This window comes from Arsenophonus endosymbiont of Crataerina pallida (assembly GCF_964020125.1).
Lineage (GTDB): Bacteria > Pseudomonadota > Gammaproteobacteria > Enterobacterales > Enterobacteriaceae > Arsenophonus > Arsenophonus nilaparvatae.
The window spans coordinates 2,217,735-2,679,107 of record NZ_OZ026540.1; the positions used below are offsets into that span (position 1 = coordinate 2,217,735).

Below are 461,373 nucleotides of genomic sequence, written 5' to 3' on the forward strand. Positions count from 1 at the left end.
GCCGTAATAACTACTTAATGTTAAAAATGAAATAGCCGGTGATAGTATGGAATAGAAATAGCTGGCGCTGATGATCAGGCCGCTATAGGCTACTAACATGGTGAGACGGGAGCCAATTTTATCGCTTAAGTAACCCCAAAAAAATACAGCCAACGGTTAACATCAACACTGCAAAGCAATTGGCTTGTAAGGCGCTATTCCGATCGATATGGTAGATGCCGCGTAAAATAACGTCAGGCGTCATTAAAATGATCACGATAATTGAGGTCGATAGAGACCAGGTTAGTAGCGCGGTGATCAAACAAGCCTGCTTATGTGATGTTAAAACAGTCTTAACTGGCAACTCATTACAAAGCGCTCTTTGTGCCGCTAACTCTTTGAATATTGGGGTTTCCTGTAAAAAGCGTCGCAAATAGACAGCAATAAAGCCAAATAACCCGCCGACAATAAACGGAATGCGCCAGGCGAAATCGACAATTTGTTGTTCGGTAAAGTGATATTCAATGATAATGGCAATAATCGAGCCGAGCAAAATACCACCGGTAATGCCTGAAGTCAGCGTTCCAATAGCTCAACCATAACGCTGTTTTGGCGTGTGTTCAGCGATAAACACCCAGGCACCTGGCATTTCTCCGCCAATTGCCGCTCCCTGCATAATACGCATCAAAAGTAATGACAGTGGCGCAGCAATACCAATCGTGGCATAAGTTGGCAATGCTCCTATAACTAAAGTGGGCAGGGCCATCATAAAGATACTCAAACTGAACATGCGCTTACGGCCTATTTTATCGCCGTAGTGTGCCATAATAATGCCACCTAATGGACGAGCTAGATAACCGGCAGCGAATAACCCAAGGGTTGCTATCAGAGCGAGAAATTGATTACCAGCCGGAAAAAAAAGTAGCGAGATGGTTTTGGCATAAAAGACAAAAATAACAAAATCGTAAAACTCAAGTGTACTACCTAACGAAGATAGACCCAGCGTTTTATAATCTTGCCGATTTAGTGGCCTGGCAACAGGCTGACTTTGCGTATTGGTTAGCGATGGCATGTTTTTTTAATCCTTTTTATTAATAGGCAAAATAGTGTATTAATTCGCTGAATAAATCATTCAAACAATAGGTGCAATTTGTTAATTGATTTTATTTTTTAATAATAAAAAATAATGAAATAACAATGATATCTTGATTTAGCGATAATAATTATCTGTTTATCATCCGGCAGTTATAACCAATAATCTGGTTTTTTTCGTCATTGTCTATATAAACATAAAAAGCGGATATTATTTTATCCTACTCTGGATAACCTTTAAACCGGAGAAATATTGGGTTATTTGTTTTTAATTAAATCAATGGTTAGCAAAATCAAGGATGAAATTTAGATAGTAATGCATTCTATTTTAACCATATAAATATATTAATCTGCTATTTTTCAATTGATAGATAGAGAAAAATTTGGCTATTAATTTAAATATATTGAGATAGCAAAGAGGTGTAATAAGTTTTGTTTTAAGGCGCTATTCTAATGTTGCCATGATAGATTAGCGCTGACGATTTAAATTAGAAAAAGAGTGGCTAAACCTAAGAAAATAAAGAAGCCGCCGGTATCAGTAATCGCGGTTATCATCACACTTGAGCCAATGGCCGGATCTCGACCCAGTTTCACCAATTAATGGGATAATAACGCCCATTAATGCGGCCATCATTAAGTTCAATATCATAGCTAAAGTCATCACCGCACCCATCTCAAGGTTACCATAGAGTAAATAGGTGACGATGCCCATGATCCCGCCCCAGACAATACCATTGATCAGCGCGACGCCTAATTCTCTCAGTAACAGAAATGAGAAATTACCAGTTTGGATTTGATGCAAGGCAATTGCTCGAACAATCATAGTGATAGTTTGGTTGCCGGTATTGCCACCAATGCCGGCGACAATAGGCATTAGTGTTGCCAGTGCGACCAGTTGTGAAATGGTATTTTCGAACACACCAATCACTCGTGAGGCAATGAAGGCGGTACAGAGGTTAACGGCAAGCCAGGTCCAGCGAGTTTTTACTGCTTGCCCAACGGGGGCAAAAACATCTTCCTCAGGGCTTAATCCTCCCATGCGCCGGATGTTGCTATCACTCTCTTCATTAAGATTATCAACTATATCTTCAACGGTTAAGCGTCCCATTAATAAACCATTGTTATCAACCACAGCAGCTGAAATCAAATCGTATCGTTCAAAAGCACTTGCAGCGTCTTCTGCTTTTTCGTCAGGCAAGAAGCTCATCGTGGCGGTTTTCATCACATCAGCCACTGTTTTTGTTGGTGATGAGGTTAAAATCGTCGTTAATGGCAATTCCCCTTGCAAGCGATTTTGTATATCGACAATAAAAATTTTATCGGTTGCTTCAGGGATATTACCGCGCTGGCGTAGATAGCGTTGAACAGTTTTCAGGCTAACGTTAGGCCTAACGGTAATAAATTCAAAATCCATCATTTGGCCACCGCTATCTTTAGGATATTGTAGTACCTCACGGATCTGATTACGTAAACTGGGATCAAGGTAAGTCAGTAAACGACGCATTGTGTCGCGCGGTAAGTGTTCGGCAATATAGGCTTGCTCATCAACATGTAGATTAGCAACAGCACGTAGCAACTCTCTATCTGACATGTTCTTGAGTAAACTTTCCCAGACCGAGGTTGAGGCTTCGACTAAAACCTGACCACGTTTATTATTATCAATTAAATACCATAGTGATGAGCGTTCATCATAAGGCAACATTTCTAAAAGATCCGCAATATCGGCTGCATGTAAGGCATGTAATAGTGATTTAATTTGGATGATATTTTTATCGTGCTTTACGATCGATAAGGCTTGTTGTTTGTCGTGTTGGGTGGCTAATATTTTAATCGTCTCTTCATTTTCCATGAAAAGCGTCAAAATATCTTGCCTAATTTGTGCCAGCTTTTGTGAATGTGGATTAATAAGTGAGGTAATATTCGATGAAAAGGCTGGTTGAGACATGGTTATCCTTAAATACTAATAGTCGTAACCTATTATCAGGTATTATCATTTTTAATGACTTTCGATTAAATGCACACATTATTTAAACAACTACTATCAGCAGCAGGATAAATAAGTTATTGAATAGAAAACAAGCAATTAAGTTAGATTTATGGTTGCTAGATTTTATTTTTAATCATACCAAAATATCAAGCAGATTCCTCTTTAATTTTTAGTTTCCAGCTAGGAACATCTTGCCAATATTTTTGTTCTTTTTCTAAATCTAGCAGCATTAACGCATTTTGCTGTAAATAGTGGGGAGGAAAATAGAGTGTCCAATGATTTTGATCGGTTTTCAAACGTAGTGAGTTTGGCGTGGTTGTCGATTGACGTTGATTATTAAGTAGCGTAGCTAACCGTAATAGTTGGATCATGGGTAAATATTGTTTTTTCTTAAATAGATTTAACTTAGGGAATTCATCAGCTTTGATACTTTTTTTATGATACCTGACCAATGTCGCTAGTAATAACTGTTGCTCTTGGTTAAATCCTGGCAGATTGGTGTTGTATAAAATATAGGCAGAATGACGATGTAAGCCATTATGATTGATATTTAATCCAACCTCATGCAGCATAGCGGCCCAGATAAGTAGCACTTTCAATTGTGGGTTAACCAACTTGGGATTTTGTTTTGCCCATTGTTGATAAAGGATCTCGATGGTTTTTGATACTCGCTGCGTTTGTTCTCGGTCAATATTATAATGTTCAGCTAAACTTAATGCGGTGCGTTGGCGAATGTCTTGATGACGAAAACGTCCTTCCATTTCATAGAGAACCCCTTCACGTAAAGCACCGTCAGAGAGCGTTAACTGCTTGATTTGCAGAGAATCAAATATGCCACATAAAATGGCTAATCCCGGAACAAAAACGTGAGCACGCTCTGCTGATAAGCCGGGTAGATCGAGTGACTTAAAATTTTTATACTTTAGTACTAATTTTTTTAGTTTAACTAAGCGCTCATGGGTGATGATGCCATCTGAATCACCCAACTGGCAAAGTACTTCATGAATTGCTTTTATGGTTCCTGAAGCACCAAAGGCATAGTCCCAACCTTGCATTTGATATTGGCAAGCAAGATTTTCCAGTTTTTGTCGGCTAGCAAAATAGGCGCGCGCAAAATTAGTTTCATTAATTAGATTATTAGCAAAAAATTGGCGGGCATAGCTGATGCAGCCCATTTTACGGCTTTCCATTAATAGAGGCTTAAAATTTTCACCAATAATAAGTTCTGTAGAGCCACCGCCAACATCGATCACCAGCTTCCGACCTTTTTCTGACTGGGTATGCTCAACCCCCATAAAAATCAGCCGCGCTTCTTCTTGGCCTGAAATAATTTCAATTGGGTAGGGTATAACGGCTTTAGCTCGTTGCAAAAACTCTTTGACGTTAACCGCTTCTCGTAAGGCATGAGTTCCAACTATGCAAACATTATCAGCGGTAAATCCTTGTAAACGTTCAGCAAAAAGCGCTAAGCAGGTCAAGGCACGCTGAATTGATTTTTCGCTTAATTTGTTATGTTCATCTAAACCGTCAGCCAGATGAACACGTTTTTTAATGCGGGTTAAAATCTGTAAGGCACCATTAACTATTCGCGCAACAATCATATGGAAGCTATTAGAGCCAAGATCTATGGCAGCAATTTCCATCGGCCTCGATGCTGAAGGTTTTATTAATGGCATAGTGTTAAGCTCTTGTTTCTGGATGTTCTAGTGATTTTAGATAATCGTAGACAGCAAGCTGTGCCTGGATCTTGCGTTTATTACCGCGTGGTACATAACGATTGGTTAACTCTTTATCGATATAACGCGCTTTAACGGTATCATTAAATTGTAATTCAAGAATGTCGAGCACGCGTTGTTTCAGTTGTTGATCAACCAATTTAACAGCCACTTCAATACGAAAATCGATATTGCGGGTCATCCAGTCAGCTGATGAGATGAAGACTTCTTCGTTGCCATTATTACTAAATACATAAACTCTGTCATGCTCAAGAAAACGGTCGACAATGCTAGTAACTTGAATATTTTCACTAAAATTAGCTTGGCCGGGAACCAGCGAACACATGCCTCGGATCAGCAGACGAATTTTTACGCCAGCTTTGGAGGCATCATAAAGACGATTAATTAACTCTTTGTCATCTAAGTTATTAATCTTTAGCAAGATAGCGGCCGCTTTTCCCGCTTGAACGTTGCTAATTTCCCGATCGATCAGTTGCGTCATCCGAGTGCGTGAATTTTGCGGCGAAACCATTAGATTTTCAAAATTGACAGGTCGGTAAGGGTTTTCAATAAAGTTAAATACCCGCCTTACTTCATTGGTAATTTGTTGATTTGCCGTTAATAAGGAATAGTCGGTATAAAGGCGAGCGGTTTTTTCGTTAAAATTTCCGGTGCCAATATGAGCATAACGAATAATTTCACCTTGTTCGAGACGAGAAATAATAAAAAGTTTAGCGTGGATCTTAAGGCCAGGTGCAGAGAAAATGACATGTACTCCGGCTTCGGTAAGATGCTTAGCCCAATGAATATTGGCTTCTTCATCAAATCTCGCTTGTAATTCAACCACCACGGTGACTTTTTTACCGTTGTGCGCTGCATGGATCATCGATTCAATAATGCGCGAATCCTTGGCTACACGATAAATATTGATTTTGATTGTCAATACGTTGGGATCAAAAGAGGCTTGGCGTAATAATTCTATCGTATGCTCAAAAGTGTAATAGGGATAATAGAGGAGAACATCTTTTTCTCTGATCGCATCAAAGCCATTACGGAAGTTATCAAAACGACGATGACGTAAACGCGGCAGTGGTTTATTCAGTAAATTTTTATTACCTTCGTTTGGAAATTTAATGAAATCTTTAAAGTTATGATAACGGCCACCGGCAATGACTGAATCATCACTTGATAGTCCGAGTTTTTTTCTCAGTAGTTCTACCATTTCATCAGGCATATTACGTTGATAAACAAAACGAACCGGTTCGGCATTAAGACGTTGTTTTAAACTGGATGACATCAACTCCAGCATGCTGGATTCCATCTCAGTAGTTAAATCATATTCCGCATCGCGCGTCATTTTCATCGCGTAGGCGTTTAATTGGTCATAGTCAAAAAAGCCTTTAAATATTTCGTCTAGACAATAACGCAAAATATTATCTAGCAGGATCATTGATTTCCTACGTTTTGGCATTTCAGGCGGTAAATGAACAAATCGAGGTTGTTTGCCTGCTGGAATTTCTAGTAAGGCATATTGAATATTTTGTCCCTTGATAATTTCAACGGCTAAATAGGTATAATCATCTTTTAAAAATTCAACTAAATCAGTTTCCGGCGTGATCAGGATAGGCGTAATATGCTGACGAAGTTGTTGGCGAAAAAATTGTCGTAACCAAATTTGTTGATTTGGCGAAATTTGCCGTTCATTAATTAGGAAAATTTGGTTACGCGCCATTTCAAGTAATAACTCGTTATATAATGAGTCAAATTCTTGATCCAGTTTGGCAACTTTGCTTTCAATTCGCTTTAATAGCTGGCGTGAACTGGATGCGGTTCCTCGTTCTTCATTAATTAATATACGTCGCTTAACATCAGCAAATCTAATTTTATAAAATTCTTCAAGGTTATTGGAATAAATGCCTAAAAATCGCATGCGTTCAATCAGCGGATTACGTTTATCTGCTGCTTCTTGCAAAACTCGCTCATTGAATGATAACCAACTGATCTCTTTTTCAGTATAGAGCCGATCTTGAGACATCTTTACTCCATAACCAATATTGTTATTTAGTAATACAGGATATTGATACTTAACAGCTTATCTGATTACTGATGATTTTTCAGGTGTTTTATTGGCCTCTGGTGAGAATTTTTTTCTCATTTCACTGTATTGATGTTGAAAAATACTCATCCGAATGACGGTACGATATTTACCATTAATAAAAAATTCATCAACCAAATCGCCTTCAATATGAAAGCCCAATTTTTTATAAATATGCAGCGCTTTGGTATTTTCTTTATCCACAATCAAGTAGACTTTATAGAGATTTAACACTGAAAAAGCATAATCCATCGCTAGGTTGGTGGCTTTGGCGGCATATCCTTTACCTTGAAAGGCCGGATCGATAATAATGCCAATTTCAGCTCGACGATGAATATAATTTATTTCTACTAATTCAATTAATCCAATTTTAGTGCCTTCATTTTCAATAATAAACCGACGCTCTAACTGATCATGAATGTGTTTGTCATACAGATCACTTAATTCAACAAAAGCTTCATAAGGCTCTTCGAACCAATAACGCATAACACTGGCGTTATTATCTAATTGATGGACAAATGGGAGATCTTCACGTTCTAAAGGTCGTAGTGTAATTGACTCATTTTTTTTGCCAGTAGGCATTGGATACCTCGATTGGGAGTAAAACTTAGCATATTAAAATAGTTACTATGGATGTTCTGTATTTTTAGTCGGTTTGGTTAGTAAAGAATAGCAGAATCAAGCTGAGTGATAAATGAGAGCAATTATATTTTAACAATAAACTCAGTTTTCGATAACTAATTAGTTAAGTATTGGTTGATTATTACTACAAAATTATCAATTAGAATTTGTATCAATATGGGTTAGCATCAGTATACAAAATTGTGATGCCATTGGCATCACATAGGGACAGATACTGCTAATCTTCATTAGCATAACCGTATTCAGGTAGTTTACAGCCATCCAGGAAGGCTGAATTATTAACCATAGCTAAACGGCCTTTAACAAACCAATTAATAACTAATGGATAAATACGATGCTCTTGTGTTTGAACGCGCGCAATAATATCTTGCGGTTGATCTCCGGCAAAGATAGGCACTTTAGCTTGTAAAATAATTGGACCTGCATCCAATTTCTCAGTGACAAAGTGAATCGAAGTACCGTGCTCTTTATCTCCGTTTGCTAGCGCTTTACGGTGAGTATCTAATCCGGGATACTTAGGTAATAAGGAAGGGTGAATATTAATTATTTTACCTAAATAATGGCTGACAAAGCGTGGCGTGAGAATGCGCATGTAACCTGCCAACACGATCAGATCTGGCTGATATCGTGCTATTTCGGTCATCAGTGAAGCATCATAAGCATGGTTATCCGCGTAATCCGTTTTTTGCATCACGACAGTTGGGATCGCGGCTTGCTTGGCCCGTTCTAAACCATAAGCAGTTGGATTATCACTGAAAACTGCACTAATTTTTGCGGCAATACTTTGTTTTTGGCAAGCATCAATAATGGCTTGTAAATTACTGCCATTGCCAGAAATTAATACTACAAAATTTTTCATTAGCTGATTGTTACCTGCGGTTCATCCGCGTTGATCTCGACAATTTTACCAATTTGCCAGGCTTTTTCACCCAGTTGATTGAGTAGTTGTAATGTATCAGAGACTTCTTCTGCGGGTAAAACAATTAACATGCCAACACCACAATTGAAGGTGCGGTACATTTCATGGGTCGATACATTACCGGTTTGTTGTAACCAACTAAATATCGCCGGCCATTGCCAGCTAGCGCTATCGATCTGCGCTTGGGTATTGGCGGGTAAAACCCGTGGAATATTTTCCCAAAAGCCACCACCGGTTATATGGGCAATGGCATGAATATTCTGTTTTTCAATCAACGCTAGAATATTTTTAACATAGATGCGTGTTGGGGCTAATAAATGATCAGCCAGTGACTTATTTTCTAGTTGTACTGTGGCTGGATCTATTTGGTTTAACTGTAAAATTTTTCTAATTAATGAATAACCATTGGAATGGGGGCCACTAGCGCCTAACGCAATTAGGGTATCGCCAGCTTTAACTTTGCTACCATCAATAATTTTTGTTTTTTCGACCACGCCAACACAAAAACCTGCTATATCATAATCTTCACCATGATACATACCAGGCATCTCTGCTGTTTCACCGCCGACTAGAGCACAGCCTGATTGTTTACAGCCTGCTGCAATGCCTTTGATCACGCTGGTCGCTGTATCGACGGCTAGTTTACCGGTGGCGTAATAATCGAGAAAAAAGAGTGGCTCGGCACCTTGAACAATCAAATCATTAACGCACATAGCAACTAAATCAATGCCAATTGTATCATGGCGTTTTAAGTCCATTGCTAATCGCAGTTTTGTTCCGACACCATCTGTGCCTGAAACTAAGATTGGCTCACGATATTTTTGTGGTAAGGCACACAGTGCGCCAAAGCCGCCTAATCCTCCCATTACTTCTGGGCGGCGGGTTTCTTTAACAGCACCTTTAATACGTTCGACCAGTGTATTACCTGCATCGATATTGACACCAGCATCTTTATAGCTGAGAGAAATTTTATCTGTCACAGCAAGCTCCCAAGGCGATTGCATTTAGTAAAATAGATGGAAACAGAAATAATTCTACCAGCCTAAGCAAACGTTTGCGAGATACTTATTTTGGTTTTCATAATAAAACTCAAGAGCCAGCAAAAGTGAATTCCCTGCAAGAAAAACCTTAATCTATCAGTGGAACAGGTTTGAAAAAGCGCTATAATCTGATAATTTTTTATTTGTAGATGGTTTGTACTGAAGGAGAGTAGCGTGAAAATCGTTGAGGTAAAACACCCGTTAGTTAAACATAAATTGGGCTTATTGCGGGATAAAGATATTAGCACTAAACGTTTTCGTGAATTGGCCTCAGAAGTGGGCAGTCTGTTAACTTATGAAGCAACAGCAAATTTAGAAACAGAAACAATTGCAATAGAAGGATGGTGTGGGCAGGTAAACATCGAGCAAATTAAGGGAAAAAAAATTACTGTCGTGCCAATTTTACGTGCTGGATTGGGAATGATGGATGGGGTGCTGGAAAATGTTCCCAGTGCCCGTATAAGTGTTGTGGGTGTTTATCGTGATGAAAAGACGCTGGAGCCTATTCCATATTTTCAAAAGCTGGCTTCAAATATTAATGAACGGATGGCATTGGTTGTTGATCCGATGTTGGCCACAGGCGGTTCAATGATTGCCACGATTGATTTACTTAAAAAAGAGGGTTGTCATGCTATTAAAATATTGGTACTAGTTGCCGCGCCGGAAGGTATTAAGGCACTGGAAGCTGCTCATCCTGATGTTGAACTTTATACCGCATCTATTGATGATCATTTGGATGAACATGGTTATATTGTTCCTGGTTTGGGTGATGCGGGCGATAAGATATTTGGTACCAAGTGACATTTATTGTTTATGTTATTTTTTATTAATTATAGTTATTGAGAGCTAATAAGATTGGATAGAGATACCAATCTTATTAAGTTTGAATATTATTTTAAATTTAGGGCGTTAATTTTTCGGTGTTTTTTTCACTCTATTTCTATCTAACCAACGTTTTAGTCCTGCATAGGTTTTATTTAATTCAACTTTGGCATTTTCTACCGTTAGTTTGTTGTGATCAAAAACAAACTCTTGAGCGACATAATTAAAACTATAGCCGGAAGCGGGATTAGAATAGAGACTGTAATAGAACAATTTGGCTTGATTATCTGCTTTTATGATAGGGGTAATAAATTGAATAAAATTATGATCCTCTTCATTAAATTTTACAAAATCTGTTAGATGAGTTGTTAATTCATGGATTAAACTAGCGCGTTCATTATTGTCAATAAATTTATGCGTGGCAATAATGTGTTCAGCTAATTGCTGTGGGTTGGTAGTTTTGAAACTACTTGAACGATTATTAAAATTTGAAATATAGTTACAGTTTCTAATTTGATAAAGATACTCTAGGTAGTTCCGTAAATAAAGCGATGCATTATCTAATGAATTAGTTGGCGCCCATTTTGATTCATCACGGATATTAGTTATAATTGTAGTAATAAAATTTGTCGGTGAAGCTGCCAGTTTCTTGGCATTTGTGTCTAAATCGCTATTTTCATTCCATTGATTGTCATCTTGAATGGCTTTTTCTTTGCCTTGACCAAATATTTCAGCACAGCCTAATAAATGGCTAATATTTTCACCACTATATTTTGACGTATCAATAAAATTATCAATATCATTAAATTTATTTGTATTTATCATAAGGATGCCTTAAATTAAAATAATTGATTTTATAATTTATTCAATTTAATTTTTATTAAAAAGTTTTGCATTCACTAATTTAAAATATATCGTTATAATTTTATTAAATAAAATCGTAACAAATATATTTTTAAATATTAACTAGATCACTGTGTTGTTATTTAATTTTAATACATCATGTATAATTGCTTAGGATGTAAGAAAAATTATTAGTATTTTTTGTTTTTATAATCTGAGTAGTAAAGTGTATTAATTAAAGCACAGCAAATAGTTATTATTTTCTACTTTAGTATTGTTTTGTTTTAACCAATCAGAAAGTAGCGTAAAATCAACTTGAAAAAGACTTTTTATATCATCAGATGATAAGTTAAAATCCATAAAGTGAAGTGTTAATCTTGATAAATCAATTTCAAAATTATATTCTTCATCAGGTTTATTTTTTTCTGTTTCTATATCGAAGCTAAAAGTTACTTTTGAGGAGTAAAGTTGTAGTTTAACTATATTTTTTCTTGAACTTAAAATAGTATGTGTAAATAAAATTGTAGTATTATCTTCATTAACTTTAGCTAAAGAGTTTTTGATTAATTTTTTTAGTGATGAATAAATTTCTTGATATTCTTTTTGAGAAGTATATGAATAAAAATCAGTTATTTTTTCAAGTAATTGTTGATAATTATTAGCTTCGTAATTGACATTGCTGCTAGTGTATTCATCAGTGACAAACATGTTTGTTTCTTGTAGAGCAGCAATATATTCATAATATTTTTTTTCATTGCCTTCATTATCAGGTTCATCAGGCGCCCAACCGCTATAGTCTTTGGCTATGGTTAATAAACAAGTTACCACATGTTGTGGGTAGTCAAGTAATTTTGTCACAAGATTAACATCATTATATCGATACATATCTTTTAATAGGGATTCTGCCGCTAATGCTTTTTCGATATCGTCCCCCAAGCTCAAAGCGCCACTGGTTACTAACTTTGCTTGCTGGCTAGTTTCTTGATTTTTAATATTATTAATAACCTCAGATTTTTTATTATAGGCTTTATTTAGCAGCAAATGTAGCATTTCATTTTGTTTTTTTGACATAATTTAATTCCTTTGATTGTAAATATTATTAATATATTTATAATATAATTTGTCTTATTAAGTCCTAATGATGAATAATTATTATTTTTCTAAACAGGTTGCACAATCATCTTTATTTCCTTTATTTGGTGTTTTTACCCGACATAACCAGCATTTTAGGTCGTTTCTTGTTTCACCAACGATCATTTTTGCCATTTCTATATCCAACATATGAGTATGAAAAGTCATAACCAGGTTATTTAATTGTACACGTGATTTATATTTATCTGCTGGTGCATTTTTACCGTTTCCACCACTGTTTCTTGCTAATTCGATATTAGAGGTATTAATATAAAAATTTAAGTCATTTTTACTTTTGGAATCAATGACACCTTGGGTAAATGTAGTATCAGTATTTTTCAGTTCTGCGTGGGATAGTGCTGCCTTGGCCAGATCAGTTACTGATTTTTTAATTTTATTTTTATCAAATCCGGAAATTCCCTCAAATATATTAACGACCTTATCAATCAAATCATTATAATTCTCGTATTGATAATTAACGTCGATAGATCTATCTGATGAAATCATCAAAAAAGGATTCTCTCTCATCAGGTTAGTATAATTAGCATAAGCATGAACATTACCTATTAGGTTGGGTTTTGTCGCATTGTATCCAGCACTCGTCATTGCCATTGTACTCATCATTGCTAGTGCATTAGCGGGTGATTTTACTAATTCTTCTGCGGTTTTATCAGGTGAAGCACCGCTACTGTTCACTTCGTAAAGAAGAGCAGAAACGGCTAAGTCAGCATCTTGCTGTGCGCCAATAATTTCTCCGCTAGAAGCGATAATCTTTGAATCATTATAACCTGTGAATGTTGGTGCTGGTATTGCTTTAAGCATTTTGAACCAATTAGCAAGTTTTTCATATTCTGTATTCATGTCTATCGTTTTCATAATATTCCTTATTTAAAGTTTAAATATCACTCGAATTAACTTAATTAGAAATTTACTTAATTTGGTTAATAAGATGCCTTGTTTATAATAAAAGTAAAGTTAAAAATAAATAATTTTTCATTATAATAAAGTTATTTATTAATTTAAGAAGGTTATTAATTAATATAAACTTGTTATTTTACATTACAAAAATAATTTTTACTTTAAATGCTTTTAAAATAACTTAAAATTTATATTTATTATAAGCATGAGTGTTTTTTAATATAATAAAACAATAAATATAATTATAGGTTTATTTTTCACAAGCTAAATGATTTAATTAATTAAGAATGTGGGTTTGTTAATGTATTTTAACTGTATATTATATTGGGATGTTAAATGTCCATTTTTTGTAAGTTAATGCTTAGAATAAAAGTTACCTGATGTAATTATAGGCAACATGTGATTGATTTATTTTTTTGTTCTTATTTATATATCTATATTTAATATAACCTAAAAAATAACTTTATTAATTGATATTTTATATTGAATTTTAATGCTTGGTATAAGTTATTTTTTATCAATAGATAAAAAATAAAGTTCAGTGCACTGTGAGGACAGAAAAATTTTTTATGAATAACTATTTTTGTTTTTTATAGATAAGTTAGTTTAAGGATTTTATTACCATTATGTTAATATGGTTTAACGAATATTTCATACAATTTTCTGTTATGAAATTAAAATATCAAAACGTGGGCTTTATTGATGAGTTTTGATGAGTAATAATATATTAATTATGAGTTATCAAGAGGACATTAATCATGACCAGCCGTGTAATTGGCGTAGCAGAAAGGCCGCCGTTAAGAGAAACCATTCCATTAAGTTTTCAGCATCTGTTTGCTATGTTTGGGGCGACAGTATTAGTCCCCATTTTATTTCACATCAATCCTGCAACCGTTCTATTGTTTAATGGTATTGGTACACTACTCTATTTGATCATTTGTCGGGGGCGTATTCCTGCTTATCTGGGCTCAAGTTTTGCTTTTATTTCACCAGTTTTATTGTTATTACCGCTAGGTTATGAGTTAGCATTGGGCGGATTTATTATTTGTGGGCTACTTTTTTGTTTAGTCGCACTGATTGTAAAAATAGCAGGTAGAAATTGGATCAATATTATTTTCCCCCCTGCGGCAATGGGCGCGATTGTTGCGGTTATTGGTCTGGAATTAGCGCAAACGGCGGCTGTCATGGCAGGGCTTTTACCTAAAGCGGATATTCCGGTTGATTCAAGCAGTTTGATTATTTCAGTGGTGACGTTGATCGTGACCATTCTATGTTCGGTAGTTTTTCGTGGTTTTTTAGCTATTATTCCTATTTTGCTTGGTGTGATTGTCGGCTATTTACTTGCATTTTTAATGGGAAAAGTGGATTTAACTCCAGTTATTACTGCTCCATGGTTTTCATTACCAACATTTTATTCTCCACGATTTGAGTGGTTTGCTATTTTGACTATTTTGCCTGCAGCGCTAGTTGTTATTGCGGAACATGTAGGTCATTTGGTTGTGACCGCGAATATTGTTGGGCGAGATTTATTAAAAGATCCTGGTTTACACCGTTCAATGTTTGCTAATGGTTTATCAACTACCATTTCGGGATTTTTTGGTTCAACACCGAATACTACCTATGGTGAAAACATCGGTGTAATGGCGATAACTAAAGTATATAGCACCTGGGTAATTGGTGGTGCGGCAATTTTAGCTATCTTGCTTTCCTGTGTTGGTAAATTAGCGGCGGCAATTCAGCTTATTCCTGTTCCTGTGATGGGGGGCGTTTCCCTATTACTTTATGGTGTTATAGCGGCATCAGGTATCCGAGTGTTAATTGATTCTCGGGTAGATTATAATAAACCACAAAATCTAATATTGACTTCCGTTATTCTGATTATTGGGGTAAGTGGTGCGACTATCCATATTGGTGCTGCTGAGTTGAAGGGGATGGCGCTTGCTACCATTATCGGTATTATTATGTCGTTAGTTTTTCGCCTGATTAATATTATTCGTCCGGAAAAAACTTATATAACTACTAAGCTTGAGTCGGTAGAGACGATTAAAAAATAGCTAATTTTTACTGGAATAATAGGTAAATTATTAGTTTCATCGGATGATATTGTTTAAGTTCATCTAATTACAACTTTTGTGTTAAGCTGTATGTGTTTTCTTATCTATACAGAAAGAGGTGCTTCTGAATACGCCGTCGCAGCTTTCATTACCTTTATCCACGCCTGATGATGAAACCTTTGCCAGTTTTATTACTGGCGAAAATGGTATTTTATTAGCGGCTATCAAATCTGCTATTAATCAATCCCATAGCAGCTATATTTATTTTTGGTCTCAGCAAGAAGGTAGTGGAAAAAGTCATTTATTACACGCTGCATGTAGTGAATTGTCACAAAAAGGCGAGGCAGTTGGTTATGTTCCTCTGGATAAACGTAGCTATTTTGTCCCTGATGTTTTAGACGGTATGGAACATTTAGCTCTGGTTTGCATTGATAATGCTCATTGTATTGCCGATGATGAAGAGTGGGAAATAGCACTTTTTAATTTATATAATCGTATCTTGGAAAACGGCAAAAGCTGTTTATTGATAACCGGTGATAGGCCGCCTAGGTTGATTGATTTAGCATTACCTGATTTAGCATCCAGACTTGATTGGGGACAGATCTATAAACTTCATCCACTGAGTGATGAAGATAAGATCCAGGCACTGCAATTACGCGCTAAATTACGCGGTTTCGAGTTATCTGAAGAGGTTAGTCGTTTTGTTTTAAAGCGTTTGGATAGGAAAACCCGCACATTATTTACTATGTTAGATGAGTTAGATCATGCTTCGATTGTTGCTCAACGTAAACTGACTATTCCCTTTGTTAAGGATATTCTTAAACTTTAATTTAAGAGGTAAACTTATTTTACCTCTTAAAGATACAGGGTTATTTAAATAGCTTTTTTACTTGTTCTGGTGGACGTCCTAGCTGAGCATGGTTATCAACGACAACGATAGGTCGCTCAATCAATATTGGGTTATCATGCATTGCTTGCAGTAAGATATCATCTGATAACGAGCTGTCAGATAAATTAAGTGTTTGATAAATTGTTTCGTTGCTTCTCATTAATTGACGCGGTTCAGTGAAACCCAGTTGTGAAAGTAAAGTTTTCAAGTTATTAATACTTGGTGGTGTTTTAAGATATTCAATGATGCGTGGTTTAACCCCCATATCTTCTAAAAGCTGTAGGGTTTGTCGACTTTTTGAACAACGAGGGTTATGGTAAATCGTCACTTGTTGAGACATAAGGTAATTTCCTTAGCGTTTTTGTAATTGTTTATCACGTGTTTGTAACTGGCGTAGTGTATCAATACGGGCATCATATCTTGCTTGATCATAACTACCGGTTTTTGTTAGCCGACTGGCATCGGTAAGATATTGAATGGCAGTACCATAATTACCACGCAAAGCCATACCTTCTGCATAAGCTGCTAACTATTCACTACGCTTACCTTGCTTAGCTGAAACTTCTGCCAACAAAGTCCAACCATTTAAGTCATTGGGGTTATCGAAGGTGTATTTACGCAATAATTGACTGCCTTGATCATACTGATTATTAGCAATATAGGCATTTGCCAGATTAATTTGTAGAATTGGGTCATTTGGTGTTTTGGTTAGTGCATTTTGTAAACGAGAAATAGCCTTTAGTGGCTGATTTAACCCTATATCTATATCGGTCATTAGATCAATAAACCAGGGATTAGCAGGTTGCTTAGCCAAAAGTAAGCGCACAATGTTGCCAGCAGCCTGATATTTTTTATCTTCATTAAGTTGTAGCGCATGACCATAATCAGCCGCCATTCTTTCTTTAGTATCACCTTGGCTATACTGAGATAAAATTTGTACAAGGATCGGTTTTTGCCCGTCTGTATACATGGCAAGAATGCGTACCCGAGCTAGCATAAAATCCAATGATGGTGGGAGATCCACTTTCGGATATTGATTTGAACGATTTAGTGCATCCGCTAAACGACTATCTGGTAATGGATGGGTTAATAGCATCTCAGGTGGTTTTGACATATAACGGCTCTGATCGGCTAAAATTTGCATAAAATCAGACATGGCGCGCGGATCGAATCCGGCGCGACGTAAAGTCTGTATACCAATTCGGTCAGCTTCTTGTTCGTTAGATTGAGTAAAGCTTATTATACCTTGTTGCACACCCGCTAATGTTCCTGTCAGTGCCGCAATACCTGCTTGTGGATTAGCCATCACTAACAGTGCTGAACCAATGGCGCCTATCCAGGCCAATGGTGCATTCCGTTCACGATCTTCTAGCATACGGGCAAGATGTCTTTGTGTTACATGAGAAATTTCATGGGCAATCACTGAGGCCAGCTGACTTTCATTTTGGCTATAACGAAACAGGGCAGAATGGAGAACGACGTTGCCACCAAAATAAGCGTAAGCATTAATATTAGGATTATTTATCAGGTAAAAATGGAACGGAGTTTTTACTGAGTGGGCATTTTTTACTAAGCGCATGCCAAGATGATTAATATATTGGTTTAACAAGGGATCGTAAATAAGTGGTGTGCTAGCACGTAATTGGCGAGTTAGTGCGTCACCAATAACGATCTCTTGATCAATAGTTAGTGTACCACCTGCTGTGGTACCAATATCGGGCAAATTATCTTCAATAGCGGTATAAACAGGCTTCATAGGAACTGCTAACATTATTGTTATTACAAGAGTAATGAGTGGTTTAGTAAATTTTGTATTCATAAACCGGAAGTATCCCTTACGATTGATTATATTGTTAAATGATATTTTTTATGATAGCAAAGCTTACTGGATAATCTGTCAATTGGTATAATTTCGTGGATTAAAAGACTAATTTACCACATTCAGGAGTGAATATATGCTGGAGATGTTTTTGCAATGGTATCGTCGAAGATTTTCAGATCCTCAGGTCGTTGCATTGTTTATCAGCCTGATTATCGGTTTTTGTATCATATTCTTTTTTCATGATATTTTAGCTCCTTTATTAGTTGCTATCGTGTTGGCTTATTTACTTGAATGGCCAACCCAACAACTGGGTAAGTTAGGCTTATCAAGGCTAATGGCGGCGTCCATTGTACTGACAATATTTATGGGTATTAGTGCCATGGTTTTTTTAATTATTGTGCCCATTGTCTGGCAGCAAGGCATGAATTTATTATTTGATTTACCTTCAATGGTAAATAGCTTTAATGAATATGCCAAAGCATTTCCTGAACGCTATCCCGCTTTAGTTGATGCCGGTATTATTGATATGATAGCGGATAATTTACGCGGTCGCTTATCGACTTTAGGTGAATCTGTGGTTAAGTATTCTGTTGCTTCGCTTATTGGTATTATTACCATAGCAATATATCTGGTTTTAGTACCACTAATGGTATTTTTTCTACTGAAAGATAAGACTAAAATAATACGTGGTTTACAACGTATTTTACCCCGTGATCGGTTATTGGTCGGACAAGTTTGGCAGGAAATGAACCAACAGATCACTAACTATATCCGTGGTAAAGTTATTGAAATGGTTATTGTTGGTATCTGTACTTATATCGCCTTTGTTTTTTTAGGTTTGCGCTACTCGCTATTTTTGTCAGTACTAGTCGGTATTTCTGTCTTGATCCCCTATATTGGTGTGGTGGTGGTTACCATCCCAGTAGTTTTAGTTGCTCTTTTTCAATGGGGTATTGGACCTGACTTTTGGACTTTACTAATCGCTTATTTAATTGTTCAAGGGCTTGATGGCAATTTATTGGTGCCCATTTTATTCTCTGAAGCGGTTAATTTGCATCCGTTAGTTATTATTTTATCTGTCGTAGTATTTGGTGGGCTTTGGGTTTTTTGGGGGGTATTTTTTGCCATTCCATTGGCAACTTTAATTAAAGCCGTTATGCATGTGTGGCCAGAAGATAATCTCGTAACTGAAAAATAATTTTTTAATTGTTAATTGCCACCAAAACAGGCAGGGGCAATTAACAATCGATTTTAATCACGGATGAGTATTAAGATAATTCAGTACAATTTGGTGATGATCACTAGTTTTAAATTTGTCAAACACATGTTCAATCTCACCTTTTGCATTAATCAGAAAACTGATGCGATGAATGCCATCAAACGTTTTCCCCATAAATTGCTTTGCTCCCCATACACCGAATTTTTCCGCTACCTCATGCTTATGATCCGATAGTAATGTAAAGTTTAGCATCTCTTTTTCAGTGAAACGTAATAACTTTTCTGCTTTATCAGTACTTATACCAAAAACTTCAACACCCATTTGTTTTAATTTATCCATTTCGTCACGTAATCCACAAGCTTGTATTGTACAGCCAGGAGTCATTGCTTTAGGATAAAAATAAATCAAAATTCGTTGACCAAGATAATCAGATAAATTGATTATTTCGCCATCTTGGTCAGGAAGGCTAAATTGGGGGGGCCTTATCACCGGCTTTCAATGGGCTCATTAGATTCTCTCCGTTTAATTCTATATGTTATTGCGATTTGCTGATAATGCTAATTGTACATTGGACATTTAATTTTGTGCACAATTGTTTAAATCTATTTTTGTTAATTCACTCATTATCACCAATAAAACTTTGGGCATTCATATCAATTTCAAGTTGTTGATCATATTTGTTTGTCGCTGGTTGTATTTTTGCAACCAGTTTGGCTAGGTTGAAGTTATGAGTGATAAATAAACAAGTAAATTGTTCAACTATAGCGGGAGCGACATTAACAATAACATTGGCAATTATTATTGAAAAATATTCTTTATAAACGCCAGAAGTGGTTTTTTGCATAATAGATAATAATTTTAATTCAGAATCATTCTTAAGCAACATTGCTTCTATTAAAGAAATTGATTGCCTGCTATCTGATAACATCATAATAAAGAAGAATTGTTTGCCAAATATAGCGATAAAGCTATCTTCAATATTACATTGACATTTGTTGACCAGTTGGATAACGGTATTAATCTTACCGGGATGATCTGCAACAAGTACAATAATAATGATTGATTGTTGTTCACTATGTGGCAAGTCGTTTTCCTTATAAATTTATGATTTCTGAATATCTTATGGTAACCATAAAAAAAAGCTCCTGCCAAGATAAAAAAACAAATATATCAATATAATAAGTTTACATACTGAGTAGTGATAAAATGATATTTGATGGAATGAAATGTTCACATTTTTGCTGATTTTATAATTTTAAAAGATTTATTTGCTGATAAAATAATAAATTGAACGAGAAAAATAAACTGGAAATAGGATGATAATCATTATGTATTTTTCTTAAAACAGAGTGGTTATTAATAAATTTCATTAAATTTTGTGTATAAGAAGGTTTTTTTCTTTAGACTGAAAAAGTACCATAATTTTAATGTCTCATTTAGGAAAAAGGTTATGGTTAATAATTCTATTAAATATCGGAATTTTTTGCGTGGCAGTCTTGCTGCGATTGTTACCCCAATGGATATAAAAGGGCAAATAGATAAACCCAGTCTGAAAAAACTGATTGATTATCATGTTAATAATGGCACAACTGCGATTGTATCTGTTGGTACAACTGGAGAATCAGCAACACTTGATCATAGTGAGCACTTGGATGTGGTATTGACGACATTAGAGTATGCTGATGGCAGAATTCCGATTATTGCAGGCAGTGGCGCAAATGCTACCAAACAAGCTATTGCATTAACTAAATCTTTGGAAAAAACGGGGGTTGTTGCCTGTTTGGCGGTAACACCATACTATAACAAACCTTCACAAGAAGGACTTTATCAGCATTTTAAAGCGATTGCCGAACAGACAGATTTACCGCAAATCTTATACAATGTTCCTTCGCGCACCGGTTGTGATTTATTGCCCGAGACAGTTGCCAGATTAGCAAAGTTAGGTAATATTGTTGCCCTTAAGGAAGCTAGTGGTGATTTAAGTCGTGTGAATCGCATTCGCAGATTAATTAATGATGAAAATTTTATTTTGCTTAGCGGTGATGATGCAACTGCGTTAGAATTTATGCAATTAGGTGGGCAAGGGGTAATTTCAGTAACAGCCAATATTGCCGCCAAATTAATGGCTGAAATATGCAAATTAGCATTATCAGAAAAGTATGCCGAAGCGCATAAGTTAAATTATCGACTAAGTGAATTGCATCATCAATTATTTATTGAGCCTAATCCGATTCCAGTTAAATGGGCTTGCTATCAGTTAGGACTTATTAATTCTGATACATTGCGCTTACCGATGACACCATTAACACTGACCGGTCAGATAGCGGTACAAAAGGCGCTAAAGATCGCTAATTTACAAAAAATTTAGGGAAATTTAATGGCAACAATATTGCACAAATCAAAGGCTATTAAGCTTGCAGGGCTGTCACTCGCTATATTTTTGGTAGCCTGCACGAGCAATCAACGTTATAAGCGTCAAGTCAGTGGTGACGAATCATATTTAAATACACCTCCGTTAAAACATTTGACGATCCCTCAAGGTATATCGTTACCGTTACAAAACGGTGAATATGATATTCCGCCAGCTAATCAAAATGGTGCTGTAGGTAAAGCATTAGATATTCGTCCTCCTATTCAAACACTTTCGTTACTTAGTGATACCCATACCGAAAATAGCCTAACCGCGAGTCGCTTATTTTTAACTAATACAGCTGAAAACAGCGCCCTTTGGTCGCAAATTAACGCTATTTTGCAACAAAAAATGATTAAAGTTAGGCAAAAAAATGATCCTGACCACTCCTTGATTACCGATTGGATTACCTGGCCGCGAGGAGATGAAGATATTGCGATACAAACCCGACAGAAAATTCAGCTGAACCCACAAAATAATCAAATAGTCATCACGGTAACTAATGAAGGTATAAAGCAGGGTGAAGAGAGCATCACCGATCAGGCAGAAATACAGCGCTATAATATTTTAATGTTAAATGAGTTGATTGATTCAATAAATAAGCTGCGTAGTACCGCAACCAGTTCTGGTGCCCAAGGTCGTTATGCCATTATTGATGTGCAAACGGGTAGTGATAGCAGTGGCTTACCTCAAATAATTGTACGTGCGCCTTATGATGTTGTTTGGGATAGATTACCCTCTGTGCTTGAAAGCATTGGTATGCAAGTTGGTGACCGTAGTCGTTCGACCGGATCAATTACCCTCACTTTTAATGGTATGAGTGATAGTGATTGGCAAGCGATTGGCGTCGATAATCCAACCATGACAAAAGGGGATTATAAATTACAAGTTGGCGATATGAATAATCGTAGTAGTCTGCAATTTATGGCGGTAAAAGGGACAACCTTAACACAAAAACAAAATGATGAAATGGTCTCGGCATTAAAAGCGGCGTTTAGTAAAGTGAGTAGTAATTAGTTAATAAAACTGGGTTTATTACGATTAGCTATAACATTGCTTATATAAATGATGTATGGTTGGTAGTGATTTATTCACTATGGATCATCTGTTTTTTTGTTTTGCTCGATCAGTTTTTAGGATAATTAAAATGTTTCCAGTAAAGTAATTTAATTAACATAAATAACCGCTAATCTGTTATTCTCCTTTTCCTAACAAAGTAAACGTTTGCGTCTTGCGTTAAAGCCATATTTAAGCGTTTTTTTATTAAAATGATCAAATTTCGGAGTAAATAAAATGCAGAAAAAAGCTGAGTTGTATCGTGGAAAAGCGAAAACCGTATATTTTACGAATGATCCTAATTTATTAGTATTAGAATTCCGCAATGATACATCGGCATTAGATGGTGAACGTATAGAACAGTTTGAACGTAAGGGAATGATAAATAATAAATTTAATCATTTCATTATGCAAAAACTGGAGCAAGCCGGCATTCCAACCCAAATGGAACGATTACTGTCAGATACTGAATCATTAGTAAAAAAATTAACCATGATCCCGGTTGAATGCGTTATTCGTAATCGAGCAGCTGGTTCTTTAGTTAAACGGCTTGGTATCGAAGAGGGTACGTTGCTTGAGCCACCTATCTTTGATCTGTTTTTGAAAAATGATGCGCAGCATGATCCCATGATTAATGAATCTTACTGTGAAACTTTTGGTTGGGTTAGTAGAGCGCATCTAAGCGAAATGAAACGATTAAGTTATAAAGCGAACGAAGTATTGAATGCGCTTTTTGATAAAGCGGAGTTAATTTTGGTCGATTTTAAACTGGAGTTTGGTTTATTTAATGGTCAAGTTGTTTTGGGTGATGAATTTTCGCCAGATGGCAGTCGCTTATGGGATAAAAAAACCAAGGATAAATTAGATAAAGATCGTTTTCGCCAGAGTCTAGGAGGATTAATTGAAGCTTATGAAGAGGTTGCTAAGCGCATAGGTGTTTGCTTAGATTAAAAAATTTTTTTGTTAGCAAAAGATGTTGAGTAAAGATTGGCTTAGAAAAACTTTATTTTATTGTCATTAGTTATTAATTTACTTTTATTAAAGCATACCTAAGAATAGTTAATTATGTATACAATAGTTATGAAAAAAATCACTTTAACCTATTTGGCTATGATATCGATTGGTTACAATATGATGGCCGTTACAGGAGTGATTATACAGATAATCAATAGAGTCGTAGTATTAATATTTACTGCTTCGCTGTGACCTGCCAGCGATTTTTGCTAGTTTTTTCTTATAACTATTTTTTTATTTAATCAGTAGCATTGAAATGAATTTATTAAATTTTATCACCACTGTGAGTTAATAATTACACAAGAATGACGATGATTCGCTATAATCCCATCAAGGGCTAATTATTCATGTCATATTGGGAGATTATTATGCGCTGGCGGGATCATCGCAAGAGCGATAATATTGAAGACAGACGGAATCAATCGGGTAGAATGGGATCACCTTTTGGTGGCGGTGGTATGCGATTGCCGTTACGTGGGAAAAGTGGTTTATTCATGTTAGCATAATTTTAGCGGCTAATAGGCTCTATTATTTATTTTGATCAGTCATGATTTATTGATAGGATAAATTAATTATATATTTTTATTGGTAAATAATTTTATGGGTAATTTTGATCCAACATTACTTATTTTATTAGTGTTGGCCGGCTTAGGAATAATTAGTCATAACATGACGGTGGCATTGGCAATGCTATTTTTGTTAGTTGTTCGCATTACGCCGCTTAATAATTTTTTCCCTTGGGTTGAAAAATATGGCTTAACCATCGGTATTTTGATTTTAACTATTGGTGTAATGGCCCCTATCGCCAGTGGCAAGATCTCGCCACAAGATGTTATTAACTCTTTTTTTAACTGGAAATCGTTATTGGCGATTGTGATTGGCATTTTGGTCTCTTGGCTTGGCAGTAGAGGCGTCTCTTTGATGTCTAATCAACCGTCAACAGTTGCCGGATTATTGGTTGGTACAGTGATAGGCGTTGCTGTTTTCCGTGGTGTTCCAGTTGGTCCATTAATAGCAGCAGGTCTTCTCTCGTTACTAATTGCACTTAGGCAGGGAATAATTGGCGATTGGCCAACCATTTCACCACATTGGCCTGATGCTATACCACCACAAAATGCGGTGTCACTATTAGGACAAGAGTTCTTACATGGCGTTTTTGATGCCACTAAGGGTTTTCATACTGAAGCATTGCTGATGTTGGCAGGGACATTAAAAGCGAGTAGTTATCTCATTCTTTGCCTGCCTGAGTGGGGGACTTGGTCTCAACAGCCGGATCAAGATAGTCAACGCTGGAATGAAGTGGCGTCGACAATAGCAGTGCCAAATTTTGTCTGTTGGTTAAAGTATCATCTACAACATGATGCTAATGTTTTGCTGTGGTGTGAAGGTAAACCTTTTACCACTGATAAGCTACCACAATTAACTGCCTGGTATCAGCCGAATGGACAACCAACGATTGAACAACAAAAAATTTTGCAGCGCCTGCTGGCTGGTAAGGTGGGAGTTTGGGCATTAGTTGCCCCGCGTGGCCGTGGAAAATCTGCGTTAGCAGGTATGTTAATTGAACGTTGGCAGGGGGAATGTTGGGTTTGTGCGCCGGCAAAATCAGTGTCAATGGTATTAACACACTATACCGACAAAAAAATTCGCTATTGGTCAATTGACCATTTATTGGCTGATTGTCGATTACAAAAACCACGCAAGGTTGATTGGTTAATTATTGATGAAGCGGCGATGATCCCGATTGCGCAACTAAATCAATTAACGCACTATTTCCCACGTTTACTCTTTACTACCACTGTTGATGGCTATGAAGGTACAGGGCGCGGATTTTTGCTAAAACTTTGTGCGCAATTAGCTCAATGTCACATTCTAACTTTAACCACGCCGATCCGCTGGGCATCAAATGATCCGTTGGAGAATTGGTTAAATAATAGCTTGTTATTAAAAGAATATTTACCAAAATCAACAACGCTAGCTAAATTAAATAACCATCACATGGCGTTGTTACCTATTTCGCAGTCTTTATTAATTGAAAAACCAAAATTATTATCAGCAATATATGGTTTGCTGACTAATGCACATTATCGTACCTCACCGCTTGATTTAAGACGATTATTGGATGCGCAAGGGATGCATTTATTGATTGCACAGCAAAAGGAAAATTTGTTAGCTGTGTTATGGTTAGTGGATGAAGGTGGATTATCTGCGTCGCTTGCCCATGAGGTATGGGCTGGACGGCGTCGACCTAGAGGTAATTTAGTTGCTCAATCTTTAGCAGCACATAGCTATTTTCCGCAAGCGGCACAAATGAATTCTCAGCGAATCAGCCGTATAACCGTTGCTGCAGCTTTTCGTCGTCAGGGAGTGGCAACAAAATTACTCAGTTTTTATAAGCAGCAGGCGATGGAAGAGGGGAAAGATTTTCTTTCTGTCAGCTTTGGCTATTGTGAGCAGTTGCAGTCATTATGGCAGCAAAATGGTTTTCATTTGGTCAGAGTTGGCAGCCGTAAAGAAGCGACCAGTGGATATTATACCGCTATGGCGGTATTGCCTTTATCAACAGCGGCTAAACAATTGGTGTCACGGGCGCAATATTTGTTAAAGCGAGACGCTTTTTATATCAATCAGCTAACCGGTTTAGCACTAACAGCAATTAGCGATGATCAATTAAATGATGAAGATTGGCAGGTTTTGGCAGGTTTTGCTTATGGTAATAGAAGTTTTTCAGCTAGCTATCCAGCAATCCGACGGTTATTAATGCAGTCGTCACTGGTTTTAACAGCGACTAGAATTCACTGTGAACATAATTTATCTATTGAGATATGCTGTCAGCAGTTAAAATTGACAGGTCAAAAAATGTGGTTAAAACAGGTACGCAACGATATTGCTGCGGCATTATCAGAATTGGACTGGCAGCGAGCAGAAAAACTTAAATCATGGGTTAATGCTTCTTTTGCTTAGGCCAGTCATCTTCATCATCCCATTTGTCGTTAAAATCACGGTGAGGAGGAAGTTTGGGTTTGTTATCTAAAAAACGTTTAGGATCGATTTTTTGCATCTGTTTGACGGCACTCCAAATGATACCAATCAGAAGCAAAATAATAATAATCCACCAGTAATCAGTTATCCAATGCATAGCTGTTTTTCCAGTAGCAAATGTAGTAAATAAAGTATACTCTTTTTTCCTTTATCGTATAACTATTATAGATTTAAGTATGCGTTTACAACGAATTTTACTCATTATTGTCGGCTGGTTTAGTATTATCTTAGCGATATTGGGTATACTTTTGCCATTATTACCCACTACCCCTTTTTTGTTATTAGCCGCCTGGTGTTTTTCTCGCTCATCACCACGTTTTCATTACTGGTTACTTCATAACTCATGGTTTGGTAAATATATTCGTCATTGGCAACAACATAAAGCGCTGCCTAAAGGGGTTAAAATTAAGATAATTGTTATTATTTTATTTAGTTTTATTTTTTCGCTTTGGTTTGTAGAAAGTTGGTGGATCAGGGGAACACTCCTCATTATCTTAGCGATATTGCTAGCTTATCTATTAAGGTTGCCACAAATCGATGGGGAAAAAAATTAACCCAATTTATTATTTAGCTAATGATATAGCTAGTGAATTTAAATTTTGGGTTCATAATAATATTTTTTGCATAATTTCCTGATAAACGAGACTTAATTTCTGAAGATCAGCAACACTAACACATTCATCAACTTTATGAATGGTTGCATTTAAAGGGCCTAATTCAACAATTTGTGCCCCCATTTTAGCAATAAAGCGGCCATCTGATGTTCCTCCATCAGTTGATAACTGAGGTTGATAGCCGCAATATTGTTCTATCACCTGGCTGACAATATTAATTAATTTACCTTTTTCTGTTAAAAATGGATGGCCGGATAATGACCACTCAATTTTATAATCGAATTGATATTTTTCTAGTATTGCTTCAACTTGGTGGCGAATTTGTTGCTCGGTGAGTTCGTTGCTAAAGCGAAAATTGAATTGTATGACTAACTGGCCAGGAATAATATTGTTACTACCAGTACCAGCATGAATATTGGAAATCTGCATGCTGGTGGAAGGAAAATAAGCATTGCCTGCATCCCATTTTTTATTAACTAGTTCATGTAAAAAAGCTAATGAACTATGTATTGGATTATTGGCTAAATGGGGGTAAGCAATGTGCCCTTGCGTTCCTTCGATGGTGAGTTTGGCGGTGAGTGATCCTCGACGACCATTTTTGATAATATCACCAATTTTAATCTGGCTAGATGGTTCACCAGCTATGCAATAATCAATTTGTTCATTGCGTATCATTAATTCATCAACCACTTTTACCGTTCCGTTAGTGGCTTTAGCCTCTTCGTCAGAGGTAATTAAGAAGGCCAATCGGCCAGAATGGTTGGGAAAATCGCTAATAAATCTTTCGGCGGCAATAATCATTGCCGCAAGGGAACCTTTCATATCGGCTGCTCCTCGGCCATAGAGCAGTCCGTTATTTAATGTTGGTGTAAAGGGAGGATAACGCCAATTGTCAGTTGCACCTGGCGGAACAACATCGGTATGTCCAGCAAAAGCTAGCGTTTCACCTTGTTCGCCATGATATGCCCATAGATTGGTGGTATCGTCAAAGGGCATGACTTCAATTGAAAAACCAAGTTTTTTCAATCGATTAATTAAAATTGTTTGACAGCCATTATCATCGGGGCTAACAGAAGGTTGTTGAACAAGTTGTTGCGCAAGCTTAAGAACAGGACAAATCATAGTTAGCCTCTGTGATGAATAAATTGTTGGTATTGGTCTATAGAAAAACCGAGTAGATAATGGTTACCAGTAGTTGTTAATAATGGGCGTTTAATAATTGCTGGATATTTTAACATTAACTCTTTAGCACTAGCGACATCAATAATATTCGCTTTTTGCTCATCGGACAATTTTTTCCAGGTTGTACCACGTTTATTGATCAAGGCTTCCCAGCCTAAGTATTGAATAAAAATTTCGAGTAATTCAATTGATATCCCATCCGTGCGATAATCATGGAATTGATAGATTATATGATGATTATCCAGCCACTGACGTGCCTTTTTAATAGTATCACAATTTTTTATACCATAAAGTATGTAACTTGCTGAAGTTGACATCATAATTTCCTTTTTTGATATGTAGCAAAGATCTCTATAATGCTGCAAAATGCGATAATAATCTATATAAGGCTACTATTAAGTAGAATACTTATTAAATTTATTAGAAATCGATTATAAAAAAATTCAATAAAATATATTCTACATCACATAAAATGATGTGTTAATTAAGCAATGCATATAAATATACTATGTGTTAGATGATGATGTTTTAATAAATCATTTCTTCATCCTTTAATGATATTTTATCTATGTTAAGTTTATTTAGCGCGCATATAAACTAGGTTGGCTTCCAAGCGAGAACGCACATTAAGTTTTTTTAGCAAATTACGAATATGTACTTTGACTGTTTCTTCAAAAATAAAAAGAGATTTAGATATTTCTCTATTTTTTAATCCATTAGCAATTTCACGTAATACTTCAAATTCACGTTTTGTTAATGAAGAAAGTGGATCTTGATATTGATGACGATTATTTAAATACTGATGAATTTGATTGCTAAAAACGGGTAAACCATTTGCGGCGCTTTTCAGGCTATTAAGTAACATATCTAATTCGCAATTTTTTAATAAATAACCATTAGCACCAGCATCGATAGCATTATAAACATCAATTCTATTAGCAGAAAAAGAAAGAATTAATATATAAGATTTAATCCCCTCTTTTCTAATTTGACGAATAACTTCAGGACCATACATGTTAGATATATTAATATCCATCATAATAATATCTGGCTTTAATTGATTGGCTATATTAATAACATCAACGCCATTACTTACTTCTCCGGCGACACTAAATTCATCTGCAGCTTTAATGAGTTGTTTTAAACTATGACGTATTAGGGGATGTTCATCAACCAACATTATTGAATGATTAGACATAGTATATTCCTTTTTAAATGCCTGTAGAAATAAATGGGTTTTTACAACTGATTTTAATTATTAGTCTTTAAAGTTTTTTGAAAAAATAAAACATTGCAAGAATATAAGAAAAACAATATTAATGAAATAACCAAAAGGTAATTATCTTAAATAAAAAACACATTGAATTTTATAATTTTAAATTCAATAGTCTTAAATTTTATGATTATAAAAAAATTAATAATATAAAGGTCACCAGTTTTATATTTTAATTTCAATATTATTTGGTTATATTGATTTCGTTGATAGAATGTTCAAGTTTAGCTAGTTTCTGCCGAAATTGTTGTATATGTCATGATTTCATTGATAGAGATTACTATAATGGGGATGTTTTTCTAATAAAAATTCTCTAAGGACACACAATGGATGAAAAATTAAAACAAAGTGCGCTAGATTTTCATGAGTTTCCCCAACCAGGTAAAATTGAAGTTACACCGACTAAGCCATTAACGGCACAACGAGATCTGGCCCTCGCATATTCTCCCGGTGTTGCTTATCCTTGTCTTGAAATCGCAGCTGATCCTTTGACCGCTTACAAATATACAGCTAAGGCTAATTTAGTGGCCGTAGTTTCTAATGGTACCGCAGTGTTAGGACTGGGAAATATTGGCGCTTTGGCTGGTAAACCGGTTATGGAAGGAAAAGGTGTTTTATTTAAAAAATTTTCCGGCATTGATGTATTTGATATTGAAATAGACGAATCTAACCCGGATAAACTGATCGATGTTATTGCCGCATTGGAGCCAACTTTTGGCGGAATCAATTTGGAAGATATTAAAGCACCAGAATGTTTCTATATTGAGAAAAAACTGCGTGAAAAAATGCAAATCCCTGTTTTCCATGATGATCAGCATGGTACTGCCATTATTTCAACCGCCACAATATTGAATGGTTTACGCATTGTTAATAAAAAAATTGACCAGGTTCGCTTAGTTGTTTCAGGTGCAGGTGCTGCTTCTATCGCCTGCATGAATTTATTGGTTGCATTAGGTCTTAATCGTAGCAATATTATTGTCTGTGACTCAAAAGGCGTTATTTATCGTGGCCGCGATGAAGTGATGGATGAAACTAAAGCCGCTTATGCAATTGAAGATAATGGTTTACGTACTCTAGCGGATGTTATCCCAGGCGCGGATATTTTCTTAGGCTGCTCAGCGCCGGGTGTGTTGACTGCGGAAATGGTAAAATCGATGGCTAATGCACCGCTTATCTTAGCATTAGCCAACCCGGAACCAGAAATTCTTCCTTCAATAGCAAAAGCAGCACGGCCTGATGCGATTATCTGCACTGGGCGTTCTGACTATCCTAATCAGGTAAACAATGTACTCTGTTTTCCTTTTATCTTTCGCGGCGCGCTGGATGTTGGGGCAACCACGATTAATGAAGAGATGAAACTAGCCTGTGTTCAGGCAATTGCTGATTTGGCATTAGCCGAGCAGAATGACGTTGTTGTCTCCGCTTACAGTGATCAGGAGTTAAAATTTGGTGCTGATTATATTATCCCAAAACCTTTTGATCCGCGCTTAATTGTTAAAATTGCGCCAGCAGTCGCTAAAGCGGCAATGGAATCTGGTGTAGCAACACGACCAATTACAGATTTTGATTCTTATATAGAAAAACTTAATGAGTTTGTCTATAGCACCCACCTATTTATGAAGCCGATTTTTTCTCTGGCCCGCAAAGAAAAAAAACGGATTGTATTAGCGGAAGGTGGGGAAGAACGAATATTGCATGCAACCCAAGAATTAATATCCTTAGGTTTGGCTTATCTGATTTTAATTGGTCGACCCAGTGTGATTGAAAAGCGGATTGAAAAGCTTGGGTTACAAATTAAAATTGGTGAAGATTTTGAGTTGATTAACAATGAAAATGATCCGCGTTTTAAAACCTATTGGCAACAATATTATCAATTAATGAAACGCCATGGTGTTTCGCAGGAAATGGCGCGTAGAGAAGTGATCAATAACCCAACCTTAATTGGTGCGTTGATGATCCGCCAAGGTGAAGCCGATGGCATGATTTGTGGTACTGTTGGTAGTTATAATCAACATTTTACCATTATAAAAAATGTTCTTGGCTTCCGGCAGAATAGTTCAGTAGCGGGTGCAATGAATGCCCTGATGTTGCCAACTGGCAATACTTTTATTGCAGATACCTATGTGAATGATAATCCAACCCCTGAGGAGCTGGCGGAACTTACCTTAATGGCGGCACAGGCGGTAAGGCGTTTTGGTATTGAGCCTAAAGTGGCACTATTATCTCGTTCAAGTTTTGGTTCTTCAGACTGTCCATCAGCACAAAAAATGCGTAAAACATTGGCATTAGTCAAACGTGCCGATCCTGAGTTGGAAATTGATGGGGAAATGCATGGCGATGCAGCATTAGTTGAAAACATTCGGCGAGATATTATGCCGGATAGTACATTAAAAGGATCAGCTAATTTGCTGATTATGCCTAATATGGAAGCTGCGCGTATTAGTTATAACTTACTTCGTGTTACCAGTTCTAATGGCGTCACTGTGGGGCCGGTATTAATGGGAGTAGCAAAACCAGTACATATATTAACACCGATTGTATCGGTACGACGTATCGTTAATATGGTTGCGTTAGCTGCAGCGGAAGCACAAACTCAACCATTGTAGAATAAAATTAACCACAAATTTGGGCCTCTGTTACTCACGACAACAGAGGTTTTTTATATTATGGCAAGATAAAATATAGCAGTTAATTTTGTTGATTAATTGTTTAAATATTTATTTAAAATTGTTGTTTTATCTATTAGTATCATAGGCCTTTATTTATTAATTTTGTGTTATTAAATAACTAAAAATTTGCCAACAGGATGTTCTAATAAATATGCAATTAACTCAGCGCTTTTTCTATCAATATTTGAACATTATACTATTGATATCATTATTAAATATGATTGCGTTTACCAGTTTGGCAGGAGAAAAAATGATAATTCCAATGGCAGAAAAGCAACCACACAAAATGGTTTTACATGGTGATAGCCGCATTGATAATTATTATTGGCTACGTGATGATACGAGAAAAAATAAAAAAGTTATCAAATACTTGACTGATGAAAATCAATATACCAATGCGGTATTAAAGTCTGGCACCGTATTAAGAGAGCAATTATTTGGCGAGATGGTCGCTCGTATGGAGCAGCAAGATCAATCGGTGCCTTATACCTATAATGGTTATATTTATCGTACCCTTTATCAAGAAGGTAAAGATTATCCTGTTTATCAACGTAAACCTGTCAACCAAAATAGTGATTGGCAGATATTAGTTGATGGTAATGAACGTGCTAAGGGACATCAATTTTATACCTTGGGTGGTATTGCTGTTTCTGAAGATAATAATCGTTTGGCAATTGTCGAAGATTTTCAAGGTCGTCGTCAGTTTGAGGTTTCATTTAGACAGTTAGCTAGTAAAAAATGGCAGAATGCAGTAATTAAAAATACCTCTGGTAATATTGTATGGTCTAATGATAATCAAACTCTCTATTATATTCGTAACCACCCACAAACATTATTACCTTATCAAGTATATTGTCATCAATATGGATTAGAGGGGGTTGAAGATAAAAAAGTTTATCAGGAGAATGATGACCGATTTTACTTGAGCATGACAAAAAGTAGCTCAAAAGCGTATATTCTACTAGCAATTAGTAGTACAGAAACATCTGAATATCGATTAATCGATGCTAATAACCCCGCTGAATCACTTAAAATATTTTCCCCTCGCCAAACGGGACGTGAGTACGATTTAGATCATTTTCGTGATAATTTCTATATTCGCTCTAACCATCAATTGGAGCAATTTGGGTTATATGCTACTCAATCAATTGACCAGCCCTGGCAAACAATTATTGCACCGAATAAAGAGACTGATTTAGAAAATTTTGCGCTTTTTAACCGTTGGTTGGTTGTTGAAGAGTGTCATAATGGCTTAGTTAATATTCGACAGATAGATTGGCAGACCAAACAGCAAAAAATAGTTCAATTTGATGAAGCGTATATAGTGCCTGGATTGATTATAATCCAGAGCCTGATAGCGAGACTTTACGTTATGGTTATTCTTCACTAACTACCCCAATATCTGTTATGCAGATAAATATGCTAACTGGACAGCGTGAATTGCTAAAACAACAACAAGTCAATGGATTTGATAAATCACTTTATACCAGTGAACGTATATGGGTTCAGGTAAAAGATGGCACTAAAGTGCCAGTTTCGTTGGTATATCGTAAAGATCGATGGCAAAAAAGCAAAAATCCGATTTTGATTTATGGCTATGGTGCTTATGGTATCAATGTGGATCCGGTTTTTAGTTCACCGCGTTTGAGTTTATTGGATAGGGGATTTGTCTATGCAATAGTGCATGTTCGTGGTGGCGGCGATTTAGGCAAAGCCTGGTATCAACAAGGGAAGGTTGAAAATAAAGCCAATAGTTTTAGTGATTTTATTGATGCAACCAAAATATTGATTGCAAAGGGGTATGGTGATCCCAAACGGGTATATGCAATGGGTGGAAGTGCTGGTGGTTTATTGATGGCGGCAGTAATTAACCAGGCACCGGAACTCTATCGAGGCGTTGTCGCTCAAGTTCCTTTTGTCGATGTTGTGACAACCATGCTTGATCCTTCTATTCCATTAACAACTGGTGAATATGATGAATGGGGTGATCCCGCTGCGCAGGACGCTTATTTTCGACTAAAATCTTACAGTCCCTATGACAATATTAAATCTCAACGTTACCCTAATTTATTGGTTACGACGGGGTTATATGATTCACAAGTCCAATATTGGGAGCCGGCCAAATGGGTGGCTAAACTAAGAGAGTATAAAGTGGGTAATACGGTCTTATTGCTGGAAACAAATATGAAAACCGGCCATGGTGGTAAATCGGGTCGATTTAATCGTCTAAAAGATACAGCATTGGAATATGCTTTTATTTTGATGCTAGATGATAATAAAAAATATCTGCCTGATTTTGATGTTCAATAAATTTTTGTCGCCTTATATGATAATTAATATAAGGCTAATAAATCATATTTATAGATGATAATTTGTTTGGATTAAGCAATTTTATTGATCGATAAGATTTTACTTTCAAGCCAACCATCTTGTAAGCGAGTTTTTAATGTTTCTCCAATATGTATTTGTTGTGTTTTGGTTAAAACCTGTCCATTAGGTGATTCGCTAATACTATAACCACGGGCTAATGTTGCTAATGGACTTACTGCTTCAAGGCGGGAGCAACTGACACTAAATTTTTCACGATATTGGCTTAGTATTTGAGTAATTAATTGTTTTAATTGAAATTGCTGCTGAATATAACGTTGGCGACAATTTTGTAGTTGTGGCCGCGGATCACATAGTATTAAATGTTGTTCAAGGTTATATTGCTGACGATTTATTTGCTGCAAATATTGTTGTGTGGCGTTAACAAGTTTTTGTTGTAATTGGATCAGATAATTGTGTTGGCGCGTTATCCGTAGTTCAGGATGTTGCTGTTGTAATTTATGTTGTAATTGACCAAAGATACGTAGTTTACGCGCCATGAAATAGTCCATCGCCATTTCTAATCGCTGTTTTTGTTCAAGTAACTGACGGAGTAATTCTTGTTGATTGCGACTCACTAATTCTGCCGCAGCTGAGGGTGTTGGGGCTCGTAAATCGGCAACAAAATCAGCAATAGTTACATCGGTTTCATGACCAACCGCTGCAATAATTGGTAACTGACTAGCAAAAATTGCTCTGGCGACCCTTTCATCGTTAAAAGCCCATAAATCTTCCAATGAACCACCACCTCGGCCGACAATTAGGACATCACACTCTCGGCGATGATTGGCCAACTCAATAGCACGAATAATTTGTCGTGGTGCATCTTCTCCTTGCACGGCGGTGGGATAAATAATGACAGGTAATGAAGGATCGCGGCGTTTTAAGATATTTAAAATATCATGTGATGCAGCGCCTGTTGCTGAGGTAATAACCCCCAAGCGTTTGGCTGGCATTGGTAGTGCTTGTTTGTAATGTTGTGCGAATAGTCCTTCAGCTGAAAGTTTCTGTTTCAATATCTCAAATTGTTGTTGTAATAATCCATCACCCGCAGGTTGCATATTTTCGATAATTAATTGGTATTCTCCTCTTGGCTCGTACATGGTAACAGTCGCTCGAACTAACACTTGTTGACCATTTTGTGGTCGAAAATTGACGCAAATATTTTGGCCGCGAAACATCGCAGCACGTAGCTGCGCTTTTTCATCTTTTAAGGTGAAATACCAGTGGCCGGAAGCTGGCTGAGAAAAATTAGAGATTTCTGCATTAAGCCAAATTCTGCCAATTTGAAGTTCAAGTAATTGCCGAACCGATTGATTAAGTTGGCTAACCGAATAAATTCCACTATTTTCTGAAGTTAACATGTTAAGTTAGCTACACCTTGTAAATAAAATTAATGGCTAAATATTAGCAGCGATTATTTCTATTATACATAGAATCAAAATAGAGCGTATAAGTGATTATCCCATTCATGTTGTTCAATATTGGCGGTGTTCATTCGAACAGTTAAATTTCTATTATGGTCAATATATTCAATATAGGTGATAATAAATTCTGTTTTTGGCCAGAATAAGACTTCTTGCTTATCATCTTTTAATAAATCGGAAATATTGGCGCCTACTAGAGGTTCGGTATGCTGGATTTCATATAATACGTTAACCTCGTCATCGGCTAATGCTTGGATTTCTTTAAGGAAAGGCATTACACCATCGGGCTCTTTAGTGGTGCTGAAAAACGAAGTGGATGTATAAGGTCCATTTACTTTTAAGTAGATCATATCTGACAATTTTCTGACCTCACCGCGATAAAGCATAGTGGAGGTAAATTTATTATTGTAATTATCAAGTAGGGATAAATGCATTAGCGCTTGAGTTAGTTGTTTAACTAAAGGATGATGATGATTGAAATTAGTGCCTAGCTTTAGCATATTATTTTAATAAGCATGGCTGCTATATTGATAATCCCGAATAGTATACCAATCGATAAAGCTACATTTTTTATAGGCAGCCGATTGATTGTATTCATTCATTGTTGATACAAAATTAATTTTAGATTTATTTTCAATATAATCTTTATCGTAGAGTGGTGTTAAAAGTGCTAAAGCTTCATCATAAGAGTGTAATGGGTGACTAATATTTTCATTAGTATAGAGTGAATTCAGAAAATAAATATGTTGTTTTTCAATAGTCGAAAGCGGGGAAGAAGCTCTTTGGGTATCGGATTGATAATTAGGTAATGGATTAAAGTTTATTTTATTGATGGAGAACATAACTTTCCTACGTTTAAGCCGTTAACTTTAACCATATTGTAAGGAAGTAATCAATTTTAAAAAGTGACGGGTTAGTCAGAATAAATTAAGCAATGTACCTAATTCATGTAATATTTATTTGCTTTAAAATTAATTAAATAACTCGATTAATAAATAAATTATTTACAAGCATAAATCTAAATTTGATCATAGTAGTATGCGTTTTTGTCAGCTAAAAATGAATTTTAGTGAGAAAGTACTGGAGTCAATAAATTTCGTCATGTATAATATCGCCGCAATATTTTATCTTTTTCCAAATCCTGCCTGGTGAGATATTGCTTATGCTACGTATTAAGAAAGAAGCACTAACATTCGATGATGTATTGTTAGTTCCTGCACACTCAGATGTATTGCCTAATACTGCTGATTTATCAACTCAATTAACTGCCTCGATCCGTTTAAATATTCCTATGCTTTCTGCCGCCATGGATACTGTGACTGAATCAGATTTAGCTATCGCATTAGCCCAAGAGGGCGGAATTGGTTTTATTCATAAAAATATGCCAATTGAGCGTCAAGCAGAAGAAGTTCGCCGCGTTAAAAAGTATGAAAGTGGCATCGTTATCGATCCGGTTACCGTCACACCCGAAACCACAATTCGTGAAGTTTATGAAATGGCTGAGCGTAATGGTTTTGCTGGTTATCCTGTGGTTAATAATAATAAAGAATTGGTTGGTATCATTACTGGCCGTGATATCCGTTTTGTGACGGATTTGGATCAACCGGTTACGGCGGTTATGACAGCTAAACCCCATTTGGTCACGGTCAAAGAGGGTGAATCCCGTGATGTGGTTTTGCAGAAATTGCATGAAAGACGTATTGAAAAAGCATTGGTGGTTGATGATAACTTTCACCTATTTGGTATGATCACAGTAAAAGATTTTCAGAAAGCTGAACGCAAGCCCAATGCGTGTAAAGATGAGCAAGGTCGCTTGAGAGTGGGCGCAGCGGTTGGCGCTGGTGCGAATAATGAACAACGTATTGAGGCATTAGTGGCAGCCGGTGTTGATGTGTTGTTAATTGACTCTTCCCATGGACATTCACAAGGAGTTTTACAACGTATTCGTGAAACGAGAGCAAAATATCCTAATTTGCCGATTATTGGTGGTAATGTTGCCACCGGCGAAGGGGCTAAAGCTTTGGTCGAAGCGGGTGCCAGCGCGGTGAAAGTCGGTATTGGCCCGGGTTCTATCTGTACAACGCGAATTGTCACTGGTGTTGGTGTACCTCAGATCACTGCTATTGCCGATGCCGTTGAGGCGCTGAGAGGCATGAATATACCGATAATTGCCGATGGCGGTATTCGCTTCTCGGGTGATATTGCTAAAGCACTGGCTGCCGGCGCCTCTTGCGTTATGGTTGGCTCAATGCTTGCCGGTACTGAGGAGTCACCAGGTGAAACTATCTTGTTTCAAGGACGCTCTTATAAAGCCTACCGAGGAATGGGATCATTAGGTGCGATGTCGAAAGGCTCTTCCGATCGTTACTTCCAAACCGATAATGCTGCAGATAAATTGGTACCTGAAGGCATCGAAGGACGGGTTGCTTATAAAGGATTTTTGAAGAATATTGTTCATCAGCAAATGGGCGGCCTTCGTTCTTGTATGGGACTGACCGGTTGTGTCACTATTGATGAATTAAGAAGCAAAGCAGAATTTGTGCGTATTAGTGGTGCCGGTATCCAAGAGAGTCATGTACATGATGTTACCATCACCAAAGAATCACCTAATTATCGTTTAGGTTAATTATTTTATTAGCGGTTTTTGCTATAAACCGTCAAATTATTATTTGTTTTGGAATTATCTTTAGATGACAACTGACATTCATCAATACCGAATTTTGATCCTCGATTTTGGTTCACAATACACGCAATTAATTGCTCGTCGTATTCGTGAAATTGGCGTTTATTGCGAACTTTGGGCTTGGGATGTTTCCGAGGCACAGATCCGTGAATTTAATCCTAATGGAATTATTCTTTCTGGCGGGCCGGAGAGTACCACCGAACTAAATAGCCCACGTGCACCGGAATATGTTTTTCAGGCTGGCGTTCCGGTATTAGGTATTTGTTATAGCATGCAAACGATGTCCATCCAATTAGGTGGGCAAGTTGAGGTGTCTGGCGAGCGAGAGTTTGGTTATGCCCAGGTGTCCATTCAACAATCCTGTGAACTATTTCGCGATATTTATGACAGCTTAGGTGCAGATGGTAAACCACTGCTAGATGTCTGGATGAGTCATGGCGATAAAGTGACGGCAATTCCAGCTGATTTTAAAGTTATCGCCAGTACCGATAGCTGCCCATTTGCCATTATGGCTAATGAAGAAAAACGTTTCTATGGTGTTCAGTTTCATCCTGAAGTGACTCACACTCATCAAGGAGCAGCTATTCTACAGCGTTTTGTATTAGATATTTGCCGCTGTGAAGCTCGTTGGACGGCGGCGGCGATTGTTGAAGATACGGTACAGCGCTTGAAGGCTCAGATTGGTGATGATCAGGTTATTCTGGCATTATCAGGCGGTGTTGATTCATCGGTTACTGCGTTATTACTCAATCGTGCTATTGGTAAGCAGCTCACTTGTGTGTTTGTTGATAATGGTTTGTTACGCTTAAATGAAGCGCAGCAAGTTATGGCCATGTTTGCCGGTAAATTTGATCTTAATATTATTCATGTGGCCGCAGAAGAGCGCTTTCTTAGCGCATTGGCAGGGATTGATGAGCCAGAATTAAAACGTAAAGCGATCGGCCGCGTTTTTATTGAAGTATTTGATGAGCAAGCGGCGAAACAAACGCAAGTAAAATGGTTGGCTCAGGGTACTATTTATCCGGACGTAATCGAATCTGCCGCTTCAGCAACTGGCAAAGCGCATGTCATTAAATCTCACCATAACGTGGGTGGCTTACCAGCAGAAATGAAACTGGGATTAGTTGAGCCATTAAAAGAGTTATTTAAAGATGAGGTGCGTAAAGTAGGCCTGGAGTTAGGACTTCCTTATGACATGTTATACCGTCACCCATTTCCTGGCCCAGGCTTAGGTGTGCGGGTACTTGGTGAGGTGAAGAAAGCCTATTGTGATCTGTTACGTCAGGCAGATGCCATTTTCATTGAAGAATTACATAAAGCTGATCTTTATCATAAAGTCAGCCAAGCTTTCACTGTTTTCCTGCCGGTACGCTCTGTTGGCGTAATGGGAGATGGCCGAAAATATGACTGGGTTGTGTCATTGCGCGCGGTTGAAACTATTGATTTCATGACTGCCCATTGGGCCCATTTGCCCTATGATTTTCTTGGCCGGGTGTCAAATAGAATTATCAATGAAGTGGCCGGCATCTCTCGAGTAGTTTACGATATTAGCGGCAAACCACCAGCGACGATTGAGTGGGAATGATTACACCTAGTAATTGTTGTCATGAATCAGTAACAAATTATAATTAACACCATGTTTTTTATGGAAAATATATATTTTATCTTTAATTTGTTATTGAGGGCTAAGAAGACAATCTGATGACATTTTTTGTAGTATAGGTTTAATGCTATTTGAAGGTTAAGAATTCATGAGAATTCGCTATATGGTTCCGTTTAAGCGTAAAATCATCATTGACGACCATTGGGAAATTCCGATCCAGGGTGGGGGACTCCGAGTCATAGAAGAAAACGGTTACGCCAAAGCTCTCGAACTCACTTTCGAGAAACAGCCCCTAGAATACGCGCCGCATTTTCAGAAGCTCAGTGAAGGTGCGGCAGTTGCGGAGATCACCGGATGCGATCAACTTATAATATTTGTGAAACGCCAACTCAGAGACGCTGCCACGTTTCTCGAATGCTTCTATGACATCGAACTCATCACCGATGAAATGGATGTCAATTATGAAGGCGAAACGCCAGAGGAAGAAGCCAGGATAGTTATAAAGAGCATCTCTATGGGGCGGAAGCTACCTGCATTGCCGCTCTCTTTCGATATGCTTTCACGCGCAATCATGGCCGCCGATAAACACGATGGACCGAGATTTGAAGCTACTCTTGTGAGTAGTGCTCGGAAGGCACTTGAAACAGAGGAGTTCATTAATTCTTTCCGCTACTCGTTCCTGCTGATTGAGTCTCTTTATGGTGAAGGAAAATTTAAAAAAGCGGGTTTACAGGCGGTATTAAAAAAAATCAGAAGTTTCGAGATATCCTTGAGTGTACCCTCAAGGATGTGATTCCTGCGAAAAATGATCGCAGCTCAGCAACTGCTAAGTTGCTAGCGTCAAAGCCATCGGTAGATGATGTGATTAATCATCTTGTTGAAAAGCGAGGTTTCTATTTTCATGGAAATGTTAAACGAAGGGATGCATGGAAGCCTGATAAGCAAAGTGAGGCAGAGACGCTTGCTCTTCTCGCAATAGGTATTGCTATGAACATTTCTATGAAGGCATCTGAGCCGATGTTTTCCAAGGAACTAGAAAAACGCCACTTTAAAGACGCAATGCGCGCAGGAGCTAAAATTGTGTTTGAGATAAAATTCACATTTAGAGATATGGGTGAAACGTTCGATCGCGAGCATCAAATCAATGTTAATATGCCAGGAACGAAGATGACTTCTAGGTCTGCCTTTGGAATTGCTCAACATTTTCTTCAGCTGTTTCAGCATAATCAGCCCATGTCAGCATTACGCAAGGCAGAATGCACGATCCAGGGAACCGGGTAAAAAGTGTTCGAATTGACTTTACACGTTACCGAAGATAAAACCGAAAAGGCTACATCAGAAAAGATAAACTAAGTCATCTTACTTATATTGTAATTATATTCGCTATTATAAAGGTATAAAATGTATTGTAATAATGGGTATTCGCACACTAGTTTTGTCCATGTAGGCTTTAAAATTATTATCGTAAACCTATATATTATTCAATTTGTTGATATATAATGATTTTAGTTATTAATTCATAATTAATCGAAAGTATTCGCCAAAATAACTTTATATTAATAACCCAGTAAAAATTTTTACTGGGTTTTTTGTTACTGAGAATTATATTGTTATTTTAATAAGAATATAATTAAATATTTTATTTAAAAATTAATGCAAAATACCAATTCTAATTAATTTGATTAATATTTTTTCCATGTTATATAACATGGCTGTTTGAAAATTTATTTTATTTTTTAACTAAACATTAAATATGAAAATCATGTTTTATAAAACTTTAATTAAGTTTTTATTTTTATTAAAAATGGTTAAAAATAATTATTATTTATTTATTTATTTATTTATATTTATTAGTTATTTGTCAAAAATATTGTAAGTGTTTTTTTAAGCGTTAAATAATTAATTTAAATTGATATCGAGCTTGTTCTGGGATGATAATTTTTTGCTCTGTTATTGTGTTTATTACTAATTATTTCTTTGCAGAAATCAAATTTATTGCTTAAGGAGTAAGAAAAATGAAAACCAAATTATTGTTGGCAACGTTAACGTTAATCAGTGCTTCGAGTTTTGCTAGTACCGGCACTGAAATCAAACCTATGCATGGATATATTGATTCGCCGGCTAGTCGGGCTTATTTATGTTCAACACTGCAAAACAAGAGTTGTGGCCCAATTCAGTATGAACCGCAATCAGTTGAAGGTCGAAAAGGTTTCCCACAAAGAAGGCCTGCTGATGGCAAAATAGCCAGTGCTGGTGTGGGGGCGTTTAAGCAATTGGATGAGCAAACGGCAACTCGTTGGACTAAGGTTAATGTGGTATCAGGTGAAAATATCTTCCATTGGACATTAACGGCCCCACATAGAACCACCGGCTGGGAATATTTTATTACCAAACAAGATTGGGATCCTAATGCTCCATTAAGTCGTGCTGCATTTGAATTAAAACCCTTTTGTTCACGATTTGATGGTGGATCGGTACCTGCTCGAGAAGTTACCATGAAATGCCAAGTACCTAAACGTACCGGTTATCAGGTCATTTTAGGTGTATGGACCATAGATGATACATCTAATGCATTTTATCAAGTTATTGATGCCAATATGAAAACTCGCTAGTTTTAATCATCTTACAACGATTTTTCTTAAGTAACTAATGGTATTAAAAAAATCTTTATTTAGCTGAAAGTACTACAGTGACTGCGATTGGCTGCTAAATAGTATTAACAAGTAATTTTTTCTATTTTATGATGTAAATAAAACTACTTGTTACTTATTACATTAGGATATTTGATTAACAAACCTGGTTTAAGCTACAGCCAGGTTTGTTATTGGTTATTTTTAACGTTTTCTACCGCCTAAAATGCCACGAATAATTTGATTACTGATTTGACGTACTGCAGATTTCGTTGCCGTTTGCACTAAACCCTCTTTTTTACCCCCTCTAGGGCCGGTTGAACCAAAAAGAAAATCTTTTAAGCCGCCGACAAATCCATTATCTTCGGTATTTTTTGTTGTTTGATTTGTCAGTTTTTCATAGGCTGACTCGCGATCCAGCATCTTCTCATACTTGCCATAAATATCTGAATGATTAAGTAGCTGATTGCGCTCTTCGGCAGTTAATACTCCCATGCGTGAGTCTGGCTCAATAACAAAAGCTCTTTGAACTATATTAGGACGTCCTTTTTCGTCTAAGAACGAGATTAATGCTTCACCAACCCCAAGTTCAGTTATTGCCTGTTCAGCTTTAAAATCTGGATTTGCTCGCATAGTTTCAGCTGCTGCTTTAACTGCTTTTTGATCACGTGGCGTAAATGCTCGTAATGCATGCTGAACCCGATTGCCTAACTGTCCTAGAATATTATCGGGAATATCAAGTGGATTTTGGGTAACAAAATAAACGCCAATCCCTTTTGAACGGATCAGTCGAACAACTTGTTCGATTTTTTCCAGTAATGCTGTTGGTGCATTAGTAAAAAGTAGATGGGCTTCATCAAAGAAAAACACCAGTTTTGGTTTTTCAACATCACCCATTTCAGGCAAACGTTCAAAAAGTTCCGATAATAACCATAATAGAAACACCGCGTAGAGCTTAGGCTGATTATAGAGCTTTTCTGCGGCAAGAATATTGACCATCCCTTGGCCATTAGGATCAGTTTTGATCAGATCAACGATATCAAGCATAGGTTCGCCGAAAAAGTAATCAGCGCCTTGTTGTTCAAGGGTTAATAATCCACGTTGTATGGCGCCGATTGAGGTGCTGGCAATGTTACCGTATTCAGTTTGAAATTGTTTCGCATTTTCACCAACATATTGAACGGTAGAGCGCAGATCTTTCATGTCCAGCAATAGTAAACCGTTGTCATCGGCAATTTTAAAAATAAGTTGTAATACACCACTTTGCACATCATTTAAATTCATCAACCGTGATAATAGCAATGGTCCCATATCTGAGATGGTTGCCCGCACCGGGTGTCCAAGTTCTGCAAAAACATCCCAGAAAGTGACAGGGCAAGCAGCTGGGTGCCAGTCTGTTACGCCAAGCGCTTCGAGGCGTGATTGCAATTTAGGTGTTAATACACCTTTTGCACCAATACCCGAAAGATCACCTTTTACATCTGCCATAAAAACCGGTACCCCAATTTGAGAAAAACTTTCCGCCATTTTTTGTAGCGTTACAGTTTTACCTGTTCCTGTTGCACCAGTAATTAACCCATGTCGATTTGCCAGTGCAGGCAATATGGCTAATTCAGTTTCACTATTTTTAGCGATGACGAGAGATTTTTGCATCTAAAAATATCCTCTGTAGTCGGCATAATGGGTATAATTTTGTTGCCAGGCTTGATAGTAAATTTTAGTTAAATTTTTAATTACCAGACAAAATAGTAAATGCGATTGTTAAAATAGGCTCAATAAAAAATTATACAAGTGTATAGGGTAAAGATAGCTGATGGTGGGGCATTTGGTATTTTAATAATAAAAAATTCAGTAAATCCGGCCAGATAAAATAACTTATTGGTAAGGAAGAATTTTGTTTGACAATTAATTTAATTGTGACTTAAAAATTCTCCTTTATGATGACTAAAATCGATGTTTTACCGCTTCAGCAAGTATAGTTAGTAATTGTTCAGTGTCCTGCCAGCCTAGGCAAGGGTCGGTAATAGACTGACCATAGGTAAGTGGCTTGCCGGTAGTGACTTGCTGGGTACCTTCTATTAGAAAACTTTCTGCCATAATGCCGGCGATAGCCCTCGAGCCTTTTTGCAATTGTTGAGCAATGTTTTTAGCGACATCGATTTGGCGTTGATGAATTTTTTGGCAATTACCATGGCTAAAGTCGATAACCAATCGTTCTGGTAATCCCAATTTGCGTAACTGACTACAGGCTATGGCAATATCTTCAGCGCTATAATTAGGCCGTTTTCCTCCCCGCATAATAATATGGCCATAAGGGTTACCTTTTGTTTGATAAATAGTCATTTGGCCATTCTTATCAGGTGATAAAAATACATGGCTGGCACGTGTGGCACGAATAGCATCGATAGCAATATTGATATTGCCGTCGGTACCGTTTTTGAAACCAACTGGACATGACAGCGCTGATGCCATTTGTCGATGGATTTGGCTTTCTGTTGTTCTGGCGCCGACAGCTCCCCAGCTAATAAGATCGGCTACATACTGACCGGTTATCATATCTAAAAATTCAGTTGCTGTTGGTAGTCCAAGTTGATTAATATTAGTTAGTAGCTCACGGGCTAAACGCAAGCCTTTATTAACTTGGCACGAATTGTTTAGGTCAGGATCGGAAATTAAACCTTTCCAGCCAATCACCGTACGTGGTTTTTCAAAATAGGTACGCATCACGATTTCAAGATAATCTTTATATTCGCCGCGCAATTTAGCCAACATTTTGGCATATTCAAGTGCCGCTTGGGTATCATGTACAGAGCAGGGGCCAATGACCACCAATAGGCGTTGATCTTGGCCAATTAAAATTGACTCAATCGATTTCCGTGACGTTGTAACATTTTTGATAATTTCTTTGGATAGCGGAAATTCATCCACCAGCGCTTGAGGCGTAATAAGTCTATCAATAGGTTGAGTTCTTAACTCATCGGTTTTATACATATTTATCTCATATATAATTCAATATAGTCGATTTTCTGGCAAATAAACTAGCATTACCATAACCGAAAATAAACTGGATCTAATGGTTGTTTAAGATATCGTTAAAGTAATGAGCGTTTCTCAGCTAATTTTAAATTGTTAAAATATACGACGACTTAGCCCAAATATTTCAATAATTTTGGCTGAAATCTCTTCGACAGAGTAATTAGTTGTATTTAAATAGTTAATATTATGTCTTCTAAATAAAGCCTCAGCCTCTGTTAATTCTATCCGACATTGATGTAAAGAAGCATAACGACTTTTTTCATAGCGCTCTTCACGAATAGCGGCTAGACGCTCAGGACTAATTGTTAGACCAAAAAGTTTATTTATATAAGGTTTTAATGCAAGTGGTAATTGTAAATTATCCATATCATCTGCGGTGAAAGGATAATTGGCAGCCTGGATGGCAAATTGCATCGCTAAATAGAGGCTGGTGGGTGTTTTACCACAGCGCGAAACCCCAAGTAAAATAACCTGAGCCTGATCGAGATTTTTTAGTGATATACCATCATCGTGCGCTAATGTATATTCAATCGCTGCAATTCTAGCATCATATTGATTTAGATTAGATAGTCCATGCGTACGGTTGAGCTTTGGTTCGGGTTTTAAGCCGATCTCTTGCTGGATCGGATCAATTAAAGATTGGACAATATCATGACAACAGCCAGCACTATTGGTAATAATTTTTTTTACTGTTGGAGAGATAATCGAGTAGAAAACCAACGGCCGGAGATGGGTTTTTAAATAGATTTGTTCAATTTTTTGTTTTATTTCTTCGGCGCGTTTTTCGCTGGTGACAAACGGTAGTGTGTAAGAAGAAAAATTTAGCGGAAATTGTGATAAAACTGCATGCCCGAGTGTCTCTGCAGTAATAGCGGTTCCGTCAGAGATAAAAAATACACAGCGTTCTAAATTTTTGGCGTGATGATTGTCCATTGGTTAATTTTCCTTTTCTTTAATTCTATTTTTAGAAAGTAAAATAATAAAGATCAAATGTAAAAATTTGTTAGCCGAATGATAGATTATCTGGTGTTAAAAAATATTATTATGAGCTTGATCGATTCACCATTCCATTTTTGGTTCAACACTATGTTAGTCTTAATGATGAGATAATTTTTGCCAACTAACTAAAATATTTACACTTCCTATGAATTTTAATAAGGGATCTTTTTCAATGTCCGATAATGGCCGTACTTCATGCAATATACTTTGGTATAACCAGCTTACTATGAATGATGTTGATTTAGTTGGTGGAAAGAACGCTTCTTTAGGTGAAATGATCACACATTTAGCTGATCTGAATGTTATGGTGCCGAATGGTTTTGCCACTACCGCCCGAGCTTTCAATGATTTTTTAGAACAAGGTGGGGTTAATCAGCGTATATACCAATTATTGGATGAAATTGATATTGACGATGTAACTCAATTAGCCAAAGCAGGTAGCCAAATCCGGCAATGGATCATCGATACCCCTTTTGGCGATAAATTAGAACAAGATATTCGGCAGGCTTTTTTGCAATTATCCGCCGATGAGTCTGATATTTCGTTTGCCGTACGTTCTTCTGCTACTGCCGAAGATATGCCAGATGCTTCTTTTGCAGGTCAGCAAGAAACTTTTTTGAATGTACAAGGTATTGACGCGGTAATGGTTGCTATTAAACATGTTTTTGCTTCACTATTTAACGACCGGGCTATCTCATATCGAGTTCATCAAGGTTATGATCATCGTGGTATCGCGCTTTCTGCTGGTATTCAACGCATGGTACGTTCTGATTTAGTTTCTTCGGGCGTAATGTTTACTTTAGATACCGAATCAGGTTTTGATCAGGTAGTTTTTATTACCTTAGCGTGTGGGCTTGGCGAGATGGTTGTTCAAGGAGCAGTTAATCCTGATGAATTTTATGTGCATAAACCGACATTAAAAGCGGGCCGTCCAGCTATTGTGCGCAGAACATTAGGCTCGAAAAAAATGCGTATGGTCTATGCTGATAATCATCAACATGGTAAGCAGGTGAGAATTGAAGAGGTAGCCGAAAAACAGCGTAATAGTTTTTTGTTAGCGGATCATGAAGTTGAAACCCTTGCTCATCAGGCATTATTAATTGAGCAGCATTATGGCCGGCCAATGGACATTGAATGGGCTAAAGATGGCCATAATGGTAAATTATATATTGTCCAGGCGCGTCCTGAAACTGTCCGTTCTAATCAGCAGGTAATGGAACGCTATCAAATAAAAAAAACCGGTAAGGTATTAGTAGAAGGGCGTGCTATTGGCCAACGTATTGGTGCAGGAACAGTTAAAATTATCCACGATATTAGTGAAATGAGTCGTGTGCAGGCTGGTGATGTTTTGGTTACCGATATGACCGATCCTGATTGGGAGCCTGTCATGAAACGAGCCGCTGCTATTGTCACTAATCGTGGTGGACGTACTTGCCACGCGGCGATTATTGCTCGTGAATTGGGTATTCCGGCTGTGGTTGGTTGCGGTGACGCGACTGAGCGGCTACAAGAGTGCCAATTAGTGACAGCCTCTTGCGCTGAAGGTGATACCGGTTTTGTTTATGCTGATAAATTGCCATTTGAAATCAAAAGTTGTCAGGTTGATAAAATGCCACCATTAAAGGTGAAAATCATGATGAATGTCGGTAATCCTGATCGAGCATTTGATTTTGCTTGTTTACCTAATGATGGCGTTGGTTTGGCACGTTTGGAATTTATCATTAATCGCATGATTGGGGTCCATCCACGCGCTTTATTAGAGTTTGAGCAACAAACAGCTGAGTTACAGGCTGAAATTCGAGCGCTAATGTTAGGTTATCAGGATCCGGTTGAGTTTTACATTTGTCGCTTAACAGAAGGAATTGCAACACTAGCGGCAGCATTTTGGCCGAAACGGGTGATTGTCCGTTTATCTGATTTTAAATCAAATGAATATGCTAACTTAATTGGCGGTGAGCTTTATGAACCTCATGAAGAAAACCCTATGTTAGGTTTTCGTGGTGCCGGACGCTATGTGTCCGATAGTTTTCGCCAATGTTTTGCCCTGGAGTGTGAATCGGTCAAGTGGGTGCGAAATATCATGGGGTTAACCAATGTTGAGATTATGATCCCATTTGTCAGAACCGTAGCTCAAGCAGAAGCTGTTATTGAGGAGTTAGCACATCATGGTTTAAAACGCGGTGAAAATGGTTTGAAAATTATAATGATGTGTGAAATTCCATCAAATGCCCTATTAGCAGAACAATTTCTTGCCTATTTTGATGGATTTTCTATTGGTTCGAATGATATGACACAATTAACCCTCGGGCTTGATCGTGATTCGGGTATTATTTCTTCATTATTTGATGAACGTAATGAAGCGGTAAAAGCATTAATTTCAATGGCGATCACAGCCGCGAAACAGCAAGGCAAGTATGTAGGTATTTGTGGTCAAGGTCCTTCTGATCATCAGGATTTTGCCCAATGGTTAATGAAAGAAGGGATCGATAGTCTTTCGCTTAATCCCGATACGGTGATGAAAACATGGTTGTCACTGGCCGAAAATGATTAGTACTGGTTAATTTTATTAATTAAATTTATTTTGCAAACTGAGGCTGAACATAAAAAAACAGACTCAGTTAGTGGCGATCAATATTTAATATTTATGCTTTTAACTGGCGATTATCAATCAAAATCAATTAGTTAATGATGTAAAAATATTTGCGGAACATTTTTGTCTGGATGAGTTTTCACATAAAGATTGGCTCTGTACCAGCGGCGTAAATTGTCTTCTGTCATGACTTGTTGCGGCGTGCCGACACTAACCAGTCGCCCCCGATAAAGTAAATAAATGCGATCTGCATATAATGCTGCTAGGTTTAAATCATGTAATACACAACAGATGCCAATAGATTGTTCTCGATTTAATCGATGTAATAAACGTAAACTTTGCTGCTGATGATAGAGATCAAGTGCCGAGGTTGGTTCATCCAAAAATAAGTAGCTATTATTGGGCTCTGGCTGCCAAAGTTGGGCGATAACTCGTGCTCGCTGAACACGTTGTTGTTCTCCGTCAGAAAGTTGTTGGTAATTTCGATAACGCAATGCCAGGCAGTCTGTTTGTATTAATGCACTTTCGATAGCTTGATTGAAATAATAACTACCATAGGGAGTTCGTCCCATTGCCACAATTTCTTCAACGGTAAACGGAAAGTTGAGTTGGTGATGTTGACGCATTACCGCACGTTTACGCGATAATTTATTAATATCCCAGGTTGCCAGCGATTTCCCTTCTAATAAACAGTCTCCAGTATGTGGTTTAAGAAAGCCGGTCAATAAACGTAGTAAGGTCGATTTTCCGGCACCGTTAGGCCCGATAATAATACTTATTTGGTTGTGATAGAGTGACAGTGATAAATCATCAATAATATTTTGACTGTTTACGCTATAACAGAGTCGTTTTGCTGCAATAAAAGGTGGGGAAGAGCGGCACATAATTTTATTACTAACCTTGTGACTGTTTTAAAATAAGATAGAGAAAATAAGGGGCACCAATTAACCCGGTAATTAAGCCTACTGGAATTTCTGCCGGTGTGGCTATGGTACGAGCGATGGTATCAGCAGTAAGTAGTAAAGCGGCCCCGGCTAAAGCACAAGCGGGTAATAACCATTTATGGTTGGCGCCAAAGCTTATTCTAATAAGATGTGGGACAACTAAACCAATAAAACCAATTATTCCACTTAGCGCAACAGCACAACCAATTAAAAGTGAGCTAAGTAGTAACAGGATAAATTTTGTTTTTTTTACTTTTAAACCGAGATAATGGGCCTCTTCATCACCTAATTGTAATAAATTAAGTTTCTTACTTTGTTGTAAGGTAATAAGTATGGTCAGTGAGATGATGGTGGCGGCAATGGCTAATATGGCACCATTATTTTGACTTAAAGAGCCCATCATCCATAATGTAAAGTTGCGTAACTGTTGGTCATCGCTAATATAGCTAAGTACACCAATGAAAGATACGCATAATGTATTAATCGCTATGCCTGACAAAAGTAATTTTGTTAAATGACCATTTGAATAATGGGTTAATGAAAAAATAACTATTGCAATAATAAAGCCACCAGCAAACGCGGCTATCAGATAACCATAGTCACTTAACAGTGAAGAACTGGGGAAGGGAAGAACAATAAAAAGCGCAACACCAAGGGCTGCTCCGCTACTAATGCCAAGTAAGCCGGGATCGGCTAATGGGTTACGAAATAGCCCTTGCATAATAGCACCCACAACGGCTAATGCACAGCCGACTAATAATGCCAGCAAAATACGGGGTAAGCGAATAGTTAACCAAATTTGCCAATGATTATCGGTTAATGGTTGTTGCCAAAGTGTGTTAAACGACAAAGCCATTGCACCCACATTTGCCGCCAGTAAGGTAATTAAAATAACAATACAAAATAAAATGAATAAGCCCAATTTTGGATAAGCGAATTGTTTCATCATTTATTGGTTTTTTCCAAAGTATCAAGTATTTGTTTCATAACGCTAGGCGTCGACAAGCCAAATCCGAGCAGCCCTAAATCATTAACGACGAGTAATGCTTTGTTTTTTCCGGCAGGTGTCATATTAATACCCGGCAATCGCCAGACTTTTTCTATTCCACCTAAAGAGCGGAGCCCTTCAAGAGTAATTAAAATCCAATTAGGTTGGCTGGCAATGATGGCCTCTTGAGAAAGTGGCAGATAACCATTAAAACCTTGCAATGCATTTTTGGCCCCGACCGTTGAAATAATACTATCTGCCGCGGTGCGTTGACCGGCGACTAGCGGTACAGTTCCATTATGGCTAAATATGAAAATGATTTTTTGTTGCAAAGGAGCAGTATTAATTAATGACAATTGCTCATTAAATTTATCGATGAGTTGTTCACCTTTTTGTGGCTGCTGGATAGCGTTAGCAATGGTGCGAATTTTTTCTGGTATGGCTGCCAGAGAAGGTGTTTCTGTTACTTTTATTATTTTCACTCCTGTTTGTTGAATTTGTTTTAGGACTAAATCGGGTTTAGCTTGTTCACTTGCTAAGATTAGTGTCGGGTATAGCGAAAAATGCCTTCAGCATTTAACATACGCATATAGCTTACGTCAGGAAGCTTTAATACCGATTCTGGTTGACGACTGGTACTATCTCGAGCAATAACCTGTTTCCTTCATTAAGGGCATAGATAATTTCAGTAATATCCCCTCCAAGGGTAATAATGCGTTCATTTGCCTGAGAATAAGGAATGAGTAAAAATATGATGATGGAGAGAAGCCCTAATTTCATATTAAGTTTAACTCCTGTCATTATATTTTAGTTAAGGTTGAAATTTGCTTTTGCCAATCTAATTGTTCAGGTTCTCCTTCGGTACGTTGACCAAATAGTTGAATGACTTGATTGCCATAGTGATCAAAAATTTCCAGGCTGGTGACTATACCATCCTTGGTTGGTTTACGTGTTACCCAACTGTTAGCGATGCCAGTTTCAATCACATTGAGGGAGAATTTTGTATTTAAAACATTAATTTTTTGTAGCGAGCTTTGTTTGTCATGATAAGCCGCCAGTTTTTGAATGCATCCGGTAAATATTTGCATGCATCCAAGGTTACCAACGAAGATCATAATTTCATTTTGTTGATTAAAGGCGGAGTGCAGGATGTGATAGAGAGAATGATTATTAACCTGATAAGCAAGTTCGTCGCTAACTGCGGCGAAGATTTGTTGCCGTTTGACATTATGTTTTTGCAATAATTGAAAAAATTGATGAATATTTGTCATATTGCTCCAATCTGTTTCTAGTTGTTTTTTTACCGCTTCGTTAATATGTGGTGGTTGTTGATAGGCAGTAATAGGACGCAAATTTAATGGCGGATTGGCGGTCATTTGATATTGATTGATTAACTTATACCAAACAGCCATATTGGTTTTTTCAGTGGCATAGATCTTATGTACGGTATTACCATAATGATCAAAAACCTGAATACTGTGCTGTATATTATCTGAAAATGTCTCAGTTAAGGCAAAGCTGATTGCCCAGTGATCAAGAAAAATACGCAAATCCAGTTCTCTGGGATTAAGAACAATACCAGTCAGGTTGTTTAAACGAATATTTTTGAATTCACCGATATGGATATGAGTGGCATATTTATTATTGGTAATTGCTTTTATTTCACCTAGATTTGCTAATTCAGGTAATAATAGTGTTGGGTTTATATTTAACCGTTTAGCATCATCAGCATTTGCACATGCATAAATCAATTCTGCTTCTGTGACATTTAAATAGTTTACCGATTCTGCCATTGATTGCAGATTATTCTGCTGTTTTGCCTGCTGGTAGCGGTTATAAAGTGAATCGTTCATACTTTCATTTCCTTATTAGGTATATTGTGTTGATCCATAATTTATTTATTACTATCACTAACCTGCTATGCCTAATGTTGGACATAGGTGTAAATTGTAGGGTCTCTCTGATTTATTAAATTTAAAATCCTGTTTGTCATTACTAATAGCTTAAATAGAAATCTTTAGCTCTATAAACCACTTGTTGCTGTAGATTGTCTGATTTTTATTATTTTGTTTGTTTTTTGAGCTAAAAAACGTATTTATGACAAAATTTTGCTCTGATAGAGAGAGATTTCGCAATAAAATTAATTGTCATGAGTAAAATAAATAAGTAATTACTTATGACTTGCTATTACGTTAATAAAAATAATTACCAGCGATAATTAATTTTAAAATGTATATTCCTACCTTCCTGTGGAATACCTAATGATGAGGTGTAGGACTTATTAAATGCATTGGTTAATGATAGGGTGGAATTTATGCCTGATAACCGCCCATTTCCTTGATAATATAGATAGAAGTCATTGGTACCATAACCCGTTTGTTGAGTGATAGGATTCCAATATTTATCTTTACCTCTATGGTCGCCAGAGCGATTAGTTCTGGCGGCAAACTGTCCAACCCAGCCCAATGAAAAACCGCTATTAGCCAGTGGTACATCAAGTGAAGCCGTCAAACTTTCTGGTCGAATCGATGAAATGCTCATACCAGATGTGGTGTCTTTCGCATGAGTTCGATTGTAAGCGAGAACAGCATTGAACCAAGGAGTGGTATAATAATTCTACTATCTATACCATGGATAACCACAGATGGTGTATTGATACTTAATGTGTCTAGCCTCTGGCCATCAATGATGGTTGTTATATAATCAGTTGCTTTAGTATCAAAAACAGTTGTGCGCCATTGCAAACTATCATTAGCCAGCAATTTATTATCAAGATGTAACCTTAATCCATATTCAATAGTGTGGTTGCGTTCAGGTCGTAAATTAGGGTTGGGTTTGAAATAACTACCGGGGAAGTGTCTTGAATCGTTATAAATTTCACTTAATCTTGGGGCTCGGTAACCTTCGGCATAAGAGGTAAAGAGTTCCAACCAATTTGTTGGGTTAATACTGATAGCAGCACGAGATGTCCATTGAGAATCCTGGTTGTTGCCGTGTTTATTACTATCATTTTTATAGTTCGTATAGCGGGTACCGGCAGAAAATGTAATAGGAAGTTTATTTAATGTTATTTCATCCTCTAACCAAACAGCAATATTACGTAATGTCGCTACTGGAAAGTGATTAGCTTGTTTATTAGACTGTTGCTGTTGTTGATAAAATTCGCTACCAATGTTGAATTGGTGAGCAGCAAACTGATTATGATCCCAGGTAAAATAGTTAGTTATCCTGCTTCCTTGGATATTAAGTGAACGGTTTTCATCATTGTTTTTATTAATAGGTTTTTGTTTGATCATGAGTTTACTGTAGTAAAGATCCCAATCTATAAGCCAATTTTTCGTATGAAGAGGATAAATTTTTTGTGTCAATTGAATATCATATTGTTTGGTATTCCGATCATAGTGGCTATTTGTGTAATAGTTAGGTTTGACAACTTCTGGGTTTCTAAGTTGTATTCCATCATTTTGATAATAGCGTAATTGAGCTGAAATCATATATGACGGAGTAATTGCCCAGTTGCCCTTGGCGAGTAGACTGTGAATATCCTCCTTGTATCTTGAAAACGGTTTAAAATAGTTACGATTAGATTTGGTAAGGTGCATGCAGCCCGATTCCTCCTTGTATCTTGAAAACGGTTTAAAATAGTTACGATTAGATTTGGCAAGGTGCATGCAGCCCGATTCCTCCTTGTATCTTGAAAACGGTTTAAAATAGTTACGATTAGATTTGGCAAGGTGCATGCAGCCCGATTCCTCCTTGTATCTTGAAAACGGTTTAAAATAGTTACGATTAGATTTGGCAAGGTGCATGCAGCCCGATTCCTCCTAGGGTTTTAAGCCCGTTAATTAGCGACCGGCGCATACACTGAGTCACTCATCTGAAACCCGAACAGTTGTCCGTACTCCATAACGCATTTGCAAGGATGGGTAATCATGAGTCAGCCAAATCCACTTTGTGTGGGTATTGATGTTTCTAAAGCAACGCTGGACATAGCAGCCAGCTGTGATATTGCACAGTTTACGGTCAGTAATGACTCTGACGGTTTTGATGCCATTATCGCCGAATTGAGAAAGCATTCGGTGGTGTTGGTTCTGATGGAGGCAACTGGCGGGCTTGAAGCTACTGTGGCCTGCTCGCTCCAGGCTGAAGGCTTTGACGTCACTGTGATCAATCCCAGACAATCCCGAGACTTTGCCCGCGCTATGGGCTATCTGGCAAAAACTGACCGTATTGATGCCAAAGTGCTTGCACAAATGGCAGAGGTTATTAATCGACATCCGGAGCGAGAGCGCTTTATCCGGACTCTGCCAAATGCAGAACGTCAGGTTCTTGCTGCGATGGTCGTACGCAGACGCCAGTTGATTACAATGTTGGTGGCAGAACGTAATAGGCTGTATACTGCACATCCACAGAATAGAAAAAGCATCAACATCATCATCAAGGCGCTGGAAGATGAACTTGCCAGAATCGATGAGGATATGAACAACCACATAAGGAACCACTTTAAGGATCTGGCCGCTAGGCTGAGCAGCATTAAAGGGGTTGGTACCATGACAGTTGCTGCGTTGTTGGCGGAGCTTCCCGAACTGGGCAGCCTCTCGAGGCGAGCTATTAGCGCGCTTGTAGGCGTTGCCCCCATAAACCGGGACTCGGGTACCATGCGTGGTCGGCGAACCATATTTGGCGGAAGGGACGGAGTCCGAACAGCACTTTATATGGCCGCGCTTGTAGCAACTCGCTTTAATCCGGTGATAAAAGCCTTTTACATGCGTCTGCTTGCAGCGGGAAAAGCCAAAAAAGTGGCGCTGGTCGCCTGTATGCGCAAGCTGCTGACTATCCTGAACGCGATGCTCAGAAAGAACGAAGAATGGAATGAGTCGTACCATCACGTTTCTCCATAATTTTAACGTTCAAGACAGTTGCTTATTAAAAGGAATTGAGCCATCACTGAGATGAGGCGATCCTTTTGATCTTGTACTAAAGGCAATCAATCCATCAGTGTCGTCAGTTCTACCAAATAATAAGCTACCATATTGATATCCCTGATCATTATGGCTATAGCCTAAGGTTAGAATAGCACCATGAGATTGCTCTGGAGCCAGCAGATCTCGTGCATTAACTGTTTTTAAGGCGATAGTACCACCAAGGGCTCCACTACCATCTTGTAGGCTATTACTACCTTGAATAGCAATGATTTTTTTTATAAACATTGGGTCTAGAAAGGTGCCGGTGATTGTTCCAGCATCAATATCTTGCCGAATACCGTCAATGGTTATGAGAACCCCGGAACTTTCATAACCTCGCATGTTTAAATTTTGGCCATTAGTACTACCAAAGCCAGAGAGGCTGACACCGGGAATGTTTCTTAATAAATCTAATGCGTTAGATGCATATTGATATTTTGGCTTGCTAGTATCAATTACCGTATATGTTTTAGCGGTAGTGGATATATTTGGCATTGCTTGATCAGCGTATACGGTAATGGTTTTATCGTCTGCTTTTGCCCAGGATGGCTGCGGAATCAGCATTCCGATGATACAAGGTACGCCATATAGTGAATATTTAATATAATTAATTGATTTTAAGGCGGTTTTTTTCTTGAGACCCATAGGTATCCTTCCCTATTGTTATAATAGATCTAAAAATTAGCTGCCTGATAGTAGTTAGGTGGCTTGGTTTTGATTATTTTATTTGGTTAATATTAATTTTCCTGCTCTGGTCTGGCGTAATTGATAAATTTCACCTTGATGGTAGATATTAGCAACTCCTTTTTGATCCAATAAATGTTGGCTATTGATGGTATTAATCATCTGGGTTGTTATTTGTTTTACATCTGAATTTAGTAAATTACTTTGTCTGAGTTTGTTCATATCGAAGAGGTATAACTAAATAATGGTAATGATAATTATTATTGTTTTGTTGTTAATCAAGGTTTTTCATCTGCAGATAAACCGTGATAAAGTGAAATAATGATAAATAATTAAGAAATTTATTTTAAAAACAACAAAATAGAATTATTCTCATAAAGGATGGTTGAAAGAATATAAATAATTTTTATAAAGCAGGATTATTATTTTAGATGGTATTAGAATAATCAGTAATATTTATCTGTTTTTTATAGTTTTTTATTCATTCTTTGAGCAATAAAATAGATAATAAATATGTTTTTTAATCTAAATGCAATTATATAATAAAATGTTATTATTTTAAATAATAGATTTTATTTGTTTATATTATAGTCAAAATATATCGTTCAAAACTTTTATTTGATTTTCATGGTATTCCATTCACTTATTTATTGTTAACTTTAGGTTATTTTTACTATTTTATTTATATTCAGTGACGTTAAAAAAATAACATAGTTGAAATTTGTAAATTATATGTTTAATTATAGCTGGACGGATGACAGACCAGATTATGATATAGAATAAGGTTTATTTACTGTTATATAATAGAAATCAAATAATAATATATGGTATTAGATAATCAATTGAGTGGTAAATGAATAACAGGTAAAATTTATGCATGTTTTATTATTAATCAATGTTTGGCAGGCTTAATTAAAAATATGAATATTTATAGGTAAGTATCTTACTTTATAGCAGATGCGCTTTAGATTATTATAAATAAAAGTCAATAATATCATTATAAATCAATTGATTATCATTAATATTACTATTTGCAATAGAAAAAAAAAGCCTATCATGGGCTGACAGGCAAAGACTACACACAGCAATATTCTGTAGGTTTCATGATTTTTTATTGCATAATAATGCTAGGAATATTGAAACCAATAATTTATAAAGAGGTTAATCTATAAGCATTATATTAAGATAACTCTAAGGTTTTATCACTAAGAATTATCTCAATAAAAATTTAACTTTATAGTATAATTATATAAGATTATTATTTAATCATACTAATGTTAAAATTAATGAAATTTAATTGTACGGTATTAATCGGTATTTTGGAAAATTTTTAGCGCAACAAATTTCAAATAATTTAAGTATAATGATTAACAAGAATATTAATTAAGTCAATCATTTTAATTTAAGGATCTTTCTTATATAAATTAGATTTGGTTAAATTATTTGATAACTTAGTTGGTTTCGAAACCTCATTCATCCAGGCGGTTAGTAAATTATGTGAGACAGCTAAAACGACTGGACCAATAAAAAGACCAATTACGCCAAATGATAAAATTCCACCAATAGCGCCAATCAAAATAAGTATCATTGATAAATTCGCCCCCATTCTTATTAAAATAGGACGTAGTACGCCATCCATTGTTGCGACAATTATGCTCCATACAATCATAATAATGGCCCAGCTGGTATTGCCTGACCAGAATAACCATACTATGGAGGGTACCATAATCAATAATGGTCCAAGTTGGGCAACACAACATACAAAGATAAGAATTGTTAATATCGCAGCATAAGGAATATCTGCTAAAGCTAAACCAATACCACTGGTAATTGCTTGTATTAATGCGGTAACTACTACACCTAATGCAACAGCGCGAATTGATTGGCCTGCAAGTAGGATCGCGGTATCGCCTCGCGTACCTGCCAGGCGAATGGCAAAATGCCGAATACTTAATATAACACTTTCTCCCTGCAAATAGAGTAATGCACTAAATAGTAACATTACGACAAGATGAAACACGAAACGCCCGGCATTAATGGCTTGCGCTAAGAACCAGCTGGTTGCTTCTCCAACATACGGTTGTAGTTTAGCAATTAATGTATTACCGCCATTAGCGACCAATGTATGCCAACCATATGACAAGATGTCATTATGGGCAAAATGGTGACTTTGGTTGTTTTCAACGCTAAGTTTAATATGACTAAAATGACTATTATCACCTATATTAGCGGTCAATCGACTGCCTGTCAGATGCGGCTTATCATCAACAGAAACAAAATGTTCAACAACCTGCGATTTGCAATTGGCACCAATCTCTAAATGATAGCGATAGTGACTAGTATTAACATAATTATGGTGATTTGAACCAGAGGTAATATTCAATATATAGAGCGGTTTTTCTACCTGTTGATTAGCGGCCAATTTAATCATTAGGGGTTGAGCGGCCAGACTCTCAGTTAAATACAGGAATATTTCATCGGTCACGATAGGCGCTGGAAGCTGTGCTTGCGCATCCATCATTTGAATTTGATAAGGACCAAAGTTATCACTACTTAAGTCAGGGATAAGACATCCATCAAACAAAACAATTCGCCAGCCGTCAAGGGAGATAGCCAGCTGTTTTAATTGCTCAGCAGTAATTGTGTTAACTTTATCACTATTTAATTGGTATTGAGCGTTAAGTACTTTTGCCAACGGCGTATAATGCCACTCTTCATGGCGAAATGGCGGAAAACCAATTTTCTCTACCTGCTGCCAATAGGCCTGAGCTTGTTTTTCATTTGCTCTCTTACTGGCATAAAAAAGTGTCGCAAAGCTTTTTAGCGCCTGTTGATTTAACTTTGTGACTTGCTGCTGTTTTTCTGCTCTTTCACTGTTGGTCAATAAGCCAGCCATAGCCTTGTACCTCCAGTTTTTTGGCCAAGGTAAAATCACCTGATTGAATAATTTTGCCTTGATGGAGAACATGAACAAAATCAGGCTGTACATAATCCAAAATACGCTGATAGTGAGTAACGATGATAAAAGCTCTTTCAGGGCTACGAAGTGAGTTCACGCCATTAGCCACAACTTTTAAGGCATCAATATCAAGACCCGAGTCAGTTTCATCTAAAATACATAACTCAGGCTCTAACGCTGCCATCTGTAAAATATCATTGCGCTTTTTTTCTCCACCAGAGAAACCGACATTTACTGATCGAGTAAGTAAATCTTTCGGCATATCAAGTAGTTCAATTTTATCTTCAATAAAATCCTGAAAATCAAATCTATCTAGTGGTGGCTGCTTACGATACTCTCTTACTGCATTAACCGAGGTTTGTAAGAAAAATTGATTACTTACGCCAGGAATTTCCACTGGATATTGAAAGGCTAAAAATATACCTTCTCCTGCACGTTCTTCCGGCGATAACTCAAGCAAATTTTTATTTTTGAATAGAATTTCACCCTGTTCTACTTGATATTCTTCACGTCCTGCCAGTGTCGCTGATAATGTACTCTTGCCTGATCCATTAGGCCCCATGATTGCATGTACTTCACCCGCTTTTACTTCTAGATTTAATCCGTTAAGAATTTGATTACCTTCAATACTGACATTTAAATTTTTAACACTTAACATTTCATTGGCCTTTGAATAACTGAGTATTCTTTTAATAGGAACCATCAACCCACACTATGCTCCAAACTAATTGCTAACAATTTTTGTGCTTCAACGGCAAACTCTAATGGTAATTCAGAAAAGACATCTTTACAGAAACCATTTACGATCATCGAAATGGCGTCATCCTCACTAATACCTCGTTGCAAACAATAAAAGAGTTGATCTTCACCAATACGAGATGTTGTAGCTTCATGCTCTAACTGTGCGCTACTATTTTTTACTTCAATATAAGGAAAAGTATGCGCGCCACATTGAGTGCCAATTAACATAGAATCACATTGGGTATAATTTCTGGCATTTTCTGCCGTCGGTAAAATCTTTACTAAACCGCGGTAACTATTTTGACTACGACCAGCTGAGATCCCTTTAGAGATGATGGTGGAATGCGTATTCTTACCAATATGGATCATTTTTGTACCGGTATCAGCCTGTTGATTACCATTGGTTAATGCCACTGAAAAGAATTCCCCCACCGAATTATCCCCTTGCAAAATAACACTAGGATATTTCCAAGTAATAGCCGAACCTGTTTCAGACTGTGTCCAGGACATTTTGGCATTCTCACCCTCGCATAAGGCGCGTTTGGTGACAAAGTTTAAAATGCCACCGGTTTCACTTTCACCACCTGAAAACCAGTTTTGTACGGTAGAATATTTTACTTCAGCATCTTTATGAATAATAACTTCAACTACCGCAGCATGTAATTGATAGCTATCTCGCACCGGAGCAGAGCATCCTTCAATATAACTAACGTAACTACCTTCATCAGCAATCAAGATAGTGCGCTCAAACTGACCGGTCTTAGCTGAATTAATACGGAAATAGGTTGATAATTCCATCGGGCAACGAACTCCTTTTGGCACATAAACAAATGTCCCATCAGAAGCGACAGCAGAATTTAATGCCGCAAAAAAATTGTCTCGATTAGAAACGACCGTACCAATATATTTTTTTACTAACTCAGGATACTGTTGGATAGCTTCACCAAAAGAGCAAAAAATAATACCCAGTTTCGCTAATTCGCTACGATAAGTTGTTGAAACAGAAACAGAGTCAAAAATAGCATCTACCGCAACCAATTTACCCTCACGGACTGGTACACCAAGTTTATTGAATGCTTCTTCAACTTCGGCGGTCAGATAATTATTGCTATGCTCATCCCCACCCGCTGCCGATGAATCAGTTTCAGTTTGACAAGTATCATCGCAACTATTGCAGGATGGCGCTGCATAATAACTATATTCCTGGTAGTTTAAATCAGGATAATAGCCTTTAAGCCAGTGGGGTTCTTCCATACCCAACCAATGTTGATAAGCCTCTAAACGAAACTGCAACATCCAATCAGGTTCATTACGTTTGGCTGAAATCGCTTTGATGACCTCTTCATTGAGACCTTTAGCTAATTCATCCGTTGCAACCTGAGTGAAAAACCCCTCTTTATAACGATGCTCCGCTATCCATTGTTGAACATCATCACCAATTTCTATATTACGCTGTGACATAATTTAATTCACTTAAATACCAAAGCTTTCACCACAACCACAAGCGTGTTGAGCCTTAGGATTATTAAATTTGAATACTTGATTAAGTCCCTCACGAACATAATCAACCTCAGTACCATCAATAAATGGCATTGCTTTTAGAGGAACAAAAAGTTTGGCGCCATTATTTTCAAACAGCAAATATTCTTTAGTTGGATTATCTATCAATGTAATGACATAACCAAATCCTGCACAACCTGATTGCTTGATATTAAGAGATAATCCCTGACTAGCAGGATTTTTTTTCATTAATTTAAGAATTTGAGCAGCTGCTTTATCGGTTATGGTAAGGCCCTGCCAAGTTGTTTCATTCAAAGAAAAAGTATCAACATGCTCTGCCATTATTGACCTCACAAAACTAATATTTTGACTAGATTACACTATCAATGTAACTAGACTTTTTTTGTTTAATATTATATATGGTAATGATAACATTTCTCACTTCAACCATTTATTTTAAGCGGATATTTTTATTAGAGTGTTTTTTCAGCAAAAAGTGGCGTTTATTTTACTGTTTTTTTACGATTCCTAATTTATCAATCATATTAACATGTTGATAAACATTAAAAAAATAAAATAAACTCGCAAATTCAGCAATATTTAACGTGACGAACAAAGTATCGCTAAATCATCGAGTTTTTGTCGTTTAGTTATCTTTAAGTGCTAATCATTAAATGATTACTGTTGTCAAACGACAAATACAACTCAGTCTTAATTGTTCATCAAAGATTTTTATCGACCAGACTTGTCGCCGGCGACCTAGATGAATTGCACTACATACGCCACGTACTTTTCCTGAAGATACCGGCCTAATATGGCTAGCATTAATTTCGGTGCCAACTACTTTTTGATTATCTTGAGTGCAGAGATAACCAGCTATCGAGCCTAACGATTCGGCTAATACCACCGAAGCACCACCATGTAGTAATCCAAACGGCTGCATGGTACTTTGATCAACCGGCATTGTTGCTTCAATAGTATCGTCACTGATACTTAACATAACAATCCCTAAATGGGATAACATGCTGTTATCACTCCAACTATTAATTTCTTCGAGGGTATAAGAACGCTGCCAAATCATTTAAATATCTCCAATAACGCTTGTAAAGGATGTTTTATTGTTTCATTTTCAATTCGTTTTACTTGACTGCGACAAGAGTAACCTGTTGCTAGACAACGTGTTTTGGGTAATTTTTGTAATCGATTTCCCCAAGATAAGGCATAAATTCCCTTTGAATTAGCCAGATGTTTAACCTCATGACCATAAGTTCCTGCCATGCCGCAACAACCAACATTAACATTAATAAGTTGACGACCAAACTGAGCAAAAATTTTAATCCATTGTTGGGCACTATCAGCTAACAATGACATTTCGGTACAATGCCCTAATAGATACCATTTTTCAGCCGTTAACTTCGCTGCTGGCTTTGGCGCTAATACTGTCATCAGCCACTCATTAACTAATTTAACTTCGAATTTATCCCGTTTATTACCAAGGATCTGGCTATATTCATCGCGATAACAGAGCACTAAGGCTGGATCAATACCGACCATCGGAATTGATAATTGCGCTAAGCGGTTAAGAAAATCCGCTGTTTTTTGCGCTGTTTTGGCAAAACGGGTTAAATATCCTTTAATATGCAACGCTTTTCCATTAGCAGAAAATGGCAACAATATAGGCCGATAACCTAATATTTCAATTAAATGTATAAAATCTGCAACTACCCTTGCATCATAATAACTAGTAAATGGATCTTGGACGACAAAAACAAATTGGCTGCGAGTCTCTTCAGGTAAGCTTTCTAATTGTGGCAATGACAGAGACAATGCTGCATGACCAGCCAATTGTTGTTGTAAACTGGGTGTAGACAGTTGAGGAAAATCCGTTAGTCCAATCACCTTGTGACCTAGGGTTTGTATCCACCCTTGCCGTAATATAAAATTAAACCAGCGTGGTTGTTTTGCCATCAGCGGCAAAGTTAATTCAATATTGGCAACCACGTAGTCACTAATTGGTCGCAAATAACGACTATAATAGAGGGCTAAAAATTTTGCCCTAAACGTGGGAACATCAATTTTAACTGGGCATTGGGTTGAACACGCTTTACAGGCTAAACAACCCGCCATCGCCTCTTTTACTTCATGGGGAAAAATCATACTGTCCACTCTTAGCTCGCAAGGTATGGTATAGGCGTGTTATTTTTTGCAGCCAAGAGAGTTTATAACTATTAATATCTTCTGCAAATAACGCTAAGTTTACGCCTTGCTTAACCTGTAATCTTAACCATTCTCGCATTAATGTTGCTCGGCCTTTTGGCGAATGAATTCGTTGCTGGGAAATTTTCATTGAAGGACACATTGGACTATTAACGTCAAAATTAAAGCACAAGCCATTACCATTACAGGCCATAACCTGCTCAAATGTTTCCCTCACTTTGATCGGGATAGTGCGATCATAAGTTCCTCTTTTTACAGCATCGATAGGCATTAACGGGAGCGCTACATTAATTGATGAGCATATTTTTCCTGGGTTTAATTGATTAAAGGGATCAAATGCGGTTTTAATTTGACAGAGTATTTGATAAAGCTTTTCACCAAAAAATTGTGGGCCATAGGCGGAGCGAAAACCTTTACCGTGTTCCCCCCATAATAAGCCGCCATATTTAGCAGTAAGTTGAGCAATTTGATCTGAAATTTGTTTCATTAATACTTCTTGTTGAGGATCACACATATCCATCACCGGGCGAACATGTAATACCCCTGCATCAACATGTCCAAACATGCCATAAGCTAAATTATTGCGGTCAAGCAACGCACGAAATTCAGCAATGTAATCGGCTAAATGCTCCGGTGGCACGCAAGTATCCTCTACGAACGGTATCGGTTTTGCTAATCCTTTGGTATTAGCCAACAGGCCAACTGCTTTTTTTCTCATTCGTATAGATATTTTCAATATCTGCTAATTGATGGCATATATGATAATCAAGGATCCCCGAATTACCGGCTTGAATTAACTTATCCAATTGTGAACATAAACGGGTTAATTGTTGATTAATTTTTTCTTCACTATCCCCACTAAATTCAACAATATTTAATGCTGATAATTTTTTGTCATCAACATCGTTAATTAATTTACTCACTGAATGCCAGATAATATCATCACGCGCTAAAGAGAGGATTTTAGTATCAACCGTTTCCACTGATAATGCTTTGGCTGCCACCATAACTGGTGCATTCCGTAACGCTGAATCAAATGAGTCATACTTTATATTAACTAATCGTCTTATTTTAGGTAATGGAGTAATATTTAGCTTAGCTTCGATAATGAAAGCCAGCGTCCCTTCAGAGCCGGTTAAAATTCGGGTTAAATCAAATTGCGTCATAGTATCGTCAAACACGTGTCGCAAATCATAACCGGTTAAAAATCTATTTAATCGCGGAAATTTAGCCAAAATTAGCTGTCGCTGCTGACGACAATGGTGATAAACGGTGCTATATATGCGACCAATAGTTGATTGCTGCTGTGAAAAACGCTCCGCCAACTCAACTGTCATCGGATAGGTTTCTAATACCTCTCCACCAAGTAAAATAGCTTTAACACTCAGTACATGATCCGATGTTTTACCATAAACTAATGAGCCTTGACCTGAGGCATCAGTATTGATCATGCCACCCAAAGTGGCTCGGTTACTGGTTGATAATTCAGGTGAAAAGAAATAACCATAAGGTGCCAAAAATTGGTTAAGTTGATCTTTTATCACACCAGCTTCGACTCTAACCCATTTTTCTGCCACATTAATTTGCAAAATTTTTTGCATATAGCGCGACATATCAACCACAATGCCTTCAGTCAAAGCCTGGCCATTGGTCCCTGTGCCACCACCTCTGGGTGTAAAGGTTAATGACTGAAATTGTTTATCAATGGCAAGTTTCGCCAACAATTGAACATCGCTAGTCGAACGTGGATAGACAACAGCTTGAGGTGTAAGTTGATAAATACTATTATCTGTTGCCATTGATAAACGTTCAGCATAACTGGTGGTTAAATCTCCGCTAAAACCTCGGTCTTTTAATGTCGTTAAATAGGTTGTTATCTGCTGACTGATTTGATGAGCGCGTCCTATACGTGGGATCATTATACTAGTAACTCTTTTTAATTAGTGTTCACTTTGCAATTTATGTACTATCTTTAATTGAGAGTACATACCAGACAAAATTTGGTAATTAACATTTTGTAAACAATACAATTTCCATCATCACCCTACTTTTATTAGATACAAAAAACATGATTAATCATGTAATAGACAATTGATAATATGCACCCATCATTCTTTATAATCAGGCTAATATATGGAAAAAGCGCAATCCCCTAATGATTTACCCAAATTCATTTTTAGCATAATTGCTATTTTATTGATGATAGCTGCATGTTTTTGGGTATTGAAACCATTCATACTTGGTTTTCTCTGGGCAGGCATGGTGGTTATTGCAACCTGGCCATTATTTAAAAAAATTGAAAGTAAACTATGGCATAAAAAATGGCTAGCAAGTATAGCGATGACTCTATTAGTAATATTATTATTTGTTATTCCTTTTGCAATACTAATTGGTAGCATTATTCAAAACAGTGGCCCACTGATTGAATGGGCAAAATCACCAACTGAAATTAGATTACCCGAGCTATTGTGGTTAAAAAACCTACCCTTTATAGGTAATAAACTCTTTGCTTGCTTAAAACTATCGATAGTATTGAGCCCATCTATAATAAGAAGAAGATAGCATTAGTTCATCAGCTGATTGATTCATTAGACAAACGTCCTACAAACGTTTCACTATCATCAGTAGTAAACTCCTTATTAGAGACTTTTGCTAAAGCGCCCTATAACCAGGATCAGAAAATTATTAACTGGCTTAATAATAACATATTGCCGTCTTATCTGGCGAAATATGCTGTCAGCACGATGCCGGCACAAACTGCTCCTGTTTTGACAATCTTGCTAAACTGTTTTACTCACCAACCGCAAATGATGGTTAGTCATAATGGTGCCTTTGTTCAGTTGATTTCACAAGCGATGGCGGGTGAGAGTAACTATAAAGAACAGGCTGAAATCCTGTATAACAGTTATCTGCAAGATAACCGTGTTGAGCCTTATACTAAAGGTGATTTCGGTGATTATGCTGGCAAACCTGATTGGTCTAATAAAGAGGCGGATAATTTTATTCTGCTCTCTGCCAAGCCAGATAGTCACTATGCTATGTTAATGTCGCAAAACCAGCTACAGCGGATGTTAGGTATTCAGTCAGCGCAACCAGAGAATATCAATTGGCATGGCTTTTATCTCTATCAAGGGCAAGACAATATTGGCCCGGCAGATTATCGTTTAGATGATCTTTTTGAACATCATTTTAAATTATTTGCGTCTAACTATCTATTTCAACAGCAGCAAGCCAAATTTAGCCAATTATTAGCAACTTTAGCGTTAGGTAAATTGCAAACCACCTTTCAAACCGCAACAACGCAAAGCTCATCTGCAATTAAATTAATCGATTTTGACAGTCAAGCTAAACTGGCCGCGATATTTGACAATAAGTTTAAGCAATACATAGAAAATGGCGTAATAGGTTATTGCTTAACTCTACCACTGATGATAGTGAAGTATTTGAGGAGCGTTTATCTAACGAGTCGATTAATTGATGTACCAGCTCTATTTTCTTGTCATTATATTTATTATCAATACTGTCGATGGTTGTTAGTAAACTAAAATCATTATTGATATGGTTAAGATAAGTATCTAATCGAGTTTCATCCCAAAACGGTAAAGCGATATTACCTAGCTTGGCACCAGTTAAATCGGCGCCATTCAGTTTAGCACCAAGCATATTAGCTTGACTTAAGTTAGCAAGGTAGTGATTGGGCTATGTTGGTTTCGCAAAACCAGTTACAGCAGATGTTAGATATTAGGTTAGCGCAACAAGTGAATATGAACTGGCATGGTTTCTATCTCTATCAAGGGCAAGAGAATATTGGCCCGGCGAATTATCTGTTAGATGATCTTTTTCAGCATCATTTTATATTATTTGCCTCCAGCTATCAGTTTTGCCAACAGCAAATGTGTTTTATTAAATTACTGGATTCTTTAGAATTGGGTGATTTGCGCGCCACTTTTGAAACAGCAACCAAACAATCTTCTTCTGCCTTTAAATTAATCGGTTTTGATAACGACGCTAAACTAAAAACAATATTTGCCAATAAGTTTAACCAATATGTTGAAAAAGATATAACCTATTATTGTTTAACAGATGAATATGCGACACAATTATTAGCTACCTATCAGCTTACGGACGCTACTCCACAAAGACAAGCTGAAGTTCTGTTATGTTTGTCAGCTTTATTTTGTAAGTATTCTTCTAGTGCCTTATTTGGCACTGAATACGATTCACCGCTGCCATTGAGATATTTTGCCTTTGCTTTAATGGAGCAAGCATATCGACTAGCGCCAACAACATTGGGTTCTGAAGAACAGTATCGAGATTGGACTAATAGATTATTAGGCCATGAGAGAGAGTTCACCTGTTCGGCAGTGCTATCAAATATGATGGTTACTTATATTAAGGCCCATTTTCCAACCATCATTGCCGGCATCATGCCGCCAGCCTGGCGCTGATGGATGTTGGTGAAATTAAGATTTTTTATGGTTGTATAAAGTGCATCAGTCTAATAAATGATGTACTTTTTTATTATTAAGCCAGAAGTTATTAACCACTTAGCAGCGAGTAAAAGCGGATATTATTGCCCGTTAGATTTATTTTGCCGGCTGATGTTGCCACCCTTGATATGCTAGCGGTAAAAAACCAACCAAGATAGCTAGCACTGCAACGGCACTGACATAATAAACCGGTGCCAGATGAGATTGTTGTAGCCAGAAGCCCGTGATGATCGGCGTTAAACCACCAAAAATTGCATAGGCAATATTGTAGGCAAAAGACAGGCCAGAAAAACGGATTGCAGGTGGAAATGCCCGAGTGCCAATAATCGGGGTTAAAACGACGGCGCCGACGAACAATCCCATAATGCCGTAATAACTACTTAATGTTAAAAATGAAATAGCCGGTGATAGTATGGAATAGAAATAGCTGGCGCTGATGATCAGGCCGCTATAGGCTACTAACATGGTGAGACGGGAGCCAATTTTATCGCTTAAGTAACCCCAAAAAAATACAGCCAACGGTTAACATCAACACTGCAAAGCAATTGGCTTGTAAGGCGCTATTCCGATCGATATGGTAGATGCCGCGTAAAATAACGTCAGGCGTCATTAAAATGATCACGATAATTGAGGTCGATAGAGACCAGGTTAGTAGCGCGGTGATCAAACAAGCCTGCTTATGTGATGTTAAAACAGTCTTAACTGGCAACTCATTACAAAGCGCTCTTTGTGCCGCTAACTCTTTGAATATTGGGGTTTCCTGTAAAAAGCGTCGCAAATAGACAGCAATAAAGCCAAATAACCCGCCGACAATAAACGGAATGCGCCAGGCGAAATCGACAATTTGTTGTTCGGTAAAGTGATATTCAATGATAATGGCAATAATCGAGCCGAGCAAAATACCACCGGTAATGCCTGAAGTCAGCGTTCCAATAGCTCAACCATAACGCTGTTTTGGCGTGTGTTCAGCGATAAACACCCAGGCACCTGGCATTTCTCCGCCAATTGCCGCTCCCTGCATAATACGCATCAAAAGTAATGACAGTGGCGCAGCAATACCAATCGTGGCATAAGTTGGCAATGCTCCTATAACTAAAGTGGGCAGGGCCATCATAAAGATACTCAAACTGAACATGCGCTTACGGCCTATTTTATCGCCGTAGTGTGCCATAATAATGCCACCTAATGGACGAGCTAGATAACCGGCAGCGAATAACCCAAGGGTTGCTATCAGAGCGAGAAATTGATTACCAGCCGGAAAAAAAAGTAGCGAGATGGTTTTGGCATAAAAGACAAAAATAACAAAATCGTAAAACTCAAGTGTACTACCTAACGAAGATAGACCCAGCGTTTTATAATCTTGCCGATTTAGTGGCCTGGCAACAGGCTGACTTTGCGTATTGGTTAGCGATGGCATGTTTTTTTAATCCTTTTTATTAATAGGCAAAATAGTGTATTAATTCGCTGAATAAATCATTCAAACAATAGGTGCAATTTGTTAATTGATTTTATTTTTTAATAATAAAAAATAATGAAATAACAATGATATCTTGATTTAGCGATAATAATTATCTGTTTATCATCCGGCAGTTATAACCAATAATCTGGTTTTTTTCGTCATTGTCTATATAAACATAAAAAGCGGATATTATTTTATCCTACTCTGGATAACCTTTAAACCGGAGAAATATTGGGTTATTTGTTTTTAATTAAATCAATGGTTAGCAAAATCAAGGATGAAATTTAGATAGTAATGCATTCTATTTTAACCATATAAATATATTAATCTGCTATTTTTCAATTGATAGATAGAGAAAAATTTGGCTATTAATTTAAATATATTGAGATAGCAAAGAGGTGTAATAAGTTTTGTTTTAAGGCGCTATTCTAATGTTGCCATGATAGATTAGCGCTGACGATTTAAATTAGAAAAAGAGTGGCTAAACCTAAGAAAATAAAGAAGCCGCCGGTATCAGTAATCGCGGTTATCATCACACTTGAGCCAATGGCCGGATCTCGACCCAGTTTCACCAATTAATGGGATAATAACGCCCATTAATGCGGCCATCATTAAGTTCAATATCATAGCTAAAGTCATCACCGCACCCATCTCAAGGTTACCATAGAGTAAATAGGTGACGATGCCCATGATCCCGCCCCAGACAATACCATTGATCAGCGCGACGCCTAATTCTCTCAGTAACAGAAATGAGAAATTACCAGTTTGGATTTGATGCAAGGCAATTGCTCGAACAATCATAGTGATAGTTTGGTTGCCGGTATTGCCACCAATGCCGGCGACAATAGGCATTAGTGTTGCCAGTGCGACCAGTTGTGAAATGGTATTTTCGAACACACCAATCACTCGTGAGGCAATGAAGGCGGTACAGAGGTTAACGGCAAGCCAGGTCCAGCGAGTTTTTACTGCTTGCCCAACGGGGGCAAAAACATCTTCCTCAGGGCTTAATCCTCCCATGCGCCGGATGTTGCTATCACTCTCTTCATTAAGATTATCAACTATATCTTCAACGGTTAAGCGTCCCATTAATAAACCATTGTTATCAACCACAGCAGCTGAAATCAAATCGTATCGTTCAAAAGCACTTGCAGCGTCTTCTGCTTTTTCGTCAGGCAAGAAGCTCATCGTGGCGGTTTTCATCACATCAGCCACTGTTTTTGTTGGTGATGAGGTTAAAATCGTCGTTAATGGCAATTCCCCTTGCAAGCGATTTTGTATATCGACAATAAAAATTTTATCGGTTGCTTCAGGGATATTACCGCGCTGGCGTAGATAGCGTTGAACAGTTTTCAGGCTAACGTTAGGCCTAACGGTAATAAATTCAAAATCCATCATTTGGCCACCGCTATCTTTAGGATATTGTAGTACCTCACGGATCTGATTACGTAAACTGGGATCAAGGTAAGTCAGTAAACGACGCATTGTGTCGCGCGGTAAGTGTTCGGCAATATAGGCTTGCTCATCAACATGTAGATTAGCAACAGCACGTAGCAACTCTCTATCTGACATGTTCTTGAGTAAACTTTCCCAGACCGAGGTTGAGGCTTCGACTAAAACCTGACCACGTTTATTATTATCAATTAAATACCATAGTGATGAGCGTTCATCATAAGGCAACATTTCTAAAAGATCCGCAATATCGGCTGCATGTAAGGCATGTAATAGTGATTTAATTTGGATGATATTTTTATCGTGCTTTACGATCGATAAGGCTTGTTGTTTGTCGTGTTGGGTGGCTAATATTTTAATCGTCTCTTCATTTTCCATGAAAAGCGTCAAAATATCTTGCCTAATTTGTGCCAGCTTTTGTGAATGTGGATTAATAAGTGAGGTAATATTCGATGAAAAGGCTGGTTGAGACATGGTTATCCTTAAATACTAATAGTCGTAACCTATTATCAGGTATTATCATTTTTAATGACTTTCGATTAAATGCACACATTATTTAAACAACTACTATCAGCAGCAGGATAAATAAGTTATTGAATAGAAAACAAGCAATTAAGTTAGATTTATGGTTGCTAGATTTTATTTTTAATCATACCAAAATATCAAGCAGATTCCTCTTTAATTTTTAGTTTCCAGCTAGGAACATCTTGCCAATATTTTTGTTCTTTTTCTAAATCTAGCAGCATTAACGCATTTTGCTGTAAATAGTGGGGAGGAAAATAGAGTGTCCAATGATTTTGATCGGTTTTCAAACGTAGTGAGTTTGGCGTGGTTGTCGATTGACGTTGATTATTAAGTAGCGTAGCTAACCGTAATAGTTGGATCATGGGTAAATATTGTTTTTTCTTAAATAGATTTAACTTAGGGAATTCATCAGCTTTGATACTTTTTTTATGATACCTGACCAATGTCGCTAGTAATAACTGTTGCTCTTGGTTAAATCCTGGCAGATTGGTGTTGTATAAAATATAGGCAGAATGACGATGTAAGCCATTATGATTGATATTTAATCCAACCTCATGCAGCATAGCGGCCCAGATAAGTAGCACTTTCAATTGTGGGTTAACCAACTTGGGATTTTGTTTTGCCCATTGTTGATAAAGGATCTCGATGGTTTTTGATACTCGCTGCGTTTGTTCTCGGTCAATATTATAATGTTCAGCTAAACTTAATGCGGTGCGTTGGCGAATGTCTTGATGACGAAAACGTCCTTCCATTTCATAGAGAACCCCTTCACGTAAAGCACCGTCAGAGAGCGTTAACTGCTTGATTTGCAGAGAATCAAATATGCCACATAAAATGGCTAATCCCGGAACAAAAACGTGAGCACGCTCTGCTGATAAGCCGGGTAGATCGAGTGACTTAAAATTTTTATACTTTAGTACTAATTTTTTTAGTTTAACTAAGCGCTCATGGGTGATGATGCCATCTGAATCACCCAACTGGCAAAGTACTTCATGAATTGCTTTTATGGTTCCTGAAGCACCAAAGGCATAGTCCCAACCTTGCATTTGATATTGGCAAGCAAGATTTTCCAGTTTTTGTCGGCTAGCAAAATAGGCGCGCGCAAAATTAGTTTCATTAATTAGATTATTAGCAAAAAATTGGCGGGCATAGCTGATGCAGCCCATTTTACGGCTTTCCATTAATAGAGGCTTAAAATTTTCACCAATAATAAGTTCTGTAGAGCCACCGCCAACATCGATCACCAGCTTCCGACCTTTTTCTGACTGGGTATGCTCAACCCCCATAAAAATCAGCCGCGCTTCTTCTTGGCCTGAAATAATTTCAATTGGGTAGGGTATAACGGCTTTAGCTCGTTGCAAAAACTCTTTGACGTTAACCGCTTCTCGTAAGGCATGAGTTCCAACTATGCAAACATTATCAGCGGTAAATCCTTGTAAACGTTCAGCAAAAAGCGCTAAGCAGGTCAAGGCACGCTGAATTGATTTTTCGCTTAATTTGTTATGTTCATCTAAACCGTCAGCCAGATGAACACGTTTTTTAATGCGGGTTAAAATCTGTAAGGCACCATTAACTATTCGCGCAACAATCATATGGAAGCTATTAGAGCCAAGATCTATGGCAGCAATTTCCATCGGCCTCGATGCTGAAGGTTTTATTAATGGCATAGTGTTAAGCTCTTGTTTCTGGATGTTCTAGTGATTTTAGATAATCGTAGACAGCAAGCTGTGCCTGGATCTTGCGTTTATTACCGCGTGGTACATAACGATTGGTTAACTCTTTATCGATATAACGCGCTTTAACGGTATCATTAAATTGTAATTCAAGAATGTCGAGCACGCGTTGTTTCAGTTGTTGATCAACCAATTTAACAGCCACTTCAATACGAAAATCGATATTGCGGGTCATCCAGTCAGCTGATGAGATGAAGACTTCTTCGTTGCCATTATTACTAAATACATAAACTCTGTCATGCTCAAGAAAACGGTCGACAATGCTAGTAACTTGAATATTTTCACTAAAATTAGCTTGGCCGGGAACCAGCGAACACATGCCTCGGATCAGCAGACGAATTTTTACGCCAGCTTTGGAGGCATCATAAAGACGATTAATTAACTCTTTGTCATCTAAGTTATTAATCTTTAGCAAGATAGCGGCCGCTTTTCCCGCTTGAACGTTGCTAATTTCCCGATCGATCAGTTGCGTCATCCGAGTGCGTGAATTTTGCGGCGAAACCATTAGATTTTCAAAATTGACAGGTCGGTAAGGGTTTTCAATAAAGTTAAATACCCGCCTTACTTCATTGGTAATTTGTTGATTTGCCGTTAATAAGGAATAGTCGGTATAAAGGCGAGCGGTTTTTTCGTTAAAATTTCCGGTGCCAATATGAGCATAACGAATAATTTCACCTTGTTCGAGACGAGAAATAATAAAAAGTTTAGCGTGGATCTTAAGGCCAGGTGCAGAGAAAATGACATGTACTCCGGCTTCGGTAAGATGCTTAGCCCAATGAATATTGGCTTCTTCATCAAATCTCGCTTGTAATTCAACCACCACGGTGACTTTTTTACCGTTGTGCGCTGCATGGATCATCGATTCAATAATGCGCGAATCCTTGGCTACACGATAAATATTGATTTTGATTGTCAATACGTTGGGATCAAAAGAGGCTTGGCGTAATAATTCTATCGTATGCTCAAAAGTGTAATAGGGATAATAGAGGAGAACATCTTTTTCTCTGATCGCATCAAAGCCATTACGGAAGTTATCAAAACGACGATGACGTAAACGCGGCAGTGGTTTATTCAGTAAATTTTTATTACCTTCGTTTGGAAATTTAATGAAATCTTTAAAGTTATGATAACGGCCACCGGCAATGACTGAATCATCACTTGATAGTCCGAGTTTTTTTCTCAGTAGTTCTACCATTTCATCAGGCATATTACGTTGATAAACAAAACGAACCGGTTCGGCATTAAGACGTTGTTTTAAACTGGATGACATCAACTCCAGCATGCTGGATTCCATCTCAGTAGTTAAATCATATTCCGCATCGCGCGTCATTTTCATCGCGTAGGCGTTTAATTGGTCATAGTCAAAAAAGCCTTTAAATATTTCGTCTAGACAATAACGCAAAATATTATCTAGCAGGATCATTGATTTCCTACGTTTTGGCATTTCAGGCGGTAAATGAACAAATCGAGGTTGTTTGCCTGCTGGAATTTCTAGTAAGGCATATTGAATATTTTGTCCCTTGATAATTTCAACGGCTAAATAGGTATAATCATCTTTTAAAAATTCAACTAAATCAGTTTCCGGCGTGATCAGGATAGGCGTAATATGCTGACGAAGTTGTTGGCGAAAAAATTGTCGTAACCAAATTTGTTGATTTGGCGAAATTTGCCGTTCATTAATTAGGAAAATTTGGTTACGCGCCATTTCAAGTAATAACTCGTTATATAATGAGTCAAATTCTTGATCCAGTTTGGCAACTTTGCTTTCAATTCGCTTTAATAGCTGGCGTGAACTGGATGCGGTTCCTCGTTCTTCATTAATTAATATACGTCGCTTAACATCAGCAAATCTAATTTTATAAAATTCTTCAAGGTTATTGGAATAAATGCCTAAAAATCGCATGCGTTCAATCAGCGGATTACGTTTATCTGCTGCTTCTTGCAAAACTCGCTCATTGAATGATAACCAACTGATCTCTTTTTCAGTATAGAGCCGATCTTGAGACATCTTTACTCCATAACCAATATTGTTATTTAGTAATACAGGATATTGATACTTAACAGCTTATCTGATTACTGATGATTTTTCAGGTGTTTTATTGGCCTCTGGTGAGAATTTTTTTCTCATTTCACTGTATTGATGTTGAAAAATACTCATCCGAATGACGGTACGATATTTACCATTAATAAAAAATTCATCAACCAAATCGCCTTCAATATGAAAGCCCAATTTTTTATAAATATGCAGCGCTTTGGTATTTTCTTTATCCACAATCAAGTAGACTTTATAGAGATTTAACACTGAAAAAGCATAATCCATCGCTAGGTTGGTGGCTTTGGCGGCATATCCTTTACCTTGAAAGGCCGGATCGATAATAATGCCAATTTCAGCTCGACGATGAATATAATTTATTTCTACTAATTCAATTAATCCAATTTTAGTGCCTTCATTTTCAATAATAAACCGACGCTCTAACTGATCATGAATGTGTTTGTCATACAGATCACTTAATTCAACAAAAGCTTCATAAGGCTCTTCGAACCAATAACGCATAACACTGGCGTTATTATCTAATTGATGGACAAATGGGAGATCTTCACGTTCTAAAGGTCGTAGTGTAATTGACTCATTTTTTTTGCCAGTAGGCATTGGATACCTCGATTGGGAGTAAAACTTAGCATATTAAAATAGTTACTATGGATGTTCTGTATTTTTAGTCGGTTTGGTTAGTAAAGAATAGCAGAATCAAGCTGAGTGATAAATGAGAGCAATTATATTTTAACAATAAACTCAGTTTTCGATAACTAATTAGTTAAGTATTGGTTGATTATTACTACAAAATTATCAATTAGAATTTGTATCAATATGGGTTAGCATCAGTATACAAAATTGTGATGCCATTGGCATCACATAGGGACAGATACTGCTAATCTTCATTAGCATAACCGTATTCAGGTAGTTTACAGCCATCCAGGAAGGCTGAATTATTAACCATAGCTAAACGGCCTTTAACAAACCAATTAATAACTAATGGATAAATACGATGCTCTTGTGTTTGAACGCGCGCAATAATATCTTGCGGTTGATCTCCGGCAAAGATAGGCACTTTAGCTTGTAAAATAATTGGACCTGCATCCAATTTCTCAGTGACAAAGTGAATCGAAGTACCGTGCTCTTTATCTCCGTTTGCTAGCGCTTTACGGTGAGTATCTAATCCGGGATACTTAGGTAATAAGGAAGGGTGAATATTAATTATTTTACCTAAATAATGGCTGACAAAGCGTGGCGTGAGAATGCGCATGTAACCTGCCAACACGATCAGATCTGGCTGATATCGTGCTATTTCGGTCATCAGTGAAGCATCATAAGCATGGTTATCCGCGTAATCCGTTTTTTGCATCACGACAGTTGGGATCGCGGCTTGCTTGGCCCGTTCTAAACCATAAGCAGTTGGATTATCACTGAAAACTGCACTAATTTTTGCGGCAATACTTTGTTTTTGGCAAGCATCAATAATGGCTTGTAAATTACTGCCATTGCCAGAAATTAATACTACAAAATTTTTCATTAGCTGATTGTTACCTGCGGTTCATCCGCGTTGATCTCGACAATTTTACCAATTTGCCAGGCTTTTTCACCCAGTTGATTGAGTAGTTGTAATGTATCAGAGACTTCTTCTGCGGGTAAAACAATTAACATGCCAACACCACAATTGAAGGTGCGGTACATTTCATGGGTCGATACATTACCGGTTTGTTGTAACCAACTAAATATCGCCGGCCATTGCCAGCTAGCGCTATCGATCTGCGCTTGGGTATTGGCGGGTAAAACCCGTGGAATATTTTCCCAAAAGCCACCACCGGTTATATGGGCAATGGCATGAATATTCTGTTTTTCAATCAACGCTAGAATATTTTTAACATAGATGCGTGTTGGGGCTAATAAATGATCAGCCAGTGACTTATTTTCTAGTTGTACTGTGGCTGGATCTATTTGGTTTAACTGTAAAATTTTTCTAATTAATGAATAACCATTGGAATGGGGGCCACTAGCGCCTAACGCAATTAGGGTATCGCCAGCTTTAACTTTGCTACCATCAATAATTTTTGTTTTTTCGACCACGCCAACACAAAAACCTGCTATATCATAATCTTCACCATGATACATACCAGGCATCTCTGCTGTTTCACCGCCGACTAGAGCACAGCCTGATTGTTTACAGCCTGCTGCAATGCCTTTGATCACGCTGGTCGCTGTATCGACGGCTAGTTTACCGGTGGCGTAATAATCGAGAAAAAAGAGTGGCTCGGCACCTTGAACAATCAAATCATTAACGCACATAGCAACTAAATCAATGCCAATTGTATCATGGCGTTTTAAGTCCATTGCTAATCGCAGTTTTGTTCCGACACCATCTGTGCCTGAAACTAAGATTGGCTCACGATATTTTTGTGGTAAGGCACACAGTGCGCCAAAGCCGCCTAATCCTCCCATTACTTCTGGGCGGCGGGTTTCTTTAACAGCACCTTTAATACGTTCGACCAGTGTATTACCTGCATCGATATTGACACCAGCATCTTTATAGCTGAGAGAAATTTTATCTGTCACAGCAAGCTCCCAAGGCGATTGCATTTAGTAAAATAGATGGAAACAGAAATAATTCTACCAGCCTAAGCAAACGTTTGCGAGATACTTATTTTGGTTTTCATAATAAAACTCAAGAGCCAGCAAAAGTGAATTCCCTGCAAGAAAAACCTTAATCTATCAGTGGAACAGGTTTGAAAAAGCGCTATAATCTGATAATTTTTTATTTGTAGATGGTTTGTACTGAAGGAGAGTAGCGTGAAAATCGTTGAGGTAAAACACCCGTTAGTTAAACATAAATTGGGCTTATTGCGGGATAAAGATATTAGCACTAAACGTTTTCGTGAATTGGCCTCAGAAGTGGGCAGTCTGTTAACTTATGAAGCAACAGCAAATTTAGAAACAGAAACAATTGCAATAGAAGGATGGTGTGGGCAGGTAAACATCGAGCAAATTAAGGGAAAAAAAATTACTGTCGTGCCAATTTTACGTGCTGGATTGGGAATGATGGATGGGGTGCTGGAAAATGTTCCCAGTGCCCGTATAAGTGTTGTGGGTGTTTATCGTGATGAAAAGACGCTGGAGCCTATTCCATATTTTCAAAAGCTGGCTTCAAATATTAATGAACGGATGGCATTGGTTGTTGATCCGATGTTGGCCACAGGCGGTTCAATGATTGCCACGATTGATTTACTTAAAAAAGAGGGTTGTCATGCTATTAAAATATTGGTACTAGTTGCCGCGCCGGAAGGTATTAAGGCACTGGAAGCTGCTCATCCTGATGTTGAACTTTATACCGCATCTATTGATGATCATTTGGATGAACATGGTTATATTGTTCCTGGTTTGGGTGATGCGGGCGATAAGATATTTGGTACCAAGTGACATTTATTGTTTATGTTATTTTTTATTAATTATAGTTATTGAGAGCTAATAAGATTGGATAGAGATACCAATCTTATTAAGTTTGAATATTATTTTAAATTTAGGGCGTTAATTTTTCGGTGTTTTTTTCACTCTATTTCTATCTAACCAACGTTTTAGTCCTGCATAGGTTTTATTTAATTCAACTTTGGCATTTTCTACCGTTAGTTTGTTGTGATCAAAAACAAACTCTTGAGCGACATAATTAAAACTATAGCCGGAAGCGGGATTAGAATAGAGACTGTAATAGAACAATTTGGCTTGATTATCTGCTTTTATGATAGGGGTAATAAATTGAATAAAATTATGATCCTCTTCATTAAATTTTACAAAATCTGTTAGATGAGTTGTTAATTCATGGATTAAACTAGCGCGTTCATTATTGTCAATAAATTTATGCGTGGCAATAATGTGTTCAGCTAATTGCTGTGGGTTGGTAGTTTTGAAACTACTTGAACGATTATTAAAATTTGAAATATAGTTACAGTTTCTAATTTGATAAAGATACTCTAGGTAGTTCCGTAAATAAAGCGATGCATTATCTAATGAATTAGTTGGCGCCCATTTTGATTCATCACGGATATTAGTTATAATTGTAGTAATAAAATTTGTCGGTGAAGCTGCCAGTTTCTTGGCATTTGTGTCTAAATCGCTATTTTCATTCCATTGATTGTCATCTTGAATGGCTTTTTCTTTGCCTTGACCAAATATTTCAGCACAGCCTAATAAATGGCTAATATTTTCACCACTATATTTTGACGTATCAATAAAATTATCAATATCATTAAATTTATTTGTATTTATCATAAGGATGCCTTAAATTAAAATAATTGATTTTATAATTTATTCAATTTAATTTTTATTAAAAAGTTTTGCATTCACTAATTTAAAATATATCGTTATAATTTTATTAAATAAAATCGTAACAAATATATTTTTAAATATTAACTAGATCACTGTGTTGTTATTTAATTTTAATACATCATGTATAATTGCTTAGGATGTAAGAAAAATTATTAGTATTTTTTGTTTTTATAATCTGAGTAGTAAAGTGTATTAATTAAAGCACAGCAAATAGTTATTATTTTCTACTTTAGTATTGTTTTGTTTTAACCAATCAGAAAGTAGCGTAAAATCAACTTGAAAAAGACTTTTTATATCATCAGATGATAAGTTAAAATCCATAAAGTGAAGTGTTAATCTTGATAAATCAATTTCAAAATTATATTCTTCATCAGGTTTATTTTTTTCTGTTTCTATATCGAAGCTAAAAGTTACTTTTGAGGAGTAAAGTTGTAGTTTAACTATATTTTTTCTTGAACTTAAAATAGTATGTGTAAATAAAATTGTAGTATTATCTTCATTAACTTTAGCTAAAGAGTTTTTGATTAATTTTTTTAGTGATGAATAAATTTCTTGATATTCTTTTTGAGAAGTATATGAATAAAAATCAGTTATTTTTTCAAGTAATTGTTGATAATTATTAGCTTCGTAATTGACATTGCTGCTAGTGTATTCATCAGTGACAAACATGTTTGTTTCTTGTAGAGCAGCAATATATTCATAATATTTTTTTTCATTGCCTTCATTATCAGGTTCATCAGGCGCCCAACCGCTATAGTCTTTGGCTATGGTTAATAAACAAGTTACCACATGTTGTGGGTAGTCAAGTAATTTTGTCACAAGATTAACATCATTATATCGATACATATCTTTTAATAGGGATTCTGCCGCTAATGCTTTTTCGATATCGTCCCCCAAGCTCAAAGCGCCACTGGTTACTAACTTTGCTTGCTGGCTAGTTTCTTGATTTTTAATATTATTAATAACCTCAGATTTTTTATTATAGGCTTTATTTAGCAGCAAATGTAGCATTTCATTTTGTTTTTTTGACATAATTTAATTCCTTTGATTGTAAATATTATTAATATATTTATAATATAATTTGTCTTATTAAGTCCTAATGATGAATAATTATTATTTTTCTAAACAGGTTGCACAATCATCTTTATTTCCTTTATTTGGTGTTTTTACCCGACATAACCAGCATTTTAGGTCGTTTCTTGTTTCACCAACGATCATTTTTGCCATTTCTATATCCAACATATGAGTATGAAAAGTCATAACCAGGTTATTTAATTGTACACGTGATTTATATTTATCTGCTGGTGCATTTTTACCGTTTCCACCACTGTTTCTTGCTAATTCGATATTAGAGGTATTAATATAAAAATTTAAGTCATTTTTACTTTTGGAATCAATGACACCTTGGGTAAATGTAGTATCAGTATTTTTCAGTTCTGCGTGGGATAGTGCTGCCTTGGCCAGATCAGTTACTGATTTTTTAATTTTATTTTTATCAAATCCGGAAATTCCCTCAAATATATTAACGACCTTATCAATCAAATCATTATAATTCTCGTATTGATAATTAACGTCGATAGATCTATCTGATGAAATCATCAAAAAAGGATTCTCTCTCATCAGGTTAGTATAATTAGCATAAGCATGAACATTACCTATTAGGTTGGGTTTTGTCGCATTGTATCCAGCACTCGTCATTGCCATTGTACTCATCATTGCTAGTGCATTAGCGGGTGATTTTACTAATTCTTCTGCGGTTTTATCAGGTGAAGCACCGCTACTGTTCACTTCGTAAAGAAGAGCAGAAACGGCTAAGTCAGCATCTTGCTGTGCGCCAATAATTTCTCCGCTAGAAGCGATAATCTTTGAATCATTATAACCTGTGAATGTTGGTGCTGGTATTGCTTTAAGCATTTTGAACCAATTAGCAAGTTTTTCATATTCTGTATTCATGTCTATCGTTTTCATAATATTCCTTATTTAAAGTTTAAATATCACTCGAATTAACTTAATTAGAAATTTACTTAATTTGGTTAATAAGATGCCTTGTTTATAATAAAAGTAAAGTTAAAAATAAATAATTTTTCATTATAATAAAGTTATTTATTAATTTAAGAAGGTTATTAATTAATATAAACTTGTTATTTTACATTACAAAAATAATTTTTACTTTAAATGCTTTTAAAATAACTTAAAATTTATATTTATTATAAGCATGAGTGTTTTTTAATATAATAAAACAATAAATATAATTATAGGTTTATTTTTCACAAGCTAAATGATTTAATTAATTAAGAATGTGGGTTTGTTAATGTATTTTAACTGTATATTATATTGGGATGTTAAATGTCCATTTTTTGTAAGTTAATGCTTAGAATAAAAGTTACCTGATGTAATTATAGGCAACATGTGATTGATTTATTTTTTTGTTCTTATTTATATATCTATATTTAATATAACCTAAAAAATAACTTTATTAATTGATATTTTATATTGAATTTTAATGCTTGGTATAAGTTATTTTTTATCAATAGATAAAAAATAAAGTTCAGTGCACTGTGAGGACAGAAAAATTTTTTATGAATAACTATTTTTGTTTTTTATAGATAAGTTAGTTTAAGGATTTTATTACCATTATGTTAATATGGTTTAACGAATATTTCATACAATTTTCTGTTATGAAATTAAAATATCAAAACGTGGGCTTTATTGATGAGTTTTGATGAGTAATAATATATTAATTATGAGTTATCAAGAGGACATTAATCATGACCAGCCGTGTAATTGGCGTAGCAGAAAGGCCGCCGTTAAGAGAAACCATTCCATTAAGTTTTCAGCATCTGTTTGCTATGTTTGGGGCGACAGTATTAGTCCCCATTTTATTTCACATCAATCCTGCAACCGTTCTATTGTTTAATGGTATTGGTACACTACTCTATTTGATCATTTGTCGGGGGCGTATTCCTGCTTATCTGGGCTCAAGTTTTGCTTTTATTTCACCAGTTTTATTGTTATTACCGCTAGGTTATGAGTTAGCATTGGGCGGATTTATTATTTGTGGGCTACTTTTTTGTTTAGTCGCACTGATTGTAAAAATAGCAGGTAGAAATTGGATCAATATTATTTTCCCCCCTGCGGCAATGGGCGCGATTGTTGCGGTTATTGGTCTGGAATTAGCGCAAACGGCGGCTGTCATGGCAGGGCTTTTACCTAAAGCGGATATTCCGGTTGATTCAAGCAGTTTGATTATTTCAGTGGTGACGTTGATCGTGACCATTCTATGTTCGGTAGTTTTTCGTGGTTTTTTAGCTATTATTCCTATTTTGCTTGGTGTGATTGTCGGCTATTTACTTGCATTTTTAATGGGAAAAGTGGATTTAACTCCAGTTATTACTGCTCCATGGTTTTCATTACCAACATTTTATTCTCCACGATTTGAGTGGTTTGCTATTTTGACTATTTTGCCTGCAGCGCTAGTTGTTATTGCGGAACATGTAGGTCATTTGGTTGTGACCGCGAATATTGTTGGGCGAGATTTATTAAAAGATCCTGGTTTACACCGTTCAATGTTTGCTAATGGTTTATCAACTACCATTTCGGGATTTTTTGGTTCAACACCGAATACTACCTATGGTGAAAACATCGGTGTAATGGCGATAACTAAAGTATATAGCACCTGGGTAATTGGTGGTGCGGCAATTTTAGCTATCTTGCTTTCCTGTGTTGGTAAATTAGCGGCGGCAATTCAGCTTATTCCTGTTCCTGTGATGGGGGGCGTTTCCCTATTACTTTATGGTGTTATAGCGGCATCAGGTATCCGAGTGTTAATTGATTCTCGGGTAGATTATAATAAACCACAAAATCTAATATTGACTTCCGTTATTCTGATTATTGGGGTAAGTGGTGCGACTATCCATATTGGTGCTGCTGAGTTGAAGGGGATGGCGCTTGCTACCATTATCGGTATTATTATGTCGTTAGTTTTTCGCCTGATTAATATTATTCGTCCGGAAAAAACTTATATAACTACTAAGCTTGAGTCGGTAGAGACGATTAAAAAATAGCTAATTTTTACTGGAATAATAGGTAAATTATTAGTTTCATCGGATGATATTGTTTAAGTTCATCTAATTACAACTTTTGTGTTAAGCTGTATGTGTTTTCTTATCTATACAGAAAGAGGTGCTTCTGAATACGCCGTCGCAGCTTTCATTACCTTTATCCACGCCTGATGATGAAACCTTTGCCAGTTTTATTACTGGCGAAAATGGTATTTTATTAGCGGCTATCAAATCTGCTATTAATCAATCCCATAGCAGCTATATTTATTTTTGGTCTCAGCAAGAAGGTAGTGGAAAAAGTCATTTATTACACGCTGCATGTAGTGAATTGTCACAAAAAGGCGAGGCAGTTGGTTATGTTCCTCTGGATAAACGTAGCTATTTTGTCCCTGATGTTTTAGACGGTATGGAACATTTAGCTCTGGTTTGCATTGATAATGCTCATTGTATTGCCGATGATGAAGAGTGGGAAATAGCACTTTTTAATTTATATAATCGTATCTTGGAAAACGGCAAAAGCTGTTTATTGATAACCGGTGATAGGCCGCCTAGGTTGATTGATTTAGCATTACCTGATTTAGCATCCAGACTTGATTGGGGACAGATCTATAAACTTCATCCACTGAGTGATGAAGATAAGATCCAGGCACTGCAATTACGCGCTAAATTACGCGGTTTCGAGTTATCTGAAGAGGTTAGTCGTTTTGTTTTAAAGCGTTTGGATAGGAAAACCCGCACATTATTTACTATGTTAGATGAGTTAGATCATGCTTCGATTGTTGCTCAACGTAAACTGACTATTCCCTTTGTTAAGGATATTCTTAAACTTTAATTTAAGAGGTAAACTTATTTTACCTCTTAAAGATACAGGGTTATTTAAATAGCTTTTTTACTTGTTCTGGTGGACGTCCTAGCTGAGCATGGTTATCAACGACAACGATAGGTCGCTCAATCAATATTGGGTTATCATGCATTGCTTGCAGTAAGATATCATCTGATAACGAGCTGTCAGATAAATTAAGTGTTTGATAAATTGTTTCGTTGCTTCTCATTAATTGACGCGGTTCAGTGAAACCCAGTTGTGAAAGTAAAGTTTTCAAGTTATTAATACTTGGTGGTGTTTTAAGATATTCAATGATGCGTGGTTTAACCCCCATATCTTCTAAAAGCTGTAGGGTTTGTCGACTTTTTGAACAACGAGGGTTATGGTAAATCGTCACTTGTTGAGACATAAGGTAATTTCCTTAGCGTTTTTGTAATTGTTTATCACGTGTTTGTAACTGGCGTAGTGTATCAATACGGGCATCATATCTTGCTTGATCATAACTACCGGTTTTTGTTAGCCGACTGGCATCGGTAAGATATTGAATGGCAGTACCATAATTACCACGCAAAGCCATACCTTCTGCATAAGCTGCTAACTATTCACTACGCTTACCTTGCTTAGCTGAAACTTCTGCCAACAAAGTCCAACCATTTAAGTCATTGGGGTTATCGAAGGTGTATTTACGCAATAATTGACTGCCTTGATCATACTGATTATTAGCAATATAGGCATTTGCCAGATTAATTTGTAGAATTGGGTCATTTGGTGTTTTGGTTAGTGCATTTTGTAAACGAGAAATAGCCTTTAGTGGCTGATTTAACCCTATATCTATATCGGTCATTAGATCAATAAACCAGGGATTAGCAGGTTGCTTAGCCAAAAGTAAGCGCACAATGTTGCCAGCAGCCTGATATTTTTTATCTTCATTAAGTTGTAGCGCATGACCATAATCAGCCGCCATTCTTTCTTTAGTATCACCTTGGCTATACTGAGATAAAATTTGTACAAGGATCGGTTTTTGCCCGTCTGTATACATGGCAAGAATGCGTACCCGAGCTAGCATAAAATCCAATGATGGTGGGAGATCCACTTTCGGATATTGATTTGAACGATTTAGTGCATCCGCTAAACGACTATCTGGTAATGGATGGGTTAATAGCATCTCAGGTGGTTTTGACATATAACGGCTCTGATCGGCTAAAATTTGCATAAAATCAGACATGGCGCGCGGATCGAATCCGGCGCGACGTAAAGTCTGTATACCAATTCGGTCAGCTTCTTGTTCGTTAGATTGAGTAAAGCTTATTATACCTTGTTGCACACCCGCTAATGTTCCTGTCAGTGCCGCAATACCTGCTTGTGGATTAGCCATCACTAACAGTGCTGAACCAATGGCGCCTATCCAGGCCAATGGTGCATTCCGTTCACGATCTTCTAGCATACGGGCAAGATGTCTTTGTGTTACATGAGAAATTTCATGGGCAATCACTGAGGCCAGCTGACTTTCATTTTGGCTATAACGAAACAGGGCAGAATGGAGAACGACGTTGCCACCAAAATAAGCGTAAGCATTAATATTAGGATTATTTATCAGGTAAAAATGGAACGGAGTTTTTACTGAGTGGGCATTTTTTACTAAGCGCATGCCAAGATGATTAATATATTGGTTTAACAAGGGATCGTAAATAAGTGGTGTGCTAGCACGTAATTGGCGAGTTAGTGCGTCACCAATAACGATCTCTTGATCAATAGTTAGTGTACCACCTGCTGTGGTACCAATATCGGGCAAATTATCTTCAATAGCGGTATAAACAGGCTTCATAGGAACTGCTAACATTATTGTTATTACAAGAGTAATGAGTGGTTTAGTAAATTTTGTATTCATAAACCGGAAGTATCCCTTACGATTGATTATATTGTTAAATGATATTTTTTATGATAGCAAAGCTTACTGGATAATCTGTCAATTGGTATAATTTCGTGGATTAAAAGACTAATTTACCACATTCAGGAGTGAATATATGCTGGAGATGTTTTTGCAATGGTATCGTCGAAGATTTTCAGATCCTCAGGTCGTTGCATTGTTTATCAGCCTGATTATCGGTTTTTGTATCATATTCTTTTTTCATGATATTTTAGCTCCTTTATTAGTTGCTATCGTGTTGGCTTATTTACTTGAATGGCCAACCCAACAACTGGGTAAGTTAGGCTTATCAAGGCTAATGGCGGCGTCCATTGTACTGACAATATTTATGGGTATTAGTGCCATGGTTTTTTTAATTATTGTGCCCATTGTCTGGCAGCAAGGCATGAATTTATTATTTGATTTACCTTCAATGGTAAATAGCTTTAATGAATATGCCAAAGCATTTCCTGAACGCTATCCCGCTTTAGTTGATGCCGGTATTATTGATATGATAGCGGATAATTTACGCGGTCGCTTATCGACTTTAGGTGAATCTGTGGTTAAGTATTCTGTTGCTTCGCTTATTGGTATTATTACCATAGCAATATATCTGGTTTTAGTACCACTAATGGTATTTTTTCTACTGAAAGATAAGACTAAAATAATACGTGGTTTACAACGTATTTTACCCCGTGATCGGTTATTGGTCGGACAAGTTTGGCAGGAAATGAACCAACAGATCACTAACTATATCCGTGGTAAAGTTATTGAAATGGTTATTGTTGGTATCTGTACTTATATCGCCTTTGTTTTTTTAGGTTTGCGCTACTCGCTATTTTTGTCAGTACTAGTCGGTATTTCTGTCTTGATCCCCTATATTGGTGTGGTGGTGGTTACCATCCCAGTAGTTTTAGTTGCTCTTTTTCAATGGGGTATTGGACCTGACTTTTGGACTTTACTAATCGCTTATTTAATTGTTCAAGGGCTTGATGGCAATTTATTGGTGCCCATTTTATTCTCTGAAGCGGTTAATTTGCATCCGTTAGTTATTATTTTATCTGTCGTAGTATTTGGTGGGCTTTGGGTTTTTTGGGGGGTATTTTTTGCCATTCCATTGGCAACTTTAATTAAAGCCGTTATGCATGTGTGGCCAGAAGATAATCTCGTAACTGAAAAATAATTTTTTAATTGTTAATTGCCACCAAAACAGGCAGGGGCAATTAACAATCGATTTTAATCACGGATGAGTATTAAGATAATTCAGTACAATTTGGTGATGATCACTAGTTTTAAATTTGTCAAACACATGTTCAATCTCACCTTTTGCATTAATCAGAAAACTGATGCGATGAATGCCATCAAACGTTTTCCCCATAAATTGCTTTGCTCCCCATACACCGAATTTTTCCGCTACCTCATGCTTATGATCCGATAGTAATGTAAAGTTTAGCATCTCTTTTTCAGTGAAACGTAATAACTTTTCTGCTTTATCAGTACTTATACCAAAAACTTCAACACCCATTTGTTTTAATTTATCCATTTCGTCACGTAATCCACAAGCTTGTATTGTACAGCCAGGAGTCATTGCTTTAGGATAAAAATAAATCAAAATTCGTTGACCAAGATAATCAGATAAATTGATTATTTCGCCATCTTGGTCAGGAAGGCTAAATTGGGGGGGCCTTATCACCGGCTTTCAATGGGCTCATTAGATTCTCTCCGTTTAATTCTATATGTTATTGCGATTTGCTGATAATGCTAATTGTACATTGGACATTTAATTTTGTGCACAATTGTTTAAATCTATTTTTGTTAATTCACTCATTATCACCAATAAAACTTTGGGCATTCATATCAATTTCAAGTTGTTGATCATATTTGTTTGTCGCTGGTTGTATTTTTGCAACCAGTTTGGCTAGGTTGAAGTTATGAGTGATAAATAAACAAGTAAATTGTTCAACTATAGCGGGAGCGACATTAACAATAACATTGGCAATTATTATTGAAAAATATTCTTTATAAACGCCAGAAGTGGTTTTTTGCATAATAGATAATAATTTTAATTCAGAATCATTCTTAAGCAACATTGCTTCTATTAAAGAAATTGATTGCCTGCTATCTGATAACATCATAATAAAGAAGAATTGTTTGCCAAATATAGCGATAAAGCTATCTTCAATATTACATTGACATTTGTTGACCAGTTGGATAACGGTATTAATCTTACCGGGATGATCTGCAACAAGTACAATAATAATGATTGATTGTTGTTCACTATGTGGCAAGTCGTTTTCCTTATAAATTTATGATTTCTGAATATCTTATGGTAACCATAAAAAAAAGCTCCTGCCAAGATAAAAAAACAAATATATCAATATAATAAGTTTACATACTGAGTAGTGATAAAATGATATTTGATGGAATGAAATGTTCACATTTTTGCTGATTTTATAATTTTAAAAGATTTATTTGCTGATAAAATAATAAATTGAACGAGAAAAATAAACTGGAAATAGGATGATAATCATTATGTATTTTTCTTAAAACAGAGTGGTTATTAATAAATTTCATTAAATTTTGTGTATAAGAAGGTTTTTTTCTTTAGACTGAAAAAGTACCATAATTTTAATGTCTCATTTAGGAAAAAGGTTATGGTTAATAATTCTATTAAATATCGGAATTTTTTGCGTGGCAGTCTTGCTGCGATTGTTACCCCAATGGATATAAAAGGGCAAATAGATAAACCCAGTCTGAAAAAACTGATTGATTATCATGTTAATAATGGCACAACTGCGATTGTATCTGTTGGTACAACTGGAGAATCAGCAACACTTGATCATAGTGAGCACTTGGATGTGGTATTGACGACATTAGAGTATGCTGATGGCAGAATTCCGATTATTGCAGGCAGTGGCGCAAATGCTACCAAACAAGCTATTGCATTAACTAAATCTTTGGAAAAAACGGGGGTTGTTGCCTGTTTGGCGGTAACACCATACTATAACAAACCTTCACAAGAAGGACTTTATCAGCATTTTAAAGCGATTGCCGAACAGACAGATTTACCGCAAATCTTATACAATGTTCCTTCGCGCACCGGTTGTGATTTATTGCCCGAGACAGTTGCCAGATTAGCAAAGTTAGGTAATATTGTTGCCCTTAAGGAAGCTAGTGGTGATTTAAGTCGTGTGAATCGCATTCGCAGATTAATTAATGATGAAAATTTTATTTTGCTTAGCGGTGATGATGCAACTGCGTTAGAATTTATGCAATTAGGTGGGCAAGGGGTAATTTCAGTAACAGCCAATATTGCCGCCAAATTAATGGCTGAAATATGCAAATTAGCATTATCAGAAAAGTATGCCGAAGCGCATAAGTTAAATTATCGACTAAGTGAATTGCATCATCAATTATTTATTGAGCCTAATCCGATTCCAGTTAAATGGGCTTGCTATCAGTTAGGACTTATTAATTCTGATACATTGCGCTTACCGATGACACCATTAACACTGACCGGTCAGATAGCGGTACAAAAGGCGCTAAAGATCGCTAATTTACAAAAAATTTAGGGAAATTTAATGGCAACAATATTGCACAAATCAAAGGCTATTAAGCTTGCAGGGCTGTCACTCGCTATATTTTTGGTAGCCTGCACGAGCAATCAACGTTATAAGCGTCAAGTCAGTGGTGACGAATCATATTTAAATACACCTCCGTTAAAACATTTGACGATCCCTCAAGGTATATCGTTACCGTTACAAAACGGTGAATATGATATTCCGCCAGCTAATCAAAATGGTGCTGTAGGTAAAGCATTAGATATTCGTCCTCCTATTCAAACACTTTCGTTACTTAGTGATACCCATACCGAAAATAGCCTAACCGCGAGTCGCTTATTTTTAACTAATACAGCTGAAAACAGCGCCCTTTGGTCGCAAATTAACGCTATTTTGCAACAAAAAATGATTAAAGTTAGGCAAAAAAATGATCCTGACCACTCCTTGATTACCGATTGGATTACCTGGCCGCGAGGAGATGAAGATATTGCGATACAAACCCGACAGAAAATTCAGCTGAACCCACAAAATAATCAAATAGTCATCACGGTAACTAATGAAGGTATAAAGCAGGGTGAAGAGAGCATCACCGATCAGGCAGAAATACAGCGCTATAATATTTTAATGTTAAATGAGTTGATTGATTCAATAAATAAGCTGCGTAGTACCGCAACCAGTTCTGGTGCCCAAGGTCGTTATGCCATTATTGATGTGCAAACGGGTAGTGATAGCAGTGGCTTACCTCAAATAATTGTACGTGCGCCTTATGATGTTGTTTGGGATAGATTACCCTCTGTGCTTGAAAGCATTGGTATGCAAGTTGGTGACCGTAGTCGTTCGACCGGATCAATTACCCTCACTTTTAATGGTATGAGTGATAGTGATTGGCAAGCGATTGGCGTCGATAATCCAACCATGACAAAAGGGGATTATAAATTACAAGTTGGCGATATGAATAATCGTAGTAGTCTGCAATTTATGGCGGTAAAAGGGACAACCTTAACACAAAAACAAAATGATGAAATGGTCTCGGCATTAAAAGCGGCGTTTAGTAAAGTGAGTAGTAATTAGTTAATAAAACTGGGTTTATTACGATTAGCTATAACATTGCTTATATAAATGATGTATGGTTGGTAGTGATTTATTCACTATGGATCATCTGTTTTTTTGTTTTGCTCGATCAGTTTTTAGGATAATTAAAATGTTTCCAGTAAAGTAATTTAATTAACATAAATAACCGCTAATCTGTTATTCTCCTTTTCCTAACAAAGTAAACGTTTGCGTCTTGCGTTAAAGCCATATTTAAGCGTTTTTTTATTAAAATGATCAAATTTCGGAGTAAATAAAATGCAGAAAAAAGCTGAGTTGTATCGTGGAAAAGCGAAAACCGTATATTTTACGAATGATCCTAATTTATTAGTATTAGAATTCCGCAATGATACATCGGCATTAGATGGTGAACGTATAGAACAGTTTGAACGTAAGGGAATGATAAATAATAAATTTAATCATTTCATTATGCAAAAACTGGAGCAAGCCGGCATTCCAACCCAAATGGAACGATTACTGTCAGATACTGAATCATTAGTAAAAAAATTAACCATGATCCCGGTTGAATGCGTTATTCGTAATCGAGCAGCTGGTTCTTTAGTTAAACGGCTTGGTATCGAAGAGGGTACGTTGCTTGAGCCACCTATCTTTGATCTGTTTTTGAAAAATGATGCGCAGCATGATCCCATGATTAATGAATCTTACTGTGAAACTTTTGGTTGGGTTAGTAGAGCGCATCTAAGCGAAATGAAACGATTAAGTTATAAAGCGAACGAAGTATTGAATGCGCTTTTTGATAAAGCGGAGTTAATTTTGGTCGATTTTAAACTGGAGTTTGGTTTATTTAATGGTCAAGTTGTTTTGGGTGATGAATTTTCGCCAGATGGCAGTCGCTTATGGGATAAAAAAACCAAGGATAAATTAGATAAAGATCGTTTTCGCCAGAGTCTAGGAGGATTAATTGAAGCTTATGAAGAGGTTGCTAAGCGCATAGGTGTTTGCTTAGATTAAAAAATTTTTTTGTTAGCAAAAGATGTTGAGTAAAGATTGGCTTAGAAAAACTTTATTTTATTGTCATTAGTTATTAATTTACTTTTATTAAAGCATACCTAAGAATAGTTAATTATGTATACAATAGTTATGAAAAAAATCACTTTAACCTATTTGGCTATGATATCGATTGGTTACAATATGATGGCCGTTACAGGAGTGATTATACAGATAATCAATAGAGTCGTAGTATTAATATTTACTGCTTCGCTGTGACCTGCCAGCGATTTTTGCTAGTTTTTTCTTATAACTATTTTTTTATTTAATCAGTAGCATTGAAATGAATTTATTAAATTTTATCACCACTGTGAGTTAATAATTACACAAGAATGACGATGATTCGCTATAATCCCATCAAGGGCTAATTATTCATGTCATATTGGGAGATTATTATGCGCTGGCGGGATCATCGCAAGAGCGATAATATTGAAGACAGACGGAATCAATCGGGTAGAATGGGATCACCTTTTGGTGGCGGTGGTATGCGATTGCCGTTACGTGGGAAAAGTGGTTTATTCATGTTAGCATAATTTTAGCGGCTAATAGGCTCTATTATTTATTTTGATCAGTCATGATTTATTGATAGGATAAATTAATTATATATTTTTATTGGTAAATAATTTTATGGGTAATTTTGATCCAACATTACTTATTTTATTAGTGTTGGCCGGCTTAGGAATAATTAGTCATAACATGACGGTGGCATTGGCAATGCTATTTTTGTTAGTTGTTCGCATTACGCCGCTTAATAATTTTTTCCCTTGGGTTGAAAAATATGGCTTAACCATCGGTATTTTGATTTTAACTATTGGTGTAATGGCCCCTATCGCCAGTGGCAAGATCTCGCCACAAGATGTTATTAACTCTTTTTTTAACTGGAAATCGTTATTGGCGATTGTGATTGGCATTTTGGTCTCTTGGCTTGGCAGTAGAGGCGTCTCTTTGATGTCTAATCAACCGTCAACAGTTGCCGGATTATTGGTTGGTACAGTGATAGGCGTTGCTGTTTTCCGTGGTGTTCCAGTTGGTCCATTAATAGCAGCAGGTCTTCTCTCGTTACTAATTGCACTTAGGCAGGGAATAATTGGCGATTGGCCAACCATTTCACCACATTGGCCTGATGCTATACCACCACAAAATGCGGTGTCACTATTAGGACAAGAGTTCTTACATGGCGTTTTTGATGCCACTAAGGGTTTTCATACTGAAGCATTGCTGATGTTGGCAGGGACATTAAAAGCGAGTAGTTATCTCATTCTTTGCCTGCCTGAGTGGGGGACTTGGTCTCAACAGCCGGATCAAGATAGTCAACGCTGGAATGAAGTGGCGTCGACAATAGCAGTGCCAAATTTTGTCTGTTGGTTAAAGTATCATCTACAACATGATGCTAATGTTTTGCTGTGGTGTGAAGGTAAACCTTTTACCACTGATAAGCTACCACAATTAACTGCCTGGTATCAGCCGAATGGACAACCAACGATTGAACAACAAAAAATTTTGCAGCGCCTGCTGGCTGGTAAGGTGGGAGTTTGGGCATTAGTTGCCCCGCGTGGCCGTGGAAAATCTGCGTTAGCAGGTATGTTAATTGAACGTTGGCAGGGGGAATGTTGGGTTTGTGCGCCGGCAAAATCAGTGTCAATGGTATTAACACACTATACCGACAAAAAAATTCGCTATTGGTCAATTGACCATTTATTGGCTGATTGTCGATTACAAAAACCACGCAAGGTTGATTGGTTAATTATTGATGAAGCGGCGATGATCCCGATTGCGCAACTAAATCAATTAACGCACTATTTCCCACGTTTACTCTTTACTACCACTGTTGATGGCTATGAAGGTACAGGGCGCGGATTTTTGCTAAAACTTTGTGCGCAATTAGCTCAATGTCACATTCTAACTTTAACCACGCCGATCCGCTGGGCATCAAATGATCCGTTGGAGAATTGGTTAAATAATAGCTTGTTATTAAAAGAATATTTACCAAAATCAACAACGCTAGCTAAATTAAATAACCATCACATGGCGTTGTTACCTATTTCGCAGTCTTTATTAATTGAAAAACCAAAATTATTATCAGCAATATATGGTTTGCTGACTAATGCACATTATCGTACCTCACCGCTTGATTTAAGACGATTATTGGATGCGCAAGGGATGCATTTATTGATTGCACAGCAAAAGGAAAATTTGTTAGCTGTGTTATGGTTAGTGGATGAAGGTGGATTATCTGCGTCGCTTGCCCATGAGGTATGGGCTGGACGGCGTCGACCTAGAGGTAATTTAGTTGCTCAATCTTTAGCAGCACATAGCTATTTTCCGCAAGCGGCACAAATGAATTCTCAGCGAATCAGCCGTATAACCGTTGCTGCAGCTTTTCGTCGTCAGGGAGTGGCAACAAAATTACTCAGTTTTTATAAGCAGCAGGCGATGGAAGAGGGGAAAGATTTTCTTTCTGTCAGCTTTGGCTATTGTGAGCAGTTGCAGTCATTATGGCAGCAAAATGGTTTTCATTTGGTCAGAGTTGGCAGCCGTAAAGAAGCGACCAGTGGATATTATACCGCTATGGCGGTATTGCCTTTATCAACAGCGGCTAAACAATTGGTGTCACGGGCGCAATATTTGTTAAAGCGAGACGCTTTTTATATCAATCAGCTAACCGGTTTAGCACTAACAGCAATTAGCGATGATCAATTAAATGATGAAGATTGGCAGGTTTTGGCAGGTTTTGCTTATGGTAATAGAAGTTTTTCAGCTAGCTATCCAGCAATCCGACGGTTATTAATGCAGTCGTCACTGGTTTTAACAGCGACTAGAATTCACTGTGAACATAATTTATCTATTGAGATATGCTGTCAGCAGTTAAAATTGACAGGTCAAAAAATGTGGTTAAAACAGGTACGCAACGATATTGCTGCGGCATTATCAGAATTGGACTGGCAGCGAGCAGAAAAACTTAAATCATGGGTTAATGCTTCTTTTGCTTAGGCCAGTCATCTTCATCATCCCATTTGTCGTTAAAATCACGGTGAGGAGGAAGTTTGGGTTTGTTATCTAAAAAACGTTTAGGATCGATTTTTTGCATCTGTTTGACGGCACTCCAAATGATACCAATCAGAAGCAAAATAATAATAATCCACCAGTAATCAGTTATCCAATGCATAGCTGTTTTTCCAGTAGCAAATGTAGTAAATAAAGTATACTCTTTTTTCCTTTATCGTATAACTATTATAGATTTAAGTATGCGTTTACAACGAATTTTACTCATTATTGTCGGCTGGTTTAGTATTATCTTAGCGATATTGGGTATACTTTTGCCATTATTACCCACTACCCCTTTTTTGTTATTAGCCGCCTGGTGTTTTTCTCGCTCATCACCACGTTTTCATTACTGGTTACTTCATAACTCATGGTTTGGTAAATATATTCGTCATTGGCAACAACATAAAGCGCTGCCTAAAGGGGTTAAAATTAAGATAATTGTTATTATTTTATTTAGTTTTATTTTTTCGCTTTGGTTTGTAGAAAGTTGGTGGATCAGGGGAACACTCCTCATTATCTTAGCGATATTGCTAGCTTATCTATTAAGGTTGCCACAAATCGATGGGGAAAAAAATTAACCCAATTTATTATTTAGCTAATGATATAGCTAGTGAATTTAAATTTTGGGTTCATAATAATATTTTTTGCATAATTTCCTGATAAACGAGACTTAATTTCTGAAGATCAGCAACACTAACACATTCATCAACTTTATGAATGGTTGCATTTAAAGGGCCTAATTCAACAATTTGTGCCCCCATTTTAGCAATAAAGCGGCCATCTGATGTTCCTCCATCAGTTGATAACTGAGGTTGATAGCCGCAATATTGTTCTATCACCTGGCTGACAATATTAATTAATTTACCTTTTTCTGTTAAAAATGGATGGCCGGATAATGACCACTCAATTTTATAATCGAATTGATATTTTTCTAGTATTGCTTCAACTTGGTGGCGAATTTGTTGCTCGGTGAGTTCGTTGCTAAAGCGAAAATTGAATTGTATGACTAACTGGCCAGGAATAATATTGTTACTACCAGTACCAGCATGAATATTGGAAATCTGCATGCTGGTGGAAGGAAAATAAGCATTGCCTGCATCCCATTTTTTATTAACTAGTTCATGTAAAAAAGCTAATGAACTATGTATTGGATTATTGGCTAAATGGGGGTAAGCAATGTGCCCTTGCGTTCCTTCGATGGTGAGTTTGGCGGTGAGTGATCCTCGACGACCATTTTTGATAATATCACCAATTTTAATCTGGCTAGATGGTTCACCAGCTATGCAATAATCAATTTGTTCATTGCGTATCATTAATTCATCAACCACTTTTACCGTTCCGTTAGTGGCTTTAGCCTCTTCGTCAGAGGTAATTAAGAAGGCCAATCGGCCAGAATGGTTGGGAAAATCGCTAATAAATCTTTCGGCGGCAATAATCATTGCCGCAAGGGAACCTTTCATATCGGCTGCTCCTCGGCCATAGAGCAGTCCGTTATTTAATGTTGGTGTAAAGGGAGGATAACGCCAATTGTCAGTTGCACCTGGCGGAACAACATCGGTATGTCCAGCAAAAGCTAGCGTTTCACCTTGTTCGCCATGATATGCCCATAGATTGGTGGTATCGTCAAAGGGCATGACTTCAATTGAAAAACCAAGTTTTTTCAATCGATTAATTAAAATTGTTTGACAGCCATTATCATCGGGGCTAACAGAAGGTTGTTGAACAAGTTGTTGCGCAAGCTTAAGAACAGGACAAATCATAGTTAGCCTCTGTGATGAATAAATTGTTGGTATTGGTCTATAGAAAAACCGAGTAGATAATGGTTACCAGTAGTTGTTAATAATGGGCGTTTAATAATTGCTGGATATTTTAACATTAACTCTTTAGCACTAGCGACATCAATAATATTCGCTTTTTGCTCATCGGACAATTTTTTCCAGGTTGTACCACGTTTATTGATCAAGGCTTCCCAGCCTAAGTATTGAATAAAAATTTCGAGTAATTCAATTGATATCCCATCCGTGCGATAATCATGGAATTGATAGATTATATGATGATTATCCAGCCACTGACGTGCCTTTTTAATAGTATCACAATTTTTTATACCATAAAGTATGTAACTTGCTGAAGTTGACATCATAATTTCCTTTTTTGATATGTAGCAAAGATCTCTATAATGCTGCAAAATGCGATAATAATCTATATAAGGCTACTATTAAGTAGAATACTTATTAAATTTATTAGAAATCGATTATAAAAAAATTCAATAAAATATATTCTACATCACATAAAATGATGTGTTAATTAAGCAATGCATATAAATATACTATGTGTTAGATGATGATGTTTTAATAAATCATTTCTTCATCCTTTAATGATATTTTATCTATGTTAAGTTTATTTAGCGCGCATATAAACTAGGTTGGCTTCCAAGCGAGAACGCACATTAAGTTTTTTTAGCAAATTACGAATATGTACTTTGACTGTTTCTTCAAAAATAAAAAGAGATTTAGATATTTCTCTATTTTTTAATCCATTAGCAATTTCACGTAATACTTCAAATTCACGTTTTGTTAATGAAGAAAGTGGATCTTGATATTGATGACGATTATTTAAATACTGATGAATTTGATTGCTAAAAACGGGTAAACCATTTGCGGCGCTTTTCAGGCTATTAAGTAACATATCTAATTCGCAATTTTTTAATAAATAACCATTAGCACCAGCATCGATAGCATTATAAACATCAATTCTATTAGCAGAAAAAGAAAGAATTAATATATAAGATTTAATCCCCTCTTTTCTAATTTGACGAATAACTTCAGGACCATACATGTTAGATATATTAATATCCATCATAATAATATCTGGCTTTAATTGATTGGCTATATTAATAACATCAACGCCATTACTTACTTCTCCGGCGACACTAAATTCATCTGCAGCTTTAATGAGTTGTTTTAAACTATGACGTATTAGGGGATGTTCATCAACCAACATTATTGAATGATTAGACATAGTATATTCCTTTTTAAATGCCTGTAGAAATAAATGGGTTTTTACAACTGATTTTAATTATTAGTCTTTAAAGTTTTTTGAAAAAATAAAACATTGCAAGAATATAAGAAAAACAATATTAATGAAATAACCAAAAGGTAATTATCTTAAATAAAAAACACATTGAATTTTATAATTTTAAATTCAATAGTCTTAAATTTTATGATTATAAAAAAATTAATAATATAAAGGTCACCAGTTTTATATTTTAATTTCAATATTATTTGGTTATATTGATTTCGTTGATAGAATGTTCAAGTTTAGCTAGTTTCTGCCGAAATTGTTGTATATGTCATGATTTCATTGATAGAGATTACTATAATGGGGATGTTTTTCTAATAAAAATTCTCTAAGGACACACAATGGATGAAAAATTAAAACAAAGTGCGCTAGATTTTCATGAGTTTCCCCAACCAGGTAAAATTGAAGTTACACCGACTAAGCCATTAACGGCACAACGAGATCTGGCCCTCGCATATTCTCCCGGTGTTGCTTATCCTTGTCTTGAAATCGCAGCTGATCCTTTGACCGCTTACAAATATACAGCTAAGGCTAATTTAGTGGCCGTAGTTTCTAATGGTACCGCAGTGTTAGGACTGGGAAATATTGGCGCTTTGGCTGGTAAACCGGTTATGGAAGGAAAAGGTGTTTTATTTAAAAAATTTTCCGGCATTGATGTATTTGATATTGAAATAGACGAATCTAACCCGGATAAACTGATCGATGTTATTGCCGCATTGGAGCCAACTTTTGGCGGAATCAATTTGGAAGATATTAAAGCACCAGAATGTTTCTATATTGAGAAAAAACTGCGTGAAAAAATGCAAATCCCTGTTTTCCATGATGATCAGCATGGTACTGCCATTATTTCAACCGCCACAATATTGAATGGTTTACGCATTGTTAATAAAAAAATTGACCAGGTTCGCTTAGTTGTTTCAGGTGCAGGTGCTGCTTCTATCGCCTGCATGAATTTATTGGTTGCATTAGGTCTTAATCGTAGCAATATTATTGTCTGTGACTCAAAAGGCGTTATTTATCGTGGCCGCGATGAAGTGATGGATGAAACTAAAGCCGCTTATGCAATTGAAGATAATGGTTTACGTACTCTAGCGGATGTTATCCCAGGCGCGGATATTTTCTTAGGCTGCTCAGCGCCGGGTGTGTTGACTGCGGAAATGGTAAAATCGATGGCTAATGCACCGCTTATCTTAGCATTAGCCAACCCGGAACCAGAAATTCTTCCTTCAATAGCAAAAGCAGCACGGCCTGATGCGATTATCTGCACTGGGCGTTCTGACTATCCTAATCAGGTAAACAATGTACTCTGTTTTCCTTTTATCTTTCGCGGCGCGCTGGATGTTGGGGCAACCACGATTAATGAAGAGATGAAACTAGCCTGTGTTCAGGCAATTGCTGATTTGGCATTAGCCGAGCAGAATGACGTTGTTGTCTCCGCTTACAGTGATCAGGAGTTAAAATTTGGTGCTGATTATATTATCCCAAAACCTTTTGATCCGCGCTTAATTGTTAAAATTGCGCCAGCAGTCGCTAAAGCGGCAATGGAATCTGGTGTAGCAACACGACCAATTACAGATTTTGATTCTTATATAGAAAAACTTAATGAGTTTGTCTATAGCACCCACCTATTTATGAAGCCGATTTTTTCTCTGGCCCGCAAAGAAAAAAAACGGATTGTATTAGCGGAAGGTGGGGAAGAACGAATATTGCATGCAACCCAAGAATTAATATCCTTAGGTTTGGCTTATCTGATTTTAATTGGTCGACCCAGTGTGATTGAAAAGCGGATTGAAAAGCTTGGGTTACAAATTAAAATTGGTGAAGATTTTGAGTTGATTAACAATGAAAATGATCCGCGTTTTAAAACCTATTGGCAACAATATTATCAATTAATGAAACGCCATGGTGTTTCGCAGGAAATGGCGCGTAGAGAAGTGATCAATAACCCAACCTTAATTGGTGCGTTGATGATCCGCCAAGGTGAAGCCGATGGCATGATTTGTGGTACTGTTGGTAGTTATAATCAACATTTTACCATTATAAAAAATGTTCTTGGCTTCCGGCAGAATAGTTCAGTAGCGGGTGCAATGAATGCCCTGATGTTGCCAACTGGCAATACTTTTATTGCAGATACCTATGTGAATGATAATCCAACCCCTGAGGAGCTGGCGGAACTTACCTTAATGGCGGCACAGGCGGTAAGGCGTTTTGGTATTGAGCCTAAAGTGGCACTATTATCTCGTTCAAGTTTTGGTTCTTCAGACTGTCCATCAGCACAAAAAATGCGTAAAACATTGGCATTAGTCAAACGTGCCGATCCTGAGTTGGAAATTGATGGGGAAATGCATGGCGATGCAGCATTAGTTGAAAACATTCGGCGAGATATTATGCCGGATAGTACATTAAAAGGATCAGCTAATTTGCTGATTATGCCTAATATGGAAGCTGCGCGTATTAGTTATAACTTACTTCGTGTTACCAGTTCTAATGGCGTCACTGTGGGGCCGGTATTAATGGGAGTAGCAAAACCAGTACATATATTAACACCGATTGTATCGGTACGACGTATCGTTAATATGGTTGCGTTAGCTGCAGCGGAAGCACAAACTCAACCATTGTAGAATAAAATTAACCACAAATTTGGGCCTCTGTTACTCACGACAACAGAGGTTTTTTATATTATGGCAAGATAAAATATAGCAGTTAATTTTGTTGATTAATTGTTTAAATATTTATTTAAAATTGTTGTTTTATCTATTAGTATCATAGGCCTTTATTTATTAATTTTGTGTTATTAAATAACTAAAAATTTGCCAACAGGATGTTCTAATAAATATGCAATTAACTCAGCGCTTTTTCTATCAATATTTGAACATTATACTATTGATATCATTATTAAATATGATTGCGTTTACCAGTTTGGCAGGAGAAAAAATGATAATTCCAATGGCAGAAAAGCAACCACACAAAATGGTTTTACATGGTGATAGCCGCATTGATAATTATTATTGGCTACGTGATGATACGAGAAAAAATAAAAAAGTTATCAAATACTTGACTGATGAAAATCAATATACCAATGCGGTATTAAAGTCTGGCACCGTATTAAGAGAGCAATTATTTGGCGAGATGGTCGCTCGTATGGAGCAGCAAGATCAATCGGTGCCTTATACCTATAATGGTTATATTTATCGTACCCTTTATCAAGAAGGTAAAGATTATCCTGTTTATCAACGTAAACCTGTCAACCAAAATAGTGATTGGCAGATATTAGTTGATGGTAATGAACGTGCTAAGGGACATCAATTTTATACCTTGGGTGGTATTGCTGTTTCTGAAGATAATAATCGTTTGGCAATTGTCGAAGATTTTCAAGGTCGTCGTCAGTTTGAGGTTTCATTTAGACAGTTAGCTAGTAAAAAATGGCAGAATGCAGTAATTAAAAATACCTCTGGTAATATTGTATGGTCTAATGATAATCAAACTCTCTATTATATTCGTAACCACCCACAAACATTATTACCTTATCAAGTATATTGTCATCAATATGGATTAGAGGGGGTTGAAGATAAAAAAGTTTATCAGGAGAATGATGACCGATTTTACTTGAGCATGACAAAAAGTAGCTCAAAAGCGTATATTCTACTAGCAATTAGTAGTACAGAAACATCTGAATATCGATTAATCGATGCTAATAACCCCGCTGAATCACTTAAAATATTTTCCCCTCGCCAAACGGGACGTGAGTACGATTTAGATCATTTTCGTGATAATTTCTATATTCGCTCTAACCATCAATTGGAGCAATTTGGGTTATATGCTACTCAATCAATTGACCAGCCCTGGCAAACAATTATTGCACCGAATAAAGAGACTGATTTAGAAAATTTTGCGCTTTTTAACCGTTGGTTGGTTGTTGAAGAGTGTCATAATGGCTTAGTTAATATTCGACAGATAGATTGGCAGACCAAACAGCAAAAAATAGTTCAATTTGATGAAGCGTATATAGTGCCTGGATTGATTATAATCCAGAGCCTGATAGCGAGACTTTACGTTATGGTTATTCTTCACTAACTACCCCAATATCTGTTATGCAGATAAATATGCTAACTGGACAGCGTGAATTGCTAAAACAACAACAAGTCAATGGATTTGATAAATCACTTTATACCAGTGAACGTATATGGGTTCAGGTAAAAGATGGCACTAAAGTGCCAGTTTCGTTGGTATATCGTAAAGATCGATGGCAAAAAAGCAAAAATCCGATTTTGATTTATGGCTATGGTGCTTATGGTATCAATGTGGATCCGGTTTTTAGTTCACCGCGTTTGAGTTTATTGGATAGGGGATTTGTCTATGCAATAGTGCATGTTCGTGGTGGCGGCGATTTAGGCAAAGCCTGGTATCAACAAGGGAAGGTTGAAAATAAAGCCAATAGTTTTAGTGATTTTATTGATGCAACCAAAATATTGATTGCAAAGGGGTATGGTGATCCCAAACGGGTATATGCAATGGGTGGAAGTGCTGGTGGTTTATTGATGGCGGCAGTAATTAACCAGGCACCGGAACTCTATCGAGGCGTTGTCGCTCAAGTTCCTTTTGTCGATGTTGTGACAACCATGCTTGATCCTTCTATTCCATTAACAACTGGTGAATATGATGAATGGGGTGATCCCGCTGCGCAGGACGCTTATTTTCGACTAAAATCTTACAGTCCCTATGACAATATTAAATCTCAACGTTACCCTAATTTATTGGTTACGACGGGGTTATATGATTCACAAGTCCAATATTGGGAGCCGGCCAAATGGGTGGCTAAACTAAGAGAGTATAAAGTGGGTAATACGGTCTTATTGCTGGAAACAAATATGAAAACCGGCCATGGTGGTAAATCGGGTCGATTTAATCGTCTAAAAGATACAGCATTGGAATATGCTTTTATTTTGATGCTAGATGATAATAAAAAATATCTGCCTGATTTTGATGTTCAATAAATTTTTGTCGCCTTATATGATAATTAATATAAGGCTAATAAATCATATTTATAGATGATAATTTGTTTGGATTAAGCAATTTTATTGATCGATAAGATTTTACTTTCAAGCCAACCATCTTGTAAGCGAGTTTTTAATGTTTCTCCAATATGTATTTGTTGTGTTTTGGTTAAAACCTGTCCATTAGGTGATTCGCTAATACTATAACCACGGGCTAATGTTGCTAATGGACTTACTGCTTCAAGGCGGGAGCAACTGACACTAAATTTTTCACGATATTGGCTTAGTATTTGAGTAATTAATTGTTTTAATTGAAATTGCTGCTGAATATAACGTTGGCGACAATTTTGTAGTTGTGGCCGCGGATCACATAGTATTAAATGTTGTTCAAGGTTATATTGCTGACGATTTATTTGCTGCAAATATTGTTGTGTGGCGTTAACAAGTTTTTGTTGTAATTGGATCAGATAATTGTGTTGGCGCGTTATCCGTAGTTCAGGATGTTGCTGTTGTAATTTATGTTGTAATTGACCAAAGATACGTAGTTTACGCGCCATGAAATAGTCCATCGCCATTTCTAATCGCTGTTTTTGTTCAAGTAACTGACGGAGTAATTCTTGTTGATTGCGACTCACTAATTCTGCCGCAGCTGAGGGTGTTGGGGCTCGTAAATCGGCAACAAAATCAGCAATAGTTACATCGGTTTCATGACCAACCGCTGCAATAATTGGTAACTGACTAGCAAAAATTGCTCTGGCGACCCTTTCATCGTTAAAAGCCCATAAATCTTCCAATGAACCACCACCTCGGCCGACAATTAGGACATCACACTCTCGGCGATGATTGGCCAACTCAATAGCACGAATAATTTGTCGTGGTGCATCTTCTCCTTGCACGGCGGTGGGATAAATAATGACAGGTAATGAAGGATCGCGGCGTTTTAAGATATTTAAAATATCATGTGATGCAGCGCCTGTTGCTGAGGTAATAACCCCCAAGCGTTTGGCTGGCATTGGTAGTGCTTGTTTGTAATGTTGTGCGAATAGTCCTTCAGCTGAAAGTTTCTGTTTCAATATCTCAAATTGTTGTTGTAATAATCCATCACCCGCAGGTTGCATATTTTCGATAATTAATTGGTATTCTCCTCTTGGCTCGTACATGGTAACAGTCGCTCGAACTAACACTTGTTGACCATTTTGTGGTCGAAAATTGACGCAAATATTTTGGCCGCGAAACATCGCAGCACGTAGCTGCGCTTTTTCATCTTTTAAGGTGAAATACCAGTGGCCGGAAGCTGGCTGAGAAAAATTAGAGATTTCTGCATTAAGCCAAATTCTGCCAATTTGAAGTTCAAGTAATTGCCGAACCGATTGATTAAGTTGGCTAACCGAATAAATTCCACTATTTTCTGAAGTTAACATGTTAAGTTAGCTACACCTTGTAAATAAAATTAATGGCTAAATATTAGCAGCGATTATTTCTATTATACATAGAATCAAAATAGAGCGTATAAGTGATTATCCCATTCATGTTGTTCAATATTGGCGGTGTTCATTCGAACAGTTAAATTTCTATTATGGTCAATATATTCAATATAGGTGATAATAAATTCTGTTTTTGGCCAGAATAAGACTTCTTGCTTATCATCTTTTAATAAATCGGAAATATTGGCGCCTACTAGAGGTTCGGTATGCTGGATTTCATATAATACGTTAACCTCGTCATCGGCTAATGCTTGGATTTCTTTAAGGAAAGGCATTACACCATCGGGCTCTTTAGTGGTGCTGAAAAACGAAGTGGATGTATAAGGTCCATTTACTTTTAAGTAGATCATATCTGACAATTTTCTGACCTCACCGCGATAAAGCATAGTGGAGGTAAATTTATTATTGTAATTATCAAGTAGGGATAAATGCATTAGCGCTTGAGTTAGTTGTTTAACTAAAGGATGATGATGATTGAAATTAGTGCCTAGCTTTAGCATATTATTTTAATAAGCATGGCTGCTATATTGATAATCCCGAATAGTATACCAATCGATAAAGCTACATTTTTTATAGGCAGCCGATTGATTGTATTCATTCATTGTTGATACAAAATTAATTTTAGATTTATTTTCAATATAATCTTTATCGTAGAGTGGTGTTAAAAGTGCTAAAGCTTCATCATAAGAGTGTAATGGGTGACTAATATTTTCATTAGTATAGAGTGAATTCAGAAAATAAATATGTTGTTTTTCAATAGTCGAAAGCGGGGAAGAAGCTCTTTGGGTATCGGATTGATAATTAGGTAATGGATTAAAGTTTATTTTATTGATGGAGAACATAACTTTCCTACGTTTAAGCCGTTAACTTTAACCATATTGTAAGGAAGTAATCAATTTTAAAAAGTGACGGGTTAGTCAGAATAAATTAAGCAATGTACCTAATTCATGTAATATTTATTTGCTTTAAAATTAATTAAATAACTCGATTAATAAATAAATTATTTACAAGCATAAATCTAAATTTGATCATAGTAGTATGCGTTTTTGTCAGCTAAAAATGAATTTTAGTGAGAAAGTACTGGAGTCAATAAATTTCGTCATGTATAATATCGCCGCAATATTTTATCTTTTTCCAAATCCTGCCTGGTGAGATATTGCTTATGCTACGTATTAAGAAAGAAGCACTAACATTCGATGATGTATTGTTAGTTCCTGCACACTCAGATGTATTGCCTAATACTGCTGATTTATCAACTCAATTAACTGCCTCGATCCGTTTAAATATTCCTATGCTTTCTGCCGCCATGGATACTGTGACTGAATCAGATTTAGCTATCGCATTAGCCCAAGAGGGCGGAATTGGTTTTATTCATAAAAATATGCCAATTGAGCGTCAAGCAGAAGAAGTTCGCCGCGTTAAAAAGTATGAAAGTGGCATCGTTATCGATCCGGTTACCGTCACACCCGAAACCACAATTCGTGAAGTTTATGAAATGGCTGAGCGTAATGGTTTTGCTGGTTATCCTGTGGTTAATAATAATAAAGAATTGGTTGGTATCATTACTGGCCGTGATATCCGTTTTGTGACGGATTTGGATCAACCGGTTACGGCGGTTATGACAGCTAAACCCCATTTGGTCACGGTCAAAGAGGGTGAATCCCGTGATGTGGTTTTGCAGAAATTGCATGAAAGACGTATTGAAAAAGCATTGGTGGTTGATGATAACTTTCACCTATTTGGTATGATCACAGTAAAAGATTTTCAGAAAGCTGAACGCAAGCCCAATGCGTGTAAAGATGAGCAAGGTCGCTTGAGAGTGGGCGCAGCGGTTGGCGCTGGTGCGAATAATGAACAACGTATTGAGGCATTAGTGGCAGCCGGTGTTGATGTGTTGTTAATTGACTCTTCCCATGGACATTCACAAGGAGTTTTACAACGTATTCGTGAAACGAGAGCAAAATATCCTAATTTGCCGATTATTGGTGGTAATGTTGCCACCGGCGAAGGGGCTAAAGCTTTGGTCGAAGCGGGTGCCAGCGCGGTGAAAGTCGGTATTGGCCCGGGTTCTATCTGTACAACGCGAATTGTCACTGGTGTTGGTGTACCTCAGATCACTGCTATTGCCGATGCCGTTGAGGCGCTGAGAGGCATGAATATACCGATAATTGCCGATGGCGGTATTCGCTTCTCGGGTGATATTGCTAAAGCACTGGCTGCCGGCGCCTCTTGCGTTATGGTTGGCTCAATGCTTGCCGGTACTGAGGAGTCACCAGGTGAAACTATCTTGTTTCAAGGACGCTCTTATAAAGCCTACCGAGGAATGGGATCATTAGGTGCGATGTCGAAAGGCTCTTCCGATCGTTACTTCCAAACCGATAATGCTGCAGATAAATTGGTACCTGAAGGCATCGAAGGACGGGTTGCTTATAAAGGATTTTTGAAGAATATTGTTCATCAGCAAATGGGCGGCCTTCGTTCTTGTATGGGACTGACCGGTTGTGTCACTATTGATGAATTAAGAAGCAAAGCAGAATTTGTGCGTATTAGTGGTGCCGGTATCCAAGAGAGTCATGTACATGATGTTACCATCACCAAAGAATCACCTAATTATCGTTTAGGTTAATTATTTTATTAGCGGTTTTTGCTATAAACCGTCAAATTATTATTTGTTTTGGAATTATCTTTAGATGACAACTGACATTCATCAATACCGAATTTTGATCCTCGATTTTGGTTCACAATACACGCAATTAATTGCTCGTCGTATTCGTGAAATTGGCGTTTATTGCGAACTTTGGGCTTGGGATGTTTCCGAGGCACAGATCCGTGAATTTAATCCTAATGGAATTATTCTTTCTGGCGGGCCGGAGAGTACCACCGAACTAAATAGCCCACGTGCACCGGAATATGTTTTTCAGGCTGGCGTTCCGGTATTAGGTATTTGTTATAGCATGCAAACGATGTCCATCCAATTAGGTGGGCAAGTTGAGGTGTCTGGCGAGCGAGAGTTTGGTTATGCCCAGGTGTCCATTCAACAATCCTGTGAACTATTTCGCGATATTTATGACAGCTTAGGTGCAGATGGTAAACCACTGCTAGATGTCTGGATGAGTCATGGCGATAAAGTGACGGCAATTCCAGCTGATTTTAAAGTTATCGCCAGTACCGATAGCTGCCCATTTGCCATTATGGCTAATGAAGAAAAACGTTTCTATGGTGTTCAGTTTCATCCTGAAGTGACTCACACTCATCAAGGAGCAGCTATTCTACAGCGTTTTGTATTAGATATTTGCCGCTGTGAAGCTCGTTGGACGGCGGCGGCGATTGTTGAAGATACGGTACAGCGCTTGAAGGCTCAGATTGGTGATGATCAGGTTATTCTGGCATTATCAGGCGGTGTTGATTCATCGGTTACTGCGTTATTACTCAATCGTGCTATTGGTAAGCAGCTCACTTGTGTGTTTGTTGATAATGGTTTGTTACGCTTAAATGAAGCGCAGCAAGTTATGGCCATGTTTGCCGGTAAATTTGATCTTAATATTATTCATGTGGCCGCAGAAGAGCGCTTTCTTAGCGCATTGGCAGGGATTGATGAGCCAGAATTAAAACGTAAAGCGATCGGCCGCGTTTTTATTGAAGTATTTGATGAGCAAGCGGCGAAACAAACGCAAGTAAAATGGTTGGCTCAGGGTACTATTTATCCGGACGTAATCGAATCTGCCGCTTCAGCAACTGGCAAAGCGCATGTCATTAAATCTCACCATAACGTGGGTGGCTTACCAGCAGAAATGAAACTGGGATTAGTTGAGCCATTAAAAGAGTTATTTAAAGATGAGGTGCGTAAAGTAGGCCTGGAGTTAGGACTTCCTTATGACATGTTATACCGTCACCCATTTCCTGGCCCAGGCTTAGGTGTGCGGGTACTTGGTGAGGTGAAGAAAGCCTATTGTGATCTGTTACGTCAGGCAGATGCCATTTTCATTGAAGAATTACATAAAGCTGATCTTTATCATAAAGTCAGCCAAGCTTTCACTGTTTTCCTGCCGGTACGCTCTGTTGGCGTAATGGGAGATGGCCGAAAATATGACTGGGTTGTGTCATTGCGCGCGGTTGAAACTATTGATTTCATGACTGCCCATTGGGCCCATTTGCCCTATGATTTTCTTGGCCGGGTGTCAAATAGAATTATCAATGAAGTGGCCGGCATCTCTCGAGTAGTTTACGATATTAGCGGCAAACCACCAGCGACGATTGAGTGGGAATGATTACACCTAGTAATTGTTGTCATGAATCAGTAACAAATTATAATTAACACCATGTTTTTTATGGAAAATATATATTTTATCTTTAATTTGTTATTGAGGGCTAAGAAGACAATCTGATGACATTTTTTGTAGTATAGGTTTAATGCTATTTGAAGGTTAAGAATTCATGAGAATTCGCTATATGGTTCCGTTTAAGCGTAAAATCATCATTGACGACCATTGGGAAATTCCGATCCAGGGTGGGGGACTCCGAGTCATAGAAGAAAACGGTTACGCCAAAGCTCTCGAACTCACTTTCGAGAAACAGCCCCTAGAATACGCGCCGCATTTTCAGAAGCTCAGTGAAGGTGCGGCAGTTGCGGAGATCACCGGATGCGATCAACTTATAATATTTGTGAAACGCCAACTCAGAGACGCTGCCACGTTTCTCGAATGCTTCTATGACATCGAACTCATCACCGATGAAATGGATGTCAATTATGAAGGCGAAACGCCAGAGGAAGAAGCCAGGATAGTTATAAAGAGCATCTCTATGGGGCGGAAGCTACCTGCATTGCCGCTCTCTTTCGATATGCTTTCACGCGCAATCATGGCCGCCGATAAACACGATGGACCGAGATTTGAAGCTACTCTTGTGAGTAGTGCTCGGAAGGCACTTGAAACAGAGGAGTTCATTAATTCTTTCCGCTACTCGTTCCTGCTGATTGAGTCTCTTTATGGTGAAGGAAAATTTAAAAAAGCGGGTTTACAGGCGGTATTAAAAAAAATCAGAAGTTTCGAGATATCCTTGAGTGTACCCTCAAGGATGTGATTCCTGCGAAAAATGATCGCAGCTCAGCAACTGCTAAGTTGCTAGCGTCAAAGCCATCGGTAGATGATGTGATTAATCATCTTGTTGAAAAGCGAGGTTTCTATTTTCATGGAAATGTTAAACGAAGGGATGCATGGAAGCCTGATAAGCAAAGTGAGGCAGAGACGCTTGCTCTTCTCGCAATAGGTATTGCTATGAACATTTCTATGAAGGCATCTGAGCCGATGTTTTCCAAGGAACTAGAAAAACGCCACTTTAAAGACGCAATGCGCGCAGGAGCTAAAATTGTGTTTGAGATAAAATTCACATTTAGAGATATGGGTGAAACGTTCGATCGCGAGCATCAAATCAATGTTAATATGCCAGGAACGAAGATGACTTCTAGGTCTGCCTTTGGAATTGCTCAACATTTTCTTCAGCTGTTTCAGCATAATCAGCCCATGTCAGCATTACGCAAGGCAGAATGCACGATCCAGGGAACCGGGTAAAAAGTGTTCGAATTGACTTTACACGTTACCGAAGATAAAACCGAAAAGGCTACATCAGAAAAGATAAACTAAGTCATCTTACTTATATTGTAATTATATTCGCTATTATAAAGGTATAAAATGTATTGTAATAATGGGTATTCGCACACTAGTTTTGTCCATGTAGGCTTTAAAATTATTATCGTAAACCTATATATTATTCAATTTGTTGATATATAATGATTTTAGTTATTAATTCATAATTAATCGAAAGTATTCGCCAAAATAACTTTATATTAATAACCCAGTAAAAATTTTTACTGGGTTTTTTGTTACTGAGAATTATATTGTTATTTTAATAAGAATATAATTAAATATTTTATTTAAAAATTAATGCAAAATACCAATTCTAATTAATTTGATTAATATTTTTTCCATGTTATATAACATGGCTGTTTGAAAATTTATTTTATTTTTTAACTAAACATTAAATATGAAAATCATGTTTTATAAAACTTTAATTAAGTTTTTATTTTTATTAAAAATGGTTAAAAATAATTATTATTTATTTATTTATTTATTTATATTTATTAGTTATTTGTCAAAAATATTGTAAGTGTTTTTTTAAGCGTTAAATAATTAATTTAAATTGATATCGAGCTTGTTCTGGGATGATAATTTTTTGCTCTGTTATTGTGTTTATTACTAATTATTTCTTTGCAGAAATCAAATTTATTGCTTAAGGAGTAAGAAAAATGAAAACCAAATTATTGTTGGCAACGTTAACGTTAATCAGTGCTTCGAGTTTTGCTAGTACCGGCACTGAAATCAAACCTATGCATGGATATATTGATTCGCCGGCTAGTCGGGCTTATTTATGTTCAACACTGCAAAACAAGAGTTGTGGCCCAATTCAGTATGAACCGCAATCAGTTGAAGGTCGAAAAGGTTTCCCACAAAGAAGGCCTGCTGATGGCAAAATAGCCAGTGCTGGTGTGGGGGCGTTTAAGCAATTGGATGAGCAAACGGCAACTCGTTGGACTAAGGTTAATGTGGTATCAGGTGAAAATATCTTCCATTGGACATTAACGGCCCCACATAGAACCACCGGCTGGGAATATTTTATTACCAAACAAGATTGGGATCCTAATGCTCCATTAAGTCGTGCTGCATTTGAATTAAAACCCTTTTGTTCACGATTTGATGGTGGATCGGTACCTGCTCGAGAAGTTACCATGAAATGCCAAGTACCTAAACGTACCGGTTATCAGGTCATTTTAGGTGTATGGACCATAGATGATACATCTAATGCATTTTATCAAGTTATTGATGCCAATATGAAAACTCGCTAGTTTTAATCATCTTACAACGATTTTTCTTAAGTAACTAATGGTATTAAAAAAATCTTTATTTAGCTGAAAGTACTACAGTGACTGCGATTGGCTGCTAAATAGTATTAACAAGTAATTTTTTCTATTTTATGATGTAAATAAAACTACTTGTTACTTATTACATTAGGATATTTGATTAACAAACCTGGTTTAAGCTACAGCCAGGTTTGTTATTGGTTATTTTTAACGTTTTCTACCGCCTAAAATGCCACGAATAATTTGATTACTGATTTGACGTACTGCAGATTTCGTTGCCGTTTGCACTAAACCCTCTTTTTTACCCCCTCTAGGGCCGGTTGAACCAAAAAGAAAATCTTTTAAGCCGCCGACAAATCCATTATCTTCGGTATTTTTTGTTGTTTGATTTGTCAGTTTTTCATAGGCTGACTCGCGATCCAGCATCTTCTCATACTTGCCATAAATATCTGAATGATTAAGTAGCTGATTGCGCTCTTCGGCAGTTAATACTCCCATGCGTGAGTCTGGCTCAATAACAAAAGCTCTTTGAACTATATTAGGACGTCCTTTTTCGTCTAAGAACGAGATTAATGCTTCACCAACCCCAAGTTCAGTTATTGCCTGTTCAGCTTTAAAATCTGGATTTGCTCGCATAGTTTCAGCTGCTGCTTTAACTGCTTTTTGATCACGTGGCGTAAATGCTCGTAATGCATGCTGAACCCGATTGCCTAACTGTCCTAGAATATTATCGGGAATATCAAGTGGATTTTGGGTAACAAAATAAACGCCAATCCCTTTTGAACGGATCAGTCGAACAACTTGTTCGATTTTTTCCAGTAATGCTGTTGGTGCATTAGTAAAAAGTAGATGGGCTTCATCAAAGAAAAACACCAGTTTTGGTTTTTCAACATCACCCATTTCAGGCAAACGTTCAAAAAGTTCCGATAATAACCATAATAGAAACACCGCGTAGAGCTTAGGCTGATTATAGAGCTTTTCTGCGGCAAGAATATTGACCATCCCTTGGCCATTAGGATCAGTTTTGATCAGATCAACGATATCAAGCATAGGTTCGCCGAAAAAGTAATCAGCGCCTTGTTGTTCAAGGGTTAATAATCCACGTTGTATGGCGCCGATTGAGGTGCTGGCAATGTTACCGTATTCAGTTTGAAATTGTTTCGCATTTTCACCAACATATTGAACGGTAGAGCGCAGATCTTTCATGTCCAGCAATAGTAAACCGTTGTCATCGGCAATTTTAAAAATAAGTTGTAATACACCACTTTGCACATCATTTAAATTCATCAACCGTGATAATAGCAATGGTCCCATATCTGAGATGGTTGCCCGCACCGGGTGTCCAAGTTCTGCAAAAACATCCCAGAAAGTGACAGGGCAAGCAGCTGGGTGCCAGTCTGTTACGCCAAGCGCTTCGAGGCGTGATTGCAATTTAGGTGTTAATACACCTTTTGCACCAATACCCGAAAGATCACCTTTTACATCTGCCATAAAAACCGGTACCCCAATTTGAGAAAAACTTTCCGCCATTTTTTGTAGCGTTACAGTTTTACCTGTTCCTGTTGCACCAGTAATTAACCCATGTCGATTTGCCAGTGCAGGCAATATGGCTAATTCAGTTTCACTATTTTTAGCGATGACGAGAGATTTTTGCATCTAAAAATATCCTCTGTAGTCGGCATAATGGGTATAATTTTGTTGCCAGGCTTGATAGTAAATTTTAGTTAAATTTTTAATTACCAGACAAAATAGTAAATGCGATTGTTAAAATAGGCTCAATAAAAAATTATACAAGTGTATAGGGTAAAGATAGCTGATGGTGGGGCATTTGGTATTTTAATAATAAAAAATTCAGTAAATCCGGCCAGATAAAATAACTTATTGGTAAGGAAGAATTTTGTTTGACAATTAATTTAATTGTGACTTAAAAATTCTCCTTTATGATGACTAAAATCGATGTTTTACCGCTTCAGCAAGTATAGTTAGTAATTGTTCAGTGTCCTGCCAGCCTAGGCAAGGGTCGGTAATAGACTGACCATAGGTAAGTGGCTTGCCGGTAGTGACTTGCTGGGTACCTTCTATTAGAAAACTTTCTGCCATAATGCCGGCGATAGCCCTCGAGCCTTTTTGCAATTGTTGAGCAATGTTTTTAGCGACATCGATTTGGCGTTGATGAATTTTTTGGCAATTACCATGGCTAAAGTCGATAACCAATCGTTCTGGTAATCCCAATTTGCGTAACTGACTACAGGCTATGGCAATATCTTCAGCGCTATAATTAGGCCGTTTTCCTCCCCGCATAATAATATGGCCATAAGGGTTACCTTTTGTTTGATAAATAGTCATTTGGCCATTCTTATCAGGTGATAAAAATACATGGCTGGCACGTGTGGCACGAATAGCATCGATAGCAATATTGATATTGCCGTCGGTACCGTTTTTGAAACCAACTGGACATGACAGCGCTGATGCCATTTGTCGATGGATTTGGCTTTCTGTTGTTCTGGCGCCGACAGCTCCCCAGCTAATAAGATCGGCTACATACTGACCGGTTATCATATCTAAAAATTCAGTTGCTGTTGGTAGTCCAAGTTGATTAATATTAGTTAGTAGCTCACGGGCTAAACGCAAGCCTTTATTAACTTGGCACGAATTGTTTAGGTCAGGATCGGAAATTAAACCTTTCCAGCCAATCACCGTACGTGGTTTTTCAAAATAGGTACGCATCACGATTTCAAGATAATCTTTATATTCGCCGCGCAATTTAGCCAACATTTTGGCATATTCAAGTGCCGCTTGGGTATCATGTACAGAGCAGGGGCCAATGACCACCAATAGGCGTTGATCTTGGCCAATTAAAATTGACTCAATCGATTTCCGTGACGTTGTAACATTTTTGATAATTTCTTTGGATAGCGGAAATTCATCCACCAGCGCTTGAGGCGTAATAAGTCTATCAATAGGTTGAGTTCTTAACTCATCGGTTTTATACATATTTATCTCATATATAATTCAATATAGTCGATTTTCTGGCAAATAAACTAGCATTACCATAACCGAAAATAAACTGGATCTAATGGTTGTTTAAGATATCGTTAAAGTAATGAGCGTTTCTCAGCTAATTTTAAATTGTTAAAATATACGACGACTTAGCCCAAATATTTCAATAATTTTGGCTGAAATCTCTTCGACAGAGTAATTAGTTGTATTTAAATAGTTAATATTATGTCTTCTAAATAAAGCCTCAGCCTCTGTTAATTCTATCCGACATTGATGTAAAGAAGCATAACGACTTTTTTCATAGCGCTCTTCACGAATAGCGGCTAGACGCTCAGGACTAATTGTTAGACCAAAAAGTTTATTTATATAAGGTTTTAATGCAAGTGGTAATTGTAAATTATCCATATCATCTGCGGTGAAAGGATAATTGGCAGCCTGGATGGCAAATTGCATCGCTAAATAGAGGCTGGTGGGTGTTTTACCACAGCGCGAAACCCCAAGTAAAATAACCTGAGCCTGATCGAGATTTTTTAGTGATATACCATCATCGTGCGCTAATGTATATTCAATCGCTGCAATTCTAGCATCATATTGATTTAGATTAGATAGTCCATGCGTACGGTTGAGCTTTGGTTCGGGTTTTAAGCCGATCTCTTGCTGGATCGGATCAATTAAAGATTGGACAATATCATGACAACAGCCAGCACTATTGGTAATAATTTTTTTTACTGTTGGAGAGATAATCGAGTAGAAAACCAACGGCCGGAGATGGGTTTTTAAATAGATTTGTTCAATTTTTTGTTTTATTTCTTCGGCGCGTTTTTCGCTGGTGACAAACGGTAGTGTGTAAGAAGAAAAATTTAGCGGAAATTGTGATAAAACTGCATGCCCGAGTGTCTCTGCAGTAATAGCGGTTCCGTCAGAGATAAAAAATACACAGCGTTCTAAATTTTTGGCGTGATGATTGTCCATTGGTTAATTTTCCTTTTCTTTAATTCTATTTTTAGAAAGTAAAATAATAAAGATCAAATGTAAAAATTTGTTAGCCGAATGATAGATTATCTGGTGTTAAAAAATATTATTATGAGCTTGATCGATTCACCATTCCATTTTTGGTTCAACACTATGTTAGTCTTAATGATGAGATAATTTTTGCCAACTAACTAAAATATTTACACTTCCTATGAATTTTAATAAGGGATCTTTTTCAATGTCCGATAATGGCCGTACTTCATGCAATATACTTTGGTATAACCAGCTTACTATGAATGATGTTGATTTAGTTGGTGGAAAGAACGCTTCTTTAGGTGAAATGATCACACATTTAGCTGATCTGAATGTTATGGTGCCGAATGGTTTTGCCACTACCGCCCGAGCTTTCAATGATTTTTTAGAACAAGGTGGGGTTAATCAGCGTATATACCAATTATTGGATGAAATTGATATTGACGATGTAACTCAATTAGCCAAAGCAGGTAGCCAAATCCGGCAATGGATCATCGATACCCCTTTTGGCGATAAATTAGAACAAGATATTCGGCAGGCTTTTTTGCAATTATCCGCCGATGAGTCTGATATTTCGTTTGCCGTACGTTCTTCTGCTACTGCCGAAGATATGCCAGATGCTTCTTTTGCAGGTCAGCAAGAAACTTTTTTGAATGTACAAGGTATTGACGCGGTAATGGTTGCTATTAAACATGTTTTTGCTTCACTATTTAACGACCGGGCTATCTCATATCGAGTTCATCAAGGTTATGATCATCGTGGTATCGCGCTTTCTGCTGGTATTCAACGCATGGTACGTTCTGATTTAGTTTCTTCGGGCGTAATGTTTACTTTAGATACCGAATCAGGTTTTGATCAGGTAGTTTTTATTACCTTAGCGTGTGGGCTTGGCGAGATGGTTGTTCAAGGAGCAGTTAATCCTGATGAATTTTATGTGCATAAACCGACATTAAAAGCGGGCCGTCCAGCTATTGTGCGCAGAACATTAGGCTCGAAAAAAATGCGTATGGTCTATGCTGATAATCATCAACATGGTAAGCAGGTGAGAATTGAAGAGGTAGCCGAAAAACAGCGTAATAGTTTTTTGTTAGCGGATCATGAAGTTGAAACCCTTGCTCATCAGGCATTATTAATTGAGCAGCATTATGGCCGGCCAATGGACATTGAATGGGCTAAAGATGGCCATAATGGTAAATTATATATTGTCCAGGCGCGTCCTGAAACTGTCCGTTCTAATCAGCAGGTAATGGAACGCTATCAAATAAAAAAAACCGGTAAGGTATTAGTAGAAGGGCGTGCTATTGGCCAACGTATTGGTGCAGGAACAGTTAAAATTATCCACGATATTAGTGAAATGAGTCGTGTGCAGGCTGGTGATGTTTTGGTTACCGATATGACCGATCCTGATTGGGAGCCTGTCATGAAACGAGCCGCTGCTATTGTCACTAATCGTGGTGGACGTACTTGCCACGCGGCGATTATTGCTCGTGAATTGGGTATTCCGGCTGTGGTTGGTTGCGGTGACGCGACTGAGCGGCTACAAGAGTGCCAATTAGTGACAGCCTCTTGCGCTGAAGGTGATACCGGTTTTGTTTATGCTGATAAATTGCCATTTGAAATCAAAAGTTGTCAGGTTGATAAAATGCCACCATTAAAGGTGAAAATCATGATGAATGTCGGTAATCCTGATCGAGCATTTGATTTTGCTTGTTTACCTAATGATGGCGTTGGTTTGGCACGTTTGGAATTTATCATTAATCGCATGATTGGGGTCCATCCACGCGCTTTATTAGAGTTTGAGCAACAAACAGCTGAGTTACAGGCTGAAATTCGAGCGCTAATGTTAGGTTATCAGGATCCGGTTGAGTTTTACATTTGTCGCTTAACAGAAGGAATTGCAACACTAGCGGCAGCATTTTGGCCGAAACGGGTGATTGTCCGTTTATCTGATTTTAAATCAAATGAATATGCTAACTTAATTGGCGGTGAGCTTTATGAACCTCATGAAGAAAACCCTATGTTAGGTTTTCGTGGTGCCGGACGCTATGTGTCCGATAGTTTTCGCCAATGTTTTGCCCTGGAGTGTGAATCGGTCAAGTGGGTGCGAAATATCATGGGGTTAACCAATGTTGAGATTATGATCCCATTTGTCAGAACCGTAGCTCAAGCAGAAGCTGTTATTGAGGAGTTAGCACATCATGGTTTAAAACGCGGTGAAAATGGTTTGAAAATTATAATGATGTGTGAAATTCCATCAAATGCCCTATTAGCAGAACAATTTCTTGCCTATTTTGATGGATTTTCTATTGGTTCGAATGATATGACACAATTAACCCTCGGGCTTGATCGTGATTCGGGTATTATTTCTTCATTATTTGATGAACGTAATGAAGCGGTAAAAGCATTAATTTCAATGGCGATCACAGCCGCGAAACAGCAAGGCAAGTATGTAGGTATTTGTGGTCAAGGTCCTTCTGATCATCAGGATTTTGCCCAATGGTTAATGAAAGAAGGGATCGATAGTCTTTCGCTTAATCCCGATACGGTGATGAAAACATGGTTGTCACTGGCCGAAAATGATTAGTACTGGTTAATTTTATTAATTAAATTTATTTTGCAAACTGAGGCTGAACATAAAAAAACAGACTCAGTTAGTGGCGATCAATATTTAATATTTATGCTTTTAACTGGCGATTATCAATCAAAATCAATTAGTTAATGATGTAAAAATATTTGCGGAACATTTTTGTCTGGATGAGTTTTCACATAAAGATTGGCTCTGTACCAGCGGCGTAAATTGTCTTCTGTCATGACTTGTTGCGGCGTGCCGACACTAACCAGTCGCCCCCGATAAAGTAAATAAATGCGATCTGCATATAATGCTGCTAGGTTTAAATCATGTAATACACAACAGATGCCAATAGATTGTTCTCGATTTAATCGATGTAATAAACGTAAACTTTGCTGCTGATGATAGAGATCAAGTGCCGAGGTTGGTTCATCCAAAAATAAGTAGCTATTATTGGGCTCTGGCTGCCAAAGTTGGGCGATAACTCGTGCTCGCTGAACACGTTGTTGTTCTCCGTCAGAAAGTTGTTGGTAATTTCGATAACGCAATGCCAGGCAGTCTGTTTGTATTAATGCACTTTCGATAGCTTGATTGAAATAATAACTACCATAGGGAGTTCGTCCCATTGCCACAATTTCTTCAACGGTAAACGGAAAGTTGAGTTGGTGATGTTGACGCATTACCGCACGTTTACGCGATAATTTATTAATATCCCAGGTTGCCAGCGATTTCCCTTCTAATAAACAGTCTCCAGTATGTGGTTTAAGAAAGCCGGTCAATAAACGTAGTAAGGTCGATTTTCCGGCACCGTTAGGCCCGATAATAATACTTATTTGGTTGTGATAGAGTGACAGTGATAAATCATCAATAATATTTTGACTGTTTACGCTATAACAGAGTCGTTTTGCTGCAATAAAAGGTGGGGAAGAGCGGCACATAATTTTATTACTAACCTTGTGACTGTTTTAAAATAAGATAGAGAAAATAAGGGGCACCAATTAACCCGGTAATTAAGCCTACTGGAATTTCTGCCGGTGTGGCTATGGTACGAGCGATGGTATCAGCAGTAAGTAGTAAAGCGGCCCCGGCTAAAGCACAAGCGGGTAATAACCATTTATGGTTGGCGCCAAAGCTTATTCTAATAAGATGTGGGACAACTAAACCAATAAAACCAATTATTCCACTTAGCGCAACAGCACAACCAATTAAAAGTGAGCTAAGTAGTAACAGGATAAATTTTGTTTTTTTTACTTTTAAACCGAGATAATGGGCCTCTTCATCACCTAATTGTAATAAATTAAGTTTCTTACTTTGTTGTAAGGTAATAAGTATGGTCAGTGAGATGATGGTGGCGGCAATGGCTAATATGGCACCATTATTTTGACTTAAAGAGCCCATCATCCATAATGTAAAGTTGCGTAACTGTTGGTCATCGCTAATATAGCTAAGTACACCAATGAAAGATACGCATAATGTATTAATCGCTATGCCTGACAAAAGTAATTTTGTTAAATGACCATTTGAATAATGGGTTAATGAAAAAATAACTATTGCAATAATAAAGCCACCAGCAAACGCGGCTATCAGATAACCATAGTCACTTAACAGTGAAGAACTGGGGAAGGGAAGAACAATAAAAAGCGCAACACCAAGGGCTGCTCCGCTACTAATGCCAAGTAAGCCGGGATCGGCTAATGGGTTACGAAATAGCCCTTGCATAATAGCACCCACAACGGCTAATGCACAGCCGACTAATAATGCCAGCAAAATACGGGGTAAGCGAATAGTTAACCAAATTTGCCAATGATTATCGGTTAATGGTTGTTGCCAAAGTGTGTTAAACGACAAAGCCATTGCACCCACATTTGCCGCCAGTAAGGTAATTAAAATAACAATACAAAATAAAATGAATAAGCCCAATTTTGGATAAGCGAATTGTTTCATCATTTATTGGTTTTTTCCAAAGTATCAAGTATTTGTTTCATAACGCTAGGCGTCGACAAGCCAAATCCGAGCAGCCCTAAATCATTAACGACGAGTAATGCTTTGTTTTTTCCGGCAGGTGTCATATTAATACCCGGCAATCGCCAGACTTTTTCTATTCCACCTAAAGAGCGGAGCCCTTCAAGAGTAATTAAAATCCAATTAGGTTGGCTGGCAATGATGGCCTCTTGAGAAAGTGGCAGATAACCATTAAAACCTTGCAATGCATTTTTGGCCCCGACCGTTGAAATAATACTATCTGCCGCGGTGCGTTGACCGGCGACTAGCGGTACAGTTCCATTATGGCTAAATATGAAAATGATTTTTTGTTGCAAAGGAGCAGTATTAATTAATGACAATTGCTCATTAAATTTATCGATGAGTTGTTCACCTTTTTGTGGCTGCTGGATAGCGTTAGCAATGGTGCGAATTTTTTCTGGTATGGCTGCCAGAGAAGGTGTTTCTGTTACTTTTATTATTTTCACTCCTGTTTGTTGAATTTGTTTTAGGACTAAATCGGGTTTAGCTTGTTCACTTGCTAAGATTAGTGTCGGGTATAGCGAAAAATGCCTTCAGCATTTAACATACGCATATAGCTTACGTCAGGAAGCTTTAATACCGATTCTGGTTGACGACTGGTACTATCTCGAGCAATAACCTGTTTCCTTCATTAAGGGCATAGATAATTTCAGTAATATCCCCTCCAAGGGTAATAATGCGTTCATTTGCCTGAGAATAAGGAATGAGTAAAAATATGATGATGGAGAGAAGCCCTAATTTCATATTAAGTTTAACTCCTGTCATTATATTTTAGTTAAGGTTGAAATTTGCTTTTGCCAATCTAATTGTTCAGGTTCTCCTTCGGTACGTTGACCAAATAGTTGAATGACTTGATTGCCATAGTGATCAAAAATTTCCAGGCTGGTGACTATACCATCCTTGGTTGGTTTACGTGTTACCCAACTGTTAGCGATGCCAGTTTCAATCACATTGAGGGAGAATTTTGTATTTAAAACATTAATTTTTTGTAGCGAGCTTTGTTTGTCATGATAAGCCGCCAGTTTTTGAATGCATCCGGTAAATATTTGCATGCATCCAAGGTTACCAACGAAGATCATAATTTCATTTTGTTGATTAAAGGCGGAGTGCAGGATGTGATAGAGAGAATGATTATTAACCTGATAAGCAAGTTCGTCGCTAACTGCGGCGAAGATTTGTTGCCGTTTGACATTATGTTTTTGCAATAATTGAAAAAATTGATGAATATTTGTCATATTGCTCCAATCTGTTTCTAGTTGTTTTTTTACCGCTTCGTTAATATGTGGTGGTTGTTGATAGGCAGTAATAGGACGCAAATTTAATGGCGGATTGGCGGTCATTTGATATTGATTGATTAACTTATACCAAACAGCCATATTGGTTTTTTCAGTGGCATAGATCTTATGTACGGTATTACCATAATGATCAAAAACCTGAATACTGTGCTGTATATTATCTGAAAATGTCTCAGTTAAGGCAAAGCTGATTGCCCAGTGATCAAGAAAAATACGCAAATCCAGTTCTCTGGGATTAAGAACAATACCAGTCAGGTTGTTTAAACGAATATTTTTGAATTCACCGATATGGATATGAGTGGCATATTTATTATTGGTAATTGCTTTTATTTCACCTAGATTTGCTAATTCAGGTAATAATAGTGTTGGGTTTATATTTAACCGTTTAGCATCATCAGCATTTGCACATGCATAAATCAATTCTGCTTCTGTGACATTTAAATAGTTTACCGATTCTGCCATTGATTGCAGATTATTCTGCTGTTTTGCCTGCTGGTAGCGGTTATAAAGTGAATCGTTCATACTTTCATTTCCTTATTAGGTATATTGTGTTGATCCATAATTTATTTATTACTATCACTAACCTGCTATGCCTAATGTTGGACATAGGTGTAAATTGTAGGGTCTCTCTGATTTATTAAATTTAAAATCCTGTTTGTCATTACTAATAGCTTAAATAGAAATCTTTAGCTCTATAAACCACTTGTTGCTGTAGATTGTCTGATTTTTATTATTTTGTTTGTTTTTTGAGCTAAAAAACGTATTTATGACAAAATTTTGCTCTGATAGAGAGAGATTTCGCAATAAAATTAATTGTCATGAGTAAAATAAATAAGTAATTACTTATGACTTGCTATTACGTTAATAAAAATAATTACCAGCGATAATTAATTTTAAAATGTATATTCCTACCTTCCTGTGGAATACCTAATGATGAGGTGTAGGACTTATTAAATGCATTGGTTAATGATAGGGTGGAATTTATGCCTGATAACCGCCCATTTCCTTGATAATATAGATAGAAGTCATTGGTACCATAACCCGTTTGTTGAGTGATAGGATTCCAATATTTATCTTTACCTCTATGGTCGCCAGAGCGATTAGTTCTGGCGGCAAACTGTCCAACCCAGCCCAATGAAAAACCGCTATTAGCCAGTGGTACATCAAGTGAAGCCGTCAAACTTTCTGGTCGAATCGATGAAATGCTCATACCAGATGTGGTGTCTTTCGCATGAGTTCGATTGTAAGCGAGAACAGCATTGAACCAAGGAGTGGTATAATAATTCTACTATCTATACCATGGATAACCACAGATGGTGTATTGATACTTAATGTGTCTAGCCTCTGGCCATCAATGATGGTTGTTATATAATCAGTTGCTTTAGTATCAAAAACAGTTGTGCGCCATTGCAAACTATCATTAGCCAGCAATTTATTATCAAGATGTAACCTTAATCCATATTCAATAGTGTGGTTGCGTTCAGGTCGTAAATTAGGGTTGGGTTTGAAATAACTACCGGGGAAGTGTCTTGAATCGTTATAAATTTCACTTAATCTTGGGGCTCGGTAACCTTCGGCATAAGAGGTAAAGAGTTCCAACCAATTTGTTGGGTTAATACTGATAGCAGCACGAGATGTCCATTGAGAATCCTGGTTGTTGCCGTGTTTATTACTATCATTTTTATAGTTCGTATAGCGGGTACCGGCAGAAAATGTAATAGGAAGTTTATTTAATGTTATTTCATCCTCTAACCAAACAGCAATATTACGTAATGTCGCTACTGGAAAGTGATTAGCTTGTTTATTAGACTGTTGCTGTTGTTGATAAAATTCGCTACCAATGTTGAATTGGTGAGCAGCAAACTGATTATGATCCCAGGTAAAATAGTTAGTTATCCTGCTTCCTTGGATATTAAGTGAACGGTTTTCATCATTGTTTTTATTAATAGGTTTTTGTTTGATCATGAGTTTACTGTAGTAAAGATCCCAATCTATAAGCCAATTTTTCGTATGAAGAGGATAAATTTTTTGTGTCAATTGAATATCATATTGTTTGGTATTCCGATCATAGTGGCTATTTGTGTAATAGTTAGGTTTGACAACTTCTGGGTTTCTAAGTTGTATTCCATCATTTTGATAATAGCGTAATTGAGCTGAAATCATATATGACGGAGTAATTGCCCAGTTGCCCTTGGCGAGTAGACTGTGAATATCCTCCTTGTATCTTGAAAACGGTTTAAAATAGTTACGATTAGATTTGGTAAGGTGCATGCAGCCCGATTCCTCCTTGTATCTTGAAAACGGTTTAAAATAGTTACGATTAGATTTGGCAAGGTGCATGCAGCCCGATTCCTCCTTGTATCTTGAAAACGGTTTAAAATAGTTACGATTAGATTTGGCAAGGTGCATGCAGCCCGATTCCTCCTTGTATCTTGAAAACGGTTTAAAATAGTTACGATTAGATTTGGCAAGGTGCATGCAGCCCGATTCCTCCTAGGGTTTTAAGCCCGTTAATTAGCGACCGGCGCATACACTGAGTCACTCATCTGAAACCCGAACAGTTGTCCGTACTCCATAACGCATTTGCAAGGATGGGTAATCATGAGTCAGCCAAATCCACTTTGTGTGGGTATTGATGTTTCTAAAGCAACGCTGGACATAGCAGCCAGCTGTGATATTGCACAGTTTACGGTCAGTAATGACTCTGACGGTTTTGATGCCATTATCGCCGAATTGAGAAAGCATTCGGTGGTGTTGGTTCTGATGGAGGCAACTGGCGGGCTTGAAGCTACTGTGGCCTGCTCGCTCCAGGCTGAAGGCTTTGACGTCACTGTGATCAATCCCAGACAATCCCGAGACTTTGCCCGCGCTATGGGCTATCTGGCAAAAACTGACCGTATTGATGCCAAAGTGCTTGCACAAATGGCAGAGGTTATTAATCGACATCCGGAGCGAGAGCGCTTTATCCGGACTCTGCCAAATGCAGAACGTCAGGTTCTTGCTGCGATGGTCGTACGCAGACGCCAGTTGATTACAATGTTGGTGGCAGAACGTAATAGGCTGTATACTGCACATCCACAGAATAGAAAAAGCATCAACATCATCATCAAGGCGCTGGAAGATGAACTTGCCAGAATCGATGAGGATATGAACAACCACATAAGGAACCACTTTAAGGATCTGGCCGCTAGGCTGAGCAGCATTAAAGGGGTTGGTACCATGACAGTTGCTGCGTTGTTGGCGGAGCTTCCCGAACTGGGCAGCCTCTCGAGGCGAGCTATTAGCGCGCTTGTAGGCGTTGCCCCCATAAACCGGGACTCGGGTACCATGCGTGGTCGGCGAACCATATTTGGCGGAAGGGACGGAGTCCGAACAGCACTTTATATGGCCGCGCTTGTAGCAACTCGCTTTAATCCGGTGATAAAAGCCTTTTACATGCGTCTGCTTGCAGCGGGAAAAGCCAAAAAAGTGGCGCTGGTCGCCTGTATGCGCAAGCTGCTGACTATCCTGAACGCGATGCTCAGAAAGAACGAAGAATGGAATGAGTCGTACCATCACGTTTCTCCATAATTTTAACGTTCAAGACAGTTGCTTATTAAAAGGAATTGAGCCATCACTGAGATGAGGCGATCCTTTTGATCTTGTACTAAAGGCAATCAATCCATCAGTGTCGTCAGTTCTACCAAATAATAAGCTACCATATTGATATCCCTGATCATTATGGCTATAGCCTAAGGTTAGAATAGCACCATGAGATTGCTCTGGAGCCAGCAGATCTCGTGCATTAACTGTTTTTAAGGCGATAGTACCACCAAGGGCTCCACTACCATCTTGTAGGCTATTACTACCTTGAATAGCAATGATTTTTTTTATAAACATTGGGTCTAGAAAGGTGCCGGTGATTGTTCCAGCATCAATATCTTGCCGAATACCGTCAATGGTTATGAGAACCCCGGAACTTTCATAACCTCGCATGTTTAAATTTTGGCCATTAGTACTACCAAAGCCAGAGAGGCTGACACCGGGAATGTTTCTTAATAAATCTAATGCGTTAGATGCATATTGATATTTTGGCTTGCTAGTATCAATTACCGTATATGTTTTAGCGGTAGTGGATATATTTGGCATTGCTTGATCAGCGTATACGGTAATGGTTTTATCGTCTGCTTTTGCCCAGGATGGCTGCGGAATCAGCATTCCGATGATACAAGGTACGCCATATAGTGAATATTTAATATAATTAATTGATTTTAAGGCGGTTTTTTTCTTGAGACCCATAGGTATCCTTCCCTATTGTTATAATAGATCTAAAAATTAGCTGCCTGATAGTAGTTAGGTGGCTTGGTTTTGATTATTTTATTTGGTTAATATTAATTTTCCTGCTCTGGTCTGGCGTAATTGATAAATTTCACCTTGATGGTAGATATTAGCAACTCCTTTTTGATCCAATAAATGTTGGCTATTGATGGTATTAATCATCTGGGTTGTTATTTGTTTTACATCTGAATTTAGTAAATTACTTTGTCTGAGTTTGTTCATATCGAAGAGGTATAACTAAATAATGGTAATGATAATTATTATTGTTTTGTTGTTAATCAAGGTTTTTCATCTGCAGATAAACCGTGATAAAGTGAAATAATGATAAATAATTAAGAAATTTATTTTAAAAACAACAAAATAGAATTATTCTCATAAAGGATGGTTGAAAGAATATAAATAATTTTTATAAAGCAGGATTATTATTTTAGATGGTATTAGAATAATCAGTAATATTTATCTGTTTTTTATAGTTTTTTATTCATTCTTTGAGCAATAAAATAGATAATAAATATGTTTTTTAATCTAAATGCAATTATATAATAAAATGTTATTATTTTAAATAATAGATTTTATTTGTTTATATTATAGTCAAAATATATCGTTCAAAACTTTTATTTGATTTTCATGGTATTCCATTCACTTATTTATTGTTAACTTTAGGTTATTTTTACTATTTTATTTATATTCAGTGACGTTAAAAAAATAACATAGTTGAAATTTGTAAATTATATGTTTAATTATAGCTGGACGGATGACAGACCAGATTATGATATAGAATAAGGTTTATTTACTGTTATATAATAGAAATCAAATAATAATATATGGTATTAGATAATCAATTGAGTGGTAAATGAATAACAGGTAAAATTTATGCATGTTTTATTATTAATCAATGTTTGGCAGGCTTAATTAAAAATATGAATATTTATAGGTAAGTATCTTACTTTATAGCAGATGCGCTTTAGATTATTATAAATAAAAGTCAATAATATCATTATAAATCAATTGATTATCATTAATATTACTATTTGCAATAGAAAAAAAAAGCCTATCATGGGCTGACAGGCAAAGACTACACACAGCAATATTCTGTAGGTTTCATGATTTTTTATTGCATAATAATGCTAGGAATATTGAAACCAATAATTTATAAAGAGGTTAATCTATAAGCATTATATTAAGATAACTCTAAGGTTTTATCACTAAGAATTATCTCAATAAAAATTTAACTTTATAGTATAATTATATAAGATTATTATTTAATCATACTAATGTTAAAATTAATGAAATTTAATTGTACGGTATTAATCGGTATTTTGGAAAATTTTTAGCGCAACAAATTTCAAATAATTTAAGTATAATGATTAACAAGAATATTAATTAAGTCAATCATTTTAATTTAAGGATCTTTCTTATATAAATTAGATTTGGTTAAATTATTTGATAACTTAGTTGGTTTCGAAACCTCATTCATCCAGGCGGTTAGTAAATTATGTGAGACAGCTAAAACGACTGGACCAATAAAAAGACCAATTACGCCAAATGATAAAATTCCACCAATAGCGCCAATCAAAATAAGTATCATTGATAAATTCGCCCCCATTCTTATTAAAATAGGACGTAGTACGCCATCCATTGTTGCGACAATTATGCTCCATACAATCATAATAATGGCCCAGCTGGTATTGCCTGACCAGAATAACCATACTATGGAGGGTACCATAATCAATAATGGTCCAAGTTGGGCAACACAACATACAAAGATAAGAATTGTTAATATCGCAGCATAAGGAATATCTGCTAAAGCTAAACCAATACCACTGGTAATTGCTTGTATTAATGCGGTAACTACTACACCTAATGCAACAGCGCGAATTGATTGGCCTGCAAGTAGGATCGCGGTATCGCCTCGCGTACCTGCCAGGCGAATGGCAAAATGCCGAATACTTAATATAACACTTTCTCCCTGCAAATAGAGTAATGCACTAAATAGTAACATTACGACAAGATGAAACACGAAACGCCCGGCATTAATGGCTTGCGCTAAGAACCAGCTGGTTGCTTCTCCAACATACGGTTGTAGTTTAGCAATTAATGTATTACCGCCATTAGCGACCAATGTATGCCAACCATATGACAAGATGTCATTATGGGCAAAATGGTGACTTTGGTTGTTTTCAACGCTAAGTTTAATATGACTAAAATGACTATTATCACCTATATTAGCGGTCAATCGACTGCCTGTCAGATGCGGCTTATCATCAACAGAAACAAAATGTTCAACAACCTGCGATTTGCAATTGGCACCAATCTCTAAATGATAGCGATAGTGACTAGTATTAACATAATTATGGTGATTTGAACCAGAGGTAATATTCAATATATAGAGCGGTTTTTCTACCTGTTGATTAGCGGCCAATTTAATCATTAGGGGTTGAGCGGCCAGACTCTCAGTTAAATACAGGAATATTTCATCGGTCACGATAGGCGCTGGAAGCTGTGCTTGCGCATCCATCATTTGAATTTGATAAGGACCAAAGTTATCACTACTTAAGTCAGGGATAAGACATCCATCAAACAAAACAATTCGCCAGCCGTCAAGGGAGATAGCCAGCTGTTTTAATTGCTCAGCAGTAATTGTGTTAACTTTATCACTATTTAATTGGTATTGAGCGTTAAGTACTTTTGCCAACGGCGTATAATGCCACTCTTCATGGCGAAATGGCGGAAAACCAATTTTCTCTACCTGCTGCCAATAGGCCTGAGCTTGTTTTTCATTTGCTCTCTTACTGGCATAAAAAAGTGTCGCAAAGCTTTTTAGCGCCTGTTGATTTAACTTTGTGACTTGCTGCTGTTTTTCTGCTCTTTCACTGTTGGTCAATAAGCCAGCCATAGCCTTGTACCTCCAGTTTTTTGGCCAAGGTAAAATCACCTGATTGAATAATTTTGCCTTGATGGAGAACATGAACAAAATCAGGCTGTACATAATCCAAAATACGCTGATAGTGAGTAACGATGATAAAAGCTCTTTCAGGGCTACGAAGTGAGTTCACGCCATTAGCCACAACTTTTAAGGCATCAATATCAAGACCCGAGTCAGTTTCATCTAAAATACATAACTCAGGCTCTAACGCTGCCATCTGTAAAATATCATTGCGCTTTTTTTCTCCACCAGAGAAACCGACATTTACTGATCGAGTAAGTAAATCTTTCGGCATATCAAGTAGTTCAATTTTATCTTCAATAAAATCCTGAAAATCAAATCTATCTAGTGGTGGCTGCTTACGATACTCTCTTACTGCATTAACCGAGGTTTGTAAGAAAAATTGATTACTTACGCCAGGAATTTCCACTGGATATTGAAAGGCTAAAAATATACCTTCTCCTGCACGTTCTTCCGGCGATAACTCAAGCAAATTTTTATTTTTGAATAGAATTTCACCCTGTTCTACTTGATATTCTTCACGTCCTGCCAGTGTCGCTGATAATGTACTCTTGCCTGATCCATTAGGCCCCATGATTGCATGTACTTCACCCGCTTTTACTTCTAGATTTAATCCGTTAAGAATTTGATTACCTTCAATACTGACATTTAAATTTTTAACACTTAACATTTCATTGGCCTTTGAATAACTGAGTATTCTTTTAATAGGAACCATCAACCCACACTATGCTCCAAACTAATTGCTAACAATTTTTGTGCTTCAACGGCAAACTCTAATGGTAATTCAGAAAAGACATCTTTACAGAAACCATTTACGATCATCGAAATGGCGTCATCCTCACTAATACCTCGTTGCAAACAATAAAAGAGTTGATCTTCACCAATACGAGATGTTGTAGCTTCATGCTCTAACTGTGCGCTACTATTTTTTACTTCAATATAAGGAAAAGTATGCGCGCCACATTGAGTGCCAATTAACATAGAATCACATTGGGTATAATTTCTGGCATTTTCTGCCGTCGGTAAAATCTTTACTAAACCGCGGTAACTATTTTGACTACGACCAGCTGAGATCCCTTTAGAGATGATGGTGGAATGCGTATTCTTACCAATATGGATCATTTTTGTACCGGTATCAGCCTGTTGATTACCATTGGTTAATGCCACTGAAAAGAATTCCCCCACCGAATTATCCCCTTGCAAAATAACACTAGGATATTTCCAAGTAATAGCCGAACCTGTTTCAGACTGTGTCCAGGACATTTTGGCATTCTCACCCTCGCATAAGGCGCGTTTGGTGACAAAGTTTAAAATGCCACCGGTTTCACTTTCACCACCTGAAAACCAGTTTTGTACGGTAGAATATTTTACTTCAGCATCTTTATGAATAATAACTTCAACTACCGCAGCATGTAATTGATAGCTATCTCGCACCGGAGCAGAGCATCCTTCAATATAACTAACGTAACTACCTTCATCAGCAATCAAGATAGTGCGCTCAAACTGACCGGTCTTAGCTGAATTAATACGGAAATAGGTTGATAATTCCATCGGGCAACGAACTCCTTTTGGCACATAAACAAATGTCCCATCAGAAGCGACAGCAGAATTTAATGCCGCAAAAAAATTGTCTCGATTAGAAACGACCGTACCAATATATTTTTTTACTAACTCAGGATACTGTTGGATAGCTTCACCAAAAGAGCAAAAAATAATACCCAGTTTCGCTAATTCGCTACGATAAGTTGTTGAAACAGAAACAGAGTCAAAAATAGCATCTACCGCAACCAATTTACCCTCACGGACTGGTACACCAAGTTTATTGAATGCTTCTTCAACTTCGGCGGTCAGATAATTATTGCTATGCTCATCCCCACCCGCTGCCGATGAATCAGTTTCAGTTTGACAAGTATCATCGCAACTATTGCAGGATGGCGCTGCATAATAACTATATTCCTGGTAGTTTAAATCAGGATAATAGCCTTTAAGCCAGTGGGGTTCTTCCATACCCAACCAATGTTGATAAGCCTCTAAACGAAACTGCAACATCCAATCAGGTTCATTACGTTTGGCTGAAATCGCTTTGATGACCTCTTCATTGAGACCTTTAGCTAATTCATCCGTTGCAACCTGAGTGAAAAACCCCTCTTTATAACGATGCTCCGCTATCCATTGTTGAACATCATCACCAATTTCTATATTACGCTGTGACATAATTTAATTCACTTAAATACCAAAGCTTTCACCACAACCACAAGCGTGTTGAGCCTTAGGATTATTAAATTTGAATACTTGATTAAGTCCCTCACGAACATAATCAACCTCAGTACCATCAATAAATGGCATTGCTTTTAGAGGAACAAAAAGTTTGGCGCCATTATTTTCAAACAGCAAATATTCTTTAGTTGGATTATCTATCAATGTAATGACATAACCAAATCCTGCACAACCTGATTGCTTGATATTAAGAGATAATCCCTGACTAGCAGGATTTTTTTTCATTAATTTAAGAATTTGAGCAGCTGCTTTATCGGTTATGGTAAGGCCCTGCCAAGTTGTTTCATTCAAAGAAAAAGTATCAACATGCTCTGCCATTATTGACCTCACAAAACTAATATTTTGACTAGATTACACTATCAATGTAACTAGACTTTTTTTGTTTAATATTATATATGGTAATGATAACATTTCTCACTTCAACCATTTATTTTAAGCGGATATTTTTATTAGAGTGTTTTTTCAGCAAAAAGTGGCGTTTATTTTACTGTTTTTTTACGATTCCTAATTTATCAATCATATTAACATGTTGATAAACATTAAAAAAATAAAATAAACTCGCAAATTCAGCAATATTTAACGTGACGAACAAAGTATCGCTAAATCATCGAGTTTTTGTCGTTTAGTTATCTTTAAGTGCTAATCATTAAATGATTACTGTTGTCAAACGACAAATACAACTCAGTCTTAATTGTTCATCAAAGATTTTTATCGACCAGACTTGTCGCCGGCGACCTAGATGAATTGCACTACATACGCCACGTACTTTTCCTGAAGATACCGGCCTAATATGGCTAGCATTAATTTCGGTGCCAACTACTTTTTGATTATCTTGAGTGCAGAGATAACCAGCTATCGAGCCTAACGATTCGGCTAATACCACCGAAGCACCACCATGTAGTAATCCAAACGGCTGCATGGTACTTTGATCAACCGGCATTGTTGCTTCAATAGTATCGTCACTGATACTTAACATAACAATCCCTAAATGGGATAACATGCTGTTATCACTCCAACTATTAATTTCTTCGAGGGTATAAGAACGCTGCCAAATCATTTAAATATCTCCAATAACGCTTGTAAAGGATGTTTTATTGTTTCATTTTCAATTCGTTTTACTTGACTGCGACAAGAGTAACCTGTTGCTAGACAACGTGTTTTGGGTAATTTTTGTAATCGATTTCCCCAAGATAAGGCATAAATTCCCTTTGAATTAGCCAGATGTTTAACCTCATGACCATAAGTTCCTGCCATGCCGCAACAACCAACATTAACATTAATAAGTTGACGACCAAACTGAGCAAAAATTTTAATCCATTGTTGGGCACTATCAGCTAACAATGACATTTCGGTACAATGCCCTAATAGATACCATTTTTCAGCCGTTAACTTCGCTGCTGGCTTTGGCGCTAATACTGTCATCAGCCACTCATTAACTAATTTAACTTCGAATTTATCCCGTTTATTACCAAGGATCTGGCTATATTCATCGCGATAACAGAGCACTAAGGCTGGATCAATACCGACCATCGGAATTGATAATTGCGCTAAGCGGTTAAGAAAATCCGCTGTTTTTTGCGCTGTTTTGGCAAAACGGGTTAAATATCCTTTAATATGCAACGCTTTTCCATTAGCAGAAAATGGCAACAATATAGGCCGATAACCTAATATTTCAATTAAATGTATAAAATCTGCAACTACCCTTGCATCATAATAACTAGTAAATGGATCTTGGACGACAAAAACAAATTGGCTGCGAGTCTCTTCAGGTAAGCTTTCTAATTGTGGCAATGACAGAGACAATGCTGCATGACCAGCCAATTGTTGTTGTAAACTGGGTGTAGACAGTTGAGGAAAATCCGTTAGTCCAATCACCTTGTGACCTAGGGTTTGTATCCACCCTTGCCGTAATATAAAATTAAACCAGCGTGGTTGTTTTGCCATCAGCGGCAAAGTTAATTCAATATTGGCAACCACGTAGTCACTAATTGGTCGCAAATAACGACTATAATAGAGGGCTAAAAATTTTGCCCTAAACGTGGGAACATCAATTTTAACTGGGCATTGGGTTGAACACGCTTTACAGGCTAAACAACCCGCCATCGCCTCTTTTACTTCATGGGGAAAAATCATACTGTCCACTCTTAGCTCGCAAGGTATGGTATAGGCGTGTTATTTTTTGCAGCCAAGAGAGTTTATAACTATTAATATCTTCTGCAAATAACGCTAAGTTTACGCCTTGCTTAACCTGTAATCTTAACCATTCTCGCATTAATGTTGCTCGGCCTTTTGGCGAATGAATTCGTTGCTGGGAAATTTTCATTGAAGGACACATTGGACTATTAACGTCAAAATTAAAGCACAAGCCATTACCATTACAGGCCATAACCTGCTCAAATGTTTCCCTCACTTTGATCGGGATAGTGCGATCATAAGTTCCTCTTTTTACAGCATCGATAGGCATTAACGGGAGCGCTACATTAATTGATGAGCATATTTTTCCTGGGTTTAATTGATTAAAGGGATCAAATGCGGTTTTAATTTGACAGAGTATTTGATAAAGCTTTTCACCAAAAAATTGTGGGCCATAGGCGGAGCGAAAACCTTTACCGTGTTCCCCCCATAATAAGCCGCCATATTTAGCAGTAAGTTGAGCAATTTGATCTGAAATTTGTTTCATTAATACTTCTTGTTGAGGATCACACATATCCATCACCGGGCGAACATGTAATACCCCTGCATCAACATGTCCAAACATGCCATAAGCTAAATTATTGCGGTCAAGCAACGCACGAAATTCAGCAATGTAATCGGCTAAATGCTCCGGTGGCACGCAAGTATCCTCTACGAACGGTATCGGTTTTGCTAATCCTTTGGTATTAGCCAACAGGCCAACTGCTTTTTTTCTCATTCGTATAGATATTTTCAATATCTGCTAATTGATGGCATATATGATAATCAAGGATCCCCGAATTACCGGCTTGAATTAACTTATCCAATTGTGAACATAAACGGGTTAATTGTTGATTAATTTTTTCTTCACTATCCCCACTAAATTCAACAATATTTAATGCTGATAATTTTTTGTCATCAACATCGTTAATTAATTTACTCACTGAATGCCAGATAATATCATCACGCGCTAAAGAGAGGATTTTAGTATCAACCGTTTCCACTGATAATGCTTTGGCTGCCACCATAACTGGTGCATTCCGTAACGCTGAATCAAATGAGTCATACTTTATATTAACTAATCGTCTTATTTTAGGTAATGGAGTAATATTTAGCTTAGCTTCGGTAATGAAAGCCAGCGTCCCTTCAGAGCCGGTTAAAATTCGGGTTAAATCAAATTGCGTCATAGTATCGTCAAACACGTGTCGCAAATCATAACCGGTTAAAAATCTATTTAATCGCGGAAATTTAGCCAAAATTAGCTGTCGCTGCTGACGACAATGGTGATAAACGGTGCTATATATGCGACCAATAGTTGATTGCTGCTGTGAAAAACGCTCCGCCAACTCAACTGTCATCGGATAGGTTTCTAATACCTCTCCACCAAGTAAAATAGCTTTAACACTCAGTACATGATCCGATGTTTTACCATAAACTAATGAGCCTTGACCTGAGGCATCAGTATTGATCATGCCACCCAAAGTGGCTCGGTTACTGGTTGATAATTCAGGTGAAAAGAAATAACCATAAGGTGCCAAAAATTGGTTAAGTTGATCTTTTATCACACCAGCTTCGACTCTAACCCATTTTTCTGCCACATTAATTTGCAAAATTTTTTGCATATAGCGCGACATATCAACCACAATGCCTTCAGTCAAAGCCTGGCCATTGGTCCCTGTGCCACCACCTCTGGGTGTAAAGGTTAATGACTGAAATTGTTTATCAATGGCAAGTTTCGCCAACAATTGAACATCGCTAGTCGAACGTGGATAGACAACAGCTTGAGGTGTAAGTTGATAAATACTATTATCTGTTGCCATTGATAAACGTTCAGCATAACTGGTGGTTAAATCTCCGCTAAAACCTCGGTCTTTTAATGTCGTTAAATAGGTTGTTATCTGCTGACTGATTTGATGAGCGCGTCCTATACGTGGGATCATTATACTAGTAACTCTTTTTAATTAGTGTTCACTTTGCAATTTATGTACTATCTTTAATTGAGAGTACATACCAGACAAAATTTGGTAATTAACATTTTGTAAACAATACAATTTCCATCATCACCCTACTTTTATTAGATACAAAAAACATGATTAATCATGTAATAGACAATTGATAATATGCACCCATCATTCTTTATAATCAGGCTAATATATGGAAAAAGCGCAATCCCCTAATGATTTACCCAAATTCATTTTTAGCATAATTGCTATTTTATTGATGATAGCTGCATGTTTTTGGGTATTGAAACCATTCATACTTGGTTTTCTCTGGGCAGGCATGGTGGTTATTGCAACCTGGCCATTATTTAAAAAAATTGAAAGTAAACTATGGCATAAAAAATGGCTAGCAAGTATAGCGATGACTCTATTAGTAATATTATTATTTGTTATTCCTTTTGCAATACTAATTGGTAGCATTATTCAAAACAGTGGCCCACTGATTGAATGGGCAAAATCACCAACTGAAATTAGATTACCCGAGCTATTGTGGTTAAAAAACCTACCCTTTATAGGTAATAAACTCTTTTATGGTTGGCATACATTGGTCGCTAATGGCGGTAATACATTAATTGCTAAACTACAACCGTATGTTGGAGAAGCAACCAGCTGGTTCTTAGCGCAAGCCATTAATGCCGGGCGTTTCGTGTTTCATCTTGTCGTAATGTTACTATTTAGTGCATTACTCTATTTGCAGGGAGAAAGTGTTATATTAAGTATTCGGCATTTTGCCATTCGCCTGGCAGGTACGCGAGGCGATACCGCGATCCTACTTGCAGGCCAATCAATTCGCGCTGTTGCATTAGGTGTAGTAGTTACCGCATTAATACAAGCAATTACCAGTGGTATTGGTTTAGCTTTAGCAGATATTCCTTATGCTGCGATATTAACAATTCTTATCTTTGTATGTTGTGTTGCCCAACTTGGACCATTATTGATTATGGTACCCTCCATAGTATGGTTATTCTGGTCAGGCAATACCAGCTGGGCCATTATTATGATTGTATGGAGCATAATTGTCGCAACAATGGATGGCGTACTACGTCCTATTTTAATAAGAATGGGGGCGAATTTATCAATGATACTTATTTTGATTGGCGCTATTGGTGGAATTTTATCATTTGGCGTAATTGGTCTTTTTATTGGTCCAGTCGTTTTAGCTGTCTCACATAATTTACTAACCGCCTGGATGAATGAGGTTTCGAAACCAACTAAGTTATCAAATAATTTAACCAAATCTAATTTATATAAGAAAGATCCTTAAATTAAAATGATTGACTTAATTAATATTCTTGTTAATCATTATACTTAAATTATTTGAAATTTGTTGCGCTAAAAATTTTCCAAAATACCGATTAATACCGTACAATTAAATTTCATTAATTTTAACATTAGTATGATTAAATAATAATCTTATATAATTATACTATAAAGTTAAATTTTTATTGAGATAATTCTTAGTGATAAAACCTTAGAGTTATCTTAATATAATGCTTATAGATTAACCTCTTTATAAATTATTGGTTTCAATATTCCTAGCATTATTATGCAATAAAAAATCATGAAACCTACAGAATATTGCTGTGTGTAGTCTTTGCCTGTCAGCCCATGATAGGCTTTTTTTTTCTATTGCAAATAGTAATATTAATGATAATCAATTGATTTATAATGATATTATTGACTTTTATTTATAATAATCTAAAGCGCATCTGCTATAAAGTAAGATACTTACCTATAAATATTCATATTTTTAATTAAGCCTGCCAAACATTGATTAATAATAAAACATGCATAAATTTTACCTGTTATTCATTTACCACTCAATTGATTATCTAATACCATATATTATTATTTGATTTCTATTATATAACAGTAAATAAACCTTATTCTATATCATAATCTGGTCTGTCATCCGTCCAGCTATAATTAAACATATAATTTACAAATTTCAACTATGTTATTTTTTTAACGTCACTGAATATAAATAAAATAGTAAAAATAACCTAAAGTTAACAATAAATAAGTGAATGGAATACCATGAAAATCAAATAAAAGTTTTGAACGATATATTTTGACTATAATATAAACAAATAAAATCTATTATTTAAAATAATAACATTTTATTATATAATTGCATTTAGATTAAAAAACATATTTATTATCTATTTTATTGCTCAAAGAATGAATAAAAAACTATAAAAAACAGATAAATATTACTGATTATTCTAATACCATCTAAAATAATAATCCTGCTTTATAAAAATTATTTATATTCTTTCAACCATCCTTTATGAGAATAATTCTATTTTGTTGTTTTTAAAATAAATTTCTTAATTATTTATCATTATTTCACTTTATCACGGTTTATCTGCAGATGAAAAACCTTGATTAACAACAAAACAATAATAATTATCATTACCATTATTTAGTTATACCTCTTCGATATGAACAAACTCAGACAAAGTAATTTACTAAATTCAGATGTAAAACAAATAACAACCCAGATGATTAATACCATCAATAGCCAACATTTATTGGATCAAAAAGGAGTTGCTAATATCTACCATCAAGGTGAAATTTATCAATTACGCCAGACCAGAGCAGGAAAATTAATATTAACCAAATAAAATAATCAAAACCAAGCCACCTAACTACTATCAGGCAGCTAATTTTTAGATCTATTATAACAATAGGGAAGGATACCTATGGGTCTCAAGAAAAAAACCGCCTTAAAATCAATTAATTATATTAAATATTCACTATATGGCGTACCTTGTATCATCGGAATGCTGATTCCGCAGCCATCCTGGGCAAAAGCAGACGATAAAACCATTACCGTATACGCTGATCAAGCAATGCCAAATATATCCACTACCGCTAAAACATATACGGTAATTGATACTAGCAAGCCAAAATATCAATATGCATCTAACGCATTAGATTTATTAAGAAACATTCCCGGTGTCAGCCTCTCTGGCTTTGGTAGTACTAATGGCCAAAATTTAAACATGCGAGGTTATGAAAGTTCCGGGGTTCTCATAACCATTGACGGTATTCGGCAAGATATTGATGCTGGAACAATCACCGGCACCTTTCTAGACCCAATGTTTATAAAAAAAATCATTGCTATTCAAGGTAGTAATAGCCTACAAGATGGTAGTGGAGCCCTTGGTGGTACTATCGCCTTAAAAACAGTTAATGCACGAGATCTGCTGGCTCCAGAGCAATCTCATGGTGCTATTCTAACCTTAGGCTATAGCCATAATGATCAGGGATATCAATATGGTAGCTTATTATTTGGTAGAACTGACGACACTGATGGATTGATTGCCTTTAGTACAAGATCAAAAGGATCGCCTCATCTCAGTGATGGCTCAATTCCTTTTAATAAGCAACTGTCTTGAACGTTAAAATTATGGAGAAACGTGATGGTACGACTCATTCCATTCTTCGTTCTTTCTGAGCATCGCGTTCAGGATAGTCAGCAGCTTGCGCATACAGGCGACCAGCGCCACTTTTTTGGCTTTTCCCGCTGCAAGCAGACGCATGTAAAAGGCTTTTATCACCGGATTAAAGCGAGTTGCTACAAGCGCGGCCATATAAAGTGCTGTTCGGACTCCGTCCCTTCCGCCAAATATGGTTCGCCGACCACGCATGGTACCCGAGTCCCGGTTTATGGGGGCAACGCCTACAAGCGCGCTAATAGCTCGCCTCGAGAGGCTGCCCAGTTCGGGAAGCTCCGCCAACAACGCAGCAACTGTCATGGTACCAACCCCTTTAATGCTGCTCAGCCTAGCGGCCAGATCCTTAAAGTGGTTCCTTATGTGGTTGTTCATATCCTCATCGATTCTGGCAAGTTCATCTTCCAGCGCCTTGATGATGATGTTGATGCTTTTTCTATTCTGTGGATGTGCAGTATACAGCCTATTACGTTCTGCCACCAACATTGTAATCAACTGGCGTCTGCGTACGACCATCGCAGCAAGAACCTGACGTTCTGCATTTGGCAGAGTCCGGATAAAGCGCTCTCGCTCCGGATGTCGATTAATAACCTCTGCCATTTGTGCAAGCACTTTGGCATCAATACGGTCAGTTTTTGCCAGATAGCCCATAGCGCGGGCAAAGTCTCGGGATTGTCTGGGATTGATCACAGTGACGTCAAAGCCTTCAGCCTGGAGCGAGCAGGCCACAGTAGCTTCAAGCCCGCCAGTTGCCTCCATCAGAACCAACACCACCGAATGCTTTCTCAATTCGGCGATAATGGCATCAAAACCGTCAGAGTCATTACTGACCGTAAACTGTGCAATATCACAGCTGGCTGCTATGTCCAGCGTTGCTTTAGAAACATCAATACCCACACAAAGTGGATTTGGCTGACTCATGATTACCCATCCTTGCAAATGCGTTATGGAGTACGGACAACTGTTCGGGTTTCAGATGAGTGACTCAGTGTATGCGCCGGTCGCTAATTAACGGGCTTAAAACCCTAGGAGGAATCGGGCTGCATGCACCTTGCCAAATCTAATCGTAACTATTTTAAACCGTTTTCAAGATACAAGGAGGAATCGGGCTGCATGCACCTTGCCAAATCTAATCGTAACTATTTTAAACCGTTTTCAAGATACAAGGAGGAATCGGGCTGCATGCACCTTGCCAAATCTAATCGTAACTATTTTAAACCGTTTTCAAGATACAAGGAGGAATCGGGCTGCATGCACCTTGCCAAATCTAATCGTAACTATTTTAAACCGTTTTCAAGATACAAGGAGGAATCGGGCTGCATGCACCTTGCCAAATCTAATCGTAACTATTTTAAACCGTTTTCAAGATACAAGGAGGAATCGGGCTGCATGCACCTTACCAAATCTAATCGTAACTATTTTAAACCGTTTTCAAGATACAAGGAGGATATTCACAGTCTACTCGCCAAGGGCAACTGGGCAATTACTCCGTCATATATGATTTCAGCTCAATTACGCTATTATCAAAATGATGGAATACAACTTAGAAACCCAGAAGTTGTCAAACCTAACTATTACACAAATAGCCACTATGATCGGAATACCAAACAATATGATATTCAATTGACACAAAAAATTTATCCTCTTCATACGAAAAATTGGCTTATAGATTGGGATCTTTACTACAGTAAACTCATGATCAAACAAAAACCTATTAATAAAAACAATGATGAAAACCGTTCACTTAATATCCAAGGAAGCAGGATAACTAACTATTTTACCTGGGATCATAATCAGTTTGCTGCTCACCAATTCAACATTGGTAGCGAATTTTATCAACAACAGCAACAGTCTAATAAACAAGCTAATCACTTTCCAGTAGCGACATTACGTAATATTGCTGTTTGGTTAGAGGATGAAATAACATTAAATAAACTTCCTATTACATTTTCTGCCGGTACCCGCTATACGAACTATAAAAATGATAGTAATAAACACGGCAACAACCAGGATTCTCAATGGACATCTCGTGCTGCTATCAGTATTAACCCAACAAATTGGTTGGAACTCTTTACCTCTTATGCCGAAGGTTACCGAGCCCCAAGATTAAGTGAAATTTATAACGATTCAAGACACTTCCCCGGTAGTTATTTCAAACCCAACCCTAATTTACGACCTGAACGCAACCACACTATTGAATATGGATTAAGGTTACATCTTGATAATAAATTGCTGGCTAATGATAGTTTGCAATGGCGCACAACTGTTTTTGATACTAAAGCAACTGATTATATAACAACCATCATTGATGGCCAGAGGCTAGACACATTAAGTATCAATACACCATCTGTGGTTATCCATGGTATAGATAGTAGAATTATTATACCACTCCTTGGTTCAATGCTGTTCTCGCTTACAATCGAACTCATGCGAAAGACACCACATCTGGTATGAGCATTTCATCGATTCGACCAGAAAGTTTGACGGCTTCACTTGATGTACCACTGGCTAATAGCGGTTTTTCATTGGGCTGGGTTGGACAGTTTGCCGCCAGAACTAATCGCTCTGGCGACCATAGAGGTAAAGATAAATATTGGAATCCTATCACTCAACAAACGGGTTATGGTACCAATGACTTCTATCTATATTATCAAGGAAATGGGCGGTTATCAGGCATAAATTCCACCCTATCATTAACCAATGCATTTAATAAGTCCTACACCTCATCATTAGGTATTCCACAGGAAGGTAGGAATATACATTTTAAAATTAATTATCGCTGGTAATTATTTTTATTAACGTAATAGCAAGTCATAAGTAATTACTTATTTATTTTACTCATGACAATTAATTTTATTGCGAAATCTCTCTCTATCAGAGCAAAATTTTGTCATAAATACGTTTTTTAGCTCAAAAAACAAACAAAATAATAAAAATCAGACAATCTACAGCAACAAGTGGTTTATAGAGCTAAAGATTTCTATTTAAGCTATTAGTAATGACAAACAGGATTTTAAATTTAATAAATCAGAGAGACCCTACAATTTACACCTATGTCCAACATTAGGCATAGCAGGTTAGTGATAGTAATAAATAAATTATGGATCAACACAATATACCTAATAAGGAAATGAAAGTATGAACGATTCACTTTATAACCGCTACCAGCAGGCAAAACAGCAGAATAATCTGCAATCAATGGCAGAATCGGTAAACTATTTAAATGTCACAGAAGCAGAATTGATTTATGCATGTGCAAATGCTGATGATGCTAAACGGTTAAATATAAACCCAACACTATTATTACCTGAATTAGCAAATCTAGGTGAAATAAAAGCAATTACCAATAATAAATATGCCACTCATATCCATATCGGTGAATTCAAAAATATTCGTTTAAACAACCTGACTGGTATTGTTCTTAATCCCAGAGAACTGGATTTGCGTATTTTTCTTGATCACTGGGCAATCAGCTTTGCCTTAACTGAGACATTTTCAGATAATATACAGCACAGTATTCAGGTTTTTGATCATTATGGTAATACCGTACATAAGATCTATGCCACTGAAAAAACCAATATGGCTGTTTGGTATAAGTTAATCAATCAATATCAAATGACCGCCAATCCGCCATTAAATTTGCGTCCTATTACTGCCTATCAACAACCACCACATATTAACGAAGCGGTAAAAAAACAACTAGAAACAGATTGGAGCAATATGACAAATATTCATCAATTTTTTCAATTATTGCAAAAACATAATGTCAAACGGCAACAAATCTTCGCCGCAGTTAGCGACGAACTTGCTTATCAGGTTAATAATCATTCTCTCTATCACATCCTGCACTCCGCCTTTAATCAACAAAATGAAATTATGATCTTCGTTGGTAACCTTGGATGCATGCAAATATTTACCGGATGCATTCAAAAACTGGCGGCTTATCATGACAAACAAAGCTCGCTACAAAAAATTAATGTTTTAAATACAAAATTCTCCCTCAATGTGATTGAAACTGGCATCGCTAACAGTTGGGTAACACGTAAACCAACCAAGGATGGTATAGTCACCAGCCTGGAAATTTTTGATCACTATGGCAATCAAGTCATTCAACTATTTGGTCAACGTACCGAAGGAGAACCTGAACAATTAGATTGGCAAAAGCAAATTTCAACCTTAACTAAAATATAATGACAGGAGTTAAACTTAATATGAAATTAGGGCTTCTCTCCATCATCATATTTTTACTCATTCCTTATTCTCAGGCAAATGAACGCATTATTACCCTTGGAGGGGATATTACTGAAATTATCTATGCCCTTAATGAAGGAAACAGGTTATTGCTCGAGATAGTACCAGTCGTCAACCAGAATCGGTATTAAAGCTTCCTGACGTAAGCTATATGCGTATGTTAAATGCTGAAGGCATTTTTCGCTATACCCGACACTAATCTTAGCAAGTGAACAAGCTAAACCCGATTTAGTCCTAAAACAAATTCAACAAACAGGAGTGAAAATAATAAAAGTAACAGAAACACCTTCTCTGGCAGCCATACCAGAAAAAATTCGCACCATTGCTAACGCTATCCAGCAGCCACAAAAAGGTGAACAACTCATCGATAAATTTAATGAGCAATTGTCATTAATTAATACTGCTCCTTTGCAACAAAAAATCATTTTCATATTTAGCCATAATGGAACTGTACCGCTAGTCGCCGGTCAACGCACCGCGGCAGATAGTATTATTTCAACGGTCGGGGCCAAAAATGCATTGCAAGGTTTTAATGGTTATCTGCCACTTTCTCAAGAGGCCATCATTGCCAGCCAACCTAATTGGATTTTAATTACTCTTGAAGGGCTCCGCTCTTTAGGTGGAATAGAAAAAGTCTGGCGATTGCCGGGTATTAATATGACACCTGCCGGAAAAAACAAAGCATTACTCGTCGTTAATGATTTAGGGCTGCTCGGATTTGGCTTGTCGACGCCTAGCGTTATGAAACAAATACTTGATACTTTGGAAAAAACCAATAAATGATGAAACAATTCGCTTATCCAAAATTGGGCTTATTCATTTTATTTTGTATTGTTATTTTAATTACCTTACTGGCGGCAAATGTGGGTGCAATGGCTTTGTCGTTTAACACACTTTGGCAACAACCATTAACCGATAATCATTGGCAAATTTGGTTAACTATTCGCTTACCCCGTATTTTGCTGGCATTATTAGTCGGCTGTGCATTAGCCGTTGTGGGTGCTATTATGCAAGGGCTATTTCGTAACCCATTAGCCGATCCCGGCTTACTTGGCATTAGTAGCGGAGCAGCCCTTGGTGTTGCGCTTTTTATTGTTCTTCCCTTCCCCAGTTCTTCACTGTTAAGTGACTATGGTTATCTGATAGCCGCGTTTGCTGGTGGCTTTATTATTGCAATAGTTATTTTTTCATTAACCCATTATTCAAATGGTCATTTAACAAAATTACTTTTGTCAGGCATAGCGATTAATACATTATGCGTATCTTTCATTGGTGTACTTAGCTATATTAGCGATGACCAACAGTTACGCAACTTTACATTATGGATGATGGGCTCTTTAAGTCAAAATAATGGTGCCATATTAGCCATTGCCGCCACCATCATCTCACTGACCATACTTATTACCTTACAACAAAGTAAGAAACTTAATTTATTACAATTAGGTGATGAAGAGGCCCATTATCTCGGTTTAAAAGTAAAAAAAACAAAATTTATCCTGTTACTACTTAGCTCACTTTTAATTGGTTGTGCTGTTGCGCTAAGTGGAATAATTGGTTTTATTGGTTTAGTTGTCCCACATCTTATTAGAATAAGCTTTGGCGCCAACCATAAATGGTTATTACCCGCTTGTGCTTTAGCCGGGGCCGCTTTACTACTTACTGCTGATACCATCGCTCGTACCATAGCCACACCGGCAGAAATTCCAGTAGGCTTAATTACCGGGTTAATTGGTGCCCCTTATTTTCTCTATCTTATTTTAAAACAGTCACAAGGTTAGTAATAAAATTATGTGCCGCTCTTCCCCACCTTTTATTGCAGCAAAACGACTCTGTTATAGCGTAAACAGTCAAAATATTATTGATGATTTATCACTGTCACTCTATCACAACCAAATAAGTATTATTATCGGGCCTAACGGTGCCGGAAAATCGACCTTACTACGTTTATTGACCGGCTTTCTTAAACCACATACTGGAGACTGTTTATTAGAAGGGAAATCGCTGGCAACCTGGGATATTAATAAATTATCGCGTAAACGTGCGGTAATGCGTCAACATCACCAACTCAACTTTCCGTTTACCGTTGAAGAAATTGTGGCAATGGGACGAACTCCCTATGGTAGTTATTATTTCAATCAAGCTATCGAAAGTGCATTAATACAAACAGACTGCCTGGCATTGCGTTATCGAAATTACCAACAACTTTCTGACGGAGAACAACAACGTGTTCAGCGAGCACGAGTTATCGCCCAACTTTGGCAGCCAGAGCCCAATAATAGCTACTTATTTTTGGATGAACCAACCTCGGCACTTGATCTCTATCATCAGCAGCAAAGTTTACGTTTATTACATCGATTAAATCGAGAACAATCTATTGGCATCTGTTGTGTATTACATGATTTAAACCTAGCAGCATTATATGCAGATCGCATTTATTTACTTTATCGGGGGCGACTGGTTAGTGTCGGCACGCCGCAACAAGTCATGACAGAAGACAATTTACGCCGCTGGTACAGAGCCAATCTTTATGTGAAAACTCATCCAGACAAAAATGTTCCGCAAATATTTTTACATCATTAACTAATTGATTTTGATTGATAATCGCCAGTTAAAAGCATAAATATTAAATATTGATCGCCACTAACTGAGTCTGTTTTTTTATGTTCAGCCTCAGTTTGCAAAATAAATTTAATTAATAAAATTAACCAGTACTAATCATTTTCGGCCAGTGACAACCATGTTTTCATCACCGTATCGGGATTAAGCGAAAGACTATCGATCCCTTCTTTCATTAACCATTGGGCAAAATCCTGATGATCAGAAGGACCTTGACCACAAATACCTACATACTTGCCTTGCTGTTTCGCGGCTGTGATCGCCATTGAAATTAATGCTTTTACCGCTTCATTACGTTCATCAAATAATGAAGAAATAATACCCGAATCACGATCAAGCCCGAGGGTTAATTGTGTCATATCATTCGAACCAATAGAAAATCCATCAAAATAGGCAAGAAATTGTTCTGCTAATAGGGCATTTGATGGAATTTCACACATCATTATAATTTTCAAACCATTTTCACCGCGTTTTAAACCATGATGTGCTAACTCCTCAATAACAGCTTCTGCTTGAGCTACGGTTCTGACAAATGGGATCATAATCTCAACATTGGTTAACCCCATGATATTTCGCACCCACTTGACCGATTCACACTCCAGGGCAAAACATTGGCGAAAACTATCGGACACATAGCGTCCGGCACCACGAAAACCTAACATAGGGTTTTCTTCATGAGGTTCATAAAGCTCACCGCCAATTAAGTTAGCATATTCATTTGATTTAAAATCAGATAAACGGACAATCACCCGTTTCGGCCAAAATGCTGCCGCTAGTGTTGCAATTCCTTCTGTTAAGCGACAAATGTAAAACTCAACCGGATCCTGATAACCTAACATTAGCGCTCGAATTTCAGCCTGTAACTCAGCTGTTTGTTGCTCAAACTCTAATAAAGCGCGTGGATGGACCCCAATCATGCGATTAATGATAAATTCCAAACGTGCCAAACCAACGCCATCATTAGGTAAACAAGCAAAATCAAATGCTCGATCAGGATTACCGACATTCATCATGATTTTCACCTTTAATGGTGGCATTTTATCAACCTGACAACTTTTGATTTCAAATGGCAATTTATCAGCATAAACAAAACCGGTATCACCTTCAGCGCAAGAGGCTGTCACTAATTGGCACTCTTGTAGCCGCTCAGTCGCGTCACCGCAACCAACCACAGCCGGAATACCCAATTCACGAGCAATAATCGCCGCGTGGCAAGTACGTCCACCACGATTAGTGACAATAGCAGCGGCTCGTTTCATGACAGGCTCCCAATCAGGATCGGTCATATCGGTAACCAAAACATCACCAGCCTGCACACGACTCATTTCACTAATATCGTGGATAATTTTAACTGTTCCTGCACCAATACGTTGGCCAATAGCACGCCCTTCTACTAATACCTTACCGGTTTTTTTTATTTGATAGCGTTCCATTACCTGCTGATTAGAACGGACAGTTTCAGGACGCGCCTGGACAATATATAATTTACCATTATGGCCATCTTTAGCCCATTCAATGTCCATTGGCCGGCCATAATGCTGCTCAATTAATAATGCCTGATGAGCAAGGGTTTCAACTTCATGATCCGCTAACAAAAAACTATTACGCTGTTTTTCGGCTACCTCTTCAATTCTCACCTGCTTACCATGTTGATGATTATCAGCATAGACCATACGCATTTTTTTCGAGCCTAATGTTCTGCGCACAATAGCTGGACGGCCCGCTTTTAATGTCGGTTTATGCACATAAAATTCATCAGGATTAACTGCTCCTTGAACAACCATCTCGCCAAGCCCACACGCTAAGGTAATAAAAACTACCTGATCAAAACCTGATTCGGTATCTAAAGTAAACATTACGCCCGAAGAAACTAAATCAGAACGTACCATGCGTTGAATACCAGCAGAAAGCGCGATACCACGATGATCATAACCTTGATGAACTCGATATGAGATAGCCCGGTCGTTAAATAGTGAAGCAAAAACATGTTTAATAGCAACCATTACCGCGTCAATACCTTGTACATTCAAAAAAGTTTCTTGCTGACCTGCAAAAGAAGCATCTGGCATATCTTCGGCAGTAGCAGAAGAACGTACGGCAAACGAAATATCAGACTCATCGGCGGATAATTGCAAAAAAGCCTGCCGAATATCTTGTTCTAATTTATCGCCAAAAGGGGTATCGATGATCCATTGCCGGATTTGGCTACCTGCTTTGGCTAATTGAGTTACATCGTCAATATCAATTTCATCCAATAATTGGTATATACGCTGATTAACCCCACCTTGTTCTAAAAAATCATTGAAAGCTCGGGCGGTAGTGGCAAAACCATTCGGCACCATAACATTCAGATCAGCTAAATGTGTGATCATTTCACCTAAAGAAGCGTTCTTTCCACCAACTAAATCAACATCATTCATAGTAAGCTGGTTATACCAAAGTATATTGCATGAAGTACGGCCATTATCGGACATTGAAAAAGATCCCTTATTAAAATTCATAGGAAGTGTAAATATTTTAGTTAGTTGGCAAAAATTATCTCATCATTAAGACTAACATAGTGTTGAACCAAAAATGGAATGGTGAATCGATCAAGCTCATAATAATATTTTTTAACACCAGATAATCTATCATTCGGCTAACAAATTTTTACATTTGATCTTTATTATTTTACTTTCTAAAAATAGAATTAAAGAAAAGGAAAATTAACCAATGGACAATCATCACGCCAAAAATTTAGAACGCTGTGTATTTTTTATCTCTGACGGAACCGCTATTACTGCAGAGACACTCGGGCATGCAGTTTTATCACAATTTCCGCTAAATTTTTCTTCTTACACACTACCGTTTGTCACCAGCGAAAAACGCGCCGAAGAAATAAAACAAAAAATTGAACAAATCTATTTAAAAACCCATCTCCGGCCGTTGGTTTTCTACTCGATTATCTCTCCAACAGTAAAAAAAATTATTACCAATAGTGCTGGCTGTTGTCATGATATTGTCCAATCTTTAATTGATCCGATCCAGCAAGAGATCGGCTTAAAACCCGAACCAAAGCTCAACCGTACGCATGGACTATCTAATCTAAATCAATATGATGCTAGAATTGCAGCGATTGAATATACATTAGCGCACGATGATGGTATATCACTAAAAAATCTCGATCAGGCTCAGGTTATTTTACTTGGGGTTTCGCGCTGTGGTAAAACACCCACCAGCCTCTATTTAGCGATGCAATTTGCCATCCAGGCTGCCAATTATCCTTTCACCGCAGATGATATGGATAATTTACAATTACCACTTGCATTAAAACCTTATATAAATAAACTTTTTGGTCTAACAATTAGTCCTGAGCGTCTAGCCGCTATTCGTGAAGAGCGCTATGAAAAAAGTCGTTATGCTTCTTTACATCAATGTCGGATAGAATTAACAGAGGCTGAGGCTTTATTTAGAAGACATAATATTAACTATTTAAATACAACTAATTACTCTGTCGAAGAGATTTCAGCCAAAATTATTGAAATATTTGGGCTAAGTCGTCGTATATTTTAACAATTTAAAATTAGCTGAGAAACGCTCATTACTTTAACGATATCTTAAACAACCATTAGATCCAGTTTATTTTCGGTTATGGTAATGCTAGTTTATTTGCCAGAAAATCGACTATATTGAATTATATATGAGATAAATATGTATAAAACCGATGAGTTAAGAACTCAACCTATTGATAGACTTATTACGCCTCAAGCGCTGGTGGATGAATTTCCGCTATCCAAAGAAATTATCAAAAATGTTACAACGTCACGGAAATCGATTGAGTCAATTTTAATTGGCCAAGATCAACGCCTATTGGTGGTCATTGGCCCCTGCTCTGTACATGATACCCAAGCGGCACTTGAATATGCCAAAATGTTGGCTAAATTGCGCGGCGAATATAAAGATTATCTTGAAATCGTGATGCGTACCTATTTTGAAAAACCACGTACGGTGATTGGCTGGAAAGGTTTAATTTCCGATCCTGACCTAAACAATTCGTGCCAAGTTAATAAAGGCTTGCGTTTAGCCCGTGAGCTACTAACTAATATTAATCAACTTGGACTACCAACAGCAACTGAATTTTTAGATATGATAACCGGTCAGTATGTAGCCGATCTTATTAGCTGGGGAGCTGTCGGCGCCAGAACAACAGAAAGCCAAATCCATCGACAAATGGCATCAGCGCTGTCATGTCCAGTTGGTTTCAAAAACGGTACCGACGGCAATATCAATATTGCTATCGATGCTATTCGTGCCACACGTGCCAGCCATGTATTTTTATCACCTGATAAGAATGGCCAAATGACTATTTATCAAACAAAAGGTAACCCTTATGGCCATATTATTATGCGGGGAGGAAAACGGCCTAATTATAGCGCTGAAGATATTGCCATAGCCTGTAGTCAGTTACGCAAATTGGGATTACCGGAACGATTGGTTATCGACTTTAGCCATGGTAATTGCCAAAAAATTCATCAACGCCAAATCGATGTCGCTAAAAACATTGCTCAACAATTGCAAAAAGGCTCGAGGGCTATCGCCGGCATTATGGCAGAAAGATTTCTAATAGAAGGTACCCAGCAAGTCACTACCGGCAAGCCACTTACCTATGGTCAGTCTATTACCGACCCTTGCCTAGGCTGGCAGGACACTGAACAATTACTAACTATACTTGCTGAAGCGGTAAAACATCGATTTTAGTCATCATAAAGGAGAATTTTTAAGTCACAATTAAATTAATTGTCAAACAAAATTCTTCCTTACCAATAAGTTATTTTATCTGGCCGGATTTACTGAATTTTTTATTATTAAAATACCAAATGCCCCACCATCAGCTATCTTTACCCTATACACTTGTATAATTTTTTATTGAGCCTATTTTAACAATCGCATTTACTATTTTGTCTGGTAATTAAAAATTTAACTAAAATTTACTATCAAGCCTGGCAACAAAATTATACCCATTATGCCGACTACAGAGGATATTTTTAGATGCAAAAATCTCTCGTCATCGCTAAAAATAGTGAAACTGAATTAGCCATATTGCCTGCACTGGCAAATCGACATGGGTTAATTACTGGTGCAACAGGAACAGGTAAAACTGTAACGCTACAAAAAATGGCGGAAAGTTTTTCTCAAATTGGGGTACCGGTTTTTATGGCAGATGTAAAAGGTGATCTTTCGGGTATTGGTGCAAAAGGTGTATTAACACCTAAATTGCAATCACGCCTCGAAGCGCTTGGCGTAACAGACTGGCACCCAGCTGCTTGCCCTGTCACTTTCTGGGATGTTTTTGCAGAACTTGGACACCCGGTGCGGGCAACCATCTCAGATATGGGACCATTGCTATTATCACGGTTGATGAATTTAAATGATGTGCAAAGTGGTGTATTACAACTTATTTTTAAAATTGCCGATGACAACGGTTTACTATTGCTGGACATGAAAGATCTGCGCTCTACCGTTCAATATGTTGGTGAAAATGCGAAACAATTTCAAACTGAATACGGTAACATTGCCAGCACCTCAATCGGCGCCATACAACGTGGATTATTAACCCTTGAACAACAAGGCGCTGATTACTTTTTCGGCGAACCTATGCTTGATATCGTTGATCTGATCAAAACTGATCCTAATGGCCAAGGGATGGTCAATATTCTTGCCGCAGAAAAGCTCTATAATCAGCCTAAGCTCTACGCGGTGTTTCTATTATGGTTATTATCGGAACTTTTTGAACGTTTGCCTGAAATGGGTGATGTTGAAAAACCAAAACTGGTGTTTTTCTTTGATGAAGCCCATCTACTTTTTACTAATGCACCAACAGCATTACTGGAAAAAATCGAACAAGTTGTTCGACTGATCCGTTCAAAAGGGATTGGCGTTTATTTTGTTACCCAAAATCCACTTGATATTCCCGATAATATTCTAGGACAGTTAGGCAATCGGGTTCAGCATGCATTACGAGCATTTACGCCACGTGATCAAAAAGCAGTTAAAGCAGCAGCTGAAACTATGCGAGCAAATCCAGATTTTAAAGCTGAACAGGCAATAACTGAACTTGGGGTTGGTGAAGCATTAATCTCGTTCTTAGACGAAAAAGGACGTCCTAATATAGTTCAAAGAGCTTTTGTTATTGAGCCAGACTCACGCATGGGAGTATTAACTGCCGAAGAGCGCAATCAGCTACTTAATCATTCAGATATTTATGGCAAGTATGAGAAGATGCTGGATCGCGAGTCAGCCTATGAAAAACTGACAAATCAAACAACAAAAAATACCGAAGATAATGGATTTGTCGGCGGCTTAAAAGATTTTCTTTTTGGTTCAACCGGCCCTAGAGGGGGTAAAAAAGAGGGTTTAGTGCAAACGGCAACGAAATCTGCAGTACGTCAAATCAGTAATCAAATTATTCGTGGCATTTTAGGCGGTAGAAAACGTTAAAAATAACCAATAACAAACCTGGCTGTAGCTTAAACCAGGTTTGTTAATCAAATATCCTAATGTAATAAGTAACAAGTAGTTTTATTTACATCATAAAATAGAAAAAATTACTTGTTAATACTATTTAGCAGCCAATCGCAGTCACTGTAGTACTTTCAGCTAAATAAAGATTTTTTTAATACCATTAGTTACTTAAGAAAAATCGTTGTAAGATGATTAAAACTAGCGAGTTTTCATATTGGCATCAATAACTTGATAAAATGCATTAGATGTATCATCTATGGTCCATACACCTAAAATGACCTGATAACCGGTACGTTTAGGTACTTGGCATTTCATGGTAACTTCTCGAGCAGGTACCGATCCACCATCAAATCGTGAACAAAAGGGTTTTAATTCAAATGCAGCACGACTTAATGGAGCATTAGGATCCCAATCTTGTTTGGTAATAAAATATTCCCAGCCGGTGGTTCTATGTGGGGCCGTTAATGTCCAATGGAAGATATTTTCACCTGATACCACATTAACCTTAGTCCAACGAGTTGCCGTTTGCTCATCCAATTGCTTAAACGCCCCCACACCAGCACTGGCTATTTTGCCATCAGCAGGCCTTCTTTGTGGGAAACCTTTTCGACCTTCAACTGATTGCGGTTCATACTGAATTGGGCCACAACTCTTGTTTTGCAGTGTTGAACATAAATAAGCCCGACTAGCCGGCGAATCAATATATCCATGCATAGGTTTGATTTCAGTGCCGGTACTAGCAAAACTCGAAGCACTGATTAACGTTAACGTTGCCAACAATAATTTGGTTTTCATTTTTCTTACTCCTTAAGCAATAAATTTGATTTCTGCAAAGAAATAATTAGTAATAAACACAATAACAGAGCAAAAAATTATCATCCCAGAACAAGCTCGATATCAATTTAAATTAATTATTTAACGCTTAAAAAAACACTTACAATATTTTTGACAAATAACTAATAAATATAAATAAATAAATAAATAATAATTATTTTTAACCATTTTTAATAAAAATAAAAACTTAATTAAAGTTTTATAAAACATGATTTTCATATTTAATGTTTAGTTAAAAAATAAAATAAATTTTCAAACAGCCATGTTATATAACATGGAAAAAATATTAATCAAATTAATTAGAATTGGTATTTTGCATTAATTTTTAAATAAAATATTTAATTATATTCTTATTAAAATAACAATATAATTCTCAGTAACAAAAAACCCAGTAAAAATTTTTACTGGGTTATTAATATAAAGTTATTTTGGCGAATACTTTCGATTAATTATGAATTAATAACTAAAATCATTATATATCAACAAATTGAATAATATATAGGTTTACGATAATAATTTTAAAGCCTACATGGACAAAACTAGTGTGCGAATACCCATTATTACAATACATTTTATACCTTTATAATAGCGAATATAATTACAATATAAGTAAGATGACTTAGTTTATCTTTTCTGATGTAGCCTTTTCGGTTTTATCTTCGGTAACGTGTAAAGTCAATTCGAACACTTTTTACCCGGTTCCCTGGATCGTGCATTCTGCCTTGCGTAATGCTGACATGGGCTGATTATGCTGAAACAGCTGAAGAAAATGTTGAGCAATTCCAAAGGCAGACCTAGAAGTCATCTTCGTTCCTGGCATATTAACATTGATTTGATGCTCGCGATCGAACGTTTCACCCATATCTCTAAATGTGAATTTTATCTCAAACACAATTTTAGCTCCTGCGCGCATTGCGTCTTTAAAGTGGCGTTTTTCTAGTTCCTTGGAAAACATCGGCTCAGATGCCTTCATAGAAATGTTCATAGCAATACCTATTGCGAGAAGAGCAAGCGTCTCTGCCTCACTTTGCTTATCAGGCTTCCATGCATCCCTTCGTTTAACATTTCCATGAAAATAGAAACCTCGCTTTTCAACAAGATGATTAATCACATCATCTACCGATGGCTTTGACGCTAGCAACTTAGCAGTTGCTGAGCTGCGATCATTTTTCGCAGGAATCACATCCTTGAGGGTACACTCAAGGATATCTCGAAACTTCTGATTTTTTTTAATACCGCCTGTAAACCCGCTTTTTTAAATTTTCCTTCACCATAAAGAGACTCAATCAGCAGGAACGAGTAGCGGAAAGAATTAATGAACTCCTCTGTTTCAAGTGCCTTCCGAGCACTACTCACAAGAGTAGCTTCAAATCTCGGTCCATCGTGTTTATCGGCGGCCATGATTGCGCGTGAAAGCATATCGAAAGAGAGCGGCAATGCAGGTAGCTTCCGCCCCATAGAGATGCTCTTTATAACTATCCTGGCTTCTTCCTCTGGCGTTTCGCCTTCATAATTGACATCCATTTCATCGGTGATGAGTTCGATGTCATAGAAGCATTCGAGAAACGTGGCAGCGTCTCTGAGTTGGCGTTTCACAAATATTATAAGTTGATCGCATCCGGTGATCTCCGCAACTGCCGCACCTTCACTGAGCTTCTGAAAATGCGGCGCGTATTCTAGGGGCTGTTTCTCGAAAGTGAGTTCGAGAGCTTTGGCGTAACCGTTTTCTTCTATGACTCGGAGTCCCCCACCCTGGATCGGAATTTCCCAATGGTCGTCAATGATGATTTTACGCTTAAACGGAACCATATAGCGAATTCTCATGAATTCTTAACCTTCAAATAGCATTAAACCTATACTACAAAAAATGTCATCAGATTGTCTTCTTAGCCCTCAATAACAAATTAAAGATAAAATATATATTTTCCATAAAAAACATGGTGTTAATTATAATTTGTTACTGATTCATGACAACAATTACTAGGTGTAATCATTCCCACTCAATCGTCGCTGGTGGTTTGCCGCTAATATCGTAAACTACTCGAGAGATGCCGGCCACTTCATTGATAATTCTATTTGACACCCGGCCAAGAAAATCATAGGGCAAATGGGCCCAATGGGCAGTCATGAAATCAATAGTTTCAACCGCGCGCAATGACACAACCCAGTCATATTTTCGGCCATCTCCCATTACGCCAACAGAGCGTACCGGCAGGAAAACAGTGAAAGCTTGGCTGACTTTATGATAAAGATCAGCTTTATGTAATTCTTCAATGAAAATGGCATCTGCCTGACGTAACAGATCACAATAGGCTTTCTTCACCTCACCAAGTACCCGCACACCTAAGCCTGGGCCAGGAAATGGGTGACGGTATAACATGTCATAAGGAAGTCCTAACTCCAGGCCTACTTTACGCACCTCATCTTTAAATAACTCTTTTAATGGCTCAACTAATCCCAGTTTCATTTCTGCTGGTAAGCCACCCACGTTATGGTGAGATTTAATGACATGCGCTTTGCCAGTTGCTGAAGCGGCAGATTCGATTACGTCCGGATAAATAGTACCCTGAGCCAACCATTTTACTTGCGTTTGTTTCGCCGCTTGCTCATCAAATACTTCAATAAAAACGCGGCCGATCGCTTTACGTTTTAATTCTGGCTCATCAATCCCTGCCAATGCGCTAAGAAAGCGCTCTTCTGCGGCCACATGAATAATATTAAGATCAAATTTACCGGCAAACATGGCCATAACTTGCTGCGCTTCATTTAAGCGTAACAAACCATTATCAACAAACACACAAGTGAGCTGCTTACCAATAGCACGATTGAGTAATAACGCAGTAACCGATGAATCAACACCGCCTGATAATGCCAGAATAACCTGATCATCACCAATCTGAGCCTTCAAGCGCTGTACCGTATCTTCAACAATCGCCGCCGCCGTCCAACGAGCTTCACAGCGGCAAATATCTAATACAAAACGCTGTAGAATAGCTGCTCCTTGATGAGTGTGAGTCACTTCAGGATGAAACTGAACACCATAGAAACGTTTTTCTTCATTAGCCATAATGGCAAATGGGCAGCTATCGGTACTGGCGATAACTTTAAAATCAGCTGGAATTGCCGTCACTTTATCGCCATGACTCATCCAGACATCTAGCAGTGGTTTACCATCTGCACCTAAGCTGTCATAAATATCGCGAAATAGTTCACAGGATTGTTGAATGGACACCTGGGCATAACCAAACTCTCGCTCGCCAGACACCTCAACTTGCCCACCTAATTGGATGGACATCGTTTGCATGCTATAACAAATACCTAATACCGGAACGCCAGCCTGAAAAACATATTCCGGTGCACGTGGGCTATTTAGTTCGGTGGTACTCTCCGGCCCGCCAGAAAGAATAATTCCATTAGGATTAAATTCACGGATCTGTGCCTCGGAAACATCCCAAGCCCAAAGTTCGCAATAAACGCCAATTTCACGAATACGACGAGCAATTAATTGCGTGTATTGTGAACCAAAATCGAGGATCAAAATTCGGTATTGATGAATGTCAGTTGTCATCTAAAGATAATTCCAAAACAAATAATAATTTGACGGTTTATAGCAAAAACCGCTAATAAAATAATTAACCTAAACGATAATTAGGTGATTCTTTGGTGATGGTAACATCATGTACATGACTCTCTTGGATACCGGCACCACTAATACGCACAAATTCTGCTTTGCTTCTTAATTCATCAATAGTGACACAACCGGTCAGTCCCATACAAGAACGAAGGCCGCCCATTTGCTGATGAACAATATTCTTCAAAAATCCTTTATAAGCAACCCGTCCTTCGATGCCTTCAGGTACCAATTTATCTGCAGCATTATCGGTTTGGAAGTAACGATCGGAAGAGCCTTTCGACATCGCACCTAATGATCCCATTCCTCGGTAGGCTTTATAAGAGCGTCCTTGAAACAAGATAGTTTCACCTGGTGACTCCTCAGTACCGGCAAGCATTGAGCCAACCATAACGCAAGAGGCGCCGGCAGCCAGTGCTTTAGCAATATCACCCGAGAAGCGAATACCGCCATCGGCAATTATCGGTATATTCATGCCTCTCAGCGCCTCAACGGCATCGGCAATAGCAGTGATCTGAGGTACACCAACACCAGTGACAATTCGCGTTGTACAGATAGAACCCGGGCCAATACCGACTTTCACCGCGCTGGCACCCGCTTCGACCAAAGCTTTAGCCCCTTCGCCGGTGGCAACATTACCACCAATAATCGGCAAATTAGGATATTTTGCTCTCGTTTCACGAATACGTTGTAAAACTCCTTGTGAATGTCCATGGGAAGAGTCAATTAACAACACATCAACACCGGCTGCCACTAATGCCTCAATACGTTGTTCATTATTCGCACCAGCGCCAACCGCTGCGCCCACTCTCAAGCGACCTTGCTCATCTTTACACGCATTGGGCTTGCGTTCAGCTTTCTGAAAATCTTTTACTGTGATCATACCAAATAGGTGAAAGTTATCATCAACCACCAATGCTTTTTCAATACGTCTTTCATGCAATTTCTGCAAAACCACATCACGGGATTCACCCTCTTTGACCGTGACCAAATGGGGTTTAGCTGTCATAACCGCCGTAACCGGTTGATCCAAATCCGTCACAAAACGGATATCACGGCCAGTAATGATACCAACCAATTCTTTATTATTATTAACCACAGGATAACCAGCAAAACCATTACGCTCAGCCATTTCATAAACTTCACGAATTGTGGTTTCGGGTGTGACGGTAACCGGATCGATAACGATGCCACTTTCATACTTTTTAACGCGGCGAACTTCTTCTGCTTGACGCTCAATTGGCATATTTTTATGAATAAAACCAATTCCGCCCTCTTGGGCTAATGCGATAGCTAAATCTGATTCAGTCACAGTATCCATGGCGGCAGAAAGCATAGGAATATTTAAACGGATCGAGGCAGTTAATTGAGTTGATAAATCAGCAGTATTAGGCAATACATCTGAGTGTGCAGGAACTAACAATACATCATCGAATGTTAGTGCTTCTTTCTTAATACGTAGCATAAGCAATATCTCACCAGGCAGGATTTGGAAAAAGATAAAATATTGCGGCGATATTATACATGACGAAATTTATTGACTCCAGTACTTTCTCACTAAAATTCATTTTTAGCTGACAAAAACGCATACTACTATGATCAAATTTAGATTTATGCTTGTAAATAATTTATTTATTAATCGAGTTATTTAATTAATTTTAAAGCAAATAAATATTACATGAATTAGGTACATTGCTTAATTTATTCTGACTAACCCGTCACTTTTTAAAATTGATTACTTCCTTACAATATGGTTAAAGTTAACGGCTTAAACGTAGGAAAGTTATGTTCTCCATCAATAAAATAAACTTTAATCCATTACCTAATTATCAATCCGATACCCAAAGAGCTTCTTCCCCGCTTTCGACTATTGAAAAACAACATATTTATTTTCTGAATTCACTCTATACTAATGAAAATATTAGTCACCCATTACACTCTTATGATGAAGCTTTAGCACTTTTAACACCACTCTACGATAAAGATTATATTGAAAATAAATCTAAAATTAATTTTGTATCAACAATGAATGAATACAATCAATCGGCTGCCTATAAAAAATGTAGCTTTATCGATTGGTATACTATTCGGGATTATCAATATAGCAGCCATGCTTATTAAAATAATATGCTAAAGCTAGGCACTAATTTCAATCATCATCATCCTTTAGTTAAACAACTAACTCAAGCGCTAATGCATTTATCCCTACTTGATAATTACAATAATAAATTTACCTCCACTATGCTTTATCGCGGTGAGGTCAGAAAATTGTCAGATATGATCTACTTAAAAGTAAATGGACCTTATACATCCACTTCGTTTTTCAGCACCACTAAAGAGCCCGATGGTGTAATGCCTTTCCTTAAAGAAATCCAAGCATTAGCCGATGACGAGGTTAACGTATTATATGAAATCCAGCATACCGAACCTCTAGTAGGCGCCAATATTTCCGATTTATTAAAAGATGATAAGCAAGAAGTCTTATTCTGGCCAAAAACAGAATTTATTATCACCTATATTGAATATATTGACCATAATAGAAATTTAACTGTTCGAATGAACACCGCCAATATTGAACAACATGAATGGGATAATCACTTATACGCTCTATTTTGATTCTATGTATAATAGAAATAATCGCTGCTAATATTTAGCCATTAATTTTATTTACAAGGTGTAGCTAACTTAACATGTTAACTTCAGAAAATAGTGGAATTTATTCGGTTAGCCAACTTAATCAATCGGTTCGGCAATTACTTGAACTTCAAATTGGCAGAATTTGGCTTAATGCAGAAATCTCTAATTTTTCTCAGCCAGCTTCCGGCCACTGGTATTTCACCTTAAAAGATGAAAAAGCGCAGCTACGTGCTGCGATGTTTCGCGGCCAAAATATTTGCGTCAATTTTCGACCACAAAATGGTCAACAAGTGTTAGTTCGAGCGACTGTTACCATGTACGAGCCAAGAGGAGAATACCAATTAATTATCGAAAATATGCAACCTGCGGGTGATGGATTATTACAACAACAATTTGAGATATTGAAACAGAAACTTTCAGCTGAAGGACTATTCGCACAACATTACAAACAAGCACTACCAATGCCAGCCAAACGCTTGGGGGTTATTACCTCAGCAACAGGCGCTGCATCACATGATATTTTAAATATCTTAAAACGCCGCGATCCTTCATTACCTGTCATTATTTATCCCACCGCCGTGCAAGGAGAAGATGCACCACGACAAATTATTCGTGCTATTGAGTTGGCCAATCATCGCCGAGAGTGTGATGTCCTAATTGTCGGCCGAGGTGGTGGTTCATTGGAAGATTTATGGGCTTTTAACGATGAAAGGGTCGCCAGAGCAATTTTTGCTAGTCAGTTACCAATTATTGCAGCGGTTGGTCATGAAACCGATGTAACTATTGCTGATTTTGTTGCCGATTTACGAGCCCCAACACCCTCAGCTGCGGCAGAATTAGTGAGTCGCAATCAACAAGAATTACTCCGTCAGTTACTTGAACAAAAACAGCGATTAGAAATGGCGATGGACTATTTCATGGCGCGTAAACTACGTATCTTTGGTCAATTACAACATAAATTACAACAGCAACATCCTGAACTACGGATAACGCGCCAACACAATTATCTGATCCAATTACAACAAAAACTTGTTAACGCCACACAACAATATTTGCAGCAAATAAATCGTCAGCAATATAACCTTGAACAACATTTAATACTATGTGATCCGCGGCCACAACTACAAAATTGTCGCCAACGTTATATTCAGCAGCAATTTCAATTAAAACAATTAATTACTCAAATACTAAGCCAATATCGTGAAAAATTTAGTGTCAGTTGCTCCCGCCTTGAAGCAGTAAGTCCATTAGCAACATTAGCCCGTGGTTATAGTATTAGCGAATCACCTAATGGACAGGTTTTAACCAAAACACAACAAATACATATTGGAGAAACATTAAAAACTCGCTTACAAGATGGTTGGCTTGAAAGTAAAATCTTATCGATCAATAAAATTGCTTAATCCAAACAAATTATCATCTATAAATATGATTTATTAGCCTTATATTAATTATCATATAAGGCGACAAAAATTTATTGAACATCAAAATCAGGCAGATATTTTTTATTATCATCTAGCATCAAAATAAAAGCATATTCCAATGCTGTATCTTTTAGACGATTAAATCGACCCGATTTACCACCATGGCCGGTTTTCATATTTGTTTCCAGCAATAAGACCGTATTACCCACTTTATACTCTCTTAGTTTAGCCACCCATTTGGCCGGCTCCCAATATTGGACTTGTGAATCATATAACCCCGTCGTAACCAATAAATTAGGGTAACGTTGAGATTTAATATTGTCATAGGGACTGTAAGATTTTAGTCGAAAATAAGCGTCCTGCGCAGCGGGATCACCCCATTCATCATATTCACCAGTTGTTAATGGAATAGAAGGATCAAGCATGGTTGTCACAACATCGACAAAAGGAACTTGAGCGACAACGCCTCGATAGAGTTCCGGTGCCTGGTTAATTACTGCCGCCATCAATAAACCACCAGCACTTCCACCCATTGCATATACCCGTTTGGGATCACCATACCCCTTTGCAATCAATATTTTGGTTGCATCAATAAAATCACTAAAACTATTGGCTTTATTTTCAACCTTCCCTTGTTGATACCAGGCTTTGCCTAAATCGCCGCCACCACGAACATGCACTATTGCATAGACAAATCCCCTATCCAATAAACTCAAACGCGGTGAACTAAAAACCGGATCCACATTGATACCATAAGCACCATAGCCATAAATCAAAATCGGATTTTTGCTTTTTTGCCATCGATCTTTACGATATACCAACGAAACTGGCACTTTAGTGCCATCTTTTACCTGAACCCATATACGTTCACTGGTATAAAGTGATTTATCAAATCCATTGACTTGTTGTTGTTTTAGCAATTCACGCTGTCCAGTTAGCATATTTATCTGCATAACAGATATTGGGGTAGTTAGTGAAGAATAACCATAACGTAAAGTCTCGCTATCAGGCTCTGGATTATAATCAATCCAGGCACTATATACGCTTCATCAAATTGAACTATTTTTTGCTGTTTGGTCTGCCAATCTATCTGTCGAATATTAACTAAGCCATTATGACACTCTTCAACAACCAACCAACGGTTAAAAAGCGCAAAATTTTCTAAATCAGTCTCTTTATTCGGTGCAATAATTGTTTGCCAGGGCTGGTCAATTGATTGAGTAGCATATAACCCAAATTGCTCCAATTGATGGTTAGAGCGAATATAGAAATTATCACGAAAATGATCTAAATCGTACTCACGTCCCGTTTGGCGAGGGGAAAATATTTTAAGTGATTCAGCGGGGTTATTAGCATCGATTAATCGATATTCAGATGTTTCTGTACTACTAATTGCTAGTAGAATATACGCTTTTGAGCTACTTTTTGTCATGCTCAAGTAAAATCGGTCATCATTCTCCTGATAAACTTTTTTATCTTCAACCCCCTCTAATCCATATTGATGACAATATACTTGATAAGGTAATAATGTTTGTGGGTGGTTACGAATATAATAGAGAGTTTGATTATCATTAGACCATACAATATTACCAGAGGTATTTTTAATTACTGCATTCTGCCATTTTTTACTAGCTAACTGTCTAAATGAAACCTCAAACTGACGACGACCTTGAAAATCTTCGACAATTGCCAAACGATTATTATCTTCAGAAACAGCAATACCACCCAAGGTATAAAATTGATGTCCCTTAGCACGTTCATTACCATCAACTAATATCTGCCAATCACTATTTTGGTTGACAGGTTTACGTTGATAAACAGGATAATCTTTACCTTCTTGATAAAGGGTACGATAAATATAACCATTATAGGTATAAGGCACCGATTGATCTTGCTGCTCCATACGAGCGACCATCTCGCCAAATAATTGCTCTCTTAATACGGTGCCAGACTTTAATACCGCATTGGTATATTGATTTTCATCAGTCAAGTATTTGATAACTTTTTTATTTTTTCTCGTATCATCACGTAGCCAATAATAATTATCAATGCGGCTATCACCATGTAAAACCATTTTGTGTGGTTGCTTTTCTGCCATTGGAATTATCATTTTTTCTCCTGCCAAACTGGTAAACGCAATCATATTTAATAATGATATCAATAGTATAATGTTCAAATATCGATAGAAAAAGCGCTGAGTTAATTGCATATTTATTAGAACATCCTGTTGGCAAATTTTTAGTTATTTAATAACACAAAATTAATAAATAAAGGCCTATGATACTAATAGATAAAACAACAATTTTAAATAAATATTTAAACAATTAATCAACAAAATTAACTGCTATATTTTATCTTGCCATAATATAAAAAACCTCTGTTGTCGTGAGTAACAGAGGCCCAAATTTGTGGTTAATTTTATTCTACAATGGTTGAGTTTGTGCTTCCGCTGCAGCTAACGCAACCATATTAACGATACGTCGTACCGATACAATCGGTGTTAATATATGTACTGGTTTTGCTACTCCCATTAATACCGGCCCCACAGTGACGCCATTAGAACTGGTAACACGAAGTAAGTTATAACTAATACGCGCAGCTTCCATATTAGGCATAATCAGCAAATTAGCTGATCCTTTTAATGTACTATCCGGCATAATATCTCGCCGAATGTTTTCAACTAATGCTGCATCGCCATGCATTTCCCCATCAATTTCCAACTCAGGATCGGCACGTTTGACTAATGCCAATGTTTTACGCATTTTTTGTGCTGATGGACAGTCTGAAGAACCAAAACTTGAACGAGATAATAGTGCCACTTTAGGCTCAATACCAAAACGCCTTACCGCCTGTGCCGCCATTAAGGTAAGTTCCGCCAGCTCCTCAGGGGTTGGATTATCATTCACATAGGTATCTGCAATAAAAGTATTGCCAGTTGGCAACATCAGGGCATTCATTGCACCCGCTACTGAACTATTCTGCCGGAAGCCAAGAACATTTTTTATAATGGTAAAATGTTGATTATAACTACCAACAGTACCACAAATCATGCCATCGGCTTCACCTTGGCGGATCATCAACGCACCAATTAAGGTTGGGTTATTGATCACTTCTCTACGCGCCATTTCCTGCGAAACACCATGGCGTTTCATTAATTGATAATATTGTTGCCAATAGGTTTTAAAACGCGGATCATTTTCATTGTTAATCAACTCAAAATCTTCACCAATTTTAATTTGTAACCCAAGCTTTTCAATCCGCTTTTCAATCACACTGGGTCGACCAATTAAAATCAGATAAGCCAAACCTAAGGATATTAATTCTTGGGTTGCATGCAATATTCGTTCTTCCCCACCTTCCGCTAATACAATCCGTTTTTTTTCTTTGCGGGCCAGAGAAAAAATCGGCTTCATAAATAGGTGGGTGCTATAGACAAACTCATTAAGTTTTTCTATATAAGAATCAAAATCTGTAATTGGTCGTGTTGCTACACCAGATTCCATTGCCGCTTTAGCGACTGCTGGCGCAATTTTAACAATTAAGCGCGGATCAAAAGGTTTTGGGATAATATAATCAGCACCAAATTTTAACTCCTGATCACTGTAAGCGGAGACAACAACGTCATTCTGCTCGGCTAATGCCAAATCAGCAATTGCCTGAACACAGGCTAGTTTCATCTCTTCATTAATCGTGGTTGCCCCAACATCCAGCGCGCCGCGAAAGATAAAAGGAAAACAGAGTACATTGTTTACCTGATTAGGATAGTCAGAACGCCCAGTGCAGATAATCGCATCAGGCCGTGCTGCTTTTGCTATTGAAGGAAGAATTTCTGGTTCCGGGTTGGCTAATGCTAAGATAAGCGGTGCATTAGCCATCGATTTTACCATTTCCGCAGTCAACACACCCGGCGCTGAGCAGCCTAAGAAAATATCCGCGCCTGGGATAACATCCGCTAGAGTACGTAAACCATTATCTTCAATTGCATAAGCGGCTTTAGTTTCATCCATCACTTCATCGCGGCCACGATAAATAACGCCTTTTGAGTCACAGACAATAATATTGCTACGATTAAGACCTAATGCAACCAATAAATTCATGCAGGCGATAGAAGCAGCACCTGCACCTGAAACAACTAAGCGAACCTGGTCAATTTTTTTATTAACAATGCGTAAACCATTCAATATTGTGGCGGTTGAAATAATGGCAGTACCATGCTGATCATCATGGAAAACAGGGATTTGCATTTTTTCACGCAGTTTTTTCTCAATATAGAAACATTCTGGTGCTTTAATATCTTCCAAATTGATTCCGCCAAAAGTTGGCTCCAATGCGGCAATAACATCGATCAGTTTATCCGGGTTAGATTCGTCTATTTCAATATCAAATACATCAATGCCGGAAAATTTTTTAAATAAAACACCTTTTCCTTCCATAACCGGTTTACCAGCCAAAGCGCCAATATTTCCCAGTCCTAACACTGCGGTACCATTAGAAACTACGGCCACTAAATTAGCCTTAGCTGTATATTTGTAAGCGGTCAAAGGATCAGCTGCGATTTCAAGACAAGGATAAGCAACACCGGGAGAATATGCGAGGGCCAGATCTCGTTGTGCCGTTAATGGCTTAGTCGGTGTAACTTCAATTTTACCTGGTTGGGGAAACTCATGAAAATCTAGCGCACTTTGTTTTAATTTTTCATCCATTGTGTGTCCTTAGAGAATTTTTATTAGAAAAACATCCCCATTATAGTAATCTCTATCAATGAAATCATGACATATACAACAATTTCGGCAGAAACTAGCTAAACTTGAACATTCTATCAACGAAATCAATATAACCAAATAATATTGAAATTAAAATATAAAACTGGTGACCTTTATATTATTAATTTTTTTATAATCATAAAATTTAAGACTATTGAATTTAAAATTATAAAATTCAATGTGTTTTTTATTTAAGATAATTACCTTTTGGTTATTTCATTAATATTGTTTTTCTTATATTCTTGCAATGTTTTATTTTTTCAAAAAACTTTAAAGACTAATAATTAAAATCAGTTGTAAAAACCCATTTATTTCTACAGGCATTTAAAAAGGAATATACTATGTCTAATCATTCAATAATGTTGGTTGATGAACATCCCCTAATACGTCATAGTTTAAAACAACTCATTAAAGCTGCAGATGAATTTAGTGTCGCCGGAGAAGTAAGTAATGGCGTTGATGTTATTAATATAGCCAATCAATTAAAGCCAGATATTATTATGATGGATATTAATATATCTAACATGTATGGTCCTGAAGTTATTCGTCAAATTAGAAAAGAGGGGATTAAATCTTATATATTAATTCTTTCTTTTTCTGCTAATAGAATTGATGTTTATAATGCTATCGATGCTGGTGCTAATGGTTATTTATTAAAAAATTGCGAATTAGATATGTTACTTAATAGCCTGAAAAGCGCCGCAAATGGTTTACCCGTTTTTAGCAATCAAATTCATCAGTATTTAAATAATCGTCATCAATATCAAGATCCACTTTCTTCATTAACAAAACGTGAATTTGAAGTATTACGTGAAATTGCTAATGGATTAAAAAATAGAGAAATATCTAAATCTCTTTTTATTTTTGAAGAAACAGTCAAAGTACATATTCGTAATTTGCTAAAAAAACTTAATGTGCGTTCTCACTTGGAAGCCAACCTAGTTTATATGCGCGCTAAATAAACTTAACATAGATAAAATATCATTAAAGGATGAAGAAATGATTTATTAAAACATCATCATCTAACACATAGTATATTTATATGCATTGCTTAATTAACACATCATTTTATGTGATGTAGAATATATTTTATTGAATTTTTTTATAATCGATTTCTAATAAATTTAATAAGTATTCTACTTAATAGTAGCCTTATATAGATTATTATCGCATTTTGCAGCATTATAGAGATCTTTGCTACATATCAAAAAAGGAAATTATGATGTCAACTTCAGCAAGTTACATACTTTATGGTATAAAAAATTGTGATACTATTAAAAAGGCACGTCAGTGGCTGGATAATCATCATATAATCTATCAATTCCATGATTATCGCACGGATGGGATATCAATTGAATTACTCGAAATTTTTATTCAATACTTAGGCTGGGAAGCCTTGATCAATAAACGTGGTACAACCTGGAAAAAATTGTCCGATGAGCAAAAAGCGAATATTATTGATGTCGCTAGTGCTAAAGAGTTAATGTTAAAATATCCAGCAATTATTAAACGCCCATTATTAACAACTACTGGTAACCATTATCTACTCGGTTTTTCTATAGACCAATACCAACAATTTATTCATCACAGAGGCTAACTATGATTTGTCCTGTTCTTAAGCTTGCGCAACAACTTGTTCAACAACCTTCTGTTAGCCCCGATGATAATGGCTGTCAAACAATTTTAATTAATCGATTGAAAAAACTTGGTTTTTCAATTGAAGTCATGCCCTTTGACGATACCACCAATCTATGGGCATATCATGGCGAACAAGGTGAAACGCTAGCTTTTGCTGGACATACCGATGTTGTTCCGCCAGGTGCAACTGACAATTGGCGTTATCCTCCCTTTACACCAACATTAAATAACGGACTGCTCTATGGCCGAGGAGCAGCCGATATGAAAGGTTCCCTTGCGGCAATGATTATTGCCGCCGAAAGATTTATTAGCGATTTTCCCAACCATTCTGGCCGATTGGCCTTCTTAATTACCTCTGACGAAGAGGCTAAAGCCACTAACGGAACGGTAAAAGTGGTTGATGAATTAATGATACGCAATGAACAAATTGATTATTGCATAGCTGGTGAACCATCTAGCCAGATTAAAATTGGTGATATTATCAAAAATGGTCGTCGAGGATCACTCACCGCCAAACTCACCATCGAAGGAACGCAAGGGCACATTGCTTACCCCCATTTAGCCAATAATCCAATACATAGTTCATTAGCTTTTTTACATGAACTAGTTAATAAAAAATGGGATGCAGGCAATGCTTATTTTCCTTCCACCAGCATGCAGATTTCCAATATTCATGCTGGTACTGGTAGTAACAATATTATTCCTGGCCAGTTAGTCATACAATTCAATTTTCGCTTTAGCAACGAACTCACCGAGCAACAAATTCGCCACCAAGTTGAAGCAATACTAGAAAAATATCAATTCGATTATAAAATTGAGTGGTCATTATCCGGCCATCCATTTTTAACAGAAAAAGGTAAATTAATTAATATTGTCAGCCAGGTGATAGAACAATATTGCGGCTATCAACCTCAGTTATCAACTGATGGAGGAACATCAGATGGCCGCTTTATTGCTAAAATGGGGGCACAAATTGTTGAATTAGGCCCTTTAAATGCAACCATTCATAAAGTTGATGAATGTGTTAGTGTTGCTGATCTTCAGAAATTAAGTCTCGTTTATCAGGAAATTATGCAAAAAATATTATTATGAACCCAAAATTTAAATTCACTAGCTATATCATTAGCTAAATAATAAATTGGGTTAATTTTTTTCCCCATCGATTTGTGGCAACCTTAATAGATAAGCTAGCAATATCGCTAAGATAATGAGGAGTGTTCCCCTGATCCACCAACTTTCTACAAACCAAAGCGAAAAAATAAAACTAAATAAAATAATAACAATTATCTTAATTTTAACCCCTTTAGGCAGCGCTTTATGTTGTTGCCAATGACGAATATATTTACCAAACCATGAGTTATGAAGTAACCAGTAATGAAAACGTGGTGATGAGCGAGAAAAACACCAGGCGGCTAATAACAAAAAAGGGGTAGTGGGTAATAATGGCAAAAGTATACCCAATATCGCTAAGATAATACTAAACCAGCCGACAATAATGAGTAAAATTCGTTGTAAACGCATACTTAAATCTATAATAGTTATACGATAAAGGAAAAAAGAGTATACTTTATTTACTACATTTGCTACTGGAAAAACAGCTATGCATTGGATAACTGATTACTGGTGGATTATTATTATTTTGCTTCTGATTGGTATCATTTGGAGTGCCGTCAAACAGATGCAAAAAATCGATCCTAAACGTTTTTTAGATAACAAACCCAAACTTCCTCCTCACCGTGATTTTAACGACAAATGGGATGATGAAGATGACTGGCCTAAGCAAAAGAAGCATTAACCCATGATTTAAGTTTTTCTGCTCGCTGCCAGTCCAATTCTGATAATGCCGCAGCAATATCGTTGCGTACCTGTTTTAACCACATTTTTTGACCTGTCAATTTTAACTGCTGACAGCATATCTCAATAGATAAATTATGTTCACAGTGAATTCTAGTCGCTGTTAAAACCAGTGACGACTGCATTAATAACCGTCGGATTGCTGGATAGCTAGCTGAAAAACTTCTATTACCATAAGCAAAACCTGCCAAAACCTGCCAATCTTCATCATTTAATTGATCATCGCTAATTGCTGTTAGTGCTAAACCGGTTAGCTGATTGATATAAAAAGCGTCTCGCTTTAACAAATATTGCGCCCGTGACACCAATTGTTTAGCCGCTGTTGATAAAGGCAATACCGCCATAGCGGTATAATATCCACTGGTCGCTTCTTTACGGCTGCCAACTCTGACCAAATGAAAACCATTTTGCTGCCATAATGACTGCAACTGCTCACAATAGCCAAAGCTGACAGAAAGAAAATCTTTCCCCTCTTCCATCGCCTGCTGCTTATAAAAACTGAGTAATTTTGTTGCCACTCCCTGACGACGAAAAGCTGCAGCAACGGTTATACGGCTGATTCGCTGAGAATTCATTTGTGCCGCTTGCGGAAAATAGCTATGTGCTGCTAAAGATTGAGCAACTAAATTACCTCTAGGTCGACGCCGTCCAGCCCATACCTCATGGGCAAGCGACGCAGATAATCCACCTTCATCCACTAACCATAACACAGCTAACAAATTTTCCTTTTGCTGTGCAATCAATAAATGCATCCCTTGCGCATCCAATAATCGTCTTAAATCAAGCGGTGAGGTACGATAATGTGCATTAGTCAGCAAACCATATATTGCTGATAATAATTTTGGTTTTTCAATTAATAAAGACTGCGAAATAGGTAACAACGCCATGTGATGGTTATTTAATTTAGCTAGCGTTGTTGATTTTGGTAAATATTCTTTTAATAACAAGCTATTATTTAACCAATTCTCCAACGGATCATTTGATGCCCAGCGGATCGGCGTGGTTAAAGTTAGAATGTGACATTGAGCTAATTGCGCACAAAGTTTTAGCAAAAATCCGCGCCCTGTACCTTCATAGCCATCAACAGTGGTAGTAAAGAGTAAACGTGGGAAATAGTGCGTTAATTGATTTAGTTGCGCAATCGGGATCATCGCCGCTTCATCAATAATTAACCAATCAACCTTGCGTGGTTTTTGTAATCGACAATCAGCCAATAAATGGTCAATTGACCAATAGCGAATTTTTTTGTCGGTATAGTGTGTTAATACCATTGACACTGATTTTGCCGGCGCACAAACCCAACATTCCCCCTGCCAACGTTCAATTAACATACCTGCTAACGCAGATTTTCCACGGCCACGCGGGGCAACTAATGCCCAAACTCCCACCTTACCAGCCAGCAGGCGCTGCAAAATTTTTTGTTGTTCAATCGTTGGTTGTCCATTCGGCTGATACCAGGCAGTTAATTGTGGTAGCTTATCAGTGGTAAAAGGTTTACCTTCACACCACAGCAAAACATTAGCATCATGTTGTAGATGATACTTTAACCAACAGACAAAATTTGGCACTGCTATTGTCGACGCCACTTCATTCCAGCGTTGACTATCTTGATCCGGCTGTTGAGACCAAGTCCCCCACTCAGGCAGGCAAAGAATGAGATAACTACCCGCTTTTAATGTCCCTGCCAACATCAGCAATGCTTCAGTATGAAAACCCTTAGTGGCATCAAAAACGCCATGTAAGAACTCTTGTCCTAATAGTGACACCGCATTTTGTGGTGGTATAGCATCAGGCCAATGTGGTGAAATGGTTGGCCAATCGCCAATTATTCCCTGCCTAAGTGCAATTAGTAACGAGAGAAGACCTGCTGCTATTAATGGACCAACTGGAACACCACGGAAAACAGCAACGCCTATCACTGTACCAACCAATAATCCGGCAACTGTTGACGGTTGATTAGACATCAAAGAGACGCCTCTACTGCCAAGCCAAGAGACCAAAATGCCAATCACAATCGCCAATAACGATTTCCAGTTAAAAAAAGAGTTAATAACATCTTGTGGCGAGATCTTGCCACTGGCGATAGGGGCCATTACACCAATAGTTAAAATCAAAATACCGATGGTTAAGCCATATTTTTCAACCCAAGGGAAAAAATTATTAAGCGGCGTAATGCGAACAACTAACAAAAATAGCATTGCCAATGCCACCGTCATGTTATGACTAATTATTCCTAAGCCGGCCAACACTAATAAAATTAAGTAATGTTGGATCAAAATTACCCATAAAATTATTTACCAATAAAAATATATAATTAATTTATCCTATCAATAAATCATGACTGATCAAAATAAATAATAGAGCCTATTAGCCGCTAAAATTATGCTAACATGAATAAACCACTTTTCCCACGTAACGGCAATCGCATACCACCGCCACCAAAAGGTGATCCCATTCTACCCGATTGATTCCGTCTGTCTTCAATATTATCGCTCTTGCGATGATCCCGCCAGCGCATAATAATCTCCCAATATGACATGAATAATTAGCCCTTGATGGGATTATAGCGAATCATCGTCTTCTTGTGTAATTATTAACTCACAGTGGTGATAAAATTTAATAAATTCATTTCAATGCTACTGATTAAATAAAAAAATAGTTATAAGAAAAAACTAGCAAAAATCGCTGGCAGGTCACAGCGAAGCAGTAAATATTAATACTACGACTCTATTGATTATCTGTATAATCACTCCTGTAACGGCCATCATATTGTAACCAATCGATATCATAGCCAAATAGGTTAAAGTGATTTTTTTCATAACTATTGTATACATAATTAACTATTCTTAGGTATGCTTTAATAAAAGTAAATTAATAACTAATGACAATAAAATAAAGTTTTTCTAAGCCAATCTTTACTCAACATCTTTTGCTAACAAAAAAATTTTTTAATCTAAGCAAACACCTATGCGCTTAGCAACCTCTTCATAAGCTTCAATTAATCCTCCTAGACTCTGGCGAAAACGATCTTTATCTAATTTATCCTTGGTTTTTTTATCCCATAAGCGACTGCCATCTGGCGAAAATTCATCACCCAAAACAACTTGACCATTAAATAAACCAAACTCCAGTTTAAAATCGACCAAAATTAACTCCGCTTTATCAAAAAGCGCATTCAATACTTCGTTCGCTTTATAACTTAATCGTTTCATTTCGCTTAGATGCGCTCTACTAACCCAACCAAAAGTTTCACAGTAAGATTCATTAATCATGGGATCATGCTGTGCATCATTTTTCAAAAACAGATCAAAGATAGGTGGCTCAAGCAACGTACCCTCTTCGATACCAAGCCGTTTAACTAAAGAACCAGCTGCTCGATTACGAATAACGCATTCAACCGGGATCATGGTTAATTTTTTTACTAATGATTCAGTATCTGACAGTAATCGTTCCATTTGGGTTGGAATGCCGGCTTGCTCCAGTTTTTGCATAATGAAATGATTAAATTTATTATTTATCATTCCCTTACGTTCAAACTGTTCTATACGTTCACCATCTAATGCCGATGTATCATTGCGGAATTCTAATACTAATAAATTAGGATCATTCGTAAAATATACGGTTTTCGCTTTTCCACGATACAACTCAGCTTTTTTCTGCATTTTATTTACTCCGAAATTTGATCATTTTAATAAAAAAACGCTTAAATATGGCTTTAACGCAAGACGCAAACGTTTACTTTGTTAGGAAAAGGAGAATAACAGATTAGCGGTTATTTATGTTAATTAAATTACTTTACTGGAAACATTTTAATTATCCTAAAAACTGATCGAGCAAAACAAAAAAACAGATGATCCATAGTGAATAAATCACTACCAACCATACATCATTTATATAAGCAATGTTATAGCTAATCGTAATAAACCCAGTTTTATTAACTAATTACTACTCACTTTACTAAACGCCGCTTTTAATGCCGAGACCATTTCATCATTTTGTTTTTGTGTTAAGGTTGTCCCTTTTACCGCCATAAATTGCAGACTACTACGATTATTCATATCGCCAACTTGTAATTTATAATCCCCTTTTGTCATGGTTGGATTATCGACGCCAATCGCTTGCCAATCACTATCACTCATACCATTAAAAGTGAGGGTAATTGATCCGGTCGAACGACTACGGTCACCAACTTGCATACCAATGCTTTCAAGCACAGAGGGTAATCTATCCCAAACAACATCATAAGGCGCACGTACAATTATTTGAGGTAAGCCACTGCTATCACTACCCGTTTGCACATCAATAATGGCATAACGACCTTGGGCACCAGAACTGGTTGCGGTACTACGCAGCTTATTTATTGAATCAATCAACTCATTTAACATTAAAATATTATAGCGCTGTATTTCTGCCTGATCGGTGATGCTCTCTTCACCCTGCTTTATACCTTCATTAGTTACCGTGATGACTATTTGATTATTTTGTGGGTTCAGCTGAATTTTCTGTCGGGTTTGTATCGCAATATCTTCATCTCCTCGCGGCCAGGTAATCCAATCGGTAATCAAGGAGTGGTCAGGATCATTTTTTTGCCTAACTTTAATCATTTTTTGTTGCAAAATAGCGTTAATTTGCGACCAAAGGGCGCTGTTTTCAGCTGTATTAGTTAAAAATAAGCGACTCGCGGTTAGGCTATTTTCGGTATGGGTATCACTAAGTAACGAAAGTGTTTGAATAGGAGGACGAATATCTAATGCTTTACCTACAGCACCATTTTGATTAGCTGGCGGAATATCATATTCACCGTTTTGTAACGGTAACGATATACCTTGAGGGATCGTCAAATGTTTTAACGGAGGTGTATTTAAATATGATTCGTCACCACTGACTTGACGCTTATAACGTTGATTGCTCGTGCAGGCTACCAAAAATATAGCGAGTGACAGCCCTGCAAGCTTAATAGCCTTTGATTTGTGCAATATTGTTGCCATTAAATTTCCCTAAATTTTTTGTAAATTAGCGATCTTTAGCGCCTTTTGTACCGCTATCTGACCGGTCAGTGTTAATGGTGTCATCGGTAAGCGCAATGTATCAGAATTAATAAGTCCTAACTGATAGCAAGCCCATTTAACTGGAATCGGATTAGGCTCAATAAATAATTGATGATGCAATTCACTTAGTCGATAATTTAACTTATGCGCTTCGGCATACTTTTCTGATAATGCTAATTTGCATATTTCAGCCATTAATTTGGCGGCAATATTGGCTGTTACTGAAATTACCCCTTGCCCACCTAATTGCATAAATTCTAACGCAGTTGCATCATCACCGCTAAGCAAAATAAAATTTTCATCATTAATTAATCTGCGAATGCGATTCACACGACTTAAATCACCACTAGCTTCCTTAAGGGCAACAATATTACCTAACTTTGCTAATCTGGCAACTGTCTCGGGCAATAAATCACAACCGGTGCGCGAAGGAACATTGTATAAGATTTGCGGTAAATCTGTCTGTTCGGCAATCGCTTTAAAATGCTGATAAAGTCCTTCTTGTGAAGGTTTGTTATAGTATGGTGTTACCGCCAAACAGGCAACAACCCCCGTTTTTTCCAAAGATTTAGTTAATGCAATAGCTTGTTTGGTAGCATTTGCGCCACTGCCTGCAATAATCGGAATTCTGCCATCAGCATACTCTAATGTCGTCAATACCACATCCAAGTGCTCACTATGATCAAGTGTTGCTGATTCTCCAGTTGTACCAACAGATACAATCGCAGTTGTGCCATTATTAACATGATAATCAATCAGTTTTTTCAGACTGGGTTTATCTATTTGCCCTTTTATATCCATTGGGGTAACAATCGCAGCAAGACTGCCACGCAAAAAATTCCGATATTTAATAGAATTATTAACCATAACCTTTTTCCTAAATGAGACATTAAAATTATGGTACTTTTTCAGTCTAAAGAAAAAAACCTTCTTATACACAAAATTTAATGAAATTTATTAATAACCACTCTGTTTTAAGAAAAATACATAATGATTATCATCCTATTTCCAGTTTATTTTTCTCGTTCAATTTATTATTTTATCAGCAAATAAATCTTTTAAAATTATAAAATCAGCAAAAATGTGAACATTTCATTCCATCAAATATCATTTTATCACTACTCAGTATGTAAACTTATTATATTGATATATTTGTTTTTTTATCTTGGCAGGAGCTTTTTTTTATGGTTACCATAAGATATTCAGAAATCATAAATTTATAAGGAAAACGACTTGCCACATAGTGAACAACAATCAATCATTATTATTGTACTTGTTGCAGATCATCCCGGTAAGATTAATACCGTTATCCAACTGGTCAACAAATGTCAATGTAATATTGAAGATAGCTTTATCGCTATATTTGGCAAACAATTCTTCTTTATTATGATGTTATCAGATAGCAGGCAATCAATTTCTTTAATAGAAGCAATGTTGCTTAAGAATGATTCTGAATTAAAATTATTATCTATTATGCAAAAAACCACTTCTGGCGTTTATAAAGAATATTTTTCAATAATAATTGCCAATGTTATTGTTAATGTCGCTCCCGCTATAGTTGAACAATTTACTTGTTTATTTATCACTCATAACTTCAACCTAGCCAAACTGGTTGCAAAAATACAACCAGCGACAAACAAATATGATCAACAACTTGAAATTGATATGAATGCCCAAAGTTTTATTGGTGATAATGAGTGAATTAACAAAAATAGATTTAAACAATTGTGCACAAAATTAAATGTCCAATGTACAATTAGCATTATCAGCAAATCGCAATAACATATAGAATTAAACGGAGAGAATCTAATGAGCCCATTGAAAGCCGGTGATAAGGCCCCCCAATTTAGCCTTCCTGACCAAGATGGCGAAATAATCAATTTATCTGATTATCTTGGTCAACGAATTTTGATTTATTTTTATCCTAAAGCAATGACTCCTGGCTGTACAATACAAGCTTGTGGATTACGTGACGAAATGGATAAATTAAAACAAATGGGTGTTGAAGTTTTTGGTATAAGTACTGATAAAGCAGAAAAGTTATTACGTTTCACTGAAAAAGAGATGCTAAACTTTACATTACTATCGGATCATAAGCATGAGGTAGCGGAAAAATTCGGTGTATGGGGAGCAAAGCAATTTATGGGGAAAACGTTTGATGGCATTCATCGCATCAGTTTTCTGATTAATGCAAAAGGTGAGATTGAACATGTGTTTGACAAATTTAAAACTAGTGATCATCACCAAATTGTACTGAATTATCTTAATACTCATCCGTGATTAAAATCGATTGTTAATTGCCCCTGCCTGTTTTGGTGGCAATTAACAATTAAAAAATTATTTTTCAGTTACGAGATTATCTTCTGGCCACACATGCATAACGGCTTTAATTAAAGTTGCCAATGGAATGGCAAAAAATACCCCCCAAAAAACCCAAAGCCCACCAAATACTACGACAGATAAAATAATAACTAACGGATGCAAATTAACCGCTTCAGAGAATAAAATGGGCACCAATAAATTGCCATCAAGCCCTTGAACAATTAAATAAGCGATTAGTAAAGTCCAAAAGTCAGGTCCAATACCCCATTGAAAAAGAGCAACTAAAACTACTGGGATGGTAACCACCACCACACCAATATAGGGGATCAAGACAGAAATACCGACTAGTACTGACAAAAATAGCGAGTAGCGCAAACCTAAAAAAACAAAGGCGATATAAGTACAGATACCAACAATAACCATTTCAATAACTTTACCACGGATATAGTTAGTGATCTGTTGGTTCATTTCCTGCCAAACTTGTCCGACCAATAACCGATCACGGGGTAAAATACGTTGTAAACCACGTATTATTTTAGTCTTATCTTTCAGTAGAAAAAATACCATTAGTGGTACTAAAACCAGATATATTGCTATGGTAATAATACCAATAAGCGAAGCAACAGAATACTTAACCACAGATTCACCTAAAGTCGATAAGCGACCGCGTAAATTATCCGCTATCATATCAATAATACCGGCATCAACTAAAGCGGGATAGCGTTCAGGAAATGCTTTGGCATATTCATTAAAGCTATTTACCATTGAAGGTAAATCAAATAATAAATTCATGCCTTGCTGCCAGACAATGGGCACAATAATTAAAAAAACCATGGCACTAATACCCATAAATATTGTCAGTACAATGGACGCCGCCATTAGCCTTGATAAGCCTAACTTACCCAGTTGTTGGGTTGGCCATTCAAGTAAATAAGCCAACACGATAGCAACTAATAAAGGAGCTAAAATATCATGAAAAAAGAATATGATACAAAAACCGATAATCAGGCTGATAAACAATGCAACGACCTGAGGATCTGAAAATCTTCGACGATACCATTGCAAAAACATCTCCAGCATATATTCACTCCTGAATGTGGTAAATTAGTCTTTTAATCCACGAAATTATACCAATTGACAGATTATCCAGTAAGCTTTGCTATCATAAAAAATATCATTTAACAATATAATCAATCGTAAGGGATACTTCCGGTTTATGAATACAAAATTTACTAAACCACTCATTACTCTTGTAATAACAATAATGTTAGCAGTTCCTATGAAGCCTGTTTATACCGCTATTGAAGATAATTTGCCCGATATTGGTACCACAGCAGGTGGTACACTAACTATTGATCAAGAGATCGTTATTGGTGACGCACTAACTCGCCAATTACGTGCTAGCACACCACTTATTTACGATCCCTTGTTAAACCAATATATTAATCATCTTGGCATGCGCTTAGTAAAAAATGCCCACTCAGTAAAAACTCCGTTCCATTTTTACCTGATAAATAATCCTAATATTAATGCTTACGCTTATTTTGGTGGCAACGTCGTTCTCCATTCTGCCCTGTTTCGTTATAGCCAAAATGAAAGTCAGCTGGCCTCAGTGATTGCCCATGAAATTTCTCATGTAACACAAAGACATCTTGCCCGTATGCTAGAAGATCGTGAACGGAATGCACCATTGGCCTGGATAGGCGCCATTGGTTCAGCACTGTTAGTGATGGCTAATCCACAAGCAGGTATTGCGGCACAGACAGGAACATTAGCGGGTGTGCAACAAGGTATAATAAGCTTTACTCAATCTAACGAACAAGAAGCTGACCGAATTGGTATACAGACTTTACGTCGCGCCGGATTCGATCCGCGCGCCATGTCTGATTTTATGCAAATTTTAGCCGATCAGAGCCGTTATATGTCAAAACCACCTGAGATGCTATTAACCCATCCATTACCAGATAGTCGTTTAGCGGATGCACTAAATCGTTCAAATCAATATCCGAAAGTGGATCTCCCACCATCATTGGATTTTATGCTAGCTCGGGTACGCATTCTTGCCATGTATACAGACGGGCAAAAACCGATCCTTGTACAAATTTTATCTCAGTATAGCCAAGGTGATACTAAAGAAAGAATGGCGGCTGATTATGGTCATGCGCTACAACTTAATGAAGATAAAAAATATCAGGCTGCTGGCAACATTGTGCGCTTACTTTTGGCTAAGCAACCTGCTAATCCCTGGTTTATTGATCTAATGACCGATATAGATATAGGGTTAAATCAGCCACTAAAGGCTATTTCTCGTTTACAAAATGCACTAACCAAAACACCAAATGACCCAATTCTACAAATTAATCTGGCAAATGCCTATATTGCTAATAATCAGTATGATCAAGGCAGTCAATTATTGCGTAAATACACCTTCGATAACCCCAATGACTTAAATGGTTGGACTTTGTTGGCAGAAGTTTCAGCTAAGCAAGGTAAGCGTAGTGAACAGTTAGCAGCTTATGCAGAAGGTATGGCTTTGCGTGGTAATTATGGTACTGCCATTCAATATCTTACCGATGCCAGTCGGCTAACAAAAACCGGTAGTTATGATCAAGCAAGATATGATGCCCGTATTGATACACTACGCCAGTTACAAACACGTGATAAACAATTACAAAAACGCTAAGGAAATTACCTTATGTCTCAACAAGTGACGATTTACCATAACCCTCGTTGTTCAAAAAGTCGACAAACCCTACAGCTTTTAGAAGATATGGGGGTTAAACCACGCATCATTGAATATCTTAAAACACCACCAAGTATTAATAACTTGAAAACTTTACTTTCACAACTGGGTTTCACTGAACCGCGTCAATTAATGAGAAGCAACGAAACAATTTATCAAACACTTAATTTATCTGACAGCTCGTTATCAGATGATATCTTACTGCAAGCAATGCATGATAACCCAATATTGATTGAGCGACCTATCGTTGTCGTTGATAACCATGCTCAGCTAGGACGTCCACCAGAACAAGTAAAAAAGCTATTTAAATAACCCTGTATCTTTAAGAGGTAAAATAAGTTTACCTCTTAAATTAAAGTTTAAGAATATCCTTAACAAAGGGAATAGTCAGTTTACGTTGAGCAACAATCGAAGCATGATCTAACTCATCTAACATAGTAAATAATGTGCGGGTTTTCCTATCCAAACGCTTTAAAACAAAACGACTAACCTCTTCAGATAACTCGAAACCGCGTAATTTAGCGCGTAATTGCAGTGCCTGGATCTTATCTTCATCACTCAGTGGATGAAGTTTATAGATCTGTCCCCAATCAAGTCTGGATGCTAAATCAGGTAATGCTAAATCAATCAACCTAGGCGGCCTATCACCGGTTATCAATAAACAGCTTTTGCCGTTTTCCAAGATACGATTATATAAATTAAAAAGTGCTATTTCCCACTCTTCATCATCGGCAATACAATGAGCATTATCAATGCAAACCAGAGCTAAATGTTCCATACCGTCTAAAACATCAGGGACAAAATAGCTACGTTTATCCAGAGGAACATAACCAACTGCCTCGCCTTTTTGTGACAATTCACTACATGCAGCGTGTAATAAATGACTTTTTCCACTACCTTCTTGCTGAGACCAAAAATAAATATAGCTGCTATGGGATTGATTAATAGCAGATTTGATAGCCGCTAATAAAATACCATTTTCGCCAGTAATAAAACTGGCAAAGGTTTCATCATCAGGCGTGGATAAAGGTAATGAAAGCTGCGACGGCGTATTCAGAAGCACCTCTTTCTGTATAGATAAGAAAACACATACAGCTTAACACAAAAGTTGTAATTAGATGAACTTAAACAATATCATCCGATGAAACTAATAATTTACCTATTATTCCAGTAAAAATTAGCTATTTTTTAATCGTCTCTACCGACTCAAGCTTAGTAGTTATATAAGTTTTTTCCGGACGAATAATATTAATCAGGCGAAAAACTAACGACATAATAATACCGATAATGGTAGCAAGCGCCATCCCCTTCAACTCAGCAGCACCAATATGGATAGTCGCACCACTTACCCCAATAATCAGAATAACGGAAGTCAATATTAGATTTTGTGGTTTATTATAATCTACCCGAGAATCAATTAACACTCGGATACCTGATGCCGCTATAACACCATAAAGTAATAGGGAAACGCCCCCCATCACAGGAACAGGAATAAGCTGAATTGCCGCCGCTAATTTACCAACACAGGAAAGCAAGATAGCTAAAATTGCCGCACCACCAATTACCCAGGTGCTATATACTTTAGTTATCGCCATTACACCGATGTTTTCACCATAGGTAGTATTCGGTGTTGAACCAAAAAATCCCGAAATGGTAGTTGATAAACCATTAGCAAACATTGAACGGTGTAAACCAGGATCTTTTAATAAATCCCGCCCAACAATATTCGCGGTCACAACCAAATGACCTACATGTTCCGCAATAACAACTAGCGCTGCAGGCAAAATAGTCAAAATAGCAAACCACTCAAATCGTGGAGAATAAAATGTTGGTAATGAAAACCATGGAGCAGTAATAACTGGAGTTAAATCCACTTTTCCCATTAAAAATGCAAGTAAATAGCCGACAATCACACCAAGCAAAATAGGAATAATAGCTAAAAAACCACGAAAAACTACCGAACATAGAATGGTCACGATCAACGTCACCACTGAAATAATCAAACTGCTTGAATCAACCGGAATATCCGCTTTAGGTAAAAGCCCTGCCATGACAGCCGCCGTTTGCGCTAATTCCAGACCAATAACCGCAACAATCGCGCCCATTGCCGCAGGGGGGAAAATAATATTGATCCAATTTCTACCTGCTATTTTTACAATCAGTGCGACTAAACAAAAAAGTAGCCCACAAATAATAAATCCGCCCAATGCTAACTCATAACCTAGCGGTAATAACAATAAAACTGGTGAAATAAAAGCAAAACTTGAGCCCAGATAAGCAGGAATACGCCCCCGACAAATGATCAAATAGAGTAGTGTACCAATACCATTAAACAATAGAACGGTTGCAGGATTGATGTGAAATAAAATGGGGACTAATACTGTCGCCCCAAACATAGCAAACAGATGCTGAAAACTTAATGGAATGGTTTCTCTTAACGGCGGCCTTTCTGCTACGCCAATTACACGGCTGGTCATGATTAATGTCCTCTTGATAACTCATAATTAATATATTATTACTCATCAAAACTCATCAATAAAGCCCACGTTTTGATATTTTAATTTCATAACAGAAAATTGTATGAAATATTCGTTAAACCATATTAACATAATGGTAATAAAATCCTTAAACTAACTTATCTATAAAAAACAAAAATAGTTATTCATAAAAAATTTTTCTGTCCTCACAGTGCACTGAACTTTATTTTTTATCTATTGATAAAAAATAACTTATACCAAGCATTAAAATTCAATATAAAATATCAATTAATAAAGTTATTTTTTAGGTTATATTAAATATAGATATATAAATAAGAACAAAAAAATAAATCAATCACATGTTGCCTATAATTACATCAGGTAACTTTTATTCTAAGCATTAACTTACAAAAAATGGACATTTAACATCCCAATATAATATACAGTTAAAATACATTAACAAACCCACATTCTTAATTAATTAAATCATTTAGCTTGTGAAAAATAAACCTATAATTATATTTATTGTTTTATTATATTAAAAAACACTCATGCTTATAATAAATATAAATTTTAAGTTATTTTAAAAGCATTTAAAGTAAAAATTATTTTTGTAATGTAAAATAACAAGTTTATATTAATTAATAACCTTCTTAAATTAATAAATAACTTTATTATAATGAAAAATTATTTATTTTTAACTTTACTTTTATTATAAACAAGGCATCTTATTAACCAAATTAAGTAAATTTCTAATTAAGTTAATTCGAGTGATATTTAAACTTTAAATAAGGAATATTATGAAAACGATAGACATGAATACAGAATATGAAAAACTTGCTAATTGGTTCAAAATGCTTAAAGCAATACCAGCACCAACATTCACAGGTTATAATGATTCAAAGATTATCGCTTCTAGCGGAGAAATTATTGGCGCACAGCAAGATGCTGACTTAGCCGTTTCTGCTCTTCTTTACGAAGTGAACAGTAGCGGTGCTTCACCTGATAAAACCGCAGAAGAATTAGTAAAATCACCCGCTAATGCACTAGCAATGATGAGTACAATGGCAATGACGAGTGCTGGATACAATGCGACAAAACCCAACCTAATAGGTAATGTTCATGCTTATGCTAATTATACTAACCTGATGAGAGAGAATCCTTTTTTGATGATTTCATCAGATAGATCTATCGACGTTAATTATCAATACGAGAATTATAATGATTTGATTGATAAGGTCGTTAATATATTTGAGGGAATTTCCGGATTTGATAAAAATAAAATTAAAAAATCAGTAACTGATCTGGCCAAGGCAGCACTATCCCACGCAGAACTGAAAAATACTGATACTACATTTACCCAAGGTGTCATTGATTCCAAAAGTAAAAATGACTTAAATTTTTATATTAATACCTCTAATATCGAATTAGCAAGAAACAGTGGTGGAAACGGTAAAAATGCACCAGCAGATAAATATAAATCACGTGTACAATTAAATAACCTGGTTATGACTTTTCATACTCATATGTTGGATATAGAAATGGCAAAAATGATCGTTGGTGAAACAAGAAACGACCTAAAATGCTGGTTATGTCGGGTAAAAACACCAAATAAAGGAAATAAAGATGATTGTGCAACCTGTTTAGAAAAATAATAATTATTCATCATTAGGACTTAATAAGACAAATTATATTATAAATATATTAATAATATTTACAATCAAAGGAATTAAATTATGTCAAAAAAACAAAATGAAATGCTACATTTGCTGCTAAATAAAGCCTATAATAAAAAATCTGAGGTTATTAATAATATTAAAAATCAAGAAACTAGCCAGCAAGCAAAGTTAGTAACCAGTGGCTCTTTGAGCTTGGGGGACGATATCGAAAAAGCATTAGCGGCAGAATCCCTATTAAAAGATATGTATCGATATAATGATGTTAATCTTGCGACAAAATTACTTGACTACCCACAACATGTGGTAACTTGTTTATTAACCATAGCCAAAGACTATAGCGGTTGGGCGCCTGATGAACCTGATAATGAAGGCAATGAAAAAAAATATTATGAATATATTGCTGCTCTACAAGAAACAAACATGTTTGTCACTGATGAATACACTAGCAGCAATGTCAATTACGAAGCTAATAATTATCAACAATTACTTGAAAAAATAACTGATTTTTATTCATATACTTCTCAAAAAGAATATCAAGAAATTTATTCATCACTAAAAAAATTAATCAAAAACTCTTTAGCTAAAGTTAATGAAGATAATACTACAATTTTATTTACACATACTATTTTAAGTTCAAGAAAAAATATAGTTAAACTACAACTTTACTCCTCAAAAGTAACTTTTAGCTTCGATATAGAAACAGAAAAAAATAAACCTGATGAAGAATATAATTTTGAAATTGATTTATCAAGATTAACACTTCACTTTATGGATTTTAACTTATCATCTGATGATATAAAAAGTCTTTTTCAAGTTGATTTTACGCTACTTTCTGATTGGTTAAAACAAAACAATACTAAAGTAGAAAATAATAACTATTTGCTGTGCTTTAATTAATACACTTTACTACTCAGATTATAAAAACAAAAAATACTAATAATTTTTCTTACATCCTAAGCAATTATACATGATGTATTAAAATTAAATAACAACACAGTGATCTAGTTAATATTTAAAAATATATTTGTTACGATTTTATTTAATAAAATTATAACGATATATTTTAAATTAGTGAATGCAAAACTTTTTAATAAAAATTAAATTGAATAAATTATAAAATCAATTATTTTAATTTAAGGCATCCTTATGATAAATACAAATAAATTTAATGATATTGATAATTTTATTGATACGTCAAAATATAGTGGTGAAAATATTAGCCATTTATTAGGCTGTGCTGAAATATTTGGTCAAGGCAAAGAAAAAGCCATTCAAGATGACAATCAATGGAATGAAAATAGCGATTTAGACACAAATGCCAAGAAACTGGCAGCTTCACCGACAAATTTTATTACTACAATTATAACTAATATCCGTGATGAATCAAAATGGGCGCCAACTAATTCATTAGATAATGCATCGCTTTATTTACGGAACTACCTAGAGTATCTTTATCAAATTAGAAACTGTAACTATATTTCAAATTTTAATAATCGTTCAAGTAGTTTCAAAACTACCAACCCACAGCAATTAGCTGAACACATTATTGCCACGCATAAATTTATTGACAATAATGAACGCGCTAGTTTAATCCATGAATTAACAACTCATCTAACAGATTTTGTAAAATTTAATGAAGAGGATCATAATTTTATTCAATTTATTACCCCTATCATAAAAGCAGATAATCAAGCCAAATTGTTCTATTACAGTCTCTATTCTAATCCCGCTTCCGGCTATAGTTTTAATTATGTCGCTCAAGAGTTTGTTTTTGATCACAACAAACTAACGGTAGAAAATGCCAAAGTTGAATTAAATAAAACCTATGCAGGACTAAAACGTTGGTTAGATAGAAATAGAGTGAAAAAAACACCGAAAAATTAACGCCCTAAATTTAAAATAATATTCAAACTTAATAAGATTGGTATCTCTATCCAATCTTATTAGCTCTCAATAACTATAATTAATAAAAAATAACATAAACAATAAATGTCACTTGGTACCAAATATCTTATCGCCCGCATCACCCAAACCAGGAACAATATAACCATGTTCATCCAAATGATCATCAATAGATGCGGTATAAAGTTCAACATCAGGATGAGCAGCTTCCAGTGCCTTAATACCTTCCGGCGCGGCAACTAGTACCAATATTTTAATAGCATGACAACCCTCTTTTTTAAGTAAATCAATCGTGGCAATCATTGAACCGCCTGTGGCCAACATCGGATCAACAACCAATGCCATCCGTTCATTAATATTTGAAGCCAGCTTTTGAAAATATGGAATAGGCTCCAGCGTCTTTTCATCACGATAAACACCCACAACACTTATACGGGCACTGGGAACATTTTCCAGCACCCCATCCATCATTCCCAATCCAGCACGTAAAATTGGCACGACAGTAATTTTTTTTCCCTTAATTTGCTCGATGTTTACCTGCCCACACCATCCTTCTATTGCAATTGTTTCTGTTTCTAAATTTGCTGTTGCTTCATAAGTTAACAGACTGCCCACTTCTGAGGCCAATTCACGAAAACGTTTAGTGCTAATATCTTTATCCCGCAATAAGCCCAATTTATGTTTAACTAACGGGTGTTTTACCTCAACGATTTTCACGCTACTCTCCTTCAGTACAAACCATCTACAAATAAAAAATTATCAGATTATAGCGCTTTTTCAAACCTGTTCCACTGATAGATTAAGGTTTTTCTTGCAGGGAATTCACTTTTGCTGGCTCTTGAGTTTTATTATGAAAACCAAAATAAGTATCTCGCAAACGTTTGCTTAGGCTGGTAGAATTATTTCTGTTTCCATCTATTTTACTAAATGCAATCGCCTTGGGAGCTTGCTGTGACAGATAAAATTTCTCTCAGCTATAAAGATGCTGGTGTCAATATCGATGCAGGTAATACACTGGTCGAACGTATTAAAGGTGCTGTTAAAGAAACCCGCCGCCCAGAAGTAATGGGAGGATTAGGCGGCTTTGGCGCACTGTGTGCCTTACCACAAAAATATCGTGAGCCAATCTTAGTTTCAGGCACAGATGGTGTCGGAACAAAACTGCGATTAGCAATGGACTTAAAACGCCATGATACAATTGGCATTGATTTAGTTGCTATGTGCGTTAATGATTTGATTGTTCAAGGTGCCGAGCCACTCTTTTTTCTCGATTATTACGCCACCGGTAAACTAGCCGTCGATACAGCGACCAGCGTGATCAAAGGCATTGCAGCAGGCTGTAAACAATCAGGCTGTGCTCTAGTCGGCGGTGAAACAGCAGAGATGCCTGGTATGTATCATGGTGAAGATTATGATATAGCAGGTTTTTGTGTTGGCGTGGTCGAAAAAACAAAAATTATTGATGGTAGCAAAGTTAAAGCTGGCGATACCCTAATTGCGTTAGGCGCTAGTGGCCCCCATTCCAATGGTTATTCATTAATTAGAAAAATTTTACAGTTAAACCAAATAGATCCAGCCACAGTACAACTAGAAAATAAGTCACTGGCTGATCATTTATTAGCCCCAACACGCATCTATGTTAAAAATATTCTAGCGTTGATTGAAAAACAGAATATTCATGCCATTGCCCATATAACCGGTGGTGGCTTTTGGGAAAATATTCCACGGGTTTTACCCGCCAATACCCAAGCGCAGATCGATAGCGCTAGCTGGCAATGGCCGGCGATATTTAGTTGGTTACAACAAACCGGTAATGTATCGACCCATGAAATGTACCGCACCTTCAATTGTGGTGTTGGCATGTTAATTGTTTTACCCGCAGAAGAAGTCTCTGATACATTACAACTACTCAATCAACTGGGTGAAAAAGCCTGGCAAATTGGTAAAATTGTCGAGATCAACGCGGATGAACCGCAGGTAACAATCAGCTAATGAAAAATTTTGTAGTATTAATTTCTGGCAATGGCAGTAATTTACAAGCCATTATTAATGCTTGCCAAAAACAAAGTATTGCCGCAAAAATTAGTGCAGTTTTCAGTGATAATCCAACTGCTTATGGTTTAGAACGGGCCAAGCAAGCCGCGATCCCAACTGTCGTGATGCAAAAAACGGATTACGCGGATAACCATGCTTATGATGCTTCACTGATGACCGAAATAGCACGATATCAGCCAGATCTGATCGTGTTGGCAGGTTACATGCGCATTCTCACGCCACGCTTTGTCAGCCATTATTTAGGTAAAATAATTAATATTCACCCTTCCTTATTACCTAAGTATCCCGGATTAGATACTCACCGTAAAGCGCTAGCAAACGGAGATAAAGAGCACGGTACTTCGATTCACTTTGTCACTGAGAAATTGGATGCAGGTCCAATTATTTTACAAGCTAAAGTGCCTATCTTTGCCGGAGATCAACCGCAAGATATTATTGCGCGCGTTCAAACACAAGAGCATCGTATTTATCCATTAGTTATTAATTGGTTTGTTAAAGGCCGTTTAGCTATGGTTAATAATTCAGCCTTCCTGGATGGCTGTAAACTACCTGAATACGGTTATGCTAATGAAGATTAGCAGTATCTGTCCCTATGTGATGCCAATGGCATCACAATTTTGTATACTGATGCTAACCCATATTGATACAAATTCTAATTGATAATTTTGTAGTAATAATCAACCAATACTTAACTAATTAGTTATCGAAAACTGAGTTTATTGTTAAAATATAATTGCTCTCATTTATCACTCAGCTTGATTCTGCTATTCTTTACTAACCAAACCGACTAAAAATACAGAACATCCATAGTAACTATTTTAATATGCTAAGTTTTACTCCCAATCGAGGTATCCAATGCCTACTGGCAAAAAAAATGAGTCAATTACACTACGACCTTTAGAACGTGAAGATCTCCCATTTGTCCATCAATTAGATAATAACGCCAGTGTTATGCGTTATTGGTTCGAAGAGCCTTATGAAGCTTTTGTTGAATTAAGTGATCTGTATGACAAACACATTCATGATCAGTTAGAGCGTCGGTTTATTATTGAAAATGAAGGCACTAAAATTGGATTAATTGAATTAGTAGAAATAAATTATATTCATCGTCGAGCTGAAATTGGCATTATTATCGATCCGGCCTTTCAAGGTAAAGGATATGCCGCCAAAGCCACCAACCTAGCGATGGATTATGCTTTTTCAGTGTTAAATCTCTATAAAGTCTACTTGATTGTGGATAAAGAAAATACCAAAGCGCTGCATATTTATAAAAAATTGGGCTTTCATATTGAAGGCGATTTGGTTGATGAATTTTTTATTAATGGTAAATATCGTACCGTCATTCGGATGAGTATTTTTCAACATCAATACAGTGAAATGAGAAAAAAATTCTCACCAGAGGCCAATAAAACACCTGAAAAATCATCAGTAATCAGATAAGCTGTTAAGTATCAATATCCTGTATTACTAAATAACAATATTGGTTATGGAGTAAAGATGTCTCAAGATCGGCTCTATACTGAAAAAGAGATCAGTTGGTTATCATTCAATGAGCGAGTTTTGCAAGAAGCAGCAGATAAACGTAATCCGCTGATTGAACGCATGCGATTTTTAGGCATTTATTCCAATAACCTTGAAGAATTTTATAAAATTAGATTTGCTGATGTTAAGCGACGTATATTAATTAATGAAGAACGAGGAACCGCATCCAGTTCACGCCAGCTATTAAAGCGAATTGAAAGCAAAGTTGCCAAACTGGATCAAGAATTTGACTCATTATATAACGAGTTATTACTTGAAATGGCGCGTAACCAAATTTTCCTAATTAATGAACGGCAAATTTCGCCAAATCAACAAATTTGGTTACGACAATTTTTTCGCCAACAACTTCGTCAGCATATTACGCCTATCCTGATCACGCCGGAAACTGATTTAGTTGAATTTTTAAAAGATGATTATACCTATTTAGCCGTTGAAATTATCAAGGGACAAAATATTCAATATGCCTTACTAGAAATTCCAGCAGGCAAACAACCTCGATTTGTTCATTTACCGCCTGAAATGCCAAAACGTAGGAAATCAATGATCCTGCTAGATAATATTTTGCGTTATTGTCTAGACGAAATATTTAAAGGCTTTTTTGACTATGACCAATTAAACGCCTACGCGATGAAAATGACGCGCGATGCGGAATATGATTTAACTACTGAGATGGAATCCAGCATGCTGGAGTTGATGTCATCCAGTTTAAAACAACGTCTTAATGCCGAACCGGTTCGTTTTGTTTATCAACGTAATATGCCTGATGAAATGGTAGAACTACTGAGAAAAAAACTCGGACTATCAAGTGATGATTCAGTCATTGCCGGTGGCCGTTATCATAACTTTAAAGATTTCATTAAATTTCCAAACGAAGGTAATAAAAATTTACTGAATAAACCACTGCCGCGTTTACGTCATCGTCGTTTTGATAACTTCCGTAATGGCTTTGATGCGATCAGAGAAAAAGATGTTCTCCTCTATTATCCCTATTACACTTTTGAGCATACGATAGAATTATTACGCCAAGCCTCTTTTGATCCCAACGTATTGACAATCAAAATCAATATTTATCGTGTAGCCAAGGATTCGCGCATTATTGAATCGATGATCCATGCAGCGCACAACGGTAAAAAAGTCACCGTGGTGGTTGAATTACAAGCGAGATTTGATGAAGAAGCCAATATTCATTGGGCTAAGCATCTTACCGAAGCCGGAGTACATGTCATTTTCTCTGCACCTGGCCTTAAGATCCACGCTAAACTTTTTATTATTTCTCGTCTCGAACAAGGTGAAATTATTCGTTATGCTCATATTGGCACCGGAAATTTTAACGAAAAAACCGCTCGCCTTTATACCGACTATTCCTTATTAACGGCAAATCAACAAATTACCAATGAAGTAAGGCGGGTATTTAACTTTATTGAAAACCCTTACCGACCTGTCAATTTTGAAAATCTAATGGTTTCGCCGCAAAATTCACGCACTCGGATGACGCAACTGATCGATCGGGAAATTAGCAACGTTCAAGCGGGAAAAGCGGCCGCTATCTTGCTAAAGATTAATAACTTAGATGACAAAGAGTTAATTAATCGTCTTTATGATGCCTCCAAAGCTGGCGTAAAAATTCGTCTGCTGATCCGAGGCATGTGTTCGCTGGTTCCCGGCCAAGCTAATTTTAGTGAAAATATTCAAGTTACTAGCATTGTCGACCGTTTTCTTGAGCATGACAGAGTTTATGTATTTAGTAATAATGGCAACGAAGAAGTCTTCATCTCATCAGCTGACTGGATGACCCGCAATATCGATTTTCGTATTGAAGTGGCTGTTAAATTGGTTGATCAACAACTGAAACAACGCGTGCTCGACATTCTTGAATTACAATTTAATGATACCGTTAAAGCGCGTTATATCGATAAAGAGTTAACCAATCGTTATGTACCACGCGGTAATAAACGCAAGATCCAGGCACAGCTTGCTGTCTACGATTATCTAAAATCACTAGAACATCCAGAAACAAGAGCTTAACACTATGCCATTAATAAAACCTTCAGCATCGAGGCCGATGGAAATTGCTGCCATAGATCTTGGCTCTAATAGCTTCCATATGATTGTTGCGCGAATAGTTAATGGTGCCTTACAGATTTTAACCCGCATTAAAAAACGTGTTCATCTGGCTGACGGTTTAGATGAACATAACAAATTAAGCGAAAAATCAATTCAGCGTGCCTTGACCTGCTTAGCGCTTTTTGCTGAACGTTTACAAGGATTTACCGCTGATAATGTTTGCATAGTTGGAACTCATGCCTTACGAGAAGCGGTTAACGTCAAAGAGTTTTTGCAACGAGCTAAAGCCGTTATACCCTACCCAATTGAAATTATTTCAGGCCAAGAAGAAGCGCGGCTGATTTTTATGGGGGTTGAGCATACCCAGTCAGAAAAAGGTCGGAAGCTGGTGATCGATGTTGGCGGTGGCTCTACAGAACTTATTATTGGTGAAAATTTTAAGCCTCTATTAATGGAAAGCCGTAAAATGGGCTGCATCAGCTATGCCCGCCAATTTTTTGCTAATAATCTAATTAATGAAACTAATTTTGCGCGCGCCTATTTTGCTAGCCGACAAAAACTGGAAAATCTTGCTTGCCAATATCAAATGCAAGGTTGGGACTATGCCTTTGGTGCTTCAGGAACCATAAAAGCAATTCATGAAGTACTTTGCCAGTTGGGTGATTCAGATGGCATCATCACCCATGAGCGCTTAGTTAAACTAAAAAAATTAGTACTAAAGTATAAAAATTTTAAGTCACTCGATCTACCCGGCTTATCAGCAGAGCGTGCTCACGTTTTTGTTCCGGGATTAGCCATTTTATGTGGCATATTTGATTCTCTGCAAATCAAGCAGTTAACGCTCTCTGACGGTGCTTTACGTGAAGGGGTTCTCTATGAAATGGAAGGACGTTTTCGTCATCAAGACATTCGCCAACGCACCGCATTAAGTTTAGCTGAACATTATAATATTGACCGAGAACAAACGCAGCGAGTATCAAAAACCATCGAGATCCTTTATCAACAATGGGCAAAACAAAATCCCAAGTTGGTTAACCCACAATTGAAAGTGCTACTTATCTGGGCCGCTATGCTGCATGAGGTTGGATTAAATATCAATCATAATGGCTTACATCGTCATTCTGCCTATATTTTATACAACACCAATCTGCCAGGATTTAACCAAGAGCAACAGTTATTACTAGCGACATTGGTCAGGTATCATAAAAAAAGTATCAAAGCTGATGAATTCCCTAAGTTAAATCTATTTAAGAAAAAACAATATTTACCCATGATCCAACTATTACGGTTAGCTACGCTACTTAATAATCAACGTCAATCGACAACCACGCCAAACTCACTACGTTTGAAAACCGATCAAAATCATTGGACACTCTATTTTCCTCCCCACTATTTACAGCAAAATGCGTTAATGCTGCTAGATTTAGAAAAAGAACAAAAATATTGGCAAGATGTTCCTAGCTGGAAACTAAAAATTAAAGAGGAATCTGCTTGATATTTTGGTATGATTAAAAATAAAATCTAGCAACCATAAATCTAACTTAATTGCTTGTTTTCTATTCAATAACTTATTTATCCTGCTGCTGATAGTAGTTGTTTAAATAATGTGTGCATTTAATCGAAAGTCATTAAAAATGATAATACCTGATAATAGGTTACGACTATTAGTATTTAAGGATAACCATGTCTCAACCAGCCTTTTCATCGAATATTACCTCACTTATTAATCCACATTCACAAAAGCTGGCACAAATTAGGCAAGATATTTTGACGCTTTTCATGGAAAATGAAGAGACGATTAAAATATTAGCCACCCAACACGACAAACAACAAGCCTTATCGATCGTAAAGCACGATAAAAATATCATCCAAATTAAATCACTATTACATGCCTTACATGCAGCCGATATTGCGGATCTTTTAGAAATGTTGCCTTATGATGAACGCTCATCACTATGGTATTTAATTGATAATAATAAACGTGGTCAGGTTTTAGTCGAAGCCTCAACCTCGGTCTGGGAAAGTTTACTCAAGAACATGTCAGATAGAGAGTTGCTACGTGCTGTTGCTAATCTACATGTTGATGAGCAAGCCTATATTGCCGAACACTTACCGCGCGACACAATGCGTCGTTTACTGACTTACCTTGATCCCAGTTTACGTAATCAGATCCGTGAGGTACTACAATATCCTAAAGATAGCGGTGGCCAAATGATGGATTTTGAATTTATTACCGTTAGGCCTAACGTTAGCCTGAAAACTGTTCAACGCTATCTACGCCAGCGCGGTAATATCCCTGAAGCAACCGATAAAATTTTTATTGTCGATATACAAAATCGCTTGCAAGGGGAATTGCCATTAACGACGATTTTAACCTCATCACCAACAAAAACAGTGGCTGATGTGATGAAAACCGCCACGATGAGCTTCTTGCCTGACGAAAAAGCAGAAGACGCTGCAAGTGCTTTTGAACGATACGATTTGATTTCAGCTGCTGTGGTTGATAACAATGGTTTATTAATGGGACGCTTAACCGTTGAAGATATAGTTGATAATCTTAATGAAGAGAGTGATAGCAACATCCGGCGCATGGGAGGATTAAGCCCTGAGGAAGATGTTTTTGCCCCCGTTGGGCAAGCAGTAAAAACTCGCTGGACCTGGCTTGCCGTTAACCTCTGTACCGCCTTCATTGCCTCACGAGTGATTGGTGTGTTCGAAAATACCATTTCACAACTGGTCGCACTGGCAACACTAATGCCTATTGTCGCCGGCATTGGTGGCAATACCGGCAACCAAACTATCACTATGATTGTTCGAGCAATTGCCTTGCATCAAATCCAAACTGGTAATTTCTCATTTCTGTTACTGAGAGAATTAGGCGTCGCGCTGATCAATGGTATTGTCTGGGGCGGGATCATGGGCATCGTCACCTATTTACTCTATGGTAACCTTGAGATGGGTGCGGTGATGACTTTAGCTATGATATTGAACTTAATGATGGCCGCATTAATGGGCGTTATTATCCCATTAATTGGTGAAACTGGGTCGAGATCCGGCCATTGGCTCAAGTGTGATGATAACCGCGATTACTGATACCGGCGGCTTCTTTATTTTCTTAGGTTTAGCCACTCTTTTTCTAATTTAAATCGTCAGCGCTAATCTATCATGGCAACATTAGAATAGCGCCTTAAAACAAAACTTATTACACCTCTTTGCTATCTCAATATATTTAAATTAATAGCCAAATTTTTCTCTATCTATCAATTGAAAAATAGCAGATTAATATATTTATATGGTTAAAATAGAATGCATTACTATCTAAATTTCATCCTTGATTTTGCTAACCATTGATTTAATTAAAAACAAATAACCCAATATTTCTCCGGTTTAAAGGTTATCCAGAGTAGGATAAAATAATATCCGCTTTTTATGTTTATATAGACAATGACGAAAAAAACCAGATTATTGGTTATAACTGCCGGATGATAAACAGATAATTATTATCGCTAAATCAAGATATCATTGTTATTTCATTATTTTTTATTATTAAAAAATAAAATCAATTAACAAATTGCACCTATTGTTTGAATGATTTATTCAGCGAATTAATACACTATTTTGCCTATTAATAAAAAGGATTAAAAAAACATGCCATCGCTAACCAATACGCAAAGTCAGCCTGTTGCCAGGCCACTAAATCGGCAAGATTATAAAACGCTGGGTCTATCTTCGTTAGGTAGTACACTTGAGTTTTACGATTTTGTTATTTTTGTCTTTTATGCCAAAACCATCTCGCTACTTTTTTTTCCGGCTGGTAATCAATTTCTCGCTCTGATAGCAACCCTTGGGTTATTCGCTGCCGGTTATCTAGCTCGTCCATTAGGTGGCATTATTATGGCACACTACGGCGATAAAATAGGCCGTAAGCGCATGTTCAGTTTGAGTATCTTTATGATGGCCCTGCCCACTTTAGTTATAGGAGCATTGCCAACTTATGCCACGATTGGTATTGCTGCGCCACTGTCATTACTTTTGATGCGTATTATGCAGGGAGCGGCAATTGGCGGAGAAATGCCAGGTGCCTGGGTGTTTATCGCTGAACACACGCCAAAACAGCGTTATGGTTGAGCTATTGGAACGCTGACTTCAGGCATTACCGGTGGTATTTTGCTCGGCTCGATTATTGCCATTATCATTGAATATCACTTTACCGAACAACAAATTGTCGATTTCGCCTGGCGCATTCCGTTTATTGTCGGCGGGTTATTTGGCTTTATTGCTGTCTATTTGCGACGCTTTTTACAGGAAACCCCAATATTCAAAGAGTTAGCGGCACAAAGAGCGCTTTGTAATGAGTTGCCAGTTAAGACTGTTTTAACATCACATAAGCAGGCTTGTTTGATCACCGCGCTACTAACCTGGTCTCTATCGACCTCAATTATCGTGATCATTTTAATGACGCCTGACGTTATTTTACGCGGCATCTACCATATCGATCGGAATAGCGCCTTACAAGCCAATTGCTTTGCAGTGTTGATGTTAACCGTTGGCTGTATTTTTTTGGGGTTACTTAAGCGATAAAATTGGCTCCCGTCTCACCATGTTAGTAGCCTATAGCGGCCTGATCATCAGCGCCAGCTATTTCTATTCCATACTATCACCGGCTATTTCATTTTTAACATTAAGTAGTTATTACGGCATTATGGGATTGTTCGTCGGCGCCGTCGTTTTAACCCCGATTATTGGCACTCGGGCATTTCCACCTGCAATCCGTTTTTCTGGCCTGTCTTTTGCCTACAATATTGCCTATGCAATTTTTGGTGGTTTAACGCCGATCATCACGGGCTTCTGGCTACAACAATCTCATCTGGCACCGGTTTATTATGTCAGTGCCGTTGCAGTGCTAGCTATCTTGGTTGGTTTTTTACCGCTAGCATATCAAGGGTGGCAACATCAGCCGGCAAAATAAATCTAACGGGCAATAATATCCGCTTTTACTCGCTGCTAAGTGGTTAATAACTTCTGGCTTAATAATAAAAAAGTACATCATTTATTAGACTGATGCACTTTATACAACCATAAAAAATCTTAATTTCACCAACATCCATCAGCGCCAGGCTGGCGGCATGATGCCGGCAATGATGGTTGGAAAATGGGCCTTAATATAAGTAACCATCATATTTGATAGCACTGCCGAACAGGTGAACTCTCTCTCATGGCCTAATAATCTATTAGTCCAATCTCGATACTGTTCTTCAGAACCCAATGTTGTTGGCGCTAGTCGATATGCTTGCTCCATTAAAGCAAAGGCAAAATATCTCAATGGCAGCGGTGAATCGTATTCAGTGCCAAATAAGGCACTAGAAGAATACTTACAAAATAAAGCTGACAAACATAACAGAACTTCAGCTTGTCTTTGTGGAGTAGCGTCCGTAAGCTGATAGGTAGCTAATAATTGTGTCGCATATTCATCTGTTAAACAATAATAGGTTATATCTTTTTCAACATATTGGTTAAACTTATTGGCAAATATTGTTTTTAGTTTAGCGTCGTTATCAAAACCGATTAATTTAAAGGCAGAAGAAGATTGTTTGGTTGCTGTTTCAAAAGTGGCGCGCAAATCACCCAATTCTAAAGAATCCAGTAATTTAATAAAACACATTTGCTGTTGGCAAAACTGATAGCTGGAGGCAAATAATATAAAATGATGCTGAAAAAGATCATCTAACAGATAATTCGCCGGGCCAATATTCTCTTGCCCTTGATAGAGATAGAAACCATGCCAGTTCATATTCACTTGTTGCGCTAACCTAATATCTAACATCTGCTGTAACTGGTTTTGCGAAACCAACATAGCCCAATCACTACCTTGCTAACTTAAGTCAAGCTAATATGCTTGGTGCTAAACTGAATGGCGCCGATTTAACTGGTGCCAAGCTAGGTAATATCGCTTTACCGTTTTGGGATGAAACTCGATTAGATACTTATCTTAACCATATCAATAATGATTTTAGTTTACTAACAACCATCGACAGTATTGATAATAAATATAATGACAAGAAAATAGAGCTGGTACATCAATTAATCGACTCGTTAGATAAACGCTCCTCAAATACTTCACTATCATCAGTGGTAGAGTTAAGCAATAACCTATTACGCCATTTTCTATGTATTGCTTAAACTTATTGTCAAATATCGCGGCCAGTTTAGCTTGACTGTCAAAATCGATTAATTTAATTGCAGATGAGCTTTGCGTTGTTGCGGTTTGAAAGGTGGTTTGCAATTTACCTAACGCTAAAGTTGCTAATAATTGGCTAAATTTGGCTTGCTGCTGTTGAAATAGATAGTTAGACGCAAATAATTTAAAATGATGTTCAAAAAGATCATCTAAACGATAATCTGCCGGGCCAATATTGTCTTGCCCTTGATAGAGATAAAAGCCATGCCAATTGATATTCTCTGGTTGCGCTGACTGAATACCTAACATCCGCTGTAGCTGGTTTTGCGACATTAACATAGCATAGTGACTATCTGGCTTGGCAGAGAGCAGAATAAAATTATCCGCCTCTTTATTAGACCAATCAGGTTTGCCAGCATAATCACCGAAATCACCTTTAGTATAAGGCTCAACACGGTTATCTTGCAGATAACTGTTATACAGGATTTCAGCCTGTTCTTTATAGTTACTCTCACCCGCCATCGCTTGTGAAATCAACTGAACAAAGGCACCATTATGACTAACCATCATTTGCGGTTGGTGAGTAAAACAGTTTAGCAAGATTGTCAAAACAGGAGCAGTTTGTGCCGGCATCGTGCTGACAGCATATTTCGCCAGATAAGACGGCAATATGTTATTATTAAGCCAGTTAATAATTTTCTGATCCTGGTTATAGGGCGCTTTAGCAAAAGTCTCTAATAAGGAGTTTACTACTGATGATAGTGAAACGTTTGTAGGACGTTTGTCTAATGAATCAATCAGCTGATGAACTAATGCTATCTTCTTCTTATTATAGATGGGCTCAATACTATCGATAGTTTTAAGCAAGCAAAGAGTTTATTACCTATAAAGGGTAGGTTTTTTAACCACAATAGCTCGGGTAATCTAATTTCAGTTGGTGATTTTGCCCATTCAATCAGTGGGCCACTGTTTTGAATAATGCTACCAATTAGTATTGCAAAAGGAATAACAAATAATAATATTACTAATAGAGTCATCGCTATACTTGCTAGCCATTTTTTATGCCATAGTTTACTTTCAATTTTTTTAAATAATGGCCAGGTTGCAATAACCACCATGCCTGCCCAGAGAAAACCAAGTATGAATGGTTTCAATACCCAAAAACATGCAGCTATCATCAATAAAATAGCAATTATGCTAAAAATGAATTTGGGTAAATCATTAGGGGATTGCGCTTTTTCCATATATTAGCCTGATTATAAAGAATGATGGGTGCATATTATCAATTGTCTATTACATGATTAATCATGTTTTTTGTATCTAATAAAAGTAGGGTGATGATGGAAATTGTATTGTTTACAAAATGTTAATTACCAAATTTTGTCTGGTATGTACTCTCAATTAAAGATAGTACATAAATTGCAAAGTGAACACTAATTAAAAAGAGTTACTAGTATAATGATCCCACGTATAGGACGCGCTCATCAAATCAGTCAGCAGATAACAACCTATTTAACGACATTAAAAGACCGAGGTTTTAGCGGAGATTTAACCACCAGTTATGCTGAACGTTTATCAATGGCAACAGATAATAGTATTTATCAACTTACACCTCAAGCTGTTGTCTATCCACGTTCGACTAGCGATGTTCAATTGTTGGCGAAACTTGCCATTGATAAACAATTTCAGTCATTAACCTTTACACCCAGAGGTGGTGGCACAGGGACCAATGGCCAGGCTTTGACTGAAGGCATTGTGGTTGATATGTCGCGCTATATGCAAAAAATTTTGCAAATTAATGTGGCAGAAAAATGGGTTAGAGTCGAAGCTGGTGTGATAAAAGATCAACTTAACCAATTTTTGGCACCTTATGGTTATTTCTTTTCACCTGAATTATCAACCAGTAACCGAGCCACTTTGGGTGGCATGATCAATACTGATGCCTCAGGTCAAGGCTCATTAGTTTATGGTAAAACATCGGATCATGTACTGAGTGTTAAAGCTATTTTACTTGGTGGAGAGGTATTAGAAACCTATCCGATGACAGTTGAGTTGGCGGAGCGTTTTTCACAGCAGCAATCAACTATTGGTCGCATATATAGCACCGTTTATCACCATTGTCGTCAGCAGCGACAGCTAATTTTGGCTAAATTTCCGCGATTAAATAGATTTTTAACCGGTTATGATTTGCGACACGTGTTTGACGATACTATGACGCAATTTGATTTAACCCGAATTTTAACCGGCTCTGAAGGGACGCTGGCTTTCATTATCGAAGCTAAGCTAAATATTACTCCATTACCTAAAATAAGACGATTAGTTAATATAAAGTATGACTCATTTGATTCAGCGTTACGGAATGCACCAGTTATGGTGGCAGCCAAAGCATTATCAGTGGAAACGGTTGATACTAAAATCCTCTCTTTAGCGCGTGATGATATTATCTGGCATTCAGTGAGTAAATTAATTAACGATGTTGATGACAAAAAATTATCAGCATTAAATATTGTTGAATTTAGTGGGGATAGTGAAGAAAAAATTAATCAACAATTAACCCGTTTATGTTCACAATTGGATAAGTTAATTCAAGCCGGTAATTCGGGGATCCTTGATTATCATATATGCCATCAATTAGCAGATATTGAAAATATCTATACGAATGAGAAAAAAAGCAGTTGGCCTGTTGGCTAATACCAAAGGATTAGCAAAACCGATACCGTTCGTAGAGGATACTTGCGTGCCACCGGAGCATTTAGCCGATTACATTGCTGAATTTCGTGCGTTGCTTGACCGCAATAATTTAGCTTATGGCATGTTTGGACATGTTGATGCAGGGGTATTACATGTTCGCCCGGTGATGGATATGTGTGATCCTCAACAAGAAGTATTAATGAAACAAATTTCAGATCAAATTGCTCAACTTACTGCTAAATATGGCGGCTTATTATGGGGGGAACACGGTAAAGGTTTTCGCTCCGCCTATGGCCCACAATTTTTTGGTGAAAAGCTTTATCAAATACTCTGTCAAATTAAAACCGCATTTGATCCCTTTAATCAATTAAACCCAGGAAAAATATGCTCATCAATTAATGTAGCGCTCCCGTTAATGCCTATCGATGCTGTAAAAAGAGGAACTTATGATCGCACTATCCCGATCAAAGTGAGGGAAACATTTGAGCAGGTTATGGCCTGTAATGGTAATGGCTTGTGCTTTAATTTTGACGTTAATAGTCCAATGTGTCCTTCAATGAAAATTTCCCAGCAACGAATTCATTCGCCAAAAGGCCGAGCAACATTAATGCGAGAATGGTTAAGATTACAGGTTAAGCAAGGCGTAAACTTAGCGTTATTTGCAGAAGATATTAATAGTTATAAACTCTCTTGGCTGCAAAAAATAACACGCCTATACCATACCTTGCGAGCTAAGAGTGGACAGTATGATTTTTCCCCATGAAGTAAAAGAGGCGATGGCGGGTTGTTTAGCCTGTAAAGCGTGTTCAACCCAATGCCCAGTTAAAATTGATGTTCCCACGTTTAGGGCAAAATTTTTAGCCCTCTATTATAGTCGTTATTTGCGACCAATTAGTGACTACGTGGTTGCCAATATTGAATTAACTTTGCCGCTGATGGCAAAACAACCACGCTGGTTTAATTTTATATTACGGCAAGGGTGGATACAAACCCTAGGTCACAAGGTGATTGGACTAACGGATTTTCCTCAACTGTCTACACCCAGTTTACAACAACAATTGGCTGGTCATGCAGCATTGTCTCTGTCATTGCCACAATTAGAAAGCTTACCTGAAGAGACTCGCAGCCAATTTGTTTTTGTCGTCCAAGATCCATTTACTAGTTATTATGATGCAAGGGTAGTTGCAGATTTTATACATTTAATTGAAATATTAGGTTATCGGCCTATATTGTTGCCATTTTCTGCTAATGGAAAAGCGTTGCATATTAAAGGATATTTAACCCGTTTTGCCAAAACAGCGCAAAAAACAGCGGATTTTCTTAACCGCTTAGCGCAATTATCAATTCCGATGGTCGGTATTGATCCAGCCTTAGTGCTCTGTTATCGCGATGAATATAGCCAGATCCTTGGTAATAAACGGGATAAATTCGAAGTTAAATTAGTTAATGAGTGGCTGATGACAGTATTAGCGCCAAAGCCAGCAGCGAAGTTAACGGCTGAAAAATGGTATCTATTAGGGCATTGTACCGAAATGTCATTGTTAGCTGATAGTGCCCAACAATGGATTAAAATTTTTGCTCAGTTTGGTCGTCAACTTATTAATGTTAATGTTGGTTGTTGCGGCATGGCAGGAACTTATGGTCATGAGGTTAAACATCTGGCTAATTCAAAGGGAATTTATGCCTTATCTTGGGGAAATCGATTACAAAAATTACCCAAAACACGTTGTCTAGCAACAGGTTACTCTTGTCGCAGTCAAGTAAAACGAATTGAAAATGAAACAATAAAACATCCTTTACAAGCGTTATTGGAGATATTTAAATGATTTGGCAGCGTTCTTATACCCTCGAAGAAATTAATAGTTGGAGTGATAACAGCATGTTATCCCATTTAGGGATTGTTATGTTAAGTATCAGTGACGATACTATTGAAGCAACAATGCCGGTTGATCAAAGTACCATGCAGCCGTTTGGATTACTACATGGTGGTGCTTCGGTGGTATTAGCCGAATCGTTAGGCTCGATAGCTGGTTATCTCTGCACTCAAGATAATCAAAAAGTAGTTGGCACCGAAATTAATGCTAGCCATATTAGGCCGGTATCTTCAGGAAAAGTACGTGGCGTATGTAGTGCAATTCATCTAGGTCGCCGGCGACAAGTCTGGTCGATAAAAATCTTTGATGAACAATTAAGACTGAGTTGTATTTGTCGTTTGACAACAGTAATCATTTAATGATTAGCACTTAAAGATAACTAAACGACAAAAACTCGATGATTTAGCGATACTTTGTTCGTCACGTTAAATATTGCTGAATTTGCGAGTTTATTTTATTTTTTTAATGTTTATCAACATGTTAATATGATTGATAAATTAGGAATCGTAAAAAAACAGTAAAATAAACGCCACTTTTTGCTGAAAAAACACTCTAATAAAAATATCCGCTTAAAATAAATGGTTGAAGTGAGAAATGTTATCATTACCATATATAATATTAAACAAAAAAAGTCTAGTTACATTGATAGTGTAATCTAGTCAAAATATTAGTTTTGTGAGGTCAATAATGGCAGAGCATGTTGATACTTTTTCTTTGAATGAAACAACTTGGCAGGGCCTTACCATAACCGATAAAGCAGCTGCTCAAATTCTTAAATTAATGAAAAAAAATCCTGCTAGTCAGGGATTATCTCTTAATATCAAGCAATCAGGTTGTGCAGGATTTGGTTATGTCATTACATTGATAGATAATCCAACTAAAGAATATTTGCTGTTTGAAAATAATGGCGCCAAACTTTTTGTTCCTCTAAAAGCAATGCCATTTATTGATGGTACTGAGGTTGATTATGTTCGTGAGGGACTTAATCAAGTATTCAAATTTAATAATCCTAAGGCTCAACACGCTTGTGGTTGTGGTGAAAGCTTTGGTATTTAAGTGAATTAAATTATGTCACAGCGTAATATAGAAATTGGTGATGATGTTCAACAATGGATAGCGGAGCATCGTTATAAAGAGGGGTTTTTCACTCAGGTTGCAACGGATGAATTAGCTAAAGGTCTCAATGAAGAGGTCATCAAAGCGATTTCAGCCAAACGTAATGAACCTGATTGGATGTTGCAGTTTCGTTTAGAGGCTTATCAACATTGGTTGGGTATGGAAGAACCCCACTGGCTTAAAGGCTATTATCCTGATTTAAACTACCAGGAATATAGTTATTATGCAGCGCCATCCTGCAATAGTTGCGATGATACTTGTCAAACTGAAACTGATTCATCGGCAGCGGGTGGGGATGAGCATAGCAATAATTATCTGACCGCCGAAGTTGAAGAAGCATTCAATAAACTTGGTGTACCAGTCCGTGAGGGTAAATTGGTTGCGGTAGATGCTATTTTTGACTCTGTTTCTGTTTCAACAACTTATCGTAGCGAATTAGCGAAACTGGGTATTATTTTTTGCTCTTTTGGTGAAGCTATCCAACAGTATCCTGAGTTAGTAAAAAAATATATTGGTACGGTCGTTTCTAATCGAGACAATTTTTTTGCGGCATTAAATTCTGCTGTCGCTTCTGATGGGACATTTGTTTATGTGCCAAAAGGAGTTCGTTGCCCGATGGAATTATCAACCTATTTCCGTATTAATTCAGCTAAGACCGGTCAGTTTGAGCGCACTATCTTGATTGCTGATGAAGGTAGTTACGTTAGTTATATTGAAGGATGCTCTGCTCCGGTGCGAGATAGCTATCAATTACATGCTGCGGTAGTTGAAGTTATTATTCATAAAGATGCTGAAGTAAAATATTCTACCGTACAAAACTGGTTTTCAGGTGGTGAAAGTGAAACCGGTGGCATTTTAAACTTTGTCACCAAACGCGCCTTATGCGAGGGTGAGAATGCCAAAATGTCCTGGACACAGTCTGAAACAGGTTCGGCTATTACTTGGAAATATCCTAGTGTTATTTTGCAAGGGGATAATTCGGTGGGGGAATTCTTTTCAGTGGCATTAACCAATGGTAATCAACAGGCTGATACCGGTACAAAAATGATCCATATTGGTAAGAATACGCATTCCACCATCATCTCTAAAGGGATCTCAGCTGGTCGTAGTCAAAATAGTTACCGCGGTTTAGTAAAGATTTTACCGACGGCAGAAAATGCCAGAAATTATACCCAATGTGATTCTATGTTAATTGGCACTCAATGTGGCGCGCATACTTTTCCTTATATTGAAGTAAAAAATAGTAGCGCACAGTTAGAGCATGAAGCTACAACATCTCGTATTGGTGAAGATCAACTCTTTTATTGTTTGCAACGAGGTATTAGTGAGGATGACGCCATTTCGATGATCGTAAATGGTTTCTGTAAAGATGTCTTTTCTGAATTACCATTAGAGTTTGCCGTTGAAGCACAAAAATTGTTAGCAATTAGTTTGGAGCATAGTGTGGGTTGATGGTTCCTATTAAAAGAATACTCAGTTATTCAAAGGCCAATGAAATGTTAAGTGTTAAAAATTTAAATGTCAGTATTGAAGGTAATCAAATTCTTAACGGATTAAATCTAGAAGTAAAAGCGGGTGAAGTACATGCAATCATGGGGCCTAATGGATCAGGCAAGAGTACATTATCAGCGACACTGGCAGGACGTGAAGAATATCAAGTAGAACAGGGTGAAATTCTATTCAAAAATAAAAATTTGCTTGAGTTATCGCCGGAAGAACGTGCAGGAGAAGGTATATTTTTAGCCTTTCAATATCCAGTGGAAATTCCTGGCGTAAGTAATCAATTTTTCTTACAAACCTCGGTTAATGCAGTAAGAGAGTATCGTAAGCAGCCACCACTAGATAGATTTGATTTTCAGGATTTTATTGAAGATAAAATTGAACTACTTGATATGCCGAAAGATTTACTTACTCGATCAGTAAATGTCGGTTTCTCTGGTGGAGAAAAAAAGCGCAATGATATTTTACAGATGGCAGCGTTAGAGCCTGAGTTATGTATTTTAGATGAAACTGACTCGGGTCTTGATATTGATGCCTTAAAAGTTGTGGCTAATGGCGTGAACTCACTTCGTAGCCCTGAAAGAGCTTTTATCATCGTTACTCACTATCAGCGTATTTTGGATTATGTACAGCCTGATTTTGTTCATGTTCTCCATCAAGGCAAAATTATTCAATCAGGTGATTTTACCTTGGCCAAAAAACTGGAGGTACAAGGCTATGGCTGGCTTATTGACCAACAGTGAAAGAGCAGAAAAACAGCAGCAAGTCACAAAGTTAAATCAACAGGCGCTAAAAAGCTTTGCGACACTTTTTTATGCCAGTAAGAGAGCAAATGAAAAACAAGCTCAGGCCTATTGGCAGCAGGTAGAGAAAATTGGTTTTCCGCCATTTCGCCATGAAGAGTGGCATTATACGCCGTTGGCAAAAGTACTTAACGCTCAATACCAATTAAATAGTGATAAAGTTAACACAATTACTGCTGAGCAATTAAAACAGCTGGCTATCTCCCTTGACGGCTGGCGAATTGTTTTGTTTGATGGATGTCTTATCCCTGACTTAAGTAGTGATAACTTTGGTCCTTATCAAATTCAAATGATGGATGCGCAAGCACAGCTTCCAGCGCCTATCGTGACCGATGAAATATTCCTGTATTTAACTGAGAGTCTGGCCGCTCAACCCCTAATGATTAAATTGGCCGCTAATCAACAGGTAGAAAAACCGCTCTATATATTGAATATTACCTCTGGTTCAAATCACCATAATTATGTTAATACTAGTCACTATCGCTATCATTTAGAGATTGGTGCCAATTGCAAATCGCAGGTTGTTGAACATTTTGTTTCTGTTGATGATAAGCCGCATCTGACAGGCAGTCGATTGACCGCTAATATAGGTGATAATAGTCATTTTAGTCATATTAAACTTAGCGTTGAAAACAACCAAAGTCACCATTTTGCCCATAATGACATCTTGTCAGGTCGAGATAGTCAAATAAACAGTAGTGGTATTTTTATCGGCTCAGCATTACTTCGCCATCATACCAGTGTGAAATTAAATGGAGCGGGTAGCAGATTAACACTCAATAGCTTATTGTTGCCACAAAATAGAGAAATTGTTGATACCAGAACTTATCTTGAACATAATCAGCCATTTTGTGAAAGTCGCCAGTTGCATAAAACGATCGTGCAGGATGAAAGTAAAGCTGTTTTTAATGGTATGATTAAAGTTGCGCCACAGGCACTTAAAACCGATGGCCAAATGACAAATAATAATTTATTATTAGGTAAACAAGCCGAAATTGACACCAAACCGCAGTTAGAAATTTATGCTGATGATGTTAAGTGTAGTCATGGCGCTACAGTAGGCCGGATTGATGATGAACACCTGTTTTATTTACGTTCACGGGGTATTCATCTCAATGATGCAAAACATATGATTATGGTGGCCTTTGCAGCTGAAGTCATCAAAGCTATTGATAGTGAAGCTGTAAGTAACAAGGTAATGGATATTATTCAGCAGCGCTTGGCAGGGATTTAATATGACATTTTCAGCGGCATCCATTCGCAAAGATTTTCCTATGCTGGCAGAAAAAATCAACGATCAACCGTTGGTTTATTTGGATAGTGCTGCCAGTGCGCAAAAACCGCTCCAAGTGATAGAAAAGGAAAGGCAATTTCTTTGTCATCACTATGCGGCGGTACACCGAGGGATCCATCGCTTGAGTAGTGAAGCCACGGAGATGGTGGAAAATGTTCGTCAGCAAGTCGCTGATTTTATTCATGCAGCTGATTCTGAAGAAATTGTTTTTGTTAAAGGAACAACGGAAGGCATAAATTTAATTGCTAATAGTTATGGACATGGTTTTATCAAACCAGGCGATAATATTATCATTAGCCAAATGGAACATCACGCTAATATAGTTCCTTGGCATCTGCTTGCAGGCCAGATTGGTTTTGATATTCGTATATTACCTATTGATAATGATGGGAAATTAATTTTTGAACAATTAGATAGGCTAATCGATAGCCGGACTCGGTTACTCTCTTTTACCCACATGTCGAATGTTTTGGGAACTGTTAATCCAGCAAAACAGATTATTGCCTATGCGCGCCAATGTGCAGAGCAAAAAGCAGCACAATTGCATATTTTGCTTGATGGTGCGCAAAGTATTATGCACCAAATGATTGATGTCCAAGATTTAGATTGTGATTTTTATGTTTTTTCCGGTCACAAACTGTATGGACCTACTGGTATTGGTGTTTTATATGGCAAAAAGGCATTATTAAATGCTTTACCACCTTGGCAAGGTGGAGGAGCCATGATTGATAAAGTGAGTATGACGTTATCTGAGCCAGCAATAATAAATATCACTTACGAAAAGGCGCCATGGCGATTTGAAGCAGGCACACCCAATATTGTTGGCATTATTGGTTTAGGTGAGGCTTTACGTTATGTTAATAATATTGGTTATCAACAAATATCTGCTCATGAAACCGCATTAATGCAGTATGCCAATCAGCGTTTAAGTACGGTAAACTCTTTGCGTCTTTACGGCTCAGATGAGCGCCAGGGAGTTATTGCCTTCAATTTAGGCGAGCATCATGCTTATGATGTCGGTAGTTTTTTAGATAATTATGCGATTGCAATACGGACAGGCCACCATTGTGCGTTGCCATTGATGGATTTTTATCAAGTACCAGCTATGTGTCGAGCTTCGCTAGCGGTTTATACTACTAAAGAAGAGATTGATATTTTGGTTGAAAAACTACAACATATTGAAAAATTACTAACTTAATCTGTTTTAAAGTACATATAAGGGTAGAATGATGTCAGCCTTGCCTGATGAGAATAAATTGTTGCGTAATTTTTCACGTTGTCAAAACTGGGAAGAGCGATATCTTTATTTAATTGAATTAGGGGAAAAATTATTACCTCTTAGCGATAGACAAAAACAAGTGAAAAATCAGGTCTCAGGTTGTCAAAGCCAGGTTTGGATTGTTATGGAGCCAGATAGTGACGGTAGGATCCAATTTGCTGGTGACAGCGATGCTGCTATAGTTAAGGGATTGATTGCATTAGTAATAATTATTTTTCAAAATAAAACCGGACAACAAATTTTGACCACAGATAGCAAAACATTTTTTCAAAAGTTGTCATTGGAGCAGCATTTAACGCCATCAAGAAGCCAGGGATTGCATGCTATGATCAGAACAATCCGTCAGCGAGCCGAAAAAATTATCCAATCAAGCACTTAAACATTTAGTTAACTACTGATATTATTAAAGTGACGCTTATTCATCCGATAAACTTTGTACGTTCCTTAGGAGGAAAAGTATAAAGAGAATTCTATTTTTTATCGGCTTGTTGTTTTTAAGCGGGCTGACTTTCAATGTCAGTGCTGCTGAATACTCCTTGCCATCCACTACAGCACGCTTAATTGGTGAAAATAGTCATTATGTGGTGCCTAATGATGGGCGTCCACTGGAAGCTATTGCAAGTGAATTTCAGATAGGTTTGCTGGGTATGTTGGAAGCTAATCCAGGAACCGATCCATATTTACCTAAAGCGGGTAAAACATTGATTATTCCATCGCAAATGTTATTACCTGCGACTAAGCGTGATGGTATCATCGTTAATTTAGCCGAATTGCGACTGTATTATTTTCCTAAAGGAAGCAATAGAGTCATGGTTTACCCTATTGGTATCGGCCAATTGGGCGCCAATACGCCTAAAATGGTGACGACTGTTAGTCAATTAATTAAAAATCCAACCTGGACACCAACGCCGAATATCCGTAAACGTTATGCTGCCGATGGCGTTATTTTGCCGGCGGTATTTTCAGCCGGGCCTGATAATCCTATGGGGCTTTATGCCTTGCGATTATCTTATGGTAAGGGACAATATTTGATCCATGGTACTAATGCCAATTTTGGTATTGGATTACGTGTTAGTTCCGGTTGTATTCGTTTAAGACCTGAGGATATACAAGCATTATTCTACTCTATACCGGTAGGAACTCGCGTACAGGTAATTAATGAACCGATTAAGTACTCTAAAGAGCCAGATGGAAGCTATTACATCGAAGTTCACCAACCATTATCTAAACGTGAATCTGATGATCCGCAAACGATGCCATTAGTATATAGCAATGAGTTTAAGGCATTTTTGCAACAACCTGGTATTGATCAGAGATTAGTTGCTCAAGCCGTAGCACGTCGCTCAGGAATGCCGGTTAGGGTAAATAAGAGCTAAATTAATATTAGATGGCGATGTATTATGAGTAGATTTACTCTATTTTATAAAAAATAGTGAATTAATTAATAATCAGATAATGGTATTATTAAAAATTAGTTGTATGTAATAAATAATAAGGCACCCATCGGGTGCCTTATTATTATATCGAGTGATCCGTTAAATGCAACTGGATTACTTTTTATATCTACGTACTTGATTATCCAAACGTTGATTAGCACGAGCAGCTTCATCTTTAGCAGTCTGAACATCAGTACGTAATGACTGAACGTCATTGGATAGTTGATCGACTTTACCGTTTAACGTTTGTACATCTGAGGACAGTTTGTTAATTTGGCTACTGTTTGAACAGCCTGCTAACAAAGAAGAAGCCAAAACGATAGAGCCCAGTACAACTTTAGTACGCTTCATTATATTACCCTCTAGATTTAGTTAATCTCCAAGTAGCAAGGTAAGTATTGCACATTCCTGGTAAAACAGAGAATAAATTTCTGTCTCTAACTTTGAATTATTAGATCTTTTTCAAATTCAGGCAGAATACTTACTTATTCTTATGCTAGTACTTAATTAGAATATTTTCTACTTAAAATCTGACAAGTTGTTTAATAAAATTAAGAAAAGACAATAAATTTGTTTGTTTTTTGTTCATTTTGCTTGAGTAGACGGCAATTTTTAATTATCTCATGGCGTTATTTTGTCAATTATTTTTTATTGCAAATATAAAATAAAATTAATGCGATAACAGTTATTTTTTAAATAACATGTCGATTATGATCTTTTGGGCTGGAAATATTAATTTTTGGCTAATAGAATGCGTCTTAAATAAATGCTAAATGGCAAAAATGATTAATAGGTTTTTTGATTATAAATTACCAATATTAGATATTAGCGCTCTAATTTTTCTTTATTAAAAAAAGAAAAAATAAATTCCCCGCTATTCGATCTACTTGACCGTCTGGCCTTTGATGTCATCCACATTCCGCCCTTACGTGAGCGATTAGCCGATATTATGTTACTGGCTGAACATTTCGCAATTAATATGTGCCGTGAGCTCAATCTCTCTTTTTTCCCTGGATTTACTGTTAAAGCACAAAAAAACCTGTCAGCTTATCCCTGGCCGGGTAATGTACGTGAATTAAAGAATGTTATTGAGCGTTCCGTCTATCGTCATGGCGATAGAGCTGAACCATTAGATTTGATTGTCTTCAATCCCTTTGCTAATGAGTCAATGATGTCGGTGGTAACAAAAGAAAACGATGAACTACCTCAACTTCCCATTGATTTGAAACAATGGCAGCAGGTGGCAGAAAAAAATTTGCTCGAACAGGCATTACAAATAAGCCAGTTTAATCAGCGCTTGGCCGCTTCACAATTAAAATTAACTTATCACCAATTAAGGGGACTACTGAAAAAACATAACTTGCCAGAGAATCAAAATAACAAATAAGAATTAGTAATCGAGAAAGTGGCCATCCGATGCTGGCAAGAAAATTAAACCACTGGCAACAATCTAAGCAATATCGTGTCAGCAATAAATTAAAGTTACTATAATTATCAATAACGTTAGCAAAGCAGTTGGTTGACAATTTTTATCAACAAATTACTGATAATTTTATCAACTCTATTTTGTTGCATAACAGGAGTTAAGCTACAATAAAGCCATTCGCACTTATAATAGGTTTTTATATGCGGTACCTAATTTTATGGATTATTTTAATAAATGTAGGGACAATAAATGCATTAGCAGATACCCTTCCACCACAAATTCGTCAAAACAGTTTTATCTATTGTGTTAATGGCATTGTCACTACATTTAATCCGCAAATTGCCAGCACCGGGCTGATTATTGATCCACTAGCCGCTCAACTTTATGATCGATTATTAGAAGTTAATCCATTTACTTACAAATTAAATTCCGAACTTGCCTCGCACTGGAAATCATTTGATAAAGGAGCAACTTATCGATTTTATTTAAAACGTAATATTCCATTTCAAACAACAGATTGGTTCACACCGACACGAACGCTCAATGCCGATGACGTTGTGTTTAGTTTTTCCCGTATGTTTGATAAAAATCATCCTTATCACTATGTTGGGGGAGGCAATTATCCTTATTTCGATAGCCTGCAATTAGCTAACAATATCCGTAGTATTCGTAAAATTGATAATTATACTGTTGAATTTAAATTATATACCCCCGATGCATCATTTCTCTGGCATCTTGCAACTCGCTATGCACCAATACTTTCACAAGAATATGCGCAATATCTCAACAAAATTAATCATAAAGAATTTATTGATTGGCAACCTGTTGGCACTGGTCCTTTCATGTTGGTAGGCTATCAAACCGGTCAATTTATCAAGCTAAATCGGCATGATAACTATTGGAAAGGCAAACCTTTAATGCAGCAAGTGGTGATTGATCTGGGTGCCGGCGGTACAGGACGCATATCTAAATTATTAACCGGCGAATGCGATGTCTTAGCCTATCCAGCTGCTAGTCAATTAAAGGTGCTACGTGAAGATGCCCGTTTGCGGCTATCGATGCGAGCCGGCATGAATATCGCCTATCTGATTTTTAACACTAGCAAACCACCGCTTGATCAATTAAAGGTTAGACAAGCCATAGCGTATTCAATTAATAATGAAAGATTAATGCAATCTATCTATTATGGCACCGCTGAAACAGCAACTTCTGTTCTACCTAGAGCTTCATGGGCTTATGATAATCAAATTAAAGTGACAGATTATAATCCTGAAAAAGCCAAAGAAATGCTAGAAGAGCTCGGTTTGTCCGGTATGAAATTAGATATTTGGGTTCCCGTTATTTCTCAATCCTATAATCCGAGCCCGTTAAAAACTGCCGAACTTATCCAGGCAGACTTAGCAAAAGTAGGCATTAAGATGAATATTCATCCGGTAGAAGGCAATTTATTAGAAAATAAGCTGAGTGATCGTAACTATGACATGATTCTTGACGGTTGGTCGACGGATAGTAATGATCCTGATAGTTTTTTCCGCCCTCTACTTAGTTGCGCTGCTAAGGAATCACATACTAATTTGAGTAAATGGTGTAATCCTTACTTTGATGAACTTTTACGTAAGGCACTAGTAAGCCAAAGTATTTCATCTCGCATTAATTATTACCACCAAGCGCAATCATTACTAGCAAAAGAATTACCCGTATTACCGCTAGCTTATTCATTACATTTACAGGCTTATCGCTATGATATCAAAGGGCTAGTTATTAGCGCCTTTGGTAACTCCTCTTTTGCCGGGGTTTATCGTGATGGATCGATTAAAACCCCACTACCGGCTGACTCCTATTTTAATGACGAAGAAGGAGCAGCGTGGTGATTATTTACGTATTAAGGTGGTTACTACTTTTAATTATTACTTTATTTTTACTAACGCTGGTTAGTTTTAGTTTGAACTATTTCACTGCTGATGCTCCATTAAGTGGACTATCATTATGGGATGCCTATATTTTTTATTTAACCGGCTTATTACATTGGAATTTTGGTTTTTCTAGTATTAATGGTCAACCGATTAGCAGTCAGCTGAATGCCACTTTTCCTGCCACTATGGAGTTGTGCTTTTTGGCGTTTATTTTAGCTTTAATAATCGGCATCCCTACCGGCATTATTGCGGGTGTCTGGCGCAATAAACCAATTGATTACATTATTAAAATTTTTACCCTAATCGGTTTTTCTATGCCAATTTTTGTGTTGGCTTTATTATTTATCCTGCTTTTTTCATTGAAATTAGGCTGGTTACCGGTCTCTGGCCGAATTAATTTACTGTATGATCTTGAACCTGTGACCGGTTTTGCCCTGATCGATGTGTGGTTATCGAATTCAATCTATCGTAGCCAAATGTTTATTAATCTATTAGAGCATTTGATTTTACCCGTTATTACATTAGCTATTGCGCCAATTTCTGAAATGATACGTTTAATGAAAAATAGTACTGAAGCTGTTATGGGTGAAAATTATATTAAAGCAGCAGCAACCAGAGGACTCTCTCGCATTACCATTATCAAACGTCATGTCTTACACAATGCGCTGCCTCCTATTATTCCAAAACTTGGTCTGCAGTTTTCTACTATGATAACACTAGCGATGATCACTGAACTTGTATTTAATTGGCCAGGCTTAGGGCGTTGGTTAGTCACAGCCATTCGACAAAATGATTACTCAGCAATTTCTGCCGGCGTAATGATTATTGGTACTTTAGTTATTTTCGTTAATGTCATATCGGATATTTTAGGCGCTATGATGAACCCTTCTAAATATAAGGATGGGTATGTCTTCAGATAATTTTTATCGTGAACAAAAGATGCCATCCCCTATCCGGGTTGTCTGGCGATTTTTCTCTAATGATATTCTGGCAATGACTGGATTTTATGGTATTGCTTTTCTCCTGGTTTTGACTTTATTTGGCAGCTACTTAGCCCCCTATACCATTAACCAACAATTTTTGGGCTACCAGCTACTACCTCCATCCTGGTCGCATTATGGTAATGTGGCATTTTTTTTGGGTACTGATGATCTTGGTCGTGATATTTTAAGTCGATTACTTATAGGTACAGCATCTACCTTTGGCTCTGCACTTGTGATCACCATTAGCACAACGCTGGTCGGATTAATATTAGGTTGTTTAGCCGGCATTACCCATGGGTTAAAATCAGCTATTTTAAATCATGTGTTAGATACGCTGTTATCAATTCCCTCGCTACTCCTGGCGATTATTATTGTCGCTTTTGCCGGTTCAAGCCTTGAAAATGCGATGATAGCAATTTGGTTAGCCTTATTACCAAGAATTGTTAGAACAATTTACAGCGCTGTTCGCGATGAATTAGATACCGAATATGTTCTTGCCGCTCGACTTGACGGTGCTTCAAACTTTTATATCCTTTGGTATACCGTGTTACCCAATATCACACCTATCTTGGTAACAGAAATTACTCGCACTCTCTCTATGGCCATTCTGGATATGGCTGCGTTAGGCTTTCTTGATTTAGGCGCCAGATTACCGACTGCTGAATGGGGCACTATGCTCGGTGATAGTTTAGAATTGATTTATGTAGCACCATGGACAGTTTTTCTTCCTGGTGCAGCCATTATGATCAGCGTTTTATTTGTTAACTTACTTGGTGATGGCTTACATCGCGCCATTAATGCTGGGGTGGAATAATGCCATTATTAGATATCCGTAACCTCACTATTGAATTTATGACCGCCAAAGGGCCAGTGAAAGCCGTCGATAATGTTTCTTTACAGCTAAATGAAGGCGAAATTCGTGGCTTAGCTGGCGAGTCCGGTTCAGGTAAAAATTTGATTGTTAAGGCTATTTGTGGCGTTACTAAAGATAACTTAAAAGTGACTGCCGATCGTTTTTATTTTCTTGATATTGATCTGTTAAAGCTCACCGCACGCCAACGACGTAGAGTGATAGGCCATAATATTTCGATGATTTTTCAAGAACCCCAGTCTTGTTTAGATCCAGCTGAAAATATTGGTAAACAACTTATCCAATCAATACCACAATGGACTTTTAAAGGTCGTTGGTGGCACCGATTTAGTTGGCGTAGGCGACGCGCAATTGAATTACTCCATCGAGTCGGAATTAAAGATCACGATGATATTATGTACAGCTATCCTTATGAACTTACTGAAGGTGAATGTCAGAAAGTGATGATAGCCATTGCGCTAGCAAATCAACCACGATTACTGATTGCCGATGAACCCACCAATGCAATGGAATCGACAACTCAAGCACAAATATTTCGCCTGCTTGATAGATTAAACCAAAACAATAACATGACAATTTTACTAATTAGTCATGATATGCAAATGATGAGCAAACTCGTTGATCGGATTAGCGTACTCTATTGTGGCCAAACCGTTGAAAGTGCAACACCTGAAGAGTTACTGGTCCGCCCCCATCATCCTTATACACAAGCATTAATCCGTGCTGTACCGGATTTTGGCAGCCCACTTCCGCATAAAAGTCGGTTAAATACCCTACCTGGGGCGATCCCTTCTTTAGAGCACCTACCAATCGGTTGCCGTCTTGGCCCTCGTTGTCCCTATGCACAAAAAACGTGCATTATCACACCGCTGCTACGCAGCATAAAAAATCGGGCCTTTGCATGTCATTTTCCTCTTAATATGGAGGAAACATCATGACAACACCGTTACTGGCAATAAAAAATCTGACTAAAACCTTTCGTTATCGCACCGGGTTATTTCAAACTCAACTATTAGAAGCAGTAAAACCCTTAAGTTTTACCTTAAGAGCTGGTGAAACCTTGGCTATTATTGGTGCTAACGGATCAGGTAAATCAACCCTGGCCCGCATGTTATCGGGTGTTATTGAACCTAGTGGTGGTGAAATCTTTATTAATGGTCATCAGCTTAACTTTGGCGATTATAGTTATCGCAGTCAATTATTTGGAGGAATTTATTTTGGCTAATAGAATTATAAGATATGGACAGATGAGGTATTTGTTGTACCACTTGGCACTAATGCACCTGAAACCATAACAACAACTTCACCTTTTTCGGCCATATTATTAGCTAAGGCAACTTGTTTACCAATACGATAGAAATCGTCTGTAGAGGCAATTTCTTTGACTAATTGTGGAATAACGCCTTTAACTAATAATAATTGACGGGCAGTTTCTTCATTAGTTGTTAAAGCAAGGATCGGTGCTGTTGGAAAATATTTACGTACTGATTTTGCTGATTTACCGCCATAGGTTGCCACGATAATCAATTGAGAGTTTAATTTTTCCGCCATTTCAACCGCACCGCGACAAACTGCTTCAGTAATGCGTAATTTTTGGTTTATTTTACTATCATCAATGCGGCTTGGCATAACACGATCGGTACGATCGCAAATAGTCGCCATAATTTTTACCGCTTCGATAGGATATTTTCCTTTCGCGCTTTCACCAGATAGCATAACGGCATCTGTACCGTCCAAAATAGCATTAGCAACATCACCGGCTTCAGCACGAGTAGGGCGCGGATTTTTGATCATCGAATCTAACATTTGGGTGGCCGTAATGACAATTTTACGGGCAGCAACGCATTTTTCGATCATCATTTTTTGCGCAAAGATAACTTCTTCAACTGGGATCTCGACGCCAAGATCACCTCGTGCCACCATGATCCCATCAGAGGCTTCTAAAATTTCATCGAAGTTATTTAATCCTTCTTGATTCTCAATTTTAGAGATTATTTGGATATTTTTACCACCATGCTGCGCTAGATGGGCGCGGATTTCTTCTACATCAGCGCGTTTACGGATAAAGGAAGCAGCAACAAAATCAACGCCTTGCTGGCAACCAAAAATCAGATCTTGTTTATCTTTTTCCGCCAGTACCGGCAAGCCAATTGAAACGCCAGGTAAATTAACGCCTTTATTTTCACCTAAATCGCCATTATTAAGTACTCGACAGATGACATCACTAGCGGTAACGGATAAAACTTCCATACCAATTAAGCCATCATCAACCAGAATAGTATTACCTGGTTTAAGATCATCAGGTAAACCGGTGTAGGTCACAGCAACCCGATCTTGATTACCAATCACTGAGGTGTCGGTGGTAAAGGTAAAATTTTGTCCAGCGATTAGCGATACATCGTTGCCATCTTTAAGCCGCATTGTGCGGATCTCTGGCCCTTTTGTATCTAATAATATCGCAGCCTGTTGGTTTTTTTGGCTACAGACAGCACGTAGATTTTTAATGCGTTGACCATGTTCTTCATGATCACCATGTGAGAAATTTAGCCGCATGACATTCATGCCAGCATTAAGTAATTGCGAGAGTTTTTCTTCAGATTCAGTTTTAGGGCCGATAGTACAAACAATTTTGGTTTTTTTCATGACAATTAATCTACAGGTTTTATAGCAGTATTTTATTAATTAATTGCGGTGTTTATATCAGGTTTTTGTTTTGATATAGGTTATACGCCGTAACGAATAGCTAAAAATCCACTGGTATTTAATAACGATAAAGTAAGTGGCACAAGTATAAATATCATGCCTTATTATTGCAACTGGCCACTATATTGGCAGTTGCATCATTTGAATGATATATAACTTATTATGATATTGTAGTTATTACTATTCATGCTATCAACGAGAAACCAATATAAACATATGCTAATCACCACAATATTTACTAGCAGATAACAGTGCCGTTAGATTTTATCTGAAATGATAAAATTTGACTGATAAACTAACTGTTTATTTGTATACTGGAAAGGGAATAACATTATTACATCTTAAATAAAAGCAAATATTTGATATTTAATTTTTTAAAATTGGATTTAGCTAAATATTTATAAGTAAATCAAGGAGGATATTGATGTTTAATCAGATTAATCATACTCAATCGCATAACCGCGTAACAGCTATTCAGATTGGTGAGGTGGGTGATATTACTATTTCTTCATCGCAACCAATTGGCGCCCAACTAGGACAGCAGATCCGAACAGTTAGTAATAATCATATCCAATGGCAGTCGGCCGCAATCAACAACGGAACAGGTTTGGGTACGGCGCAATCGACAAGTACAAACCACCAAACGTTATCAATGCAATGCACTAAGATTCGATCAGAAGATGAGCAGCTAGTGCCTAATATGACCTTGAATATGACTATAGACATTGCTCCTGGAATATCTCTTTATCAGCGGTCGAATATGTCATTCAACTTGGATTGTAATATTCGGCTTTCACCACTTAGTAATCCCAATTTTGATTTAGCTGAAGAAGTGGAGTGCTTTGAAGAAACATTCTGCGATCTCAGCCCCTATATCGAACAATTAGAACGTGCGCGAGCCTCTCAGCCAGCAGCAGGAAGTGAATTTTTATCGTTAAATAGCGAAGAAAATAGTACAAATTCTACTCTCAATGTTGATGAGTTTGATAGGTTGCTAGCGCAAAGCGAGCAAGAAGACTTTGAAGAAGCCAATCTTCCTGCAATAAGAGCAGCAGAAGCTCGAGCAAGGTCAAGGGAAACTTCAGTGGCTACTGCTAATGATGAAGCTGAAATATCAAATGAAAGCATTTCTTTAGTTAGAGTGCTAATTGAAGATGATGATCCATCAATTAACTGAGCAATAGACAACTAATTAAGAGAAAAACTCACAGTGATGTAGCGGCTAGATCAATGATAAAATTCGTTTATTTACTAACCCAGTATTATAAATAATGTAATATCCAATAAATTATGGCAACAAATTTTGTTCGACAAATTGCCAGTTAACCAGCGACCAAAAGTTTATCAAGTATTCCGCTCGTGCATTACGATAATCAATGTAGTAAGCATGCTCCCATATATCAACAGTCAGTAATGGTTTATCATCACCGCTGATTGGTGTTGCGGCATTAGAAGTATTGACGATGGAAAGCTTTCCATTTGCCTGTTTGACTAACCATGTCCAGCCGGAACCAAAATTTTTGATCGCCGCATCGGTAAACTGCTGCTTAAATTTTTCAAAATCGGCAAAATGTTGATTAATGACCTCAGCTATTTTACCTGTTGGTTCGCCACCAGCATTAGGCGCTAAGCAGTGCCAATAAAAGGTATGGTTCCAGACTTGGGCAGCATTATTAAATATGCCTCCTTGGGCGGTTCTTATAATTTCTTCTAATGATTTACCCTCAAAGTTAGTCCCTTTAATTAAATTATTTAGATTATTGACATAAGTGCTATGGTGTTTGCCATAATGGTATTCTAACGTTTCTTGAGAAATATGGGGCTCTAAAGCATTTTTAGCATAAGGTAATGGTGGTAATTGGAAAGACATTGCAGACTCCTTTTTTATTCGTATCGCGCAACCAGTTGATAAATACAAAATATAAACATATTGAAATTATCATTTTTTATATAGATAACTTAATAATTATGTTAATCAATTTTTATTAAATACGATTGGAACATAATAAAGATAGCAGCAAAGGGTTATCAAGTATTGATAGAAAATGGTATTCTATATCAATGTTATGTTCGCGTAGTGCAAAATAATAGATTTAGTTTTTAAGGAAGTAACAATGACGACAATAGAAAAAATTGAGCGCCAGGTAAAAGAAAATCCAATTCTTTTATACATGAAAGGCTCACCTAAATTTCCAAGCTGTGGTTTTTCTGCCCAGGCGGTTCAAGCTCTTTCTGCTTGTGGTGAACGTTTTGCTTATGTAGATATTTTGCAAAACCCTGATATTCGTAGTGAGTTACCTAAGTATGCAAACTGGCCAACATTTCCTCAGTTATGGGTTGATGGTGAGCTAATTGGTGGTTGCGATATCATTATTGAAATGTATCAGCAGGGTAAATTACAGGAATTGATCACCGCCACTGCCGATAAATATCGCACTTCAGAACAGCCAGGCACTGAGTAGCTAAATAACCCTTACAAAATAAATAGTTAATTAGAAGGCAGTAAAATTATGCGTTACCACTGCCTTTGATCATTAATCGGTTATTAATGGCCAGCCACCTAATTTTTTCCATTTATTGACGATTTCACAAAACAGTAATGCCGTTCTATCGGTGTCGTAAAGAGCGCCATGTGCCTGTTTACCATCAAAAGGGATCCCTGCGGTATAACAAGCTTTAGCTAAAATTGTTTGACCAAAAACCAGCCCGCTGAGGGTGGCGGTATCGAAAGTCGCAAAAGGGTGGAACGGATTACGTTTTAGATTTGCTCGTTGAGCGGCAGCCATGATAAAACTATGATCAAAATTGGCATTGTGGGCAACAATAATTGCCCGATTGCAATCATTATTTTTAATACCTTTTCTAACCATTTTAAAAATTGCATGTAAAGCGGTATACTCGTCGACAGCGTTACGTAAAGGATTCGTTGGGTCGATGCCAGTGAAAGCCAGTGCAGTTGCTTCTGTATTTGCTCCTGCAAAAGGTTCAACATGGAAATGGAGTTTTTCATCAATCTCTAACCAACCCCCTTGATCCATTTTTAGCGTCATAGCCGCAACTTCTAATAGCGCATCTTGTTGTGCATTAAACCCACCAGTTTCTACATCGATAACGATAGGATAATAACCTCGAAAACGCTTTGCCAGCGTGTTAACACCATTTTTTTTATTAGACATTTGCTTAAGACTTTATACTTGAGAATAAAGATATTATGCCAAATTTTGGCTAAAATGCATAATGCTTCGCGCGTCACCTTGCCGCCTGCTCGCCTTATGCTACTACAGGTATCTGCAACGTTATCAACACCTAATGCAATGTGACCAAAGGCGGTACCCATCTGGTAATGCTAAACACCCCAATTATAGGTTAATTCGATTACGGCACCTTTACTTTCATCATCAAAGCCGACGAAGGCGAGGGAGTATTTGTATGTAGGATTTTCACTTGTGCGTAATAGACGCATACCTAATATTTCAGTATAAAAATGAATTGAGCGTTGCAGATCGCCAATCCGTAACATGGTATGAAGTAAGCGCATATAAGCCTCTTTTTAAGTTTAAAAACCATTCATTACTGATATTAATATAACGTGAACCTGACTATTATTTCAATTTATATAGTTGGTTTATTAATTAAAATTTACAATATAATTGATTGCGTCACTTTAGTGTCAACTGTTGACGGCTTGAAAATATCGTTCAGTTAACTTTATAGTAGCTATTCAATTATAACTAATCGCTGATGTTGTTATAAGCTATTTGTTATCATAATATTGTAAACTGAACGGATATTTTTCATTTACAAGTTATACATTAGTAATGCATAACAATTGTTTTTTTATTATTGCTAATAGTCGATGTATTAATTTATTACCTTGCTATAATTTTTATTTTTAAATTATTTGTTGACTTATTAGCTTATTTTATTTGGTATTATTTATTTAAGATATAATGTTGTTTTATTAGTTTTTTTCAACTTTCAGGTAATTTATTAAAAATCAATATAGACTTAGTATCTAAGTATAGCTGAATAAATGCTTTTAAAAGTATTTATAATAACTTGTTTTATAATGATTTTTATTTTTTATTGTCTATTTTTTGTAAATTAAAAATAATATTAATATAAAAACATATAGAATAGAATTTAGATGAAGGCTATTCTTATAAGGATATTTAACTAATAGCCTTTTGTTTTATATAGTAAATAAGTGGGTAATGATTAGAACACTAATTAAGTCAACTTAATATACTAATAATGAAATATAAGTTTATATATTATTATGCTAAATATAAATTTAAATCTTTACCCATTTCTATATTAATATTTTAGTGAATAGAAATGGATATATGTTTCTGGGATATTAATTGGCAATTTAATAATTATAGATGTAGATGGTATTCTATTTTTAAGGAGGAACAATTGGAATCAAAAATAGGAACTGATCTTGCGCGTTTAGTTCGAGTCTGGCGGGCATTGATTGATCATCGTCTGAAACCATTAAAGCTCACCCAAACTCATTGGGTAACCTTATATAACATTAGCCAGTTACCACCTGATCAATCACAAATTCAATTGGCTAAAGCAATAGGTATTGAACAACCATCGCTAGTTAGAACTCTCGATCAATTAGAAGAAAAGAAATTGATCACGCGTCACACCTGTGTCAACGACAGACGAGCAAAAAGAATTAAATTAACAGAAGAATCGATGCCATTTATTAAACAGGTTGATGATGTAATTGAAAAAACCCGAAAGGAGATATTAGGAGGTATTACACATGATGAATTAAATACACTTTATTCATTGATATTAAAACTCGAGCAAAATATTATTCGGTTACATAATCATTCGTAATAAATGATAGCGTAATAAAAAAAGAACAAATGGCGTTATAATATAATGCATACGCGGCTAATTTTCTAAATCTAGTCGCGTATGCTATTTAAGTTGAATTAACGAGGTGAAACAGTAATGTTATTTCCACTACCTATAATAGATACACGCTGGCCATTACGGAAGCTGTTTGGATCATCTTTTTGCACCACAGAGATAACTCGGCCATTATCCAACCTGATTTCCAGTTGAACGCCTTTTGTTTTGTTAAGTGCCCCTTGAACATTTTGACCGGCAACACCACCGGCGATCGCACCGGCTGCCGTTGCAAGGGTTTTTCCTGTTCCCCCGCCAACCGTATTACCCAATAACCCACCCAGAACAGCACCACCCAGTGCTCCTATGATGTTTTCGTCACCACCAGCTTGAATATTAACCGGGGTTACGCGAGTAACGGTACCATAGGTTACAGTTTGTACTTGTTTAGCTTGAGATGTGGTATAAGTGTCCCCAGAAAGACTACCTGTATTTATACAGCCCGATAAAGCTGTTACTGTAAAAATACCGACGAGAACTTGCTTTAACATGATTACTCCTTTTGGAAATCTGATTTACAGTGTAATAATAATCATGAATACACAAATATCATAATTTATTGTATATAAACGAACTGGATAATCAGACAAATAGTAAAATTAATTTACTTTCTACAATCTAAATATAGTCTAAACATTAATAATTTTTTCTTAAAGTAATAAATTCAGCTTAATTAATTTATTTTTAATTAAAATATTTTTAAACTGTTACTTTTTTATTTTATTTCAATGAGTTAAATGTTTGAAGTGAAAAACTGTGCCAATAAGTATATTGAATGACTAAAACGAAGTATAGATAAAATAATCAGAGGTCAAACATGAAAGCAGGTCGCTATATAGGGGTGATGTCAGGTACCTGTCTTGATGGGGTTGATGTTGTTTTGGCTGAGATTGATGACAAAAATGTGATTCAGCTAGGTGCGATTTCCTTTCCTTTTCCCACTGAATTAAAAAATCAAGTCTTGTCTATATGTCAAGGTCAAGCGGTCACCTTAGCAACAATAGGTGAAATTGATTATCAGCTCGGCTCGTTATATGGTGAAGCGATCAATAACCTATTAAAACAGCAATTATTATCGGCCACAGATATTACCGCGATAGGGTGTCATGGGCAAACAGTTTGGCACCAACCTACTGGCCAACGGCCTTTTACTCTGCAGTTAGACTATAATAATAGAATTGTTGCGTTAACTAACATCACCGTAGTAGGCGATTTTCGTCGTAGAGATATGGCGTATGGTGGGCAAGGTGCACCTTTAGTACCTGCTTTTCATCACAAGGTACTTAGTCATCCTGATGAAAATCGTATTATTTTAAATATAGGTGGCATCGCTAATCTTACTACTTTATTTGGGAATTCAATAATTAAAGGCTATGATACCGGACCTGGAAATATGCTGTTGGATATCTGGGCCAATCAACATTTAAATAAACCTTATGATAATAACGGCGATTGGGCGCGCTCAGGGCGGGTTAATAAGTCGCTTCTGACTGAAATGCTAGCGGATCCCTATTTTAAGCGGCCAGCGCCCAAAAGTACGGGTAGAGAATATTTCAATTCTGCTTGGTTACAAAAATATCTGACATCGTACTTAAATTTATCAGCCCAGGATGTACAGGCCACTTTGGCAGAATTAACCATCCGTTCAATCGTTGATCAGGTTTTGCTTTATGACAAAGCGGATTGTTTGTTGGTTTGTGGTGGAGGAGCTAAAAATAGCTATCTTATGGCAAGGTTAAGCGAATTGTTAACCAATATTGTGGTGGCATCAACAGATAAATATGGTTTGAGTGGAGATAATGTCGAAGCTTTGGCTTTTGCTTGGCTAGCGGCTCGTACCTTATCGGGTTTGCCAGGCAATTTACCCTCTGTTACTGGCGCTAACCAGGAAACAGTATTAGGCGCAATTTATCCGGCCAATAGTGAATAACATGATATCTATCGTAACAAGACAGAGGCAAAAAAATGGTAGAAAAAATTCAGTTGGATATTGCTAGTTTAAGACGGGAATATACCCAAGGTGGTTTAAGACGTAAGGATTTAACCGATCAGCCATTAGTATTGTTTGACCGTTGGTTAAATCAGGCTTATAAAGCAAAATTAGCCGATCCAACAGCCATGTCTGTTGCAACCGTAGACAGCGATGGACAACCATACCAACGCATTGTATTACTTAAACATTATGATAAAAATGGACTGATATTTTATACCAATTTATCTAGTCGCAAGGCACAACATATCGCTCATAACAATAAAGTCAGTTTACTATTTCCCTGGTATCAGTTAGAGCGTCAGGTTTGCTTCTTGGGTGAAGCAGAAAAACTCACTCCACTTGAGGTAATAAAATATTTTCATAGTCGACCAAAAGATAGTCAAATAGCGGCCTGGGGTTCACAACAATCAGCAAAAATTTCTGCTAGAAGTCTATTGGAAAATAAATTTTTTGAATTAAAACAAAAATTTAAAAATGGTGAAATTCCCTTACCTAGTTTTTGGGGCGGATATCGCGTCAGATTTAACAGCGTTGAATTTTGGCAAGGTGGCACTAAACGGCTACATGATCGATTTTTGTATCAATGGCAACATGATCATTGGCAAATTGATCGCTTGGCGCCATAAACGGAAAAAATGATTTTTAACTGGCACTTATTTGACTCGCGTTTTATTCTATTGCGCTTATTTATATTATATTTATCCACAAAATCGACGAAATAAAAAAATTGATGGAGTTATTGATGGTTAGCAAGAACCTAATTGAACAATTGCAAGAGCGGGGTTTAATAGCTCAGCTGACGGATGAAAAGGCATTAATAGAGAAACTATCCCAGGGATCAGTAGCGCTCTATTGTGGATTTGATCCAACCGCTGATAGCTTGCACTTAGGGCATTTGGTTCCTTTGCTATGTTTAAAGCGTTTACAGCAAATGGGACATCAACCAGTAGCTTTAGTGGGTGGGGCGACAGGTTTAATTGGCGATCCAAGTTTTAAAGCCACTGAGCGTAAATTAAATACCAATGAAACAGTGCAGCAATGGGTAGAAAAAATTCGTCAACAGGTTTCGCCATTTCTTGATTTTGATTGTGGTAAAAATAGTGCCAAGGTAGTTAATAATTATGATTGGTTTGGTCAAATGGATGTCTTGACCTTCTTGCGCGATATCGGTAAACATTTTTCTGTTAATCAAATGATTAATAAAGAAGCTGTTAAACAACGACTTGAGCGCGATGATGCAGGCATCTCTTTTACTGAGTTCTCCTATAATTTGCTTCAGTCTTATGATTTTGCCAACCTTTGTCACCAACATAATGTTGAATTACAGATAGGCGGCTCTGATCAATGGGGCAATATTACTTCAGGCATTGATCTCACTCGACGTTTACATCAAAAACAGGTTTTTGGTTTGACGGTGCCGTTAATTACTAAATCTGATGGAACTAAATTTGGCAAGACCGAAGCGGGGGCGGTTTGGTTAGATCCGCAAAAAACCAGCCCATATAAGTTTTATCAATTTTGGGTTAATACTGCTGATGCGGATGTGTACCGTTTTCTTAAGTTTTTTACCTTTATGCCAATTGAAGAAATTGACGCCTTGCAAAGTGAGGATCAAAACAGTGGTAAAGCCCCACGAGCACAGTATGTATTAGCGGAGCAAGTTACCCAGTTAGTACATGGCGATGAGGGCTTACATGCTGCCAAACGAATCACCGAAAGCTTATTTTCCGATACGATTGCTGCATTAACTGCAGCTGATTTTGCTCAGTTGGCGCAAGATGGCATGCCTATGATCAAATTAAATTCAGGGGCAGATTTACAGCAGGCATTAGTCGAGGCGAAATTGGTCCCGTCACGTGGTCAGGCAAGAACGATGATAAGCTCAAATGCGGTCGCAATTAATGGTAAGAAATGTATTGATGCTGAATATGTTTTTACTGCGGAAGATCGTCTATTTGGCCGTTATTCTTTGATCAGGCGTGGTAAAAAACATTACTGCTTAGTTAATTGGCAATAATGGGGCATAGTAGGGTAAATTTAATCACTATAAGTTTTGTCTAACATAGCGATTAACTTATTGGTATTTATTAGATTAATTACTAATGTGTTAATTGCTTGTTTAGAAAGTAACGACTTTGTTTTGTAACAGCGAGTATTATCAAAAATAAAATGAGTGATATATGAAAAGTGTTCTATCAATTCAGTCGCATGTTGTTTTTGGCCATGCGGGTAATAGTGCCACGGTTTTTCCCATGCAACGGATGGGAATTGATGTCTGGCCCCTGAATATGGTGCAATTTTCTAATCATACACAATATCCACAATGGACAGGTAGTGTTATGCCGCCTGAACATTTAACAGATATTGTTAACGGAATTGCTAAGATCCACCAATTAAAACATTGTGATGCGGTTCTGACGGGTTATATTGGTTCTGCCGAACAAGGTAAAGCGATTGTTGATATTGTTAAACAGATAAAAATAAGTAACCCTGCTGCTTGCTATTTCTGTGATCCGGTAATGGGACATGCTGAAAAAGGCTGTATTGTTGCCCCGGGTGTGGCTGAGTTTTTATGTCATGAAGCTTTACCTATCTGCGACATAATGGCGCCTAACCTATAAGAGCTGGAAACATTAGTTGGAAAATCGATTACTAATGTTGAACAAGCGCTATTAGCGGCGAGAGAATTGTGTCAACAAGGCCCGCAAACGGTTTTAGTAAAACATCTCAGTCGTGCCGGTTATCATGCCGACTGTTTTGAAATGCTATTAGTGACCAAAGCGCATTGCTGGCATATCAGTCGGCCACTTATTGATTTTGGTAAACAGCAGCCGGTTGGGGTTGGCGATCTTACCAGCGGCTTAATGTTGGTCAATTTATTAAACGGCAAATCGTTATCTAGTGCATTAGAGCATGTAGCGGCAGCGGTTTATGAAGTGGTGTTAAAGACGAAAGCAATGGATAAATATGAATTACAACTGGTTGCTGCGCAAGATAAAATGGTAAATCCAGCTTATCACTTTAAAGCGGTACAGCTTGATTAACCATTTTATCGCAGGACATTGCTCTTCAAGCTAAATCAAAGCTGAAGAGCAACAAACAAAGCTAAAATTAGATTAAACCTTCAGTAGTTAATGCTTCCTGTACACTTTTACGTTGGCTAATTTTTTCTTCAACATACTGTGTTAGATGTTGATATTGGCTGAGGTCAATATTAACTACCGTAGTCCAACGATAAATAGTAAATAAATAAGCATCAGCAATAGTAAAGTGTTCACCGCTGATAAATTTACGCTTAACCAACAAATTTTCCATATAGCTAAATTTAGTGATCAAGGATTTTATCACAATCTCACGGTAATTATCCGGTGTTAAAGGTGAAAATAGTGGACTAAAACCTTTATGTAATTCTGTTGCAATGTAATTAACCAATTCGAGCTGATGATAACGTTGCAGGCTGCCCATTGGTGCGATTAATTTATCATTTGAGTCAGCGGCTTGATCGGCAATATATTGCAAAATAATCGCATTTTCAGTCAAAATATCATGGTTATCTAACTGTAATACCGGCACCTGGCCTTTAGGATTAATTGTATAGAAATCAACGCCTTTTTCGGTACATTTTTTCTTTAGATCAACCCGTTCAATACTAAAATCTAAGCCGGTTTCTCTTAATACAATATGTGGGACAAGTGAACAAGCGCCGGCAGAATAGTAGAGTTTCATGGTGACCTTCCTTTGGATTTGATTGGGTTTATTGCGGTTAAAGTAACAGCATAGCAGTTGCCAAAGATTTTATGGATTTATTTTTAGTCAGGCTAAAGATAGCAAATTAGTTATAATGATCAAAGAGGGATAATTACCGATTTGATGGCAAATTATCTTATTCAGTATCATTAATTTGTCTTGCTTATAACAGTAAGCCCGCCGTTAAATTGTATCATTATCAATCAATAGATTTGGCGGGCTGATTATTGTACTAAGCTTTTAACTCTAATTCGTTCATAGCAGCAATACTGAAACCACCGTCAACGTGTAAAATTTCACCTGTCACACCCGCTGATAAATTAGAACAAAGGAAAGCAGCACAATTGCCAACATCTTCCGTTGTTACCGTACGGCGAATGGGGGTTACTGATTCACAATGTGATAGCATTTTACGAAAATCTTTTATGCCCGATGCTGCTAATGTGCGGATTGGACCGGCTGAAATGCCATTAACGCGAATAGCTTCAGGCCCCATTGCGTTAGCCATATAACGAACATTTGCTTCAAGGGAAGCTTTTGCTAATCCCATAATATTATAGTTAGGGATCGCACGCTCAGCGCCCAAATAACTTAGGGTAACCAGGGCAGAATGAGGATTTAACATACTTCGACAAGCTTTTGCTAACGCAACAAAGCTATAGGAACTAATATCGTGGGCAATCCGGAAGCCCTCGCGTGTCACTGCATCGACATAATCACCATCAAGTTGATCGGCTGGTGCATAGGCAATTGAATGGACAAAACCATCAAATTTGGGCCATACTTTCGCCAGCTCGGCAAATAAGGTAGTGATACTTTCATCGGAAGCAACATCACATGGCAAAACAATACTAGAGCCAAAGCTGTTTGCCATCTCTTCTACGCGAGATTTCAGTTTATCACCTTGATAACTGAAGGCCAGTTCAGCCCCTTGTTGGTGCATTGCTTGTGCAATACCGTGAGCAATAGATAGTTTACTAGCTAAACCAGTGATCAGAATGCGCTTGCCGCTCATAAAGCCCATAAGCCGTATCCTTGTAAATTTTCAAATAATAACAATAACATACACAGCATAAATTATCTATTGTAGATGGTATTTATGCATTATTTTTTTGATAAACGGCAGAGAGTTTATCATGACAGAAGAAAATATGTTGTATTACCTCGCTGATCCGAGCAGTTTTTGCTGCCTTTATATTAGCTAACATCTTGCCGCCAGGCATCGGCAGATAAAAGTTCACCAAAATGGCTGGCAATTAAGCGTCGGGTCACTTCATGTAAAGGTGAAGCAAGTACTTCGGCGGTATTACCTCTTTCGACGACAACACCATTATCCATTACCAACACTTTATCGCTGATATGTTTCATCATACCTAGATGTTGAGTAACATAAATATAGGAAATACCTTGTTTTTCTTGTAATTCAAGCATTAAATTGATGATTTGAGAACGCATAGTCATATCTAATGACGCCAGTGCTTCATCGGCAATAATAATCTCTGGTTGCAGGATCAACGCTCTTGCCAGCGCTACTCGCTGTTTTTGACCCGCTGCTAACATATGCGGATAATAGCCTGCGTGATCCGGTAATAGCCCAACTTGGCGAAGAGTCTGTTCTATACGTTCTTCCCGTTCATGAACGGAAAGTGAAGTATTTAGAATTAAAGGGATCTCAAGAATTTGCCCAATACGCTGCCTGGGGGTTAAAGAAGTACTTGGATCCTGAAATATCATGCGGATGCGTTGACTGCGATAACTATAATCGCCAAAGTTAAGCTGATGACCATTAATAAAGATTTCACCACCACTAGGTTCAATAACACCCGATAACATGCGGGCCAGGGTTGATTTACCTGATCCGTTAGCACCAATAATAGCCAAGGTTTCACCAGCTCTTAAGGTAAAACTTAAGGGTTTTACTGCTTCTAATAGTTGAGTTTGAAATAACCCGGTGCGATAACGAAAGGTTTTAGTCAGATTTTTTATTGCCAGTAACGGTGTTGTCATGATGTTTCCTCCATATTAAGAGGAAAATGACATGCAAAGGCCCGATTTTTTATGCTGCGTAGCAGCGGTGTGATAATGCACGTTTTTTGTGCATAAGGACAACGAGGGCCAAGACGGCAACCGATTGGTAGGTGCTCTAAAGAAGGGATCGCCCCAGGTAGGGTATTTAACCGACTTTTATGCGGAAGTGGGCTGCCAAAATCCGGTACAGCACGGATTAATGCTTGTGTATAAGGATGATGGGGGCGGACCAGTAACTCTTCAGGTGTTGCACTTTCAACGGTTTGGCCACAATAGAGTACGCTAATCCGATCAACGAGTTTGCTCATCATTTGCATATCATGACTAATTAGTAAAATTGTCATGTTATTGTTTTGGTTTAATCTATCAAGCAGGCGAAATATTTGTGCTTGAGTTGTCGATTCCATTGCATTGGTGGGTTCATCGGCAATCAGTAATCGTGGTTGATTTGCTAGCGCAATGGCTATCATCACTTTCTGACATTCACCTTCAGTAAGTTCATAAGGATAGCTGTACATAATATCATCGTGATCTTTAATTCCGACTCGATGGAGTAATTCAATTGCGCGTCGCCTACGCCAACTAAATCGGTGCCACCAACGACCTTTAAAAGTCCATTGTGGTATTGATTGGATAAGTTGTTTACCAATATTTTCAGCTGGATCTAAACAAGACTGGGGTTCTTGAAAAATCATCGAAATATTATGGCCTATCACTCTACGTCGTTGGCGTGCGGTGAGCTTTAACAGATCAATATCAAGAAAATAAAAACGATCGGCAGTCACTTTTAAGTTATCTTTAGTAACGCCACAAATAGCCTTAACAATCAAACTTTTACCTGAACCGGACTCGCCAGCTAAGCCACGAATTTCGCCTTCATTTAGCTGTAAAGAAACATTATCGACGGCTTTCACTGGCCCTTTGGCGGTCATAAATTCAATAGTGAGGTTACGGATATCTAATAATGGCATTATTCCACCCCAGCATTAATGGCGCGATGTAAGCCATCACCAAGTAAGTTAACAAATAAAACGCTGATCATAATGGCTGCACCAGGAAGAAAAACTGTCCATGGTGCTACATAAATCAATTCTAAACTATCACCGAGCATAGTGCCCCATTCAGCAGTCGGTAATCTGGCGCCTAAATCAAGAAAGCCTAACGCAGCCATATCCAGAATGGCCATAGAGAGAGTGCGAGTAATTTCTGTTACCAAGATAGGTGTGATATTGGGTAACACGGTATACCAAAGGATATAAAAGTTTGAAGCACCGTCAAGTCGAGCGGCAAGAACATATTCGGTATCTAATTCATCGCGAACAGCGCTGTAAATTGTTCTAACAATTCTTGGTAATAAGGCTAACCAAATTGCTATCATCGCATTTTCAAGGCTTGAACCGGCAAAAGCGACAATAATAATCGCCAGGAGTAGCGAGGGAATTGATAACAGCGTATCTAACACATGATTTAAAATAGCTGATTTTAACCCATGGGTAATGCCGGCTAAACAACCTAATATTAATCCGACCAGCGTTGTGCTAATGGTGATCACAAGTGCAGAGCCAAAGGTAGATGCTGTACCGATAAGTAATCGACTTAAAATATCACGACCAAGATCATCAGTACCCAAAAAAAATGCCACATTACCATAATGCGACCAGGATGGAGGTAGTAGCTGGTAGCCCAAAAATTGTTGGTTAATGGTATAGGGGGCTAAGTAGCTGCCAAATAAAGTCAAAACCAGGAGAAAAGCAATACCATAAAATCCAGTCATTGCCAGAATATCATTAGAGAAAAATCGCCAGACAACCCGGATAGGGGATGGCATCTTTTGTTCACGATAAAAATTATCTGAAGACATACCCATCCTTATATTTAGAAGGGTTCATCATAGCGCCTAAAATATCCGATATGACATTAACGAAAATAACTAAAGTACCAATAATCATTACGCCGGCAGAAATTGCTGAGTAATCATTTTGTCGAATGGCTGTGACTAACCAACGCCCTAAGCCTGGCCAATTAAATACAAGTTCAGTGATCATCGCTAGTGTTATCATAGTAGAAAACTGCAGACCAAGTTTTGGAATAATAGGAGGCAGCGCATTGTGTAAGACATGACGTTTGATAATGGTAATGCGAGAGAGTCCTCTGGTTGCTGCTGCTTTAATATAATTTTCACCCATAACAGCTTCAGTACTATTTTTCATTAAACGTATCATTTCAGAAATTGGCGCAATAGCTAATGTAATAACGGGTAAAATCAAATGCTCTAATAGATTAATAAACATTTGGCTACGATAGATTGAATTCGATAACCACACATCGATCAGGGCAAAACCGGTCACAGGTTCAAGATCATACAGTAAATTAATTCGGCCAGAGACCGGTAACCAGCCTAATTTCAATGAAAAAAGCAGGATAAATAATAAAGCCAACACAAAAATTGGCATAGAAAAACCGATTAGGGTAAAAATTTTAATAATGTAATCAATTGGTTTATTGCGCCAGACACCCGCAATAATGCCGGTAGGGATGCCGATTATTAAAGCTAAAATAAACGCTAAAAAGCACAACTCCATAGTGGCAGGAAAAGTGGCATTCAGCTGACTGCTAATCGGTTGACCATTAATACTAGAAAAACCAAAATTCCAATGTAATAAGCCGGTTAAATAAAAAATATAGGCATCCCATAATGATAGTCCACTTAATGGAGCATCAGCAGTGAAATAGTTCAAACTAAAACTAACCAGCGTTAGTAAAAATAAAGTAATAATTAAAAGTAGTAACCACCTTAATACGTAAATAATCACCACGCTGCTCCTTCTTCGTCATTAAAATAGGAGTCAGCCGGTAGTGGGGTTTTAATCGACCCATCACGATAAACCCCGGCAAAAGAGGAGTTACCAAAGGCGCTAATAACTAGCCCTTTGATATCATAGCGATAAGCCTGTAAATGTAATGAATAAGCTAGCGGTAATACGGGTAATTCTTTTGCTAGTAATGATTGCGCTTGGTGGTAATAATTAATGCGAGATGAAATACTTTGGCTTACTAGCGCCTTACGTAAAAGTTCATCAAAGTAAGGATTACACCATTTACTCAAATTAGTATGTGATTCCTTAGCAGCGCAACTAAGTAGAGGGCGGAAAAAACTATCAGGATCATTACTATCCGTCGACCAACCGTCAAGAATCATGTCATAGTTACGATCACTCAGCTTATTTTCTAATAAATTGCCTTCTACCGGATGAATATTCATCTTAATACCTACTTTTGCTAAGTCTGCCTGGATAAGTTCGGCAGTTTTTAACGGGCTCGGATTATAGGATTGAGAAATAACGGGAACCCAAATATCTAATTTCATACCGGACAAACCGAGCTCTTCTAGCATTTCTTTGGCTTTTTCAGGATTATAATCTGTCACTTTAATTTGATTATCATAAGCCCATGAAGCTCTAGGTAGAACAGAAGTTGCTGTTTCAGCGGTGCCATAATAGATAGATTGCATTAATCTTTCATTATTAATTGAATACGCTATGGCTTGTCTAACCTTTAATTGATCAAGCGGTGGTTTGCTAGTGTTAAAAATCAGATAGGCGATATTCATGCCGGCTCGCATCGATAGCCGCAAACGGGCATCTTCACGTAGCACCTTTAATTGACTAGCAGCTGGATAGGCTAAGACATCGCATTCGCCGGTTAATAATTTAGATATGCGTCCTGTACCGCCGGCACCCAGATCAATCACCACTTGCTGCATTAAAGGTTTGCCTTTCCAATAGTTATCATGCCGATTTAGCTTGATAAATTGACCGGTTTGATAGCCTACCAACATGAAAGGACCAGTGCCAACAGGTTGCCAATCAATAAATTCTTTATGATTAATTTTGTTGAGATATTGCGCATATTCTTGTGAAAGTATTGGTGCATAGCGAGTTGCAAGATGCCAGAGAAATGATGCATCGGGGGTATATAATTTAAATTCAACAGTATAATTATCAATTTTACGAATACTACGGATATTGTTAGCTAATTGCAGGCTATCGAAATAAGGATAATTGCCTCCCCCAACATAGTGATAAGGATGATTTTTATCAAACATACGGGAAAAACTAAACACAACGTCATCGGCATTGAGCGTTCGTGTCGGTGTGAACCAATCTGTTGTTTGAAATGGAATATTACGTTTTAAATAAAATCGATAAGTTGCTCCTTTATCAAATGATTTCCAGTGCGAGGCAAGTTCGGAATTTAATTTGTAAGTAAATGGATTAACTTCTAATAATCGATCATAAAGTTGAGCGGCTAGTGGATCAATAATCAGCCCGGTGCTGGCAATTTGCGGATTAAATGTAGTGACAATGCCATTAACACAATAGATAAAACTGTTTTGACGAATTTGTGGTGGAAGGGTATCTGCTAATGCATTTATTGTCCCTACATTTATTAAAATAATCCATAAAATTAGGTACCGCATATAAAAACCTATTATAAGTGCGAATGGCTTTATTGTAGCTTAACTCCTGTTATGCAACAAAATAGAGTTGATAAAATTATCAGTAATTTGTTGATAAAAATTGTCAACCAACTGCTTTGCTAACGTTATTGATAATTATAGTAACTTTAATTTATTGCTGACACGATATTGCTTAGATTGTTGCCAGTGGTTTAATTTTCTTGCCAGCATCGGATGGCCACTTTCTCGATTACTAATTCTTATTTGTTATTTTGATTCTCTGGCAAGTTATGTTTTTTCAGTAGTCCCCTTAATTGGTGATAAGTTAATTTTAATTGTGAAGCGGCCAAGCGCTGATTAAACTGGCTTATTTGTAATGCCTGTTCGAGCAAATTTTTTTCTGCCACCTGCTGCCATTGTTTCAAATCAATGGGAAGTTGAGGTAGCTCATCGTTTTCTTTTGTTACCACCGACATCATTGACTCATTAGCAAAGGGATTGAAGACAATCAAATCTAATGGTTCAGCTCTATCGCCATGACGATAGACGGAACGCTCAATAACATTCTTTAATTCACGTACATTACCCGGCCAGGGATAAGCTGACAGGTTTTTTTGTGCTTTAACAGTAAATCCAGGGAAAAAAGAGAGATTGAGCTCACGGCACATATTAATTGCGAAATGTTCAGCCAGTAACATAATATCGGCTAATCGCTCACGTAAGGGCGGAATGTGGATGACATCAAAGGCCAGACGGTCAAGTAGATCGGCACGAAACAAGCCTTTGCTAGCTAATTGGGGTAGATCAGCGTTGGTTGCGCAAATAAGCCTAACATCGACTTTAAGGCTTTGACTACCACCGACACGCTCTAGTTGGCCATATTCGATCACCCGTAATAATTTTTCTTGTACAATCATGGGGGCGGTTGCCAACTCGTCAAGGAAAAGTGTGCCTCGATCTGCCCGTTCAAATCGGCCTAAATGTCTTTTTTGTGCTCCAGTAAATGCGCCTGCTTCATGACCAAATAATTCGGAATCTAATAAATTTTCATTCAGTGCACTGCAATTAAGGGAAACAAATGGTTCTTGCCAACGTGGTGAAAGGTAATGAAGACGGCTAGCAATCAGCTCCTTGCCTGTTCCTCGCTCACCTGTAACTAAAACCGGTTTACTCAGTTTGGCAAGTGCAGAAGTTTGCTCCAGTATTTCTAAGAAATTATCTGCAGTGCCAAGAATATTATCTGTAGAGAGTTGCATGGTCATTTTAGCCATTTATTGGTCATTTTAATTAATCTGCAAATTATAACGAAAATTAGAATAAAAGATAACAAAATAAAAATTTAATTATTTCATATGGTTATATTTTTTTGTAAAATTGGCATGAATATTGTTTATCAATGATTAAGGTTAAAAAAATTTAATGACAAATCAATCATTCAATATTAATTAAGGAATTTATCGATGGGCATTTTCACACGTTTCGCAGATATCATTAATGCAAATGTTGCTTCTTTACTTGATAAGGCAGAAGATCCACAAAAAATGATCCGTTTAATGATCCAAGAAATGGAAGATATGTTAGTTGAGTCTCGTTCAATCTCGGCACGCACTTTAGCTGAGCAGAAAGGATTAGAGCGCCGTATTGCTAGCGGTGAAAAACAAGTTATACAATGGCAAGAAAAAGCAGAACTGGCGCTAGTTAAAGATAAAGAGGATTTAGCTCGCGCGGCATTAATTGAAAAGCAAAAAGTGGCTACCATTATTGATACACTGAAAAGTGAGCTAATTATGGTAAATGAAACATTAGTACGTATGAAAGACGAGATTGCTGAATTAGAGCAAAAACTGACTGAAACACGGGCAAAGCAGCAAACTATGGTATTAAGGCATCAAGCCGCGCAATCCAGTCGTGATGTGCGTCGTCAATTAGATAGTGGTAAATTGGATGAAGCATTATCACGGTTTGAACAGTTTGAGCAGCGGATCGATCATATGGAAAGTGAAGCGCAAAGTTATCATTTAGGTAAACAAAAATCCTTAGACCAACAGTTTGCTGAATTAAAAGCTGATGATGAAATCAGTCAGCAATTGGCTGCGTTGAAAGCTAAACTGAACAAACAAGAGTAATCTATTGGTAGCCAAAATTAATGATGAATAAGGAAATGTGATGGGCTCTATATTTATTGGGTTAGTTTTATTGATCTTTGTTATCTTTATTCTGCCTATTTGGTTATGGTGCCACTATGGTAAAAAAGGAAATAGCCATAGTCAATTGACGCAGAATGAGATCCAGCGACTAACGCAGTTAGCCGAGCGAGCACAACGCATGCAGCAACGTATTAAAGCGCTGGAAGATATTCTGGATGCAGAGCATCCAAATTGGAGGCAAATATAATGGCAAAAATGGGCGCGCGAAAACTTTATCGACGTACTGATCAACGTATGATTGGGGGTGTTTGTGCCGGGTTGGCGCATTACTTTGATTTACCGGTTAATTTAGTACGGGCACTGGCGGTTGTGGCATTATTCTTGGGATTTTTTGCCATTACCATCGTTATTTATCTGTTAATGTGGTTTTTTATCGAACCGGCACCGGCAGGTTATCAGGATGAAACTGATATTAGTGTTAAAGTGACTAAGTTAATGAATGAAATCGATCAGCAATTGAAAGCGGGTGAAAAAAAACTGCGCCAAATGGAGCGCTATATCACTTCTGATAGTTTCAGTATTGATAGTCGCATCAATAAATTGTAACTAACTATCAAATTAGGGTAGAGTGAATAATGCTCTACCGTAAAATCATTAAACTTGTGCGTAAGTTGTTATGGGAGAAATATGAAAAGATTGCGAAGTGAGCTTAGTGAACTGGTCAATCGAAGCGTAGATCGTCATGTCCGTTTAGCGGTTACCGGGCTTAGCCGTAGTGGTAAAACGGCATTTATTACCTCGCTGGTTAATCAGTTACTACATGTGCACAGTGGGGCGCGTTTGCCACTGTTTTCCGCCGCAAGAGATGGCCGTCTATTAGGTGCAAAACGGATCCCGCAGAAACATTTTAATATTCCTCGCTTTGCTTATGACGAAAATATAGCAGCACTGTACCATTCTCCTCCTCAATGGCCGACTCCTACCAGTGGGATCAGTGAAATATGTTTGCAACTACGTTATCGATCGCAACAGAGTTTGCTACGCCACGTCAAAGAGACTTCTAATTTATATATTGAAATTATTGACTATCCAGGCGAATGGTTGCTGGATCTGCCTATGTTGACTCAGGACTATTTTAGTTGGTCGCGGCAAATGCAACAGCTATTAAAAGGCCGTGATAAGGAGGGTGCACAGCAATGGTTGCAACTTTGTCAACAGTGCGACCCCTTTGCAGCGGCTGATGAGAAATTATTAGCTAATATTGCTCAGGTTTACACCGATTACTTGGTTTTTTGTAAACAACAGGGGCAATATTTTATTCAGCTAGGGCGATTTGTATTACCTGGTGATCTTGCTGGGGCACCGGTATTGCAGTTTTTTCCTTGGCCCAATATTGATACAACAGATGAACTGAAATTAAAGCAAGCGGACAAACAGTCTAATATTGGTATGTTGCAACAGCGTTATCACTATTATTGTCAAAAAATTATTAAGCGTTTTTATAAAGATTACTTTCAACATTTTGATCGGCAAATTGTTTTAGTTGACTGTTTAGCTGCATTGAATAACGGTCCGGCAGCATTTAATGATATGCAGGCCGCATTAACCCAAATTATGCGTAGCTTTCATTATGGTAAACGGACACTATTGCGCCGCATGTTCTCACCACATATTGATAAATTACTTTTCGCGGCAAGTAAGGTTGATCATATAACCCATGATCAACATGCCAATTTAGTTTCATTGCTCCAGCAATTAGTTCGTGCAGCCTGGCAAAATGCCGCTTTTGAAGGGATCAGCATGGATTGTCTGGCACTAGCCGCAATTCAGGCAACAGAAAATGGCATGATTGAATATCAGGGAGAACGGGTACCTGCCTTAAAGGGACATAGATTAACAGATGGTCGATTAATGACTTTTTTTCCAGGTGAGGTACCACGGCGTTTGCCTAAAGCTGATTTTTGGTTAAAGCAGGGATTTGATTTTGAATCTTTTCGGCCTCGCGAAACAGCGACTGATCAACCTGTTGCTCATATTCGATTGGATAGTGCTTTAGAATTTTTACTCGGAGATAAATTGAAATGAGTAAACCGCTAAAATCCCGCATCGATTTTGATGAGTCTTTGCCGGCAAACAAAAAAACAAAGTTAAAAAAAGCCAAAGAGTTTGATCAATTAGCGCCTGAACAATTTGCGGCTAGCAGCCACGAAGCAGAAAATGACGAACGAGAAGGTGAAATTGAGGCATTGGTCAATGCTGCACTCAAACCGCGCTATAGTTTTTGGCGTAAACTGGTGGTTATTGCTTTAAGTTTAATCGTAGTGAGTATTTTTGCTCAAACCGGCCAATGGATCTACCAAGCGTGGATAAAGCAAAATTGGGTTTCTTTAGCTATTGTCGCGGCTGGTGGCTTAATCATTATTGCTGCTATTGGCGCCATAATAACTGAATGGCGGCGGCTTTATTATTTAAAAGAACGTAGTCAAGAACGCATCCAGGCTAGAGAATTTTTGCAAAGTCATGGTATGCATGGCGGGCGGGAATTTTGTCAAAAGCTAGGCAAACAATCGGCGATAGGCTTAGATCATCCGGCGATGAAACGTTGGCAGACAACAATCCATGATAGTCATAATGATAAAGAAATCGTGACACTTTATAGCCAAATAGTGCAACCTATTTTGGATGAGCAGGCTAGCAAAGAGATTAATCGTTCATCAGCTGAATCGGCGTTAATGATTGCCGTTAGTCCTTTAGCTATTGTCGACATGGCATTTATTGCCTGGCGCAATATTCGATTGATTAATCGCATTGCAGCTATTTATGGCATTGAGCTAGGGTATTATAGCCGTATCCGATTATTTAAAATGGTATTACTTAATATTGCTTTTGCTGGAGCAAGTGAGTTGGTGCGTGAAATTGGCATGGATTGGTTATCGCAAGATATTATGGCCCGGCTCTCTACACGAGCGGCTCAAGGGATCGGAGCCGGTTTACTCACAGCTAGATTAGGTATTAAAACGATGGAGTTATGCCGTCCTTTACCGTGGATGGATGATAAACCTAAATTGGCTGATTTTCGTCGTCAATTATTCAGCCAGTTAAAAAATATTATGCCAACAAGCGTTGAGCATAAAAATATTTAACTAATTCACCATCAAGCTTAATTGGGTAATTTTTTAATTAAGATCCCTGTTGACTAAATGGTAAGCAGCAATATTAGATTAATGCTTATCCGTTTATCATTTCTGGTGCTAGTGTTTATGTTATAAAACGTTTTCTATGGTAGCTTAATAAATAAAAATGCATACTTAATTAATTGAATAGTAAAGTATATAGATATAAGGTTCTCAGGGATGCGATTAGAAGTGATTTGCCAAGATCGAATGGGACTAACACGTGAATTACTTGATTTACTTGTTTTACAAAACATTGACCTTGAAGGGATTGAAATTTCACCAAATCGTAATATTTATCTCAAATTTGCTCAAATTGACACTACGACGTTTCAACTGTTAATGACTGAAATTCGGCGTATTCGTGGTGTTAAAGATGTTAAGACGGTCTCTTTTATGCCTTCTGAGCATGAAAAAAAATTATTATTAACTCTATTAAATACATTTCCTGATCCTATTTTTTCGGTCAATGCTAAAGCTCACATCGAATTAGCCAATTCAGCGATGTTAAAATTGTTCGCTATTGATAATAATCAGTTAAAAGAAAAAAAATTTAATCAGCTAATAAATCACCCGCTTTTGGCAAAATTACTAGAGCAAAATAATTTACAATCTTATTCTGAACAAGTGGTAATTAAAGGTAATAAATATTTGCTGCAGGTTACGCCAATTAACAACCATAAAGCAACGGGTTCGATTGAAAATGCAGGCGCCATTATTCTACTAAAAGTATTACCCGCAGAGCAGCAGTATCAAGCAGATAAAATAGCAGCAGCAGATAGTTTTGCTCACATCATTGCAGTCAGTCCCAAAATGAGCCAGCTGGTTGAGGATCTAAAAAAAATAGCTTTACTTGATGAACCGCTTCTATTGGTTGGGGAAACCGGAACGGGTAAAGATATTTTAGCTAAAGCTTGTCACTTGCAGAGCATCAGAGGCGATAAACCTTTCTTAGGGCTTAATTGTGCATCGATGCCAGAGGATGTGGTAGAAAACGAGTTGTTTGGTTATGCTGCAGGGGCTTATCCAAATGCCATTGAGGCTAAAAAAGGATTTTTTGAGCAAGCGAATGGAGGTACTGTTTTACTTGATGAAATTGGTGAAATGTCGCCACAAATGCAGATCAAACTATTACGTTTCTTAAATGATGGTACCTTTCGTCGGGTAGGTGAAGAGCAAGAAGTTAAAGTTGATGTCAGAGTGATCTGCGCGACACAAAAAAACTTGCTGGAATTAGTTGAAAAAGGGCAATTCAGGCAAGATTTATACTACCGCCTGCATGTATTAACGGTGAACTTACCCCCGCTGCGTGAACGACAAGCTGATATAATACCGCTTACGGTAGAATTTGTTAGGCAATTTTCACAAGAACAAGGTATTGAAAAACCGAAACTTTCGCCTAAGTTAGGGCATTACCTTACCAGTTATCACTGGCCTGGTAACGCGCGGCAGCTACGTAATGTTCTCTATCAGGCCTTAATTCAATTGGCAGGACGAGAATTAACGCCACAAGATATTCATTTGCCAGATCTAAAAGATATTTCATTGTTTAGCGCCGATCAATTAAATGGTACCTTAGATGAATTAACAAAACATTTTGAAGCTTCAATATTGGCGCGACTTTATCAAGATTATCCAAGTACGCGTAAATTAGCTAAACGGCTTAACGTATCGCATACAGCAATTGCAAATAAGTTGCGGGAGTATGGATTAAGTCATAAAAAAGAGAGTGAGGGTGAGTGATAGTGTAATTTGGATCAAGATAGCGATAAGTTTTATCGCTATCGAATTAAAACTAGACAAATAGTTTAATTAAAAAACAGATATTTTTAGTAATTATTAATATCACTATTTTAAGGCATTAAGAGCGGCATCATAGTCGGGTTCATGGGTGATTTCATCAACTAATTGACTATAAATGACTTTATCGTTTTCATCGATGATAACCACAGCACGCGCTGCTAGTCCTTTTAATGGCCCAGAGGTCATTTCTACGCCGTAGTCTTTACTGAAGGTAGGTGCACGAAAAAACGATAATGTAACTACATTCTCAAGGGCCTCGGCGCCACAAAACCGGCTCTGTGCAAAAGGAAGATCGGCAGAAATACACAATACAACACTGTTTTCTAGTTGGCTGGCTATTTGGTTAAACTTGCGAACAGAGCTAGCGCAAACACCGGTATCAATACTGGGAAATATATTAAGAATTTTTCGTTTGCCTTGATAATCTGACAAGGATTTTTCTGCAAGATCGCTCGCTACAAGGGTAAATTGTTTAGCTTTATCACCAGGTTGCAAGAAAGTACCATTGATAGCAACACCTTCCCCTTTGAAATTTGTACTAGTTGACATCTTATCCTTTCCTTCTTAATAACATTTAGTTCAACAATTCTAAATGAAAATAATTAAGTTTCCTATCTAAATCGTTACAACAACTTGTGTTATATCTAATTGTTTTAACCAAATTATTTTCTATAATTATAATAACATCGGGATATAATATGAAAATCTATATGCTTCGCTATAGAACAGCATTAGCAATATTCTTTTTAAATTGTATCGTCAACACTAAACCTGCCGTGGCTGCGTTGGTGGTTAGAGGGGACTTATTAGCTGAAAATATGTTATGGCGACCTTACGCATTTGTCGTAGTGATTATTGCAGGATTAATCATATGGGCATCTTGGTTGTTGACATCCTTAAACGAAGTCAGGGCATTGAATAAAAAACTCACCGTTGACCTCAATAAACAGATAGCCATCACGACTAATGCTTTTCAGTCAATAAGGGCAATCAATGATATTGCACGAATTAATAGTGAAACCCGTCAGCGTAAAGCGGTTGACTCTGAAGCAACACAAGCAGCAATTAAAACGCATGTCGCCAATCGGGATTGCGCCAATCGCATTATCCCTAATGGTGCTGTTGTCGAGTTGCAGCAGCACACAAATCGAATACGTTCAGACTCCTCACATTCCAGTACCATCTCACCTACTCGCTGATTGCTTACCGCCAGTAATCACGGGTATGATGACATGGCGTGATAGCCTGATACTCAATGAGCAGTTACTGACAGTGATTGAGCAGTGTAATCTTGACAAACAGGCGATAAGGCGAATTGAGGAGCAGAGAGATGATAGTTGAGAACGAAAAACAAACGGAATATCTACAGCAGTACATCAAATCACAGTGTCAATTTCATTAAAAAGAAAATCAATAATATCCTAGGGGTCAATTTGACCTCTTGTAATAAAAACAATGAGATATGTGTCAATGAATCGTTAATTGGCGCATTTAAATCTTAACACTCACTGCGCCCTCACCGCGCATTAATCAAACACAGAACCTTACAGAAAGTCGAGCCTGAGAATCGCCGTTTAAAATGGTGCTTTTTCGGTGGGCGGCTTTTCTGTGTGAGCAGGTTCGATTTTCTATAAGGAAAAGCACGATGAATAGCGTTTTAACTTTTAAAGAGAAAAGTATTACTCCCTTTGACAAGGGAGATAACAAAATTTGGTTTACAAGTAAACAAGTAGCTGAATTGCTGGCTTATTCGAAGACTAAATCGGTAACGAATTTATACAATGCTAATGCTGATGAATTTACTTCTGCGATGACCGAGGTCATCACAACAGTGACCTCGAATAAATCAAAGCGAGGAGCCAATCTTCAAACTAAAGTACGTTTATTTTCTCTGCGCGGTCTTCACTTGTTAGGCATGCTTGCTGATACGCCAGTTGCTAAAGAGATACGTAAATGGGTACTTAATTTGATAGAAAAAGAAGAGATTGATAAAACAACTTTAGCCTCTCTCGATATTAATGAATTGAAGGATTTAACCATTGGCGAAATGCAAAACAGGTTGGTTGCTGCGAATAAATGGTCTTTTGACAATTTTGGTAGAAAAGGAAGCGACTTAATGAACTTACGTAAGCGTCATCTGAATAAGATACGTAAAGCAGAAAAAACCATTATGGCACTTTCTCAATTAAGACTACCAGGATTTGATGATACGCCAAATGGAGATAATTCAGTATGACCCCAGAACAATTCATCGAAGCGAATGTCAAGGCCGAGTTATTAAAGCTCGGCTTTTCTCTATCTGTAGCAAGTTTAGCCACAAGTGAAGCGATTCGCTATTACCGCAAACAGCCAGCGAGTAAACGAGGCAAGATGATAGCGGATTGTCTCAATCAGGCTAAACGGTGGGCGAAGCGTGCAGCTAAAAATAAATATTAATTTGAAACAGGAGCAATCATGAAAGAAATTACTGAAGAACAACAAATGCGCCTTGATATTTTAAGGTTGGTATTACTCGATACGGCGGCAGCGCAAATCACCATCGATTTTGTAAAAGATGAAAGCTTAAATTTGAGATATTTCGAGATTTATGGCATGAGTCCGGTGCAGAAAGTACCCCTGTCGCCCGTGCGCAAAAGTCAATCCAAAAAGGGAAAGAGGCTTTACTCTTTTTCCAGTAAACCTGGCGAGTAGATTATGGTAATTATCACAATGAAAGATGCGTCAATAAAAACTCCATCATTTCAATTGCTGAAGTAGTTTAAGGAGTAAATATGGCGGCCCCAAAGGGAAATCGATTCTGGGAAGCCAGAAGTAGTCACGGGCGTAAACCTGTATTTGAAAATCCAGATCAGCTATGGCAAGCATGTTGTGAATATTTCGAATGGATAGAAAATAACCCGCTAAAAGAAGAAAAAGTATTTTCATATCAGGGAGAAATAACGCATACAAACATATCAAAAATGCGAGCAATGACAATTTCAGGACTTTGTTTGTTTTTAGATATAGCTGATAGTACTTGGCAAGCTTATAGAGCTAAAGATGGTTTTTCGGCAATCACGACACAAGCAGAAAAAATTATCTACGATCAGAAATTCTCTGGCGCAGCCGCTGATCTGCTGAATGCAAACATTATTGCTCGTGATCTTGGTTTGAAAGAACAATCACAAGTAGAAGATATCACTAAATACAAGGGTGATAGAGATAAACGTCGTTCTAGAATAAAAGAGTTATTTAACCGTGGAAGATCTTGATCTGATTCTTGATAAATTGAGTGATGAAGAGCAAATTGAATTACTTGATTTACTTGAAGAAGAGGAAGAATACAAAAAAACTCATAAATTATTTGAATATAATCCATATGAAAAGCAGCGTGAATTCATCGAAGCGGGTGATGAATTTACTGAAAGATGCTTCATTGCAGGAAACCAGCTAGGTAAATCTCTAACCGGTGGTGCCGAAGTGGCATTTCATTTCACCGGACGCTACCCTGGTACAAAAGGTTACCCTAATGATGGTGCGTGGAAGGGAAATTGGAAAGATAAAATATTCAATGAGCCTGTTGTTTTTTGGATCGGTGGAGAAACAAACGAAACTGTTACAAAAACAACTCAGCGCATTCTATGTGGACGTATAGAAGAAAATAATGAACCTGGTTATGGCCTCATTCCAAAAGAAGACATCATTAGCTGGAAAAAATCCCCTTTTTATCCGAACCTTGTAGATCATCTTCTAATTAGACATAGAAATAAAGATGGTGTTGAAGATGGAATGTCAATTTGCTATTTCAAGCCTTATTCTCAAGGTCGTGCAAGATGGCAAGGTGACACTGTTCACGGTGTTTGGTTTGATGAAGAACCACCTTATGCAATCTATTCTGAAGGTTTAACCAGAACAAATAAATATGGACAATTTTCTATTCTTACCTTTACTCCATTGATGGGGATGTCTGACGTAGTCACCAAGTTTCTTAAGAATCCATCAAAGCATCAAAAGGTAGTTAATATGACTATTTTCGATGCAGATCATTACAACAAAGAAGAAAAAGAAAAGATTATCGCTTCTTATCCTGAACATGAGCGTGATGCTCGTGCAAAAGGTATTCCGACGATGGGAAGCGGTAGAATATTTCAAATCCCCGAAGAATCAATTAAATGTCAGCCATTTGAGTGTCCAGAGCACTTCTACGTTATCGATGGTCAAGATTTTGGCTGGAATCGCCCGCAGGCACACATCCAGTTGTGGTGGGATAAAGACGAAGATGTTTTCTATCTGGCTAGAGCATGGAAAAAGTCACAGAATACAGCGGTTAAAGCGTGGGGAGCGGTTAAATCTTGGGCTAATAAAATTCCGGTAGCTTGGCCACATGATGGTTATCAGCATGAGAAAGGTGGTGGTGAGCAATTAAAGTTGCAGTATGCGGATGCGGGTTTCTTGATGCTAAAAGATCATGCCACATTTGCTGAAGGGGGTAATTCTGTTGAATCTGGAATAACAGAGCTACGTGATTTAATGCTTGATAATCGATTCAGAGTGTTCAATACCTGTGAACAATTTTTCGAAGAATTTCGTCTTTATCATCGTGATGAGAACGGCAAAATAGTTAAAACAAATGACGATATTCTCGATGCAATCCGTTATGCCTACATGATGCGTCGTTTTGCCAAAATGTTACGTGAAATAAAAAAACCAAAACAGATAAAAATACCTGCCCCTATCAGGCCGGTAAGGAGAAATAATGGTCGATAAAAATGAGCGGCTAGAAAAAATACTGCGAAAATTCGACCTTGATTATAGCGCATCAGAAAACACAAGGAGAGAAGCACGGAACAATTTATTTTTTAGCCGCGTGTCTCAATGGGACGATTGGTTAGAAAGCTATGTTACGTTGCAGTATCGGGGGCAGTTTGATGTAGTGCGTCCTATGGTGCGTAAACTCGTTGCTGAAATGCGTAAGAATCCTATCGAAGTAAAGTATCGTCCAAAAGATACTGCCCCAGCAGATGCTGCTGATATTTTAATGGGCATGTATCGCACAGACATGCGTAATAACTGTTCTAAAATAGCCGTTAATGTCGCTGTAAGAGAGCAAATAGAATGTAGTTATGGCGCATGGCGTATTGTCACTGATTACGAAGATGAAAATCCAACAAGCAATAATCAGGTTATTCGAAGAGTTCCTCTTCATGAATCATGTACGCATGTTATCTGGGATTGCAATTCAAAAGAAATAGATAAGTCTGATGCTAAAAATTGCACAATTATTCACGCTTTAAATACAGAGGGTTGGGAAGAATTTGCTGAAAAATATGGTATTAATACAAAAATAATGCCTTCATTTCAATCTCCAAACAATGATTTATTATTTACATGGTCAAGTGGGAAAACAATTTACATCGCAGAGTACTATGAAATAGAAGAAAAAAAAGAGAAGGTTTTTGTTTATTACAACCCTATGGCTGGTGATTTACAAAGTTACTATGCCAGTGAAGTAAAAGAAAATATGGATCGCCTAGCACAGGAAGGTGCTAACAAAGTCGGCGAGCGAACAGTAAAACGCTGTAGAGTATACAAGTCAATTATAACCAATACGGCGATATTGAAAGATAGAATTCAAATTGCTGGCGAACATATTCCGATAGTGCCTGTTTTCGGCGAATGGTCATTTTTTGATGACACCGAATTATATGAAGGCGTTGTTAGATTATCAAAAGATGCTCAACGATTGCGTAATTTTATATTATCTAAAGGTGCCGATACGGTTGCCAAGTCTCCTAAGAAAAAACCCTTCTTTTATGCTGAACAAATCGCCGGATATGAACATATGTATAGCGGCGATGATGATTATCCCTATTACTTACTTAACCGAACTGATGAAAATAAAGGTGATCTACCTCCTGGCCCAATCGGTTACATGGAAAATGCTGAGATATCACAAGCTGATGCGGGTATGTTAGAAGCCGCAACAACAGCAGCAAAAGAAACCGCCAGAGTGGGTGTTGATGTTGAAGCAGCCAATGGTCAAGTAGCATTTGATACAGTTAATCAACTTAACAGTCGTATTGATTTAGAAACCTATGTATTTCAGGATAATTTAGCTATCGCTATGCGTAGAGATGGTGAGATTTATGCATCAATAGCTAACGAAATTTATGATACACAGCGAAAAGTTATCACAACATCAGAAGATGGAAGTGAAAATAGTATCGAATTAATGACTCAATCTGTTGATTTTAATCAAGGAAAAGTTGTTACTTTAAACGACATTCGCGGAAGATATGAAACTTACACGGATGTTGGGCCATCATTTCAATCGCAAAAAGATGCCGCAAGAGCTGAAATTGGCGAACTGATTACAAAAGTCCCGCCTGAACATCCGATCTGGAATGTCATGATGCTGACATACGCCAACATGATGGAGGGGAAGGGTGTTGAATATATCCGCGATTATGCTAACAAAGAACTGATCACTAGTGGATTGAAGAAGCCTGAAACTGATGAAGAAATGCAATGGTTAGCAGAGGCACAACAAGCATCACAAAATCAGCAAGACCCGTTGATGGAAGCCGCTATTGCTGAGCAAATGAAAGCTCAGGCAGAGATAGCTAATGCTCAAAACAGGATGGCTGAAACGCAAATAAAAGCATTTACTGCCCAACAGCAAGCAGCCGAATCACAAGCTAACGTCGTTTATAAACTTGCCCAAGCAAAAAATATCGATGAAAAAGCAGTGATGGAAGCGATAGAGCTGTTGAGTAAGGTTGCACAACAGCAACAAAGTAATCTCCCTACCGGCAAATCAGCCGAGATTCCTCAAACCATGTAAGAGAGTTAAATCATGAGTGATACCACCGAAATTCAGCGACAAGTTGAAGAAGATTCCCTGTCTGTTAGTCAGACTACATCATCAATAAATGAAATGGTTATTGATAAAACAGATGGAAGTCATGAACAAAGTGATGGTTTCGATATTGTTCTGAATGACGATGAGAAAAAACCGGAAAGTAAGCCAAATGAAAATGCTAAATATGCTGCCAGGCGTGTTGCAAGAAAAAGACAACACGAAATAGAACAGCAAATGAAGGCAATAGAAAATGGTGAACTTCCTGAGCAATTACGTGTTAATCCTGAACTTCCAGATCAGCCTAAAATTGATGATTATTTATCAGATAAGGCTTTAGAAAAGTATGATTATGATACTTATAAAGCGCAGGCTGCTTATCAAGCTGCATTACAAGATTGGCAAATGAAATCATTAGATGCCAGGAGTAAAGCTGTAGCAGATCAGGGTAGAAGAACGCAGGAATACGCACAGCAAAGTCAAGAAATCGCTAAAGCTATGCGTGCTCATTATGATGCGGCTGATAAGCTTAATTTAGCCGATTTTCAGGAAAAAGAAGATGCAGCATTGCAGATATTACCACAGGGTGTTGATGCTGCTATTGCACAAAACTTTCCTGAAAAGTCAGCCGCCATCATTTATTACCTCGGATCTAATCCAGATAAAGCACGTGAAATATTTAGCAAAAATCCAGTCCAGATCACTATCGAATTAACTCGATTAGCTGATCGTTTAACTCTCAAGCCGCGCGGTAAGCAAATATCAAATGCACCTTTAGCAGATGAACCGCTAAGTGGTGATGTCACGGCAGCTAATATATCTAGTTTGCAAAAACAGATGGATGCAGCTGCAAGCAAAAGCGACGTTGATACTTACAGACAAATTAAGGCTAAATTACGAGGAATAAATAATGGCTTTAAATGAAGGTCAGATTGTTACATTAGCCATTGATGAAGTTATTGAAACAATAACTAACATGACACCTATGGCAAGTAAAACAAGTAAATATACACCTCCTGCTGCTTCTATGCAGCGTTCAGGAAATACGATATGGATGCCAGTAGAACAAGAGGCTCCAACGCAGGAGGGATGGGATTTAACTGAAAAAGAAACAGGTATCACGGAATTAAATGTAGCAGTTAACTTAGGTGAACCTGATAATGACTTTTTTGGTTTGCGTGCAGATGATGTACGTGATGAAACTTCTTATCGGCGAAGAATTAATGCATCAGCTATAAAATTAGCAAATAACTTAGAAGTTAAAATAGCTAATATGGCCGTAGAGATGGGATCATTGGTTGTTTCTGATAAAGATCAAATAAATGTAGATCCAGCAAAAGGATGGGATTTTATGTCACAAGGTGAATCCCTTATTTTTGCAAGAGAACTAAATAGATCTTCTGGTTTATCATGGTTTTTTAACTCAGATGATTATCGTCGTGCCGGCTACAATTTGGTAGGAAGAGATTTGTATGGCAGAATTGCAGAAGACGCATATAGAAAAGGTAATATTCAGCGTCAAGTTGCTGGTTTCGATGATGTTATGCGGTCACCTAAGTTACCATCTTTAGAAGCATCAGAAGCTACAGGAATTACAGTAAAAGGCGCGCAGTCTTTTAAACCAATATCATGGAAATTGGATAACGATAATAATAAAGTTAATGTTGATAATCGTTTTGCAACTGTAACTTTATCAAGCACCACAGGATTAAAGCGTGGTGATAAAATATCTTTTGCAGGTGTTAAATTTTTAGCGCAATTAGCAAAAAATGTTTTAACTCAAGATGCTACTTTTTCTGTAGTACGTGTTATCGATGAAACTCATGTTGATATTACGCCAAAACCAATAGCGCTAGATGATACTACTTTGTTACCTGAGCAACGAGCTTATGCAAATGTAAATACTTCTCTTGCTGATGGCGCAGCAATTAATATTCTTAATACTGCCACAGTTAAATCTAATGTTTTCTGGGCTGATGATTCTATTCGAATTATTTCCCAACCTATTCCGGCGAGCCATGATCTGTTTGCTAGAATGAAAACTACCTCATTAAATATTCCAGATGTCGGTATTAATGGCATTTTTGCAACTCAAGGTGATATTTCAACCCTGACAGGTCTTTGCCGTATTGCCGTCTGGTACGGAGTAAATGCTACTCGACCTGAGGCGATTGGTGTTGGTCTTCCTGGACAAAAAGCATAGAAAATAGAGAGCCTAGGCTCTCTTTTCTTTTTGGAGTTAAATAATGAAAAAGATGCTTTACAAACCTAATGGTGATGTAAATGTTTGGGGAATGATGCTTCAAACAACCGTTGTAAATATTGATGAAGTTGAAGAATATCTCTCTGATGGATGGCATTTAAATCCTAATGACACAAAAATATTTACAGAGCCAGAAAAGAAACCAAGAAAATACAATAAAAGGGTTAAAAATGCAGACAACGGCGAAGGGTGATCTTGTCATTGCTGCATTACGAAAAATTGGTGTTGTTTCCGATGCAACTTTAACAGACCTCGAACCACAATCACTTGAAGATGGCGTTGTTGATTTAGAAACAATGATGTCAGAGTGGTATGAAGATGGAAATGGAATTCATACAGGATATAAATTTTCTGCAGATGATACGCCAATAGATCAGAGTGAAGAGCATGGTATCAATAAGAATGCTATCAATGCGGTAATTTATAACCTGGCTACTCGTATTGCGCCCGATTATCAAATACAGCCTTTGGACAAGATAATTAATACTGCCAGATATGGTAAAGAATTATTAATGCGTCATTGCTCAATTAAACGCGCTAGAAAAGCCAGATCGCATTATCCAAATGGTTTCCCTATTGGTTCCGGTAATCGTTTCGCTACAGCGAATGGATATCGATATTTTCATCGGATTAATAAAAATGTCAAAGATACAGATTCCAATTGCTAAAGGTCTTGGTAAAGACTTTAAAACAGCTGATTATATTGATGCTTTACCCGTGAATATGCTGGCAACACCTAAAGAGGTGCTTAATGCTGCGGGTTATTTAAGATCATTTCCTGGTATTGAAAAAAAACAGGCAGTGAACGGCATATCACGTGGCGTGCAATTTAATACAAAAAACAACACTCTCTATCGGGTCTGTGGCAATAAACTTTATCTTAATGGGAAAGAAATTGCTGACATTTTAGGTAATGACAGAGTTTCCATGTCACATTCTGGCAACAGTCAGGCCGTTTGTTTTGAAGGGAAATTAAAATTTTATCGCTATGACGGTACAGAGAAAGCATTATCAAACTGGCCAAAGGATAAATACCCGCAATATGATTTAGGCGAAGTGATTGATGTTTGTCGAAATCGGGGACGTTACATCTGGCTACAAAAAGGCGGTGAACGATTTGGTGTAACTGATCTGGAGGATGAATCTAAACCGGATAGATATCGCCCCTTCTATCGTGCCGAATCTCAGCCCGATGGGATTGTTTCCGTCGATTCATGGCGAGATATGATTATTTGTTTTGGTTCTTCTACGATAGAATACTTTTCATTGACAGGTTCTTCTGACACTTCCCAACCCATCTATACGGCTCAGCCAGCTTATATGATTCAGTCGGGTATTGCAGGTCGGGATTGTAAATGTCGGTATCAGGATAAATACGCCATCCTAAGCCATCTGACTCCAGCGGAAATTAACGCATTAAAAATGACCGGAATAATAGCTATTTTTACGGGTACCAGTGATAAAGAAGAAGGATAATAACCCTTCTATCAATATGAACTGTTACAGTGCACATTATTTCCCATGCGATAGCAGTTTGTTGATACGTTACCATGTGGAATTGCAGGTGGGTAATAAATCTCAGGGCGGTTTGCTTTGTTTTCTATAGCTTGCATAGTGCTCATTGCTTGATATCCAAGTAACGCCTGTTGAATAGCTGTGCCTTGAGCTTGCTGGTCAGCTGCTTCCTGTCGTTGAATGTTGACATATAAATTTTGCAGCTCAAGGCGAGCCTGAGCGTCACTGATTTTTTTCTGATCTACAAGTTGCCCTAACATTTTTGCTGCTAAGACATACAGTTTCGGAGTGGAAGAAGAAGCCATGCGAGAATCGTTCTTAACGCTGTAATCAAGGCAGTTAGCCATTTCGCTGAGCTTAGGATATATCTGCTCACAACTGGCTTGATAGTCACTGACTTTTGCACAGCCAACCAAAAGTAAAGAAATCATAATTGATAATTTATTCATGTCTTAACTTAATCCTAAATGTTTAGGCCAATGTAATCATTGCTGAATGAATAGTTATTATTTACAGATATTTTTATTTAAGTTGAAGCTAACTTTAATTAAATACACACCATGATTATAGTGTAATTATATATTTTTGGAGAAAAAATGTCAGGCATTAACCCTAATGTTGTCGTCAGTATGCCCGCTCAGTTATTCACCCTGAGAAGAAAGTTTCAGGCATGCACAAACGGTAAAATCTATATCGGTAAGATTGATACCGATCCGACTGTACCCGAAAACCAGGTCAAAGTGTATATTGAAAATGAAGATGGTTCAACGGTGCCTGTTGCTCAACCCATTATTATTAATCAATCTGGATTCCCAGTTTATAATGGCCAGATAGCCAAATTCGTCACGGTAGAAGGCCATTCAATGGCTGTCTATGATGCTTATGGCGCACAACAGTTCTATTTTCCAAATATATTAAAGTATAACCCTGATAGATTTAAAGAACAGGCGGAAAAGTATATTGAAAAATTAAAGGGAACGATTAAACAAACGACAGGTAACTCAACAACCGAGGTGATGAGCCAAAAAGCCTGTACGGATAGTTTTGCCAAGAAAGACTCAAAAGAACCCCTCAAGGTAGAAAGATTGAACGTTGAATCATCCACGGGTGACACGATTTTCAATTTGGGTGGCACTAACGGTTTTAGCGGTGCTGAGTTTGCTTACGTCAGAAATTCAAAAAGAACGCAGGTGCATGATACGGGCACAAAAACAACGGTTTTATTTCCGCAAAAAAACGGCACGCTGGCGATACAGGAAGATAACTATACTAAAACAGAAGTCGATGCAAAAATAAATTCGGCTAAATGGATGACAAATAAATCGGCAAATGGTTGGCTGAAAGATCCGAATACGGGCCTGATTATTCAATGGGGATATAGAAGTAAAGAAGGTAATTCTTATACCATTAATTTTCCTACTGCATTTTCTTCATCTGTCTATAGTATAACGACGAGTTCTAAAGCGCATAGAACAGACTCTGGTGTTATGTTTATAGGAATTGCTTATGATGTAACGAAAAGGGGATTTAATTATTATGTAAGGAGTATATCGGGTGGCAGTGATATGTTTATGGACGGTTATTATTGGATGGCGATAGGAGTATAAAATGGAGACATCATATCGATTTGGAGAACAAATGTATTTTAGTGCAAGTGAGTTAGCCTGGTATGCAGGCTCAATGAAAATGGATTATATCAATGCCGGTAGCTGGGATTATAATGCTAAACCTGTCCCTGAAAGCGTTTATCGTGAATTTGCGCTTAATCCGCCCCCACTCGGTAAAATGTTAGGTGCCAATGAAAAGGGTGACCCAATTTGGGTTGATATCCCTCCTAGACCAAAGAAAGAATTAATCGCAGAGGCTGAGAATGAAAAAAGAGGGCTAATGCAGTGGGCAACTGACGCGATTATCCCCTTACAAGATGCGGTTGATTTGGAGATGGCAACAGAGGACGAAATAACACAGCTCAGGAATTGGAAACTGTATCGATTAAATGTCTATCGTACGGATACCTCAACCGCGCCTGAGATAGATTGGCCTGAGAAGCCTGAATAGCCCCATTCAAGGGGCATGATATTAGCAGCGTTGGAGGAAATGGGTCAATTCCGCTTTATGCCAGTTTGAAAGGGCACCATTTAGCATTAGCTGGTTATCCTGTGCAGCTTGAAATAACAAAGTTTCTATCTCAGCAATAACTTTATCTGCATTTTCACGTTTGCGAATAATTCGTTTAATGGCTGTTTTTTCTGCATCTGCTATCACATCTTGAAGCTCTTCCGTTACCTGCCAGATACGCTCACATTCAGAAGCGATAGAAGGGACTAGCCGGACTTCCATAGGATAAGGTGAGGGAATACCTGTCACTTCCCTTAACGCATACCAGATAGCATTATTCCATGCTTGTTTGAAACGAAAGTTTTGCGTCATAAGTGCAATGATACGGGCGAGATTCTGAGTATCTTTATTGCTAAACTTTTCGTGAGCTTCGGGTTGGTATTGAGGGTGCTCATATTTGCCTGTTTTACGGATAGATGGGAGAACTTCATTTGTTACCCATTTGCGAAAACGATGAGGTAGCGTTCCTTGTTTGACTGCATCACGGGAACGTAGTACTAAAGTGTACATGCCTGATTCTGAGATAATGTTTGCCTCTCCTTGACGCCCTAACTTAAAGTTAGATCGTTCATCTCTGTCTAAAATTTTCAAGGCTTTAGATGGGTTTTGAATATCAAGGGCGTTGCATACATCTACAGCAACGAACCATGGTTCATCATCAATAAGGACAGTGCGAACTAAATGATCTTCAAAAGTGAATGGTGTAATAGATAATGTGGTCATATGACCTCCAGTGGTTACTTAAATTCTTCACCGCTAGAGTTGATAATCTCATTGGCGGTGAGCTGAACAGGGTTATCAACACCGGAGTAACCGCCGGCCAACCTTTCGGTTGCCCCATCCAGCCCACCATTGAATTGTGGCTAGATTACGACATTAAAAAACACGCTCGCGGCGTGTGATATGTCGCGGTTACTTCAAGCAGGTTGATAATCCCGACATCTGATTTTTCAGATGCAGATAAACTATAGCGCATGATTTCTTCTTTCGTCAATGTTTTATTATGCTGCTGCAATTCCATTCATCATGACACCTAACAATCTGGGAAACTGGTTATCGTAGAAGTGAGGTTGCGTTTGACGTGGGTTATTCGGGTCAGTCAGATTTTTACCAAACTGCAATCCTTTCTCTGTCAATGACCAGAATAATTTTTCCTTGTCAGGATGTTTGCTACTTGGACGTGCTTTACGTTCAACAATCCCCAGAAGTTGTAACCGTTTGAAGCCAGATTGAGGGCTATAGGGCTTGCCATGCAGTAGTAAAAGTTCCGTAAAAGAATGTGTCACTTCGCTTGACATTGTCAAGCTGCCTTCTGGTGCATCAACAGCGTAAGCAGGTAGTATATCCGGCATCCCAAGGGAAGATTGCAGTTTTTTCATTGCGCCAAGTAGCCCAGAAGGGGCAATACGCAATTCTTGTTTGTAGAATGCCAGCATTGCTAATCCAGCCTTAACTTTATCGGTTAGCGGTTGTGTAGGTGTAGCAATAACTTCATCGAACGTGCGAATAACTTTGAGATGGAAAGCAGCACTAATCCACATGGCGTACGCGTAAACTAGTTCTTTAGCAACGTATGTTCCTTGCTCTACGCCTCCTCGAATGACTGATACCGGAATTCCGTCCTCGTTCAAAAATTGTTCAATTAATTCTTGAGTTTGTTTATTAGCAAGCCAATATGCAGGACTGTCTTTTTTAAGATCACCAGCAGCTTTATGCAGATCATTTAGGCAATAGCGCCCGAAAGCATCTTGACGGACAACGGTATTTTCGATAACGACTAATTTAGACATAAAAATATTTCTCCGTAATGAAACGAATGAAGGTATTAACGTGAAAGATTTTGCAGATTGAACCTGAAATCCGTTATACTTACCAAAAAGGAGGATTCCCTATGGGTCAAGTTGCATTTGATACATTAAAATTTGTTGAAACGCTTGAAGGTGCTGGTTTACCTAAAGACCAGGCAAAAGCTATATCTCTGGCTGTTCGTGAATCGCACGAAGCGGTTGATGTAGCGACTAAAGCTGATATTACCGAAGTCAAACGTGATATAGCTGATGTTCGCAAAGACATGGCTGCTCGTTTCGAAAAAAATGAAGCTCAAATAGCCGATGTTCGCAAAGACTTATCTGCTGAGATAGCTGATGTTCGCAAAGACTTATCTGCTGAGATAGCTGATGTCCGTAAAGACTTATCTGCTGAGATAGCTGATGTTCGCAAAGACTTATCTGCTGAGATGAATTTACGTTTTGAGAAAACTGATGGTCAGATAGCGTTGATTCGTAAAGACGTTGAAACTATTGCTACTGGATTACTTTTAAAACTTGGTGGTGTAATCGTTGTGACTATTAGTGCTGCAACGGCAATACTGAAATTCTTCTAATTCTTGCACTATAATTATCATTGGGCTGTTAGCTGAATGGTATAGCAGGGGATTTAATTCTTCGGTTGCAGGTTCAAGTCCTGCACAGCCCGCCAATTTCACGATATATCTTCATCAGCCTTCGATTCTCTTTTTTAAGACGCTCATTTTCTTTTGTTAAGCACTGTATAATTTCCTTGAAAGTTCTTGTTTCCATGTCGTCGTCATTCCATATATCAATGCTGCTTAAGTATTTTGCATCGCTCAAATGACGACTACCATTAGTTACTCCAACCAAATTGCCCATATTGGGATGTTTCGCTGTTACAATGCGTGGATTATCGAGCTCCATAAGCAGACTCCTTCTTATTGCGCTGTTTGGTTTAACCAGTCAGGGCGTTCACCTTTACCCAAGTAAAAATCCAGAATGTCAAGTAAACGAGGGTAGAATTCAAGTGCTTTTCTACCGTCCATCCCTGAGATTTCTTCTTTGGTAAATTGCCGCCATTTCTCTACCGAATGATGCTGACATCCAGCACGCAGATATTCTCCATTTGTGATTGGATAGGTTTCACCGATGATCATAAATGTAAACTCTGGCAGGTTGGCTCCATATAGGTTGGCTTCACGTAGTTTGGCTCCATATAGGTCGGCTTCAAATAGGTTGGCTCCATATAGGTTGGCTTCACGTAGTTTGGCTCTACACAGGTTGGCTCCATATAGTTTGGCTCCACGTAGGTCGGCTTCACGTAGGTTGGCTTCAAATAGGTTGGCTCATATAGTTTGGCTCCACGTAGGTCGGCTTCACGTAGTTTGGCTCCATATAGTTTGGCTCTACACAGGTCGGCCTTAGATCCATCCTCGCCAAGCGACTCTACCCAAACTTTATGTTCATCAAGTATTTTTCTTAATTCATCGCTGTTCATTTTTTACCCTTAATTTCGGCAATAAAAAAGACCTGATTAGGTCTTATACATTTGTGTGAGATAGGATGTATGCCGAGTGCATCTCGGTGTCCGATTACAGTCATCACGGACGGGTAAACGCAATCAAACTCTATTTAGCTATTTGAAAGATAATTTATAGTGTTGACTGTCCCACGGGCGCAGAGCCGCATTCACACATCCTTGAATTTATTAGTTGCCTGTCTTTTCACCACATCAGGCTCGGTGGTTTCTCCTGTACCCCTACAGGGAGATATGAGCTAAAATAATCTCACCCTTACAGAGTGAGAAAATTAAGCCTATGAACAACACTTGGTGGCAGGAATTTGTTCGTTTCTTCCTGCAAGGAATAACACTAAACCGATTGATTTATATGCTTATTATCTTGATAATATTAATAATTATTACACCAACACAGATAAAAGAATGGATAAATTTTTACAATCCTGAAATTATTCCAAATTATTGGATGTACTACATTCTATTATTTTGTGTTAGTTATGTTATGTCTTCCATTCTCGGCGCCACCTACAATTTTATAAAGCCTTTTTATTACTCACTGTTAAATTGGATATATAAGCGTAAAGCCGAAAAATATATAGACCAATTAACGGATGATGAGAAAGACTTTATTTGTCTGTTTTTAGATTTGAAGTACCCAGTAAATAAATTCAATAGGAATAACCCGCTGATAGAAACATTGGTTCAAAAAGGGATCCTGATTGATTTGGGCACATTAGCCTATCAGCAAGATAAAAATCAGTATAAAATTAATGAGTATTATTCCTCTTTGATTATAATAAAGCTTTCATCTAGATGGGATTAAACTTTAATTAAATACAAATCTGGATTTTATTATTGTTCATTTTTTGACTTCTCACGCTGCTCTATAATATATTCAGCTAGCCTTAGAAATTGTTCTTCAGGCATTTTAATATTTGCAATTGTTTCTCTTGTCAGTCTGGTATTTTCATCATCGATCCATTCTACTACATGCTTAAAAAATGATATTGAGCCAATTCTATTCTTAGTGTCACCGAAAGATGAATAGCCAAAGTGATCAGCGTATTGGCTGATGCAATCAGCACTTTCTTTGAATATAATTCTTTTATCTTCGCAATCGATGGTCATTTTTTATCCCCTTAAATTTCCCATTTGAACCTGTTATTGCAATGAAAGATTGCAAATATGATTTAATTGCCTGCTTTTAACCACGTCAGGCAAGGTGGTTTCATCGTTCCCCAACGAATGAAATCATGTATAATCAATTCACCCCAACGAATTGAGAATAATTAATGGAGCTTTTAGCGATCATTGGTCGTGTTATTAATAGCGAACCTCTGGAGAGGGTTATGTGGTTTGTCATTATTTGGGTTTCACTATTAATGCTCAGCCCTGAATCTTGGGGACAGAGTGTTAATGCAAAGATTGGAATACCTCATGTTTGGCATGTGTTTGTTTTTGCGCTTTCTTTTGTGCTTGCCCTTAATACACAAAGAGTGGTCAAGTTATTTAGAATGGAATTAGCTTTAATTATAGATAATAGAAAACTGGCTAACCATAAAAATAAGATTGCTTTTCAAATAGCTAATCTTTCATATGAAGAAAAAACCTATTTGGCAATGTTTGTAGATACCCGTAAAAAATTTTTAGGCGGTAACCGTGGAGATTTGATAATTAACTCATTAATTGAAAAAAACATTATCTACGATGTTACAAAACATTTAAGTACAAGATATTCAGATTACTTTACAATTAATCCAGAATATTTTTACGAGTGCGCCAAGCAGCTTACCTGTTTCTTTGATGAAAAGAAAAAATAAAGAAAAAACTCCACGATATACAATCGGAAAATACAAAGTTACTTGAGGCTATTAACGAGAAACAAGAGTCTATACTGCTCCTTGAGCAATCTCTCGCTGAAGCACAGGCAAAAATGCTGACAAAGAGAAATGGGCTTCTGAGTCTCTTGAGTATGAAGCATGGAGCTTGATGACTGGAACGACTTTCTATCGCAAGAAGCTTTCTTCTGATTCCATTGGAAAATATTCCTATTTTTGTGCTAATCGTTGACCTCCTCCTCGCCCTAAAGTACGAGGAGGAGGTCAAACGGTAATTAGATCTTCATCGGCATAATGATTACGGACACGTTCTCGCTTAATTCGACAATTGATGCATTGTCATTACCGTTAGGTTTAATTTTTATTGATTGGTATTTGGGGTTATAAATCTTGGCGACTTTCTGTATATCTGCGAGATAACTCGCATTAAAGCCAATGATTGAAACAGGTTTATTTTCCTTTGGTATCATTTGCTCTATGTTAGGATATTCCCCGTCAATAACCTCACAGATTGCTGCACCAACACGTAATTCATCTTCATCAAAATAAGTCACAATTCCAGAGTGGGTATCAATTTGTGCCTTATCAAATCGAGTAAATTTTGTGCCTTTAATTGAAATAATCACGTTTTCATGCAGCGCTTCAGTTTTATGCTCACCAATAAAGACCCGATAACCGTCAGTCGAATAAAGTTTATTGTCAGGCGCAAAACAGATGCCGTTAAGATAATATCTGACATCACATTTAGCCTGAAAAATCATTGCACTGAGAAGCGCTTTTTTATCGACCGTCAAAATCATTTTAACCCCTTTAGCAATTAGCAGTTAGCGGTGACTCCAAAATTAGACTTAGGTTTATTGTTAAACTTTTTAGCGCTGTACAAAGCTACTTTAGGCAAGCAGCAATTATCAAATGCGTCATAAACTTTAGTAGGACGAATTGATATAGCTTTTTCTACACGATTTATCACTTTTCTTTTCAGTGAAAGAATAGGGCGTTTGGTGTTTGGCGTTGTTTGTTGCTGAGAGGGTTTGTTTGGATTTAACGCTGCTTTTAATGCCATATTAAGCGCTTTGTTATAGTGATAGGCTGCTTGCTTGGCGCTTCTACGCTCATGTCGACGACGGCGAGCATTATCATAACCATGAAAGTTACACATATGACCTCCTGACAATGGGTTTTGGTGGTGTGTGATAAAGCTAACAAGTCAAATTTACAGTCATATTAATAGTGCCCTGGTGTTGGTTTTAACTTAATGACTGTATTTTGGCTATTTCACACACCCCAAAACCGACTGTTTGGGTGTTTTGTGGTTCGCTTTTTCAGCGTAAGGGTGTTAAAGAGCGGTACTGCTTAGTTACTGATGACTGCACTTGCCTTCATGTTCGTACGCCTCAGGCTGGCTACTTAGCAACGTATGGCAACGTTTCAGATAACTCGTAGTATTGTCTGGCGTTTGCCTGTTGCAGTGAGTTGATGGAGTTAATATTATATTCGGTAATAATTAAAGTCAATACCGAATATATTATAAATTTATTGTTTTATTTTTATTGAATGATTTTAAAAGAATTATTTTTCAACGGTAAAAAGGGATTGTTAAAACAAGGATGAAGGGTAAACCTACGGAGATTCGTAGGTCACGATGCGGATATACTTTAGATTGTGTGAAAAGTGAATAGGATAGGAAAAAGTGGGAGGGGCAGCAAGGGCTACTAAAATTCAAACGGTTCTTTGTTGAAGTCAATGAATGGTACTTCAAAATCCTTATATCCAGATAAGGTAAGGAAATTTTCGATGTATGATTTTATATATGGGTAAGATATTGATGGAGCTAATTTTCTAGCCGTTTCTGATGCATTGAAATCTTCTGTAATTTCTTTATCAGATTTAAAAGAAAAATCATATGCTAATGATAGAGAAAAATTATCTTGTATAAAGTATATAACTGTATACCTTATACGAACTGTTTTTTTATTTGATTGGTGTCTGTATATTTCGTAATTTATGGCCATGTGAAACTCTTGACCATGCTCTGATGCAATTTTTGCCATCAGTGAGCTTAATTTTACTGAGTTAATTTTTGTCAGTGATATTAATTCAATTGATTCGACTTTTTTATGTTTTAACTCGATGTCCATTAATGTATTCCCTTAAATTTATTATCTTCAGAGAAAATTATATGTTTTTCTTGTGATGCTCTACCGCTCTGATACCATTGGGAGGTATCGCTGTTATTGTTGTCATATTCATAAGTTTTGCTATTTTCGAGCTTAATTTGTTTTTTTATGTTAATAAAATAAATGTTACTACTGGTATCAATGTCTTCTGGTTTTTGTACTAAAATATCCAATGAAATTCCTAAATTATAATGCAATTTAGATACCATGCTCATACTAAGTTTTCTTTTACCACTAAGAACCTCTGATACTTTAGATCTAGAACCAATATATTTTTCCATATCTTTTTGGGTTAGACCCTCCTGATCCATTCTAAATTTTATTGCATCTATAGCGGATGGTTTTTTCACTTTAAAAATTTTAGTTTCGTAATTCTCAATCAGTAAAGAAATTAACTCAAGCTCATCTGACTCAGGAGAGTCAATTTCAGGATTTAATTCCATCAACTCAGTTAGTTTCTGCATGGCCAAGTTATAGTCATGTTCATTTTTTAGTAGGCGTGGTTTAAAATTTATCACTTTAACCTCCACTTATCATATTCAGCGTGAGTGCCAATATACTCAATGTTAACAATTCCATTAACATATATAACCTGTACGACAAGTCGATAATCATTTCCCTTGATATTAAAAATGATGCGATTGTTAGATAGAAAGCTAGCTGTGGAATATCTTTTTTTAATATCGTGAGTAGTTTTCCAGCTAGCGGTTTTTACTTCATTCATCCAAGCCTCAAGATAAGCTTTGGCTTGATTATGTTTCTTGCAGAATGATAGAATTTTTTTTACTCCAAGCACCCTCATAATCTCATTACATCCATTTTATAGTTGCATAATTTTCCCAAAATGGGAAATTAAATATGATGTACTGTATTATTTTGCTATACTCACCTACATCACAATGCTCTTTTGGACTTCTTCTCTTTTTCTTTCATTTCTTTATAGATTCGTTCAAGATTAGCCCGAGTCTCAGCAATTTCTTTCAAGTAATTTTTTTGTTCTTCTTGCGTGAGAGCATTGAACATATCTAAAAGGTTTTCTTCTATCTTTGTTAATTTTGTATATGAATTGTCAGGTATCATATAACTATAATCTGTTGGTAGCATTAATTTTGCTATCTCTTCTAGCTCTAAAGCTATTGATGGACTGATGTCACTTGGTTTTACTTTTAGCAGTTTTGCAAATAGAGCTACAGTTTTTGCATTTAAAGGATTTACACCATTTAGATAATGACTAACCGCAGCCTGACCAATACCTAATTGATCTGCTATATCTTCTTGTGTGATGCAAAGTTCATTTTTTTTAAGCATGTAGATTGATTTCAATCTTTTTGCATCATCTAGCTGTTCTTTTGTCAGAGGTTTTTTCTTATTCATGTTCTTATTTTATTACCGTTGATCATATTATAAAAATACATTCGGTATTGACATGAGTTATTACCGAATGTAATAATATATTTAAAAGGAGATTCGGATGAACAAAATTACTATTAAGGATTATGTAAACCGACATGGACAGGAAATAACTGCTAAGGAACTTGGTATTACCCAAGGAGCCGTTAGCAGAGCATTGAAGCAACATCGGAAAATTTTTTTAAATTTTACTAAGAATGGAATAGAGGCAATAGAAATAAAACCTTTTCCATCAAATAGTAACAAACAAAAGTCGAACTAATTTACACCGCTCTTTAACATCTTGGCCCCCCTGAAATTGGGAGATTTCAAATTCCCAGCCCATCGGGAGGGATAACTATTATCTGAAACTTATGGAATTAATTATAGACATGGAAACCACAATTACACGCAAATCAAATGCAAAAAACATTGAAGCCATAATACGCAATGGCATTCAGGCGCATTCAGCAATACGAATTGCTCAGGCTATTGGTGTAAATTCATCTCAAATCACGAGATGGCAGTCAGAGGATGGGATAATTCCGAAGATGGCAAAATTGCTTGATTGCATTGGCTACGATTCACCGAAGCAGGATTTAGTCATAACGAATATATCAGGTGAAGAGATACGCAAGCTGATAGACATGCTGGAGCATTTGAGATTGCCAAAAAAAGAAGCTTCAAGGTTAAAAAACGATGAAGCCTCTAAATGTCAAGTCGAGGGTTGTATTTAATTAGTATTTCAAGGAGAAGGGAAACACCGAATTTCCCTTTTTTCTTTCAATTTCAGCGAGGTCATTATGCCAAAAAAACGACGATTTTACCAGCCAAATATCCATAAAAACATTATTCGAGAGAGCTTCAATCACTCTTTCACAGAATTAGCCGCCAAGAAGCTTAAAGCTGCATTAGAAGATGCGAAATTAACGCTTAAACACCGTCAAGAATCAATTATGAGGGAATCAAAATGAAATCGTTCAATAATTACAACACGCCATCAGACTTTGCGATGTCATATCCATTTGCTAAACCAATTCATAGATTAATTATGGTAAGAATTGTAATGGCTGGTAGTCATGACGGTACAGAAGAAAGGATTATTGATGACAGTGCATTTTCTGATTTCTGTTGTTGTAGCAAGCACGCATTCTACCGGGAACGTAACGCACTGGCAAGGCAGGGGTATTTAAAAGTTCGAAAAATAGGCTCCCTTGATAATAACTCTAAGCTACAGGTCGAATCCGCTCGTGGATATACCATTTTAAGTGAGGGAAAGTAAATGAAACATCTTACTCCAACCGAGACCGTTAACCAAATTGGGCGTCTAAATCTGTCTGGTAATGTTATCCCTGCTAACTGGTGGCATCATATCAAAATGCCAAGTGGAAAGCCTGATAGCACCGCTATTGTTCTATTGTCTGAAATTATTTACTGGTATCGTCCAACTGAAATCAGAGACGAATGTACGGGCGAACTGAAAGGCTGGCGCAAGCGTTTTCAGGGTGACAAATTACAGCGTAGCTATCAATCTTTTGCTGATCAGTTCGGATTTACAAAACGAGAAGTGACTGATGCCTTAAAGCGATTGAAATCGCAAGGTATTATTACCCTAGAACTCCGTACAATTAATACTTCAACCGGGGCTTGTTGTAATGTTTTGTTTATTGAACCTGTTCCTGCACGCATTGATGAGATAACTAACGCCACACAATGGGTTAATAATCACCCTGAACTAGAATCAGTTTCTGTAATAGCTCCTACGAAAAAATGCAATAGAGGTTACGTTGAAACGGAATACCCCCTACGAAAAAACGTAACACCCCCTACGGCTAAACGTGATACGTATACAGAGATTACAACAGAGATTACAACAGAGAATAAAAACATATTGATCGAACCCGTTCGATCTGAGGTGAAAAAAACAGACTCTGAAATTGCAAAAGCAAATCAAAATCCAATTGATTTAGCGTTTGAAGGCATATTCTGGCCACAGGTTCAGCGCAAAGTGGGTAAGCAATCCGCCAAATCCGCATTTAAAACTCAATTCAAGTTGTGGCGGAAGGAGACTGGGGAAACACCTGAGCAGTTTGCAGAATTTCTTGTGGCTGATATCCGTTCGAGGTTACAGGCTAAACAATTTGGCTTTGAAAAGTTACATCCTGCCACTTACCTCAATGGCAAACGCTGGCTGGATGACAAACCGGTAATACAATCCCATTCAACCAAACCTCAAGCAACAACCACATCAACGTTTACCGTTAGTAACGGCTTGGTATTTTTCTAACAAAATCATCATGAAATCAATTATCAAATCAATACTCATCCGTGGGTATAACTACGGCTGGCTGAGTGCTGGCATTGTGCAATACGGTTTTGATAAATTTAATCTGAGGGAAGCATGATAACGATTGCGGAATTATCTGAGCGCTTATGGCTTGATGTTGTCAGAGTGGCTAAATATCTCTTACCTGAAGGCAAAAAAGAAGGTCATGAGTGGGTGGCTGGCTCTGTGCATGGGGAGCAGGGGAAAAGTTTAAAAGTTAATCTGTCTGGCAAAAAGGTTTGGTCAGATTTTGCTGAGGGAACAGGGGGGGATTTACTGGATTTGTGGGTGCAGGTCAGGGACTGTAGTTTGCATCAGGCGATGGCAGAGGCAAAACAGTTTCTAGGGATAGCGGATGAATCCGGTGCATTTGAAGCAAAACGGAAAAAACAGTTTAAACGCCCACAACCCGCATCACTGAAGAAAACCGTCCGTAAACCAAAAGACTGTTACGAATATCTTCAATCACGAGGCATAGACCGCAAAACGGCAGAAGAATTCCAAGTCAGTGATGCCGTTGTTTGGTCAGCTGAAGCAAACAAAGAAATACCCGCGATAGCCTTCCCTTACAAGCGAGAAGGCGAGCTGATACAGGTAAAACGGATTAGCACAGTAAGACCCAGTGGGAAGAAGGTCATTTCAGTTGAAGCGGATTGTAAACCTTGTTTGTTTGGCTGGCAAGCGTTACCTAAAGCGATTCGTGCAGTCATATTGTGCGAGGGTGAAATTGATTGCATGAGTTATCATCAGTACGGGTTAAGCGCATTGTCGGTTCCCTTTGGCGGCGGCAGTGGGGCAAAACAACAGTGGATTGAGTATGAATTTCATAATCTTGACCGCTTTACTGAAATCTGGTTGTCAATGGACAATGACGAAGTGGGGCAACAGGCCGCCTTGGAAATTGCTCGTCGATTAGGGGAATATCGGTGTCGTTTAGTCAAATTGCCCCACAAGGACATTAACGAATGTTTACAGGCTGGCCTGACACAACAGGAAATTGTACACTACCTTGAAACAGCCGCTTATTTTGACCCTGAAGAACTCTGCACAGCGAGAGATTTTTATCAGAGTACGCTGGATGCATTCTACGGTAGAGAGGAATATTTGTTCAAGACACCTTGGGAGTCATTAAATCGCCATTTTAGTTATCGTGAATCTGAGTTAACGCTACTCAATGGGGTCAATGGACACGGTAAGAGTGAAATATTGGGGCATATTCTGTGTGAAGCGATGCGTCAGGGAATGAGAGCCTGTGTTGCTTCGTTTGAGTTAAAACCCGCCACGTTTCTAAAGCGCCTAACTCGTCAGGCAACATGCACTAAATTACCCTCACAATTAGAAATAGAATCTGCCTTTAAGTTTTATGACGATAGGCTCTGGTTGTTTGGCTTAACAGGGACAGCGAAATCATCACGATTACTGGAAATATTTAGATATGCTAACCGCCGATATGGTATCAATCTGTTTATCATTGACAGCCTGATGAAGTGTGGGCTTGCCGATGATGATTACAATGGGCAAAAAGCCTTCATGGATGCATTGTGTGATTTTAAAAACAAAACTTCAAGTCATGTTATTTTAGTGACACACAGCCGTAAATCGGAAAGTGAAGAAAAACCCACAGGAAAAATGGACGTAAAAGGCTCAGGTTCAATCACTGACCTTGCCGATAACCTTTTCATCATCTGGCGAAATAAACGCAGAGAACGAGCGTTACAGAAACTAGAGGCTAGTCAAATACTAACTGAAAAAGAGCAGGAATATTTAAAAGAGCCCGCTTCCATATTGTGTCTGGAAAAACAGCGAAATGGGGAAGGGTGGGAAGGAAAAATCTCATTGTATTTGGATAAACAGGCGCATCAATTTTTAGCAGAAGAAAATACAAGTCCATACAATTACATCGCCAACGTGCCAAACAGTGACTATGACCAGGTTTGGATGAACAACAATGTATCTAGAGATTGAACCCAGTTTCAATATCTTCAAATAATCAGAACTCCCTCAATGAAATACCAAATTGAAGCAACCCTTGTTAAAGATGGTGGCGAGCCTGTGCATTGGTATCGCTTTAGCGACAAAGCACTATCAGAACAGGATTGCCTGAAAATGTTATCCCAGCCGTCCATGTTCAAAATGCAATTTAGCGAGATAGGTTACTATTGGACTGTTGGCAGTGACAAGGCTGGAAAGCTCGGAATATATGAAATTAAAACAGGCACAGGATGAATGAGCGATTAATAAAGCAAAACCCCCATGGAAGGGGGCTTGTTCTCAGCGTTGACTTAGCTTGCAATCGCTTTTTGTCACGCTGGCTACAATGGACGCACCTTAGAGTAGTCTTAAAGCCTGTCAGCTAATCGTGAATGTGATTAACGCAGGAGACATTAGCAATGTTAGCAGGGAAAAATTTTTATGCAACACAGAATTAAGATAACAAATTATTCCATTACAAGTATTGACACATAAAACTCATACCCATCCCATGAAGAACACAACGATATATTTCATTCATTTGTTCTTTTCCAAATCGCTGGGTAAAATAATCTCTTTTACCTTCGCGGTTTTTACTCAAGTAGATTAGATCCAATCGGTGATAGGCAACAGTATAAACCATGTCACCTTTTACCCATGTGTCTCTACCCATAAAGTGTTTACTTTTAGGAGTTGATTGGTCAGGGAGCTTATAATGATAATTCCTGACAATATCGGGTTTAACTGTACTACACGATACGATAGTTGCTAAGTTTTTTCGCCCAGGAATAAAACCTGACAGTATTATGACAGGACGAGAGGCCTTTACCATTTCAGGCTCTCTAAATCCTTTAGAAAAATCACAAAGTAGTAATTGCCCCGCCTTGGGATGAATAGTAATTGGCATAAAATTTATTATATAAGTTAAGAGTTGTCGGATTATATAAAAAAATCGGTCAAACGGAGAGAATTTTATTGAGAGACGGCAAGAATAATCAATCACCTTAAATTTAATCATTAATTGCTACCCCTCCAATGAGGGGTTTTTTATTGGGAGAAATAATATTAATGGCACTAAAAAGGGATAAATACGATGCCGTGTTCTCTGAATTAGTCCGCGAAAGAACAAACTGGATATGCGATTATTGCGGACGACATTTTCAGTATGAACGCGCTAAACTGCACTGCTCACACTTCAAATCAAGACGACATAAAGCCACCCGTTATCACCCCTGTAATAGTTTTCGCACTGCGTAGGCTGTCATCGTAAGCTAGGCGAAGACCCTTACGAGTTTACCGCGCATGCAGAAATAACGTATGGCGAGATGACTATTGCCAAAATAGCGATGCTGGCGAATACCCCTGTAAATCTAAAGGTGGGTGAAATGGATGAAATCTACCGTCAAATGAAAAGTGAGCTAAAACGAATGAAAACGATGCGGCTTGATGGATTTTCAGGGCGCATTGAGTTTTTCTTACCGGATTGGTATCAGGCAGGTATTACCTTTCGAATGGGCGAAGAGATAGCGCCCACACACTAAACCACCATTAAACATTCAACGCAGGGCATTGAGATTATGCCCCTATTCCTATTTTTGCCGGAGGAGAGATGAAGGCGGTTAAGTCATTGGAATTAACAAAAGCACAGTATGACTGGGTAAATCATTGGCTTGAGCTTTGGGGCGCATGGGTGTATTCGGGTGAGTTGGATAAATGGCAATTCAACATTATCTGGCGATTCATGAAAAAAGCGAAAGGGGAAAGTATATCCTCAAGACCCATGTGTCGTGATGATGAAGGGTTGATTATTTCTGAAGTTGTTAATTCTGTTATGCGAGTTGACGAGAGAGCCTACAACATTTTGTTAAGTTATTATGTTCACGGTAAATCAAAGCTCAGCATAGCCACGTATTATCACAAGACAGCGAAACCCAGAAGGATGATGACAAGGGCAGGCGGAAGGTGGAAAAGGCCATCACCTAGAACATGCAGAAGAGAAATTGATGATATTTTCAATGCCAGCCTGTATTTAATACACAATCGGCTATTAACTGTCATGAAAAATCAAAACACTGTTGCTAAAATGATTAATTCTACCTAATTAAGACTTGACTTTAATGGGCAAATGGCCAATAATTTTAAGGTAAGCTGATACAGCTATATAAAAAATCATAGCGCCTCGCTTTTTGCGGGGCTTTTCGTTTAAAAGTTCGTTGTATTTTTAGGTCAGCAGTTCTAATATTATTATGATTTGAAGCCTCTCAAAAAATGAGGGAAAGGGGGGGAATATGTTAAGCCGACTCATACGTATTTTGTTTGCGCTTACTGCTATTGCTCCACTTTCTATATCATTAACATACGTGTTTGTAACAAGTAATAAGTTTCAATTTGCAGTAATCGCTCTTGTGGCATGTCTTATTCTCGGATTGACTGCAATTGTTGTAGTCAATAGAGCACGCGCGCATCTTGAATGCTTACCGATAAGTATAAAAAAAGCAAAAAGCGCAGATAAAGAAGTTATCGGTTTTTTTACCGCGTATGTATTACCGTTGGTATTTAAAGGTGTATCTGCACCAGACTTGGGTGCTTGGGCTATGGCTGCCGTTATGCTTTTGTTTGTATTGTGGAGCACGCATGCGTTTCAGGTAAACCCTGTTCTCGGGTTGTTTGGCTATCATTTTTATGAAGTTGAAACCGCAGATGGGATAACCTATCTGATGATAACCAAAAGAAAAATAAATGACATCACTACTGTGAATTATGTTGTGCAACTTGGGGAGCATGGGGTTTTAGACTTTAGTGTGGCAAATTAAGGAATAGGTTTAATGAATCTTTTTGCATTGACGGACGTTCCAGGTGCACGAATTATTAGATTTCCGCTTACTCAATCTTTGCAGGCTGAAATAAAGGCATTGTTTAGTAAGCAATTCGAATCTTTTTGGGGTAACGAGCCTGAGCTTATACCGTTTGATGGGCGTTGTAGCCCTGATGAGGGAGAATTATTAAATATTGCTGATTTTACCGATATAGATGGTATAAATGAGATAGTAGACAATCCTTTGTCAGTAGGGACTTTCAATGCTCAACTCCATTATCTTGATAAAGTTAAGGCGATATTCACATCGCATCTACACAAGGGGCAAAAGTATATTCTTATTCAGTTATTTGAACGACGCCGACTAATTTCTTCTAAAAATCGAGTATCAATGTTTTTTTCAAAAGACACGTTTCAACAAATAAATGACTCAGGAATTACGTTAGATACTAAATTATTAGCAGTCATGAATGGGAGTTCATTAAGTTTTCAGAGCTTTTACCTTCTTCGGCGTGTTTTTGACATGACTGAATATTTTAAGGAAGCGACTAATGATGAGATTGCAGCCTTTGCTGGTCATAAAAGTTTACAGGTTAATGATATATCAAAATTTTTAGGTCAAGCTGGGAGATTGATTAGAAATAAGATTGCGTTGATTCTCCAATCAAAAGTACTTGATAATTTTACGACGCATCAAATAGTCGCTGCTGCTAAGAATTTCAATCTAATTATACAACTATCTCAAGATGGAAGAATTATTCTTCCTGAAAAAAGAGCTGAATTGATGCGAATTTTACGTTTTTTGGATGAAGATTATTACGAATCAGCGCTATCTCAAACTATCTATGTTTCTAAAACAAGACAAACTGCTGATTGTTGATACTTTTCTGCAAATTTATTAGCCTCATGTGAAAACGTGGGGTTTTTCGTTTACGCCACCGCAAAACTGACAGACTCAAATAGCCTAAACGAGTAAGGCGGTTGACTTCTTATCCATTCGATTAGATACCTTTATCCTGTATTATTTATAGGCTGGTTATTCAGCTAAATATTAATGCATGAGGTATTTATGAAGGATGGGATTTATTACGTTACATTTAAAAGTAATATGCAAGATTTTGGAAACGGAACAGTCGTAGCAAAAAGTAATACCGTTAACGGTGGTGACTTTGCTTACTCCTACAAGGGTCATGTTAATAGTAATTCCGTATCATTAACTATTGAGCGACATGATAACTCAGTAACGTCAGTGTTCGGTAATCTGGATAGCTTCAATCTCGATTTATCTATTGAGGAGTCGGCAAAGGGTTATTTATTATCCGGTAATATTGAAGGTATGCCGCAAATGAAAATAACGATTGATGCCAAATACATCGGCGACTTGGTAAGTTAAGTTTCTGGTATAAATAATAAAGTCACTTCGGTGGCTTTTTTTTGGAAAATTATCATGAAAAATCTATTCATTACTATTTGTATGAAAATTTCGGGGAAAACCCAAAAAGAGCTATCCAGAGATTGGTCACTCCAATATTTTATGACGCGCTCAAGAATAAGAGCCTATTGGCGATCGGTTTTTTGTTAATCTTATCGTGGATCCTCATGCAAACATTTGCGATAATCGCGCCTAAGGTGGAGTTGCGCCCACCATCTCTTATTTATGCCCTCCTCTTTTTTAACAAATAACTCAAAGCAATGGAACCCTCAACGGGAGGGTATATGCGCATGTCTGAAAAATACTCAACCCCAACGGCCTATCTGTGGGGCATAACGACAACCATTTTAGGTTTTTTACCCTTGAGCAGTGGGTGGCTATTGTCGGTATTATCTGCACGATAGGGACATTTTCAATCAACGTGTACTACCGCAAAAAGGAGTACGAACTCAAAGAGCGTCAGTATGAAAATACCGAAAAAAATAGTGATGGCAACGGGCGGTAGTGCGTTGTTTTTGGCCTCAAGCATAATAACGCATTTTGAAGGGTTGAGACTTAAGCCCTATTTCGATGGTGGCGGTATTCTTTCTGTTTGTTATGGCCATACGGGTAACGATATTGAGCCTAACCGGACGTACACCAAAGCAGAATGTGACCAGTGGCTTAATGATGATTTAAACGCGGTTAAACGTTACGTTGATCCATTGATTAAGGTCAGTATCAATACGCTCCCTCAGGCAGCCCTTTACTCATTTGCCTACAACGTGGGCGTAGGAAATTTCGCTAAATCGACGTTACTCAAAAAGCTCAACGCTGATGACCGAAAGGGAGCATGTGATGAGATGAAACGATGGGTTTATGTGAAAGGCGAAGTCTGGAAAGGACTAATGACCCGTCGAGAAATAGAGAGCGTAATATGTTATGGCGACCTTACGCATTTGTCGTAGTGATTATTGCAGGATTAATCTTATGGGCATCTTGGTTGTTGACATCCTTAAACGAAGTCAGGGCATTGAATAAAAAACTCACCGTTGACCTCAATAAACAGATAGCCATCACGACTAATGCTTTTCAGTCAATAAGGGCAATCAATGGTATTGCACGAATTAATAGTGAAACCCGTCAGCGTAAAGCGGTTGACTCTGAAGCAACACAAGCAGCAATTAAAACGCATGTCGCCAATCGGGATTGCGCCAATCGCATTATCCCTAATGGTGCTGTTGTCGAGTTGCAGCAGCACACAAATCGAATACGTTCAGACTCCTCACATTCCAGTACCATCTCACCTACTCGCTGATTGCTTACCGCCAGTAATCACGGGTATGATGACATGGCGTGATAGCCTGATACTCAATGAGCAGTTACTGACAGTGATTGAGCAGTGTAATCTTGACAAACAGGCGATAAGGCGAATTGAGGAGCAGAGAGATGATAGTTGAGAACGAAAAACAAACGGAATATCTACAGCAGTACATCAAATCACAGTGTCAATTTCATTAAAAAGAAAATCAATAATATCCTAGGGGTCAATTTGACCTCTTGTAATAAAAACAATGAGATATGTGTCAATGAATCGTTAATTGGCGCATTTAAATCTTAACACTCACTGCGCCCTCACCGCGCATTAATCAAACACAGAACCTTACAGAAAGTCGAGCCTGAGAATCGCCGTTTAAAATGGTGCTTTTTCTGTGGGCGGCTTTTCTGTGTGAGCAGGTTCGATTTTCTATAAGGAAAAGCACGATGAATAGCGTTTTAACTTTTAAAGAGAAAAGTATTACTCCCTTTGACAAGGGAGATAACAAAATTTGGTTTACAAGTAAACAAGTAGCTGAATTGCTGGCTTATTCGAAGACTAAATCGGTAACGAATTTATACAATGCTAATGCTGATGAATTTACTTCTGCGATGACCGAGGTCATCACAACTGTGACCTCGAATAAATCAAAGCGAGGAGCCAATCTTCAAACTAAAGTACGTTTATTTTCTCTGCGCGGTCTTCACTTGTTAGGCATGCTTGCTGATACGCCAGTTGCTAAAGAGATACGTAAATGGGTACTTAATTTGATAGAAAAAGAAGAGATTGATAAAACAACTTTAGCCTCTCTCGATATTAATGAATTGAAGGATTTAACCATTGGCGAAATGCAAAACAGGTTGGTTGCTGCGAATAAATGGTCTTTTGACAATTTTGGTAGAAAAGGAAGCGACTTAATGAACTTACGTAAGCGTCATCTGAATAAGATACGTAAAGCAGAAAAAACCATTATGGCACTTTCTCAATTAAGACTACCAGGATTTGATGATACGCCAAATGGAGATAATTCAGTATGACCCCAGAACAATTCATCGAAGCGAATGTCAAGGCCGAGTTATTAAAGCTCGGCTTTTCTCTATCTGTAGCAAGTTTAGCCACAAGTGAAGCGATTCGCTATTACCGCAAACAGCCAGCTAGCAGACGAGGAAAGATGATAGCGGATTGTCTCAATCAGGCTAAACGATGGGCGAAATTAACAAAAAAACGATAATTATTAATTGAGGTAGATATTATGACTCTCACAAACAAGCAGGAAGCATTTTGTCGAGAGTACCTGATTGATTTAAATGCGACGCAGGCAGCGATAAGAGCAGGGTACAGTGAAAAAACTGCAAAAGATATCGCATATCAAAACTTAGCAAAACTCAACATTCAAAAACGCATCCAAACCCTCATGGAAGAACGCAAGAATCGCATTGAGGTTAATGCTGACTACGTTCTTAAGCGACTGGTTGATATCGACCAGATGGATGTGTTGGATATTATTACCGAATCAGGTGATTTAAGACCGATTAAAGACTGGCCTAAAGTGTGGCGAACAACATTAAGCGGTTTTGACATTGCAGCCATACGAGTTGATGGCGCAGAAGCATTGCTCAAAAAAATAAAGTGGCCTGACAAAATCAAAAACCTTGAGCTTTTAGGTAAGCATGTTTCTGTTCAGGCTTTCCGAGATCAAATAAAAAATGAGCATGATGTAGTTGGTACGCTATCTGACCTCATGGATGATTTGTCTAAAGGATAACAATGAAGCCAAACCATTTAGCGTTATTACGCAATAAGTTTTGGAGACTGAATCATCTCTACTTGATAACGAATAAAACAGGTAAATCGATTCGCTTTAATATGACGCCTGAGCAGTTGACTTATTTTGAGGGAATGCACACCAGGAACATCATTCTTAAAGCGCGTCAGCTGGGTTTCACTACGGAAGTTTGTATTATTCAGCTCGATGCGGCCTTATTTGAATCGGCTAAATGTGCGTTAATTGCGCATACGTTAATTGATGCCAAGCGACTTTTCAGAGAAAAAGTCAAATACGCTTACGACAAACTTCCAGCCGAAATCAAGGCAGCCAATCCTGCCAGTAATGATTCTGCTGGAGAGCTGGTTTTCAAAAAGGGTGGTTCACTTTACATTAGTACGTCCTTTCGTGGTGGCACATTGCGTTATTTACATATCTCTGAATTTGGTAAAATATGCGCAAAATATCCTGATAAGGCAAGAGAAATTGTAACAGGTGCGTTTGAGGCTGTCTCCAGTGAGTGTTTTACGACAATAGAAAGCACAGCGGAGGGACGAGCAGGATATTTTTATGATTACTGTCAATCTGCTGAAAAAGCGCAAATTCAGGCAAAACCGCTTTCGCCATTAGACTGGAAGTTCTTTTTTTTCCCCTGGTGGAAAAATCCTGACTATTCAATGACGCCTGTTTCGTTATTACCTCAACGGTTAATCGATTATTTCGATGAATTGGCAGGAAAGCACGGAATTGAGTTAACCAACAACCAAAAAGCGTGGTATTACGCCAAAGAAAAAACACTTGGAGATGATATCAAACGGGAATATCCCTCACTGCCATCTGAAGCTTTCCAGCAATCAGTAGAGGGCGCTTATTATGCTAAACAATTTCGCTATCTCTATCAAAACAAGCGTATTGGACAACTGCCTGATAACAGCCATTTGCCCGTTCATACTTTCTGGGATATTGGGGTGGGGGATTCAACTTCAATCTGGTTTGTTCGTGAGGTGGGTAAGGAATTTCATGTTATCGATCACTACGCAAATAGTGGTGAGGGCTTACGGCACTATATGGAGGTGCTAAAAAATAAAGGTTACAGTTACGCCAGTCATAATGCCCCCCATGACATCGATAATCGTGAATTTGGCTCGGATGCGAAATCACGGCGTGAAATTGCCAGAGAAGGCTATGATATTGGTGGACAGAAATACACAATACGATTTGATGTAGTGCCAAGATTATCGATCGATGAAGGGATTGAGGCTGTACGTGAAATATTACCAAATTGTGTTTTTGATGAACATCAATGTGCCGAGGGTATCGCAAATCTAGAAGCTTATCGCAAAGAATGGAATGACAGGCTCGGCTGCTGGAAAGACAAGCCACTGCATGATTTCACTTCTCATGATGCCGATGCATTCAGGTACTTTGCTGTTAGCCGAAAAAATAAACATCGTCCCGCCTTTGAGATTAATTTAGGAACTACATTCTAATGAGTATGACTAATGTTGATTTTATCCGTCCTGAATATAATTTATTTACGTTGCAATGGGGATTGGTTCGGACAGTGTGTCGAGGGGGTGAGTATATTAAATCATACTTGCCAACATTAGAAGAGTCTGATGAAAACCGCAAAAAAAAGCGCAATAAAGATTATCAGGAACGGGCAGTTTTCTATCCCATAACGGGTAATACCCGTTATGGGATGATAGGAATGGCTTTTAAAAAAGCTCCTCTCGTGGAGATTAATGAAAGGCTTGCTTATCTTAAAAAGGATGCTGATGGAGCGGGCTCCAGTCTTTATCAATTAGCGCAATCGTCACTGGAATCCGTGTTGGAAGTGGGACGACATGGCTTGTATGTCGATTATAATGATACGTCAGAACAAGTCTATTTTTTTCAATACAAAGCTGAAGACATTATTAACTGGCGAACCCAACGCATTAATGGCCGTAATCACTTAACGTTGGTGGTATTACGTGAAACAGTAGAAGAAAAAGCGGGTTTTGGGTTTAAGGATGTCACTCAATACCGGGTTCTTGCTATTGAAGACGGGAAATTTATCTGTCGAGTGTATCGTAAACCTGCAGGCAGCAACCTTTACCAAATAGATGTCGAGTATATTCCAAAGCGTAGAATTGGCGGTGCGTGGGATGAAATTCCGTTTACCTTTATTGGTGCTCAAAATAATGATCACACGATTGATGAAGCGCCGTTATTAGGACTAGCCAAAATCAATTTGGGTCATTATCGAAATTCTGCCGATTATGAAGATTCGGTTTTTTTCTGTGGCCAGGTGCAACCCTATATTAGCGGCTTAAGAGATGAATGGCGTGACTGGTTAGAGAAAAAGGGCATATTAGTCGGCTCCCGCTCACCTATTTTGTTACCTGAACAAGGTTCCTGTGGCTACATTCAGGCACAGCCTAACATGCTAGCGAAAGAAGCGATGGACAGCAAGCGTGATTATATGGTGGCGTTAGGGGCACAGTTAGTCTCTGCGGACAGTAAAGTCAAAACGGTTATCCAGTCGGTGGGTGAATTAAGCGCCCAAACGTCTGTTTTAAGTATCTGTTGTTCGAATGTGTCTGAAGCAATTACTAAATGCTTAATCTGGGGTGGCCAATATCTTGGCTTAAAGGCGAATGGGTGTTCATTTGAAATTAACCGCGATTTGGTCAATTACATTGCTGATAGTGCGATGATAAGAGAGATAGTGGCAGCTTGGCAATCGGGAGCAACCCGTAAATCAGATCTGGTTCGATGTTTACAAAAATTTGACATTATCAATCCGGCTGATGAGGTTGATGACGTCATTGACGAACTTAACAATCAGCAACCCACTATGATAGGTGAGCGATGAGAACGGTGAATGAGCGACTGATGGATGAGTTACTTGCGCATTCGCTGTTTACCAGCCGTTACGGTAGTGGGGTTGCTAAAAAGATGGTTAACACCCTTAATGCATTCGATGCCCAGCTCAGTGTATCCTTAATTGTGGCGCTGGATGACGCTAATATCGATGCGGATAGTTTTACTGTTAGGCGATTAGAATCTTTGCTAGCCAGTGTTAAGGCTATCAATAAGAAGGCGGTAGCCAGTGCGTTTTCGCTGTTGAGCGACGAAATGAAAGCGCAGGCGCAATATGAGGTAAACTATTATCCGGCTTTATTTAACTTTCTTATGCCTAAAGCAGTTCTTCGCCGATATCCACTCATGAATCTCACGGCAGATATGCTCTATTCAGCGGTAATGTCGCGCCCATTTCAGGGAAAACTGTTATCTGAGTGGGTTGATGGTCTGGAAAAAGACCGCATGACTCGAATTAATAATGTGGTTCGTAATGGCTATTTAAATGGTGATAGTGCTGTGCAAATTGGTCGTAAAATACGCGGTCACGCCAAGCAAGGTTATAAAGATGGCGCGCTACAAATTACTCGGGCTAACGCAAACAGTATTGCCAAAACGGCGATTAATCATCTACAAGCCACTGCCCGAAATCAGTTTGCTAAAGCGAATAAAAATATTCTTGAGGGCAAGCAATGGCTGTCCACATTGGATAATAAAACATCGCCCCCTTGTATTATTCGGGATAGATTAAGATATACCCTCGAAGGTAAGCCAATCGGTCATAAAGTGCCCTATTTACAAGGCCCAGGAAAAATTCATTGGAATTGTCGTTCAACTGAAACATGGATAACCAAATCGTGGCGAGAATTGGGGATTGATGTTGATGAGATGAATGAAGGTACACGGGCCTCGATGGATGGACAAATACCTGTCGGCACAACCTTTCTTGAATGGATACAACGACAACCCGTGTGGCGACAAAAGCAGGTATTTGGCGAAGTACGCTATCGGTTAATGAAAGAGGGTGGCATGCATCCATCAGAATTTTATACCGATAAAGGTGAGTTTATTTCTTTGGCTCAATTACGAGAGATAGACGAACAGGCATTTAAAGAAGCTGGAATAGGAATTTAACCAATATGCATGGCAATCAAGGTCACTTCGGTGGCCTTTTTTGTTCGCTAAATTCGGCTTAGGGCTGAGTTAACTTAACGCGCAAGGCGCATAGACAAAATCCCAAGGGGACATAATGAGCGTTTTAAACATCGATCGCAACTATCATTCATCAGCAGAAGACCCAAATGGTGGCGGCGGGGCTAGCGGCACAGCGATCACACCGGAAGTTCAAGCCATTATTGATAAGCAGATTAATGAGCAGGTAACAGGACTAAAGGCAAAAAATAGTGAATTACTCGGTAAGCTCAAAGAGCAAACCGATAATTTAAAGCGTTTTGAAGGAATTGATCCTGAGCAAGTCAAAGGCATTTTGCAACGTTTTGAAAACGATGAGGAAGCGAAACTCATCGCCGCAGGCAAGATAGACGAGGTTATCAATAAGCGCACGGAACGATTGCGCCATGATGTAGACAAAAAGCTTCAATCTGAAAAGCGACGGGCGGAAAAGGCAGAAGAATTTGCCAATAAATTCCGCAATCGGGTTTTAGGCGATGAAATTCGTGCGGCTGCAAGTCAATCCGGCGCGTTAGCCAGTGCTCAGGAAGATTTAATATTACGTGCCAAGGGCATATTTAAAATCAATGATGAAGGTCAGGCCGTCGCTGTTGATGAAGAAAACAATCCGATTATGGGTAAAGATGGTCGTACACCTTTAACCTCCGTTGAGTGGATTGATTCGCTAAAAGAAAGTGCACCGCATTTATTTCCTTCTGCATCAGGTACAGGTGCGGGGAATAGTAAGTCAGGGGGCACACATTTTAAACGTTCTCAGATGTCTTCAGCTGATAAGGCCGCATATATCCGGCGTTTCGGTCGAGAAGCTTATCTGGGATTACCTAAGTAAGGAACTAATATAATGGCAACGACGGTTAATAGTGATTTAATTATTTATAACGATTTGGCTCAAACTGCATTTTTAGAGCGCAGACAAGATAATCTTGAGGTGTTTAATCAGGCATCTAATGGCGCAATTGTACTAGATAATGTTTTTATTGAAGGCGATTTGCGTAAACGGGCATTTTATCAGATTAGCGGTTCGATTGAACATCGTGACGTGAATTCTACGGATAAAGTTACCGGTAAAAAAATTGGCGCGGGAGAATCCGTTGACGTTAAAGCCCCTTGGAAATATGGCCCCTATGAAATCACCGAAGAGTCTTTTAAACGACGTGGTCGGGATGTATCGGAGTTTTCTGAGCTTGTGGGTACGGATGCTGCGGATGCTTCGCTTGAAGGCTATATCAAGTATTCCCTGGCAGCATTGGGGGCAGCGATTGGCGCTAACACGGATATGGTGGTGACGGCGAACATTGCTACCGATGGCAAGAAGACCCTCACTAAGGGGTTGCGCAAATACGGGGATAAATTTAACCGTGTCAATCTGTTTGTCATGCACTCAACAACTTATTTTGACATTGTTGATCAGGCGATTGATAACAAGGTGTACGAAGAAGCGGGGGTGGTGATCTACGGTGGTCAACCTGGGACATTAGGTAAACCTGTATTAGTCACCGATACGGCGCCTGTTGATGCAATATTTGGTTTAGTACCAGGCGCTATCACCATCACGGAATCACAAGAACCCCATTTTCGCTCTTATGAAATCAACGATCAGGAAAATTTAGGCGTTGGCTATCGGGGTGAAGGCGTGGTGAATGTGGGCGTACTCGGTTATAGCTGGGATGAATCAAAAGGGACTAATCCTGATCTGACAAAATTGGGCACAGCTGGCAACTGGAAGAAACATTTCACCAGTAATAAATTAACGGCAGGCGTAATGATACAATTGCAGCATGAAGCGAGTGTAGGGTTATCGGTGGATAAAACCACCGCGACAGCCAATAACAGTGATGCCGTCACTATTTTGCTTGATTACACAAAAGATAATCAACCTGTTCAGGGTAGCGATGTTGAGTGGTCTAGCTCAGGTGGAAAATTGAGTAAAACGGCGACTAAAACCGATGCAAAGGGTAAGTCCAGCGTCAAATTAACCGCCAGTACAGCGGGACAGTTTACCGTTACCGCAAAAGTGGATGGTGAAATGAGAACCACAGAAAGTCTCACTTTTTCCTAAAGAAAAATGGGTTTAAGGGGACTTTTGTCCCTTTTCTTTTGAGGTCAGCATGATTAATACGGATAAAAACTCACCAACATTTAATAGTTATGCCAGCGTTGAGGATTTAAAACGCTATGCCCGTGAAAGAGGGATTGATATACCGACAGATGACCTACACATTGAGTCGATGCTGGTTAATGCGATGGACTATTTAGCGTCACAGCAATGGTTAGGAAAACGAACATGTTTAACTCAACCGCTATCTTTCCCCCGAACAGGGTTATTTTATGACGGTGTGCCTGTTGCTAATGATGTCATTCCTAAGCAACTCGTTATGGCACAGTGTCGGCTGGCGATTGAGTCAGAAAACGAGGATTTGCAGCCAACGTTAGGGGGCGAGGTGACCACGGAACGTATTGAGGGGGCTATCACGGTGCAATATGCCTCGGGGACAAATTCCTGTTTACCCAAGTTTACCTGGCTAAATGGTTTACTGAATGGGTTGTTAGATACACGTTCTGGATTTGCCATCAATGCCTTTTCGGTGAGGTGATAATGAATCTTTATGCTCGAATGGGTAAAACGACTGAGCGCTTGATAAAGAAGTACGGCATGGACTATGTGTTAAAAAGAAAAGGCAAATTTTATGTTGATAAAAAGGGTCAGGAGATTATCGAACCCGATGTGGCCTTAACGGCGGTGGGTGTAAAGACGCATTTTGGTATTAACGAAGTCGATGGTACGCTCATATTAACGAGTGATATTAAATTCATTGCGCCTGCAAAGAGTGATATTCAAAAAGGAGATATCATTATTGTTGATAACAGGGATTATCGTGTGATTACTGTAAAAGAGATAAAGCCCCAACGTCAAACTATTTGTTTCATTGCACAATTGAGAACTTAATATGACAAATAATTTCACAGTAGCCATTAATGCGTTTGTCAGTAAAGCAGAAGAGAAAATGGAAGTGGTCACCAAGGTAACATTTATAAAGATACTCGCAAGGTTGGTCATGATGTCGCCTGTCGGTAACCCTTCTATCTGGCAAGTGAATGCTAAAATAGCCGAAAAGGGAAAAGGAAAAGAAAGGAAGCCCGCAGGGTTTACGGGGGGAAGATTTCGGGGCAACTGGCAAGTGACGTTTGATGAAATACCAATGAAAGAAACGGGACGAATAGATAAAACTGGTGGAGTAACCCAAACTGAGGGCAATCTTGTTATCGGTCAGTTTAAAGTGGGCATGCAGTCAGTCTATTTTTCCAATGTAGTGCCTTATGCCTATCGGCTTGAGATGGGGCATTCAAAACATGCACCGAATGGAATGGTACGGATCACGGCACAAGAATTTCAGCAGTTTTTTCATCAGGCCATCGCTGAGCGTAAAGGATGAACCCGTTAACCATCAATGCCGCAATCCGTGCGCATATTGCTCAATTTGCTGAGTCTGAGAATATCAAGGTTGCCTGGCCAAATTGTGAATTCGATGATATCAATGAACCCTATCTACAATTGCACATCATGCCAGCGACAACGAAAAATTTAAGCTTATCGCTCGATATGCCTGTATTCAGCGGTGTCATTCAGATAAATGTGGTGGGCAAAGCAGGAACGGGCGATACAGCGGTCATGAATATCGCAAACCGTTTAATAAACTATTTAACAAATGGCTTTTCGATGACCGATAACCTTTTTTTAAGTGGTGAGCCAGGTTTATTTCCAGCAATCAGTGATCAGGTTAATTATATCCTCCCCGTCAGCGTTCCTTATCGTTGTCACTCTACAATTTAACATTACCGCCAGAAGGTGGTTTTTTATAAGTAAATAATGAGGTTTTATCATGGCATATAATATTCCTAACGGTTCGCGTGTTTATGTAGCTAGTAAATATGGGGATGAAATAAACATTAAAGATGCGACAAATACAGAAGAGAGTGTGTTAACCGTTGATTCTGCCGGTGACATAAAAGCCGGCGATGTGGTACAAATTGCTTCCGGCTGGAAGAAAATGTCGGGTGCTTTTCGGGTCAAGACAACGGCTGATACCAGTATTACACTGGAATCAATCGATACCACCGATAAAGCCGTTTTTCCTGTCGGTGGCGCTAAAGGAATCTTGAAGAAAGTGGAAGAATGGGAGGCGATGCCGCAAGTCATGACATTATCGACGGAGGGCGGTGAGCAGCAAACACAGGAAATTCAATTTTTAGAAGATGAGCAGGCAGAAACGGTTGATACTTTTAAAAATGGGATTACTCAGGTTTATACCTTTGCGCATGATGCGAAATTACCGATCCGACAATTATTAATGAAACTGGATGATAACAAACAAATGACTGCTATCCGGTTTTTCAATAAACGTGCCGCAGAAGATCGTTATTACACCGCCTCGGTATCGTTCCAGCGGGTGCCGAATACCGCTATCAATGAAGTTGAAAACGTGGTAGCCCGTTTCTCACTTAAATCTGATATGCAAATCTATACAGCATAGTAAGGATGCAGTATGGCGAAATTTACCCTGATACCCAAGCCAACGTTTAAAGCCAATGTCCTCATTCCGGTGGCAGGCAAAAAAGAGCCAGAGGTAGTGACCTTCACCTTTAATCACAAAGCCATGAGTGAACTGGAAACCATGCGTGAAATGCCGATTGATGAATTCTACCAGCAGATTATTGCTGACTGGGCGATTGAAGAGCCTTATCACGCTGAAAATTTAAAATTGCTATTTGACAACTATCCCGCAGCCGCCAGCGCCATTAGTACAACGTATTATAGCAAACTATTAGGTCAACGCGAAAAAAACTCCTAGCGGTCGTTGAGGCCATGTATGGTGGCATGACCGAGACCGACATCCGCAATTTTGAAGCCGCCTTTGGTTTTAGGCCGGAAGACAGCGAGGTCGAAGTCTGGCCCGATGTCTGGGAGGCTTATCTTACCTTTAATGCTCTGCGTACTCAGTGGCGAATGGGCGTGAATGGTCCAACAGGACTGGATTACAGCGTGTTATCCCCCGTCATCGATTTTTTGGGTATTAATCAGGATAAAGGGGCTTTATTTAATGATATACGGGTGATGGAAGCGAAAGCCTTAGCGATGATGCACCAACAAACCTGATTACCAATACATTATGGGCCTTAACCGTTATGTTGGTTATTTTTATTTTCTATAAGTATCTTTGCTGTTTTTTCAGCCGCTTTTTCTGCTATATCATCAATAATTTCAGGTGAAAAAGATAATTCCTTTAATGCAAGAGGTGTTTTTTCTAGATGATGTTTTTTAACTGCATTGATTAAAACTGATACAATCTCAGCGTTAACAGAGCGCTTATTATCTTCGGCCATTTTCTGTACCGCGTCTTTTAGGTCAATAGGTAGTCTAATGTTTATCTGTGGGTTTCTATTCATTTCAGTAGCCATAAAATTTCATTATTGACATGGTAGCCATTGGCTACTATTAAAGGGATTATATATGAATAAATTAATAATGAGGAAACCTCAGGTAAATATCCGAATGCCGGATGATTTACGGAAAAAATTGAAGTTAATAGCCAAAAATAAAGATAGATCAGTGAACTATATAGTAGTTCAGGTATTGAAGGAATATGTAGTTAAAAACACTGAGGCCACAGCTAATAGCGATAGCCATGGCCTCTAAATTTGTCAGTAAATTTCTAGGAAAAACCGACATGAATAGTATATCAGTTATTGAAGCAATTAACAGCACTTCATTAGAGTTCCATGGACAACAAATACTTACTGCGATGTTTGAAGGAGTGGCTTATGTTGCTATGCGCCCGATTGTTGAGAACATAGGGATTGATTGGGCGGGGCAGTCAGGGGAGTCGCAGCAATAACGACGGATACCCATAGCACCGGTGCCACAGGCGAGCATCCGTTCGACGACCAGTTTAGTCCATTCGGGAACGGAAGAGCCGTATTTCATGAGTAACCGGTTCCAGCCGTCATCTATCTGGAAGAGAAGTTTTGCGGGTCGGGGAATATACATACACCGGATTATAACGGGAGGCGGTTACTAAGGACAGCCATTTACTTACAGCGTCTTAGCTCCCGACGCAGGCGGGCTACTGTCCAAGACAGTTGCTAATTACTGGTACCGGGCAAAAATAACATATTGTACCGACAAAGGTGAAAATATCACCCTTGCTGGACTAACTCTTCCGGGATTACCGGCGACTGTTGTGGGAAGTAATGGCAGTATTGCCTGGGGGCTCACAAATGCTTATGCCAGTACTTTTGATTTTATCCGAACCAAGGAACCAATAACACACTGGCCAGTTCATCAAGAAATGATAAAAGTAAGAAAATTGTTAGGAGGATATGACACTGTTGAACTAAATATCCCTGTCAGTCCCTGGGGGCCTGTGGTGTCGACCCAGGAAGGAAATTTGGCCATGCGTTGGGTTCTCCAGTTACCACAAGCCATTTCACTGAATTTCTTATCTTTAAACGAGGCTAACAATGTTCGTGAGGCGATCAATATTGCCAAGGCATCAGGCATGCCAGCTGTTAACATGATGCTGGCAGATAAAGAAGGACACATAGGCTGGACTCTGGCAGGAGGATTACCACAGCGATTGGATCCGTATGAAAATTATACTTATCCACTAGATGAAAATTCTGCATGGGGAGCATCTCTACTCGCCGCTGAAAAACACCCGGATATTGTTGATCCGCCTGATGGTATTCTCTGGTCAGCCAATAACAGACAGTGTTTCGATAATAAATACCTTTATATTGGCGATGGTGGCGCAGATATTGGGGTTCGCTCCTGGGAAATAAAACGCTGCCTTAAACAGGCTGACAAAATCTCTGCCGATGTTATGAGAGCGATTCAACTAGATGATAGAGCGCCTCTTATACAAAAATGGAAAAAGGTATTATTACCGTTACTAAATGAACAAATAATAGGTCATGAACTTCGTAAGGAGGCTGCGGGTTTTATTACTGAATGGCAGGATTCTGCTTGCATTGATTCTGTCGGATACCTGCTATTATCAGCATGGCGTGACATGATTTATAGTGGCATATTCAGTAAAGTTGATAAAATACTAACCGCGCAATGGCCTCAAGCCAGCTATATGAAAGCCAATACCCGTTGGGATGAAACGGTGATAACCTTAATCAAGGCTGAAAAATGGATCCCTTCTCCATACAATTGTTGGGCTGATTTTCTTGCTAATCAACTGGATACCGTACTGACTTCACTGACCAGTGGAGGAAAAAAACTCACTGAGGCAACCTGGGGACAGAACAACAAGGCTGATATTGTTCATCCGTTTGTACATGTGTTCAGTTTTTTACGCCCCTGGTTTGCGGCACCATCGGATCCATTATCAGGTGATCATAATGTGCCCCATGTTAATCGTCCTGGCTTTGGTGCATCCAGTCGGCTGGTTGTTGCTCCGGCAAAAGAGGATCAAGGTACGCTAACAATGCCTGGCGGGCAAAGTGGTAATCCGATAAGTCCATGGTTCGTTGCCGGACATGATCACTGGGTAAAAGGGGAGCCACTTCCTTTGCAACCAGGAAAAACGGCCCACACGCTCGTTTTGGAACCTGGGAAGAGCTAATATTTGAGGAATCAATACTGAATATTCTATTGCAAACAATCCTGCGTCTAGTGGGTGTTGAAACAGAATGTTACTTCATTTAACTAAGAAACAATATTGATTGAAATCCTCCCCGCCCTGAAGGGCGAGGATCCCTACTAGGTTCAGACTGAAGTCTGGATCATTTTGGTGGGTTCCTGCTTCAACGGGCGGTCTAACTGCACCATCCCTCTACAGGTAAGCACGGCTAGTCCTGTCGCTAAAATATTATGAGCACTGTTGATATCTGCGCTCGCCTTATATCCGCATACCTGACACTTATGTGCCGGTACTCCAACATTGATCATTTGGTAATACATTGAACAGCAGCAAACACCTGGCTAATCTGAAAAGCACGCTTTATATACCCGCCGGAAGGATGGGATTTTACGGTGCAACGGATAATAAACTGCTCAATCTGCAATAACTTGATTAACAATCTGGATAGCTTCCTGTTCAATCAAATTAAGATGCTCCTTACCACGAAAACTTTCACAGTAAATTTTATAAGCTTCTTCAGTACCTGATGGTCGTGCTGTGAACCAACCATAATCTGTTATTACTTTTAAACCACCAATCGCTGCGCCATTGCCTGGCGCTTTGGTTAAGCGGGCAATAATCGGATCACCGGCCAGCATATCTGCAGATACCATTTCAGCGGACAATTTAGCTAGACGTTGTTTTTGTTGATGGCTAGCTTTAGCCTGGATACGACTATAGCAAGGTTCACCAAAACGGTGAGCTAGTTCTTGATAGCGCTGCTGCGGGTTTTTCCCTGTCACCGCCGTCATTTCAGCGGCTAACAAACAGAGAATGATACCATCTTTGTCGGTCGTCCATGGCGTTCCATCAAATCGTAAGAAAGCAGCACCAGCGCTCTCTTCACCAGCAAAACCATACTTACCTTGATATAAACCATCAACAAACCATTTGAAACCAACCGGTACTTCAACTAATTCACGTCCTAAATCGGCAACCACACGATCGATCATGGCGCTGGAGACTAATGTTTTGCCCACCGCAACCTCTTTTTTCCATTGAGGCCGATGGCGAAAGAGATAATCGATAGCAACCGCGAGATAATGATTTGGATCCATCAATCCGGCTGGGGTTATAATTCCATGACGATCATAATCCGGATCATTAGCAAAAGCTAAATCAAATTTATTACGCAAATCCAATAAGCCTTTCATCGCCCAGCGCGAAGAACAATCCATCCGGATCACACCATCATGATCTAAAGGCATAAAGCTAAATGTTGGATCTATTTGTTCATTAACTAACTCTAAATCGAGTTGATAATATTCAGCAATGCGTTTCCAATAATTTATTCCGGCGCCCCCTAACGGATCAACACCTATTTTTAATCCAGCTTTTTTAATCGCAGCCATATCAATAACATCACTCAAAGCAACCACATAAGGCTCAACAAGATCTTGTTGTTGATAGTGAGGATCTTTAATAGCGGCCTGATAATTGATACGTTGGATAGCTGATAATTGATCGGCAATAAATTGATTTGCTCGGCGTTCAATTTCAACCGTTAGAGCTTCATCAGCCGGGCCGCCATGGGGTGGATTATATTTAATGCCACCATCTTCTGGAGGATTATGTGAAGGCGTGATCACAATACCATCGGCTTTTGCTTCATGCTGACGATTATAATCCAATATAGCGTGAGAAATAGCCGGAGTTGGTGTAAAACCATCGTCTTGTTGCGCGATGACTTCAACGCCATTCGCGATCAACACTTCAACAACCGTCATAAAAGCAGGTGCGGATAAAACATGAGTATCTTTTCCCACTAAACACGGGCCAGTAATTCCATTTAATCGACGGACTTCGATGATAGCTTGGGTAATCGCTAAAATATGTTGCTCATTAAAACTATGACGACAAGCACTACCACGATGACCTGATGTACCAAATTTAACGCTATGAGCAGGATTTTTTACTTGCGGTTGGAGTGAATAATATTGTGCGACCAACTGTTCAACATTTATTAAATCACTTTGTTGGGCAGATTGCCCAGCACGTTTATGTAATGCCACTTATTTCTCTCCGCAGCAACAGCGGTACACATAGCAATAATAACTAAGTGACCAATAATATTTGTTTAAATCGTACCACATACCTTCTCAACCAATTAAACAGGAAACTTCATATCTTGCATAATTTGTTCAATCATATTGCGTTTACGATTGGTGTTGGTATTGGTAATTACCCAAAAAGACGTATCGGGTATCAGGCGAGGTTTTGTCTGCTTACCACTGGCCAATAAGGTCTGTTTATCGTTAGCAAAATAAATGCGCGTCCTTCCATGGGTTGATTCTGTTGCTGCCACAAAAGCTTGTTTATTTAAATTGTATAGAGTGGATAAAATAAGCATAAAGCGATCAATCGCTTTGCTTTTAGTTGCATAATTGTTGGAAAGCAATAAATCATGTATCACTCTTGCTGCATCATGGGAAAAAACTGCTTTATCTTTTTTCACTCCTGCCGTTATATTACTTACGGTGACCGAGAGTGGAATATGCGACTGACTAACGTCAAACCCTAATAGACGTCGTAATATAACCGATGCATTTTCACCTATATGCTGGGTATGACTAGCGATATAGCGGTAAAGTTCTTCGTCAACTTCAATCGTTTTCATGTTATTTCAATCTATTTTAATTAAAATTACCTGCCAATTATAAGATATAAACTTAAAAAACAAAACAATTAATATTTCAATTACTTAAGCTTAGTCTTTTAATAAAAAAGTTTTCGCTTTGATTCTCAATGAGTATAGAAACAGCTTAATAACTTTACCTTATGATGAATAAAAATGTCTTTATTGAGATCGGACATTAGTCACATTATTTATATAAATAGTAAAATATTATCGTGGTACTTACCCTTTCACTCACCAACATTAACTTAAATTTTGCTACCTATCGAGTTGATAATTGTTGGTTTCTCATTATATCCATGTCATTATAATAATTATTAATTAACAAAAGCTAATATGACTATGTTGCTAAATAACTGGCTAAATTATCGCATCCATCAACCGGAAAATCCTATCTCTTCTGCTGCGATTGTACTCATCCATGGCCTGTTTGGCGATCGACAAAATTTAGGCCTATTGGCACGCAATTTACAAGATTATTTCACCGTTATTCAACTCGATATTCGCAATCATGGCAACTCGCCATGGGCGGAAACGATGCTGTATTCTGAAATGGCAACAGACGTTTTAAAGCTACTAACGCATTTAAAGCAAACAAGTGTTATCGCTATCGGACACTCAATGGGTGGAAAAATAGCAATGGTGATGACCGCAATAGCGCCACAACTAATAGAAAAAATTGTGGTTATTGATATTGCGCCAGTCACTTATCAAATTAATCGCCATGAGAATATATTTTCCGCTTTAGAAGCAGTAATACAAGCAGACGTAACTTCACGGCAAGACGCGGCTATTATTATGCGTAATATGATCAGTGAAGAAAGTGAAATCCAATTTTTATTAAAATCATTTGATAAAGGTAAATGGAAATTTAATTTGCCTGTCTTAAAAAAAGAATATCGTCAATTGATGAGTTGGAAAACGATTCCAGCCTGGCAGCATCCTGCTCTTTTTATTCGTGGTGGCCTTTCTGATTATATTAGCGAAGCTTATCGCAAAGATATTATTGCTCAATTTCCACAAGCTCATGGACAGATTATTATGGGATGTGGTCACTGGGTACATGCTGAAAATCCAGCAGCTGTCATCCGAGCTATTCATCGTTTTCTCGCTATTCCAGCTGATAAACAATAAATCATCTACAATATATTTTTCCTTTAATTCTTTTCATATTCATAAACTAATTTGCAACAAATAATAATTTTAATTCAGCCTAAAAATATAACTAGTCTTAAAAATAATAAAACTCTGTTTTTATTCTTTTCATAAAAAAATAAGCCGATAGAATAAACTTTCCAACTAATAATAATAAAGCCTTTTATTAATATTAAATATATTTAAATTGCTTTATATTTTAATTTGTGATTATTTAATATGGATGAAAATGACCAAAAAACCCTTGAATTAATTTCTATTATCATAAGATTGAATAATAAAATAAATTTAAATGAATATAATAAAGAAATAACTCAGCATGACAATTATGTTGATTGTATAAAAAAATCCAACAAAAATATCAAATTACCGTAAAGAAAAAACGCTGCCAAAAAAAAAGAGCTATCGCGTCTGACTCTACCCGCTATTATTTATGATAACGCTAATATCCCTTATATTTTAGCGAGCTATAATGATGAGCAAGTTTTAATACAAGCTGCTGGTAATAAACCACCAGAAATTTGGCATAAACAAGCTTTTCTTCAACAGTGGAATGGAAATTGGCTCAAAATAAATCAAAAACAATCCCGCTTTGATATTCGTTGGTTTATACCTGAATTCTTAAAGCATAAACAGACATTCATTGAAATCTTGTTTTTCTCATTTGTATTACAAATACTAGCTCTATTATCACCGATTGTTATTCAAGTTATTATGGATAAGGTACTTATCCATCAAGCCTTTAGCACTTTAGATGTGCTTATTTTTGCCTTAATAATCGCCGCGTTTATTGAAGTTATATTAAAAGGTTTCAGAGAATATATCTATGTCCATACCGCCAACCGTATTGATATCCGGCTCGGATTAAAACTGATTAGGCATCTATTACACTTACCACTCTCCTTTTTCAAGACCCGTCAAGTAGGCGCAATGGTTAATCGGGTTAGAGAATTAGAAAAAATCCGTGAATTTTTAACCGGCAGTATGTTTACTTTGATGGTCGACGTGCTTTTTTTATTCGTCTTCATCTATGTAATGTCGATTCTATCAACGACACTAACACTCATTTTTTTGCTGTCGATCCCCTGTTATTTATTGTTAGCCTGGCGAATAACGCCAAAGATAGAAAAAGCGGCCGAAACACAATTTATGCATGCGGCAATCAATACCTCTTTTTTAACTGAAAGCGTCGCTGGCAGTGAAACCATTAAAAGTTTGGCGGTTGAGCCACGTTTTATCCGCCGTTGGGATGCGCAAACCGCCGACATGGTTGCGAGTAACTTTCAGGCACAGCAAATAAATTCACAAGGCAGTCATATTGTCATGCTCATTGAAAAATTGACTATGGCGATAATTTTATGGATTGGGGCTGCGGAAGTACTGGCATTAAATATGACGATAGGCCAATTAATCGCCTTTCAAATGATGGTCTCTCACAGTAGTCAGCCATTAGGGAAATTGGTGCAATTATGGGGGGATTATATCCGTACTCGGGTTGCCATTGATAAACTAGCACAAATCATTAATTTACCAGCCGAACAACATAGTGATGGTTTGCACCCGCAATTAACCGGCAAAATCCAGTTTCAAAATGTAGATTTTCTCTATCAACCAGATCTTCCCCTTATTATTAATCAATATAATTTATCCATTAAAGCCGGAGAGATGATAGGCATTGTCGGTGCTTCAGGTTCCGGTAAAAGTACCTTAGCGCGTCTGTTATTACGCCTTTATACACCAGAAAAAGGCGGCATATTACTTGATGATATTCCTCTTTACCAAATCAACATAGCTAGCTTACGGCAACAAATTGGTATCGTATTACAGGAAAATTTTCTGTTTAACCAGTCGGTATTTAACAATATTGCTCAATCAAAACCTGATGCGACTTTAGATGAAGTGATTACCGCCACTAAATTAGCCGGTGCCCATGATTTCATCTTAAAAATGCCTTCAGGTTACGATTCGCTAATTGCTGAAGGTGGCCAATCATTATCAAGCGGTCAGCGCCAGCGTATTGCCATTGCTCGCACACTACTTAGCAATCCTCGTATTCTGATCTTTGATGAAGCCCCCAGCGCTTTGGATGATCAAACACAAGCCATGATCCAACAAAATATGCAAAAAATTGCCCAAGGGCGTACCGTAATTACTATTGCACACCGCTTATCAACGGTTAGTCATCACCATCATATTATTGTCATGGATCGAGGCAAAATTATTGAGCAAGGAAGGCATACACAATTATTGCAACTTAAAAAACATTACCACTATCTGTGGTCATTACAACAATCGTTAAAGCAGCAGTAGGACACTTCATGACAAATCGTATTACACGGAAGTTAAAGCAGTTTTTCCCGCCATATAATTATGACTTCTTGCCCCCACATCTGGCGTTGATGAATAGCCCACCATCCCCTTTTGCACGCTTAACCGCACTGACCTTAAGTATTGGTGTTGTTATTACTATTGGTTGGGCCTACTGGGGACAATTAGATGTTCAAGCCACCTCAACCGGACGACTTATCGTGTCGGGACACTCTCAAGTTATTCAAGCTTATGAGCAGAGCCGATTAACTGAATTACATGTGAAAAACGGCCAACATGTGAAAAAAGGGGAACCGCTGCTCACCCTTGACGCACTGGGTGTTAGTCAGGATATCATCGGTATTTCATATCAAATCGAGTATCATACAATTGAGAAATTGCTTTACCAATCGCTACTGGAAAACAAAATTCCGCATCAACAACTTACCTTTCATCAATTAACAAAACGACAACAAGAAAAAATCAGCCAAAACTATCACCATGAAAAAGCCCAATTTGATGCGCAAATCGCTAGTTTAACCTCTGAGATTGAAGTTAATCATTCATCACAAACAGCAAAAAATAATGATCTTAATGTGCTTTTTTTATTAAAAAAGAATATCGAACAGCGTTTAGAAGCCCGTCAAACCTTAAGTCAAAAACAGATGATCAGTAAATCAGAATATTTAGAGCAGGAAAAAGAATTATTAGAAACTAAGCGTTTAATTGCTCAACAAACATCTGAATTGAATATTTTAGTTTCACAAGAAAAAAACCTAAAAGAGCGACTCAATGCATTTCAATCGCAAAAACACCATGAATGGAACGATAAAAAAAAGCAGTCAGAGATCCAGCTGTCAATGCTAGAACAAGAATACGCAAAATTTGATGAACGAGAGCAGTTAGAAATTGTACGCTCACCGGTTACTGGCACCGTTCAACAGTTAACCATTTATACTTTAGGCGCAGTATTACAACCAGCACAAAACTTGATGGTCATTGTACCAGATAACGATGTGCAAATTGCTGAAGTTAAGATCTTAAATAAAGACATTGGTTTTATTCGCCCTGGGCAAAACGTCACCGTTAAAGTTGATGCCTTCCCTTATACCCGTTATGGTACTATCGAGGGGGAAGTATTATCAATCTCCCGTGATTCAGCCCAAGATGAGCAATTAGGACTTATCTTTCCCGCGCAAATCAGCCTGAAACAAAATAATCTGATGGTTGATGGTCATTCAATTGATATCACACCAGGCATGTCCATTGTGGCAGAAATCAAAACCGATAAACGGCGTGTGATTGATTATCTCTTAAGCCCAATTCGTGAATATCTGTCCGAATCAATGCGGAAGAAATAAGCGATGGAAACTTTTTCTAGCGTAGCAATAGCTAATAACGCCACTAACCAAGCCCTAGATGCAATAATCTGGCTGGGTAAACAACTGAGTAAATCCATCACAATTGAACAGTTAACTCACTCCTTAGGATTAGAATCTGAACATCTAACCGACTGGCAGTTACGAGAGTGTGCGGATTATATGCAATTAAAAAGCAAAGTAAGCTTTTTTACACCAGCTGAACTGGAACATATTCCGTTACCCGCTTTAATTGAAATAGAAGGCGTATGGTGGATATTTACCAATATAACGCAACAAATTATTGAAGTAATAAATCCGTGTTCAGAGAAAACATTAACTTTTCCTCATTATAATAAGCCCAAAAAACCAATCAAATTTAAAGTACTGCTCGTGGCGGAAAAAAAATTAACTGCTAAAAAAATCAAGTTTGGATTAGATTGGTTTTCCCCTTCAGTTCTTAGGCAAAATAAACAACTAAGAGATATTTTTATACTCGCCAGCGTTGTACAAATATTTGCCCTTATTCACCCAATTCTTTTTCAACATCTGATTGATAAAGTCTTGGTAGGACGTAGCCTAAATAGCTTACATGTTTTAGCATTTGCCATTGTCTCATTAGCAATAGCCGAACCTATTTATAGTTTTATTCGTAATAAAATTTTTAATCATACCTCTGGCCAAATTAATGCTGAATTATCCGGCCGCTTATATCGTCATTTATTAGGACTGCCGCTTGACTATTTTAAACAGCGACAAACAGGGCAAATTATTGCCCGAGTTCGTGAGATGGCGCAAATTAGGCAATTTCTCACTGGCTCAACATTAATGCTGTTTATCGATCTATTTTTTGTCACATTATTTATTGTCGTGTTATTCAACTACAGTGCCCAACTTGCTGGCATCGTCGTTGGTTCATTGGTTATCTATTTTATCTTTTGGCTATTAATTGGCCCGATTATTCGTAAACGGGTAGAAAAAGAGTATGAAGCTCAAGCCGATAATACCACTTTTCTTACTGAAACAATCACGGGTATTGAAACCGTTAAAGCAACCGCCACCGAGAATAGGTTTTTACAACGCTGGCAAAAAATCTTAAGTCACCAATTACAAAAAAGCTTCCAAGTGCAAAAAAGCAGTATCATTGCCAGTCAAATTATTACACTGGTCAATAAAATAACTACTGCTATTCTATTATGGTTTGGTGTTAAAGCCGTTATGCAAGGCCAACTTAGTCCTGGAGAATTAATTGCTTTTAATATGCTTAGCGCACATGTTACTCAACCGATCCTTCGTCTGGCGCAAGTATGGCAAGATTTTCAGCATACCCTTATCGCCCTTAAACGTGTTGGTGATATTCTTGATGAACCTACTGAATTTGGCCAAAAGGGGTTAGCCAATACAGCATCTATTAATGGTAATATTGAATTTAATCATATCAGATTTCGTTATGCTAACGACATGCCAGAAGTATTGCAGAACCTATCCTTGTCAATTAAGGCCGGACAATTTATCGGTATCACAGGCCCTTCAGGATCAGGAAAAAGTACCTTAACAAAGTTATTACAACGACTTTATGTTCCTCAGCAGGGTCAAATTACTATTGATGGTATGGATCTAGCTGTCGCCGATCCCGTTGCTTTACGTCTTAATATGAGTGTAGTACTTCAAGAAAGTATTTTGTTTGCAGGCTCGATAGCAGATAATATCCGCTTAAGCCAACCGGCAGCTTCTGACGAAGCCATGACCCAGGCAGCGCAAATAGCAGGCGCACTGGATTTTATTCAACAACTTCCTCAAGGTTTCAATACACAGTTAGCAGAGAGAGGTATGAATTTATCAGGAGGACAACGGCAACGTATAGCACTTGCCCGAGCTCTGTTAACACAACCACAGATTTTAATTCTTGATGAGGCCACTTCTGCACTAGATTATGATTCAGAAGCCGCTATCATGAAAAATATGCATTATTTGTCTGCTGGTCGAACTGTTATTAGTATTGCCCATCGCCTCAATACCATTCGTCATGCTGATAAAATTTGTGTGATTAATGAAGGTCAAGTGATTGAACTCGATAGCCATGATAATCTACTCAAGTTAAATGGGTTTTATGCTCAACTCTGGCATCAACAAATAGGAACAATGACAAAAATTAATGCTTAAAAATAACGCCAGTCGCCAGTAAGATCACTTTTTATACGTTTTACTGGCTATTGCTAACTTCAGTTACTCACTAATAGGCTGCTTTATCAATTGAGTATATTTTATCTGTTAGTAGCGATAGTTATCATGCTAGGGTATGATTGGTTTAAGTAACTAGCAAATTTCCATCAACATTTAAATTTATGGCAAAAGAGCAGACTGATCGCACAACCCGGGATTTATTCGCCGATGAACTTAGACCAGGGCGTCCAAAAACCAATCCTTTATCTCGACATGAACAATTAAAAATTAATAAACGTAATCAGTTAAAACGTGATAAAAGCAAAGGTTTACGCCGTGTCGAACTAAAAATCAATGAGCGTGCTGTTGCGGCATTAAATATGCTAGCTCAAGAACAAAAAATAAGCCGTAGTGAATTAATAGAACAAATATTGCTGACACAATTAGCAAAGAAAAACCGATGAATTGCAATTTTACTGGTTTATTTTGCCTAAAACACACAAAATTGACAGAATTATGCCGTTATTTTCGTCAAAATAACGGTTATTTAATTATTTATTAATCAATCGTTATTATCTTTGCTATTACTACTGTTAATAACGATAAGATAAGATAACAAAACAACTCAAATTAAAATTAAGAGGTTTATTTACTTTATGGCAATCATAGGTATCTTCTTCGGCAGTGATACTGGCAATACAGAAAATATTGCCAAAATGATCCAAGAAACCCTTGGCGGCGCTGATATTGCTGAAATTCATGATATTGCTAAAAGCAGTAAAGAGGATATTGAAGCATTTGATATTTTACTATTCGGTATTCCTACCTGGTATTATGGTGAAGCACAGTGTGATTGGGATGACTTCTTTCCGACATTAGAAGAAATTGATTTTACCAATAAGCTAGTAGCTATTTTTGGTTGTGGCGATCAAGAAGATTATGCGGAATATTTCTGTGATGCTATGGGTACTGTGAAAGAGATTATTGAACCTAATGGTGCTATCATTGTTGGCCATTGGCCAACAGAAGGTTACCACTTCGAAGCATCAAAAGGGCTCGCTGATGACTCTAACTTTATTGGCCTTGCCATTGATGAAGACAGGCAACCGGAACTAACCGCTGAGCGAGTGGAAAGCTGGGTAAAACAAATATCCGAAGAGCTAAATTTACAAACTATTATCGATTGATAGCTGTCAATATTTTTTGTATATGATAATTCCTGCAAATTGTGTAATGATATTATGACATATATAATTGTAAAATTAGTTTGAAATAAACAGTATACTACTGTTAACGATGTTTTGATATTATTGAATTCACTGCTAATGCAACAAGGTAGGATCCGCATGACCGACAACAGTAAAGCATTGAAGAATGCAGGGCTTAAAGTAACACTTCCACGTTTAAAAATTTTAGAGGTATTACAAGAGCCTGAATGCCATCATGTCAGTGCGGAAAATCTCTATAAAAAACTCATTGATATGGGGGAAGAGATTGGCCTCGCAACGGTTTATCGTGTTCTAAATCAATTTGATGACGCGGGTATTGTTACTCGCCATAATTTTGAAGGCGGTAAATCGGTTTTTGAGTTGACACAACAACATCACCATGATCACTTAATTTGCTTAGATTGTGGTAAAGTCATTGAATTCAGCGATGAATCCATTGAGACACGACAAAAAAATATTGCGGAACGTCATGGCATCAAGCTCTCTAATCACAGTCTCTATCTATATGGACATTGCTCCAAAAAAGATCATTGTGATGAAAACGATTTGGGCCACCCTGCCCGCAATAGTAAAGAAGAAAAATAACCCAGCCTATTACTATTTTTGTTATTAATCAGTTAAAAATAAAAGGATAATTGCAGTCCAATTTCTCCTTTTATTTTCAAGTTTGTAGCGCATAAATAAGACTATGCTTGACATAATTTGAATGTGCCGCTAAAAAGTTGTCTTTTTTGTTCGTTGCTTGGGGAATAATATTAATTTTACCAATATGATCAACCGCAAAAAATTTATCCATCTTCGGAATAACATCACCTTCGACATAATGATGATTGATATTATGCATAGCCTTCTCTAAATCTAAACTACCATGTTGCTTTAACAAATCGCGCTGTAAACCTCGGCCAAATTGAGCACTGCTAAAACATTCCGCCAAAATAACATTTTCTTTGCTAGATACCTTCAGTGCTGCATAAGCAGCTAAACCACCACCTAATGAATGACCACTGGTTGAAAGCCTGTATCCATTCCATTCCCCATCCATTTGAACCAGTTGTTGCAGATTATGCATTAATTGCGCAGCCTGCTTATAGCAAGCTGGAACACCACCAAATACATTATGAACATTCGCCTCGCATTGCTTAATAAAATTATTAATATTTTTTATATAACGCGGAGCTCCACCGCTCACTCCATGACCGCTGGTTGTCCCACCAAATACCAATCGAATTTCCCGCTCAACCTTATTGCGAAAGATATAAGCCACCAATCCAGTATGACTATCTTCTAATAGACCATCTTGTGGATAAAGTTTTATATTAGTCATTTTAGACACAAACCTTACCAATTCACGATCAATTCCCCACTGGGTTGCTTCTAAAATTGTAAAGTCACGATTGTAAACAAAATCAGCCAATAGAGCATTATGATAACGTTGCTCACTGCTGGCTTTATCTATTGGAAAACTTAATTTTTGACAAGTATGCAAACCCTTTAATGGTCTTTTTTGTACCGATATAAAGGCATCACTGTTATAAATACTTTTTAATGGACAGGTGAAATTGATCTTAGGTGATATCGTTTGCAGTTCTGCTTGTAAAACCGCTTTTTCTATTGGAAGAGATGAATTAATAAACTTAAGCATGATATAACATCCTTGTTAGTAACCAATTGATTTTTTTGATAAGGATATTGACTACATATTTTTTTGACTTGCTCTAAACGAATAAAAATTTATAACAGAAAGCCATTTTTCTGTTAATAAAAATATCTCGTTAACAATAATGACGATATTTTTTAATAAAAAGCGTGGCTATAAACCACGCTTTTACCATAACTCTTAACGGGGTAATTTCTTAGCTTGCTATTTTTGCCCAACTATCTCTTAAGCCTACAGTGCGATTAAATACCAGCTGCTTAGCTGTATGATCATGGCTATCTGCACAAAAATAACCCTCGCGTTCAAACTGATAAGCTTTTCCCGGTTGCGCGGTAATTAAACTTGGTTCAACAAACCCATAGCGAATCACTAAAGAATCAGGATTAATGGTAGCTAAAAAGTCCTCTTCTGCGGCAGGATTAGGCACAGTAAATAAGCGATCATACAATCGGATCTCTGCTGGCAAGGCATGTGATGCACTGACCCAATGGATAACCCCTTTGACTTTACGTCCATCAGCAGGATCTTTATTTAATGTATCAGCATCATAAGTACAATAAATCGTGGTAATGTTGCCTTCTGCATCTTTATCAACCCGATTAGCTTGTACAATATAAGCATTTCGTAAACGCACTTCTTTACCCAAAACTAAGCGCTTATATTGCCGATTAGCTTCTTCACGAAAATCAGCTCGATCGATATAAAGTTCCCGACTAAATGGCACTTGTCGAGTGCCCATCTCAGGTTTATTGGGGTGATTATACATCGTCAGCATTTGCTCATCAGCAGACATATTTTCAATCACTAACTTTATGGGATCTAATACCGCCATTGCCCGTGGTGCATTTTCATTTAGATCATCACGAATACAAGATTCCAATGCTGCCATTTCAACAGTATTATCTTGCTTAGTCACGCCAATACGCCGACAAAATTCACGAATCGACGCTGCCGTATAACCACGACGACGTAAACCTGAAATGGTTGGCATTCTGGGATCATCCCAGTTTTCAACCCTATTCTCCGCCACTAACTGATTTAGTTTACGTTTTGACATCACCGTATAGGCAAGATTTAGACGCGAAAACTCATACTGTCTTGGATGACAATCAATGGTAATATTATCTAATACCCAATCATATAATCGGCGATTATCTTGAAATTCCAGGGTACAAAGTGAATGGGTAATCCCCTCCAATGCGTCCGAAATACAATGAGTAAAATCATACATTGGATAAATACACCATTTATTACCCGATTGGTGGTGTTCAGCATATTTTATCCGATATAACACCGGATCGCGCATGACAATAAAAGAGGATAACATATCAATTTTAGCACGTAGACAGGCCTTTCCTTCTTCAAATCCACCCGCACGCATCTTGTCAAATAGCTGCAAATTCTGCTCAATAGTGCGATCACGATATGGACTATTTTTACCTGGCTGCTTTAAAGTTCCGCGATATTCACGAATAGCATCGGGACTTAATTCATCAACATAAGCTAAGCCTTTTTTAATCAGCTCAATAGCATATTGATATAGGTCATCAAAATAATCTGACGAATATTTTACGTTACCACTCCAATTAAACCCTAACCATTTTACATCTTCTTGAATGGAATTAACATATTCAACATCTTCTTTAACTGGATTAGTATCATCAAAACGCAAATTGCATTGACCCTGATAATCCTCTGCAATACCAAAATTCAAACAGATTGATTTGGCATGACCAATATGTAAATAACCATTAGGTTCAGGTGGAAAACGGGTATATACATGAGTATGCTTACCTGTAGCCAAATCTTCTTCAATAATCTGGCGAATGAAATTTGTTGGGCGAGTATCTGCCTCATTCATTGTCATAGTTCCTCAATGCAAAAGCATGTTAATAACGCTTTTATCATCTACGATATCCGAATTAGAAACAACCGTTTATTAACATATATTATTAGGCTTTATTTAATCAATAAAAAGCTCATAAAGGAAAAACGGGAGGTTCATAACCCTTCCCGTTTTTATTCATTATTAATTATATGGTTATCATATCAAATCATAATGATAAAACACATTACTTCAATACATCATAAATTGGTGTTACTCCAGCGATTACTTCACCAGTTGCAACTATTGTCAATCCCTGATAATCATCAATATTACTGATAACGACTGGACTTATCATTGACTTAGCATGCTGTTCCAAATAATCGAGATCTAATTTCAGGATAGGCTGACCTACCTTTACATCACTATTTTCTTCAACTAAACGCTCACAACCCTGCCCTTTTAACGTTACAGTATCAATACCCATGTGAACGATCACTTCAACACCTTCATTCGTCTCGATGCAGAAAGCATGATTGGTAGCAAAAATTTTCACAATCTTACCGGATACAGGCGCTAATACCTCACCACTCGTTGGCTTAATCGCTAAACCATCACCGACAATACGGCTAGCTAGTTGAAGCCGGTATTGTTGTTTCAGCAGGCCATTCCAATGCCACTTATGAAGAAGCACAAAATGGCTTCAAGGCAGGTATTCAATTCTCAACCCATCTTTTCAATGCCATGCCTGCTATTTCAGGTCGAGCCCCGGGATTAGTGGGTGCTATTTACAACACTCCTAATGTATATGCAGGAATTATTGCCGATGGATTACATGTTCACTGGGCTAATATTCGTGACAGTAAACAATTAAAAGGCGATAAATTAGTTCTAGTAACAGATGCCACCGCACCTGCTGGTCTGGATTCTAATGGCAGTGAAATGGATTATTTTACCTTTGCTGGTAAAACCATATATTATCGCGATGGATTATGTGTTGATAAAAATGGTACATTAAGTGGTTCATCCTTAACGATGATAGATGCTGTCAAAAATATCGTTGAACATGTAGGTATTGCATTAGATGAAGCATTACGAATGGCCACACTTTATCCAGCTCGTGCTATTGGTGTCGACAAAAAACTTGGGAGCATAGAAAAAGATAAAGTTGCAAACCTTATCGTATTTGATCACGACTTCATCATCCGCAAAACCATTGTTAATGGCCGTTAAATAGAACTGTAACGAGCATATATACTGATGAGTCACAATTACATCTTGAAGCAAATTGGTAATATTGATTTAGTTAAACAATTAAATAGTGCTGTTGTATATCGAATTATTGATCAAAATGGCCCTATTTCTCGAATTCAGATCTCAGAACAAAGCCAGTTGGCGCCTGCTAGTGTAACCAAAATAACCCGCCAACTACTGGAGCGTGGTTTAATTAAAGAAGTCGCTCAACAAGCCTCTACCGGTGGTCGCCGACCAATTTCAATTATTTCTGAACATCATATTTTTCATAGCATCGGTGTCAGATTAGGCCGTCGTGACTGTACATTAGCACTTTACGCCTTAAACGGCAAAATGCTCGCCGAAGCGCATTCACCCTTACCAGAAACCGGTCAACAAAAAACAGAAAATCATTTAATTGCCGCCATTGAAAATTTCATTCAACAACATCAACGCCCTAATCGCGAGTTGATTGCTATTTCAGTTATTTTACCTGGCTTAGTCAATCCATAAGCAGGAATTGTCCATTATATGCCCCATATAAAAGTACATAACTGGCAATTGCTGCGTAATCTGAAAGAGCATTTCAAAATAACCTGTTTTATCGGTCACGACATTTGTAGTTTTGCACTGGCAGAACATTATTTCGGCGCTACACAAAATTGCGCCGATTCAATTTTTGTACGCATCCATCATGGCGCTGGTGCAGGTGTGGTTATGGGTGGTGAAATTTTATTGAACAACCGTTACAATCTGGGTGAAATCGGCCATATACAAATAGATCCATTAGGAGAACGTTGTCATTGTGGTAACTTTGGTTGTCTGGAAACCGTTGCAGCTAATAGCGCTATTGAAAATAGAATTAGGCAACAACTTGACCAAAATTATCCGAGCCAATTAAAATCAAATAACTGTTCTATTAAAGCAATTTGCCAGGCGGCAAATAAAAACGATCCGTTAGCAATTGAAGTAATTAAACACGTAGGCCATCATCTTGGTAAAGCAATTGCCATTATTATTAACCTATTTAATCCGCAAAAAGTCGTCATTGCAGGAGAAATTACAGCAGCTGAAAAAGTTCTCCTACCCGCCGTGCAAAACTGTATCAAAACCCAAGCGCTAAAAGATTTCCGCAATGATTTACCGATTGTTACTTCACAACTGGTACATAATTCAGCTATTGGCGCTTTCGCCTTAACTAAGCGTGCTATGTTAAATGGCGAACTTTTACAACATTTGCTTGAATAGCAATAGCGTTGTAATACATTTATCTATGCTTTTACTAGCGCGAATATAAAGAATTTATGGTGCCACTCACATTTATCTTTTATTTTAATAGACAACAGCAATTATTAATCGCTGCAAACTAGCTGCATAGATATACAATATTACGCGCTAATTTGTTTACTTTTGCCCACTAACAAGTTGCTCAATGGCCATCAACATTTTATCGCAAGATACCAATAAGATGCTTTTGGTTGTTAATGGAAATTATCACTACCATTGAAATAAAAAGCATCGCTTCACTTCACGAGCAAAAATATCTTAACTTAATTAGCTTTTATATTTAACATATCAAGCTATTATTATTTGGCGACAACGTCGTTATTTTTTGTCGATTATATCGACAAAATGATTACAACCCAAACAAACAGATACTTTTCTGTAGAAATCGTAAAAAAATCAGTTGACGACTCGGGTCGATATACGCATAATTCGCCCCTCAACGCCGATAAAGGTTATGCAAAAAGATGGCTACGTAGCTCAGCTGGTTAGAGCACAGCACTCATAATGCTGGGGTCACAGGTTCGATTCCCGTCGTAGCCACCATATTTGCGGGAGTGGCGAAATTGGTAGACGCACCAGATTTAGGTTCTGGCGCCGCAAGGTGTGCGAGTTCAAGTCTCGCCTCCCGCACCATTCTTTATAAAAATTATTTATATTCTCGTTGGGGTATCGCCAAGCGGTAAGGCACCAGGTTTTGATCCTGGCATTCCCAGGTTCGAATCCTGGTACCCCAGCCATATTATAGATATTAGTTTATCCAGTTGGGGTATCGCCAAGCGGTAAGGCACCAGGTTTTGATCCTGGCATTCCCAGGTTCGAATCCTGGTACCCCAGCCATATTATAGATATTAGTTTATCCAGTTGGGGTATCGCCAAGCGGTAAGGCACCAGGTTTTGATCCTGGCATTCCCAGGTTCGAATCCTGGTACCCCAGCCATATAAATCAATGAGTTACAAAATTCATTACTTCCGAAAAGAATATAAAAAGAATATCCAGTAAGAATATCTTTACTCAAAATGACTAAAAAATCACCTACAAATTAACCATTGACGAAAGAAGAAATCATGCGCTATAGTTTATTTGCATCTGCAAAATCAGGTGTTGGTATTGGTCTACCATAGTTCTAACAGGCGACAGATGACGCGCCAGCGTCTTTTTTGTTGTCATAGCCTAGTCACATATCAATGGTGGCTCAGGTGGAAGCTTCATATGAAGCGCCGGAGTCCTGTTAGACCGGTAAGACCAATTCCATCTGGGCTACCACCAATAGTTTGGTCTCTATTCTGGTAGCTAAATTACTACTAACAGGAGACGCATGTATGTCTGCACTATCAATAAACTCTTTAGAATTTACTTTTGAAAATCACAGTATCCGTACAATAATAATTGAAAATGAACCTTGGTTTGTGGCTGTTGATGTTTGCAATACCTTGCATAAAGAACACTACGGATTCATTAAAGGTTTTAGATAAAGATGAACGATCTAGATTTAATCTAGGCCGTCAAGGTGAAAGTAATATTATTAATGAATCTGGACTATATACAATTATTTTGCGTTGCCGTGATGCAGTCAAACAAGGAACGCTCCCTCATCGTTTTCGCAAATGGGTAACAAATGAAGTCCTTCCACCGATCCGTAAAACAGGCAAATATGAGCACCCTCAATACCAACCCGAAGCTCACGAAAAGTTTAGCAATAAAGATACTCAGAATCTCGCCCGTATCATTGCACTTATGACGCAAAACTTTCGTTTCAAACAAGCATGGAATAATGCTATCTGGTATGCGTTAAGGGAAGTGACAGGTATTCCCTCACCTTATCCTATGGAAGTCCGGCTAGTCCCTTCTATCGCTTCTGAATGTGAGCGTATCTGGCAGGTAACGGAAGAGCTTCAAGATGTGATAGCAGATGCAGAAAAAACAGCCATTAAACGAATTATTCGCAAACGTGAAAATGCCGATAAAGTTATTGCTGAGATAGAAACTTTGTTATTTCAAGCTGCACAGGATAACCAGCTAATGCTAAATGGTGCCCTTTCAAACTGGCATAAAGCTGAACTCATCCATTTCCTCCAACGCTGCTAATATCATGCCCCTTGAATGGGGCTATTCAGGCTTCTCAGGCCAATCTATCTCAGGCGCGGTTGAGGTATCCGTACGATAGACATTTAATCGATACAGTTTCCAATTCCTGAGCTGTGTTATTTCGTCCTCTGTTGCCATCTCCAAATCAACCGCATCTTGTAAGGGGATAATCGCGTCAGTTGCCCACTGCATTAGCCCTCTTTTTTCATTCTCAGCCTCTGCGATTAATTCTTTCTTTGGTCTAGGAGGGATATCAACCCAAATTGGGTCACCCTTTTCATTGGCACCTAACATTTTACCGAGTGGGGGCGGATTAAGCGCAAATTCACGATAAACGCTTTCAGGGACAGGTTTAGCATTATAATCCCAGCTACCGGCATTGATATAATCCATTTTCATTGAGCCTGCATACCAGGCTAACTCACTTGCACTAAAATACATTTGTTCTTCAAATCGATATGATGTCTCCATTTTATACTCCTATCGCCATCCAATAATAACCGTCCATAAACATATCACTGCCACCCGATATACTCCTTACATAATAATTAAATCCCCTTTTCGTTACATCATAAGCAATTCCTATAAACATAACACCAGAGTCTGTTCTATGCGCTTTAGAACTCGTCGTTATACTATAGACAGATGAAGAAAATGCAGTAGGAAAATTAATGGTATAAGAATTACCTTCTTTACCTTCTTTACTTCTATATCCCCATTGAATAATCAGGCCCGTATTCGGATCTTTCAGCCAACCATTTGCCGATTTATTTGTCATCCATTTAGCCGAATTTATTTTTGCATCGACTTCTGTTTTAGTATAGTTATCTTCCTGTATCGTCAGCGTGCCGTTTTTTTGCGGAAATAAAACCGTTGTTTTTGTGCCCGTATCATGCACCTGCGTTCTTTTTGAATTTCTGACGTAAGCAAACTCAGCACCGCTAGAACCGTTAGTGCCACCCAAATTGAAAATCGTGTCACCCGTGGATGATTCAACGTTCAATCTTTCTACCTTGAGGGGTTCTTTTGAGTCTTTCTTGGCAAAACTATCCGTACAGGCTTTTTGGCTCATCACCTCGGTTGTTGAGTTACCTGTCGTTTGTTTAATCGTTCCCTTTAATTTTTCAATATACTTTTCCGCCTGTTCTTTAAATCTATCAGGGTTATACTTTAATATATTTGGAAAATAGAACTGTTGTGCGCCATAAGCATCATAGACAGCCATTGAATGGCCTTCTACCGTGACGAATTTGGCTATCTGGCCATTATAAACTGGGAATCCAGATTGATTAATAATAATGGGTTGAGCAACAGGCACCGTTGAACCATCTTCATTTTCAATATACACTTTGACCTGGTTTTCGGGTACAGTCGGATCGGTATCAATCTTACCGATATAGATTTTACCGTTTGTGCATGCCTGAAACTTTCTTCTCAGGGTGAATAACTGAGCGGGCATACTGACGACAACATTAGGGTTAATGCCTGACATTTTTTCTCCAAAAATATATAATTACACTATAATCATGGTGTGTATTTAATTAAAGTTAGCTTCAACTTAAATAAAAATATCTGTAAATAATAACTATTCATTCAGCAATGATTACATTGGCCTAAACATTTAGGATTAAGTTAAGACATGAATAAATTATCAATTATGATTTCTTTACTTTTGGTTGGCTGTGCAAAAGTCAGTGACTATCAAGCCAGTTGTGAGCAGATATATCCTAAGCTCAGCGAAATGGCTAACTGCCTTGATTACAGCGTTAAGAACGATTCTCGCATGGCTTCTTCTTCCACTCCGAAACTGTATGTCTTAGCAGCAAAAATGTTAGGGCAACTTGTAGATCAGAAAAAAATCAGTGACGCTCAGGCTCGCCTTGAGCTGCAAAATTTATATGTCAACATTCAACGACAGGAAGCAGCTGACCAGCAAGCTCAAGGCACAGCTATTCAACAGGCGTTACTTGGATATCAAGCAATGAGCACTATGCAAGCTATAGAAAACAAAGCAAACCGCCCTGAGATTTATTACCCACCTGCAATTCCACATGGTAACGTATCAACAAACTGCTATCGCATGGGAAATAATGTGCACTGTAACAGTTCATATTGATAGAAGGGTTGTTATCCTTCTTCTTTATCACTGGTACCCGTCAAAATAGCTATTATTCCGGTCATTTTTAATGCGTTAATTTCCGCTGGAGTCAATTCCTCTCTTAAGATTTTTGTAACGTTAGGATTTGCCATTAATCGTTTCTCTGCCGCTTTCAGGGCTGCGTCTGAACCTCCTGCCCGAACAGCCTTTGTTCCCTCCTGTATAGCCTTTTGAACTACATATTTAACACTTCTCTTTTCTATGGCGCTTTCAATTAATCGACTAAATAGGTATTTGCCTGAAGCAATTGCCACGCCGCCTATACCTCCAAGTGCTACAGCACCGCCACCTATGGCAAGATCAAGCCCTCTATTTGCAGATGCTTTAAGAAGCTGACCAGTAACACCGCTTATACCTGATTCAAGCTCTTTTAAGGAGGTCGCTGTTCTACCTGTTTGCTCTACCTTCTTGAGATATGCGCTGGCCTCTCTCGCAAGAATGCCGTATGAAGAAAGTAGATCCGCCTCTTGAGGTAAATACTTCCTAATAGCTGAAATATTTTGCGGCGTTAAAATCTCCCCTATATTCTTAACTCCAGCACCTAAAGATTCACCTCCCCTAGAACCTTTTTCAACCGCCCTACTTAACGCAGATGCAAGCATTACTCCTCTTTCTTTTTCAGGTAATGACATCATCATTTTATGTACGGGTGCAACGCCATTTTCAGATGCATTGCGTAATGCAGCATTTAAGTTTTTTACAAACTGGTCATTGTCCATCAGCTTGCCAAATGCCGCTTTTGTTTCATCTCTCATTGAAAAATATTGCTTAGAGAGATTATTTGCTTTTTCCCATTCGTCGATGAAGCCATATTTACCGGCCATGCCTTTCATATCTTCAGTAAGCGCATTACGAACTAGAATGATCTTACGCGCCCTGTTATCTTTCCCGTTGCGGATTGCTGTGCCTATAGAATCATCTAAATCGCCCCTCCATTCCTTCATTTGTTCAAAGGTGAGTGTTTTTTTAGAATCGGAAAGAAATTTCTTTACCGTTGGATCATCTATTCGAGAAAATGACTCATCAGCCAGCATTTGCCCTCTTGCGTTTAAAGCCTTCTCTTTGGCTGATGGATTCGATGTATTTCGCATGCTTTTCCATGCCGTTTCCTCTTGTTTTTTTAATGCATTGAGTGAGCCGACAACTCTTTCTCTTATTGATGAAGTCTTCTCTGATGATGTACCCGCTTCAGCGCCAAGCCTTTTTAGATCACCTTGCAACTTACTGGTTAATTCATTAAACCCTTTTTCTTGAGCATCACGAACAGGACCAGCAACAGAAGATAAGACACCTTCAACATCTTGCAGTCCTGGATTTCCACTTCTCTGCCCTGGAGTTAATACGTTTATATCTACGCCTGCTAACTTGGCAGCATCATCTACAGAGGGGCTCACTTCTGAAAATGCACTATTTAACGCCTCACGACCCGATGAAGTTTTGGCAGCGTTAACTATTTCATTATTGGTTCTTGGAATACTTGCTTCAGATACAGTTTGCTCTATATTTCCTGATAACTTACCGGCTACCGTATTATAAGCACGACTAAGTAAAGGGGCCGCTGCTCTGGCTAATCCACTACCCGTCACACCTACACCGAGATCAGTTGCTAAACGTTGTCCATCATCGCGCTGGCTATTCTGTGCTAATGCTCCTACTGCATTTTCAGCAACCATATCCGCTAATTTAGTTGCACCACGCTCTAGTCTTCTAGCGTTGGCAACAGAACCTAATGCGGCTGCTGTTTTTTCTGCTCCAACTCCTGGAATAAGATAAGGGCCAATTTCAGCACCTAATTTTGCATACGGATCTTGTGGTTTTAAATTATCGGGTAATTCTAATCGTTGTGTCGGGGTATAAGTTCCATCGCCAATTCCTAACTGATTTCCCGCCCATGAAACGCCTGACATAAAAGCATCGGCAATTTCAGGGATAATATTCGCCACATTCACACCCGTTTGTAGAAGTCCTTTTCCAGCTTCAGCAATGGGATTACTTTCTTTATTTTGATCTGATCGTCTTTGTTGAATTAATCCCGCAATTCGTTGAGCTCCAGTTTTATCACCTGCTGAATCAGCGTTTCTTAATGCAGTAAAAAGTTGCTCTTCTGAATAATCATTGACAGCCATGATTACCTCGGCAAATATTTATTTAATAACTCATCATCTGATATATTTGAACTATCAACATTATCACTCTTAGTTGTTTCTGCTGGCTTAAAATCAGGATAATTCCTTTTAAATGCATCATTAACTCTTTTCTTTGCACCTTGCGCATAATCTATTATTTTATCTAGATTTTTACGCATGGCTTCCGTTGATTGTTTCCCTGAAATATTACCTAGATTAGCCTGTAATTGTTGTACTTCAAAATTACTCACATTACCTAATGCTCCACCTGTTTTTGATGCGTCTCGCATTGCCTGTAAAACAGCAAAACCAGATTGCGACCTTAATGACTCAAGCTGAGCATCCAGATCATCAGCTGCACTACCCGGAAAATTATAAAATCTTCCCGGAATACCTGTTGTTCTCCATAAACTAGGATTATCTCTGATTGATTTAGCTTCTTGGACTAATCTATCCAATTGTTGTGTACTGTTATCTAAGGCTAATTTAGCTTGGGTTTGGGCTTGAGTTTTTTTCTCTTTAGCGTCAATTAGTTTTTGATTATTTGCCGCTATTTTCTGCTCTAACTCTTGTCTTCTAAGATCATCCGTTTCTTTTTGCGCTTGCCTGTCTAAAGTTTTACTTGCCAGTTCCGCTTTTCTGATTTCTCTGTCTAAAGCAGAGTTTTGCGCAGAAATGTTCTGCCCACGCAGTGTTAAAGATTCACCTGCTCGGTTGCTTCGTTCTGTTTCAGCAAGTTTACCTCTGTCAATGTCACGACCTTCCTGTTTATCCCGAACGCCAAAATAGCTATTTGGGTCAGCATGCAGATGAATTAAATCGGTCATTTTGTCAAATTGTTGTGGATCTTGCTTGTAGGATAAAAAAGCCTCCTCGGGTGTCAAACCGAATTGACCTAATAGGGGTGCATTTTTTTGTAATGATGCCATCAGAGACTGATCCCCACTTTTCGCTGCAAGACGTAAATCCATTGCCGCTTGACCAATAGCTTGATTTCTATCCTGATCGATAAATCCCATCCCTTTTTGAATGCGCTCGATTTGTTCAGGATGCGCCGCTGCCAATTGCTTCATGGCATCACGATCATTAGCCGCATAAGCTTGACCAAAAGATTTCATAAAATCGGCTTCTGCCTGCTGTTGTTTGCCCGCCTCTAATCGCTCAGAAATGGCCCCTAAACCCTGCGCTAACATCACACCTGTATTGGGCCTTTCTGCATATTGTGGGACGGCGGGCAATCCTAATCCACCCGCTGTTTGGTTAGATACCTGCATACTGGGTAAACCAGCCAGTTGAAATGTTGCCATAGAAACTCCTGATTAAAATAAACTACCTAATAATCCTAGTCCGCCACCAATTGCAGCACCCCACGGGCCACCAATAGAACCCTCCATAGCCCCAACGCTTGCCCCCGTTAAAGCGCCGGCCATTCCTCCGCCTAATGCGCGTTGAAATCCAGAAGGCTGATTGGCGGCTCCCGCATTAGCTGCCCCAATGTTCTGTAATAATTTCCCCACATTATTCGCATAATTTTGACCCGCAGACGCTTGTCCAGCCGCTGCATTCATTCCAATACCAACCAAATTCCCGTAATTTTGCAGTTGGCTAGATAGGAAGTTTTGACCTAATGCTGGAGCAATTGTTGCTAATTGATTACTCGTTGCTGTTGAACCTAAACCTCCTGTTGCTTCAGCAGCATTTAAACTTTGATATCTGGCTTGACTAGCTTATAGAAATTATTTAATGCTTGCGCTTGACCGTCTAATGTCATCAAATTTTGCAGCTGATTTAAAGCTGGTGCGCCAACTTTCATATAAGGCGCCAAATTTTGCATTACACGATTCCACTGTTCTCTTTGAAGGTCAATTGCTTCGCGTGATGCCCTGGCTTGCTCTTTTGCGCCGTTATCTCCACTGCCTCCACCCATCTTTTAATTCCTCTTTGGTGACCTGATACATCGTCATGTTTATTTGTTTGTCATTTGCGGTTAATGCATTATCAATCACGCCAACTTTTCTCATGTTCATTAATCTACAAATAACTTTTCCCCACGGCGTTTTTTCAGGAACATACGTAATAACGGTGGAAAAATTGAGATTATCCATCAACCATGTTGAAAATCGCCTCGTTGCCGCTAATGCGTATTGACCTCTGAAGCCAGGATCAAACACCGGATGAACTTCAATTAACTTGTTACGAATAAATTCAATCGAAAAAAAACCAACCAGCATTACCCCTTCATAAACACCGACATAAAGTTGATTATTTTTTAATTGATAATCCCCGTTATTTTCCATGGCATAACCGATCTTGGTTTTATCAGAAAAAAATCGATGAAACTGTTCAATATTTTCAATAACTTTAATTTCCATCAGTCAATTAATCCATGTAAGCGCAAAGCATCTTCTAATGCTTTAATTCTTTTTCTTGCTGCTGTTAATCCATCAGCCACCGCCGAAATTTCTGATTGATTATAAGTCGCACCAATCGCGAATGACTGATCAGCATTGAAAGTGCCTTTGAGAGCGGTTCCCGTTGCAGCAGTAAAACCAGTAACACGGGTTCCGACAATTTTAACACCATTGACAGAATAAGAATTCTTGACATTAAGAGGAGATGATAACGATTGCAATGCGGTTTGAGATTTAGAAACATAATCCGCCTGAATCGCTGAAGCCTGTGTACTGATTACATTAATCTGCTGCGCATGTTTCGCCAGGACACTATCTTGCTCATCATTTCTTGCTTTCGACTGGTACGCATCCTCCGCCGCTTCATTGGCTTTACCTGCCACCCTGCCCATATCCGATAAACTGTTTAATACAATCATGCGGTAAGCGGTAGAAAAATTAGCGGGTAAAATTGTTGGGTCAATATGCGTAACCTGAATTTCAACAGGGTTATAAGCCATCATTCCATCCTTATTGACAGATCGGATAAGGTCACCGGTGATTGAGTGATAATGCGGATTTTAAAGCCAATATTTTTTCTCACGCGTCCAATACGCCGCCAGATAACTCGCTGGTCATAACGAAACGGTGAGTTTTGCGCTATCAATTGCTCTCTGCCATAATTGATGCCATCTGTTGTTGCAGATAGAAATAATTTATCAGCAATTTGAGCAACACCCGTTGAAGCTTCCAGTTCAAAATCAAATAATCTTGCATTGTCAGCTTTAATCATTGGTGTATAAAGAAGGTGTTCTGTCGATTGTTCATATTGATTTGATGCATTAAAAACTAAATGACCAATAACGCCTTCTTTCTTGTCACCCACGGTGATTTGATTGTCAAAAAACATAAAATCAATCGCACGATAGGGATCGTCATAACGTCCTGATTTAAGTATCGACCATTGATTATTTGCAGAAGCATCAAAGCAAAGCGTATGTTTTGGAAGGTGAATAATTAATAGTTCATGGTTATCAAATTTAATGGATTCCATCACTGATTTAGACAATTCATCAGCAGAATAATGACTTATTATTTTATCAATGGTAGCGGTTGATATTTTGTTTTTTTCACCTGCGCCGATAATATATACAGAAGGTTGACCGGTTGATTGATGGCTTAGGATGGCGTATTTATCCTGATACCGACATTTACAATCCCGACCTGCAATACCCGACTGAATCATATAAGCTGGCTGAGCCGTATAGATGGGTTGGGAAGTGTCAGAAGAACCTGTCAATGAAAAGTATTCTATCGTAGAAGAACCAAAACAAATAATCATATCTCGCCATGAATCGACGGAAACAATCCCATCGGGCTGAGATTCGGCACGATAGAAGGGGCGATATCTATCCGGTTTAGATTCATCCTCCAGATCAGTTACACCAAATCGTTCACCGCCTTTTTGTAGCCAGATGTAACGTCCCCGATTTCGACAAACATCAATCACTTCACCTAAATCATATTGCGGGTATTTATCCTTTGGCCAGTTTGATAATGCTTTCTCTGTACCGTCATAGCGATAAAATTTTAATTTCCCTTCAAAACAAACGGCCTGACTGTTGCCAGAATGTGACATGGAAACTCTGTCATTACCTAAAATGTCAGCAATTTCTTTCCCATTAAGATAAAGTTTATTGCCACAGACCCGATAGAGAGTGTTGTTTTTTGTATTAAATTGCACGCCACGTGATATGCCGTTCACTGCCTGTTTTTTTTCAATACCAGGAAATGATCTTAAATAACCCGCAGCATTAAGCACCTCTTTAGGTGTTGCCAGCATATTCACGGGTAAAGCATCAATATTATCAGTTGTTTTAAAGTCTTTACCAAGACCTTTAGCAATTGGAATCTGTATCTTTGACATTTTTATTAATCCGATGAAAATATCGATATCCATTCGCTGTAGCGAAACGATTACCGGAACCAATAGGGAAACCATTTGGATAATGCGATCTGGCTTTTCTAGCGCGTTTAATTGAGCAATGACGCATTAATAATTCTTTACCATATCTGGCAGTATTAATTATCTTGTCCAAAGGCTGTATTTGATAATCGGGCGCAATACGAGTAGCCAGGTTATAAATTACCGCATTGATAGCATTCTTATTGATACCATGCTCTTCACTCTGATCTATTGGCGTATCATCTGCAGAAAATTTATATCCTGTATGAATTCCATTTCCATCTTCATACCACTCTGACATCATTGTTTCTAAATCAACAACGCCATCTTCAAGTGATTGTGGTTCGAGGTCTGTTAAAGTTGCATCGGAAACAACACCAATTTTTCGTAATGCAGCAATGACAAGATCACCCTTCGCCGTTGTCTGCATTTTTAACCCTTTTATTGTATTTTCTTGGTTTCTTTTCTGGCTCTGTAAATATTTTTGTGTCATTAGGATTTAAATGCCATCCATCAGAGAGATATTCTTCAACTTCATCAATATTTACAACGGTTGTTTGAAGCATCATTCCCCAAACATTTACATCACCATTAGGTTTGTAAAGCATCTTTTTCATTATTTAACTCCAAAAAGAAAAGAGAGCCTAGGCTCTCTATTTTCTATGCTTTTTGTCCAGGAAGACCAACACCAATCGCCTCAGGTTGAGTAGCATTTACTCCGTACCAGACGGCAATACGGCAAAGACCTGTCAGGGTTGAAATATCACCTTGAGTTGCAAAAATGCCATTAATACCGACATCTGGAATATTAAATGAGGTAGTTTTCATTCCAGCAAACAGATCATGGCTCGCCGGAATAGGTTGGGAAATAATTCGAATAGAATCATCAGCCCAGAAAACATTAGATTTAACTGTGGCAGTATTAAGAATATTAATTGCTGCGCCATCAGCAAGAGAAGTATTTACATTTGCATAAGCTCGTTGCTCAGGTAACAAAGTAGTATCATCTAGCGCTATTGGTTTTGGCGTAATATCAACATGAGTTTCATCGATAACACGTACTACAGAAAAAGTAGCATCTTGAGTTAAAACATTTTTTGCTAATTGCGCTAAAAATTTAACACCTGCAAAAGATATTTTATCACCACGCTTTAATCCTGTTGTGCTTGATAAAGTTACAGTTGCAAAACGATTATCAACATTAACTTTATTATTATCGTTATCCAATTTCCATGATATTGGTTTAAAAGACTGCGCGCCTTTTACTGTAATTCCTGTAGCTTCTGATGCTTCTATAGATGGTAACTTAGGTGACCGCATAACATCATCGAAACCAGCAACTTGACGCTGAATATTACCTTTTCTATATGCGTCTTCTGCAATTCTGCCATACAAATCTCTTCCTACCAAATTGTAGCCGGCACGACGATAATCATCTGAGTTAAAAAACCATGATAAACCAGAAGATCTATTTAGTTCTCTTGCAAAAATAAGGGATTCACCTTGTGACATAAAATCCCATCCTTTTGCTGGATCTACATTTATTTGATCTTTATCAGAAACAACCAATGATCCCATCTCTACGGCCATATTAGCTATTTTAACTTCTAAGTTATTTGCTAATTTTATAGCTGATGCATTAATTCTTCGCCGATAAGAAGTTTCATCACGTACATCATCTGCACGCAAACCAAAAAAGTCATTATCAGGTTCACCTAAGTTAACTGCTACATTTAATTCCGTGATACCTGTTTCTTTTTCAGTTAAATCCCATCCCTCCTGCGTTGGAGCCTCTTGTTCTACTGGCATCCATATCGTATTTCCTGAACGCTGCATAGAAGCAGCAGGAGGTGTATATTTACTTGTTTTACTTGCCATAGGTGTCATGTTAGTTATTGTTTCAATAACTTCATCAATGGCTAATGTAACAATCTGACCTTCATTTAAAGCCATTATTTATTCCTCGTAATTTAGCCTTAATTTGTCTGTAAGTATCAACGTCGCCTTTGCTTGCAGCTGCATCCATCTGTTTTTGCAAACTAGATATATTAGCTGCCGTGACATCACCACTTAGCGGTTCATCTGCTAAAGGTGCATTTGATATTTGCTTACCGCGCGGCTTGAGAGTTAAACGATCAGCTAATCGAGTTAATTCGATAGTGATCTGGACTGGATTTTTGCTAAATATTTCACGTGCTTTATCTGGATTAGATCCGAGGTAATAAATGATGGCGGCTGACTTTTCAGGAAAGTTTTGGGCAATAGCAGCATCAACACCCTGTGGTAATATCTGCAATGCTGCATCTTCTTTTTCCTGAAAATCGGCTAAATTAAGCTTATCAGCCGCATCATAATGAGCACGCATAGCTTTAGCGATTTCTTGACTTTGCTGTGCGTATTCCTGCGTTCTTCTACCCTGATCTGCTACAGCTTTACTCCTGGCATCTAATGATTTCATTTGCCAATCTTGTAATGCAGCTTGATAAGCAGCCTGCGCTTTATAAGTATCATAATCATACTTTTCTAAAGCCTTATCTGATAAATAATCATCAATTTTAGGCTGATCTGGAAGTTCAGGATTAACACGTAATTGCTCAGGAAGTTCACCATTTTCTATTGCCTTCATTTGCTGTTCTATTTCGTGTTGTCTTTTTCTTGCAACACGCCTGGCAGCATATTTAGCATTTTCATTTGGCTTACTTTCCGGTTTTTTCTCATCGTCATTCAGAACAATATCGAAACCATCACTTTGTTCATGACTTCCATCTGTTTTATCAATAACCATTTCATTTATTGATGATGTAGTCTGACTAACAGACAGGGAATCTTCTTCAACTTGTCGCTGAATTTCGGTGGTATCACTCATGATTTAACTCTCTTACATGGTTTGAGGAATCTCGGCTGATTTGCCGGTAGGGAGATTACTTTGTTGCTGTTGTGCAACCTTACTCAACAGCTCTATCGCTTCCATCACTGCTTTTTCATCGATATTTTTTGCTTGGGCAAGTTTATAAACGACGTTAGCTTGTGATTCGGCTGCTTGCTGTTGGGCAGTAAATGCTTTTATTTGCGTTTCAGCCATCCTGTTTTGAGCATTAGCTATCTCTGCCTGAGCTTTCATTTGCTCAGCAATAGCGGCTTCCATCAACGGGTCTTGCTGATTTTGTGATGCTTGTTGTGCCTCTGCTAACCATTGCATTTCTTCATCAGTTTCAGGCTTCTTCAATCCACTAGTGATCAGTTCTTTGTTAGCATAATCGCGGATATATTCAACACCCTTCCCCTCCATCATGTTGGCGTATGTCAGCATCATGACATTCCAGATCGGATGTTCAGGCGGGACTTTTGTAATCAGTTCGCCAATTTCAGCTCTTGCGGCATCTTTTTGCGATTGAAATGATGGCCCAACATCCGTGTAAGTTTCATATCTTCCGCGAATGTCGTTTAAAGTAACAACTTTTCCTTGATTAAAATCAACAGATTGAGTCATTAATTCGATACTATTTTCACTTCCATCTTCTGATGTTGTGATAACTTTTCGCTGTGTATCATAAATTTCGTTAGCTATTGATGCATAAATCTCACCATCTCTACGCATAGCGATAGCTAAATTATCCTGAAATACATAGGTTTCTAAATCAATACGACTGTTAAGTTGATTAACTGTATCAAATGCTACTTGACCATTGGCTGCTTCAACATCAACACCCACTCTGGCGGTTTCTTTTGCTGCTGTTGTTGCGGCTTCTAACATACCCGCATCAGCTTGTGATATCTCAGCATTTTCCATGTAACCGATTGGGCCAGGAGGTAGATCACCTTTATTTTCATCAGTTCGGTTAAGTAAGTAATAGGGATAATCATCATCGCCGCTATACATATGTTCATATCCGGCGATTTGTTCAGCATAAAAGAAGGGTTTTTTCTTAGGAGACTTGGCAACCGTATCGGCACCTTTAGATAATATAAAATTACGCAATCGTTGAGCATCTTTTGATAATCTAACAACGCCTTCATATAATTCGGTGTCATCAAAAAATGACCATTCGCCGAAAACAGGCACTATCGGAATATGTTCGCCAGCAATTTGAATTCTATCTTTCAATATCGCCGTATTGGTTATAATTGACTTGTATACTCTACAGCGTTTTACTGTTCGCTCGCCGACTTTGTTAGCACCTTCCTGTGCTAGGCGATCCATATTTTCTTTTACTTCACTGGCATAGTAACTTTGTAAATCACCAGCCATAGGGTTGTAATAAACAAAAACCTTCTCTTTTTTTTCTTCTATTTCATAGTACTCTGCGATGTAAATTGTTTTCCCACTTGACCATGTAAATAATAAATCATTGTTTGGAGATTGAAATGAAGGCATTATTTTTGTATCAATACCATATTTTTCAGCAAATTCTTCCCAACCCTCTGTATTTAAAGCGTGAATAATTGTGCAATTTTTAGCATCAGACTTATCTATTTCTTTTGAATTGCAATCCCAGATAACATGCGTACATGATTCATGAAGAGGAACTCTTCGAATAACCTGATTATTGCTTGTTGGATTTTCATCTTCGTAATCAGTGACAATACGCCATGCGCCATAACCACATTCTATTTGCTCTCTTACAGCGACATTAACGGCTATTTTAGAACAGTTATTACGCATGTCTGTGCGATACATGCCCATTAAAATATCAGCAGCATCTGCTGGGGCAGTATCTTTTGGACGATACTTTACTTCGATAGGATTCTTACGCATTTCAGCAACGAGTTTACGCACCATAGGACGCACTACATCAAACTGCCCCCGATACTGCAACGTAACATAGCTTTCTAACCAATCGTCCCATTGAGACACGCGGCTAAAAAATAAATCGTTCCGTGCTTCTCTCCTTGTGTTTTCTGATGCGCTATAATCAAGGTCGAATTTTCGCAGTATTTTTTCTAGCCGCTCATTTTTATCGACCATTATTTCTCCTTACCGGCCTGATAGGGGCAGGTATTTTTATCTGTTTTGGTTTTTTTATTTCACGTAACATTTTGGCAAAACGACGCATCATGTAGGCATAACGGATTGCATCGAGAATATCGTCATTTGTTTTAACTATTTTGCCGTTCTCATCACGATGATAAAGACGAAATTCTTCGAAAAATTGTTCACAGGTATTGAACACTCTGAATCGATTATCAAGCATTAAATCACGTAGCTCTGTTATTCCAGATTCAACAGAATTACCCCCTTCAGCAAATGTGGCATGATCTTTTAGCATCAAGAAACCCGCATCCGCATACTGCAACTTTAATTGCTCACCACCACCTTTCTCATGCTGATAACCATCATGTGGCCAAGCTACCGGAATTTTATTAGCCCAAGATTTAACCGCTCCCCACGCTTGAACCGCTGTATTCTGTGACTTTTTCCATGCTCTAGCCAGATAGAAAACATCTTCGTCTTTATCCCACCACAACTGGATGTGTGCCTGCGGGTGATTCCAGCCAAAATCTTGACCATCGATAACGTAGAAGTGCTCTGGACACTCAAATGGCTGACATTTAATTGATTCTTCGGGGATTTGAAATATTCTACCGCTTCCCATCGTCGGAATACCTTTTGCACGAGCATCACGCTCATGTTCAGGATAAGAAGCGATAATCTTTTCTTTTTCTTCTTTGTTGTAATGATCTGCATCGAAAATAGTCATATTAACTACCTTTTGATGCTTTGATGGATTCTTAAGAAACTTGGTGACTACGTCAGACATCCCCATCAATGGAGTAAAGGTAAGAATAGAAAATTGTCCATATTTATTTGTTCTGGTTAAACCTTCAGAATAGATTGCATAAGGTGGTTCTTCATCAAACCAAACACCGTGAACAGTGTCACCTTGCCATCTTGCACGACCTTGAGAATAAGGCTTGAAATAGCAAATTGACATTCCATCTTCAACACCATCTTTATTTCTATGTCTAATTAGAAGATGATCTACAAGGTTCGGATAAAAAGGGGATTTTTTCCAGCTAATGATGTCTTCTTTTGGAATGAGGCCATAACCAGGTTCATTATTTTCTTCTATACGTCCACATAGAATGCGCTGAGTTGTTTTTGTAACAGTTTCGTTTGTTTCTCCACCGATCCAAAAAACAACAGGCTCATTGAATATTTTACCTTTCCAATTTCCCTTCCACGCACCATCATTAGGGTAACCTTTTGTACCAGGGTAGCGTCCGGTGAAATGAAATGCCACTTCGGCACTACCGGTTAGAGATTTACCTAGCTGGTTTCCTGCAATGAAGCATCTTTCAGTAAATTCATCACCCGCTTCGATGAATTCACGCTGCTTTTCATATGGATTATATTCAAATAATTTATGCGTTTTTTTGTATTCTTCCTCTTCTTCAAGTAATTCAATTTGCTCTTCATCACTCAATTTATCAAGAATCAGATCAAGATCTTCCACGGTTAAATAACTCTTTTATTCTAGAACGACGTTTATCTCTATCACCCTTGTATTTAGTGATATCTTCTACTTGTGATTGTTCTTTCAAACCAAGATCACGAGCAATAATGTTTGCATTCAGCAGATCAGCGGCTGCGCCAGAGAATTTCTGATCGTAGATAATTTTTTCTGCTTGTGTCGTGATTGCCGAAAAACCATCTTTAGCTCTATAAGCTTGCCAAGTACTATCAGCTATATCTAAAAACAAACAAAGTCCTGAAATTGTCATTGCTCGCATTTTTGATATGTTTGTATGCGTTATTTCTCCCTGATATGAAAATACTTTTTCTTCTTTTAGCGGGTTATTTTCTATCCATTCGAAATATTCACAACATGCTTGCCATAGCTGATCTGGATTTTCAAATACAGGTTTACGCCCGTGACTACTTCTGGCTTCCCAGAATCGATTTCCCTTTGGGGCCGCCATATTTACTCCTTAAACTACTTCAGCAATTGAAATGATGGAGTTTTTATTGACGCATCTTTCATTGTGATAATTACCATAATCTACTCGCCAGGTTTACTGAAAAAGGAGTAAAGCCTCTTTCCCTTTTTGGATTGACTTTTGCGCACGGGCGACAGGGGTACTTTCTGCACCGGACTCATGCTTCTTTCATGATTGCTCCTGTTTCAAATTAATATTTATTTTTAGCTGCACGCTTCGCCCACCGTTTAGCCTGATTGAGACAATCCGCTATCATCTTGCCTCGTTTACTCGCTGGCTGTTTGCGGTAATAGCGAATCGCTTCACTTGTGGCTAAACTTGCTACAGATAGAGAAAAGCCGAGCTTTAATAACTCGGCCTTGACATTCGCTTCGATGAATTGTTCTGGGGTCATACTGAATTATCTCCATTTGGCGTATCATCAAATCCTGGTAGTCTTAATTGAGAAAGTGCCATAATGGTTTTTCTGCTTTACGTATCTTATTCAGATGACGCTTACGTAAGTTCATTAAGTCGCTTCCTTTTCTACCAAAATTGTCAAAAGACCATTTATTCGCAGCAACCAACCTGTTTTGCATTTCGCCAATGGTTAAATCCTTCAATTCATTAATATCGAGAGAGGCTAAAGTTGTTTTATCAATCTCTTCTTTTTCTATCAAATTAAGTACCCATTGAGATAGTTGTATAATTAGATTGAAATTCTTAGCAGCAGCGACTATTTGATGCGTCGTAAAATTATCAAGTACTTTTGATTGGAGAATCAACGCAATCTTATTTCTAATCAATCTCCCAGCTTGACCTAAAAATTTTGATATATCATTAACCTGTAAACTTTTATGACCAGCAAAGGCTGCAACCTCATCATTAGTCGCTTCCTTAAAATATTCAGTCATGTCAAAAACACGCCGAAGAAGGTAAAAGCTCTAAAAACTTAATGAACTCCCATTCATGACTGCTAATAATTTAGTATCTAACGTAATTCCTGAGTCATTTATTTGTTGAAACGTGTCTTTTGAAAAAAACATTGATACTCGATTTTTAGAAGAAATTAGTCGGCGTCGTTCAAATAACTGAATAAGAATATACTTTTGCCCCTTGTGTAGATGCGATGTGAATATCGCCTTAACTTTATCAAGATAATGGAGTTGAGCATTGAAAGTCCCTACTGACAAAGGATTGTCTACTATCTCATTTATACCATCTATATCGGTAAAATCAGCAATATTTAATAATTCTCCCTCATCAGGGCTACAACGCCCATCAAACGGAATAAGCTCAGGCTCGTTACCCCAAAAAGATTCGAATTGCTTACTAAACAATGCCTTTATTTCAGCCTGCAAAGATTGAGTAAGCGGAAATCTAATAATTCGTGCACCTGGAACGTCCGTCAATGCAAAAAGATTCATTAAACCTATTCCTTAATTTGCCACACTAATGTCTAAAACCCCATGCTCCCCAAGTTGCACAACATAATTCACAGTAGTGATGTCATTTATTTTTCTTTTGGTTATCATCAGATAGGTTATCCCATCTGCGGTTTCAACTTCATAAAAATGATAGCCAAACAACCCGAGAACAGGGTTTACCTGAAACGCATGCGTGCTCCACAATACAAACAAAAGCATAACGGCAGCCATAGCCCAAGCACCCAAGTCTGGTGCAGATACACCTTTAAATACCAACGGTAATACATACACGGTAAAAAAACCGATAACTTCTTTATCTGCGCTTTTTGCTTTTTTTATACTTATCGGTAAGCATTCAAGATGCGCGCGTGCTCTATTGACTACAACAATTGCAGTCAATCCGAGAATAAGACATGCCACAAGAGCGATTACTGCAAATTGAAACTTATTACTTGTTACAAACACGTATGTTAATGATATAGAAAGTGGAGCAATAGCAGTAAGCGCAAACAAAATACGTATGAGTCGGCTTAACATATTCCCCCCCTTTCCCTCATTTTTTGAGAGGCTTCAAATCATAATAATATTAGAACTGCTGACCTAAAAATACAACGAACATTTTGAAGGTATAAACCCCACGCTTCCACATGGGGCTATGCACTACTGGCTTATTTACCCTATGGATCATGCGAATTCACAAAAAATGTAGTGCACAAACAAGATATAATTAATTGGGTAACAACACAATTAAAACTGACAGTTAATGTGATTTAATGAGTTTTAAGTCATTACTTCGGCATTGCTTTTGTACTTGATAGAAATTTTCATGAGAACCTAAATTTAAAAGATATAATTCTAAGATATAATTCTAATTTATCTTCTACCCAACTATAACCAAGCAATGTTAACTGTTTATTGAGTTGAAATTTATGTATCCTAAGAAAACTTAAATCACCCCTTTTTTGCTCGCCAATTTTTGGATTATCTAATATTTTTTGAATCTCGTCTTCTACCAAAGAAAGAAGCTGATCGGGTAATTTACTTAATGCTTTTGTGAAACGCCTTGTTTCGTAAACATTAATCTTCTGACTTTTTTGTCCTTCTGACATATTGCGACACCTTACCGTTGTCGACTTCATTTTTAGCCAGCAAAGAATCAAGAATAAAAGCGTAGGGTAAATCCGGATTTTCTTCCGCCATCCGTCCAATCTTAGCCCAATGTTCAATCTGCTTTGGCACGCTTCTACTAAAAGTAAGTGCATGACTCTTCACTTCGCTTACAAAGTCATCATCTAAACGTATACTTGTAGCCATATTCAACCTCTCTAACGCTTTTTATGGAATGCTGCGTTGACGCATTGTCTCGAAACAATAAAAATGTCCGGACAATTAATATACGTCATTTTGCTGCATATAGCAACATATAAGCGCGTAAGTAATTTAAGATTTCTTTGTAACAAAGAAAAACCCCGCAAACGCGAGGCTCATAAGTTAGCTGACGTTGTTGTCATCCTTATCACAATATCAGGATTTTTACGTACGTAAAGTATTTTTATGCTATTTTTGTACATGCGGATCCATCTCCAGTTTTATATTCAACATCATCAACATACCTTCAATCACCCCTTCTGCTTTTTGTAATTTTTTCCCTATATGTCCATCTGAGCAGTGGTGTTCATAGGCTAATTGGATGAACGTTTTACCAAATACATAGTATTCAAAAAGTAAATCGTGAATATCACTATTTTTCTGATTTAGTTTAGCCATACAACTTGAAATAATCATGGCATCATCTTCGCAACACTGAGGTCTTGATTTTATTTTGAGCGGAATGAGTCCTTTAAATCCCACCGCTACAGGTGACCAATACACATCTTCTGTGTTATCAGCGGCCCATGCCCCCCAGCGAGCTAATACCTGCTGAATATCTCGCATTAATTCCCCTCCGGCAAAATATGAATAGAGGCATGGTCTCAATGCCCTGCGTTGAATGTTTAATGGTGGTTTAGTGTGTGGGCGCTATCTCTTCGCCCATTCGAAAGGTAATACCTGCCTGATACCAATCCGGTAAGAAAAACTCAATGCGCCCTGAAAATCCATCAAGCCGCATCGTTTTCATTCGTTTTAGCTCACTTTTCATTTGACGGTAGATTTCATCCATTTCACCCACCTTTAGATTTACAGGGGTATTCGCCAGCATCGCTATTTTGGCAATAGTCATCTCGCCATACGTTATTTCTGCATGCGCGGTAAACTCGTAAGGGTCTTCGCCTAGCTTACGATGACAGCCTACGCAGTGCGAAAAACTATTACAGGGGTGATAACGGGTGGCTTTATGTCGTCTTGATTTGAAGTGTGAGCAGTGCAGTTTAGCGCGTTCATACTGAAAATGTCGTCCGCAATAATCGCATATCCAGTTTGTTCTTTCGCGGACTAATTCAGAGAACACGGCATCGTATTTATCCCTTTTTAGTGCCATTAATATTATTTCTCCCAATAAAAAACCCCTCATTGGAGGGGTAGCAATTAATGATTAAATTTAAGGTGATTGATTATTCTTGCCGTCTCTCAATAAAATTCTCTCCGTTTGACCGATTTTTTTATATAATCCGACAACTCTTAACTTATATAATAAATTTTATGCCAATTACTATTCATCCCAAGGCGGGGCAATTACTACTTTGTGATTTTTCTAAAGGATTTAGAGAGCCTGAAATGGTAAAGGCCTCTGGTCCTGTCATAATACTGTCAGGTTTTATTCCTGGGCGAAAAAACTTAGCAACTATCGTATCGTGTAGTACAGTTAAACCCGATATTGTCAGGAATTATCATTATAAGCTCCCTGACCAATCAACTCCTAAAAGTAAACACTTTATGGGTAGAGACACATGGGTAAAAGGTGACATGGTTTATACTGTTGCCTATCACCGATTGGATCTAATCTACTTGAGTAAAAACCGCGAAGGTAAAAGAGATTATTTTACCCAGCGACTTGGAAAAGAACAAATGAATGAAATATATCGTTGTGTTCTTCATGGGATGGGTATGAGTTTTATGTGTCAATACTTGTAATGGAATAATTTGTTATCTTAATTCTGTGTTGCATAAAAATTTTTCCCTGCTAACATTGCTAATGTCTCCTGCGTTAATCACATTCACGATTAGCTGACAGGCTTTAAGACTACTCTAAGGTGCGTCCATTGTAGCCAGCGTGACAAAAAGCGATTGCAAGCTAAGTCAACGCTGAGAATAACCCCCCTTTTATGGGGGTTTTGCTTTTAATCGCTCATTCATCCTGTGCCTGTTTTAATTTCATATATTCCGAGCTTTCCGGTATCGTCACAAAACAACCGATGCCAATCGCCCAGCATTCCACTTTTTGCATAAAGACATGCATTTCCCCCGTATCAAGTTTTGATGTCCTCTTAAGCGTTCTGACGCGCTCTGGCTCCTGTGTGGTCACATCAATACGCTCTACTACCTCATAACCAAGAAAAGTGTGCTTGAGCATTTCCTTCACCTGCTCAGCGGTAAAATTAGCGTTGTTAGCACACAGATATTTGCTTATCTCTCCGCACCACAAATGAAAAAGTGAATTTTGAGAGAGTGAACGGGTTTTACGGTAAGGCTTGATAATGAGTTGATGCGGTTGGTTTGTTGCGAGGACAGCTTTTAGTGTTTGCCAGCCGGATTGTTTCGTTGATTCGTGGAAGAGTAAGTTATCTTCCATCGCTTAACTTCTCTCATCTCCACCCCTTTAGCGGCATAACCGGTTACCTGTTTCCCCGCTATCCGCTGACGCTTTTTCGTCAAAAAATGGATATGGTCTTCATAAACATAACGGTATTCACCATCGACAAGATGTGTTTAAAAGCTTTCATTGGTTGTTTTGCATACTGCACAAATCGTATTAACTCATTGTTTTTAATTTTTTCTTTTGTGCGCACCTCTCTAATGGCTTTTGAGTTTATCAATTGCATTTGTCGCCCCTAATCTGTTGAGATGGAGTCATTAAAGTTGCAAACATATCTATGTGCTTACTGACTTCTCGCACTGCTTGAGTAGGTGACATGCCTGATTCAATGGCTGATTGAAACGTTGCTTGCTCTATCTTCTGCATACAAAGCAAAACACCCAGTTGTTGCTCATTGGCTTTACTTCGCTCACCTGAACATAAACCTGCTAACCGATTCTCAATGTTTGCCAGATTGATGTAGTGATGTTTCTCCGCACCTAAATCACGTAAAGCATCACGGGACTCATGGTAATGAGGTAAATACTCCCTTCTAATAGGTTCAGCGGCTCGTTTTTTAGCAAATGCTTTTGTGACATCCAGTTTAAATTGCGTCATTTTCTCGTGATTACGTCCACGAACAATGCGACACATAAAATCAAACTGGTTTTCATTGAGTAGAACATACTTATGTTCACGCACACCCAGTTGAACAGTATTTAATCGCTCCGTTTGAAACGGAAGGATGCCAAACTCACGTAAGTTTTTTGAATTCTTTCTAATTAATTCATAAAGATGTTTATGTTTAATACTTAGCCGTTTAGCAAACAGACGACTATCTATTCTTGGCTCCGTTCTATGTTGAATTAAAATACCGGAGTCCTCACTTTGGGCACAAAGAAGCCCTTCACGGTTATTCACCATGCGTTGCATTTTCATATTTTTGCCTATTTGATTTTTATTGGGGTAGGTTTAGCGAAGTACAGTGAAATTTTCTATTGATACTTTTGGCAATTTGTCACGCTTTCCAGCTTTGCCATTGCCAACAGTCCAGTAGTAATCCGTCTTCATAAATTGCATTTTGAACATGGACGGCTGGGATAACATTTTCAGGCAATCCTGTTCTGATAGTGCTTTGTCGCTAAAGCGATACCAATGCACAGGCTCGCCACCATCTTTAACAAGGGTTGCTTCAATTTGGTATTTCATTGAGGGAGTTCTGATTATTTGAAGATATTGAAACTGGGTTCAATCTCTAGATACATTGTTGTTCATCCAAACCTGGTCATAGTCACTGTTTGGCATGTTGGCGATGTAATTGTATGGACTTGTATTTTCTTCTGCTAAAAATTGATGCGCCTGTTTATCCAAATACAATGAGATTTTTCCTTCCCACCCTTCCCCATTTCGCTGTTTTTCCAGACACAATATGGAAGCGGGCTCTTTTAAATATTCCTGCTCTTTTTCAGTTAGTATTTGACTAGCCTCTAGTTTCTGTAACGCTCGTTCTCTGCGTTTATTTCGCCAGATGATGAAAAGGTTATCGGCAAGGTCAGTGATTGAACCTGAGCCTTTTACGTCCATTTTTCCTGTGGGTTTTTCTTCACTTTCCGATTTACGGCTGTGTGTCACTAAAATAACATGACTTGAAGTTTTGTTTTTAAAATCACACAAGGCATCCATGAAGGCTTTTTGCCCATTGTAATCATCATCGGCAAGCCCACACTTCATCAGGCTGTCAATGATAAACAGATTGATACCATATCGGCGGTTAGCATATCTAAATATTTCCAGTAATCGTGATGATTTCGCTGTCCCTGTTAAGCCAAACAACCAGAGCCTATCGTCATAAAACTTAAAGGCAGATTCTATTTCTAATTGTGAGGGTAATTTAGCGCATGTTGCCTGACGAGTTAGGCGCTTTAGAAACGTGGCGGGTTTTAACTCAAACGAAGCAACACAGGCTCTCATTCCCTGACGCATCGATTCACACAGAATATGCCCCAATATTTCACTCTTACCGTGTCCATTGACCCCATTGAGTAGCGTTAACTCAGATTCACGATAACTAAAATGGCGATTTAATGACTCCCAAGGTGTCTTGAACAAATATTCCTCTCTACCGTAGAATGCATCCAGCGTACTCTGATAAAAATCTCTCGCTGTGCAGAGTTCTTCAGGGTCAAAATAAGCGGCTGTTTCAAGGTAGTGTACAATTTCCTGTTGTGTCAGGCCAGCCTGTAAACATTCGTTAATGTCCTTGTGGGGAAATTTAACTAAACGACACCGATATTCCCCTAATCGACGAGCAATTTCCAAGGCGGCCTGTTGCCCCACTTCGTCATTATCCATTGACAACCAGATTTCAGTAAAGCGGTCAAGATTATGAAATTCATACTCAATCCACTGTTGTTTTGCCCCACTGCCGCCACCAAAGGGAACCGACAATGCGCTTAACCCGTACTGATGATAACTCATGCAATCAATTTCACCCTCGCACAATATGACTGCACGAATCGCTTTAGGTAACGCTTGCCAGCCAAACAAACAAGGTTCACAATCCGCTTCAACTGAAATGACCTTCTTCCCACTGGGTCTTACTGTGCTAATCCGTTTTACCTGTATCAGCTCGCCTTCTCGCTTGTAAGGGAAGGCTATCGCGGGTATTTCTTTGTTTGCTTCAGCTGACCAAACAACGGCATCACTGACTTGGAATTCTTCTGCCGTTTTGCGGTCTATGCCTCGTGATTGAAGATATTCGTAACAGTCTTTTGGTTTACGGACGGTTTTCTTCAGTGATGCGGGTTGTGGGCGTTTAAACTGTTTTTTCCGTTTTGCTTCAAATGCACCGGATTCATCCACTATCCCTAGAAACTGTTTTGCCTCTGCCATCGCCTGATGCAAACTACAGTCCCTGACCTGAATCCATAAATCGAGTAAATCCCCCTCTGTTCCCTCAGCAAAATCTGACCAAACCTTTTTGCCAGACAGATTAACTTTTAAACTTTTCCTCTGCTCACCATGCACAGAGCCAGCCACCCACTCATGCCCCTCTTTTTTGCCTTCAGGTAAGAGATATTTAGCCACTCTGACAACATCAAGCCATAAGCGCTCAGATAATTCCGTAATCGTTATCATGCTTCCCTCAGATTAAATTTATCAAAACCGTATTGCACAATGCCAGCACTTAGCCAGCCGTAGTTATACCCACGGATGAGTATTGATTTGATAATTGATTTCATGATGATTTTGTTAGAAAAATACCAAGCCGTTACTAACGGTAAACGTTGATGTGGTTGTTGCTTGAGGTTTGGTTGAATGGGATTGTATTACCGGTTTGTCATCCAGCCAGCGTTTGCCATTGAGGTAAGTGGCAGGATGTAATTTTTCAAAGCCAAATTGTTTAGCCTGTAACCTCGAACGGATATCAGCCACAAGAAATTCTGCAAACTGCTCAGGTGTTTCCCCAGTCTCCTTCCGCCACAACTTGAATTGTGTTTTGAAAGCTGATTTGGCGGATTGCTTACCCACTTTGCGCTGAACCTGTGGCCAGAATATGCCTTCAAACGCTAAATCAATTGGATTTTGATTTGCTTTTGCAATTTCAGAGTCTGTTTTTTTAACCTCAGATCGAACGGGTTCGATCAATATGTTTTTATTCTTTGTAGTAATCTCTGTAGTAGTCTCTGTATACGTCTTACGTTTCAACGTAGGGGGTGTTACGTTTTTTCGTAGGAGCTATTACAGAAACTGATTCTAGTTCAGGGTGATTATTAACCCATTGTGTGGCGTTAGTTATCTCATCAATGCGTGCAGGAACAGGTTCAATAAACAAAACATTACAACAAGCCCCGGTTGAAGTATTAATTGTACGGAGTTCTAGGGTAATAATACCTTGCGATTTCAATCGCTTTAAGGCATCAGTCACTTCTCGTTTTGTAAATCCGAACTGATCAGCAAAAGATTGATAACTACGCTGTAATTTGTCACCCTGAAAACGCTTGCGCCAGCCTTTCAGTTCGCCCGTACATTCGTCTCTGATTTCAGTTGGACGATACCAGTAAATAATTTCAGACAGTAGAACAATAGCGGTGCTATCAGGCTTTCCACTTGGCATTTTGATATGATGCCACCAGTTAGCAGGGATAACATTACCAGACAGATTTAGACGCCCAATTTGGTTAACGGTCTCGGTTGGAGTAAGATGTTTCATTGATTACCTCTAATTGATTCTTGACGATGTTTAAGCCTTAATTTTGCATCTTCTAATGCAGCTTTGAGCTTCTTGGCGGCTAATTCTGTGAAAGAGTGATTGACCCTCTCTCGAATAATGTTTTTATGGATATTTGACTGGTAAAATCGTCGTTTTTTTGGCATAATGACCTCGCTGAAATTGAAAGAAAAAAAGGGAAATTCGGTGTTTCCCTTCTCCTTGAAATACTAATTAAATACAACCCTCGACTTGACATTTAGAGGCTTCATCGTTTTTTAACCTTGAAGCTTCTTTTTTTGGCAATCTCAAATGCTCCAGCATGTCTATCAGCTTGCGTATCTCTTCACCTGATATATTCGTTATGACTAAATCCTGCTTCGGTGAATCGTAGCCAATGCAATCAAGCAATTTTGCCATCTTCGGAATTATCCCATCCTCTGACTGCCATCTCGTGATTTGAGAGGGATTTACGCCAATAGCCTGAGCAATTCTTATTGCTGAATGTGCCTGAATGCCATTGCGTATTTTGGCTTCAATGTTTTTTGCATTTGATTTGCGTGTAATCGTGGTTTCCATGTCTACACTTAATCTATAAGTTTCAGATAATAGTTATCCCTCCCGATGGGCTGGGAATTTATAAATCTCCCAATTTCAGGGAGGCCAGGTTGTTAAAGAGCGGTGTAGCTAATAAATCGTAATTATCTGTTATTCACTTTCAGGATGAGGGAATAACTTTGGTAAATCAGGTCTAAAACGGTAAGCGGGAACTTTACCTCCCGTGACTTCAACTAAATCAGGTACAGATTTGGGAGATACTGGTTTTTTACCATTTAACCAATCGCAAATAGTTGATTGAGCCAATCCGCATTTTTTTGCTAATGCTTTCTGACTTCCGGCTATTTTAATAGCAGTTTCTATTCCATAATTTTTCATTAATCGAATATCCTATAGATAAAACCGATTATAAGAATCAATCAATAAACTGTCAATCGTATTTGCTATTTTGCGTATATATCGTTCATGCGATATTATTTGATCAAATATCTTCGAGGGGTTATTCAGGTGAGCTTTTCAGAGAGACTCAAGCAAGCAATGCAAGAAAAAGGATTTAGTCAAGGCGCTTTAGCTAAAGCTGTCGGAATGGCTCAATCAAGCGTATGGCGACTGACGAGTGGCGGCGCATTAGGAACAAAAAAACTAATAAAAATAGCAAAAGTTTTAGATGTTAATCCTGAATGGCTTTCAGATGGTATTGGAAAAATGAAAGCGCATGAAATTAAATCTAATAATCAATTGACTATTGATTCTGTATCGTATTACAAGGACAGGGATAAGGCGTATGAAAAAGATAATGATAATATTTTAAAACTAAAATTATATAACCGCATTGAGTGGGTGCTTTCCCCTAGCGTTAGGGGTGAAGAGGACACTTATTCTGTGTTTTTAATACCTAAAAATATAGTTGAGGAAACCAATAGCTCAATTAAAGATTCAATATCAATAATTGCACCTGATGACAGCATGTCACCGATTATTCAGGAAAATTCTACCGTTGCACTAGATACAAGCATAAAAGATATTAAAAATGGTAAGATTTATTTAGTATCTTATGGTGGTGTATTTATGATACGTGCACTTTACAGTTTACCTGAAAAGAAAATCAAATTAAAAAATTATAAATCTGATGATTACCCAGAATTAATCGTTTCTGCATCAGAGCTACTAATAATAGGGAAAGTCTACTATGTAGCAGGTAAAATCGATTAAACACATAATCAGCCCACTATACAAGTGGGTATTAGTAGCCTTCAACCAATTTATATATTCCAAATCTACTTTTCATTTCAAAAATTAACGATAATCGCTTTTTAGATAAAAAACACTATATTATCATTTAGTTATTTAAAATTATTAATTTTAATCGTTTTTACGATTAACAATTAAAATAGAAAAACCTATTATTAACCCCATCAACTCACTGCAACAGGCAAACGCCAGACAAGACTCCGAGTTATCTGAAACGTTGCCAGACGTTGCTAAGTAGCCAGCCTGAGGCGTATGAACATGAAGGCAAGTGACGACCGTTAAGCCGTACCGCTCTTTAACACTCTTTCGCTGAAAAAGCGTAACCATAAAACACCCAAACAGTCGGTTTTGGGGTGTGTGAAATAGCCAAAATACAGTCATTAAGTTAAAACCAACACCAGGGCACTATTAATATGACTGTAAATTTGACTTGTTAGCTTTATCACACACCACCAAAACCCATTGTCAGGAGGTCATATGTGTAACTTTCATGGTTATGATAATGCTCGCCGTCGTCGACATGAGCGTAGAAGCGCCAAGCAAGCAGCCTATCACTATAACAAAGCGCTTAATATGGCATTAAAAGCAGCGTTAAATCCAAGTAAACCCTCTCAGCAACAAACAACACCAAACACTAAACGCCCTATTCTTTCACTGAAAAGAAAAGTGATAAATCGTGTAGAAAAAGCTATATCAATTCGTCCTACTAAAGTTTATGACGCATTCGATAATTGCTGCTTGCCTAAAGTAGCTTTGTACAGCGCTAAAAAGTTTAACAATAAACCTAAGTCTAATTTTGGAGTCACCGCTAACTGCTAATTGCTAAAGGGGTTAAAATGATTTTGACGGTAGATAAAAAAGCGCTTCTCAGTGCAATGATTTTTCAGGCTAAATGTGATGTCAGATATTATCTTAACGGCATTTGTTTTGCCCCTGACAATAAACTTTATTCGACTGACGGTTATCGAGTTTTTATTGGCGAGCATGAGACTGAATCGCTACATGAAAGCGTGATTATTTCAATTAAAGGCGCAAAATTTACTCGCTTTGACAAGGCACAAATTGATACCCACTCTGGAATTGTGACTTATTTTGATGAAGATGAATTACGTGTTGGTGCAGTAATCTGTGAGGTTATTGACGGGGAATATCCTAACATAGAGCAAGTGATACCAAAGGAAAATAAACCTGTTTCAATCATTGGCTTTAATGCGAGTTATCTCGCAGATATACAGAAAGTCGCCAAGATTTATAACCCCAAATACCAATCAATAAAAATTAAACCTAACGGTAATGACAATGCATCAATTGTCGAATTAAGCGAGAACGTGTCCGTAATCATTATGCCGATGAAGATCTAATTACCGTTTGACCTCCTCCTCGTACTTTAGGGCGAGGAGGAGGTCAACGATTAGCACAAAAATAGGAATATTTTCCAATGGAATCAGAAGAAAGCTTCTTGCGATAGAAAGTTGTTCCAGTCATCAGGCTCCATGCTTCATACTCAAGAGACTCAGAAGCCCATTTCTCTTTGTCAGCATTTTTACCTGTGCTTCAGCGAGAGATTGCTCAAGGAGCAGTATAGACTCTTGTTTCTCGTTAATAGCCTCAAGTAACTTTGTATTTTCCGATTGTATATCGTGGAGTTTTTTCTTTATTTTTTCTTTTCATCAAAGAAACAGGTAAGCTGCTTGGCGCACTCGTGAAAATATTCTGGATTAATTGTAAAGTAATCTGAATATCTTGTACTTAAATGTTTTGTAACATCGTAGATAATGTTTTTTTCAATTAATGAGTTAATTATCAAATCTCCACGGTTACCGCCTAAAAATTTTTTACGGGTATCTACAAACATTGCCAAATAGGTTTTTTCTTCATATGAAAGATTAGCTATTTGAAAAGCAATCTTATTTTTATGGTTAGCCAGTTTTCTATTATCTATAATTAAAGCTAATTCCATTTTAAATAACTTGACCACTCTTTGTGTATTAAGGGCAAGCACAAAAGAAAGCGCAAAAACAAACACATGCCAAACATGAGGTATTCCAATCTTTGCATTAACACTCTGTCCCCAAGATTCAGGGCTGAGCATTAATAGTGAAACCCAAATAATGACAAACCACATAACCCTCTCCAGAGGTTCGCTATTAATAACACGACCAATGATCGCTAAAAGCTCCATTAATTATTCTCAATTAGTTGGGGTGAATTGATTATACATGATTTCATTCGTTGGGGAACGATGAAACCACCTTGCCTGACGTGGTTAAAAGCAGGCAATTAAATTATATTTGCAATCTTTCATTGCAATAACAGGTTCAAATGGGAAATTTAAGGGGATAAAAAATGACCATCGATTGCGAAGATAAAAGAATTATATTCAAAGAAAGTGCTGATTGCATCAGCCAATACGCTGATCACTTTGGCTATTCATCTTTCGGTGACACTAAGAATAGAATTGGCTCAATATCATTTTTTAAGCATGTAATAGAATGGATCGATGATGAAAATACCAGACTGACAAGAGAAACAATTGCAAATATTAAAATGCCTGAAGAACAATTTCTAAGGCTAGCTGAATATATTATAGAGCAGCGTGAGAAGTCAAAAAATGAACAATAATAAAATCCAGATTTGTATTTAATTAAAGTTTAATCCCATCTAGATGAAAGCTTTATTATAATCAAAGAGGAATAATACTCATTAATTTTATACTGATTTTTATCTTGCTGATAGGCTAATGTGCCCAAATCAATCAGGATCCCTTTTTGAACCAATGTTTCTATCAGCGGGTTATTCCTATTGAATTTATTTACTGGGTACTTCAAATCTAAAAACAGACAAATAAAGTCTTTCTCATCATCCGTTAATTGGTCTATATATTTTTCGGCTTTACGCTTATATATCCAATTTAACAGTGAGTAATAAAAAGGCTTTATAAAATTGTAGGTGGCGCCGAGAATGGAAGACATAACATAACTAACACAAAATAATAGAATGTAGTACATCCAATAATTTGGAATAATTTCAGGATTGTAAAAATTTATCCATTCTTTTATCTGTGTTGGTGTAATAATTATTAATATTATCAAGATAATAAGCATATAAATCAATCGGTTTAGTGTTATTCCTTGCAGGAAGAAACGAACAAATTCCTGCCACCAAGTGTTGTTCATAGGCTTAATTTTCTCACTCTGTAAGGGTGAGATTATTTTAGCTCATATCTCCCTGTAGGGGTACAGGAGAAACCACCGAGCCTGATGTGGTGAAAAGACAGGCAACTAATAAATTCAAGGATGTGTGAATGCGGCTCTGCGCCCGTGGGACAGTCAACACTATAAATTATCTTTCAAATAGCTAAATAGAGTTTGATTGCGTTTACCCGTCCGTCATGACTGTAAGCGGACACCGAGAGGCACTCGGCATACATCCTATCTCACACAAATGTATAAGACCTAATCAGGTCTTTTTTATTGCCGAAATTAAGGGTAAAAAATGAACAGCGATGAATTAAGAAAAATACTTGATGAACATAAAGTTTGGGTAGAGTCGCATGGCGAGGATGGATCTAAGGCCAACCTATTTGAAGCCAACCTATATGGAGCCAAACTACGTGAAGCCGACCTACGTGGAGCCAACCTGTGTAGAGCCAACCTATTTGAAGCCAACCTATATGGAGCCAAACTACGTGAAGCCAACCTATATGGAGCCAACCTACGTGGAGCCAACCTATTTGAAGCCAACCTGCCAGAGTTTACATTTATGATCATCGGTGAAACCTATCCAATCACAATCACAAATGGAGAATATCTGCGTGCTGGATGTCAGCATCATTCGGTAGAGAAATGGCGGCAATTTACAAAAGAAGAAATCTCAGGGATGGACGGTAGAAAAGCACTTGAATTCTACCCTCGTTTACTTGACATTCTGGATTTTTACTTGGGTAAAGGTGAACGCCCTGACTGGTTAAACCAAACAGCGCAATAAGAAGGAGTCTGCTCATGAAACTCGATAATCCACGCATTGTAACAGCGAAACATCTCAATATGGGCAATTTGGTTGGAGTAACTAATGGTAGTCGTCATTTGAGCGATGCAAAATACTTAAGCAGCATTGATATATGGAATGACGACGACATGGAAACAAGAACTTTCAAGGAAATTATACAGTGCTTAACAAAAGAAAATGAGCGTCTTAAAAAAGAGAATCGAAGGCTGATGAAAATATATCGTGAAATTGGCGGGCTGTGCAGGACTTGAACCTGCAACCGAAGAATTAAATCCCCTGCTATACCATTCAGCTAACAGCCCAATGATAATTATAGTGCAAGAATTAGAAGAATTTCAGTATTGCCGTTGCAGCACTAATAGTCACAACGATTACACCACCAAGTTTTAAAAGTAATCCAGTAGCAATAGTTTCAACGTCTTTACGAATCAACGCTATCTGACCATCAGTTTTCTCAAAACGTAAATTCATCTCAGCAGATAAGTCTTTGCGAACATCAGCTATCTCAGCAGATAAGTCTTTACGAATATCGGCTATTTGAGCTTCGTTTTTTTCAAAGCGAGCAACCATATCTTTACGTACGTCTTCTAAATCTCTTTTGGTGGCTACATCTGCAACCTCATGCGATCTACGTACGACAAGTGAAATGGCTCTGGCTTGTTCTCTGGAAATGCCAGCACTTTCTAGTTCTTCCGATGCTTGTAGTGCATCAAATGCAACTTGACCCATAGGGAATCCTCCTTTTTGGTAAGTATAACGGATTTCAGGTTCAATCTGCAAAATCTTTCACGTTAATACCTTCATTCGTTTCATTACGGAGAAATATTTTTATGTCAAAATTACATCAACTGATTGCAATAGAAACTAATAGTATTAATGGCGAAACTGTCCAAACTGTTAATGCCCGTGATTTACATGCGTTTTTGGAAAGTAAGCAGGAGTTTGCTAATTGGATAAAAGATCGCATTCAACAATATGGTTTTATTGAACATCAGGACTTTTTGATAAATTTATCAAAAACCCCAAATGGAGGCCGTCCAGCAAAGGAATATCATATTTCCCTCGATATGGCGAAAGAACTATCCATGGTTGAGCGCAACGAAAAAGAGAAACAGGCGAGGCAGTACTTTATTGAATGCGAAAGACAGGCAAAAACTGCTACACATGTTATTCCACAAACACTTCCTGAAGCACTACGGCTTGCCGCTGAAATGGCAGAGAAAGTTCAACACTTGTCGTTAGTTAACAAAGAGCAAAAAACCGAAATCGATAGTCTTAAAAACCTGTTCCAGGTTGGCATGTCACCTGTTCAGTTTTGCAAACAACTTAATGGCGTGAACATCAACCAGGTAAATCTATTTCTAGAATCGCGTCATTTTCTCTACGATGCAGAAAAGGATATCTGCAAGCCCCATGTTTGGCGTGTTCACTCCTATGCGAGAGATACGTATCTAACCGAATCACCTTTTATCATGACAAACGATTACGGGCAACGCCAGTGTTACAAAGTTGTTCTGCTAAAAAAAGGCGCTGCATGGCTATATAACCAATACCTCAAAGGTAAGCTACCAATGAAGAAAGACTGGAACGGTGAATTCACCCACGACAAATATAGTCAGGTGGCATAAGATGACGATGAATCAGGACGTTATTATTGCTCGTATCATTGCGGCATCCAAAGATATTTTTACCTGTGAAAAATCCATTGTGACGCTGAAAGATATTTATCATTCTGCTATACGCCAATATTTACTCAAAAATGGTGACCCTAGAGCGAATTGTGGTTCACTTAGCCCAGAAAAACCGGAATACGAAGGGGTCATCAAATATACAAAGCCTCACTATAGAGCGTTAATGAAGAAAAAGCGTGAACTCTATAACGCGCATCGCCGCCACCGCAGAGCAACACAGACACTACTCAAATATCAATCAAAGAAAACGGACGAATAAAGACCGGATTCTACAAATTAATCCCATCTAAATATCAATTAAGGTTTAAAAACATGAACCAGCTTAAACAGCAGGAGCTTCGCTATATCTTAAATAGTGACAGCTTCTCTCGGAAAGAATCCATAAAAAATATCCCCACCTTGCTAATCATCGCGTTGGCAAGCCTCGTTTTACTGTTAGCAAGATAGGAATAACCCATGACTTTATTTGAATTGACTCAGTTGCTCAAGGAGCAAAGAAAAAGCAATGAGCTTAAGGAGCATAACAAGTATGAACATCAACGTGAAGTGCTTGGACAACAAAACGTTCCTATCAGCTGGCAGGATTTTCGAGGAGATTTTACATGAAAATGCCACGATTGACTGATGATAAGAGATGTAAGTCGAAAGAGGAAGCTATTGCTTATGCAATGCAACAAATAGAGGTTATCAAACAAGGTAAAGAACCCTTATCGCCGTCAATGAAAGAAAAACGTCAAGCAATGGAAATGTACGATAAAGAAGCAAAAGAAATAGAAAAACTAATAACCAAAACATCGACAAATTACCAACCGATAAATACAGAAAATAAAAAATACAACCCTTTCATTGGTCAAGAACTAAGAGATGGACCGTTCGGTGGAAAAATCAGAGGTGATTAGATATGGGAACAGCAACATTAATATTAGGTGAGTCAGGAACAGGAAAAAGTACCAGCTTAAGAAATCTTGATACAAGTAAAACGTTAATCGTTCAATGCATAAATAAACCGCTGCCATTTCCCACTAAACAATGGAAATTAAGAAATAGCGCTAACCCTGATGGCAATGTATATCGTACTGACCAAACCGATAATATCGTAGCCGTTCTTAAAAAAGCGCCACATGAAATTATTGTTATTGATGACTATCAGGCTGTGATGGTTAACGAACTCATGGCAAAGTGCAATGAAAAAAGAGGGTATGACAAATTCACATCTATTGGTAAGAATGCCTGGGATGTGTTTAGAGCTGCTGGCGAGGGTTCAGCGCGCCGGCGTGTTTACATCTTGTCTCACACTCAAACCGATGACTTCGGCAGCGTTCGGATGAAAACGGTCGGTAAATTAGTTGACTCAACACTCGTACCCGAAGGGTATTTTACTATCGTTTTGCGAACACATGTATCAAACGGCTCTTACTCTTTCTCAACTCAATCAAATGGCAGTGATTGCTGCAAAAGCCCTATGGGAATGTTTGATTCTCAGCTCATTGAGAATGACCTGAACGAGATAGATAAAGTTATCTGCAACTATTATGGCATCACGCCACAACAAGAGGAAAATAAAGTATGAATCACAACGTTATTTTTACTTATACAGAAGAATCCGCCCTTGCTGCTTATCAGGGAGGCTTCATTAATGAAACAGGCGCATATGTAATCACTATTACGGAGGCTAAATTAACAAGAAGCGAAGGAGGCGCAGAGTTTATTGAATTCTCGGGTGAATCTGAGGATGGGAAAAAAGTTAACTATCTGAGTATTTGTTGTAAGAAAAATGACGGCACAGTCAACAATTTTGGTCAGAATATGGTCAATGCCATTATGGGATGCGTCGGTATTCAGCGAGTCACCTCGGTTGTTCACAACAATAACCTAGTTGCACCAGAATTTCATGGCAAGAAAGTAGGACTTGTTTTACAAAAAATTCTGAGAACAAAGAAAAATGGTGATGAAAGTTACAGCTTTGATATCCGTATGCCATTTGTAGCAAACACTGGGCAAACGCTTTTAGAAAAAGTTGAAAACAAACCCGCTCAAGCTGTTAAAAATCTATTACGCACTCTGAAAGATAGAGACGAGCGTAGACCAACTAATACGCCAGTAAGCACTGAACAAGTAAATGATGAGTTTACCCCTTTTTGGACGCAGGAGAAATCACCATGTGGATTTTAATCTTAGCCATGTACGCCAGCCCTTACGCATCAAGTAACGTAGCCAGCCTTCATACTCAGGAATTTGACACTGAAAACATGTGTCAATTCGCCGCTAAACAGTTTGAGTGGGAATTTGAAACTTTCAAGGATATCAACGCCAAAGCGATTTGCGTTAAGAAATAAGCTAATTATATCGGAGGTTCAACCATGAAACTTAACATCATCAAATTACTAATCACGACATTATTGTTTATCAGCGCAGCGTTTGCCTTCGAACTGATAGTGGGACATCTTGCACATGCCGATGCCGTCATTGACCCGCAAATCAGGTTTAAACGTGGCGAATTAGGCAATATCCATTTAGGCGGGCAAGAGCTACTGGTTATTAGCATCATGCTAGTGCCAGCTCTTATGGTTTATTTGGGGGTATTCCTCGACACATTGAAGAAATAGTCACAAAACAAGAAGTCATTACCCCACCTAGCTTATTCCACTTAATTAATACTCATTCATCAATTTTAATATTGAAGGATAACTACATGAAAAATTTAATAAATATACAAAATGTTATGCTTCCTAACAGTGAAACAATAGACTCGCAACAATTACTGTTCATGGTTAACGAAACACGAAAAGAATATGGTGAATCACCTATTAGAAATAACGTCTTTATTGATCGCATTAAAGATGAACTTGAAGGAGAGACCTACAAAATTTTTGTAGGTCAAAAAAACGGCGCTGATATTGAAATTATCGAAATGACGCTTAAGCAAGCCCTCCGCGTTGCCGCCCGTGAATCTAAAGCGGTTCGCCGCTCGCTAATTGATAAACTGGAGCAGCAAAGTAAACCACAAAGCGCCAATGAAATTATCGCGGCAATGGCATTAGCTAACGTTGCACAGGAGCGTCGGTTAAAGAGTATTGAACATCAGGTAGAGCAAGTCTCAGAAGAAATCGAACATATCAAACAAGGCACTATCCCAGCCGGTTTCCAAAGCTATAGCTATCTGAAAACAAAGTATGGCTTGAGTGATGCCAAATGTCGGCAATTAGTCATGGCGTGGAATGTGCCTTGCAAAAAGTGCCCCATGTTGCGCCAGGCGGCCAAATTACCCAAATGTCAGTGGTTGATGAAGCAGCCTTTAGAAGTGCACGGCATAACATGATGCTTCAGGCTGAGAAACGTGGCAGTCAGTGGTATCATCCCAAAATGGGGCGCTTTGCTATTTCAGAATAGGAAACTAAATAATGACTGATTTTGTGCCGATATCAACCGGTATTTTTAATGAGAAACAAGGATGTTTCACTTATGCCGATGCTATCAATATGCTCGACTCTGGTAAATTTGATAACGATTTAAAATCTGGATGCACGCTTGTAGGAGCCATATCCAAGGGATGGGAGCATAATTACTTTTCACCCACCGTAGACCAACGTGTAAGTATTTGGCGCTGGATAGTGGCCACTTGCTTTATTATCGAGCAAACCAAAAAGAACGGGATAGTTGAAGTTCAAAATGAGGAGGGTAGCATCGATATTGCGGCGCTTTACGCGAACGACACATCATCAATAACCATTTACCCTGCGGCTGAACGCTTTGCTTTAGCTAATCATGTTGAAAGCATTGCTATTGAGAAGTATGGCAGAGAGCAAGGGCTGGAAATGGCCATCAGGATGTATAACGGTTTTATTACGACTACACCTGAAGACGGGATGATTTTATCTGATTTTGGTCGTGAAAGTCTGACAACGCTCCATGAAGACTATTTAAAGATGCTGCAAGATGAAGGTATACCATTACCTGTCATGGTTCACTAGCAATTACTCAAGAAATCAACCGCTATTTGGTATTTCCGAGCAACTTTAAAAAAGACCAGCGCAAGGCTGGCCAACACCAGGGAAAATGTTGCTGTTAACCAACACACAACAGAAACAATACTACCATAAGTAATTGAATTTGATCAAATTTTGATCAACATTTACATTCATGTAATCAATAACCGGAGAAATACTATGAATAACATCCATGAATACAGAACAACGTTACATCATGTCAAAGCAGGGATGCAGGTTATTTATCATGGTGAGATGATGACAATAATCAGGTTGCGGGAGAAGAAATTAACAAACAAAGGATTGATATATCAATTTGATACCGATGGAGAAAGTGGAACATTAACCGGAAATGGCGGTAATAAAATCACTGTGTTAGAAAAAATAGACGACTTGCATAAAAGTAAAAGTTGGTATGTTTAGGAGATGAAGTGAAGTATGACCTGATACTCGCAGACCCACCCTGGCAATACCAAAACAAAGCATCAAACGGCGCAGCACACAATCACTACAACACCACTGACTTTTACGCCCTCACCCGATTACCCATAGAAACCATCGTTAATGATAACTCCGTACTCTGCATGTGGTACACGGGGAACTTTGCGCTGGAAGCTATCCGGTTAGCAGAAGCATGGGGATTTAAAGTCAAAACCATGAAGGGATTTACTTGGGTCAAGTTGAATAAGTTAGCCAAAGAGCGGATTTCTAAAGCTATCGAAAAAGCCAAGCTGTCTGATGCTGATGACTTTCTGGCATTACTCAATGCTGAAACACGCATGAATGGCGGTAATTATACCCTCAGTAATTCAGAAGATTGCTTAATTGCCATCAAGGGGAAAGGACTAGAACGCAAGGACGCTTCCATCAAACAAGTTATCTACGCCTGTCTCGGTGAACATAGCCAAAAACCCAAGGAAGTCCATTACCGATTAGAGAAGCTCTACGGTGATGTGAAACGTATCGAATTTTTTGCTCGCGACAAAGTGCAGGGGTGGGATATGTGGGGCAATGAAGCGCCTGAGAATAGTGAGAGTTTTTGAATGAGGATAAATAAACATGATTACTTTAGCGGAATGGAATGCAAGGAGGGACAGACCTCGCCGAATGGATACCGTCAGAGGTTGGGTTAGAAATGGGTTAATCCAACCTCCCCCTATCAAGGATGGAAGGGAATATTTAGTTGAAGAATATGCAATCAAAGTTAACGGCATTAACGAAATTAGTAATCAAAGTATGTTGCTGCAAAGGATAGGTCATGACCAGAATCAGAAAAATAAAAAATCGGGATTTGCCCCCTAACCTGTACAAAAGAAAAGGGTATTATTCCTATAGAGACCCACGTACCCGGAAGGAATACGGTTTGGGTAGAAACAAAGCCTATGCAATTAACGAGGCTATCAGTGCGAATCAGTTATTGCTCAATTCAGAGAAAATAAAACCTCTAACAGAAAGGATCGATGGACAGGGAAATGTCTATTTTCATGAGTTTTTAGAAAGATATGAAGATATATTGAAAACAAGAGGATTAAGAGAGAAAACATTAAAAGACTATCGACAGAGAATAGGTGTAATCAGAAAAGGATTCATTGATACGCCGATACAAAACATAACCACAAAAAATATTGCGGATTTTCTTCATACCTTTATTCGTGAAGGAAAAATAACAACAGCAAAAATATTGAGAGTATCTTTGATTGACTGCTTCAAGGAAGCATTAGCTAGTGGTTTAGTACAATTAAATCCTGCAGAACTAACAAAAACACCAAAAATCAAAGTTCAGAGAGCAAGGTTGTCTCTTGATGACTTTAATACTATTTTGAGTTTAATAAATGACGATCATCATTGGTTGAGTCAAGCAATGAAACTTGCTTTAGTTACGGGGCAAAGAGTATCTGATATTGCAAAAATGAAATGGAAAGATATATATGATGGGAAACTATGGATTGTTCAACAAAAAACCGAAACTAAAATAGCAATTCCATTGGATCTTGAAATTGAGTCTACAAAATTAATCAATATTTTGAAGAACATTAATCATGTAGCTGACTTTAGTTATCACAAAAAATAAAAAACAAATTACAGCAGTAAGAATATCAACCGAATTTACAAAATTTAGGGATAAAACAAAATTAGCATGGGACGGCTCGCCTCCATCTTTTCATGAGATAAGGAGTTTGTCAGCAAGATTGTATACAGAAAAAAATGGAAGCGAATTTACTCGTAAATTATTAGGCCATAAGTCAGCAGAAATGACAGCTAAGTATCAAGATGATAGAAACAATAGTTGGATTGAGATTTAAAAAATATAGTGAGCAAATTGTGAATTATAGTGACAATAACCTTGTATCTGTCTGATAAATAATGATTTTAATTTCAGTTAACTACTCCATAAAAAGGTAGATCATATGCGGGAATATTGAGTCCGACAAATCCAATAAATTGCTTCTGTGCTCGCAACTCTACCGCCCACAATCCCCAACCTTGCTGTTGGATAAATTTCTGTCTAATACTTTCAATGAAAGCATCACTTTGTTTTTTTGAAAGTAAGTGTGGGAAATAACGCATAACATCAGGATCACTATTAAGACGATAAAAAGGGAGCCGATCAGCTTCTCGCCATTCCCTTAAAATTAAACGAGGAGTCTTTAGGATAATAACCATGCATTACCAATTGAAAAAGATTTTACTATCAATATAACACAGCATTCTATCACGTTAGCAAAAATGCTCAATTACTTTTGGGTATCTCTTCAATGGCTTCTAATTTTATTACTTTTTCCGATTGATGCTCAATTTTTTCAGATTGGCCTATAAATATACCACCACGCTTAATTGACATATGACTGACTCGACTGATCCCTCGCAATTCACCATGTTCCAGGATATCCAGGTTATTTCCCAAGCAAGCTCCATCAACCAAACCATCAATAATCATATCCGGCGCTTCAATTTCACCTTCAATTTTTCCACCTTGCATGATGTGGATAGTGCCTTCAGTTACTGTGACGTTACCTTTAATATGTCCCCAAACATGAATATCACCTGAAATAGTAACGTTACCTTTAAAAAAACTCTCTTCTGAAATAATTGTTACCTCTTTTTGTTTAGGATCACTTTTCATTACAAATATATTTGTATTGGAAATATCTGACTTTTTATTTCTAAACATCGTGAATAACCTCACTCTTATAAAGATAAATAGCAGGATAAGAACGAATGAAAAAACTAAAACAAAAAACCATGTCTTTGCAATCACATTTGTTATATACAACACCACTACTAGCACCCATAGGAACCAGATAAAATAAAGACAACAATTTTCTCTAACACTAAATGTTTTCATTCTTATCTAATAAACTCATCAAGGATACCTAACCAAAATTATTAAACTGAACTACTAGTATAGAATATCAACTGGCTCTGGTATTGATATAGTGATTAAAACAACAGAAAGGTAATTTATATTGAAATTAATAGCAGACCAAGGCGTAATTGAAACTAACGGTAAACAGAGTAAAAATCCGCATTCCCTATTAGGATACACATAAATCCTTATGCCATATTTAGCTCTGAATACCGTTAAGGCACTCACTATACAATGATTTAGTGCTATGAAATATCAAGTTTGCCGTAAAGATTTATTATATTCCGCTAGCTTTAGTGAAATTAGCTAAAAATTGATCTAATTAGCCCGATTTGTTAATAAAAAAAATTAAAATAATACTAATTAAGTAGCAATATTTTACTTCTCGTCAAGTCAACACCATTGCCAATAATAAACAAGATGCAAGCTACTATCGTGTATTAAAGTCACATCGTTATGTTAGCCTAGCGGGTTGCTGCGAGGATTATTCAGTGCTGATAAGACGTTTACCAACATTTGCCCACAACAAACGTTCTTATTTTTAGTGGAAAATTACCCAATCACTGATGAAATAAAATATGATGGCTGCGGTCAATGTCAAATTGCGGGTATAGCTGGATTGCTGCTTTTAAAATCCGGTCGGTCTACCGCAATTGAGAAAAATTTAACTTCATGGCCCTTAAACCAAAATCATAGACTTTAATATAACTAACTTTATAGCAAGGAAAAATATATGCATATTAAACGGGCAACCAGCAGCGACTTTGCTCAATTAATCATAATTTGGGAAAATTCGGTACGCGCTACCCATGATTTCCTGCCAGAAAAAATGATAGCCACATTACGCCCCTTAATTTTAAATAACTATTTACCCAATATTGATGTTTACATGTCAGTGGATGAGCATAATAACATTACCGGTTTTATGGCAACTAAAGAAAATCGGTTAGAAATGCTATTTATCTCGCCCATTTCACGCGGTAAGGGTATTGGCAAAGCATTGCTGCAATATGCTGTGACTAACTTTGCCGTCAATGAAGTCGATGTTAATGAACAAAATAAACAAGCGATAGGTTTTTATCAACGGCATGGTTTTCGGATTTATGATCGCTCTGAATTAGATGGTGAAGGCAATCCTTTTCCGCTGTTACATATGCGACTAGTCGATACTAATATTGACAATCAGGATAACAGGGTTTCGGCTGCAGATTGATAGTAAGCTTTTTTTCATTATCGATGACTTGTTGGTAAGTTGCCTGAACAAATTGACTATCCGACCAAGCTAACGTTGCCTGTAGATAAATTTTTTGCTGAGCTTGGTAGATTTCAGGAACAGTAAAAGTAAAAGCAAGCGGCAGTAAATCCAAACGGTACTGTAATTGATTAATTAGCAATAATCGCCCATTATTTTGGGCGTAAAAGCGAATATTAACCTCTGCTGTTTTATACAGTCGCACAGGCATCGTGACTTTACCCATTACAACCGTTTTTAACGGATCATTGGGTTGATAATGAATACAGCCGGTCAAACAGCATATAGCAACCAATATAGCGTAATGCTTCATGGAACTGTTATGTCGTATTCAGATAAAGGCCGATGAACACCCTGCACTAAACGCTCCAAATGCGCTTGTTGCGATAAATCCATTTTAAAAATGCACGTTAATCCTTCTAGCTGATTCAATTTACTTAAATTGGCCGATTCAACTAGCGTCATTTTTCTGCCATGAAAATAACTCGACGAAATAGATTGATCACTATGATATTGATATGAGGATATTTTATTAATTTCCATACTAGATTACACCTTCATTCCTTGAAATTGTCCTTTGTAAACTGCCTTTTTTACTGGTTCACACAATAATTCCTGCCAAAATTCAGCATGATCGAGTATTGACGTTAATTGATGTTCCAATTTATCTAATGTTAAATTGGAGATTGTTATTTGACTATATAATTGGATTTTTAAGCTGGTTTCATCGAAACCAAAATGCAGATTAAATTGATACCAATAGCGATTAAAACTGGCCAACTGACGAAAAATTCCCTCACTGACTTCCGATAAATCAGCAATATCTATTTGCAATGCAAGCAGCTCTTGTTCCGGCAGAAAAATACAACAAACCTGTAATTTTTCATCAAAACGTAAAGCCGCAATACCTTCTTGATTAAGTTTTAACAGTGGCAACTGATATTTCTTACTAAACTGGCCAAAAATCTGATCAATGCAATCTCTAACGTCCATATTTCTCTCCAGGCAATTTAGTCATATACTAACGCCTGAATTGTCATTTCTCTGTCATATTTCGTTAATTTTTTACTAAAAAAAGGCAGAATATCAATATATTCTGCTTTTATGATAGATTGATGGATATATATTAAGCAGCTGGAGTGGCAGCACGCAATGCCTGAGATTGGCCTTCAGAAATTTGCATCATTAGTGATTTTAACTTAACAGTAATATTATCTAACTGACCCGTTGCATTACGATTTTGTTGCTGCACTTGTTGGGCTGTATTTTCTTTTGCCCGTTCTTGCTTTACGCTTTGTTGCGATTTCGTCTCCATAGCACCACTAAATTTATCAACACAACTGCTTGCTTGCTGCAATGCCGAGTTAGCTAAATCGAACCACTTTTGAGTAGCTGCGCTCGCATCATTCAACGTTTTCAGTTGCAATTTATCAGCTTTATTCAGATCATTTAATTTCGTTATTTCAACTTTTAAATTATCTTTTTGCTTGACTGATAATGTCTTATCCTTCAATTGGCTCGTTTTGGTCTTAACCAGTTCGGTACGTTCATTAATTGATTGCTGTAAGGTATTCTTCTGTTGTTGAGTTTTATTGGCCTTAAAAGCCGATACTGCACTTAATGCTGACATGCCGAAGTTTAATACCCCGGAAACAATGGATAAGGCTAACTGCCAATCCGAATTTTTATCCATCTCCTGCGCCTGTTTTTTCTGACTTCAGCTGCCGCCGTCGCCTGATTACTGGCAACCGCATCATTTGATTGCCGAACCTGCTGCTGAGTTTTAACCAACAAAGCAATACAATCCATCAATTGAGTAGCGGTACTTAACAATTGACTGGCATTGATCAGATCCAATTTGGGTGCCGCTAATTTAACACCATCAGCAGAAGGTTTTATCGTTGGCTGGATTTTAGGTGGTGTTTGTATCTCAGCCTTGGCTGCTAATTTCACTTTATTTGCTGCTGTATTTTTCGCTACCGGTGCTGCAACATCAGTATTAGCAAGTGGACGGTGTTGCACATTATTATTGATAGTAGCCATATGAATCTCCTTATTAATAGCTAATGACAGCCAATTAATACAATTAAATTGTGTTTGGGCGAACCGCTAATTCACGCAATACTTCGCCTTTTTCATGGATCATCTGCGCCAGTGTTTCCATCACCTGCTGATAATCATCGGTCATTTTTGCTAAATCACTATTTAGTTTATCTAATATACTTTGACTCATCGCCATCACACTTTCGAGCATCTTAGCATCAGCTATTTTGCCACTGGCGATACTATGGGTGATAGAACTGGCCAATTGTGAGGCCGTTTCACCGACATCCGCGACTAAATTACCCACTTCTAAGCCTATTTTAACATTATTAGCCACCGATTGAGTTGTTGTTGCAACTCCGGAAGAAACCATACCCGGCAATTTAGCAGTAACCTCAGCCGCTTTACCGCCAATTTTAGCACCTACTTGGGCAATGGCTGTCGCAGCTGATCCGCCAAAACTAACGGCAATAGAAGCAATCCCAACTGCAATCTGTATTCCCATCAAGGTAGGTCCTAACCATTTCATGGTTTCAGGGCTTATCAAACCAGCGGCAGCCGCTTCCTGTACAATTTGGTTTGCCGCACTGGCCACCGCACCAGCAATCATTAATGCGCCCGCCACCGCACCGACACCCGTTGCTACCAAAATAGCACCGACAACTGCGGAAACAGCAGTACTGATCCAACCAAATATTTTGGCTGCTAAACCCGATTTTTGCGACTCCTTTACAGCATCTTCCGATTCCTGGATTTTGGCCTGATTTTCATCCATTTTTAAGGCATTTTGCTGTTTGATGCGTTGAATATCTTCTAATTTCAACTTTTGCTGATTAGTCTGTAATTCACTGGTCACTTTACTTAATTCCACCTCAAACGAAGCAGGTGAAGTTAATGCCAGCGAAAGTAGTCTAAGTGATGATTTCACATCAATTGGCGGTAATACTTCCTGTTGTAAAACATTCAATTTTGCTAACAGTGAGTCATGACTCGCTGATTTGGCCGTCAAATTGGCATTCGGTTCTGGCAATAACACCCGATTAGGTTGCTGCGAAGGCTTTGTTGCAGATATTGCCGGATTTTTTTCCAATGCAATATTAGGCGTCGTCTTTTTGGCTATTGGCGTAATAGGAGTATTGTTAACCAGGCTCTGAATACTAGTGGTATCGGGTTTAGTGGTGATTGCGCTCATTTTGCTGTTCCCTTTTTATATTAATCACGTCCAACATGGTTTCAGATTGTAATTTAATCTCTTCATATTCCGGCTTATCGGTTGCTAGTAAACGTGCCGATTCAAAACCACACTGTGCACCATCGAAATCACTTAACTGCATTAAACATTCCGCCGCATGAAACGGAAAACGGGGATCATTCACATCTAAAAAAGTGGAGAAACTATAAGTTTCTAACGCCGCACTCCAATTTTCAGTCGCCTGACGGCAAGCGCCTAAACCTAAAAAGAAGCGACTATCATAGTGATCTAACATACAAAGCAATTGAAAAACCGCCATTGCATCTTCTTCTTTACCGGATTGATAAAGGTTATAAGCCAGCGTATAAAATTGCTCTAATTCGTCAGCCGAAACCTCTTTCAACATCGCCAACGTGCCGCCACTACTTAGAAAAGAGTTAATTTCTGTTTCCATATTACCTGCTGTCGTTTCCATTTGCTGTCCCATATGCTTTCCTTAAATTGCTCTCAGAATATCCTGGATAACTGAGTCATATTTTTGAATAAAACGATTGAGTGCTTCGATGGCGGCGTTATAACGGCCACTAATATCATTCAATCGAGTGTTTTTTTCACTAATACTGTCAGAAAGTGGTCGAGAACGATCACTCACCATGGTGGAAAAATTAGCTAGCCGATTATTATCCTTATCATATTGATAAGAATCCTCAACCCGATTCATCGCACCACTATTTTTATCGGCACTAAGCAAAAATTGCTTTATCGTCACGGTAGTTGAGAGTGGAGCTATTTTTTGTAGTAACTGATATTCAGCTTTAGTTTTAAATTCTGCTTGTGATGAATAACCATAAAGCTGGTAACTCATTAAATTGATACCGCGCTGATCGGTATAAATTGTTTGTGAACTGGCTGCCGATAATGCGCTATTAATTTCCGATTGAACAACACTATAAATTTTCATCTCAGCCGAGATTTTTTCCAGTTCAGTTTTTAGCTCTTTACGTTTATCGTCGTGATAGACCATATTTTTGGCAAACACATCAATAATGTCTTCATCTAGTTTGGCATAAGAGAAATAACTTTCTATTACTGTTAACAACATATTCGCCGATACCAGGGAAGCACCTTGCCGCTGACTATCTAACTTTGCCATAAAACCTTGAATATCATTTTCTGCATCAGTTAAATTTTTTATATTATGTGGCACCGCCGATTGAAAAATCTGACTAAATAATTGTTCTAATTTATCCCTGTCAGCTGGAATATTCGCATCCAACGTTTGTTTACCACCGGCCATCGGCTGATCGAGTTCTATTTTTATTGTCGATTGAGCCAATTTATCGATAATTGCATCAGTTATTTTATTAATATCTGGCATTGAGGTTGCCGGTGCCAAAAGATTATTAATATAATTTTGGTTTGTTACGTTATTAGAAGATCCATTTATTGTAGACATAACGATTCCCTGTATGGTACTTAAATAATAAATCCATTTTTATATTAAATTTTATTAAGATAAATAAGTTTAAAATTTATTTATTTTTCGAATCTAACGTAAATTTAAAAACTATTCTGTCATTTAGCGGATAATATTTTTTTAATTTTGTTATTTTTTAAATTAATAACTTTACCTACCTCCAATTCAAACCAACCACTCTCAATTTCAACCGCGCCAGTCCAGCGTTGATAAAATTGTTGCAATCGTTGTTGCGTTAAAGGTGAGCGACTCAACACGTTAACCTGACCATATAAAGAATAATGTTCACCCAATACTTCTTTTACAATATCGGCCAAAATATATAATGGCTTAAATGCATTACCTAAGCCTAAATTTTTTTCTTTTCTTTTTAACATTAAAATCCATATTCGCTGCCCTTCACAACGCCAGGCAATTTCAATATTATTGATCACGGTAAAATAACCTATTTGCAAATGGCTTTTTTGCCAATAATAAGGCGCAACGAAATGGCCTTGTTGATTAAAATAATTATATAAGGGATCGATATTCATAATGATATTTTCCCCAATGGCTGAATATTAATTTTATTAGTTAATTCTTGATAAGATAAAATGGGTAATTCGCTAAATTCATTTTCCAATAATTTACGCACATAACGGCGAATATCCATCGAAACAATCACCACTGGTTTATTAGCCAATTTTTGAATATTACCAACGGTACTACGTACATTTTCTATTAGTTTTTCACTAACTGTCGGTTCCAGTGCTAAATAACTGCCAGCATTGGTTTGTCTTATACTGTCTCGAACAATTTCTTCCAGCTGTTGATCAAATAGATAGGCAGGTAAAAAATTATTGCCACTGGCATATTTATAACAAATATAGCGTTTCAAACTGCCGCGAATATATTCAGTCAATTGCACAATATCTTTCTCTTTTTGCCCCCATTCAATCAACGCTTCTAAAATGGTGCGCATATTACGAATGGAAATGTTTTCACTGACCAAACGTTGTAATACTTCAGTGATCCGATATAGCGGTAATAGGCGTTGTACCTCCTTAACCAACTCACTATAGTAAGATTCCATTTTTTCCAGTAAATAACGTGTTTCTTGGATGCCAATAAAATCAGCCGCATACTCTTTTAACACAAAAGATAAATGCCAGGTTAACACCTGTGACATAGTCAACACCGAAAGATTTGAGCGGACTAATCGCTCTAAATATTGTTCTTCCACCCAAAGCGCTCTCTTGCCAGTTAATAGCATTTCGCCTTTTTCATAGGGGATAGCCAATAAATCGAGCTGTTTCTCATTCTCTTGAACCAGTAATTTACCCGCTTTTAATATACCTCGCGTCACAGGAACTTCCTGTAATTCAAAAATATATTCTCCGTCTGCCATGCCATCATTAAATCTTAAATAAATACCTGGAAATGGCACCCCCAGATCTAAATAAAGCACTCTTCTTACCCGCATTAATTCTTCATTAAAAGCCACTGCTTCTAACTGTTCTTTTAATTTAATATCCAAATCGATTAATAATGGGACAGTTAAGGCAAATTCTTCCTGCCGTTCTAATTTATCGCTTTTTAATGGCGCACTATTTTTCTTTTTGATCGCCGGTGCACCAGCACCTTGATTGATCAAAATGTTAATATCGCTCGGCTGTTTCTCTCCACTTTGCTTATTTTGCCTAATTAACCAATAGCCACCAGCTGTCATTAAAGCGGCTAAAATAAAAAAAGTAATAGTAGGAAAACCTGGGATCAAACCAAACAATACTAATAACACGCCACCGATAAAAATCGCTCTTGGTTGTGCAACAATTTGTTCGCCAATATCCGAGCCCAAATCGGAGGAGTTTTCTGATGAAACACGAGTAACGATAATACCGGAGGTAATAGCAATTAATAGCGCCGGTACCTGTGAAACCATGCCATCCCCTACCGTTAAGATGGAATAAAGGTTTAAAGCATCTGCAGCACTCATGCCACGTTGGCTAACGCCAATGGCAATACCCCCTAAAATATTGACTAAAATGATGACCAGACCAGCAATGGCATCACCCTTGACAAATTTCATGGCGCCATCCATTGAACCAAACATTTGACTCTCTTTTTCAACCTGACTGCGCCTTTCCCGGGCTTCGTCCATGTCAATAACACCCGCCCGCATATCACCATCAATACTCATTTGTTTACCCGGCATCACATCAAGAGAAAAACGGGCACTCACCTCAGCAACACGTTCCGAACCTTTGGTGATCACTAAAAATTGCACAATGGTAATAATTAAAAAAATCACAATACCGACTATCAAATTACCACCAACCACAAATTGGCCAAAGGTATAAACAATTTGTCCTGCATCGGCTTGTAATGAGTCCTGGCGCCTAACTGATAGGTTTCCGATGATCTTTTATCATTGGATGAGTTGTTGGTAGCATTTCCCCAAAAGCTATAAGCTAAGTTTGAAGAATAGAGTGTTAGTGCTGATTTTGCTGTTAAGTTTGAACTCTTTGAGTTTCCTGTTTGTACTTGATAACCACCTGAGATTGACATTTCAATATCTTTTTTTGCCGTTGCAGGGTCATCCATTACGGTAAATAGGCTATCATTAGCTATCGCAAGAGGACTAATAAAAAATGTCATCCATAAAACTTTTTTATCAAAGGTGATCATGCGTTCTCCTATTATTACTTGCATGTTATCTAAATTAAACGAATAATGTAGTTTAATAATCCTCCAATATAGATAAAATTGTGCTTTTATGCCAGCAATGTTTGATTATTGTCATTTTATTAAATTAACTGGCTAAATACTGAAATATATTTTAATCAGTATTTTATTGATCAATTTGAAGCCTAAATAGTATTTTAATCTATTAAAATCTATAATAAAAAATTAATTCACTATTTAGTGATCGATTTATTTCAATTATTTAAAAAATCAAAAAAATAGGAATTTTCTTATAAAAGGTTCACTATAAATCTGAAAGCTAGTTATCATTGCCGGGCGAGGAAAATGAATTAGGGCAGGAAAATACTATTATTTAATTTTTTATCTACTGGTATTAATTAAAACAATGCTTATTTTCCTAGTAAGGCTTGCTTTATTGCATTTAATTGACTCTCAATAGTGGCATTTAACATACCGACTTCAGTTTCTAAAATACAATCTTTCTCTTCTAATCTCGGATCTTCAACAATGTCGATATACTCAATTTCTGGTTGTATTTTATGTAGTTCGGTTAATTTACTTTGCAAAAAATTAACTTGCTTAGGTGAAATGCGTAAGATAACTTTTTTATGTTGATGAACAAGCGCAAGATTTTGGCTGATACTTTTATATAAAAGTTCATCAGGTTCATAATTAGCAATAATTTTTCTCATCGCTTCTATAGTAATATTAACTAATTGGCTTTCAACTTGTTGATAAAAAATTTGGCAATTTATTAAAGTTTGATGAATAATTTCTGCTTGTTGTTGGGCTGATTGTGCCAAACCTTCTTGCCAACCGGCGGTATAACGCTCTTGATAAATACTATCTGCATCATTTTCAATTTTTCTGGCATGCTGTTTGGCAATATCGATAAATTCTTGGCCATTAAGATAGGATTGATAATCGGCTTTTTTTAAAATTTTTATTTCATCGTTAATGACAATCTGATCATCTATTTGAGTAAATGGTAACATTGTAAATTTACTTCTTTGGTTATCTTTTGACATAATATCTCTGCAACAGGTTTATACTTATCGGCTATGATAATATTTTTTTCTATCTTTTTTTTCGGTAAGCGTAATTTTAGGCGTTTGATTAAATCGACATTATTCTGGTTGATAGTCTCTAACCAGAAATTAAGCCCGGTTTGGCAAAAATAATTTATATGCATTTCAAGTGGTAATTTTTGTTGCCAGCCTTCCGGCCAATTACCAATAATAAAATTTGCGTTGGCTAAACAAAAGCGATATTTCTCTTTACCAATCTCATTAATAATAAAGCCTATTTGCTTACTATTAATGCAATGAGAAAGCGATTTGATGTGTAACATTATGCCTAATAAAGCTAAAATTTGATTAAATTCATATTGAGGGAAAAGGGCAATATTTTCATTTTTCTCAATTTTTATCATATTGTTATTTAATTTATAATGTTTAAAAATAATTTTATTTATATTTTTTGAGTGGCGCCAATTAGATAAATTTTGTAGTGTTTTTTGCCATAGATTAGATAAATTTTCAATATTAATATAAAGTGCCGGGCAATATTGTAATTGGAAAAGTGTCAGCATATTTTATTACGATTTTCTTTTATTAAGGAAATATTGCAGTAGATTAGTACTAATAAGTAAAAAAATAAGTAAAGATATAAGAATAATAAATTTATTATAAGTATGTTCATTAATATCGATACCTAAAAAATGTTTTTCTTGACTATATGTATTGCTAGGTAATATTTCCGAGCCAGGTATTAATGCTACGCTAATTCTATCAAAATCTAACCCAGCAATGCTGTTGTGAATTAATCGCTTTATTTGTGGAGTATAGTTATCTAGTTGGACATTAGGCGCATATTTTATAAAGACAGATGCGGAAGAGAAGCTATTTTTATCATTATTATTAGGCATAACCACATGCACCCGAGCATTAAGGACGCCATCTATTTGTGATATTGTTTTTGCCAGCGCTTGTTCTTTAACAAAGTTAAGCCGCGCTTGCTCTTCAACAGGAGAAGAAATCAAACTATCTTTTGGAAAAACGTCTTTTAACGAAGAGAAAACTTCTCTTGGATAACCATGTTGTTTTAATATCTCAGTTGCCTGGGCGATGTCTGATTCATCAATCAGCAATTTGACGGTATTTTCTTTGTCGACTTCTTTGTGGATAGAAACTCCTTCATTTCTGAGTAATGCATACATCTCATTAGCCTCTTTTTGCGACAGGCCAGTATAGAGATCAGTTTTACAGCCAGTTAGCAGTATGGATAATAACAACGGTAAGGTAATCAGCACTATTTTCATCTGGTTATTGTGCCTTTAATAAGGTTTCCATACTTTGGGTAACTTTACCGGCAGTTTTAGCAATTAATTCTTCCTGTAAGGTAATTCTCATCAACGACCACTGTACTTGCATTAATTTTTGCGGTGATAACTCTTCACTATTCATATTTTGCTGGAATTCAGTTTTTGCCCGGCTCATATTTTGGCGTACTGATTCTATTTGTTCAAAGAAATTGATTTCATTATTCGCTGATCTTGCAGTTGTGGCAAATTGATTATTGATTGGATTAACATTTTCTATCGATTGATTAATTTCATCTAAATTAAATTTTATGTTGTTATTAACTTGTTTAATATCCATTATTCATCCTTATCAATTTGATGCGTATATTGACTTAAATTTTTGATTAATCCATCAAGTAATATTTGCTGTTGGTTAAGCGCAATATTATCTGTAGTGACAACAATATTATTGTGCTGATCGTCAGTTAATTGCACTATCGTTTTGAAATCATGTGGATAATAATCATGGTTAATTTTCATATTAATTGCTCTGATAATTTTCTATTAATGCTAAAGCAAAATTAATTAAATCAGCATGTTGGTTTTTATTTATATTAAGTTTAGCCAAAAAGTTATTTTTTAATTTTGTTAAGCCTAGCTGATGGGCAGATAAAATAAAAAAAGGCATTAAATTTAGATATTCATATTGTTGCGCCAACTCTAAAATAGTTTGATACTGCTCCTGACGCAGCAAAATAAGGATTTTTATCAGTAATGCTGATTCAAGATATTTTTTATCTAATTGCGTTAGCCAGCAATAAATATCATTAGCTTCCGTTAAATACGCTTTTTCTACGGCGGTAATTGCCAGCTCAATTAATAATTTTTCTAATTGCAGAGCCATGATTAGATTTTTTGTAAAATACCCTGGATCATATCGCGCATTGATCGGGTAATGGTTGAATGCATATTGAACATCGCTGACCATTTATTAATTTTATGTTGTAATTCAGCAACTAGCGCTGGGTTATCCGGGCTTGTGCCAAGTGCATCGATGGCGGTTTTGACATCATCAGATGTTGTTTCCATTTGTGTTTTTAGTTTTGTGGCGACCTCATCAAGTGCAATGCTTTTGCCTGAATCAAAAATAGCGGCCATATTAACTCCATTTAATTTTTTCTAAAATAGTGATCCCTGCCCAAATAGCGGTTTGCTGCTGAACGGATTGGCGGTGCTCATCACGTGATAGTGGTTTATTTAGCTTTTTACGGCAGTTATTTAGTTGGTCATAAAGATAATGTTGAATTTTAACATATTCAACGCTATCACTGACTCTTTCTTCCAGTTGGGTTAACATCATTTATTCCTTTAAGGTAATGATAATTTCCTGACTATTTTTCTTAAGTATAATTTTATTATCTTCAATCGCGGCAATTGTTTCTCCGGTTGGCAAGGTTGAATTTATTGAGTATTTCATATTATTTCTTAGAATAATATAGGGAGCACGTCCCAGTGAAATACCTTTAATATCTAATCGGATTTCTTTTTTTTTAATATTATTATTATCGGCTTTGATTAATTTAAGTTTATACCTCTGCTTAAATTCAATATTGAATGTTTGCTGTAATTCAATAAATTGTTGCCGCTGTTTTTCATTTAAATAGCCATACAATTCAATGATATTATTCTCCTTTTCATTATAAATAAGAACATTTATTAAATCATATTGCTCTAGTAATTCGACTAATTTTTTTAGGTGGTCGTCGTTTATTTTGACATGATTATTAATTCCTTTTAAGCCGCTAATATCACGCTTAAGGATTGTGGCTAAGTTACTCCAGGATTTATTATTAATAAAGCGTACTTCACCAAACAGATCTATCCAACCGACTTTTTCGCTATTGCTTACTTCAATGTGATTATAACCCATAGTATGTAGAGTATATTTTACGCTTTGTTTAATCTCTTCAATCGAATATATATTCAATTGATGATTTAAGTTGTTATTATCCAAATAACGTTTTATCAGCAAACGTTGCTGGTTATTTTGTACATAACCACCCAAAATAAACAGTTGCTTATCTTGTTCGATTCGCATGGTAATGTATTTGTATTCCTCTTTATTCGTAATTTTGTAATTTATGTTGTTCCTGAATATAATCGTTTCAGCCGGGCCGGAGAAAAACAGCAGATACAAACTGACCAATAATATCGAAAAAATAGCAATAACAATAAAAGTAACTCTTTTTTTGTGTTTATGCTGTTGTTGATTATTAATCAACCTAATATGACTATCCGTTAACTCATCTGGATTGGCGGGCAGTTGCTGTTTGACGGTACTATAATAGCTCCAAATGAGCATACCCGCATCTTGCCGGTTACAGGGGAGCAGCATTTCACCCTGATTTATCGCCTGGCCATTTTGTTGCGGCGTTTCTTCACCAGACCAGTCGATAACTCTAATCCCTTCTTCTTCAATTTCCAGAATCAAATGAACGGCTTCAATACCCGCATCAACCAGAATTAAATCGGCTTGTACTGGATCTGAGCCAATAATAAAGCGGCCATTATTTAGTTCTGTCTCAACACCCTTATTTAAGCCACTGTAAAAGCGAATTTTCCAATTCATTGGTATGCCTTATAAATGCATTCAATTTGATCTTCACCGCAAGAGAGATCGATAACCCGCCAGCCTGACTGCTCACCTTTGTTGCATGTGGCAATAATCGCCTCTTTATTTGCTTGTTTAAACCGGCTTTGAATGCGTTTAGCCTGCTCAAGGGGCTGGCATTGTGCATCGTTTAAAATTTTTCTTAATGGTAGGTTCTGATTGGAGATTTCATCAATATTTAGTAATCGCGGAGCTAGTGATCTTTGATTACCGACCGATAAGTATTTGGCTAAACCTTTGTCAATAATTTTCGGTTCAACAATAAAAATTCTAACCGCGCGTCGAGTTTGATTGCCGTTACTACGAAATAGTGCGCCTAGTAACGGAATATCACCGAGTAAGGGCACTTTTCGGCTGGTTTTAATTATTTCGTCACGGAATATACCGCCGATAACCAGGCTCTGGCCCTGTTCAACCCGAGCAACTGTATCGATAATGGTTCTATTGATAGTCGGAATGCCATCAACGCCTGAACTATTTGGCTTTTGGTTGCCATCTTCAATGTGTAAAACCAGATGGATTTCAGGTTTATCACCGATTTGAATTACTCTTGGCGTCATCTGTAGTAGTGTGCCATAAGTAATGCCTTTTAATTCAGCAACTCGTTCACCATTAACTTTTATATAGTAGGTTTCATTGTGATCAATAATGGCTTGGGTATTCTCTTGGGTAAGTAAAGTCGGTTTAGATACAACTTGAGCAATGCCCTGGCTTTGTAATAAACTGACTTTAGCCACTAAATAATTTAACCCTTGTTTATCAAGTAGGCTACCGAGTACTGGGGAGGCGGCTTGAGTTAATGTGGAGGCAATATTTATTTGATGATGTTGTCCAGCCTTGAGCCCGACACCCCAATCGATACCTAATTCTGCGAGATTGTCGGCATTCACATCAATAATTGATAGCGCAACTTCAATTCTGGCAGTTGGTTTATCGAGAGAGTGGATCAGCCGTTGATACATTGGCATTCTTTCAGGCAGATCGCGCACAATAATGGCATTGATAGATGGCTCTGATTGGATCATCGCTTTATGGCCGTTGGGTTTTTGTGAGATTATTTTATCATTATTGATTTGGCTAATTTCGGCAGCACTAACCATATTGGCTAAGATAGTTGCCAGGCCTGGTACTTGAATTTGTTCTTCACGATATTTGATTATCCGATCAACCGCAGAAGCATATTTTAAACTAAAAACTTGGATCGCTAATGGTAGCCCCTGTTCTTGTTGCATCGTCGCTTGTTGTTCCAGCGCTGATACAGTTTGCATGACTAATTCAATATAGCGCGGTGGGCCTGAAACATAAACTAATTGATGGTGGGGATCAGGCTTCCAGCTAAATTTTTTATCCCATATGCCGGAGTCAATCAGTGCTTTCCGTAGCGCCTTAATGGTTGTATTTTCTAATTTGATCAACTTTGATTGTACTTCACTGTTTTTAAAAACATAAAGTACACTACCATCGTAATACCAGGTAAGGTTGTAGAGATTAGACAGTTGTTGCAGGAACGCTTTTGGTGTCTCTTTAGCGAAGTGGCCACTTACTTGTTCATTTACTTTATGACTGACAATGACAGCGCTATCATAATTAGCGCCGAAATTAACCAGAATGTCCGTTAGATTTTCGTCTTTAGCAATATAGCTATAGGGTATAGGCAGCCAATCTAGCTCTTGTGCATAGGTATTAATCGAGAAGAAAAGGAAAAAAAAAGAAATGGTCCGCACATTCCTTGATAACGATGATCAGGGCACATAAATTTTCTGCTCTATTTACCTTTGTTATTAATCTGAACGCCAGTAAAAACTGTCGTTCTCCAAGCATAGATGACGAACATACAACCAATCATGTATCAGTACTGAAACATCTTTCCCGTTGACGAGTTGAATCAGTAATAACCAAAGATCACGAATATTGTCAGGTACTGCCATAAATGTCGTCAGATTGATCTGTTGATTCATTTGTTCAATTCCAATAAACCAGTTCGGCCACATCTGCGTTGCTGTTTGTTCTATTTGATGAATTTTATGCTGATAATCTCGCTCTTGATCTAAAGATAAACGCTTTTTTTGCTCAATATCTTGTTGAATTGATGATTTGTTGACTAATTTAGTGTCGGTTATTGCCCAAAACTCAGACTGGGCTTTTAACTGATTTATATGGATTTGTAGCTGTATCAATTCATTTTTTAGCATCGGATAAGAGGGTGCTAAGCTGGTTAACCACCATTGATAAATTGGCTCCAATAGCCAGTAACGTAAAAAATGTGGTTCGGCTAGATTAATGGTATCGCCTAATAGATTATCCCAGTTAATGGGCTGTTGAGATGCGGTTCGAATAATAAATTTTAGCTCTTCACGTTTAAGCGGAATATTGCATTCCACTCGACGTTTGAACCATGTTGAAGCAAAAAACGACTCAAATAGGGTTCGTGGCAGTAAGCGTCTTAGTAGCTCAATTTGATGTGCATGTATGGGTTCAGCATGCTTATAATGAGTAATGACCTCATTCCCTAATAAATGATTACGATTCAGGTTGTTAGGATTTAATATAGTAATCTTTCTATTAGACAATACAGGGTTAGAATGCAAGCGATTGTTAGTAGATCCCATCGTTATTTACCTTATTGTCCGTTATTTAATATTGCATAATATCGCTTTATCTTAATTAAACATTTTTTTTCAGATTGTAATACTAGCCAATAATTTTTAATTATTCGTCATGTTCACCTCGGGCACGACTAGGTGTAAAGCCAAATCTTTTACGATAACTTTGAGTAAAATAGGACTGACTGGAAAAACCGGCTTCCATTGAGATATCTACAATACTCAGATCAGTATTTATCAATAATTGGTGCGCATACATGATTCGTCTTTCACTAATCCATGCGCGGGGAGAGGTATTATAAATTGTACTGAATAACTCTTTAAATGTGGTTAGTCCCATACCAAATTCTTTGGCAAACTGATTAAGTTTCCATTCTTTTAAATAATTATTTTCCATAAAAGATTGCAAACGTTCAGCCTGTCAATTACTGAGTTGTCGCAATACTGATAACAGGTTTGCACCCTGTTGCCCATGAGTAAGCAATAACAGTAATTCTTCAATGCGTAAATCAATTAAGGCACTATGGCACTCATGACTTAATAGTATTTTTAATCCTTTAATACTTTCTTCCAGTAAGGATGAATGACTAAAAGCAATTAAACTGGCGGTATTATTTTCGGCCCGTTTTATTTCACTTAATATGGTGCCAAATCGACCCATAAAATTTCTTAAGAAATCGTCATATAAAGGTATCCACAGAAGTTTGCATACTTCCTCTTCGGTTTTTACCGTATAACTCCCTTGTCTGATGAAGATAATTTCATTGTTTAATACTTGATAAGTGTTGGAGGGATCTTGCCAGCTAACTTTCCCATCTAACACAATATAAAGTCCCTTATTCTGGTGTTCTATAATATTATAATTAGGCATCGTCCACACAATTGTGCTGACAAAGCCTTCATCAAAACTGATATTTCCTTTCATATCATATAATATTCCGATTTTTTATATTACTGTGAAATATCTTATTACAGGAACCACCGATAATAGTGATCCTAGACATAAGAATAATACCATATTAAATTAGTTAATTATTTATAGGGTGTAAGTAATATTTTAATATCTCACTATGTTTGTGAGTTATGAATAATTATATATTTAATTTTTCTATTTGTCAGAATATATTTCAAAATATTAAAAAATATGTCTTTATTCATTTAATTGATAGATGCTATGTTATCATTCGTTTTTTCCGCTTTTACTGATCGTTAATTATCGTATTAGGGTTAATAAAAACACTATTATTGTTTTCTTCTGCCTTTAATTTCCGGATTACCATCCATTTCCTTATGTTCTTTTTTTATTTCCTCTTTACTCATTTTTAACTGTTTAATATAAAAATAGTGTTCAAGACAAAAATCTAATAACGAAATGATAATTAATCCTAATACGCAAATAACAGTTAGTTGGGTAAGTAATTGTCCAATAAATACTGGAATGCATTTTAATCCGCATATTGGCAGATGGAAAAAAAAATTAATATTACCTTTAATAACAAACTAAACAATAAAACCAATAAAAATAACTTTTATTAATGATTTAAAAAATTCAAGTAAATTTTTAAGTGAAAATATTTTTTTTGCACCGGCGATCGGATTAATATGTTTAATATCGGGTTTTAAAGATGAAGGGCTAAGTAAAAAACCAAACTGAGCAACATGAGATAATACGATAATAATTATTGTTATGATTATAATTGGTAATAAGATATTAATTGTAATATGCCAAATATGTGGCAAAATTTTTGCTTTCCCTGTTTGGAAATCTAGCAAGCTACTGTCTTGAAGATAAGCAAAGAGCAATAAAAAATGTTCAATAAAGAAAGTGGATAAGCTTAATAGTAGCGATAATAGGATCACAATAATGCTACTGGAAACAATCTCTTTGCTTTTAAGTATTTGGCCTTTTTGGCGTGCATCTTTGATTTTTTTTGCGGTTGGTGCTTCGGTTTTTTCGCCACTCATTGTTTAGCTCAATATTTGAATCAGTTTTTTATAACTTTTATTTATTTGGCTTTGTATTATTTCTGCATGCAAAATTAATATACTAAAATAATTGACTAATAATAAACTGGAAATAGCACCTTTTAAGGGCATGGATAAGATAAAAACATTTAATGAAGGAGCAAAACGGCTAATTAATGCTAATCCCCATTCAACAATAAACATCGCAATAACTAAAGGTGCCGCTAATATCAGAAAATTATCTAACATCAATTTAAATAGCTGAATGAAAAATGCTAATAATTGCTCATTAAAGCCAGGTAAAAATTGATCGATAGGCCAAAGAGAAAAACTGTAATAAAGGGTTTGTATCAGTAATAGGAAATTGCCGCTAATCAAGAATAGCGTTGTAAAAGCTTGACTAAAAAATAATCCCATTGGTGAGGTTTGTTCATCAAACAGCGGGTTAACAATAGAAGCCATTGTAGTACCACGTTGGTTATCGATCATAAAACCGATAGATTGCATCATCCAGAAAGGTATTGCAGCGATAAAGCCGAAAAAAAAACCAGTAATGTTTCTTTAATAATGAGTAAAATATATTCATTGCCACTGATATTGATGATTAATTGTGGATCAATGGTAGGGATTAAAAAAAATATTAAAGAAAATATGATGCCATTTCTTAGTAATGTTCCGCCTTGTATCTTGAAAACGGTTTAAAATAGTTACGATTAGATTTGGCAAGGTGCATGCAGCCCGATTCCTCCTTGTATCTTGAAAACGGTTTAAAATAGTTACGATTAGATTTGGCAAGGTGCATGCAGCCCGATTCCTCCTAGGGTTTTAAGCCCGTTAATTAGCGACCGGCGCATACACTGAGCCACTCATCTGAAACCCGAACAGTTGTCCGTACTCCATAACGCATTTGCAAGGATGGGTAATCATGAGTCAGCCAAATCCACTTTGTGTGGGTATTGATGTTTCTAAAGCAACGCTGGACATAGCAGCCAGCTGTGATATTGCACAGTTTACGGTCAGTAATGACTCTGACGGTTTTGATGCCATTATCGCCGAATTGAGAAAGCATTCGGTGGTGTTGGTTCTGATGGAGGCAACTGGCGGGCTTGAAGCTACTGTGGCCTGCTCGCTCCAGGCTGAAGGCTTTGACGTCACTGTGATTAATCCCAGACAATCCCGAGACTTTGCCCGCGCTATGGGCTATCTGGCAAAAACTGACCGTATTGATGCCAAAGTGCTTGCACAAATGGCAGAGGTTATTAATCGACATCCGGAGCGAGAGCGCTTTATCCGGACTCTGCCAAATGCAGAACGTCAGGTTCTTGCTGCGATGGTCGTACGCAGACGCCAGTTGATTACAATGTTGGTGGCAGAACGTAATAGGCTGTATACCGCACATCCACAGAATAGAAAAAGCATCAACATCATCATCAAGGCGCTGGAAGATGAACTTGCCAGAATCGATGAGGATATGAACAACCACATAAGGAACCACTTTAAGGATCTGGCCGCTAGGCTGAGCAGCATTAAAGGGGTTGGTACCATGACAGTTGCTGCGTTGTTGGCGGAGCTTCCCGAACTGGGCAGCCTCTCGAGGCGAGCTATTAGCGCGCTTGTAGGCGTTGCCCCCATAAACCGGGACTCGGGTACCATGCGTGGTCGGCGAACCATATTTGGCGGAAGGGACGGAGTCCGAACAGCACTTTATATGGCCGCGCTTGTAGCAACTCGCTTTAATCCGGTGATAAAAGCCTTTTACATGCGTCTGCTTGCAGCGGGAAAAGCCAAAAAAGTGGCGCTGGTCGCCTGTATGCGCAAGCTGCTGACTATCCTGAACGCGATGCTCAGAAAGAACGAAGAATGGAATGAGTCGTACCATCACGTTTCTCCATAATTTTAACGTTCAAGACAGTTGCTAATAATTTTTTACTCAAAATAGGTAGTGTGGTGAAACATCCCAATAACCGAGGGATAAACAGTGAATAAGCTAATAAATATTGTTGTAACTCTTGAAAAAGCATTATAAGTTTACAATCCTTTGAAAGATCAGATCAGTAAAACGATAGATTTCATGTCCCAACCAATCGGCAATTACCAGTAAAGTGACAATGACACTAATTAATTTAAATAAAAACCCTAATGTTTGTTCCTGGATCTGGGTTAAAGCTTGAATTAATGAAACTAGGGTTCCGACAATAGCAGCAACCACAATAGGCGGCATGGAAAGCATAAAGACTAACCATAAAGATTGTTCTGAAAGATAAATCAAGTCCAGGCTATTCATCTTACGGCTACCCACTATAACTCAATATTAAGCCGTGGCTCAGACGGCTCCAGCCATCAAACATCACAAATAGAAGTAATTTGAAGGGTAAGGAAATCGTCATTGGTGAGACCATCATCATTCCCATAGCTAATAGAATATTTGACACAATTAAATCGATGGCAATAAAGGGTAAATAGAGTAAAAAACCAATTTCAAAGGCGCGAGTCAGCTCACTAATCGTAAAAGCTGGTAACAGGATAAACAAACTGTCTGATGAGACGCTATGGACATATTTTGGCGGCCATAATTTAGCAATATTTTCGCTAAAAAATTCTTTTTCTCTTTGGTTAATATGTTTTGTCAGGAAAGATTTATAAGGTTTTGTGCCTTCATCAAAAAAATATTCAAGCGAAGAGCTAGCCGATAAAGAGACTGGATTTTCGTTGAGAAAGTCTTTGGTGGTCAGTGCGACCGGTGCCATAACATAGAGTGTAAGGATGATGGATAAACCATAAATCGCCATATTAGGTGGTATTTGTTGTACGCCTAGTGCATTTCGTAGCAATGAAAATATCATCGCCATTTTGACAAACGACGTTGCCATGACAGCAATAAACGGAATTAACGCTAATAAAATTAAACCAATAATCAGTGATAACTCATCAGGCAGCTGGGTCATGAGGAGAATTCCTCGTTTTCATCGGTTGAATTTGTTAATGGGCTGTTCTCTTCACTATCTTCAAATAGCGGTTCGCTTTTTTTCGCACATAATTCGACTACTTTAATACCTAATCTTCCTTGAATTTCAACCAGTTGTCCTTTGCCTAGCGGTTGTTGATTGGCAATAATTCTGACGTCACCGTTCACTGGCACAGCAAGATCAATCAACGATCCCTCACAAAGATGAGTGAGAGTTTGTAATTCAATATATTGTCGCCCAACTTCAAAACGAATAGGAATTTGTATTTCTTCTAAATTAGTTAGTGATTGATTAGCTAAATTATCGGTTTCGGAATACATATTAATAAGTTCCAATTGGTGAGAAGACAAAGAAACCCATGCCCAGGGTAAATGTTCAATATAGGCAAGTTGTTGCTGATATTTTTTTAAGTAATGAGGTTGTAACAAGATATCGCCTATTTCTAACCGGTTAAGGGCTTTTATTGTTAGATATATCGGAACCATGCATATTGATAAGGTGACATCAATTGGATATTTTTCTGCAATTCGTCGTTTAGGTAATAGCCGCTGAATAGCTTCGATTTGCGGAAACCAGAGCGAAAGCGTTTTAGCCTCCATAGCAAAATGGCCTTTAATGCCTAATGTAGCTTCGGTGATATGCAGTGACTCAATATTTAGCCACTGTAATGAAGGAAAAAATTTTCCATGTTCTTTTAATAAACTGAGTTGTAACTCTAGCGGTAGATAACTGAAATCGGCGCTGTCTAAGGCATCAGATAGCCAGTTAACTAACATTGATTGATGGCAATAAGCAATAATCGTGGTATTTTTTACTAGTATTGTGAGTTTTAAATTATAGTTAGTATCGGCTTGTTCCAGTGTTAATGTTAATAATTGTTCAGCAAATTGAAAATGATGACGATATTGCATAAAACACTTTCTAAGCTGAAACTCTTGCTCACTGATAACAGGAAATATTGATGTTTGCATTAAACCATCTCTTCTTCAAAGTCGTCGAACTGTTGTGGCTTTTCTTTTGAGCGCTCTTTTGACTGTTGATCATTTAAAATGATCAGTTGGATATGTTGATCAGGATGAATGCGTTGTAACTTGTCAATTAAATCTTGTCGATGCTCAAGTAATATCTTTTGTCCTATTGTTTGGGCGACAAATTCAATCGTGATATTTTGTTGTTGCTGTTGAATTTTAATTTGTAAAGATCCAATTTGCGGTAAGTTTAATTGGATAATTGGTGGCTGATAATTTTTGTTGACTTCAACATTTAATACCGCATTGAGCTTGTTAAATAGGGTATTAAGTAACGAGGTAGGGCTTTTTTCATTATCGACGGTGGCTAATATTTTTTCTGCTGTTGCAGCCGATAAGGCGACAGGCATACTGGGTGGCTCGATGTTATTTTCCGTCCGCTTTTTTTTATCCAGCCGGATATCTGCTGCAGGTGGTTTTTTTTCTGGTTGCGAAGTAACCTCTATTCGGTCAGTCAATTTATCTGGCTTGGATATTGACGGGATTTTTTTGTTAGCAAAATGTTGCTGATGGTTTGCTGGATAAGTAATAGCTGTCTGTTCACTATTTGGTGAGATTATAATTGGTTTTGCTAAATCAGCTGCTGTTATTGGCTGATTAGCTAGTTGGCTGGCCGATAAAGCATTAGCTAACAACGGTGTTTGCAGCGGGTTGTTTAGCTCAGATTTATTAGTTGACGAATTAACTGAATGCTTTATTAGTTGATTTGCTACTTGATTAGTCGATAAATTATCAGTGAAAAACGCTGTTTTTGCCTGTCCATCTGGTTGAGCTTTATCAACCAATGAATTAATTAAATGGGGTATTGACGGCTTATGTTTGCTAGTAGATGGAATTAACTTATCATTCTTATCAGTTTTTGCTGCTGCCATATTACCAATTATAGTGTATGGCATATTATTATTGGCCTGGCAGTGATTATCGGTGATTTCCTCACTAGTGATAGGCAATTTTTGGCGAGTTTTATTTTCTGGTTGTATTGTTGATTTTTTTTAACGCTATGACTGAATGGGTGTTCGCTTAATAGAGCATGAGTATCGAATAAGTTTTTATCGGTTGCTAAATGGGGAGCTTCAACGGATGAACCGGCTAACTTCAGCGCTGATTCAAATTTCTTTTTTAAAACAGGATCACTTTCTAACGGTAATTTGTCTGTTGGTGGTAGCGCCAAAGACTGCGGTTGTGGATTATGTGATATATGGGTGACCTGCTCTTTTTTCATATTATTTCCCTATCGATAACCTTACAAACTCTTCCTGCTCTTGTTCTTCTCGTTGTTCGTTTAATTGTTCCAGCGCACATTTTTGTTGTTGTGTTAGCTGAGTAAATTTTTCTGTTTGTTGTAAACAAAAATTGAGTTTTTTTCTTGATTCTATAAGTTGTTTTTCTAATTGATTAACTTTATCGGTATGAATTTCGATATCTTTAATTAATTTGTCTTTTTGCCATTGAAAATATTGCAGTTGTGCCAGCCAGTTTTGCCATTGGGCAGGTGAAATCGCTGCTTGTTGATGCGTTTGAAAAAATTGCTGTTCCCGTGTTTTATGATGGTGATAATGCTCTTGCAATTGTTGCTCAGCTATATTTAATTGCTGCTGTTGTTTAGCGACTTGATTTTTATCTTGCAGAACCTGTTTTTCTGCTTTTTGTTTTCTTAATTGTTTAATGTTTAATAAACGTGAAAAAATCATTGGCTGATTGTCGCTAATTGATTCAGTGTCTGCTCATAGCGACTTTTTTCATCGGTAGATTGACAAAGCCAGCTTTGAATTTGCGGGTAACGTTTGATTGCTTCATCGGCCAATTCATCATTGCCAGGTTGATATTCACCAATTTGTAGCAATAATTCTATTTCTTCATATTTGGCTAACCATTTTCTGAGTTGTTGGGCTTGTTTATAATGTTCCCGGCTAATAACCCGATCCATCACTCGACTGGCGGAGCGTAAAACATCAATAGCTGGATAGTGGCTAGCAGCGGCCAATTTTCGTGACAGAATAATATGTCCATCTAAAATTGAACGGGTTTCATCGGCAATCGGTTCACTCATATCATCGCCTTCAACCAACACTGTATAAAGAGCAGTAATCGAGCCTTTATCAGACTGGCCGGCACGCTCCATTAAGCGTGGCAACTCAGCAAAAACGGAAGACGGAAAACCCCGCCGGGTTGGTGGTTCACCCGCAGCTAACCCGATTTCCCGTTGCGCTCTGGCAAAACGGGTAACCGAATCCATCAACAATAACACGCGCATATTTTGGTCACGAAAATATTCGGCGATACTTGTAGCGACAAAACCGGCTTTGGCGCGTTCAATGGCTGGGCGATCTGAGGTAGCTACAATTAAAACGCTACGCTTTAATCCTTCTTCACCCAAATCCTCCTCAATAAATTCGCGCACTTCTCGTCCTCGCTCACCTATCAATGCCAAAACAATCACGTCCACATCGGCACCACGAATGAGAGAGGCTAGCAGGGTACTTTTGCCACCGCCAGCAGCCGCAAAAATTCCCATTCTTTGTCCTTCGGCACAGGTTAATAAACCATCAATTGCTCTTACCCCAAGGGAAAGCGGTTTTTCGATTAATTTTCGCTGCATCGGGGCAGGTGCATCACGGTAAATGGGATACCATTGTTCAAGTTCAATATAGTTTGCGGCGGTAAAGGGATTACCTAATCCATCGAGTACTTTGCCTAATAGATGGCGGCCAACGCCAACCTGGTGGCTGGTGCCTGTTGGGCAGACTTCTGTATAAATGGATAATCCACGCGTATCGCCGAACGGGGTAAGGATAGCTTGTTGTTGTTTAAAACCGATGATCTCCGCATCTAACGATTCACCGGTATCACTATTGTATAATTTGCAAAGCTCACCCACTTTAACGCCAGGCAGTTGGGCGGTGATCAAGGTTCCTGTAACTTCTGTTACACGCCCTCTAAGCAGTACTGGCCGGCAGGTTCTAAGTGCTGCCAGCATTTTTTCAGGAATAGAATAAAGTTTAAGCTTGCTTTGCATTGTTTACCTCGATGCAAAACATATCGGAATAACAGCAATAAATATTTAGTTTTTGGTTCAGTTTTTTTTATTTCGCCCGCTATTAAAAATAGCGGCTTCTAATGACATCCAGCGAGATTATCTAACTCTATACTCATATCTAAAAAGTAAATAATGATCGATACATATGAGAAAAATAAATAGATTAGATTCACCATCAGCAATTACTGCTATCACTGATCATTTCTCAGCAGAAATTGTTGAGTATAGTGAGATAGAACCCGTTGTATTAGTGCCAAATGGTCAAGCGGTAGCGGCCCATTTTTCCAATCTATATCCGACCTTTTGTATAGAGACTGCATTATTAAATTATGTAACACCTAAGTTAATTACACCGTTATTAATGACGCCTATTTTTTTAAAATTAACGATGGCACGCCTAAAACAGCAATTAGCTGAGGTTAGCTTGCCAGAAGTTGCCGCTGCTTATGATCTATTGATGGAACTTGCTGATGTAGAACGGCAATTGCAACTGGCAACCAGCTTACTGCATCGAGGATAAAGGTGATTTTAGATCCCATTACACAAAATGCTTTATTGCTACAGGGATGGTTAGCACTGCAATACGGCCAGTTGGCGCGTAGTCAAATATTGCTGGAAGCACTGTTAAAAATGGCACCGGATGATTATCAAGCCAGAAAAATGTTGGTTGTGGTGTTATTAAAACTTGATCTGCCTGAACAGGCTCTAGTGCACTGTACAAGATTAAGAAAGGCTGACATCAATGAGGCAGAGTTATGGTTATGCGAATCACAGGCCTATTTGATGATGGAGCAATTGGAAAAGGCACAACGAGCCTATCAGAACTATCTGTTATGGAAATCTAAGTAATGAATAAAGGAATGATGCTGTTGCAACAGCTTGGCCAACGTAAAGATATTATGTTAGCTATTTTACTACTTGCTGTTGTATTCATGATGGTATTGCCATTACCGACGGTGATCCTGGATCTCCTTATCGCGATTAATATGACTATTTCGGTGGTGTTGTTGATGGTCTCGGTTTATATCACTTCGCCATTACAGTTTTCGGTTTTTCCGGTTTTGTTATTGGTAACTACTTTGTTTCGTTTAGCCTTGGCGGTAAGTACGACGCGAATGATTTTTCATCAAATAGGCCTGTGATTCGCATAACCATAACTCTGCCTCATTGATGTCAGCCTTTCTTAATCTTGTACAGTGCACTAGAGCCTGTTCAGGCAGATCAAGTTTTAATAACACCACAACCAACATTTTTCTGGCTTGATAATCATCCGGTGCCATTTTTAACAGTGCTTCCAGCAATATTTGACTACGCGCCAACTGGCCGTATTGCAGTGCTAACCATCCCTGTAGCAATAAAGCATTTTGTGTAATGGGATCTAAAATCACCTTTATCCTCGATGCAGTAAGCTGGTTGCCAGTTGCAATTGCCGTTCTACATCAGCAAGTTCCATCAATAGATCATAAGCAGCGGCAACTTCTGGCAAGCTAACCTCAGCTAATTGCTGTTTTAGGCGTGCCATCGTTAATTTTAAAAAAATAGGCGTCATTAATAACGGTGTAATTAACTTAGGTGTTACATAATTTAATAATGCAGTCTCTATACAAAAGGTCGGATATAGATTGGAAAAATGGGCCGCTACCGCTTGACCATTTGGCACTAATACAACGGGTTCTATCTCACTATACTCAACAATTTCTGCTGAGAAATGATCAGTGATAGCAGTAATTGCTGATGGTGAATCTAATCTATTTATTTTTCTCATATGTATCGATCATTATTTACTTTTTAGATATGAGTATAGAGTTAGATAATCTCGCTGGATGTCATTAGAAGCCGCTATTTTTAATAGCGGGCGAAATAAAAAAAACTGAACCAAAAACTAAATATTTATTGCTGTTATTCCGATATGTTTTGCATCGAGGTAAACAATGCAAAGCAAGCTTAAACTTTATTCTATTCCTGAAAAAATGCTGGCAGCACTTAGAACCTGCCGGCCAGTACTGCTTAGAGGGCGTGTAACAGAAGTTACAGGCACCTTGATCACCGCCCAACTGCCTGGCGTTAAAGTGGGTGAGCTTTGCAAATTATACAATAGTGATACCGGTGAATCGTTAGATGCGGAGATCATCGGTTTTAAACAACAACAAGCTATCCTTACCCCGTTCGGCGATACGCGTGGATTATCCATTTATACAGAAGTCTGTCCAACAGGCACCAGCCACCAGGTTGGCGTTGGCCGCCATCTATTAGGCAAAGTACTCGATGGATTAGGTAATCCCTTTACCGCCGCAAACTATATTGAACTTGAACAATGGTATCCCATTTACCGTGATGCACCTGCCCCGATGCAGCGAAAATTAATCGAAAAACCGCTTTCCCTTGGGGTAAGAGCAATTGATGGTTTATTAACCTGTGCCGAAGGACAAAGAATGGGAATTTTTGCGGCTGCTGGCGGTGGCAAAAGTACCCTGCTAGCCTCTCTCATTCGTGGTGCCGATGTGGACGTGATTGTTTTGGCATTGATAGGTGAGCGAGGACGAGAAGTGCGCGAATTTATTGAGGAGGATTTGGGTGAAGAAGGATTAAAGCGTAGCGTTTTAATTGTAGCTACCTCAGATCGCCCAGCCATTGAACGCGCCAAAGCCGGTTTTGTCGCTACAAGTATCGCCGAATATTTTCGTGACCAAAATATGCGCGTGTTATTGTTGATGGATTCGGTTACCCGTTTTGCCAGAGCGCAACGGGAAATCGGGTTAGCTGCGGGTGAACCACCAACCCGGCGGGGTTTTCCGCCTTCCGTTTTTGCTGAGTTGCCACGCTTAATGGAGCGTGCCGGCCAGTCTGATAAAGGCTCGATTACTGCTCTTTATACAGTGTTGGTTGAAGGCGATGATATGAGTGAACCGATTGCCGATGAAACCCGTTCAATTTTAGATGGACATATTATTCTGTCACGAAAATTGGCCGCTGCTAGCCACTATCCAGCTATTGATGTTTTACGCTCCGCCAGTCGAGTGATGGATCGGGTTATTAGCCGGGAACATTATAAACAAGCCCAACAACTCAGAAAATGGTTAGCCAAATATGAAGAAATAGAATTATTGCTACAAATTGGTGAATATCAACCTGGCAATGATGAATTGGCCGATGAAGCAATCAAACGTTACCCGCAAATTCAAAGCTGGCTTTGTCAATCTACCGATGAAAAAAGTCGCTATGAGCAGACACTGAATCAATTAGCGACAATCAGCCAATGATTTTTTCACGTTTATTAAACATTAAACAATTAAGAAAACAAAAAGCAGAAAAACAGGTTCTGCAAGATAAAAATCAAGTCGCTAAACAACAGCAGCAATTAAATATAGCTGAGCAACAATTGCAAGAGCATTATCACCATCATAAAACACGGGAACAGCAATTTTTTCAAACGCATCAACAAGCAGCGATTTCACCTGCCCAATGGCAAAACTGGCTGGCACAACTGCAATATTTTCAATGGCAAAAAGACAAATTAATTAAAGATATCGAAATTCATACCGATAAAGTTAATCAATTAGAAAAACAACTTATAGAATCAAGAAAAAAACTCAATTTTTGTTTACAACAAACAGAAAAATTTACTCAGCTAACACAACAACAAAAATGTGCGCTGGAACAATTAAACGAACAACGAGAAGAACAAGAGCAGGAAGAGTTTGTAAGGTTATCGATAGGGAAATAATATGAAAAAAGAGCAGGTCACCCATATATCACATAATCCACAACCGCAGTCTTTGGCGCTACCACCAACAGACAAATTACCGTTAGAAAGTGATCCTGTTTTAAAAAAGAAATTTGAATCAGCGCTGAAGTTAGCCGGTTCATCCGTTGAAGCTCCCCATTTAGCAACCGATAAAAACTTATTCGATACTCATGCTCTATTAAGCGAACACCCATTCAGTCATAGCGTTAAAAAAAATCAACAATACAACCAGAAAATAAAACTCGCCAAAAATTGCCTATCACTAGTGAGGAAATCACCGATAATCACTGCCAGGCCAATAATAATATGCCATACACTATAATTGGTAATATGGCAGCAGCAAAAACTGATAAGAATGATAAGTTAATTCCATCTACTAGCAAACATAAGCCGTCAATACCCCATTTAATTAATTCATTGGTTGATAAAGCTCAACCAGATGGACAGGCAAAAACAGCGTTTTTCACTGATAATTTATCGACTAATCAAGTAGCAAATCAACTAATAAAGCATTCAGTTAATTCGCCAACTAATAAATCTGAGCTAAACAACCCGCTGCAAACACCGTTGTTAGCTAATGCTTTATCGGCCAGCCAACTAGCTAATCAGCCAATAACAGCAGCTGATTTAGCAAAACCAATTATAATCTCACCAAATAGTGAACAGACAGCTATTACTTATCCAGCAAACCATCAGCAACATTTTGCTAACAAAAAAATCCCGTCAATATCCAAGCCAGATAAATTGACTGACCGAATAGAGGTTACTTCGCAACCAGAAAAAAAACCACCTGCAGCAGATATCCGGCTGGATAAAAAAAAGCGGACGGAAAATAACATCGAGCCACCCAGTATGCCTGTCGCCTTATCGGCTGCAACAGCAGAAAAAATATTAGCCACCGTCGATAATGAAAAAAGCCCTACCTCGTTACTTAATACCCTATTTAACAAGCTCAATGCGGTATTAAATGTTGAAGTCAACAAAAATTATCAGCCACCAATTATCCAATTAAACTTACCGCAAATTGGATCTTTACAAATTAAAATTCAACAGCAACAACAAAATATCACGATTGAATTTGTCGCCCAAACAATAGGACAAAAGATATTACTTGAGCATCGACAAGATTTAATTGACAAGTTACAACGCATTCATCCTGATCAACATATCCAACTGATCATTTTAAATGATCAACAGTCAAAAGAGCGCTCAAAAGAAAAGCCACAACAGTTCGACGACTTTGAAGAAGAGATGGTTTAATGCAAACATCAATATTTCCTGTTATCAGTGAGCAAGAGTTTCAGCTTAGAAAGTGTTTTATGCAATATCGTCATCATTTTCAATTTGCTGAACAATTATTAACATTAACACTGGAACAAGCCGATACTAACTATAATTTAAAACTCACAATACTAGTAAAAAATACCACGATTATTGCTTATTGCCATCAATCAATGTTAGTTAACTGGCTATCTGATGCCTTAGACAGCGCCGATTTCAGTTATCTACCGCTAGAGTTACAACTCAGTTTATTAAAAGAACATGGAAAATTTTTTCCTTCATTACAGTGGCTAAATATTGAGTCACTGCATATCACCGAAGCTACATTAGGCATTAAAGGCCATTTTGCTATGGAGGCTAAAACGCTTTCGCTCTGGTTTCCGCAAATCGAAGCTATTCAGCGGCTATTACCTAAACGACGAATTGCAGAAAAATATCCAATTGATGTCACCTTATCAATATGCATGGTTCCGATATATCTAACAATAAAAGCCCTTAACCGGTTAGAAATAGGCGATATCTTGTTACAACCTCATTACTTAAAAAAATATCAGCAACAACTTGCCTATATTGAACATTTACCCTGGGCATGGGTTTCTTTGTCTTCTCACCAATTGGAACTTATTAATATGTATTCCGAAACCGATAATTTAGCTAATCAATCACTAACTAATTTAGAAGAAATACAAATTCCTATTCGTTTTGAAGTTGGGCGACAATATATTGAATTACAAACTCTCACTCATCTTTGTGAGGGATCGTTGATTGATCTTGCTGTGCCAGTGAACGGTGACGTCAGAATTATTGCCAATCAACAACCGCTAGGCAAAGGACAACTGGTTGAAATTCAAGGAAGATTAGGTATTAAAGTAGTCGAATTATGCGCGAAAAAAAGCGAACCGCTATTTGAAGATAGTGAAGAGAACAGCCCATTAACAAATTCAACCGATGAAAACGAGGAATTCTCCTCATGACCCAGCTGCCTGATGAGTTATCACTGATTATTGGTTTAATTTTATTAGCGTTAATTCCGTTTATTGCTGTCATGGCAACGTCGTTTGTCAAAATGGCGATGATATTTTCATTGCTACGAAATGCACTAGGCGTACAACAAATACCACCTAATATGGCGATTTATGGTTTATCCATCATCCTTACACTCTATGTTATGGCACCGGTCGCACTGACCACCAAAGACTTTCTCAACGAAAATCCAGTCTCTTTATCGGCTAGCTCTTCGCTTGAATATTTTTTTGATGAAGGCACAAAACCTTATAAATCTTTCCTGACAAAACATATTAACCAAAGAGAAAAAGAATTTTTTAGCGAAAATATTGCTAAATTATGGCCGCCAAAATATGTCCATAGCGTCTCATCAGACAGTTTGTTTATCCTGTTACCAGCTTTTACGATTAGTGAGCTGACTCGCGCCTTTGAAATTGGTTTTTTACTCTATTTACCCTTTATTGCCATCGATTTAATTGTGTCAAATATTCTATTAGCTATGGGAATGATGATGGTCTCACCAATGACGATTTCCTTACCCTTCAAATTACTTCTATTTGTGATGTTTGATGGCTGGAGCCGTCTGAGCCACGGCTTAATATTGAGTTATAGTGGGTAGCCGTAAGATGAATAGCCTGGACTTGATTTATCTTTCAGAACAATCTTTATGGTTAGTCTTTATGCTTTCCATGCCGCCTATTGTGGTTGCTGCTATTGTCGGAACCCTAGTTTCATTAATTCAAGCTTTAACCCAGATCCAGGAACAAACATTAGGGTTTTTATTTAAATTAATTAGTGTCATTGTCACTTTACTGGTAATTGCCGATTGGTTGGGACATGAAATCTATCGTTTTACTGATCTGATCTTTCAAAGGATTGTAAACTTATAATGCTTTTTCAAGAGTTACAACAATATTTATTAGCTTATTCACTGTTTATCCCTCGGTTATTGGGATGTTTCACCACACTACCTATTTTGAGTAAAAAATTATTAGGCGGAACATTACTAAGAAATGGCATCATATTTTCTTTAATATTTTTTTTAATCCCTACCATTGATCCACAATTAATCATCAATATCAGTGGCAATGAATATATTTTACTCATTATTAAAGAAACATTACTGGTTTTTTTTTCGGCTTTATCGCTGCAATACCTTTCTGGATAATGCAATCTATCGGTTTTATGATCGATAACCAACGTGGTACTACAATGGCTTCTATTGTTAACCCGCTGTTTGATGAACAAACCTCACCAATGGGATTATTTTTTAGTCAAGCTTTTACAACGCTATTCTTGATTAGCGGCAATTTCCTATTACTGATACAAACCCTTTATTACAGTTTTTCTCTTTGGCCTATCGATCAATTTTTACCTGGCTTTAATGAGCAATTATTAGCATTTTTCATTCAGCTATTTAAATTGATGTTAGATAATTTTCTGATATTAGCGGCACCTTTAGTTATTGCGATGTTTATTGTTGAATGGGGATTAGCATTAATTAGCCGTTTTGCTCCTTCATTAAATGTTTTTATCTTATCCATGCCCTTAAAAGGTGCTATTTCCAGTTTATTATTAGTCAATTATTTTAGTATATTAATTTTGCATGCAGAAATAATACAAAGCCAAATAAATAAAAGTTATAAAAAACTGATTCAAATATTGAGCTAAACAATGAGTGGCGAAAAAACCGAAGCACCAACCGCAAAAAAAATCAAAGATGCACGCCAAAAAGGCCAAATACTTAAAAGCAAAGAGATTGTTTCCAGTAGCATTATTGTGATCCTATTATCGCTACTATTAAGCTTATCCACTTTCTTTATTGAACATTTTTTATTGCTCTTTGCTTATCTTCAAGACAGTAGCTTGCTAGATTTCCAAACAGGGAAAGCAAAAATTTTGCCACATATTTGGCATATTACAATTAATATCTTATTACCAATTATAATCATAACAATAATTATTATCGTATTATCTCATGTTGCTCAGTTTGGTTTTTTACTTAGCCCTTCATCTTTAAAACCCGATATTAAACATATTAATCCGATCGCCGGTGCAAAAAAAATATTTTCACTTAAAAATTTACTTGAATTTTTTAAATCATTAATAAAAGTTATTTTTATTGGTTTTATTGTTTGGTTTGTTATTAAAGGTAATATTAATTTTTTTTTCCATCTGCCAATATGCGGATTAAAATGCATTCCAGTATTTATTGGACAATTACTTACCCAACTAACTGTTATTTGCGTATTAGGATTAATTATCATTTCGTTATTAGATTTTTGTCTTGAACACTATTTTTATATTAAACAGTTAAAAATGAGTAAAGAGGAAATAAAAAAAGAACATAAGGAAATGGATGGTAATCCGGAAATTAAAGGCAGAAGAAAACAATAATAGTGTTTTTATTAACCCTAATACGATAATTAACGATCAGTAAAAGCGGAAAAAACGAATGATAACATAGCATCTATCAATTAAATGAATAAGGACATATTTTTTAATATTTTGAAATATATTCTGACAAATAGAAAAATTAAATATATAATTATTCATAACTCACAAACATAGTGAGATATTAAAATATTACTTACACCCTATAAATAATTAACTAATTTAATATGGCATTATTCTTATGTCTAGGATCACTATTATCGGTGGTTCCTGTAATAAGATATTTCACAGTAATATAAAAAATCGGAATATTATATGATATGAAAGGAAATATCAGTTTTGATGAAGGCTTTGTCAGCACAATTGTGTGGACGATGCCTAATTATAATATTATAGAACACCAGAATAAGGGACTTTATATTGTGTTAGATGGGAAAGTTAGCTGGCAAGATCCCTCCAACACTTATCAAGTATTAAACAATGAAATTATCTTCATCAGACAAGGGAGTTATACGGTAAAAACCGAAGAGGAAGTATGCAAACTTCTGTGGATACCTTTATATGACGATTTCTTAAGAAATTTTATGGGTCGATTTGGCACCATATTAAGTGAAATAAAACGGGCCGAAAATAATACCGCCAGTTTAATTGCTTTTAGTCATTCATCCTTACTGGAAGAAAGTATTAAAGGATTAAAAATACTATTAAGTCATGAGTGCCATAGTGCCTTAATTGATTTACGCATTGAAGAATTACTGTTATTGCTTACTCATGGGCAACAGGGTGCAAACCTGTTATCAGTATTGCGACAACTCAGTAATTGACAGGCTGAACGTTTGCAATCTTTTATGGAAAATAATTATTTAAAAGAATGGAAACTTAATCAGTTTGCCAAAGAATTTGGTATGGGACTAACCACATTTAAAGAGTTATTCAGTACAATTTATAATACCTCTCCCCGCGCATGGATTAGTGAAAGACGAATCATGTATGCGCACCAATTATTGATAAATACTGATCTGAGTATTGTAGATATCTCAATGGAAGCCGGTTTTTCCAGTCAGTCCTATTTTACTCAAAGTTATCGTAAAAGATTTGGCTTTACACCTAGTCGTGCCCGAGGTGAACATGACGAATAATTAAAAATTATTGGCTAGTATTACAATCTGAAAAAAAATGTTTAATTAAGATAAAGCGATATTATGCAATATTAAATAACGGACAATAAGGTAAATAACGATGGGATCTACTAACAATCGCTTGCATTCTAACCCTGTATTGTCTAATAGAAAGATTACTATATTAAATCCTAACAACCTGAATCGTAATCATTTATTAGGGAATGAGGTCATTACTCATTATAAGCATGCTGAACCCATACATGCACATCAAATTGAGCTACTAAGACGCTTACTGCCACGAACCCTATTTGAGTCGTTTTTTGCTTCAACATGGTTCAAACGTCGAGTGGAATGCAATATTCCGCTTAAACGTGAAGAGCTAAAATTTATTATTCGAACCGCATCTCAACAGCCCATTAAATGGGATAATCTATTAGGCGATACCATTAATCTAGCCGAACCACATTTTTTACGTTACTGGCTATTGGAGCCAATTTATCAATGGTGGTTAACCAGCTTAGCACCCTCTTATCCGATGCTAAAAAATGAATTGATACAGCTACAAATCCATATAAATCAGTTAAAAGCCCAGTCTGAGTTTTGGGCAATAACCGACACTAAATTAGTCAACAAATCATCAATTCAACAAGATATTGAGCAAAAAAAGCGTTTATCTTTAGATCAAGAGCGAGATTATCAGCATAAAATTCATCAAATAGAACAAACAGCAACGCAGATGTGGCCGAACTGGTTTATTGGAATTGAACAAATGAATCAACAGATCAATCTGACGACATTTATGGCAGTACCTGACAATATTCGTGATCTTTGGTTATTACTGATTCAACTCGTCAACGGGAAAGATGTTTCAGTACTGATACATGATTGGTTGTATGTTCGTCATCTATGCTTGGAGAACGACAGTTTTTACTGGCGTTCAGATTAATAACAAAGGTAAATAGAGCAGAAAATTTATGTGCCCTGATCATCGTTATCAAGGAATGTGCGGACCATTTCTTTTTTTTTCCTTTTCTTCTCGATTAATACCTATGCACAAGAGCTAGATTGGCTGCCTATACCCTATAGCTATATTGCTAAAGACGAAAATCTAACGGACATTCTGGTTAATTTCAGCGCTAATTATGATAGCGCTGTCATTGTCAGTCATAAAGTAAATGAACAAGTAAGTGGCCACTTCGCTAAAGAGACACCAAAAGCGTTCCTGCAACAACTGTCTAATCTCTACAACCTTACCTGGTATTACGATGGTAGTGTACTTTATGTTTTTAAAAACAGTGAAGTACAATCAAAGTTGATCAAATTAGAAAATACAACCATTAAGGCGCTACGGAAAGCACTGATTGACTCCGGCATATGGGATAAAAAATTTAGCTGGAAGCCTGATCCCCACCATCAATTAGTTTATGTTTCAGGCCCACCGCGCTATATTGAATTAGTCATGCAAACTGTATCAGCGCTGGAACAACAAGCGACGATGCAACAAGAACAGGGGCTACCATTAGCGATCCAAGTTTTTAGTTTAAAATATGCTTCTGCGGTTGATCGGATAATCAAATATCGTGAAGAACAAATTCAAGTACCAGGCCTGGCAACTATCTTAGCCAATATGGTTAGTGCTGCCGAAATTAGCCAAATCAATAATGATAAAATAATCTCACAAAAACCCAACGGCCATAAAGCGATGATCCAATCAGAGCCATCTATCAATGCCATTATTGTGCGCGATCTGCCTGAAAGAATGCCAATGTATCAACGGCTGATCCACTCTCTCGATAAACCAACTGCCAGAATTGAAGTTGCGCTATCAATTATTGATGTGAATGCCGACAATCTCGCAGAATTAGGTATCGATTGGGGTGTCGGGCTCAAGGCTGGACAACATCATCAAATAAATATTGCCTCCACATTAACTCAAGCCGCCTCCCCAGTACTCGGTAGCCTGCTTGATAAACAAGGGTTAAATTATTTAGTGGCTAAAGTCAGTTTATTACAAAGCCAGGGCATTGCTCAAGTTGTATCTAAACCGACTTTACTTACCCAAGAGAATACCCAAGCCATTATTGATCACAATGAAACCTACTATATAAAAGTTAATGGTGAACGAGTTGCTGAATTAAAAGGCATTACTTATGGCACACTACTACAGATGACGCCAAGAGTAATTCAAATCGGTGATAAACCTGAAATCCATCTGGTTTTACACATTGAAGATGGCAACCAAAAGCCAAATAGTTCAGGCGTTGATGGCATTCCGACTATCAATAGAACCATTATCGATACAGTTGCTCGGGTTGAACTGGGCCAGAGCCTGGTTATCGGCGGTATATTCCGTGACGAAATAATTAAAACCAGCCGAAAAGTGCCCTTACTCGGTGATATTCCGTTACTAGGCGCACTATTTCGTAGTAACGGCAATCAAACTCGACGCGCGGTTAGAATTTTTATTGTTGAACCGAAAATTATTGACAAAGGTTTAGCCAAATACTTATCGGTCGGTAATCAAAGATCACTAGCTCCGCGATTACTAAATATTGATGAAATCTCCAATCAGAACCTACCATTAAGAAAAATTTTAAACGATGCACAATGCCAGCCCCTTGAGCAGGCTAAACGCATTCAAAGCCGGTTTAAACAAGCAAATAAAGAGGCGATTATTGCCACATGCAACAAAGGTGAGCAGTCAGGCTGGCGGGTTATCGATCTCTCTTGCGGTGAAGATCAAATTGAATGCATTTATAAGGCATACCAATGAATTGGAAAATTCGCTTTTACAGTGGCTTAAATAAGGGTGTTGAGACAGAACTAAATAATGGCCGCTTTATTATTGGCTCAGATCCAGTACAAGCCGATTTAATTCTGGTTGATGCGGGTATTGAAGCCGTTCATTTGATTCTGGAAATTGAAGAAGAAGGGATTAGAGTTATCGACTGGTCTGGTGAAGAAACGCCGCAACAAAATGGCCAGGCGATAAATCAGGGTGAAATGCTGCTCCCCTGTAACCGGCAAGATGCGGGTATGCTCATTTGGAGCTATTATAGTACCGTCAAACAGCAACTGCCCGCCAATCCAGATGAGTTAACGGATAGTCATATTAGGTTGATTAATAATCAACAACAGCATAAACACAAAAAAAGAGTTACTTTTATTGTTATTGCTATTTTTTCGATATTATTGGTCAGTTTGTATCTGCTGTTTTTCTCCGGCCCGGCTGAAACGATTATATTCAGGAACAACATAAATTACAAAATTACCTGAATAAAGAGGAATACAAATACATTACCATGCGAATCGAACAAGATAAGCAACTGTTTATTTTGGGTGGTTATGTACAAAATAACCAGCAACGTTTGCTGATAAAACGTTATTTGGATAATAACAACTTAAATCATCAATTGAATATATATTCGATTGAAGAGATTAAACAAAGCGTAAAATATACTCTACATACTATGGGTTATAATCACATTGAAGTAAGCAATAGCGAAAAAGTCGGTTGGATAGATCTGTTTGGTGAAGTACGCTTTATTAATAATAAATCCTGGAGTAACTTAGCCACAATCCTTAAGCGTGATATTAGCGGCTTAAAAGGAATTAATAATCATGTCAAAATAAACGACGACCACCTAAAAAAATTAGTCGAATTACTAGAGCAATATGATTTAATAAATGTTCTTATTTATAATGAAAAGGAGAATAATATCATTGAATTGTATGGCTATTTAAATGAAAAACAGCGGCAACAATTTATTGAATTACAGCAAACATTCAATATTGAATTTAAGCAGAGGTATAAACTTAAATTAATCAAAGCCGATAATAATAATATTAAAAAAAAAGAAATCCAATTAGATATTAAAGGTATTTCACTGGGACGTGCTCCCTATATTATTCTAAGAAATAATATGAAATACTCAATAAATTCAACCTTGCCAACCGGAGAAACAATTGCCGCGATTGAAGATAATAAAATTATACTTAAGAAAAATAGTCAGGAAATTATCATTACCTTAAAGGAATAAATGATGTTAACCCAACTGGAAGAAAGAGTCAGTGATAGCGTTGAATATGTTAAAATTCAACATTATCTTTATGACCAACTAAATAACTGCCGTAAAAAGCTAAATAAACCACTATCACGTGATGAGCACCGCCAATCCGTTCAGCAGCAAACCGCTATTTGGGCAGGGATCACTATTTTAGAAAAAATTAAATGGAGTTAATATGGCCGCTATTTTTGATTCAGGCAAAAGCATTGCACTTGATGAGGTCGCCACAAAACTAAAAACACAAATGGAAACAACATCTGATGATGTCAAAACCGCCATCGATGCACTTGGCACAAGCCCGGATAACCCAGCGCTAGTTGCTGAATTACAACATAAAATTAATAAATGGTCAGCGATGTTCAATATGCATTCAACCATTACCCGATCAATGCGCGATATGATCCAGGGTATTTTACAAAAAATCTAATCATGGCTCTGCAATTAGAAAAATTATTAATTGAGCTGGCAATTACCGCCGTAGAAAAAGCGTATTTAACGGAAGCTAATGATATTTATTGCTGGCTAACGCAATTAGATAAAAAATATCTTGAATCAGCATTACTGATAAAAATCCTTATTTTGCTGCGTCAGGAGCAGTATCAAACTATTTTAGAGTTGGCGCAACAATATGAATATCTAAATTTAATGCCTTTTTTTATTTTATCTGCCCATCAGCTAGGCTTAACAAAATTAAAAAATAACTTTTTGGCTAAACTTAATATAAATAAAAACCAACATGCTGATTTAATTAATTTTGCTTTAGCATTAATAGAAAATTATCAGAGCAATTAATATGAAAATTAACCATGATTATTATCCACATGATTTCAAAACGATAGTGCAATTAACTGACGATCAGCACAATAATATTGTTGTCACTACAGATAATATTGCGCTTAACCAACAGCAAATATTACTTGATGGATTAATCAAAAATTTAAGTCAATATACGCATCAAATTGATAAGGATGAATAATGGATATTAAACAAGTTAATAACAACATAAAATTTAATTTAGATGAAATTAATCAATCGATAGAAAATGTTAATCCAATCAATAATCAATTTGCCACAACTGCAAGATCAGCGAATAATGAAATCAATTTCTTTGAACAAATAGAATCAGTACGCCAAAATATGAGCCGGGCAAAAACTGAATTCCAGCAAAATATGAATAGTGAAGAGTTATCACCGCAAAAATTAATGCAAGTACAGTGGTCGTTGATGAGAATTACCTTACAGGAAGAATTAATTGCTAAAACTGCCGGTAAAGTTACCCAAAGTATGGAAACCTTATTAAAGGCACAATAACCAGATGAAAATAGTGCTGATTACCTTACCGTTGTTATTATCCATACTGCTAACTGGCTGTAAAACTGATCTCTATACTGGCCTGTCGCAAAAAGAGGCTAATGAGATGTATGCATTACTCAGAAATGAAGGAGTTTCCATCCACAAAGAAGTCGACAAAGAAAATACCGTCAAATTGCTGATTGATGAATCAGACATCGCCCAGGCAACTGAGATATTAAAACAACATGGTTATCCAAGAGAAGTTTTCTCTTCGTTAAAAGACGTTTTTCCAAAAGATAGTTTGATTTCTTCTCCTGTTGAAGAGCAAGCGCGGCTTAACTTTGTTAAAGAACAAGCGCTGGCAAAAACAATATCACAAATAGATGGCGTCCTTAATGCTCGGGTGCATGTGGTTATGCCTAATAATAATGATAAAAATAGCTTCTCTTCCGCATCTGTCTTTATAAAATATGCGCCTAATGTCCAACTAGATAACTATACTCCACAAATAAAGCGATTAATTCACAACAGCATTGCTGGGTTAGATTTTGATAGAATTAGCGTAGCATTAATACCTGGCTCGGAAATATTACCTAGCAATACATATAGTCAAGAAAAACATTTTTTAGGTATCGATATTAATGAACATACTTATAATAAATTTATTATTCTTATATCTTTACTTATTTTTTTACTTATTAGTACTAATCTACTGCAATATTTCCTTAATAAAAGAAAATCGTAATAAAATATGCTGACACTTTTCCAATTACAATATTGCCCGGCACTTTATATTAATATTGAAAATTTACCTAATCTATGGCAAAAAACACTACAAAATTTATCTAATTGGCGCCACTCAAAAAATATAAATAAAATTATTTTTAAACATTATAAATTAAATAACAATATGATAAAAATTGAGAAAAATGAAAATATTGCCCTTTTCCCTCAATATGAATTTAATCAAATTTTAGCTTTATTAGGCATAATGTTACACATCAAATCGCTTTCTCATTGCATTAATAGTAAGCAAATAGGCTTTATTATTAATGAGATTGGTAAAGAGAAATATCGCTTTTGTTTAGCCAACGCAAATTTTATTATTGGTAATTGGCCGGAAGGCTGGCAACAAAAATTACCACTTGAAATGCATATAAATTATTTTTGCCAAACCGGGCTTAATTTCTGGTTAGAGACTATCAACCAGAATAATGTCGATTTAATCAAACGCCTAAAATTACGCTTACCGAAAAAAAAGATAGAAAAAAATATTATCATAGCCGATAAGTATAAACCTGTTGCAGAGATATTATGTCAAAAGATAACCAAAGAAGTAAATTTACAATGTTACCATTTACTCAAATAGATGATCAGATTGTCATTAACGATGAAATAAAAATTTTAAAAAAAGCCGATTATCAATCCTATCTTAATGGCCAAGAATTTATCGATATTGCCAAACAGCATGCCAGAAAAATTGAAAATGATGCAGATAGTATTTATCAAGAGCGTTATACCGCCGGTTGGCAAGAAGGTTTGGCACAATCAGCCCAACAACAAGCAGAAATTATTCATCAAACTTTAATAAATTGCCAAATTTTTTATCAACAAGTTGAAAGCCAATTAGTTAATATTACTATAGAAGCGATGAGAAAAATTATTGCTAATTATGAACCTGATGAACTTTTATATAAAAGTATCAGCCAAAATCTTGCGCTTGTTCATCAACATAAAAAAGTTATCTTACGCATTTCACCTAAGCAAGTTAATTTTTTGCAAAGTAAATTAACCGAACTACATAAAATACAACCAGAAATTGAGTATATCGACATTGTTGAAGATCCGAGATTAGAAGAGAAAGATTGTATTTTAGAAACTGAAGTCGGTATGTTAAATGCCACTATTGAGAGTCAATTAAATGCAATAAAGCAAGCCTTACTAGGAAAATAAGCATTGTTTTATTTAATACCAGTAGATAAAAAATTAAATAATAGTATTTTCCTGCCCTAATTCATTTTCCTCGCCCGGCAATGATAACTAGCTTTCAGATTTATAGTGAACCTTTTATAAGAAAATTCCTATTTTTTTGATTTTTTAAATAATTGAAATAAATCGATCACTAAATAGTGAATTAATTTTTTATTATAGATTTTAATAGATTAAATTACTATTTAGGCTTCAAATTGATCAATAAAATACTGATTAAAATATATTTCAGTATTTAGCCAGTTAATTTAATAAAATGACAATAATCAAACATTGCTGGCATAAAAGCACAATTTTATCTATATTGGAGGATTATTAAACTACATTATTCGTTTAATTTAGATAACATGCAAGTAATAATAGGAGAACGCATGATCACCTTTGATAAAAAAGTTTTATGGATGACATTTTTTATTAGTCCTCTTGCGATAGCTAATGATAGCCTATTTACCGTAATGGATGACCCTGCAACGGCAAAAAAAGATATTGAAATGTCAATCTCAGGTGGTTATCAAGTACAAACAGGAAACTCAAAGAGTTCAAACTTAACAGCAAAATCAGCACTAACACTCTATTCTTCAAACTTAGCTTATAGCTTTTGGGGAAATGCTACCAACAACTCATCCAATGATAAAAGATCATCGGAAACCTATCAGTTAGGCGCCAGGACTCGATACAATTTAACTAAATATGATTATCTATTCGGCCAAGCTAGCTGGTTAACTGATAGATATAATGGCTTTGATTCTAAAGACGTATTTGCCGTGGGCTATGGCCGACAAATATTTGATGGCCCCATTCATTCACTAAAAGTTGAAGCTGGCCCAAGTGTCAGATATGAACATTTTACCAGTGGTGGCCATGAAATAACAGGATTAGGCTACATTGGTGCAAACTATGAATGGAAAATTACTGATAATACGTCATTTAAACAAGGTATATCATTTTTTACCCGACTCAGCAATGACTCTTCCGCTATCTCAGAAACTACCTTACAAGTTGCCATGAGTGAACGCCTGTCACTCAATTTGATCTACAACGTTAACTGGAATGATAATCCTCCGCTCTCGGCACCAAAACAGATCAGCACCAAAACATCCATCCAATTAGGTTATGCTTTCTGATAAATCGATTATTAATATTAATTACTAAAATCAATAGACCTATCTAATTAGGTCTATTGAAAATATTATTAAAACTCTTGCCGGGTTGGACGAAACAGAATTTCATTAATATCAACATGTTCTGGTTGTTTTATAGCAAAAATTACCGCTCGAGCATAGGAATCTGCCGGAATGGCATAATCGTTATAAAAAGATCGCATTCTGGCAGCGATATCTGGATCAGTAATACTATCAAGCAACTCACTAGTGATTGCCCCTGGCGAAATCACTGTTGTTCTAATATGATAAGGTATCATTTCTTGTCGTAAACCTTCCGAGATCACTCGTACTGCCGTTTTGGTCGCTGAATAAACTGCACTGCCTGGCTTTACCTTATGTCCTGCGACTGACGTGACGATGTATTAATAATAATATGGCCACTCATCTGTTTTTTCATATAGGGAAGCGCTGCTGCTATCCCATAAAGCACGCCCTTTAAGTTAATGTCGATCATTTCATTCCATTCATCAATATGACAATCTTCTAACAGTGATTGCGGCATAATACCGGCATTATTAACTATCACATCAATTCGGTTATACAATGCAATTGCTCTGTCAACTAATGCCTGTAGTTGCTCAGGTTTTGTAACATCGGTGGCGACAACGGCTTCTTTATCAAGATTTAATTCTCCGGCTAATAATTGCAATCTATCAATACGACGCGCGCCTAAAACCAGCTTGGCACCATCTTTAACTAAATGGCGAGCTAGTTCTTCACCTAATCCACTACTTGCACCGACAACGACAATAACTTTATTTGCAATTCCTAGTGCCATAATCATTATCCTTTTGGTTATGTACTATTCATCAGCATATTTGTCTAAGCAATTGACCTTTTTTAATTTGACCTGCTGAAAAAATCTTACTGCAAGCCATCTAACCTTTCGATATCTTCAGGTCGCTTATCCAACTGAGATAAATAGCGCAGATAAAAATAATCAATGTCCTTAATGAGTTAAGCTGTTTACTGTTCAATAACCATATTTCCCTCTACTCACAGCGAAGAAAATTTTGTCATCAAAGCTAATCTTACTAGCTAGATAAAAGATAGCCGCTAATGAACAATAGATAATTTTAGCTATAGTCAAAAATAGGCCAAGGATCTTTGATAAAGAGAATAAAAACACTAATCCATTATTGCAACCATTTGAGCTATTTTTAGCCTAAAAGAGTATTCTATCGAACGCATAAAATAAGATTAATATTTTATTTTTCACAAAAATAAAAACCTTATTATCTATTTATTCTTATTATTTTTAATTATATAAAAACAATTAATTAAAAAAATTGATATTGTTTTCACAGCAATAACAGATAAATTTTTAATATTAAGATAAGTTATTTTGTTAAACACAATAATAATCTTATAAATAACTTAATTGAATCTATAATGCTATTAATTATGATCAATAAAATAACAAATATTGTATTTTAATAATATTGTAAATAATTATTTTATTTTCCTCCCGCTAAAGGTGTTAATAAATACTTTACCCATTGTGCAACTATTTTTTATTTTGTGATCCTTATCACTACCCCTACTGTATAAGCGATGATACTGTGACTAAATAAAATATCTTTCGTTTTGTTCGTGCATGATTTTTTATCAAACACCGTATTACCTGGCTTAAACTTCGTAAATAAAAAAATCATCACAATATTATTACTTTCGATATTATATAAATCGAAAGTAATATAAACCCATTATTCTATAAAAATGAACTTTAATCATGATCACAGTTTCGTTTACTTTCTTTTGTTGTAATTACTAATGCGTTGTTTGTGCAATTAACTTTAGTTTCTATTGTTTACCACCACGATTTAATAACGTAACAGGAGTTAAAATGAGTACTGATACAATAAAACGCCGAGAAACTATTATCGACATGCTATACCATGATGGTAGTGTAAAAGTTACCACTCTTAGCCGGCGTTTTAATGTCTCTCTGGTGACCATTCGTAATGATTTACGTTATTTAGAAAAAAAAGGCTGTGCATTACGCTCGTATGGTGGCGCAATGGCAAATAACAAATTTGCTTTCGACAGACCTTTTCAAATAAAAGGTCGAATAGATAGAGAACTAAAAATATTGATCGCTGCCAAAGCGGCAGAGTTTGTCCAAGATGGCGATTCGATAATTATCGACTCAGGCTCAACAACAACTGAAATTGTGCCTTTTTTACGTAATCATCATGCATTGGTGGTGATGACCAACGCACTTAATATCGCTTATGAATTAGCCAATCTTGAGCAAATTGATGTGATAGTTCTAGGTGGAAATACGCGTAAAAATTCCTACTCCCTTTATGGTTCAATCGCAGAACAACAGCTTGCTCAATATCGTTTCAATACCTTGTTTCTTGGCGTTGATGGTTTTGATCTTGAAGCTGGCATCACAACCCCTCATCCAGGCGAAGCTCACCTTAATCGTATTATGTGTGATGTAGCACATCAAATTATTGCTGTCACAGATGGCAGTAAATTTGGCCGTAAGAGCTTTTGTTTAATTTGTGAAACCACACAAATTCATCATCTGATTACTGATAGCCGGATCCCAAAACAGTACCGTGAAACACTAGCTGAACTTGGGGTTAATGTCATTATTGTCGACGAATAACGCCTTGTTGATTTAATCCTAAATATAAATATACATCAGCTAGCAGGGAAATATTATGCAGTCGCTACTACAACTTATTCATCGCCATAAATCTGGCGAAGCGGTCGGGATCTATTCTGTTTGTTCTGCTCACTCCTGGGTATTAGAAAGCGCTTTACAGCTAGCAAAAGAGAGAAAAACCGCACTTTTAATTGAAGCTACTTCTAATCAAGTAAATCAATTTGGCGGCTATACTGGCATGCAACCAATTGATTTTAGAAATAAAGTATTCAACATCGCGCATAAACTGGATTTTCCGACCCAACAAATTTGGCTAGGTGGTGATCATTTAGGGCCCAATGTATGGCAAGAACACAGTGCAGAACAGGCTATGATATTTTCAGAAACGCTGATCTACGACTATGTCAAAGCTGGATTTCGAAAAATTCATCTTGATTGTTCAATGCCTTGTGCTGACGATGCAACACCTTTAACGGACGAAATTGTAGCTCAACGTGCAGCCCGTTTGTGCGCTGTGGCTGAGCGCAGTTGGCAAGAAAATGGCGGTGAAGCACCCGTTTATGTTATTGGTACGGAAGTGCCTACACCGGGTGGTGCTAAATCAGCACTGACCGGTATACAAATCACATCAGCTAAAGCTGCCGACACAACCCTTAATATCCATCAAAAAGCTTGGCGCAATACAGGACTCACCGACGTTTGGCCTAGAGTTATCGCTCTGGTTGTGCAACCGGGCGTTGAGTTTGACCATTACCAAGTTGAACACTATCAGCCAGAAAAAGCGAAAGCACTTAGTCAATATATTGAGAGCCATCCCCACATCGTTTACGAAGCCCATTCAACCGATTATCAAACTGCACAAGCTTACCAAAATTTGGTACGTGATCATTTCGTTATTTTAAAAGTCGGGCCGGCATTAACATTTGCCCTGCGTGAAGCACTGTTTGCACTAGATAAATTAGATCGTGAATGGAATGGAGAACATGTTGCAGCGCATCTTAGCGAAACTCTTGAGCAAGTGATGTATGAACAGCCAAACCACTGGCGGCCTTATTACCAAGGTAGTGCACATCAGCAATATATTGATCGCCAATACAGTTTGAGCGATCGTATTCGCTATTATTGGACCAATCCTAAAGTCGCGGCGGCAGTTGAAAAGTTATTAACCAACTTACGCCAGCATCCCGTTCCCCTCACTATGTTAAGCCAATATCTACCAGAGCAAATGGAAGCAATTAATGCAGGTCGCTTATCAGCCACTGAGCCGAAAGAGTGGGTAAAGGATAAAATTCGTTCGGTATTAATGCATTATGCCATCGCTTGTGAGACAAAAATAGAAGGAGCCGTTATATTATGATCCCCTTTTTCTCATATGATCCCCTATGGCTTAAAAGCCATAACGCGCAATATACCGTACAAGAAATCGAGCAACAACCTCAGTTATGGCGTAACTTATATCAAACGCTAACAGATAATTCAGCTGCCTGGCAAAACTTCCTTAACCCAATACTAAAACAAGCTAATTTACAAATTATTCTGTGTGGCGCAGGCTCTTCAGCATTTGTTGGCAAATCAATCGCACCTTGGTTACGCGAACACAGACATTTAAATGTTTATGCTATTGCTTCAACGGATATTGTGCCAACACCAAAGCAATATTTGGACAAAAGTAAACCCACTTTATTTATTTCTTATGCCCGCTCGGGTAATAGTCCAGAGAGCCTTGCGGCAATAAAGCTTGCAGATCAATTGTTAACAGAGTGCCATCATTTAATCTTAACCTGTAATCCCCAAAGCAAACTCACAGATTATGCAACAAACCGAGCAAATGTCTATTTACTCACTATGCCCGAAGGATCAAACGATCGCAGTTTTGCCATGACATCCAGTTTTAGTTGCATGGCATTAGCGACCATATTGTTATTAGGCAATTCAAATTTAAGCCATGCGCAACAGAATTTAGCCACCTTAATCACTTTATGTGAAAACCAGGCCAGCAACTGGCAAACAATTATTCAACCTATTATTCAGCAAGGTTTCAATCGCATGATAGTTTTAGGTTCCCACTGTTTTACCGGTATAAGCGAAGAAGGTGCGCTTAAAATGTTAGAGTTAACGGCGGGACAAGTTGCCACCCGTTATGACTCAACGATGGGAGTTCGCCATGGCCCGAAATTTTTTATTGATGAAGAAACGTTAGTTATCATTTTGCTTTCTCAAGAAGCGTATTGTCGACGTTATGATCTGGATCTACTTAATGAATTAAAGCATGATGGACGGGCTAAAAAAATCCTGGCCTTAAGTAGTCTACCTGATAGTAATGCCATTGAACTTAACACGACGCTAGCTGATATTTGGCTTATTTTTCCCTACCTATTATTTCTGCAATTAATCGCGGTCGAAACTTCACTATCCCTAGGGCTAGCGCCTGATAATCCCTGTCCAACAGGTGAAGTAAATCGGGTAGTAAAAGGTGTCCATATTTATCCCTACATACAACCAGAACAATAATAAGGAGCGTATATGTCCCCTCCAAACATCTTAATGACTCGAATTGACAATCGTCTGATCCATGGTCAAGTCGGTATTACTTGGACCAATTCTCTCGGTGCCAATTTAGTTGTCGTTGCCAATGATGAGGCTGCCAATGATCCAATCCAACAATCTCTCATGGATATGGTGGTATCCGATGGCGTGCAAACCCGCTATTTCACCTTACAAAAAACGATTGACATTATTCATAAGGCAGCAGAACGGCAGAAAATTTTCATTGTTTGCAAAACGCCGCAGGATGTATTGACGCTGGTAAAAGGTGGGGTACCGATCGATTTTGTCAATATCGGTAATATGCATTTCTGCGAAGGGAAAAAACAGATCCATAAAACCGTTTCCGTTGATAACAATGATATCGACGCTTTTCGTCAGCTTAATCAATTAGGTATCACCTGCGAAATTCGCCGTGTACCAGATGAAAGCGGTGAAAATATTACCAATCTGCTGAATTAATGGAGACAAATATGTTTATTGATGCATTATTAATCGCCTTATTAGCAGGTATTGCTGGTGTTGACTTATTTAATGGTCTAACCCATCTTCATCGACCGATTGTAATAGGCCCGATCGTAGGGCTAATTTTAGGTGATGTGCAGACAGGTTTATTAGTTGGTGGGACTTTAGAACTTGTTTGGATGGGAATGGTACCACTTGCTGGAGCGCAACCCCCAAATGTGGTTATCGGTGGTATTATTGGCACCGCTTTTGCTATTCTCACCCATTCTGATCCTAAAGTTGCTATTGGGATTGCCATTCCCTTTTCGATTGCGGTGCAAGGTTGCATTACCCTATTATTTACCCTTTATTCACCCATGATGCATAAATGCGATCAAATGGTTAAAAATCTCAATTGGCATGGTGTTGAGTGGGTAAACTATTTTGGCATTATCATTCTATTTTGCTTTTACTTTATCGTTGCCTTCTTACCTATTTACTTCGGCGCTGACGCCGCCAGTGCTATGGTACAAAAAGCACCACAATGGCTGCTCGATGGACTGGCGGTTGCCGGTGGTATGATGCCTGCAATCGGCTTCGCTTTACTGATGAAAATCATGATGAAGAAAACTTATATCGCTTATTTTATCTTAGGTTTTCTTGCTGTCACCTTCCTTAATCTACCGATTATAGCCGTCGCTTTAGGTGCCTTTGCTATCGCTTTAATCGATTTCTTTAACCGCACTCGTAATAATGATGGCGAAACAGCAAACATGCCATCAAAAACCAATCAACAGGAGATGAATGATGGCATTTAATGGATCTGATGAAGAGATGGCAAATAAAAGCGAACAACGCATGACCCAAGCCCTAGCCACCAGCCAGGTAGAGAGTGATGACTATATTGATACCACGCCGGGTAAAGCACTAACCTCCTATGATATTAATGTTATGGCGCTACGTTCGCTCCTTTTGCAAGCTTCTTTTAACTATGAACGTATGCAAGCCGGTGGCTGGTTATATACGCTTATTCCCGCTTTGCGTAAAATTCACAACAATCCACAAGATCTCACCAATTCCATGAAAATGCATATGGAATTTATTAATGTTCACCCTTTTGATGTCACTTTTTTATCCGGCCTGGTATTAGCTATGGAGCGCGGAAAGAAAAAATTTCGACTATCCGCGCGGTTAAAGTTGCCTTGATGGGGCCATTAGGCGGGATTGGTGATGCCTTATTTTGGCTCACTCTATTGCCAATATGTGCCGGTATCGGTGCTTCACTTGCCTTGCTGGGGAGTATTTTTGGCCCGATCGTTTTCTTGCTGTTATTTAATATTGTTCATTTTGCCTTACGATTTGGTCTAGCCCATTACGGTTATCAAGCAGGAACTAAGGCGATTGCGATACTAAAAACTCACACCAGAAATATTTCTCATGCTGCCTCTATTGTCGGTATGACGGTAATCGGGGCACTGGTAGCTTCATATGTTCATCTCTCTACGCCGTTAATACTAAAGGCCGGTGAGGCCAAGGTGGCATTACAAACCGATGTGTTGGATAAATTAATGCCCAATTTATTACCGCTGGCTTTCACACTAATCGTTTATGGTTTTTTAAAACGTGGGTTTTCAGCCGTAAAAATGATCGGAATTACCATCCTATTTGGGCTGGCAGGTAAATTAGTTGGATTCTTATAAGGAGTAAATATGTTAGGCATTGTCATTACTGGCCATGGAAGTTTTGCTAGTGGTTTAATGCAAGCAATGGAGCAAATTGTTGGTAAACAAGAGCAGTGTACTGCCATTGATTTTACTGAAGGCATGACAACAGAAGATTTACACCAAGCATTAAATCAAGCCAGTAAAATTTGTGATATCGGTGACGGCTTAGTATTTCTTACTGATTTACTTGGCGGCACACCATTTTCACAAGCCTCGCAGTTAACATTGGCACATCCACAATGGCAAGTCCTAACGGGAACGAATATGCAAATGGCGGTCGAAATGATGTTAGAACGACAAGCGATCGATGCAGAAAAATTTCGTGATATGGCGCTGGATTGTGGCCACCAAGGATTAACCAGTTTATGGCATCAGCAACAGCAGAATAAAAGATCTCATAATAATGATGGTATTTAAGGAGTTACCATGTATTTAATATCTACCCGCGAAATGCTAAAAAATGCCCAACGAGGGCAATATGTGATACCCGCGTTTAATGTTCACAATTTAGAAACTATCCAAGTCGTTGTGGAAACTGCGGCCAAAATGGCTTCACCGGTCATTCTGGCCGGTACACCGAGTACCTTTACCTACGCCGGCCTTGAATACATGGTATCTATTTGTACCCAAGCCGCTTCATTGAATAAATTACCCCTTGCTCTCCATCTAGATCATCATGAAGGATTGAGCGATATCTGCAATAAAGTCAAAGCCGGTGTTCGCTCGGTAATGATCGATGCCTCCCATCTACCATTTGCAGAAAACATCGAGATCGTGGCTAATGTTGTGCAATTTTGCCAACGTTACGATGTGAGTGTCGAAGCTGAATTAGGTCGCCTGGGGGGAAAGAAGATGAATTAATTGTTGATAGTAAAGAGAGTTTTTATACCGATCCGATTGCTGCTAAAAAATATGTTGCGCAAACTGGTATAGATTCGCTAGCAGTTGCCATTGGCTCTGCTCACGGACTCTACCATGATGAACCTCATCTTGACTTTGAACGCCTGGCGGAGATCCAGCAGCAAGTAGATATTCCATTAGTTTTACATGGCGCATCAGGCATATCTGAAGAGATGATACGCCAATCTATTTCATTAGGGATCTGTAAAGTCAATGTGGCTACCGACTTAAAAATTGCCTTTGCTGATGCAGTAAAAATATATCTATCTGAACATCCTGACGCTAACGATCCCCGCAAATACATCACACCAGGTAAACAAGCAATGCAACAGGTAGTAGAAAATAAAATCATGATGTGTAATAGTGCCGGAAAAATCTAACGCTATATTGCCACTTCAATTAACCACTATTTAACACAGCTTGATGATTTATTATTTGGCAATAACTTATTCCAATAATATGAAATAACAAAGCTAGCTTAATTTTCATTAAAATAGATAAAAACAGCAATAAAAATAAATTATCCAGTGACTGACTAAATATTTGCGCTCGAATAAATTGATATTTAACAAGTTTAAATAATCATTAAAATTAGTTGTTTTGTTTAATAACAGAACAACTATTATCCTGAAACACCACTAAGCAAGCGCTGCCCATAAAGGATCTTCAGGAAGATCGGTGATCGAGAGACCTGTTTCTGTCGGTGTTAACATAACCGTAGGTGGCTGCAAAAAGCTATATTGCTGTTGTTCATCATTATCATAAATTAATGCTTCCCGCTGATCTTCTGATAACCCCAAGTAAACCAGATCGTGATTAACATCTAAACTACTTCCGCATCTTACTATCCGACCAGCTATACTATCATACCAACTTCTAATTGGATTTCCCTCCCGATCCTGTAACCCCTGTAACATTATGTGATCCGTAGAATGAGGCATTTCATAAATAAGATCATCTAACTCTTGCTTAACATTGTCACTATGTTCACGTAACCAATCCACTGAAACACCAAGTAAAACATTTCTACCCTGATTATCTAGCAAACTAAATACGCCATCTTCACGCAGACTAAAGAATTTATTATTAATGGGAAATAGTGATTTTATATTAGTAGCAACTAATTGTGCCTGACTACCCGATAAACCATTATCCTTCTGAAAATAGAGATAATGTTCTTGTGGGTTATAAAAATAATAACCGGGCGTATCACCTGCCGTGATCGCTGTAAGAATAAACTCTGATATTAATGTCAATGATGGCGCTTGATTATCAATAATGGCACTGGAATGGTTCAACTGTTCAGCTTCCTGCTGCTCAACATCCGGCAAATTTAAACTGATCATATTCTGTACTTGCTTATCCTCCATGATTAACCAAAAATACTTTTCCTTGCCGTCAATATAACCCGATAAGTAGAGTATTTCGTTAACCTGGCTTGGAACAAGGGCGGTTGATGCAACAAATTCATATCGACCTTCAGTTTCAAGAGAAGGAATAAGACTCAATTCGGTACTTTCTAATGCTTTTACTATGTCATTTTCATCTACTACCATCAAATCGGCCATCCTTTTAATCTCTCCTGGCAGACCCAGCAGCTCTCTACCAGTATTAATTGCAACCAATTTCAGCGCGGTATCATCAATGAGATAGACATAACGTATATCGTTGACCTGCTCCATCACAAAAAACAATTGGCCATTTCCCTGAATAGTATAGCTACGTATTACTTCATGACTTTCAATCGGAAAGCTAAATGGTCGATATTGCTGCAACACTTGACCACTACTAATTTCTACCTGCCAAATAGCACTATCACGGTAAAACCAGGCTCTATCACCCTCTACTTTAGCTAATACTGCTTGACTCAGAAATTCCGCCGCATCTGGCCTATTAGTATAAATAATACGGCTACGGGCGGTCTCATAATAGGCTCTTCCCACTTAGCCTGAGCCATTATCGGGTTGATAGTGTTCGATGATCACAAATGCTGCCGAATGAGCTTCAGCCTCAATTGAGGTTTTAAGATATTCGTTCAATGAGCCGCTATTATCGAAAAGAGTGGCATCCAGCTGGGTAAGCTGCATTTTTTTATTCTTTTCATCAAAGACAAAAATGCCCTGCTGATTTACCACGGAAAGTTGATTGACGTTTTTCGCTAAGAAAATTACCACATTATCAATGTAGAGATAGTCGCCCGCTTCGCTAACCTGCATATGAGTGCCCAATGTAAGATGGCGTGCATCCAATATCCAACGCGTATTTGCATTCTCTGATAGCAAAGTCACTGACACCCCTCTGGCCAAGCTAATCCGATATTCCCCGTCCCCGCCAAACAGCTGATATGTAACATAGCGCTGAAAATCCATCGGCAATGAAGGGATCAGCAGCTCCCGATTACAGTCATCTAAAATCACTTTAATGGGTGTTAAAACATAATCCGGCACAATTTTATAGACTGCCCGTTCACCGGGAAAAGCATAAAAATCAAAATCAAACCGCCCATCCTGTTCCAGTTTTCTCAATACATCAAACCCTCTATCCTGGCGCTTGGTGACAAAAGGCAAAATCATATATTTGTAATGTAAATAGGTAATAGGGGTTCCCGGCAGGATCAGAACATGATTAGCTGGCTCAAAGCTAGACTGACTATTTTGATACCCCAAGCCTTGTCGAATATTGACTGCCTGAGTTTTATCCTGATTTAATTCCCGATTGGGCCAAAAAAAGAAAAAATCACCTCGACCTGATCCGCTCGCATATGTGGGATCATTACGATAGAGATACTGACTATCAAAGGTCAGCTTATTTTGGCGTAAATCCAGCTCGATAATAACAGCACCTGGGATTGGCTCCATAATAGTCACTGCATCATTATTAGCAATATTCTTCTTTATCTGCCGATAACCACCCTGCTTATAAGCCAAATCAAGATCAGCAAAATAGTTACCGACTATCTGTACACTGTGAGTTACCTTACCAAACGCTTCTGCCAAAGCCATAACTCCGATTCCTAGTCCTGCCAGCGGAACAGATAAAGCACCAGAAAAAGCAGCAACCGTCGGTGCCCCTAGCATGACAGAACCCATTCCTACACCAATAACCGCCAAATTAGTAATATCGACACCTAATTGAGCAGAAAAAACCGCGCGTTGCAGATCATTTTGCGCATTAGCCAATTCAATACTATCCAAAGCAATACTACTAAAATTTAATATGAAATCAGTAGCATGATGATAATGAAATACTCCACCTAGTAATGTTTTAGTAGCTTGTTTACCCTGATAGCAGCAATTTTATACAAATTAACCAACCGCAGCGTATCTTCCACGGTTCCATGAACTATTTGAGTCAAATTGAGATAAGTGTGTATATTAATTGCCGTACTAAGAGTTTCTGATAATGTATTATCTACCACCCCAAAACGATTGTTATTGGCAAACCAAGGGATCAGTTCTTTTATCAAGAAAGCCGCATTTAATCCATGTACCCCATCGGCATCAGTGATACTATCCTGCAAAACTAATGTTTTACCATTGTAATGATAAGCCTTGGTTACCATGGCTAAATACTCATTATATTTACTAATTAAATCAATAATGTTCTTATTGTTAGTTGATTATTACTGGCTATTAAATGTTTTAATGAATTAGGTAAATGATTGGGTAACTCAGTTAGTTGATTACTATAAACTTCAAGAAAGCGTAAATTATTAGGTAAATTATTAGGTAAATTATTAGGTAACGAAGTTAATCCTAAACCAGATAAATTAAGAAAAACACTTTTACTATTTACACACTCTATTATTCTCTGTAATGCAATATCTCTATGTTCTGTTGGATCTAATTGAACTTGACTCGCCCAATTTTTCCACTCAATCATATGCGACTTAATATCATTTTCTGCATTCATATTATCTATTATCTCAATAATAACTATTCTTTCAGAAATAAGTCTCCAGTATCAACATTGCATCCAATGTTGCTATAAAGGAACATTTATCGTAGAGAAATTGAGTATAGCAGCGATAAATAAGCTGTAGAGTAAAGTAAGATGAGTTACTTAAAATAAATAAGCCTGCTGAATATATAAAAATAAAAATTAATCTAAATATTAAACCAAAATTTAATACCAATCTTGTAACAGAACGAAGGGATCCATTTAATTCATTACTAATATTGTAAGCATCGAAATAATCAATTATTTTAATATAAGCTCTTTTGTCAAAAATATTTTATCTTGATATCAGAATTTATTAGCTCTGATATAAGGCCAAATATTAATAACAGCAATATCAGTGGCCTTGTTACAACAAGACCATGATTAGCACATCAATAGCACTAGGCAAAAGTAGCCCATGAAGGGTCTGCTGGAATATCTGAGATCAAGATCCCGCTTTCTGTCGGAGTCAATGTGACTGTGTCAGATTGCAAAAAACGATATCGCTGTTGTTCATCATTATCATAAATCAATGCTTCCCGCTTATCTTCTGATAAACCTAAGTAAACGAGATCATGATTAGCATCTAAACTACTTCCACCCCGTACTATGCGATCGACTTTTTTATCATACCAGCCTCTGATCGGATTTTCCTGCTGATCCTGCAACCCCTGCAACATTATGTAATCAGCTGAATGATGCATCGAATTAATAAGATTTTTCAAATCTAATATAACATCGTCATTATGCTTACGTAACCAATCCTGTGAAACCCCGAGTAATACATTTATCCCCTGATTATCCAGCAAACTAAATACACCATCATCTCGTTGACAGAATAATTTATTATTAATGGGAAAAAGTGATTTAATATTGGTCGTAACTAATTTAGCCTGACTACCGGAGAAACCATCATCAGCTTGAAAATAGAGCTCATGCTTTTGTGGATTATAAAAATAATAACCGGGTGACTCATCGGTCGTGATCGCTGCAAGAATAAATTCTGTTAGCGATGCTAACGATTGCGATTGTTTGGCAATAGTAACATCATTAGCGAGCAGTGCCTCGCCCTTCCCCTTAGCTGCTTCTGGTAGATTTAAACTAACTACTTTATGTGCCTGCTGATCTTTCGTTATTAACCAGAAATGCTGTTTTTTTTTGTCAATATAACCCGATAAATAGAGCACTTCAGCAACCCGACTTGGAACAAGATCGGTTATTGACATAAGCTTAGAGATGGTATCTATTTTAGTGGTTGAGGGATCATTAAATTGAGTAGGATCAGATATTAATAAGGTTGCAGTATTTTTATTCTGTCCACTAAAATCTACTAGCTGTTTAATATTATTTAACAAGTTCAACATATCTTTACTGCCATTAATCGCAACCAATTTTAATGTTGCATCCTCAACAGTATATACACAACGCATGCCATTCTCATGCTCGATCACATATAGTAATTGACCATTGCTCTGAATAGTATAGCTGTGGATAGCTGCATCATTCGCAGCCGGAAAACCGAATGGCACATATTGCCGTAATAGCTGCCCACTGCTGATTTCTACCTGCCAAATAGCCGTATCACGATAAAACCAGGCTTTATCACCTTCGACTTTGGCTAAGACTGCTTGACTCAGAAACTCGGCCATCGCTGGCTGATTGGTATAAATAGTACGACTACGGGCAATCTCATAATAAGCTCTACCCACTTCGCCAGTACCATGATCGGGTCGATATTTATCAATAATCACAAATGCAGCTGGATGCTCTTAAATACTGGCTAGCGTTTTAAGATATTCATCCAGTGAGTCACTATTTTTGAAATAAGTAGCATCCACATGAGAGGCATGCATTTGTTTACTCTTTTCATCAAAGACAAAAGTTCCCTGTTTATTTATCACCACAATCTGTTTGGCGCTTTTCGGTAATGTTATCGTCACATTATCAATATAGAGACAATTATCCACTTCACTAACTTGCATATTAGTGCCAGAGTTAAGATAACGGGCATCCAATATCCAACGCGTATTAACATTATCTGATAGCAAGCTTAATGATGCCTCTTTCGCTAAACTAATCCGATATTCTCCCTTACCACCAACCAACTGATAAGTGATATAGCGTTGAAAATCGATTGGCAATGTTGGGATCACCAAATCCCTGTCGCGATCGTCCAAAATCACTTTAATCGGTGTTGAAACATAATCTGGTATAATCCTATAGATTGCTCGTTCACCGGGAAAAGCATAAAAATCGAAATTAAACCGACCATCTTGTTCCAATTTTCTTAATATATCAAATCCCCTATCATCTCGCCCCGTGACAAAAGGTAAGATCATATACAGATAATATAAGTAGGTTATCGGGGTGCCCGGTAGGATCAGTGGATGTTCGCCAGGCTTAAAATTAAGCTGACTCTCTTGATAACCCAACCCCTGTCTAATATTGATGGCCTGGCTTTTATCTTGATTTAGATCGCGATTAGGCCAGAAGAAGAAATAATCACTTTTACCTGAACCGACCGCAGATGTTGGATCATTACGATAAAGATATTGGCTCGCATAAGTCAGTTTATTTTGCCGTAAGTCCAGTTCGGTAATGACGGCTCCTGGTATCGGTTCCATAATCGCAATAGCCGCATTACTGTCAGATATTTTTTTCGTTACCTGCCGATAACCACCCGCTTTATAAGCCAAATCGACATCGGCAAAATAGTTGCCCACTATCTGTACACTGTGGGTTATATTACCAAACGCTTCGGCTAATGCGGTGATCCCGATCCCCACTCCTGCCAGCGGTACAGATAAGGCGCCAGCAAACGTAGCAACCGTGGTTGATCCAAGTATGCCAGCCCCTATTCCAATACCAATAACGGCTAAATTAGTAATATCAATGCCTAAATGAGCACTAAAAACTGCCCGTTGCAGATCATTTTGTGTATTGGCTAACTCAATACTATCCAAAACGATGCTAGCAATATTAAATAGTCCACCTATAGCGTAACTAGCTTGAAATAATGGGCTTAATAATCCTTTGGTTGCCTGTTGTCCCTGGTAGGCAACCATTTGATATATATTGACCAACCTTAGGGTATCTTCCACTGTTCCATGCACTATTTGAGTCAAATTGAGGTAAGTATGTATATTAAGTGCTGTACTGAGGGTTTCTGATAATTCATTATCCGCTACCTCTAGCCGATATTTATTGGCAAACCAAGGGATCAACTCTTTAATGAGAAAAGCAGCATTTAATCCATGTACACTATCAACATCAGATGTATTACTGCGCAGAGCTAATGTTTTACCGTTGTAAGAATAAACTTTGATAATCATTTCCAGGTATTGATTACATTTATTGATAAAATCAATAATATGTTTATTATTGGTGACCAATTTCTTAAGTTGATTGGTTTCCTTATGAATAAAGTGTAAATTATAACTGTCTGACTGCGGGTTATTTTTGTTAAAACTGCTGAAAAGCGGCACCCACTTTTGTAGCGACAAATGATGATAATGATAAAACTGGCTCATCGTCGACTTAAATTGCTCAGCCTGCTTAATGAAAGCCATTAATTTATAAAAGATAGAATCCAGCCTTGAAGGAGCACCTAAGGTTGCTTGTTCAATTCCTTTTTTAGCCAGGTTATTAAATGTTTTGCCGGCCACTTTCTCAATATGCCAGTCATTTTGCTGGTTATTAAAAAACAGCGTGGTTTTATTACCCGTTTCCGTCAATCGTTTTCTGCCTTCATCGTTGACCATCAGCTTAGAAGAATAGGCAGAAACCGAATAGGGCCGAATTGTTTCATCTAACGCCTCAGCAAATTGCCTGACATAACTGGTTTGCTGTTTATCGTCAGCCAACGAACACCCAACCAAATTGATATGTTTTGGCGAAAAAGTCATCCGCAAATCAGTCGCTAATTGTTTTAACTGCTGTGCCAAAGGTTTAGCTTCACGCCAGGCCAGACTATCATGATCACCATCAAATTGACTATCCCGACCATGGCCAACTAACTGCCAGCGCTGCTGAGTTTGGTGGCGCAAATGCTCGATATTGCCATGCACCGTAAAAATATTCCCCTCATTATCCAACTGGAGTAAAACCGATATTTGCGGATGTTTTTTTACTAATTGGATCGCCGCTTCTCTTACTATCGGATCATTTTCTAGCTGGATAATTAATTGGCCATCAAAACGACTGCTTTCCCCTTCATGATTAAAAGTCACTGATGGCAGTTGCCAATTTGATACATTGCGATCAGAGGTTAAGGTAGCATAATCCAAACGGAACTAGCTAGCGTAAGGCTAATAGGAAGATGAACTGAATCAGCACTTAATTGATTCCCTGTAAAGTTAAATCTAACTAATTTATTCGGGATATGATCTGGCAATGCCATAAGTTGATTATTACTGACATCAATCCGCATTAATGAATTTGGCAAATGATTAGTTAATGCTTTTAGTAGATTATTACTAACGATCAGGTTGATTAAATTCGCCGGTAGATTATCAGTTATCGTGGTTAATCGGTTACTATCGGCATTCAACAATTTTAATTGAGCCGGTAAATTATCCGGTAACCGAATCAATTGATTGTAACTAATATCTAAACCGATCAAAGTGGTTGGTAAATTATTGGGTAACTTGGCCAACCAGTTATGGTCAACATCCAATAGTATTAACCCTTCAGGCAGACTAGCAGGCAGAGAGATTAAATGATTATTACATACATAAAGCTGTTGGATGGTGGATGGCAGATCCGCCGGCAACGCCGTCAGTTTGTTATCGTTAATATTTAATGATATCAGATTGTTGGGTAGATGATCTGGTAAAGCCGTGAGATTTAAATTTGCTAAATCAAGGTATTGTTCTTGTAAACTCAGACAATCAACCATTCGATTAAAGGCAATTTTTCTAGCATCAGCTTCCTCTGCGGGGCCTTGACCTAACCATTCCATCCATTCTTCAATTAATTCATATTTAGGGCTGAGTAATTTAGGCGATTGAGGCGTCTGCTCTATTTCATTCGCAGCAACAGAAAAAAAGTTACGACCCATTGTGGCCGGGTTGTTGTCAATATTAAGAAAAAGTAGTTTACCGGGAAAGTTAGCAGGCAATTCTTTAATCTGATTATTATAAGCATTAAAATATTTCAATTTAGCCGGCAAATTATGGGGCAAAACAGTTAACTGATTATCACTGGTATTAAGGTATCTTAGCTCGTCAGGTAAATGATTAGATAAAGTGGTTAATCTATTATTACTCGCATCTAAATATCTTAATTTATCAGACAAATAATCTGGCAGCATAATCAATTGATTATGATTGATATTAAGATGCCCTAATTGATTTGGTAAACTGTCGGGTAAAACCGCTAATTGATTACTACTAATATCGAGTTTCTTTAATGAATTTGTTAAATTATTTGGCAGAGATATAAGTTGATTATGACTAACATTTAAAGTAATTAAAATATCGGGTAGGTGAGTTGGTAAATAGGTCAACAAATTATTATGCACATCTAAATGTTTTAACATAATAGGCAAAGTATTCGGTAAAGCCGTCAGTTGATTACCGCTAATATCAAAATAAACCAATGAATTAGGTAAATTGCCCGGTAAAGCATTTAACTGATTATCTGCAGCATATAAATATTTTAACTTAACTGGCAAGCTAGTCGGTAAAACCGACAGTTGATTGTTGTTTATTCTTAGTTCAGTAATGGTAGCGGGCAAATGAGCAGGTAAACGCGTCAAAGATAAGCCTGATAAATCCAGTGACTTGCTATTATTATCATTAATACACTGTTTTATTCTTGCTACTGCAATTTCCCTACCGTTAAATTTGTCAAAAGTAATATCTTTATCACTCGCCCAATCAAGCAACTCCGCTGGAATGTCTATACTATGAAAATCATCATACCATCCAGGCGATTGCAATGGAAAACGAGTGGGTATTGAATTCAATGGATTATCAGTAAAATCACTGTACTTCAACCTTAAAGGCAGATGCTCAGGTAAGGCAATTATCTGATTATTATGCACATCCAAAAAAACCAAATTTTCAGATAAATGTGCTGGTAAGGCTCGCAACTCATTATTATGCAGAATAAGGGTATGTAAATCAGTGGGCAAATCAGCGGGCAAATCAGTTAATCGGTTATAACTCGCATCAAGGTAGGTCAAATTATCAAAAAAATGCGGCCACTCGGTTATGTGATTATGACTTATAGTGACATGGTTTAAGAGAGCAGGCATAACATTCGGTAATTGATTTAATTGATTATCACTAGCTAAGAGGCACCAGAGGCCGTAAGGTAGTTCAGCTGGCAATGAAATGAGTTGGTTATAGCTAACATCAAGATATTTTAAACTTGGTGGTAACCGATCAGACAATTGAGTGAATTTATTATGAGAAGTAGCTAAAAATTGAAGTGATTCAGGTAAATTATCAGATAATGCGGTCAATTGATTGTGGCTAACGATTAATTTTATAATCCCGAATGGCAAATCGTCGGGTATCGAAGTTAACTGGTTACGCTCAACATTTAATTCTATGAGATAATCCGATAAATTTTTAGGTAACGAGGTTAGTTGATTACCGGCAAGATGTAATATTTCTAATGAGTCTGGTAACTTATTGGTTAGCGTGACTAACTTATTATAACTGGCATGAATATCTTTTAATGTATTCGGTAAATTATCAGACAAACTTGTTAGTTGGTTTCGATTAACATTAAGCAGTTCCAATCTGGTGGGTAAATTGACAGGTAAGGTAATTAATTGGTTATCTCCAACATCTAATGTTATTAACCCCAAAGGTAGTTTATTAGGTAAACTTTTTAACTGATTACCGTAAACCTTGAGCGTCATTAAGCCACTTGGTAAATCCGCTGATAGTGACGTCAGTTGATTGTGATTAGCAAGCAAGGTACGTAATTTATTCGGTAAAATTTCCGGCAGGGTTTTTAACTGGTTATAACTAGCATCAAGTAAAATCAAATTATCTGGCAACACATCAGGCAGTTTATCTAATTGATTAGACGCTACACTAAGCATTTTCAACATTTTTGGCAGCTGATTGGGTAATCTGTTTAGCAGATTTTTATCGACTCGGAGTTCTTGTAACCGATGCGGAAGTTTAGCAGGCAGCCCAGTTATCTGATTGTTGCTGATATCAAGAAACCATAACGTGTCAGGCATAGTGTTTGGTAATGCCGTCAAAAATGCGCCATTAACCTCTAATTTTTCTAGCTTAATCGGCAACTTATTAGGCAAAGCGATCAATGGATTGTCACTGGCCTTGAGATGATAGATGTAACTCGGCAGATTATCAGGCAAACTCTCAATATTATTTTTATTAACATGCATAGTGGTTAATAATGAGGGTAACTTATTAGGTAAAGCGGTTAATTTGTTATCACTAACTTTTAATACTGATAATCGTTCAGGCAGATAATTAGGTAAGCTAATTAATTGATTGTGACTAGCATTTAAGGAGACTAAGCCTTTTGGCAGATTATCAGCTAGCCTAACCAAGTTATTACAATCCACCTGTAATTCTATTAATGTTTCAGGTAAATGCTCAGGCAAGCTAGTTAACTGATTTGTACCTACAAACAAATGGGTTAATTCTTTAGGTAGCTTATCGGGCAGTCTGGTTAATTGATTATCACTGACATCTAATTTTATTATCCATTCCGGTAAATTAGGCAACGAAGTTAAATTTAGTCCAGATAAATTAAGAGATGAATTTTCTTCAGTAATACAGGTAAAAACTCTATTGAGTGCAGTCTCTCGCTTTTCCGATGGATCGATATTTGGTTGTGATACCCAATCATACCATCCAGCGATTAGATCCATTAAAGCAGGTGATAAAGCCATAGTGTCGCCATCCTAATACAAACCAATTGTTAAAAAATACTTATTAATTTACTTAAATTTGACAATTAAGTCATTTTATTAACACCATGGGAATGTTAACTGCATCAAATATTGCATAAAATAATTGCTAGAAAATAGAAAGTATTGGCAAATAATTGAATGAACCAAAGAAGAATTGTTGCCAGCAGCAAGATGGCTAATTTGCTACTGGCAATTACATGATGCTAAGTAAAAGATGAGAGGTTAAAAGCCGATCAAATAATCAGCCTTCCGTTTGATCGAGATAGGTAATGATAAATAGTGGCTTGCCAGTGATTCAAGCTCTGGAGCATCAGAATATTGCGCCAATAAGGGCATAAAAACTGACTGGCCAATAATGCTGCGACTCGGCGGCGCTGCTGGTCTTAATCCCCACACATTATGGTAGATTATCGGCACAGTACGATCCTGCCATTCTGCACTACCGACATACAGCATAATATGCCCTTTTATATAGACTAATGTTTTAAATGGTTGGCCATATTTGATCAAATAAGCAAGCCGTTCATCAGTTGAATAATGGCTTAAATCAATTCGCTTACCACTTAACGATTGAGGTCGTGAATTTCTGGGTAGAAAAATACCAAAAGGCAGCATAAGATTTCTTACTTCCGCAGAGCAGTCATTAAAACCATAAAGACTTCCCCAGCCATAATCTTTACCTTGCATGTATTGAATGATATGCGCCATATTTTCTGCTGTTGGTGAAATAGGTGTCTGACGCACCATCTGTTCAGACTGTGGCGCATAACGAATAACAGCATAGCCCTTATCATCGTAGGCCGGTAATGCGATATTTGTTTTACCGTTAATCGATTTTAATGGCAATAATGTACCGGTACGGGCAGTAAATCTAAATACGCCCTGCTTATCAGTGAAACTGGCATTATCATTAATAACTGCCCCAAGCTTTTTTTTCGCCATGGTTGTCCACTGTTGGATAAAATGATCATTCACCTTAGCAATATGTGAACTATCTACCCAGCCCATTTCAGTAGGCGATATTATAAAACTCCAGGATCTATCAGCGGTTACTGCCGCAATGTAAACCGGTTCAGCGGGATGCAGAGTGGAATTTTGTAACATATCAAAAGGATAACCTTGACCTGCTTCACGCGGATCTTCAAAAGCAGGATAAGCGGTTGGTAGGAATCTTACCGCGGTTTCACGTAAAGTGATCCCCCGGGCAGTAGGCGTGTATCGATCGGCGATCGACACGGATACCCGATGTTGCATTTTTGCTTTCCAGCTAGCATCTAATAAACGAAAATTTTCGCCATAGTGACTGACTTTAGCCGCAGTAAATTTTTCAGCAAAATGTGATAAATTTCTTTTCGCACCTTTTGCATCCTGCAAAACTGACTGAATATAATCACCATTCCAGGGAGATTGCTCACCAAAATAGTGTGCTAACAGGGTATTAAAAGCTTTTTTTTGTTGTAGTTCAGTTAAAAAGGGTTGTCGGTAACCAGGCTCATTAGGTGGGATCCAGCGAGCGCTATTTTGTGGATAATTAGCAATCGGAAAAAGTTTTTTCGTTTGATCAATAACGTTAATATCTTGCTTATCATTAAATAATGATAATGAATGAGGTGTTTTATTGCTACAACCAATCAGTAATAACAGAATGCTAAAGCCAATCATTTGTTTCATCAACGCCAGCTCCTCTAGATTTACTACTTTTCACTATATCCATATCATGCGGACTTATTTAATTTTAAATATTAAGCTTAATTAAAATCTTAATTTATATTACACCATCTACTATTAATAATAACAATATATAAGCCATTAATTTTTAACATTTAGCTACTGACTGATAATCAATAATATAGTAATTATGGTTAATCTGTTATCAATAATAATTTTTATCTTTATTATTAATCAAAAAAAATAGTAGAATTAACTGATTCTTAATACCCTATTATTGATAAGGATAAAAATAAATATTTATCTATTTTTATAACTTAATACTGAACATAGAAATAATTTATTAATTTCAGACTAAATTATCATCATATTATAATAGACTTTAATTCTGCTATTTGATATTCAGAAAGTTGATACAATGGATAAAATAAAAAAACCAATAGATAAAGTAGCACCTGAAAATTGAATAGCAATATTTCCCTCTCTTATTAAATACAATTATTTTACACTTTAACCGCTTTTATTTAATAAATAAATATAATCGGACAAAATGTTAACAAATGAATTACCTTTATCTGGTTATTGTTTGAACGATCATCCACAAAAAAATAAATGAAATATTATGTCAATGACAGGAGATTAATATGGCTCTTTACACAAAATATAGGTTATTAATATTATCAATAATTTCTATACTGCCACTCTTCTTTTTACCAACCGCTATCGCTTCATTAGAGCAACAACAAAAATATTATTGTACCGGAACCATCAAATATACAGAAAATAAAGATATGGGCGAGTGGGATAAATTTTCCTACTTTAATACTAGTAATCTAGAAGATGCAATGAAAAAAGCAAAAAAGCAATATGAAAATCTTATAAACAAAAAATCAAATGATGTAGAAATCGGAGTTGATAATTGTAAAATTGCAAATTAAATTAAAAACATCAACTTTTAATTTCCTCCATGCCAACAGTGGCAAGGAGGTATTTATATCTCAAGACTAATTAACTGGCTTATTCTATTTTAAGCGAAAATCTTAGTCACTATTTTATCGATTCTGTTTGCCACTATCAGGCACTAATGACATAACCACGGTTTCAAAAGGCGATAACGTCACTAATGCCGATTGATTAATGGTAGCCGGTTTTTTACTACCCGCTTGACTAATATAATTCAGGCTAACTTGATAACTTTGTGACGTACCAGCGGGTAATTCTAAATCACGCTGTAAATCCAAATAATAAACCTGGGGTTTATCCGATGGATTTCTTAAACTGATAATCGATTTATTGCTACCCCAGGCAGCCCAACCATAGATCGCTAATTTGGTTGGATCACTACCTATCCAATGACTATCAAATAAAATAGCTTGATTTTCATACGCCCAATTTGCCGCACTGGCTAATACCTGCCAATTATTATCGCTTAACAGCTCAGGCGTAATATACATTTCTTGTAGCTGAGTGCCGGTAGCAAAATAGCTCCACACTTGATCAGCAAAGTCCTGCTCTGATTGGCTAGCAAGATATTTGGCTTGTTTAGCATAAATAATACCATGCAGCATCAACGAATTAAGCGGAAATAAGGGTCCTTTCATAACAATTGAACGATAAGTTTCCGCATCGCGATAAGTAAGCCATTGTTGTACTTTAGTGCCCGGGCCATAATAGTTAACATCATCACCCCCACGCCAAATCGAATCAGCGTAAAAAAGCCAGGATGGGGTCGCTTGAGTACCTGTGGTCAGGATAATATAAAGATTATTATTTGCTTTTCGCATATCACTGATCATATGGATTGCCGCATCAAAGTCACTAGTAAAGCGGCTACCAGCAATCACCTTATCGGCATTGCCAGTACCATCCAATTTAAACATAGTAATATTTTGTTGTTTGATTAACTGTAAAATACGTTGATGAAAATTGGCATAATAATTGGCACCTGATAGGGCCAATTTACCATCCATTATTTCATAACCAAATTCTGCGGCATGGGAAACGCGAATATCGCGTGGTTTATTATATCCTCCCCAGGGTGATAACCAAATACCTAATGCCGCATGATATTTTTCGGCTGCTATTTTTAATTTATTAAACTCATTGGGGAAATTAGCACCAAATCCCCAGTTACCGGTTAAATTATCCCAACCATCATCAAATAAATAGCCATTTAATTTGACACCGCGTTTTTTGACCAACTGTTCGCCATACTGTTTAATACGTAATAATGCTTGCTTTTCGGTATAGGGATTAAAAAGACCAATATCAAGCCAAGAATTATAGTGTAAATAAGGATGATAAGGACGAGCACGAACAAAATTTAAAAACTGATTGACATTACGCCGTAATTGGCCAGCTGCATAAATGCCAATATAAGTTTTGTAACTAAGTGTATGGCCTGGCTGTAAAGGAATGGCCTGGGCTATTTTTTATGTTACTCCGCCTTCATAAGCTATCGTATTGGTTAACGGATTTTCTGGAATGACAAAAAATGAATCACTAATAATTGGAGAACTGACAACCGAACCATAAACAAAAGGCGCCTGCGTCTTAAAAGGCATTAATGACACCATACTCATGTTTAGGGGATTATTTTCAGCGCTGATTTGAATTTCATAACGGCCAAAATTGGCTCGGTCACATAAAGACAATATCGTGGTAACTTTGATAGTATCTCTAATATAATTTATTGTGATGGTATTTTTATCCTGCTTAATATCTTGCAGGTTAAAATCTTTTTCGGTTAATTTTTTTCCTGAATTAAAATTAATTTCAAATAAATTATCAGTTTTAATTGCATCATTATTTTTGCTATTTTTAAACCAAAGTAATATACCTTTCTTATTATCGGATAACAGAATGTTTATATTTTTACCCGTCAGTTGATACTCTTTTGCCTGTAAGGATTTTACTAAACATAATGACATAAATATACTCAATATAATAACGTTCAATGCTCTCATGCAATAAACTCCTATTGACTGCTTAATTATTTTATTTTGCAAAAATCAAGTCCTAAAGCATGTAACATGGCTTATTACAGCAAAAACCATATCAAGAAAGTGTGAACTGGTTGGCAGTTGTTGGTTTATATGACTAACAGTAAGCAAATAAAGCATCATTTAGTGATATAAAAACAGATAAAAGGTGAATTTCTTAACCAAAAATTCTATTATTAAAATGTTTAACAAATGCTTCAATATTTTCTCCAGCTTAAAATTTAATTTATAACATTCAATTTCTTCATAAAATTTCTCTATTTATTTACGACTAGATAACACTGTTGTTTAGTAGAAGTTTTTATACTAAATAACAGTTGCTAAATTTTATTTACCATAATTTTCGTCTATATCTTTTATTCGTTAAAATATTATCTTATTGTAATATTTGATAAAAAAATATTTTACTTTAACTAGTTATTTATATTAGCTAATGCCACAATGAAACATTATCCAATATTATATTAATATCTAATAAAATAAATTTTTATATCAATCTAAGTCGATATCAAATTACTTTAAGTCAAATATAGTGGGTGTTTTTATCGATTATAAGCGGCAATAAACCTTCTCGGCGTCCATCGCAAACAAATTTGACCCAAAAAATAAAAAGACTATTATATATCTCTCGCTTGCTGTTATTATTAGCCCTATTATCGATTACTATAAAAATTTGCAACCATGGATAAATTTACCCGTCCTAAACTAACGCTGCCTAATGGCGCAAATAAATTATTACTGCATTCTTGTTGCGCTCCTTGCTCAGGTGAAGTAATGGAGGCACTAAGTGCTTCAGGTATTGATTATACTATTTTTTTCTATAATCCAAATATTCACCCACAACGAGAATATGAGATCCGCAAAAACGAAAATATTCGTTTTGCCGAGCAGCATAATGTGCCGTTTGTTGATGCTGATTATGATAGTGATAACTGGTTTGCACGTGCCAAGGGGATGGAGCAAGAACCTGAGCGTGGAATTCGTTGCACTATGTGTTTTGATATGCGATTTGAGCGTACCGCTCTTTATGCTGCCGAGCATGATTTTAGCATTATCTCCAGTTCATTAGGTATTTCTCGCTGGAAGAATATGCAACAGATCAATGATTGCGGTAAGCGTGCCGCCAGCCATTACGATGGCCTAACTTATTGGGACTATAACTGGCGTAAACAAGGTGGTTCCGCAAGAATGGTGGAAATTAGTAAGCGCGAACAATTTTATCAACAAGAATACTGCGGTTGTATCTATTCTCTGCGTGATACCAATAAACATCGGCGCTCACAAGGGCGGGAGATTATCCGCATCGGTGTTAAATATTATACTGACGACAAACAACCCTAATGAGGCAAGCTATTTCAATAAGCAGGCAAGCGTTAAATACTATATTAGCGACAAATAATAGATCGAACAAAAAATAGCAATGCCTGGCTTCAGCCAGGCACTATTTATCCAATTTGCTAAACTATTTGCCAGGCCGTAATGCTGGAAACAGAATAACATCACGAATTGTATGACTATTGGTTAATAGCATGATCATCCGATCAATACCAATACCTAAACCAGCCGTTGGTGGCAATCCATGCTCCAGTGCAGTGATATAATCCTCATCATAAAACATGGCTTCATCATCACCCTCATCTTTCTGACGAACCTGCTCAGCAAAGCGTTCAGCTTGATCTTCTGCATCATTTAGCTCAGAAAAACCATTACCAATTTCACGACCACCAATAAAGAATTCAAACCGATCGGTAATAAATGGATTATTATCATTACGACGAGCCAACGGAGAAACTTCTGCCGGATATTCAGTAATAAATGTCGGTTGGATCAAATGGCTTTCCGCCACTGCCTCAAAAATCTCACACTGCAGACGGCCTAATCCCCAGCCTTTTTCTACCTCTATATTGAGTGATTTTGCGATGATTGTCGCTTTAGCCAGATCATCCAAATCAGCCGGATCAGTTTCGGCCCGATATTTGACTATCGCTTCTTTCATCGTCATTTTGCTAAAAGACTGCCCGAAATCAAATGAATGCTCACCATATGTTACCTGGGTTGTGCCTAATACTTCTTGCGTTACCGTTTTAAATAACTCTTCGGTTAACACAATAAGATCTTTATAATCAGCATAAGCCATATACAGTTCCATCATGGTAAACTCTGGATTATGCCGCGGCGAAATGCCTTCATTACGAAAATTACGATTAATTTCAAAAACTCGCTCGAATCCGCCAACAACTAAACGTTTCAAATAAAGTTCTGGCGCAATACGCAGATACATATCAATATCTAACGCATTATGATGAGTAATAAATGGACGTGCCGCTGCACCACCCGGTATAACCTGCATCATGGGTGTTTCGACTTCCATGAAATCTTTACTAACCATGAAGTTACGTAAAGCCGACAACACACGTGAACGCGTAATAAAAGTCTGGCGCGATTGTTCATTAGCAATAAGATCGAGGTAACGTTGGCGATAACGCGTTTCCTGATCTGCCAGCCCATGGAATTTATCTGGCAGAGGTCGTAATGCTTTGGTTAATAAATAGACTTCATGCGCATGGATGGTTAACTCACCTGTTTGGGTCTTAAATAATTTACCCTTAACACCAAGAATATCGCCCAGATCCCATTTCTTAAACTGTTCGTTATAAATACCTTCTGGTAAGTCATCGCGAGAAACATAAATCTGAATCCGACCGCCCATATCTTGTAAAGTCGCAAAAGAGGCTTTACCCATGATACGGCGTGTGATCATTCGGCCGGCAACAGAGACGTTAATATTCAGTGCAGTAAGTTCTTCCGCATGGTTCTCATCATATTTACCATGCAAATCGCCAGATAAATACTCACGGCGAAAATCATTAGGAAAAGCAATGCCATTACCACGCAATCCAGCCAGTTTTTCACGCCGAGTTTTTAATTCATTATTTAAATCAAGGGACCGCTCAGTACCCTGTTGTTGTTGAGACATCTTTTTTCCTCATAGGCCAGCTTTTAAGCTTGCTTCAATGAATTTGTCCAGATCACCATCCAGCACAGCTTGGGTATTGCGATTTTCAACACCGGTTCGTAGATCTTTAATTCGAGAATCATCCAGCACATAAGAACGAATTTGGCTACCCCAGCCAATATCAGATTTATTTTCTTCTAATGCTTGTTTATCGGCATTTTTCTTTTGCATCTCTAGTTCATATAATTTTGCTTTTAGTTGCTTCAATGCCTGATCTTTATTCTTATGTTGAGAACGGTCATTCTGACATTGGGTAACAATGCCAGTTGGAATATGGGTTATACGTACCGCTGACTCTGTTTTATTAACATGTTGGCCACCAGCCCCTGACGCCCGATAAACATCAATGCGTAAATCCGCCGGATTGATTTCAATATCTATATCATCATCCACTTCAGGATAAATAAACGCTGAGCTAAATGAGGTATGGCGGCGACCACCGGAATCAAAAGGACTTTTACGCACTAATCGATGAGCACCGGTTTCAGTCCGTAACCAACCAAAAGCATACTCACCAATAATCTTTATCGTGGCAGATTTTAAGCCTGCAACATCACCATCTGACGCTTCAATAATTTCTGTTTTAAAACCTTTTGACTCTGCCCAACGAAGATACATGCGCATCAACATCCTAGCCCAATCTTGCGCCTCAGTTCCCCCTGACCCTGCCTGTAAATCAAGATAACAATTAGCACTGTCATACTGCCCTGAAAACATACGACGAAACTCTAATTGTCCCAGTTTTCCTTCCAGCTGCGTTAACTCCGCGACCGCCTCATGAAAAGTTTCTTCATCATCAGCTTCAATTGCCAAATCGAGCAAACCAGATACATCGTCTAAACCTTGTATCAAGGCATCAATAGTTTCTACTATTGCTTCAAGAGAAGAACGCTCCTTGCCCAACGCTTGGGCTCGCTCTGGTTCGTTCCACACATCAGGCTGCTCAAGTTCTGCATTTACTTCTTCCAAACGTTCTTTCTTGGCATCATAGTCAAAGATACCCCCTCAAGATCTTCGTCCGCTCAGACAGATCCTGAATTTGATTTTTTATTGGATTAATTTCAAACATACCCTTATATCTTATTTATGTTATTTTCATTAAAAGTCATAAAAATATAAACCGCCTATTGTAGCGGATCTGATTGCTGGATTATAGTTTTTCAGTCAATATGCTTCATGATAACTCATTTTACCAACCAAATAGCCGCTTTTAGTCAGTAAATGCCACTATAAGAATAATGCTTTAAATCTAACTAGTTGCAATTAGTGGCAGAAAAATAGTGATTATAATAAGGGAAATCATAACTATACCTACCACTGTTGATGGTCAAAATAGGCTAAATACTATTCGCAAGGCCATAAATGCTGAATGAGTAACTGGATGTTACGATTACCACGATACTCATTCACATCTAGTTTATAAGCCAATTCGACCATTTTAATACTATTGTCAGGCCAATAAGCGGTATCAATATTAAAGGCGATGCCATCTATCATCGGACCACCAGCCAGTGGTTCTAACATCACTTTTAGATGACAATCACCGACAAGACGTTGTTGCAGTAGGCGAAATTTGCCATCAAAAATTGGCTCAGGGAAAGCCTGTCCCCATGGCCCGCCATTTCTAATTAGTTCAGCAATATTAAATGACAACTCTTCATTATTTAGTTCACCATCACTCCAAATAACCCCTTCAAGCATATCGTTATCCAGTAGTTCTGCCATCAGATTAGCAAAGTTCTCTTGAAACTGAGTAAACTTCTGCTCCTCCAGCGTTAATCCTGCCGCCATAGCATGGCCACCAAACTTTAAAATTAATCCCGGATTAAGCGTATCTAAGCGTTCAAGGGCATCCCGTAAATGCAAACCATAGATGGAACGCCCTGACCCCTTCAAAATCCCTTCACCAGCCGGCGCGAAAGCAATAACCGGACGATGAAATCGTTCTTTGATCCGAGAAGCCAATATTCCTACTACTCCCTGATGCCATTCAGGATGATAAAGTGCAAGACCATTCGGTATTTGATGACGTTTTTCTTCTATTTGCTCAAAAATCTGCCAAGCCTCTTGCTGCATATCCTGTTCAATTTCGCGGCGGGTACGATTTAAACTATCTAATTCATTAGCCAATTTTCTAGCGTGAACGATATCATCAGTCAATAACAGTTCTACACCGATTGACATATCATCTAATCTTCCCGCTGCATTAAGCCGTGGCCCAATTGAGAAACCTAAATCATTAGCAACCAGACGACTAACATCACGTTTGGAAACTTCAATCAAGGCTTTGATCCCGACACAGCTTCGTCCCGCCCGAATACGGTTTAAACCTTGATAGACTAAAATACGATTATTACTATCCAAGGGAACAACATCGGCCACCGTACCTAATGCAACCAAATCTAATAATTCAGCCAGATTAGGCATCTTACGTGCTTGTTGCTCAAACCAACCAGTCTGGCGCAACGCAGCACGTAATGCTGACATCAAATAAAAACTGACACCAACCCCCGCTAATGCTTTTGATGGAAAGTGACAATCAGCTAAATTAGGATTAATGATTGCTTCTGCACAAGGTAGGGTTTCTCCTGGTAAATGGTGGTCGGTAATAATCACTTTTATACCGTGTCGTTGAGCAACAGCAACGCCTTCATAGGAAGATATACCATTATCAACGGTAATAATAAGTTGCGCTTTTCTTTTAATTACTTGATCAACAACCTGCGGGCTAAGCCCATAGCCATCTTCAAATCGGTTAGGAACCAAATAATCAAAATGACGATATCCCATCGCGCCCAGCGCTCGCAGTGTCAATGCCGTACTGGTTGCACCATCGGCGTCGAAATCACCGACCACTATAATTCGCCAATGTTCATTCAGAGCAGTGATTAATAACTGAACCGCTGTTTCAATACCATTAAGTGATTGGTAATTAAGCAATCCTTTTGCACCTGTTTCTAACTCATTTTCTGATAACACACCTCTCATAGCGTACAAACGGCGTAATACCGGAGACAAATGAGCAGGAAGGTGGCTATCATCTGCTTTCGGTCGGCGACGAAGCTGTATTTTCATATTTATTGTTAACTCATTATGATTTTTTCTTAAGTTTTTCTAACCCTTTAACTAAATCATCTGCAGTCATATAACCAGGTATTACTGTGCCATCTTCTAACACCATAGCGGGTGTCCCATTGATACCAAGCATATGACCGATATTAAATTGAGCGGCAATATCGACTGTTTTGCATTTTTCAATCGGAGAAATCGTTTCGCCTTTAAAAGCGTCTGTTAATGCTTTTTGTCGATCAGCACTACACCAGATAGATGTCATTGTTTTAGCTGATTCGTGGTGAAGACCATTACGAGGGAATGCCAAATAACGTATGGTGATACCCTTTTTATTATATTCTGCTATATCTTGATGAAATTTCTTGCAATAACCACAGGTAACATCGGTAAACACGGTGACAACATATTTTTCCTCTGGTGCTTTAAATATGATCATCTGGTCACTCATTGCTTCTATTTTCTTTGCCAAGATCTGATTTGTAACATTAACCGGCATTTGACCACTTAAATCATAAATCGGCCCTTCTAATAAATACTTACCGTCTTCAGTCACATAAACCAGACCTTGGCTAGTAATTACTGTACTTAAACCTACAATAGGTGACGGATGGATATTCTCAGTTTCTATGCCCATTTTATTCAATGTTCTTTTAATTGCCACATCATCAGCCAATGCAGAATGTGACATTGCGGCCAGAAGACCAATTAACCATACGATATTTTTTTTCATTTAGAATTTCCTTGATCCTCAATCAACCTCGAGGATGATGTTGTTGGTGCAATTGCCTTAAACGCTCTGTGGCAACATGGGTATAGATCTGGGTGGTAGAAAGATCACTATGTCCAAGTAACATTTGTACTACACGGAGATCTGCCCCATGATTCAGCAAATGGGTGGCAAAAGCATGTCTTAATACGTGAGGAGAAAGTTTTTCACTATCAATTCCAGCAATTGCTGCATAATGTTTAATCCGATGCCAAAAAGTCTGACGTGTCATTTGCGTACCCCTTTTACTCGGAAATAATACATCATTAGTCAATCCATTAAGTAAGATTGGACGACTTTCGGTTAAATAAGTTTCCAACCAATAAATAGCCTCTTCACCCAAGGGTACCAATCGTTCTTTATTACCTTTTCCCACTACCCGAATAACACCCTGACGTAAACTAATATCTGTTAATGTTAGCCCAACCAGTTCAGAAACACGTAGCCCACATGCATAAAGCACCTCAAGCATCGTTTTATCTCTTAATTCAATCGGATCATTAGTGATAGGTGCATGCAATAAATCTTCAACTTGTTTCTCATTAAGATCTTTAGGAAGCCGTTTCGGCAATTTAGGGGCCGACAATTGTGCCGTCGGATCATCGGTGCGCAGTTTCTCACGATAGAAATACTGAAATAAGCGTCGCATGGCACTCAGTAAACGAGCAGAACTGGTGGCTTTATAACCGCCCTCTACCCGTTCTGCCAGAAAAGATTGTAAATCGATGATCTCCACCGTAAGCAGATCATGACCATGGCGCGATAACCAATTAACTAATGCTTGTAAATCAGTACGGTAAGAAGAAAGCGTATTAGCGGCTAAATTGTGCTCAAGCCAAATAGTATCGAGAAATTGTTCTATCAACGGATAACTGTCTCTATTTTTTTCAGTTGACACAACAGCACTCCTAGTAAATTAATTGCACCATATTATGCCTCAAAAAATGCTTTCTGCCACAATGTCATCTTCACATTTATGAATATTGTTTCTTTATTAATTAAATTAGAATGATAATTGCATATAACTAATTAAATTAATAATTTAAATCAATATCAACTGATTAATTATAGTATTAAATATTGTCAATTAGGAATAAAAAACTATTGACTCTCATTAGTTTTTTATATGTGATTACTTATTATCGATAATAATCGATATTTAAATCTGTAAAAAATAAAAATCATGATGATATTATTATAAACATTCCATTTTAAAATATAAAAATAAATTAAAAAAACAAATCAACCACTCTATTATTTGATTAATTCCGCTATAACCAATTGATATTTTAATAAGTTGATATTTCAATAATATATCATCCCAAAAAAACGCTATACAAAATAAAACAAAAAATAATCTAATCAATATAAACAGATGGTTAACATGACAAATTATTAAGTTGTTTATTGCATTACGAATATAAATTTTTTAATAACAATCAAATTTATAATTAAAAGGATAATAAATATGCCAGTAAATATTGTCTATTCTGCCACTCCAACAACTGAAAACTCACATGGCGTAGAAAAAAGAGCAATTGGTAAGTCTATCTTTCTAAACCAAGCTAATGGTACACCTATTTCATTAGCACCAGGCTTACCCGATTTAGAACAACAATTTGCTGAAATGTGGATCGTTGATCTTCGTACTCATGATTGGTACGGTGTTTGTGATATCGATAGTTGCTTTGATACAACAGATATTAATTACCTTGATCAGATAACAAATAATGCGCCAGACAATGTTAAAAAACAAATAAATAATTACGCGGATGATTTTTTTAATCGAAGAACTATTTGCTTAAATGCTCCACAATATTTTTCTGCTGAAGAAGAACCACTATTCAATTGGCAACCAACCGATACCTATCTTAAAAAATCTTTATCTAATAAATATTATCAAGGCGAACAAAAGCCGAATATATTATTTAGAATAGGAAGAATGCTTAATGGTGGTAAACAAAAACCCACCAATATTGAAAAATATTGTCAATTAGTAAAAAAATTAGTACAAAGATATAGTATTAACTATCATTTGATAGGTCTGGCTTATCCAATTTCTGAATACGAAATTTGGAATGAACCCGATCTTGGTTTTTTCTGGGCAACACCCGAAAATAATCAGCGCGCAGTTGTCGAATTTTATGATTTTTATTGTGCCGTTGCCAATACAATTAGAGCAACTGCCCCCTGGGTAAAAATTGGTAGTTGCGGAACAGCATTTGTTTTTAAGAATGAAAATTTTGTTGATAACTTTATTGCCTATATAAAAAATAATCATGTACCTTTTGATTTTTACTCATATCACTATTACGTGATCGATACTGCCAATCCAAAAAACATTTATGAAATCCAAGAGTATGTTCGCAGTACATTAAATAAATATGGCTTCCAGCAAGTTAAATGCTATATAACTGAATGGGCCTTAACGGCTAACGCCAGTAAAATTAATAATACTAAGCTGCAAAGTCATGTTGCTGCTGCCTATTTGCTCTCTTTTTTGATCCACGCAGAACAGGCTGGCGTAGATAAAGCCTATCTATATCGAGCTGATGGAGCAGAGTTTGGTCTGTTTGATAATAGTGCTTATGCTACCTATGCTGCCCAGGCATTTTGGCTATATAATCAATTTGCCTCTCAGCGTGATTCATCAATTATCAAATTAACAGACACCTCCAAAACTGGCATAACAACAACCGGCGCAATTAATGCCAACAATCAAATAAACATTCTTGTGGCCAATTATACAGCCGATCCCACTAATGTCGGCAAAAGCGGTCAAACAAAGCTACCCACAGGAGTCAAACTGCAATCACAATATTATATTGATACCGCGATCCCTGCTACTTTAATCGATAGTGAGCGTTGGTATGGCAGCAATAATGTCCCACCACGTAATAGAAATAAAGTGTTATATAATGGTAAACCGGTGCCAAATGGCGCAAATTCGCCCAACCAAAATGACCAATTAAAATACGACGATGCCAACTATCAGCAATCGAGTAAAGGACATATTGTTACCGTAACAGATATTCCTGCTAATTTTAATCACTACACGATTATTTTACATAAAGTATTTAATGGCGGACAACGTCAAACACTTAATGGAGAAACTTTTATTTATGAACCCTATGGTACTATCTCTCAATCCCGAGAGATAGTTATTAAAGATGATGATCCTAGCACAGCAGGAAATAATACATTAGCTTTAATAACGATCGAATTATACTAACTCAATAGTTATTATGCGTCATTTGAAAAAATTTCAAACCTATTATAACAATAAAAATTTGTTACTAGTGGTGAACTCAATAACATTTTTAGTGATTAGATATTACTATCAATTCAAATAATAGGTTTGTTCTTCATATATTTTATTATTCAGATAATGATAAAAAACTATGTCGTTAGTAATAAGATAAAATTTTATTCTTATAATAATAAAAACTATCTTATAGACTTTAAGCATATATAAATGTTAAATTGAAAACTATTTATCCCTGCCTATCAGTTATAAAAAAACTGAATTCATTAATTTCATCAAACTATTAATAGAATGAAAATCAATTAATTTTCATGACTAAATTAAATAAAAAAATCTTCATCAAATTTAATTATCTTAAATGAAATTTATTATGCTAAATTTTTTCTTCGCTAAATAAGCGAAATAATTATGATAATCATCTTTAACAATATGGAACTAAACAATGCAAAAACATAAATTTATTATAAAATTTAATAAATCTGTTATCCATGAAAGAAAAGATAATAATAAATTAATTTTAAAACCTACAATATTAAAGGATGGGTTTCTAAATAATTTTAATTACTATTCTATTGTTGATGATGATTTACTAACAATGAAAAACCAGCTGATTAATTGCCAAAACCTTACTGGTATTTGCTACGTTGAAGAAGCTGACAATTTGCCATTAGATGAACTACAACGTTTAGCGGATAAAATAAATAGTTATGATTTTGTTGAATATGCCTATATTGAACATACCGATACGCCCCCGCCATTCAGGCAATTATTAGATAATAAGACGGAGCAAATTTATAATACCCCTAATTTTAACCCTCTCCAGGGCTATCAAGGTGGGACAACCTCAAATCATATTGGTATTGATATCGAGTATGCCTGGTCACTTGGTATAGTTGGTCAAGGGATCCGCTGCGCCGATATAGAAGGTGGATTTGATTTTGAGCATGTTAATTTACAAAGAAAAAGTTTTATAAATCTATCACCTGAATATCCACTTAAAAATGAACATGGTACCGCAGTTGCTGGAATAATGTATGCCAAAGATATGGGATTGGGTATAAAAGGATTAGTGCATGGGGCAGATACTTTTTATGGTGTTTCAGAAGCGCCAGCAGGACGAGTTAATGGAATTGCTAAAGCATTAAAATACTTAAGGGCGGGAGACGTATTTATCTATGAATTACAATCCATGGGGCCACGTAATAAATATGTCCCAGCCGATTACCAAAAAGCGGTTTGGGATATCACAAAAGAAGCCTCTGATGCCAGCATTATTGTCATTATGGCGGCTGGCAATGGCGCTGAAGATTTAGATCATAAATTATACAGTGAATATAGAAATCGTAATGACGATGGTGATAACGGTGCAATTCGTGTTGGTGCAGGTGATAAAAAATACTTGATCCCCACTGATTTCACCACTTATGGCAGCATGATACATGTGCAAGGATGGGGGCTAAATGTTGTCACAACCGGCTATAACGATCTCTACAATACCGGTGAGCATAATAATTATACCCATACTTTTTCGGGGACATCATCTGCTACGCCGATTGTTGCTTCCGCTGTTGTGGCGATCCAATCATGGTATAAACAGAATATTGGTGAGGTTATTAAACCAAAAGACATGCGTTCACTGTTAATCGAAACAGGCACACCACAAGGATACCATCAAACTAGTAATAAATGGATAAATATTGGTCCATTACCTAATGTACGCCGAGCAATTAGTACACTACAAAGGCGTTTACAATAAATAAGCGCTAAACATGATCACTAATAATATAATATCTTGCCATGTGGTAATTTTTTAGCAAATTAACTTAAAACCAGATCGCGACATTTATCTTTTAGACTGATTAAGATCTGGTTTTTTATCCCATTATCTGAAAAAAATAAGATTAAATATTATAAAAAATAGAAAATAGCATAAAAAAAAGCCAGTTTTAACTGGCAAACATATCAAACACAACACCAGGGAAAGTCTCTATCTAACAAGAATAGAATGAACAAATAAGGCGTAGAAATTGCAAGGACTAATTAGCAACTGTCTTGAACGTTAAAATTATGGAGAAACGTGATGGTACGACTCATTCCATTCTTCGTTCTTTCTGAGCATCGCGTTCAGGATAGTCAGCAGCTTGCGCATACAGGCGACCAGCGCCACTTTTTTGGCTTTTCCCGCTGCAAGCAGACGCATGTAAAAGGCTTTTATCACCGGATTAAAGCGAGTTGCTACAAGCGCGGCCATATAAAGTGCTGTTCGGACTCCGTCCCTTCCGCCAAATATGGTTCGCCGACCACGCATGGTACCCGAGTCCCGGTTTATGGGGGCAACGCCTACAAGCGCGCTAATAGCTCGCCTCGAGAGGCTGCCCAGTTCGGGAAGCTCCGCCAACAACGCAGCAACTGTCATGGTACCAACCCCTTTAATGCTGCTCAGCCTAGCGGCCAGATCCTTAAAGTGGTTCCTTATGTGGTTGTTCATATCCTCATCGATTCTGGCAAGTTCATCTTCCAGCGCCTTGATGATGATGTTGATGCTTTTTCTATTCTGTGGATGTGCGGTATACAGCCTATTACGTTCTGCCACCAACATTGTAATCAACTGGCGTCTGCGTACGACCATCGCAGCAAGAACCTGACGTTCTGCATTTGGCAGAGTCCGGATAAAGCGCTCTCGCTCCGGATGTCGATTAATAACCTCTGCCATTTGTGCAAGCACTTTGGCATCAATACGGTCAGTTTTTGCCAGATAGCCCATAGCGCGGGCAAAGTCTCGGGATTGTCTGGGATTGATCACAGTGACGTCAAAGCCTTCAGCCTGGAGCGAGCAGGCCACAGTAGCTTCAAGCCCGCCAGTTGCCTCCATCAGAACCAACACCACCGAATGCTTTCTCAATTCGGCGATAATGGCATCAAAACCGTCAGAGTCATTACTGACCGTAAACTGTGCAATATCACAGCTGGCTGCTATGTCCAGCGTTGCTTTAGAAACATCAATACCCACACAAAGTGGATTTGGCTGACTCATGATTACCCATCCTTGCAAATGCGTTATGGAGTACGGACAACTGTTCGGGTTTCAGATGAGTGGCTCAGTGTATGCGCCGGTCGCTAATTAACGGGCTTAAAACCCTAGGAGGAATCGGGCTGCATGCACCTTGCCAAATCTAATCGTAACTATTTTAAACCGTTTTCAAGATACAAGGAGGAATCGGGCTGCATGCACCTTGCCAAATCTAATCGTAACTATTTTAAACCGTTTTCAAGATACAAGGAGGAATCGGGCTGCATGCACCTTGCCAAATCTAATCGTAACTATTTTAAACCGTTTTCAAGATACAAGGAGGAATCGGGCTGCATGCATTTTGCCAAATCTAATCGTAACTATTTTAAACCGTTTTCAAGATACAAGGAGGAATCGGGCTGCATGCACCTTGCCAAATCTAATCGTAACTATTTTAAACCGTTTTCAAGATACAAGAGGATAGGTTAAAAATAATTATTTTCTATCTTTATTGATGATAATATGAGGCATATCAAAAAAACAGCCATCTTACATTACCGTTAATGAAATAATATGGCTTATAGTTCAACCTATAAATTAACTTTAATTAACTGAATTATAATATTTTTTTAATTTTTTTCTGCTATAATATTCTATTATTACTCGCAAAATGACAACAAGTTGCAAAATGAAAATCGGTCTTTTTTATGGTTCCAGTACCTGCTACACCGAAATGGTTGCAGAAAAAATCCAGTATAATCTAGGTGAAGAATTAGTTGATTTACATAATCTTAAAGATATTTCGCCGCAATTAATGGAAAATTACCAAATTCTGATTTTAGGTATTCCTACCTGGGATTTCGGCGAACTACAAGAAGACTGGCAAGCAATTTGGGATGAACTCTGTTCGTTAAATTTAGCCGGCAAAATTGTATCCCTATATGGTTTAGGCGATCAAATCGATTATAGCGACTGGTTTCTTGACGCACTAGGTATGCTTTATGAACAGCTATTACGGATGCATGTAAAATTTGTCGGCTTTTGGCCTACAACAGGATATACCTTTAGTAGCCTTAAACCATTAACCACTGATGGTAGCCAATTTGTCGGACTAGCGCTCGATGAAACCAACCAATTCGAACAAACGGATGAACGAATAGAACAGTGGTGTATGCAAATATTAAATGAAATAGAAGCCTTATTATAAGGCTTCTATTTCATATCAAATATCAGGGTACTGCAACAACAATTGATTTAAATTGCGCCACTCCTCTTCTGGCATACTATCTGAAGCAATCCATAACCGAATCCGCTTATTACATTGCAATGAACGAAAAGTAAGTTTTATACCAAATAAGCAAAACCAAGGTTTTTTAACAATCAGCCATTCACTTTTCTTCCACTGTATCTTATTACCATTAAGTAAAGCTAAACTACCTTTACAACGACTTATATTTTTTTGACTCCTTACCCAACTTGCCACAATTAATAAGGTCGCTATCAACCAAGTGACCAGATTATTTGGCGGCCAAGATGAAAAGAAAACTAACAAGCCAATTCCCACATGAACACCCGTTGAAAAAAGCTGTGTCAGCCACGAAACATTGATATTAAATTTCCAAAGAACCACGTTGTTTATTTCTACTCTGTATCAATTGAATCATATGATAAAGACCATCATCATCAGGACGTCCATGATTCATCAACCAGTTGAACAAATCAGGATCTGCACACTCTAGTAAACGAACAAACAGACATTTCTCATCCTCTGTGAGTGAATCATATTCATACTCAAAAAAAGGCATAATGGCGATGTCCAACTCACGCATTCCTCTGCGACAAGCCCAGTGGATCCTGGGTTTATTATTGATATCCATACGATAAAATAACCTTAAAAACTTTTGTGAATAATTTTTGATTCCATATCAGAATTTAGCGTAGCAAATTCTCATCAATATCGAAATGATTTAAGTAACATTTTTGTAAAAACCACAACTAACCACTAACTAAAAACTTTATATAGATAAATTATTCGACATTAATTTTGATAATATTACTTGCTTTGTCTGTTAGCTATTTTACCATTATGACTACTCTTATCCAGGTTACTAGCGGATGAACACATGACAAGCCTAAATAAATTTACACCAGCAACTTGTGAAATAGACCATCAATTACCCTTAACGTTAATGTCACTTAATGATTGGAGTTTCATCACAGCAACAGGGGTAGATGCTGAAAAATATCTACAGGGTCAATTAACCGCGGATATTGCTACATTAACTGCACAACAACATATATTCACCGCCCACTGTGATGCCAAAGGAAAAATGTGGAGCACACTACGTTTATTTCATTATAACCAAGGCTTTGGCTATATTTTACGCACTACTGTGGCAGCAAAACAACTTACTGAACTGAAAAAATACGCGGTTTTCTCGCAAATAACACTCAGCCAGCAGCACAATACTGTGCTGTTAGGTGCTGCCGGCCAAGAAGTTCGTGAGGCATTGAGCAGCCACTTTTCTCTATTACCCGATAAGGAAAAGCCCGTTATTCATCTAGGGCAGACGACTTTACTGCACTTTAGTTTACCGTTTGAACGTTTTTTAATTGTTACTGATAGCGCAACTGCTGCTGAACTAACAAAACATTTCCCCCAACATGGTGATAGTCAGCAATGGTTAGCTTTCGATATTGCCGCTGGAATTGCTAATATTGATATTGAGAATAGTGAACAATTTATTCCTCAAGCCGTTAATCTACAAGCATTACCCGCAAGTATTAGTTTTCAGAAGGGCTGCTATAGCGGGCAGGAAACGGTCGCTCGAGCAAAATATCGCGGCGCCAATAAGCGTGCCATGTTTTGGTTAACCGGGACAGCAAATACGCTGCCAAAAACTGGAGATGCTATCGAGTGGAAAATAGGTGATAACTGGCGGCGCACTGGAACAGTATTAGCTGCTGTTACCATGACAAAAGGTTTTATTAGTGTGCAAGTTGTCATGAATAATGATATGCCTAAAGAGAGTATTCTTCGGCTGGTTGGCGAAACCAATAGTCAGCTCACTATTCAGCCTTTGCCTTACTCATTGTCGGAAGAGGAATAGCATATCCGTCGATTGCTAATAAAAAGGTATTCAGATAAGCAGTTTTCATATAGCAAAACAGGGATCCTGAAAATATCCCTGTTATAAAATTAATACCTAATTAATGTAACCTTATTCATTTTATTGGTAAAAAATATTGTTGGATCCCAGTCAGTAGGTTTAGCGTTAGGGTGTAATCCATCAGTCTGGCTGTCAATAACGCGCTGATTGGCCATGTTTCAATCAGATGCAATGCTGTTATGTCGAGCTAAATCAGCAATACTACTTCAACCCGGCTTTGATTTAATGTCGAACATGTCATTATAACCCTACCTCTATTATAGAAGGTATAGCGCCTCTCACCCGTATCATTGGTAGCAACATTAATTTCAATTTGCTTAACTTGAGCAAATCTATCATCAATAAAAATAGCGCTAAGATATGACTTTAGCGCTATTTATGACATCAGGAAAAAATATCGGTTATTACTGTTAATTGATCATTAATGTTGAGCAATAGCAGCTGCCAAAGAACTAATAGGATCTAGCTGAATAATATTATCCATTATTGTTACCACAGTTCCTTTTGCAACAGGAAAAGTAACTATAGCATCAGTCAAAATATTAGCTATTTTAACTATACTATCTGCCATTTGTAGTTCTGACTCATTTATCTCCTTTAATGAAAATTTATCAAGTTGACCACCAAAACCATAATCTGTTATTGATGCTTCAATTTGTGAATATGATTGATACAATTCATCTAGCGATGTTTCTAATGTTTTGTCATTATTAATTTTAGAAGTGGTTGTATTTTCCATTTTTTATCCTTTCCTTGGTTAAATAACAGTATAGCTCTTATACATAAAAGTAGTATTACAATAAAAAACATAACAATGAATATCATTCTAATAATATATTTCATAATAATAAAAATAATAAATCACTTTCATAGATATTTTTAAACTGGAATCCAATGTTATTTCTATTAATTAACTTACAGTATTTATTAATGATTATTTTCTAATCATAACTTGATTAATTACTCTTTTTTAATAACTATGCTTAATCAATACATAATTTACGATTCATTTTTTGCGGCAACATATTATTTTGTGCTACCCAATCGGAAAGAACAATAAATCTAAGACCAATAATAAGTTTCATATCGTCAGCAGATACTGATGAATTTAAAAATTTAAGCTCTATTCTTGATATCTCAATTTTCTCTGCTTATTCCTCAGTAGGCTTATATTTTTTGTTCTCTTCATCATAAGATATTTTTATTTCGGCTGAATATAAATATAATCTAACAACATCAGATTCTGAATTTAATACGGTATGAATAAATAATATACCGCTATTTTTATCAGTAATATTGGCAACAGAATGTCTAATCAGTGTCTTCAATGATAAATTGATATATTTTTTTTCTTGCTCTGATACATTTTGATATTGCTGTAATATTTTTGCTAATAAATCTTTATAATTATTATTATCATAATAAATTTTATGGGTAGACGAAGTTTCGACAAGAAACAGGGGGCTAGATAAAAGTATTGAAAGATATTTACGATAATTTTCATCATTATTCTCTTTCTTTGGATCAAGGGACTCCAATCACAAATTTCTTTAATAAAAGATAGGAAAGATGTTACAAAATGCTGCGGATAGTCAATAAGCATTGGTAATAATTTTTCTATTTCATTATTACTATGCATCTCTTTTAATAAAGACTCTTGTTCTAATAAATTTTCAACATTATTACCAATGACTGTTGCTCCACTAGTAACTAAATTTGATTTTAAATTTTCATCCTTAACTATATATTTATTAAAAATAGAATTATATGATCCATTCAAAATTGAATATAAGTTTTTATCTTTAAATATTCCCATAAAATATCCTTTTATATTTTAATGTAGATACTCAATAATAATTAACTTTTATTCTTAAGCAATAAATAAAATAATAGGTAATAGTTATTATTTCTCATCAAAATAATAGTTCATACTTTCTTTTTTATTTTTTGCTTTAGTTTTCATTTTTTTTATCCATTCTTCTAAATCACTTCTGGTCGTATCAAGTAGAATTTCAGCAATTTTCTTATCATAAATAAAAGTATGCATTTTTAGCAAAATATTTTTTATTTATATGCGGGAAACATATTTATCGGTAGGCTGACTTTTAGTATTACCAGTTTGTCTTTCAAATAAAATATGCGAAGAGTTTATATAAAATTTCACATCATCTTTACTTGCTGATGCGATAACACCTTGGGAAAATAATATACTGGTATTTTTTTGTTCAGAATAAGATAATGCGGCTTTAGCTAACTGAGTAACAGAATTTTTAATTTTATTCTTATCAACACCAGTAATACTATCATATATATTTACAATCTTATCAATGAGATCATTATAGTTCTCTTCTCGATAACTAAGATCAATTAACTTATCTTCCTCCACCATCATTAGCACATTTTTTTTCATTTCCTCCGCATAAGCCATATATGCCTCAGCATTACCTGACATGCTAGGTTTTTGCGGATCATAGCCAATGCCACCCATCGCTATGGTACTTATAATAGCAAGACCATTGGCTGGCGATTCTGCTAATTTTTCAGCCGTAATATCCGTCGACTTCCCGTCTCTATTCATTTCATTAAGTTGTTGAGCAACCACTAAATCTTTATCTTGATAAGCGCCAATGATATCTCCTGTGGATAATGTAAGTTTTGAATCACTGTCATAAACTTGATTTGATAATGTCGGTGCTGGTCTTAATGATTTAATCCAATCAATTAGTTTTTTATATTGCTCTTCCATATTTATTTCATTCATAAACACTCCATATTTAATAATGAAAAATTTAATATCAATAATATTTATTTTAAACTTATAAAAACAATCTAACAAAAAAATAAAATTTAAATAAAATAATTACCATATAATTGCTATAAAAACTCGATATGCTGATCACCAACATCATATTTTATTTTGTTGTTTATTTTAATTTACATTTTATCACGGATAATAACATTGAAATCAATAACAATTGTCATTAATTATATATGGATTTATTGAATAAAAATAACTGATTAAAATAGTATTTAGTCAATTATGTTGGTTGCCATTTTATTATTTTTAATTAGCCAATTTTTAATAAAACAAACGTAAAAATACAATAAAATAACTTTAGTTAATTAATGTTTTGCCATAACGCACAAAGCTGGGTTTTACAACCTGAACTGGCATTTGATGTTTTTTTATTTGCACAACCGCTTGCATGCCAATATTCAATGGTACTCGTGCTAAAGCTATACTTAACCCCAACGTAGGCGAAAATGTGCCACTGGTAATGATCCCTTCACATAACTTACCTGCTGTATCAGTAAAACGAACCGGTAAATCAGCTTGCAATATTCTCCTATCACGCATCACTAAACCAACTAATTTTTCTGTGCCTACCTGCCGTTGTCTCTCTAGCGCATCTCGTCCGATAAAATAGCGCTCTTCCGGCTGCCAGGCTATTGTCCATTCCATATTAGCAGCTAGTGGTGACACCAGTTCACTCATTTCTTGTCCATAAAAATTCATTCCTGCTTCCAGACGAAGGGTATCACGTGCCGCCAATCCCGCCGGCTTAATATCTAAATCAATTAATTTTTGCCAAAGTTTGACAGCCTGCTCTTTCGGCAGTGCTATCTCATAACCTAATTCGCCGGTATAACCTACAGTAGTAATAAACCAGTCATCAATTTGTTTACCATAGAAGAGTGGCATATCCATAACCGCAGTTTTCTGCTGGTCATTAAGCAGAGATTGTACTTTGAGTTGTGCATCTGGGCCCTGTATAGCAATGAATGCCAGATCATCACGTACCTGCACATCAATTAGGTAATTTTCTATATGTTGATTGATCCAAGCTAAATCTTTCTGCCGAGTGGCAGAATTAGCAATTAAGCGATAGTAATCATCATCAAAATAGTAGACAACTAAATCATCGATCACGCCTCCCGATGCATTTAACATACCCGTATAGAGCGCTTCACCAGGCTCCTTCAGTTTTGCTACATCATTGGCTAATAAATAACGTAAAAAATCTCGGCACAGTTCACCATGCAGATCAATAATTGTTAAATAAGAAATATCAAACACGCCAGCTGCTGTGCGAACAGCATGGTGTTCATCAATTTGAGAACCGTAATGCAATGGCATCAGCCAGCCATGAAAATCGATCATGGTTGCATTACATGCTAAATGCTGCTGATATAATGAAGTCTGTTTTATCGTCATTGTTCTATTTTCCTCATTAATAGGTATAGACAAATTAAATTGTTAAATCAAAGTACCTATTAGTAGAGTAAAACTTTAAGCTGAAAAACAGAGAACTACAGTAGTAAAAATAATAACCCAAATTGCTAAATTAAATTAATTAAAACAGCTATTTCAAACCAGCAGTGTTATTCCTTGTAAAACGATAGATTAAAAGTAATGCACCGATAAGTTACACTATTTCTGAGGAATTTGTCGTGACTTTTGCTAACCATTCAGGCATATCATGTGCTCCTAACGCATAGCTTAACAATTTTGGTTTTATGCCTGGTAGTGTATTAGCCAACAGTAATCCAACATCACAAACCATTTTTTTGACTGGATTATTGCCATCAAATAATTGCCGGAGCCCTTGCATACTAGCCAACATCAGTACAGCACTATGTTTACGTTTACGTTCATAACTTTGTAAGTAAAAATACTGCCCAATATCTTTACCTGCGCTATTCAAACGCCATAATTGTCCAATCAACTCTGCAACATCCATAAAACCTAAATTTACCCCTTGACCTGCTAAAGGATGTATCGTGTGAGCAGCATCACCTAAAAAAGCAATACGTTGACCGGCAAAATTTCGCGCATACTGGCCAATAAGTGGAAAAATCTGACGTTCACTAATTAACTGACAAAAACCGAGGCGCATATCTAAAGCTACACTTAACTCTTTTTCAAATGCAGAAACCTCTAAATTCAAGCGTCTATTCGCTTGCATTGCCGGTAATGACCAAACAATTGAGCAAAGATGAGGATCCTGTAGCGGTAAAAAAGCTAAAATGCTATCGTTATGAAAAGATTGACGAGCAGTTAGCATATGGGGCATCTCAGTTCGAATGGTGGCTACCAATGCCGTATGTTCATAATCCCAGAAGCTAAGCGGAATATCCGCTTTTTCCCTTAACCATGATTTAGCACCATCAGCACCAACTACCAACCTTGCCGTCAACATTTGCTCATTATCAAAAGTCATAAATACTTCATTCTCGCCCCAAACAACTTTTTGCAATCTATTGTCTGTTAATAAAGTAATATCTTTGCTTGATTGAGCCTGTTGCCATAATGATCCACGAATAATCGAATTTTCAATGATATATCCGAGACCAGGTAAATAATGCTGCTTGGCATCAAAGTGAATATGACCAAAACTATCCTGCTGCCAAACCTCCATTTGCTGATAACTACCAACTCGTTTTTGCACGATGGTTTGCCAAACACCTAAATAATCAAGTAATTTTTGGCTTGCTGCATTGATAGCAGACACTCTGAGTGAAGGCGCTTGTTGCGGATCAAATTGATGTTGCACAGGAGAATTTTCAATAACAGCAATCCTCATCCCGCAACCCCGTAATCCACAAGCCAGAGCAAGGCCAACCATACCACCACCCACAATAACCACATCAAACGATTGCATAGTGAAAATATTCCTTCTTAAATAGCTAGAGATGAAACGATCGTCCCATTGCTTGGTGGGCTAAAATGTCACGCATAAGTGGTAGTGTTTCCATTGCCATTAATCCAACATTACGGCCGATAGCACAAATTAGATGATTATTGGAAAATAAATGAACCAGGTTATCGGTTAACTTTATGGTGCTTTGTCGATCATCATGACGCTGCATTTGATACTGCATAAGAACCGAGTTAGCTCCCATATCACCACCATGATTGGCAACTTCACTAATTATATTGGCAAGGATCATGACATCACGCATACCGAGATTAAACCCCTGACCAGCAATAGGATGTAAAGTTTGTGCTGCATTGCCAACTAAAACCAATCGATGGCTAATCAATCTTTTCGCTTGCGAAAGTAACAATGGAAAACAGTAACGCTCACTAACGGCCTTAATTTCACCTAACCGCCAGCCAAACCATTTTTGTAATTCTGTCATAAATTGGTCATCACTCCACTGCATAATAGACTGCTGGTTTTCCAATGGGTGACACCAAACTAATGAACTACGCCCTTTAGACATAGGTAACATTGCCAACGGACCATATTGGGTAAAACGCTCGAAGGCTTGACCCTGTGGTACTTGGCTAGTTAAAATATTAGCAATAATTGCACATTGTTGGTATGACTCGCGCTGCCATTCAATTTGACTGATTTTACCTATCATGGAATCGCTGCCATCAGCAGCAACTAATAATTGCCCGGTTAATACTTTACCACTCGTTAATTTGACTGATACATGCTCAATTGTGCGCTCAACAGCAATAACTTCATCAGGACAATATAATTCAACACCCGGCGCTTTTTTAAGCTGCTCAAATAAGTAATTTCCTGCATCCTGCAATTCAACAACATAACCAAGTGCAGGAAGGGAATAATCTTTGGCATACATATTTACCGCGCCAGCATGGCCATAGTCAGAAACATGAATATTAGTAATTGGCGTCACATACTTTTTTAATCCATGCCAGACACCAATTTGATTAAACTGTTGGCAAGTGCCATAAGCCAATGCAATTGTTCTGGCATCAAAACCAGGATGTGCCTTATTAGGTAACCTTGCTTCAATTAATGAAACTTGAACCTTTCCCTGACTGAAGGCCGAAATAGCAAGTGCTAATGACGCACCTGTCATACCACCGCCAACAATAATTACTTTCATCGTTTCTAATCCCCTGCCTACTTTGCTGCTGCCATCAGTGCTTCTATCTCATCAGGATCTTTAATAACAGCCGCTGTCAGGTTTTCATTACCCTCTTCAGTGATCACAATATCATCTTCAATACGGATACCAATTCCTCGATAAGCTTCAGGCACATTAGCATCCGGTGCAATATAAAGCCCCGGTTCAACGGTCAATACCATACCCGTCTCTAACGGACGATCGCGATTGTTTCCATAGTCACCAACATCATGGACATCAAGCCCTAACCAGTGACTTAAACCATGCATAAAAAAAGGCAAGTGAGCTTTACTTTCGATCAGTTTATCTAGCTCACCTTGCAAAAGACCCAACTTAATTAAACCTTCGATCTTAATCTTTATCACCGCCGCCATCACTTGATGAATAGTGACCCCAGGCCGATATAAGGTTAAAGCGCTATTTAGTGCCATCAATACAATGTCATAAATTTCACGCTGCGGTGGGCTGAATTTACCATTGACTGGAAAGGTACGCGTAATATCACTGGCATAACCTTGATATTCTGCACCGGCATCAACCAAAACTAAATCCCCTGCCTTCATCACGGCATCATTTTCGGTGTAATGCAAAATACATGCATTTTGCCCACTGCCGACAATGGTTGTATAAGCAGGCGATTTTGCGCCTTGACTGGCAAACTGATGTTCAATTTCTGCAGCCAGCTGATATTCATACATATCAGGCTGGCAGGTTTGCATTGCTCTAAGGTGTGCATCAGCAGAAATTTTGCTAGCTTCACGCATTAGAGTAAGTTCTTCAGGTGATTTAAATAATCGCATTTCGTGCAGCATTGGCCGCCAATCAATTTGAGTAGATGGAGCTTTTAATTTTTGCCGACTACCTTGCCTTAACCGATTAAGTGCTGCACCAACAATCTGATCCGCATAAGCAAATTCACCTTGCGCATGATAAATAACGACTAAACCATTTAATAATTGATAAAGTTGTTGATCAATTTCAGCAAACGGTAATGCCCGATCCACGCCCAGTTTTGCAATCGCCGCTTGCTGGCCTAAGCGACGACCAAACCAGGTTTCCATCGCCTGATCACGCACACGATTAAATAGTATGCTCTCACTAGAGGTTTCATTATATTTAATAATAACTAACGCTGCTTCAGGTTCACTAAAACCAGTTAAATAGAGAAAATCACTGTGTTGCCGATAGGGATATTCACAATCTGCATTTCGCAAAGCAGATGGAGCGGCAAAAAAAATAGCCGCGCTGGCAGGTGCCATTTTTTTTAATAACTTATGGCGACGAGATATAAATGGTTGTTGAGTCATGCCTTCTCCCGCAAGCGATTAACAACAAAATAGGTTAGAATATTATGCCTATCAATGTAATGTTGGTTTATCGTTTTTTGCTTTCATTCGCCGATCTTTTACCTCCATAAAGGCAATAAAACAGAGCTGAACTGCGACCTTAACATACTCAATGATCTCTTCCAAAGCCTGTTCTAACTCATTTTGATCGTCATTTTTGTCATAACCCAACATACCAATATTGCGTAAATCCGTAACAATTTCTTTTAATTCTTTTTTTTCCATCAACTTAGGTTGCGTAACACCCAAGCCTAATAAAAAATGGTTGACCCAACCGGCTAAGGCATCAGCTCGCTCAGACACCTTATCATTTTCAGGTAACAACAAATTAAAAATGAAATCATTATTATCTAAAGATGCAAATGTAAAGTCATAAAGCTCACGGAGTAGATTAGTTAATATCTGTGAAAAAGCTAATCCGTTATTGGTTAGTTCATAAATTGACTTTTTCCAGTTATAATCGTGATTACCGCCACAAATTAGGCCCGTAATTAAGCCGTGCATTTCTGCAGCTGTTAAAGCAACATTCTGTTGTTGCAATAGTAGCTCAAGAGTTTGATAATTAGGTAAAGATTTCTGTATTGGCATGTCTGCTCAGTTACGTTAATAATATTGATATGTAATATGCTACCATCAAGGACGGTCGCTATACTAGATAAGTGCACAAATTGCACATATATTACTCATAATTATTCTGATAGCATCAATAGAATTATGGGCAGCGAAATATTACTTGTCTATTTCGTCTCCCCACATAATCAGGAAGGTATAATGTCTACACAACCTGTTGATATTCAAATTTTAGGACGAACATTAAGGGTTAATTGCCCCAAAGAACAACAAAATGCCTTAAAATCGTCTGCGGCTGAGCTTGAGCAACGGCTAAAAGATCTAAAAAATCGAACTGGTGTCACAAATACCGAGCAACTTATTTTTATCGTCGCTTTAAACATTTGTCATGAACTTGCGCAAGAAAAAATCAAAACTCAGGATTACACTGATAATATGGAACAAAAAATCCGTGTATTGCAACATACGATCGAACAGGCATTGCAAGAGCAAGCGCGCATTACTGGACGAACAATTACTCCGTTAGAATAAAACCGATGAATAAAACAACATTGGTACCAAAATAGAGTAAGAATAGGTTGCTTTCTGTATTTACTTTCATACAATAGATACTAAGATATAGTTTAGAATTCTCTGAGATGCTCGTCAGCGGGTCAGTCCCCTGAGCCGATATTTCAAATCACTTAGAATGTGGCTATCTGTTTATGATGTGCATGCCTGGTCAGCTAGGGAAAGCCTAGCCACCAGGAAGCCTAAAGTTAACGATACTACGTTCACCTTGAACCCCGGGTTCAAGGGTTACAGCCCGCAACGGCATCTTGGAGGTCCTCAATGAGCTATACTGTTATACTCACAATGTTACCATTCAAATATACTATGCTTCAGTCAATAAAAGCTGAATGATACAATTATAAAGAACCGTATTATTTTATTGCTGCCAAATTAATAATTCCCAATTTTATGTCTAATAATCTAGTCAAACGACAGAAAATTATCCGGCAAACAGTTCGCCAATATCGTCGACAATTAACATGCGAACAACAAAATAGCGCAGCAGATAAAATAACTCACCTGGTGTTAGAACACGAGCTTATCCGATCTGCCTCCCATTTGGCGTTATTTCTTTCATTTGATGGTGAAATCAATACTCATCCATTAATTAAAAAACTTTGGACACAAAACAAAAAAGTTTATCTACCTGTTTTGCATCCCTTCAATCGCCATCAACTGCTGTTTTTACACTACCGCCCTGTTACTCAACTGATAAAAAATCGCTTTCATATTGCTGAACCAGCACTTAATGTTATGGATGTTATGCCAATAGCACAGTTAGATATTCTGTTCGTGCCACTAGTCGCATTTGATAAACAAGGACAACGATTAGGTATGGGCGGCGGATTTTATGATAGGTTGCTTGCCAATTGGCCTAAAAAACACTTTTATCCGATTGGATTGGCGCATGACTGCCAATTGGTTAATAAAATTCCTACCGCACCATGGGATATCCCATTACCAGAAATAATTACACCATCAAAAAGATGGCGTTGGTAAACAATTTAACCGGGATTAACCAGAGTTATATTAAAATCAGCAATTGATCTTATGGTCAAATAGTTGTTATTAAATGTTTCTTTCCCTTAACAATATTTTGTTGCAGCATAGCAATATTATGCTGATAAGAATTACGATAAACATCATAATGGCCGTTGCGTTTATTTAAATATATTCGTTTACCCTGATATTTATCTAAATCTTGTTTATGTTGTTGGATAAAATGCTTTATTTCATCCGCAGATAGGCTATCGATAGTTAATTTAATTTTTTTATTATAGTTTTTTTTATGGTTAATAATTTCTAACTGAGTTGTTTGTGTTTTTTCATCCATGGTAATAAATTTTAATGATATTTTCTCATCAATTTTTATTTTTTGTTGACTATTAGTCAGTTTAGCTAATGCAATAATCGAAATTTCATTATCATTAACCAAAAAACGATTTAACTGTTTTTCTTTCTGCTCATTTTGATGATGAGTAATCTGGCTCTTTTTAATAAAACTTCCCATGGCAAAAGTGAAGTTTCCATCTGCTTGTTTTTCCACCGCATAGATAGCAGCAAGTTGATTAAAAAACTCCATTAATTTTTGTTTATCGGTAAAATGATAAACTCCTACATTTGAATCGAATACAGTAAAAACTGGCTTATGATCCTTATCATTCTCAATTGTTAGCATCACTGAATGAGTATTTAAGCCAATATTTAAATAAATACCATCACAATTAGGTCGGAATCTATTCAATATATCAACAAAAGATTGAGAAGAAGTCTCTAGCAAACAATAACGTTCTATTCCATTATACTTTCATAGCCAATATTATAATTAGAAAGAAAAAATTCAATATCCTTTGAATATGAATTGATGATATTTGCTTTTGCCTGATTAAATTTGATCAAAATATCTTGTATAGAAAAAATATTTTCTTCTGTACAAATACGTTTCCATTCTACATAAATATCTCTATGCCATTTAAATTGAATCAACTCAATATTTTGATTAATACTTTCTGCATAAAATTTATCAATAAAATAATTAACATCTTTTCTCTCAACAAAATGCTTATTACCTCTGCATACCTGCATAATATCTTTATTATTCTCATTAATAACTTGCCTTAACTTAACTAGATTTGTTGCATAAAGTAGAGCATATTTATTAATAAAATTATGTAAATAAATTGCTTCATTCAGTAAATCATTAATTTTGGCATTAGCATGCCGTTTTTTAGCTTCAATAATGATTTTTTCGTAATCATCCATATTACTAGTTATTTCTAAATTGCTTAATTGATTTAATTCTTTAATTGATTCTAAGAATTTATCACCTTGCGCGTAGCCACCCTGAGCAAACTGGCACATGTACATTAAAGACAAGCCGTAACATATTCCTTCATCAATTTGAAAGCGCTTATCGGTTAAATCTAATTTTAAATACTTTTCTTTTAAGAGTGCTATATTTTGATTAAAATCCTCAAAAATATGTTTAGTTTGACAAAAAATAATATCTGGCCTTTTCATTCCATTAATTGACATAATAACTTCCTTACGGTATCCGTTGCCTAGTTAACTAAATAAAACCTTAAATGAATTTAAATTACAATAAAATCAATAATAAGTGCTTTTTTTATAAAATAGAATAAATTGGTTGCATTTTATATTCACAAATAAAATATGTTAAATTAAATATATTAATTAATAAGTAAGTTATTAATTATAGAAATATTCATCTCTAGTCAAATAGACATGTTAATACACAATAAATAAAAATCAGCCCGCCTTAACGGGCAATCTATTGAAAAAAAGTAAATTAGTAAAATTTATTAATTTAATAAAGAAGGCGTGTCCGGATCGTACCAGGTAAAGATTTTAATTTTTGTAATAAACTTTTTGCCGTCGTTGCCGGTTGCGATGTAATATCAATCACAACATAACCAATATTGCCGGTGGTTTGCAAATATTGTGCCGCTATATTAATCTCGTCTTCCATAAAGATCTGATTAATACGATTTAACATACCCGGACGATTTTGATGAATATGCAATAAACGATTAGTATCATCAGTATGGATAGGTAATGAAACTTCAGGGAAATTGACCGCCGATAAAGTAGAACCATTATCAGAATATTTTGCTAACTTATTAGCCACTTCAGAACCAATATTTTCCTGTGCTTCTTGCGTTGAGCCACCAATATGAGGGGTTAAAATAACATTATCAAAACCTATTAACGGTGAGCTGAAAGGATCACCATTACTGGCTGGTTCTTTAGGAAATACATCAATTGCAGCACCTGAGATATGCTGACTTTTCAACGCCTCAGCTAAGGCCGGGATATCAACTACGCTACCACGTGAGGCATTGATCAAAATCGCGCCGGGTTTCATCAAGGTTAGTTGTTCTTTGCCAAACATATTCTTAGTACTCGCTGTTTCAGGAACATGTAAGCTAACAACATCACTCATATTGAGTAATTCGGTCATAGTAGGAACTTGGCAAGCATTACCTAGCGGTAACTTATTTTCAATATCATAGAAATAAACATTCATTCCAATATTTTCAGCTAAGATACCTAATTGAGTACCAATATGACCATAACCAATGATACCTAATTTCTTACCTCGTGCTTCATAGCTTCCTTTGGCTTGTATATTCCATATTCCACGATGGGCTTTCATGCTCGCTTCTGGAATACGACGTAAAAGCAATAGTAATTCGCCAAGTACCATTTCTGCCACAGAGCGTGTATTGGAAAATGGCGCATTAAAAACTGGAATGCCCCGCTTAGCCGCAGCTTGAATATCAACTTGATTGGTGCCAATGCAAAAGCAACCGACTGCAATCAATTTTTCAGCCACGGCTAAAACCTGTTCGCTAAGATAGGTACGGGAACGAATACCGATAAAGTGGACATCAGGGATCACTGCGATTAATTCTTCTGTTGATAATGCACCTTCATGATATTCAATATTGTCATAGCCTGCTGCCCGCAGATTATTAATTGCACTTTGATGCACACCCTCTAAAAGCAAAAATTTAATTTTCTGTTTTTGTAAAGATACATTAACCATTTACCCCATCCTATCATTAAGATTACGGCTATCACCTATTTTGTCATACAAACATAACAAAAATTTTCCCAGTAGCAATACTATCATTTACCCAAGCAACGAAATAAATCTCAACTAAAACGCTATAACGAACAAAAAGGAAATTAAAGAGGCAAAAATAAGATTTTTATCATACTAAATCAATTATTATGATATAACTCACTAAATTTGAGAGTAAAAAAATATAAATTTAATCCAGGCAATAAGTACTACCTTAATAGCCGGTCAGCACTTTAAAAACCACCAAATAATTAGCTTTTAGCCGTTAATTTTTTTACTCCAGCTGGTGTTGCCAGCAAAATAATATCTGCTGGGCGATTGGCAAATAACCCTACCGTTACTACGCCGGCAATCGCATTAATTTTATTTTCAAGCTCTATCGGATCTAGGATCTCTAAATTGTGAACATCAAGAATGACATTGCCATTATCAGTAACCACATTTTGCCGATATTCTGGCATGCCTCCTAACCTTACCAATTGACGAGCGACATAAGCGCGCGCCATCGGAATCACTTCAACAGGTAATGGAAATTTACCTAAAATATCAACTTGCTTAGATTTATCAGCTATAGCGATAAATTGCTTAGCCATAGCAGCGATGACTTTTTCACGCGTCAAGGCAGCGCCACCCCCTTTGATCATCATTAGATCTGGATTAAATTCATCAGCACCATCAATATAAATATCAACACCATCCACATCATTACTATCAAGAATAGGAATGGCTAACGCGGTTAATTTGTCTGTAGAAGCAACCGAACTTGAGACTGCACCTTTAATTAAATGCTTTTGTGTCGCTAAGCCATCAATAAAATGCGCAACGGTAGAGCCTGTTCCAACACCAACCACCATATCTGGTTTGATATATTCCAAAGCAGCCCAGCCGACCATTTTTTTTAATTCATCCTGTGTCATAATTAGTTGCCTTATTATTTTTTATTGCTAAAACCTACTAATTAATTAGTATAACGAAATTTCCCCGGCTATCGATTGGAAAAATATTGCATAGTAAGATATAGAATAACATCTGAATTGAATTTTAAAGAGATTTTTTCGTGATTAAACGCCCTGACTATCGAGCACTACAAGCATTGGATACTGTGATCCGTGAACGCGGCTTTGAGCGCGCTGCGCAAAAGTTATGTATCACTCAATCTGCCGTTTCCCAACGAATTAAGCAACTTGAAAACCTATTTGGTCAACCATTATTAGTGAGGACTATCCCTCCTCAACCGACTGAGCAAGGACAAAAACTACTCGCGCTATTACATCAAGTGGAATTACTAGAAGAGCAATGGCTTGGTGACGAAAGTAATGGCACAACCCCGTTGTTACTATCAGTGGCAGTCAATGCTGATAGTTTAGCAACCTGGTTCCTGCCGGCTCTTAATCCAGTACTACATGACAGCCCTATTCGCCTTAATATTCAAGTCGAAGATGAAACCCGGACTCAAGAGCTGCTACGTAGAGGAGAGGTCGTTGGCGCGATTAGTATTCAACCAGAGCCTTTACCTGGCTGCCTGGTAGATAAATTGGGTGCACTGGATTATTTATTTGTGTCCTCACCGACTTTTGCTGAGCGTTATTTCCCTACCGGGGTAACAAAAGCCTCACTGTTAAGAGCACCTGCTGTCGCTTTTGATCATCTAGATGATATGCATCAAGCTTTTGTGCAACAGAATTTTAACCTATCTCCGGGTAGTGTTCCTTGCCATATTGTGAATTCATCAGAGGCATTTGTTCAACTTGCTAAGCAAGGCTCAACCTGTTGTATGATCCCACATTTACAAATTATTGATGAATTAAATTCAGGTGAACTAGTCGACCTCACGCCCGGACTATGTCAGCGTAGAATGCTATACTGGCACCGCTTTTCGCCTGAAAGCAGGACAATGAGAAAGGTAACTGACGCCCTGGTAAAAACTGGACGTCAGATATTAAAACAAGCAGATAATGATAATGTGGCAAATAACAATTAACGTTTCAATTCAAAAACAACATCAACTTGATCGGTAAAATCAATGCTCTGTTGTTCATAAGTTTGATTGCTATCACTGGCAGCAGCCACCATTTGGTTCATAGCCTTCATTCTTGGCATTGGATAAGGGGTTGCATCAGGTGCTCGATAATTAATACTATAAACTTTGCCTAATTTAACATTAAATCCTGCTGCTAACGCTTCTGCTTGCGCTTTAGCATTGTCAATTGCTTTATTACGAGCTTCATCACGATAGTGTTTAGGATGCTTAACACCAAATTGCACCGAATTAATTTCATTTAAACCAGCTGCTAAGGCACCATCCAATAAAGTATTCAATTGATCTAGTTTATATAGTTTAACTTCTACTGAACGTTCTGCAGTATAACCGACTATTTTAGATTTTTCGGCGCTTTTATCATATTCATATTTCGGTTGAGTCGTGATATTTGCCGCATTGATATCGCTACTTTCTATCCCTTTATCCTTGAGAAAGTCAAAATATTGCTTAACACGTGCGTCAACCGCCGTTTTAGCTGAGGCAGCATTTTTTTCAGTTACAGCAACATTAATTAGTAAAGTGACCATATCTGGTGTGGCTTTAATCGTTGCATTACCTGATGTCACAATATGTGGCCCATTAGATAAGGAGTTAGATTGAGCAAGTAATGGTAATGAACTGACTGACATCATCGCTAAAAATATAATCGAACTAAGCTTCACGAGACCTCCTGCACATAATTAATCAACTCTAGATAGACTATTTGCTAGCCAATAATCGTTTATTCTTAACATAATAGAATATTAAAAAGCATAATGGGAAGATTAATCATAATGAATAATTTTAATCAACGCTAACTAATGCAAGTTTAAATAGCGAGATTTTACTAACCGATAAAAAATATTGGTGTGAAAGCTAATCCACACCAAAATAATTGGTTAGCTATTTTTGGTTTGATATAAATGAACATCCATTTGTGGAAAAGGTATGCCAATATTATGTTCATCTAACTGTTTTTTAAAATTTTCCATCAAGTCCCAATAGACATTCCATCCATCAGCATTAGTCGTCCAAACACGTACGACAAAATTAAGAGAAGAAGGCGCCATTTCATGTAAACGGATAGTAACACCTTTATCATGCTGAATACGCTCATCTGCCGCAATAACATCACCTAACACTTTTTTAACCTTATCAATATCCGCATTATAGGCGACACCCACCATAATTTGAGTACGCCGATTAGGTTCACGAGAAGTGTTTATAATATTGTCGTTAATCACTTTGCTATTGGGTATAACAACAATGCGATCATCAGCCGTACGTAATGAAGTTGAAAAAATCTGGACATGCTCAACGGTTCCTTCCACTGCACCTAAAATAACATATTCTCCAGCTCGCAATGGCCTAAAAATAACCAATAACACACCAGCAGCAAAATTAGATAAAGAACCCTGTAAAGCTAAACCAATCGCCAAACCGGCAGCACCTAAAACAGCAATAACGGAGGCAGTTTGCACACCTAACTTACTTAATACTGCTATTAAGGTAAATGCAACAATGCCATAACGAACAATTGCTGATAAAAAATCTCTGACCGTCTTATCTATACCGCGTAATGACATTAATCGATTAGTGATGTGACTGATCCATTTAGCAACAATCAAACCAGCAAATAAAATAACTAATGCAAAAACGATACTTACCGCATACTGAATTAACAAATCCTGATGATTAATAAGCCAACTCTTTGCCTGATCGATCGTTTCTACCACACCATTTTCATCCATCTCAATCCCCCTCGAGAAAATAAATCAATTACTAATCATATATCCGAAACTGTATAATCTTAGATATAACATTGACAAAATAAAACAGCGATTTTGTTATCTTTTAATCGATAATGTTTAATAAAATAAAGTTACGATAGTTTTCCAGCATTTTAATAAAATCATCTAAACCACAAAATGCAATACTTTCGTTATCGTAATAACACATCCCTTCTTCTAAATCTTCTGTTTGAAAATGTAACTGGTTAGCTCGTATCATGATCTCTTTATCATCCATGAACAATGTAAATTCACGTCCAATTTTTTTCCATTGACGCCCACTGCCCTTAATAGAATGATAACCTGTCTGAATCTGCTCTAACTGACATAAATCACCTTTAATTTCCTCATTCAACCAATAACCAATTGTTTCATGATCCATTGAAAATCGAGCTATGATATGGCCAGTGGCATCCTGTTGAAATTCATAATCCATACCTGATCTCCGTCCTGTTCCTCGAGTGTATTTTTTATTTATATCAGCCCAAATATTATCATTACCATAAAAATACTTTATTTCAGCAATAATATAAATACCCTATTACATATAGAGGTGGCTATTTAAAAATTGGCAATTAATAAGCAATATCGTTTCAGCCACTAAAGAGGCCCGACTTAGTTAGTTTTATGTAACAATGCCATTTTTAAGAGGGTTTATAGCCTTACTCTGTTGTAGCTATACTTCTAAATGTGTAAGCTTTAGTTAAGTCTGTTCAAAAACTATTTTTTTCTTGATATAGCTGAATAATTGTTATTCTCTAAATATGGATTATATTTTTTTTAATAAAGGATTTAATTTATGGATACAAAAGAAATTAATGATAAATTATATAAAGTTATAAATGAAATATATATAAACGAAGCCTATAAGGATGGAAAAATTAATAATGAAGAAATCCAGAATATTCGTGACATAGCCGATCTTGTTTTTGAAAAACTGGTAATAGAAGCGGCTAATACTGATAAAAATAATTCTATAACAGCATTTCAGAAATCATACGATGTAACGGTTCAATTAATGCAAGATTCTTTTTTAAAATTGAAAAAAGAAAACCTTAACAGCAGTCAAAAAGATCTAATTAAAACAGCATTTAATGCACAACTTACTTATATAAAAGCAAATTTTGATCGCTTTTTTAATTCCCTTTAACAGATCTAATCTGAAGTTGTCTGGTAAATAATAAATACAAATCCTAAAGAGACATAAGTTTTTCAGATAGCAGATAAATGAATCTAGCGCTATACCCTATCTCTGATTAATTACAGCAAGAAATAGGGTATATGAAAAATTATTACTTTAAACAGCTGACTGGAAAATTATTGTTTATGCTTTTTTTGTATATTGAGGTAGTAAGTCAAAATTTAAGTATTGGTATATATTTTGACTCTTATTTCCCATGCCATTAATCAATTGCAGATACTCTTCCACCGTTGGTAAGTATCCCAATAATGAAGCAACTGCTGCCAACTCTGCTGAAGTAAGAAAAACCCTTGCGCCAGTTCCTAGTCGATTAGGGAAATTACGGGTAGAGGTCGAAACCACGGTTGCTCCATCCATAACACGAGCCTGATTACCCATACATAGTGAGCAACCAGGAATTTCAATCCGTGCCCCACTTTTACTAAAAATATTGTAATAACCTTCTTCGATTAGCTTAGCAGCATCCATTTTAGTTGGCGGAGCAACCCATAAACGAGTGGGGATTTGCCCTTTATATTGCTCTAGAAGCTCACCTGCTGCACGGAAATGACCAATATTAGTCATACAGGAGCCAATGAAAGCCTCATCAATTTTTTCATTCGCCACGGAAGATAATAAACGTGCATCATCTGGATCATTTGGTGCACATAAAATGGGCTCGATTATTTCATTTAAATTAATTTCAATAACTGCTGCATAATCTGCATCAGCATCAGCCGTTAATAGTTGCGGATCAGTCAACCATTTATTCATTGAACTAATGCGACGTTCGAGAGTACGGCGATCACCATATCCATTCGCAATCATCCATTTCAATAATACAATGTTAGATTGTAGATATTCGATAATGGGCTCTTTATCTAACTTGATAGTACAACCCGCAGCTGAGCGTTCTGCCGAGGCATCCGCTAATTCAAACGCTTGTTCAACTTTTAATTGGGGTAAGCCTTCAATTTCTAATATTCGGCCTGAGAAAATATTTTTCTTACCTCGCTTTTCGACCGTCAATAAATCCTGTTGGATCGCATAGTAAGGGATAGCATGAACTAAATCACGTAAAGTAATACCTAGCTGCATTTGACCTTTAAAGCGGACTAATACCGATTCAGGCATATCTAAAGGCATAACACCGGTCGCCGCAGCAAAAGCAACTAATCCGGAACCAGCAGGAAATGAAATACCGATAGGAAAACGCGTGTGTGAATCACCACCCGTTCCCACTGTATCCGGCAACAACATCCTGTTTAACCAAGAATGAATAATACCATCACCGGGACGCAAAGAAACACCGCCACGATCCATAACAAAATCAGGTAAAGTATCATGGGTGGTTACATCGATAGGCTTTGGATAAGCGGCAGTATGACAAAATGACTGCATAACCAAATCGGCTGAAAAACCTAAACAAGCTAAATCCTTAAGCTCATCTCGGGTCATTGGTCCTGTAGTGTCCTGCGAACCAACCGACGTCATCTTCGGTTCACAATATTCACCAGGACGAATTCCAAGCTTATTACAAGCACGACCAACCATTTTTTGTGCCAGGGTAAAACCTCGGTCACTTTGTATAACTGATTTTACCTGGCGAAATACTTCAATCGCAGGCAAGCCCAAAGACTCCCGCGCTCGTGCTGTCAGTCCACGACCTATAATCAGCGCAATCCGCCCGCCGGCTCGAACTTCATCAAGTAAAACGTCGGTTTTTAATGCAAAGGTTGTTAATAAGGCATTAGTGGCATGACAGCGGATTTCTCCTTTATAGGGATAAATATCAATCACATCTCCCATATTCAGTAAAGTCACATCAACTTCAATCGGCAGGGCGCCCGCATCTTGCATCGTATTAAAAAATATTGGTGCAATTTTTCCACCCAAAACAACGCCGCCATTACGTTTATTTGGTACAAAAGGAATATCTTTGCCCATAAACCATATTACTGAGTTGGCTGCTGATTTTCGCGAAGAGCCTGTACCGACAACATCACCAACATAAGCTAATGGAAACCCCTTTTTACACAATGTTTCAATCTGTTTGATAGGCCCAATGACACCAAGCTCATCGGGTATAATTCCATCACGGTTATTTTTAAGCATTGCCTGTGCATGTAACGGAATATCTGGTCGTGACCAGGCATCAGGTGCCGGTGATAAATCATCAGTATTGGTTTCCCCCGTTACCTTAAAGACAGTTACAGTCAGTTTCTCTGCTAATGCAGGTTTATCAAGAAACCATTCGGCATTTGCCCATGAATCTATAACTTGGCGCGCATATTGGTTGCCCATATTTGCTTTTTCTTCTACGTCATAGAAGTTATCAAACATTAACAAAGTATGGGACAATGCTTTGGCTGCTATTGGTGCCAACTGTTCATCATCCAGCGCATCAATTAATGGAGAGATATTATAGCCACCCTGCATAGTGCCTAATAACTCTGTCGCTTTTGCTGGTGTAAGTAAAGGGGAATATGTTTTTCCTTTAGTAATAGCAGCTAAGAAGTCAGCTTTCACGTAAGCAGCTTCATCAACACCAGGAGGAATACGATTACTTAACAGATTTAATAGGAAATTTTTTTCAGTTTCAGGTGGGGTTTTTATTAGTTCAACTAATTTAGCAACTTGGGTAGCATTTAGTGGCTTGGGTATTATTCCTTGTGCTGCACGTTCAGCTACATGCTCACGGTACTCTTTTAGCACGACGTTCTCCTCAATTGATTTTAATTTATATACCTGGCTGTCTACATCTCAAATAGAAAATGAAGGGCCTGGTCAGAGGAATTGGCTTAACATAATTTTACTTCTATCAATTATGCCCAGTATGGAACATCCAGAATAACAGAATTTAATTATACTGTTAATTTATTTACATACCTCCAACATTCATCAGAGTCAATAAATATTGCTGCAGTTTTTTGATCTCATGTATTGCTATTCTAGGTAAAAAATTTTATCCATTAGTAGCAAAAATGGTTTGTTTTTTATAAAAAATTGCAATAACTAGTTAATTTTATTAAATAATAAACATTTCAATTGAATAAAATATTATTCTTACTTTTCAAGCAAAAAATAGCTCCCTTATTTAAATCAAATAAAGGAGCTAGTAATAAGTCGAATAATGCTTACAACAAATTTATTTTACGAGAATAAAATAAATTACTTTTTCTTTGCTTTTGGATTAGGCAAATCAGTAATACTTCCCTCAAATACTTCAGCTGCCATACCGATTGATTCGTATAATGTCGGGTGAGCATGAATAGTCAATGCAATGTCTTCTGCATCACACCCCATTTCAATTGCTAAGCCAATTTCACCTAGTAATTCGCCACCATTAACACCGACAACCGCCCCGCCAATAACGCGGTGGGTTTCCTTATCAAAAATAAGCTTAGTCATACCCTCTGAACAATCAGATGCAATAGCACGACCAGAAGCAGCCCATGGGAAAGTGGCTACTTCATAACTGATACCTTTTTCTTTAGCTTCTTTTTCCGTCAAACCAACCCAAGCAAATTCAGGCTCAGTATAAGCAATTGAAGGAATGACTTTTGGATCAAAATAGTGTTTCAAACCAGAAATCACTTCAGCCGCCACATGGCCTTCATGAACACCTTTATGAGCCAGCATTGGCTGACCGACAATGTCACCAATCGCATAAATATGGGGCACATTGGTACGCATCTGTTTATCTGTGTGGATAAAACCTCGCTCATCCACTTCTACTCCAGCTTTACCCGCATCAATTAATTTGCCATTCGGTACACGACCAATTGCCACTAAAACAGCATCATAACATTGTGGTTTGGCCGGTGCCTTCTTGCCTTCCATCGTTACATAGATACCATCTTTTTTGGCTTCCACCGCAGTCACTTTCGTCTCGAGCATTAAATTAAACTTCTTACTTATCTGTTTAGTAAAAAGCTTAACAATGTCCTTATCTGCTGCAGGAATAACCTGATCGAACATTTCAACCACATCAATTTCCGATCCTAATGCATGATAAACAGTACCCATTTCTAAACCGATGATACCGCCGCCCATCACTAACATACGCTTGGGTACTTTTGTTAGTTGCAAAGCATCAGTAGAATCCCATACTCGCGGGTCGTCATGAGGAATAAATGGAAGCTGGATCGGACGTGAACCTGCAGCAATAATAGCATTATCAAAGTTTATGGTTGTTGTTTCTTTTTTACCTTCAACAACCAATGTATTAGCACCGGTAAATTTACCTAATCCATTAACAACTTTAACTTTACGACCTTTTGCCATCCCGGCCAAACCAGTTGTTAATTGGCCAATAACCTTTTCTTTCCACAGCCGTACTTTATCAATATCTGTTTTCGGTTCGCCAAATACGATCCCATGTGCCGCCAATGCCTTTGCTTCTTCAATAACTTTTGCAACATGCAATAATGCTTTGGAAGGAATACAACCGACATTAAGGCAAACGCCGCCTAATGTCTCATAACGCTCGACTAAAACCGTTTCTAAACCAAGATCTGCACAGCGAAAAGCTGCTGAATAACCCGCAGGTCCCGCTCCTAGAACCACTACTTGGGTTTTAATTTCAGTACTCATCATGACCTCTTACTTTTGTTGTCCGGCGGGTCAGACGAAAAAATTTATAACCACCGAGACGTGTGTACTATAGGCAGTTTACAGAATTGTTAACATCCTTGAAAGTGCTCTAACGTGACATAACTCTCAACCTATAGGACGAATTAGAAAAAATTCTGTAATTACTAATAATAAAACAGACCGACATTCAGTCGGTCTATAAATTACATAACCAAACGGCGAATATCACTCATTAACTGTGCAATACGAGTGACAAAACGAGCGCCGTCTGCACCATCGATGACACGATGATCAAAGGAGAGTGACATAGGTAATATCAGACGTGAAATAAATTCACTGCCATTCCATACTGGCTTCATAGATGAGCGAGATAGCCCCATAATAGCCACTTCTGGCGCATTAATAATTGGTGTAAAACTCGTTGTACCGATACCACCTAAGCTAGAAATAGTAAAGCTGCCACCTTGCATATCAGACGCGGTCAACTTGCCGGCACGTGCTTTCTTCGATACTTCCATCAATTCTTTGGAAAGCTCGATAATACCTTTCTTATTAACATCGCGAATAACAGGCACAACCAAACCATTTGGGGTATCAACGGCAATACCAATATGAACATATTTTTTCAATGTTAATCGCTGAGCATCGGCAGAAATTGAACTATTGAAACGAGGCATTTCTTCTAATGCTCGAGCAACCGCTTTCATGACAAAAACTAATGGTGTAATTTTTACTCCCGTTTGCAACTTTTCCATCTCTTTATTTTGCTGCTTACGGAAAGCTTCTACTTCGGTAATATCAGCATCTTCCATGACAGTCACATGCGGGATCATTACCCAGTTACGACTCAAATTAGCGCTAGATATCTTTTGAATGCGGCCGAGTTCAACTTCTTCAACTTCACCAAATTTACTAAAATCAACTTTTGGCCATGGTAACATGCCTGGCAAACCACCCGCAGTAGTCGCTCCAGCTTCAGAACGTTTTACCGCCTCTTTGACATAAGTCTGAACGTCCTCACGCAGAATGCGACCTTTACGCCCTGTTCCATTTACCTTAGCCAAATTAACACCAAATTCACGCGCTAAACGGCGAATAAGCGGTGTTGCATGCACATACGCATCATTTTCAATAAATTCACTTTTAGTCTCAGAAACATTACTTGCCTGTGCTGTAGATGAGACTTGAGGGGGTTCAGAAGGCGAGGCCTCTGATTTTTTCGCTATTTCAGCGCTGCTAGTTTCCGCACTGGCAGCTGGCGAAGCTGCGGTGGCATCAACCGCAAAAATCATAATTAGTGAACCGGTTTTAACTTTATCGCCTTTAGCAATTTTGATCTCTTTAACTTCGCCGGCAAAAGGCGCTGGCACTTCCATCGATGCCTTTTCACCTTCTACAGTAATTAGCGATTGCTCAACGGAGATTTTATCACCAACGTTAACCATTATATCCGTAACTTCAACTTCATCATTACCAATATCCGGTACAATAACTTCCGTTAATTCACTTTTTGCTTGACCCACATCTTTGCTATCTGCTTTATCCGTGTTTGCATCAGAGGTTGTTTTAGCGCTAGCTTCTGTTACTTTTTCCGCTGTATCAAAAACCATAATCAACTTACCGGTTGCGACTTTGTCACCAACTGCGACTTTAATTTCTTTCACAACCCCAGCCTGTGGTGACGGAACTTCCATTGACGCCTTTTCACCTTCTACGGTAATTAACGACTGCTCAACATCAACTTTGTCGCCCACTTTTACCATAATTTCGGTAACTTCAACTTCATCTGCACCAATATCAGGAACGTTAATTTCAATAGACATTGATTTTACCTCTTATGCCAAACGCGGGTTAATTTTTTCTGGGTTGATGTTGTATTTTTTAATGGCTTCATTCACCAATTTTATATCCATTTCACCACGTTTCGCTAATTCACCCAACGCTGCTACTACCACATAGGAAGTATCAACCTCAAAATGATGACGGAGGTTTTCACGGCTATCTGAACGACCAAAACCATCAGTACCCAAAACACGATAATCACTTGCAGGAATGTAGGAACGAATTTGTTCTGCAAATAATTTCATATAATCTGTTGATGCAACTGCCGGCGCATCATTCATGATTTGAGCAACATAAGGTACACGAGGTTTATCAGATGGATGTAACATATTCCAACGCTCACAATCCTGTCCTTCACAAGCTAATTCGGTAAATGACGTTACACTATAAACATCGGAAGCAATACCATACTCACTAGACAAAATTTTTGCAGCTTCGCAAACATGACGCATCATTGAACCCGATCCCAACAATTGAATTTTGCCTTTTTCGCCTTTTAGTGACTCCAGTTTATAGATACCTTTACGAATACCTTCCTCAACACCAGTAGGCATCGCTGGCATATGATAATTTTCGTTCAAGGTAGTAATATAGTAGTAAACATTTTCTTGTTTCTCACCATACATACGAACTAAACCATCATGCATAATAACAGCAACTTCATAAGCATAAGCTGGATCATAAGAGATACAGTTAGGTATGGTTAGTGACTGGATATGGCTATGGCCATCTTCATGCTGCAAGCCTTCACCATTCAATGTGGTACGTCCTGAGGTTCCGCCAATTAGGAAGCCACGCGCTTGCTGGTCTCCAGCTGCCCATAACAGATCACCAATCCGCTGAAAGCCGAACATGGAGTAATAAATATAAAATGGGATCATCGGCAGATTATTTGTGCTATATGATGTAGCAGCAGCTAACCAAGAAGCGCCGGCACCCAATTCGTTGATGCCTTCTTGAAGAATTTGACCTTTTTCGTCTTCTTTGTAGTAAGCAACTTGTTCACGATCTTGAGGGGTGTACTGTTGTCCATTTGGACTATAGATCCCAATTTGACGGAATAAACCTTCCATACCAAAAGTACGTGCTTCATCAGCAATAATTGGCACTAGACGATCTTTAATTGAGTTATTTTTTAACATTACATTCAAAGCACGTACAAATGCGATCGTAGTAGAGATCTCTTTATTTTGCTCTGCTAATAATTGGCCAAAATCTTCTAGGCTAGGAATATCCAATTTTTCATCAAATGTAGGATTTCGTGCAGGTAAATATCCACCTAATGCCTGACGACGCTCATGCAGATATTTATATTCAGCTGAATCTTCTTTAAAAGTAATAAAAGGTAATTTTTCTACTTGATCATCTGCTACCGGCACATTAAAGCGATCACGGAAATAACGAACCCCTTCCAGGTTCATTTTTTTCACCTGATGGGCAATATTTTTACCTTCAGCAGTATCGCCCATGCCGTAGCCTTTAACTGTTTGAGCTAAAATGACTGTTGGCTTGCCTTTAGTGTCTTGCGCTTTTTTAAAAGCGGCATAAACTTTTTTCGGATCATGACCACCACGGTTTAACGACCAGATTTCATCATCGGTCATATCCTTGACTAGTGCACTTGTCTCAGGGTAACGATTGAAGAAGTGTTCACGAACATAAGCGCCATCTTTAGACTTAAATGTTTGATAATCACCATCCAAAGTTTCATTCATCAATTGAATTAGTTTACCTGAAGTATCCTTACGCAATAATTCATCCCATCGGCCACCCCACAGGACTTTAATGACCTGCCATCCAGCACCGCTAAAGATACCTTCTAATTCATTAACAATCTTACCATTACCAGTAACTGGCCCATCAAGGCGTTGTAAGTTACAGTTGATCACAAAAACCAGGTTATCTAACTTTTCACGAGTCGCAATCGTGATAGCACCTTTAGATTCAGGTTCATCCATTTCACCGTCACCAAGGAAAGCATAAACTGTCTGATCTGCGGTATCCTTTAAACCTCTGTGTTGTAAGTATTTTAAGAATTTTGCTTGATAAATAGCACCTATTGGACCTAATCCCATCGACACCGTAGGAAATTGCCAAAATTCAGGCATCAATTTAGGATGAGGATAAGAGGAAAGACCTTTGCCACCAATTTCTTGCCGGAAATTGTCCATTTGCTCTTCAGTGAGACGACCTTCCAAAAATGCGCGTGCATAAATACCAGGCGAAATATGTCCTTGGAAATAAACTAAATCTCCACCATTTTTATTGTTTTTTGCCTGGAAGAAGTGATTAAAACAGACTTCATATAAAGTTGCAGAAGACTGGAAAGATGCCATATGACCACCTAACTCCAGATCTTTTTTAGAAGCTCGTAAAACTGCCATTACAGCATTCCAACGAATCGCAGAGCGAATACGACGCTCTAAATCCATGTTGCCTGGATAATCAGGCTCATCCTCTACGGAAATAGTGTTGATATAATCACAGTTTCCAGAACCAGCTGCGATATTAACGCCGCCCTTGCGTGCTTGTTGTAATACTTGATCAATAAGATACTGAGCACGATCAACACCTTCTTCACGGATGACCGATTCGATCGCCTGTAACCAGTCGCGAGTTTCGATCGGATCCACGTCATTCTTCGACATATCTGACATGGTCTATTCCTTATCTATTATCTGTTTCTAATGTAGTTACTGAGCCATCTTTTGAACATATTTACTAAACCAGAAAGAAGAACAAAAGATAGTCACTATTGCCGCAACTTTGTCTCTAATAAATCAGAGCGGTAATGCAGACGCAGCAACAAAAAAATCTGCACTACTAAATTAAATTTTGATATTGTTGTATTCGACGTAAAGAACGCTCACGACGTGTATGCTCACGACTGATGTCCAGCAAAATCTCCTCAATAAATGCTAAATGACGATGTGAAGCTTCCTGTGATTTTTCAGGTTCACGTGCGATAATAGCTTCAAAAATTTGAGTTCTATGTTTACTTACTGCTGCGTGCATTTCTTTACGGGTATATAAGCACTCAAAATTTTGTCTAATATTCTGCTCTAACAATGGAACCATACAACGAAGTATATGAAGTAATACCACATTATGAGCCGCTTCGGTAACAACCAGCTGATATTGCAAAACAGCCTCAACTTCAGCATTAACATCCCCACGCTCTTCAATATCCTGAATTTGTAAATGACTGATCTTAATTCGAGCCAGATCCTCATCGGTTCCTCTTAAAGCAGCATAATAAGCAGCAATACCTTCAAGTGCGTGACGTGTTTCTAAAAGATCAAATTGTGATTCCATATGCCCAGATAATAACTGGGTAAGCGGATCACTAAAGCTTTGCCATAGATTTGTTTGGACGAACGTCCCCCCTCCTTGTCGGCGAAGAAGAAAACCTTTTGCTTCAAGCCTCTGAATCGCCTCACGCAAAGAGGGCCGAGAAACATCAAATTGCTTAGCCAACTCACGTTCAGGTAGCAATTTTTCTCCGGGGCGCAATATTCCTTCAAGGATTAAATGCTCAAGGCGCTGTTCAATGACATCAGATAATTTAGGTTGGCGAATTTTGCTATAAACCATATTTACAATAGGCCACTTATATTTTGCGTAAATACTTATTTAACACTACCAAAGTCAATTGGTAATACCAATTTATCCTAGATGTACATAAAGTAACAAAGTATTCACCAACTGTCCATAAGAGCTTATATTTAACCTTAAGAAAGTCGCATTTTTTGATAAGGATTTTTAAAAATTAAAAATAAATGATAGTTTTAATTTGTTTTTTAGCAACGATGTTAATTTTTTTATACATATAATTAATCAACTGAAACGTTACTATTTACCTTTAATTAAATTATTAATCAATATAAATGAATTAATATTCAATCCAGCAGTTAAGAACATAACAATTTTATTATAAATAACATTAATGGTTTTCAGTGAAAACGATTGATAAAGTTGATATTAAAAATATCCTTAATTTTTCAAAATATCTAAAATAATTAAAAAAAATTTAATTAATAAAGTTTCTTTTATATCAATATGTTGATTGAATAAATAGTTATAATATTTAGTAGTATTATTCAACTATTCATGAAATCTCATAGAAAGATCTATTGCTGTAATATTTTTAGTTAATGCACCAACAGAAATATAATCTACCCCTGTCTTTGCATACTCTTTTAATGTTTTCAGTGTAATATTGCCCGATACTTCGAGAGCCACTTTTCCCTGAGCAATCATTACCGCTTCTTGCATCATAGAGATAGTAAAATTATCTAACATAACAATATCTGCTTTTGCTTCAATTGCTTCAATCAATTCATTTATATTTTCAACTTCAACCTCGATAGGAACATTTGTATGCGCTAAACGCGCTTTCTTAATTGCTAAAGTAATATTCCCTGCTGCAATAATATGGTTTTCTTTAATTAAATAAGCATCAAATAAACCTAGCCTGTGATTAAAACCACCTCCACAAAGTACTGCATATTTGAGCGCGCTCCTTAAACCAGGAATGGTCTTACGCGTATCTAATAACTTTACTTCTGTGCCTTGTAATATCTCAACATAATGAGCTGTTTTGGTAGCAACCCCTGATAAAGTTTGTAGAAAATTAAGTGCAACCCTTTCAGCAAGCAACAGTATATGGGCATCACCTTCGATAGTACAAAGAATCTGGCCAGATTTAATTTTGTCGCCATCACGGACCTGCCATTTAAGCTGAACAGATTGATCAAGTTGCTGAAATATCTGCTCTACCCAACGCATTCCACAAAATATACCATCTTCCCGGGTAATTATTTTAGCAGTAGCCAACTGATTTTTTGTCAGCAATTGTCCACTAATATCACTGTCTATATTTATATTTCCACCTAAATCCTCCTGTAATGCGAAAGTAACATTAGCTGGAATATCTTGATGTAAACGTTCTAATAATTTTTCCTTACGTCACTCAACATCATGAGTGATAAACACCATTACAACTCCTTAATATTTACAGTAATAAATTATTTTGAACTATTACTCCACGGTATTGCATAAATATCTCTAGTAAATTTTTTCATTAACTTACATCAATCCAACACGTTACTACAACCTATAAAATCTAAATAGAGATTTTTTCTGCATAATTAATGTGGAGACTTACTATAATAAAAATTCTTTATCTTAGAACCGAATAAATAATACATTTCATGAAAGATATGACAAATGTATACATTTCCAATGAGTTATTATAAATAGTTATTTATTTCTACTGTCAGCAAACTTACAAATGATGACTAATATTAAAAAATTTATATCAATAAAAAATAGCTAAATTAATTATTTGTGAAATTGCTCGAATTTATTTTTTTTATTTTCAATATAAAAAAATAATATTTAGAACAATATTCTAATATTTTATTTTCTCATTGTTATTTTTTTTTACCATTGTGCATCATCACTTTATCTTCAATCGATAATGGAAAATATGATGAAACAACAAGGATTCTCTCTAATGGAAATAATGGTTGCAATTGCAATTATTGCTGTTCTTAGTGCAATTAGTATTCCAAGCTACAAAAGTTATATGCAAAAAGCATCTCTGACTGACATGTTGCAATTTATTGTTCCTTATAAAATGCATACCGAGCTGTGTGGATTTGAAAATGGGCATTTTACAGGTTGCCACAATGGCATATCTTCAATTCCGACAAGTAAGACAGGAAAATATGTCAGTAATATCGATGTGAAAGATGGAATAATTAAAGTTGTTGGTACAAAATCACTGAAAGATTTAACAATAACATTAGAACCGACATTATCTACAACAGATAATCGAGTGAGCTGGAAAGTTTCTTGTGAAAGTACAGATTCCGGATTAAAAAAACATTGTGCAGACACCTTTAGATTCTAAATAATAGGATTCTATTATGACTTTCATAACAGCTATTCCCAAAGACTTTAATGTTATCGAAGATGAATTAAAAAAACTTTGTTATCGTCATGATATTGTAATGATCAAGTTCAATTCAAAAAAACTTTCCATTGCGAGTTATAGAAAACCTAATGACGAATTGTTAACAGCATTACGTTTTATTTCTAGTGTTCCTGTTTGTTATGATATCTGGCCAAAAGAAAAAATTGAGCATTATTTTAATCGCTGTAATCATGAAGTTGAAATACAAGAAGAACCTATACGTTATGATCCTTCAATTAACAATGAAGAAAAACCTAATTCACCAGCAGTAAATTATGTCGATTATCTTATTGGATCTGCTATTGAAAAACGGGCACCAGACATTCATATTGAACCATTTAAGACCGGTGCCAAAATTCGAATCAGAGTTGATAGTAAATTATTTTATGTTCCTTCGCCGCCAGTCGAAAATTGTGCAGAAATATTTGCTCGATTAAAAATATTGGCAAAATTGAATATTGCAGAAAAGCGCTTGCCTCAAGATGGGCAACTTGAATGGATCAGCCGTGATATCCACTATGCTATTCGCATT

443 protein-coding genes, 5 tRNA genes, 4 other RNA genes and 48 pseudogenes (2 of these 500 running past the window's edge) are annotated in these 461,373 nt (G+C 37.5%); 249 read left to right on the forward strand and 251 right to left on the reverse strand.

Features of this window, described 5'->3' with window-relative positions; all coding sequences use genetic code 11:
* From AACL31_RS11950 to purM (AACL31_RS11980), 7 genes and pseudogenes are all read right to left on the reverse strand, one after another.
* A pseudogene (locus AACL31_RS11950) lies at nucleotides 1–1,051 on the reverse strand (MFS transporter); it reaches 270 nt to the left of the window's first position.
* Between the two features lie 503 nt (nucleotides 1,052–1,554).
* Nucleotides 1,555–3,016: pseudogene (mgtE, locus tag AACL31_RS11955) on the reverse strand (magnesium transporter).
* A 188-nt stretch (nucleotides 3,017–3,204) separates the two neighbouring features.
* Entirely contained in the window at nucleotides 3,205–4,734 is a 1,530-nt protein-coding gene (gene ppx / locus AACL31_RS11960; RefSeq protein WP_310512008.1) for an exopolyphosphatase, read from the reverse strand.
* Between the two features lie 4 nt (nucleotides 4,735–4,738).
* A complete protein-coding gene (ppk1, locus tag AACL31_RS11965) occupies nucleotides 4,739–6,808 on the reverse strand; it encodes a polyphosphate kinase 1 (RefSeq protein ID WP_310512007.1) in 2,070 nt (689 codons plus the stop codon).
* A 57-nt stretch (nucleotides 6,809–6,865) separates the two neighbouring features.
* Nucleotides 6,866–7,450 carry a spermidine N1-acetyltransferase gene (gene speG, locus AACL31_RS11970; RefSeq protein WP_032114887.1) on the reverse strand — a complete coding sequence of 195 codons (585 nt, stop codon included), beginning with the start codon at nucleotides 7,448–7,450 and terminating at the stop codon, nucleotides 6,866–6,868.
* 277 nt (nucleotides 7,451–7,727) lie between these two features.
* Nucleotides 7,728–8,369, reverse strand: a complete 642-nt coding sequence (gene purN, locus AACL31_RS11975) for a phosphoribosylglycinamide formyltransferase (RefSeq protein ID WP_310512006.1) — start codon at nucleotides 8,367–8,369, stop codon at nucleotides 7,728–7,730.
* Complete coding sequence (gene purM, locus AACL31_RS11980; protein WP_310512005.1) at nucleotides 8,369–9,409, reverse strand: phosphoribosylformylglycinamidine cyclo-ligase; 1,041 nt, start codon at nucleotides 9,407–9,409, stop codon at nucleotides 8,369–8,371. The genes purN (AACL31_RS11975) and purM (AACL31_RS11980) overlap by 1 nt, the downstream gene beginning before the upstream one ends.
* 234 nt (nucleotides 9,410–9,643) lie before the next feature.
* Here purM (AACL31_RS11980) and upp (AACL31_RS11985) point away from each other — a divergent pair, with 234 nt between their 5' ends.
* A complete protein-coding gene (upp, locus tag AACL31_RS11985; RefSeq protein ID WP_310512004.1) occupies nucleotides 9,644–10,270 on the forward strand; it encodes a uracil phosphoribosyltransferase in 627 nt (208 codons plus the stop codon).
* A 108-nt stretch (nucleotides 10,271–10,378) separates the two neighbouring features.
* Here upp (AACL31_RS11985) and AACL31_RS11990 read toward each other — a convergent pair whose 3' ends face one another.
* From AACL31_RS11990 to AACL31_RS12000, 3 genes are all read right to left on the reverse strand, one after another.
* The gene (locus tag AACL31_RS11990; protein ID WP_310512003.1) at nucleotides 10,379–11,116 is read right to left on the reverse strand and encodes a hypothetical protein; all 738 of its coding nucleotides are present in this window, start codon (nucleotides 11,114–11,116) and stop codon (nucleotides 10,379–10,381) included.
* Between the two features lie 249 nt (nucleotides 11,117–11,365).
* The gene (locus AACL31_RS11995; protein ID WP_339053197.1) at nucleotides 11,366–12,205 is read right to left on the reverse strand and encodes a hypothetical protein; all 840 of its coding nucleotides are present in this window, start codon (nucleotides 12,203–12,205) and stop codon (nucleotides 11,366–11,368) included.
* Between the two features lie 81 nt (nucleotides 12,206–12,286).
* The gene (locus AACL31_RS12000; RefSeq protein ID WP_310512001.1) at nucleotides 12,287–13,141 is read right to left on the reverse strand and encodes a hypothetical protein; all 855 of its coding nucleotides are present in this window, start codon (nucleotides 13,139–13,141) and stop codon (nucleotides 12,287–12,289) included.
* 800 nt (nucleotides 13,142–13,941) lie between these two features.
* Here AACL31_RS12000 and uraA (AACL31_RS12005) point away from each other — a divergent pair.
* Together uraA (AACL31_RS12005) and hda (AACL31_RS12010) are read left to right on the forward strand one after the other, a co-directional pair.
* Nucleotides 13,942–15,237 (forward strand): uracil permease, encoded by a 1,296-nt coding sequence (uraA, locus tag AACL31_RS12005; RefSeq protein ID WP_310512000.1) that lies wholly within the window; start codon nucleotides 13,942–13,944, stop codon nucleotides 15,235–15,237.
* A gap of 118 nt (nucleotides 15,238–15,355) precedes the next feature.
* A complete protein-coding gene (gene hda, locus AACL31_RS12010; RefSeq protein ID WP_310511999.1) occupies nucleotides 15,356–16,066 on the forward strand; it encodes a DnaA inactivator Hda in 711 nt (236 codons plus the stop codon).
* A 40-nt stretch (nucleotides 16,067–16,106) separates the two neighbouring features.
* On the opposite strand, the gene arsC (AACL31_RS12015) is transcribed toward hda (AACL31_RS12010), so the two are convergent.
* Entirely contained in the window at nucleotides 16,107–16,466 is a 360-nt protein-coding gene (gene arsC, locus AACL31_RS12015) for an arsenate reductase (glutaredoxin) (RefSeq protein WP_310511998.1), read from the reverse strand.
* A 12-nt stretch (nucleotides 16,467–16,478) separates the two neighbouring features.
* A pseudogene (locus AACL31_RS12020) lies at nucleotides 16,479–17,945 on the reverse strand (M48 family metalloprotease).
* A 136-nt stretch (nucleotides 17,946–18,081) separates the two neighbouring features.
* Here AACL31_RS12020 and AACL31_RS12025 point away from each other — a divergent pair.
* Complete coding sequence (locus AACL31_RS12025) at nucleotides 18,082–19,146, forward strand: AI-2E family transporter (RefSeq protein WP_310511996.1); 1,065 nt, start codon at nucleotides 18,082–18,084, stop codon at nucleotides 19,144–19,146.
* A gap of 57 nt (nucleotides 19,147–19,203) precedes the next feature.
* Here the strand turns inward: AACL31_RS12025 and bcp (AACL31_RS12030) are convergent.
* A pseudogene (gene bcp / locus AACL31_RS12030) lies at nucleotides 19,204–19,675 on the reverse strand (thioredoxin-dependent thiol peroxidase).
* A gap of 108 nt (nucleotides 19,676–19,783) precedes the next feature.
* Nucleotides 19,784–20,251 carry an ACT domain-containing protein gene (locus tag AACL31_RS12035; RefSeq protein WP_310511994.1) on the reverse strand — a complete coding sequence of 156 codons (468 nt, stop codon included), beginning with the start codon at nucleotides 20,249–20,251 and terminating at the stop codon, nucleotides 19,784–19,786.
* Nucleotides 20,252–20,617: 366 nt separating this feature from the next.
* On the opposite strand from AACL31_RS12035, the gene dapA (AACL31_RS12040) reads away from it, so the two are divergent.
* From dapA (AACL31_RS12040) to AACL31_RS12060, 5 genes are all read left to right on the forward strand, one after another.
* A complete protein-coding gene (dapA, locus tag AACL31_RS12040; protein WP_310511993.1) occupies nucleotides 20,618–21,535 on the forward strand; it encodes a 4-hydroxy-tetrahydrodipicolinate synthase in 918 nt (305 codons plus the stop codon).
* A 9-nt stretch (nucleotides 21,536–21,544) separates the two neighbouring features.
* The gene (gene bamC, locus AACL31_RS12045; RefSeq protein WP_310511992.1) at nucleotides 21,545–22,594 is read left to right on the forward strand and encodes an outer membrane protein assembly factor BamC; all 1,050 of its coding nucleotides are present in this window, start codon (nucleotides 21,545–21,547) and stop codon (nucleotides 22,592–22,594) included.
* Between the two features lie 276 nt (nucleotides 22,595–22,870).
* The gene (gene purC / locus AACL31_RS12050; protein ID WP_310511991.1) at nucleotides 22,871–23,584 is read left to right on the forward strand and encodes a phosphoribosylaminoimidazolesuccinocarboxamide synthase; all 714 of its coding nucleotides are present in this window, start codon (nucleotides 22,871–22,873) and stop codon (nucleotides 23,582–23,584) included.
* Nucleotides 23,585–24,015: 431 nt separating this feature from the next.
* Nucleotides 24,016–24,153: a neutral zinc metallopeptidase gene (locus AACL31_RS12055; protein WP_339053198.1), complete on the forward strand. Its 138-nt coding sequence runs from the start codon at nucleotides 24,016–24,018 to the stop codon at nucleotides 24,151–24,153.
* A 94-nt stretch (nucleotides 24,154–24,247) separates the two neighbouring features.
* Entirely contained in the window at nucleotides 24,248–26,611 is a 2,364-nt protein-coding gene (locus AACL31_RS12060) for a GNAT family N-acetyltransferase (RefSeq protein ID WP_339053199.1), read from the forward strand.
* On the opposite strand, the gene AACL31_RS12065 is transcribed toward AACL31_RS12060, so the two are convergent.
* Nucleotides 26,592–26,786: a YpfN family protein gene (locus AACL31_RS12065; RefSeq protein WP_032114903.1), complete on the reverse strand. Its 195-nt coding sequence runs from the start codon at nucleotides 26,784–26,786 to the stop codon at nucleotides 26,592–26,594. The two genes, AACL31_RS12060 and AACL31_RS12065, sit on opposite strands and share 20 nt — an antisense overlap.
* A gap of 79 nt (nucleotides 26,787–26,865) precedes the next feature.
* Here AACL31_RS12065 and AACL31_RS12070 point away from each other — a divergent pair, with 79 nt between their 5' ends.
* Nucleotides 26,866–27,243, forward strand: a complete 378-nt coding sequence (locus AACL31_RS12070; protein ID WP_032114904.1) for a DUF454 family protein — start codon at nucleotides 26,866–26,868, stop codon at nucleotides 27,241–27,243.
* A gap of 51 nt (nucleotides 27,244–27,294) precedes the next feature.
* Here the strand turns inward: AACL31_RS12070 and dapE (AACL31_RS12075) are convergent, their stop codons facing one another.
* From dapE (AACL31_RS12075) to AACL31_RS12085, 3 genes are all read right to left on the reverse strand, one after another.
* Complete coding sequence (gene dapE, locus AACL31_RS12075) at nucleotides 27,295–28,425, reverse strand: succinyl-diaminopimelate desuccinylase (RefSeq protein WP_310511988.1); 1,131 nt, start codon at nucleotides 28,423–28,425, stop codon at nucleotides 27,295–27,297.
* A 2-nt stretch (nucleotides 28,426–28,427) separates the two neighbouring features.
* Nucleotides 28,428–28,802 (reverse strand): ArsC family reductase, encoded by a 375-nt coding sequence (locus AACL31_RS12080; protein ID WP_032114906.1) that lies wholly within the window; start codon nucleotides 28,800–28,802, stop codon nucleotides 28,428–28,430.
* 260 nt (nucleotides 28,803–29,062) lie between these two features.
* Nucleotides 29,063–29,683 carry a response regulator gene (locus AACL31_RS12085; protein ID WP_339053200.1) on the reverse strand — a complete coding sequence of 207 codons (621 nt, stop codon included), beginning with the start codon at nucleotides 29,681–29,683 and terminating at the stop codon, nucleotides 29,063–29,065.
* Nucleotides 29,684–30,084: 401 nt separating this feature from the next.
* On the opposite strand from AACL31_RS12085, the gene AACL31_RS12090 reads away from it, so the two are divergent.
* Both AACL31_RS12090 and AACL31_RS12095 read left to right on the forward strand, forming a co-directional pair.
* On the forward strand, nucleotides 30,085–32,364 hold the full coding sequence (locus AACL31_RS12090) for an NADP-dependent malic enzyme (RefSeq protein ID WP_310511987.1): 2,280 nt from the start codon (nucleotides 30,085–30,087) through the stop codon (nucleotides 32,362–32,364).
* A 280-nt stretch (nucleotides 32,365–32,644) separates the two neighbouring features.
* Nucleotides 32,645–34,737: pseudogene (locus AACL31_RS12095) on the forward strand (S9 family peptidase).
* A gap of 71 nt (nucleotides 34,738–34,808) precedes the next feature.
* On the opposite strand, the gene xseA (AACL31_RS12100) reads toward AACL31_RS12095, so the two are convergent.
* The 3 genes from xseA (AACL31_RS12100) to AACL31_RS12110 form a co-directional block, all read right to left on the reverse strand.
* Nucleotides 34,809–36,158 (reverse strand): exodeoxyribonuclease VII large subunit, encoded by a 1,350-nt coding sequence (xseA, locus tag AACL31_RS12100; protein ID WP_310511986.1) that lies wholly within the window; start codon nucleotides 36,156–36,158, stop codon nucleotides 34,809–34,811.
* A gap of 74 nt (nucleotides 36,159–36,232) precedes the next feature.
* Entirely contained in the window at nucleotides 36,233–36,721 is a 489-nt protein-coding gene (locus AACL31_RS12105) for a hypothetical protein (protein WP_310511985.1), read from the reverse strand.
* A gap of 6 nt (nucleotides 36,722–36,727) precedes the next feature.
* The gene (locus AACL31_RS12110) at nucleotides 36,728–37,063 is read right to left on the reverse strand and encodes a hypothetical protein (RefSeq protein ID WP_310511984.1); all 336 of its coding nucleotides are present in this window, start codon (nucleotides 37,061–37,063) and stop codon (nucleotides 36,728–36,730) included.
* Nucleotides 37,064–37,383: 320 nt separating this feature from the next.
* On the opposite strand from AACL31_RS12110, the gene guaB (AACL31_RS12115) reads away from it, so the two are divergent.
* From guaB (AACL31_RS12115) to AACL31_RS12135, 5 genes are all read left to right on the forward strand, one after another.
* The gene (gene guaB / locus AACL31_RS12115) at nucleotides 37,384–38,847 is read left to right on the forward strand and encodes an IMP dehydrogenase (RefSeq protein WP_310511983.1); all 1,464 of its coding nucleotides are present in this window, start codon (nucleotides 37,384–37,386) and stop codon (nucleotides 38,845–38,847) included.
* Between the two features lie 64 nt (nucleotides 38,848–38,911).
* Complete coding sequence (gene guaA, locus AACL31_RS12120; RefSeq protein ID WP_310511982.1) at nucleotides 38,912–40,489, forward strand: glutamine-hydrolyzing GMP synthase; 1,578 nt, start codon at nucleotides 38,912–38,914, stop codon at nucleotides 40,487–40,489.
* 166 nt (nucleotides 40,490–40,655) lie between these two features.
* Nucleotides 40,656–41,300 carry a hypothetical protein gene (locus AACL31_RS12125; protein ID WP_310511981.1) on the forward strand — a complete coding sequence of 215 codons (645 nt, stop codon included), beginning with the start codon at nucleotides 40,656–40,658 and terminating at the stop codon, nucleotides 41,298–41,300.
* Entirely contained in the window at nucleotides 41,297–41,788 is a 492-nt protein-coding gene (locus AACL31_RS12130) for a hypothetical protein (RefSeq protein ID WP_310511980.1), read from the forward strand. Before AACL31_RS12125 ends, AACL31_RS12130 begins: the two co-directional genes overlap by 4 nt.
* 734 nt (nucleotides 41,789–42,522) lie before the next feature.
* On the forward strand, nucleotides 42,523–43,119 hold the full coding sequence (locus AACL31_RS12135; RefSeq protein WP_310511979.1) for a lytic polysaccharide monooxygenase: 597 nt from the start codon (nucleotides 42,523–42,525) through the stop codon (nucleotides 43,117–43,119).
* Between the two features lie 222 nt (nucleotides 43,120–43,341).
* Here AACL31_RS12135 and AACL31_RS12140 read toward each other — a convergent pair whose 3' ends face one another.
* The 3 genes from AACL31_RS12140 to ppsR (AACL31_RS12150) all read right to left on the reverse strand — a co-directional run bounded on the left by AACL31_RS12140 (nucleotide 43,342) and on the right by ppsR (AACL31_RS12150) (nucleotide 47,106).
* On the reverse strand, nucleotides 43,342–44,790 hold the full coding sequence (locus AACL31_RS12140) for a DUF853 domain-containing protein (RefSeq protein WP_310511978.1): 1,449 nt from the start codon (nucleotides 44,788–44,790) through the stop codon (nucleotides 43,342–43,344).
* A gap of 291 nt (nucleotides 44,791–45,081) precedes the next feature.
* On the reverse strand, nucleotides 45,082–46,128 hold the full coding sequence (locus AACL31_RS12145; RefSeq protein WP_310511977.1) for a 3-deoxy-7-phosphoheptulonate synthase: 1,047 nt from the start codon (nucleotides 46,126–46,128) through the stop codon (nucleotides 45,082–45,084).
* A gap of 138 nt (nucleotides 46,129–46,266) precedes the next feature.
* Entirely contained in the window at nucleotides 46,267–47,106 is an 840-nt protein-coding gene (ppsR, locus tag AACL31_RS12150) for a posphoenolpyruvate synthetase regulatory kinase/phosphorylase PpsR (protein ID WP_310511976.1), read from the reverse strand.
* Between the two features lie 238 nt (nucleotides 47,107–47,344).
* On the opposite strand from ppsR (AACL31_RS12150), the gene ppsA (AACL31_RS12155) reads away from it, so the two are divergent.
* On the forward strand, nucleotides 47,345–49,723 hold the full coding sequence (gene ppsA, locus AACL31_RS12155; protein ID WP_310511975.1) for a phosphoenolpyruvate synthase: 2,379 nt from the start codon (nucleotides 47,345–47,347) through the stop codon (nucleotides 49,721–49,723).
* A gap of 131 nt (nucleotides 49,724–49,854) precedes the next feature.
* Here the strand turns inward: ppsA (AACL31_RS12155) and AACL31_RS12160 are convergent, their stop codons facing one another.
* From AACL31_RS12160 to AACL31_RS12185, 6 genes and pseudogenes are all read right to left on the reverse strand, one after another.
* Complete coding sequence (locus AACL31_RS12160) at nucleotides 49,855–50,646, reverse strand: heme ABC transporter ATP-binding protein (protein WP_310511974.1); 792 nt, start codon at nucleotides 50,644–50,646, stop codon at nucleotides 49,855–49,857.
* A 10-nt stretch (nucleotides 50,647–50,656) separates the two neighbouring features.
* On the reverse strand, nucleotides 50,657–51,652 hold the full coding sequence (locus AACL31_RS12165; RefSeq protein WP_310512011.1) for an iron ABC transporter permease: 996 nt from the start codon (nucleotides 51,650–51,652) through the stop codon (nucleotides 50,657–50,659).
* A pseudogene (locus AACL31_RS12170) lies at nucleotides 51,652–52,474 on the reverse strand (heme/hemin ABC transporter substrate-binding protein). Before AACL31_RS12170 ends, AACL31_RS12165 begins: the two are co-directional and overlap by 1 nt.
* A gap of 20 nt (nucleotides 52,475–52,494) precedes the next feature.
* A complete protein-coding gene (locus AACL31_RS12175) occupies nucleotides 52,495–53,547 on the reverse strand; it encodes a hemin-degrading factor (RefSeq protein ID WP_310511973.1) in 1,053 nt (350 codons plus the stop codon).
* Between the two features lie 352 nt (nucleotides 53,548–53,899).
* Nucleotides 53,900–54,235 (reverse strand): hypothetical protein, encoded by a 336-nt coding sequence (locus AACL31_RS12180; RefSeq protein WP_129109305.1) that lies wholly within the window; start codon nucleotides 54,233–54,235, stop codon nucleotides 53,900–53,902.
* Nucleotides 54,232–55,503 (reverse strand): TonB-dependent receptor domain-containing protein, encoded by a 1,272-nt coding sequence (locus AACL31_RS12185; protein WP_339053201.1) that lies wholly within the window; start codon nucleotides 55,501–55,503, stop codon nucleotides 54,232–54,234. Before AACL31_RS12185 ends, AACL31_RS12180 begins: the two co-directional genes overlap by 4 nt.
* Before the next feature lie 123 nt (nucleotides 55,504–55,626).
* Here AACL31_RS12185 and AACL31_RS12190 point away from each other — a divergent pair, with 123 nt between their 5' ends.
* Nucleotides 55,627–56,595 carry an IS110 family transposase gene (locus tag AACL31_RS12190; RefSeq protein WP_339053074.1) on the forward strand — a complete coding sequence of 323 codons (969 nt, stop codon included), beginning with the start codon at nucleotides 55,627–55,629 and terminating at the stop codon, nucleotides 56,593–56,595.
* A gap of 9 nt (nucleotides 56,596–56,604) precedes the next feature.
* Here the strand turns inward: AACL31_RS12190 and AACL31_RS12195 are convergent, their stop codons facing one another.
* The 9 genes and pseudogenes from AACL31_RS12195 to ydiJ (AACL31_RS12235) form a co-directional block, all read right to left on the reverse strand.
* The gene (locus tag AACL31_RS12195; RefSeq protein ID WP_310512813.1) at nucleotides 56,605–57,303 is read right to left on the reverse strand and encodes a TonB-dependent receptor plug domain-containing protein; all 699 of its coding nucleotides are present in this window, start codon (nucleotides 57,301–57,303) and stop codon (nucleotides 56,605–56,607) included.
* Between the two features lie 78 nt (nucleotides 57,304–57,381).
* Nucleotides 57,382–57,564 (reverse strand): hemin uptake protein HemP, encoded by a 183-nt coding sequence (hemP, locus tag AACL31_RS12200; protein WP_310512812.1) that lies wholly within the window; start codon nucleotides 57,562–57,564, stop codon nucleotides 57,382–57,384.
* 817 nt (nucleotides 57,565–58,381) lie between these two features.
* Nucleotides 58,382–58,490: antisense sRNA RprA (gene rprA, locus AACL31_RS12205), an RNA gene on the reverse strand.
* Between the two features lie 254 nt (nucleotides 58,491–58,744).
* A pseudogene (gene ydiK / locus AACL31_RS12210) lies at nucleotides 58,745–59,479 on the reverse strand (AI-2E family transporter YdiK); the annotation flags it as partial.
* Between the two features lie 733 nt (nucleotides 59,480–60,212).
* Nucleotides 60,213–60,959, reverse strand: coding sequence for a Fe-S cluster assembly ATPase SufC (gene sufC, locus AACL31_RS12215; protein ID WP_310512808.1), 747 nt, complete (start codon nucleotides 60,957–60,959; stop codon nucleotides 60,213–60,215).
* 44 nt (nucleotides 60,960–61,003) lie between these two features.
* On the reverse strand, nucleotides 61,004–62,503 hold the full coding sequence (sufB, locus tag AACL31_RS12220; protein ID WP_310512809.1) for a Fe-S cluster assembly protein SufB: 1,500 nt from the start codon (nucleotides 62,501–62,503) through the stop codon (nucleotides 61,004–61,006).
* A 12-nt stretch (nucleotides 62,504–62,515) separates the two neighbouring features.
* Complete coding sequence (sufA, locus tag AACL31_RS12225) at nucleotides 62,516–62,887, reverse strand: Fe-S cluster assembly scaffold SufA (RefSeq protein WP_310512816.1); 372 nt, start codon at nucleotides 62,885–62,887, stop codon at nucleotides 62,516–62,518.
* A gap of 325 nt (nucleotides 62,888–63,212) precedes the next feature.
* Nucleotides 63,213–63,623, reverse strand: a complete 411-nt coding sequence (locus tag AACL31_RS12230) for a hotdog fold thioesterase (protein WP_310512810.1) — start codon at nucleotides 63,621–63,623, stop codon at nucleotides 63,213–63,215.
* Nucleotides 63,620–66,678, reverse strand: a pseudogene (ydiJ, locus tag AACL31_RS12235) (D-2-hydroxyglutarate dehydrogenase YdiJ). The gene AACL31_RS12230 and the pseudogene ydiJ (AACL31_RS12235) overlap by 4 nt, the downstream one beginning before the upstream one ends.
* Nucleotides 66,679–66,892: 214 nt before the next feature.
* Here ydiJ (AACL31_RS12235) and AACL31_RS12240 point away from each other — a divergent pair.
* The 3 genes from AACL31_RS12240 to AACL31_RS12250 all read left to right on the forward strand — a co-directional run bounded on the left by AACL31_RS12240 (nucleotide 66,893) and on the right by AACL31_RS12250 (nucleotide 69,207).
* The gene (locus tag AACL31_RS12240) at nucleotides 66,893–67,321 is read left to right on the forward strand and encodes an AI-2E family transporter (RefSeq protein WP_339053202.1); all 429 of its coding nucleotides are present in this window, start codon (nucleotides 66,893–66,895) and stop codon (nucleotides 67,319–67,321) included.
* The gene (locus AACL31_RS12245) at nucleotides 67,270–68,304 is read left to right on the forward strand and encodes a hypothetical protein (protein WP_339053203.1); all 1,035 of its coding nucleotides are present in this window, start codon (nucleotides 67,270–67,272) and stop codon (nucleotides 68,302–68,304) included. Before AACL31_RS12240 ends, AACL31_RS12245 begins: the two co-directional genes overlap by 52 nt.
* A gap of 156 nt (nucleotides 68,305–68,460) precedes the next feature.
* A complete protein-coding gene (locus tag AACL31_RS12250; RefSeq protein WP_310512009.1) occupies nucleotides 68,461–69,207 on the forward strand; it encodes a hypothetical protein in 747 nt (248 codons plus the stop codon).
* Between the two features lie 138 nt (nucleotides 69,208–69,345).
* Here AACL31_RS12250 and AACL31_RS12255 read toward each other — a convergent pair.
* From AACL31_RS12255 to purM (AACL31_RS12285), 7 genes and pseudogenes are all read right to left on the reverse strand, one after another.
* Nucleotides 69,346–70,666 (reverse strand): annotated as a pseudogene (locus AACL31_RS12255) (MFS transporter).
* 503 nt (nucleotides 70,667–71,169) lie between these two features.
* Nucleotides 71,170–72,631, reverse strand: a pseudogene (mgtE, locus tag AACL31_RS12260) (magnesium transporter).
* A 188-nt stretch (nucleotides 72,632–72,819) separates the two neighbouring features.
* Nucleotides 72,820–74,349, reverse strand: coding sequence for an exopolyphosphatase (gene ppx / locus AACL31_RS12265; RefSeq protein WP_310512008.1), 1,530 nt, complete (start codon nucleotides 74,347–74,349; stop codon nucleotides 72,820–72,822).
* Nucleotides 74,350–74,353: 4 nt separating this feature from the next.
* A complete protein-coding gene (gene ppk1, locus AACL31_RS12270) occupies nucleotides 74,354–76,423 on the reverse strand; it encodes a polyphosphate kinase 1 (RefSeq protein ID WP_310512007.1) in 2,070 nt (689 codons plus the stop codon).
* Between the two features lie 57 nt (nucleotides 76,424–76,480).
* Complete coding sequence (gene speG, locus AACL31_RS12275; protein WP_032114887.1) at nucleotides 76,481–77,065, reverse strand: spermidine N1-acetyltransferase; 585 nt, start codon at nucleotides 77,063–77,065, stop codon at nucleotides 76,481–76,483.
* A 277-nt stretch (nucleotides 77,066–77,342) separates the two neighbouring features.
* Complete coding sequence (purN, locus tag AACL31_RS12280) at nucleotides 77,343–77,984, reverse strand: phosphoribosylglycinamide formyltransferase (RefSeq protein ID WP_310512006.1); 642 nt, start codon at nucleotides 77,982–77,984, stop codon at nucleotides 77,343–77,345.
* Nucleotides 77,984–79,024 (reverse strand): phosphoribosylformylglycinamidine cyclo-ligase, encoded by a 1,041-nt coding sequence (gene purM, locus AACL31_RS12285; RefSeq protein WP_310512005.1) that lies wholly within the window; start codon nucleotides 79,022–79,024, stop codon nucleotides 77,984–77,986. Before purM (AACL31_RS12285) ends, purN (AACL31_RS12280) begins: the two co-directional genes overlap by 1 nt.
* A 234-nt stretch (nucleotides 79,025–79,258) precedes the next feature.
* On the opposite strand from purM (AACL31_RS12285), the gene upp (AACL31_RS12290) reads away from it, so the two are divergent.
* On the forward strand, nucleotides 79,259–79,885 hold the full coding sequence (gene upp, locus AACL31_RS12290) for a uracil phosphoribosyltransferase (protein ID WP_310512004.1): 627 nt from the start codon (nucleotides 79,259–79,261) through the stop codon (nucleotides 79,883–79,885).
* Nucleotides 79,886–79,993: 108 nt separating this feature from the next.
* On the opposite strand, the gene AACL31_RS12295 is transcribed toward upp (AACL31_RS12290), so the two are convergent.
* The 3 genes from AACL31_RS12295 to AACL31_RS12305 all read right to left on the reverse strand — a co-directional run bounded on the left by AACL31_RS12295 (nucleotide 79,994) and on the right by AACL31_RS12305 (nucleotide 82,756).
* Nucleotides 79,994–80,731: a hypothetical protein gene (locus AACL31_RS12295; RefSeq protein WP_310512003.1), complete on the reverse strand. Its 738-nt coding sequence runs from the start codon at nucleotides 80,729–80,731 to the stop codon at nucleotides 79,994–79,996.
* A gap of 249 nt (nucleotides 80,732–80,980) precedes the next feature.
* A complete protein-coding gene (locus tag AACL31_RS12300) occupies nucleotides 80,981–81,820 on the reverse strand; it encodes a hypothetical protein (protein ID WP_339053197.1) in 840 nt (279 codons plus the stop codon).
* 81 nt (nucleotides 81,821–81,901) lie between these two features.
* A complete protein-coding gene (locus AACL31_RS12305) occupies nucleotides 81,902–82,756 on the reverse strand; it encodes a hypothetical protein (RefSeq protein WP_310512001.1) in 855 nt (284 codons plus the stop codon).
* 800 nt (nucleotides 82,757–83,556) lie between these two features.
* On the opposite strand from AACL31_RS12305, the gene uraA (AACL31_RS12310) reads away from it, so the two are divergent.
* Together uraA (AACL31_RS12310) and hda (AACL31_RS12315) are read left to right on the forward strand one after the other, a co-directional pair.
* On the forward strand, nucleotides 83,557–84,852 hold the full coding sequence (uraA, locus tag AACL31_RS12310; protein ID WP_310512000.1) for a uracil permease: 1,296 nt from the start codon (nucleotides 83,557–83,559) through the stop codon (nucleotides 84,850–84,852).
* A 118-nt stretch (nucleotides 84,853–84,970) separates the two neighbouring features.
* The gene (hda, locus tag AACL31_RS12315) at nucleotides 84,971–85,681 is read left to right on the forward strand and encodes a DnaA inactivator Hda (protein WP_310511999.1); all 711 of its coding nucleotides are present in this window, start codon (nucleotides 84,971–84,973) and stop codon (nucleotides 85,679–85,681) included.
* 40 nt (nucleotides 85,682–85,721) lie between these two features.
* Here the strand turns inward: hda (AACL31_RS12315) and arsC (AACL31_RS12320) are convergent, their stop codons facing one another.
* Nucleotides 85,722–86,081 carry an arsenate reductase (glutaredoxin) gene (gene arsC, locus AACL31_RS12320; RefSeq protein ID WP_310511998.1) on the reverse strand — a complete coding sequence of 120 codons (360 nt, stop codon included), beginning with the start codon at nucleotides 86,079–86,081 and terminating at the stop codon, nucleotides 85,722–85,724.
* 12 nt (nucleotides 86,082–86,093) lie between these two features.
* Nucleotides 86,094–87,560, reverse strand: a pseudogene (locus AACL31_RS12325) (M48 family metalloprotease).
* A gap of 136 nt (nucleotides 87,561–87,696) precedes the next feature.
* Between AACL31_RS12325 and AACL31_RS12330 the strand changes: the two are divergent.
* On the forward strand, nucleotides 87,697–88,761 hold the full coding sequence (locus AACL31_RS12330) for an AI-2E family transporter (protein WP_310511996.1): 1,065 nt from the start codon (nucleotides 87,697–87,699) through the stop codon (nucleotides 88,759–88,761).
* Between the two features lie 57 nt (nucleotides 88,762–88,818).
* Here AACL31_RS12330 and bcp (AACL31_RS12335) read toward each other — a convergent pair.
* A pseudogene (bcp, locus tag AACL31_RS12335) lies at nucleotides 88,819–89,290 on the reverse strand (thioredoxin-dependent thiol peroxidase).
* A gap of 108 nt (nucleotides 89,291–89,398) precedes the next feature.
* Nucleotides 89,399–89,866, reverse strand: coding sequence for an ACT domain-containing protein (locus AACL31_RS12340; protein ID WP_310511994.1), 468 nt, complete (start codon nucleotides 89,864–89,866; stop codon nucleotides 89,399–89,401).
* Nucleotides 89,867–90,232: 366 nt separating this feature from the next.
* On the opposite strand from AACL31_RS12340, the gene dapA (AACL31_RS12345) reads away from it, so the two are divergent.
* The 5 genes from dapA (AACL31_RS12345) to AACL31_RS12365 all read left to right on the forward strand — a co-directional run bounded on the left by dapA (AACL31_RS12345) (nucleotide 90,233) and on the right by AACL31_RS12365 (nucleotide 96,226).
* The gene (gene dapA / locus AACL31_RS12345; protein WP_310511993.1) at nucleotides 90,233–91,150 is read left to right on the forward strand and encodes a 4-hydroxy-tetrahydrodipicolinate synthase; all 918 of its coding nucleotides are present in this window, start codon (nucleotides 90,233–90,235) and stop codon (nucleotides 91,148–91,150) included.
* Nucleotides 91,151–91,159: 9 nt separating this feature from the next.
* Complete coding sequence (bamC, locus tag AACL31_RS12350; protein WP_310511992.1) at nucleotides 91,160–92,209, forward strand: outer membrane protein assembly factor BamC; 1,050 nt, start codon at nucleotides 91,160–91,162, stop codon at nucleotides 92,207–92,209.
* A 276-nt stretch (nucleotides 92,210–92,485) separates the two neighbouring features.
* Entirely contained in the window at nucleotides 92,486–93,199 is a 714-nt protein-coding gene (gene purC, locus AACL31_RS12355; RefSeq protein WP_310511991.1) for a phosphoribosylaminoimidazolesuccinocarboxamide synthase, read from the forward strand.
* 431 nt (nucleotides 93,200–93,630) lie between these two features.
* Nucleotides 93,631–93,768, forward strand: coding sequence for a neutral zinc metallopeptidase (locus AACL31_RS12360; RefSeq protein WP_339053198.1), 138 nt, complete (start codon nucleotides 93,631–93,633; stop codon nucleotides 93,766–93,768).
* Nucleotides 93,769–93,862: 94 nt separating this feature from the next.
* On the forward strand, nucleotides 93,863–96,226 hold the full coding sequence (locus tag AACL31_RS12365; RefSeq protein WP_339053199.1) for a GNAT family N-acetyltransferase: 2,364 nt from the start codon (nucleotides 93,863–93,865) through the stop codon (nucleotides 96,224–96,226).
* Here the strand turns inward: AACL31_RS12365 and AACL31_RS12370 are convergent.
* Nucleotides 96,207–96,401: a YpfN family protein gene (locus AACL31_RS12370; protein WP_032114903.1), complete on the reverse strand. Its 195-nt coding sequence runs from the start codon at nucleotides 96,399–96,401 to the stop codon at nucleotides 96,207–96,209. The genes AACL31_RS12365 and AACL31_RS12370 overlap by 20 nt on opposite strands.
* Before the next feature lie 79 nt (nucleotides 96,402–96,480).
* Between AACL31_RS12370 and AACL31_RS12375 the strand changes: the two genes are divergently transcribed.
* Nucleotides 96,481–96,858, forward strand: a complete 378-nt coding sequence (locus AACL31_RS12375; protein WP_032114904.1) for a DUF454 family protein — start codon at nucleotides 96,481–96,483, stop codon at nucleotides 96,856–96,858.
* 51 nt (nucleotides 96,859–96,909) lie between these two features.
* Here the strand turns inward: AACL31_RS12375 and dapE (AACL31_RS12380) are convergent, their stop codons facing one another.
* The 3 genes from dapE (AACL31_RS12380) to AACL31_RS12390 all read right to left on the reverse strand — a co-directional run bounded on the left by dapE (AACL31_RS12380) (nucleotide 96,910) and on the right by AACL31_RS12390 (nucleotide 99,298).
* On the reverse strand, nucleotides 96,910–98,040 hold the full coding sequence (dapE, locus tag AACL31_RS12380) for a succinyl-diaminopimelate desuccinylase (protein ID WP_310511988.1): 1,131 nt from the start codon (nucleotides 98,038–98,040) through the stop codon (nucleotides 96,910–96,912).
* A 2-nt stretch (nucleotides 98,041–98,042) separates the two neighbouring features.
* Nucleotides 98,043–98,417: an ArsC family reductase gene (locus AACL31_RS12385; protein ID WP_032114906.1), complete on the reverse strand. Its 375-nt coding sequence runs from the start codon at nucleotides 98,415–98,417 to the stop codon at nucleotides 98,043–98,045.
* A 260-nt stretch (nucleotides 98,418–98,677) separates the two neighbouring features.
* On the reverse strand, nucleotides 98,678–99,298 hold the full coding sequence (locus AACL31_RS12390) for a response regulator (RefSeq protein ID WP_339053200.1): 621 nt from the start codon (nucleotides 99,296–99,298) through the stop codon (nucleotides 98,678–98,680).
* A gap of 401 nt (nucleotides 99,299–99,699) precedes the next feature.
* Between AACL31_RS12390 and AACL31_RS12395 the strand changes: the two genes are divergently transcribed.
* The gene (locus AACL31_RS12395) at nucleotides 99,700–101,979 is read left to right on the forward strand and encodes an NADP-dependent malic enzyme (protein ID WP_310511987.1); all 2,280 of its coding nucleotides are present in this window, start codon (nucleotides 99,700–99,702) and stop codon (nucleotides 101,977–101,979) included.
* A 280-nt stretch (nucleotides 101,980–102,259) separates the two neighbouring features.
* Nucleotides 102,260–104,352: pseudogene (locus tag AACL31_RS12400) on the forward strand (S9 family peptidase).
* Between the two features lie 71 nt (nucleotides 104,353–104,423).
* Here AACL31_RS12400 and xseA (AACL31_RS12405) read toward each other — a convergent pair.
* From xseA (AACL31_RS12405) to AACL31_RS12415, 3 genes are all read right to left on the reverse strand, one after another.
* Nucleotides 104,424–105,773, reverse strand: a complete 1,350-nt coding sequence (gene xseA / locus AACL31_RS12405; protein ID WP_310511986.1) for an exodeoxyribonuclease VII large subunit — start codon at nucleotides 105,771–105,773, stop codon at nucleotides 104,424–104,426.
* A 74-nt stretch (nucleotides 105,774–105,847) separates the two neighbouring features.
* Nucleotides 105,848–106,336 (reverse strand): hypothetical protein, encoded by a 489-nt coding sequence (locus AACL31_RS12410; RefSeq protein WP_310511985.1) that lies wholly within the window; start codon nucleotides 106,334–106,336, stop codon nucleotides 105,848–105,850.
* 6 nt (nucleotides 106,337–106,342) lie between these two features.
* The gene (locus AACL31_RS12415; RefSeq protein WP_310511984.1) at nucleotides 106,343–106,678 is read right to left on the reverse strand and encodes a hypothetical protein; all 336 of its coding nucleotides are present in this window, start codon (nucleotides 106,676–106,678) and stop codon (nucleotides 106,343–106,345) included.
* A 320-nt stretch (nucleotides 106,679–106,998) separates the two neighbouring features.
* Here AACL31_RS12415 and guaB (AACL31_RS12420) point away from each other — a divergent pair, with 320 nt between their 5' ends.
* The 5 genes from guaB (AACL31_RS12420) to AACL31_RS12440 all read left to right on the forward strand — a co-directional run bounded on the left by guaB (AACL31_RS12420) (nucleotide 106,999) and on the right by AACL31_RS12440 (nucleotide 112,734).
* Nucleotides 106,999–108,462, forward strand: coding sequence for an IMP dehydrogenase (gene guaB / locus AACL31_RS12420; protein WP_310511983.1), 1,464 nt, complete (start codon nucleotides 106,999–107,001; stop codon nucleotides 108,460–108,462).
* Nucleotides 108,463–108,526: 64 nt separating this feature from the next.
* On the forward strand, nucleotides 108,527–110,104 hold the full coding sequence (gene guaA / locus AACL31_RS12425; protein ID WP_310511982.1) for a glutamine-hydrolyzing GMP synthase: 1,578 nt from the start codon (nucleotides 108,527–108,529) through the stop codon (nucleotides 110,102–110,104).
* Between the two features lie 166 nt (nucleotides 110,105–110,270).
* Entirely contained in the window at nucleotides 110,271–110,915 is a 645-nt protein-coding gene (locus tag AACL31_RS12430; protein ID WP_310511981.1) for a hypothetical protein, read from the forward strand.
* Entirely contained in the window at nucleotides 110,912–111,403 is a 492-nt protein-coding gene (locus tag AACL31_RS12435; RefSeq protein WP_310511980.1) for a hypothetical protein, read from the forward strand. Before AACL31_RS12430 ends, AACL31_RS12435 begins: the two co-directional genes overlap by 4 nt.
* A gap of 734 nt (nucleotides 111,404–112,137) precedes the next feature.
* Nucleotides 112,138–112,734, forward strand: a complete 597-nt coding sequence (locus tag AACL31_RS12440) for a lytic polysaccharide monooxygenase (RefSeq protein ID WP_310511979.1) — start codon at nucleotides 112,138–112,140, stop codon at nucleotides 112,732–112,734.
* Nucleotides 112,735–112,956: 222 nt separating this feature from the next.
* Here the strand turns inward: AACL31_RS12440 and AACL31_RS12445 are convergent, their stop codons facing one another.
* The 3 genes from AACL31_RS12445 to ppsR (AACL31_RS12455) all read right to left on the reverse strand — a co-directional run bounded on the left by AACL31_RS12445 (nucleotide 112,957) and on the right by ppsR (AACL31_RS12455) (nucleotide 116,721).
* Nucleotides 112,957–114,405, reverse strand: coding sequence for a DUF853 domain-containing protein (locus tag AACL31_RS12445; protein ID WP_310511978.1), 1,449 nt, complete (start codon nucleotides 114,403–114,405; stop codon nucleotides 112,957–112,959).
* Between the two features lie 291 nt (nucleotides 114,406–114,696).
* A complete protein-coding gene (locus tag AACL31_RS12450; protein WP_310511977.1) occupies nucleotides 114,697–115,743 on the reverse strand; it encodes a 3-deoxy-7-phosphoheptulonate synthase in 1,047 nt (348 codons plus the stop codon).
* Nucleotides 115,744–115,881: 138 nt separating this feature from the next.
* A complete protein-coding gene (ppsR, locus tag AACL31_RS12455; RefSeq protein ID WP_310511976.1) occupies nucleotides 115,882–116,721 on the reverse strand; it encodes a posphoenolpyruvate synthetase regulatory kinase/phosphorylase PpsR in 840 nt (279 codons plus the stop codon).
* A 238-nt stretch (nucleotides 116,722–116,959) separates the two neighbouring features.
* Between ppsR (AACL31_RS12455) and ppsA (AACL31_RS12460) the strand changes: the two genes are divergently transcribed.
* Nucleotides 116,960–119,338: a phosphoenolpyruvate synthase gene (gene ppsA / locus AACL31_RS12460; protein WP_310511975.1), complete on the forward strand. Its 2,379-nt coding sequence runs from the start codon at nucleotides 116,960–116,962 to the stop codon at nucleotides 119,336–119,338.
* Nucleotides 119,339–119,469: 131 nt separating this feature from the next.
* Here ppsA (AACL31_RS12460) and AACL31_RS12465 read toward each other — a convergent pair whose 3' ends face one another.
* The 6 genes and pseudogenes from AACL31_RS12465 to AACL31_RS12490 all read right to left on the reverse strand — a co-directional run bounded on the left by AACL31_RS12465 (nucleotide 119,470) and on the right by AACL31_RS12490 (nucleotide 125,118).
* Nucleotides 119,470–120,261: a heme ABC transporter ATP-binding protein gene (locus tag AACL31_RS12465; RefSeq protein WP_310511974.1), complete on the reverse strand. Its 792-nt coding sequence runs from the start codon at nucleotides 120,259–120,261 to the stop codon at nucleotides 119,470–119,472.
* A gap of 10 nt (nucleotides 120,262–120,271) precedes the next feature.
* Nucleotides 120,272–121,267, reverse strand: a complete 996-nt coding sequence (locus AACL31_RS12470; protein WP_310512011.1) for an iron ABC transporter permease — start codon at nucleotides 121,265–121,267, stop codon at nucleotides 120,272–120,274.
* Nucleotides 121,267–122,089, reverse strand: a pseudogene (locus tag AACL31_RS12475) (heme/hemin ABC transporter substrate-binding protein). The gene AACL31_RS12470 and the pseudogene AACL31_RS12475 overlap by 1 nt, the downstream one beginning before the upstream one ends.
* A gap of 20 nt (nucleotides 122,090–122,109) precedes the next feature.
* The gene (locus tag AACL31_RS12480; RefSeq protein ID WP_310511973.1) at nucleotides 122,110–123,162 is read right to left on the reverse strand and encodes a hemin-degrading factor; all 1,053 of its coding nucleotides are present in this window, start codon (nucleotides 123,160–123,162) and stop codon (nucleotides 122,110–122,112) included.
* 352 nt (nucleotides 123,163–123,514) lie between these two features.
* Nucleotides 123,515–123,850 carry a hypothetical protein gene (locus tag AACL31_RS12485; protein ID WP_129109305.1) on the reverse strand — a complete coding sequence of 112 codons (336 nt, stop codon included), beginning with the start codon at nucleotides 123,848–123,850 and terminating at the stop codon, nucleotides 123,515–123,517.
* Nucleotides 123,847–125,118 (reverse strand): TonB-dependent receptor domain-containing protein, encoded by a 1,272-nt coding sequence (locus AACL31_RS12490; protein WP_339053201.1) that lies wholly within the window; start codon nucleotides 125,116–125,118, stop codon nucleotides 123,847–123,849. Before AACL31_RS12490 ends, AACL31_RS12485 begins: the two co-directional genes overlap by 4 nt.
* A 123-nt stretch (nucleotides 125,119–125,241) precedes the next feature.
* On the opposite strand from AACL31_RS12490, the gene AACL31_RS12495 reads away from it, so the two are divergent.
* Nucleotides 125,242–126,210: an IS110 family transposase gene (locus tag AACL31_RS12495; RefSeq protein ID WP_339053074.1), complete on the forward strand. Its 969-nt coding sequence runs from the start codon at nucleotides 125,242–125,244 to the stop codon at nucleotides 126,208–126,210.
* Between the two features lie 9 nt (nucleotides 126,211–126,219).
* On the opposite strand, the gene AACL31_RS12500 is transcribed toward AACL31_RS12495, so the two are convergent.
* The 9 genes and pseudogenes from AACL31_RS12500 to ydiJ (AACL31_RS12540) all read right to left on the reverse strand — a co-directional run bounded on the left by AACL31_RS12500 (nucleotide 126,220) and on the right by ydiJ (AACL31_RS12540) (nucleotide 136,293).
* Nucleotides 126,220–126,918 carry a TonB-dependent receptor plug domain-containing protein gene (locus tag AACL31_RS12500; protein WP_310512813.1) on the reverse strand — a complete coding sequence of 233 codons (699 nt, stop codon included), beginning with the start codon at nucleotides 126,916–126,918 and terminating at the stop codon, nucleotides 126,220–126,222.
* Nucleotides 126,919–126,996: 78 nt separating this feature from the next.
* On the reverse strand, nucleotides 126,997–127,179 hold the full coding sequence (gene hemP / locus AACL31_RS12505; protein ID WP_310512812.1) for a hemin uptake protein HemP: 183 nt from the start codon (nucleotides 127,177–127,179) through the stop codon (nucleotides 126,997–126,999).
* Nucleotides 127,180–127,996: 817 nt separating this feature from the next.
* Nucleotides 127,997–128,105, reverse strand: an RNA gene (rprA, locus tag AACL31_RS12510) — antisense sRNA RprA.
* Nucleotides 128,106–128,359: 254 nt separating this feature from the next.
* Nucleotides 128,360–129,094: pseudogene (ydiK, locus tag AACL31_RS12515) on the reverse strand (AI-2E family transporter YdiK); the annotation flags it as partial.
* Between the two features lie 733 nt (nucleotides 129,095–129,827).
* Complete coding sequence (sufC, locus tag AACL31_RS12520) at nucleotides 129,828–130,574, reverse strand: Fe-S cluster assembly ATPase SufC (RefSeq protein WP_310512808.1); 747 nt, start codon at nucleotides 130,572–130,574, stop codon at nucleotides 129,828–129,830.
* Between the two features lie 44 nt (nucleotides 130,575–130,618).
* On the reverse strand, nucleotides 130,619–132,118 hold the full coding sequence (gene sufB, locus AACL31_RS12525) for a Fe-S cluster assembly protein SufB (protein ID WP_310512809.1): 1,500 nt from the start codon (nucleotides 132,116–132,118) through the stop codon (nucleotides 130,619–130,621).
* 12 nt (nucleotides 132,119–132,130) lie between these two features.
* Complete coding sequence (gene sufA / locus AACL31_RS12530; protein ID WP_310512816.1) at nucleotides 132,131–132,502, reverse strand: Fe-S cluster assembly scaffold SufA; 372 nt, start codon at nucleotides 132,500–132,502, stop codon at nucleotides 132,131–132,133.
* A 325-nt stretch (nucleotides 132,503–132,827) separates the two neighbouring features.
* The gene (locus AACL31_RS12535) at nucleotides 132,828–133,238 is read right to left on the reverse strand and encodes a hotdog fold thioesterase (RefSeq protein WP_310512810.1); all 411 of its coding nucleotides are present in this window, start codon (nucleotides 133,236–133,238) and stop codon (nucleotides 132,828–132,830) included.
* Nucleotides 133,235–136,293 (reverse strand): annotated as a pseudogene (ydiJ, locus tag AACL31_RS12540) (D-2-hydroxyglutarate dehydrogenase YdiJ). The gene AACL31_RS12535 and the pseudogene ydiJ (AACL31_RS12540) overlap by 4 nt, the downstream one beginning before the upstream one ends.
* 214 nt (nucleotides 136,294–136,507) lie before the next feature.
* Between ydiJ (AACL31_RS12540) and ydiK (AACL31_RS12545) the strand changes: the two are divergent.
* The 4 genes from ydiK (AACL31_RS12545) to AACL31_RS12560 all read left to right on the forward strand — a co-directional run bounded on the left by ydiK (AACL31_RS12545) (nucleotide 136,508) and on the right by AACL31_RS12560 (nucleotide 139,757).
* Complete coding sequence (gene ydiK, locus AACL31_RS12545; protein WP_310512811.1) at nucleotides 136,508–137,617, forward strand: AI-2E family transporter YdiK; 1,110 nt, start codon at nucleotides 136,508–136,510, stop codon at nucleotides 137,615–137,617.
* Nucleotides 137,618–137,871: 254 nt separating this feature from the next.
* Nucleotides 137,872–137,980: antisense sRNA RprA (gene rprA, locus AACL31_RS12550), an RNA gene on the forward strand.
* An 817-nt stretch (nucleotides 137,981–138,797) separates the two neighbouring features.
* Nucleotides 138,798–138,980 (forward strand): hemin uptake protein HemP, encoded by a 183-nt coding sequence (gene hemP, locus AACL31_RS12555; RefSeq protein ID WP_310512812.1) that lies wholly within the window; start codon nucleotides 138,798–138,800, stop codon nucleotides 138,978–138,980.
* A 78-nt stretch (nucleotides 138,981–139,058) separates the two neighbouring features.
* Nucleotides 139,059–139,757 carry a TonB-dependent receptor plug domain-containing protein gene (locus AACL31_RS12560; protein WP_310512813.1) on the forward strand — a complete coding sequence of 233 codons (699 nt, stop codon included), beginning with the start codon at nucleotides 139,059–139,061 and terminating at the stop codon, nucleotides 139,755–139,757.
* A gap of 9 nt (nucleotides 139,758–139,766) precedes the next feature.
* Here the strand turns inward: AACL31_RS12560 and AACL31_RS12565 are convergent, their stop codons facing one another.
* Complete coding sequence (locus AACL31_RS12565) at nucleotides 139,767–140,735, reverse strand: IS110 family transposase (RefSeq protein ID WP_339053074.1); 969 nt, start codon at nucleotides 140,733–140,735, stop codon at nucleotides 139,767–139,769.
* 123 nt (nucleotides 140,736–140,858) lie between these two features.
* Between AACL31_RS12565 and AACL31_RS12570 the strand changes: the two genes are divergently transcribed.
* The 6 genes and pseudogenes from AACL31_RS12570 (at nucleotide 140,859) to AACL31_RS12595 (ending at nucleotide 146,645) form a co-directional block, all read left to right on the forward strand.
* Nucleotides 140,859–142,268, forward strand: a complete 1,410-nt coding sequence (locus AACL31_RS12570) for a TonB-dependent receptor domain-containing protein (protein ID WP_339053204.1) — start codon at nucleotides 140,859–140,861, stop codon at nucleotides 142,266–142,268.
* Entirely contained in the window at nucleotides 142,265–142,600 is a 336-nt protein-coding gene (locus AACL31_RS12575; protein ID WP_129109305.1) for a hypothetical protein, read from the forward strand. Before AACL31_RS12570 ends, AACL31_RS12575 begins: the two co-directional genes overlap by 4 nt.
* 352 nt (nucleotides 142,601–142,952) lie before the next feature.
* Complete coding sequence (locus AACL31_RS12580) at nucleotides 142,953–144,005, forward strand: hemin-degrading factor (RefSeq protein WP_310511973.1); 1,053 nt, start codon at nucleotides 142,953–142,955, stop codon at nucleotides 144,003–144,005.
* Nucleotides 144,006–144,025: 20 nt separating this feature from the next.
* Nucleotides 144,026–144,848 (forward strand): annotated as a pseudogene (locus AACL31_RS12585) (heme/hemin ABC transporter substrate-binding protein).
* The gene (locus AACL31_RS12590; RefSeq protein ID WP_310512011.1) at nucleotides 144,848–145,843 is read left to right on the forward strand and encodes an iron ABC transporter permease; all 996 of its coding nucleotides are present in this window, start codon (nucleotides 144,848–144,850) and stop codon (nucleotides 145,841–145,843) included. The pseudogene AACL31_RS12585 and the gene AACL31_RS12590 overlap by 1 nt, the downstream one beginning before the upstream one ends.
* Before the next feature lie 10 nt (nucleotides 145,844–145,853).
* On the forward strand, nucleotides 145,854–146,645 hold the full coding sequence (locus AACL31_RS12595) for a heme ABC transporter ATP-binding protein (RefSeq protein ID WP_310511974.1): 792 nt from the start codon (nucleotides 145,854–145,856) through the stop codon (nucleotides 146,643–146,645).
* Between the two features lie 131 nt (nucleotides 146,646–146,776).
* Here AACL31_RS12595 and ppsA (AACL31_RS12600) read toward each other — a convergent pair whose 3' ends face one another.
* Nucleotides 146,777–149,155 (reverse strand): phosphoenolpyruvate synthase, encoded by a 2,379-nt coding sequence (gene ppsA, locus AACL31_RS12600; protein WP_310511975.1) that lies wholly within the window; start codon nucleotides 149,153–149,155, stop codon nucleotides 146,777–146,779.
* Between the two features lie 238 nt (nucleotides 149,156–149,393).
* On the opposite strand from ppsA (AACL31_RS12600), the gene ppsR (AACL31_RS12605) reads away from it, so the two are divergent.
* From ppsR (AACL31_RS12605) to AACL31_RS12615, 3 genes are all read left to right on the forward strand, one after another.
* Entirely contained in the window at nucleotides 149,394–150,233 is an 840-nt protein-coding gene (gene ppsR / locus AACL31_RS12605; protein ID WP_310511976.1) for a posphoenolpyruvate synthetase regulatory kinase/phosphorylase PpsR, read from the forward strand.
* Between the two features lie 138 nt (nucleotides 150,234–150,371).
* Nucleotides 150,372–151,418 carry a 3-deoxy-7-phosphoheptulonate synthase gene (locus AACL31_RS12610; RefSeq protein WP_339053205.1) on the forward strand — a complete coding sequence of 349 codons (1,047 nt, stop codon included), beginning with the start codon at nucleotides 150,372–150,374 and terminating at the stop codon, nucleotides 151,416–151,418.
* Between the two features lie 291 nt (nucleotides 151,419–151,709).
* A complete protein-coding gene (locus AACL31_RS12615; RefSeq protein WP_310511978.1) occupies nucleotides 151,710–153,158 on the forward strand; it encodes a DUF853 domain-containing protein in 1,449 nt (482 codons plus the stop codon).
* A gap of 222 nt (nucleotides 153,159–153,380) precedes the next feature.
* Here the strand turns inward: AACL31_RS12615 and AACL31_RS12620 are convergent, their stop codons facing one another.
* The 5 genes from AACL31_RS12620 to guaB (AACL31_RS12640) form a co-directional block, all read right to left on the reverse strand.
* Nucleotides 153,381–153,977 (reverse strand): lytic polysaccharide monooxygenase, encoded by a 597-nt coding sequence (locus AACL31_RS12620; protein ID WP_310511979.1) that lies wholly within the window; start codon nucleotides 153,975–153,977, stop codon nucleotides 153,381–153,383.
* A 730-nt stretch (nucleotides 153,978–154,707) separates the two neighbouring features.
* Nucleotides 154,708–155,199, reverse strand: coding sequence for a hypothetical protein (locus AACL31_RS12625; protein ID WP_310511980.1), 492 nt, complete (start codon nucleotides 155,197–155,199; stop codon nucleotides 154,708–154,710).
* A complete protein-coding gene (locus tag AACL31_RS12630) occupies nucleotides 155,196–155,840 on the reverse strand; it encodes a hypothetical protein (RefSeq protein WP_310511981.1) in 645 nt (214 codons plus the stop codon). The genes AACL31_RS12625 and AACL31_RS12630 overlap by 4 nt, the downstream gene beginning before the upstream one ends.
* Nucleotides 155,841–156,006: 166 nt before the next feature.
* Nucleotides 156,007–157,584: a glutamine-hydrolyzing GMP synthase gene (gene guaA / locus AACL31_RS12635; protein ID WP_310511982.1), complete on the reverse strand. Its 1,578-nt coding sequence runs from the start codon at nucleotides 157,582–157,584 to the stop codon at nucleotides 156,007–156,009.
* 64 nt (nucleotides 157,585–157,648) lie between these two features.
* Nucleotides 157,649–159,112 carry an IMP dehydrogenase gene (gene guaB / locus AACL31_RS12640; protein ID WP_310511983.1) on the reverse strand — a complete coding sequence of 488 codons (1,464 nt, stop codon included), beginning with the start codon at nucleotides 159,110–159,112 and terminating at the stop codon, nucleotides 157,649–157,651.
* 320 nt (nucleotides 159,113–159,432) lie between these two features.
* Here guaB (AACL31_RS12640) and AACL31_RS12645 point away from each other — a divergent pair, with 320 nt between their 5' ends.
* The 3 genes from AACL31_RS12645 to xseA (AACL31_RS12655) all read left to right on the forward strand — a co-directional run bounded on the left by AACL31_RS12645 (nucleotide 159,433) and on the right by xseA (AACL31_RS12655) (nucleotide 161,687).
* Nucleotides 159,433–159,768 carry a hypothetical protein gene (locus AACL31_RS12645; protein ID WP_310511984.1) on the forward strand — a complete coding sequence of 112 codons (336 nt, stop codon included), beginning with the start codon at nucleotides 159,433–159,435 and terminating at the stop codon, nucleotides 159,766–159,768.
* Between the two features lie 6 nt (nucleotides 159,769–159,774).
* A complete protein-coding gene (locus AACL31_RS12650; protein WP_310511985.1) occupies nucleotides 159,775–160,263 on the forward strand; it encodes a hypothetical protein in 489 nt (162 codons plus the stop codon).
* Nucleotides 160,264–160,337: 74 nt separating this feature from the next.
* Nucleotides 160,338–161,687, forward strand: a complete 1,350-nt coding sequence (xseA, locus tag AACL31_RS12655) for an exodeoxyribonuclease VII large subunit (RefSeq protein ID WP_310511986.1) — start codon at nucleotides 160,338–160,340, stop codon at nucleotides 161,685–161,687.
* 71 nt (nucleotides 161,688–161,758) lie between these two features.
* Here the strand turns inward: xseA (AACL31_RS12655) and AACL31_RS12660 are convergent.
* A pseudogene (locus AACL31_RS12660) lies at nucleotides 161,759–163,851 on the reverse strand (S9 family peptidase).
* Nucleotides 163,852–164,131: 280 nt separating this feature from the next.
* On the reverse strand, nucleotides 164,132–166,411 hold the full coding sequence (locus AACL31_RS12665) for an NADP-dependent malic enzyme (protein WP_310511987.1): 2,280 nt from the start codon (nucleotides 166,409–166,411) through the stop codon (nucleotides 164,132–164,134).
* A gap of 401 nt (nucleotides 166,412–166,812) precedes the next feature.
* On the opposite strand from AACL31_RS12665, the gene AACL31_RS12670 reads away from it, so the two are divergent.
* The 3 genes from AACL31_RS12670 (at nucleotide 166,813) to dapE (AACL31_RS12680) (ending at nucleotide 169,201) form a co-directional block, all read left to right on the forward strand.
* Nucleotides 166,813–167,433 (forward strand): response regulator, encoded by a 621-nt coding sequence (locus tag AACL31_RS12670; protein WP_339053206.1) that lies wholly within the window; start codon nucleotides 166,813–166,815, stop codon nucleotides 167,431–167,433.
* 260 nt (nucleotides 167,434–167,693) lie between these two features.
* Nucleotides 167,694–168,068, forward strand: coding sequence for an ArsC family reductase (locus tag AACL31_RS12675; RefSeq protein ID WP_032114906.1), 375 nt, complete (start codon nucleotides 167,694–167,696; stop codon nucleotides 168,066–168,068).
* Between the two features lie 2 nt (nucleotides 168,069–168,070).
* Nucleotides 168,071–169,201 (forward strand): succinyl-diaminopimelate desuccinylase, encoded by a 1,131-nt coding sequence (gene dapE / locus AACL31_RS12680; protein WP_310511988.1) that lies wholly within the window; start codon nucleotides 168,071–168,073, stop codon nucleotides 169,199–169,201.
* A gap of 51 nt (nucleotides 169,202–169,252) precedes the next feature.
* Here the strand turns inward: dapE (AACL31_RS12680) and AACL31_RS12685 are convergent, their stop codons facing one another.
* Entirely contained in the window at nucleotides 169,253–169,630 is a 378-nt protein-coding gene (locus tag AACL31_RS12685; RefSeq protein ID WP_032114904.1) for a DUF454 family protein, read from the reverse strand.
* 79 nt (nucleotides 169,631–169,709) lie between these two features.
* On the opposite strand from AACL31_RS12685, the gene AACL31_RS12690 reads away from it, so the two are divergent.
* Entirely contained in the window at nucleotides 169,710–169,904 is a 195-nt protein-coding gene (locus tag AACL31_RS12690; RefSeq protein ID WP_032114903.1) for a YpfN family protein, read from the forward strand.
* Here the strand turns inward: AACL31_RS12690 and AACL31_RS12695 are convergent.
* The 5 genes from AACL31_RS12695 to dapA (AACL31_RS12715) all read right to left on the reverse strand — a co-directional run bounded on the left by AACL31_RS12695 (nucleotide 169,885) and on the right by dapA (AACL31_RS12715) (nucleotide 175,878).
* Nucleotides 169,885–172,239: a GNAT family N-acetyltransferase gene (locus AACL31_RS12695; protein ID WP_339053207.1), complete on the reverse strand. Its 2,355-nt coding sequence runs from the start codon at nucleotides 172,237–172,239 to the stop codon at nucleotides 169,885–169,887. The two genes, AACL31_RS12690 and AACL31_RS12695, sit on opposite strands and share 20 nt — an antisense overlap.
* 104 nt (nucleotides 172,240–172,343) lie before the next feature.
* Nucleotides 172,344–172,481 (reverse strand): neutral zinc metallopeptidase, encoded by a 138-nt coding sequence (locus tag AACL31_RS12700; RefSeq protein WP_339053198.1) that lies wholly within the window; start codon nucleotides 172,479–172,481, stop codon nucleotides 172,344–172,346.
* Between the two features lie 430 nt (nucleotides 172,482–172,911).
* A complete protein-coding gene (gene purC, locus AACL31_RS12705; protein ID WP_310511991.1) occupies nucleotides 172,912–173,625 on the reverse strand; it encodes a phosphoribosylaminoimidazolesuccinocarboxamide synthase in 714 nt (237 codons plus the stop codon).
* 276 nt (nucleotides 173,626–173,901) lie between these two features.
* Complete coding sequence (gene bamC / locus AACL31_RS12710) at nucleotides 173,902–174,951, reverse strand: outer membrane protein assembly factor BamC (protein WP_310511992.1); 1,050 nt, start codon at nucleotides 174,949–174,951, stop codon at nucleotides 173,902–173,904.
* 9 nt (nucleotides 174,952–174,960) lie between these two features.
* On the reverse strand, nucleotides 174,961–175,878 hold the full coding sequence (gene dapA, locus AACL31_RS12715) for a 4-hydroxy-tetrahydrodipicolinate synthase (RefSeq protein WP_310511993.1): 918 nt from the start codon (nucleotides 175,876–175,878) through the stop codon (nucleotides 174,961–174,963).
* 366 nt (nucleotides 175,879–176,244) lie between these two features.
* Between dapA (AACL31_RS12715) and AACL31_RS12720 the strand changes: the two genes are divergently transcribed.
* Entirely contained in the window at nucleotides 176,245–176,712 is a 468-nt protein-coding gene (locus tag AACL31_RS12720) for an ACT domain-containing protein (protein ID WP_310511994.1), read from the forward strand.
* Between the two features lie 108 nt (nucleotides 176,713–176,820).
* Nucleotides 176,821–177,291 (forward strand): thioredoxin-dependent thiol peroxidase, encoded by a 471-nt coding sequence (bcp, locus tag AACL31_RS12725; RefSeq protein ID WP_032114898.1) that lies wholly within the window; start codon nucleotides 176,821–176,823, stop codon nucleotides 177,289–177,291.
* A gap of 57 nt (nucleotides 177,292–177,348) precedes the next feature.
* On the opposite strand, the gene AACL31_RS12730 is transcribed toward bcp (AACL31_RS12725), so the two are convergent.
* Nucleotides 177,349–178,413: an AI-2E family transporter gene (locus tag AACL31_RS12730; protein WP_310511996.1), complete on the reverse strand. Its 1,065-nt coding sequence runs from the start codon at nucleotides 178,411–178,413 to the stop codon at nucleotides 177,349–177,351.
* Between the two features lie 136 nt (nucleotides 178,414–178,549).
* Between AACL31_RS12730 and AACL31_RS12735 the strand changes: the two genes are divergently transcribed.
* Both AACL31_RS12735 and arsC (AACL31_RS12740) read left to right on the forward strand, forming a co-directional pair.
* A complete protein-coding gene (locus tag AACL31_RS12735; RefSeq protein ID WP_339053208.1) occupies nucleotides 178,550–180,016 on the forward strand; it encodes a M48 family metallopeptidase in 1,467 nt (488 codons plus the stop codon).
* 12 nt (nucleotides 180,017–180,028) lie between these two features.
* Nucleotides 180,029–180,388, forward strand: a complete 360-nt coding sequence (gene arsC, locus AACL31_RS12740; protein WP_310511998.1) for an arsenate reductase (glutaredoxin) — start codon at nucleotides 180,029–180,031, stop codon at nucleotides 180,386–180,388.
* A gap of 40 nt (nucleotides 180,389–180,428) precedes the next feature.
* On the opposite strand, the gene hda (AACL31_RS12745) is transcribed toward arsC (AACL31_RS12740), so the two are convergent.
* Nucleotides 180,429–181,139: a DnaA inactivator Hda gene (hda, locus tag AACL31_RS12745; protein WP_310511999.1), complete on the reverse strand. Its 711-nt coding sequence runs from the start codon at nucleotides 181,137–181,139 to the stop codon at nucleotides 180,429–180,431.
* Between the two features lie 118 nt (nucleotides 181,140–181,257).
* Entirely contained in the window at nucleotides 181,258–182,553 is a 1,296-nt protein-coding gene (gene uraA / locus AACL31_RS12750; protein WP_310512000.1) for a uracil permease, read from the reverse strand.
* A gap of 800 nt (nucleotides 182,554–183,353) precedes the next feature.
* On the opposite strand from uraA (AACL31_RS12750), the gene AACL31_RS12755 reads away from it, so the two are divergent.
* From AACL31_RS12755 to AACL31_RS12765, 3 genes are all read left to right on the forward strand, one after another.
* Nucleotides 183,354–184,208, forward strand: coding sequence for a hypothetical protein (locus tag AACL31_RS12755; protein WP_310512001.1), 855 nt, complete (start codon nucleotides 183,354–183,356; stop codon nucleotides 184,206–184,208).
* Between the two features lie 81 nt (nucleotides 184,209–184,289).
* Nucleotides 184,290–185,129, forward strand: coding sequence for a hypothetical protein (locus AACL31_RS12760; protein WP_339053209.1), 840 nt, complete (start codon nucleotides 184,290–184,292; stop codon nucleotides 185,127–185,129).
* A gap of 249 nt (nucleotides 185,130–185,378) precedes the next feature.
* Entirely contained in the window at nucleotides 185,379–186,116 is a 738-nt protein-coding gene (locus tag AACL31_RS12765; protein ID WP_310512003.1) for a hypothetical protein, read from the forward strand.
* Between the two features lie 108 nt (nucleotides 186,117–186,224).
* Here the strand turns inward: AACL31_RS12765 and upp (AACL31_RS12770) are convergent, their stop codons facing one another.
* Nucleotides 186,225–186,851, reverse strand: coding sequence for a uracil phosphoribosyltransferase (gene upp / locus AACL31_RS12770; RefSeq protein WP_310512004.1), 627 nt, complete (start codon nucleotides 186,849–186,851; stop codon nucleotides 186,225–186,227).
* Between the two features lie 234 nt (nucleotides 186,852–187,085).
* On the opposite strand from upp (AACL31_RS12770), the gene purM (AACL31_RS12775) reads away from it, so the two are divergent.
* From purM (AACL31_RS12775) to AACL31_RS12805, 7 genes and pseudogenes are all read left to right on the forward strand, one after another.
* Nucleotides 187,086–188,126: a phosphoribosylformylglycinamidine cyclo-ligase gene (purM, locus tag AACL31_RS12775; RefSeq protein ID WP_310512005.1), complete on the forward strand. Its 1,041-nt coding sequence runs from the start codon at nucleotides 187,086–187,088 to the stop codon at nucleotides 188,124–188,126.
* Complete coding sequence (purN, locus tag AACL31_RS12780) at nucleotides 188,126–188,767, forward strand: phosphoribosylglycinamide formyltransferase (protein WP_339053210.1); 642 nt, start codon at nucleotides 188,126–188,128, stop codon at nucleotides 188,765–188,767. Before purM (AACL31_RS12775) ends, purN (AACL31_RS12780) begins: the two co-directional genes overlap by 1 nt.
* 277 nt (nucleotides 188,768–189,044) lie before the next feature.
* Nucleotides 189,045–189,629, forward strand: coding sequence for a spermidine N1-acetyltransferase (speG, locus tag AACL31_RS12785; RefSeq protein WP_032114887.1), 585 nt, complete (start codon nucleotides 189,045–189,047; stop codon nucleotides 189,627–189,629).
* A 57-nt stretch (nucleotides 189,630–189,686) separates the two neighbouring features.
* Nucleotides 189,687–191,756, forward strand: coding sequence for a polyphosphate kinase 1 (gene ppk1 / locus AACL31_RS12790; protein WP_310512007.1), 2,070 nt, complete (start codon nucleotides 189,687–189,689; stop codon nucleotides 191,754–191,756).
* A 4-nt stretch (nucleotides 191,757–191,760) separates the two neighbouring features.
* Complete coding sequence (gene ppx / locus AACL31_RS12795; protein WP_310512008.1) at nucleotides 191,761–193,290, forward strand: exopolyphosphatase; 1,530 nt, start codon at nucleotides 191,761–191,763, stop codon at nucleotides 193,288–193,290.
* Nucleotides 193,291–193,478: 188 nt separating this feature from the next.
* A pseudogene (gene mgtE, locus AACL31_RS12800) lies at nucleotides 193,479–194,940 on the forward strand (magnesium transporter).
* Between the two features lie 503 nt (nucleotides 194,941–195,443).
* Nucleotides 195,444–196,764 (forward strand): annotated as a pseudogene (locus tag AACL31_RS12805) (MFS transporter).
* Nucleotides 196,765–196,902: 138 nt separating this feature from the next.
* Here AACL31_RS12805 and AACL31_RS12810 read toward each other — a convergent pair.
* The 3 genes from AACL31_RS12810 to AACL31_RS12820 all read right to left on the reverse strand — a co-directional run bounded on the left by AACL31_RS12810 (nucleotide 196,903) and on the right by AACL31_RS12820 (nucleotide 199,217).
* Nucleotides 196,903–197,649 carry a hypothetical protein gene (locus AACL31_RS12810; protein WP_310512009.1) on the reverse strand — a complete coding sequence of 249 codons (747 nt, stop codon included), beginning with the start codon at nucleotides 197,647–197,649 and terminating at the stop codon, nucleotides 196,903–196,905.
* 156 nt (nucleotides 197,650–197,805) lie between these two features.
* Nucleotides 197,806–198,840, reverse strand: coding sequence for a hypothetical protein (locus AACL31_RS12815; protein WP_339053203.1), 1,035 nt, complete (start codon nucleotides 198,838–198,840; stop codon nucleotides 197,806–197,808).
* Nucleotides 198,789–199,217, reverse strand: coding sequence for an AI-2E family transporter (locus AACL31_RS12820; RefSeq protein WP_339053202.1), 429 nt, complete (start codon nucleotides 199,215–199,217; stop codon nucleotides 198,789–198,791). The genes AACL31_RS12815 and AACL31_RS12820 overlap by 52 nt, the downstream gene beginning before the upstream one ends.
* Nucleotides 199,218–199,431: 214 nt before the next feature.
* On the opposite strand from AACL31_RS12820, the pseudogene ydiJ (AACL31_RS12825) reads away from it, so the two are divergent.
* From ydiJ (AACL31_RS12825) to AACL31_RS12865, 9 genes and pseudogenes are all read left to right on the forward strand, one after another.
* Nucleotides 199,432–202,490, forward strand: a pseudogene (gene ydiJ, locus AACL31_RS12825) (D-2-hydroxyglutarate dehydrogenase YdiJ).
* The gene (locus tag AACL31_RS12830) at nucleotides 202,487–202,897 is read left to right on the forward strand and encodes a hotdog fold thioesterase (RefSeq protein ID WP_310512810.1); all 411 of its coding nucleotides are present in this window, start codon (nucleotides 202,487–202,489) and stop codon (nucleotides 202,895–202,897) included. The pseudogene ydiJ (AACL31_RS12825) and the gene AACL31_RS12830 overlap by 4 nt, the downstream one beginning before the upstream one ends.
* A 325-nt stretch (nucleotides 202,898–203,222) precedes the next feature.
* Entirely contained in the window at nucleotides 203,223–203,594 is a 372-nt protein-coding gene (sufA, locus tag AACL31_RS12835) for a Fe-S cluster assembly scaffold SufA (protein ID WP_310512816.1), read from the forward strand.
* Between the two features lie 12 nt (nucleotides 203,595–203,606).
* Nucleotides 203,607–205,106: a Fe-S cluster assembly protein SufB gene (gene sufB, locus AACL31_RS12840; RefSeq protein ID WP_310512809.1), complete on the forward strand. Its 1,500-nt coding sequence runs from the start codon at nucleotides 203,607–203,609 to the stop codon at nucleotides 205,104–205,106.
* 44 nt (nucleotides 205,107–205,150) lie between these two features.
* Nucleotides 205,151–205,897, forward strand: a complete 747-nt coding sequence (gene sufC / locus AACL31_RS12845) for a Fe-S cluster assembly ATPase SufC (protein WP_310512808.1) — start codon at nucleotides 205,151–205,153, stop codon at nucleotides 205,895–205,897.
* Complete coding sequence (sufD, locus tag AACL31_RS12850; RefSeq protein ID WP_310512807.1) at nucleotides 205,872–207,191, forward strand: Fe-S cluster assembly protein SufD; 1,320 nt, start codon at nucleotides 205,872–205,874, stop codon at nucleotides 207,189–207,191. The genes sufC (AACL31_RS12845) and sufD overlap by 26 nt, the downstream gene beginning before the upstream one ends.
* 1 nt (nucleotide 207,192) lies before the next feature.
* A complete protein-coding gene (sufS, locus tag AACL31_RS12855) occupies nucleotides 207,193–208,449 on the forward strand; it encodes a cysteine desulfurase SufS (RefSeq protein ID WP_310512806.1) in 1,257 nt (418 codons plus the stop codon).
* Between the two features lie 31 nt (nucleotides 208,450–208,480).
* A complete protein-coding gene (sufE, locus tag AACL31_RS12860) occupies nucleotides 208,481–208,909 on the forward strand; it encodes a cysteine desulfuration protein SufE (RefSeq protein ID WP_310512815.1) in 429 nt (142 codons plus the stop codon).
* 79 nt (nucleotides 208,910–208,988) lie between these two features.
* On the forward strand, nucleotides 208,989–209,906 hold the full coding sequence (locus AACL31_RS12865; protein WP_310512814.1) for a L,D-transpeptidase family protein: 918 nt from the start codon (nucleotides 208,989–208,991) through the stop codon (nucleotides 209,904–209,906).
* Nucleotides 209,907–210,080: 174 nt separating this feature from the next.
* On the opposite strand, the gene AACL31_RS12870 is transcribed toward AACL31_RS12865, so the two are convergent.
* On the reverse strand, nucleotides 210,081–210,317 hold the full coding sequence (locus tag AACL31_RS12870) for a major outer membrane lipoprotein (protein WP_310512805.1): 237 nt from the start codon (nucleotides 210,315–210,317) through the stop codon (nucleotides 210,081–210,083).
* A gap of 529 nt (nucleotides 210,318–210,846) precedes the next feature.
* Here AACL31_RS12870 and pspF (AACL31_RS12875) point away from each other — a divergent pair.
* The 6 genes and pseudogenes from pspF (AACL31_RS12875) to AACL31_RS12900 form a co-directional block, all read left to right on the forward strand.
* A pseudogene (gene pspF, locus AACL31_RS12875) lies at nucleotides 210,847–211,353 on the forward strand (phage shock protein operon transcriptional activator); the annotation flags it as partial.
* 239 nt (nucleotides 211,354–211,592) lie between these two features.
* Nucleotides 211,593–213,263 carry an ABC transporter substrate-binding protein SapA gene (gene sapA / locus AACL31_RS12880; RefSeq protein ID WP_310513551.1) on the forward strand — a complete coding sequence of 557 codons (1,671 nt, stop codon included), beginning with the start codon at nucleotides 211,593–211,595 and terminating at the stop codon, nucleotides 213,261–213,263.
* A complete protein-coding gene (sapB, locus tag AACL31_RS12885) occupies nucleotides 213,260–214,225 on the forward strand; it encodes a putrescine export ABC transporter permease SapB (RefSeq protein ID WP_310513003.1) in 966 nt (321 codons plus the stop codon). Before sapA (AACL31_RS12880) ends, sapB (AACL31_RS12885) begins: the two co-directional genes overlap by 4 nt.
* Nucleotides 214,212–215,102: a putrescine export ABC transporter permease SapC gene (sapC, locus tag AACL31_RS12890; RefSeq protein ID WP_310510876.1), complete on the forward strand. Its 891-nt coding sequence runs from the start codon at nucleotides 214,212–214,214 to the stop codon at nucleotides 215,100–215,102. Before sapB (AACL31_RS12885) ends, sapC (AACL31_RS12890) begins: the two co-directional genes overlap by 14 nt.
* Nucleotides 215,102–216,097, forward strand: coding sequence for a putrescine export ABC transporter ATP-binding protein SapD (gene sapD, locus AACL31_RS12895; protein ID WP_339053211.1), 996 nt, complete (start codon nucleotides 215,102–215,104; stop codon nucleotides 216,095–216,097). Before sapC (AACL31_RS12890) ends, sapD (AACL31_RS12895) begins: the two co-directional genes overlap by 1 nt.
* Nucleotides 216,094–216,357 (forward strand): annotated as a pseudogene (locus AACL31_RS12900) (ATP-binding cassette domain-containing protein); the annotation flags it as partial. The gene sapD (AACL31_RS12895) and the pseudogene AACL31_RS12900, both read left to right, overlap by 4 nt.
* A 32-nt stretch (nucleotides 216,358–216,389) precedes the next feature.
* On the opposite strand, the gene pykF reads toward AACL31_RS12900, so the two are convergent.
* On the reverse strand, nucleotides 216,390–217,802 hold the full coding sequence (pykF, locus tag AACL31_RS12905) for a pyruvate kinase PykF (RefSeq protein ID WP_310512827.1): 1,413 nt from the start codon (nucleotides 217,800–217,802) through the stop codon (nucleotides 216,390–216,392).
* Between the two features lie 484 nt (nucleotides 217,803–218,286).
* Between pykF and AACL31_RS12910 the strand changes: the two genes are divergently transcribed.
* Complete coding sequence (locus tag AACL31_RS12910; RefSeq protein WP_339053212.1) at nucleotides 218,287–219,039, forward strand: hypothetical protein; 753 nt, start codon at nucleotides 218,287–218,289, stop codon at nucleotides 219,037–219,039.
* A 111-nt stretch (nucleotides 219,040–219,150) separates the two neighbouring features.
* Here AACL31_RS12910 and sodB read toward each other — a convergent pair whose 3' ends face one another.
* Nucleotides 219,151–219,732, reverse strand: a complete 582-nt coding sequence (sodB, locus tag AACL31_RS12915; RefSeq protein WP_310512829.1) for a superoxide dismutase [Fe] — start codon at nucleotides 219,730–219,732, stop codon at nucleotides 219,151–219,153.
* A gap of 244 nt (nucleotides 219,733–219,976) precedes the next feature.
* On the opposite strand from sodB, the gene AACL31_RS12920 reads away from it, so the two are divergent.
* Complete coding sequence (locus AACL31_RS12920; protein WP_310512830.1) at nucleotides 219,977–220,324, forward strand: Grx4 family monothiol glutaredoxin; 348 nt, start codon at nucleotides 219,977–219,979, stop codon at nucleotides 220,322–220,324.
* Nucleotides 220,325–220,396: 72 nt separating this feature from the next.
* Here AACL31_RS12920 and rnt read toward each other — a convergent pair whose 3' ends face one another.
* Nucleotides 220,397–221,038 (reverse strand): ribonuclease T, encoded by a 642-nt coding sequence (gene rnt / locus AACL31_RS12925; protein ID WP_310512831.1) that lies wholly within the window; start codon nucleotides 221,036–221,038, stop codon nucleotides 220,397–220,399.
* A gap of 62 nt (nucleotides 221,039–221,100) precedes the next feature.
* A pseudogene (gene gloA, locus AACL31_RS12930) lies at nucleotides 221,101–221,400 on the reverse strand (lactoylglutathione lyase); the annotation flags it as partial.
* An 881-nt stretch (nucleotides 221,401–222,281) separates the two neighbouring features.
* Between gloA and slyA the strand changes: the two are divergent.
* Complete coding sequence (gene slyA, locus AACL31_RS12935; protein WP_026823660.1) at nucleotides 222,282–222,716, forward strand: transcriptional regulator SlyA; 435 nt, start codon at nucleotides 222,282–222,284, stop codon at nucleotides 222,714–222,716.
* A 98-nt stretch (nucleotides 222,717–222,814) separates the two neighbouring features.
* Here slyA and AACL31_RS12940 read toward each other — a convergent pair whose 3' ends face one another.
* Nucleotides 222,815–223,282, reverse strand: a complete 468-nt coding sequence (locus AACL31_RS12940) for a glycine zipper 2TM domain-containing protein (RefSeq protein ID WP_310512832.1) — start codon at nucleotides 223,280–223,282, stop codon at nucleotides 222,815–222,817.
* A gap of 326 nt (nucleotides 223,283–223,608) precedes the next feature.
* Between AACL31_RS12940 and anmK the strand changes: the two genes are divergently transcribed.
* The 4 genes and pseudogenes from anmK to pdxY all read left to right on the forward strand — a co-directional run bounded on the left by anmK (nucleotide 223,609) and on the right by pdxY (nucleotide 227,828).
* A complete protein-coding gene (anmK, locus tag AACL31_RS12945; RefSeq protein ID WP_339053213.1) occupies nucleotides 223,609–224,721 on the forward strand; it encodes an anhydro-N-acetylmuramic acid kinase in 1,113 nt (370 codons plus the stop codon).
* A 35-nt stretch (nucleotides 224,722–224,756) separates the two neighbouring features.
* Nucleotides 224,757–225,410 (forward strand): pyridoxamine 5'-phosphate oxidase, encoded by a 654-nt coding sequence (pdxH, locus tag AACL31_RS12950; RefSeq protein ID WP_310512834.1) that lies wholly within the window; start codon nucleotides 224,757–224,759, stop codon nucleotides 225,408–225,410.
* 116 nt (nucleotides 225,411–225,526) lie between these two features.
* Entirely contained in the window at nucleotides 225,527–226,801 is a 1,275-nt protein-coding gene (tyrS, locus tag AACL31_RS12955; protein ID WP_310512835.1) for a tyrosine--tRNA ligase, read from the forward strand.
* A 163-nt stretch (nucleotides 226,802–226,964) separates the two neighbouring features.
* Nucleotides 226,965–227,828 (forward strand): annotated as a pseudogene (pdxY, locus tag AACL31_RS12960) (pyridoxal kinase PdxY).
* 67 nt (nucleotides 227,829–227,895) lie between these two features.
* On the opposite strand, the gene gstA reads toward pdxY, so the two are convergent.
* The 8 genes from gstA to pspF (AACL31_RS13000) all read right to left on the reverse strand — a co-directional run bounded on the left by gstA (nucleotide 227,896) and on the right by pspF (AACL31_RS13000) (nucleotide 236,274).
* The gene (gstA, locus tag AACL31_RS12965; RefSeq protein ID WP_339053214.1) at nucleotides 227,896–228,510 is read right to left on the reverse strand and encodes a glutathione transferase GstA; all 615 of its coding nucleotides are present in this window, start codon (nucleotides 228,508–228,510) and stop codon (nucleotides 227,896–227,898) included.
* A 253-nt stretch (nucleotides 228,511–228,763) separates the two neighbouring features.
* On the reverse strand, nucleotides 228,764–229,555 hold the full coding sequence (gene fabI / locus AACL31_RS12970; protein ID WP_032114945.1) for an enoyl-ACP reductase FabI: 792 nt from the start codon (nucleotides 229,553–229,555) through the stop codon (nucleotides 228,764–228,766).
* Between the two features lie 173 nt (nucleotides 229,556–229,728).
* Entirely contained in the window at nucleotides 229,729–230,538 is an 810-nt protein-coding gene (gene sapF / locus AACL31_RS12975; protein ID WP_032114946.1) for a putrescine export ABC transporter ATP-binding protein SapF, read from the reverse strand.
* Entirely contained in the window at nucleotides 230,535–231,530 is a 996-nt protein-coding gene (sapD, locus tag AACL31_RS12980) for a putrescine export ABC transporter ATP-binding protein SapD (RefSeq protein WP_310513004.1), read from the reverse strand. Before sapD (AACL31_RS12980) ends, sapF begins: the two co-directional genes overlap by 4 nt.
* Nucleotides 231,530–232,420 carry a putrescine export ABC transporter permease SapC gene (gene sapC / locus AACL31_RS12985; protein WP_310510876.1) on the reverse strand — a complete coding sequence of 297 codons (891 nt, stop codon included), beginning with the start codon at nucleotides 232,418–232,420 and terminating at the stop codon, nucleotides 231,530–231,532. The genes sapD (AACL31_RS12980) and sapC (AACL31_RS12985) overlap by 1 nt, the downstream gene beginning before the upstream one ends.
* The gene (gene sapB / locus AACL31_RS12990; protein WP_310513003.1) at nucleotides 232,407–233,372 is read right to left on the reverse strand and encodes a putrescine export ABC transporter permease SapB; all 966 of its coding nucleotides are present in this window, start codon (nucleotides 233,370–233,372) and stop codon (nucleotides 232,407–232,409) included. Before sapB (AACL31_RS12990) ends, sapC (AACL31_RS12985) begins: the two co-directional genes overlap by 14 nt.
* Complete coding sequence (gene sapA / locus AACL31_RS12995) at nucleotides 233,369–235,039, reverse strand: ABC transporter substrate-binding protein SapA (RefSeq protein ID WP_310513551.1); 1,671 nt, start codon at nucleotides 235,037–235,039, stop codon at nucleotides 233,369–233,371. The genes sapB (AACL31_RS12990) and sapA (AACL31_RS12995) overlap by 4 nt, the downstream gene beginning before the upstream one ends.
* A gap of 239 nt (nucleotides 235,040–235,278) precedes the next feature.
* On the reverse strand, nucleotides 235,279–236,274 hold the full coding sequence (pspF, locus tag AACL31_RS13000; protein ID WP_339053215.1) for a phage shock protein operon transcriptional activator: 996 nt from the start codon (nucleotides 236,272–236,274) through the stop codon (nucleotides 235,279–235,281).
* A 204-nt stretch (nucleotides 236,275–236,478) separates the two neighbouring features.
* On the opposite strand from pspF (AACL31_RS13000), the gene pspA reads away from it, so the two are divergent.
* The 6 genes from pspA to tyrR all read left to right on the forward strand — a co-directional run bounded on the left by pspA (nucleotide 236,479) and on the right by tyrR (nucleotide 242,081).
* Nucleotides 236,479–237,144 carry a phage shock protein PspA gene (gene pspA / locus AACL31_RS13005; protein ID WP_310512953.1) on the forward strand — a complete coding sequence of 222 codons (666 nt, stop codon included), beginning with the start codon at nucleotides 236,479–236,481 and terminating at the stop codon, nucleotides 237,142–237,144.
* Between the two features lie 40 nt (nucleotides 237,145–237,184).
* Entirely contained in the window at nucleotides 237,185–237,412 is a 228-nt protein-coding gene (gene pspB / locus AACL31_RS13010; RefSeq protein ID WP_032114952.1) for an envelope stress response membrane protein PspB, read from the forward strand.
* The gene (gene pspC / locus AACL31_RS13015) at nucleotides 237,412–237,771 is read left to right on the forward strand and encodes an envelope stress response membrane protein PspC (RefSeq protein ID WP_032114953.1); all 360 of its coding nucleotides are present in this window, start codon (nucleotides 237,412–237,414) and stop codon (nucleotides 237,769–237,771) included. Before pspB ends, pspC begins: the two co-directional genes overlap by 1 nt.
* An 81-nt stretch (nucleotides 237,772–237,852) precedes the next feature.
* Nucleotides 237,853–239,250 carry a YcjX family protein gene (locus AACL31_RS13020; protein ID WP_339053216.1) on the forward strand — a complete coding sequence of 466 codons (1,398 nt, stop codon included), beginning with the start codon at nucleotides 237,853–237,855 and terminating at the stop codon, nucleotides 239,248–239,250.
* Nucleotides 239,247–240,308, forward strand: a complete 1,062-nt coding sequence (locus tag AACL31_RS13025; protein WP_310512951.1) for a TIGR01620 family protein — start codon at nucleotides 239,247–239,249, stop codon at nucleotides 240,306–240,308. Before AACL31_RS13020 ends, AACL31_RS13025 begins: the two co-directional genes overlap by 4 nt.
* Before the next feature lie 210 nt (nucleotides 240,309–240,518).
* Nucleotides 240,519–242,081 (forward strand): transcriptional regulator TyrR, encoded by a 1,563-nt coding sequence (gene tyrR, locus AACL31_RS13030; RefSeq protein ID WP_310512950.1) that lies wholly within the window; start codon nucleotides 240,519–240,521, stop codon nucleotides 242,079–242,081.
* Between the two features lie 105 nt (nucleotides 242,082–242,186).
* Here tyrR and tpx read toward each other — a convergent pair whose 3' ends face one another.
* Entirely contained in the window at nucleotides 242,187–242,690 is a 504-nt protein-coding gene (tpx, locus tag AACL31_RS13035) for a thiol peroxidase (protein ID WP_032114958.1), read from the reverse strand.
* 149 nt (nucleotides 242,691–242,839) lie between these two features.
* Here tpx and AACL31_RS13040 point away from each other — a divergent pair, with 149 nt between their 5' ends.
* The 14 genes from AACL31_RS13040 (at nucleotide 242,840) to AACL31_RS13095 (ending at nucleotide 252,718) form a co-directional block, all read left to right on the forward strand.
* Nucleotides 242,840–243,340: a hypothetical protein gene (locus AACL31_RS13040; RefSeq protein ID WP_339053217.1), complete on the forward strand. Its 501-nt coding sequence runs from the start codon at nucleotides 242,840–242,842 to the stop codon at nucleotides 243,338–243,340.
* Entirely contained in the window at nucleotides 243,255–243,482 is a 228-nt protein-coding gene (gene lysC / locus AACL31_RS21055; protein ID WP_422389251.1) for an Rz1-like lysis system protein LysC, read from the forward strand. The genes AACL31_RS13040 and lysC (AACL31_RS21055) overlap by 86 nt, the downstream gene beginning before the upstream one ends.
* Complete coding sequence (locus AACL31_RS21060) at nucleotides 243,472–243,543, forward strand: hypothetical protein (RefSeq protein WP_409014165.1); 72 nt, start codon at nucleotides 243,472–243,474, stop codon at nucleotides 243,541–243,543. The genes lysC (AACL31_RS21055) and AACL31_RS21060 overlap by 11 nt, the downstream gene beginning before the upstream one ends.
* A gap of 243 nt (nucleotides 243,544–243,786) precedes the next feature.
* A complete protein-coding gene (locus AACL31_RS13045; protein WP_310513620.1) occupies nucleotides 243,787–244,377 on the forward strand; it encodes a BRO-N domain-containing protein in 591 nt (196 codons plus the stop codon).
* A complete protein-coding gene (locus tag AACL31_RS13050; RefSeq protein WP_339053218.1) occupies nucleotides 244,374–244,577 on the forward strand; it encodes a hypothetical protein in 204 nt (67 codons plus the stop codon). The genes AACL31_RS13045 and AACL31_RS13050 overlap by 4 nt, the downstream gene beginning before the upstream one ends.
* An 18-nt stretch (nucleotides 244,578–244,595) precedes the next feature.
* Nucleotides 244,596–244,832 (forward strand): DUF2560 family protein, encoded by a 237-nt coding sequence (locus AACL31_RS13055; protein WP_422389252.1) that lies wholly within the window; start codon nucleotides 244,596–244,598, stop codon nucleotides 244,830–244,832.
* An 80-nt stretch (nucleotides 244,833–244,912) separates the two neighbouring features.
* Nucleotides 244,913–245,392 (forward strand): terminase small subunit, encoded by a 480-nt coding sequence (locus AACL31_RS13060; RefSeq protein ID WP_310512943.1) that lies wholly within the window; start codon nucleotides 244,913–244,915, stop codon nucleotides 245,390–245,392.
* The gene (locus AACL31_RS13065) at nucleotides 245,379–246,887 is read left to right on the forward strand and encodes a terminase large subunit domain-containing protein (protein WP_310512942.1); all 1,509 of its coding nucleotides are present in this window, start codon (nucleotides 245,379–245,381) and stop codon (nucleotides 246,885–246,887) included. The genes AACL31_RS13060 and AACL31_RS13065 overlap by 14 nt, the downstream gene beginning before the upstream one ends.
* Nucleotides 246,877–248,964, forward strand: coding sequence for a portal protein (locus AACL31_RS13070; protein WP_339053219.1), 2,088 nt, complete (start codon nucleotides 246,877–246,879; stop codon nucleotides 248,962–248,964). The genes AACL31_RS13065 and AACL31_RS13070 overlap by 11 nt, the downstream gene beginning before the upstream one ends.
* Before the next feature lie 12 nt (nucleotides 248,965–248,976).
* On the forward strand, nucleotides 248,977–249,903 hold the full coding sequence (locus AACL31_RS13075) for a scaffolding protein (protein WP_310512940.1): 927 nt from the start codon (nucleotides 248,977–248,979) through the stop codon (nucleotides 249,901–249,903).
* Nucleotides 249,890–251,182 carry a P22 phage major capsid protein family protein gene (locus AACL31_RS13080; protein ID WP_339053220.1) on the forward strand — a complete coding sequence of 431 codons (1,293 nt, stop codon included), beginning with the start codon at nucleotides 249,890–249,892 and terminating at the stop codon, nucleotides 251,180–251,182. Before AACL31_RS13075 ends, AACL31_RS13080 begins: the two co-directional genes overlap by 14 nt.
* A 43-nt stretch (nucleotides 251,183–251,225) precedes the next feature.
* Complete coding sequence (locus AACL31_RS13085; RefSeq protein WP_310512938.1) at nucleotides 251,226–251,435, forward strand: hypothetical protein; 210 nt, start codon at nucleotides 251,226–251,228, stop codon at nucleotides 251,433–251,435.
* Nucleotides 251,413–251,910, forward strand: coding sequence for a packaged DNA stabilization gp4 family protein (locus AACL31_RS13090; protein WP_310512937.1), 498 nt, complete (start codon nucleotides 251,413–251,415; stop codon nucleotides 251,908–251,910). Before AACL31_RS13085 ends, AACL31_RS13090 begins: the two co-directional genes overlap by 23 nt.
* A complete protein-coding gene (locus AACL31_RS13095; RefSeq protein WP_339053221.1) occupies nucleotides 251,882–252,718 on the forward strand; it encodes a packaged DNA stabilization protein in 837 nt (278 codons plus the stop codon). The genes AACL31_RS13090 and AACL31_RS13095 overlap by 29 nt, the downstream gene beginning before the upstream one ends.
* An 11-nt stretch (nucleotides 252,719–252,729) precedes the next feature.
* Here the strand turns inward: AACL31_RS13095 and AACL31_RS13100 are convergent, their stop codons facing one another.
* Nucleotides 252,730–253,206, reverse strand: coding sequence for a hypothetical protein (locus tag AACL31_RS13100; protein ID WP_310513154.1), 477 nt, complete (start codon nucleotides 253,204–253,206; stop codon nucleotides 252,730–252,732).
* A gap of 147 nt (nucleotides 253,207–253,353) precedes the next feature.
* On the opposite strand from AACL31_RS13100, the pseudogene AACL31_RS13105 reads away from it, so the two are divergent.
* The 3 genes and pseudogenes from AACL31_RS13105 to AACL31_RS13110 form a co-directional block, all read left to right on the forward strand.
* Nucleotides 253,354–253,699: pseudogene (locus tag AACL31_RS13105) on the forward strand (phage head-binding domain-containing protein); the annotation flags it as partial.
* 368 nt (nucleotides 253,700–254,067) lie between these two features.
* Entirely contained in the window at nucleotides 254,068–254,364 is a 297-nt protein-coding gene (locus tag AACL31_RS21065) for a gp53-like domain-containing protein (protein WP_409014164.1), read from the forward strand.
* A 1-nt stretch (nucleotide 254,365) separates the two neighbouring features.
* Nucleotides 254,366–254,815: a tail fiber assembly protein gene (locus tag AACL31_RS13110; protein WP_310513153.1), complete on the forward strand. Its 450-nt coding sequence runs from the start codon at nucleotides 254,366–254,368 to the stop codon at nucleotides 254,813–254,815.
* A 21-nt stretch (nucleotides 254,816–254,836) separates the two neighbouring features.
* Here the strand turns inward: AACL31_RS13110 and AACL31_RS13115 are convergent, their stop codons facing one another.
* From AACL31_RS13115 to AACL31_RS13125, 3 genes are all read right to left on the reverse strand, one after another.
* Entirely contained in the window at nucleotides 254,837–255,598 is a 762-nt protein-coding gene (locus tag AACL31_RS13115) for a Bro-N domain-containing protein (RefSeq protein WP_339053222.1), read from the reverse strand.
* 145 nt (nucleotides 255,599–255,743) lie between these two features.
* Nucleotides 255,744–255,896: a hypothetical protein gene (locus AACL31_RS13120; RefSeq protein ID WP_339053223.1), complete on the reverse strand. Its 153-nt coding sequence runs from the start codon at nucleotides 255,894–255,896 to the stop codon at nucleotides 255,744–255,746.
* Nucleotides 255,877–256,665 (reverse strand): KilA-N domain-containing protein, encoded by a 789-nt coding sequence (locus AACL31_RS13125; protein WP_339053224.1) that lies wholly within the window; start codon nucleotides 256,663–256,665, stop codon nucleotides 255,877–255,879. The genes AACL31_RS13120 and AACL31_RS13125 overlap by 20 nt, the downstream gene beginning before the upstream one ends.
* A 101-nt stretch (nucleotides 256,666–256,766) precedes the next feature.
* Here AACL31_RS13125 and AACL31_RS13130 point away from each other — a divergent pair, with 101 nt between their 5' ends.
* Nucleotides 256,767–257,258, forward strand: a complete 492-nt coding sequence (locus tag AACL31_RS13130; RefSeq protein WP_339053225.1) for a coiled-coil domain-containing protein — start codon at nucleotides 256,767–256,769, stop codon at nucleotides 257,256–257,258.
* A gap of 73 nt (nucleotides 257,259–257,331) precedes the next feature.
* Here the strand turns inward: AACL31_RS13130 and AACL31_RS13135 are convergent, their stop codons facing one another.
* From AACL31_RS13135 to AACL31_RS13150, 4 genes and pseudogenes are all read right to left on the reverse strand, one after another.
* Nucleotides 257,332–257,589 carry a hypothetical protein gene (locus AACL31_RS13135; RefSeq protein WP_339053226.1) on the reverse strand — a complete coding sequence of 86 codons (258 nt, stop codon included), beginning with the start codon at nucleotides 257,587–257,589 and terminating at the stop codon, nucleotides 257,332–257,334.
* Between the two features lie 14 nt (nucleotides 257,590–257,603).
* Nucleotides 257,604–257,822, reverse strand: a complete 219-nt coding sequence (locus AACL31_RS13140) for a hypothetical protein (RefSeq protein ID WP_339053227.1) — start codon at nucleotides 257,820–257,822, stop codon at nucleotides 257,604–257,606.
* 39 nt (nucleotides 257,823–257,861) lie between these two features.
* Nucleotides 257,862–257,945: pseudogene (locus AACL31_RS13145) on the reverse strand (pentapeptide repeat-containing protein); the annotation flags it as partial.
* Nucleotides 257,946–258,049: 104 nt separating this feature from the next.
* Nucleotides 258,050–258,163, reverse strand: a pseudogene (locus AACL31_RS13150) (hypothetical protein); the annotation flags it as partial.
* A gap of 319 nt (nucleotides 258,164–258,482) precedes the next feature.
* On the opposite strand from AACL31_RS13150, the gene AACL31_RS13155 reads away from it, so the two are divergent.
* Nucleotides 258,483–259,007 carry a super-infection exclusion protein B gene (locus AACL31_RS13155; RefSeq protein WP_310513160.1) on the forward strand — a complete coding sequence of 175 codons (525 nt, stop codon included), beginning with the start codon at nucleotides 258,483–258,485 and terminating at the stop codon, nucleotides 259,005–259,007.
* 29 nt (nucleotides 259,008–259,036) lie between these two features.
* Here the strand turns inward: AACL31_RS13155 and AACL31_RS13160 are convergent, their stop codons facing one another.
* Nucleotides 259,037–259,312, reverse strand: coding sequence for a hypothetical protein (locus AACL31_RS13160; RefSeq protein WP_339053228.1), 276 nt, complete (start codon nucleotides 259,310–259,312; stop codon nucleotides 259,037–259,039).
* A gap of 164 nt (nucleotides 259,313–259,476) precedes the next feature.
* Between AACL31_RS13160 and AACL31_RS13165 the strand changes: the two genes are divergently transcribed.
* The gene (locus AACL31_RS13165) at nucleotides 259,477–260,004 is read left to right on the forward strand and encodes a super-infection exclusion protein B (protein WP_339053229.1); all 528 of its coding nucleotides are present in this window, start codon (nucleotides 259,477–259,479) and stop codon (nucleotides 260,002–260,004) included.
* A gap of 293 nt (nucleotides 260,005–260,297) precedes the next feature.
* On the opposite strand, the gene AACL31_RS13170 is transcribed toward AACL31_RS13165, so the two are convergent.
* Entirely contained in the window at nucleotides 260,298–260,822 is a 525-nt protein-coding gene (locus AACL31_RS13170; protein ID WP_339053230.1) for a hypothetical protein, read from the reverse strand.
* Nucleotides 260,823–260,839: 17 nt separating this feature from the next.
* Entirely contained in the window at nucleotides 260,840–261,181 is a 342-nt protein-coding gene (locus AACL31_RS13175) for a hypothetical protein (RefSeq protein ID WP_310513098.1), read from the reverse strand.
* A gap of 107 nt (nucleotides 261,182–261,288) precedes the next feature.
* Between AACL31_RS13175 and AACL31_RS13180 the strand changes: the two genes are divergently transcribed.
* The gene (locus tag AACL31_RS13180) at nucleotides 261,289–261,465 is read left to right on the forward strand and encodes a hypothetical protein (RefSeq protein WP_310513097.1); all 177 of its coding nucleotides are present in this window, start codon (nucleotides 261,289–261,291) and stop codon (nucleotides 261,463–261,465) included.
* A gap of 269 nt (nucleotides 261,466–261,734) precedes the next feature.
* Here the strand turns inward: AACL31_RS13180 and AACL31_RS13185 are convergent, their stop codons facing one another.
* From AACL31_RS13185 to AACL31_RS13200, 4 genes are all read right to left on the reverse strand, one after another.
* A complete protein-coding gene (locus AACL31_RS13185; protein ID WP_310513096.1) occupies nucleotides 261,735–262,160 on the reverse strand; it encodes a hypothetical protein in 426 nt (141 codons plus the stop codon).
* On the reverse strand, nucleotides 262,160–262,717 hold the full coding sequence (locus tag AACL31_RS13190) for a helix-turn-helix domain-containing protein (RefSeq protein WP_310513095.1): 558 nt from the start codon (nucleotides 262,715–262,717) through the stop codon (nucleotides 262,160–262,162). The genes AACL31_RS13185 and AACL31_RS13190 overlap by 1 nt, the downstream gene beginning before the upstream one ends.
* Nucleotides 262,714–263,001 (reverse strand): type II toxin-antitoxin system HigB family toxin, encoded by a 288-nt coding sequence (locus AACL31_RS13195; RefSeq protein ID WP_310513094.1) that lies wholly within the window; start codon nucleotides 262,999–263,001, stop codon nucleotides 262,714–262,716. Before AACL31_RS13195 ends, AACL31_RS13190 begins: the two co-directional genes overlap by 4 nt.
* 92 nt (nucleotides 263,002–263,093) lie before the next feature.
* Nucleotides 263,094–263,573, reverse strand: a complete 480-nt coding sequence (locus AACL31_RS13200) for a helix-turn-helix domain-containing protein (protein WP_310513093.1) — start codon at nucleotides 263,571–263,573, stop codon at nucleotides 263,094–263,096.
* Nucleotides 263,574–263,670: 97 nt separating this feature from the next.
* Here AACL31_RS13200 and AACL31_RS13205 point away from each other — a divergent pair, with 97 nt between their 5' ends.
* From AACL31_RS13205 to AACL31_RS13235, 7 genes are all read left to right on the forward strand, one after another.
* Nucleotides 263,671–263,871, forward strand: a complete 201-nt coding sequence (locus AACL31_RS13205) for a Cro/CI family transcriptional regulator (protein WP_310513092.1) — start codon at nucleotides 263,671–263,673, stop codon at nucleotides 263,869–263,871.
* Nucleotides 263,872–263,980: 109 nt separating this feature from the next.
* Nucleotides 263,981–264,325 carry a CII family transcriptional regulator gene (locus tag AACL31_RS13210; RefSeq protein ID WP_339053231.1) on the forward strand — a complete coding sequence of 115 codons (345 nt, stop codon included), beginning with the start codon at nucleotides 263,981–263,983 and terminating at the stop codon, nucleotides 264,323–264,325.
* 66 nt (nucleotides 264,326–264,391) lie between these two features.
* Entirely contained in the window at nucleotides 264,392–264,562 is a 171-nt protein-coding gene (locus AACL31_RS13215) for a DUF2740 family protein (protein WP_310513258.1), read from the forward strand.
* A gap of 77 nt (nucleotides 264,563–264,639) precedes the next feature.
* Nucleotides 264,640–264,870: a transcriptional regulator gene (locus AACL31_RS13220; RefSeq protein WP_339053232.1), complete on the forward strand. Its 231-nt coding sequence runs from the start codon at nucleotides 264,640–264,642 to the stop codon at nucleotides 264,868–264,870.
* Nucleotides 264,871–265,875, forward strand: a complete 1,005-nt coding sequence (locus tag AACL31_RS13225) for a replication protein (RefSeq protein WP_339053233.1) — start codon at nucleotides 264,871–264,873, stop codon at nucleotides 265,873–265,875.
* Nucleotides 265,876–265,992: 117 nt separating this feature from the next.
* Nucleotides 265,993–267,879 (forward strand): toprim domain-containing protein, encoded by a 1,887-nt coding sequence (locus AACL31_RS13230; protein ID WP_339054016.1) that lies wholly within the window; start codon nucleotides 265,993–265,995, stop codon nucleotides 267,877–267,879.
* Between the two features lie 39 nt (nucleotides 267,880–267,918).
* Nucleotides 267,919–268,140, forward strand: a complete 222-nt coding sequence (locus AACL31_RS13235; protein ID WP_339053234.1) for a DUF1187 family protein — start codon at nucleotides 267,919–267,921, stop codon at nucleotides 268,138–268,140.
* 220 nt (nucleotides 268,141–268,360) lie between these two features.
* Here AACL31_RS13235 and AACL31_RS13240 read toward each other — a convergent pair whose 3' ends face one another.
* Nucleotides 268,361–268,792, reverse strand: coding sequence for a type II toxin-antitoxin system PemK/MazF family toxin (locus AACL31_RS13240; protein ID WP_339053236.1), 432 nt, complete (start codon nucleotides 268,790–268,792; stop codon nucleotides 268,361–268,363).
* Nucleotides 268,793–268,953: 161 nt separating this feature from the next.
* Here AACL31_RS13240 and AACL31_RS13245 point away from each other — a divergent pair, with 161 nt between their 5' ends.
* The 26 genes from AACL31_RS13245 to AACL31_RS13360 all read left to right on the forward strand — a co-directional run bounded on the left by AACL31_RS13245 (nucleotide 268,954) and on the right by AACL31_RS13360 (nucleotide 284,387).
* Nucleotides 268,954–269,142, forward strand: a complete 189-nt coding sequence (locus AACL31_RS13245) for a hypothetical protein (protein WP_339053237.1) — start codon at nucleotides 268,954–268,956, stop codon at nucleotides 269,140–269,142.
* Nucleotides 269,143–269,210: 68 nt separating this feature from the next.
* On the forward strand, nucleotides 269,211–269,426 hold the full coding sequence (locus AACL31_RS13250) for a hypothetical protein (protein ID WP_339053238.1): 216 nt from the start codon (nucleotides 269,211–269,213) through the stop codon (nucleotides 269,424–269,426).
* Nucleotides 269,427–269,494: 68 nt separating this feature from the next.
* Nucleotides 269,495–269,986, forward strand: a complete 492-nt coding sequence (locus AACL31_RS13255) for an antiterminator Q family protein (protein WP_339053239.1) — start codon at nucleotides 269,495–269,497, stop codon at nucleotides 269,984–269,986.
* A 187-nt stretch (nucleotides 269,987–270,173) separates the two neighbouring features.
* Complete coding sequence (locus tag AACL31_RS13260; protein WP_339053240.1) at nucleotides 270,174–270,698, forward strand: hypothetical protein; 525 nt, start codon at nucleotides 270,174–270,176, stop codon at nucleotides 270,696–270,698.
* Between the two features lie 12 nt (nucleotides 270,699–270,710).
* Entirely contained in the window at nucleotides 270,711–271,580 is an 870-nt protein-coding gene (locus tag AACL31_RS13265) for a Kiwa anti-phage protein KwaB-like domain-containing protein (RefSeq protein ID WP_339053241.1), read from the forward strand.
* A 189-nt stretch (nucleotides 271,581–271,769) separates the two neighbouring features.
* Nucleotides 271,770–272,093: a GrlR family regulatory protein gene (locus tag AACL31_RS13270; RefSeq protein ID WP_339053242.1), complete on the forward strand. Its 324-nt coding sequence runs from the start codon at nucleotides 271,770–271,772 to the stop codon at nucleotides 272,091–272,093.
* 364 nt (nucleotides 272,094–272,457) lie between these two features.
* Nucleotides 272,458–272,637 carry a phage holin family protein gene (locus AACL31_RS13275; RefSeq protein WP_339053243.1) on the forward strand — a complete coding sequence of 60 codons (180 nt, stop codon included), beginning with the start codon at nucleotides 272,458–272,460 and terminating at the stop codon, nucleotides 272,635–272,637.
* A complete protein-coding gene (locus AACL31_RS13280; RefSeq protein WP_339053244.1) occupies nucleotides 272,597–273,079 on the forward strand; it encodes a lysozyme in 483 nt (160 codons plus the stop codon). Before AACL31_RS13275 ends, AACL31_RS13280 begins: the two co-directional genes overlap by 41 nt.
* Nucleotides 273,049–273,429 carry a hypothetical protein gene (locus AACL31_RS13285; RefSeq protein ID WP_339053245.1) on the forward strand — a complete coding sequence of 127 codons (381 nt, stop codon included), beginning with the start codon at nucleotides 273,049–273,051 and terminating at the stop codon, nucleotides 273,427–273,429. Before AACL31_RS13280 ends, AACL31_RS13285 begins: the two co-directional genes overlap by 31 nt.
* On the forward strand, nucleotides 273,344–273,571 hold the full coding sequence (gene lysC / locus AACL31_RS21070) for an Rz1-like lysis system protein LysC (protein WP_422389251.1): 228 nt from the start codon (nucleotides 273,344–273,346) through the stop codon (nucleotides 273,569–273,571). Before AACL31_RS13285 ends, lysC (AACL31_RS21070) begins: the two co-directional genes overlap by 86 nt.
* Nucleotides 273,561–273,632 (forward strand): hypothetical protein, encoded by a 72-nt coding sequence (locus AACL31_RS21075; RefSeq protein WP_409014165.1) that lies wholly within the window; start codon nucleotides 273,561–273,563, stop codon nucleotides 273,630–273,632. The genes lysC (AACL31_RS21070) and AACL31_RS21075 overlap by 11 nt, the downstream gene beginning before the upstream one ends.
* 243 nt (nucleotides 273,633–273,875) lie before the next feature.
* Complete coding sequence (locus AACL31_RS13290; protein ID WP_310513620.1) at nucleotides 273,876–274,466, forward strand: BRO-N domain-containing protein; 591 nt, start codon at nucleotides 273,876–273,878, stop codon at nucleotides 274,464–274,466.
* Nucleotides 274,463–274,660, forward strand: a complete 198-nt coding sequence (locus AACL31_RS13295) for a hypothetical protein (protein ID WP_339053086.1) — start codon at nucleotides 274,463–274,465, stop codon at nucleotides 274,658–274,660. The genes AACL31_RS13290 and AACL31_RS13295 overlap by 4 nt, the downstream gene beginning before the upstream one ends.
* 21 nt (nucleotides 274,661–274,681) lie before the next feature.
* Nucleotides 274,682–275,194 (forward strand): terminase small subunit, encoded by a 513-nt coding sequence (locus tag AACL31_RS13300; RefSeq protein ID WP_339053246.1) that lies wholly within the window; start codon nucleotides 274,682–274,684, stop codon nucleotides 275,192–275,194.
* 2 nt (nucleotides 275,195–275,196) lie between these two features.
* The gene (locus tag AACL31_RS13305) at nucleotides 275,197–276,684 is read left to right on the forward strand and encodes a terminase (protein WP_339053247.1); all 1,488 of its coding nucleotides are present in this window, start codon (nucleotides 275,197–275,199) and stop codon (nucleotides 276,682–276,684) included.
* Nucleotides 276,684–278,054, forward strand: a complete 1,371-nt coding sequence (locus tag AACL31_RS13310; protein WP_339053248.1) for a DUF4055 domain-containing protein — start codon at nucleotides 276,684–276,686, stop codon at nucleotides 278,052–278,054. Before AACL31_RS13305 ends, AACL31_RS13310 begins: the two co-directional genes overlap by 1 nt.
* Nucleotides 278,051–279,175, forward strand: a complete 1,125-nt coding sequence (locus AACL31_RS13315) for a phage minor head protein (protein ID WP_310513130.1) — start codon at nucleotides 278,051–278,053, stop codon at nucleotides 279,173–279,175. The genes AACL31_RS13310 and AACL31_RS13315 overlap by 4 nt, the downstream gene beginning before the upstream one ends.
* Nucleotides 279,176–279,290: 115 nt before the next feature.
* Complete coding sequence (locus AACL31_RS13320; RefSeq protein ID WP_339053249.1) at nucleotides 279,291–280,061, forward strand: hypothetical protein; 771 nt, start codon at nucleotides 279,291–279,293, stop codon at nucleotides 280,059–280,061.
* Nucleotides 280,062–280,073: 12 nt separating this feature from the next.
* The gene (locus tag AACL31_RS13325) at nucleotides 280,074–281,291 is read left to right on the forward strand and encodes a major capsid protein (RefSeq protein ID WP_310512418.1); all 1,218 of its coding nucleotides are present in this window, start codon (nucleotides 280,074–280,076) and stop codon (nucleotides 281,289–281,291) included.
* Between the two features lie 49 nt (nucleotides 281,292–281,340).
* Nucleotides 281,341–281,826, forward strand: coding sequence for a DnaT-like ssDNA-binding protein (locus tag AACL31_RS13330; protein ID WP_310512419.1), 486 nt, complete (start codon nucleotides 281,341–281,343; stop codon nucleotides 281,824–281,826).
* A 2-nt stretch (nucleotides 281,827–281,828) separates the two neighbouring features.
* On the forward strand, nucleotides 281,829–282,179 hold the full coding sequence (locus tag AACL31_RS13335) for a hypothetical protein (RefSeq protein ID WP_310512420.1): 351 nt from the start codon (nucleotides 281,829–281,831) through the stop codon (nucleotides 282,177–282,179).
* Nucleotide 282,180: 1 nt separating this feature from the next.
* Entirely contained in the window at nucleotides 282,181–282,666 is a 486-nt protein-coding gene (locus AACL31_RS13340; RefSeq protein ID WP_339053250.1) for a hypothetical protein, read from the forward strand.
* Entirely contained in the window at nucleotides 282,663–283,064 is a 402-nt protein-coding gene (locus AACL31_RS13345) for a phage tail terminator-like protein (protein ID WP_310512422.1), read from the forward strand. Before AACL31_RS13340 ends, AACL31_RS13345 begins: the two co-directional genes overlap by 4 nt.
* A gap of 49 nt (nucleotides 283,065–283,113) precedes the next feature.
* A complete protein-coding gene (locus AACL31_RS13350; RefSeq protein WP_310512423.1) occupies nucleotides 283,114–283,764 on the forward strand; it encodes a phage tail tube protein in 651 nt (216 codons plus the stop codon).
* A 12-nt stretch (nucleotides 283,765–283,776) separates the two neighbouring features.
* A complete protein-coding gene (locus AACL31_RS13355; protein WP_310512424.1) occupies nucleotides 283,777–284,082 on the forward strand; it encodes a phage tail assembly chaperone in 306 nt (101 codons plus the stop codon).
* 26 nt (nucleotides 284,083–284,108) lie between these two features.
* The gene (locus AACL31_RS13360; RefSeq protein ID WP_310512425.1) at nucleotides 284,109–284,387 is read left to right on the forward strand and encodes a DUF1799 domain-containing protein; all 279 of its coding nucleotides are present in this window, start codon (nucleotides 284,109–284,111) and stop codon (nucleotides 284,385–284,387) included.
* A 20-nt stretch (nucleotides 284,388–284,407) separates the two neighbouring features.
* Here AACL31_RS13360 and AACL31_RS13365 read toward each other — a convergent pair whose 3' ends face one another.
* A complete protein-coding gene (locus AACL31_RS13365; RefSeq protein WP_310512426.1) occupies nucleotides 284,408–284,689 on the reverse strand; it encodes an Arc family DNA-binding protein in 282 nt (93 codons plus the stop codon).
* Between the two features lie 94 nt (nucleotides 284,690–284,783).
* On the opposite strand from AACL31_RS13365, the gene AACL31_RS21080 reads away from it, so the two are divergent.
* Complete coding sequence (locus AACL31_RS21080) at nucleotides 284,784–284,927, forward strand: hypothetical protein (protein WP_422389285.1); 144 nt, start codon at nucleotides 284,784–284,786, stop codon at nucleotides 284,925–284,927.
* Nucleotides 284,928–285,033: 106 nt separating this feature from the next.
* Nucleotides 285,034–285,126 carry a hypothetical protein gene (locus AACL31_RS21085; RefSeq protein WP_422389286.1) on the forward strand — a complete coding sequence of 31 codons (93 nt, stop codon included), beginning with the start codon at nucleotides 285,034–285,036 and terminating at the stop codon, nucleotides 285,124–285,126.
* On the opposite strand, the pseudogene AACL31_RS13375 reads toward AACL31_RS21085, so the two are convergent.
* Nucleotides 285,102–285,278: pseudogene (locus AACL31_RS13375) on the reverse strand (IS91 family transposase); the annotation flags it as partial. The gene AACL31_RS21085 and the pseudogene AACL31_RS13375 overlap by 25 nt on opposite strands.
* Nucleotides 285,279–285,426: 148 nt before the next feature.
* On the opposite strand from AACL31_RS13375, the gene AACL31_RS13380 reads away from it, so the two are divergent.
* A complete protein-coding gene (locus AACL31_RS13380; protein WP_339054017.1) occupies nucleotides 285,427–286,863 on the forward strand; it encodes a penicillin acylase family protein in 1,437 nt (478 codons plus the stop codon).
* A gap of 143 nt (nucleotides 286,864–287,006) precedes the next feature.
* Here AACL31_RS13380 and AACL31_RS13385 read toward each other — a convergent pair whose 3' ends face one another.
* The 3 genes from AACL31_RS13385 to seqA form a co-directional block, all read right to left on the reverse strand.
* Nucleotides 287,007–287,201 carry a hypothetical protein gene (locus AACL31_RS13385; RefSeq protein WP_422389253.1) on the reverse strand — a complete coding sequence of 65 codons (195 nt, stop codon included), beginning with the start codon at nucleotides 287,199–287,201 and terminating at the stop codon, nucleotides 287,007–287,009.
* A gap of 93 nt (nucleotides 287,202–287,294) precedes the next feature.
* A complete protein-coding gene (gene pgm, locus AACL31_RS13390; RefSeq protein WP_310512428.1) occupies nucleotides 287,295–288,932 on the reverse strand; it encodes a phosphoglucomutase (alpha-D-glucose-1,6-bisphosphate-dependent) in 1,638 nt (545 codons plus the stop codon).
* Between the two features lie 95 nt (nucleotides 288,933–289,027).
* Nucleotides 289,028–289,537, reverse strand: coding sequence for a replication initiation negative regulator SeqA (seqA, locus tag AACL31_RS13395; protein ID WP_339053251.1), 510 nt, complete (start codon nucleotides 289,535–289,537; stop codon nucleotides 289,028–289,030).
* A 360-nt stretch (nucleotides 289,538–289,897) separates the two neighbouring features.
* Between seqA and AACL31_RS13400 the strand changes: the two genes are divergently transcribed.
* The 7 genes and pseudogenes from AACL31_RS13400 to fur all read left to right on the forward strand — a co-directional run bounded on the left by AACL31_RS13400 (nucleotide 289,898) and on the right by fur (nucleotide 298,352).
* A complete protein-coding gene (locus tag AACL31_RS13400; RefSeq protein ID WP_310512437.1) occupies nucleotides 289,898–290,689 on the forward strand; it encodes an alpha/beta fold hydrolase in 792 nt (263 codons plus the stop codon).
* Between the two features lie 420 nt (nucleotides 290,690–291,109).
* A pseudogene (locus AACL31_RS13405) lies at nucleotides 291,110–293,020 on the forward strand (peptidase domain-containing ABC transporter); the annotation flags it as partial.
* Nucleotides 293,021–293,028: 8 nt separating this feature from the next.
* Nucleotides 293,029–294,378 (forward strand): HlyD family type I secretion periplasmic adaptor subunit, encoded by a 1,350-nt coding sequence (locus AACL31_RS13410; protein WP_310512430.1) that lies wholly within the window; start codon nucleotides 293,029–293,031, stop codon nucleotides 294,376–294,378.
* A gap of 3 nt (nucleotides 294,379–294,381) precedes the next feature.
* Nucleotides 294,382–296,538: a type I secretion system permease/ATPase gene (locus AACL31_RS13415; protein WP_310512431.1), complete on the forward strand. Its 2,157-nt coding sequence runs from the start codon at nucleotides 294,382–294,384 to the stop codon at nucleotides 296,536–296,538.
* Nucleotides 296,539–296,720: 182 nt separating this feature from the next.
* Nucleotides 296,721–297,002, forward strand: a complete 282-nt coding sequence (gene ybfE / locus AACL31_RS13420; RefSeq protein WP_280551473.1) for a LexA regulated protein — start codon at nucleotides 296,721–296,723, stop codon at nucleotides 297,000–297,002.
* 192 nt (nucleotides 297,003–297,194) lie between these two features.
* Nucleotides 297,195–297,725, forward strand: coding sequence for a flavodoxin FldA (gene fldA / locus AACL31_RS13425; RefSeq protein ID WP_310512432.1), 531 nt, complete (start codon nucleotides 297,195–297,197; stop codon nucleotides 297,723–297,725).
* Nucleotides 297,726–297,884: 159 nt separating this feature from the next.
* A complete protein-coding gene (fur, locus tag AACL31_RS13430; RefSeq protein ID WP_310512433.1) occupies nucleotides 297,885–298,352 on the forward strand; it encodes a ferric iron uptake transcriptional regulator in 468 nt (155 codons plus the stop codon).
* A gap of 76 nt (nucleotides 298,353–298,428) precedes the next feature.
* Here the strand turns inward: fur and AACL31_RS13435 are convergent, their stop codons facing one another.
* The 3 genes and pseudogenes from AACL31_RS13435 to AACL31_RS13445 all read right to left on the reverse strand — a co-directional run.
* Nucleotides 298,429–299,409: a lipase family protein gene (locus AACL31_RS13435; RefSeq protein WP_310512434.1), complete on the reverse strand. Its 981-nt coding sequence runs from the start codon at nucleotides 299,407–299,409 to the stop codon at nucleotides 298,429–298,431.
* Nucleotides 299,410–299,620: 211 nt separating this feature from the next.
* Nucleotides 299,621–301,285, reverse strand: a complete 1,665-nt coding sequence (glnS, locus tag AACL31_RS13440) for a glutamine--tRNA ligase (RefSeq protein ID WP_310512435.1) — start codon at nucleotides 301,283–301,285, stop codon at nucleotides 299,621–299,623.
* 211 nt (nucleotides 301,286–301,496) lie between these two features.
* Nucleotides 301,497–301,883 (reverse strand): annotated as a pseudogene (locus tag AACL31_RS13445) (glucose PTS transporter subunit IIA); the annotation flags it as partial.
* On the opposite strand from AACL31_RS13445, the pseudogene nagA reads away from it, so the two are divergent.
* The 8 genes and pseudogenes from nagA to AACL31_RS13485 all read left to right on the forward strand — a co-directional run.
* Nucleotides 301,883–302,482, forward strand: a pseudogene (gene nagA / locus AACL31_RS13450) (N-acetylglucosamine-6-phosphate deacetylase); the annotation flags it as partial. The pseudogenes AACL31_RS13445 and nagA sit on opposite strands and share 1 nt — an antisense overlap.
* Before the next feature lie 27 nt (nucleotides 302,483–302,509).
* Nucleotides 302,510–303,730, forward strand: a pseudogene (gene nagC / locus AACL31_RS13455) (DNA-binding transcriptional regulator NagC).
* Nucleotides 303,731–304,235: 505 nt separating this feature from the next.
* Nucleotides 304,236–304,312, forward strand: a tRNA-Met gene (locus AACL31_RS13460).
* A gap of 5 nt (nucleotides 304,313–304,317) precedes the next feature.
* Nucleotides 304,318–304,402 (forward strand) — tRNA-Leu (locus tag AACL31_RS13465).
* 29 nt (nucleotides 304,403–304,431) lie between these two features.
* A tRNA-Gln gene (locus AACL31_RS13470) sits at nucleotides 304,432–304,506 on the forward strand.
* Between the two features lie 25 nt (nucleotides 304,507–304,531).
* Nucleotides 304,532–304,606 (forward strand) — tRNA-Gln (locus AACL31_RS13475).
* 25 nt (nucleotides 304,607–304,631) lie between these two features.
* Nucleotides 304,632–304,706, forward strand: a tRNA-Gln gene (locus AACL31_RS13480).
* A gap of 480 nt (nucleotides 304,707–305,186) precedes the next feature.
* The gene (locus tag AACL31_RS13485; RefSeq protein ID WP_339053252.1) at nucleotides 305,187–305,855 is read left to right on the forward strand and encodes a BRO-N domain-containing protein; all 669 of its coding nucleotides are present in this window, start codon (nucleotides 305,187–305,189) and stop codon (nucleotides 305,853–305,855) included.
* Nucleotides 305,856–305,876: 21 nt separating this feature from the next.
* Here AACL31_RS13485 and AACL31_RS13490 read toward each other — a convergent pair whose 3' ends face one another.
* The 3 genes and pseudogenes from AACL31_RS13490 to AACL31_RS13495 all read right to left on the reverse strand — a co-directional run.
* A complete protein-coding gene (locus AACL31_RS13490; RefSeq protein ID WP_339053253.1) occupies nucleotides 305,877–306,326 on the reverse strand; it encodes a tail fiber assembly protein in 450 nt (149 codons plus the stop codon).
* 1 nt (nucleotide 306,327) lies between these two features.
* Nucleotides 306,328–306,927 (reverse strand): gp53-like domain-containing protein, encoded by a 600-nt coding sequence (locus AACL31_RS21090; RefSeq protein WP_422389287.1) that lies wholly within the window; start codon nucleotides 306,925–306,927, stop codon nucleotides 306,328–306,330.
* A gap of 74 nt (nucleotides 306,928–307,001) precedes the next feature.
* A pseudogene (locus AACL31_RS13495) lies at nucleotides 307,002–307,347 on the reverse strand (phage head-binding domain-containing protein); the annotation flags it as partial.
* Between the two features lie 147 nt (nucleotides 307,348–307,494).
* On the opposite strand from AACL31_RS13495, the gene AACL31_RS13500 reads away from it, so the two are divergent.
* Nucleotides 307,495–307,971: a hypothetical protein gene (locus AACL31_RS13500; RefSeq protein WP_310513154.1), complete on the forward strand. Its 477-nt coding sequence runs from the start codon at nucleotides 307,495–307,497 to the stop codon at nucleotides 307,969–307,971.
* A gap of 11 nt (nucleotides 307,972–307,982) precedes the next feature.
* Here the strand turns inward: AACL31_RS13500 and AACL31_RS13505 are convergent, their stop codons facing one another.
* The 21 genes and pseudogenes from AACL31_RS13505 to AACL31_RS13605 all read right to left on the reverse strand — a co-directional run bounded on the left by AACL31_RS13505 (nucleotide 307,983) and on the right by AACL31_RS13605 (nucleotide 325,319).
* Nucleotides 307,983–310,139 (reverse strand): hypothetical protein, encoded by a 2,157-nt coding sequence (locus tag AACL31_RS13505; RefSeq protein ID WP_339053254.1) that lies wholly within the window; start codon nucleotides 310,137–310,139, stop codon nucleotides 307,983–307,985.
* A 2-nt stretch (nucleotides 310,140–310,141) separates the two neighbouring features.
* A complete protein-coding gene (locus AACL31_RS13510) occupies nucleotides 310,142–311,446 on the reverse strand; it encodes a phage DNA ejection protein (RefSeq protein ID WP_310512985.1) in 1,305 nt (434 codons plus the stop codon).
* Between the two features lie 12 nt (nucleotides 311,447–311,458).
* Nucleotides 311,459–312,066: pseudogene (locus AACL31_RS13515) on the reverse strand (DNA transfer protein).
* A complete protein-coding gene (locus tag AACL31_RS13520) occupies nucleotides 312,044–312,511 on the reverse strand; it encodes a DUF2824 family protein (RefSeq protein WP_310512986.1) in 468 nt (155 codons plus the stop codon). Before AACL31_RS13520 ends, AACL31_RS13515 begins: the two are co-directional and overlap by 23 nt.
* The gene (locus tag AACL31_RS13525) at nucleotides 312,511–313,050 is read right to left on the reverse strand and encodes a DNA stabilization protein (protein ID WP_339053255.1); all 540 of its coding nucleotides are present in this window, start codon (nucleotides 313,048–313,050) and stop codon (nucleotides 312,511–312,513) included. The genes AACL31_RS13520 and AACL31_RS13525 overlap by 1 nt, the downstream gene beginning before the upstream one ends.
* Nucleotides 313,050–314,456, reverse strand: coding sequence for a packaged DNA stabilization protein (locus tag AACL31_RS13530; RefSeq protein ID WP_339053256.1), 1,407 nt, complete (start codon nucleotides 314,454–314,456; stop codon nucleotides 313,050–313,052). Before AACL31_RS13530 ends, AACL31_RS13525 begins: the two co-directional genes overlap by 1 nt.
* Nucleotides 314,428–314,925, reverse strand: a complete 498-nt coding sequence (locus AACL31_RS13535; RefSeq protein ID WP_310512937.1) for a packaged DNA stabilization gp4 family protein — start codon at nucleotides 314,923–314,925, stop codon at nucleotides 314,428–314,430. Before AACL31_RS13535 ends, AACL31_RS13530 begins: the two co-directional genes overlap by 29 nt.
* Nucleotides 314,903–315,112 (reverse strand): hypothetical protein, encoded by a 210-nt coding sequence (locus AACL31_RS13540; protein WP_310512938.1) that lies wholly within the window; start codon nucleotides 315,110–315,112, stop codon nucleotides 314,903–314,905. The genes AACL31_RS13535 and AACL31_RS13540 overlap by 23 nt, the downstream gene beginning before the upstream one ends.
* Nucleotides 315,113–315,155: 43 nt before the next feature.
* Nucleotides 315,156–316,448, reverse strand: a complete 1,293-nt coding sequence (locus tag AACL31_RS13545) for a P22 phage major capsid protein family protein (protein WP_310513518.1) — start codon at nucleotides 316,446–316,448, stop codon at nucleotides 315,156–315,158.
* On the reverse strand, nucleotides 316,435–317,361 hold the full coding sequence (locus AACL31_RS13550) for a scaffolding protein (protein ID WP_339053257.1): 927 nt from the start codon (nucleotides 317,359–317,361) through the stop codon (nucleotides 316,435–316,437). The genes AACL31_RS13545 and AACL31_RS13550 overlap by 14 nt, the downstream gene beginning before the upstream one ends.
* 12 nt (nucleotides 317,362–317,373) lie before the next feature.
* Complete coding sequence (locus AACL31_RS13555) at nucleotides 317,374–319,461, reverse strand: portal protein (protein WP_339053258.1); 2,088 nt, start codon at nucleotides 319,459–319,461, stop codon at nucleotides 317,374–317,376.
* On the reverse strand, nucleotides 319,451–320,950 hold the full coding sequence (locus tag AACL31_RS13560; RefSeq protein WP_339053259.1) for a terminase large subunit domain-containing protein: 1,500 nt from the start codon (nucleotides 320,948–320,950) through the stop codon (nucleotides 319,451–319,453). The genes AACL31_RS13555 and AACL31_RS13560 overlap by 11 nt, the downstream gene beginning before the upstream one ends.
* Complete coding sequence (locus AACL31_RS13565; RefSeq protein ID WP_310512943.1) at nucleotides 320,937–321,416, reverse strand: terminase small subunit; 480 nt, start codon at nucleotides 321,414–321,416, stop codon at nucleotides 320,937–320,939. The genes AACL31_RS13560 and AACL31_RS13565 overlap by 14 nt, the downstream gene beginning before the upstream one ends.
* A gap of 208 nt (nucleotides 321,417–321,624) precedes the next feature.
* Entirely contained in the window at nucleotides 321,625–321,828 is a 204-nt protein-coding gene (locus tag AACL31_RS13570) for a hypothetical protein (RefSeq protein ID WP_339053218.1), read from the reverse strand.
* Between the two features lie 43 nt (nucleotides 321,829–321,871).
* The gene (locus AACL31_RS13575; RefSeq protein ID WP_339053260.1) at nucleotides 321,872–322,327 is read right to left on the reverse strand and encodes a hypothetical protein; all 456 of its coding nucleotides are present in this window, start codon (nucleotides 322,325–322,327) and stop codon (nucleotides 321,872–321,874) included.
* Between the two features lie 30 nt (nucleotides 322,328–322,357).
* Nucleotides 322,358–322,840: a hypothetical protein gene (locus tag AACL31_RS13580; protein WP_339053261.1), complete on the reverse strand. Its 483-nt coding sequence runs from the start codon at nucleotides 322,838–322,840 to the stop codon at nucleotides 322,358–322,360.
* A gap of 12 nt (nucleotides 322,841–322,852) precedes the next feature.
* Nucleotides 322,853–323,377, reverse strand: coding sequence for a hypothetical protein (locus AACL31_RS13585; protein WP_339053262.1), 525 nt, complete (start codon nucleotides 323,375–323,377; stop codon nucleotides 322,853–322,855).
* Nucleotides 323,378–323,600: 223 nt separating this feature from the next.
* Nucleotides 323,601–323,949 (reverse strand): annotated as a pseudogene (locus AACL31_RS13590) (type II toxin-antitoxin system RelE/ParE family toxin).
* Nucleotides 323,918–324,154, reverse strand: a complete 237-nt coding sequence (locus tag AACL31_RS13595; protein WP_310513212.1) for a TA system antitoxin ParD family protein — start codon at nucleotides 324,152–324,154, stop codon at nucleotides 323,918–323,920. The pseudogene AACL31_RS13590 and the gene AACL31_RS13595 overlap by 32 nt, the downstream one beginning before the upstream one ends.
* 243 nt (nucleotides 324,155–324,397) lie before the next feature.
* Nucleotides 324,398–324,775: an antiterminator Q family protein gene (locus AACL31_RS13600; protein WP_310513211.1), complete on the reverse strand. Its 378-nt coding sequence runs from the start codon at nucleotides 324,773–324,775 to the stop codon at nucleotides 324,398–324,400.
* A 70-nt stretch (nucleotides 324,776–324,845) separates the two neighbouring features.
* Nucleotides 324,846–325,319 carry a hypothetical protein gene (locus tag AACL31_RS13605; protein WP_310513241.1) on the reverse strand — a complete coding sequence of 158 codons (474 nt, stop codon included), beginning with the start codon at nucleotides 325,317–325,319 and terminating at the stop codon, nucleotides 324,846–324,848.
* Between the two features lie 161 nt (nucleotides 325,320–325,480).
* Between AACL31_RS13605 and AACL31_RS13610 the strand changes: the two genes are divergently transcribed.
* Nucleotides 325,481–325,912, forward strand: coding sequence for a hypothetical protein (locus AACL31_RS13610; protein WP_339053263.1), 432 nt, complete (start codon nucleotides 325,481–325,483; stop codon nucleotides 325,910–325,912).
* A 214-nt stretch (nucleotides 325,913–326,126) separates the two neighbouring features.
* Here the strand turns inward: AACL31_RS13610 and AACL31_RS13615 are convergent, their stop codons facing one another.
* The 9 genes from AACL31_RS13615 to AACL31_RS13655 form a co-directional block, all read right to left on the reverse strand.
* A complete protein-coding gene (locus AACL31_RS13615; RefSeq protein ID WP_339053264.1) occupies nucleotides 326,127–326,570 on the reverse strand; it encodes a recombination protein NinB in 444 nt (147 codons plus the stop codon).
* A gap of 240 nt (nucleotides 326,571–326,810) precedes the next feature.
* The gene (locus AACL31_RS13620; protein ID WP_310513247.1) at nucleotides 326,811–327,512 is read right to left on the reverse strand and encodes a Rha family transcriptional regulator; all 702 of its coding nucleotides are present in this window, start codon (nucleotides 327,510–327,512) and stop codon (nucleotides 326,811–326,813) included.
* 33 nt (nucleotides 327,513–327,545) lie between these two features.
* Nucleotides 327,546–327,782: a DUF1187 family protein gene (locus tag AACL31_RS13625; RefSeq protein WP_339053265.1), complete on the reverse strand. Its 237-nt coding sequence runs from the start codon at nucleotides 327,780–327,782 to the stop codon at nucleotides 327,546–327,548.
* Nucleotides 327,783–327,821: 39 nt separating this feature from the next.
* Nucleotides 327,822–329,708 (reverse strand): toprim domain-containing protein, encoded by a 1,887-nt coding sequence (locus AACL31_RS13630; protein WP_339054018.1) that lies wholly within the window; start codon nucleotides 329,706–329,708, stop codon nucleotides 327,822–327,824.
* A gap of 117 nt (nucleotides 329,709–329,825) precedes the next feature.
* Complete coding sequence (locus AACL31_RS13635) at nucleotides 329,826–330,221, reverse strand: DNA replication O domain protein (RefSeq protein ID WP_339053266.1); 396 nt, start codon at nucleotides 330,219–330,221, stop codon at nucleotides 329,826–329,828.
* A 49-nt stretch (nucleotides 330,222–330,270) separates the two neighbouring features.
* Nucleotides 330,271–330,786 (reverse strand): hypothetical protein, encoded by a 516-nt coding sequence (locus tag AACL31_RS13640; RefSeq protein ID WP_339053267.1) that lies wholly within the window; start codon nucleotides 330,784–330,786, stop codon nucleotides 330,271–330,273.
* On the reverse strand, nucleotides 330,783–330,950 hold the full coding sequence (locus AACL31_RS13645) for a DUF2740 family protein (protein WP_310513698.1): 168 nt from the start codon (nucleotides 330,948–330,950) through the stop codon (nucleotides 330,783–330,785). Before AACL31_RS13645 ends, AACL31_RS13640 begins: the two co-directional genes overlap by 4 nt.
* Nucleotides 330,951–331,017: 67 nt before the next feature.
* Nucleotides 331,018–331,362 (reverse strand): CII family transcriptional regulator, encoded by a 345-nt coding sequence (locus AACL31_RS13650; protein ID WP_339053268.1) that lies wholly within the window; start codon nucleotides 331,360–331,362, stop codon nucleotides 331,018–331,020.
* A 129-nt stretch (nucleotides 331,363–331,491) separates the two neighbouring features.
* Nucleotides 331,492–331,719 (reverse strand): helix-turn-helix domain-containing protein, encoded by a 228-nt coding sequence (locus AACL31_RS13655; protein ID WP_310513149.1) that lies wholly within the window; start codon nucleotides 331,717–331,719, stop codon nucleotides 331,492–331,494.
* A 129-nt stretch (nucleotides 331,720–331,848) separates the two neighbouring features.
* On the opposite strand from AACL31_RS13655, the gene AACL31_RS13660 reads away from it, so the two are divergent.
* Nucleotides 331,849–332,553, forward strand: coding sequence for an XRE family transcriptional regulator (locus AACL31_RS13660; protein ID WP_310513148.1), 705 nt, complete (start codon nucleotides 331,849–331,851; stop codon nucleotides 332,551–332,553).
* A 150-nt stretch (nucleotides 332,554–332,703) separates the two neighbouring features.
* On the opposite strand, the gene AACL31_RS13665 is transcribed toward AACL31_RS13660, so the two are convergent.
* A complete protein-coding gene (locus tag AACL31_RS13665) occupies nucleotides 332,704–332,919 on the reverse strand; it encodes a hypothetical protein (RefSeq protein WP_310513147.1) in 216 nt (71 codons plus the stop codon).
* A 150-nt stretch (nucleotides 332,920–333,069) separates the two neighbouring features.
* Here AACL31_RS13665 and AACL31_RS13670 point away from each other — a divergent pair, with 150 nt between their 5' ends.
* Together AACL31_RS13670 and AACL31_RS13675 are read left to right on the forward strand one after the other, a co-directional pair.
* Nucleotides 333,070–333,411, forward strand: a complete 342-nt coding sequence (locus AACL31_RS13670; protein ID WP_310513146.1) for a hypothetical protein — start codon at nucleotides 333,070–333,072, stop codon at nucleotides 333,409–333,411.
* Between the two features lie 17 nt (nucleotides 333,412–333,428).
* Nucleotides 333,429–333,953: a hypothetical protein gene (locus tag AACL31_RS13675; protein ID WP_339053269.1), complete on the forward strand. Its 525-nt coding sequence runs from the start codon at nucleotides 333,429–333,431 to the stop codon at nucleotides 333,951–333,953.
* A gap of 293 nt (nucleotides 333,954–334,246) precedes the next feature.
* Here AACL31_RS13675 and AACL31_RS13680 read toward each other — a convergent pair whose 3' ends face one another.
* Nucleotides 334,247–334,774 (reverse strand): super-infection exclusion protein B, encoded by a 528-nt coding sequence (locus tag AACL31_RS13680; protein ID WP_339053270.1) that lies wholly within the window; start codon nucleotides 334,772–334,774, stop codon nucleotides 334,247–334,249.
* A gap of 164 nt (nucleotides 334,775–334,938) precedes the next feature.
* On the opposite strand from AACL31_RS13680, the gene AACL31_RS13685 reads away from it, so the two are divergent.
* Nucleotides 334,939–335,214 (forward strand): hypothetical protein, encoded by a 276-nt coding sequence (locus AACL31_RS13685; RefSeq protein WP_310513159.1) that lies wholly within the window; start codon nucleotides 334,939–334,941, stop codon nucleotides 335,212–335,214.
* Nucleotides 335,215–335,243: 29 nt separating this feature from the next.
* On the opposite strand, the gene AACL31_RS13690 is transcribed toward AACL31_RS13685, so the two are convergent.
* Complete coding sequence (locus tag AACL31_RS13690; protein WP_310513160.1) at nucleotides 335,244–335,768, reverse strand: super-infection exclusion protein B; 525 nt, start codon at nucleotides 335,766–335,768, stop codon at nucleotides 335,244–335,246.
* 319 nt (nucleotides 335,769–336,087) lie between these two features.
* Here AACL31_RS13690 and AACL31_RS13695 point away from each other — a divergent pair, with 319 nt between their 5' ends.
* Nucleotides 336,088–336,579, forward strand: a complete 492-nt coding sequence (locus AACL31_RS13695) for a pentapeptide repeat-containing protein (RefSeq protein WP_339053271.1) — start codon at nucleotides 336,088–336,090, stop codon at nucleotides 336,577–336,579.
* Between the two features lie 14 nt (nucleotides 336,580–336,593).
* Nucleotides 336,594–336,851 (forward strand): hypothetical protein, encoded by a 258-nt coding sequence (locus AACL31_RS13700; protein ID WP_339053272.1) that lies wholly within the window; start codon nucleotides 336,594–336,596, stop codon nucleotides 336,849–336,851.
* Between the two features lie 73 nt (nucleotides 336,852–336,924).
* Here AACL31_RS13700 and AACL31_RS13705 read toward each other — a convergent pair whose 3' ends face one another.
* The gene (locus AACL31_RS13705) at nucleotides 336,925–337,329 is read right to left on the reverse strand and encodes a hypothetical protein (protein ID WP_339053273.1); all 405 of its coding nucleotides are present in this window, start codon (nucleotides 337,327–337,329) and stop codon (nucleotides 336,925–336,927) included.
* Nucleotides 337,330–337,430: 101 nt separating this feature from the next.
* Between AACL31_RS13705 and AACL31_RS13710 the strand changes: the two genes are divergently transcribed.
* The 15 genes from AACL31_RS13710 (at nucleotide 337,431) to AACL31_RS13780 (ending at nucleotide 344,580) form a co-directional block, all read left to right on the forward strand.
* Nucleotides 337,431–338,228 (forward strand): antA/AntB antirepressor family protein, encoded by a 798-nt coding sequence (locus tag AACL31_RS13710; RefSeq protein WP_339053274.1) that lies wholly within the window; start codon nucleotides 337,431–337,433, stop codon nucleotides 338,226–338,228.
* 1 nt (nucleotide 338,229) lies between these two features.
* The gene (locus AACL31_RS13715; RefSeq protein ID WP_310513104.1) at nucleotides 338,230–338,550 is read left to right on the forward strand and encodes a hypothetical protein; all 321 of its coding nucleotides are present in this window, start codon (nucleotides 338,230–338,232) and stop codon (nucleotides 338,548–338,550) included.
* A 197-nt stretch (nucleotides 338,551–338,747) separates the two neighbouring features.
* Nucleotides 338,748–338,897 carry a hypothetical protein gene (locus tag AACL31_RS13720; RefSeq protein ID WP_290607096.1) on the forward strand — a complete coding sequence of 50 codons (150 nt, stop codon included), beginning with the start codon at nucleotides 338,748–338,750 and terminating at the stop codon, nucleotides 338,895–338,897.
* On the forward strand, nucleotides 338,894–339,190 hold the full coding sequence (locus tag AACL31_RS13725; protein ID WP_310509880.1) for a hypothetical protein: 297 nt from the start codon (nucleotides 338,894–338,896) through the stop codon (nucleotides 339,188–339,190). The genes AACL31_RS13720 and AACL31_RS13725 overlap by 4 nt, the downstream gene beginning before the upstream one ends.
* A 2-nt stretch (nucleotides 339,191–339,192) precedes the next feature.
* Entirely contained in the window at nucleotides 339,193–339,861 is a 669-nt protein-coding gene (locus AACL31_RS13730) for an ATP-binding protein (RefSeq protein ID WP_339053275.1), read from the forward strand.
* Nucleotides 339,858–340,463 carry a DUF669 domain-containing protein gene (locus AACL31_RS13735; RefSeq protein WP_339053276.1) on the forward strand — a complete coding sequence of 202 codons (606 nt, stop codon included), beginning with the start codon at nucleotides 339,858–339,860 and terminating at the stop codon, nucleotides 340,461–340,463. The genes AACL31_RS13730 and AACL31_RS13735 overlap by 4 nt, the downstream gene beginning before the upstream one ends.
* The gene (locus tag AACL31_RS13740) at nucleotides 340,451–340,627 is read left to right on the forward strand and encodes a hypothetical protein (RefSeq protein WP_310513101.1); all 177 of its coding nucleotides are present in this window, start codon (nucleotides 340,451–340,453) and stop codon (nucleotides 340,625–340,627) included. The genes AACL31_RS13735 and AACL31_RS13740 overlap by 13 nt, the downstream gene beginning before the upstream one ends.
* 24 nt (nucleotides 340,628–340,651) lie before the next feature.
* A complete protein-coding gene (locus tag AACL31_RS13745) occupies nucleotides 340,652–340,897 on the forward strand; it encodes a hypothetical protein (RefSeq protein ID WP_339053277.1) in 246 nt (81 codons plus the stop codon).
* Nucleotides 340,898–340,983: 86 nt separating this feature from the next.
* Complete coding sequence (locus AACL31_RS13750; protein ID WP_339053278.1) at nucleotides 340,984–341,610, forward strand: hypothetical protein; 627 nt, start codon at nucleotides 340,984–340,986, stop codon at nucleotides 341,608–341,610.
* An 82-nt stretch (nucleotides 341,611–341,692) separates the two neighbouring features.
* On the forward strand, nucleotides 341,693–342,262 hold the full coding sequence (locus AACL31_RS13755) for a hypothetical protein (RefSeq protein WP_310513203.1): 570 nt from the start codon (nucleotides 341,693–341,695) through the stop codon (nucleotides 342,260–342,262).
* A gap of 195 nt (nucleotides 342,263–342,457) precedes the next feature.
* Nucleotides 342,458–342,700: a hypothetical protein gene (locus AACL31_RS13760; RefSeq protein WP_339053279.1), complete on the forward strand. Its 243-nt coding sequence runs from the start codon at nucleotides 342,458–342,460 to the stop codon at nucleotides 342,698–342,700.
* Between the two features lie 8 nt (nucleotides 342,701–342,708).
* The gene (locus tag AACL31_RS13765) at nucleotides 342,709–343,320 is read left to right on the forward strand and encodes an MT-A70 family methyltransferase (protein WP_339053280.1); all 612 of its coding nucleotides are present in this window, start codon (nucleotides 342,709–342,711) and stop codon (nucleotides 343,318–343,320) included.
* 16 nt (nucleotides 343,321–343,336) lie between these two features.
* Complete coding sequence (locus tag AACL31_RS13770) at nucleotides 343,337–343,579, forward strand: excisionase (protein ID WP_310513683.1); 243 nt, start codon at nucleotides 343,337–343,339, stop codon at nucleotides 343,577–343,579.
* Nucleotides 343,536–344,348 (forward strand): phage integrase Arm DNA-binding domain-containing protein, encoded by an 813-nt coding sequence (locus AACL31_RS13775; RefSeq protein WP_339053281.1) that lies wholly within the window; start codon nucleotides 343,536–343,538, stop codon nucleotides 344,346–344,348. The genes AACL31_RS13770 and AACL31_RS13775 overlap by 44 nt, the downstream gene beginning before the upstream one ends.
* 22 nt (nucleotides 344,349–344,370) lie before the next feature.
* Nucleotides 344,371–344,580: a tyrosine-type recombinase/integrase gene (locus tag AACL31_RS13780; RefSeq protein ID WP_339054019.1), complete on the forward strand. Its 210-nt coding sequence runs from the start codon at nucleotides 344,371–344,373 to the stop codon at nucleotides 344,578–344,580.
* 73 nt (nucleotides 344,581–344,653) lie between these two features.
* Here AACL31_RS13780 and AACL31_RS13785 read toward each other — a convergent pair whose 3' ends face one another.
* Together AACL31_RS13785 and AACL31_RS13790 are read right to left on the reverse strand one after the other, a co-directional pair.
* On the reverse strand, nucleotides 344,654–344,941 hold the full coding sequence (locus AACL31_RS13785; RefSeq protein WP_310512894.1) for a GNAT family N-acetyltransferase: 288 nt from the start codon (nucleotides 344,939–344,941) through the stop codon (nucleotides 344,654–344,656).
* Nucleotides 344,942–345,008: 67 nt separating this feature from the next.
* Complete coding sequence (locus AACL31_RS13790; protein WP_310512895.1) at nucleotides 345,009–345,449, reverse strand: polymer-forming cytoskeletal protein; 441 nt, start codon at nucleotides 345,447–345,449, stop codon at nucleotides 345,009–345,011.
* A 928-nt stretch (nucleotides 345,450–346,377) separates the two neighbouring features.
* Here AACL31_RS13790 and AACL31_RS13795 point away from each other — a divergent pair.
* Nucleotides 346,378–346,857, forward strand: coding sequence for an acetyltransferase (locus AACL31_RS13795; RefSeq protein ID WP_310512896.1), 480 nt, complete (start codon nucleotides 346,378–346,380; stop codon nucleotides 346,855–346,857).
* Here the strand turns inward: AACL31_RS13795 and AACL31_RS13800 are convergent.
* The 26 genes and pseudogenes from AACL31_RS13800 to AACL31_RS13925 form a co-directional block, all read right to left on the reverse strand.
* Nucleotides 346,814–347,209, reverse strand: a complete 396-nt coding sequence (locus AACL31_RS13800) for a YscW family type III secretion system pilotin (protein WP_310512897.1) — start codon at nucleotides 347,207–347,209, stop codon at nucleotides 346,814–346,816. The two genes, AACL31_RS13795 and AACL31_RS13800, sit on opposite strands and share 44 nt — an antisense overlap.
* Nucleotides 347,206–347,439, reverse strand: coding sequence for a hypothetical protein (locus AACL31_RS13805; protein WP_310510606.1), 234 nt, complete (start codon nucleotides 347,437–347,439; stop codon nucleotides 347,206–347,208). The genes AACL31_RS13800 and AACL31_RS13805 overlap by 4 nt, the downstream gene beginning before the upstream one ends.
* 6 nt (nucleotides 347,440–347,445) lie before the next feature.
* Complete coding sequence (locus tag AACL31_RS13810) at nucleotides 347,446–347,889, reverse strand: type III secretion system chaperone (RefSeq protein ID WP_310512898.1); 444 nt, start codon at nucleotides 347,887–347,889, stop codon at nucleotides 347,446–347,448.
* Nucleotides 347,890–348,022: 133 nt separating this feature from the next.
* Nucleotides 348,023–348,589, reverse strand: a complete 567-nt coding sequence (gene sctB, locus AACL31_RS13815) for a type III secretion system translocon subunit SctB (RefSeq protein WP_310512899.1) — start codon at nucleotides 348,587–348,589, stop codon at nucleotides 348,023–348,025.
* Entirely contained in the window at nucleotides 348,562–348,939 is a 378-nt protein-coding gene (locus tag AACL31_RS13820; RefSeq protein ID WP_310512900.1) for a hypothetical protein, read from the reverse strand. The genes sctB and AACL31_RS13820 overlap by 28 nt, the downstream gene beginning before the upstream one ends.
* A gap of 43 nt (nucleotides 348,940–348,982) precedes the next feature.
* Nucleotides 348,983–350,131, reverse strand: a complete 1,149-nt coding sequence (gene sctE, locus AACL31_RS13825) for a type III secretion system translocon subunit SctE (protein ID WP_310512901.1) — start codon at nucleotides 350,129–350,131, stop codon at nucleotides 348,983–348,985.
* Complete coding sequence (locus AACL31_RS13830) at nucleotides 350,112–350,618, reverse strand: SycD/LcrH family type III secretion system chaperone (RefSeq protein WP_310512902.1); 507 nt, start codon at nucleotides 350,616–350,618, stop codon at nucleotides 350,112–350,114. Before AACL31_RS13830 ends, sctE begins: the two co-directional genes overlap by 20 nt.
* A 9-nt stretch (nucleotides 350,619–350,627) precedes the next feature.
* The gene (locus AACL31_RS13835) at nucleotides 350,628–351,587 is read right to left on the reverse strand and encodes a virulence-associated V antigen (RefSeq protein WP_310512903.1); all 960 of its coding nucleotides are present in this window, start codon (nucleotides 351,585–351,587) and stop codon (nucleotides 350,628–350,630) included.
* A gap of 119 nt (nucleotides 351,588–351,706) precedes the next feature.
* Complete coding sequence (locus tag AACL31_RS13840) at nucleotides 351,707–352,141, reverse strand: LcrR family type III secretion system chaperone (protein WP_310512904.1); 435 nt, start codon at nucleotides 352,139–352,141, stop codon at nucleotides 351,707–351,709.
* Nucleotides 352,138–353,997, reverse strand: a pseudogene (gene sctV / locus AACL31_RS13845) (type III secretion system export apparatus subunit SctV); the annotation flags it as partial. The gene AACL31_RS13840 and the pseudogene sctV, both read right to left, overlap by 4 nt.
* Nucleotides 353,970–354,206 (reverse strand): annotated as a pseudogene (locus AACL31_RS21095) (DUF481 domain-containing protein); the annotation flags it as partial. The pseudogenes sctV and AACL31_RS21095, both read right to left, overlap by 28 nt.
* A 476-nt stretch (nucleotides 354,207–354,682) precedes the next feature.
* Nucleotides 354,683–355,321: an HrpE/YscL family type III secretion apparatus protein gene (locus AACL31_RS13855; protein ID WP_310513569.1), complete on the reverse strand. Its 639-nt coding sequence runs from the start codon at nucleotides 355,319–355,321 to the stop codon at nucleotides 354,683–354,685.
* A complete protein-coding gene (locus AACL31_RS13860; protein WP_339053283.1) occupies nucleotides 355,267–355,884 on the reverse strand; it encodes a SctK family type III secretion system sorting platform protein in 618 nt (205 codons plus the stop codon). Before AACL31_RS13860 ends, AACL31_RS13855 begins: the two co-directional genes overlap by 55 nt.
* Nucleotides 355,885–355,890: 6 nt before the next feature.
* The gene (gene sctJ / locus AACL31_RS13865; protein WP_052044865.1) at nucleotides 355,891–356,613 is read right to left on the reverse strand and encodes a type III secretion system inner membrane ring lipoprotein SctJ; all 723 of its coding nucleotides are present in this window, start codon (nucleotides 356,611–356,613) and stop codon (nucleotides 355,891–355,893) included.
* Between the two features lie 4 nt (nucleotides 356,614–356,617).
* Nucleotides 356,618–356,953, reverse strand: a complete 336-nt coding sequence (gene sctI, locus AACL31_RS13870) for a type III secretion system inner rod subunit SctI (protein ID WP_310513057.1) — start codon at nucleotides 356,951–356,953, stop codon at nucleotides 356,618–356,620.
* Complete coding sequence (locus AACL31_RS13875; protein WP_310513058.1) at nucleotides 356,953–357,135, reverse strand: hypothetical protein; 183 nt, start codon at nucleotides 357,133–357,135, stop codon at nucleotides 356,953–356,955. The genes sctI (AACL31_RS13870) and AACL31_RS13875 overlap by 1 nt, the downstream gene beginning before the upstream one ends.
* Nucleotide 357,136: 1 nt before the next feature.
* Nucleotides 357,137–357,499, reverse strand: a complete 363-nt coding sequence (locus AACL31_RS13880) for a YscG family type III secretion protein (RefSeq protein ID WP_310513059.1) — start codon at nucleotides 357,497–357,499, stop codon at nucleotides 357,137–357,139.
* Nucleotides 357,500–357,501: 2 nt separating this feature from the next.
* Nucleotides 357,502–357,753 (reverse strand): type III secretion system needle filament subunit SctF, encoded by a 252-nt coding sequence (gene sctF / locus AACL31_RS13885; RefSeq protein WP_310510582.1) that lies wholly within the window; start codon nucleotides 357,751–357,753, stop codon nucleotides 357,502–357,504.
* Between the two features lies 1 nt (nucleotide 357,754).
* Complete coding sequence (locus AACL31_RS13890; RefSeq protein ID WP_339053284.1) at nucleotides 357,755–357,952, reverse strand: EscE/YscE/SsaE family type III secretion system needle protein co-chaperone; 198 nt, start codon at nucleotides 357,950–357,952, stop codon at nucleotides 357,755–357,757.
* Between the two features lie 3 nt (nucleotides 357,953–357,955).
* Nucleotides 357,956–359,224, reverse strand: a complete 1,269-nt coding sequence (gene sctD, locus AACL31_RS13895) for a type III secretion system inner membrane ring subunit SctD (protein WP_339053285.1) — start codon at nucleotides 359,222–359,224, stop codon at nucleotides 357,956–357,958.
* Nucleotides 359,221–360,990, reverse strand: coding sequence for a type III secretion system outer membrane ring subunit SctC (gene sctC, locus AACL31_RS13900; RefSeq protein ID WP_339053286.1), 1,770 nt, complete (start codon nucleotides 360,988–360,990; stop codon nucleotides 359,221–359,223). The genes sctD (AACL31_RS13895) and sctC (AACL31_RS13900) overlap by 4 nt, the downstream gene beginning before the upstream one ends.
* A 57-nt stretch (nucleotides 360,991–361,047) precedes the next feature.
* Nucleotides 361,048–361,875, reverse strand: coding sequence for a T3SS regulon anti-activator ExsD domain-containing protein (locus tag AACL31_RS13905; protein ID WP_310512999.1), 828 nt, complete (start codon nucleotides 361,873–361,875; stop codon nucleotides 361,048–361,050).
* 100 nt (nucleotides 361,876–361,975) lie between these two features.
* A pseudogene (locus AACL31_RS13910) lies at nucleotides 361,976–362,794 on the reverse strand (helix-turn-helix transcriptional regulator).
* Nucleotides 362,795–363,111: 317 nt separating this feature from the next.
* Nucleotides 363,112–363,834, reverse strand: a pseudogene (locus tag AACL31_RS13915) (EscU/YscU/HrcU family type III secretion system export apparatus switch protein).
* 3 nt (nucleotides 363,835–363,837) lie between these two features.
* On the reverse strand, nucleotides 363,838–364,344 hold the full coding sequence (gene sctT / locus AACL31_RS13920; RefSeq protein WP_339053287.1) for a type III secretion system export apparatus subunit SctT: 507 nt from the start codon (nucleotides 364,342–364,344) through the stop codon (nucleotides 363,838–363,840).
* A gap of 154 nt (nucleotides 364,345–364,498) precedes the next feature.
* Entirely contained in the window at nucleotides 364,499–364,636 is a 138-nt protein-coding gene (locus AACL31_RS13925; protein WP_339053288.1) for a hypothetical protein, read from the reverse strand.
* Nucleotides 364,637–364,759: 123 nt separating this feature from the next.
* On the opposite strand from AACL31_RS13925, the gene AACL31_RS13930 reads away from it, so the two are divergent.
* Complete coding sequence (locus AACL31_RS13930; RefSeq protein ID WP_339053074.1) at nucleotides 364,760–365,728, forward strand: IS110 family transposase; 969 nt, start codon at nucleotides 364,760–364,762, stop codon at nucleotides 365,726–365,728.
* A 126-nt stretch (nucleotides 365,729–365,854) separates the two neighbouring features.
* Here the strand turns inward: AACL31_RS13930 and sctS (AACL31_RS13935) are convergent, their stop codons facing one another.
* From sctS (AACL31_RS13935) to sctN (AACL31_RS13965), 7 genes are read right to left on the reverse strand one after another with little or no spacing between them, the layout of a single operon-like run.
* Complete coding sequence (sctS, locus tag AACL31_RS13935; protein ID WP_310510589.1) at nucleotides 365,855–366,118, reverse strand: type III secretion system export apparatus subunit SctS; 264 nt, start codon at nucleotides 366,116–366,118, stop codon at nucleotides 365,855–365,857.
* Between the two features lie 7 nt (nucleotides 366,119–366,125).
* Entirely contained in the window at nucleotides 366,126–366,779 is a 654-nt protein-coding gene (sctR, locus tag AACL31_RS13940; protein WP_310512989.1) for a type III secretion system export apparatus subunit SctR, read from the reverse strand.
* Nucleotides 366,776–367,771, reverse strand: coding sequence for a type III secretion system cytoplasmic ring protein SctQ (gene sctQ / locus AACL31_RS13945; protein ID WP_310512990.1), 996 nt, complete (start codon nucleotides 367,769–367,771; stop codon nucleotides 366,776–366,778). The genes sctR (AACL31_RS13940) and sctQ (AACL31_RS13945) overlap by 4 nt, the downstream gene beginning before the upstream one ends.
* Nucleotides 367,771–368,724 carry a hypothetical protein gene (locus AACL31_RS13950; protein ID WP_339053289.1) on the reverse strand — a complete coding sequence of 318 codons (954 nt, stop codon included), beginning with the start codon at nucleotides 368,722–368,724 and terminating at the stop codon, nucleotides 367,771–367,773. Before AACL31_RS13950 ends, sctQ (AACL31_RS13945) begins: the two co-directional genes overlap by 1 nt.
* Nucleotides 368,709–369,050 (reverse strand): hypothetical protein, encoded by a 342-nt coding sequence (locus AACL31_RS13955; RefSeq protein ID WP_310512992.1) that lies wholly within the window; start codon nucleotides 369,048–369,050, stop codon nucleotides 368,709–368,711. Before AACL31_RS13955 ends, AACL31_RS13950 begins: the two co-directional genes overlap by 16 nt.
* Nucleotide 369,051: 1 nt before the next feature.
* The gene (gene sctO, locus AACL31_RS13960; RefSeq protein ID WP_310512993.1) at nucleotides 369,052–369,519 is read right to left on the reverse strand and encodes a type III secretion system stalk subunit SctO; all 468 of its coding nucleotides are present in this window, start codon (nucleotides 369,517–369,519) and stop codon (nucleotides 369,052–369,054) included.
* Nucleotides 369,516–370,844, reverse strand: coding sequence for a type III secretion system ATPase SctN (gene sctN, locus AACL31_RS13965; protein WP_422389254.1), 1,329 nt, complete (start codon nucleotides 370,842–370,844; stop codon nucleotides 369,516–369,518). Before sctN (AACL31_RS13965) ends, sctO (AACL31_RS13960) begins: the two co-directional genes overlap by 4 nt.
* Before the next feature lie 166 nt (nucleotides 370,845–371,010).
* Here sctN (AACL31_RS13965) and AACL31_RS13970 point away from each other — a divergent pair, with 166 nt between their 5' ends.
* The 3 genes and pseudogenes from AACL31_RS13970 to AACL31_RS13980 form a co-directional block, all read left to right on the forward strand.
* Nucleotides 371,011–371,385, forward strand: coding sequence for a hypothetical protein (locus AACL31_RS13970; RefSeq protein WP_310512995.1), 375 nt, complete (start codon nucleotides 371,011–371,013; stop codon nucleotides 371,383–371,385).
* Nucleotides 371,386–371,387: 2 nt separating this feature from the next.
* The gene (locus tag AACL31_RS13975; RefSeq protein WP_339053290.1) at nucleotides 371,388–371,714 is read left to right on the forward strand and encodes a type III secretion protein; all 327 of its coding nucleotides are present in this window, start codon (nucleotides 371,388–371,390) and stop codon (nucleotides 371,712–371,714) included.
* Nucleotides 371,714–371,995: pseudogene (locus AACL31_RS13980) on the forward strand (FHIPEP family type III secretion protein); the annotation flags it as partial. The gene AACL31_RS13975 and the pseudogene AACL31_RS13980, both read left to right, overlap by 1 nt.
* Here the strand turns inward: AACL31_RS13980 and AACL31_RS13985 are convergent.
* On the reverse strand, nucleotides 371,954–372,253 hold the full coding sequence (locus tag AACL31_RS13985; protein WP_339053291.1) for a type III secretion protein: 300 nt from the start codon (nucleotides 372,251–372,253) through the stop codon (nucleotides 371,954–371,956). The pseudogene AACL31_RS13980 and the gene AACL31_RS13985 overlap by 42 nt on opposite strands.
* A gap of 2 nt (nucleotides 372,254–372,255) precedes the next feature.
* Nucleotides 372,256–372,630 carry a hypothetical protein gene (locus AACL31_RS13990; protein WP_310512995.1) on the reverse strand — a complete coding sequence of 125 codons (375 nt, stop codon included), beginning with the start codon at nucleotides 372,628–372,630 and terminating at the stop codon, nucleotides 372,256–372,258.
* Between the two features lie 166 nt (nucleotides 372,631–372,796).
* On the opposite strand from AACL31_RS13990, the gene sctN (AACL31_RS13995) reads away from it, so the two are divergent.
* The 24 genes and pseudogenes from sctN (AACL31_RS13995) to AACL31_RS14110 all read left to right on the forward strand — a co-directional run bounded on the left by sctN (AACL31_RS13995) (nucleotide 372,797) and on the right by AACL31_RS14110 (nucleotide 388,884).
* Nucleotides 372,797–374,125, forward strand: coding sequence for a type III secretion system ATPase SctN (sctN, locus tag AACL31_RS13995; protein WP_310512994.1), 1,329 nt, complete (start codon nucleotides 372,797–372,799; stop codon nucleotides 374,123–374,125).
* Entirely contained in the window at nucleotides 374,122–374,589 is a 468-nt protein-coding gene (sctO, locus tag AACL31_RS14000) for a type III secretion system stalk subunit SctO (protein WP_310512993.1), read from the forward strand. Before sctN (AACL31_RS13995) ends, sctO (AACL31_RS14000) begins: the two co-directional genes overlap by 4 nt.
* A 1-nt stretch (nucleotide 374,590) precedes the next feature.
* Nucleotides 374,591–374,932 (forward strand): hypothetical protein, encoded by a 342-nt coding sequence (locus tag AACL31_RS14005; RefSeq protein WP_310512992.1) that lies wholly within the window; start codon nucleotides 374,591–374,593, stop codon nucleotides 374,930–374,932.
* Nucleotides 374,917–375,870 carry a hypothetical protein gene (locus tag AACL31_RS14010; protein WP_310512991.1) on the forward strand — a complete coding sequence of 318 codons (954 nt, stop codon included), beginning with the start codon at nucleotides 374,917–374,919 and terminating at the stop codon, nucleotides 375,868–375,870. Before AACL31_RS14005 ends, AACL31_RS14010 begins: the two co-directional genes overlap by 16 nt.
* Nucleotides 375,870–376,865 (forward strand): type III secretion system cytoplasmic ring protein SctQ, encoded by a 996-nt coding sequence (gene sctQ / locus AACL31_RS14015; protein WP_310512990.1) that lies wholly within the window; start codon nucleotides 375,870–375,872, stop codon nucleotides 376,863–376,865. The genes AACL31_RS14010 and sctQ (AACL31_RS14015) overlap by 1 nt, the downstream gene beginning before the upstream one ends.
* Nucleotides 376,862–377,515 (forward strand): type III secretion system export apparatus subunit SctR, encoded by a 654-nt coding sequence (gene sctR, locus AACL31_RS14020; RefSeq protein ID WP_310512989.1) that lies wholly within the window; start codon nucleotides 376,862–376,864, stop codon nucleotides 377,513–377,515. Before sctQ (AACL31_RS14015) ends, sctR (AACL31_RS14020) begins: the two co-directional genes overlap by 4 nt.
* A gap of 7 nt (nucleotides 377,516–377,522) precedes the next feature.
* The gene (gene sctS, locus AACL31_RS14025) at nucleotides 377,523–377,786 is read left to right on the forward strand and encodes a type III secretion system export apparatus subunit SctS (RefSeq protein WP_310510589.1); all 264 of its coding nucleotides are present in this window, start codon (nucleotides 377,523–377,525) and stop codon (nucleotides 377,784–377,786) included.
* Nucleotides 377,786–378,064: a hypothetical protein gene (locus tag AACL31_RS14030; RefSeq protein WP_339053292.1), complete on the forward strand. Its 279-nt coding sequence runs from the start codon at nucleotides 377,786–377,788 to the stop codon at nucleotides 378,062–378,064. Before sctS (AACL31_RS14025) ends, AACL31_RS14030 begins: the two co-directional genes overlap by 1 nt.
* On the forward strand, nucleotides 378,064–378,567 hold the full coding sequence (locus AACL31_RS14035) for an EscT/YscT/HrcT family type III secretion system export apparatus protein (protein WP_339053293.1): 504 nt from the start codon (nucleotides 378,064–378,066) through the stop codon (nucleotides 378,565–378,567). The genes AACL31_RS14030 and AACL31_RS14035 overlap by 1 nt, the downstream gene beginning before the upstream one ends.
* 3 nt (nucleotides 378,568–378,570) lie before the next feature.
* Nucleotides 378,571–379,293, forward strand: a complete 723-nt coding sequence (locus tag AACL31_RS14040; protein ID WP_310513000.1) for an EscU/YscU/HrcU family type III secretion system export apparatus switch protein — start codon at nucleotides 378,571–378,573, stop codon at nucleotides 379,291–379,293.
* A gap of 317 nt (nucleotides 379,294–379,610) precedes the next feature.
* Nucleotides 379,611–380,429: pseudogene (locus AACL31_RS14045) on the forward strand (helix-turn-helix transcriptional regulator).
* Between the two features lie 100 nt (nucleotides 380,430–380,529).
* Entirely contained in the window at nucleotides 380,530–381,357 is an 828-nt protein-coding gene (locus AACL31_RS14050) for a T3SS regulon anti-activator ExsD domain-containing protein (RefSeq protein ID WP_339053294.1), read from the forward strand.
* A gap of 57 nt (nucleotides 381,358–381,414) precedes the next feature.
* Nucleotides 381,415–383,184 (forward strand): type III secretion system outer membrane ring subunit SctC, encoded by a 1,770-nt coding sequence (sctC, locus tag AACL31_RS14055; RefSeq protein ID WP_339053295.1) that lies wholly within the window; start codon nucleotides 381,415–381,417, stop codon nucleotides 383,182–383,184.
* Complete coding sequence (locus tag AACL31_RS14060; RefSeq protein ID WP_339053296.1) at nucleotides 383,181–383,687, forward strand: FHA domain-containing protein; 507 nt, start codon at nucleotides 383,181–383,183, stop codon at nucleotides 383,685–383,687. The genes sctC (AACL31_RS14055) and AACL31_RS14060 overlap by 4 nt, the downstream gene beginning before the upstream one ends.
* Nucleotides 383,688–383,713: 26 nt before the next feature.
* Nucleotides 383,714–384,451 carry a type III secretion system inner membrane ring subunit SctD gene (gene sctD / locus AACL31_RS14065; RefSeq protein WP_310513060.1) on the forward strand — a complete coding sequence of 246 codons (738 nt, stop codon included), beginning with the start codon at nucleotides 383,714–383,716 and terminating at the stop codon, nucleotides 384,449–384,451.
* 3 nt (nucleotides 384,452–384,454) lie between these two features.
* Nucleotides 384,455–384,652: an EscE/YscE/SsaE family type III secretion system needle protein co-chaperone gene (locus AACL31_RS14070; protein ID WP_339053284.1), complete on the forward strand. Its 198-nt coding sequence runs from the start codon at nucleotides 384,455–384,457 to the stop codon at nucleotides 384,650–384,652.
* Nucleotide 384,653: 1 nt separating this feature from the next.
* The gene (gene sctF, locus AACL31_RS14075) at nucleotides 384,654–384,905 is read left to right on the forward strand and encodes a type III secretion system needle filament subunit SctF (protein ID WP_310510582.1); all 252 of its coding nucleotides are present in this window, start codon (nucleotides 384,654–384,656) and stop codon (nucleotides 384,903–384,905) included.
* A 2-nt stretch (nucleotides 384,906–384,907) separates the two neighbouring features.
* The gene (locus AACL31_RS14080) at nucleotides 384,908–385,270 is read left to right on the forward strand and encodes a YscG family type III secretion protein (RefSeq protein ID WP_310513059.1); all 363 of its coding nucleotides are present in this window, start codon (nucleotides 384,908–384,910) and stop codon (nucleotides 385,268–385,270) included.
* 1 nt (nucleotide 385,271) lies between these two features.
* Nucleotides 385,272–385,454: a hypothetical protein gene (locus AACL31_RS14085; RefSeq protein ID WP_310513058.1), complete on the forward strand. Its 183-nt coding sequence runs from the start codon at nucleotides 385,272–385,274 to the stop codon at nucleotides 385,452–385,454.
* Entirely contained in the window at nucleotides 385,454–385,789 is a 336-nt protein-coding gene (gene sctI / locus AACL31_RS14090) for a type III secretion system inner rod subunit SctI (RefSeq protein ID WP_310513057.1), read from the forward strand. Before AACL31_RS14085 ends, sctI (AACL31_RS14090) begins: the two co-directional genes overlap by 1 nt.
* A gap of 4 nt (nucleotides 385,790–385,793) precedes the next feature.
* Nucleotides 385,794–386,516 carry a type III secretion system inner membrane ring lipoprotein SctJ gene (gene sctJ / locus AACL31_RS14095; protein ID WP_052044865.1) on the forward strand — a complete coding sequence of 241 codons (723 nt, stop codon included), beginning with the start codon at nucleotides 385,794–385,796 and terminating at the stop codon, nucleotides 386,514–386,516.
* Between the two features lie 6 nt (nucleotides 386,517–386,522).
* Entirely contained in the window at nucleotides 386,523–387,140 is a 618-nt protein-coding gene (locus AACL31_RS14100; RefSeq protein ID WP_310513056.1) for a SctK family type III secretion system sorting platform protein, read from the forward strand.
* The gene (locus tag AACL31_RS14105) at nucleotides 387,086–387,724 is read left to right on the forward strand and encodes an HrpE/YscL family type III secretion apparatus protein (RefSeq protein ID WP_310513569.1); all 639 of its coding nucleotides are present in this window, start codon (nucleotides 387,086–387,088) and stop codon (nucleotides 387,722–387,724) included. Before AACL31_RS14100 ends, AACL31_RS14105 begins: the two co-directional genes overlap by 55 nt.
* A 407-nt stretch (nucleotides 387,725–388,131) precedes the next feature.
* Nucleotides 388,132–388,884, forward strand: coding sequence for a DUF481 domain-containing protein (locus tag AACL31_RS14110; RefSeq protein ID WP_339053297.1), 753 nt, complete (start codon nucleotides 388,132–388,134; stop codon nucleotides 388,882–388,884).
* 68 nt (nucleotides 388,885–388,952) lie between these two features.
* Here AACL31_RS14110 and AACL31_RS14115 read toward each other — a convergent pair.
* Nucleotides 388,953–389,701: pseudogene (locus AACL31_RS14115) on the reverse strand (SDR family oxidoreductase).
* 1,068 nt (nucleotides 389,702–390,769) lie between these two features.
* Between AACL31_RS14115 and agaR the strand changes: the two are divergent.
* The 8 genes and pseudogenes from agaR (at nucleotide 390,770) to AACL31_RS14155 (ending at nucleotide 397,535) form a co-directional block, all read left to right on the forward strand.
* Complete coding sequence (gene agaR, locus AACL31_RS14120; protein ID WP_310512324.1) at nucleotides 390,770–391,543, forward strand: transcriptional repressor AgaR; 774 nt, start codon at nucleotides 390,770–390,772, stop codon at nucleotides 391,541–391,543.
* A 55-nt stretch (nucleotides 391,544–391,598) separates the two neighbouring features.
* Complete coding sequence (locus AACL31_RS14125; RefSeq protein WP_339053298.1) at nucleotides 391,599–392,900, forward strand: D-tagatose-bisphosphate aldolase, class II, non-catalytic subunit; 1,302 nt, start codon at nucleotides 391,599–391,601, stop codon at nucleotides 392,898–392,900.
* Nucleotides 392,897–394,054, forward strand: a complete 1,158-nt coding sequence (locus tag AACL31_RS14130) for an SIS domain-containing protein (protein ID WP_310512322.1) — start codon at nucleotides 392,897–392,899, stop codon at nucleotides 394,052–394,054. Before AACL31_RS14125 ends, AACL31_RS14130 begins: the two co-directional genes overlap by 4 nt.
* Before the next feature lie 12 nt (nucleotides 394,055–394,066).
* Nucleotides 394,067–394,549: a PTS N-acetylgalactosamine transporter subunit IIB gene (gene agaV / locus AACL31_RS14135; RefSeq protein ID WP_310512321.1), complete on the forward strand. Its 483-nt coding sequence runs from the start codon at nucleotides 394,067–394,069 to the stop codon at nucleotides 394,547–394,549.
* On the forward strand, nucleotides 394,549–395,349 hold the full coding sequence (agaW, locus tag AACL31_RS14140) for a PTS N-acetylgalactosamine transporter subunit IIC (protein ID WP_409013931.1): 801 nt from the start codon (nucleotides 394,549–394,551) through the stop codon (nucleotides 395,347–395,349). Before agaV ends, agaW begins: the two co-directional genes overlap by 1 nt.
* Nucleotides 395,339–396,231: pseudogene (locus tag AACL31_RS14145) on the forward strand (PTS system mannose/fructose/sorbose family transporter subunit IID). Before agaW ends, AACL31_RS14145 begins: the two are co-directional and overlap by 11 nt.
* Nucleotides 396,232–396,240: 9 nt before the next feature.
* Nucleotides 396,241–396,672, forward strand: a complete 432-nt coding sequence (gene agaF, locus AACL31_RS14150) for a PTS galactosamine/N-acetylgalactosamine transporter subunit IIA (RefSeq protein WP_310510571.1) — start codon at nucleotides 396,241–396,243, stop codon at nucleotides 396,670–396,672.
* Nucleotides 396,673–396,681: 9 nt separating this feature from the next.
* A pseudogene (locus AACL31_RS14155) lies at nucleotides 396,682–397,535 on the forward strand (tagatose bisphosphate family class II aldolase).
* 258 nt (nucleotides 397,536–397,793) lie between these two features.
* Here the strand turns inward: AACL31_RS14155 and AACL31_RS14160 are convergent.
* The 6 genes and pseudogenes from AACL31_RS14160 to AACL31_RS14185 all read right to left on the reverse strand — a co-directional run bounded on the left by AACL31_RS14160 (nucleotide 397,794) and on the right by AACL31_RS14185 (nucleotide 410,671).
* Nucleotides 397,794–400,373: pseudogene (locus AACL31_RS14160) on the reverse strand (TcdA/TcdB pore-forming domain-containing protein).
* A 35-nt stretch (nucleotides 400,374–400,408) separates the two neighbouring features.
* Complete coding sequence (locus AACL31_RS14165) at nucleotides 400,409–400,717, reverse strand: TcdA/TcdB pore-forming domain-containing protein (protein ID WP_310512319.1); 309 nt, start codon at nucleotides 400,715–400,717, stop codon at nucleotides 400,409–400,411.
* A 26-nt stretch (nucleotides 400,718–400,743) separates the two neighbouring features.
* Complete coding sequence (locus AACL31_RS14170; RefSeq protein ID WP_339053299.1) at nucleotides 400,744–401,067, reverse strand: hypothetical protein; 324 nt, start codon at nucleotides 401,065–401,067, stop codon at nucleotides 400,744–400,746.
* Nucleotides 401,068–401,495: 428 nt separating this feature from the next.
* Nucleotides 401,496–405,323, reverse strand: a pseudogene (locus AACL31_RS14175) (TcdA/TcdB pore-forming domain-containing protein).
* Between the two features lie 38 nt (nucleotides 405,324–405,361).
* Entirely contained in the window at nucleotides 405,362–408,979 is a 3,618-nt protein-coding gene (locus AACL31_RS14180) for a hypothetical protein (RefSeq protein WP_310512317.1), read from the reverse strand.
* Nucleotides 408,980–409,222: 243 nt separating this feature from the next.
* A complete protein-coding gene (locus tag AACL31_RS14185; RefSeq protein ID WP_310512328.1) occupies nucleotides 409,223–410,671 on the reverse strand; it encodes an SH3 domain-containing protein in 1,449 nt (482 codons plus the stop codon).
* A 641-nt stretch (nucleotides 410,672–411,312) separates the two neighbouring features.
* On the opposite strand from AACL31_RS14185, the gene AACL31_RS14190 reads away from it, so the two are divergent.
* A complete protein-coding gene (locus AACL31_RS14190) occupies nucleotides 411,313–411,606 on the forward strand; it encodes a hypothetical protein (RefSeq protein ID WP_310512316.1) in 294 nt (97 codons plus the stop codon).
* 114 nt (nucleotides 411,607–411,720) lie between these two features.
* Here AACL31_RS14190 and AACL31_RS14195 read toward each other — a convergent pair whose 3' ends face one another.
* Both AACL31_RS14195 and AACL31_RS14200 read right to left on the reverse strand, forming a co-directional pair.
* Nucleotides 411,721–412,869 (reverse strand): hypothetical protein, encoded by a 1,149-nt coding sequence (locus AACL31_RS14195; RefSeq protein WP_310512315.1) that lies wholly within the window; start codon nucleotides 412,867–412,869, stop codon nucleotides 411,721–411,723.
* Nucleotides 412,870–413,100: 231 nt separating this feature from the next.
* Entirely contained in the window at nucleotides 413,101–413,634 is a 534-nt protein-coding gene (locus AACL31_RS14200) for a hypothetical protein (protein ID WP_310512314.1), read from the reverse strand.
* Nucleotides 413,635–414,351: 717 nt separating this feature from the next.
* On the opposite strand from AACL31_RS14200, the gene AACL31_RS14205 reads away from it, so the two are divergent.
* Complete coding sequence (locus tag AACL31_RS14205) at nucleotides 414,352–415,011, forward strand: epoxyqueuosine reductase QueH (RefSeq protein WP_310512313.1); 660 nt, start codon at nucleotides 414,352–414,354, stop codon at nucleotides 415,009–415,011.
* Between the two features lie 121 nt (nucleotides 415,012–415,132).
* Here the strand turns inward: AACL31_RS14205 and lysS are convergent, their stop codons facing one another.
* The 5 genes from lysS to xerD form a co-directional block, all read right to left on the reverse strand.
* Nucleotides 415,133–416,647 (reverse strand): lysine--tRNA ligase, encoded by a 1,515-nt coding sequence (lysS, locus tag AACL31_RS14210; protein WP_310512312.1) that lies wholly within the window; start codon nucleotides 416,645–416,647, stop codon nucleotides 415,133–415,135.
* A 9-nt stretch (nucleotides 416,648–416,656) separates the two neighbouring features.
* A protein-coding gene (prfB, locus tag AACL31_RS14215) for a peptide chain release factor 2 (RefSeq protein WP_310512311.1) occupies nucleotides 416,657–417,755 on the reverse strand; the annotation gives its coding sequence in 2 pieces (ribosomal slippage) (nucleotides 416,657–417,679 and nucleotides 417,681–417,755; 1,098 coding nt in all).
* Nucleotides 417,756–418,030: 275 nt separating this feature from the next.
* Nucleotides 418,031–419,767: a single-stranded-DNA-specific exonuclease RecJ gene (gene recJ / locus AACL31_RS14220; protein ID WP_339054022.1), complete on the reverse strand. Its 1,737-nt coding sequence runs from the start codon at nucleotides 419,765–419,767 to the stop codon at nucleotides 418,031–418,033.
* Nucleotides 419,768–419,777: 10 nt separating this feature from the next.
* Entirely contained in the window at nucleotides 419,778–420,488 is a 711-nt protein-coding gene (gene dsbC, locus AACL31_RS14225; RefSeq protein WP_310512310.1) for a bifunctional protein-disulfide isomerase/oxidoreductase DsbC, read from the reverse strand.
* Between the two features lie 22 nt (nucleotides 420,489–420,510).
* A complete protein-coding gene (xerD, locus tag AACL31_RS14230; protein ID WP_310512309.1) occupies nucleotides 420,511–421,422 on the reverse strand; it encodes a site-specific tyrosine recombinase XerD in 912 nt (303 codons plus the stop codon).
* 570 nt (nucleotides 421,423–421,992) lie between these two features.
* Between xerD and AACL31_RS14235 the strand changes: the two genes are divergently transcribed.
* Entirely contained in the window at nucleotides 421,993–423,756 is a 1,764-nt protein-coding gene (locus AACL31_RS14235; RefSeq protein WP_310512308.1) for a GH39 family glycosyl hydrolase, read from the forward strand.
* A 628-nt stretch (nucleotides 423,757–424,384) separates the two neighbouring features.
* Nucleotides 424,385–425,545: a S8 family serine peptidase gene (locus tag AACL31_RS14240; RefSeq protein WP_310512307.1), complete on the forward strand. Its 1,161-nt coding sequence runs from the start codon at nucleotides 424,385–424,387 to the stop codon at nucleotides 425,543–425,545.
* A gap of 309 nt (nucleotides 425,546–425,854) precedes the next feature.
* Here the strand turns inward: AACL31_RS14240 and AACL31_RS14245 are convergent, their stop codons facing one another.
* The gene (locus tag AACL31_RS14245) at nucleotides 425,855–426,823 is read right to left on the reverse strand and encodes an IS110 family transposase (protein WP_339053074.1); all 969 of its coding nucleotides are present in this window, start codon (nucleotides 426,821–426,823) and stop codon (nucleotides 425,855–425,857) included.
* Between the two features lie 123 nt (nucleotides 426,824–426,946).
* Between AACL31_RS14245 and AACL31_RS14250 the strand changes: the two genes are divergently transcribed.
* Entirely contained in the window at nucleotides 426,947–427,288 is a 342-nt protein-coding gene (locus tag AACL31_RS14250; RefSeq protein WP_339053300.1) for a hypothetical protein, read from the forward strand.
* Between the two features lie 199 nt (nucleotides 427,289–427,487).
* Nucleotides 427,488–428,006, forward strand: coding sequence for a flavodoxin FldB (gene fldB / locus AACL31_RS14255; RefSeq protein WP_310511629.1), 519 nt, complete (start codon nucleotides 427,488–427,490; stop codon nucleotides 428,004–428,006).
* Between the two features lie 15 nt (nucleotides 428,007–428,021).
* On the opposite strand, the gene AACL31_RS14260 is transcribed toward fldB, so the two are convergent.
* Together AACL31_RS14260 and sdhE are read right to left on the reverse strand one after the other, a co-directional pair.
* Nucleotides 428,022–428,429, reverse strand: a complete 408-nt coding sequence (locus AACL31_RS14260; protein WP_310511628.1) for a protein YgfX — start codon at nucleotides 428,427–428,429, stop codon at nucleotides 428,022–428,024.
* Nucleotides 428,410–428,676, reverse strand: a complete 267-nt coding sequence (gene sdhE, locus AACL31_RS14265) for an FAD assembly factor SdhE (RefSeq protein WP_032115279.1) — start codon at nucleotides 428,674–428,676, stop codon at nucleotides 428,410–428,412. Before sdhE ends, AACL31_RS14260 begins: the two co-directional genes overlap by 20 nt.
* Before the next feature lie 246 nt (nucleotides 428,677–428,922).
* Between sdhE and ygfZ the strand changes: the two genes are divergently transcribed.
* Nucleotides 428,923–429,909: a tRNA-modifying protein YgfZ gene (ygfZ, locus tag AACL31_RS14270; RefSeq protein ID WP_339053301.1), complete on the forward strand. Its 987-nt coding sequence runs from the start codon at nucleotides 428,923–428,925 to the stop codon at nucleotides 429,907–429,909.
* Nucleotides 429,910–430,390: 481 nt separating this feature from the next.
* Here ygfZ and AACL31_RS14275 read toward each other — a convergent pair whose 3' ends face one another.
* The 8 genes from AACL31_RS14275 to AACL31_RS14310 form a co-directional block, all read right to left on the reverse strand.
* Nucleotides 430,391–430,708, reverse strand: coding sequence for a hypothetical protein (locus tag AACL31_RS14275; protein WP_310511626.1), 318 nt, complete (start codon nucleotides 430,706–430,708; stop codon nucleotides 430,391–430,393).
* A 412-nt stretch (nucleotides 430,709–431,120) separates the two neighbouring features.
* A complete protein-coding gene (locus AACL31_RS14280) occupies nucleotides 431,121–431,507 on the reverse strand; it encodes a hypothetical protein (protein ID WP_310511625.1) in 387 nt (128 codons plus the stop codon).
* 530 nt (nucleotides 431,508–432,037) lie between these two features.
* Nucleotides 432,038–432,730, reverse strand: coding sequence for a hypothetical protein (locus tag AACL31_RS14285; RefSeq protein WP_310511624.1), 693 nt, complete (start codon nucleotides 432,728–432,730; stop codon nucleotides 432,038–432,040).
* A 354-nt stretch (nucleotides 432,731–433,084) separates the two neighbouring features.
* Nucleotides 433,085–434,185, reverse strand: a complete 1,101-nt coding sequence (gene gcvT / locus AACL31_RS14290) for a glycine cleavage system aminomethyltransferase GcvT (protein ID WP_310511623.1) — start codon at nucleotides 434,183–434,185, stop codon at nucleotides 433,085–433,087.
* 211 nt (nucleotides 434,186–434,396) lie between these two features.
* Nucleotides 434,397–435,632, reverse strand: a complete 1,236-nt coding sequence (gene ubiI / locus AACL31_RS14295; RefSeq protein ID WP_310511622.1) for an FAD-dependent 2-octaprenylphenol hydroxylase — start codon at nucleotides 435,630–435,632, stop codon at nucleotides 434,397–434,399.
* Nucleotides 435,633–435,657: 25 nt separating this feature from the next.
* Nucleotides 435,658–436,836, reverse strand: coding sequence for a 2-octaprenyl-6-methoxyphenyl hydroxylase (gene ubiH, locus AACL31_RS14300; RefSeq protein WP_310511621.1), 1,179 nt, complete (start codon nucleotides 436,834–436,836; stop codon nucleotides 435,658–435,660).
* A 17-nt stretch (nucleotides 436,837–436,853) separates the two neighbouring features.
* Complete coding sequence (gene pepP, locus AACL31_RS14305; protein ID WP_310511620.1) at nucleotides 436,854–438,164, reverse strand: Xaa-Pro aminopeptidase; 1,311 nt, start codon at nucleotides 438,162–438,164, stop codon at nucleotides 436,854–436,856.
* A gap of 51 nt (nucleotides 438,165–438,215) precedes the next feature.
* Nucleotides 438,216–438,791, reverse strand: a complete 576-nt coding sequence (locus AACL31_RS14310; RefSeq protein ID WP_310511619.1) for a YecA family protein — start codon at nucleotides 438,789–438,791, stop codon at nucleotides 438,216–438,218.
* A gap of 183 nt (nucleotides 438,792–438,974) precedes the next feature.
* On the opposite strand from AACL31_RS14310, the gene zapA reads away from it, so the two are divergent.
* The 3 genes from zapA to AACL31_RS14325 all read left to right on the forward strand — a co-directional run bounded on the left by zapA (nucleotide 438,975) and on the right by AACL31_RS14325 (nucleotide 440,324).
* Nucleotides 438,975–439,304 carry a cell division protein ZapA gene (gene zapA / locus AACL31_RS14315; protein ID WP_032115267.1) on the forward strand — a complete coding sequence of 110 codons (330 nt, stop codon included), beginning with the start codon at nucleotides 438,975–438,977 and terminating at the stop codon, nucleotides 439,302–439,304.
* A gap of 96 nt (nucleotides 439,305–439,400) precedes the next feature.
* Nucleotides 439,401–439,602, forward strand: a non-coding RNA gene (ssrS, locus tag AACL31_RS14320) — 6S RNA.
* Nucleotides 439,603–439,733: 131 nt separating this feature from the next.
* On the forward strand, nucleotides 439,734–440,324 hold the full coding sequence (locus AACL31_RS14325) for a 5-formyltetrahydrofolate cyclo-ligase (protein ID WP_310511618.1): 591 nt from the start codon (nucleotides 439,734–439,736) through the stop codon (nucleotides 440,322–440,324).
* Between the two features lie 55 nt (nucleotides 440,325–440,379).
* On the opposite strand, the gene AACL31_RS14330 is transcribed toward AACL31_RS14325, so the two are convergent.
* From AACL31_RS14330 to rpiA, 4 genes are all read right to left on the reverse strand, one after another.
* Nucleotides 440,380–441,105, reverse strand: coding sequence for a hypothetical protein (locus tag AACL31_RS14330; RefSeq protein WP_310511617.1), 726 nt, complete (start codon nucleotides 441,103–441,105; stop codon nucleotides 440,380–440,382).
* Between the two features lie 11 nt (nucleotides 441,106–441,116).
* Nucleotides 441,117–441,860, reverse strand: coding sequence for a hypothetical protein (locus tag AACL31_RS14335; RefSeq protein WP_310511616.1), 744 nt, complete (start codon nucleotides 441,858–441,860; stop codon nucleotides 441,117–441,119).
* A gap of 292 nt (nucleotides 441,861–442,152) precedes the next feature.
* Nucleotides 442,153–443,394, reverse strand: coding sequence for a phosphoglycerate dehydrogenase (gene serA, locus AACL31_RS14340; protein ID WP_310511615.1), 1,242 nt, complete (start codon nucleotides 443,392–443,394; stop codon nucleotides 442,153–442,155).
* Between the two features lie 290 nt (nucleotides 443,395–443,684).
* Complete coding sequence (gene rpiA / locus AACL31_RS14345; RefSeq protein ID WP_310511614.1) at nucleotides 443,685–444,350, reverse strand: ribose-5-phosphate isomerase RpiA; 666 nt, start codon at nucleotides 444,348–444,350, stop codon at nucleotides 443,685–443,687.
* A 143-nt stretch (nucleotides 444,351–444,493) separates the two neighbouring features.
* On the opposite strand from rpiA, the gene AACL31_RS14350 reads away from it, so the two are divergent.
* Nucleotides 444,494–445,414, forward strand: coding sequence for a LysR family transcriptional regulator ArgP (locus AACL31_RS14350; protein ID WP_310511633.1), 921 nt, complete (start codon nucleotides 444,494–444,496; stop codon nucleotides 445,412–445,414).
* On the opposite strand, the gene AACL31_RS14355 is transcribed toward AACL31_RS14350, so the two are convergent.
* From AACL31_RS14355 to AACL31_RS14365, 3 genes are all read right to left on the reverse strand, one after another.
* Complete coding sequence (locus tag AACL31_RS14355) at nucleotides 445,411–446,136, reverse strand: oxidative stress defense protein (RefSeq protein ID WP_310511613.1); 726 nt, start codon at nucleotides 446,134–446,136, stop codon at nucleotides 445,411–445,413. The two genes, AACL31_RS14350 and AACL31_RS14355, sit on opposite strands and share 4 nt — an antisense overlap.
* A gap of 216 nt (nucleotides 446,137–446,352) precedes the next feature.
* Nucleotides 446,353–447,204, reverse strand: a complete 852-nt coding sequence (gene mscS / locus AACL31_RS14360; RefSeq protein ID WP_310511612.1) for a small-conductance mechanosensitive channel MscS — start codon at nucleotides 447,202–447,204, stop codon at nucleotides 446,353–446,355.
* Nucleotides 447,205–447,307: 103 nt separating this feature from the next.
* Complete coding sequence (locus AACL31_RS14365; protein WP_310511611.1) at nucleotides 447,308–447,679, reverse strand: YacL family protein; 372 nt, start codon at nucleotides 447,677–447,679, stop codon at nucleotides 447,308–447,310.
* 363 nt (nucleotides 447,680–448,042) lie between these two features.
* Here AACL31_RS14365 and AACL31_RS14370 point away from each other — a divergent pair, with 363 nt between their 5' ends.
* Nucleotides 448,043–448,393, forward strand: coding sequence for a hypothetical protein (locus AACL31_RS14370; RefSeq protein ID WP_310511610.1), 351 nt, complete (start codon nucleotides 448,043–448,045; stop codon nucleotides 448,391–448,393).
* 174 nt (nucleotides 448,394–448,567) lie between these two features.
* Here AACL31_RS14370 and acnB read toward each other — a convergent pair whose 3' ends face one another.
* The 6 genes and pseudogenes from acnB to nadC all read right to left on the reverse strand — a co-directional run.
* Complete coding sequence (gene acnB / locus AACL31_RS14375; protein WP_339053302.1) at nucleotides 448,568–451,138, reverse strand: bifunctional aconitate hydratase 2/2-methylisocitrate dehydratase; 2,571 nt, start codon at nucleotides 451,136–451,138, stop codon at nucleotides 448,568–448,570.
* A 456-nt stretch (nucleotides 451,139–451,594) separates the two neighbouring features.
* The gene (lpdA, locus tag AACL31_RS14380; RefSeq protein WP_310511632.1) at nucleotides 451,595–453,019 is read right to left on the reverse strand and encodes a dihydrolipoyl dehydrogenase; all 1,425 of its coding nucleotides are present in this window, start codon (nucleotides 453,017–453,019) and stop codon (nucleotides 451,595–451,597) included.
* 203 nt (nucleotides 453,020–453,222) lie between these two features.
* The gene (aceF, locus tag AACL31_RS14385) at nucleotides 453,223–454,842 is read right to left on the reverse strand and encodes a pyruvate dehydrogenase complex dihydrolipoyllysine-residue acetyltransferase (protein WP_310511608.1); all 1,620 of its coding nucleotides are present in this window, start codon (nucleotides 454,840–454,842) and stop codon (nucleotides 453,223–453,225) included.
* Between the two features lie 12 nt (nucleotides 454,843–454,854).
* The gene (aceE, locus tag AACL31_RS14390; protein WP_310511607.1) at nucleotides 454,855–457,518 is read right to left on the reverse strand and encodes a pyruvate dehydrogenase (acetyl-transferring), homodimeric type; all 2,664 of its coding nucleotides are present in this window, start codon (nucleotides 457,516–457,518) and stop codon (nucleotides 454,855–454,857) included.
* Nucleotides 457,519–457,684: 166 nt separating this feature from the next.
* Nucleotides 457,685–458,455 carry a pyruvate dehydrogenase complex transcriptional repressor PdhR gene (gene pdhR / locus AACL31_RS14395; RefSeq protein WP_310511606.1) on the reverse strand — a complete coding sequence of 257 codons (771 nt, stop codon included), beginning with the start codon at nucleotides 458,453–458,455 and terminating at the stop codon, nucleotides 457,685–457,687.
* 510 nt (nucleotides 458,456–458,965) lie between these two features.
* Nucleotides 458,966–459,829: pseudogene (gene nadC, locus AACL31_RS14400) on the reverse strand (carboxylating nicotinate-nucleotide diphosphorylase); the annotation flags it as partial.
* Between the two features lie 526 nt (nucleotides 459,830–460,355).
* On the opposite strand from nadC, the gene ppdD reads away from it, so the two are divergent.
* Nucleotides 460,356–460,778 carry a prepilin peptidase-dependent pilin gene (gene ppdD / locus AACL31_RS14405; protein WP_339053303.1) on the forward strand — a complete coding sequence of 141 codons (423 nt, stop codon included), beginning with the start codon at nucleotides 460,356–460,358 and terminating at the stop codon, nucleotides 460,776–460,778.
* A gap of 16 nt (nucleotides 460,779–460,794) precedes the next feature.
* Nucleotides 460,795–461,373: the start of an ATPase, T2SS/T4P/T4SS family gene (locus AACL31_RS14410; protein WP_310511604.1), read on the forward strand. It continues 861 nt past the right edge of the window; only the first 579 of its 1,440 coding nucleotides appear in the window; it begins with the start codon at nucleotides 460,795–460,797; the stop codon falls past the right edge of the window.

What these genes read in the sequence shown, in the direction of transcription:
- ppx (WP_310512008.1), bottom strand. Translation starts at nt 4,734, where the DNA reads ATGCCATTAATAAAACCTTCAGCATCGAGGCCGATGGAAATTGCTGCC.
- ppk1 (WP_310512007.1), bottom strand. Translation starts at nt 6,808, where the DNA reads ATGTCTCAAGATCGGCTCTATACTGAAAAAGAGATCAGTTGGTTATCA.
- speG (WP_032114887.1), bottom strand. Translation starts at nt 7,450, where the DNA reads ATGCCTACTGGCAAAAAAAATGAGTCAATTACACTACGACCTTTAGAA.
- purN (WP_310512006.1), bottom strand. Translation starts at nt 8,369, where the DNA reads ATGAAAAATTTTGTAGTATTAATTTCTGGCAATGGCAGTAATTTACAA.
- AACL31_RS11990 (WP_310512003.1), bottom strand. Translation starts at nt 11,116, where the DNA reads ATGATAAATACAAATAAATTTAATGATATTGATAATTTTATTGATACG.
- AACL31_RS11995 (WP_339053197.1), bottom strand. Translation starts at nt 12,205, where the DNA reads ATGTCAAAAAAACAAAATGAAATGCTACATTTGCTGCTAAATAAAGCC.
- AACL31_RS12000 (WP_310512001.1), bottom strand. Translation starts at nt 13,141, where the DNA reads ATGAAAACGATAGACATGAATACAGAATATGAAAAACTTGCTAATTGG.
- uraA (WP_310512000.1), top strand. Translation starts at nt 13,942, where the DNA reads ATGACCAGCCGTGTAATTGGCGTAGCAGAAAGGCCGCCGTTAAGAGAA.
- arsC (WP_310511998.1), bottom strand. Translation starts at nt 16,466, where the DNA reads ATGTCTCAACAAGTGACGATTTACCATAACCCTCGTTGTTCAAAAAGT.
- AACL31_RS12025 (WP_310511996.1), top strand. Translation starts at nt 18,082, where the DNA reads ATGCTGGAGATGTTTTTGCAATGGTATCGTCGAAGATTTTCAGATCCT.
- dapA (WP_310511993.1), top strand. Translation starts at nt 20,618, where the DNA reads ATGGTTAATAATTCTATTAAATATCGGAATTTTTTGCGTGGCAGTCTT.
- bamC (WP_310511992.1), top strand. Translation starts at nt 21,545, where the DNA reads ATGGCAACAATATTGCACAAATCAAAGGCTATTAAGCTTGCAGGGCTG.
- purC (WP_310511991.1), top strand. Translation starts at nt 22,871, where the DNA reads ATGCAGAAAAAAGCTGAGTTGTATCGTGGAAAAGCGAAAACCGTATAT.
- AACL31_RS12055 (WP_339053198.1), top strand. Translation starts at nt 24,016, where the DNA reads ATGCGCTGGCGGGATCATCGCAAGAGCGATAATATTGAAGACAGACGG.
- AACL31_RS12060 (WP_339053199.1), top strand. Translation starts at nt 24,248, where the DNA reads ATGGGTAATTTTGATCCAACATTACTTATTTTATTAGTGTTGGCCGGC.
- AACL31_RS12065 (WP_032114903.1), bottom strand. Translation starts at nt 26,786, where the DNA reads ATGCATTGGATAACTGATTACTGGTGGATTATTATTATTTTGCTTCTG.
- AACL31_RS12070 (WP_032114904.1), top strand. Translation starts at nt 26,866, where the DNA reads ATGCGTTTACAACGAATTTTACTCATTATTGTCGGCTGGTTTAGTATT.
- dapE (WP_310511988.1), bottom strand. Translation starts at nt 28,425, where the DNA reads ATGATTTGTCCTGTTCTTAAGCTTGCGCAACAACTTGTTCAACAACCT.
- AACL31_RS12080 (WP_032114906.1), bottom strand. Translation starts at nt 28,802, where the DNA reads ATGTCAACTTCAGCAAGTTACATACTTTATGGTATAAAAAATTGTGAT.
- AACL31_RS12085 (WP_339053200.1), bottom strand. Translation starts at nt 29,683, where the DNA reads ATGTCTAATCATTCAATAATGTTGGTTGATGAACATCCCCTAATACGT.
- AACL31_RS12090 (WP_310511987.1), top strand. Translation starts at nt 30,085, where the DNA reads ATGGATGAAAAATTAAAACAAAGTGCGCTAGATTTTCATGAGTTTCCC.
- xseA (WP_310511986.1), bottom strand. Translation starts at nt 36,158, where the DNA reads ATGTTAACTTCAGAAAATAGTGGAATTTATTCGGTTAGCCAACTTAAT.
- AACL31_RS12105 (WP_310511985.1), bottom strand. Translation starts at nt 36,721, where the DNA reads ATGCTAAAGCTAGGCACTAATTTCAATCATCATCATCCTTTAGTTAAA.
- AACL31_RS12110 (WP_310511984.1), bottom strand. Translation starts at nt 37,063, where the DNA reads ATGTTCTCCATCAATAAAATAAACTTTAATCCATTACCTAATTATCAA.
- guaB (WP_310511983.1), top strand. Translation starts at nt 37,384, where the DNA reads ATGCTACGTATTAAGAAAGAAGCACTAACATTCGATGATGTATTGTTA.
- guaA (WP_310511982.1), top strand. Translation starts at nt 38,912, where the DNA reads ATGACAACTGACATTCATCAATACCGAATTTTGATCCTCGATTTTGGT.
- AACL31_RS12125 (WP_310511981.1), top strand. Translation starts at nt 40,656, where the DNA reads ATGAGAATTCGCTATATGGTTCCGTTTAAGCGTAAAATCATCATTGAC.
- AACL31_RS12135 (WP_310511979.1), top strand. Translation starts at nt 42,523, where the DNA reads ATGAAAACCAAATTATTGTTGGCAACGTTAACGTTAATCAGTGCTTCG.
- AACL31_RS12140 (WP_310511978.1), bottom strand. Translation starts at nt 44,790, where the DNA reads ATGCAAAAATCTCTCGTCATCGCTAAAAATAGTGAAACTGAATTAGCC.
- AACL31_RS12145 (WP_310511977.1), bottom strand. Translation starts at nt 46,128, where the DNA reads ATGTATAAAACCGATGAGTTAAGAACTCAACCTATTGATAGACTTATT.
- ppsR (WP_310511976.1), bottom strand. Translation starts at nt 47,106, where the DNA reads ATGGACAATCATCACGCCAAAAATTTAGAACGCTGTGTATTTTTTATC.
- ppsA (WP_310511975.1), top strand. Translation starts at nt 47,345, where the DNA reads ATGTCCGATAATGGCCGTACTTCATGCAATATACTTTGGTATAACCAG.
- AACL31_RS12160 (WP_310511974.1), bottom strand. Translation starts at nt 50,646, where the DNA reads ATGTGCCGCTCTTCCCCACCTTTTATTGCAGCAAAACGACTCTGTTAT.
- AACL31_RS12165 (WP_310512011.1), bottom strand. Translation starts at nt 51,652, where the DNA reads ATGAAACAATTCGCTTATCCAAAATTGGGCTTATTCATTTTATTTTGT.
- AACL31_RS12175 (WP_310511973.1), bottom strand. Translation starts at nt 53,547, where the DNA reads ATGAACGATTCACTTTATAACCGCTACCAGCAGGCAAAACAGCAGAAT.
- AACL31_RS12180 (WP_129109305.1), bottom strand. Translation starts at nt 54,235, where the DNA reads ATGAGCATTTCATCGATTCGACCAGAAAGTTTGACGGCTTCACTTGAT.
- AACL31_RS12185 (WP_339053201.1), bottom strand. Translation starts at nt 55,503, where the DNA reads ATGCACCTTGCCAAATCTAATCGTAACTATTTTAAACCGTTTTCAAGA.
- AACL31_RS12190 (WP_339053074.1), top strand. Translation starts at nt 55,627, where the DNA reads ATGAGTCAGCCAAATCCACTTTGTGTGGGTATTGATGTTTCTAAAGCA.
- AACL31_RS12195 (WP_310512813.1), bottom strand. Translation starts at nt 57,303, where the DNA reads ATGGGTCTCAAGAAAAAAACCGCCTTAAAATCAATTAATTATATTAAA.
- hemP (WP_310512812.1), bottom strand. Translation starts at nt 57,564, where the DNA reads ATGAACAAACTCAGACAAAGTAATTTACTAAATTCAGATGTAAAACAA.
- sufC (WP_310512808.1), bottom strand. Translation starts at nt 60,959, where the DNA reads ATGTTAAGTGTTAAAAATTTAAATGTCAGTATTGAAGGTAATCAAATT.
- sufB (WP_310512809.1), bottom strand. Translation starts at nt 62,503, where the DNA reads ATGTCACAGCGTAATATAGAAATTGGTGATGATGTTCAACAATGGATA.
- AACL31_RS12230 (WP_310512810.1), bottom strand. Translation starts at nt 63,623, where the DNA reads ATGATTTGGCAGCGTTCTTATACCCTCGAAGAAATTAATAGTTGGAGT.
- AACL31_RS12240 (WP_339053202.1), top strand. Translation starts at nt 66,893, where the DNA reads ATGGAAAAAGCGCAATCCCCTAATGATTTACCCAAATTCATTTTTAGC.
- AACL31_RS12250 (WP_310512009.1), top strand. Translation starts at nt 68,461, where the DNA reads ATGTTGGTTTCGCAAAACCAGTTACAGCAGATGTTAGATATTAGGTTA.
- ppx (WP_310512008.1), bottom strand. Translation starts at nt 74,349, where the DNA reads ATGCCATTAATAAAACCTTCAGCATCGAGGCCGATGGAAATTGCTGCC.
- ppk1 (WP_310512007.1), bottom strand. Translation starts at nt 76,423, where the DNA reads ATGTCTCAAGATCGGCTCTATACTGAAAAAGAGATCAGTTGGTTATCA.
- speG (WP_032114887.1), bottom strand. Translation starts at nt 77,065, where the DNA reads ATGCCTACTGGCAAAAAAAATGAGTCAATTACACTACGACCTTTAGAA.
- purN (WP_310512006.1), bottom strand. Translation starts at nt 77,984, where the DNA reads ATGAAAAATTTTGTAGTATTAATTTCTGGCAATGGCAGTAATTTACAA.
- AACL31_RS12295 (WP_310512003.1), bottom strand. Translation starts at nt 80,731, where the DNA reads ATGATAAATACAAATAAATTTAATGATATTGATAATTTTATTGATACG.
- AACL31_RS12300 (WP_339053197.1), bottom strand. Translation starts at nt 81,820, where the DNA reads ATGTCAAAAAAACAAAATGAAATGCTACATTTGCTGCTAAATAAAGCC.
- AACL31_RS12305 (WP_310512001.1), bottom strand. Translation starts at nt 82,756, where the DNA reads ATGAAAACGATAGACATGAATACAGAATATGAAAAACTTGCTAATTGG.
- uraA (WP_310512000.1), top strand. Translation starts at nt 83,557, where the DNA reads ATGACCAGCCGTGTAATTGGCGTAGCAGAAAGGCCGCCGTTAAGAGAA.
- arsC (WP_310511998.1), bottom strand. Translation starts at nt 86,081, where the DNA reads ATGTCTCAACAAGTGACGATTTACCATAACCCTCGTTGTTCAAAAAGT.
- AACL31_RS12330 (WP_310511996.1), top strand. Translation starts at nt 87,697, where the DNA reads ATGCTGGAGATGTTTTTGCAATGGTATCGTCGAAGATTTTCAGATCCT.
- dapA (WP_310511993.1), top strand. Translation starts at nt 90,233, where the DNA reads ATGGTTAATAATTCTATTAAATATCGGAATTTTTTGCGTGGCAGTCTT.
- bamC (WP_310511992.1), top strand. Translation starts at nt 91,160, where the DNA reads ATGGCAACAATATTGCACAAATCAAAGGCTATTAAGCTTGCAGGGCTG.
- purC (WP_310511991.1), top strand. Translation starts at nt 92,486, where the DNA reads ATGCAGAAAAAAGCTGAGTTGTATCGTGGAAAAGCGAAAACCGTATAT.
- AACL31_RS12360 (WP_339053198.1), top strand. Translation starts at nt 93,631, where the DNA reads ATGCGCTGGCGGGATCATCGCAAGAGCGATAATATTGAAGACAGACGG.
- AACL31_RS12365 (WP_339053199.1), top strand. Translation starts at nt 93,863, where the DNA reads ATGGGTAATTTTGATCCAACATTACTTATTTTATTAGTGTTGGCCGGC.
- AACL31_RS12370 (WP_032114903.1), bottom strand. Translation starts at nt 96,401, where the DNA reads ATGCATTGGATAACTGATTACTGGTGGATTATTATTATTTTGCTTCTG.
- AACL31_RS12375 (WP_032114904.1), top strand. Translation starts at nt 96,481, where the DNA reads ATGCGTTTACAACGAATTTTACTCATTATTGTCGGCTGGTTTAGTATT.
- dapE (WP_310511988.1), bottom strand. Translation starts at nt 98,040, where the DNA reads ATGATTTGTCCTGTTCTTAAGCTTGCGCAACAACTTGTTCAACAACCT.
- AACL31_RS12385 (WP_032114906.1), bottom strand. Translation starts at nt 98,417, where the DNA reads ATGTCAACTTCAGCAAGTTACATACTTTATGGTATAAAAAATTGTGAT.
- AACL31_RS12390 (WP_339053200.1), bottom strand. Translation starts at nt 99,298, where the DNA reads ATGTCTAATCATTCAATAATGTTGGTTGATGAACATCCCCTAATACGT.
- AACL31_RS12395 (WP_310511987.1), top strand. Translation starts at nt 99,700, where the DNA reads ATGGATGAAAAATTAAAACAAAGTGCGCTAGATTTTCATGAGTTTCCC.
- xseA (WP_310511986.1), bottom strand. Translation starts at nt 105,773, where the DNA reads ATGTTAACTTCAGAAAATAGTGGAATTTATTCGGTTAGCCAACTTAAT.
- AACL31_RS12410 (WP_310511985.1), bottom strand. Translation starts at nt 106,336, where the DNA reads ATGCTAAAGCTAGGCACTAATTTCAATCATCATCATCCTTTAGTTAAA.
- AACL31_RS12415 (WP_310511984.1), bottom strand. Translation starts at nt 106,678, where the DNA reads ATGTTCTCCATCAATAAAATAAACTTTAATCCATTACCTAATTATCAA.
- guaB (WP_310511983.1), top strand. Translation starts at nt 106,999, where the DNA reads ATGCTACGTATTAAGAAAGAAGCACTAACATTCGATGATGTATTGTTA.
- guaA (WP_310511982.1), top strand. Translation starts at nt 108,527, where the DNA reads ATGACAACTGACATTCATCAATACCGAATTTTGATCCTCGATTTTGGT.
- AACL31_RS12430 (WP_310511981.1), top strand. Translation starts at nt 110,271, where the DNA reads ATGAGAATTCGCTATATGGTTCCGTTTAAGCGTAAAATCATCATTGAC.
- AACL31_RS12440 (WP_310511979.1), top strand. Translation starts at nt 112,138, where the DNA reads ATGAAAACCAAATTATTGTTGGCAACGTTAACGTTAATCAGTGCTTCG.
- AACL31_RS12445 (WP_310511978.1), bottom strand. Translation starts at nt 114,405, where the DNA reads ATGCAAAAATCTCTCGTCATCGCTAAAAATAGTGAAACTGAATTAGCC.
- AACL31_RS12450 (WP_310511977.1), bottom strand. Translation starts at nt 115,743, where the DNA reads ATGTATAAAACCGATGAGTTAAGAACTCAACCTATTGATAGACTTATT.
- ppsR (WP_310511976.1), bottom strand. Translation starts at nt 116,721, where the DNA reads ATGGACAATCATCACGCCAAAAATTTAGAACGCTGTGTATTTTTTATC.
- ppsA (WP_310511975.1), top strand. Translation starts at nt 116,960, where the DNA reads ATGTCCGATAATGGCCGTACTTCATGCAATATACTTTGGTATAACCAG.
- AACL31_RS12465 (WP_310511974.1), bottom strand. Translation starts at nt 120,261, where the DNA reads ATGTGCCGCTCTTCCCCACCTTTTATTGCAGCAAAACGACTCTGTTAT.
- AACL31_RS12470 (WP_310512011.1), bottom strand. Translation starts at nt 121,267, where the DNA reads ATGAAACAATTCGCTTATCCAAAATTGGGCTTATTCATTTTATTTTGT.
- AACL31_RS12480 (WP_310511973.1), bottom strand. Translation starts at nt 123,162, where the DNA reads ATGAACGATTCACTTTATAACCGCTACCAGCAGGCAAAACAGCAGAAT.
- AACL31_RS12485 (WP_129109305.1), bottom strand. Translation starts at nt 123,850, where the DNA reads ATGAGCATTTCATCGATTCGACCAGAAAGTTTGACGGCTTCACTTGAT.
- AACL31_RS12490 (WP_339053201.1), bottom strand. Translation starts at nt 125,118, where the DNA reads ATGCACCTTGCCAAATCTAATCGTAACTATTTTAAACCGTTTTCAAGA.
- AACL31_RS12495 (WP_339053074.1), top strand. Translation starts at nt 125,242, where the DNA reads ATGAGTCAGCCAAATCCACTTTGTGTGGGTATTGATGTTTCTAAAGCA.
- AACL31_RS12500 (WP_310512813.1), bottom strand. Translation starts at nt 126,918, where the DNA reads ATGGGTCTCAAGAAAAAAACCGCCTTAAAATCAATTAATTATATTAAA.
- hemP (WP_310512812.1), bottom strand. Translation starts at nt 127,179, where the DNA reads ATGAACAAACTCAGACAAAGTAATTTACTAAATTCAGATGTAAAACAA.
- sufC (WP_310512808.1), bottom strand. Translation starts at nt 130,574, where the DNA reads ATGTTAAGTGTTAAAAATTTAAATGTCAGTATTGAAGGTAATCAAATT.
- sufB (WP_310512809.1), bottom strand. Translation starts at nt 132,118, where the DNA reads ATGTCACAGCGTAATATAGAAATTGGTGATGATGTTCAACAATGGATA.
- AACL31_RS12535 (WP_310512810.1), bottom strand. Translation starts at nt 133,238, where the DNA reads ATGATTTGGCAGCGTTCTTATACCCTCGAAGAAATTAATAGTTGGAGT.
- ydiK (WP_310512811.1), top strand. Translation starts at nt 136,508, where the DNA reads ATGGAAAAAGCGCAATCCCCTAATGATTTACCCAAATTCATTTTTAGC.
- hemP (WP_310512812.1), top strand. Translation starts at nt 138,798, where the DNA reads ATGAACAAACTCAGACAAAGTAATTTACTAAATTCAGATGTAAAACAA.
- AACL31_RS12560 (WP_310512813.1), top strand. Translation starts at nt 139,059, where the DNA reads ATGGGTCTCAAGAAAAAAACCGCCTTAAAATCAATTAATTATATTAAA.
- AACL31_RS12565 (WP_339053074.1), bottom strand. Translation starts at nt 140,735, where the DNA reads ATGAGTCAGCCAAATCCACTTTGTGTGGGTATTGATGTTTCTAAAGCA.
- AACL31_RS12570 (WP_339053204.1), top strand. Translation starts at nt 140,859, where the DNA reads ATGCACCTTGCCAAATCTAATCGTAACTATTTTAAACCGTTTTCAAGA.
- AACL31_RS12575 (WP_129109305.1), top strand. Translation starts at nt 142,265, where the DNA reads ATGAGCATTTCATCGATTCGACCAGAAAGTTTGACGGCTTCACTTGAT.
- AACL31_RS12580 (WP_310511973.1), top strand. Translation starts at nt 142,953, where the DNA reads ATGAACGATTCACTTTATAACCGCTACCAGCAGGCAAAACAGCAGAAT.
- AACL31_RS12590 (WP_310512011.1), top strand. Translation starts at nt 144,848, where the DNA reads ATGAAACAATTCGCTTATCCAAAATTGGGCTTATTCATTTTATTTTGT.
- AACL31_RS12595 (WP_310511974.1), top strand. Translation starts at nt 145,854, where the DNA reads ATGTGCCGCTCTTCCCCACCTTTTATTGCAGCAAAACGACTCTGTTAT.
- ppsA (WP_310511975.1), bottom strand. Translation starts at nt 149,155, where the DNA reads ATGTCCGATAATGGCCGTACTTCATGCAATATACTTTGGTATAACCAG.
- ppsR (WP_310511976.1), top strand. Translation starts at nt 149,394, where the DNA reads ATGGACAATCATCACGCCAAAAATTTAGAACGCTGTGTATTTTTTATC.
- AACL31_RS12610 (WP_339053205.1), top strand. Translation starts at nt 150,372, where the DNA reads ATGTATAAAACCGATGAGTTAAGAACTCAACCTATTGATAGACTTATT.
- AACL31_RS12615 (WP_310511978.1), top strand. Translation starts at nt 151,710, where the DNA reads ATGCAAAAATCTCTCGTCATCGCTAAAAATAGTGAAACTGAATTAGCC.
- AACL31_RS12620 (WP_310511979.1), bottom strand. Translation starts at nt 153,977, where the DNA reads ATGAAAACCAAATTATTGTTGGCAACGTTAACGTTAATCAGTGCTTCG.
- AACL31_RS12630 (WP_310511981.1), bottom strand. Translation starts at nt 155,840, where the DNA reads ATGAGAATTCGCTATATGGTTCCGTTTAAGCGTAAAATCATCATTGAC.
- guaA (WP_310511982.1), bottom strand. Translation starts at nt 157,584, where the DNA reads ATGACAACTGACATTCATCAATACCGAATTTTGATCCTCGATTTTGGT.
- guaB (WP_310511983.1), bottom strand. Translation starts at nt 159,112, where the DNA reads ATGCTACGTATTAAGAAAGAAGCACTAACATTCGATGATGTATTGTTA.
- AACL31_RS12645 (WP_310511984.1), top strand. Translation starts at nt 159,433, where the DNA reads ATGTTCTCCATCAATAAAATAAACTTTAATCCATTACCTAATTATCAA.
- AACL31_RS12650 (WP_310511985.1), top strand. Translation starts at nt 159,775, where the DNA reads ATGCTAAAGCTAGGCACTAATTTCAATCATCATCATCCTTTAGTTAAA.
- xseA (WP_310511986.1), top strand. Translation starts at nt 160,338, where the DNA reads ATGTTAACTTCAGAAAATAGTGGAATTTATTCGGTTAGCCAACTTAAT.
- AACL31_RS12665 (WP_310511987.1), bottom strand. Translation starts at nt 166,411, where the DNA reads ATGGATGAAAAATTAAAACAAAGTGCGCTAGATTTTCATGAGTTTCCC.
- AACL31_RS12670 (WP_339053206.1), top strand. Translation starts at nt 166,813, where the DNA reads ATGTCTAATCATTCAATAATGTTGGTTGATGAACATCCCCTAATACGT.
- AACL31_RS12675 (WP_032114906.1), top strand. Translation starts at nt 167,694, where the DNA reads ATGTCAACTTCAGCAAGTTACATACTTTATGGTATAAAAAATTGTGAT.
- dapE (WP_310511988.1), top strand. Translation starts at nt 168,071, where the DNA reads ATGATTTGTCCTGTTCTTAAGCTTGCGCAACAACTTGTTCAACAACCT.
- AACL31_RS12685 (WP_032114904.1), bottom strand. Translation starts at nt 169,630, where the DNA reads ATGCGTTTACAACGAATTTTACTCATTATTGTCGGCTGGTTTAGTATT.
- AACL31_RS12690 (WP_032114903.1), top strand. Translation starts at nt 169,710, where the DNA reads ATGCATTGGATAACTGATTACTGGTGGATTATTATTATTTTGCTTCTG.
- AACL31_RS12700 (WP_339053198.1), bottom strand. Translation starts at nt 172,481, where the DNA reads ATGCGCTGGCGGGATCATCGCAAGAGCGATAATATTGAAGACAGACGG.
- purC (WP_310511991.1), bottom strand. Translation starts at nt 173,625, where the DNA reads ATGCAGAAAAAAGCTGAGTTGTATCGTGGAAAAGCGAAAACCGTATAT.
- bamC (WP_310511992.1), bottom strand. Translation starts at nt 174,951, where the DNA reads ATGGCAACAATATTGCACAAATCAAAGGCTATTAAGCTTGCAGGGCTG.
- dapA (WP_310511993.1), bottom strand. Translation starts at nt 175,878, where the DNA reads ATGGTTAATAATTCTATTAAATATCGGAATTTTTTGCGTGGCAGTCTT.
- bcp (WP_032114898.1), top strand. Translation starts at nt 176,821, where the DNA reads ATGAGCCCATTGAAAGCCGGTGATAAGGCCCCCCAATTTAGCCTTCCT.
- AACL31_RS12730 (WP_310511996.1), bottom strand. Translation starts at nt 178,413, where the DNA reads ATGCTGGAGATGTTTTTGCAATGGTATCGTCGAAGATTTTCAGATCCT.
- AACL31_RS12735 (WP_339053208.1), top strand. Translation starts at nt 178,550, where the DNA reads ATGAATACAAAATTTACTAAACCACTCATTACTCTTGTAATAACAATA.
- arsC (WP_310511998.1), top strand. Translation starts at nt 180,029, where the DNA reads ATGTCTCAACAAGTGACGATTTACCATAACCCTCGTTGTTCAAAAAGT.
- uraA (WP_310512000.1), bottom strand. Translation starts at nt 182,553, where the DNA reads ATGACCAGCCGTGTAATTGGCGTAGCAGAAAGGCCGCCGTTAAGAGAA.
- AACL31_RS12755 (WP_310512001.1), top strand. Translation starts at nt 183,354, where the DNA reads ATGAAAACGATAGACATGAATACAGAATATGAAAAACTTGCTAATTGG.
- AACL31_RS12760 (WP_339053209.1), top strand. Translation starts at nt 184,290, where the DNA reads ATGTCAAAAAAACAAAATGAAATGCTACATTTGCTGCTAAATAAAGCC.
- AACL31_RS12765 (WP_310512003.1), top strand. Translation starts at nt 185,379, where the DNA reads ATGATAAATACAAATAAATTTAATGATATTGATAATTTTATTGATACG.
- purN (WP_339053210.1), top strand. Translation starts at nt 188,126, where the DNA reads ATGAAAAATTTTGTAGTATTAATTTCTGGCAATGGCAGTAATTTACAA.
- speG (WP_032114887.1), top strand. Translation starts at nt 189,045, where the DNA reads ATGCCTACTGGCAAAAAAAATGAGTCAATTACACTACGACCTTTAGAA.
- ppk1 (WP_310512007.1), top strand. Translation starts at nt 189,687, where the DNA reads ATGTCTCAAGATCGGCTCTATACTGAAAAAGAGATCAGTTGGTTATCA.
- ppx (WP_310512008.1), top strand. Translation starts at nt 191,761, where the DNA reads ATGCCATTAATAAAACCTTCAGCATCGAGGCCGATGGAAATTGCTGCC.
- AACL31_RS12810 (WP_310512009.1), bottom strand. Translation starts at nt 197,649, where the DNA reads ATGTTGGTTTCGCAAAACCAGTTACAGCAGATGTTAGATATTAGGTTA.
- AACL31_RS12820 (WP_339053202.1), bottom strand. Translation starts at nt 199,217, where the DNA reads ATGGAAAAAGCGCAATCCCCTAATGATTTACCCAAATTCATTTTTAGC.
- AACL31_RS12830 (WP_310512810.1), top strand. Translation starts at nt 202,487, where the DNA reads ATGATTTGGCAGCGTTCTTATACCCTCGAAGAAATTAATAGTTGGAGT.
- sufB (WP_310512809.1), top strand. Translation starts at nt 203,607, where the DNA reads ATGTCACAGCGTAATATAGAAATTGGTGATGATGTTCAACAATGGATA.
- sufC (WP_310512808.1), top strand. Translation starts at nt 205,151, where the DNA reads ATGTTAAGTGTTAAAAATTTAAATGTCAGTATTGAAGGTAATCAAATT.
- sufD (WP_310512807.1), top strand. Translation starts at nt 205,872, where the DNA reads ATGGCTGGCTTATTGACCAACAGTGAAAGAGCAGAAAAACAGCAGCAA.
- sufS (WP_310512806.1), top strand. Translation starts at nt 207,193, where the DNA reads ATGACATTTTCAGCGGCATCCATTCGCAAAGATTTTCCTATGCTGGCA.
- sufE (WP_310512815.1), top strand. Translation starts at nt 208,481, where the DNA reads ATGTCAGCCTTGCCTGATGAGAATAAATTGTTGCGTAATTTTTCACGT.
- AACL31_RS12870 (WP_310512805.1), bottom strand. Translation starts at nt 210,317, where the DNA reads ATGAAGCGTACTAAAGTTGTACTGGGCTCTATCGTTTTGGCTTCTTCT.
- sapA (WP_310513551.1), top strand. Translation starts at nt 211,593, where the DNA reads ATGCGGTACCTAATTTTATGGATTATTTTAATAAATGTAGGGACAATA.
- sapC (WP_310510876.1), top strand. Translation starts at nt 214,212, where the DNA reads ATGTCTTCAGATAATTTTTATCGTGAACAAAAGATGCCATCCCCTATC.
- sapD (WP_339053211.1), top strand. Translation starts at nt 215,102, where the DNA reads ATGCCATTATTAGATATCCGTAACCTCACTATTGAATTTATGACCGCC.
- pykF (WP_310512827.1), bottom strand. Translation starts at nt 217,802, where the DNA reads ATGAAAAAAACCAAAATTGTTTGTACTATCGGCCCTAAAACTGAATCT.
- AACL31_RS12910 (WP_339053212.1), top strand. Translation starts at nt 218,287, where the DNA reads ATGTTTAATCAGATTAATCATACTCAATCGCATAACCGCGTAACAGCT.
- sodB (WP_310512829.1), bottom strand. Translation starts at nt 219,732, where the DNA reads ATGTCTTTCCAATTACCACCATTACCTTATGCTAAAAATGCTTTAGAG.
- AACL31_RS12920 (WP_310512830.1), top strand. Translation starts at nt 219,977, where the DNA reads ATGACGACAATAGAAAAAATTGAGCGCCAGGTAAAAGAAAATCCAATT.
- rnt (WP_310512831.1), bottom strand. Translation starts at nt 221,038, where the DNA reads ATGTCTAATAAAAAAAATGGTGTTAACACGCTGGCAAAGCGTTTTCGA.
- AACL31_RS12940 (WP_310512832.1), bottom strand. Translation starts at nt 223,282, where the DNA reads ATGTTAAAGCAAGTTCTCGTCGGTATTTTTACAGTAACAGCTTTATCG.
- anmK (WP_339053213.1), top strand. Translation starts at nt 223,609, where the DNA reads ATGAAAGCAGGTCGCTATATAGGGGTGATGTCAGGTACCTGTCTTGAT.
- pdxH (WP_310512834.1), top strand. Translation starts at nt 224,757, where the DNA reads ATGGTAGAAAAAATTCAGTTGGATATTGCTAGTTTAAGACGGGAATAT.
- tyrS (WP_310512835.1), top strand. Translation starts at nt 225,527, where the DNA reads ATGGTTAGCAAGAACCTAATTGAACAATTGCAAGAGCGGGGTTTAATA.
- gstA (WP_339053214.1), bottom strand. Translation starts at nt 228,510, where the DNA reads ATGAAACTCTACTATTCTGCCGGCGCTTGTTCACTTGTCCCACATATT.
- fabI (WP_032114945.1), bottom strand. Translation starts at nt 229,555, where the DNA reads ATGGGCTTTATGAGCGGCAAGCGCATTCTGATCACTGGTTTAGCTAGT.
- sapF (WP_032114946.1), bottom strand. Translation starts at nt 230,538, where the DNA reads ATGACAACACCGTTACTGGCAATAAAAAATCTGACTAAAACCTTTCGT.
- sapD (WP_310513004.1), bottom strand. Translation starts at nt 231,530, where the DNA reads ATGCCATTATTAGATATCCGTAACCTCACTATTGAATTTATGACCGCC.
- sapC (WP_310510876.1), bottom strand. Translation starts at nt 232,420, where the DNA reads ATGTCTTCAGATAATTTTTATCGTGAACAAAAGATGCCATCCCCTATC.
- sapA (WP_310513551.1), bottom strand. Translation starts at nt 235,039, where the DNA reads ATGCGGTACCTAATTTTATGGATTATTTTAATAAATGTAGGGACAATA.
- pspF (WP_339053215.1), bottom strand. Translation starts at nt 236,274, where the DNA reads ATGCAACTCTCTACAGATAATATTCTTGGCACTGCAGATAATTTCTTA.
- pspA (WP_310512953.1), top strand. Translation starts at nt 236,479, where the DNA reads ATGGGCATTTTCACACGTTTCGCAGATATCATTAATGCAAATGTTGCT.
- pspB (WP_032114952.1), top strand. Translation starts at nt 237,185, where the DNA reads ATGGGCTCTATATTTATTGGGTTAGTTTTATTGATCTTTGTTATCTTT.
- pspC (WP_032114953.1), top strand. Translation starts at nt 237,412, where the DNA reads ATGGCAAAAATGGGCGCGCGAAAACTTTATCGACGTACTGATCAACGT.
- AACL31_RS13020 (WP_339053216.1), top strand. Translation starts at nt 237,853, where the DNA reads ATGAAAAGATTGCGAAGTGAGCTTAGTGAACTGGTCAATCGAAGCGTA.
- AACL31_RS13025 (WP_310512951.1), top strand. Translation starts at nt 239,247, where the DNA reads ATGAGTAAACCGCTAAAATCCCGCATCGATTTTGATGAGTCTTTGCCG.
- tyrR (WP_310512950.1), top strand. Translation starts at nt 240,519, where the DNA reads ATGCGATTAGAAGTGATTTGCCAAGATCGAATGGGACTAACACGTGAA.
- tpx (WP_032114958.1), bottom strand. Translation starts at nt 242,690, where the DNA reads ATGTCAACTAGTACAAATTTCAAAGGGGAAGGTGTTGCTATCAATGGT.
- AACL31_RS13040 (WP_339053217.1), top strand. Translation starts at nt 242,840, where the DNA reads ATGAAAATCTATATGCTTCGCTATAGAACAGCATTAGCAATATTCTTT.
- lysC (WP_422389251.1), top strand. Translation starts at nt 243,255, where the DNA reads ATGGTGCTGTTGTCGAGTTGCAGCAGCACACAAATCGAATACGTTCAG.
- AACL31_RS13045 (WP_310513620.1), top strand. Translation starts at nt 243,787, where the DNA reads ATGAATAGCGTTTTAACTTTTAAAGAGAAAAGTATTACTCCCTTTGAC.
- AACL31_RS13050 (WP_339053218.1), top strand. Translation starts at nt 244,374, where the DNA reads ATGACCCCAGAACAATTCATCGAAGCGAATGTCAAGGCCGAGTTATTA.
- AACL31_RS13055 (WP_422389252.1), top strand. Translation starts at nt 244,596, where the DNA reads ATGAAAGAAATTACTGAAGAACAACAAATGCGCCTTGATATTTTAAGG.
- AACL31_RS13060 (WP_310512943.1), top strand. Translation starts at nt 244,913, where the DNA reads ATGGCGGCCCCAAAGGGAAATCGATTCTGGGAAGCCAGAAGTAGTCAC.
- AACL31_RS13070 (WP_339053219.1), top strand. Translation starts at nt 246,877, where the DNA reads ATGGTCGATAAAAATGAGCGGCTAGAAAAAATACTGCGAAAATTCGAC.
- AACL31_RS13075 (WP_310512940.1), top strand. Translation starts at nt 248,977, where the DNA reads ATGAGTGATACCACCGAAATTCAGCGACAAGTTGAAGAAGATTCCCTG.
- AACL31_RS13080 (WP_339053220.1), top strand. Translation starts at nt 249,890, where the DNA reads ATGGCTTTAAATGAAGGTCAGATTGTTACATTAGCCATTGATGAAGTT.
- AACL31_RS13085 (WP_310512938.1), top strand. Translation starts at nt 251,226, where the DNA reads ATGAAAAAGATGCTTTACAAACCTAATGGTGATGTAAATGTTTGGGGA.
- AACL31_RS13090 (WP_310512937.1), top strand. Translation starts at nt 251,413, where the DNA reads ATGCAGACAACGGCGAAGGGTGATCTTGTCATTGCTGCATTACGAAAA.
- AACL31_RS13095 (WP_339053221.1), top strand. Translation starts at nt 251,882, where the DNA reads ATGTCAAAGATACAGATTCCAATTGCTAAAGGTCTTGGTAAAGACTTT.
- AACL31_RS13100 (WP_310513154.1), bottom strand. Translation starts at nt 253,206, where the DNA reads ATGAATAAATTATCAATTATGATTTCTTTACTTTTGGTTGGCTGTGCA.
- AACL31_RS21065 (WP_409014164.1), top strand. Translation starts at nt 254,068, where the DNA reads ATGACAAATAAATCGGCAAATGGTTGGCTGAAAGATCCGAATACGGGC.
- AACL31_RS13110 (WP_310513153.1), top strand. Translation starts at nt 254,366, where the DNA reads ATGGAGACATCATATCGATTTGGAGAACAAATGTATTTTAGTGCAAGT.
- AACL31_RS13115 (WP_339053222.1), bottom strand. Translation starts at nt 255,598, where the DNA reads ATGACCACATTATCTATTACACCATTCACTTTTGAAGATCATTTAGTT.
- AACL31_RS13120 (WP_339053223.1), bottom strand. Translation starts at nt 255,896, where the DNA reads ATGGAATTGCAGCAGCATAATAAAACATTGACGAAAGAAGAAATCATG.
- AACL31_RS13125 (WP_339053224.1), bottom strand. Translation starts at nt 256,665, where the DNA reads ATGTCTAAATTAGTCGTTATCGAAAATACCGTTGTCCGTCAAGATGCT.
- AACL31_RS13130 (WP_339053225.1), top strand. Translation starts at nt 256,767, where the DNA reads ATGGGTCAAGTTGCATTTGATACATTAAAATTTGTTGAAACGCTTGAA.
- AACL31_RS13135 (WP_339053226.1), bottom strand. Translation starts at nt 257,589, where the DNA reads ATGGAGCTCGATAATCCACGCATTGTAACAGCGAAACATCCCAATATG.
- AACL31_RS13140 (WP_339053227.1), bottom strand. Translation starts at nt 257,822, where the DNA reads ATGATCATCGGTGAAACCTATCCAATCACAAATGGAGAATATCTGCGT.
- AACL31_RS13155 (WP_310513160.1), top strand. Translation starts at nt 258,483, where the DNA reads ATGAACAACACTTGGTGGCAGGAATTTGTTCGTTTCTTCCTGCAAGGA.
- AACL31_RS13160 (WP_339053228.1), bottom strand. Translation starts at nt 259,312, where the DNA reads ATGACCATCGATTGCGAAGATAAAAGAATTATATTCAAAGAAAGTGCT.
- AACL31_RS13165 (WP_339053229.1), top strand. Translation starts at nt 259,477, where the DNA reads ATGGAGCTTTTAGCGATCATTGGTCGTGTTATTAATAGCGAACCTCTG.
- AACL31_RS13170 (WP_339053230.1), bottom strand. Translation starts at nt 260,822, where the DNA reads ATGATTTTGACGGTCGATAAAAAAGCGCTTCTCAGTGCAATGATTTTT.
- AACL31_RS13175 (WP_310513098.1), bottom strand. Translation starts at nt 261,181, where the DNA reads ATGTGTAACTTTCATGGTTATGATAATGCTCGCCGTCGTCGACATGAG.
- AACL31_RS13185 (WP_310513096.1), bottom strand. Translation starts at nt 262,160, where the DNA reads ATGGACATCGAGTTAAAACATAAAAAAGTCGAATCAATTGAATTAATA.
- AACL31_RS13195 (WP_310513094.1), bottom strand. Translation starts at nt 263,001, where the DNA reads ATGAGGGTGCTTGGAGTAAAAAAAATTCTATCATTCTGCAAGAAACAT.
- AACL31_RS13200 (WP_310513093.1), bottom strand. Translation starts at nt 263,573, where the DNA reads ATGAATAAGAAAAAACCTCTGACAAAAGAACAGCTAGATGATGCAAAA.
- AACL31_RS13205 (WP_310513092.1), top strand. Translation starts at nt 263,671, where the DNA reads ATGAACAAAATTACTATTAAGGATTATGTAAACCGACATGGACAGGAA.
- AACL31_RS13210 (WP_339053231.1), top strand. Translation starts at nt 263,981, where the DNA reads ATGGAAACCACAATTACACGCAAATCAAATGCAAAAAACATTGAAGCC.
- AACL31_RS13215 (WP_310513258.1), top strand. Translation starts at nt 264,392, where the DNA reads ATGCCAAAAAAACGACGATTTTACCAGCCAAATATCCATAAAAACATT.
- AACL31_RS13220 (WP_339053232.1), top strand. Translation starts at nt 264,640, where the DNA reads ATGGTAAGAATTGTAATGGCTGGTAGTCATGACGGTACAGAAGAAAGG.
- AACL31_RS13225 (WP_339053233.1), top strand. Translation starts at nt 264,871, where the DNA reads ATGAAACATCTTACTCCAACCGAGACCGTTAACCAAATTGGGCGTCTA.
- AACL31_RS13235 (WP_339053234.1), top strand. Translation starts at nt 267,919, where the DNA reads ATGAAATACCAAATTGAAGCAACCCTTGTTAAAGATGGTGGCGAGCCT.
- AACL31_RS13240 (WP_339053236.1), bottom strand. Translation starts at nt 268,792, where the DNA reads ATGCCAATTACTATTCATCCCAAGGCGGGGCAATTACTACTTTGTGAT.
- AACL31_RS13245 (WP_339053237.1), top strand. Translation starts at nt 268,954, where the DNA reads ATGGCACTAAAAAGGGATAAATACGATGCCGTGTTCTCTGAATTAGTC.
- AACL31_RS13250 (WP_339053238.1), top strand. Translation starts at nt 269,211, where the DNA reads ATGACTATTGCCAAAATAGCGATGCTGGCGAATACCCCTGTAAATCTA.
- AACL31_RS13255 (WP_339053239.1), top strand. Translation starts at nt 269,495, where the DNA reads ATGAAGGCGGTTAAGTCATTGGAATTAACAAAAGCACAGTATGACTGG.
- AACL31_RS13260 (WP_339053240.1), top strand. Translation starts at nt 270,174, where the DNA reads ATGTTAAGCCGACTCATACGTATTTTGTTTGCGCTTACTGCTATTGCT.
- AACL31_RS13265 (WP_339053241.1), top strand. Translation starts at nt 270,711, where the DNA reads ATGAATCTTTTTGCATTGACGGACGTTCCAGGTGCACGAATTATTAGA.
- AACL31_RS13270 (WP_339053242.1), top strand. Translation starts at nt 271,770, where the DNA reads ATGAAGGATGGGATTTATTACGTTACATTTAAAAGTAATATGCAAGAT.
- AACL31_RS13280 (WP_339053244.1), top strand. Translation starts at nt 272,597, where the DNA reads ATGAAAATACCGAAAAAAATAGTGATGGCAACGGGCGGTAGTGCGTTG.
- AACL31_RS13285 (WP_339053245.1), top strand. Translation starts at nt 273,049, where the DNA reads ATGTTATGGCGACCTTACGCATTTGTCGTAGTGATTATTGCAGGATTA.
- lysC (WP_422389251.1), top strand. Translation starts at nt 273,344, where the DNA reads ATGGTGCTGTTGTCGAGTTGCAGCAGCACACAAATCGAATACGTTCAG.
- AACL31_RS13290 (WP_310513620.1), top strand. Translation starts at nt 273,876, where the DNA reads ATGAATAGCGTTTTAACTTTTAAAGAGAAAAGTATTACTCCCTTTGAC.
- AACL31_RS13295 (WP_339053086.1), top strand. Translation starts at nt 274,463, where the DNA reads ATGACCCCAGAACAATTCATCGAAGCGAATGTCAAGGCCGAGTTATTA.
- AACL31_RS13300 (WP_339053246.1), top strand. Translation starts at nt 274,682, where the DNA reads ATGACTCTCACAAACAAGCAGGAAGCATTTTGTCGAGAGTACCTGATT.
- AACL31_RS13305 (WP_339053247.1), top strand. Translation starts at nt 275,197, where the DNA reads ATGAAGCCAAACCATTTAGCGTTATTACGCAATAAGTTTTGGAGACTG.
- AACL31_RS13310 (WP_339053248.1), top strand. Translation starts at nt 276,684, where the DNA reads ATGAGTATGACTAATGTTGATTTTATCCGTCCTGAATATAATTTATTT.
- AACL31_RS13315 (WP_310513130.1), top strand. Translation starts at nt 278,051, where the DNA reads ATGAGAACGGTGAATGAGCGACTGATGGATGAGTTACTTGCGCATTCG.
- AACL31_RS13320 (WP_339053249.1), top strand. Translation starts at nt 279,291, where the DNA reads ATGAGCGTTTTAAACATCGATCGCAACTATCATTCATCAGCAGAAGAC.
- AACL31_RS13325 (WP_310512418.1), top strand. Translation starts at nt 280,074, where the DNA reads ATGGCAACGACGGTTAATAGTGATTTAATTATTTATAACGATTTGGCT.
- AACL31_RS13330 (WP_310512419.1), top strand. Translation starts at nt 281,341, where the DNA reads ATGATTAATACGGATAAAAACTCACCAACATTTAATAGTTATGCCAGC.
- AACL31_RS13335 (WP_310512420.1), top strand. Translation starts at nt 281,829, where the DNA reads ATGAATCTTTATGCTCGAATGGGTAAAACGACTGAGCGCTTGATAAAG.
- AACL31_RS13340 (WP_339053250.1), top strand. Translation starts at nt 282,181, where the DNA reads ATGACAAATAATTTCACAGTAGCCATTAATGCGTTTGTCAGTAAAGCA.
- AACL31_RS13345 (WP_310512422.1), top strand. Translation starts at nt 282,663, where the DNA reads ATGAACCCGTTAACCATCAATGCCGCAATCCGTGCGCATATTGCTCAA.
- AACL31_RS13350 (WP_310512423.1), top strand. Translation starts at nt 283,114, where the DNA reads ATGGCATATAATATTCCTAACGGTTCGCGTGTTTATGTAGCTAGTAAA.
- AACL31_RS13355 (WP_310512424.1), top strand. Translation starts at nt 283,777, where the DNA reads ATGGCGAAATTTACCCTGATACCCAAGCCAACGTTTAAAGCCAATGTC.
- AACL31_RS13360 (WP_310512425.1), top strand. Translation starts at nt 284,109, where the DNA reads ATGACCGAGACCGACATCCGCAATTTTGAAGCCGCCTTTGGTTTTAGG.
- AACL31_RS13365 (WP_310512426.1), bottom strand. Translation starts at nt 284,689, where the DNA reads ATGGCTACTGAAATGAATAGAAACCCACAGATAAACATTAGACTACCT.
- AACL31_RS21080 (WP_422389285.1), top strand. Translation starts at nt 284,784, where the DNA reads ATGCCGGATGATTTACGGAAAAAATTGAAGTTAATAGCCAAAAATAAA.
- AACL31_RS21085 (WP_422389286.1), top strand. Translation starts at nt 285,034, where the DNA reads ATGTTTGAAGGAGTGGCTTATGTTGCTATGCGCCCGATTGTTGAGAAC.
- AACL31_RS13385 (WP_422389253.1), bottom strand. Translation starts at nt 287,201, where the DNA reads ATGTATTACCAAATGATCAATGTTGGAGTACCGGCACATAAGTGTCAG.
- seqA (WP_339053251.1), bottom strand. Translation starts at nt 289,537, where the DNA reads ATGAAAACGATTGAAGTTGACGAAGAACTTTACCGCTATATCGCTAGT.
- AACL31_RS13400 (WP_310512437.1), top strand. Translation starts at nt 289,898, where the DNA reads ATGTTGCTAAATAACTGGCTAAATTATCGCATCCATCAACCGGAAAAT.
- AACL31_RS13410 (WP_310512430.1), top strand. Translation starts at nt 293,029, where the DNA reads ATGACAAATCGTATTACACGGAAGTTAAAGCAGTTTTTCCCGCCATAT.
- AACL31_RS13415 (WP_310512431.1), top strand. Translation starts at nt 294,382, where the DNA reads ATGGAAACTTTTTCTAGCGTAGCAATAGCTAATAACGCCACTAACCAA.
- ybfE (WP_280551473.1), top strand. Translation starts at nt 296,721, where the DNA reads ATGGCAAAAGAGCAGACTGATCGCACAACCCGGGATTTATTCGCCGAT.
- fldA (WP_310512432.1), top strand. Translation starts at nt 297,195, where the DNA reads ATGGCAATCATAGGTATCTTCTTCGGCAGTGATACTGGCAATACAGAA.
- fur (WP_310512433.1), top strand. Translation starts at nt 297,885, where the DNA reads ATGACCGACAACAGTAAAGCATTGAAGAATGCAGGGCTTAAAGTAACA.
- AACL31_RS13435 (WP_310512434.1), bottom strand. Translation starts at nt 299,409, where the DNA reads ATGCTTAAGTTTATTAATTCATCTCTTCCAATAGAAAAAGCGGTTTTA.
- glnS (WP_310512435.1), bottom strand. Translation starts at nt 301,285, where the DNA reads ATGAATGAGGCAGATACTCGCCCAACAAATTTCATTCGCCAGATTATT.
- AACL31_RS13485 (WP_339053252.1), top strand. Translation starts at nt 305,187, where the DNA reads ATGTTTGCAATACCTTGCATAAAGAACACTACGGATTCATTAAAGGTT.
- AACL31_RS13490 (WP_339053253.1), bottom strand. Translation starts at nt 306,326, where the DNA reads ATGGAGACATCATATCGATTTGAAGAACAAATGTATTTTAGTGCAAGT.
- AACL31_RS21090 (WP_422389287.1), bottom strand. Translation starts at nt 306,927, where the DNA reads ATGAGCCAAAAAGCCTGTACGGATAGTTTTGCCAAGAAAGACTCAAAA.
- AACL31_RS13500 (WP_310513154.1), top strand. Translation starts at nt 307,495, where the DNA reads ATGAATAAATTATCAATTATGATTTCTTTACTTTTGGTTGGCTGTGCA.
- AACL31_RS13505 (WP_339053254.1), bottom strand. Translation starts at nt 310,139, where the DNA reads ATGGCTGTCAATGATTATTCAGAAGAGCAACTTTTTACTGCATTAAGA.
- AACL31_RS13510 (WP_310512985.1), bottom strand. Translation starts at nt 311,446, where the DNA reads ATGGCAACATTTCAACTGGCTGGTTTACCCAGTATGCAGGTATCTAAC.
- AACL31_RS13520 (WP_310512986.1), bottom strand. Translation starts at nt 312,511, where the DNA reads ATGGAAATTAAAGTTATTGAAAATATTGAACAGTTTCATCGATTTTTT.
- AACL31_RS13525 (WP_339053255.1), bottom strand. Translation starts at nt 313,050, where the DNA reads ATGGCTTATAACCCTGTTGAAATTCAGGTTACGCATATTGACCCAACA.
- AACL31_RS13530 (WP_339053256.1), bottom strand. Translation starts at nt 314,456, where the DNA reads ATGTCAAAGATACAGATTCCAATTGCTAAAGGTCTTGGTAAAGACTTT.
- AACL31_RS13535 (WP_310512937.1), bottom strand. Translation starts at nt 314,925, where the DNA reads ATGCAGACAACGGCGAAGGGTGATCTTGTCATTGCTGCATTACGAAAA.
- AACL31_RS13540 (WP_310512938.1), bottom strand. Translation starts at nt 315,112, where the DNA reads ATGAAAAAGATGCTTTACAAACCTAATGGTGATGTAAATGTTTGGGGA.
- AACL31_RS13545 (WP_310513518.1), bottom strand. Translation starts at nt 316,448, where the DNA reads ATGGCTTTAAATGAAGGTCAGATTGTTACATTAGCCATTGATGAAGTT.
- AACL31_RS13550 (WP_339053257.1), bottom strand. Translation starts at nt 317,361, where the DNA reads ATGAGTGATACCACCGAAATTCAGCGACAAGTTGAAGAAGATTCCCTG.
- AACL31_RS13555 (WP_339053258.1), bottom strand. Translation starts at nt 319,461, where the DNA reads ATGGTCGATAAAAATGAGCGGCTAGAAAAAATACTGCGAAAATTCGAC.
- AACL31_RS13565 (WP_310512943.1), bottom strand. Translation starts at nt 321,416, where the DNA reads ATGGCGGCCCCAAAGGGAAATCGATTCTGGGAAGCCAGAAGTAGTCAC.
- AACL31_RS13570 (WP_339053218.1), bottom strand. Translation starts at nt 321,828, where the DNA reads ATGACCCCAGAACAATTCATCGAAGCGAATGTCAAGGCCGAGTTATTA.
- AACL31_RS13575 (WP_339053260.1), bottom strand. Translation starts at nt 322,327, where the DNA reads ATGACTGAATATTTTAAGGAAGCGACTAATGATGAGGTTGCAGCCTTT.
- AACL31_RS13580 (WP_339053261.1), bottom strand. Translation starts at nt 322,840, where the DNA reads ATGAATCTTTTTGCATTGACGGACGTTCCAGGTGCACGAATTATTAGA.
- AACL31_RS13585 (WP_339053262.1), bottom strand. Translation starts at nt 323,377, where the DNA reads ATGTTAAGCCGACTCATACGTATTTTGTTTGCGCTTACTGCTATTGCT.
- AACL31_RS13595 (WP_310513212.1), bottom strand. Translation starts at nt 324,154, where the DNA reads ATGGCTACAAGTATACGTTTAGATGATGACTTTGTAAGCGAAGTGAAG.
- AACL31_RS13600 (WP_310513211.1), bottom strand. Translation starts at nt 324,775, where the DNA reads ATGCGAGATATTCAGCAGGTATTAGCTCGCTGGGGGGCATGGGCCGCT.
- AACL31_RS13605 (WP_310513241.1), bottom strand. Translation starts at nt 325,319, where the DNA reads ATGGCACTAAAAAGGGATAAATACGATGCCGTGTTCTCTGAATTAGTC.
- AACL31_RS13610 (WP_339053263.1), top strand. Translation starts at nt 325,481, where the DNA reads ATGCCAATTACTATTCATCCCAAGGCGGGGCAATTACTACTTTGTGAT.
- AACL31_RS13615 (WP_339053264.1), bottom strand. Translation starts at nt 326,570, where the DNA reads ATGGAAGATAACTTACTCTTCCACGAATCAACGAAACAATCCGGCTGG.
- AACL31_RS13620 (WP_310513247.1), bottom strand. Translation starts at nt 327,512, where the DNA reads ATGAAAATGCAACGCATGGTGAATAACCGTGAAGGGCTTCTTTGTGCC.
- AACL31_RS13625 (WP_339053265.1), bottom strand. Translation starts at nt 327,782, where the DNA reads ATGAAATACCAAATTGAAGCAACCCTTGTTAAAGATGGTGGCGAGCCT.
- AACL31_RS13640 (WP_339053267.1), bottom strand. Translation starts at nt 330,786, where the DNA reads ATGAAACATCTTACTCCAACCGAGACCGTTAACCAAATTGGGCGTCTA.
- AACL31_RS13645 (WP_310513698.1), bottom strand. Translation starts at nt 330,950, where the DNA reads ATGCCAAAAAAACGACGATTTTACCAGTCAAATATCCATAAAAACATT.
- AACL31_RS13650 (WP_339053268.1), bottom strand. Translation starts at nt 331,362, where the DNA reads ATGGAAACCACGATTACACGCAAATCAAATGCAAAAAACATTGAAGCC.
- AACL31_RS13655 (WP_310513149.1), bottom strand. Translation starts at nt 331,719, where the DNA reads ATGAAAAATTATGGAATAGAAACTGCTATTAAAATAGCCGGAAGTCAG.
- AACL31_RS13665 (WP_310513147.1), bottom strand. Translation starts at nt 332,919, where the DNA reads ATGGTTACGCTTTTTCAGCGAAAGAGTGTTAAAGAGCGGTACGGCTTA.
- AACL31_RS13670 (WP_310513146.1), top strand. Translation starts at nt 333,070, where the DNA reads ATGTGTAACTTTCATGGTTATGATAATGCTCGCCGTCGTCGACATGAG.
- AACL31_RS13675 (WP_339053269.1), top strand. Translation starts at nt 333,429, where the DNA reads ATGATTTTGACGGTAGATAAAAAAGCGCTTCTCAGTGCAATGATTTTT.
- AACL31_RS13680 (WP_339053270.1), bottom strand. Translation starts at nt 334,774, where the DNA reads ATGGAGCTTTTAGCGATCATTGGTCGTGTTATTAATAGCGAACCTCTG.
- AACL31_RS13685 (WP_310513159.1), top strand. Translation starts at nt 334,939, where the DNA reads ATGACCATCGATTGCGAAGATAAAAGAATTATATTCAAAGAAAGTGCT.
- AACL31_RS13690 (WP_310513160.1), bottom strand. Translation starts at nt 335,768, where the DNA reads ATGAACAACACTTGGTGGCAGGAATTTGTTCGTTTCTTCCTGCAAGGA.
- AACL31_RS13695 (WP_339053271.1), top strand. Translation starts at nt 336,088, where the DNA reads ATGAACAGCGATGAATTAAGAAAAATACTTGATGAACATAAAGTTTGG.
- AACL31_RS13700 (WP_339053272.1), top strand. Translation starts at nt 336,594, where the DNA reads ATGAAACTCGATAATCCACGCATTGTAACAGCGAAACATCTCAATATG.
- AACL31_RS13705 (WP_339053273.1), bottom strand. Translation starts at nt 337,329, where the DNA reads ATGGGTCAAGTTGCATTTGATGCACTACAAGCATCGGAAGAACTAGAA.
- AACL31_RS13710 (WP_339053274.1), top strand. Translation starts at nt 337,431, where the DNA reads ATGTCAAAATTACATCAACTGATTGCAATAGAAACTAATAGTATTAAT.
- AACL31_RS13715 (WP_310513104.1), top strand. Translation starts at nt 338,230, where the DNA reads ATGACGATGAATCAGGACGTTATTATTGCTCGTATCATTGCGGCATCC.
- AACL31_RS13720 (WP_290607096.1), top strand. Translation starts at nt 338,748, where the DNA reads ATGACTTTATTTGAATTGACTCAGTTGCTCAAGGAGCAAAGAAAAAGC.
- AACL31_RS13725 (WP_310509880.1), top strand. Translation starts at nt 338,894, where the DNA reads ATGAAAATGCCACGATTGACTGATGATAAGAGATGTAAGTCGAAAGAG.
- AACL31_RS13730 (WP_339053275.1), top strand. Translation starts at nt 339,193, where the DNA reads ATGGGAACAGCAACATTAATATTAGGTGAGTCAGGAACAGGAAAAAGT.
- AACL31_RS13735 (WP_339053276.1), top strand. Translation starts at nt 339,858, where the DNA reads ATGAATCACAACGTTATTTTTACTTATACAGAAGAATCCGCCCTTGCT.
- AACL31_RS13740 (WP_310513101.1), top strand. Translation starts at nt 340,451, where the DNA reads ATGTGGATTTTAATCTTAGCCATGTACGCCAGCCCTTACGCATCAAGT.
- AACL31_RS13745 (WP_339053277.1), top strand. Translation starts at nt 340,652, where the DNA reads ATGAAACTTAACATCATCAAATTACTAATCACGACATTATTGTTTATC.
- AACL31_RS13750 (WP_339053278.1), top strand. Translation starts at nt 340,984, where the DNA reads ATGAAAAATTTAATAAATATACAAAATGTTATGCTTCCTAACAGTGAA.
- AACL31_RS13755 (WP_310513203.1), top strand. Translation starts at nt 341,693, where the DNA reads ATGACTGATTTTGTGCCGATATCAACCGGTATTTTTAATGAGAAACAA.
- AACL31_RS13760 (WP_339053279.1), top strand. Translation starts at nt 342,458, where the DNA reads ATGAATAACATCCATGAATACAGAACAACGTTACATCATGTCAAAGCA.
- AACL31_RS13770 (WP_310513683.1), top strand. Translation starts at nt 343,337, where the DNA reads ATGATTACTTTAGCGGAATGGAATGCAAGGAGGGACAGACCTCGCCGA.
- AACL31_RS13775 (WP_339053281.1), top strand. Translation starts at nt 343,536, where the DNA reads ATGACCAGAATCAGAAAAATAAAAAATCGGGATTTGCCCCCTAACCTG.
- AACL31_RS13785 (WP_310512894.1), bottom strand. Translation starts at nt 344,941, where the DNA reads ATGGTTATTATCCTAAAGACTCCTCGTTTAATTTTAAGGGAATGGCGA.
- AACL31_RS13790 (WP_310512895.1), bottom strand. Translation starts at nt 345,449, where the DNA reads ATGTTTAGAAATAAAAAGTCAGATATTTCCAATACAAATATATTTGTA.
- AACL31_RS13795 (WP_310512896.1), top strand. Translation starts at nt 346,378, where the DNA reads ATGCATATTAAACGGGCAACCAGCAGCGACTTTGCTCAATTAATCATA.
- AACL31_RS13800 (WP_310512897.1), bottom strand. Translation starts at nt 347,209, where the DNA reads ATGAAGCATTACGCTATATTGGTTGCTATATGCTGTTTGACCGGCTGT.
- AACL31_RS13805 (WP_310510606.1), bottom strand. Translation starts at nt 347,439, where the DNA reads ATGGAAATTAATAAAATATCCTCATATCAATATCATAGTGATCAATCT.
- AACL31_RS13810 (WP_310512898.1), bottom strand. Translation starts at nt 347,889, where the DNA reads ATGGACGTTAGAGATTGCATTGATCAGATTTTTGGCCAGTTTAGTAAG.
- sctB (WP_310512899.1), bottom strand. Translation starts at nt 348,589, where the DNA reads ATGGATAAAAATTCGGATTGGCAGTTAGCCTTATCCATTGTTTCCGGG.
- AACL31_RS13820 (WP_310512900.1), bottom strand. Translation starts at nt 348,939, where the DNA reads ATGGCTACTATCAATAATAATGTGCAACACCGTCCACTTGCTAATACT.
- sctE (WP_310512901.1), bottom strand. Translation starts at nt 350,131, where the DNA reads ATGAGCGCAATCACCACTAAACCCGATACCACTAGTATTCAGAGCCTG.
- AACL31_RS13830 (WP_310512902.1), bottom strand. Translation starts at nt 350,618, where the DNA reads ATGGGACAGCAAATGGAAACGACAGCAGGTAATATGGAAACAGAAATT.
- AACL31_RS13835 (WP_310512903.1), bottom strand. Translation starts at nt 351,587, where the DNA reads ATGTCTACAATAAATGGATCTTCTAATAACGTAACAAACCAAAATTAT.
- AACL31_RS13840 (WP_310512904.1), bottom strand. Translation starts at nt 352,141, where the DNA reads ATGAATATCGATCCCTTATATAATTATTTTAATCAACAAGGCCATTTC.
- AACL31_RS13855 (WP_310513569.1), bottom strand. Translation starts at nt 355,321, where the DNA reads ATGTCAAAAGATAACCAAAGAAGTAAATTTACAATGTTACCATTTACT.
- AACL31_RS13860 (WP_339053283.1), bottom strand. Translation starts at nt 355,884, where the DNA reads ATGCTGACACTTTTCCAATTACAATATTGCCCGGCACTTTATATTAAT.
- sctJ (WP_052044865.1), bottom strand. Translation starts at nt 356,613, where the DNA reads ATGAAAATAGTGCTGATTACCTTACCGTTGTTATTATCCATACTGCTA.
- sctI (WP_310513057.1), bottom strand. Translation starts at nt 356,953, where the DNA reads ATGGATATTAAACAAGTTAATAACAACATAAAATTTAATTTAGATGAA.
- AACL31_RS13875 (WP_310513058.1), bottom strand. Translation starts at nt 357,135, where the DNA reads ATGAAAATTAACCATGATTATTATCCACATGATTTCAAAACGATAGTG.
- AACL31_RS13880 (WP_310513059.1), bottom strand. Translation starts at nt 357,499, where the DNA reads ATGGCTCTGCAATTAGAAAAATTATTAATTGAGCTGGCAATTACCGCC.
- sctF (WP_310510582.1), bottom strand. Translation starts at nt 357,753, where the DNA reads ATGGCCGCTATTTTTGATTCAGGCAAAAGCATTGCACTTGATGAGGTC.
- AACL31_RS13890 (WP_339053284.1), bottom strand. Translation starts at nt 357,952, where the DNA reads ATGTTAACCCAACTGGAAGAAAGAGTCAGTGATAGCGTTGAATATGTT.
- sctD (WP_339053285.1), bottom strand. Translation starts at nt 359,224, where the DNA reads ATGAATTGGAAAATTCGCTTTTACAGTGGCTTAAATAAGGGTGTTGAG.
- AACL31_RS13905 (WP_310512999.1), bottom strand. Translation starts at nt 361,875, where the DNA reads ATGGGATCTACTAACAATCGCTTGCATTCTAACCCTGTATTGTCTAAT.
- sctT (WP_339053287.1), bottom strand. Translation starts at nt 364,344, where the DNA reads ATGATGCAATCTATCGGTTTTATGATCGATAACCAACGTGGTACTACA.
- AACL31_RS13925 (WP_339053288.1), bottom strand. Translation starts at nt 364,636, where the DNA reads ATGCACCTTGCCAAATCTAATCGTAACTATTTTAAACCGTTTTCAAGA.
- AACL31_RS13930 (WP_339053074.1), top strand. Translation starts at nt 364,760, where the DNA reads ATGAGTCAGCCAAATCCACTTTGTGTGGGTATTGATGTTTCTAAAGCA.
- sctS (WP_310510589.1), bottom strand. Translation starts at nt 366,118, where the DNA reads ATGAATAGCCTGGACTTGATTTATCTTTCAGAACAATCTTTATGGTTA.
- sctR (WP_310512989.1), bottom strand. Translation starts at nt 366,779, where the DNA reads ATGACCCAGCTGCCTGATGAGTTATCACTGATTATTGGTTTAATTTTA.
- sctQ (WP_310512990.1), bottom strand. Translation starts at nt 367,771, where the DNA reads ATGCAAACATCAATATTTCCTGTTATCAGTGAGCAAGAGTTTCAGCTT.
- AACL31_RS13950 (WP_339053289.1), bottom strand. Translation starts at nt 368,724, where the DNA reads ATGCCATACACTATAATTGGTAATATGGCAGCAGCAAAAACTGATAAG.
- AACL31_RS13955 (WP_310512992.1), bottom strand. Translation starts at nt 369,050, where the DNA reads ATGAAAAAAGAGCAGGTCACCCATATATCACATAATCCACAACCGCAG.
- sctO (WP_310512993.1), bottom strand. Translation starts at nt 369,519, where the DNA reads ATGATTTTTTCACGTTTATTAAACATTAAACAATTAAGAAAACAAAAA.
- sctN (WP_422389254.1), bottom strand. Translation starts at nt 370,844, where the DNA reads ATGCAAAGCAAGCTTAAACTTTATTCTATTCCTGAAAAAATGCTGGCA.
- AACL31_RS13970 (WP_310512995.1), top strand. Translation starts at nt 371,011, where the DNA reads ATGAGAAAAATAAATAGATTAGATTCACCATCAGCAATTACTGCTATC.
- AACL31_RS13990 (WP_310512995.1), bottom strand. Translation starts at nt 372,630, where the DNA reads ATGAGAAAAATAAATAGATTAGATTCACCATCAGCAATTACTGCTATC.
- sctN (WP_310512994.1), top strand. Translation starts at nt 372,797, where the DNA reads ATGCAAAGCAAGCTTAAACTTTATTCTATTCCTGAAAAAATGCTGGCA.
- sctO (WP_310512993.1), top strand. Translation starts at nt 374,122, where the DNA reads ATGATTTTTTCACGTTTATTAAACATTAAACAATTAAGAAAACAAAAA.
- AACL31_RS14005 (WP_310512992.1), top strand. Translation starts at nt 374,591, where the DNA reads ATGAAAAAAGAGCAGGTCACCCATATATCACATAATCCACAACCGCAG.
- AACL31_RS14010 (WP_310512991.1), top strand. Translation starts at nt 374,917, where the DNA reads ATGCCATACACTATAATTGGTAATATGGCAGCAGCAAAAACTGATAAG.
- sctQ (WP_310512990.1), top strand. Translation starts at nt 375,870, where the DNA reads ATGCAAACATCAATATTTCCTGTTATCAGTGAGCAAGAGTTTCAGCTT.
- sctR (WP_310512989.1), top strand. Translation starts at nt 376,862, where the DNA reads ATGACCCAGCTGCCTGATGAGTTATCACTGATTATTGGTTTAATTTTA.
- sctS (WP_310510589.1), top strand. Translation starts at nt 377,523, where the DNA reads ATGAATAGCCTGGACTTGATTTATCTTTCAGAACAATCTTTATGGTTA.
- AACL31_RS14030 (WP_339053292.1), top strand. Translation starts at nt 377,786, where the DNA reads ATGCTTTTTCAAGAGTTACAACAATATTTATTAGCTTATTCACTGTTT.
- AACL31_RS14035 (WP_339053293.1), top strand. Translation starts at nt 378,064, where the DNA reads ATGCAATCTATCGGTTTTATGATCGATAACCAACGTGGTACTACAATG.
- AACL31_RS14040 (WP_310513000.1), top strand. Translation starts at nt 378,571, where the DNA reads ATGAGTGGCGAAAAAACCGAAGCACCAACCGCAAAAAAAATCAAAGAT.
- AACL31_RS14050 (WP_339053294.1), top strand. Translation starts at nt 380,530, where the DNA reads ATGGGATCTACTAACAATCGCTTGCATTCTAACCCTGTATTGTCTAAT.
- AACL31_RS14060 (WP_339053296.1), top strand. Translation starts at nt 383,181, where the DNA reads ATGAATTGGAAAATTCGCTTTTACAGTGGCTTAAATAAGGGTGTTGAG.
- sctD (WP_310513060.1), top strand. Translation starts at nt 383,714, where the DNA reads ATGCGAATCGAACAAGATAAGCAACTGTTTATTTTGGGTGGTTATGTA.
- AACL31_RS14070 (WP_339053284.1), top strand. Translation starts at nt 384,455, where the DNA reads ATGTTAACCCAACTGGAAGAAAGAGTCAGTGATAGCGTTGAATATGTT.
- sctF (WP_310510582.1), top strand. Translation starts at nt 384,654, where the DNA reads ATGGCCGCTATTTTTGATTCAGGCAAAAGCATTGCACTTGATGAGGTC.
- AACL31_RS14080 (WP_310513059.1), top strand. Translation starts at nt 384,908, where the DNA reads ATGGCTCTGCAATTAGAAAAATTATTAATTGAGCTGGCAATTACCGCC.
- AACL31_RS14085 (WP_310513058.1), top strand. Translation starts at nt 385,272, where the DNA reads ATGAAAATTAACCATGATTATTATCCACATGATTTCAAAACGATAGTG.
- sctI (WP_310513057.1), top strand. Translation starts at nt 385,454, where the DNA reads ATGGATATTAAACAAGTTAATAACAACATAAAATTTAATTTAGATGAA.
- sctJ (WP_052044865.1), top strand. Translation starts at nt 385,794, where the DNA reads ATGAAAATAGTGCTGATTACCTTACCGTTGTTATTATCCATACTGCTA.
- AACL31_RS14100 (WP_310513056.1), top strand. Translation starts at nt 386,523, where the DNA reads ATGCTGACACTTTTCCAATTACAATATTGCCCGGCACTTTATATTAAT.
- AACL31_RS14105 (WP_310513569.1), top strand. Translation starts at nt 387,086, where the DNA reads ATGTCAAAAGATAACCAAAGAAGTAAATTTACAATGTTACCATTTACT.
- AACL31_RS14110 (WP_339053297.1), top strand. Translation starts at nt 388,132, where the DNA reads ATGATCACCTTTGATAAAAAAGTTTTATGGATGACATTTTTTATTAGT.
- agaR (WP_310512324.1), top strand. Translation starts at nt 390,770, where the DNA reads ATGAGTACTGATACAATAAAACGCCGAGAAACTATTATCGACATGCTA.
- AACL31_RS14125 (WP_339053298.1), top strand. Translation starts at nt 391,599, where the DNA reads ATGCAGTCGCTACTACAACTTATTCATCGCCATAAATCTGGCGAAGCG.
- AACL31_RS14130 (WP_310512322.1), top strand. Translation starts at nt 392,897, where the DNA reads ATGATCCCCTTTTTCTCATATGATCCCCTATGGCTTAAAAGCCATAAC.
- agaV (WP_310512321.1), top strand. Translation starts at nt 394,067, where the DNA reads ATGTCCCCTCCAAACATCTTAATGACTCGAATTGACAATCGTCTGATC.
- agaW (WP_409013931.1), top strand. Translation starts at nt 394,549, where the DNA reads ATGGAGACAAATATGTTTATTGATGCATTATTAATCGCCTTATTAGCA.
- agaF (WP_310510571.1), top strand. Translation starts at nt 396,241, where the DNA reads ATGTTAGGCATTGTCATTACTGGCCATGGAAGTTTTGCTAGTGGTTTA.
- AACL31_RS14165 (WP_310512319.1), bottom strand. Translation starts at nt 400,717, where the DNA reads ATGGTAACCAAGGCTTATCATTACAATGGTAAAACATTAGTTTTGCAG.
- AACL31_RS14170 (WP_339053299.1), bottom strand. Translation starts at nt 401,067, where the DNA reads ATGAATGCAGAAAATGATATTAAGTCGCATATGATTGAGTGGAAAAAT.
- AACL31_RS14180 (WP_310512317.1), bottom strand. Translation starts at nt 408,979, where the DNA reads ATGGCTTTATCACCTGCTTTAATGGATCTAATCGCTGGATGGTATGAT.
- AACL31_RS14185 (WP_310512328.1), bottom strand. Translation starts at nt 410,671, where the DNA reads ATGAAACAAATGATTGGCTTTAGCATTCTGTTATTACTGATTGGTTGT.
- AACL31_RS14190 (WP_310512316.1), top strand. Translation starts at nt 411,313, where the DNA reads ATGGCTCTTTACACAAAATATAGGTTATTAATATTATCAATAATTTCT.
- AACL31_RS14200 (WP_310512314.1), bottom strand. Translation starts at nt 413,634, where the DNA reads ATGAGAGCATTGAACGTTATTATATTGAGTATATTTATGTCATTATGT.
- AACL31_RS14205 (WP_310512313.1), top strand. Translation starts at nt 414,352, where the DNA reads ATGGATAAATTTACCCGTCCTAAACTAACGCTGCCTAATGGCGCAAAT.
- lysS (WP_310512312.1), bottom strand. Translation starts at nt 416,647, where the DNA reads ATGTCTCAACAACAACAGGGTACTGAGCGGTCCCTTGATTTAAATAAT.
- dsbC (WP_310512310.1), bottom strand. Translation starts at nt 420,488, where the DNA reads ATGAAAAAAAATATCGTATGGTTAATTGGTCTTCTGGCCGCAATGTCA.
- AACL31_RS14235 (WP_310512308.1), top strand. Translation starts at nt 421,993, where the DNA reads ATGCCAGTAAATATTGTCTATTCTGCCACTCCAACAACTGAAAACTCA.
- AACL31_RS14240 (WP_310512307.1), top strand. Translation starts at nt 424,385, where the DNA reads ATGAAAAACCAGCTGATTAATTGCCAAAACCTTACTGGTATTTGCTAC.
- AACL31_RS14245 (WP_339053074.1), bottom strand. Translation starts at nt 426,823, where the DNA reads ATGAGTCAGCCAAATCCACTTTGTGTGGGTATTGATGTTTCTAAAGCA.
- AACL31_RS14250 (WP_339053300.1), top strand. Translation starts at nt 426,947, where the DNA reads ATGCACCTTGCCAAATCTAATCGTAACTATTTTAAACCGTTTTCAAGA.
- fldB (WP_310511629.1), top strand. Translation starts at nt 427,488, where the DNA reads ATGAAAATCGGTCTTTTTTATGGTTCCAGTACCTGCTACACCGAAATG.
- sdhE (WP_032115279.1), bottom strand. Translation starts at nt 428,676, where the DNA reads ATGGATATCAATAATAAACCCAGGATCCACTGGGCTTGTCGCAGAGGA.
- ygfZ (WP_339053301.1), top strand. Translation starts at nt 428,923, where the DNA reads ATGACAAGCCTAAATAAATTTACACCAGCAACTTGTGAAATAGACCAT.
- AACL31_RS14275 (WP_310511626.1), bottom strand. Translation starts at nt 430,708, where the DNA reads ATGGAAAATACAACCACTTCTAAAATTAATAATGACAAAACATTAGAA.
- AACL31_RS14285 (WP_310511624.1), bottom strand. Translation starts at nt 432,730, where the DNA reads ATGAATGAAATAAATATGGAAGAGCAATATAAAAAACTAATTGATTGG.
- gcvT (WP_310511623.1), bottom strand. Translation starts at nt 434,185, where the DNA reads ATGACGATAAAACAGACTTCATTATATCAGCAGCATTTAGCATGTAAT.
- ubiI (WP_310511622.1), bottom strand. Translation starts at nt 435,632, where the DNA reads ATGCAATCGTTTGATGTGGTTATTGTGGGTGGTGGTATGGTTGGCCTT.
- ubiH (WP_310511621.1), bottom strand. Translation starts at nt 436,836, where the DNA reads ATGAAAGTAATTATTGTTGGCGGTGGTATGACAGGTGCGTCATTAGCA.
- pepP (WP_310511620.1), bottom strand. Translation starts at nt 438,164, where the DNA reads ATGACTCAACAACCATTTATATCTCGTCGCCATAAGTTATTAAAAAAA.
- AACL31_RS14310 (WP_310511619.1), bottom strand. Translation starts at nt 438,791, where the DNA reads ATGCCAATACAGAAATCTTTACCTAATTATCAAACTCTTGAGCTACTA.
- zapA (WP_032115267.1), top strand. Translation starts at nt 438,975, where the DNA reads ATGTCTACACAACCTGTTGATATTCAAATTTTAGGACGAACATTAAGG.
- AACL31_RS14325 (WP_310511618.1), top strand. Translation starts at nt 439,734, where the DNA reads ATGTCTAATAATCTAGTCAAACGACAGAAAATTATCCGGCAAACAGTT.
- AACL31_RS14335 (WP_310511616.1), bottom strand. Translation starts at nt 441,860, where the DNA reads ATGTCAATTAATGGAATGAAAAGGCCAGATATTATTTTTTGTCAAACT.
- serA (WP_310511615.1), bottom strand. Translation starts at nt 443,394, where the DNA reads ATGGTTAATGTATCTTTACAAAAACAGAAAATTAAATTTTTGCTTTTA.
- rpiA (WP_310511614.1), bottom strand. Translation starts at nt 444,350, where the DNA reads ATGACACAGGATGAATTAAAAAAAATGGTCGGCTGGGCTGCTTTGGAA.
- mscS (WP_310511612.1), bottom strand. Translation starts at nt 447,204, where the DNA reads ATGGATGAAAATGGTGTGGTAGAAACGATCGATCAGGCAAAGAGTTGG.
- AACL31_RS14365 (WP_310511611.1), bottom strand. Translation starts at nt 447,679, where the DNA reads ATGGATTATGAATTTCAACAGGATGCCACTGGCCATATCATAGCTCGA.
- AACL31_RS14370 (WP_310511610.1), top strand. Translation starts at nt 448,043, where the DNA reads ATGGATACAAAAGAAATTAATGATAAATTATATAAAGTTATAAATGAA.
- lpdA (WP_310511632.1), bottom strand. Translation starts at nt 453,019, where the DNA reads ATGAGTACTGAAATTAAAACCCAAGTAGTGGTTCTAGGAGCGGGACCT.
- aceF (WP_310511608.1), bottom strand. Translation starts at nt 454,842, where the DNA reads ATGTCTATTGAAATTAACGTTCCTGATATTGGTGCAGATGAAGTTGAA.
- aceE (WP_310511607.1), bottom strand. Translation starts at nt 457,518, where the DNA reads ATGTCAGATATGTCGAAGAATGACGTGGATCCGATCGAAACTCGCGAC.
- pdhR (WP_310511606.1), bottom strand. Translation starts at nt 458,455, where the DNA reads ATGGTTTATAGCAAAATTCGCCAACCTAAATTATCTGATGTCATTGAA.
- ppdD (WP_339053303.1), top strand. Translation starts at nt 460,356, where the DNA reads ATGAAACAACAAGGATTCTCTCTAATGGAAATAATGGTTGCAATTGCA.